The sequence below is a fragment of the Nocardioides caldifontis genome (assembly GCF_008087345.1).
GTDB classification, from domain to species: Bacteria; Actinomycetota; Actinomycetes; order Propionibacteriales; family Nocardioidaceae; genus Marmoricola_A; species Marmoricola_A caldifontis.
The window spans coordinates 223,435-683,413 of record NZ_VHIB01000001.1 but is presented as its reverse complement, the minus strand read 5'-3'; the positions used below and the strand labels follow the sequence as shown (position 1 = coordinate 683,413).

426 protein-coding genes, 6 tRNA genes and 6 riboswitches (2 of these 438 running past the window's edge) are annotated in these 459,979 nt (G+C 71.4%); of the genes, 194 read left to right on the top strand and 238 right to left on the bottom strand.

Annotated features, from left to right (window positions below; translation table 11 throughout):
• The 5 genes in view from FIP57_RS11365 to FIP57_RS11345 are tightly spaced (at most 20 nt apart) and all read right to left on the bottom strand, a layout consistent with a single transcriptional unit that may run on beyond the window.
• Positions 1-1,703: the 5' portion of a beta-glucosidase family protein gene (locus FIP57_RS11365; RefSeq protein ID WP_148573606.1), read on the bottom strand. The gene continues 586 nt to the left of window position 1, outside the view; 1,703 of the gene's 2,289 nt are visible here — the first part of the coding sequence; it begins with the start codon at positions 1,701-1,703; its stop codon lies off the left edge, out of view.
• Positions 1,700-2,746: a LacI family DNA-binding transcriptional regulator gene (locus FIP57_RS11360; RefSeq protein ID WP_238993407.1), complete on the bottom strand. Its 1,047-nt coding sequence runs from the start codon at positions 2,744-2,746 to the stop codon at positions 1,700-1,702. The genes FIP57_RS11365 and FIP57_RS11360 overlap by 4 nt, the downstream gene beginning before the upstream one ends.
• 20 nt (positions 2,747-2,766) lie before the next feature.
• The gene (locus tag FIP57_RS11355; protein WP_148573605.1) at positions 2,767-3,639 is read right to left on the bottom strand and encodes a carbohydrate ABC transporter permease; all 873 of its coding nucleotides are present in this window, start codon (positions 3,637-3,639) and stop codon (positions 2,767-2,769) included.
• An 8-nt stretch (positions 3,640-3,647) separates the two neighbouring features.
• Entirely contained in the window at positions 3,648-4,634 is a 987-nt protein-coding gene (locus tag FIP57_RS11350) for a carbohydrate ABC transporter permease (protein WP_238993406.1), read from the bottom strand.
• Positions 4,635-4,641: 7 nt separating this feature from the next.
• The gene (locus FIP57_RS11345; protein ID WP_148573604.1) at positions 4,642-5,934 is read right to left on the bottom strand and encodes an extracellular solute-binding protein; all 1,293 of its coding nucleotides are present in this window, start codon (positions 5,932-5,934) and stop codon (positions 4,642-4,644) included.
• Between the two features lie 260 nt (positions 5,935-6,194).
• On the opposite strand from FIP57_RS11345, the gene FIP57_RS11340 reads away from it, so the two are divergent.
• The gene (locus FIP57_RS11340; protein WP_148573603.1) at positions 6,195-6,605 is read left to right on the top strand and encodes a VOC family protein; all 411 of its coding nucleotides are present in this window, start codon (positions 6,195-6,197) and stop codon (positions 6,603-6,605) included.
• 21 nt (positions 6,606-6,626) lie between these two features.
• On the opposite strand, the gene FIP57_RS11335 is transcribed toward FIP57_RS11340, so the two are convergent.
• The 28 genes from FIP57_RS11335 to FIP57_RS11200 form a co-directional block, all read right to left on the bottom strand.
• A complete protein-coding gene (locus FIP57_RS11335) occupies positions 6,627-7,076 on the bottom strand; it encodes a VOC family protein (RefSeq protein WP_148573602.1) in 450 nt (149 codons plus the stop codon).
• Between the two features lie 52 nt (positions 7,077-7,128).
• Positions 7,129-8,004, bottom strand: a complete 876-nt coding sequence (locus FIP57_RS11330; protein WP_203231179.1) for an RNA polymerase sigma-70 factor — start codon at positions 8,002-8,004, stop codon at positions 7,129-7,131.
• Positions 8,001-8,588, bottom strand: coding sequence for a carboxymuconolactone decarboxylase family protein (locus FIP57_RS11325; protein ID WP_148573601.1), 588 nt, complete (start codon positions 8,586-8,588; stop codon positions 8,001-8,003). Before FIP57_RS11325 ends, FIP57_RS11330 begins: the two co-directional genes overlap by 4 nt.
• A 71-nt stretch (positions 8,589-8,659) precedes the next feature.
• Positions 8,660-9,820 carry an SGNH/GDSL hydrolase family protein gene (locus tag FIP57_RS11320; protein ID WP_148573600.1) on the bottom strand — a complete coding sequence of 387 codons (1,161 nt, stop codon included), beginning with the start codon at positions 9,818-9,820 and terminating at the stop codon, positions 8,660-8,662.
• Positions 9,817-10,425, bottom strand: a complete 609-nt coding sequence (locus FIP57_RS11315) for a TetR/AcrR family transcriptional regulator (protein ID WP_238993405.1) — start codon at positions 10,423-10,425, stop codon at positions 9,817-9,819. Before FIP57_RS11315 ends, FIP57_RS11320 begins: the two co-directional genes overlap by 4 nt.
• Before the next feature lie 498 nt (positions 10,426-10,923).
• Entirely contained in the window at positions 10,924-11,505 is a 582-nt protein-coding gene (locus FIP57_RS11310; protein ID WP_162529776.1) for a PepSY domain-containing protein, read from the bottom strand.
• 111 nt (positions 11,506-11,616) lie between these two features.
• Complete coding sequence (locus FIP57_RS11305) at positions 11,617-12,966, bottom strand: sensor histidine kinase (protein ID WP_148573598.1); 1,350 nt, start codon at positions 12,964-12,966, stop codon at positions 11,617-11,619.
• Positions 12,959-13,636: a response regulator transcription factor gene (locus FIP57_RS11300; protein WP_148573597.1), complete on the bottom strand. Its 678-nt coding sequence runs from the start codon at positions 13,634-13,636 to the stop codon at positions 12,959-12,961. Before FIP57_RS11300 ends, FIP57_RS11305 begins: the two co-directional genes overlap by 8 nt.
• A gap of 89 nt (positions 13,637-13,725) precedes the next feature.
• On the bottom strand, positions 13,726-14,013 hold the full coding sequence (locus FIP57_RS11295; protein WP_148573596.1) for a hypothetical protein: 288 nt from the start codon (positions 14,011-14,013) through the stop codon (positions 13,726-13,728).
• A 141-nt stretch (positions 14,014-14,154) separates the two neighbouring features.
• On the bottom strand, positions 14,155-14,631 hold the full coding sequence (locus FIP57_RS11290) for a cupin domain-containing protein (protein ID WP_148573595.1): 477 nt from the start codon (positions 14,629-14,631) through the stop codon (positions 14,155-14,157).
• A gap of 133 nt (positions 14,632-14,764) precedes the next feature.
• Positions 14,765-15,508, bottom strand: coding sequence for a hypothetical protein (locus FIP57_RS11285; protein WP_148573594.1), 744 nt, complete (start codon positions 15,506-15,508; stop codon positions 14,765-14,767).
• Positions 15,509-15,560: 52 nt separating this feature from the next.
• Positions 15,561-16,475 (bottom strand): 3-hydroxyacyl-CoA dehydrogenase NAD-binding domain-containing protein, encoded by a 915-nt coding sequence (locus FIP57_RS11280; protein ID WP_203231178.1) that lies wholly within the window; start codon positions 16,473-16,475, stop codon positions 15,561-15,563.
• Between the two features lie 52 nt (positions 16,476-16,527).
• Complete coding sequence (kce, locus tag FIP57_RS11275; RefSeq protein ID WP_148573592.1) at positions 16,528-17,457, bottom strand: 3,5-dioxohexanoate:acetyl-CoA acetone transferase; 930 nt, start codon at positions 17,455-17,457, stop codon at positions 16,528-16,530.
• 8 nt (positions 17,458-17,465) lie between these two features.
• Positions 17,466-18,665 (bottom strand): aromatic ring-hydroxylating oxygenase subunit alpha, encoded by a 1,200-nt coding sequence (locus FIP57_RS11270; protein WP_203231177.1) that lies wholly within the window; start codon positions 18,663-18,665, stop codon positions 17,466-17,468.
• A gap of 80 nt (positions 18,666-18,745) precedes the next feature.
• A complete protein-coding gene (locus tag FIP57_RS11265) occupies positions 18,746-19,324 on the bottom strand; it encodes a TetR/AcrR family transcriptional regulator (protein WP_148573591.1) in 579 nt (192 codons plus the stop codon).
• Between the two features lie 45 nt (positions 19,325-19,369).
• Positions 19,370-20,563: an acyl-CoA dehydrogenase family protein gene (locus FIP57_RS11260; protein ID WP_148573590.1), complete on the bottom strand. Its 1,194-nt coding sequence runs from the start codon at positions 20,561-20,563 to the stop codon at positions 19,370-19,372.
• Positions 20,560-21,729: a CaiB/BaiF CoA transferase family protein gene (locus FIP57_RS11255; RefSeq protein ID WP_148573589.1), complete on the bottom strand. Its 1,170-nt coding sequence runs from the start codon at positions 21,727-21,729 to the stop codon at positions 20,560-20,562. Before FIP57_RS11255 ends, FIP57_RS11260 begins: the two co-directional genes overlap by 4 nt.
• Positions 21,726-23,231: an aldehyde dehydrogenase family protein gene (locus FIP57_RS11250; RefSeq protein WP_148573588.1), complete on the bottom strand. Its 1,506-nt coding sequence runs from the start codon at positions 23,229-23,231 to the stop codon at positions 21,726-21,728. Before FIP57_RS11250 ends, FIP57_RS11255 begins: the two co-directional genes overlap by 4 nt.
• The gene (locus FIP57_RS11245) at positions 23,228-24,574 is read right to left on the bottom strand and encodes an NAD-dependent succinate-semialdehyde dehydrogenase (protein WP_148573587.1); all 1,347 of its coding nucleotides are present in this window, start codon (positions 24,572-24,574) and stop codon (positions 23,228-23,230) included. Before FIP57_RS11245 ends, FIP57_RS11250 begins: the two co-directional genes overlap by 4 nt.
• A 51-nt stretch (positions 24,575-24,625) precedes the next feature.
• Positions 24,626-25,417 carry a gamma-glutamyl-gamma-aminobutyrate hydrolase family protein gene (locus FIP57_RS11240; RefSeq protein WP_148573586.1) on the bottom strand — a complete coding sequence of 264 codons (792 nt, stop codon included), beginning with the start codon at positions 25,415-25,417 and terminating at the stop codon, positions 24,626-24,628.
• Entirely contained in the window at positions 25,414-26,139 is a 726-nt protein-coding gene (locus FIP57_RS11235) for a gamma-glutamyl-gamma-aminobutyrate hydrolase family protein (protein ID WP_148573585.1), read from the bottom strand. Before FIP57_RS11235 ends, FIP57_RS11240 begins: the two co-directional genes overlap by 4 nt.
• A gap of 46 nt (positions 26,140-26,185) precedes the next feature.
• Positions 26,186-26,884: an ABC transporter substrate-binding protein gene (locus tag FIP57_RS11230; protein ID WP_148573584.1), complete on the bottom strand. Its 699-nt coding sequence runs from the start codon at positions 26,882-26,884 to the stop codon at positions 26,186-26,188.
• Positions 26,885-26,913: 29 nt separating this feature from the next.
• Positions 26,914-28,296, bottom strand: coding sequence for a glutamine synthetase family protein (locus FIP57_RS11225; RefSeq protein WP_148573583.1), 1,383 nt, complete (start codon positions 28,294-28,296; stop codon positions 26,914-26,916).
• Positions 28,293-29,558, bottom strand: coding sequence for an NAD(P)/FAD-dependent oxidoreductase (locus FIP57_RS11220; RefSeq protein ID WP_148573582.1), 1,266 nt, complete (start codon positions 29,556-29,558; stop codon positions 28,293-28,295). The genes FIP57_RS11225 and FIP57_RS11220 overlap by 4 nt, the downstream gene beginning before the upstream one ends.
• 6 nt (positions 29,559-29,564) lie before the next feature.
• Complete coding sequence (locus FIP57_RS11215) at positions 29,565-29,756, bottom strand: ferredoxin (RefSeq protein WP_148573581.1); 192 nt, start codon at positions 29,754-29,756, stop codon at positions 29,565-29,567.
• 43 nt (positions 29,757-29,799) lie between these two features.
• Complete coding sequence (locus tag FIP57_RS11210; RefSeq protein WP_148573580.1) at positions 29,800-30,999, bottom strand: cytochrome P450; 1,200 nt, start codon at positions 30,997-30,999, stop codon at positions 29,800-29,802.
• Positions 31,000-31,099: 100 nt separating this feature from the next.
• On the bottom strand, positions 31,100-31,807 hold the full coding sequence (locus FIP57_RS11205; protein ID WP_148573579.1) for a cache domain-containing protein: 708 nt from the start codon (positions 31,805-31,807) through the stop codon (positions 31,100-31,102).
• The gene (locus FIP57_RS11200) at positions 31,804-32,547 is read right to left on the bottom strand and encodes a FadR/GntR family transcriptional regulator (RefSeq protein WP_238993404.1); all 744 of its coding nucleotides are present in this window, start codon (positions 32,545-32,547) and stop codon (positions 31,804-31,806) included. Before FIP57_RS11200 ends, FIP57_RS11205 begins: the two co-directional genes overlap by 4 nt.
• A 204-nt stretch (positions 32,548-32,751) precedes the next feature.
• Here FIP57_RS11200 and FIP57_RS11195 point away from each other — a divergent pair, with 204 nt between their 5' ends.
• On the top strand, positions 32,752-34,278 hold the full coding sequence (locus tag FIP57_RS11195) for an APC family permease (protein WP_148573578.1): 1,527 nt from the start codon (positions 32,752-32,754) through the stop codon (positions 34,276-34,278).
• 119 nt (positions 34,279-34,397) lie between these two features.
• Positions 34,398-35,546, top strand: a complete 1,149-nt coding sequence (locus tag FIP57_RS11190; RefSeq protein WP_148573577.1) for an endonuclease/exonuclease/phosphatase family protein — start codon at positions 34,398-34,400, stop codon at positions 35,544-35,546.
• A gap of 47 nt (positions 35,547-35,593) precedes the next feature.
• Here FIP57_RS11190 and FIP57_RS11185 read toward each other — a convergent pair whose 3' ends face one another.
• Together FIP57_RS11185 and FIP57_RS11180 are read right to left on the bottom strand one after the other, a co-directional pair.
• Positions 35,594-36,355, bottom strand: a complete 762-nt coding sequence (locus FIP57_RS11185) for a sulfite exporter TauE/SafE family protein (RefSeq protein ID WP_148573576.1) — start codon at positions 36,353-36,355, stop codon at positions 35,594-35,596.
• The gene (locus FIP57_RS11180) at positions 36,352-37,059 is read right to left on the bottom strand and encodes a FadR/GntR family transcriptional regulator (protein ID WP_238993403.1); all 708 of its coding nucleotides are present in this window, start codon (positions 37,057-37,059) and stop codon (positions 36,352-36,354) included. The genes FIP57_RS11185 and FIP57_RS11180 overlap by 4 nt, the downstream gene beginning before the upstream one ends.
• 98 nt (positions 37,060-37,157) lie before the next feature.
• Between FIP57_RS11180 and FIP57_RS11175 the strand changes: the two genes are divergently transcribed.
• Positions 37,158-38,483, top strand: a complete 1,326-nt coding sequence (locus FIP57_RS11175) for an SLC13 family permease (protein WP_148573575.1) — start codon at positions 37,158-37,160, stop codon at positions 38,481-38,483.
• Positions 38,480-39,652: a CaiB/BaiF CoA transferase family protein gene (locus FIP57_RS11170; protein ID WP_148573574.1), complete on the top strand. Its 1,173-nt coding sequence runs from the start codon at positions 38,480-38,482 to the stop codon at positions 39,650-39,652. Before FIP57_RS11175 ends, FIP57_RS11170 begins: the two co-directional genes overlap by 4 nt.
• Positions 39,653-39,659: 7 nt before the next feature.
• Here the strand turns inward: FIP57_RS11170 and FIP57_RS11165 are convergent, their stop codons facing one another.
• From FIP57_RS11165 to FIP57_RS11155, 3 genes are all read right to left on the bottom strand, one after another.
• Entirely contained in the window at positions 39,660-40,280 is a 621-nt protein-coding gene (locus FIP57_RS11165; protein ID WP_275266164.1) for a PP2C family protein-serine/threonine phosphatase, read from the bottom strand.
• 22 nt (positions 40,281-40,302) lie between these two features.
• Positions 40,303-40,497: a hypothetical protein gene (locus tag FIP57_RS11160; protein ID WP_148573572.1), complete on the bottom strand. Its 195-nt coding sequence runs from the start codon at positions 40,495-40,497 to the stop codon at positions 40,303-40,305.
• Positions 40,498-40,682: 185 nt separating this feature from the next.
• Positions 40,683-41,456: an SDR family NAD(P)-dependent oxidoreductase gene (locus FIP57_RS11155; protein ID WP_203231176.1), complete on the bottom strand. Its 774-nt coding sequence runs from the start codon at positions 41,454-41,456 to the stop codon at positions 40,683-40,685.
• A 115-nt stretch (positions 41,457-41,571) separates the two neighbouring features.
• Here FIP57_RS11155 and FIP57_RS11150 point away from each other — a divergent pair, with 115 nt between their 5' ends.
• Genes FIP57_RS11150 through FIP57_RS11135 form a run of 4 tightly spaced genes read left to right on the top strand, consistent with a single transcriptional unit; the run spans position 41,572 to position 46,223 of the window.
• Positions 41,572-42,573: a BMP family protein gene (locus tag FIP57_RS11150; protein WP_148573570.1), complete on the top strand. Its 1,002-nt coding sequence runs from the start codon at positions 41,572-41,574 to the stop codon at positions 42,571-42,573.
• 10 nt (positions 42,574-42,583) lie between these two features.
• Positions 42,584-44,155, top strand: a complete 1,572-nt coding sequence (locus tag FIP57_RS11145; RefSeq protein WP_148573569.1) for an ABC transporter ATP-binding protein — start codon at positions 42,584-42,586, stop codon at positions 44,153-44,155.
• Positions 44,152-45,297: an ABC transporter permease gene (locus FIP57_RS11140; protein WP_148573568.1), complete on the top strand. Its 1,146-nt coding sequence runs from the start codon at positions 44,152-44,154 to the stop codon at positions 45,295-45,297. The genes FIP57_RS11145 and FIP57_RS11140 overlap by 4 nt, the downstream gene beginning before the upstream one ends.
• Complete coding sequence (locus FIP57_RS11135; RefSeq protein WP_148573567.1) at positions 45,297-46,223, top strand: ABC transporter permease; 927 nt, start codon at positions 45,297-45,299, stop codon at positions 46,221-46,223. Before FIP57_RS11140 ends, FIP57_RS11135 begins: the two co-directional genes overlap by 1 nt.
• On the opposite strand, the gene FIP57_RS11130 is transcribed toward FIP57_RS11135, so the two are convergent.
• The 13 genes from FIP57_RS11130 to FIP57_RS11070 all read right to left on the bottom strand — a co-directional run bounded on the left by FIP57_RS11130 (position 46,220) and on the right by FIP57_RS11070 (position 58,308).
• On the bottom strand, positions 46,220-47,086 hold the full coding sequence (locus tag FIP57_RS11130; protein ID WP_148573566.1) for a sulfite exporter TauE/SafE family protein: 867 nt from the start codon (positions 47,084-47,086) through the stop codon (positions 46,220-46,222). The two genes, FIP57_RS11135 and FIP57_RS11130, sit on opposite strands and share 4 nt — an antisense overlap.
• A complete protein-coding gene (locus FIP57_RS11125; protein ID WP_148573565.1) occupies positions 47,083-48,486 on the bottom strand; it encodes an MBL fold metallo-hydrolase in 1,404 nt (467 codons plus the stop codon). Before FIP57_RS11125 ends, FIP57_RS11130 begins: the two co-directional genes overlap by 4 nt.
• Positions 48,483-50,786 (bottom strand): xanthine dehydrogenase family protein molybdopterin-binding subunit, encoded by a 2,304-nt coding sequence (locus FIP57_RS11120; protein ID WP_148573564.1) that lies wholly within the window; start codon positions 50,784-50,786, stop codon positions 48,483-48,485. The genes FIP57_RS11125 and FIP57_RS11120 overlap by 4 nt, the downstream gene beginning before the upstream one ends.
• Positions 50,783-51,259, bottom strand: a complete 477-nt coding sequence (locus tag FIP57_RS11115; protein WP_148573563.1) for a (2Fe-2S)-binding protein — start codon at positions 51,257-51,259, stop codon at positions 50,783-50,785. Before FIP57_RS11115 ends, FIP57_RS11120 begins: the two co-directional genes overlap by 4 nt.
• Positions 51,256-52,128, bottom strand: coding sequence for an FAD binding domain-containing protein (locus tag FIP57_RS11110; RefSeq protein ID WP_148573562.1), 873 nt, complete (start codon positions 52,126-52,128; stop codon positions 51,256-51,258). Before FIP57_RS11110 ends, FIP57_RS11115 begins: the two co-directional genes overlap by 4 nt.
• A complete protein-coding gene (locus tag FIP57_RS11105; protein WP_148573561.1) occupies positions 52,128-52,760 on the bottom strand; it encodes an SRPBCC family protein in 633 nt (210 codons plus the stop codon). The genes FIP57_RS11110 and FIP57_RS11105 overlap by 1 nt, the downstream gene beginning before the upstream one ends.
• A gap of 16 nt (positions 52,761-52,776) precedes the next feature.
• On the bottom strand, positions 52,777-53,160 hold the full coding sequence (locus FIP57_RS11100) for a RidA family protein (RefSeq protein ID WP_162529774.1): 384 nt from the start codon (positions 53,158-53,160) through the stop codon (positions 52,777-52,779).
• Positions 53,157-53,993 carry a sulfurtransferase gene (locus FIP57_RS11095; protein WP_148573559.1) on the bottom strand — a complete coding sequence of 279 codons (837 nt, stop codon included), beginning with the start codon at positions 53,991-53,993 and terminating at the stop codon, positions 53,157-53,159. Before FIP57_RS11095 ends, FIP57_RS11100 begins: the two co-directional genes overlap by 4 nt.
• Positions 53,990-54,781: an MBL fold metallo-hydrolase gene (locus tag FIP57_RS11090; RefSeq protein WP_148573558.1), complete on the bottom strand. Its 792-nt coding sequence runs from the start codon at positions 54,779-54,781 to the stop codon at positions 53,990-53,992. The genes FIP57_RS11095 and FIP57_RS11090 overlap by 4 nt, the downstream gene beginning before the upstream one ends.
• Before the next feature lie 61 nt (positions 54,782-54,842).
• Positions 54,843-55,697 (bottom strand): ABC transporter permease, encoded by an 855-nt coding sequence (locus tag FIP57_RS11085; RefSeq protein WP_148573557.1) that lies wholly within the window; start codon positions 55,695-55,697, stop codon positions 54,843-54,845.
• Positions 55,694-56,374, bottom strand: a complete 681-nt coding sequence (locus FIP57_RS11080; protein ID WP_148573556.1) for a TenA family protein — start codon at positions 56,372-56,374, stop codon at positions 55,694-55,696. Before FIP57_RS11080 ends, FIP57_RS11085 begins: the two co-directional genes overlap by 4 nt.
• Positions 56,375-56,420: 46 nt before the next feature.
• The gene (locus FIP57_RS11075; RefSeq protein ID WP_203231175.1) at positions 56,421-57,224 is read right to left on the bottom strand and encodes an ABC transporter ATP-binding protein; all 804 of its coding nucleotides are present in this window, start codon (positions 57,222-57,224) and stop codon (positions 56,421-56,423) included.
• Between the two features lie 7 nt (positions 57,225-57,231).
• On the bottom strand, positions 57,232-58,308 hold the full coding sequence (locus tag FIP57_RS11070; RefSeq protein ID WP_162529773.1) for an ABC transporter substrate-binding protein: 1,077 nt from the start codon (positions 58,306-58,308) through the stop codon (positions 57,232-57,234).
• A 266-nt stretch (positions 58,309-58,574) separates the two neighbouring features.
• Here FIP57_RS11070 and FIP57_RS11060 point away from each other — a divergent pair, with 266 nt between their 5' ends.
• Both FIP57_RS11060 and FIP57_RS11055 read left to right on the top strand, forming a co-directional pair.
• Positions 58,575-59,246 (top strand): TetR/AcrR family transcriptional regulator, encoded by a 672-nt coding sequence (locus FIP57_RS11060; RefSeq protein ID WP_148573553.1) that lies wholly within the window; start codon positions 58,575-58,577, stop codon positions 59,244-59,246.
• Between the two features lie 50 nt (positions 59,247-59,296).
• Positions 59,297-60,958, top strand: a complete 1,662-nt coding sequence (locus FIP57_RS11055; RefSeq protein WP_148573552.1) for a class I adenylate-forming enzyme family protein — start codon at positions 59,297-59,299, stop codon at positions 60,956-60,958.
• A 4-nt stretch (positions 60,959-60,962) separates the two neighbouring features.
• On the opposite strand, the gene FIP57_RS11050 is transcribed toward FIP57_RS11055, so the two are convergent.
• Genes FIP57_RS11050 through FIP57_RS11030 form a run of 5 tightly spaced genes read right to left on the bottom strand, consistent with a single transcriptional unit; the run spans position 60,963 to position 65,791 of the window.
• Positions 60,963-61,391: a VOC family protein gene (locus tag FIP57_RS11050; protein ID WP_148573551.1), complete on the bottom strand. Its 429-nt coding sequence runs from the start codon at positions 61,389-61,391 to the stop codon at positions 60,963-60,965.
• Positions 61,384-62,823 carry an aminobutyraldehyde dehydrogenase gene (locus FIP57_RS11045; RefSeq protein ID WP_148573550.1) on the bottom strand — a complete coding sequence of 480 codons (1,440 nt, stop codon included), beginning with the start codon at positions 62,821-62,823 and terminating at the stop codon, positions 61,384-61,386. The genes FIP57_RS11050 and FIP57_RS11045 overlap by 8 nt, the downstream gene beginning before the upstream one ends.
• Entirely contained in the window at positions 62,820-64,049 is a 1,230-nt protein-coding gene (locus FIP57_RS11040) for a D-arabinono-1,4-lactone oxidase (protein ID WP_238993474.1), read from the bottom strand. The genes FIP57_RS11045 and FIP57_RS11040 overlap by 4 nt, the downstream gene beginning before the upstream one ends.
• 5 nt (positions 64,050-64,054) lie before the next feature.
• Positions 64,055-64,777: a thiaminase II gene (tenA, locus tag FIP57_RS11035; protein WP_148573548.1), complete on the bottom strand. Its 723-nt coding sequence runs from the start codon at positions 64,775-64,777 to the stop codon at positions 64,055-64,057.
• Between the two features lie 6 nt (positions 64,778-64,783).
• The gene (locus tag FIP57_RS11030) at positions 64,784-65,791 is read right to left on the bottom strand and encodes an amidohydrolase family protein (RefSeq protein ID WP_162529771.1); all 1,008 of its coding nucleotides are present in this window, start codon (positions 65,789-65,791) and stop codon (positions 64,784-64,786) included.
• Positions 65,792-65,888: 97 nt separating this feature from the next.
• Here FIP57_RS11030 and FIP57_RS11025 point away from each other — a divergent pair, with 97 nt between their 5' ends.
• Complete coding sequence (locus FIP57_RS11025) at positions 65,889-67,364, top strand: aldehyde dehydrogenase family protein (RefSeq protein WP_148573546.1); 1,476 nt, start codon at positions 65,889-65,891, stop codon at positions 67,362-67,364.
• Between the two features lie 61 nt (positions 67,365-67,425).
• Entirely contained in the window at positions 67,426-68,445 is a 1,020-nt protein-coding gene (locus FIP57_RS11020) for an alcohol dehydrogenase catalytic domain-containing protein (RefSeq protein WP_162529770.1), read from the top strand.
• 92 nt (positions 68,446-68,537) lie between these two features.
• Here the strand turns inward: FIP57_RS11020 and FIP57_RS11015 are convergent, their stop codons facing one another.
• Positions 68,538-69,242, bottom strand: a complete 705-nt coding sequence (locus FIP57_RS11015; protein ID WP_148573544.1) for a GntR family transcriptional regulator — start codon at positions 69,240-69,242, stop codon at positions 68,538-68,540.
• A 120-nt stretch (positions 69,243-69,362) separates the two neighbouring features.
• Here FIP57_RS11015 and FIP57_RS11010 point away from each other — a divergent pair, with 120 nt between their 5' ends.
• On the top strand, positions 69,363-70,679 hold the full coding sequence (locus FIP57_RS11010) for an amidohydrolase family protein (protein WP_148573543.1): 1,317 nt from the start codon (positions 69,363-69,365) through the stop codon (positions 70,677-70,679).
• 45 nt (positions 70,680-70,724) lie between these two features.
• Here FIP57_RS11010 and FIP57_RS11005 read toward each other — a convergent pair whose 3' ends face one another.
• From FIP57_RS11005 to tenA (FIP57_RS10945), 13 genes are all read right to left on the bottom strand, one after another.
• Positions 70,725-71,396: a GntR family transcriptional regulator gene (locus FIP57_RS11005; protein ID WP_148573542.1), complete on the bottom strand. Its 672-nt coding sequence runs from the start codon at positions 71,394-71,396 to the stop codon at positions 70,725-70,727.
• 36 nt (positions 71,397-71,432) lie between these two features.
• A complete protein-coding gene (locus FIP57_RS11000) occupies positions 71,433-72,431 on the bottom strand; it encodes a 2,5-dihydroxypyridine 5,6-dioxygenase NicX family protein (RefSeq protein ID WP_148573541.1) in 999 nt (332 codons plus the stop codon).
• The gene (locus FIP57_RS10995; RefSeq protein ID WP_162529769.1) at positions 72,428-73,426 is read right to left on the bottom strand and encodes an LLM class flavin-dependent oxidoreductase; all 999 of its coding nucleotides are present in this window, start codon (positions 73,424-73,426) and stop codon (positions 72,428-72,430) included. Before FIP57_RS10995 ends, FIP57_RS11000 begins: the two co-directional genes overlap by 4 nt.
• On the bottom strand, positions 73,426-74,532 hold the full coding sequence (locus FIP57_RS10990) for a M20/M25/M40 family metallo-hydrolase (RefSeq protein WP_203231174.1): 1,107 nt from the start codon (positions 74,530-74,532) through the stop codon (positions 73,426-73,428). Before FIP57_RS10990 ends, FIP57_RS10995 begins: the two co-directional genes overlap by 1 nt.
• Positions 74,529-75,689, bottom strand: a complete 1,161-nt coding sequence (locus FIP57_RS10985) for a CaiB/BaiF CoA transferase family protein (protein WP_162529768.1) — start codon at positions 75,687-75,689, stop codon at positions 74,529-74,531. The genes FIP57_RS10990 and FIP57_RS10985 overlap by 4 nt, the downstream gene beginning before the upstream one ends.
• Before the next feature lie 32 nt (positions 75,690-75,721).
• On the bottom strand, positions 75,722-77,308 hold the full coding sequence (locus tag FIP57_RS10980) for an acyl-CoA mutase large subunit family protein (RefSeq protein ID WP_148573538.1): 1,587 nt from the start codon (positions 77,306-77,308) through the stop codon (positions 75,722-75,724).
• Positions 77,305-77,721 carry a cobalamin-dependent protein gene (locus FIP57_RS10975; RefSeq protein ID WP_238993402.1) on the bottom strand — a complete coding sequence of 139 codons (417 nt, stop codon included), beginning with the start codon at positions 77,719-77,721 and terminating at the stop codon, positions 77,305-77,307. The genes FIP57_RS10980 and FIP57_RS10975 overlap by 4 nt, the downstream gene beginning before the upstream one ends.
• Before the next feature lie 13 nt (positions 77,722-77,734).
• A complete protein-coding gene (locus FIP57_RS10970; RefSeq protein ID WP_162529767.1) occupies positions 77,735-78,940 on the bottom strand; it encodes a M20 family metallopeptidase in 1,206 nt (401 codons plus the stop codon).
• Positions 78,941-79,082: 142 nt separating this feature from the next.
• Positions 79,083-79,778 (bottom strand): thiaminase II, encoded by a 696-nt coding sequence (tenA, locus tag FIP57_RS10965; RefSeq protein WP_148573535.1) that lies wholly within the window; start codon positions 79,776-79,778, stop codon positions 79,083-79,085.
• Positions 79,775-80,824: an ABC transporter substrate-binding protein gene (locus FIP57_RS10960; protein ID WP_148573534.1), complete on the bottom strand. Its 1,050-nt coding sequence runs from the start codon at positions 80,822-80,824 to the stop codon at positions 79,775-79,777. Before FIP57_RS10960 ends, tenA (FIP57_RS10965) begins: the two co-directional genes overlap by 4 nt.
• Positions 80,821-81,651: an ABC transporter permease gene (locus tag FIP57_RS10955; RefSeq protein WP_203231173.1), complete on the bottom strand. Its 831-nt coding sequence runs from the start codon at positions 81,649-81,651 to the stop codon at positions 80,821-80,823. The genes FIP57_RS10960 and FIP57_RS10955 overlap by 4 nt, the downstream gene beginning before the upstream one ends.
• A gap of 23 nt (positions 81,652-81,674) precedes the next feature.
• Positions 81,675-82,472: an ABC transporter ATP-binding protein gene (locus tag FIP57_RS10950; protein WP_148573533.1), complete on the bottom strand. Its 798-nt coding sequence runs from the start codon at positions 82,470-82,472 to the stop codon at positions 81,675-81,677.
• Positions 82,473-82,567: 95 nt separating this feature from the next.
• Positions 82,568-83,230, bottom strand: a complete 663-nt coding sequence (gene tenA / locus FIP57_RS10945; RefSeq protein ID WP_162529766.1) for a thiaminase II — start codon at positions 83,228-83,230, stop codon at positions 82,568-82,570.
• Between the two features lie 139 nt (positions 83,231-83,369).
• On the opposite strand from tenA (FIP57_RS10945), the gene FIP57_RS10940 reads away from it, so the two are divergent.
• Together FIP57_RS10940 and FIP57_RS10935 are read left to right on the top strand one after the other, a co-directional pair.
• Positions 83,370-84,908, top strand: a complete 1,539-nt coding sequence (locus FIP57_RS10940) for an amidohydrolase family protein (protein ID WP_162529765.1) — start codon at positions 83,370-83,372, stop codon at positions 84,906-84,908.
• Between the two features lie 272 nt (positions 84,909-85,180).
• A complete protein-coding gene (locus FIP57_RS10935; protein ID WP_148573530.1) occupies positions 85,181-85,513 on the top strand; it encodes a hypothetical protein in 333 nt (110 codons plus the stop codon).
• 65 nt (positions 85,514-85,578) lie between these two features.
• On the opposite strand, the gene FIP57_RS10930 is transcribed toward FIP57_RS10935, so the two are convergent.
• From FIP57_RS10930 to FIP57_RS10910, 5 genes are all read right to left on the bottom strand, one after another.
• A complete protein-coding gene (locus FIP57_RS10930) occupies positions 85,579-87,021 on the bottom strand; it encodes an MFS transporter (RefSeq protein ID WP_148573529.1) in 1,443 nt (480 codons plus the stop codon).
• Positions 87,018-88,358: a M20 family peptidase gene (locus tag FIP57_RS10925; RefSeq protein ID WP_148573528.1), complete on the bottom strand. Its 1,341-nt coding sequence runs from the start codon at positions 88,356-88,358 to the stop codon at positions 87,018-87,020. The genes FIP57_RS10930 and FIP57_RS10925 overlap by 4 nt, the downstream gene beginning before the upstream one ends.
• A 9-nt stretch (positions 88,359-88,367) precedes the next feature.
• Complete coding sequence (locus tag FIP57_RS10920) at positions 88,368-89,891, bottom strand: fused MFS/spermidine synthase (protein ID WP_148573527.1); 1,524 nt, start codon at positions 89,889-89,891, stop codon at positions 88,368-88,370.
• A 36-nt stretch (positions 89,892-89,927) separates the two neighbouring features.
• On the bottom strand, positions 89,928-91,817 hold the full coding sequence (gene nhaA, locus FIP57_RS10915) for a Na+/H+ antiporter NhaA (RefSeq protein WP_148573526.1): 1,890 nt from the start codon (positions 91,815-91,817) through the stop codon (positions 89,928-89,930).
• A gap of 155 nt (positions 91,818-91,972) precedes the next feature.
• Positions 91,973-92,545 (bottom strand): histidine phosphatase family protein, encoded by a 573-nt coding sequence (locus FIP57_RS10910; protein WP_162529764.1) that lies wholly within the window; start codon positions 92,543-92,545, stop codon positions 91,973-91,975.
• A riboswitch (cobalamin riboswitch) is annotated at positions 92,545-92,686 on the top strand. It overlaps the preceding gene by 1 nt.
• A gap of 38 nt (positions 92,687-92,724) precedes the next feature.
• On the opposite strand from FIP57_RS10910, the gene cobN reads away from it, so the two are divergent.
• Genes cobN through FIP57_RS10890 form a run of 4 tightly spaced genes read left to right on the top strand, consistent with a single transcriptional unit; the run spans position 92,725 to position 99,260 of the window.
• Positions 92,725-96,336: a cobaltochelatase subunit CobN gene (gene cobN / locus FIP57_RS10905; RefSeq protein WP_148573524.1), complete on the top strand. Its 3,612-nt coding sequence runs from the start codon at positions 92,725-92,727 to the stop codon at positions 96,334-96,336.
• A 7-nt stretch (positions 96,337-96,343) separates the two neighbouring features.
• Positions 96,344-97,063, top strand: a complete 720-nt coding sequence (cobF, locus tag FIP57_RS10900; RefSeq protein WP_148573523.1) for a precorrin-6A synthase (deacetylating) — start codon at positions 96,344-96,346, stop codon at positions 97,061-97,063.
• On the top strand, positions 97,060-98,538 hold the full coding sequence (locus FIP57_RS10895; RefSeq protein WP_148573522.1) for a cobyric acid synthase: 1,479 nt from the start codon (positions 97,060-97,062) through the stop codon (positions 98,536-98,538). Before cobF ends, FIP57_RS10895 begins: the two co-directional genes overlap by 4 nt.
• Entirely contained in the window at positions 98,535-99,260 is a 726-nt protein-coding gene (locus tag FIP57_RS10890) for a cobalt-precorrin-6A reductase (RefSeq protein WP_148573521.1), read from the top strand. The genes FIP57_RS10895 and FIP57_RS10890 overlap by 4 nt, the downstream gene beginning before the upstream one ends.
• A 52-nt stretch (positions 99,261-99,312) precedes the next feature.
• On the opposite strand, the gene FIP57_RS10885 is transcribed toward FIP57_RS10890, so the two are convergent.
• The 8 genes from FIP57_RS10885 to FIP57_RS10850 all read right to left on the bottom strand — a co-directional run bounded on the left by FIP57_RS10885 (position 99,313) and on the right by FIP57_RS10850 (position 109,724).
• Positions 99,313-100,095, bottom strand: coding sequence for an ABC transporter ATP-binding protein (locus tag FIP57_RS10885; RefSeq protein ID WP_148573520.1), 783 nt, complete (start codon positions 100,093-100,095; stop codon positions 99,313-99,315).
• Positions 100,092-101,153 carry an iron chelate uptake ABC transporter family permease subunit gene (locus tag FIP57_RS10880; RefSeq protein WP_148573519.1) on the bottom strand — a complete coding sequence of 354 codons (1,062 nt, stop codon included), beginning with the start codon at positions 101,151-101,153 and terminating at the stop codon, positions 100,092-100,094. The genes FIP57_RS10885 and FIP57_RS10880 overlap by 4 nt, the downstream gene beginning before the upstream one ends.
• Entirely contained in the window at positions 101,153-102,145 is a 993-nt protein-coding gene (locus FIP57_RS10875; protein WP_203231172.1) for an ABC transporter substrate-binding protein, read from the bottom strand. Before FIP57_RS10875 ends, FIP57_RS10880 begins: the two co-directional genes overlap by 1 nt.
• 55 nt (positions 102,146-102,200) lie before the next feature.
• Positions 102,201-102,405, bottom strand: a riboswitch (cobalamin riboswitch).
• A gap of 44 nt (positions 102,406-102,449) precedes the next feature.
• Positions 102,450-103,379, bottom strand: a complete 930-nt coding sequence (locus FIP57_RS10870; protein WP_148573517.1) for a cobalamin biosynthesis protein — start codon at positions 103,377-103,379, stop codon at positions 102,450-102,452.
• A 97-nt stretch (positions 103,380-103,476) separates the two neighbouring features.
• Positions 103,477-104,511 (bottom strand): nicotinate-nucleotide--dimethylbenzimidazole phosphoribosyltransferase, encoded by a 1,035-nt coding sequence (cobT, locus tag FIP57_RS10865; protein ID WP_148573516.1) that lies wholly within the window; start codon positions 104,509-104,511, stop codon positions 103,477-103,479.
• 11 nt (positions 104,512-104,522) lie between these two features.
• Positions 104,523-106,964 (bottom strand): bifunctional hydrogenobyrinic acid a,c-diamide synthase/histidinol phosphate aminotransferase CobBC, encoded by a 2,442-nt coding sequence (locus FIP57_RS10860; protein WP_238993401.1) that lies wholly within the window; start codon positions 106,962-106,964, stop codon positions 104,523-104,525.
• 19 nt (positions 106,965-106,983) lie between these two features.
• Positions 106,984-107,598: a cob(I)yrinic acid a,c-diamide adenosyltransferase gene (gene cobO, locus FIP57_RS10855; RefSeq protein WP_148573514.1), complete on the bottom strand. Its 615-nt coding sequence runs from the start codon at positions 107,596-107,598 to the stop codon at positions 106,984-106,986.
• A complete protein-coding gene (locus FIP57_RS10850; protein WP_148573513.1) occupies positions 107,598-109,724 on the bottom strand; it encodes a VWA domain-containing protein in 2,127 nt (708 codons plus the stop codon). Before FIP57_RS10850 ends, cobO begins: the two co-directional genes overlap by 1 nt.
• Positions 109,725-109,749: 25 nt before the next feature.
• Positions 109,750-109,889: riboswitch (cobalamin riboswitch) on the bottom strand.
• A gap of 48 nt (positions 109,890-109,937) precedes the next feature.
• Here FIP57_RS10850 and cbiE point away from each other — a divergent pair.
• Complete coding sequence (gene cbiE / locus FIP57_RS10845) at positions 109,938-111,164, top strand: precorrin-6y C5,15-methyltransferase (decarboxylating) subunit CbiE (protein WP_148573512.1); 1,227 nt, start codon at positions 109,938-109,940, stop codon at positions 111,162-111,164.
• On the opposite strand, the gene FIP57_RS10840 is transcribed toward cbiE, so the two are convergent.
• The 8 genes from FIP57_RS10840 to FIP57_RS10805 all read right to left on the bottom strand — a co-directional run bounded on the left by FIP57_RS10840 (position 111,148) and on the right by FIP57_RS10805 (position 118,896).
• Positions 111,148-111,906 carry a cobalt-precorrin-4/precorrin-4 C(11)-methyltransferase gene (locus FIP57_RS10840; RefSeq protein WP_148573511.1) on the bottom strand — a complete coding sequence of 253 codons (759 nt, stop codon included), beginning with the start codon at positions 111,904-111,906 and terminating at the stop codon, positions 111,148-111,150. The two genes, cbiE and FIP57_RS10840, sit on opposite strands and share 17 nt — an antisense overlap.
• Positions 111,906-113,426 carry a precorrin-2 C(20)-methyltransferase gene (locus tag FIP57_RS10835; protein WP_148573510.1) on the bottom strand — a complete coding sequence of 507 codons (1,521 nt, stop codon included), beginning with the start codon at positions 113,424-113,426 and terminating at the stop codon, positions 111,906-111,908. Before FIP57_RS10835 ends, FIP57_RS10840 begins: the two co-directional genes overlap by 1 nt.
• Entirely contained in the window at positions 113,423-114,088 is a 666-nt protein-coding gene (locus tag FIP57_RS10830; RefSeq protein WP_148573509.1) for a precorrin-8X methylmutase, read from the bottom strand. Before FIP57_RS10830 ends, FIP57_RS10835 begins: the two co-directional genes overlap by 4 nt.
• Positions 114,081-114,857 (bottom strand): nitrite reductase, encoded by a 777-nt coding sequence (locus FIP57_RS10825; RefSeq protein ID WP_238993400.1) that lies wholly within the window; start codon positions 114,855-114,857, stop codon positions 114,081-114,083. Before FIP57_RS10825 ends, FIP57_RS10830 begins: the two co-directional genes overlap by 8 nt.
• A 129-nt stretch (positions 114,858-114,986) precedes the next feature.
• A riboswitch (cobalamin riboswitch) is annotated at positions 114,987-115,182 on the bottom strand.
• A 137-nt stretch (positions 115,183-115,319) separates the two neighbouring features.
• Positions 115,320-116,669, bottom strand: a complete 1,350-nt coding sequence (locus tag FIP57_RS10820; protein ID WP_148573507.1) for an ATP-binding protein — start codon at positions 116,667-116,669, stop codon at positions 115,320-115,322.
• 37 nt (positions 116,670-116,706) lie between these two features.
• Positions 116,707-117,417, bottom strand: coding sequence for a TIGR03943 family putative permease subunit (locus FIP57_RS10815; RefSeq protein ID WP_148573506.1), 711 nt, complete (start codon positions 117,415-117,417; stop codon positions 116,707-116,709).
• A complete protein-coding gene (locus FIP57_RS10810) occupies positions 117,414-118,310 on the bottom strand; it encodes a permease (RefSeq protein WP_148574151.1) in 897 nt (298 codons plus the stop codon). Before FIP57_RS10810 ends, FIP57_RS10815 begins: the two co-directional genes overlap by 4 nt.
• 178 nt (positions 118,311-118,488) lie before the next feature.
• The gene (locus FIP57_RS10805) at positions 118,489-118,896 is read right to left on the bottom strand and encodes a Fur family transcriptional regulator (protein ID WP_148573505.1); all 408 of its coding nucleotides are present in this window, start codon (positions 118,894-118,896) and stop codon (positions 118,489-118,491) included.
• Positions 118,897-119,006: 110 nt separating this feature from the next.
• Here FIP57_RS10805 and FIP57_RS10800 point away from each other — a divergent pair, with 110 nt between their 5' ends.
• Entirely contained in the window at positions 119,007-120,176 is a 1,170-nt protein-coding gene (locus FIP57_RS10800; protein ID WP_148573504.1) for a YibE/F family protein, read from the top strand.
• Between the two features lie 14 nt (positions 120,177-120,190).
• On the opposite strand, the gene FIP57_RS10795 is transcribed toward FIP57_RS10800, so the two are convergent.
• From FIP57_RS10795 to FIP57_RS10775, 5 genes are all read right to left on the bottom strand, one after another.
• Entirely contained in the window at positions 120,191-121,675 is a 1,485-nt protein-coding gene (locus FIP57_RS10795; protein ID WP_148573503.1) for an ABC transporter ATP-binding protein, read from the bottom strand.
• The gene (locus FIP57_RS10790) at positions 121,672-122,505 is read right to left on the bottom strand and encodes an ABC transporter permease (protein WP_148573502.1); all 834 of its coding nucleotides are present in this window, start codon (positions 122,503-122,505) and stop codon (positions 121,672-121,674) included. The genes FIP57_RS10795 and FIP57_RS10790 overlap by 4 nt, the downstream gene beginning before the upstream one ends.
• A complete protein-coding gene (locus FIP57_RS10785) occupies positions 122,502-123,440 on the bottom strand; it encodes an ABC transporter permease (protein ID WP_203231171.1) in 939 nt (312 codons plus the stop codon). Before FIP57_RS10785 ends, FIP57_RS10790 begins: the two co-directional genes overlap by 4 nt.
• A gap of 38 nt (positions 123,441-123,478) precedes the next feature.
• The gene (locus tag FIP57_RS10780) at positions 123,479-125,032 is read right to left on the bottom strand and encodes an ABC transporter substrate-binding protein (protein WP_148573500.1); all 1,554 of its coding nucleotides are present in this window, start codon (positions 125,030-125,032) and stop codon (positions 123,479-123,481) included.
• A gap of 77 nt (positions 125,033-125,109) precedes the next feature.
• Complete coding sequence (locus tag FIP57_RS10775) at positions 125,110-126,105, bottom strand: metal ABC transporter substrate-binding protein (protein WP_203231170.1); 996 nt, start codon at positions 126,103-126,105, stop codon at positions 125,110-125,112.
• 228 nt (positions 126,106-126,333) lie between these two features.
• Here FIP57_RS10775 and FIP57_RS10770 point away from each other — a divergent pair, with 228 nt between their 5' ends.
• The 10 genes from FIP57_RS10770 (at position 126,334) to FIP57_RS23640 (ending at position 135,577) form a co-directional block, all read left to right on the top strand.
• Positions 126,334-127,422, top strand: a complete 1,089-nt coding sequence (locus FIP57_RS10770; protein ID WP_148574150.1) for an iron ABC transporter permease — start codon at positions 126,334-126,336, stop codon at positions 127,420-127,422.
• A 32-nt stretch (positions 127,423-127,454) separates the two neighbouring features.
• Positions 127,455-128,441, top strand: a complete 987-nt coding sequence (locus FIP57_RS10765) for an ABC transporter substrate-binding protein (protein ID WP_148573498.1) — start codon at positions 127,455-127,457, stop codon at positions 128,439-128,441.
• Entirely contained in the window at positions 128,438-129,238 is an 801-nt protein-coding gene (locus FIP57_RS10760; protein ID WP_148573497.1) for an ABC transporter ATP-binding protein, read from the top strand. Before FIP57_RS10765 ends, FIP57_RS10760 begins: the two co-directional genes overlap by 4 nt.
• On the top strand, positions 129,235-129,912 hold the full coding sequence (locus FIP57_RS10755; protein ID WP_162529763.1) for a class I SAM-dependent methyltransferase: 678 nt from the start codon (positions 129,235-129,237) through the stop codon (positions 129,910-129,912). The genes FIP57_RS10760 and FIP57_RS10755 overlap by 4 nt, the downstream gene beginning before the upstream one ends.
• A gap of 29 nt (positions 129,913-129,941) precedes the next feature.
• Positions 129,942-130,691 carry a hypothetical protein gene (locus FIP57_RS10750; protein ID WP_148573495.1) on the top strand — a complete coding sequence of 250 codons (750 nt, stop codon included), beginning with the start codon at positions 129,942-129,944 and terminating at the stop codon, positions 130,689-130,691.
• 113 nt (positions 130,692-130,804) lie between these two features.
• Entirely contained in the window at positions 130,805-132,280 is a 1,476-nt protein-coding gene (locus tag FIP57_RS10745) for a PepSY-associated TM helix domain-containing protein (protein WP_148573494.1), read from the top strand.
• A 691-nt stretch (positions 132,281-132,971) separates the two neighbouring features.
• Positions 132,972-133,289, top strand: a complete 318-nt coding sequence (locus tag FIP57_RS10740; protein ID WP_275266163.1) for a WhiB family transcriptional regulator — start codon at positions 132,972-132,974, stop codon at positions 133,287-133,289.
• A gap of 787 nt (positions 133,290-134,076) precedes the next feature.
• A complete protein-coding gene (locus FIP57_RS10735; RefSeq protein ID WP_148573493.1) occupies positions 134,077-134,565 on the top strand; it encodes a hypothetical protein in 489 nt (162 codons plus the stop codon).
• Positions 134,562-134,900, top strand: a complete 339-nt coding sequence (locus FIP57_RS10730) for a hypothetical protein (protein WP_148573492.1) — start codon at positions 134,562-134,564, stop codon at positions 134,898-134,900. The genes FIP57_RS10735 and FIP57_RS10730 overlap by 4 nt, the downstream gene beginning before the upstream one ends.
• Before the next feature lie 92 nt (positions 134,901-134,992).
• On the top strand, positions 134,993-135,577 hold the full coding sequence (locus FIP57_RS23640) for a hypothetical protein (RefSeq protein ID WP_203231169.1): 585 nt from the start codon (positions 134,993-134,995) through the stop codon (positions 135,575-135,577).
• 422 nt (positions 135,578-135,999) lie between these two features.
• On the opposite strand, the gene FIP57_RS10720 is transcribed toward FIP57_RS23640, so the two are convergent.
• From FIP57_RS10720 to FIP57_RS10615, 22 genes are all read right to left on the bottom strand, one after another.
• Positions 136,000-137,496, bottom strand: coding sequence for a class I adenylate-forming enzyme family protein (locus FIP57_RS10720; protein ID WP_148573490.1), 1,497 nt, complete (start codon positions 137,494-137,496; stop codon positions 136,000-136,002).
• Between the two features lie 4 nt (positions 137,497-137,500).
• Positions 137,501-138,439: a lipoyl synthase gene (gene lipA, locus FIP57_RS10715; RefSeq protein ID WP_148573489.1), complete on the bottom strand. Its 939-nt coding sequence runs from the start codon at positions 138,437-138,439 to the stop codon at positions 137,501-137,503.
• Positions 138,436-139,995, bottom strand: a complete 1,560-nt coding sequence (locus FIP57_RS10710; protein ID WP_148573488.1) for an AMP-binding protein — start codon at positions 139,993-139,995, stop codon at positions 138,436-138,438. The genes lipA and FIP57_RS10710 overlap by 4 nt, the downstream gene beginning before the upstream one ends.
• 16 nt (positions 139,996-140,011) lie before the next feature.
• A complete protein-coding gene (locus FIP57_RS10705; protein WP_162529761.1) occupies positions 140,012-140,740 on the bottom strand; it encodes a 2-oxo acid dehydrogenase subunit E2 in 729 nt (242 codons plus the stop codon).
• A gap of 1 nt (position 140,741) precedes the next feature.
• Positions 140,742-140,978 carry a lipoyl domain-containing protein gene (locus tag FIP57_RS10700; RefSeq protein ID WP_148573486.1) on the bottom strand — a complete coding sequence of 79 codons (237 nt, stop codon included), beginning with the start codon at positions 140,976-140,978 and terminating at the stop codon, positions 140,742-140,744.
• Positions 140,975-141,961, bottom strand: a complete 987-nt coding sequence (locus FIP57_RS10695; RefSeq protein WP_148573485.1) for an alpha-ketoacid dehydrogenase subunit beta — start codon at positions 141,959-141,961, stop codon at positions 140,975-140,977. Before FIP57_RS10695 ends, FIP57_RS10700 begins: the two co-directional genes overlap by 4 nt.
• Entirely contained in the window at positions 141,958-142,884 is a 927-nt protein-coding gene (locus FIP57_RS10690) for a thiamine pyrophosphate-dependent dehydrogenase E1 component subunit alpha (protein WP_203231168.1), read from the bottom strand. The genes FIP57_RS10695 and FIP57_RS10690 overlap by 4 nt, the downstream gene beginning before the upstream one ends.
• 65 nt (positions 142,885-142,949) lie before the next feature.
• A complete protein-coding gene (locus FIP57_RS10685; RefSeq protein WP_148573483.1) occupies positions 142,950-143,360 on the bottom strand; it encodes a hotdog family protein in 411 nt (136 codons plus the stop codon).
• On the bottom strand, positions 143,357-143,839 hold the full coding sequence (locus FIP57_RS10680; protein ID WP_148573482.1) for an FAS1-like dehydratase domain-containing protein: 483 nt from the start codon (positions 143,837-143,839) through the stop codon (positions 143,357-143,359). The genes FIP57_RS10685 and FIP57_RS10680 overlap by 4 nt, the downstream gene beginning before the upstream one ends.
• Positions 143,836-144,930 carry a zinc-binding dehydrogenase gene (locus tag FIP57_RS10675; protein WP_203231167.1) on the bottom strand — a complete coding sequence of 365 codons (1,095 nt, stop codon included), beginning with the start codon at positions 144,928-144,930 and terminating at the stop codon, positions 143,836-143,838. The genes FIP57_RS10680 and FIP57_RS10675 overlap by 4 nt, the downstream gene beginning before the upstream one ends.
• The gene (locus FIP57_RS10670) at positions 144,930-145,796 is read right to left on the bottom strand and encodes an enoyl-CoA hydratase/isomerase family protein (RefSeq protein WP_162529760.1); all 867 of its coding nucleotides are present in this window, start codon (positions 145,794-145,796) and stop codon (positions 144,930-144,932) included. Before FIP57_RS10670 ends, FIP57_RS10675 begins: the two co-directional genes overlap by 1 nt.
• Positions 145,777-146,844, bottom strand: coding sequence for a zinc-binding dehydrogenase (locus FIP57_RS10665; RefSeq protein ID WP_148573480.1), 1,068 nt, complete (start codon positions 146,842-146,844; stop codon positions 145,777-145,779). Before FIP57_RS10665 ends, FIP57_RS10670 begins: the two co-directional genes overlap by 20 nt.
• 28 nt (positions 146,845-146,872) lie before the next feature.
• Complete coding sequence (locus FIP57_RS10660) at positions 146,873-148,033, bottom strand: acyl-CoA dehydrogenase family protein (protein ID WP_148573479.1); 1,161 nt, start codon at positions 148,031-148,033, stop codon at positions 146,873-146,875.
• 66 nt (positions 148,034-148,099) lie between these two features.
• Positions 148,100-149,440 carry an MmgE/PrpD family protein gene (locus FIP57_RS10655; RefSeq protein ID WP_148573478.1) on the bottom strand — a complete coding sequence of 447 codons (1,341 nt, stop codon included), beginning with the start codon at positions 149,438-149,440 and terminating at the stop codon, positions 148,100-148,102.
• Positions 149,440-150,306 (bottom strand): branched-chain amino acid ABC transporter permease, encoded by an 867-nt coding sequence (locus tag FIP57_RS10650; RefSeq protein ID WP_148573477.1) that lies wholly within the window; start codon positions 150,304-150,306, stop codon positions 149,440-149,442. The genes FIP57_RS10655 and FIP57_RS10650 overlap by 1 nt, the downstream gene beginning before the upstream one ends.
• A 1-nt stretch (position 150,307) precedes the next feature.
• Positions 150,308-151,024 carry an ABC transporter ATP-binding protein gene (locus tag FIP57_RS10645; RefSeq protein WP_148573476.1) on the bottom strand — a complete coding sequence of 239 codons (717 nt, stop codon included), beginning with the start codon at positions 151,022-151,024 and terminating at the stop codon, positions 150,308-150,310.
• Positions 151,017-151,787, bottom strand: a complete 771-nt coding sequence (locus tag FIP57_RS10640; protein ID WP_148573475.1) for an ABC transporter ATP-binding protein — start codon at positions 151,785-151,787, stop codon at positions 151,017-151,019. The genes FIP57_RS10645 and FIP57_RS10640 overlap by 8 nt, the downstream gene beginning before the upstream one ends.
• Positions 151,787-152,845: a branched-chain amino acid ABC transporter permease gene (locus FIP57_RS10635; RefSeq protein WP_162529759.1), complete on the bottom strand. Its 1,059-nt coding sequence runs from the start codon at positions 152,843-152,845 to the stop codon at positions 151,787-151,789. The genes FIP57_RS10640 and FIP57_RS10635 overlap by 1 nt, the downstream gene beginning before the upstream one ends.
• Position 152,846: 1 nt before the next feature.
• The gene (locus tag FIP57_RS10630; RefSeq protein ID WP_162529758.1) at positions 152,847-153,950 is read right to left on the bottom strand and encodes an ABC transporter substrate-binding protein; all 1,104 of its coding nucleotides are present in this window, start codon (positions 153,948-153,950) and stop codon (positions 152,847-152,849) included.
• Positions 153,951-154,251: 301 nt separating this feature from the next.
• Entirely contained in the window at positions 154,252-154,893 is a 642-nt protein-coding gene (locus tag FIP57_RS10625) for a TetR/AcrR family transcriptional regulator (RefSeq protein WP_203231166.1), read from the bottom strand.
• Positions 154,894-155,132: 239 nt separating this feature from the next.
• On the bottom strand, positions 155,133-156,746 hold the full coding sequence (locus FIP57_RS10620; protein WP_162529757.1) for an AMP-binding protein: 1,614 nt from the start codon (positions 156,744-156,746) through the stop codon (positions 155,133-155,135).
• Positions 156,739-157,494: an enoyl-CoA hydratase/isomerase family protein gene (locus tag FIP57_RS10615; protein ID WP_275266162.1), complete on the bottom strand. Its 756-nt coding sequence runs from the start codon at positions 157,492-157,494 to the stop codon at positions 156,739-156,741. The genes FIP57_RS10620 and FIP57_RS10615 overlap by 8 nt, the downstream gene beginning before the upstream one ends.
• A gap of 311 nt (positions 157,495-157,805) precedes the next feature.
• On the opposite strand from FIP57_RS10615, the gene FIP57_RS10610 reads away from it, so the two are divergent.
• Positions 157,806-158,504 (top strand): SDR family NAD(P)-dependent oxidoreductase, encoded by a 699-nt coding sequence (locus tag FIP57_RS10610; protein ID WP_148573470.1) that lies wholly within the window; start codon positions 157,806-157,808, stop codon positions 158,502-158,504.
• On the opposite strand, the gene FIP57_RS10605 is transcribed toward FIP57_RS10610, so the two are convergent.
• The 4 genes from FIP57_RS10605 to FIP57_RS10590 all read right to left on the bottom strand — a co-directional run bounded on the left by FIP57_RS10605 (position 158,497) and on the right by FIP57_RS10590 (position 164,805).
• On the bottom strand, positions 158,497-159,243 hold the full coding sequence (locus tag FIP57_RS10605; protein WP_148573469.1) for an alpha/beta fold hydrolase: 747 nt from the start codon (positions 159,241-159,243) through the stop codon (positions 158,497-158,499). The genes FIP57_RS10610 and FIP57_RS10605 overlap by 8 nt on opposite strands.
• Complete coding sequence (locus FIP57_RS10600) at positions 159,240-160,340, bottom strand: MBL fold metallo-hydrolase (protein WP_238993397.1); 1,101 nt, start codon at positions 160,338-160,340, stop codon at positions 159,240-159,242. Before FIP57_RS10600 ends, FIP57_RS10605 begins: the two co-directional genes overlap by 4 nt.
• A gap of 1,160 nt (positions 160,341-161,500) precedes the next feature.
• Entirely contained in the window at positions 161,501-162,352 is an 852-nt protein-coding gene (gene purU, locus FIP57_RS10595; RefSeq protein WP_148573467.1) for a formyltetrahydrofolate deformylase, read from the bottom strand.
• Entirely contained in the window at positions 162,352-164,805 is a 2,454-nt protein-coding gene (locus tag FIP57_RS10590; RefSeq protein WP_148573466.1) for a GcvT family protein, read from the bottom strand. The genes purU and FIP57_RS10590 overlap by 1 nt, the downstream gene beginning before the upstream one ends.
• 180 nt (positions 164,806-164,985) lie before the next feature.
• On the opposite strand from FIP57_RS10590, the gene FIP57_RS10585 reads away from it, so the two are divergent.
• The 4 genes from FIP57_RS10585 (at position 164,986) to FIP57_RS10570 (ending at position 169,747) form a co-directional block, all read left to right on the top strand.
• Positions 164,986-165,876 carry a bifunctional methylenetetrahydrofolate dehydrogenase/methenyltetrahydrofolate cyclohydrolase gene (locus FIP57_RS10585; RefSeq protein ID WP_148573465.1) on the top strand — a complete coding sequence of 297 codons (891 nt, stop codon included), beginning with the start codon at positions 164,986-164,988 and terminating at the stop codon, positions 165,874-165,876.
• A complete protein-coding gene (locus FIP57_RS10580; RefSeq protein ID WP_203231165.1) occupies positions 165,873-167,120 on the top strand; it encodes a Glu/Leu/Phe/Val family dehydrogenase in 1,248 nt (415 codons plus the stop codon). Before FIP57_RS10585 ends, FIP57_RS10580 begins: the two co-directional genes overlap by 4 nt.
• Before the next feature lie 91 nt (positions 167,121-167,211).
• The gene (locus tag FIP57_RS10575) at positions 167,212-168,726 is read left to right on the top strand and encodes a PucR family transcriptional regulator (RefSeq protein ID WP_148573464.1); all 1,515 of its coding nucleotides are present in this window, start codon (positions 167,212-167,214) and stop codon (positions 168,724-168,726) included.
• 181 nt (positions 168,727-168,907) lie between these two features.
• A complete protein-coding gene (locus FIP57_RS10570; protein ID WP_148573463.1) occupies positions 168,908-169,747 on the top strand; it encodes an MOSC domain-containing protein in 840 nt (279 codons plus the stop codon).
• Positions 169,748-169,796: 49 nt separating this feature from the next.
• Here FIP57_RS10570 and FIP57_RS10565 read toward each other — a convergent pair whose 3' ends face one another.
• The 11 genes from FIP57_RS10565 to FIP57_RS10515 all read right to left on the bottom strand — a co-directional run bounded on the left by FIP57_RS10565 (position 169,797) and on the right by FIP57_RS10515 (position 183,527).
• Positions 169,797-171,437 (bottom strand): FAD-dependent oxidoreductase, encoded by a 1,641-nt coding sequence (locus tag FIP57_RS10565; RefSeq protein WP_148573462.1) that lies wholly within the window; start codon positions 171,435-171,437, stop codon positions 169,797-169,799.
• A 29-nt stretch (positions 171,438-171,466) separates the two neighbouring features.
• Positions 171,467-172,987 (bottom strand): aldehyde dehydrogenase family protein, encoded by a 1,521-nt coding sequence (locus FIP57_RS10560; RefSeq protein ID WP_148573461.1) that lies wholly within the window; start codon positions 172,985-172,987, stop codon positions 171,467-171,469.
• A 63-nt stretch (positions 172,988-173,050) separates the two neighbouring features.
• Complete coding sequence (locus FIP57_RS10555; RefSeq protein ID WP_148573460.1) at positions 173,051-174,697, bottom strand: amidohydrolase; 1,647 nt, start codon at positions 174,695-174,697, stop codon at positions 173,051-173,053.
• A gap of 21 nt (positions 174,698-174,718) precedes the next feature.
• Positions 174,719-175,744 carry a PDR/VanB family oxidoreductase gene (locus FIP57_RS10550; protein ID WP_203231164.1) on the bottom strand — a complete coding sequence of 342 codons (1,026 nt, stop codon included), beginning with the start codon at positions 175,742-175,744 and terminating at the stop codon, positions 174,719-174,721.
• A gap of 12 nt (positions 175,745-175,756) precedes the next feature.
• Complete coding sequence (locus FIP57_RS10545) at positions 175,757-176,839, bottom strand: aromatic ring-hydroxylating oxygenase subunit alpha (RefSeq protein WP_162529756.1); 1,083 nt, start codon at positions 176,837-176,839, stop codon at positions 175,757-175,759.
• A gap of 19 nt (positions 176,840-176,858) precedes the next feature.
• On the bottom strand, positions 176,859-178,235 hold the full coding sequence (locus tag FIP57_RS10540; RefSeq protein ID WP_203231163.1) for an FAD-dependent oxidoreductase: 1,377 nt from the start codon (positions 178,233-178,235) through the stop codon (positions 176,859-176,861).
• 37 nt (positions 178,236-178,272) lie between these two features.
• Positions 178,273-179,238, bottom strand: a complete 966-nt coding sequence (locus tag FIP57_RS10535; RefSeq protein WP_162529755.1) for an Lrp/AsnC family transcriptional regulator — start codon at positions 179,236-179,238, stop codon at positions 178,273-178,275.
• Positions 179,239-179,348: 110 nt separating this feature from the next.
• Positions 179,349-180,461: an ABC transporter ATP-binding protein gene (locus FIP57_RS10530; RefSeq protein ID WP_162529754.1), complete on the bottom strand. Its 1,113-nt coding sequence runs from the start codon at positions 180,459-180,461 to the stop codon at positions 179,349-179,351.
• 11 nt (positions 180,462-180,472) lie between these two features.
• A complete protein-coding gene (locus FIP57_RS10525; RefSeq protein ID WP_148573457.1) occupies positions 180,473-181,357 on the bottom strand; it encodes an ABC transporter permease in 885 nt (294 codons plus the stop codon).
• On the bottom strand, positions 181,354-182,304 hold the full coding sequence (locus FIP57_RS10520) for an ABC transporter permease (RefSeq protein ID WP_148573456.1): 951 nt from the start codon (positions 182,302-182,304) through the stop codon (positions 181,354-181,356). The genes FIP57_RS10525 and FIP57_RS10520 overlap by 4 nt, the downstream gene beginning before the upstream one ends.
• The gene (locus FIP57_RS10515) at positions 182,265-183,527 is read right to left on the bottom strand and encodes an ABC transporter substrate-binding protein (RefSeq protein ID WP_162529753.1); all 1,263 of its coding nucleotides are present in this window, start codon (positions 183,525-183,527) and stop codon (positions 182,265-182,267) included. The genes FIP57_RS10520 and FIP57_RS10515 overlap by 40 nt, the downstream gene beginning before the upstream one ends.
• Before the next feature lie 1,376 nt (positions 183,528-184,903).
• Between FIP57_RS10515 and FIP57_RS10510 the strand changes: the two genes are divergently transcribed.
• Genes FIP57_RS10510 through FIP57_RS10485 form a run of 6 tightly spaced genes read left to right on the top strand, consistent with a single transcriptional unit; the run spans position 184,904 to position 192,086 of the window.
• Positions 184,904-185,167 (top strand): hypothetical protein, encoded by a 264-nt coding sequence (locus tag FIP57_RS10510; RefSeq protein WP_148573454.1) that lies wholly within the window; start codon positions 184,904-184,906, stop codon positions 185,165-185,167.
• Entirely contained in the window at positions 185,167-185,550 is a 384-nt protein-coding gene (locus FIP57_RS10505) for a hypothetical protein (protein ID WP_148573453.1), read from the top strand. Before FIP57_RS10510 ends, FIP57_RS10505 begins: the two co-directional genes overlap by 1 nt.
• A complete protein-coding gene (locus tag FIP57_RS10500) occupies positions 185,522-188,068 on the top strand; it encodes an ATP-binding protein (protein WP_148573452.1) in 2,547 nt (848 codons plus the stop codon). The genes FIP57_RS10505 and FIP57_RS10500 overlap by 29 nt, the downstream gene beginning before the upstream one ends.
• A gap of 35 nt (positions 188,069-188,103) precedes the next feature.
• Complete coding sequence (locus FIP57_RS10495; protein ID WP_148573451.1) at positions 188,104-189,927, top strand: 6TM ABC transporter family protein; 1,824 nt, start codon at positions 188,104-188,106, stop codon at positions 189,925-189,927.
• A gap of 5 nt (positions 189,928-189,932) precedes the next feature.
• Positions 189,933-191,786 (top strand): peptidoglycan DD-metalloendopeptidase family protein, encoded by a 1,854-nt coding sequence (locus tag FIP57_RS10490; RefSeq protein WP_148573450.1) that lies wholly within the window; start codon positions 189,933-189,935, stop codon positions 191,784-191,786.
• Positions 191,787-191,816: 30 nt separating this feature from the next.
• A complete protein-coding gene (locus tag FIP57_RS10485; RefSeq protein ID WP_148573449.1) occupies positions 191,817-192,086 on the top strand; it encodes a hypothetical protein in 270 nt (89 codons plus the stop codon).
• A gap of 400 nt (positions 192,087-192,486) precedes the next feature.
• Here the strand turns inward: FIP57_RS10485 and FIP57_RS10480 are convergent, their stop codons facing one another.
• Entirely contained in the window at positions 192,487-192,912 is a 426-nt protein-coding gene (locus FIP57_RS10480; RefSeq protein WP_148573448.1) for an NUDIX hydrolase, read from the bottom strand.
• A 55-nt stretch (positions 192,913-192,967) separates the two neighbouring features.
• On the opposite strand from FIP57_RS10480, the gene FIP57_RS10475 reads away from it, so the two are divergent.
• The 9 genes from FIP57_RS10475 to FIP57_RS10435 all read left to right on the top strand — a co-directional run bounded on the left by FIP57_RS10475 (position 192,968) and on the right by FIP57_RS10435 (position 200,184).
• A complete protein-coding gene (locus FIP57_RS10475; protein WP_148573447.1) occupies positions 192,968-193,741 on the top strand; it encodes a GntR family transcriptional regulator in 774 nt (257 codons plus the stop codon).
• A gap of 74 nt (positions 193,742-193,815) precedes the next feature.
• Positions 193,816-194,244 carry a plasmid replication, integration and excision activator gene (locus FIP57_RS10470; RefSeq protein ID WP_148573446.1) on the top strand — a complete coding sequence of 143 codons (429 nt, stop codon included), beginning with the start codon at positions 193,816-193,818 and terminating at the stop codon, positions 194,242-194,244.
• A complete protein-coding gene (locus tag FIP57_RS10465) occupies positions 194,244-194,564 on the top strand; it encodes a hypothetical protein (protein WP_148573445.1) in 321 nt (106 codons plus the stop codon). Before FIP57_RS10470 ends, FIP57_RS10465 begins: the two co-directional genes overlap by 1 nt.
• Entirely contained in the window at positions 194,558-194,827 is a 270-nt protein-coding gene (locus tag FIP57_RS10460) for a hypothetical protein (protein ID WP_148573444.1), read from the top strand. Before FIP57_RS10465 ends, FIP57_RS10460 begins: the two co-directional genes overlap by 7 nt.
• Positions 194,827-196,176: an FtsK/SpoIIIE domain-containing protein gene (locus FIP57_RS10455; protein ID WP_238993471.1), complete on the top strand. Its 1,350-nt coding sequence runs from the start codon at positions 194,827-194,829 to the stop codon at positions 196,174-196,176. Before FIP57_RS10460 ends, FIP57_RS10455 begins: the two co-directional genes overlap by 1 nt.
• Positions 196,173-197,651: a replication initiator gene (locus tag FIP57_RS10450; protein ID WP_148573442.1), complete on the top strand. Its 1,479-nt coding sequence runs from the start codon at positions 196,173-196,175 to the stop codon at positions 197,649-197,651. The genes FIP57_RS10455 and FIP57_RS10450 overlap by 4 nt, the downstream gene beginning before the upstream one ends.
• A 175-nt stretch (positions 197,652-197,826) precedes the next feature.
• Positions 197,827-198,102, top strand: coding sequence for a helix-turn-helix domain-containing protein (locus FIP57_RS10445; protein ID WP_203231162.1), 276 nt, complete (start codon positions 197,827-197,829; stop codon positions 198,100-198,102).
• Positions 198,099-199,250: a tyrosine-type recombinase/integrase gene (locus FIP57_RS10440; RefSeq protein ID WP_148573441.1), complete on the top strand. Its 1,152-nt coding sequence runs from the start codon at positions 198,099-198,101 to the stop codon at positions 199,248-199,250. Before FIP57_RS10445 ends, FIP57_RS10440 begins: the two co-directional genes overlap by 4 nt.
• 193 nt (positions 199,251-199,443) lie before the next feature.
• The gene (locus FIP57_RS10435) at positions 199,444-200,184 is read left to right on the top strand and encodes a DUF5131 family protein (RefSeq protein ID WP_338039919.1); all 741 of its coding nucleotides are present in this window, start codon (positions 199,444-199,446) and stop codon (positions 200,182-200,184) included.
• On the opposite strand, the gene FIP57_RS10430 is transcribed toward FIP57_RS10435, so the two are convergent.
• Both FIP57_RS10430 and FIP57_RS10425 read right to left on the bottom strand, forming a co-directional pair.
• A complete protein-coding gene (locus FIP57_RS10430) occupies positions 200,181-201,290 on the bottom strand; it encodes a three-Cys-motif partner protein TcmP (RefSeq protein WP_148573439.1) in 1,110 nt (369 codons plus the stop codon). The two genes, FIP57_RS10435 and FIP57_RS10430, sit on opposite strands and share 4 nt — an antisense overlap.
• Positions 201,291-201,688: 398 nt before the next feature.
• Positions 201,689-201,761: transfer RNA gene (locus tag FIP57_RS10425), tRNA-Arg, on the bottom strand.
• Positions 201,762-201,845: 84 nt separating this feature from the next.
• On the opposite strand from FIP57_RS10425, the gene FIP57_RS10420 reads away from it, so the two are divergent.
• From FIP57_RS10420 to FIP57_RS10410, 3 genes are all read left to right on the top strand, one after another.
• Positions 201,846-202,337, top strand: a complete 492-nt coding sequence (locus FIP57_RS10420; protein ID WP_162529752.1) for a PaaI family thioesterase — start codon at positions 201,846-201,848, stop codon at positions 202,335-202,337.
• A gap of 116 nt (positions 202,338-202,453) precedes the next feature.
• The gene (locus tag FIP57_RS10415) at positions 202,454-204,253 is read left to right on the top strand and encodes a phosphoenolpyruvate carboxykinase (GTP) (RefSeq protein ID WP_238993394.1); all 1,800 of its coding nucleotides are present in this window, start codon (positions 202,454-202,456) and stop codon (positions 204,251-204,253) included.
• A 58-nt stretch (positions 204,254-204,311) separates the two neighbouring features.
• Positions 204,312-205,370 carry a LuxR family transcriptional regulator gene (locus tag FIP57_RS10410; RefSeq protein ID WP_148573436.1) on the top strand — a complete coding sequence of 353 codons (1,059 nt, stop codon included), beginning with the start codon at positions 204,312-204,314 and terminating at the stop codon, positions 205,368-205,370.
• A 257-nt stretch (positions 205,371-205,627) separates the two neighbouring features.
• Here the strand turns inward: FIP57_RS10410 and FIP57_RS10405 are convergent, their stop codons facing one another.
• From FIP57_RS10405 to FIP57_RS10385, 5 genes are all read right to left on the bottom strand, one after another.
• Entirely contained in the window at positions 205,628-205,813 is a 186-nt protein-coding gene (locus FIP57_RS10405; protein ID WP_148573435.1) for a hypothetical protein, read from the bottom strand.
• Positions 205,814-205,972: 159 nt separating this feature from the next.
• A complete protein-coding gene (locus FIP57_RS10400; protein ID WP_148573434.1) occupies positions 205,973-208,573 on the bottom strand; it encodes a CHAT domain-containing protein in 2,601 nt (866 codons plus the stop codon).
• 10 nt (positions 208,574-208,583) lie between these two features.
• Positions 208,584-209,123 carry a carboxypeptidase regulatory-like domain-containing protein gene (locus FIP57_RS10395; RefSeq protein WP_148573433.1) on the bottom strand — a complete coding sequence of 180 codons (540 nt, stop codon included), beginning with the start codon at positions 209,121-209,123 and terminating at the stop codon, positions 208,584-208,586.
• Positions 209,120-209,743, bottom strand: a complete 624-nt coding sequence (locus FIP57_RS10390; protein ID WP_148573432.1) for an RNA polymerase sigma factor — start codon at positions 209,741-209,743, stop codon at positions 209,120-209,122. The genes FIP57_RS10395 and FIP57_RS10390 overlap by 4 nt, the downstream gene beginning before the upstream one ends.
• Positions 209,743-211,431 (bottom strand): S8/S53 family peptidase, encoded by a 1,689-nt coding sequence (locus tag FIP57_RS10385; protein ID WP_148573431.1) that lies wholly within the window; start codon positions 211,429-211,431, stop codon positions 209,743-209,745. The genes FIP57_RS10390 and FIP57_RS10385 overlap by 1 nt, the downstream gene beginning before the upstream one ends.
• Positions 211,432-211,834: 403 nt before the next feature.
• On the opposite strand from FIP57_RS10385, the gene FIP57_RS10380 reads away from it, so the two are divergent.
• From FIP57_RS10380 to FIP57_RS10370, 3 genes are all read left to right on the top strand, one after another.
• Positions 211,835-212,587, top strand: coding sequence for a T3SS effector HopA1 family protein (locus FIP57_RS10380; protein WP_148573430.1), 753 nt, complete (start codon positions 211,835-211,837; stop codon positions 212,585-212,587).
• Positions 212,588-212,614: 27 nt separating this feature from the next.
• A complete protein-coding gene (locus tag FIP57_RS10375) occupies positions 212,615-214,156 on the top strand; it encodes a metallophosphoesterase family protein (RefSeq protein ID WP_238993393.1) in 1,542 nt (513 codons plus the stop codon).
• Positions 214,157-214,401: 245 nt separating this feature from the next.
• A tRNA-Ser gene (locus FIP57_RS10370) sits at positions 214,402-214,491 on the top strand.
• Positions 214,492-214,682: 191 nt separating this feature from the next.
• Here FIP57_RS10370 and FIP57_RS10365 read toward each other — a convergent pair.
• On the bottom strand, positions 214,683-215,135 hold the full coding sequence (locus FIP57_RS10365; RefSeq protein WP_148573429.1) for a hypothetical protein: 453 nt from the start codon (positions 215,133-215,135) through the stop codon (positions 214,683-214,685).
• 112 nt (positions 215,136-215,247) lie between these two features.
• On the opposite strand from FIP57_RS10365, the gene FIP57_RS10360 reads away from it, so the two are divergent.
• Positions 215,248-215,619 carry a hypothetical protein gene (locus tag FIP57_RS10360; protein ID WP_148573428.1) on the top strand — a complete coding sequence of 124 codons (372 nt, stop codon included), beginning with the start codon at positions 215,248-215,250 and terminating at the stop codon, positions 215,617-215,619.
• A 10-nt stretch (positions 215,620-215,629) separates the two neighbouring features.
• On the opposite strand, the gene FIP57_RS10355 is transcribed toward FIP57_RS10360, so the two are convergent.
• From FIP57_RS10355 to FIP57_RS10335, 5 genes are all read right to left on the bottom strand, one after another.
• A complete protein-coding gene (locus FIP57_RS10355; protein WP_238993392.1) occupies positions 215,630-216,370 on the bottom strand; it encodes a response regulator in 741 nt (246 codons plus the stop codon).
• Between the two features lie 98 nt (positions 216,371-216,468).
• The gene (locus FIP57_RS10350; protein ID WP_148573426.1) at positions 216,469-218,802 is read right to left on the bottom strand and encodes a PAS domain S-box protein; all 2,334 of its coding nucleotides are present in this window, start codon (positions 218,800-218,802) and stop codon (positions 216,469-216,471) included.
• Positions 218,803-218,866: 64 nt separating this feature from the next.
• Positions 218,867-218,955, bottom strand: a tRNA-Ser gene (locus tag FIP57_RS10345).
• A 40-nt stretch (positions 218,956-218,995) separates the two neighbouring features.
• A complete protein-coding gene (locus tag FIP57_RS10340) occupies positions 218,996-219,232 on the bottom strand; it encodes a biotin/lipoyl-binding carrier protein (RefSeq protein WP_148573425.1) in 237 nt (78 codons plus the stop codon).
• Between the two features lie 57 nt (positions 219,233-219,289).
• Positions 219,290-220,096, bottom strand: a complete 807-nt coding sequence (locus FIP57_RS10335) for a carbon-nitrogen hydrolase family protein (protein WP_148573424.1) — start codon at positions 220,094-220,096, stop codon at positions 219,290-219,292.
• 44 nt (positions 220,097-220,140) lie between these two features.
• Here FIP57_RS10335 and mobA point away from each other — a divergent pair, with 44 nt between their 5' ends.
• From mobA to FIP57_RS10310, 5 genes are all read left to right on the top strand, one after another.
• Complete coding sequence (gene mobA / locus FIP57_RS10330) at positions 220,141-220,761, top strand: molybdenum cofactor guanylyltransferase (protein ID WP_148573423.1); 621 nt, start codon at positions 220,141-220,143, stop codon at positions 220,759-220,761.
• 55 nt (positions 220,762-220,816) lie between these two features.
• Complete coding sequence (locus tag FIP57_RS10325; RefSeq protein WP_148573422.1) at positions 220,817-221,122, top strand: DUF6457 domain-containing protein; 306 nt, start codon at positions 220,817-220,819, stop codon at positions 221,120-221,122.
• 85 nt (positions 221,123-221,207) lie between these two features.
• The gene (locus tag FIP57_RS10320; protein WP_148573421.1) at positions 221,208-222,188 is read left to right on the top strand and encodes an NAD(P)H-quinone oxidoreductase; all 981 of its coding nucleotides are present in this window, start codon (positions 221,208-221,210) and stop codon (positions 222,186-222,188) included.
• Between the two features lie 41 nt (positions 222,189-222,229).
• A complete protein-coding gene (locus FIP57_RS10315) occupies positions 222,230-222,814 on the top strand; it encodes a bacterial proteasome activator family protein (RefSeq protein WP_148573420.1) in 585 nt (194 codons plus the stop codon).
• Positions 222,815-222,894: 80 nt separating this feature from the next.
• Complete coding sequence (locus tag FIP57_RS10310) at positions 222,895-223,488, top strand: TetR/AcrR family transcriptional regulator (protein WP_148573419.1); 594 nt, start codon at positions 222,895-222,897, stop codon at positions 223,486-223,488.
• A 95-nt stretch (positions 223,489-223,583) separates the two neighbouring features.
• Here the strand turns inward: FIP57_RS10310 and FIP57_RS10305 are convergent, their stop codons facing one another.
• From FIP57_RS10305 to serS, 3 genes are read right to left on the bottom strand one after another with little or no spacing between them, the layout of a single operon-like run.
• On the bottom strand, positions 223,584-224,393 hold the full coding sequence (locus FIP57_RS10305; protein ID WP_148573418.1) for a Cof-type HAD-IIB family hydrolase: 810 nt from the start codon (positions 224,391-224,393) through the stop codon (positions 223,584-223,586).
• A gap of 31 nt (positions 224,394-224,424) precedes the next feature.
• Positions 224,425-225,264 carry an HAD family hydrolase gene (locus FIP57_RS10300; protein ID WP_148573417.1) on the bottom strand — a complete coding sequence of 280 codons (840 nt, stop codon included), beginning with the start codon at positions 225,262-225,264 and terminating at the stop codon, positions 224,425-224,427.
• Complete coding sequence (gene serS, locus FIP57_RS10295; RefSeq protein WP_148573416.1) at positions 225,261-226,529, bottom strand: serine--tRNA ligase; 1,269 nt, start codon at positions 226,527-226,529, stop codon at positions 225,261-225,263. The genes FIP57_RS10300 and serS overlap by 4 nt, the downstream gene beginning before the upstream one ends.
• An 86-nt stretch (positions 226,530-226,615) precedes the next feature.
• On the opposite strand from serS, the gene FIP57_RS10290 reads away from it, so the two are divergent.
• Positions 226,616-228,241, top strand: a complete 1,626-nt coding sequence (locus tag FIP57_RS10290; RefSeq protein WP_238993391.1) for a bifunctional phosphatase PAP2/diacylglycerol kinase family protein — start codon at positions 226,616-226,618, stop codon at positions 228,239-228,241.
• A 4-nt stretch (positions 228,242-228,245) separates the two neighbouring features.
• On the opposite strand, the gene FIP57_RS10285 is transcribed toward FIP57_RS10290, so the two are convergent.
• The 6 genes from FIP57_RS10285 to FIP57_RS10265 all read right to left on the bottom strand — a co-directional run bounded on the left by FIP57_RS10285 (position 228,246) and on the right by FIP57_RS10265 (position 231,752).
• Positions 228,246-228,713: a nitroreductase family deazaflavin-dependent oxidoreductase gene (locus FIP57_RS10285; protein WP_148573415.1), complete on the bottom strand. Its 468-nt coding sequence runs from the start codon at positions 228,711-228,713 to the stop codon at positions 228,246-228,248.
• 35 nt (positions 228,714-228,748) lie between these two features.
• Positions 228,749-229,168, bottom strand: coding sequence for a DUF4446 family protein (locus FIP57_RS10280; RefSeq protein ID WP_148573414.1), 420 nt, complete (start codon positions 229,166-229,168; stop codon positions 228,749-228,751).
• Positions 229,169-229,285: 117 nt separating this feature from the next.
• Positions 229,286-230,227, bottom strand: a complete 942-nt coding sequence (gene pheA / locus FIP57_RS10275; RefSeq protein ID WP_148573413.1) for a prephenate dehydratase — start codon at positions 230,225-230,227, stop codon at positions 229,286-229,288.
• Positions 230,228-230,308: 81 nt separating this feature from the next.
• Entirely contained in the window at positions 230,309-230,887 is a 579-nt protein-coding gene (locus FIP57_RS23635) for a TIGR03086 family metal-binding protein (RefSeq protein ID WP_238993390.1), read from the bottom strand.
• Positions 230,884-231,366, bottom strand: coding sequence for an SRPBCC family protein (locus tag FIP57_RS23630; protein WP_203231161.1), 483 nt, complete (start codon positions 231,364-231,366; stop codon positions 230,884-230,886). Before FIP57_RS23630 ends, FIP57_RS23635 begins: the two co-directional genes overlap by 4 nt.
• A complete protein-coding gene (locus FIP57_RS10265; RefSeq protein ID WP_148573412.1) occupies positions 231,363-231,752 on the bottom strand; it encodes an ArsR/SmtB family transcription factor in 390 nt (129 codons plus the stop codon). The genes FIP57_RS23630 and FIP57_RS10265 overlap by 4 nt, the downstream gene beginning before the upstream one ends.
• A 101-nt stretch (positions 231,753-231,853) precedes the next feature.
• On the opposite strand from FIP57_RS10265, the gene FIP57_RS10260 reads away from it, so the two are divergent.
• Together FIP57_RS10260 and FIP57_RS10255 are read left to right on the top strand one after the other, a co-directional pair.
• Complete coding sequence (locus FIP57_RS10260; RefSeq protein WP_148573411.1) at positions 231,854-232,258, top strand: YjbQ family protein; 405 nt, start codon at positions 231,854-231,856, stop codon at positions 232,256-232,258.
• 129 nt (positions 232,259-232,387) lie between these two features.
• Positions 232,388-232,981: a hypothetical protein gene (locus FIP57_RS10255; protein WP_148573410.1), complete on the top strand. Its 594-nt coding sequence runs from the start codon at positions 232,388-232,390 to the stop codon at positions 232,979-232,981.
• A 114-nt stretch (positions 232,982-233,095) separates the two neighbouring features.
• Here FIP57_RS10255 and FIP57_RS10250 read toward each other — a convergent pair whose 3' ends face one another.
• From FIP57_RS10250 to FIP57_RS10235, 4 genes are read right to left on the bottom strand one after another with little or no spacing between them, the layout of a single operon-like run.
• Positions 233,096-233,383 (bottom strand): hypothetical protein, encoded by a 288-nt coding sequence (locus tag FIP57_RS10250; RefSeq protein WP_203231160.1) that lies wholly within the window; start codon positions 233,381-233,383, stop codon positions 233,096-233,098.
• Between the two features lie 2 nt (positions 233,384-233,385).
• A complete protein-coding gene (locus FIP57_RS10245) occupies positions 233,386-234,519 on the bottom strand; it encodes a YihY/virulence factor BrkB family protein (RefSeq protein WP_203231159.1) in 1,134 nt (377 codons plus the stop codon).
• On the bottom strand, positions 234,516-234,770 hold the full coding sequence (locus tag FIP57_RS10240) for a DUF3618 domain-containing protein (RefSeq protein WP_148573409.1): 255 nt from the start codon (positions 234,768-234,770) through the stop codon (positions 234,516-234,518). Before FIP57_RS10240 ends, FIP57_RS10245 begins: the two co-directional genes overlap by 4 nt.
• On the bottom strand, positions 234,767-235,201 hold the full coding sequence (locus FIP57_RS10235) for a phage holin family protein (RefSeq protein WP_148573408.1): 435 nt from the start codon (positions 235,199-235,201) through the stop codon (positions 234,767-234,769). The genes FIP57_RS10240 and FIP57_RS10235 overlap by 4 nt, the downstream gene beginning before the upstream one ends.
• 130 nt (positions 235,202-235,331) lie before the next feature.
• On the opposite strand from FIP57_RS10235, the gene FIP57_RS10230 reads away from it, so the two are divergent.
• The gene (locus FIP57_RS10230) at positions 235,332-235,874 is read left to right on the top strand and encodes a type 1 glutamine amidotransferase domain-containing protein (protein WP_148573407.1); all 543 of its coding nucleotides are present in this window, start codon (positions 235,332-235,334) and stop codon (positions 235,872-235,874) included.
• Between the two features lie 90 nt (positions 235,875-235,964).
• Here FIP57_RS10230 and FIP57_RS10225 read toward each other — a convergent pair whose 3' ends face one another.
• From FIP57_RS10225 to FIP57_RS10205, 5 genes are all read right to left on the bottom strand, one after another.
• Positions 235,965-236,660 (bottom strand): DUF3618 domain-containing protein, encoded by a 696-nt coding sequence (locus FIP57_RS10225; RefSeq protein WP_148573406.1) that lies wholly within the window; start codon positions 236,658-236,660, stop codon positions 235,965-235,967.
• Positions 236,657-237,172 (bottom strand): phage holin family protein, encoded by a 516-nt coding sequence (locus tag FIP57_RS10220; protein WP_148573405.1) that lies wholly within the window; start codon positions 237,170-237,172, stop codon positions 236,657-236,659. Before FIP57_RS10220 ends, FIP57_RS10225 begins: the two co-directional genes overlap by 4 nt.
• Complete coding sequence (locus tag FIP57_RS10215; RefSeq protein ID WP_148573404.1) at positions 237,172-238,212, bottom strand: hypothetical protein; 1,041 nt, start codon at positions 238,210-238,212, stop codon at positions 237,172-237,174. The genes FIP57_RS10220 and FIP57_RS10215 overlap by 1 nt, the downstream gene beginning before the upstream one ends.
• A gap of 258 nt (positions 238,213-238,470) precedes the next feature.
• Positions 238,471-239,118 carry an SRPBCC family protein gene (locus FIP57_RS10210; protein ID WP_162529751.1) on the bottom strand — a complete coding sequence of 216 codons (648 nt, stop codon included), beginning with the start codon at positions 239,116-239,118 and terminating at the stop codon, positions 238,471-238,473.
• A 376-nt stretch (positions 239,119-239,494) separates the two neighbouring features.
• Positions 239,495-241,630, bottom strand: a complete 2,136-nt coding sequence (locus tag FIP57_RS10205) for an MMPL family transporter (RefSeq protein WP_148573402.1) — start codon at positions 241,628-241,630, stop codon at positions 239,495-239,497.
• 170 nt (positions 241,631-241,800) lie between these two features.
• Between FIP57_RS10205 and FIP57_RS10200 the strand changes: the two genes are divergently transcribed.
• From FIP57_RS10200 to FIP57_RS10160, 9 genes are all read left to right on the top strand, one after another.
• Entirely contained in the window at positions 241,801-243,087 is a 1,287-nt protein-coding gene (locus FIP57_RS10200) for an MFS transporter (protein ID WP_238993389.1), read from the top strand.
• Positions 243,088-243,165: 78 nt separating this feature from the next.
• Positions 243,166-243,639, top strand: coding sequence for an SRPBCC family protein (locus tag FIP57_RS10195; protein WP_238993388.1), 474 nt, complete (start codon positions 243,166-243,168; stop codon positions 243,637-243,639).
• A 17-nt stretch (positions 243,640-243,656) separates the two neighbouring features.
• Positions 243,657-244,136: a transporter substrate-binding domain-containing protein gene (locus tag FIP57_RS10190; protein WP_148573400.1), complete on the top strand. Its 480-nt coding sequence runs from the start codon at positions 243,657-243,659 to the stop codon at positions 244,134-244,136.
• On the top strand, positions 244,133-245,137 hold the full coding sequence (locus FIP57_RS10185) for a cation diffusion facilitator family transporter (RefSeq protein ID WP_238993387.1): 1,005 nt from the start codon (positions 244,133-244,135) through the stop codon (positions 245,135-245,137). The genes FIP57_RS10190 and FIP57_RS10185 overlap by 4 nt, the downstream gene beginning before the upstream one ends.
• A 52-nt stretch (positions 245,138-245,189) precedes the next feature.
• The gene (locus FIP57_RS10180; RefSeq protein ID WP_162529750.1) at positions 245,190-245,666 is read left to right on the top strand and encodes an RNA polymerase sigma factor; all 477 of its coding nucleotides are present in this window, start codon (positions 245,190-245,192) and stop codon (positions 245,664-245,666) included.
• Positions 245,663-246,292: a methylated-DNA--[protein]-cysteine S-methyltransferase gene (locus tag FIP57_RS10175; RefSeq protein ID WP_148573399.1), complete on the top strand. Its 630-nt coding sequence runs from the start codon at positions 245,663-245,665 to the stop codon at positions 246,290-246,292. The genes FIP57_RS10180 and FIP57_RS10175 overlap by 4 nt, the downstream gene beginning before the upstream one ends.
• Before the next feature lie 97 nt (positions 246,293-246,389).
• Positions 246,390-246,971: a DnaJ family domain-containing protein gene (locus FIP57_RS10170; protein ID WP_238993386.1), complete on the top strand. Its 582-nt coding sequence runs from the start codon at positions 246,390-246,392 to the stop codon at positions 246,969-246,971.
• A 71-nt stretch (positions 246,972-247,042) separates the two neighbouring features.
• A complete protein-coding gene (locus FIP57_RS10165; RefSeq protein WP_148573397.1) occupies positions 247,043-247,339 on the top strand; it encodes a metal-sensitive transcriptional regulator in 297 nt (98 codons plus the stop codon).
• A 75-nt stretch (positions 247,340-247,414) separates the two neighbouring features.
• Complete coding sequence (locus FIP57_RS10160) at positions 247,415-249,553, top strand: SpoIIE family protein phosphatase (protein WP_148573396.1); 2,139 nt, start codon at positions 247,415-247,417, stop codon at positions 249,551-249,553.
• Between the two features lie 3 nt (positions 249,554-249,556).
• On the opposite strand, the gene FIP57_RS10155 is transcribed toward FIP57_RS10160, so the two are convergent.
• The gene (locus tag FIP57_RS10155; RefSeq protein WP_148573395.1) at positions 249,557-249,922 is read right to left on the bottom strand and encodes a MerR family transcriptional regulator; all 366 of its coding nucleotides are present in this window, start codon (positions 249,920-249,922) and stop codon (positions 249,557-249,559) included.
• A 132-nt stretch (positions 249,923-250,054) separates the two neighbouring features.
• Between FIP57_RS10155 and FIP57_RS10150 the strand changes: the two genes are divergently transcribed.
• A complete protein-coding gene (locus FIP57_RS10150) occupies positions 250,055-250,480 on the top strand; it encodes an Hsp20/alpha crystallin family protein (RefSeq protein ID WP_148573394.1) in 426 nt (141 codons plus the stop codon).
• Positions 250,481-250,578: 98 nt separating this feature from the next.
• Here FIP57_RS10150 and FIP57_RS24315 read toward each other — a convergent pair whose 3' ends face one another.
• Positions 250,579-252,186, bottom strand: coding sequence for a trypsin-like peptidase domain-containing protein (locus tag FIP57_RS24315; RefSeq protein WP_148573393.1), 1,608 nt, complete (start codon positions 252,184-252,186; stop codon positions 250,579-250,581).
• Positions 252,187-252,408: 222 nt separating this feature from the next.
• Entirely contained in the window at positions 252,409-253,383 is a 975-nt protein-coding gene (locus FIP57_RS10140; RefSeq protein ID WP_148573392.1) for a glutathione S-transferase family protein, read from the bottom strand.
• Positions 253,384-253,521: 138 nt separating this feature from the next.
• Here FIP57_RS10140 and FIP57_RS10135 point away from each other — a divergent pair, with 138 nt between their 5' ends.
• The 4 genes from FIP57_RS10135 (at position 253,522) to FIP57_RS10120 (ending at position 260,544) form a co-directional block, all read left to right on the top strand.
• Positions 253,522-255,366, top strand: coding sequence for a penicillin-binding transpeptidase domain-containing protein (locus FIP57_RS10135; protein WP_203231158.1), 1,845 nt, complete (start codon positions 253,522-253,524; stop codon positions 255,364-255,366).
• 73 nt (positions 255,367-255,439) lie between these two features.
• Entirely contained in the window at positions 255,440-257,026 is a 1,587-nt protein-coding gene (locus tag FIP57_RS10130; protein WP_203231157.1) for a long-chain-fatty-acid--CoA ligase, read from the top strand.
• A 45-nt stretch (positions 257,027-257,071) separates the two neighbouring features.
• Positions 257,072-258,772: an ABC transporter transmembrane domain-containing protein gene (locus tag FIP57_RS10125; protein WP_203231156.1), complete on the top strand. Its 1,701-nt coding sequence runs from the start codon at positions 257,072-257,074 to the stop codon at positions 258,770-258,772.
• Positions 258,769-260,544 (top strand): ABC transporter ATP-binding protein, encoded by a 1,776-nt coding sequence (locus FIP57_RS10120; RefSeq protein ID WP_148573391.1) that lies wholly within the window; start codon positions 258,769-258,771, stop codon positions 260,542-260,544. The genes FIP57_RS10125 and FIP57_RS10120 overlap by 4 nt, the downstream gene beginning before the upstream one ends.
• A 16-nt stretch (positions 260,545-260,560) precedes the next feature.
• Here the strand turns inward: FIP57_RS10120 and FIP57_RS10115 are convergent, their stop codons facing one another.
• On the bottom strand, positions 260,561-261,637 hold the full coding sequence (locus tag FIP57_RS10115) for a LacI family DNA-binding transcriptional regulator (protein WP_238993385.1): 1,077 nt from the start codon (positions 261,635-261,637) through the stop codon (positions 260,561-260,563).
• Between the two features lie 16 nt (positions 261,638-261,653).
• Between FIP57_RS10115 and FIP57_RS10110 the strand changes: the two genes are divergently transcribed.
• On the top strand, positions 261,654-262,925 hold the full coding sequence (locus FIP57_RS10110) for an MFS transporter (RefSeq protein WP_162529749.1): 1,272 nt from the start codon (positions 261,654-261,656) through the stop codon (positions 262,923-262,925).
• 76 nt (positions 262,926-263,001) lie between these two features.
• Here the strand turns inward: FIP57_RS10110 and FIP57_RS24500 are convergent, their stop codons facing one another.
• The 4 genes from FIP57_RS24500 to FIP57_RS10090 all read right to left on the bottom strand — a co-directional run bounded on the left by FIP57_RS24500 (position 263,002) and on the right by FIP57_RS10090 (position 267,241).
• Complete coding sequence (locus FIP57_RS24500) at positions 263,002-263,229, bottom strand: HNH endonuclease (RefSeq protein ID WP_420846692.1); 228 nt, start codon at positions 263,227-263,229, stop codon at positions 263,002-263,004.
• Positions 263,230-263,544: 315 nt separating this feature from the next.
• Entirely contained in the window at positions 263,545-264,309 is a 765-nt protein-coding gene (locus FIP57_RS24425) for a DUF222 domain-containing protein (protein WP_148573387.1), read from the bottom strand.
• 200 nt (positions 264,310-264,509) lie between these two features.
• Positions 264,510-266,213 (bottom strand): AMP-binding protein, encoded by a 1,704-nt coding sequence (locus FIP57_RS10095; RefSeq protein ID WP_148573386.1) that lies wholly within the window; start codon positions 266,211-266,213, stop codon positions 264,510-264,512.
• A 38-nt stretch (positions 266,214-266,251) separates the two neighbouring features.
• Complete coding sequence (locus FIP57_RS10090) at positions 266,252-267,241, bottom strand: serine hydrolase domain-containing protein (RefSeq protein WP_238993384.1); 990 nt, start codon at positions 267,239-267,241, stop codon at positions 266,252-266,254.
• A gap of 116 nt (positions 267,242-267,357) precedes the next feature.
• On the opposite strand from FIP57_RS10090, the gene FIP57_RS10085 reads away from it, so the two are divergent.
• The 5 genes from FIP57_RS10085 to FIP57_RS10065 all read left to right on the top strand — a co-directional run bounded on the left by FIP57_RS10085 (position 267,358) and on the right by FIP57_RS10065 (position 271,356).
• Positions 267,358-267,786, top strand: coding sequence for a hypothetical protein (locus FIP57_RS10085; protein ID WP_148573385.1), 429 nt, complete (start codon positions 267,358-267,360; stop codon positions 267,784-267,786).
• Between the two features lie 91 nt (positions 267,787-267,877).
• Entirely contained in the window at positions 267,878-268,507 is a 630-nt protein-coding gene (locus tag FIP57_RS10080; protein ID WP_148573384.1) for a signal peptidase I, read from the top strand.
• On the top strand, positions 268,500-269,033 hold the full coding sequence (locus tag FIP57_RS10075; protein ID WP_148573383.1) for a hypothetical protein: 534 nt from the start codon (positions 268,500-268,502) through the stop codon (positions 269,031-269,033). The genes FIP57_RS10080 and FIP57_RS10075 overlap by 8 nt, the downstream gene beginning before the upstream one ends.
• A gap of 113 nt (positions 269,034-269,146) precedes the next feature.
• Positions 269,147-270,679 carry a sensor histidine kinase gene (locus FIP57_RS10070; RefSeq protein ID WP_148573382.1) on the top strand — a complete coding sequence of 511 codons (1,533 nt, stop codon included), beginning with the start codon at positions 269,147-269,149 and terminating at the stop codon, positions 270,677-270,679.
• Positions 270,676-271,356 carry a response regulator gene (locus FIP57_RS10065; RefSeq protein ID WP_162529748.1) on the top strand — a complete coding sequence of 227 codons (681 nt, stop codon included), beginning with the start codon at positions 270,676-270,678 and terminating at the stop codon, positions 271,354-271,356. The genes FIP57_RS10070 and FIP57_RS10065 overlap by 4 nt, the downstream gene beginning before the upstream one ends.
• 5 nt (positions 271,357-271,361) lie before the next feature.
• On the opposite strand, the gene FIP57_RS10060 is transcribed toward FIP57_RS10065, so the two are convergent.
• Complete coding sequence (locus tag FIP57_RS10060; protein WP_148573380.1) at positions 271,362-271,970, bottom strand: flavodoxin family protein; 609 nt, start codon at positions 271,968-271,970, stop codon at positions 271,362-271,364.
• A 65-nt stretch (positions 271,971-272,035) separates the two neighbouring features.
• Here FIP57_RS10060 and FIP57_RS10055 point away from each other — a divergent pair, with 65 nt between their 5' ends.
• Positions 272,036-272,779 carry a hypothetical protein gene (locus tag FIP57_RS10055; RefSeq protein ID WP_148573379.1) on the top strand — a complete coding sequence of 248 codons (744 nt, stop codon included), beginning with the start codon at positions 272,036-272,038 and terminating at the stop codon, positions 272,777-272,779.
• On the opposite strand, the gene FIP57_RS10050 is transcribed toward FIP57_RS10055, so the two are convergent.
• Genes FIP57_RS10050 through glgX form a run of 3 tightly spaced genes read right to left on the bottom strand, consistent with a single transcriptional unit; the run spans position 272,776 to position 280,962 of the window.
• Positions 272,776-274,473, bottom strand: a complete 1,698-nt coding sequence (locus FIP57_RS10050; protein ID WP_148573378.1) for an NAD(P)/FAD-dependent oxidoreductase — start codon at positions 274,471-274,473, stop codon at positions 272,776-272,778. The two genes, FIP57_RS10055 and FIP57_RS10050, sit on opposite strands and share 4 nt — an antisense overlap.
• A gap of 48 nt (positions 274,474-274,521) precedes the next feature.
• A complete protein-coding gene (treY, locus tag FIP57_RS23990; protein ID WP_238993383.1) occupies positions 274,522-278,721 on the bottom strand; it encodes a malto-oligosyltrehalose synthase in 4,200 nt (1,399 codons plus the stop codon).
• Between the two features lie 39 nt (positions 278,722-278,760).
• Positions 278,761-280,962: a glycogen debranching protein GlgX gene (gene glgX / locus FIP57_RS10040; RefSeq protein ID WP_148573377.1), complete on the bottom strand. Its 2,202-nt coding sequence runs from the start codon at positions 280,960-280,962 to the stop codon at positions 278,761-278,763.
• A 221-nt stretch (positions 280,963-281,183) separates the two neighbouring features.
• Here glgX and FIP57_RS10035 point away from each other — a divergent pair, with 221 nt between their 5' ends.
• Complete coding sequence (locus FIP57_RS10035; protein ID WP_148573376.1) at positions 281,184-281,951, top strand: PIG-L deacetylase family protein; 768 nt, start codon at positions 281,184-281,186, stop codon at positions 281,949-281,951.
• On the opposite strand, the gene FIP57_RS10030 is transcribed toward FIP57_RS10035, so the two are convergent.
• The 3 genes from FIP57_RS10030 to FIP57_RS10025 are packed head-to-tail and all read right to left on the bottom strand — an operon-like array spanning position 281,941 to position 282,644.
• On the bottom strand, positions 281,941-282,123 hold the full coding sequence (locus tag FIP57_RS10030) for a hypothetical protein (RefSeq protein ID WP_148573375.1): 183 nt from the start codon (positions 282,121-282,123) through the stop codon (positions 281,941-281,943). The genes FIP57_RS10035 and FIP57_RS10030 overlap by 11 nt on opposite strands.
• Positions 282,120-282,284, bottom strand: coding sequence for a hypothetical protein (locus FIP57_RS23205; RefSeq protein WP_162529747.1), 165 nt, complete (start codon positions 282,282-282,284; stop codon positions 282,120-282,122). The genes FIP57_RS10030 and FIP57_RS23205 overlap by 4 nt, the downstream gene beginning before the upstream one ends.
• Positions 282,285-282,332: 48 nt before the next feature.
• Positions 282,333-282,644: a hypothetical protein gene (locus tag FIP57_RS10025; protein WP_148573374.1), complete on the bottom strand. Its 312-nt coding sequence runs from the start codon at positions 282,642-282,644 to the stop codon at positions 282,333-282,335.
• Between the two features lie 128 nt (positions 282,645-282,772).
• Here FIP57_RS10025 and FIP57_RS10020 point away from each other — a divergent pair, with 128 nt between their 5' ends.
• The gene (locus FIP57_RS10020) at positions 282,773-283,765 is read left to right on the top strand and encodes an NAD-dependent epimerase/dehydratase family protein (RefSeq protein WP_148573373.1); all 993 of its coding nucleotides are present in this window, start codon (positions 282,773-282,775) and stop codon (positions 283,763-283,765) included.
• Positions 283,762-284,670, top strand: a complete 909-nt coding sequence (locus tag FIP57_RS10015; protein ID WP_148574133.1) for a Gfo/Idh/MocA family oxidoreductase — start codon at positions 283,762-283,764, stop codon at positions 284,668-284,670. Before FIP57_RS10020 ends, FIP57_RS10015 begins: the two co-directional genes overlap by 4 nt.
• A 62-nt stretch (positions 284,671-284,732) precedes the next feature.
• Here FIP57_RS10015 and FIP57_RS10010 read toward each other — a convergent pair whose 3' ends face one another.
• Both FIP57_RS10010 and dnaB read right to left on the bottom strand, forming a co-directional pair.
• Positions 284,733-285,599, bottom strand: a complete 867-nt coding sequence (locus FIP57_RS10010; RefSeq protein WP_148573372.1) for a DUF6299 family protein — start codon at positions 285,597-285,599, stop codon at positions 284,733-284,735.
• 246 nt (positions 285,600-285,845) lie between these two features.
• Positions 285,846-287,531 (bottom strand): replicative DNA helicase, encoded by a 1,686-nt coding sequence (gene dnaB / locus FIP57_RS10005; RefSeq protein WP_476739176.1) that lies wholly within the window; start codon positions 287,529-287,531, stop codon positions 285,846-285,848.
• Positions 287,532-288,243: 712 nt separating this feature from the next.
• Here dnaB and FIP57_RS10000 point away from each other — a divergent pair.
• A complete protein-coding gene (locus FIP57_RS10000) occupies positions 288,244-289,602 on the top strand; it encodes an MATE family efflux transporter (protein WP_238993382.1) in 1,359 nt (452 codons plus the stop codon).
• A gap of 11 nt (positions 289,603-289,613) precedes the next feature.
• The gene (locus tag FIP57_RS09995) at positions 289,614-290,156 is read left to right on the top strand and encodes a hypothetical protein (protein WP_148573370.1); all 543 of its coding nucleotides are present in this window, start codon (positions 289,614-289,616) and stop codon (positions 290,154-290,156) included.
• 385 nt (positions 290,157-290,541) lie between these two features.
• Here FIP57_RS09995 and rplI read toward each other — a convergent pair whose 3' ends face one another.
• The 4 genes from rplI to rpsF form a co-directional block, all read right to left on the bottom strand.
• On the bottom strand, positions 290,542-290,997 hold the full coding sequence (gene rplI / locus FIP57_RS09990) for a 50S ribosomal protein L9 (protein ID WP_148573369.1): 456 nt from the start codon (positions 290,995-290,997) through the stop codon (positions 290,542-290,544).
• Between the two features lie 14 nt (positions 290,998-291,011).
• Positions 291,012-291,248 (bottom strand): 30S ribosomal protein S18, encoded by a 237-nt coding sequence (gene rpsR / locus FIP57_RS09985; protein WP_148573368.1) that lies wholly within the window; start codon positions 291,246-291,248, stop codon positions 291,012-291,014.
• A 115-nt stretch (positions 291,249-291,363) separates the two neighbouring features.
• Positions 291,364-291,942, bottom strand: coding sequence for a single-stranded DNA-binding protein (locus FIP57_RS09980; protein ID WP_148573367.1), 579 nt, complete (start codon positions 291,940-291,942; stop codon positions 291,364-291,366).
• A gap of 78 nt (positions 291,943-292,020) precedes the next feature.
• Entirely contained in the window at positions 292,021-292,311 is a 291-nt protein-coding gene (rpsF, locus tag FIP57_RS09975; RefSeq protein ID WP_148574131.1) for a 30S ribosomal protein S6, read from the bottom strand.
• Between the two features lie 230 nt (positions 292,312-292,541).
• On the opposite strand from rpsF, the gene FIP57_RS09970 reads away from it, so the two are divergent.
• Entirely contained in the window at positions 292,542-293,351 is an 810-nt protein-coding gene (locus tag FIP57_RS09970) for a deoxyribonuclease IV (RefSeq protein ID WP_148573366.1), read from the top strand.
• 30 nt (positions 293,352-293,381) lie between these two features.
• Here the strand turns inward: FIP57_RS09970 and FIP57_RS09965 are convergent, their stop codons facing one another.
• The gene (locus tag FIP57_RS09965) at positions 293,382-294,080 is read right to left on the bottom strand and encodes a LolA-like protein (protein ID WP_148573365.1); all 699 of its coding nucleotides are present in this window, start codon (positions 294,078-294,080) and stop codon (positions 293,382-293,384) included.
• 98 nt (positions 294,081-294,178) lie between these two features.
• Here FIP57_RS09965 and FIP57_RS09960 point away from each other — a divergent pair, with 98 nt between their 5' ends.
• Positions 294,179-295,321, top strand: coding sequence for a lipid II:glycine glycyltransferase FemX (locus FIP57_RS09960; RefSeq protein ID WP_148573364.1), 1,143 nt, complete (start codon positions 294,179-294,181; stop codon positions 295,319-295,321).
• 4 nt (positions 295,322-295,325) lie between these two features.
• Positions 295,326-296,363, top strand: coding sequence for an alanine racemase (locus FIP57_RS09955; RefSeq protein WP_148573363.1), 1,038 nt, complete (start codon positions 295,326-295,328; stop codon positions 296,361-296,363).
• Between the two features lie 94 nt (positions 296,364-296,457).
• Here the strand turns inward: FIP57_RS09955 and FIP57_RS09950 are convergent, their stop codons facing one another.
• A complete protein-coding gene (locus FIP57_RS09950; RefSeq protein ID WP_148573362.1) occupies positions 296,458-297,861 on the bottom strand; it encodes a glycosyltransferase family 87 protein in 1,404 nt (467 codons plus the stop codon).
• A 92-nt stretch (positions 297,862-297,953) separates the two neighbouring features.
• Positions 297,954-300,470: a transglycosylase domain-containing protein gene (locus FIP57_RS09945; RefSeq protein WP_148573361.1), complete on the bottom strand. Its 2,517-nt coding sequence runs from the start codon at positions 300,468-300,470 to the stop codon at positions 297,954-297,956.
• Positions 300,471-300,734: 264 nt separating this feature from the next.
• On the opposite strand from FIP57_RS09945, the gene FIP57_RS09940 reads away from it, so the two are divergent.
• The 4 genes from FIP57_RS09940 to FIP57_RS09920 all read left to right on the top strand — a co-directional run bounded on the left by FIP57_RS09940 (position 300,735) and on the right by FIP57_RS09920 (position 305,008).
• Positions 300,735-301,403 carry a PadR family transcriptional regulator gene (locus FIP57_RS09940; RefSeq protein WP_148573360.1) on the top strand — a complete coding sequence of 223 codons (669 nt, stop codon included), beginning with the start codon at positions 300,735-300,737 and terminating at the stop codon, positions 301,401-301,403.
• 17 nt (positions 301,404-301,420) lie between these two features.
• Positions 301,421-302,512 (top strand): inositol-3-phosphate synthase, encoded by a 1,092-nt coding sequence (locus FIP57_RS09935; protein ID WP_148573359.1) that lies wholly within the window; start codon positions 301,421-301,423, stop codon positions 302,510-302,512.
• A gap of 377 nt (positions 302,513-302,889) precedes the next feature.
• Positions 302,890-303,564, top strand: a complete 675-nt coding sequence (locus tag FIP57_RS09925; protein ID WP_148573358.1) for a DUF2189 domain-containing protein — start codon at positions 302,890-302,892, stop codon at positions 303,562-303,564.
• Between the two features lie 136 nt (positions 303,565-303,700).
• The gene (locus FIP57_RS09920; RefSeq protein ID WP_148573357.1) at positions 303,701-305,008 is read left to right on the top strand and encodes an MFS transporter; all 1,308 of its coding nucleotides are present in this window, start codon (positions 303,701-303,703) and stop codon (positions 305,006-305,008) included.
• On the opposite strand, the gene FIP57_RS09915 is transcribed toward FIP57_RS09920, so the two are convergent.
• Positions 304,965-305,426: an SRPBCC family protein gene (locus tag FIP57_RS09915; RefSeq protein WP_148573356.1), complete on the bottom strand. Its 462-nt coding sequence runs from the start codon at positions 305,424-305,426 to the stop codon at positions 304,965-304,967. The genes FIP57_RS09920 and FIP57_RS09915 overlap by 44 nt on opposite strands.
• A 53-nt stretch (positions 305,427-305,479) precedes the next feature.
• On the bottom strand, positions 305,480-306,190 hold the full coding sequence (locus FIP57_RS09910) for a hemerythrin domain-containing protein (protein WP_148573355.1): 711 nt from the start codon (positions 306,188-306,190) through the stop codon (positions 305,480-305,482).
• 167 nt (positions 306,191-306,357) lie between these two features.
• On the opposite strand from FIP57_RS09910, the gene FIP57_RS09905 reads away from it, so the two are divergent.
• Positions 306,358-309,774, top strand: a complete 3,417-nt coding sequence (locus tag FIP57_RS09905; RefSeq protein WP_148573354.1) for an ATP-binding protein — start codon at positions 306,358-306,360, stop codon at positions 309,772-309,774.
• Here FIP57_RS09905 and FIP57_RS09900 read toward each other — a convergent pair.
• On the bottom strand, positions 309,757-311,187 hold the full coding sequence (locus tag FIP57_RS09900; protein WP_148574130.1) for a CCA tRNA nucleotidyltransferase: 1,431 nt from the start codon (positions 311,185-311,187) through the stop codon (positions 309,757-309,759). The two genes, FIP57_RS09905 and FIP57_RS09900, sit on opposite strands and share 18 nt — an antisense overlap.
• Positions 311,188-311,342: 155 nt before the next feature.
• On the opposite strand from FIP57_RS09900, the gene FIP57_RS09895 reads away from it, so the two are divergent.
• The 8 genes from FIP57_RS09895 to FIP57_RS09860 all read left to right on the top strand — a co-directional run bounded on the left by FIP57_RS09895 (position 311,343) and on the right by FIP57_RS09860 (position 321,626).
• Positions 311,343-313,841, top strand: coding sequence for a DUF6049 family protein (locus FIP57_RS09895; protein ID WP_148573353.1), 2,499 nt, complete (start codon positions 311,343-311,345; stop codon positions 313,839-313,841).
• A complete protein-coding gene (gene murJ / locus FIP57_RS09890) occupies positions 313,838-315,532 on the top strand; it encodes a murein biosynthesis integral membrane protein MurJ (RefSeq protein WP_238993381.1) in 1,695 nt (564 codons plus the stop codon). Before FIP57_RS09895 ends, murJ begins: the two co-directional genes overlap by 4 nt.
• Before the next feature lie 50 nt (positions 315,533-315,582).
• Positions 315,583-317,298, top strand: coding sequence for a protein kinase family protein (locus tag FIP57_RS09885; RefSeq protein ID WP_162529746.1), 1,716 nt, complete (start codon positions 315,583-315,585; stop codon positions 317,296-317,298).
• Positions 317,295-318,023 (top strand): RNA polymerase sigma factor SigM, encoded by a 729-nt coding sequence (gene sigM, locus FIP57_RS09880; protein ID WP_148573351.1) that lies wholly within the window; start codon positions 317,295-317,297, stop codon positions 318,021-318,023. Before FIP57_RS09885 ends, sigM begins: the two co-directional genes overlap by 4 nt.
• A complete protein-coding gene (locus FIP57_RS09875) occupies positions 318,020-318,772 on the top strand; it encodes a hypothetical protein (protein WP_148573350.1) in 753 nt (250 codons plus the stop codon). Before sigM ends, FIP57_RS09875 begins: the two co-directional genes overlap by 4 nt.
• A 142-nt stretch (positions 318,773-318,914) precedes the next feature.
• The gene (gene trxB, locus FIP57_RS09870; RefSeq protein WP_148573349.1) at positions 318,915-319,901 is read left to right on the top strand and encodes a thioredoxin-disulfide reductase; all 987 of its coding nucleotides are present in this window, start codon (positions 318,915-318,917) and stop codon (positions 319,899-319,901) included.
• Positions 319,902-319,990: 89 nt separating this feature from the next.
• Positions 319,991-320,308 (top strand): thioredoxin, encoded by a 318-nt coding sequence (gene trxA, locus FIP57_RS09865; protein ID WP_148573348.1) that lies wholly within the window; start codon positions 319,991-319,993, stop codon positions 320,306-320,308.
• A gap of 175 nt (positions 320,309-320,483) precedes the next feature.
• A complete protein-coding gene (locus FIP57_RS09860) occupies positions 320,484-321,626 on the top strand; it encodes an N-acetylmuramoyl-L-alanine amidase (protein ID WP_148573347.1) in 1,143 nt (380 codons plus the stop codon).
• On the opposite strand, the gene FIP57_RS09855 is transcribed toward FIP57_RS09860, so the two are convergent.
• Positions 321,598-322,278: a GNAT family N-acetyltransferase gene (locus FIP57_RS09855; RefSeq protein ID WP_148573346.1), complete on the bottom strand. Its 681-nt coding sequence runs from the start codon at positions 322,276-322,278 to the stop codon at positions 321,598-321,600. The two genes, FIP57_RS09860 and FIP57_RS09855, sit on opposite strands and share 29 nt — an antisense overlap.
• A 143-nt stretch (positions 322,279-322,421) precedes the next feature.
• Between FIP57_RS09855 and FIP57_RS09850 the strand changes: the two genes are divergently transcribed.
• From FIP57_RS09850 to FIP57_RS09840, 3 genes are all read left to right on the top strand, one after another.
• Positions 322,422-323,768, top strand: a complete 1,347-nt coding sequence (locus FIP57_RS09850) for an aminotransferase-like domain-containing protein (RefSeq protein ID WP_148573345.1) — start codon at positions 322,422-322,424, stop codon at positions 323,766-323,768.
• Between the two features lie 31 nt (positions 323,769-323,799).
• Positions 323,800-324,741 carry a D-alanine--D-alanine ligase family protein gene (locus FIP57_RS09845; protein ID WP_148573344.1) on the top strand — a complete coding sequence of 314 codons (942 nt, stop codon included), beginning with the start codon at positions 323,800-323,802 and terminating at the stop codon, positions 324,739-324,741.
• A 68-nt stretch (positions 324,742-324,809) separates the two neighbouring features.
• Positions 324,810-325,574 carry a lysophospholipid acyltransferase family protein gene (locus FIP57_RS09840; RefSeq protein WP_238993380.1) on the top strand — a complete coding sequence of 255 codons (765 nt, stop codon included), beginning with the start codon at positions 324,810-324,812 and terminating at the stop codon, positions 325,572-325,574.
• A 23-nt stretch (positions 325,575-325,597) separates the two neighbouring features.
• On the opposite strand, the gene FIP57_RS09835 is transcribed toward FIP57_RS09840, so the two are convergent.
• The 10 genes from FIP57_RS09835 to rpmH form a co-directional block, all read right to left on the bottom strand.
• A complete protein-coding gene (locus FIP57_RS09835; protein WP_148573343.1) occupies positions 325,598-326,530 on the bottom strand; it encodes an Abi-alpha family protein in 933 nt (310 codons plus the stop codon).
• A gap of 3 nt (positions 326,531-326,533) precedes the next feature.
• Entirely contained in the window at positions 326,534-327,913 is a 1,380-nt protein-coding gene (locus tag FIP57_RS09830) for a DUF445 domain-containing protein (protein WP_203231154.1), read from the bottom strand.
• Positions 327,914-328,371: 458 nt separating this feature from the next.
• Positions 328,372-329,478 carry a ParB/RepB/Spo0J family partition protein gene (locus FIP57_RS09825; RefSeq protein ID WP_148573342.1) on the bottom strand — a complete coding sequence of 369 codons (1,107 nt, stop codon included), beginning with the start codon at positions 329,476-329,478 and terminating at the stop codon, positions 328,372-328,374.
• Positions 329,475-330,362 (bottom strand): ParA family protein, encoded by an 888-nt coding sequence (locus tag FIP57_RS09820; protein WP_275266161.1) that lies wholly within the window; start codon positions 330,360-330,362, stop codon positions 329,475-329,477. Before FIP57_RS09820 ends, FIP57_RS09825 begins: the two co-directional genes overlap by 4 nt.
• Before the next feature lie 654 nt (positions 330,363-331,016).
• The gene (gene rsmG, locus FIP57_RS09815; protein WP_238993379.1) at positions 331,017-331,670 is read right to left on the bottom strand and encodes a 16S rRNA (guanine(527)-N(7))-methyltransferase RsmG; all 654 of its coding nucleotides are present in this window, start codon (positions 331,668-331,670) and stop codon (positions 331,017-331,019) included.
• 50 nt (positions 331,671-331,720) lie between these two features.
• Positions 331,721-332,281: a R3H domain-containing nucleic acid-binding protein gene (locus tag FIP57_RS09810; RefSeq protein ID WP_148573339.1), complete on the bottom strand. Its 561-nt coding sequence runs from the start codon at positions 332,279-332,281 to the stop codon at positions 331,721-331,723.
• Between the two features lie 43 nt (positions 332,282-332,324).
• A complete protein-coding gene (gene yidC, locus FIP57_RS09805) occupies positions 332,325-333,335 on the bottom strand; it encodes a membrane protein insertase YidC (protein WP_148573338.1) in 1,011 nt (336 codons plus the stop codon).
• Positions 333,336-333,626 carry a membrane protein insertion efficiency factor YidD gene (gene yidD / locus FIP57_RS09800; RefSeq protein ID WP_148573337.1) on the bottom strand — a complete coding sequence of 97 codons (291 nt, stop codon included), beginning with the start codon at positions 333,624-333,626 and terminating at the stop codon, positions 333,336-333,338. It abuts the gene before it with no gap.
• Positions 333,623-334,030: a ribonuclease P protein component gene (rnpA, locus tag FIP57_RS09795; RefSeq protein ID WP_148573336.1), complete on the bottom strand. Its 408-nt coding sequence runs from the start codon at positions 334,028-334,030 to the stop codon at positions 333,623-333,625. The genes yidD and rnpA overlap by 4 nt, the downstream gene beginning before the upstream one ends.
• Before the next feature lie 44 nt (positions 334,031-334,074).
• A complete protein-coding gene (gene rpmH / locus FIP57_RS09790; protein ID WP_148573335.1) occupies positions 334,075-334,212 on the bottom strand; it encodes a 50S ribosomal protein L34 in 138 nt (45 codons plus the stop codon).
• A 619-nt stretch (positions 334,213-334,831) separates the two neighbouring features.
• Between rpmH and dnaA the strand changes: the two genes are divergently transcribed.
• The 17 genes from dnaA (at position 334,832) to FIP57_RS09710 (ending at position 352,319) form a co-directional block, all read left to right on the top strand.
• Positions 334,832-336,343: a chromosomal replication initiator protein DnaA gene (dnaA, locus tag FIP57_RS09785; RefSeq protein ID WP_420846685.1), complete on the top strand. Its 1,512-nt coding sequence runs from the start codon at positions 334,832-334,834 to the stop codon at positions 336,341-336,343.
• 466 nt (positions 336,344-336,809) lie between these two features.
• Positions 336,810-337,961 carry a DNA polymerase III subunit beta gene (dnaN, locus tag FIP57_RS09780; protein ID WP_148573334.1) on the top strand — a complete coding sequence of 384 codons (1,152 nt, stop codon included), beginning with the start codon at positions 336,810-336,812 and terminating at the stop codon, positions 337,959-337,961.
• Between the two features lie 118 nt (positions 337,962-338,079).
• Positions 338,080-339,006 carry a phosphogluconate dehydrogenase (NAD(+)-dependent, decarboxylating) gene (gene gnd, locus FIP57_RS09775; RefSeq protein WP_148573333.1) on the top strand — a complete coding sequence of 309 codons (927 nt, stop codon included), beginning with the start codon at positions 338,080-338,082 and terminating at the stop codon, positions 339,004-339,006.
• Positions 339,007-339,030: 24 nt separating this feature from the next.
• Positions 339,031-340,173 carry a DNA replication/repair protein RecF gene (gene recF, locus FIP57_RS09770; protein ID WP_148573332.1) on the top strand — a complete coding sequence of 381 codons (1,143 nt, stop codon included), beginning with the start codon at positions 339,031-339,033 and terminating at the stop codon, positions 340,171-340,173.
• Positions 340,170-340,715 (top strand): DciA family protein, encoded by a 546-nt coding sequence (locus tag FIP57_RS09765; RefSeq protein WP_148573331.1) that lies wholly within the window; start codon positions 340,170-340,172, stop codon positions 340,713-340,715. The genes recF and FIP57_RS09765 overlap by 4 nt, the downstream gene beginning before the upstream one ends.
• Positions 340,716-341,054: 339 nt before the next feature.
• Complete coding sequence (gyrB, locus tag FIP57_RS09760; RefSeq protein WP_148573330.1) at positions 341,055-343,145, top strand: DNA topoisomerase (ATP-hydrolyzing) subunit B; 2,091 nt, start codon at positions 341,055-341,057, stop codon at positions 343,143-343,145.
• A gap of 361 nt (positions 343,146-343,506) precedes the next feature.
• Entirely contained in the window at positions 343,507-346,146 is a 2,640-nt protein-coding gene (gene gyrA, locus FIP57_RS09755) for a DNA gyrase subunit A (RefSeq protein WP_148574125.1), read from the top strand.
• Positions 346,146-347,087 carry a DUF3566 domain-containing protein gene (locus tag FIP57_RS23985; protein ID WP_148573329.1) on the top strand — a complete coding sequence of 314 codons (942 nt, stop codon included), beginning with the start codon at positions 346,146-346,148 and terminating at the stop codon, positions 347,085-347,087. The genes gyrA and FIP57_RS23985 overlap by 1 nt, the downstream gene beginning before the upstream one ends.
• Positions 347,088-347,172: 85 nt before the next feature.
• A tRNA-Ile gene (locus FIP57_RS09745) sits at positions 347,173-347,246 on the top strand.
• A gap of 29 nt (positions 347,247-347,275) precedes the next feature.
• Positions 347,276-347,413, top strand: a complete 138-nt coding sequence (locus FIP57_RS23615) for a DLW-39 family protein (protein WP_203231152.1) — start codon at positions 347,276-347,278, stop codon at positions 347,411-347,413.
• A 30-nt stretch (positions 347,414-347,443) separates the two neighbouring features.
• Positions 347,444-347,516, top strand: a tRNA-Ala gene (locus FIP57_RS09740).
• Positions 347,517-347,618: 102 nt separating this feature from the next.
• Positions 347,619-348,545, top strand: a complete 927-nt coding sequence (locus tag FIP57_RS09735) for a collagen-like domain-containing protein (protein ID WP_148573328.1) — start codon at positions 347,619-347,621, stop codon at positions 348,543-348,545.
• Between the two features lie 123 nt (positions 348,546-348,668).
• Positions 348,669-349,931 carry a hypothetical protein gene (locus FIP57_RS09730; RefSeq protein WP_148573327.1) on the top strand — a complete coding sequence of 421 codons (1,263 nt, stop codon included), beginning with the start codon at positions 348,669-348,671 and terminating at the stop codon, positions 349,929-349,931.
• A gap of 47 nt (positions 349,932-349,978) precedes the next feature.
• Complete coding sequence (locus FIP57_RS09725; protein ID WP_148573326.1) at positions 349,979-350,233, top strand: hypothetical protein; 255 nt, start codon at positions 349,979-349,981, stop codon at positions 350,231-350,233.
• A gap of 151 nt (positions 350,234-350,384) precedes the next feature.
• On the top strand, positions 350,385-350,999 hold the full coding sequence (locus tag FIP57_RS23200; RefSeq protein WP_162529745.1) for a TetR/AcrR family transcriptional regulator: 615 nt from the start codon (positions 350,385-350,387) through the stop codon (positions 350,997-350,999).
• Positions 351,000-351,057: 58 nt separating this feature from the next.
• Positions 351,058-351,879: an SURF1 family protein gene (locus FIP57_RS09715; protein ID WP_148573325.1), complete on the top strand. Its 822-nt coding sequence runs from the start codon at positions 351,058-351,060 to the stop codon at positions 351,877-351,879.
• Positions 351,876-352,319, top strand: coding sequence for a DUF3817 domain-containing protein (locus tag FIP57_RS09710; protein ID WP_238993378.1), 444 nt, complete (start codon positions 351,876-351,878; stop codon positions 352,317-352,319). The genes FIP57_RS09715 and FIP57_RS09710 overlap by 4 nt, the downstream gene beginning before the upstream one ends.
• 16 nt (positions 352,320-352,335) lie before the next feature.
• Here FIP57_RS09710 and FIP57_RS09705 read toward each other — a convergent pair whose 3' ends face one another.
• Positions 352,336-353,043: a hypothetical protein gene (locus FIP57_RS09705; RefSeq protein WP_148573324.1), complete on the bottom strand. Its 708-nt coding sequence runs from the start codon at positions 353,041-353,043 to the stop codon at positions 352,336-352,338.
• Between the two features lie 243 nt (positions 353,044-353,286).
• Between FIP57_RS09705 and FIP57_RS09700 the strand changes: the two genes are divergently transcribed.
• The gene (locus tag FIP57_RS09700; protein ID WP_148573323.1) at positions 353,287-353,808 is read left to right on the top strand and encodes a peptidylprolyl isomerase; all 522 of its coding nucleotides are present in this window, start codon (positions 353,287-353,289) and stop codon (positions 353,806-353,808) included.
• A 37-nt stretch (positions 353,809-353,845) separates the two neighbouring features.
• The gene (locus tag FIP57_RS09695; RefSeq protein ID WP_238993377.1) at positions 353,846-354,745 is read left to right on the top strand and encodes a rhomboid family intramembrane serine protease; all 900 of its coding nucleotides are present in this window, start codon (positions 353,846-353,848) and stop codon (positions 354,743-354,745) included.
• A gap of 548 nt (positions 354,746-355,293) precedes the next feature.
• Here the strand turns inward: FIP57_RS09695 and FIP57_RS09690 are convergent.
• Positions 355,294-355,728 carry a cell division protein CrgA gene (locus tag FIP57_RS09690; protein WP_238993376.1) on the bottom strand — a complete coding sequence of 145 codons (435 nt, stop codon included), beginning with the start codon at positions 355,726-355,728 and terminating at the stop codon, positions 355,294-355,296.
• Positions 355,729-355,859: 131 nt separating this feature from the next.
• On the opposite strand from FIP57_RS09690, the gene FIP57_RS09685 reads away from it, so the two are divergent.
• Positions 355,860-356,633, top strand: a complete 774-nt coding sequence (locus tag FIP57_RS09685) for a DUF881 domain-containing protein (RefSeq protein ID WP_162529744.1) — start codon at positions 355,860-355,862, stop codon at positions 356,631-356,633.
• 10 nt (positions 356,634-356,643) lie between these two features.
• On the opposite strand, the gene pknB is transcribed toward FIP57_RS09685, so the two are convergent.
• The 6 genes from pknB to FIP57_RS09655 are packed head-to-tail and all read right to left on the bottom strand — an operon-like array spanning position 356,644 to position 364,085.
• Positions 356,644-358,497: a Stk1 family PASTA domain-containing Ser/Thr kinase gene (gene pknB, locus FIP57_RS09680; RefSeq protein WP_148573320.1), complete on the bottom strand. Its 1,854-nt coding sequence runs from the start codon at positions 358,495-358,497 to the stop codon at positions 356,644-356,646.
• A 22-nt stretch (positions 358,498-358,519) separates the two neighbouring features.
• Entirely contained in the window at positions 358,520-359,986 is a 1,467-nt protein-coding gene (locus FIP57_RS09675; RefSeq protein WP_148573319.1) for a peptidoglycan D,D-transpeptidase FtsI family protein, read from the bottom strand.
• Complete coding sequence (locus FIP57_RS09670) at positions 359,983-361,359, bottom strand: FtsW/RodA/SpoVE family cell cycle protein (protein ID WP_148573318.1); 1,377 nt, start codon at positions 361,357-361,359, stop codon at positions 359,983-359,985. Before FIP57_RS09670 ends, FIP57_RS09675 begins: the two co-directional genes overlap by 4 nt.
• Entirely contained in the window at positions 361,356-362,882 is a 1,527-nt protein-coding gene (locus FIP57_RS09665; protein WP_203231151.1) for a PP2C family protein-serine/threonine phosphatase, read from the bottom strand. Before FIP57_RS09665 ends, FIP57_RS09670 begins: the two co-directional genes overlap by 4 nt.
• 2 nt (positions 362,883-362,884) lie before the next feature.
• Positions 362,885-363,364, bottom strand: coding sequence for an FHA domain-containing protein FhaB/FipA (locus FIP57_RS09660; RefSeq protein ID WP_148573317.1), 480 nt, complete (start codon positions 363,362-363,364; stop codon positions 362,885-362,887).
• Positions 363,365-363,371: 7 nt separating this feature from the next.
• A complete protein-coding gene (locus FIP57_RS09655) occupies positions 363,372-364,085 on the bottom strand; it encodes an FhaA domain-containing protein (protein ID WP_148573316.1) in 714 nt (237 codons plus the stop codon).
• Positions 364,086-364,296: 211 nt separating this feature from the next.
• Here FIP57_RS09655 and FIP57_RS09650 point away from each other — a divergent pair.
• A tRNA-Leu gene (locus FIP57_RS09650) sits at positions 364,297-364,380 on the top strand.
• Between the two features lie 562 nt (positions 364,381-364,942).
• Here the strand turns inward: FIP57_RS09650 and FIP57_RS24495 are convergent.
• Positions 364,943-365,419 (bottom strand): transposase, encoded by a 477-nt coding sequence (locus FIP57_RS24495; RefSeq protein ID WP_203231150.1) that lies wholly within the window; start codon positions 365,417-365,419, stop codon positions 364,943-364,945.
• 18 nt (positions 365,420-365,437) lie between these two features.
• Positions 365,438-365,533, top strand: a riboswitch (glycine riboswitch).
• 1 nt (position 365,534) lies between these two features.
• A riboswitch (glycine riboswitch) is annotated at positions 365,535-365,629 on the top strand.
• Between the two features lie 57 nt (positions 365,630-365,686).
• Here FIP57_RS24495 and gcvP point away from each other — a divergent pair.
• The 11 genes from gcvP to FIP57_RS09590 all read left to right on the top strand — a co-directional run bounded on the left by gcvP (position 365,687) and on the right by FIP57_RS09590 (position 379,792).
• Positions 365,687-368,527 carry an aminomethyl-transferring glycine dehydrogenase gene (gene gcvP / locus FIP57_RS09640; protein ID WP_148573315.1) on the top strand — a complete coding sequence of 947 codons (2,841 nt, stop codon included), beginning with the start codon at positions 365,687-365,689 and terminating at the stop codon, positions 368,525-368,527.
• Positions 368,528-368,636: 109 nt separating this feature from the next.
• Positions 368,637-369,737, top strand: a complete 1,101-nt coding sequence (gene gcvT, locus FIP57_RS09635) for a glycine cleavage system aminomethyltransferase GcvT (RefSeq protein WP_148573314.1) — start codon at positions 368,637-368,639, stop codon at positions 369,735-369,737.
• Between the two features lie 38 nt (positions 369,738-369,775).
• On the top strand, positions 369,776-370,150 hold the full coding sequence (gene gcvH / locus FIP57_RS09630; protein WP_148573313.1) for a glycine cleavage system protein GcvH: 375 nt from the start codon (positions 369,776-369,778) through the stop codon (positions 370,148-370,150).
• Between the two features lie 9 nt (positions 370,151-370,159).
• Positions 370,160-371,452, top strand: coding sequence for a serine hydroxymethyltransferase (gene glyA / locus FIP57_RS09625; protein ID WP_148573312.1), 1,293 nt, complete (start codon positions 370,160-370,162; stop codon positions 371,450-371,452).
• Positions 371,453-371,662: 210 nt separating this feature from the next.
• Positions 371,663-372,001, top strand: coding sequence for a lipoyl synthase (locus FIP57_RS24420; protein WP_338039904.1), 339 nt, complete (start codon positions 371,663-371,665; stop codon positions 371,999-372,001).
• A 340-nt stretch (positions 372,002-372,341) separates the two neighbouring features.
• Positions 372,342-373,715 carry an L-serine ammonia-lyase gene (locus tag FIP57_RS09615; RefSeq protein ID WP_148573311.1) on the top strand — a complete coding sequence of 458 codons (1,374 nt, stop codon included), beginning with the start codon at positions 372,342-372,344 and terminating at the stop codon, positions 373,713-373,715.
• Positions 373,716-374,083: 368 nt separating this feature from the next.
• Positions 374,084-375,205 (top strand): M24 family metallopeptidase, encoded by a 1,122-nt coding sequence (locus FIP57_RS09610; RefSeq protein ID WP_148573310.1) that lies wholly within the window; start codon positions 374,084-374,086, stop codon positions 375,203-375,205.
• Positions 375,206-375,260: 55 nt separating this feature from the next.
• Positions 375,261-375,908, top strand: a complete 648-nt coding sequence (locus tag FIP57_RS09605; RefSeq protein ID WP_162529743.1) for an SRPBCC family protein — start codon at positions 375,261-375,263, stop codon at positions 375,906-375,908.
• A 3-nt stretch (positions 375,909-375,911) separates the two neighbouring features.
• Positions 375,912-378,329: a xanthine dehydrogenase family protein molybdopterin-binding subunit gene (locus FIP57_RS09600; RefSeq protein WP_148573308.1), complete on the top strand. Its 2,418-nt coding sequence runs from the start codon at positions 375,912-375,914 to the stop codon at positions 378,327-378,329.
• On the top strand, positions 378,283-379,281 hold the full coding sequence (locus FIP57_RS09595) for an FAD binding domain-containing protein (RefSeq protein ID WP_338039903.1): 999 nt from the start codon (positions 378,283-378,285) through the stop codon (positions 379,279-379,281). The genes FIP57_RS09600 and FIP57_RS09595 overlap by 47 nt, the downstream gene beginning before the upstream one ends.
• Complete coding sequence (locus FIP57_RS09590; protein ID WP_238993374.1) at positions 379,274-379,792, top strand: (2Fe-2S)-binding protein; 519 nt, start codon at positions 379,274-379,276, stop codon at positions 379,790-379,792. Before FIP57_RS09595 ends, FIP57_RS09590 begins: the two co-directional genes overlap by 8 nt.
• A 30-nt stretch (positions 379,793-379,822) precedes the next feature.
• On the opposite strand, the gene FIP57_RS09585 is transcribed toward FIP57_RS09590, so the two are convergent.
• Entirely contained in the window at positions 379,823-380,572 is a 750-nt protein-coding gene (locus tag FIP57_RS09585) for a FadR/GntR family transcriptional regulator (protein WP_148573306.1), read from the bottom strand.
• Positions 380,573-380,732: 160 nt separating this feature from the next.
• Between FIP57_RS09585 and FIP57_RS09580 the strand changes: the two genes are divergently transcribed.
• The 10 genes from FIP57_RS09580 to FIP57_RS09535 all read left to right on the top strand — a co-directional run bounded on the left by FIP57_RS09580 (position 380,733) and on the right by FIP57_RS09535 (position 392,142).
• The gene (locus FIP57_RS09580) at positions 380,733-380,927 is read left to right on the top strand and encodes a tautomerase family protein (RefSeq protein WP_148573305.1); all 195 of its coding nucleotides are present in this window, start codon (positions 380,733-380,735) and stop codon (positions 380,925-380,927) included.
• The gene (locus FIP57_RS09575) at positions 380,924-381,331 is read left to right on the top strand and encodes a VOC family protein (protein ID WP_148573304.1); all 408 of its coding nucleotides are present in this window, start codon (positions 380,924-380,926) and stop codon (positions 381,329-381,331) included. Before FIP57_RS09580 ends, FIP57_RS09575 begins: the two co-directional genes overlap by 4 nt.
• Positions 381,328-382,482: a mandelate racemase/muconate lactonizing enzyme family protein gene (locus FIP57_RS09570; RefSeq protein WP_203231148.1), complete on the top strand. Its 1,155-nt coding sequence runs from the start codon at positions 381,328-381,330 to the stop codon at positions 382,480-382,482. The genes FIP57_RS09575 and FIP57_RS09570 overlap by 4 nt, the downstream gene beginning before the upstream one ends.
• On the top strand, positions 382,479-383,561 hold the full coding sequence (locus tag FIP57_RS09565) for an NAD/NADP-dependent octopine/nopaline dehydrogenase family protein (RefSeq protein WP_148573303.1): 1,083 nt from the start codon (positions 382,479-382,481) through the stop codon (positions 383,559-383,561). Before FIP57_RS09570 ends, FIP57_RS09565 begins: the two co-directional genes overlap by 4 nt.
• Before the next feature lie 21 nt (positions 383,562-383,582).
• The gene (locus FIP57_RS09560) at positions 383,583-384,476 is read left to right on the top strand and encodes a dipicolinate synthase subunit DpsA (protein ID WP_148573302.1); all 894 of its coding nucleotides are present in this window, start codon (positions 383,583-383,585) and stop codon (positions 384,474-384,476) included.
• Positions 384,477-384,635: 159 nt separating this feature from the next.
• Positions 384,636-386,174, top strand: coding sequence for a Re/Si-specific NAD(P)(+) transhydrogenase subunit alpha (locus tag FIP57_RS09555; RefSeq protein ID WP_148573301.1), 1,539 nt, complete (start codon positions 384,636-384,638; stop codon positions 386,172-386,174).
• Positions 386,175-386,189: 15 nt separating this feature from the next.
• Complete coding sequence (gene pntB, locus FIP57_RS09550; RefSeq protein ID WP_148573300.1) at positions 386,190-387,632, top strand: Re/Si-specific NAD(P)(+) transhydrogenase subunit beta; 1,443 nt, start codon at positions 386,190-386,192, stop codon at positions 387,630-387,632.
• Positions 387,633-388,045: 413 nt separating this feature from the next.
• Positions 388,046-389,290 carry an Nramp family divalent metal transporter gene (locus FIP57_RS09545; protein ID WP_162529742.1) on the top strand — a complete coding sequence of 415 codons (1,245 nt, stop codon included), beginning with the start codon at positions 388,046-388,048 and terminating at the stop codon, positions 389,288-389,290.
• A 249-nt stretch (positions 389,291-389,539) separates the two neighbouring features.
• Entirely contained in the window at positions 389,540-390,709 is a 1,170-nt protein-coding gene (locus tag FIP57_RS09540) for an MFS transporter (RefSeq protein WP_148573298.1), read from the top strand.
• Entirely contained in the window at positions 390,706-392,142 is a 1,437-nt protein-coding gene (locus tag FIP57_RS09535) for an amidohydrolase family protein (protein WP_148573297.1), read from the top strand. The genes FIP57_RS09540 and FIP57_RS09535 overlap by 4 nt, the downstream gene beginning before the upstream one ends.
• 277 nt (positions 392,143-392,419) lie before the next feature.
• On the opposite strand, the gene FIP57_RS09530 is transcribed toward FIP57_RS09535, so the two are convergent.
• Positions 392,420-392,908, bottom strand: a complete 489-nt coding sequence (locus FIP57_RS09530; protein WP_148573296.1) for a GbsR/MarR family transcriptional regulator — start codon at positions 392,906-392,908, stop codon at positions 392,420-392,422.
• Positions 392,909-392,967: 59 nt separating this feature from the next.
• Here FIP57_RS09530 and FIP57_RS09525 point away from each other — a divergent pair, with 59 nt between their 5' ends.
• Positions 392,968-393,861, top strand: coding sequence for an ABC transporter ATP-binding protein (locus FIP57_RS09525; RefSeq protein ID WP_148573295.1), 894 nt, complete (start codon positions 392,968-392,970; stop codon positions 393,859-393,861).
• Complete coding sequence (locus FIP57_RS09520; RefSeq protein WP_148573294.1) at positions 393,858-395,444, top strand: ABC transporter permease; 1,587 nt, start codon at positions 393,858-393,860, stop codon at positions 395,442-395,444. Before FIP57_RS09525 ends, FIP57_RS09520 begins: the two co-directional genes overlap by 4 nt.
• A 51-nt stretch (positions 395,445-395,495) precedes the next feature.
• Here the strand turns inward: FIP57_RS09520 and FIP57_RS09515 are convergent, their stop codons facing one another.
• On the bottom strand, positions 395,496-396,167 hold the full coding sequence (locus FIP57_RS09515) for a TetR/AcrR family transcriptional regulator (RefSeq protein WP_148573293.1): 672 nt from the start codon (positions 396,165-396,167) through the stop codon (positions 395,496-395,498).
• Positions 396,168-396,353: 186 nt separating this feature from the next.
• Between FIP57_RS09515 and FIP57_RS09510 the strand changes: the two genes are divergently transcribed.
• From FIP57_RS09510 to FIP57_RS09470, 9 genes are all read left to right on the top strand, one after another.
• Complete coding sequence (locus FIP57_RS09510) at positions 396,354-397,415, top strand: ABC transporter substrate-binding protein (RefSeq protein WP_148573292.1); 1,062 nt, start codon at positions 396,354-396,356, stop codon at positions 397,413-397,415.
• Positions 397,412-398,263, top strand: a complete 852-nt coding sequence (locus FIP57_RS09505; RefSeq protein ID WP_148573291.1) for an ABC transporter permease — start codon at positions 397,412-397,414, stop codon at positions 398,261-398,263. Before FIP57_RS09510 ends, FIP57_RS09505 begins: the two co-directional genes overlap by 4 nt.
• Positions 398,260-399,042, top strand: coding sequence for an ABC transporter permease (locus FIP57_RS09500; RefSeq protein ID WP_148573290.1), 783 nt, complete (start codon positions 398,260-398,262; stop codon positions 399,040-399,042). Before FIP57_RS09505 ends, FIP57_RS09500 begins: the two co-directional genes overlap by 4 nt.
• 5 nt (positions 399,043-399,047) lie before the next feature.
• A complete protein-coding gene (locus FIP57_RS09495) occupies positions 399,048-400,163 on the top strand; it encodes an ABC transporter ATP-binding protein (protein WP_203231147.1) in 1,116 nt (371 codons plus the stop codon).
• A 52-nt stretch (positions 400,164-400,215) separates the two neighbouring features.
• Positions 400,216-401,601 carry an NAD-dependent succinate-semialdehyde dehydrogenase gene (locus FIP57_RS09490; protein WP_148573289.1) on the top strand — a complete coding sequence of 462 codons (1,386 nt, stop codon included), beginning with the start codon at positions 400,216-400,218 and terminating at the stop codon, positions 401,599-401,601.
• A 64-nt stretch (positions 401,602-401,665) separates the two neighbouring features.
• Positions 401,666-402,016, top strand: a complete 351-nt coding sequence (locus FIP57_RS09485; protein ID WP_162529741.1) for a (2Fe-2S)-binding protein — start codon at positions 401,666-401,668, stop codon at positions 402,014-402,016.
• On the top strand, positions 402,013-403,203 hold the full coding sequence (locus tag FIP57_RS09480) for an NAD(P)/FAD-dependent oxidoreductase (protein ID WP_148573287.1): 1,191 nt from the start codon (positions 402,013-402,015) through the stop codon (positions 403,201-403,203). Before FIP57_RS09485 ends, FIP57_RS09480 begins: the two co-directional genes overlap by 4 nt.
• Entirely contained in the window at positions 403,200-404,546 is a 1,347-nt protein-coding gene (locus FIP57_RS09475) for an FAD-dependent oxidoreductase (RefSeq protein ID WP_148573286.1), read from the top strand. Before FIP57_RS09480 ends, FIP57_RS09475 begins: the two co-directional genes overlap by 4 nt.
• Positions 404,543-405,925 carry an NAD(P)/FAD-dependent oxidoreductase gene (locus FIP57_RS09470; RefSeq protein ID WP_148573285.1) on the top strand — a complete coding sequence of 461 codons (1,383 nt, stop codon included), beginning with the start codon at positions 404,543-404,545 and terminating at the stop codon, positions 405,923-405,925. Before FIP57_RS09475 ends, FIP57_RS09470 begins: the two co-directional genes overlap by 4 nt.
• Positions 405,926-406,281: 356 nt before the next feature.
• Here the strand turns inward: FIP57_RS09470 and FIP57_RS23195 are convergent, their stop codons facing one another.
• Positions 406,282-406,443, bottom strand: coding sequence for a hypothetical protein (locus FIP57_RS23195; protein ID WP_162529740.1), 162 nt, complete (start codon positions 406,441-406,443; stop codon positions 406,282-406,284).
• A gap of 87 nt (positions 406,444-406,530) precedes the next feature.
• The gene (locus FIP57_RS09460) at positions 406,531-407,469 is read right to left on the bottom strand and encodes a helix-turn-helix domain-containing protein (protein WP_148573284.1); all 939 of its coding nucleotides are present in this window, start codon (positions 407,467-407,469) and stop codon (positions 406,531-406,533) included.
• A 185-nt stretch (positions 407,470-407,654) separates the two neighbouring features.
• Between FIP57_RS09460 and FIP57_RS09455 the strand changes: the two genes are divergently transcribed.
• The gene (locus FIP57_RS09455; RefSeq protein ID WP_148573283.1) at positions 407,655-409,526 is read left to right on the top strand and encodes an amidohydrolase; all 1,872 of its coding nucleotides are present in this window, start codon (positions 407,655-407,657) and stop codon (positions 409,524-409,526) included.
• Entirely contained in the window at positions 409,523-411,406 is a 1,884-nt protein-coding gene (locus tag FIP57_RS09450) for an amidohydrolase (protein ID WP_148573282.1), read from the top strand. The genes FIP57_RS09455 and FIP57_RS09450 overlap by 4 nt, the downstream gene beginning before the upstream one ends.
• A 79-nt stretch (positions 411,407-411,485) precedes the next feature.
• On the opposite strand, the gene FIP57_RS09445 is transcribed toward FIP57_RS09450, so the two are convergent.
• The 5 genes from FIP57_RS09445 to xylA are packed head-to-tail and all read right to left on the bottom strand — an operon-like array spanning position 411,486 to position 415,888.
• Positions 411,486-411,962, bottom strand: a complete 477-nt coding sequence (locus FIP57_RS09445; RefSeq protein ID WP_148573281.1) for an SRPBCC family protein — start codon at positions 411,960-411,962, stop codon at positions 411,486-411,488.
• A complete protein-coding gene (locus FIP57_RS09440) occupies positions 411,959-412,309 on the bottom strand; it encodes an ArsR/SmtB family transcription factor (RefSeq protein ID WP_148573280.1) in 351 nt (116 codons plus the stop codon). The genes FIP57_RS09445 and FIP57_RS09440 overlap by 4 nt, the downstream gene beginning before the upstream one ends.
• Before the next feature lie 48 nt (positions 412,310-412,357).
• Positions 412,358-413,296 (bottom strand): aldose 1-epimerase family protein, encoded by a 939-nt coding sequence (locus FIP57_RS09435; protein ID WP_203231146.1) that lies wholly within the window; start codon positions 413,294-413,296, stop codon positions 412,358-412,360.
• Entirely contained in the window at positions 413,293-414,708 is a 1,416-nt protein-coding gene (gene xylB / locus FIP57_RS09430) for a xylulokinase (protein WP_148573279.1), read from the bottom strand. The genes FIP57_RS09435 and xylB overlap by 4 nt, the downstream gene beginning before the upstream one ends.
• Before the next feature lie 4 nt (positions 414,709-414,712).
• Positions 414,713-415,888 carry a xylose isomerase gene (xylA, locus tag FIP57_RS09425; protein WP_203231145.1) on the bottom strand — a complete coding sequence of 392 codons (1,176 nt, stop codon included), beginning with the start codon at positions 415,886-415,888 and terminating at the stop codon, positions 414,713-414,715.
• A 73-nt stretch (positions 415,889-415,961) separates the two neighbouring features.
• On the opposite strand from xylA, the gene FIP57_RS09420 reads away from it, so the two are divergent.
• The 4 genes from FIP57_RS09420 (at position 415,962) to FIP57_RS09405 (ending at position 419,754) form a co-directional block, all read left to right on the top strand.
• Positions 415,962-417,131, top strand: a complete 1,170-nt coding sequence (locus tag FIP57_RS09420) for an ROK family transcriptional regulator (protein WP_162529739.1) — start codon at positions 415,962-415,964, stop codon at positions 417,129-417,131.
• A 126-nt stretch (positions 417,132-417,257) separates the two neighbouring features.
• Complete coding sequence (locus tag FIP57_RS09415) at positions 417,258-418,244, top strand: aldo/keto reductase (protein WP_148573277.1); 987 nt, start codon at positions 417,258-417,260, stop codon at positions 418,242-418,244.
• Positions 418,245-418,321: 77 nt separating this feature from the next.
• Positions 418,322-419,218, top strand: coding sequence for a helix-turn-helix domain-containing protein (locus FIP57_RS09410; protein WP_148573276.1), 897 nt, complete (start codon positions 418,322-418,324; stop codon positions 419,216-419,218).
• Positions 419,215-419,754: a dihydrofolate reductase family protein gene (locus tag FIP57_RS09405; protein WP_148573275.1), complete on the top strand. Its 540-nt coding sequence runs from the start codon at positions 419,215-419,217 to the stop codon at positions 419,752-419,754. Before FIP57_RS09410 ends, FIP57_RS09405 begins: the two co-directional genes overlap by 4 nt.
• Before the next feature lies 1 nt (position 419,755).
• On the opposite strand, the gene FIP57_RS09400 is transcribed toward FIP57_RS09405, so the two are convergent.
• On the bottom strand, positions 419,756-420,280 hold the full coding sequence (locus FIP57_RS09400; RefSeq protein ID WP_148573274.1) for an SRPBCC family protein: 525 nt from the start codon (positions 420,278-420,280) through the stop codon (positions 419,756-419,758).
• Positions 420,280-420,591 carry an ArsR/SmtB family transcription factor gene (locus tag FIP57_RS09395; protein ID WP_148573273.1) on the bottom strand — a complete coding sequence of 104 codons (312 nt, stop codon included), beginning with the start codon at positions 420,589-420,591 and terminating at the stop codon, positions 420,280-420,282. The genes FIP57_RS09400 and FIP57_RS09395 overlap by 1 nt, the downstream gene beginning before the upstream one ends.
• A 116-nt stretch (positions 420,592-420,707) precedes the next feature.
• On the opposite strand from FIP57_RS09395, the gene FIP57_RS09390 reads away from it, so the two are divergent.
• A complete protein-coding gene (locus tag FIP57_RS09390; RefSeq protein WP_148573272.1) occupies positions 420,708-421,346 on the top strand; it encodes a hypothetical protein in 639 nt (212 codons plus the stop codon).
• 103 nt (positions 421,347-421,449) lie between these two features.
• Positions 421,450-425,202 (top strand): SpoIIE family protein phosphatase, encoded by a 3,753-nt coding sequence (locus tag FIP57_RS09385; protein WP_148573271.1) that lies wholly within the window; start codon positions 421,450-421,452, stop codon positions 425,200-425,202.
• Positions 425,203-425,321: 119 nt separating this feature from the next.
• On the opposite strand, the gene FIP57_RS09380 is transcribed toward FIP57_RS09385, so the two are convergent.
• Both FIP57_RS09380 and FIP57_RS09375 read right to left on the bottom strand, forming a co-directional pair.
• Positions 425,322-425,774 carry an MmcQ/YjbR family DNA-binding protein gene (locus FIP57_RS09380; protein WP_148573270.1) on the bottom strand — a complete coding sequence of 151 codons (453 nt, stop codon included), beginning with the start codon at positions 425,772-425,774 and terminating at the stop codon, positions 425,322-425,324.
• Positions 425,775-425,820: 46 nt separating this feature from the next.
• Complete coding sequence (locus FIP57_RS09375; RefSeq protein ID WP_148573269.1) at positions 425,821-426,633, bottom strand: AraC family transcriptional regulator; 813 nt, start codon at positions 426,631-426,633, stop codon at positions 425,821-425,823.
• 34 nt (positions 426,634-426,667) lie between these two features.
• Here FIP57_RS09375 and FIP57_RS09370 point away from each other — a divergent pair, with 34 nt between their 5' ends.
• The 3 genes from FIP57_RS09370 to FIP57_RS09360 are packed head-to-tail and all read left to right on the top strand — an operon-like array spanning position 426,668 to position 428,462.
• On the top strand, positions 426,668-427,216 hold the full coding sequence (locus FIP57_RS09370) for a VOC family protein (protein WP_148573268.1): 549 nt from the start codon (positions 426,668-426,670) through the stop codon (positions 427,214-427,216).
• A 47-nt stretch (positions 427,217-427,263) separates the two neighbouring features.
• The gene (locus tag FIP57_RS09365) at positions 427,264-427,992 is read left to right on the top strand and encodes a YwaF family protein (protein ID WP_148573267.1); all 729 of its coding nucleotides are present in this window, start codon (positions 427,264-427,266) and stop codon (positions 427,990-427,992) included.
• Positions 427,989-428,462 (top strand): class I SAM-dependent methyltransferase, encoded by a 474-nt coding sequence (locus tag FIP57_RS09360; RefSeq protein ID WP_162529738.1) that lies wholly within the window; start codon positions 427,989-427,991, stop codon positions 428,460-428,462. The genes FIP57_RS09365 and FIP57_RS09360 overlap by 4 nt, the downstream gene beginning before the upstream one ends.
• Here the strand turns inward: FIP57_RS09360 and FIP57_RS09355 are convergent.
• Complete coding sequence (locus tag FIP57_RS09355; protein WP_148573265.1) at positions 428,447-429,688, bottom strand: glycosyltransferase; 1,242 nt, start codon at positions 429,686-429,688, stop codon at positions 428,447-428,449. The genes FIP57_RS09360 and FIP57_RS09355 overlap by 16 nt on opposite strands.
• Before the next feature lie 79 nt (positions 429,689-429,767).
• Here FIP57_RS09355 and FIP57_RS09350 point away from each other — a divergent pair, with 79 nt between their 5' ends.
• A complete protein-coding gene (locus FIP57_RS09350; RefSeq protein WP_148573264.1) occupies positions 429,768-430,358 on the top strand; it encodes a TetR/AcrR family transcriptional regulator in 591 nt (196 codons plus the stop codon).
• A gap of 28 nt (positions 430,359-430,386) precedes the next feature.
• Positions 430,387-430,683, top strand: a complete 297-nt coding sequence (locus tag FIP57_RS09345) for a DUF4235 domain-containing protein (RefSeq protein ID WP_148573263.1) — start codon at positions 430,387-430,389, stop codon at positions 430,681-430,683.
• 75 nt (positions 430,684-430,758) lie between these two features.
• Here FIP57_RS09345 and FIP57_RS09340 read toward each other — a convergent pair whose 3' ends face one another.
• Positions 430,759-432,213: an NAD-dependent succinate-semialdehyde dehydrogenase gene (locus FIP57_RS09340; protein WP_148573262.1), complete on the bottom strand. Its 1,455-nt coding sequence runs from the start codon at positions 432,211-432,213 to the stop codon at positions 430,759-430,761.
• 85 nt (positions 432,214-432,298) lie between these two features.
• Positions 432,299-433,663 (bottom strand): 4-aminobutyrate--2-oxoglutarate transaminase, encoded by a 1,365-nt coding sequence (gene gabT, locus FIP57_RS09335; protein ID WP_148573261.1) that lies wholly within the window; start codon positions 433,661-433,663, stop codon positions 432,299-432,301.
• A 30-nt stretch (positions 433,664-433,693) separates the two neighbouring features.
• Here gabT and FIP57_RS09330 point away from each other — a divergent pair, with 30 nt between their 5' ends.
• Entirely contained in the window at positions 433,694-434,632 is a 939-nt protein-coding gene (locus FIP57_RS09330; RefSeq protein ID WP_203231144.1) for a LysR family transcriptional regulator, read from the top strand.
• Between the two features lie 7 nt (positions 434,633-434,639).
• On the opposite strand, the gene FIP57_RS09325 is transcribed toward FIP57_RS09330, so the two are convergent.
• From FIP57_RS09325 to lepB, 3 genes are all read right to left on the bottom strand, one after another.
• On the bottom strand, positions 434,640-435,272 hold the full coding sequence (locus FIP57_RS09325; protein WP_338039901.1) for a fasciclin domain-containing protein: 633 nt from the start codon (positions 435,270-435,272) through the stop codon (positions 434,640-434,642).
• Positions 435,273-435,411: 139 nt separating this feature from the next.
• On the bottom strand, positions 435,412-436,935 hold the full coding sequence (locus tag FIP57_RS09320) for a molybdopterin-dependent oxidoreductase (RefSeq protein ID WP_148574116.1): 1,524 nt from the start codon (positions 436,933-436,935) through the stop codon (positions 435,412-435,414).
• Positions 436,936-436,992: 57 nt separating this feature from the next.
• Positions 436,993-437,679 (bottom strand): signal peptidase I, encoded by a 687-nt coding sequence (gene lepB / locus FIP57_RS09315; protein ID WP_148573259.1) that lies wholly within the window; start codon positions 437,677-437,679, stop codon positions 436,993-436,995.
• 126 nt (positions 437,680-437,805) lie between these two features.
• Between lepB and FIP57_RS09310 the strand changes: the two genes are divergently transcribed.
• From FIP57_RS09310 to FIP57_RS09305, 3 genes are read left to right on the top strand one after another with little or no spacing between them, the layout of a single operon-like run.
• Positions 437,806-439,104, top strand: a complete 1,299-nt coding sequence (locus FIP57_RS09310) for a M15 family metallopeptidase (protein WP_148573258.1) — start codon at positions 437,806-437,808, stop codon at positions 439,102-439,104.
• A 31-nt stretch (positions 439,105-439,135) separates the two neighbouring features.
• The gene (locus tag FIP57_RS23190) at positions 439,136-439,297 is read left to right on the top strand and encodes a hypothetical protein (protein ID WP_162529737.1); all 162 of its coding nucleotides are present in this window, start codon (positions 439,136-439,138) and stop codon (positions 439,295-439,297) included.
• A 30-nt stretch (positions 439,298-439,327) separates the two neighbouring features.
• Positions 439,328-440,293 (top strand): NADPH:quinone oxidoreductase family protein, encoded by a 966-nt coding sequence (locus tag FIP57_RS09305; RefSeq protein ID WP_148573257.1) that lies wholly within the window; start codon positions 439,328-439,330, stop codon positions 440,291-440,293.
• Between the two features lie 319 nt (positions 440,294-440,612).
• Here the strand turns inward: FIP57_RS09305 and FIP57_RS09300 are convergent, their stop codons facing one another.
• From FIP57_RS09300 to FIP57_RS09290, 3 genes are all read right to left on the bottom strand, one after another.
• Positions 440,613-441,176, bottom strand: coding sequence for an orotate phosphoribosyltransferase (locus FIP57_RS09300; RefSeq protein ID WP_148573256.1), 564 nt, complete (start codon positions 441,174-441,176; stop codon positions 440,613-440,615).
• A 19-nt stretch (positions 441,177-441,195) separates the two neighbouring features.
• Entirely contained in the window at positions 441,196-442,932 is a 1,737-nt protein-coding gene (locus FIP57_RS09295) for an N-acyl-D-amino-acid deacylase family protein (protein ID WP_148573255.1), read from the bottom strand.
• A gap of 70 nt (positions 442,933-443,002) precedes the next feature.
• Positions 443,003-443,338 (bottom strand): GNAT family N-acetyltransferase, encoded by a 336-nt coding sequence (locus FIP57_RS09290; protein ID WP_148573254.1) that lies wholly within the window; start codon positions 443,336-443,338, stop codon positions 443,003-443,005.
• A gap of 74 nt (positions 443,339-443,412) precedes the next feature.
• Between FIP57_RS09290 and FIP57_RS09285 the strand changes: the two genes are divergently transcribed.
• The 7 genes from FIP57_RS09285 to FIP57_RS09255 all read left to right on the top strand — a co-directional run bounded on the left by FIP57_RS09285 (position 443,413) and on the right by FIP57_RS09255 (position 451,767).
• Complete coding sequence (locus FIP57_RS09285) at positions 443,413-444,366, top strand: GNAT family N-acetyltransferase (protein WP_148573253.1); 954 nt, start codon at positions 443,413-443,415, stop codon at positions 444,364-444,366.
• A gap of 129 nt (positions 444,367-444,495) precedes the next feature.
• Positions 444,496-446,508 carry a M13 family metallopeptidase gene (locus FIP57_RS09280; protein ID WP_148573252.1) on the top strand — a complete coding sequence of 671 codons (2,013 nt, stop codon included), beginning with the start codon at positions 444,496-444,498 and terminating at the stop codon, positions 446,506-446,508.
• Positions 446,509-446,631: 123 nt separating this feature from the next.
• Complete coding sequence (locus FIP57_RS09275) at positions 446,632-448,203, top strand: FMN-binding glutamate synthase family protein (protein WP_148573251.1); 1,572 nt, start codon at positions 446,632-446,634, stop codon at positions 448,201-448,203.
• Positions 448,204-448,293: 90 nt separating this feature from the next.
• Positions 448,294-449,199, top strand: a complete 906-nt coding sequence (locus FIP57_RS09270) for an ABC transporter ATP-binding protein (protein WP_238993373.1) — start codon at positions 448,294-448,296, stop codon at positions 449,197-449,199.
• The gene (locus tag FIP57_RS09265) at positions 449,196-450,089 is read left to right on the top strand and encodes an ABC transporter permease (RefSeq protein ID WP_148573249.1); all 894 of its coding nucleotides are present in this window, start codon (positions 449,196-449,198) and stop codon (positions 450,087-450,089) included. Before FIP57_RS09270 ends, FIP57_RS09265 begins: the two co-directional genes overlap by 4 nt.
• The gene (locus FIP57_RS09260) at positions 450,086-451,012 is read left to right on the top strand and encodes an ABC transporter ATP-binding protein (RefSeq protein ID WP_148573248.1); all 927 of its coding nucleotides are present in this window, start codon (positions 450,086-450,088) and stop codon (positions 451,010-451,012) included. Before FIP57_RS09265 ends, FIP57_RS09260 begins: the two co-directional genes overlap by 4 nt.
• Entirely contained in the window at positions 451,009-451,767 is a 759-nt protein-coding gene (locus tag FIP57_RS09255; protein ID WP_148573247.1) for an ABC transporter permease subunit, read from the top strand. The genes FIP57_RS09260 and FIP57_RS09255 overlap by 4 nt, the downstream gene beginning before the upstream one ends.
• 21 nt (positions 451,768-451,788) lie before the next feature.
• Here the strand turns inward: FIP57_RS09255 and egtC are convergent, their stop codons facing one another.
• From egtC to FIP57_RS09240, 3 genes are read right to left on the bottom strand one after another with little or no spacing between them, the layout of a single operon-like run.
• A complete protein-coding gene (gene egtC / locus FIP57_RS09250; RefSeq protein ID WP_148573246.1) occupies positions 451,789-452,526 on the bottom strand; it encodes an ergothioneine biosynthesis protein EgtC in 738 nt (245 codons plus the stop codon).
• Positions 452,527-452,532: 6 nt separating this feature from the next.
• On the bottom strand, positions 452,533-453,066 hold the full coding sequence (locus FIP57_RS09245) for a glutathione peroxidase (RefSeq protein ID WP_148573245.1): 534 nt from the start codon (positions 453,064-453,066) through the stop codon (positions 452,533-452,535).
• 37 nt (positions 453,067-453,103) lie between these two features.
• Entirely contained in the window at positions 453,104-453,373 is a 270-nt protein-coding gene (locus FIP57_RS09240) for a hypothetical protein (protein WP_148573244.1), read from the bottom strand.
• A gap of 76 nt (positions 453,374-453,449) precedes the next feature.
• Here FIP57_RS09240 and FIP57_RS09235 point away from each other — a divergent pair, with 76 nt between their 5' ends.
• From FIP57_RS09235 to FIP57_RS09220, 4 genes are all read left to right on the top strand, one after another.
• Positions 453,450-454,760 carry an outer membrane protein assembly factor BamB family protein gene (locus FIP57_RS09235; protein WP_148573243.1) on the top strand — a complete coding sequence of 437 codons (1,311 nt, stop codon included), beginning with the start codon at positions 453,450-453,452 and terminating at the stop codon, positions 454,758-454,760.
• 93 nt (positions 454,761-454,853) lie between these two features.
• Positions 454,854-455,531, top strand: coding sequence for a VOC family protein (locus FIP57_RS09230; protein WP_148573242.1), 678 nt, complete (start codon positions 454,854-454,856; stop codon positions 455,529-455,531).
• A 17-nt stretch (positions 455,532-455,548) separates the two neighbouring features.
• Positions 455,549-458,881 (top strand): exodeoxyribonuclease V subunit gamma, encoded by a 3,333-nt coding sequence (gene recC / locus FIP57_RS09225; protein WP_148573241.1) that lies wholly within the window; start codon positions 455,549-455,551, stop codon positions 458,879-458,881.
• Positions 458,878-459,979, top strand: partial view of a UvrD-helicase domain-containing protein gene (locus tag FIP57_RS09220; protein ID WP_148573240.1) — the 5' end (the start) only. Its footprint extends 2,294 nt past the window's final position; only the first 1,102 of its 3,396 coding nucleotides appear in the window; the start codon lies at positions 458,878-458,880; its stop codon lies off the right edge, out of view. The genes recC and FIP57_RS09220 overlap by 4 nt, the downstream gene beginning before the upstream one ends.

Genomic DNA, 459,979 nt, shown 5'->3' with positions numbered 1-459,979 from the left:
ACGTCCGCCAGGGCCTGGGCGCCCTCCTCGCCGGGGAAGAAGCCGCAGACGACCGCGGCCAGCCGGTCGACCTGTCGGCTGAGGTCGTAGGGGCGGCCGACGAGGAGCACCGCGACCACCGGGGTGCCGGTGGCGAGCAGCGCCTCGAGGAGCTCCTCCTGGCGACCGGGGAGCCGAAGGTCGGCGACGTCGCACCCCTCGCCGGAGGTGCCGCCGCCGAACAGGCCGGCCTGGTCGCCGAGCACCGCGACGCACACGTCGGCCTGCGCCGCGGCGGCCACCGCCTCGGCGATCTGCTCGTCGGTGCCGCCGAGGACCGGGCACCCCTGCGCGTAGGTGACGTCGAAGCCGTCGGCGAGCGCCTCGCGCACGGTGCGGATCTCGACGCCCCGGTCGACGTCGTCGTAGTGGACCAGGACGTGCATCGGGAACGAGTAGCAGCCGAGCATCGCCTCGTGGGTGTCCGCGCGCGGCCCGACGACGGCGAGGCGACGGTCGGCGGCGAGCGGCAGCGTCCCGTCGTTGGCGAGCAGCACCACCGAGCGGCGGGCCACCTCGAGGGCGAGCTGCCGCGCCTCGGCGGAGTCGAGGTCGACCTCGGCCGGCTCGGCGGGTGCCCAGCCGGGGTCGAGGAGCCCGAGCTCGCACTTCTGCTGCAGCACCCGGAACAGCGCCCGGTCGACCAGCTTCTCGTCGACGCGGCCGGCGGCGACCGCGGCGAGCAGCGGCCCGGCGTAGGCGTTCGGGGAGGGCAGCTCGACGTCGATCCCGGCCTCGAGGGCGAGCCGGGCGGCCTCCTCGGTGCTCTCCGCGACCTTGTGCAGCGTGCGGAGGAACGCGATCGAGAAGTAGTCGGCGACGACCGTGCCGGTGAAGCCGAACGTGTCCCGCAGCAGCGTGGTCAGCAGCGCCGGGTCGGCCGCCGCGGGCACGCCGTCGGTGTCGGTGTAGGAGTTCATCACCGAGCGGGCACCGGCCTGCAGCGCCATCTCGAACGGCGGCAGCACCACGTCGGCGAGCTCGCGCGGCCCGATGGCCACCGGGGCCATGTTGCGCGCCGCGCGCGAGGAGGCGTAGCCGGCGAAGTGCTTCAGCGTCGCCACGACGCCGGCGCCCTCGAGACCGCGGACGTAGGCGGCGCCGACCAGCCCGGCGAGGAACGGGTCCTCGCCCAGCGTCTCCTCGACGCGTCCCCAGCGGAGGTCCCGGGCGACGTCGAGGACGGGGGCGAGCCCCTGGTGGACGCCGAGGGAGCGCAGGTCGGCACCGATCCGCGCCGCCATCCGCTCCACGAGGCCGGGGTCGAAGGACGCCGCCCAGCAGAGCGGGGACGGGTAGATCGTCGCCTGCCAGGCGTTGAGCCCGGTCAGGCACTCCTCGTGCACCTGCGCCGGGATCCCGAACCGGTTGGCCGCGACCACCTGCCGCTGCCGCTCCGCGAGCGCCCGCGCCCCCGCGACCGGGTCGACGGGCTCGGTGCCGAACGGCCGGGTCAGCTGGCCCAGCCCGTCGGCGATCACCTCGGCCCAGGGAGCCATCTCCCCCATCCCGTCGCGGAGCATCGGCGCCATGTCGCCGACGTCGGGGTCGACGCCCCAGACGCCCGACAGCTGGGCGACCTTCTCCTCCAGGGTCATCCGCGCCACCAGGTCGGCCACGCGCGCGTCGGCGGGCGCGGCGGGGTCGCGCCACAAGTCGGTCATCTGGTTCCTCCGGGTGCGGTGTCCCGCGGGGTGCGGGGCGGTGCCGTCGAGCGGCGTACGACGAGGGTGGTGTCGAGGATCGGGTGGGTCTCCGCGAGCTCGTCGCCGGCGATCAGGGCGACGAGCATGGCGATCGCGTCGTGGCCCATCCGCCGGATCGGCTGCTGGACGGTGGTGATCGGCGGGTGCGCGAGGGCGGACTCCGGGATGTTGTCGAAGCCCACCACCGACAGGTCGCCGGGCACGTCGAGGCCGAGCTCGGCGGCCGCCTCGAGGGTGGCGAGCGCGGTGAGGTCGTTCGCCGCGAAGATCGCGGTCGGCGGCTCGGGCAGCATCAGCAGCGCACGGGCCGCGGCCTTGCCGAGGTCGGTCTCGTAGGCCCCGCGCTCCAGCAGCGCCTCGTCGACGGGGACGCCGGCCATGGCCAGCGCCTCGCGGTACCCCCGCTCGCGCAGCTGGGCGGAGATCAGGTCGGGCCGGCCGGTGACCATGCCGATCCGGGTGTGGCCCAGCTCCAGCAGGTGCTCCACGCCGAGCCGTGCGCCCTGGAGGTTGTCGGCGGCCACGGTGGGCAGCCGGGAGGGGCCGGTGTGCGGGTCGACCGCGACCACCGGACCGTCGTACTGCACGTCGGTGACGGTGGGGGTGACCAGCACCGCCCCGTCGACGAGGGTGCCCATCACCCGGGAGAGGTAGCGGCGCTCCCACCCCACGTGCTCGTCGACGCGACCGCCGGCGGAGTAGGCGACCAGCTCGTAGCCGGTCCCGCGGATGGCGTCGGCAGCGCCCTTGAGCACCTCGGTGCTGAACGGCTCGAAGTCGGCGACGAGCACGCCGATCACGTTGGTGCGGCTGTTGCGCAGGCTCCGCGCGACGAGGCTCGCCTCGTAGCCGAGCCGGTTGATCACCTCGGTGACGTGCTCGAACGTCTCGCTCGCGACGCCGTAGCGGCCGTTGATCACCTTCGAGACCGTGGAGACCGAGACGCCGGCCTCCGCGGCGACCTGCTGCATGGTCACCCGGTTGCCGGTCGTCCGTTGCACGCGTGGACCCACCTCCTGACTCATCCCTTCACCGCTCCCTGGAGCCCGCTCACGATCCGCTTCTGCAGTGCGAGGAACAGCACCAGTGCAGGGATCATCGCGATCGTCGTGAACGCGAGGACACCCGCGGTGTCCGCGGAGTGCTCGGTGGAGTAGTCGGCGACCCCGAGCGGCAGCGTGCGCATCTCGTCGCGGAGCAGGAGCAGCGGCAGCAGGTAGGCGTTCCACGACGCGACGAACGCGAGCACACCGACGGTGATCATCCCCGGCGCGGAGAGCGGCAGCGCGATCCGCCAGAAGACGCCGACACGGCTGGCGCCGTCGATGAGCGCCGCCTCCTCGAGCTCCCGGGGGATGGCCATGAGGAACGGACGCAGGATCACCACGGTCATCGGCAACGCGAAGGCCGCCTGCGGCAGGGCGACACCCCACCAGGTGTTGCCCAGCCCGAGGTCACGCGTGACGAGGATGAACAGCGGGATGATCGCGACCGCGGCCGGGAAGAGTAGCCCGAGGACGAAGACGAGGAACAGCGGCTCGCGGAGGCGGAACTGGTAGCGGGCCAGCGGGTAGGCCGCCATCACTCCGAACAGGACGGCCACCACGGTGGTGACGACCGCGACCACCGTCGAGTTGACCGCGTAGCGCCAGAAGGCGTCGTTGGTGAGGACGCCCTGGTAGTTCGAGAACACCCACGGGTCCGGGAGCCCGGCAGGGTCGCGGGCGAGCTGCTCGTTGGTGCGGAACCCGCCGAGCGCGCCGTACAGCACCGGGCCGAGGGTGAGCGCGACGACGACGGCCGCGAGGCCGTAGACCAGCGGGCCGCCGCCGCCGAAGGTGCGGCTGCGGCGGGGCGCGCGGGCCGGACCGGCTGAGGTCGTGACGGTGGCCATCTCGCTCCTCACCGGGCCTCGGTCGTGTCGCGACGGAGCACGAAGATCTGGTAGAGCACCGCCATCACGAACGCCACCACGAAGAGCACCACGGACGCGGCGCCGGCGATGCCGTAGTTGCTGCGGGCGGTGCCCTGGTTGACGAGGTACGTCGCCATGGTGGTCGTGGCGTTCGCGGGGCCGCCCCCGGTGAGCACCCAGACCAGGTCGAAGAGCTGGAGCGAGCCGATCATCGACAGGAACGCCCAGGTGCGCATGGTCGGGCCGAGCAGCGGGATCGCGATGCGGCGCTGGGCCTGCCACCACGAGGCGCCGTCGATCTGCGCCGCCTCGTAGAGCTCGTCGGGGACGCCCTGCAGCCCGGCGAGGAAGAGCAGGATCGCCATGCCGAGGTACTTCCAGGTGAGCACCACGAAGAGGGTCCACAGGGTGAGCGACGGGGTGCCGAGGAACCCCTGTTCGGGCGGGGTGAGCCCGACCGCGGAGACCAACCCGTCGACGACGCCGTAGCCGGGCTGGAGGAGCTGGAACCAGACCACGCCGGCGATGACCTCGGCCACGACGTAGGGCACGAAGACGATGGTGCGGAGCAGCCCCCGCATCCGGATCTTGCGGTTGAGCAGCAGCGCGATCGCGAGGCCCAGCGGGAGCTGCACGAGCAGCGAGAGCACGACGATGACGAAGTTGTGCATCACCGCGTCGGTGAAGACCTGGTCCTTGAGGACCAGTGCGTAGTTGTTCCAGCCGACGAAGTCGTCCATCGGGCCGAAGCCCTTCCAGCGGAAGAACGACATCCGCACGGCCGCCACCACCGGCCAGACGACGAAGACCGCCATGAGGGCCAGCGCCGGCGTCACGAACAGGAGGATCTCGAGCCGCTTCCGCCAGCCGCCCGAGCCCGCGGGGTGGCCGGTCGCCCGGCGCGACACCGCGCGTCGGGCGACCGGTTCAGCGGCGGCGGGTGCCGCGGGTGCGACGGCTCCCGTCTGCGCCACGGTCAGCTCACCCCTCCTGGTCGGCAGCCTGCTGCGTCGCGTCGACGACCTCCTGCGGGGACGCCTTGCCGGCGAACAGCAGCGCGATGGTGTCGTTCATGGCGCCGCCCACCGAGGTGCCGAACTCCGTGTCGAAGTACAGCTGGACGAACGGTGCCGCGTCACGCACCTCGATCAGCTCGGCGAGCGCCGGGTCGGAGACCGAGCCGGTCGCCGCCGGGTTCGTCGGCAGCCCCATGTCGTTCTCCGCGAACCCCTTCTGGACCTCGTCGGAGAGCAGGTACTTCACCAGGTCGACCGCCTCGTCGGGCGCGCTCTCGGCGACCGCCCAGGCGTCACCGCCACCGAGCTGGGCCTCCGGGTCTCCCGCACCGCCCTCGACGGCCGGGAACGGGAACCAGCCGGTCTTCGCGCCGAGCCCCTTGCCGTCGTCGGTCAGCCCCTGCATCACGCCGGGCTCCCAGTGGCCCTGGAGCTCCATCGCCACCTTGCCGGTCGCGAGCAGCCCGGACGCCGAGGTGGCGCCCTCCTGCGCGGGTGTGGTCAGGAAGCCGGGGTTGAACGGCTCCTGCGCGAGCAGCTCCTCGAGCACCTCGCCGGCCTTCACGAAGCACGGGTCGGAGAGGTCGCGGTCGGTGATCGCCTGGGAGAGGACGTCCTGCGAGCAGGAGCGGAGAGCGGTGTAGTACCAGTAGTGGGCGGCCGGCCACTTGTCACCGGCGCCGACCGAGATCGGGGTGATGTCGGCGGCCTTGAGCTGGTCGACGACGTCGTACAGCTCGCCCATGGTGGTCGGGGGTGCCTCGATGCCGGCCTTCTCGAAGAGCTCGGTGTTGTACCAGTAGCCCACGACGCCGACCGAGAACGGCAGCGCGTAGGTCTGGCCGTCCACCTGCCAGCCGTCGACCGAGCCACCGATCGCCTCGATCTCGTCCGCGGCGTCCTCGGAGAGGTCGCGGACCAGCCCGGCCTCGACGTGGTCGGCGAGCTCGCCGCCGCCGCGCTCCATGTAGACGTCCGGGACGTCACCGGACTGGAAGGCCGCCTCGAGCTTGTCGACCATGTCCTCGTGGGCCATGGCCGAGACCTGGACGTCGATCCCGGGGTGGTCGGCCTCGAAGTCCTTCGCGACCTGCTCGTAGTAGCCCTTGCCGGGCTCGTTGTTGCTGTTGTGCCACCAGGTGATGGTCGAACCGTCGCCACCCTCCGAGGAGTCATCCCCGCCGCCACAGGCCGCGGTGGTGACCAGGACCCCGGCGCAGAGGGCAGCGAGTGCTGCGGAGCGCGTCTTCCTAGGCATCGAGACAGTCCCTTCGTTGCGCCACGCCCGGTGTGACGTGGACCACGTTGGCCCGAACGTTTCCGCACCCGCTCCGCCGGTGTCAATCGTTGTCGATAACGATTTCCACAACGATGTCGTCTCCGCCGAGCCGCCACTCGTGGCGCCGTGATTCGTGTCGAGCCGCCCCTCGTGGCGGCGGGGGACCACGCGACCGTGGCGGACTGTCGGAGGGCGGGCCTACGGTGCCGGAAAGCCCACCAGCAGTGAAGGAGCCCGCGATGGCCTCGCGTCTCAACCCTTACCTGAGCTTCCACGACACCGCCCGGGAGGCGATGGAGTTCTACCAGTCGGTGTTCGGCGGCGAGCTGCAGATCAGCACCTTCGGGGAGTACGGCGGTGCGCCCGAGGGGCTCTCCGACAACGACGTCATGCACGCGATGCTCAAGACCGACTCCGGCTTCGTGCTGATGGCCAGCGACACCCCCGGTGACGCGCCGTCCCAGGGCACCGCGATCTCGGTCAGCCTCAGCGGCACCGACGAGGCCGAGCTGACCGGCTACTGGGAGAAGCTGTCCTCCGGCGGCACGGTGACGATGCCCTTCGAGAAGCAGATGTGGGGCGACACGTTCGGCATGTGCGTCGACAAGTTCGGCGTGCCGTGGATGGTCGACGTCGGCACCGGCGACTGACCGCCTCGGCCGGAGGGCCGATCAGCGGTCGGCGTCGGTGGCGAACCCCGGGCGCTGCCGACGGGTCGCCGCGTCCTCGAGCTCCTCGAACAAAGTGACCTCGAGACCGGCCGGCGCGGCGATGCGCGAGTTCAGCGACCGCCACGGGGTCTCTCGCGGGGAGGCCTGCAGCGCGGCACCGGCCGCCACGGCGGCGTCGGTGGTCGCGCGCGCGTCGTCGACCTCGAGGGCGACACGGATCGACGAGCCGGTCAGCCCGTCGGTCTCGATCTCGTCGATCGCCCGCTTGTGCGCCGGGCTGGCGATCTCGAGCGTGGCACGGCCGGCCTCGAGGATCACGACCCGGTCGTCGCCGCCCTCGGCGAAGGCCGCCTCCTCGGGCATCCCGAGCACTTCGCGGAAGAACCGGACCGCCTCGTCGTAGTCGTCCGCCTCGACGACCAGCCGGAGCTGGTGGACACGTGGAGCCATGCGAGGGATCGTGCCACGCCCCCGCCACGCCCCGGACGCGTTCCCGCCCTCGTCAGCGGGCCAGGGTGGCGACCTCGAGCACGCCGGACAGCTTCTCGGGGTTCCGGACGGTGTAGATCCCGGACACCAGGCCGTCCTCGACCCGCAGGGTGACCACCGCGTCGACCTCGTCGCCGACCCGCACCAGCACCGCCGGCCAGCCGTTGACCTCGACGAGCGAGCCGGTCATGCCGAGCTCCCGGACGCCGCGGACGCCGACGCGCATCAGCGCGGCCACCTTGTCCGCCCCGACCACCGGCCGCGGGAGCGCCTGCTTGACCCCGCCGCCGTCGCCGAGCGCCACGACGTCCGGGGCGAGCAGGTCGACGAGCGGCTGGAGGTCGCCGGTCTCCAACGCGTGCAGGAACGCCTCCAGCGCACGGGCGGTCTCGGCGCGGGTGGCCGCGGCCCGCGGTCGGCGGGCCGCGACGTGCGCCCGCGCCCGGCTGGCGATCTGGCGCACCGCGGGCTCGCTCTTCCCGACCGCCTCCGCGAGCTCGTCGTAGCCGAGCTCGAAGACCTCGCGGAGCAGGAAGACCGCCCGTTCGGTCGGCGTCAGCGTCTCGAGGACGAGGAGCATCGCCGTCGAGAGGCTGTCGGCGAGCTCGGCGTCCTCGGCGACGTCGGGAGCGGTCAGCAGCGGCTCGGGGAGCCAGGGGCCGACGTACTCCTCCCGGCGGCGCGCCACCGTCCGGAGCCGGTCGAGCGCGGTCCGCGTGACGATCCGGACAAGGTAGCTGCGCGGGTCGCGCACCGCGGACCGGTCGACCTGCGACCACTTCACCCAGGACTCCTGGAGGACGTCCTCGGCGTCGGCGGCGGAGCCGAGCATCTCGTAGGCCACCGTGAACAGCAGGTTCCGGTGGTCGAGGTAGGGGTCGCTGCTCACGACGCCGCGGCGGCCGGCCGCTCGGTGAGGGGCGGCAGGCCGCAGGAGTCGGCGAAGTGCTCGGAGCGGATCCCGAGCGCGACGTTGGTCCGCGCTGCCAGGTTCATGAACCCGATCCTCGCAGTCACCTCGATCAGCCCGTCGGGTCCGAGCTCCTCGAGCAGCGCCGCCGAGAGCTCGTCGGTGACGGCCGGGGGCGTGCCGCTGACCGCCTCGGCGTACTCCATCACGAGCCGTTCGAGCGGGGTGTAGAGCGACGACTCCCGCCAGCGCGGCACCTCCCGCGCCTTGTCGACGTCGAGCCCGCGGGTCCGGGCCAGGAAGTAGTTGAGGTCCAGGCACATGCTGCAGCCGATGTGTGCCGCGGCGGCCATCACCGCGAGCGCCCCCAACGAGGGGTCGACCCGGTCCCACTTCTCGCTGCGGGCACCGGCCCGGGCCATGTCCTTGAAGACCCTGGGGTGGTGCCACATCCGCGCGACGCTCTCCGGCACCCGGCCCAGCTTCTTGCGGACCGCCAGCGTCAGCAGCCGGCCCTGGACCCCGGACATGTCGGCCATGGGGACTCGCGCGTTCTCGGTCATCGTTCCTCCTGTGTCGACTCGGTCGACATGAAGACGCCGGCCGGCCGCGTCCTGTGACACCCAGGGGGATGTCAGCGGGCAAGCGGCCCTCCGTCGCCGAACGCGAGCCGCGCGAACCGCTCGCCCATGAGCCGGTGGGTCGCCCCGTCGGGGTGGAGCGCGTCGGGGAGGGGCAGCGCCTCGGCGTCGCCCTCGCCGTAGAGCTCACGCCCGTCGAGGTGGAAGAGCGCCGGGTCGTCGGCGGCACGCTGCTCGACGACCTCGCGGAGAACCTCCCTGACCACCCGGAGGGTCAGCTTCCCGGCGGCCACCTCGGCGGGGTCGCCGGTCGCGACGAAGGACAGCCGCCCCTCGGCCAGCGCGCTGGTGTCGAACCCGCTCGGGCCCGGCACCTCCTCGTGCATCGGGCAGAGGACCGGCGAGACGACGAGCAGCGGCGTGGTCGGGTGGCCGTCGCGGATCGTGTCGAGGTAGCCGTGCACGGCGGTCCGGAACGCCCGCGCCCGCATCAGGTCCTGGTTCACCACGTTGATGCCGAGCTTGAGGCTGATCCGGTCGGCCGGGGTGTCACGTACCACCCGCGCGACGAACGGGTCGAGCAGCGCGCTGCCGCCGAAGCCGAGGTTGAGCAGGTCGACGCCGGCGAGCCGGGCAGCGACGGCGGGCCAGGTGCCGGTGGGGTGGGTGGCGTTGGAGCCGTGGCTGATCGAGCTGCCGTGGTGGAGCCAGACCGGCGCGTCCGCGGGTACGGGGTCGACAGGAGCGTCGGCGCGCAGCGCGACCAGCACGGTGGTCTCGTCGTGCGGCAGCCAGAGCTCGACCCGCTTCTCACCCGCGGGCAGCCCGTCGAACCGGACCGTGGCCGGCGCGCCCGGCCGGTGCTCGAACCCTCCGGTCGCCATGTCGATCGCGACCACGTCACCGCCGTCCGCGGTCGACCGGCCGAACGGTTCCCCGTCGACGAGGAGCTCGTAGACGCCGTCGGGTCGCCGGGGCGCGCCGGCGTACTCCCGCTTGGTGGGGATCGTGTCGAGCTCGAGCGTGGTCGCGGCGGTGGCCATCACCAGTCGTACGCCGGAGGGCTGCGACTCGGCCATCGCGAGCTGGCCGTCCCCGGCCTGCGCCACCTCCCAGGCGGGGAGCCGGCGCGGCACGAGCCCTCGGGCGGTCGTCTGCAGGTCGAGCGCGCCGCGGAGCAGCGCACTGGTGAGCGGGACCGTCGTCATCGTCATCGGGTGGTCCTTCGGGCGTGGGAGTGGTCGGGGGCGTCGGCGGCCCAGCTGCGGAGGAGGACGTCGAGGCCGTCGAGGATCCGCGCCCAGCTCGTCGAGCTGGCCGGGCGGCTGTGGCTGAAGCCGCCGGCGGCCTCGAGGCTGGTGAACCCGTGGAAGACGCTGCCGAGCAGCCGCACGGCGTGGGTCTCGTCGGCACGGCCGAGGTGGTAGCCGCGGAGCACCGCGCGGGTGAGCTCCGCGAGCCGCGGGCCGGCGCTCGCCGCGGCGGTTGCGGGGTCGAGGGGGAAGCGGGCAGCGTCGTAGCGCCCGGGGTGCGCGGCGGCGTAGTCGCGGTACACGTCGCCGAGGACGACCAGCGCGTCCCGACCGGACCGGCCGGCCAGCGCGCCGCCCGCTGTGTCAGCGAGCTCCTCCAGGGCGAGGCACGCGACGCCGGCTCGCAGGTCGTCGGCGCCGTCGACGTGCGCGTAGAGGCTCGCGACCTGCACGCCGAACCTCCTCGCGACCGCCGACAGGGTCACCTGCGCGAAGCCGACCTCGTCCGCGAGCTCGGCGGCCGCCTCGACGATGCGGTCGCGGCTCAGCCCCGCGCGTGCCACCACTCTCCCTCGTTCCTAATGCCTTTAGGCAATAACCTAACAGACACAGGCAAGGCGGTCAGCCGACGCGGTCCCACCCCGTCGCGGGCGTGGCTGCCGAGCTGGGTGCCGGGTCGGTTGCTGGATCGCTCACCAAGGCTGTCCTTCCGGCCGTCCTTGAGCTGTCATTCCCGCGGTTCACCGGTCTTACCCGAAGCAGTTCCGTTCTACCAGACCTCGTCCTTTTCGTCCCCTGTGCGGCGTTGGGAAGCCCCAGCGTGGCGGGGCCGGATCACGGACACCGACTTGCAACTGGCCGCACCATCCGTCACATTCATCCCCAGGAGGCACTCACGTGCCGCGCCGGCGGTCCGGGACCACCCCATCACCCCACCCCACCCGGGACGTCGGCAACGTGGCTCCACGGGGGTCACGAGCAGTGCGCCGGCCGAGCCGGCACGAGCCCCGCCCGGACCTCACCCCGACCGGGCGGGGCTTCGCTGTTCCGGCGCAGGGACCGGGTCAGTCGTCCTTCTGCTTGCGGACGACCTCGTGGTCGGCGTCCAGGTCGACGTCCCACTCGGTGCCGTCGTCGGCACGGACCGAGACCTCGTAGGCCTCGCCCCGGTCGTCGCTGGCCTCGACCTCGAGGACGGTGCCGCCACCGACGGCGTCGAGCGCGGCCCTCTCGGCGGCGGCGCGCTCGGCGGTGGAGAGCGCACGGTCGTCCGCGTCGTCCGCGTCGTCCGCGTCGTCCGCGTCGTCCGCGTCGTCCGCGTCGTCGTCGCGGTCGCTGTCGTCATCGCTGTCGTCGGCGTGCTGGCTGACCACCTCCAGCTGGTCGTCGAGCGCCACGTCGTGCTCGGTGCCGTCGTCGGCGCGTACGTCGACCTCGTAGGCCTCGCCCGGGTCGTCGCTGGTCTCGACCTCGAGGACCGTGCCGCCACCGACCGCCTCGAGGGCGGCAGCACCGACCCGGTCCCGCTCGTCGCCGCGGACGTCGTCGGCGGTGGCGGTCCACACGGTGCCGCCGACGGCCAGGGCGGCGACCAGGGCGATGCCGGGGACGATGACGCGCTTGCTGCGGAGGTTCGGCTTCTTCACGGGGGTTCCTCTCGTCGGGTGCGGGGGCCCAGGCTCGAGCTCAGGCCCCAGGTACTCCCCTACGGTGCGCCCCGGTCGCTGAAGGCCACCTGAACGCCGCTGAAGCCGCGTTCAGCGTCCGCTTGCCGCCGGCAGCCGTACGACGAACCGCGCACCGCCCAGGGGAGCCGCCCCGACCTCCACCGATCCGCCGTGGGCAGTCACCACGTCCCGGACGATGGCCAGCCCGAGCCCGCTCCCCCCGGCGTCGCGCGCCCGCGCCTCGTCGAGCCGCACGAACCTCTCGAAGACCCGCTGCCGGTCGGCCTCGGGCACGCCGGCCCCGTCGTCGTCGACGAGCAGCTCGACGTGGTCGCCGACCTCGCGCACGGTGAGCGCGACCGCGCTCGCGGCGTGCCGGGCGGCGTTGTCGACGAGGTTGCGGACGACCTGCCCGAGCGCGCCGGCGTCGCCCCTCACCCGCCCCGCGGCGACGCCGGCCGTGTCGACGGCGGTCCCGGTCCGGCGTACCCGCTCGGCCTCGGCCAGCGCCAGGTCGTCGAGGTCGACGTCGTGCGGCGTGCGGGCGAGCGCGCCCTCGTCGGCCCGGGTGAGCAGCAGCAGCTGCTCGACGAGCCGCTGCATCCGGGCGGACTCCTCGAGCACCGCGTCGGCGAGCTCGCCCTCGGGGAGCGCACCGGGATGGGCCCGCGCCACCTCGGCGGTCTGCCGGATGCTCGAGAGCGGCGAGCGCAGCTCGTGGGACGCGTCGGCGACGAACTGTTGCTGGCGGTCCCGCGCGCGCTCGAGCCGATCGAGCATCCGGTTCATGGTGCGCGCCAGCCGCCGGACCTCGTCCTCCGCGGGCGGCTCGGGCACCCGGCGGTCGAGCCGGGAGCCGGTGATCCGGTCGACCTCGCCCCGGATCCGCTCGACCGGCGCGAGGGCGCGCGTCACCACCACCCAGGTGGTCGCACCGACGAGCAGGAGGAGCAGCGGCAACCCGACCGCGAGCGGTGCGAGGAGGGCGGCGGTGGAGTCCTCGACCTCTTCGCGGGAGGCGGCGACCACGACCGTGAACCGTTCGCCGACCCGCTCCGCCTCCTCGGCGACCACGAGGTAGGGGTGGTCCGCCCCGGGGATGTCCAGGTCGTCCCGCTCGCCGGTCGGAAGCACGAAGGGCAACGGCTGCGAGCCGGCGACCACGGCCCCGTCGGCGCCGACCACCTGCCAGACGAGCTCCTCGGGGTCGTCGTCCTCGTCGTCGGTGGGCGCCCCCTCGGGCATCCGTCCCGCCTCGACCTCCGCGGCCAGCGCGGACGCCCGCTGCTCGGCGCCCGTCTCGACGCCGTCGGCGAGGGAGCCGCGCACCAACAGGACCAGCGCGACCGCGCCGGCGAGCAGCCCGACCGCGACCACCAGCACGGCGGCAGCCGTCGTGCGCAGCCGGATCGAGGCGCGCGCCCAGCGCGGCTCAGCCACCGTCGCTCGCCAACCGGTAGCCGGCGCCTCGCAGCGTCTGGATCGCGGCGCGGCCGAACGGCCGGTCGACCTTGTTGCGCAGGTGGCGGACGTAGACCTCGACGATGTTCGGGTCGCCCTCGAAGTCGACGTCCCACACCGCCTCGAGGATCTGCCGCTTGGAGACGACGTCGCCCTTGTGCCGGGCCAGGAAGGCGAACAGCGAGAACTCCCGTGCGGTCAGCTCGATCTCCACGTCGCCGCGCCAGACGCGGCGTGCCGCGGGGTCGACCCGGATGTCGCCGAGCACCAGCTCGGTCGGCCGCTCGCGGGCTCCGCGGCGGATGATCGCGCGGAGCCGGGCGACCAGCACCGGGAACGAGAACGGCTTGGTGAGGTAGTCGTCGGCGCCGGTGTCGAGCCCCTCGACCTGGTCCCACTCGCCGTCCTTCGCGGTGAGCATGAGGATCGGCGTCCAGTCCTTCTCCGCGCGCAGCGTCTCGCACACCTTGTAGCCGCTGATGCCGGGCAGCATCAGGTCGAGCACGATCGCGTCGTAGTCGTGCTCGCGTGCCAGCCACAGCCCGTCGGTGCCGTCGTGGGCGAGGTCCACCGCGAACCCCTCGGCCTCGAGCCCGATGCGCAGCGACCGCGCGAGCCGCTGCTCGTCGTCGACGACAAGAACGCGCATCAGTCCTCCGGGTGCTCAGGGACCACCATTGCACCCGGCCGGTGCTGAAGCTGGGCTGAACTCGGGGCGGCGGGTCCCCCCAGCCGCGCTCAGCGCCGCTCGGGGTGGCGGCGGAGGAACGCCTCGATGCTGACCGCGGCGCCCTCGTCGTCCCCGGCCACCCGCAGCCCGCTGTCGTCGGCGAGCAGCGCGCAGTCGTGGCAGCCGAGGTCGAGGAAGGCGCCGGCCGCCTGCGGTCCGGCGGCCGGGAGCCCGCACAACGTGAACCGGTCGCGCACGCCGGTGCGTGCCCGCAGCGCGAGGTGGATCTCGCGGCCGACCTCGCTGGTGACGGTGAAGAGGTACGGCCGCAGCGGCCCGTCCGGTCGCGTGCTCACCGCCGTCTCACCTCCAGGACCCGAACCCTGCGTGACGACGTTAGGCGCGGCTCCGGCGGCGGGATACGGGCCGAACGGACGGGCGCGCACCGCTCACCTGACGGCCCCAGACCACCCGTACGGCGGGTGGGCGAGCAGCGGTCAGGCGTGCTCGTCCTCGGGCTGCTCCTCGGGCTGCACCGACCACTGCGGCGGCTCGTCCGCGCCGGACTCCTCGTCCCGCTCGGCGTCGTCGGCGGTCTTCTGCACGATCCCGGGAGCGTGGTGCACGGGCGCGTAGACGGCGTAGACCTGCATGGGCTCGTCACCGATGTTGGTGATGTTGTGCCAGGTGCCGGCCGGCACCATGACCGCCCAGCCGTCCTCGACCTCCTGCTCGAAGTCGAGCTGGTCCTCGGCGGGCCCCATCTGCACGCGACCGCGGCCGGCGTCGAGCCGGAGGAACTGGTCGGTCTCCGGGTGCGCCTCGAGGCCGATGTCCTCCCCGGGCGGGATCGACATGAGGGTCAGCTGGAGGTAGCGCCCCGTCCACGCCACCGTCCGGTAGTTGCGGTTGGTGACCGTGGCCTCCTCGAGCTGGAAGCTCTGCGGCGCTGGTCCGATGTCCTGGATGCTCATCGGTGCATCATGCCTGACCAAAGTCCCTTGTAGACGGCAAGCATTCTCCGGAGCATAGGTCTCGAGGCGCCCAGTTGTCTCCCCCGTCGGCTGGGCGCCTCTGCCATGCCCGGTGCAGTGCCGGGTGAGCCGCTCAGCGGGAGCGGGTGACGATCCTCCGCCAGGGACCACGCGGCACGTCCCGGAACTCGACGAACCGCCACGACACCTTGTCCCGGTCGCCGTTCAGCGAACGGAACCCCAGGCAGCCGTTGAGCGCCGGGGAGACGTCCATCCCGGCGTTGTTGTGGCGCTTCGACGCCGGGCGGGCGTCACGGCGGCCGAAGACGTAACGCGCGTCGTGGTACCTGCCGGGTCCGGCGTCCTGGATCTGGCCGTAGCAGGTGCGGCCGCGCGACCGGAGCTGCACCCACCGGTTCTTCATCAGGCTGACGTCGGGATTGTCGACCTGGCGGGCGTAGCGAGGTCGGCTCGCCCACGGGATGACGTCTCCCCGGCGGCGGAACCCGACCGGGTCGTTGAGGTCGTCGTACGGAAGGTCGAGGTAGAAGGGGTTCTGTTTTGGCGTCATGTGGCGCGGGAACCAGCCGTCCCTCTTGAACCGCCGCTCCGTGGTGCAGACGCCCTTCCTGATCCGTCCGTCGCAGCCGCCGTAGCTCTCGTACCAGTGGTCGTCGTAGGTCGAGATCATCTGGCTGCCGTCCTCGGCGTCCGCGTCGAAGATCTCCCCCACCCAGAAGGTCGTCGCGACGATCCGGGTGTGCCACGGGTAGCGCGGCCGCTGCTTGCCGGAGGCCGAGCCGGTCGGCGCCAGCCCGACGAGGGCCAGCGCGACCACGAGCACCAGCACCGACCTGACCCTTCGCGCGATCGTCACCCCGCGAGGGTAGGCCGGGGGTCGTCACCGCGCGGCGCATCGGAGGAACTGCTCAGCGGCTGCCGTCGTCGGAGCCGTGCGTCGCGGCGACGACGGCTGCCAGCCGCTCGTCCCGCCGGGCGACGAGCTCCGCGTGGTCGCCGGGCCGGGACGCGGCGAGACCGTCGACCAGCCGACGTGCGGTCTCGGCGTCGAGCCGCGGGGTGCCGAGGTCGTCCCACCACCGGTTGAAGCTGTCGGCGTACCTCTCGCAGAACGTCGCGAGACCGCCGTCGTCGCCGCCGAGGTGGAACAGCAGCGTCGGCCCCATCACCGCCCACCGGAGCCCGGGCCCCGAGGAGACCGCGGTGTCGACGTCCTCGACCGTCGCCACGCCCTCCTCGACCAGATGGATCGCCTCGCGCCACAGCGCGGCCTGGAGCCGGTTGGCGACGTGGCCGGGGACCTCGCGCCGGACCTCGATGGTGACCTTGCCGACCGACTCGTAGAAGGCGCGCCCCGCGGCCACCACGCCCGGGTCGGTGCGGTCGTTGCCCATCACCTCGACCAGCGGGATCAGGTGCGGAGGGTTGAACGGGTGGCCGAGAACCAGCCGGCCCGGGTCCGACCACCCCTGCTGGAGCTCGGAGAGGGTCAGCCCCGACGCCGACGAGGCGACGACCGTGCCCTCGGCGAGCGCGGGCTCGATCGCGGCGTACAGCTCGTGCTTCAGCGGCAGCCGCTCCGGGATGCTCTCCTGCACGAATCCGGCGCCGGCGACCGCCTCGCGTGGGTCGTCGCAGAACGACAACCGGCCCTCCGGGTCGTCGGTGGTGACCAGCCCGAGCTGCTGCAGGACCGGCCACGCTTCTCCGACGGCCCCGCGGACGCGCGGCTCGGCAGCCGGGTCGGGGTCGTAGACCCTGACCGACCTGCCGGCGGCGAGGAAGAGCGCCGTCCAGCTGCGGCCGATCAGCCCACCGCCCAAGGCGGCGACGTGCCCGGTCGCCTCAGAAGGGTTCGCCTCAGAAGCGGTCGCCTCAGAAGGTGACACGGTCGGCTCCCTTCAGCCCCAGCCGCTCGCGGGCCTCCGCCGGGGTGGCGACGGTGTGGCCGAGAGCCTCGACGATCCCGCGGATCTTGGTGACCTGCGCGGCGTTGGACGGGGTCAGCTCGCCGGGGCCGATGAAGAGGCTGTCCTCCATCCCGACCCGCAGGTTGCCGCCGAGCATCGCGGCCTGCGTGGCGAACGACATCTGGTGGCGGCCGGCGGCGAGCACCGACCACTCGTAGTCGTCGCCGAACAGCTTCTCGGCGATCGTGTGCATGTGCTGGAGGTTGTCGAGGTCCGCGCCGACGCCGCCGAGCACGCCGAAGACCATCTGGACGAAGAACGGCGGCTCGAGCCACCCCTGGTCGATCAGCCAGGCCAGGTTGTAGAGGTGGCCGAGGTCGTAGCACTCGAACTCGAACCGGGTGCCGTGGCCGTGGCGGAGCTCCTTCACGACGTGCTCGAGGTCGGCGAAGGTGTTCCGGAAGATGAAGTCCCGGGTCATCTCGAGGAACTCCGGCTCCCACTCGTGCTTCCACGAGGAGTACTTCTCCAGCATCGGGAAGATCCCGAAGTTCAGCGAGCCGACGTTGAGCGAGGCCATCTCCGGCGAGGTCGCGACCGCGGCCCGCAGCCGCTCCTCGCGGGTCATGCCGAGCCCGCCGCCCGTGGAGACGTTGAGCACCGCGTCGGTCGCCGCCCCGATCTGCCCCATGAAGTCGAGGAAGAGCTCGGGTCTCGGGTCCGGACGGCCGGTCTCGGGGTCGCGGGCGTGGAGGTGGATGATCGCCGCCCCCGCCTCGGCCGCCTCGATCGCCGCGGCCGCGATCTCGTCGGGCGTCACCGGCAGGTGCGGCGACATCGTCGGCGTGTGGATGCCCCCGGTGGGGGCGCAGGTGATGATGACCGGCTTCGCCACGACGGCTCCTAGGCGGTACGGACGGCGGTACGGACGGCGGGGCGGAGGGGCTGGTCGGCGGGGTCCTCGGACGGCTGGACCAGCGACCGGTAGGCGTCGAGGACGAGCCCGTGGAAGTGGTGGACGCCGTGCTCGGAGAGCCCCGAGCCGGCCGGGTCGTAGACGATCCGCCCCTGATCGTACGCCGGCGTCGCCATCCCCCGCTGGACGCTCTCCACGATCGCGATGTCCTGCTGCTGGAGGACGTCGTCGATGTAGCGGACCGACTCCTCCTCGGCGGGCTCCAGCTCGGTCGTCTCGAGGAAGAAGTCCCAGGTCTCCAGGGTCCGGTCGACGCCGGCGGGAAGCACCTGGAAGACCATGAAGTTGCCGCGCCCGGGGTAGCGGAGCAGGCAGGTGTTGGGCCACAGCCACCAGACCGCGTGCTCGGTGACCGAGGCCTCGGAGACGTCGTAGGCGGCGTTCTCGTGCTTGCCGGCCTCGGCGAAGTGGCTCGACCAGATGCCGTGCGTCCGTACTTCGTAGGTGTCCATGTCGACGAGGTCGACGAACTCCTTGTGGGCGACGTGGCAGTGGTAGCACTCGAGGAAGTTGTCGATGACGTTCTTCCAGTTGGACGCGACGTCGTAGGTCAGCCGCTTCGCGTGGGTGAGGTCGGCGACGTCAGGCGCCCAGCGTGCGATGTCCTCCGCGAGGTCCCCGGCCTGCTGCCGCAGCGGGGCCGCCGAGGGGTCGAGGTTCACGTAGACCATGCCGCCGAACTCCTCGACCTGCACCTGGTCGAGGCAGATCTCGCTCTTGTCGAAGGTCTCCATGCGGTCCGCACGGCGGGCGGCCTTGAGCGAGCCGTCGAGCCCGTAGGTCCACGCGTGGTAAGGGCAGACGATGTTGCGGGTCGTGCCCGAGCCGGAGAGCAGCTCGTGGGCCCGGTGCTTGCAGACGTTGTAGAAGGCACGCAGCCCGCCGTCACGGCCGCGCACGACGGCGACGGGCATCCCGGCCACGGTCGCCGACACGTAGCTGCCCGGTGCGCGCAGCTTCCCGACGTGGCAGAGCCACTGCCACGTGCGGGCGAAGATCCCCTGCACGTCGGCGTCCAGCCAGCGGGGGTCGGTGTAGGCCTCGGCCCGCAGCGACATGGACCTCGCCGGGTCCTCGTGGAACCCCTGCCCGATCCGGCGCACGTCCTCGGCGGTCACTGGTGTCATGACGGGAGAGTACGAGCGTCTGGACGATCGTTCAATCCCCCGCCGTACGTTCGTTCAGTCGCCCTTCGTGGCGCGAGGGCTCACTCGAGCGCGATGGAGACGCACCGCTCGACGCTGCGCGCGATCGACCTCCGGTCGAGGCCGAGCAGCGCGGTGAGCCAGAGGCCGTTCTGCACGACGTCGATGTCGGCCGCCCGCCGGGCGGCATCGGCCCGGCTGAGCTCGGGACGCGCGGCCCGGATCAGCCGGGCGAGCTCGGCGCGGTAGCGCTTCTGGGCGTCAGTGTTGATCTGCTCGAACTCCTCGTGGGCCTGGGCGAGCGCCCACAGCTGGAGCCGCAGCGAGAGGTACGCCGTGGTGAGGAACTCGGGGTCGGCCACCCGGGCCAGCGCCTTCCGGAGCCGCTCCTCCGGCGCGAGGTCCGCGTCCGGCTCGAGCAGGGCGATGTCCTGCGCCTCGATGCGCCGCAGGGCGGCCGCGATGAGCCGGGTCTTGTCGGCGTAGTGGTAGTTCACCAGCCCGAGCGAGACCCCTGCCTCACGCGCGACCGCCCGCATGCTGACCGCGGAGATGCCGCCCTCGGCGAGGAGGTGGAGGACGGCGTCGAGGATCCGCTCCTGGCGGTCCTTCTCCGGGAGCCCCTCCGACCGCTTCGCCACGTGGGCAGCCTAGAGGGCGGCCCCAGCGCGGGGCCGCCCCGCGGGTCAGCGGAAGGCGTTCTGCCCGGTCATCGCCTGGCCGAGCACGAGGGTGTGCATCTCGACGGTGCCCTCGTAGGTGAGCACCGACTCGAGGTTGTTGGCGTGCCGGATCACGGGGTACTCCAGCGAGATCCCGTTGGCGCCCAGGATCGTGCGCGCGGTGCGGCAGATCTCGATCGCCTCGCGCACGTTGTTGAGCTTGCCGAGGCTGACCTGCTCCGGGCGCAACGTGCCGGCGTCCTTGCGGCGGCCGAGGTGCAGCGCGAGGAGCACGCCCTTGGTGTACTCGAGGTTCATGTCGACCAGCTTCTGCTGGGTCATCTGGAACGCCGAGATCGGCTTGCCGAACTGGATCCGCTCGCCTGCGTAGGACAGCGCCGCGGCGAGCGAGGAGCGGGCAGCCCCCATCGCCCCCCACACGATGCCGTAGCGGGCCTCGTTGAGGCAGCTCAGCGGCCCCTTCAGCCCGCGCACCTCCGGGAACGCCGCGGACTCCGGCAGCCGCACCCCGTCGAGGACCAGCTCGCTCGTCACCGAGGCGCGCAGCGACTGCTTGTGCTTGATCTCCGGCGCGCTGAAGCCCGGGGTGTCGGTCGGGACCACGAACCCGCGCACGCCCTCGTCGGTCTGCGCCCAGACCACCGCGACGTCGGCGATCGTGCCGTTGGTGATCCACATCTTGCGGCCCTCGAGCACCCAGTCGGAGCCGTCCTTGCGGGCCCGGGTCCGCATGCTGCCCGGGTCGGAGCCGATGTCGGGCTCGGTCAGGCCGAAGCAGCCGATCGCCTCGCCGGCGGCCATCCGCGGCAGCCACTCCTGCTTCTGCTCCTCGCTGCCCCAACGCCAGATCGCGAACATCGCCAGCGACCCCTGCACCGAGACCAGCGACCGGATCCCCGAGTCGGAGGCCTCGAGCTCGAGGCAGGCGACGCCGTACTCGGTGGCCGACATCCCGGCGCAGCCGTAGCCCTCGAGGTGCATCCCGAGCAGCCCCAGCGAGCCGAGCTCCTTGGCGAGCCCGCGCGGGTCGTCGAGCTGACCGCGCTCGAACCAGTCCGCGACGTAGGGGTCGACCTTGTCGGCGCACAGCTGGCGCACCGAGGAGCGCACGGCCTTCTCGTCGGCGGTCAGCAGGTCGTCGATGCCGGCGGGGTCCAGCGGCTCGAACGGCGGCAGCTTCCGGGTGGTGGTGCTCATCGGGGCGTCTCCTCGGGTGTGGTGCGGGGTGTCCCGCCGGGTCGCGTCAGCCAGCGGCGTACGTCGTCGTTGTGCTCGCCCAGCGAAGGCGGGGCGGTGTAGCGGGTGATCGGGGTGTCCGAGAACCGCAGCGGGCTCCGGACCTGGGGCGGCCGTCGCTCGCCGACCTCGACGGTCGGGTCGAGGCCGAGCCGCTCGGCGAGGGCGAAGCCGTCGGCGACCGTGCCGACGGGACCGGCGGGCACGCCGACGTCGGTGAGCCGCTTCGTCCACCCGTCGACGGTGTCGGCGGCCAGCGCAGCCTCGAGCGCGGCGACCAGCTCGTCGCGGTGCGCGACCCGATCGGGGTTGGTGGCGAACCTCGGGTCGTCGGCCAGCGCCGGCACCTCGAGCGCCGCGGCGAACGCGCGGAACTGCCGGTCGTTGCCGCAGCACACCGCGAGGTGGCCGTCCTTGGCCTGCAAGGTCTCGTACGGCGCGATCGAGGGGTGCCGGTTGCCCATCCGCCCCGGCGACCGCCCGGTCGTGAGGTACGACGACGCCTGGTTGGCCAGCGAGCCCAGCAGGCTGGAGAGCAGGTTCACCTCGACGTGCTGGCCGCGGCCGGTCCGCTCCCGCGCCTGCAGCGCCGCCAGGATCCCGACGACGGCGTCCTTGGAGGTCAGCACGTCGACCAGCGCCACGCCGGCCTTCGTCGGCTCCGCGTCACCGGTGATGCTCATCAGCCCGCCGACCGCCTGGACCAGGAAGTCGTAGCCGGGCAGCTCCGCGCCCGCGCCGCTGCCGAAGCCGGTGATCGACGCGTAGACCACGCCCGGGTTCACCGCCGCGACGTCGTCGTAGCCGAGCCCCCGGCGCGCCAGGGTGCCGGCCTTGAAGTTCTCCACCAGCACGTCGCACCGGGAGGCCAGCTCACGCGCCAGCGCCAGGTCCTCCGGGGCGGCCAGGTCGAGCTCGACCGACCGCTTCGACCTGTTGGCGCACTCGAAGTAGGAGCTCGAGGACGCCGTCCACGGCGGCCCCCACGCCCGGGTGTCGTCACCGACGCCGGGGCGCTCGACCTTGACCACCTCGGCACCGAGGTCGGCGAGGGTCGCCGCCGCCAGCGGGCCCGCCAGCACCCGGCTGAAGTCGGCGACCAGGATCCCGCTCAGGGGAAGGATCACGAACCCGGCTCCCCGGCGGGGACGAGGCGCCCGTCGACGCGGCGCGGCAGCGCCCAGGGGTCGTCGGCGCGGGCCTCGGGCGGCAGCAGCCCGTCGTGCGCGGACTGGTAGGTCACCGGCCGCACGAACCGCTCGAGCCCGGCCGCCCCGACCGAGGTCGCCGACGGGACCGAGGTCGACGGCCACGGGCCGCCGTGCTGCTGCGCCCAGGTGAACGCCACACCGGTCGGCCACCCGTCGACGACGACCCGGCCGACCTTCTGGGACAGGCCGTCGACCAGCGCGGCGGCCTCCTGGTCGTCGGCGCCGCCGGTGATCACGCTCGCGGCCAGCGACGACTGCAGCGTCGACAGCGCCTCGCGGAGCTCCTCGTCGGAGGAGTACTCGCAGACCAGCGCCACCGCCCCGAAGCACTCCTCGAGCAGCCGGCTCCCCGGCTTGAGCGCGCTGGTCCCGGCGCGGAGCACCGCGGCCGGCGCCGACCACCCCTCGCCCGAAGGGTCGACGCGCGCGACGACCTCGGCGCCGGCGTCCTCGAGCTGACCGATCCCGGCAGTCACGGACTCGGCGATCCCCTGCGTCAGCATCACCGGCGAAGGCGCGGCCGCACGCAGGGCCTCGCCGACCGCCTCCGCCGCACCGGTCCCGGCGGGGGCCAGCATCAAGCCGGGCTTGGTGCAGAACTGACCGTTGCCCAACGTGAAGGAGCCGACGAACCCCTCGGCCACCGTGGCCATCTCGGCAGCCCCGGGACGGGTCACCACGACCGGGTTCACGGTGCCCATCTCGGCGTACACCGGGATCACGACCTCGCGCTCGTTGGCCAGCCGCCACAGCGCCATCCCGCCGCTCTGCGAACCGGTGAAGGCGACCGCGGTGATCTCCGGTGCCTGCACGAGCTCGACTCCGGTCCGGTGCCCGACGACGAGCTGGAACAGCCCCTCCGGCGCGCCGGCGGAGGCCAGCGCCGCCCGCGCCAGCTCCGCCTGCCGCAGGCTCAGCCCGAGGTGCGCCGGATGCGCCTTGGCGACCACCGGGCAGCCAGCCGCGATCGCCGCCCCGGTGTCGTTGCCCAGCACGCTGAACGCGAAGGGGAAGTTGCTCGCGCCGAAGACCGCGACCGGGCCGAGCGGGCGGTTGACCCGCACCAGCCGGGGCGTGGTCTCCGTCGCCTCGTCGACCGTGAGCCCGACGAAGGAGCCTTCCACGGCCACCTCGCCGTAGAACCGCAGCTGCGCGGCGGCTCGGGCGACCTCGCCCGACAACCGTGCGACTCCCAGCGCCGTCTCCTGGTCGGCCAGCCCGGTCAGCTCGTCGGCGTGCGCCTCGAGCGCCTCGGCGACCGCGGACAGCCAGGCGAGCCGAGTGCGGGGGCTGGCCGCAGCGGCCAGCGGCGCCGCAGCGGCGGCACGGCCGAGGACGGCCCGGAGCTCCTCCGGGTCCGTGTCCTCGGCCTGCGCGACGGGGGCGCCGGTGCGGGGGTCGTACGACGTGTCGGTCATGCGATCGTGCGGATCATCTTCTTGTTGACGAACTCCTCGATGCCGTAGCGGCCCAGCTCACGCCCGAAGCCGGAGCGCTTGACGCCACCGAAGGGCAGCTCGACACCGTCGGCGTCGACGCCGTTGATGAACACCATGCCGACGTCCAGCTGGTCGGCGACGCGCTGGGCCTGCTCCGGGTCGGGGGTGAAGACGTAGGAGCCGAGGCCGTAGGGGGTGTCGTTGGCGAGCTCGATCGCCTCCTCCTCGGAGCCGACCTTGAACACCATCGCCACCGGTCCGAACAGCTCCTGGTGGAAGACCGGGTTGTCCTTGGTCACGCCCTCGAGGACGCCGGACGGCACGAAGGCGTCGTGCGGGTCGCCGGCCGAGCGGAGCACCGCGCCGCCGCTGACCGCCTGCTCCACCTGCTCGGTGAGCCGCTTCGCGGCCGCCTCGGAGGACAGCGGAGTGCTCACCAGCTCCTCGCTGGTCATCTTCGCGTTGAACTTCTCGACGAACTCGTCGTACAGCGAGTCCAGCACGATGATCCGCTTGCCGGCGTTGCATGCCTGGCCGGTGTTGCCGCACCGCGCCGCGATCGCCGCCTCGACGGTGGCGTCCATGTCATTGCTGCCCAGGACGATGAACGGGTCGGAGCCGCCGAGCTCGAGCACGACCTTCTTGAGGTTGCGCCCCGCGATCTCGGCGACGGCCGCACCGGCGCGCTCGGACCCGGTCAGCGAGACGCCCTGGACCCGCGGGTCCGCGATCACGTCGGCGACCTGCTCGTTGGTGGCGTAGACGTTGACGTAGGCGCCCTCGGGGAACCCGGCGTCGAGGTAGAGCTGCTGGAGCGCGGCGGCGGTGGCCGGGCACTGCGGCGCGTGCTTGAGAAGGATCGTGTTGCCCACCGCGAGGTTCGGGCCGGCGAAGCGGGCGACCTGGTAGGTCGGGAAGTTCCACGGCATGATCCCGATGAGCACGCCGAGCGAGGCGCGGCGGATCATCGCCGAGCCGGTGCCGTCGAGCAGCTCGATCGGCTCGTCGGCCAGGAAGGTCGGGGCGTTGTCGGCGTAGTAGTGGTAGATCGCCGCGCTGAACTCGACCTCGCCCGTGGCCTCCTCCCACGGCTTGCCCATCTCGCGGACGGTGATCTCGGCCAGCTCGTCGCGACGCTCGAGGTGCAGGTCGCCGACGCGGCGCACCAGCGCGGCCCGCTCCTCGACGGTGGTCTTGCGCGACCACTCGCGGTGGGCCTTGTGGGCAGCGGCGATCGCGGCCTGGATCTCCTCGTCGGTGGCGGTCGGGTAGGGCTCGGGGTCGGCCCCGCCGCGCGGGTCGCGGACTGCGTAGGTGGTCATCGTGCCTCCGGTCGTGGAAGGAACTTCGCTGGACATGTCTATCGGGTGACGTCAGTCGGTGCGACCGGGGTCCCCCGAGAGGAACGCCTCGAAGAGGCGGAGCCGGTCCGCCTCCGGTCCGTCGTCGTCCTCAGGGTGCCACTGGACGCCGACGAGCCACTTCGAGGGATGCTCGATGGCCTCGACCACCCCGTCGTCGGCGACGGCGGCCACCCGGAACCCTTCGGCGACCCTGTCGACCGCCTGGTGGTGGCCCGAGCGGACGGTGAGCCGCGTCGTGCCGAAGAGGTCGTGCAGCCGGGTCCCCGGGGTCAGCGACACCTTCTCGTCGAGGAACATCGCCTCGCCCGGGCCGCCGCGGTGGAGCACGTAGTCGGTGATGTCGGGGACGATCGTGCCGCCGTAGGTGACGTTGAGGAGCTGGGCCCCCCGGCAGATCGCGAGCACCGGCACGCCCGCGTCGGCGGCGGCCCGGATCGCGGCGATGCTGTCGTCGTCGGCGCGCCGGTCGACGCCGTAGGAGTTCGGGACGTCGTCGTCGCTGCCGCCCCAGCAGGTCGCCGACACGTCGCCGCCGCCGAGGACCAGGAGCCGGTCGTGGGCGGTCACCGCGGTCGGGTCGGCGAGCGGGCTCGAGGTGTCGAACAGCTCGTACGACGCCCCCAGGTCGGCCAGCGTCTGCAGGGCGCAGCCGGTGAACCGGCGCACGAGGTCGGCGACGGGTGGGGTGAGGTCCGGGAAGTTGAGCGAGACCAGGACCGCCACGCTGGTGCCGCCGGGCGTGCCACCCGGCGGGGTGGCCTCCACCTCGTCGCGTCGTACGACGGGCGCGTCGGCGTTCATGCAGCGGCTCCTTCCCTGGTCATCCGGTGGTGGCGGGCCCGCTCCGCGAGGTCCACGAAGAGGGCGGCGTCGGTGGCGGAGGTGGTCGCCAGGTCCTCGGGGTGCCACTGCACACCGAGCACGTCGGCGGTGGCGTGCTGCACCGCCTCGACGACCCCGTCGTCCGCCCGGGCGACGACCTCGAGCCCGGGTGCGACGGCGTCGAGCGCCTGGTGGTGGTAGGACGACACCGGGATCCTTGTCGCTCCGACTACATCGTGGAGCCGGGAGCCGGGATCCACGACCACGTCGTGCACCGAGCATCGGTGGTCGACCTCGGAGGCGGGCAGGTCCACGACCAGCGTCCCGCCGAGGGCGACGTTGAGGACCTGCATCCCCCGGCACACGGCCAGCGTCGGCATCCCGGTGGCCACGACGACCTTCGCGACCGCGAGGTCGAGGGTGTCCTGGTGCTCCACCGGGGGCTGGTCGGTCGGCACCGGCGCGGCGCCGTACCTCCGCGGGTCGAGGTCGGCACCTCCCGGCAGCAGGATGCCGTCGAACCGCTGGAGCCGGCTGCCGAGCTCAGCCGTGGGGTCGCCGTCGGGGCCGTGGAGCACCAGCGGTTCACCTCCGCCGGCCCACACCGCCTCGCAGATCGCCTCCGCCGCGATCGTGCCGCTGAACCGCAGCACGTCGAGCCGTTGTGACCTGCGGCCGACCACGCCGATCAGGGGGCGCACTTGTCTCCTCGTCCTCTCCGTCTTCCCGTGGTTGCCGCTCGTCCCGTCAGAACGGGTAGTCGAGCGTCGGCAGCCACTCCTCCCACGCCTTGCGGAGCCGGCCGTCCTCGATGATCCGTGCGAGCGCACCGTCGAGCTCGGCCAGCGTCTCCGGCCGGTCCTTGGCGACGCCGATGCCCCAGCGGTTGCCGGTCTGCACGGTGAACGCCAGCTCGAAGGTCGGGTCGGCCTCGCCGAGCGGCACGAAGACGACGTCGTCGTCGACGACCGCGTCCACCTCGCCGGTCCGCAGCGCCTCGAGCATCTCGGCGTAGACGTCGTCGGACTCACCGCCGAAGGGCACCACCTCGGCGCCCTCGAAGGACTCCGCGAGCGTCATGTTCGCGGAAGCGGCGATCGCGGCGACGCGTTTGCCCACCAGGTCCTCCGGCCCGGAGACGCCCTCACCGCGACGGATCAGGACGCCCTCGTGGAAGACGCCGTAGGGGCGGGTGAAGTCGACCTGCTCCAGGCGCGACGGGATGATCCCCTGCCCGCAGAGGACACCGTCGACCTCGTGGCGCTGCGCCGACGGGAGCATGTCGTTCCACGGCACCACCACCCACTCCAGCGGGCGGCCGAGCTCCTCGGCGAGGAGCCGGGCGACCGCCGGCTCGTAACCCTCGCGGTTGCCGGCTTCGTCGATCGGCAGGAACAACGGCGGGGCGTCGGCGTCGATGCAGGCCAGCCGCAGGGGGTTGCTCATCTCGTCCTTCTCGCTCTCTCCGGCCACCGTCACGGCAGGTCGTCCCAGTAGGTGTCCCGCTCCCACTCGGTCACGGTCCCGCAGAACCGCGCCCACTCGTCGCGCTTGTACTCGAGGTACAGGTCCGAGAGCTCGCTGCCCAGCGACTCCTTGAGGTAGCTGTCGCGGTCGAACGCCGCGAGCGCCTCGCCGAGGGTCAGCGGCAGCGGGTCGAAAGCCGCCTGACCCTCGGTGCCGTAGCTCGAGCCGACCTGCGGGGCTCCCGGGTCGATGGCGTTCTTGAGCCCGTCGTCGATCGCGGCCAGGAGCACCGCGTGGGAGAGGTACGGGTTGACGCTCGCGTCCGGGAGCTTGTACTCGAGCCGGCCGTTGGCGGAGAGCCGCACGGTGCAGGTCTTGTTGTCCAGCCCCCAGTTGATCTGCGAGGGCGCGAACTGACCGGCGTCCCAGTAGCGCTTGTAGGAGTTCACCGTCGGGCCCATGACCGCCATCGCGCCGGCGGAGTGGCTCAGCAGCCCGCCGAGCGCGTGCTTGCCCTGCTCGCTGAGGTGCAGCTCGGTGACGCCCTCCTCGACGAGGATGTTCTGCCCGTCGCGCCACAGGCTCCAGTTGTGGTGGCAGCCGTTGCCCATCATCCCGGTCGCCGGCTTCGGCATGAAGCTCGCCGAGATGCCCAGCTCGCGGGCGACCTGCTTGCAGATCTGGCGGTAGGTGACGAGCCGGTCGGCGGTGATCTCCGCCCGGTCGAACATCCAGTTCAGCTCGATCTGCCCCGAGTCCTCGTAGTCGCCCTCGACCATCTCGAAGCCGAGCGCCTGGGCGTAGGTGATCACCCGGTCGTAGATGTCGCGGTTCTTCTCGAGGTGCTCGATGTGGTACGCCGGCGACGACTCGGGGCGGAAGACCGCCTCGCGTCCGGGGCCCTCCCACGTCATCTCCGGCTCGGTGCCGGTGCGCAGCTCGAGCCCGGTGCGGGCGCTGAACTGCTCGTGCATCCGGCGGAACACCCCGCGGCAGTCGACGGCGAGCGCCGCGCCCCCGATGCCGGGGACGTGGTCGGGCTCGTAGAGCCGGCAGAAGACCCGGGCGACGTTGCTGTCCCACGGGAGCACCGCGAACGTGTCGAGGTCGGGGACCGCGGTGTACTCCGCGGCCTCGACGCCACCACCCATCAGGTGGCCCTCACGGGTCGCCTGGAGGTTGGACACCGCGGTGCGGTGCTGCTGGACGCCGCGCACCGCGAGGCGCTCGAGCTGCTGCACGGGCACCACCTTGCCGACGACACGGCCGGTGACGGTGACCGCCTGGAAGTAGACGTACTTGACGCCGTGCTGAGCGATGGCGGCACGAGCGGCGTCGAGAGCGCCGGGAGCGGCGTTGAGCTCCCGGTGCTGGTCGAGGTCGGTGGTCATCGGGTCCCTTTCGAGAGGTCGGGCTGGAGGAAGGCGGCGCGGAGCTCGCGCTGCCGTTTCGGAGGCAGGTTGACCGCGACGGTGCCGACGTGGCGGCGCTCCCCGGCGACGGTGCGGTGGTAGAGCGCGAGCACGCCGTCGGCGAGCCGGTCGAGGTCGCCCTCGGCGAGCTCGACCTCGTCGGCGAGGCCGGGCGAGCCGAAGCTCTGGAAGCGCAGGTCGAGCTGGTCGCTCCAGAACGACGGCACCGGCACGAACGGCGTGGTGTCGGGCTCCTCGCCGCGCAGCAGGGCGACGAGGGTCGGCGCCGCCCGCTTCGCGGTGTCGGTGGGGATCGACCAGTGCTCGACGCGACGGGGTACGTCGTCGACGAGCACGTTGGGGAACCGGGCGATGTCGCCGACCGCTACCGTGCGGGAGGCGCCGACGACGCGGAGCCGGTCGTCGCAGAGGACCCCGTCGGTGAGGTCGAGGCCGGGGTTGCCCTCGAGCCACTCGGTGTTGCACACCGAGCCGACCGCCTCGACGACCAGGTCGGCCGGGAGCTCACGGCCGTCGGAGAGCGTCACGCCCGCGACGTGGGCCTCACCGGTGAAGCCGCTGACGCCCACCCCGGTGAGGAAGCGGACGCCCTGCGCGGTGAGGTGGCGCTGGACGGCGAGCGCGAGGTCAGCGCCGAGGACCCGCTCCATCGGAGCGCCGAACGGCTCGACCACGGTCACGTCGCAGCCGAGCTTCAACAGGGTGCAGGCGGTCTCGGTGCCGATGAAGCCGCCGCCCACGACGACGACGCGGGGGTCGGTGGCGCCGGCCAGTCGGAGCCGCAGCGTGATGACGTCGTCCAGCGTGCGGATCACGTAGCGACCCAGCGACGGGCCGGGCAGGTCGAGCCGCCGGGGCCGGAGCCCGGTGGCGACCACGAGGCCGTCGTAGCCGAGGTGGGTGCCGTCGGCCAGCCGCAGCTTGCGGGCCTCGAGGTCGGAGCCCTCGACGCGGGCGCCGAGGACGAAGTCGACGTCGGCGACCGACGCGCGGCGACGGAACGCCACGAGCCCGTGGAGCCGCTCGAGGTCGGAGTCGCCCGGGTCGCCGAGCACCTCCTTGGAGAGTGGCGGCCGGTTGTAGGGCAGGTGCGGCTCCTCGCCCACCACGCGGAGCGGCCCGTCGTGGCCGGCGGCCCGCAGCTGCTCGGCGGCGCGCAGCCCGGCGAGGGACCCGCCGACCACGACGACGCCGGCACCGTGCGCGCCCGGCTCACTCATCGGGGATCACCCGTCCAGCAGCGCGATGGCCTGGACGGGGCAGACGTCCGCCGCCTCCTCGACCTCGTCGCGCAGCGACTCGTCGGCGGTGGGCTCGTACTCGAGACGGCCCTCGTCGTTGATCCGGAAGACGTCGGGAGCGGCGATGGCGCACTGCCCGTGGTCCTGGCAGCGCTTCATGTCGACGGTGATCTGCATGGGTTCCTCGCTGTCGGTGAGGCGGTTCGTGGGTGGGTGCGGGTCAGTCGCGGTCGAAGGCGAGCGGCAGCGTGATCGGGCCCGTGTTGCCCGAGTCGGGGAGCCAGGTGCCCTCGCCGTCGAGCCGCAGCCCCGGCATCCGCTCCGCGAGCAGGGGCAGGGCCTCGCTCATGTCGCTGCGCGCGACGAAGTGGCCGAGGCAGTGGTGCGCGCCCCCGCCGAAGCCGAAGTGCGGCATCCGCTCGGCGGTGAGGTCGAACGACGGCTCGCCGAAGACCCGCGGGTCGGTGCCGGCGGACTCGCTGAACAGGTGGACGGTGGTGCCGCCCTCGATCGTCAGCCCCTGGTACTCGAAGGTCTCCAGGGCCTCTCGGGTCACCCAGCGCACGGTCGGGTTGACCCGCATGACCTCTTCGACGGCGGCGCCGCCGAGCTCGGGTCGCGCGGCGAGCAGCCGCCACTGGTCGGGGTGGTCGACGAAGGTGCGCATCGCGAGGCCGAGCTGGTTCCGCGTGGTGTCGAAGCCGCCGAAGATCAGCAGCACCAGGCCGTCACGGAGCTCCTGGAAGGAGAGCGAGTCCTTGTCGCGGTGGGCCGTGACCAGCGCGGTCACGAAGTCCTCGCGCGGGTTCTCGCGGCGGTCCTCGATGAGCCCGTCGGCGTAGTCGTAGAGCCGCTGGAGCGCCGCCTCGATCTTCGGCAGGTCCTGCTTGATGGTGACGCCGAGCGCGAGCCCGATGGTCGCCGACTCGCGGGCGATGATCGGCCACTCCTCCTCGGGGAGGCCGAGCATGATCGCGATGACCCGCGCGGCGTAGGGCTCGGCGAACTCGCTGACGAACTCGCAGCGGCCGCGGTCGGCGAAGCCGTCGATCAGCTCGGACGCGAGCGCCTGGAACCGCGGCACCAGGCCGCTGATCAGCTTCTTGGAGAACGCGGGGTTCATCAACCGGCGCAGCCGGTGGTGCTCCTCGCCCTCCTTGTTGAGGATCCAGCTCGCGAACCAGTCCGCGAAGGGCCCCTCGGTCACGCCGTTGTGCGCCGGCCAGGAGAGGCTCCCCTGCCGGAGCTTCGGGTGCTTGAGCAGCCGGCTCACCTCGTCGTACCGGAGGATCGCGAGTCCGTACGGCGTGCGGGCGTACCAGCTCTGCTCGCGGGCCTGCTTGACCACGTCGGAGGTGATGGAGAACGACGGGTCGGCCACGTCCAGGAAGGGCGCGGAGTCGATCGTGGCGGTGGACATAGAGGGCTCGGCTCTCTGTCGGGAACGTCGAGTGGGCGAAATCCTCTAACCCTGGCGGTTTGATGTCAACAGGTTGACCGGAACCGATCCACCCGGTCGATCAGGCCGAGGGGACCGCGAGCGCCCAGCCGCTGCCCTCGACGACCGGGGCGACGGTGCTGAAGACGTCGCTGTCCAGCGGGTGGGTGCGGAGCCGGTCGCCGGGGATCCAGCGCGGGGAGTTGGAGACCACGACCTGCCGGTTCGCGTTGACCAGCACGGCTTCGGCCGCCACCGACTTCAGCGTCGGGAGCAGCCGCCGCTCGAGCCTGCTGACGAGGAGGTCACCGCCGGCGATGCCGAGGAACTGATCGCCGTACGTGACGGGGACCGCCGCGGTCAGGACGTACTGGCCGGAGCCGGTGTAGTCCACCCAGGGACCGTGCACCACCTCGCCGCGCTTCTGCGCCGCGCCGGCGTACCAGTCCATGTGCAGGTAGTCGTAGACGTTGACGTCGTCGATGTCGAAGTTGAGCTGGAGCCGGCGGAACTCGCGGCCGGTCCGCTGGAACCAGAAGAGGTACCTCGGCTTGCCGTCGACCACCCCGGGCGCCGCGACGAATCCGTACCCCCAGGCGACCTCGTCCTCGTCGAGCCACCGGAGGAGCTCGTCACGGACCGGCTCGATGCGTCGCTCGGTGAGCGGACCGCGTCCGGCCGCCTCGGCGACGTGGGCGGCGAGCTGGCGGAGCCGGCCGAGGTGGCCGTCGAAGAGCCGCTCGATGCCTGCGAGGGCCGTGTCGAAGCCGGCAGGCTTCCCTGCGCTCATGCGGCACCGCCGGTGTCGACGAGCGCGAGGTGCGAGGCGATGATCCGGCGCAGGTTGCGCCGCACGTGGCGCTCGGCCATCAACCGCGCGCGCTCGCCGTTCTCCTCCGCGATCGCGGTGGCGATCTCGTGGTGCTCGCGCGCCATCGCGCCGACCTCCTCCTCCGGGAGCGAGCCGAGCCACAGCAGCCCGGCGATCTCACCCTGCAGCCGCACTTCGTGGCGCGTCAGCCGCTCGGACTGCGAGCTCATCGCCACCTCGATGTGGAACCGGCTGTCGGCCTTCATCCGGCTGCCACGGGTCGTCGCGCCGGCCATCTGCTCGACGAGCGAGTAGATCCTCCGCAGGTCGGAAGGGGTGCACCGGTCGGCGGCGAGCCGTGCGGCGGCACCCGAGACCGCCGCGAGCTCGTCGGCGAGGTCGCGTAGCGAGGAGACGGTCATCCCCTGCAGCCGACGCCGGTCCGGGGCGGTCGGCGGCTCGAGCGCGCGGCGCACGAAGGTGCCGCCGCTGCGTCCCCGCCTGGTCTCGACCAGTCCCTGGTCCCGGAGATTGGCGATCGCCTCGCGCAGGGTCATCGGAGAGACCCCCAGCTGCTGGGCGAACTCCGACTCGGCGGGCAGCTGCTGACCGTCACCGAGGATGCCGAGATGGATCGCCTCGGTGAGCCGGAGGGTCACCTCCTCCGCCCTGCCGGCCGACGCCAGCGGCGCGATCAACGAGGTCAGGTCGAAGGACACGACCCCCACCTCCACACGTCGACGGCACGTTCGGGAACCTCAGGGCTGAACAATGCCGCGCCCAGCGTCCCAGAGAAAACTGCCCGATCGACCCCTTGCCAGCAAATCCGCCACGCTTGTAGGTTTCCCGCTCAGCCGAGCACGCACGTCCGGAGTGCTCAGCCCTGCCGGCGGAGGCACCGCCTGGCACACCTGGGAGTCACGATGACAGACACCACACCAGCCGGCTCGCAGGCGGAGGACGACTACCTCCACCACCGCGACGCCGATGCCCACCACCTCGCCAACCTCGGCTACCAGTCGGAGTTCAAGCGGGAGATGAGCCCGTGGGCCAACTTCTCGCTGGGCTTCACCTACCTGTCGCCGGTGGTCGGCATCTACAGCCTCTTCGCCGTCTCGCTGATGGCCGGCGGCCCGCCGATGATCTGGAGCCTCGTGATCGTCGGGCTCGGCCAGCTGCTGGTCGCGCTCGTCTTCAGCGAGGTCGTCGCGCAGTTCCCCGTCGCCGGCGGCGTCTACCCGTGGGCGCGACGGCTGTGGGGCCGCAAGTACGCCTGGATGACCGGGTGGGTCTACTTCGTCGCGCTGCTGACGACGATCGCCTCGGTGACCTACGGCGCCGGTCCGTACCTGGCCACGATGCTCGAGTTCGAGTCGACGGTGAACACCACGATCCTCTGTGCGCTCGGTGTCCTCGCCGTCGCCACGATCGTCAACCTGCTCGGCACCAAGGTGCTCGCCACGGTGGCGATGTTCGGCTTCGCGGCCGAGCTCATCGGCGCCCTGGTCGTGGGCGTCTGGCTCCTGGTCTCCCACCGCGAGCAGTCGCTCGGCGTCCTGTTCGACACCTTCGGCACCGAGGGGGACGGCAGCTACCTGCCCGCGTTCGCGGCGGCCGCCCTGCTCGGTGTCTACCAGTACTACGGCTTCGAGGCCTGCGGCGACGTGGCCGAGGAGGTCCCGGACCCGGGCCGCATCATCCCGAAGGCGATGCGCCGCACCATCTACATCGGTGGTGCCGCCGCGACCTTCGTCTGCCTCTCGCTGATCCTGTCGATCTCCGACATCGGCGCGGTGATCTCGGGCGAGAACCCCGACCCGGTGGGCGCCGTGCTGACCGACGCGTTCGGCAGCTTCGGCTCGAAGATCGTCCTCGCCGTCGTGCTGATCTCGTTCCTCTCCTGCGCGATGAGCCTGCAGGCCGCGGCCTCCCGGCTCGCCTACTCCTACGGCCGCGACGACATGATCATCGGCTCGGCGCTGCTGAAGAAGTTCTCGGCCGCGCGCCACGTCCCGCCGTACGCCCTGCTGGTCGCGGCGATCGTGCCGGCCGTGATCGTCATCGGCTCCAAGGTGAGCGAGGACGCGCTGGTCAAGATCATCAGCTTCGCGGCCTTCGGCATCTACCTGGGCTTCCAGATGGTGGTGCTCGCCGCGCTGCGCGCCCGCCTGAAGGGCTGGGTGCCGTCGGGCAAGTACACCCTCGGCCAGTGGGGGCTTCCGGTGAACATCGCAGCGCTGGCCTACGGCGTCATCGCGATGATCAACATGGCGTGGCCGCGGACCCCCGACGTCCCGTGGTACGACAACTGGATCGTGTGGATCTCGGCCGCCATCGTGGTCGGGTTCGGCCTGGTCTACATGGCCGTCCACCCGACGTACGGGCGGAGCGAGGCGCCGTACTCCGACGCGATCCCGGGCGACCGCCCGACGGTGGGCGCCCGTCGCTGACGGACCGTCACCGCACCGCAGCACGACGCGGGGAGCCCTCGACCGAAGTGGTCGGGGGCTCCCCGCATTTTTTCTCGTCAACTGGACAAAGTTCCTTCGTGTCGGGAAGGTGGGGACCTGTGCTCCGACTTCGCCTTTCTGCCGGAACGTCCGCCCTCGTCCTGATCGGCCTCCTCGCGCCGGCCCACCAGCTGCCCGCGTCTGCCGACCCGGTGCCCGTGCCGGAGCCCACGGCAACGCCGTCCCAGCCACCGTCCGCGACGCCTGCTGACGAGCCCACGACCCAGCCGGAGCCGGACCCCGAGGGGGATGCGGAGTCCCGCACCGAACGGCGCCGGTCGGTGATCCGGGTGGGCAGCTTCAACATCAAGAACGTCATCTTCGACCGCAAGGCCCGCAAGACCTGGCCGAAGCGGCGTGCGGCGATCGTGCGCCAGGTGGTCCGCCACCGCATCGGCGTGCTCGGCATCCAGGAGGCCAACAACGGGCCCGGCGGGATCTGGAAGCACGGGTGGAACCAGTACCTCGACCTCAGGCGTGCGCTCGCCAAGGCCGGTGTCCCCTACCGGCTCACCTCCCGCGCCGCGCACAATTGCCGGAACGCCTTCAGCGGCAAGCGGTGCGTGCACCGTGACCGCGGGGCCTCGAAGGCGACGCGGATCCTCTACGACTCCGAGCGCTACCGCGTCGTGCGGAGCGGAGCGATCCGCTACCGCAAGACCGCCGGCAACCGTTCCCTCGTGTGGGCGGTGATGGAGGTCCGGCGCACCGGCAAGCGGTTCCTGTTCACCACCACGCACATCACCTCGTCCAACCAGAAGGCCAAGATCCGGCAGTGGAAGCAGATGATCCGCCACCTCCACGTGCTCAAGGGGAAGAACAACCTCCCGATCGTGGCGACCGGCGACATGAACGCCTCGAAGTACAACCCGATCACGAAGAAGCTCCTGCCGCGCATGCGGCGGAACGGCTTCGGCGACGTGCTCAACCAGCGCTACCGCGTCGCCCGGATCAAGGACCGGCGATCCCGGAAGACCGTCAACGCGTGGATCAGCTCCTACAACCGCGGCCGGCCGAAGGTCAGCATGTTCGGCCACGAGGACAACCGGAAGCTCGGCGCGGCGTACCTGGACTACATCTTCGCCTCGAACCGGCTGCCGGTGTACAAGTGGAAGACCGTGGTCGAGTTCCACCCGAGGACGCTGCGGATGAAGCGGCCGATCCCCTCGGACCACAACCTCGTCATGGCCGACATCGGGCTGCCCTGACGCGACCTGACGCGACCTGCCGCGACCTGACGCGACTGATCGACCGGTCAGCGCCAGAGCAGCACGGCGGCGCTGACCCCCGCGACGACGATCCCCGCGCGCAGCAAGGGCGCCGGCAGCCGTCGACCGATGCGGGCACCGACGTACCCGCCACAGATCGAGCCGGCCGCGAGCAGCGCCACCGCGCGCCACTCGAGGTCGGCGGCGACCAGGAAGATCACCGTGGCGACGAGGTTCGCCGCCAGCACGGCGAGCGTCTTGAGCGCGTTGGCGACGCGGAACGGCAGGTCGGTGCCGAGGCCGAGGACGGCCAGCATCATCACGCCGGAGCCGGCGCCGAAGTAGCCGCCGTAGACGCCGGTCAGGGTGGCGAACCCCAGCGTGGGCGAGGACATGTGCAGCCGCTCCGGCACCTCCTCGCCCCGCCGGGTCCGCAGCCACCCGGACAGCCGCGGCTGCGCGCCGACGAGCAGGCAGGTGCCGAGGATCAGCCAGGGCACGATGCCCTCGAACACCGCGGCCGGCAGGGCAAGCAGCAGCACCGCCCCGGCGACCGAGCCGACCGCGCAGGTGCCGAGCACGGCGGCGGTGACCCGCGGGTGCTCGCGGAGCTCGGTGCGGTAGCCCCACGAGCCGCTGAGCGCCCCGGGAGTGAGCCCGACGGTGTTGGACGCGTTGGCGACGACGGGCGGCAGGCCGACGGCGACGAGCACAGGGAAGCTGAGCAGGGACGCGACACCGACGGTCGAGGTGAGGATCCCCGACCCCAGCCCCGCGGCGAGCACCGCCAGCTGCTCGAGGGGCGTCACCGGGCCCGCAGGACGGCCACGTCGCTGACCATCTCGACGTGGGCGTGCATGGCGCGTGCGGCGGCCTCCGGGTCGCCGGCGCGGATCGCCTCGGCGATGGCACGGTGGCCGGCCAGCGACGAGCGCGGCCGGTCCGGCTGGGAGAGCGACTCGATGCGGGTCTCCCGGATCAGGTCGGCGATCTCGCCCATCAGCCGGGAGAGCAGCAGGCTGTGCGCCGCAGCGGTGACCGCGGCGTGGAACAGCTCGTCGCCCTCGACGCCCCGACCACCGGCGTCGACGTCGGCCTCCATCACGTGCAGCGCGTCGTCGATCCGGGCGAGGTCGGCCTCGGTGCGCCGCCGGGCAGCGAGCTCGGCGATCTTGGTCTCGAGGGCGTCCCTGGTCTCGATGATCTCGGGCAGCCGTCCGGCGTGCGCGCGCACCGCCTCGACGATGCGGGCGGCGGCGGGCGGTTCGGCGACGACCGTCCCGTCCCCGTGGCGGACGGCGACGGCGCCGATCACCTCGAGGGCGACGAGGGCCTGGCTCAGCGTCGCCCGGCTGACGCCGAGCCGGGCGGCGAGCTCACGCTCCGGCGGGAGCCGGTCACCGGGCCGCAGCCCGTGCTCCTGGATCCAGCGCGAGATCTGCTCCGCCACCTGCTCGTAGAGCCGCGTCCTGGCCAGCGGCGCCATCGACGCGGCGATCCCCTTGTCGCCCATGGCCACAGCCTATTGACAACAGGTCGAGAGGGCTAGAGGCTAGGCCACTGATCCAAGCGACGTGACCGCGGTCACTCGACCTACCGGAGGTGGTCCCCATGGGACCGGAGTGGGTGGCGATCCTCGCACTGGTCGCCCTGTTCGTGGTCGGCACGGTCCTGCCGATCAACATGGGAGCGCTGGCGTACGTCGCCGCGTGGCTCGTGGGCATGTACTCCCTGGACCTGGACGAGAAGGAGATCCTCGCCGGCGTCAGCGGGGACCTGATCCTGACGTTGATCGGGGTGACGTACCTCTTCGCGATCGCGAGGAACAACGGCACCGTCGACCTCATCGTCCGGACGGCCGTGCGGGCGGTCGGCGGCCGGGTGGCGCTGATCCCGTGGGTGATGTTCGGGGTGACCGCGGTGCTCACCGCGATCGGCGCCGTCAGCCCCGCGGCGTGCGCGATCATCGGCCCGATCGCCCTCGGGTTCGCCGGCCGCTACGCGATCAACCCGCTGATGATGGGCATGTTCGTCGTGCACGGCGCCCAGGCCGGCGGTTTCTCGCCGATCAGCATCTACGGCACCATCACCAACTCCGTGATGGCCGACGCGGGGCTTCCCTCGAGCGAGATCGCGGTCTTCCTCGCCAGCCTGTTCGTCAACACGGCGATGGCGGCGATCCTCTTCGTGCTCCTCGGCGGCCGCAAGCTGATGTCGATGCGCATCGACCCCGACGAGGACGACCACCTCGCCGAGGACCTGCACCGCGGCGGAAAGACCGTGCCGGCCCGCGGCATGGGCGCGACGGCGGTGAGCGGCACGCAGGCGCTCGGCGTACGACGCGACCAGCTGCTCACGCTCCTTGCCTTCGTGGGCGTCGCGGTCGTCGCCCTGGTGTTCGACAAGAACATCGGCTTCGTCTCGATCACCGCCGCGGTGCTGCTGGCGATGATGAGCGCCAACGAGCACAAGGACGCCGTGCGCCAGATCGCCTGGCCCACCGTGCTCCTGGTGGCCGGGGTGAGCACCTACGCCACGATCCTCACCACCGCCGGGTCCCCGGAGTTCGTCGGCAACTGGGCGGCCGGGCTGGGCGCGGTCGCGATCGGCGCCCTGGTGCTCTGCTACGTCGGCGGCGTGGTCTCGGCCTTCGCCTCGTCCACCGCACTGCTCCCGGTGATCATCCCGATCGCCGTGCCGTTGATCGAGGACGGCGGCATCAACGCCGCGATGTTCGTCGCTGCCCTCGCGGTCTCGTCGACGATCGTCGACGTCAGCCCGTTCTCCACCAACGGCGCGCTGATGCTGGCGAACAAGCCCGACACCATCGAGGAACCCGTGTACTACAAGCAGATCCTGACCTACTCGGTCATCGTCGTCCTGGTCGGACCGCTGCTCGTCTGGGCCGCGCTGGTGCTGCCGGGGTGGGGCTCGTGACCGGGCCGCTGGACGGCGTGCTGGTCGTCGACCTCTCCCGGGCGCTCGCCGGGCCGCACGCCACGATGATGCTCGGCGACCTCGGCGCGCGGGTCGTGAAGATCGAGGCACCGGGCCACGGCGACGACACCCGTGGCTGGGGACCGCCGTTCGTCGGCGACGAGACGGCGCGGCAGTCGACGTACTTCCTCTCGACGAACCGCAACAAGGAGTCCGTCGCGCTCGACCTCAAGGACGACGGCGACCGCGACGTGCTGCTGCGGCTCGTCGACCGGGCGGACGTCCTCGTCGAGAACTTCCGCACCGGCGTCCTCGAGAGGCTCGGGCTCGGCATCGAGGAGCTGCGGCAGCGCAACCCGCGGCTGGTGGTGCTGTCGATCACCGGCTTCGGCCACGACGGGCCCGAGGGCGGCCGCGCCGGCTACGACCAGATCGCGCAGGGCGAGGCCGGGCTGATGTCGCTGACCGGCTCCGGCCCCGACGACCCGCAGCGCGTCGGCGTCCCGATCGCCGACCTGCTGGCCGGGATGTACGGCGCGTACGGCGTGCTCGCGGCGCTCCACGAGCGGCAGTCGACGGGCACCGGGCAGGTCGTGCGGACCTCCCTGCTGGCCGCGGTCGTCGGGGTGCACGCCTTCCAGGGCACGCGGTGGACCGTCGCCGGCGAGGTCGGGCGGGCGCAAGGGAACCACCACCCGTCGATCGCGCCGTACGGACTCTTCCACTGCCGCGACGGCGCGGTGCAGATCGCGGTCGGCAGCGAGGGGCTGTGGAAGCGGCTCTGCGAGGGGTTCGGGATGGACCCGGCGACCGAGGGGCTCGCGACCAACGCCGAGCGGGTGGCCGACCGGCACCGCACGATCGCGGTGGTCGAGGAGCTCTTCGCCACCTGGGACGCCGAGCCGTTGCTGGCCCGGCTCGCCGAGATCGGCGTACCGGCGGGGAAGGTGCGGACGCTGGACGAGGTCTACGGCTGGGACCAGGCGCTGAGCCAGGGGCTGCTGGTCGACGTCGACCACGCGACCCTCGGGCGGATCCAGCTCCCCGGACCGCCGCTGCGGTTCTTCGGCGACGGCGGGGTCGAGACCACCCGGCGGGGCCACACCGCGCCGCCGCTCCTCGACGAGCACGGACGTGTGGTGCGGGGCTGGCTGGACGGCTCCGACTGAGGCCGGCTCAGCGCCGGACGTTCTCGGCGAGGAGCAGCGCCACGTCGTCGGAGACCTCCGCGCCGGAGAAGTCGCGGAGCCCGGCGAGGAGCTCCTGCAGCGCGCCGTCGAGCGACGGCTCCACCAGCACCGGAGCCCACTGGGTGAGCGGGAAGAAGCCGCCGCTCCGGTCACGCGCCTCGACGAGCCCGTCGGTGTAGAGCAGCATCCGCTGCTCCGGCGACCAGTGCAGCGACGTGCTGGTGCCCCTCACCCCCAGCCCCAGCGGCGGCTGCGGCTCGCCGGTGTCGACGAAGCGGGGCGGGACGCCGTGGGGCGAGAGCAGCAGCGGCGGGTGGTGGCCGCAGTTGACGAACCGGACCGTGCCGTCGGGGCGGAACTCCACCAGCAGCGCGGTCACGAAGTCCTCGTCGCCGGCGACCGCCCGGACCGGCCGGTCGAGCTCGGTCGCGACCCCGTCGAGCGCCGGCTGTTCGAACGCCGCCTTGCGGAAGGCCGCGAGCACCGTGCCCGCGAGCTGCACCGCCTCCAGCCCCTTGGCGCGCGTCGTTCGCGTTGAACCGCCCCTCGTGGCGCGAGCATCAGTGCAGGTGGGCTCTCCGAGACCCGTAGGAGCGCTCAACTGCACCGGATGACCCGCCGGAGTCAGCTCACCAGTTGGCGGGGGCGTCGCTGGCGGGGAACGAGTCCTGGCCCCAGACGTCGACGATGTCGGCCCGGGTCACACGCTCCGCGGCCTCGACGGTCCTCTCGACCTCCGGCAGCACGAGGCGCTCGGCGACGGCCGGTTCCACACGAGCCGCCGGGACCGGCTGGAGCTCCTTCACGAGGGTCATGGTCGACATGGCAGGCTCCTTCCGACGCGTTTGTTGATATTTCAACCATAGGTGAGGGCCTCGGGGACTCAACCCGACCGGGTCTGCGGCCCGTCATACCGTGCAGCTGCGTCGCTGGATCGCTCCCGGACAGCTCAACTGCACCGATGCTCGCGCCACCAACGGCGGTTCAACACTTACCGAGCCAGGAGATGTCAGAAGAGCGTGGGGCGCAGGGGCGAGCCGCTCGTCAGCCCGCCGTCGACGGTGAAGCACTGACCGGTCACGAACGCCGCCTCGTCCGAGGCCAGCCAGGCGACGACCGCGCTCACGTCCTCGGGGCGGCCGAGCCGGCCGGCCGGGTGCCGGGCGACCGCGTCGGCGCGAGCGGCGTCGACGTCGCTCGCCAGGGCGAAGGCGTCCCCGGCCATCTCGGTCCCGACCCAGCCGGGCGCGACGGTGTTGCAGCGGACGGCCGGGCCGTGGTCGACGGTGATGGAGCGCGTGAGCCCGTGGACGAACGCCTTCGACGCGTTGTAGAGGGCCATCGACGGGTCTGCGACCAAGGCAGAGATCGAGCCGATGTTGACGATCACGCCGCCACGCTCCGACATCTCGGGCAGGACCGCGCGGCAGAGGTTGAAGACGCCCCGGCAGTTGGTGCCGACCACGCGCTCCCAGTCGTCGTCGGTCGAGTCGGCGACGGTGCGCTCGACCTGGGCCCCGGCGTTGTTGACGAGCACCGCGACCGGCCCGAGCTCCGCCTCCACCTGCGCGAGGAGGCCGTCGACTGCCACGGGGTCGCCGACGTTGGCGCGCACCCACAGCACGTCGTCCGGGAGGTGGGGCCGCTCGCCACGACCGCACGTCGCGACCACCGCCCCCTCGGCGCGGAACCGCTCCACCACCGCGCGCCCGATCCCCCGGCCGCCGCCGGTCACGAGCACGACGCGCCCACCGTCCGAGATCGCGGGAAGAGCCGGTGGCACGGAACACATGATGCCGGCCCTGCGACTTCACTGCACACCATTGACCCGCACGAAGGCCCGTCTCTATGGTCGACATCTGGGATATCACATCTGAAATCTAAAGCGAGGTTGCCACATGAAGACGACGACAGCGGCTCTCGGACTGCTCCTGGCCACGGCCCTCGTCGGCTGCGGGGGAACGACTTCGGAGGACACTCGGGAGGCGGGCACCGGCTCGTCGTCCGGCGACGCCCCCAAGGTCGCCGCGCTGTTCACCCAGTTCGTCGACCAGGGCAACTGGGACGTCGCCGGCTACGACGCCTTCACCGCGATGTGCGAGAAGTACGACTTCGACTGCGACTACGTCGAGGAGGCCAGCTACGAGCGGGCGCCGGCCCTCCTCCGGCAGTACGCGCAGGATGGCTACGCGATGGTGATCACCCACTCGAGCGGGTACGCCGCTGCCATCGAGGAGATCGCACCGGAGTTCCCGGACACCGAGTTCGTGCTCTTCTCCTACGCCACGGACACCAAGGGGCTCGACAACTACAGCGCGTGGTCGGTCGACTGGGACCAGGCCGGCTACCTGCAGGGCGTGATCGGGGGGCTTGCCAGCCCGAAGGGCAACATCTCGATCCTCGGCGGCGAGCAGATCCCGTCGACGGAGCGCGCCATGGCGCTCGCGGAGAAGGGTGCACAGTCGGTGAACCCCGACGTCAAGGTCTCCACCGTCTGGACCGGCACCTTCGTCGACGTCGCGAAGGCCAAGCAGGTCGCGGCCCAGACGATCAACGACGGCGCGGACTTCGTCATCCCGATGGCCGATCTCGCCGGCCAGGGTGTGCACCAGGCGGCTGCGGACCAGGGCGCGCTGAGCCTGGGCGAGTACCTCGACGAGAACTCGAAGTACCCGTCGGCGATCGTCACCAGCGTCACCGTCGACATGGAAGGTGCCTTCGACCAGATCGGCGAGGCGTTCACCAACGACGAGTTGAACGGGCAGATCGAGCAGATGAACGCGCAGAGCGGCGCCTTCGACTTCGCACCGTTCCACAACGTCGACGCCGCGGTCGAGAAGAAGGCGCGCGAGGTGCTCGACGGGATCGCTGACGGCTCGACCGAGATCCCCGCGGTCTGAGGATCGCCGGGTGCAGCGCGACTCGGGCGAGGGGGCTGCCGTGCTCAGCCTTCGCGGGATCTCCCGGTCCTTCGGTACCACCCGTGCCGTGCAGGAGGTCGACCTCGACGTGGCAGCCGGCACGGTCCACGCCCTCCTGGGCGAGAACGGTGCCGGCAAGTCGACCCTGATGAACGTGGTGTACGGCGTGCACCCCGCCGACGCCGGCTGGATCAGCGTCGACGGTCGCGACGTGCGGATCACGTCGCCGCGGCAGGCCCTCGGCCTCGGGATCGCGATGGTCCACCAGCACCACCAGCTCATCCCGTCGTTGACCGTTGCCGAGTCCGTCACGCTCGCGGCCGCGCACACCGGGTGGCGCTACGACAAGCGTCACGCGGCTGGTCATGTGCAGCGGCTCGCCGACCGTCTCGGGATCACCATCGACGCCGAAGCCAGGGTGAGTGACCTGTCGCTCGGCGATCGCCAGCGACTGGAGATCCTTTCCGCGATCGACCGGGACTCCCGGGTCGTGATCCTCGACGAGCCGACCGCCGTGCTCGCGCCCACGGAGATCGAGCCGTTGTTCCGGCTGCTGCGCAAGCTAGCCGCCGACGGACGCGCGGTCGTCCTCATCACCCACCGCATGCGTGAGGTCTTCGCCGCCAGCGACGCGATCTCGGTGATGAGGAAGGGCCGGCTCGTGGACACCCTCGAGACCGCCCGCACGACCCCCGACGAGGTTCTCGGACTCGTCATCCCCGCGCGGCGCGAGGCGTCCGCTGGCGCCACCGTCTTGACGGGCGTGGTGCCGGGCGGCACGACGACGGGAGCGGTCCCCCTCCCGGAGCAGCCCACGTCCCGGTCCAGTGAGCCGGCGCTCGAGGTGGACGGGCTCGTCGTCCCGCCCGCGCCGGGGACGACGGGGCTCGACCGCCTCACCTTCGAGGCATTCCCGGGGGAGATCCTCGGCATCGTCGGCGTCGAGGGGAACGGCCAGCACGAGCTCGTCGAGGTCCTGGCCGGGATCCGGGTCCCGGCCGCCGGCTCGGTGCGAGCCTGCGGGCAGCCGCAGCGGCCCGGCACCCTTGCGCCGTGCACGGCGATCGTCCCCGAGGACCGGCACCGCGAGGCGCTCGTCCTCGACCTCTCCATCGAGGACAACCTCGTGCTGCCGGTGCTCGGCCGCTACACGCGCGGAGGGCTCCTGAAGAAGCGCGCCGTGCGGCAGCACGCACAACGGACGATCTCCGAGTTCGCCGTCGTGGCCGGGTCGTCCGCCGCGCCGACCCGGTCGCTGTCGGGCGGGAACCAGCAGAAGCTGGTGCTGGCCCGCGCCCTGGACCAGTCCCCGCGCGTCCTCGTGGCGAGCCAGGCCACGCGCGGCCTCGACCCCGGAGCCACGGCCGAGCTGCTGGACCGGTTGCGCCAGGTCGCCGCCCAGGGCACCTGCGTGGTCTACCTCGGCAGCGACCTCGACGAGGTCGTCGAGGTCTCGGACCGGGTGGCGGTCATGTATGGCGGCGCGGTGGTCGGGCAGTCCACGGACCCCGACGCCGAACGGGACACCCTGGCCGCCCTGATGGTGGGAGGTGGCGGATGACCGGATCGAACCCGCCGACGGTGACTGCAGTCCCGGAGACCCCGGAGACCCCGGAGACCCCGGAGGCCACGACCACGGATCCGCGTCGGCGCGCGGTCAGCCGGCTCGCCACCCTCTTCGACCGTCCCTGGCCCGCCATCACCGCAGCGTTCGTCGTCAGCCTCGGCATCGGTCTGCTGCTCGTGGTGCTGACCGGCGGCGGGGTCGCCGAGACGGTGGACGTGGCCGCACGCGCCACGGTCGGGTCGCAGCAGGGGTTGATCGACACCCTCGTCTACACGACGCCGCGGCTGCTCGTCGCGATCGGCGTGATCGTGGCGCTTCGCGCCGGCCAGTTCAACCTGGGCGCCGAGGGCCAGCTGCAGCTCGGGGCCATCGGTGCCGCACTGGGCGGCGCGTTCCTGGCTCCTTCCCTGCCGGGCCCGCTGGCGCTGCCGGTCGCCGTCGCGATGGCCATGGTGTGCGGCGCCCTGTGGGCCGGCATCGCGGCGCTCATGAAGGTGCTGCGCGGGTGCGACGAGCTGATCAGCACGCTGCTCCTCAACTTCGTCGCGGTGTACCTCGTCCAGCTCCTCGTGCAGGGCGCGATGAAGGACCCCGACAGCACGTTCAACCAGTCCCGGCGGGTCATCGCCGACGCCGAGCTGCCGCGCTTCGGCTTCACCCGGCTCCACTACGGCTTCACGATCGCCCTGGTCTGCGTGCTGCTCGTCTGGCTCCTCCTCGAGCGCACGTCGCTCGGGCTCAGGTTCCGCAGCATCGGCCACAACGCCGTCGCGAGCCGTTACCAGCAGCTGGACGTAGGGGTGCTGACGGTCCTGGCCATGCTGATCTCCGGCGCGATCTGCGCGGTGGCAGGAGCGGGCGAGACGCTCGGCGTGCAGTTCCGGCTCATCCAGGGGTTCTCCTCCGGATTCGGCTTCGAAGGGCTCGCGATCGCCTTCCTCGCGGCGCTGCGACCAGGACGAGCGCTGGTCATCGCCCTGGTGTTCGGGGGCATCTTCAGTGCCGCGACGCGGCTCCAGCAGGAGGTCGGTGTGACCGCGTCGCTCGCCTACGTCGTCGAGGGGCTACCGATCGTCCTGCTGGCCTGCGCCGCCGGGCTCCAGGCCCTGCGCGTGAAGAGACGAGGACTCGCCTGATGCACAGCCTCGTGGAGGCCTTCTTCTGGGCCAGTGCGGTCGGCCTGGCCGCACCCATCCTGCTCGCAGCTCTGGGCGAGACCTTCGCCCAGCGTGCCGGCGTCTTCACCATCGGGATCGAAGGGTTGATGCTGAGCGGTGCCTTCGCTGCCGCAGCCGTCTCGGTGTCCTCCGGGAGCCTGGTCGTGGGGTTCGTCGCGGCAGCGGCGATCACCGCCGCTCTTGGTGGGATGTACGGCGCTGCGGTGGTCCTCTGCCGCGCCGACCAGGTCGTCGTGGGCATCGGGTTCAACCTCGTCGTGCTCGGCGCCACCAGCCTCCTGCGTCGCCAGCTCTTCCCGACCGGGATGACGGTGCCGGACACCTCGCTCGTCGACAGGCGAGCGATCCCGCTGCTGTCCGACATCCCCTGGCTGGGCCGCGTCCTCTTCGACCAGAACCTTCTCGTCTACGCGCTGTACGTGCTGACCCCGATCGCCGTCTACGTGCTCTTCCGCACCCGGACCGGGCTGCTGGTACGGGCAGCCGGCGACGGCGCCGAAGCCGCGTCGGCGAAGGGGATCCGCGTGCTCCGGGTGCGGATGTGGGTGATGGTCCTCAACGGCACCCTGGCCGGAGCCGCCGGTGCAGCGCTGGTGCTCATCAACTCCGGCGGGGTGTTCGTCGACAACCTGGTCGACGGTCGGGGGTACCTCGTCCTCGCACTGACGATGTTCGCCCGGTGGCACCCGGCTTGGGTCGCAGTGGGTGCCGTGCTGTTCGGCGCGGCGGACGCGCTGCAGTTCGTCGCGCAGGCGAGCTTCGGCGGAGACGTGCCGACGGCGGTCTTCCTGATGGCGCCGTACCTGCTGGCCCTGACCGCCTGGGTCGTGATGGGCCGCCGGTCGAACGCGCCGACCGACCTCGGGAGACCGCTCCTGGCCTAACCCGGCTTGCGCGCCAGTCGTCGTGGGGCCCGGACGCCGCTGCGAGCGACTGACCAACGCCAGCCGCCGACCGCCACCACGCCCAGGGCGAGGACGACCGCTCCGGGCAGCAACCAGGACGACGGTGCCGCCTGCTCCAGAAGCATGAAGGTGCCGATGGTCAGCACGAACCAGCCGAACATGTTCCGGAGCCGGTCCTCGTCAACCGCACCGGTGATCCGACCCCCGACGACGCTGCCGAGGATCGCGGCCGCGAGCACTGCCGTGGCCAGGCCCCACGGGATCGAGACGCTCGTGAGGTAGCCCGCCAGCCCTGCGCCCGACTTCAACGCGATGACGACCAACGACGTACCGATGGCTGTCGGCATGGAGAGCCCACCCAGCAGCGCCAACGCCGGCACCACGAGGAACCCGCCTCCCGCGCCGACCAGACCGGTGATCAGGCCGACACCGATGCCGTCGACGACCGCGCGGACGACCTTGACGTCCTCGGCGGGCTGCAGCGCCGCACCACCGCGCAGCATGGCCGCGGACGTGGCGATCATCATCACGGCAAACCCCACCAGCAGGAGCCGGCCGGGGACGAGACCACCAAGGATGCCCCCGACGAGGGCGCCGGCCATGCCCCCGGTACCGAAGAGCGTCCCGGTGCGCCAACGGATCCTGCCTGCCCGGGCATGCGTGACCGCACCCACGCACGAGGTCACCCCGACCACGAGCAGCGACGTGGCGATCGCCTGCTTCGGCTCGAGGTCGGCGACGTAGACGAGGATCGGCACTGTCAGGATCGAGCCGCCACCCCCCAGGGCGCCGAGCGCGACGCCCACGAACAGCGCGAGGACCAGGACGACGGCGAGCGTCATGCCTCCGCGCTCGTCAGGCGGAGCCCGGCGACGGCTGCTGCCGTGAAGTGGTCGTCGACGGCGACCACGTCCCGACCTGCCGCGTGCAGCAGCGAGGCGGCCACCGAGGCGCGGTAGCCGCTCTGGCAGTGCAGCCACAGCTCGCCGTCCGGCAGCTCGTCCGCGCGTGCTCGGAGCTCGTGCAGCGGCACGTTCACGGCGCCGTCGACGTGCGAGATCGCGAACTCCTCGTGCCGTCGCACGTCCACGACGACCACAGGGCGCCGGCCGAGGACGTCGGCCAACGTGGCGAAGTCGACCAGCTCGAAGGACACCAGCCGATGTTCGCTCCACCGTCGGGGGTCACCCGATGCCGCGGCCACCGGCCGGTCGATCCCGATCCGCACGAGCTCGCGCTGCGCGGCAGCGACGTCCTCGGGCTGCGCCGCCAGCAACGTCAGGGGGACGCCCCAGTCGATCAACCAGCCCAGGTTGGTGGCGAAGGAACCGTCGAGCCCGAAGTTGAAGGTCCCCGGCACGTGACCGGCGGCGAACGCCGTGCGGTTGCGCAGGTCGACGACCCACTCCCCTGCATCGAGACGTCGACGGATCTCGTCCGCGGTGGCCGTCTCAGGGTAGGAGAGATCGGCGCGTCCGGGGCCGGCGCTGTTGAGCGGCGCGATGTGCGTGTAGTACGCCGGCCACGGACCCAGGCCGGCCAGCAGGTCGCGAACGTATGTTGCTTGGTCGTCGACGAGCACCGGGTTGGACCGGCGTTCGGCACCGATGGTCGAGCGGCTCGCGTCGGATTGGGTGGCCGAGCAGAACGACCCGAACCCGTGGGTCGGGTAGAGAACCGCGTCGTCGGGCACCAGGCCGCCCAGGCGATGGGCGGAGCTGTGCTGCAGCTGCGCCAGCCGCTCGGTGTGCTCCTCGCCCAGGAGGTCCGGCCGCCCGGTCGACCCGTAGAGCAGCGAGCCCCCGGAGAAGACCGCCTGACGTCGCTGCGTGACCGTGTCCTGCAGGACGTAGGAGAGGTGGTGAAAGGTGTGTCCCGGGGTGGCCACGACCTCGACCGCCATCCGGTCGCCGACGTCGAGCACCTGTCCGTCATGGAGCGGCTCACGGTCGAAGGAGACCTCCTCGCGACCGTTGAGGAGGTACGTCGCCCCGGTCTCCCTCGCCAGCGCCAGACCACCGGTGACGTAGTCGTTGTGCAGGTGGGTCTCGAAGACGTGGGTCAGAGACAGCTTCTCGCGGTCGAGCAACTCCAGCACCCGGTCGATGTCGCGCTGCGGGTCGACCACGAACGCGGCGCGACCGTCGTGCACGAGGTAGCTCCGGTCCCCCAGACTCGGGGTCTCGAGCACGACCACGGTGCCGAGCCCCGCCGACGAGGGCGCGAACTCCGCCGCGCTCATCGCGCCGCTCCCTCGTCGACACAGGCGAGCACCGTCTCGGCCAGCATCGGGAGCGTCGTGGGGCGTGCTCCCACGGCGTCCTCGACCGCGCTGGCGATGGTCGCGGCGCAGGGTCCGATCGGCGGCTCGCCGATGCCTCGGGCATGGAACGGCCCGACGCCCTCACCGGACTCGAGGATCTTGACCTCGATCTCGGGGCAGTCGGCAGCAGTCGGGATGGCGTACTGGTAGAACGCCCCGGTGAGGTTGACCCCCTCGTCGTACACGATGCGTTCGGACAGGGCGTAGCCGAGCCCCTGGACGACGGCGCCCTCGATCTGGCCCCGGACGCTCAGCGGGTTGATCGCCCGGCCCACGTCGTGCGCGGCCACGTAGCGCAGGGGGCGCACCTCGCCGGTCCTCGTGTCGACCTCTACGTAGGCGGCATGCGCGCCGAAGGTGAAGTCCGGGACGATCCGCTCGGAGTCCACCAGCTCGCGCACCGGTTCGCCGGTCGGCGCGAAGTAGGTCTTCATCGCGTTGATCGCCACGCCGTTCGCCATGCACATCGCCACCACCTCCGCCAGGGGGACGACACCGTCGGGGGTGAGCACCCCGCCTTCGGCGAGCGTGAGGTCGGCTGCGCCATGGCCGGTGCCCTTCACGACACCCTGGACCAGCTGCGCACGCAGCTCCTCGGCGGCGGAGAGCACGGCGTTGCCGGACATGTACAGCTGACGCGTCGCCGTGGTGCGTCCGGCCAGCGGCGTCCGCGCGCTGTCGCCGAAGTGCACGGTCACCTTCTCCAGCGGCACGTGCAGGACTTCGGCGGCGATCTGGGCGAGCGACGACACCTGCCCGCCGCCGACGTCGGGAACACCGCACCTGACGACCACGCCGCCGTCACGCTCGCAGCCCACCCAGGCCGAGGCGGAGTCGTTCATCCAGGCCACCCGCCCGTAGGGCTGCACGTTGCACGCCAGGCCGAGCCCCACCCGGTGCTCCGGAGAGGACGGCACAGGACGGGGACCAATCGCGTCCAGCACCGCGTCGATGCACTGCGGCAGCCACACGGCGGTGTCGATCCGTTGGCCGGCCGGGATCCGGTCACCGGCCTCGAAGGCGTTCGCCTTGCGGACCTCGACGCGGTCCAGGCCGGCTGCGTCGGCGACCTTGTCGATCTGCGCTTCGTAGGCGAGCACCGGCTGCATCCCACCGAAGCCGCGGAACGCAGACCCCGGCGTGTTGTTCGTGTACGCCGCTCGCGAGTGCACCCGGACGTTGTCGCAACGGTAGGGACCGGCCGCGTTCAGCGTGATGTAGAGCAGCACGAACCCGCTGAGCAGCGGGTAGGCGCCGGCGTCCGAGACGATCTGGATGTCGTGAGCCAGCAGCGTGCCGTCCGCGGCCGCAGCGGTGCGGTAGTGCATCCGCACCGGATGCCGTTTGGCCCGTGCCGTCAGGGACTCCTGCCGGCTCCACACCATCTTCACCGGGCGTCCGGTGCGCAGCACCGCCAGCGCGATGTAGGGCTCGACGGTCATGTCCTCCTTGCCGCCGAAGCCGCCGCCCAGGTACGGCGCCTGGACCCGCACCTTGGCGTCGGGCAACCCGACGACGCGCGCGATCCGTCGGTAGTGCTCGATCTCCTGGGTGGACACCCGGATGTTGATCACGCCCTCGTCGTCCAGCCAGCCGATCCCCGTCTCGGGCTCGAGGTAGGCGTGGTCGACCACCTGCGCCTCGTAGCGACCCTCGACGATGATCGGGGCGTCAGCGAAGGCCCCGTCGACGTCGCCGCGGTCGATGCGCCACTGGCTGAGCAGGTTCCCACCCTCGTGCACCTCGGACGAGTCGTGCTCCAACGCGGCCTCCGGGTCGGAGACGACGGGCAGCACGTCATACTCGACGTCCACCAACGCCTCGGCAGCCGCCAGCGCCCTGGTGTTCTCCGCGACGACCAGCGCGACCGGCTCGCCGTGGTACCTGACCCGGTCCACCGCCAGTACCCAGGACGGAGGTAGCGGCCGGCCCTTGATACCGGCGGTGTTCGTCGGGATGTCGTTGTTCGGTACGTCCTCGCCGAAGAGGACCGCGACCACACCAGGCACGTCCATCGCCGCCGTGGCGTCGCGCGAGACGATGCGGGCCGAGGGGACCGGCGACCGGACCAGCCGGGCGTGCAGCTGGCCGGCGACGTCGAAGTCACCTGCGTAACGGGTCTTGCCCAGCAGCTTCTCCAGGGAGTCCTGGCGTTTCACGCCGTGGTTCACGACCCGGGTCCCGCGAGCATCGGCGGTCGACGGCAGCGTCTCGGTCATCGGGTCGCCCCCTCTTCCGCGGCCCTGACGACGGCGTCGACGATGGCTTGGTAACCGGTGCACCGGCACAGGTTCCCGTGCAGGTGCTCGCGCACCGAGGCGGGTGTGACCTGCTCACCGGAGCGAAGCAGCTCCACGGCCGACATCAGCATCCCTTGGGTGCAGAAGCCGCACTGCGCGGCGCCGGTCTCCCAGAACTTCGCCTGCAGCGGGCTCGGCTCGTCGCCGTCGGCCAGCGAGGCGCTGGTCTCCACGGCAGCGCCGTCGACCTGCACCGCGAGCGTCGTGCAACCGGTCGCCGCGCGCCCGTCGACGAGGACCGTGCAGGTCCCGCAGGTGCCCTCGTTGCACCCTTCCTTCACCTCGTAGGCGTGAGCCTGTTCGCGCAGCCACCGCACGAGTGTCGTGTCGGCCGGCGCATCCCCGGTCACCACTCTCCCGTTGAGCGTCATCGTGGTCTCGACGCTGCTCATGCCTCGTTCCTCCTCGCGTCCGCGCAGGCGTCGCGGACCGCCCGCACCGCCATCGCCTCGATCAACCTGGCCCGGTCGGTGCCCCTGCAGTACGCGTCGTCGGCCACCTCGAGCTCACCGGCGAGGCCGCCGAGCGCCTGCTCGGCGTCCTCGACGTGGACCCCGCTGAGCCGTTGCTCGACCTCGAGCAGGCGCGTCGGCCGGTCGCCGGCACCTGTCACGGCGAGCGCGACTGTCGAGATCCGTTCGCCGTCGAGCAGGACGCCCGCGGCCGCCGAGGCCAAGGCGAAGTCGCCCGCGCGGCGGGAGTACTCCTGGAACCCCCACCCGTGTCGCGGCCGCAGCGCTACCCTCACCGCCGTGACGAGCTCGCCGGGCGCAAGATCGGTCTGGTAATAGCCGAGGGAGAACCGGCGTGCCGGCCGCCACTCTCCCCCGGAGACCTTCTCGACGCGGTAGTCCGCCTCGAGCACGTGGCAACCGAGGGGCAGCTCGGCCGCCGGGTCCCCGTGCGCCACCGAGCCTCCGATGGTCCCGCGGTTGCGGATCCTCACGCTCCCGACGTGCGCGGCCGCCTTCACCAGCAGCGGGGCGTGCTCGGCAACGAGTGGGTCGGTGAGCAGCTCGGCATGGGTGACCGCCGCACCGATGAGCAGGTGCTCCCCCTCCACTGCCACCGTGCGCAACGTCGGGATCCCGGAGACGTCCACGAGGAACGCGGGCGCCGACAGGCCCAGGTTCATCATCGGCACGAGACTCTGGCCACCGGAGATCGGCCGGGCGTCCTCGCCCCCCTCGCCCAGCAGCACGAGTGCTTCAGGGAGGGTGCGAGCCCGCTCGTAGGCCATGGTCGTGAGGACGTCGGACATCACGCGCTCCGCCCCTTGCGGCCGGTGAGGCCGCGTAGCAGCACGCCGAGCACGACGAGCACAACCGCTCCAGCCGCAGCGGTGAGCACCTTTGGGGACGGCATCGCGCCGTCGAGGAGGTCGATGGCCTCGACGGGTTCCCCGCCGCGCCGGGACGGAGCCGGCTGCTCGTCGTCGGCCTCGTGATCGGGATCGTCGATGCGGGCCGCGAGGCACTCGGCGAACTGCCCCATCAGCTTCGTGCTGAGCTCCTTGACCGGCCCTTGGCCCAGCTGGGCGACACGCCCGGTCATCCCGAGCTCGGTCGTCAGTAGCACGTCGGTGCCGTCGGCGGCCTCAGCCAGGCTGGCCTTGATCGTCGCCTTCACCGACCCCCCGCCGCGGCCGTCCCGGCCGCCGGCCTCGATCGTCGCGACCTTGTTCGCGTCGTCCTTGACGACGAACTTCGCCTCACCCGCGTAGGTCATGTTCATCGGCCCGATGCGCAGCGCCACCCTGCCGGTGAGCGCATCTCCTACCACCGACTCCACCGTGGCGCCGGGGAGGCATGGGGCCACTCGCCCCAGATCTGTGAGGAACTCCCAAGCCCGCTCGGGGGTTGCGGGGACGGTGAACTGGTTGTCGATGCGCACGCGCGTGCTCCTGTCCTTAGTGCTGCTGGGTTGACCGGTTCACCGCGACCGCTTGCACCTCCAGGCGCCACCGCGGGTCGAGGAGCTCCGAAACCCCAACGACGGTGCTCGTGGGGCGGTGGTCACCGAGGTGACGACCACGCACGGCCGCGACCGTCGGGGCGTCGAGGACGTCGCACAGGTATGTCGTGAGGGAGACGACGTCCACCATCGACAGCCCCTCGCTCGCAAGACATGCTGCGAGATTCGTGAAGACCTGCTCGGCCTGGGCGGTGACGTCCTCGGCGACGACGTCCCCGGCGGGGTCGACCGGCACCTGACCGGAGAAGAAGCAGAGCCCGGCAGCGCTGAGGGTCTGCGCGTACGCACCCAGGGGTGGTGGAGCCGCGGGTCGGTTCACCGGTGCCTCTCGACGGGATTGTCGGTGTGCCTGGACCACTCCGCCCACGAGCCGTCGTACAACGCGAGATCGTCGAAACCCGCTTCACGCAACGCGATCAGCACGGCGGCGGCCGAGACGCCGCCTCCGCAGTAGAGGACCGTGGGGCCGTTCTTCTTCACCCCGGCCGCCGCCGCGAGGGCGGCCACCTCGTCTCCCCGCCTGAAGCGGCCGTCCTCGCCCACCAGGGACGGCGACGGCAACCGGGTCGCCCCCGGGATCCGCCCTTCCGAGGCGTGGAACGTCTGGTCCATGCGGCAGTCGACCAGCGTCGCGGCGCCCCGCCCGAGGAGGGCGCGGACGTCCCGCATCTCCAGCCGGCCTCCGCCGGGAGCCCCGGCCTCGAAGCTCCTCGGCTCCGGGCAACCGTCGGCTTCGTCGGTCGACACGGGCAGCCCAGATTCCTGCCATGCCGGGAAACCGCCGTCCAGAACGGCGACCCGTTCGTGACCGAAGTGCAGGAGCGCCCACGCCAGCCGCGAGGCCGTGAAGAGCGTGTTGTCGTCGTAGGCGACCACGAGGGTGTCGTTGCCGATCCCCAGTCGACACATCGCCTCCGCGAAGCCTTCGGAGTCCGGGAGCATTCCCTCGACGCCGTCGATGGTGACGCCCCAGTCCTCGATCCAGTCGGCGTGGACGGCGCCAGGGACGTGCCCGGCTGCCCACATCTCCCTGCCGACCGGGCCGTCGGCGAGCGAAGCCCGGGTGTCGACCACGCGGACGTCGGGCCGGTCGAGCATCTCGGCCAGCGCCGAGGGCTCGAGGTAGAGCCCTGCCCTCGCCTGCGCTTTCACTCGGAGAGCGAGCCGATGGGGCCCATGTCGAACGCCTCGGTCATGTGAAGCGGCAGGACGTTGTCGCCGCCGAGCTCCTTCAACCGGACCATCTGCTCGTAGGCCTGGAAGAGATCCGTGTGACCTCCGGGCGGGATGACCTTGAAGTGCTCCGCTTCCTCCTCGGAGGGGTAGAAGTTCTCCTTGAGCACGCACATGCCGGCGATGACGTACGTACCCTCGGACGTCTTGACGACGGCCGACTGGCCGCCGTGGGTGTGGCCTGGCGTGAGCAGCAGGTCGAACCCGTCGGCGAGCTGGTGGTCACCGTCGAGCTTGGTCAGCCCCATCTCCTCGACACGCTTGTAGTGCTCGGCCGGGGCGTACGACGTCGCGAACATCTCGTGCGACGGAGTCAGGTCCCACTCCTGCCGCTGGACCAGGATCTCGCTGTCCGCGAACGGCTCGATCGTCATGCAGTGGTCCCAGTCGAGGTGGGTCAGGATCGTGACGTCGATGTCCGACGGCTTCATCCCTCGCTCGCGGAGGTGCGACTCGATAGGTTTCACGTCGACCACGTCGGCGAAAACCTGGCCCACGTGAACGAGCTCACGGTCCACCGGCCGGATGTGCTCCCCGTAGTCGGCCGCGCTGCATCCGACGTCGACCAGCGCCGCGAACCCCTGGCCGCGGACCAGCCATGAGACGTAGGGGATGTCGATGGCGACGCCGGCGTTGTGCATGTAGGTGAACCGGCTCTTCTCGCGGTGCGGGCCGTAAGCCACGACGAGGGGCTCGATGGTGAACAACTCATTGCCTCCGAAAGGACGATGTGGGCGACCGAACTGCCCGGACGCCGGGTGGTGCAGGTCAACGTCGGGCCGACCGCTGGGCGTAGTACCACGGCATTACCAGCCGGGCGACCAGCCCGACGAGCAGGAAGAGCAGCGTGCTCATGAGGGCGGTGATGAGGATCGCGGCGAAGACGAGGTCGGTCTGGAACGCCGACTTCGACATCATCATCCAGATTCCGAGCCCCTTCTCGGCCCCGACGTACTCCGCGACGATCGCCGCGGTCACGGCGTAGGTGATCGCGATCCGCACCCCGGTGAAGAAGTGCGGCAACGCCGTGGGCACCCGGACCATGAAGAAGATCTGCCGCGAGCTGGCTCCCATCGTGCGGAGCAGCCGCATCCCCTCCTGGTCGGTGCTGGCGAACCCGTCGAGCAGCGAGACGACGATGGGGAAGAACGTGACCAGGATGACGATCAAGACCTTCGGCATCAGGCCGAAGCCGAACCAGATGATCATGAGCGGCGCGATCGCGATGATCGGCACCGTCTGGGACGCGACGAGCAGCGGGTAGAGCCCGCGCCTGAGCCAGAGCAGCCGGTCCATCAACGCAGCGACAACTGCCGCGACCACGAGCGAGCAGCTGAAGCCGATCACGGTCTCGGCGGCGGTCTGTCGGGCGTGGTCCCATGCCAGGTCCCGGAACTCCCACAGCTGGGAGAGGACAAGGGACGGACGGGGCACGACCGTGGGGTCGACCTCGGCGACGGCCGGGTAGATCTCCCACACCGTCAGGAGCAGGACGGGGACGACGAGTGCCGCTGCCGTGGTGCTGGCCCTGCGGGCGAGGGGTCGCGGACGCGCACGCCCTGGCGCCGTGCCGCCCGTGTCCTGACGGGGAGCCGGCGCCGCGAGGGTGCCCGCCGCCTTCATACCGGCCACTGCTCGTCGCGGTAGGCCGAGTCCCAGAACATCCACTCGTAGCGAGCGGACATCCGCACGGTCTCGACCATCACCTCCAGCCCCGCCTCGCCCACGCGCCGGGCCATCCGGCCGCACGCGTCGACCGCCTGTTGCGTGGCGTCGATGAACGCGTCGCCGGCGTATTTGTCGATCCAGCGTTGGTAGAGCGGGTCACTCGAGCCACCGAGCCGCTTCAAGTGCTGCCCGACCTCGCAGTAGATCCAGAAGCACGGGAGCACGGAGGCGAGTGCCTCGTGGCTCTCACCCATCCCGCACGCCTGCTTGACCCAGCTGGTGTAGGCGACGAGCGTCGGCGAGCGGTCGACCTTGGCGGCGGCCTCGGTCGTGAGCCCGAGCTCGCCCAGGAACTCCGCGTGCATGGTCCGCTCGACGTGGATAACGCGGGAGGACGCCTCGCAGAACATGATGAGGTCGTCGTCGTTGCCGGCCCGTGCTCCGCACATGGCGAGGCAGCGGCCGTAGTCGCTGAGGTACTTGCCGTCCTGCACCACGAACCGGCTGAAGGTCTCCTTCGGCAGGGTCCCCTCCCGCGCCTCGCACAGGAACGGTTGCTCAACGATCCCCTGGTAGTAGGGCTCCATCGCGGCCCAGAGCCGGCTGGTCGTCGCGTCCGTCTTCACGATCATGGGGTGGCTCCTCTGTAGGCGGTGGGTGTGACAATCGGGTGGTCGCTCAGGCGGGTGCGGCCTGGTGGGCGAGCGCGCGCAGAAGCGTCGCCTCGTACTGCGCGAACTCCGGTGTAACCGTCACGTCGAGGGTCCTTGGTCGCGGCAGGTCGATCTCGACCTCCAACGCCACGCGCGCCGGGCGGGGGCTCAGCACGAAGACCCGGTCGGAGAGGTACACCGCTTCGCGGATGTCGTGGGTGATGAACAGGATCGTCCGGCGGAAACGGCTCCAGATCGACAGGAGGAACTCCTGCATCGCCGAGCGGGTCAGGGAGTCGAGCGCACCGAAGGGCTCGTCGAGCAGCAGGATCGACCGGTCCTGGATCACTGTCCGCAGCAGGGCGGCGCGCTGGCGCATGCCGCCGGAGAGGGTGAACGGGTACGCGTCGGCGAAGCTCTCCAGGCCGAACTGCGGCAGCAGTTCGGTGGCGCGGGCCCGGGCCGCCCGCTTGGCGACCCCCTGCAGCTCGAGCGGCATGGTGACGTTCTCCAAGACGGAGCGCCACGGGAAGAGCATGTCCTTCTGCGGCATGTAGGCGACAGGGTGGTCCTCCGCCCCCAGCGGCCGGCCCTCGACGGCGAGTGTGCCGCCGTCAGCCTTGTCGAGCCCCGCCACGATGTTCAGCAGCGTGCTCTTCCCCGAACCGCTGGGCCCCAGGATGCTGACCAGCTCGCCGTCGCGTGCGTCGAGCGTGAGCCCGTCGAGGACGGGGACCCATCCCCCGTCGCGGCCGCGGAACCCTTTACGAAGGTCGGTGATCGCGATGTGCGGGGTCGCGGACGCGACGCCGGAAGGACCGGTGGTCACCACGTCGTCACTCCTCGCAGCCCTCGGGGAGGTAGTCGGTGGTGGCGATGGCGGCCATGTCGGGCTTGGCCTGACCGGCTGCCTCGAAGTAGCCGACCTCGTCGTACCGGTCGGCCATCGCCTCGAGAGCGGAGACGGAGAGGCACCCCGGCGCGCTGCCCTCGCGGGCGATGTACCCCTCGGCAGCCATGAGCTCCAACCCCTTCGTCGGCACCGCCTTGGCCTCGTCGGTGGCGAACGAGTCAGGGTTGCTGTCGACGAGCACCTGGGCCGCGTCGGCCGGGTTGTCCTGGACGAACTGCCACCCCTCCGAGGCGGCGGCCACGAAGGACTTGGCGGTCTCCTCGTTCTCCGCGAGCCACTCGCCGTTGCAGGCGATGACCACGTTGGGGAACTCGGGTATCCCGGCATCGGTGTAGGGGAAGGCCCGCAGCTCGACGCCTCGCGCCTCCGCCACGAAGGGCTCGACGTTCAGGTAGGCGTTGACGAAGTCGACCTTCTCGGACAGCAGCGCCTCCAGGGTGCCGGTCTGCAGGTTGACGTACTTGAAGTTCCCGTCCGCGCCGTCGTGCTGCAGCAGGCTGGTGACGAGCTCCTTGTCTCCGGCGGCTCCGAAGCCCCCGTAGGTCTTCCCCTCGAGGTCACTCGGCCGCTCGTACTCCGAGTCGGCGAGGACGTAGAGCGCCCCGAGCGGCTTCTGGACCACACCCATCACGGCCTTGAGGTCCGCGCCCTTGCCCACGGCCAGTGCCAGGAACGACGGCGACGTCACCCCGCACTCGGCCTTGCCCGCGCTGACCACGGTGTCCGCAGGAGCCTGGGAGTACGGCATGACCTCAAGGTCGAGGCCGGCGTCCTCGAAGTAGCCCTTCTCGTCGGCGACGAAGAACCCCGTGTGGTTGGCGTTCGGCACCCAGTCGAGGGCGAGCCGCACCCGTTCCGGAGCCCCGGTGGCTCCGCCGCCGGCTTCCATCTCCGAGCCGGCCTCCGCGTCGTCGGAACCGCAGCCGGCCAGTGCTCCTGCACCTACGAGCACGAGCGCGCCGAGGGCGGTGCGGATACGGCTCTCTTGCACCAACGTCATCGTCCACCTCAATCGTCGTCGTCCCGAGCGCCGGGAGCTGTCGCGGCCGCGTCACCTGTTGCAGCGGCTCAACTGTTCGGTCATGTAGTTGCGAATCCCAAGGAGGTGGGCGCCGCCTACAGAACTGTCAAGAACCGCGAGAGTAGCGGAGGTGGCGGCGGTTCGGAATACTTACTGTGCAGCCAGATAGTTAGTCTCGACAAGACTGGGGCGGCCCCTTGTGCTGCCGTACGCTGCCACGTGACCACGACCTACGGGGGTGTCCCATGACGACCAGGAGCGACGCGATCGCCGCACCGCCGGGAGGCCGACGCACCGGCAAGTCGCGCGACGCCGAGCGGTCGCGCACCGCGATCCTCGACGCGGCCGAGCAGCTCTTCGCCGACCTGGGCTTCCAGGGCGCCTCGCTCGCGGCCATCGCCCAGCGGGCACACGTGTCGGTCGGGCTGCCGCGGTACTTCTTCGGTTCCAAGGAGGAGCTGCATCGGGCCGTCCTCCAGCGCGTCTTCGCCCGACGCAACGCGGCGCTCGACGCCGTCGCGAACGCGGCTGAGCAGCTCCTGGAGAACGCACCCGAGGACGGCGAGGGGGCGCTGCGGCTGCTCGTCCGCGGCTATCTCGACTTCCTCCTGGACAACCCCTCATTCGTGTGGCTCCTGACCCGCGACGCGCTCGAGCACGCCGGCAGGCGCGAGCAGCTGCCGCGCCACTCCGAGAAGTTCGCCGACCGGATGGTCGCCCTGATGACCCGGGCTGGTGTCGCCGAGGCCACCAAGGCGCCGGAGCAGCTGTTCCTGAGCCTCATCGGGCTGTGCTACTTCCCGCTCGAGCACGACGCCACGATTGTGGCCGGCATGGGGCAGCGGGCCTGGACCCCGGCCTTCCGGGACCGGCGTGTCGAGCACATCGTGCGGCTGCTACTGCACCGCGACCAGTAGGACAGGGGGGCGGTCCGGCTGCTCGGCCGCCCTGACGGAGGAGGTTGCCGATGGACCAGCCGCGATGGACGGCGCTCTACACCCAGGCGGTCGCCGCTGCCGAGCCGGTCCGCCACTCCTCGCTCGTCGAAGCCTGGCGGGCACGCGTCGCGCGTGAGCCGGATGCGACGGCCATCGCCTACTTCGACGCCACCATGACCGTGCGGGAGGTCGACGAGACCACCGACGCGCTGGCCGCGGCGTACGCCTCCTTGGGGACCGGCCGAGGTGACCGAGTGGGCATCTGCCTCCAGAACGTCCCGCAGTTCGCCCTCTCCATGCTGGCGTTGTGGAAGCTCGGGGCCACCGCCCTCGTCCTCAACCCGATGTACCGCGGTCAGGAGCTCCGGCGGCTGGTCGACGACGCCGAGGCGGTCGCGGTCGTCTGCACCGACGTCGACGCGGCAGCCACGGCCGAGACGCTCAGCGGCAGCTCCGCCCGGTGGCTGGTGAGCACGTCCCCGCGCGCGTTCCAGAGCCGCGACGACGCCCGGGTGTTCGGCGACGCTCCGGCACGAGAGGCGGCCGCGGAGCACGACCTCGAGGAACTGCTCGTCGCGTTCCGGGGGCAGCGGCCGGCGCCGCTCGAGGTCACCGGCGACGACGTCGCCCTGCTGACCTACACCTCCGGCACGACCGGGCCGCCGAAGGGCGCGATGAACACCCACGCCAACCTGCTGGCGGTCACCAGCACCTATGCAGCGTGGATCGAGCTCCGCCCCGGCGACGCGGTGTTCGCGACGGCGCCGCTGTTCCACATCACCGGCGCGGTCATCAACGCCACGATCGCGTTGCTCCACGACGCGGTGCTGGTGATGGCCGGCCGCTTTCACCCCGAGGTCGCGATCGAGGCCTTCGTCGAGCACCGCGTCACTTTCACGATCGGCTCGATCACGGCTTTCAATGCGATCTACCAGTTGCCGCACGCCTCGCGAGAGCACTTCGCCTCGCTGAAGTCGCTCTACAGCGGTGGCGCGCCGATCCCGCCCGCGACGATCGAGCGGTTCCGGGACCGCTTCGGCGTCTACATCCACAACATCTACGGCATGACGGAGACGTCGTCGGGGGTCATCGCCGTCCCCCTCGGCGCCGAGGCCCCTGTCCACGAGGCGAGCGGCACGTTGTCGGTCGGTGTCCCGCTGCCCGGCCTCGAAGCCGACGTCGTCGACACCGCGGGGGAGCCGGTGCGGCCGGGCAAGCAGGGCGAGCTCGTCCTCCGCGGCCCCCAGATCGTGCCCGGCTACTGGCGCAACCCCGAGGCGACCGCCGCCACGATCCCTGGCGGGTGGCTGCACACCGGGGACGGCGCGATCATGGACGAGGCGGGCTGGGTCTACCTGGTCGACCGGCTCAAGGACCAGATCAACACCTCCGGCTACAAGGTGTGGCCCCGCGAGGTCGAGGACGTCCTGTACACCCACCCGGCGGTGCACGAGGCGGCCGTCGTCGGTGTGCCCGACGACTACCGCGGGGAGGCCGTGACGGCGTTCGTGTCCTTCAAGGCCGGGGCGTCCGCCACCCCCGAGGAGCTGATCGCGCACACCCGCGACCGGCTCGCCGCCTACAAGGCACCCCGGACCGTGCACGTGCTCCCTGACCTGCCCAAGACGCAGACCGGGAAGATCCGGCGCAACGTGCTGCGGGACGGCACTCGGGCCAGCGGGCACCGCTGACCTGTCAGCGCTCGCCGTGTGCGCTGCTCTCGACGAGCTCGACCAGCACGCCGCCGAACGAACGCGGGTGGGCGAACGCGATGCGGTGGCCGCCTCCGCCCCGGCGGGGCTCCCGGTCGACCAGGTCGACACCGTGGGCCTGCAGGTGGTCGAGGACCGCCGCGAGATCGTCGACCTCGAAGGCGATGTGGTGCAGCCCCGGACCACGTCCGGCCAGTGACCGCCGTACCACCCCGTCACCCGTGGCCTCCAGCGCCTGCAGCCAGCACTCGCCCACCGGGAGCATGCGCTCGACGAACCCGGGCGCCTCCTCCTCGCTGCTCACCTCGAGCCCGAACAGCTCGACCAGGCGCCGCACCAGGTGGGCGCCCTCCTCCTCGGCGAACGCCACGTGGTGGAGGCGACGCAGCAGGGGTGCGGCCGGCTCAGCCATGGCTGACCATCACGTGCTTGAGGAGGGTGTACTCCTCGAGGGCGTAGGTCGAGAGGTCCTTCCCGTAGCCGGACTGCTTGAACCCACCGAAGGGCATCTCGGGGGTCACCGGGAAGTGGTCGTTGACCCACACGGTGCCGAACTGCAGCGCCTTCGACATGCGCATGGCACGGGCGACGTCACGCGTCCACACGGAGGCGACCAGCCCGTACGGCGTCGCGTTCGCCGCGCGCACCGCCTCCGACTCGTCGGCGACCCGCTGGACCGTGACCACCGGACCGAAGATCTCCTCCTGGACCAGCTCGTCACCCTGCTCGAGGCCGGTGACGACCGTCGGCTCGAAGTAGAACCCGGGGCGGTCGACGGGGTGGCCACCCGTCACCACCTCGGCCCGCGGCGCACGTCGGCCGATGAGCCCTGTCACGCGCTCCCGCTGCGCCGCGCTGATGAGCGGCCCCAGCGTCGTGCCTGGTGCCGACGGGTCCCCGACGACGAGCTCCTCGGCGCCGCGCACGACCGCCGCCACCAGCTCGTCGTGGAGGGCCGGTGTCACCAGCACCCGCGTCGCGGCTGTGCAGTCCTGCCCCGCGTTCCAGAAGCCACCACCCACGATCGCCGCCGCGGCGGCGGACACGTCGGCGTCGTCGAAGACGACCACCGGCGCCTTGCCTCCGAGCTCGAGGTGGACCCGCTTCAGCGTGTCGGCGGCGGTCCTGGCGATCGCCTTGCCCGTGGCCACCGAGCCCGTGAGCGACACCATGTCGACGTCCGGGTGCTCCACGAGCGCCGCGCCGACCTCGTCGCCGCCCGCGACGACGTTGAGCACTCCTGGGGGGAGCAGCTCCGCGGCGGCCGCCGCGAGCCGCAGGGTGGAGACCGGCGTGGCCGGGGCGGGTTTGAGCACCACCGTGTTGCCGCCCGCGAGCGCCGGCCCGATCTTCCAGAGCGCCATCATCACCGGGTAGTTCCACGGTGCGATCTGACCGACGACGCCGACCGGTTCCCGGCGGAGCATCGAGGTGTACCCCGGCAGGTACTCGCCGGCCGCCTTGCCCTCGAGCACACGCGCAGCGCCCGCGAAGTAGCGCAGGGAGTCGGCTCCCGCGTCGACCTCGTCGCCGACCGTGCCGATCGGCTTGCCGGCGTTGCGCGAGTCGTCGGCGACGAGCGGCTCCCGCAGGTCGGTCACCAGGTCGGCGAGCCGGAGCAGCACCTCCGCCCGCTGTGCCGGCGTGGTCTGCGACCAGCTCCCGGCGGCGAGCCGGGCGGCCGCAACCGCGCGTTCGACGTCCTCCCGCGTCGAGTCGGGGGCGTCGGTGAACGGCTCCCCCGTGCTGGGGTCCACGACCGCGCGCCTGGCTCCGGAGCGGGACTCGACCTGCTCGCCTCCGACGAGGTTCGCGAGGCCAGGAACAGTGGTGGTGCGGCTCATCGGGCGGCTCCTTCGCGGGCACGGTCCAGCAGCGCGCCGAGGTAGGGGTTCGTGAAGGTGCCGCCCGGGTCGAGCTCCTCGCGCACCTTGCGGAACCGGTCGAGATCCGGGTAGAGCCGTTCGAGCTCGGCGGCGTCGTACGGGTGCCACTTGCCCCAGTGCGGCCGGCCGTCGTACCGGGCGAAGACGCGCTCGCAGTCGGCGAAGACGGTGGCGTTGTCCTCGCCGAGCACCCCTGACACCGAGATCGAGCACGAGGCGCGGCCGGCGAACGGGCTGAGGAAGGCGTCGTCGGCCGCGACGAAGCGCACCTCGAGTGGCAACGCGTGCCCTGGATGGGCCGATAGCAGCATCTCGCGGAGCTCGCCGAGCGCTTCCTCCGCACGCTCGATCGGCACCATGAACTCCAGCTCGTGGAAATCGGGCTCGGAGGGATCGGCGAACACCTGGAAGGCCGGGCCTCGCCTGCGGTCACCGTCCTCGGATGGTGTTCCCGGGTGCGCGGGGTCCATCGTCCGGACCAGCACGGAGTCGGCCCGCAGCGGTGGGTCGTGGTGGAACCAGGCTCGCGCTGCGGCTTCCGACGGGAACCAGTAGAAGAGGAAGTGCCGGTGCTGCCGCAGCCGCTCCCGCCACCCGACCATGAGCTCGTCCCAGCTGCACGGTTCCAGCTGGGCAACCAGGGCGTAGGCCGCGGAAACCTGCAGCGTGAGCTCGGTGAGCACGCCGAGGGCACCCAGCGAGGTACGGGCGGCCCGCAGCTCGTCCGGCGTGGAAAGGTCGACGGTGGCGACGGTCCCGTCGGCCCGGACGATCCGCGCTCCCAGGAGGGCACTGGACAGGGACCCCAGGCCGATCCCGGTGCCGTGGGTCCCGGTGGCGATCGCCCCGGCGATCTGCTGCCCGTCGATGTCGCCCTGGTTGGTCAGGCTGAGTCCGTGCTCCCACAGCATGGGACCGAGATCCCGGATGCGCGTCCCTGCGCGGACCGTCACCTGACGGGTGGCCGCATCGACCGCGACCAGTCCGGTCAACCGCTGCAGGTCGAGGACCGTGCCGTCGGTCGGGACGAGCGGGACGTTGGAGTGCCCGGAACCGGCCGGGCGCACGGTCCGACCGCGTGCGCAGGCTGCGATGACCGCCTCGGCGACCTCCTCCTCCGAGCGGGGAGCCACGACGTGGTCGGGTGAGCAACGCTGGTTGCCGTACCAGTTCTCCCAGTGCATCCCGCTCACCCTCGCCCGACCTCGACCGCGAGGTCCGGCCATTGGCGGCAGTGGTAGGCCATGTCCCAGAACGCGACCTCGAGCCGGCTCGCCGTCGCGAAGACCTCGCGGAGCGCAGCCGTTCGACCCTCGCCCACGCGCGCCGCGAGCTCGTCGAGGTTGGCCTGCATCTGGCTCAACCGCCGGCCGTAGAAGTCGCCGACGAAGAACTCCATCCACGCCGTGTAGAGCGAGTCTGGGGCGATCTGGTCGACCAGGGTCAGCGCGATCTCGCGGTAGCTCACCGCGCAGGGCAGGATCGCGACCATCACGTCCAGCGCGTCGCCCCGGTAGGCCGTGGTGGTCAGGAACGAGGTGTAGGCCAGGGTGGTCGGCGCCATCGCCCGCGACCCACCGCGGTCCGCGGCACCCATCTCGACGATCCGAACCAGCAGCTCACGGTTCCGCGGCAGCTCGTTGTCGACGATGTTGTCCATCGAGTCGCGTAGCCAGGCGACCTCGTCGACGCGTGCGGCACGGGCGGCTCCGAGCGCCATCACCTTCGCGTACTCCTCGAGGTACATCGTGTCCTGCTCGAGGTAGAAGCGGAACCGGTCCAGGCTCAGCGTCCCCGTGGCCATCTCCCGGAGGAACGGGTGGGCGTGCAGCGACTCCCACACCGTGGGACACGAAGCGCGCAGCCCCTTTGCCGTGGCGCCCGTCACCGGGGCTGCCTGATGGGTGGTCACCGGCCCTCAGTCCAGGATCCGCATGATGCGGGCGAAGTTGTCGCCGAGGATCCCGTCCAGCTTGGCCTGCGGGATCTCCGGCATGTCGAGCTTCCGTGCGACGTCGTTGACGCCGAGGACCTTGTCGCGCAGGGCCACGGGGTCGTAGGTGAACCCCGGGTAGTCGGAGCCGAACACGACCTTCTCGAGGGGGACGAACATCTGCTCCAGGTGGACCAACCACCGGTACAGCTCCTCCTGGGTGACGGTCGAGATGTGGTAGCTCAGCTCGGCGAAGAAGTTCGGGTGCTTGGTGCACATGAACATCGCCTCCTCGACCCAGGGCGTGCCGCAGTGCGCGATGAGCAGCCGCACGGTCGGGAAGTGCCGGCCTACGTCGTCGAGGAGCGCGGGCCTCGCGTAGTCCATCCGGGCGTCGATCCGGGTCGACCCTGCCTGGTGCACCAGCACGGGGATGTCCAGCTCGGCCGCCTTCTCGAAGATCGGGAAGGAGAGCAGCGGGTCGGCCGGCGACCAGTGCTGGTACATCGGGTAGAGCTTCAGCCCTTGCAGTCCGAGCTCGGTGACCGCGCGCTCGAGCTCGGCGACCGCAGCCTTCACTCCCTTGTAATTGGGGTTGACGGAGGCGAAGCCGATGAAGGTGTCAGGGCGCTGCCGCTGCAGGTCCGCGATGTAGTCGTTGCACTTCTCCGGGGTAGGCGGACCAGCGACCGACGTGGCACCGATGTTGTCGACCGTGCCGATCAGCCGGCCGTCCAGGAACTGCGGTGACATCGCGAGCAGGACGATGCGGTCGAAGCCGGGATGGCCCGCGATCATCTCGTCGGGGCCGATCTCCAGGAACCCGTCGTGGGACAGGCCGCACGCGCCGTACTCCGCCTCGGTGGGCATCCGGTGGCTGGGCAGCTTGCCCTGCGCACGGTAGATGCACAGCGATCCTTCGCGGCCGTACTCCGCCGTGAAGGCGGGGTCCGCCGCCAATCCGAGGATGTGGGTGTGTGCATCGATGATCACTGCTGGCCGCCTCGCTCGCTCGGGTCCGCAACCCGTTGACGCTGTCGAAGCCGACAGCCTAGGGTGTGAGATCCAATATATGAAGTGTGAGGTGCACATGGTCAAGCTGCTCGACCCGGTCGCGTCCTTCGTCAACCGCGAGCACGGCGTCTTCATCGGCGGCGAGTTCGTCGACTCCCGCGGCGCCGACCGGATCCCGGTCACCGATCCGTACAGCGGGCAGGTGCTCACCACCGTCCCCTCAGGTGTCTCCGCCGACATCGACGCGGCCGTCGCGGCCGCGACCCAGGCCCTGCCGGCCTGGCGCAAGATGCCGACCGCGACGCGGGCGGAGCTCCTCTGGCGGCTCGGCGCCCGCATCGAGGAGCTCGCCGACGAGTTCGCCCAGCTGGACGCGCTCGACAACGGCAAGCCCGTCTCAGAGGCCCTCGCCGTCGACGTGCCGCTCTCGGCGGGGCTCTACAAGTACTACGCCGGCTGGGCGAGCAAGCTCGAGGGCCGCACGATCACGCCTCAGGGCGGCGCGAGCATGCACGTCTACACCCGCCGCGAGTCGGTCGGCGTCGTCGGGGCGATCATCCCGTGGAACTTCCCGTTGCTGATGTGCGGCTACAAGCTGGGCCCGGCGCTCGCGACCGGCAACACCGTGGTGCTCAAGCCTGCGGAGCAGACCCCGCTCTCGGCCCTTCGGCTCGCCGAGGTGATCAACGAGGTCGGGTTCCCGCCAGGCGTCGTCAACATCGTCACCGGCTACGGCCCGACCGCCGGCGCGCCGCTCGCCGCCCATCCCGGCGTCGACAAGATCACCTTCACCGGCGAGACCTCGACGGGCCAGAAGATCATGCAGGCGGCCCAGGGGAACATGAAGAAGGTGACCCTGGAGCTGGGCGGCAAGTCGCCCAGCGTCGTCTTCGCCGACGCCGACCTCGACGCGGCGCTGGAGGGGACCTTCGGGGCCGTCTTCTTCAACCAGGGGCAGTGCTGCATCGCCGGCGCCCGGGTGTACGTCGAGGACAGCATCGCCGACGAGTTCACCGCCCGGCTCGTCGACCGCGTGGGACAGGTGCGGCTCGGGTCGGGGCTGGACCCCGAGACCACCATGGGGCCGCTGGTCAGCGAGGAGCAGCAGGAGCGCGTCAACTCGATGATCCGGTCCGGCATCGACGAGGGCGCGACGATCGCGTCGGACCCGGACACCCCGTTGCCCGGCCAGGGCTCCTTCGTGCGTCCCACCGTCTTCACCGACGTGAAGCCCGACATGCGGATCATGCGCGAGGAGATCTTCGGCCCGGTCGCCATGGTGGCCCGGTTCAAGACCGAGGAGGAGGCGGTCATCCTCGCCAACGACACGTCGTACGGCCTCTGCTCCGGGGTGTGGACCAAGGACATCGCCCGCGCCCACCGGATGGCCGCCGGCATCCACGCCGGCACGGTCTACGTCAACACCTACGGGTACTTCGACCCGGCGGTCTCCTTCGGCGGCTTCAAGATGAGCGGCTTCGGCAAGGAGCTCGGCGAGGAGGCCCTCGACTCCTACCTCCAGACCAAGACGGTCTGGGTGAACCTGGACTGACCCGTCAGATGAAGAGAACGTCATGCGGCGCCTGCCGCGCACACGCCCGAGGAGGGGCTCGATGAAGGCTGTTGTCATGCGCGAGACCGGTTCGTACGAGGTCGCGGAGGTGCCCGAGCCGCCCCAGGGCGACCACGTGCTCGTCTCGACCAAGGCGGCCGGCATCTGCGGCACCGAGCTGCACATCCTCGACGGGATGCTCGAGCCGCCGTCCTACCCGTTCATCCTCGGCCACGAGGGCGCCGGCGTGGTGAGCTACGTGCCCGAGGGGGTCACCGAGGTCGCCGTCGGCGACCGCGTCGCGATCTACAACTTCGTGGGCTGCGGCCGGTGCGAGTCGTGCCGCAACGGGCGCGACAACTTGTGCACCGACCCGACAGGACAGCTCGGCTTCACCAGTGACGGCACCTTCCGCGACGAGGTCCCGGTGCCGGCCGCGAACTGCATCAAGCTGCCGGACAACGTGACCTTCGAGGACGCCGCCCTGCTCAGCTGCAGCGGGATGACCGCCGTGCACGCCCTCAGGCTCGCCGACGTGCGGTTCGGCCAGACCGTCGTGGTCGACGGGGTCGGCGGTGTCGGGCTCATGGTGATCCAGGCGGCGGTCGCCGCGGGGGCGACGGTCATCGCGGTCGCCGACTCCGACGCGCGCACGCCGCTCGCGAAGGAGGCCGGCGCGACCTCGGTCATCGTCCTCGACGAGCGGGGCTACGACCCGGTCGCCGACCGGATCCGCGAGGCGACCGGAGGCCGCGGCGCAGACCACTTCTTCGAGCTGGTCGGTACCACCGCGAGCATGCTCGCGGGGGTCCGGGGGCTGGCACGACGGGGCACGGCGGTGATCATCGGCTACACCGACGAGGAGCTGAAGATGCACCCCGTCGAGCTGATCCTCTCGGAGGTCCGCGTCGTGGGCTCGGTCGCCGCTGCCCGGCAGGACCTCGAGACCGCGGTCGCGATGTGCGCCCGTGGTGAGCTGAAGGCGCAGATCGATACCCGCTACCCGATCGACGAGGTCGGCATCGGGCTCGACCGGCTCCGGCGCCGCGAGGTGAACGGACGCAACGTCATCACGTGGTGACGATCTGCTCCACGCAGGAGGCCCGGACGCTCGGCGTCCGGGCCTCTTCCGTCTTCCGGGCGGACCGCTTCCGGCGCGCTTCCGCGAGGACGTCAGGAGCTCGGGTGGAGTGCTTCCCAGTGCGCGGCCATGACGCTCGCGACGTGCTCGCGCGTCAACAGCTCGGCGGCCTCCTGGTCCTGCTCCTCGATCGCTGCGACGATGCCACGGTGCTGGCGCGCCGACTCTGCCATCCGCCCCGGGATGCGGGCGGTGAGCCGCAGGATGCGGCGCTGGTGCGCGCCGAGCTTGGTGACGAGCTCTTGGACCCACTGGTTCGAGGAGAAGCCGTAGATGATGTCGTCAAGCTCCAGGAAGAGCGTGAGGACCTGCTCGGTCGCCCCGGCTTCGAGGGCCTCGTCCGTGGCCGCCAGGTTGTCCCGCATCGCCGCGAGCTGCGCCTCGGTGCGGTCGCGTGCGGCGAGGGCTGCACAAGCGCCCTCGACGAGCTGACGGATCCCCGAGATGTCCGCGAGGTCGTCGGGCTGGTAGTCGGTCACGACCGCGCCGCGGTAGGGCACGAGCCGGACGAGCCCGTCGTTGGCCAGCTTGGCGAACGCCTCGCGCACGGGGGTCTTGCTCACGCCGAACCCCTTGGCGATCTCCTGCTCGCGCAGGGTGGAGCCCACGTCGTGCGAGCCGTCGATGATCCCCTCGCGGAGCCGCTCGTAGACGATGTCGCGGAGCTGGGAGTGCTGCAGGAGCTCCGGGCCGCTCCGCGGAGGAGCAGCCCGCCGTCGTGCCGTTGCGTCGACCAAGGCGTATCCCCCTGCGGAACTCGTTGCTTGCAGACCCGGTATCCGAGATAGTTAGATCTCATATCTTAGACCTAAGATTACGAGCGTGTGAACGCGCGGGGAGACAAGGAGCCAGCACACATGGGCCGCATCATCATCACCGGCGGGACGATCCTGACGATGAACGACCAGGGCGACGTGCACTTCGGAGGCCACGTCGTCCTGTCCGGCGACCGCATCGAGAGCGTCGGCGCCGGCGCCTACCAGGGCCCCGCCTCGGACGACGACCGGGTGATCCGTGCCGAAGGCATGGTGGTCATGCCGGGGATCGTCGACCTCCACTACCACACCGCGATCGGCAAGGGGTTCAGCGATCACCTGCCGCTGTGGGAGTACCTCGACACCTGCTGGTACCCGTTGATCCGCAACCTCGACGCCGAGGCGGCCTACTGGGCGGCCGCCGGTTCGTACCTCGAGTCGATCAAGGCCGGCGTCACGACGGTCAACGACATGTACCGCCGCCTCCCGGACCTCGGCCGGGCCGCGGTCGACATCGGCATCCGGGCCGTGCTCTCCAACGATGTCGCGCTCGACGAGCACGACCTCGACACGCTCCAGGACAACAAGGACGCGTACGACGCCGTCCACGGCGCCGGCAACGGCCGGGTCGAGGTGTACGTCGGCATCGAGTGGCTCCCGCTGGCCTCCCCCGAGCTCCTGCGCGACGCGCGTCTGCTCGCCGACGAGCTCGACACCGGGATCCACATCCACCTCAACGAGTCCCTCACCGAGGTCGAGGACTCGATGAAGCGGTTCGGCATGCGCCCCACCGAGGTCGCGTACGACGCCGGGCTCCTGGGCCGCAACTGCATCGCCGCCCACTGCGTCTGGCTGTCGGACCGGGAGATCGCGCTCATGCGGGAGACCGGGACCCAGATCTCGCACAACCCCTCGTCGAACGCCAAGCTCGGCAACGGCATCGCGCGGCTCCCGGAGATGCTCAACGCCGGCATCAACGTCGGGCTGGGCCACGACGCGGCGGAGTGCAACAACAGCCGGGACCCCTTCGAGGTCATGAAGTTCGCCTCGCTGATGCACCGCGCCTCACGGGTCGACGCGAGCCTCCAGCAGGCTCCCGACGTCGTACGGATGGCGACCCGCAACGGCGCCGCGGCGCTCGGTCACGAGACCGGCGAGCTGACCACCGGCAAGAAGGCCGACGTCATCCTCGTGGACACCCACAACACGATGTTCCTCCCGCTGGCTCCGGAGGACCCGGCGCACCTCTACTCGCACCTGGTGTTCAGCGCGAACGGCAGCGCCGTCCACACCAGCATCATCGACGGCGAGGTCGTCATGGAGGACCGGCGGCTGCTCACGCTCGACGAGGACGAGATCCTCAAGAACGCCAACGAGGCGTTCCTCCGCACCCGCGCCCGGGTGGTCGGCCAGGGGTGACCCGAGCAAGGAGGGGCCGCGCCGGAACGCCGGCGCGGCCCCTTCTCAGACTCCTTGCTTGAACGACTTGAGCCGGTCCGCCATCACGCTCGCGACGTGCTTGCGCATCTGCTGCTCGGCGCGGCGCTGGTCGTGGTCGCGGATGGCGTCGAGGATCTTCTGGTGCTCCTCGATCGACCGCTCGAGCCGGCCCGGGATGGCCACGGTCATGCGGCCGATCCGGCGCTGGTGCCCCTCGAGGTTCTCCACCAGCTCGGTGAGCCACTTGTTCCGGGAGTGCTTGTAGATCAGCTGGTCGAAGCTGTCGAACAACGCGGCGACCTTGTCGATCTTCCCCTCCGCCAGCGCGGCACGGGACTTCTCGATGTTGCGCTCGATCGCCTCGATGTCGGCGTCGGTGGCGTGCGCCGCGGCCGAGCGGGCACAGGCGCCCTCCACCAGCTGGCGGATGTCGGAGATCTCCTCCAGGTCGGCGGCGGAGTATCCCGCGACCACCGCACCGCGGTAGGGGATGAGCTCGACGAGCCGGTCCTTCTCGAGCCGCACGAAGGCCTCGCGCACCGGCGTCTTGCTGACCCCGAGGCGGGAGGCGATCTCCACCTCGCGCAAGGCGGCACCGATGTCGTAGGTGCCGTCGATGATCCCGCGCCGCAGGTGGTCGTAGACCCGGTCCTTGAGCTGCAGGTGCTCGAGTGTGCCGTTGTTGACCCTCTCCATCAGCTCACCGTCCCGCCCCCCGAAAAATTGCCTGGATCAGGATAGGGCATCCGACGGCCCTGCACCGGCCACGAGCTGCCCGTCCACCAGCACCGGCTCGCCATCCAGCTCGAGCGTCGCGTGCTGCATCACGCAGTCCAGGTGCGCGACCGCATCGACCGTGCCACCGTACGCGATGGAGTTGCCGATCGCGATGTGCGCGCTGCCGAGCGTCGACTCGGTCTCCATGGCGACGCCGCAGACCCGGCCGTTCGGGTTCAGCCCCACGGAGACCTCGGCCAGGTTGCTCATCCTGGAATCGCGGCAGCACTCCACCATGTCGGTGAGCCGCGCGGCCTCGTCACCCTCGACGGCGCGCAGCAACCCGTCCTCGAAGTGCATCGCGACCTGGCCCTTCAATGGCCCCGGTCCCATGAAGAGGAAGTCGGCGTCGATCACCGCGACACCGTTCGAGGAGGCCTCGACGGGCGCCGTGCCGGCCTCGACGTCGGGAGGCGCCATGTAGTCGCCGGCGCCGCGCGCGACCCCGAAGAGCGCGCGGCCCGGCCGACGCTCGACCGAGCCGGAGAGGTCGGTGCCGGCCGGCGTCGTGAGCCGGTAGGTGGTCGCCCGTCCCCAAGCGGCCGCGACGGTCTGGGTGAGCTCGCGCAGCGCGTCGAAGTCGACGTCGAGCGGGCCGCCGAGCCGGAAGGTGTCGGCACGGACGCCGGGCATCGCCAGGTAGCGGGTCCCAGCTGCGGTGGCGTGCTGGCGCGCCTTGCTCGAGCCGATGAAGGTCGACGTCAGCTCGATGGCCGCCGCGGCCGAGTGCAGGAGCGCGGCTACGGCGGCCGGGGGCTCGCTGCCCGGCACCTGGTAGCGAGGGACCTCGGCGACGACCGGCACCGCACGGCGCTCCTCGAGCCCGCTCACCAGCGCCTCGACGACGCTGCGGTCGGTCTCGTGGTCGGTGAGCAGGACGACCTCCTCGCCCTGGCACGCGGCGAGGCACTGGTCGAGGACCCGGCCGACGGTGACCGCCGGGAGGAGGCTCATCCGCCGACCACCTCGTCGAAGGCCTTGCGAAAGTTCCGCACGGTCTTCATCCGGTCGTTGCCGAGCGGGAACACCGAGACGCAGTCGACGCCGAGCTCCCGCATGTTCCCGAGGTGCTCCCGTGCCCGGTCGAGGTCGCCGGCGAGCGCCATCCGGTGCACGAAGTCCTCCGGCAGCAGCTTCGCGGCCTCCGCCGCCTCCTGGAACTCGCCGCCCTGGTACATGGACCGCACCTTCTGGATCAGCTCGGAGGAGAGCCCGGCCATCTCGCAGTACACCGGCGCGGTCTGCGGGAACCACGCCGCGATCGTCCGTCCGGCATCGAGCGCGGCGTCGGTGTCCTCGTCGATCGCGCCGTAGGCGAAGACGGTGATCTTGGGGCGCGCCGAGCGACCGGCGATCTCCACCCCGCGGTCGATGTGGTCCAGCGCCCACTGCAACCCCTCGGGGTGCAGCCCGGCCAGCAGGATCACGCCGTCGGCGACCCGCCCGGCGAGCTCGAGGGTCTTGGGGCCGCTGGCCGACATGTAGATCGGCATGGTCGTGGGGCCTGGCTCGCGCATGTGCGCGTCCACCAGCGAGAACCCCTCGCCCTTGAAGTCGACGTGCTCGCCGGTCCACAGCGCGCGGATCGCCTCGATGGCGCCCTCGAGCCGTGCCAGCTTCGCGGGCTTCAGCCCAAGCGACAGCAGCGGCCGGTCGCCGGCACCGATCCCGCAGACCGCACGCCCCTGCGCCAGCTCGTTGACGGTCGCGAAGGCCGTCGCGGTGACGGCGGGGTGCCGGCTGACCGGGTTGGTGACCGCGGTGCCGAGCTGGATCCTGCTGGTACGGCGGGCAGCGAGCGTCAGGTGGACGTACACGTACCGCGCGTGCAGGGAGGAGTCGGTCAGCCAGAGCTCGTCGAAGCCGCTCCCCTCGATCTCGTCGACCATCCCCTCGAAGATCTCGGGGGGGTCGACCGGCTGAAGCGCGACACCGCTCTTGATGGACATCATTCCTCCGTGGTCGTGTAGGTGACGATGGTCTCCGCCAACGCGCGCAGGCCGCGCCCGATCGGGTCGACGTCGATCCACTCCTCTTCGGTGTGGGTGAGCTCTCCGGTGGTGATCCCGAGGGTGACCGCCGGGATGCCCAGTGCGTAGGCGGCGTTGGCATCCGTGCTGGCCGCCGTACGACGGGGGTGGACGCCGGCCGACTCCAGCGCCCGTTCGGCCGCAGTGACCAGCCGGTGCGCGGGGTCGATGCTGCCTGCCGGGCGCCGGCCGATGACCTCGACCTCGGCGGCCACCTCGTGCTTCGCGCAGAGCGAGCGGACCACGTGGTCAGCGGACGCCACCAGGGCGTCGAGGGCGTCCTGGGACTCCGCGCGCAGGTCGAGCTGGAGCCGCAGGTGGCGGGCCCGCGCGTTGATCGACTCGCCGCCGGTGACGGTGCCGACGTTGACCGTGGTGCGGCCCTCGGGACGGGGCATCGCGTCGAGGTCGGCGATGATCCGGCCGCCGACGTGGACCACGCTCGGATGGTCCGCGTCCTCCCAGGCGTGACCGCCGGGTCCGGTCAGCGACAGCGCGATGCGGTGCGAGCCCACGCCCACGTTGTTCACCCGCCCGAGGTAGTTGCCCTCGAGCGCGATGAGCGACGCGACCGAGCGGTCGGGGTCCCGCAGGGCGGCCGTCACGCCGCGCAGGTTGCCCAGCCCCTCCTCGCCCACGGTCGCGACGAGCCACACCGGTCCCGGCAACGTGGGGGGCAGCAGCCGGTCCAACGCGGAGAGCGCGGCGACCGCGACCGTGTCGTCGCCGACGCCCGGCCCGACTAGCCTGTCGCCGACACGACGCGCGCCGTGCTCGACCTCGCGGTCGAAGACCGTGTCCAGGTGCGCCGCGACGACCAGCCCCGGGCCGGTGCCCGGACGCAACGTGGCCCAGAGGTTGCCGACCTGGTCCTGCGAGACGTCGGCGAGGCCGTCCTCGTGCCACCAGCCGCGCACCACGTCGGCACGGTCCTGCTCGTCGAGGGGTGGCGCCGGCACGGCGCACAGCTCGACGGTTCGCTCGAGCACGTGGCGGGCGAGCACTTCCTCCGTCTCCGCGGTCACGCGCCACCGTCCCCGGTGACGCCCGACCCGGTGAGCCGCTCGCGCAGCGTGGTGCGGACCTCGTCGTCGTGCTCGCCGAGGGCGGGTGCCGGACGCGGGTAGCGGAGCGGTCCGTCGACCTGCAGCGGGGGCCCGATGTGCCGGTACCCGCGCTCTCCTCCTCCCTCGTCGCGCACCAGCCCCAGGTGCTCCACCTGGGGCGAGGTGAGGGCCTCGCGCAGGTTCCGCACCCGTGCTGCCGGGACGCCCGCCTCGGCGAACCACCCGAGCCACACCGCGACGTCCTCGGTCGAGAGGCGGCTCTCGATCTCGGTGATCAGCTCGTCGAGGTTCCGGACCCGCTCCGCGTTGGTGCGGAACCGCGCGTCAGAGGTGAGCTCCGTGGCACCGAGCACCTCGCAGAACCGGATCCACAGCGCCTCGCTCCCGGCGCCGGCGACCACCAGCGACCCGTCGCGGGCCCGGAACGCGCCGTACGGGGCGAACGTCGGTGAGTGGCTGCCCATCGGCTGCGGCAGCTCGTCGTCGACGAACAGCGCGGGCACCGCACTCGTGAAGCAGGCCAAGGCGAACTCGATGAGCGACGACGTCACGTGAGCACCCCTCCCGGTCCGGTCACGAGCGTAGAGCGCACTGACCACGCCGAGTGCGCAGGAGATGGCGCTGCCGATGTCGAGCACCGGAGCCCCGACCTTGACCGGGCCGGACTCGGCGGACCCGGTGACGCTCATCAAGCCGCTCTCGGCCTGGAGGATGAGGTCGAAGCCGCCCTTGGACGACTCGGGCCCGGTCTGGCCGTAGCCGGAGACCGACCCGTACACGAGGTGCGGGTGCCGCTCGCGCACCGACTCGGCGTCGAGCCCGAGCCTGGCAAGGGATCCGGGCCGTCCGTTCTCCATGAAGACGTCGGCGTCGGCGAGAAGCGCGTCGAGCTCCGCACGGCCGGCCTCCGACCTCAGGTCCACCACGATGCTCCGCTTGCCGGTGTTGAGCGCCTGGAACAGGCCACTCTCCCCGCCGACGAACGCCGTGCCCTGCGAACGGTAGGGGTCACCGTCCGGCGACGCCTCCACCTTCACCACGTCCGCGCCGAGCGCCGCCAGCAGCATCGTGGCGTACGAGCCGGAGACGAACCTCGTCAGGTCGACGACCTTCACCCCTTCCAGGGGCGCTCCTGCGGGGCGGGGGCTCACCACGACTGCGGCTCCCGGTGCTCGCCGAAGACGTCCCGCATCTCGTCGGCGATCTCGCCGAGGGTGCAACCCGAGCGCGCGCAGTGCATCAGGGCGGGCATCACGTTCCCGTCACCCTCCAGGACCGAGCGCAGGGCGGCGAGCGCGTCCTTGGCGAGCTGGTCATCACGGGCGGCCAGCCGTTCGCGGAGCGCGGCGCGCTGACGTTCCGCCGCCTCCTGGTCGACCTCGAACAGCGGCGGCGCCACCGCATCGTCCTCGACGTACTTGTTCACGCCGACTCGGACCCTCTCGAGGCTCGCGACCTCGCGCTCGTACTCGTACGCCGACTCGGCGATCCACCGCTGCGGGACGCCCTCGGCGAGCATCTCGACGTAGCCGCCGCCCTTGTCGATCTCCTCGATGAGCGCCCACGCCCGCTCCTCGATCTCGTCGGTCAGCGCCTCGACGAAGTAGGAGCCGGCCAGCGGGTCGACGACCTTCGCGACGCCCGACTCGTGCGCGATGATCTGCTGGGTCCGCAGCGCCAGCCGGACGGACTCCTCGGTCGGGATCTCGAGGGCCTCGTCGTAGCCCATCACGTGGATCGACTGGGCGCCGCCGAGCACCGCGGCGAGGCACTGCAGCGTGGAGCGGACGACGTTGTTCAGCGGCTGCTGCGCCGTCAGTGTCGCCCCGGAGCAGCCCGAGAAGAACCGCAGTCGACCCGAGGTCTCCTTCTTCGCGCCGAACCGCTCCGTCGCGATCCGGTGCCACATGCGGCGGGCCGCGCGTACCTTGCTGGCCTCCTCGAAGAAGTCCAGCTGGCTGGCGAAGTGGAAGGAGAGCCGGGGCGCGAAGAAGTCGAACTCGAGCCCCCGCTGGCGGAACGCCTCGGAGTAGGCGATCGCCGACGCCATCGTCAGGCCGATCTCCTGCACCGCGTTGCAGCCGGCCTCGCGCGCGTGGTAGCCGGTGATCGAGATGCCGTTGAATCGCGGCAGCTCCGCTGAGGCGAACTCGACCACGTCGGCGACGAGCCTCAGCGAGGGCGCCGGCGGGTAGATGAAGGTCTTCCGTGCCAGGAACTCCTTGAGGATGTCGTTCTGCAACGTCCCCGCCACGTCGGCGAGCGCGGCGCCCTGGCGCTCGGCGGCGACCAGGTAGAAGGCCAGGATGATCGGGGCGGTCGCGTTGATCGTGAAGTTCACCGACAGCTGGTCGATGGGCAGCCCGTCGAAGACGAGCTCCATGTCCTCGACGGTGTCGATGGCCACCCCGACGCGGCCCACCTCCGAGGTGACCCGCTCGTCGGTCGAGTCATAGCCGAGCTGCGTGGGCAGGTCGAAGGCGACGCTCAGGGCCGTCTGACCCTGCGACAGCAGGTAGCGGTAGCGGGCGTTGGTGTCGGCGGCCGAGCCGTAGCCGGCGTACTGGCGCATCGACCAGAGCTGGCCGCGGTACATCGACTCGTAGGCCCCGCGCGTGAACGGCGGGTGACCAGGCCGACCGAGCCGCTCGCCCAGCCCCGGGGTGACCGAGCCCTCGTCGTAGTACGGCTCGAGCTCGATGCCCGAGTCCGTCCTCACCGTGCTCCCGCTCATGCCACTCCCCGCCTCTCGTCGACCACCCCGCGCACGCCGTCCACGACGTCCTCGAGGGGAGTGCCCACGGGATAGACCGCGCGGGCACCGACCCCGAGGAGCCGGGGGACGTCCTGGGGCGGGATCGTGCCGCCCACCACCACCGCCACGTCGTCGAGCCCGGCACGCCGGCACTCGGCGACGTACTCCTCGGTGACGGCGAGGTGCACACCAGACAGGACGGAGAGCCCGATGACGTCGGCGTCCTCGGCCACGGCCGCCGCCACGGCCTCCTCGGCCCGCACGTGCAGCCCGAGGTAGATCACCTCGAACCCGGCGTCGCGCAATGCCATGCCGACCACCTTGATGCCGCGGTCGTGCCCGTCCAGCCCCGGCTTCGCCAGGACCACGCGGCCGCGGACAGCGGTGCTCACCGTCATCCCAGACCTACTTCGGCTGGAGCGCCAGCGCCCCGAACGTCGCGTAGACCTTCGTCGCTTCGACGAGGTCGTCGAGCGAGAGGTGCTCGTCCGGGCAGTACACCGGCTCGCCGCCCGGGCCGAAGATGATCGTCGGCACGGTGCTCCCGAAGCTGGCGGTGTCGCCCAGCCAGCCGGCGGCCTGGAGCGGCGGCTCGGCACCGCGCACGCTGCGCACCGACTCGCGCATCAGCTCCACCACCGGGTCGCCCGGCTTCGCCAGGTAGCCGGACTTCACGTCGACCAGCTCCACCTCGGCACGGAACCGCGGGTCGCGCTCCTTGGCCGCCTCGAGGCACCGGTCGATCTCGGCGCGCACCTCCTCGACGCCCACGCCCGGCTGCGGCCGGCAGTCGACCCGGATCACGCACTCGTCGGGGATCATCGACGGACCGCCCGGGGGCAAGCCGCCGTACACGCGTCCGGGAGCCATGTAGGTCTCGTCGCCGAAGAGGTCCCGCACCCAGGTCTCGAGCTGCGGCCGGAGGGCCGAGCGGTCGAGCTCGAGGATCGCCTGCGCCGCGAGCGCGTTGGCGTTGACGGCCAGCGGCTTGTGGCAGGTGTGCGCCGAGGTGCCGATCACCGTGATGTCGAAGTAGTAGCGACCGCGGTGGCCGAGGAAGATCTCGTTGTCCGAGAGCTCGCCGAGCACGCAGTAGTCGGCGGAGAACTCGTCGAAGTACCGGATCGACCCCAGCTGGTCACCCATGTGGTCCGAGACCGCGGCCATCGCCAGCGTGCCGGCCAGCGGGACACCCGAGTCCCGGAGCGCCTCGATGGCCACGATCTGGCAGACCAGTGCGGCCTTCATGTCCATGATCCCGTGGCCGTAGATCGCGCCGTCGATGAGCTCACCGGAGAACGGCGTGGTCTTCGTCCACCCGTGCGAGACGGGCTTGGTGTCCATGTGGCCGGTCATGACCACGCGGGGGCCGTCGCCGAACCTGACCTCGCCGATCGCGTTGGGGCGGTCCTCCAGGACCTCCTGCTTCCGTGCGTCCTCGAACCCCGAGGCCTTCATCAGGTCGACGAGGTACTCCGCGAGCGGTCCTTCCTCCCCGAGGACCGACGGGATTCGGCAGACCTCCTGGACCACCGAGTAGAGGCGGTCGTAGTCGATCGCGTCGAGGACCTTGTCGACTGGTGCGGCGTGCGGTGCGGCGTGGCTGGTCATGGCCATCTTCCTGTCATGTCGTGATTCCTACATTAGATATGATGTATGAGATTGCGAGGCCTGGCAAGGCCCTGGAGAGGACCCGGCGGCGGGGAAGGGTCCCCGCCGCCGGTCGTCAGCCCGACTCGCTCGACCAGGTCGCTCAGCCCAAGGCGGGCCAGGCCTCGGCGCGGTAGGCCGAGTCCCAGAACATCCACTCGTAGCGCGTCGCCGTGAGCGCCACCTCGACCGCACGGGCCTTCTCCACATCACTGACGTCCCGGGCCAGGACGTCGACGTCCGCGAGGACCCGCTCCACCTCGTCGAGGTAGTCAGTGCCCGCGTAGTTGTCGATCCACTTCTGGTACGCCGACCTCGGCGAGCCGTGCGCCTTCAGGTGCACGCCCACCTCGGCGTAGACCCACATGCACGGCAGGACGGCCGCCAACCCCTCGAAGAAGGAGGCCGAATGCACCCTCGCGGTCACGAAGTCCACGTAGGCCATCGCGGTCGGCGAGGGGTCCAGCCGGTCGTGCACGGGCGCCTCGCCACCGAGCATCGTCGCGAGCTCGGCGTGCAGCGCAGACTCCGCCGTGACCGCGCCCGCGGCGTGCTTGAGCAGCGACCGTGTCATGGGCATCGTCGGCGCCTTGGCACTGAGCGCCGCGAGGCACCGGGAGTACTCGTTGACGTAGTAGGTGTCCTGGTCAAGGAACCGGAGGAAGGCTGCCGGGTCCAGATCACCGGAGGTCAGCCCGGTGATGAACGGGTGGTCGAGGATCGCCCGGTGGATGGGCTCGATGGCCGACCACAGCTCGCCGGTCCAACCCGTCCGTCGGTTCGCGATCGTGGCGGTCATCCAGCGGCCTTGGGGAGGTAATCGGTGGTGACGACCTTCTCGGCGTCGACCTCCTTGGAGAGGAGGTCGTTGTCGTAGAGCCAGTCGGCCAGCTCCTGCCACTCCGCGACGTCCATCTGGCCGAAGCCGTCCGGGTTCTCGAGCAGCGGCGCGGTCTGGTCGATCATCTCCTTCATGCTCTCCGGGCTGTACCCCTTGGCAACCTTCTCGATCGCGTCGAAGGCCGCGTCGTGGTCTTCCTGCGCCTTTGCGTCGCCCTTCGCGAGCCCGGCGAGGAACTTGCGGACGGTCTCCTGGTACCCCTCGTCCGACTCCAGCTTGCTGCGCTGGGCGATCAACACGAGCTCGTCGTACTCGGGGACGCCCGCTTCGCCGACTGCATAGCCGACCGGGTCGACGCCGTGCTCGCGGAGCTCGACGCTTTCGATGTTCTGGTAAGCGCCGATGATCGCGTTGACCTTCCCCGAGATCATCGCCGGGGAGTAGCCCTGGTTGATCGAGACGAACTTGATGTCCTCGTCCTCGAACCCCTGCTGCTTCAACGCATAGGCCCACATGGCCTCCGACACCGGGTCGCCGGAGGAACCGATCGGCTTGCCCTTGAGGTCCGTGATGTCCTGGACCTCGTCGGTCCTGTGGAGGATCAGCGAGTTCAGCGTGGTCGGGATGAGCGCCGCGACGGCGACGACGTCGAGCCCTTCGGCCTCGGCGTTGATGATCGCGTTGGCGTAGGAGATGGCCAAAGGCATCTGCCCCAGGCTGACCATCTTGAGCGAGTCGGTGTTGTTGGAGGGCGGCTGGAACTTGACCTCGAGCCCCTCCTCCTCGAAGGCGCCCATCTCCTTCGCGGTGTAGAGGGAGATGTGGTCAGGGTTCGGGAACCACTCCAGGAGCACGCTGACCTCGCTGGCGGCCTTCGAGCCGCCACTACCACCGTCACCGCTCCCGTCGGCTTCGTCGTCACCGCACGCGGTCAGCGAGCCGAGGCTGAGGAGCAGCCCCGTGCCGAGAACGGCTGCCCTCCGCCCGATGTTGATCTTCCTCATCGGCGTTCTTCCTTTCTTGCCCACGGGCAGACGAACCGCTCGACGATCGAGACGGTCACGAAGAGGGAGATGGACATGAACGTGAGGATGAAGATCGCCACGAACACCATGTCCGTCTGCAGCTGCGAGGTGGCCTGGATCATCACGTAGCCCAGGCCGTCGAGCGATCCCGAGAACTCGCCGAAGACGGCACCCACCGAGGCGTACGTCGCCGAGATGCGGAGACCGGTGAAGAAGGAAGGCAGGGCCGCCGGGATCTCCACCCGGCGGAGGATCGCCCACCTGCTCGCGTCCAGCGTGCGCATCACCTTGATGAGCTCCGGATCCACGGACGACAGTCCGTGCATCGTGTTGACGACGATGGAGAAGAAGCAGATCAGCGCCACGACGATGACCTTCGGCATCAACGTGTAGCCGAATATGATCGCCAGCACCGGCGCGATGACGACGATGGGGACCGCCTGCGAGCCGATCAGCAGCGGCATGATCGCGGTGCGCAAGGCCTCCGAGAGGTGCAACGCCAGGGCGATGGTGACGCCGACGGCGATGGCCAGCCCGAAGCCGATCAGCACCTCTTGCAAGGTCACCCGCGTCGCGCTCGAGAAGGTGTCCGCCCACCGCTCGCTCGCCGACGTCCAGATGTCGGTGAGCGACGGCAGGATGTAGTCCGGGACGCCGAAGGAGGTGTTGGCGAGCTGCCACAGCACGCCCACCGCGATCAGGATCGTCGCCGGCGGCATCACGCGGCGGAGGCCGCCGCGCATCCTCATCTGGCCCCTGCCCGGGTCGGTCCCCGGGGGCGGAACACTCTCGGTGGTGGGGCTCATCGTCTCCCTCGTCTCCGCGACGGTCATTCGGTCACCTCGAGCAAGGACAGGAGCTCGTCACGGAGCTCGGCGAACGCTGGGTGCCGCAGGAGCTCGCGCCGGCTGTCGGTCTGCGGCAGCTCCACCTCGATGCGTTGCACGATCCGGCCCGGCCTGGCACTCATCACCACGACGGTGTCCCCGAGGAGCAGCGCCTCCTCGACGTCGTGGGTGACGAGTACGGTCGTGCGGGGCGCCTCGTCCAGGGTGAGCCGGAGCCACTGCTGAAGGTCGGCCCGCGTGATGGAGTCGAGCGCACCGAAGGGCTCGTCGAAGAGCAACACGTCCTTGCCTGCCGCCATCGTGCGGAGGAACGACACGCGCTGCCGCATGCCGCCCGACAGCTGGTGCGGGTACTTCTTCTCGAACCCGGAGAGCCCGAACCTCTCGATCAGGTCGAGCACCTGCTCGCGCGCCTCCTTCTTCGAGACGCCGTGGTTCTCCAAAGCCAGGGCCGCGTTGCCGGCGACGTCGCGCCACGGCAGGAGGAGGTCGCGCTGCGGCATCCAGGCGCAGCGGGCGAGCCGCTCCTTCATGGTGGTCGCTCCCTCGACCCGGACCACGCCCTCACTCGCGTCGGTGAGGCCGCAGATCATCGAGAGGATCGTCGACTTGCCGCACCCGCTGGGGCCGACGATCGACAACCGGCCATGGCGCGGGAGCGACAGGCTCGCGCCCGACACGGCCACCGTGCCACCGAACCGTTTGACGACGTCGACGAGCTCGACGCCCTCCCCCTGGACGGGGGGAGCGACCGTCTTGGCCTCTGCCGAAGGGTGCATGGGGATCTCCCGACTTCGAGATGCGAGATCTGACATATGATGTGCCGACCCTAGGGAAGCAACCGGCTGATGGCTACCCCCCGCACGGGTCAACGTCAGCTGGGCTTGCCGGCGATCGCCATGTCCCAGAAGTCGTGCTCGAGCCGGGTGGCGTCGACGAAGACCCGGGTGAGCCGCGCCCGGTCGACCTCGGCGAGCCCGGCGGCGTCGGCGTCGAGCCGGGTACGCATGGCAGCCACCAGGGCGGCGTACTCGTCGGTGGCGAAGAACTCGAACCAGGGCCGGTAGACGGGGTGCGCGACGACCTGGTCGACGTGGTGGCGCGCGATCTCGCCGTAGCTCCAGGCGCACGGCAGGATCACCGCGCCGATCGCCACGACGTCGTGCGTCGCCGCCGTGGACAGCAGGTAGGAGGTGTAGTTGCGCGTGGCCGGCGCCATCACCTCTTCCTGCGTCAGGTCGCCGCTCAGCTGTTGCACCCGCGTCAGCAGGCTCCGGTTCTGGGGGATCTCGACGTCGACGATGTTGGCGAGCGCCGCCGAGTAGCGACGCAGCTCCTCGTCGTCCCGGGACTTGGCGACGCCGAGCGCGATCGCCCGTGCGTACTGGGGCAGGTAGAGGAGGTTCTGTCCTACATAGAACTGGTACGTGCTGGGCGGCAGCGACCCGTCCGCCATGCCACGCACGAACGGGTGCTCCGGCAACCGGTCCCACACCTCCGCCGCCGCGCCCCTGGCCTGGTCACTGAACGACTGCACGCCCACTGGATCCTCCATTGAATATGAGATATTCCGTCGGAGCCTAGGCAGCCGGGCGCGAGGCGGTCAATGACCTGAACTGCTTGACCACCGAGACGATGAGATCTAATGTCTCGGCTCCATGACGCGAGGAGGGTCCGTGCGCACGCTCGTCCTGGGGAACCCCGTGGTCAGCCTCGACCGCGTCGACCTGATCGAGGACGGGGCGGTGGTCGTCGAGGACGACGCGATCTCCGCAGTCGGCCCGCGCGAGCTCCTGGAGCAGCGAGGTCCGTTCGACCGGGTCATCGGCGGCGACGACAGCATCGTCATGCCCGGGCTCGTCAACGGGCACTACCACTCGGAGCTCTCGGTCGGCCCCGGTCACTACCAGTACATCTTCGAGCAGGCCAACGTGCACGTGCACGGTGGCTACGGCCCAGCGCTCGAGCGGGACCTCTACCTCATCGCGCAGCACTCGATCGCCTCGATGATCCGCGGCGGCCAGACGGCGGCGGTCGACATGTACTACGGCCGCCCCTCGGTCCCCCACTTCGGCACCGAGCCGGTCCTGCAGGCGTACGCCGACAGCGGGTTCCGTGTCGCCTTCGGGCTGGTCTCCCGCGACCAGCACGTCTACGCGCACGAGGAGGACGACTGCTTCCTCAAGCGGCTGCCACCGGCCCTGGCCGCCGAGGTGAAGGCTTCGCCGATGGGTTACGCCTGGCCGCTCGACGAGGTCTTCGCGACGTACGAGCACCTGGTGCGCCGCTGGGACGGGTACGACGGGCGCATCCGCACGGTGCTCGCGCCGGACTGGACACCGGCCTGCTCCGACGACCTCTACAGGCGCTGCCGCCGGGTCGCGGACGAGCACGGCACCGGCATCACCTCCCACGTGCTCGAGACGCGCTCGGAGATGCACTTCAGCCGGGAGCGCTACGGCGTCCCGGCCGTGCAGCGGCTCCACCAGCTCGGCATCCTGGGCCCGGACATGGTCTGCGCGCACTTCGTGTGGGTCAGCGACGAGGAGGTGAGCATCTTCGCCGACAGCGGCGCAGTCGCCTCGAACAACCCCGGCTCCAACCTGCGCCTGTCCGCAGGGATCGCCCGCGTGCGGGACATCCGGGCAGCGGGCGGGCGCGTCGCGTTCGGCACCGACGGGATCTCGTTCAACGACGACGAGGACATGTTCACCGAGCTGCGGCTGGCGTCGTACCTCTACCGCGACCCGCGCGACTTCGAGCACGTCCGCGCCGACAGCGGCGAACTCCTGCGAGACGCCGGTGACAACGGAGCGCGGGCGATCCGCCAGGAGGGGAAGGTCGGGCGGCTCGCACCCGGGATGCTCGCCGACCTCCTCGTGCTGGACCGGCGGCGCATCACCTCGCCGGCCGGGCGATACGACACCACGCCGTTCCTCGACATCCTCGTGGACCGGGCCCAGCGTCACGACCTCCGCACCGTGATGATCAACGGCCGGGTCGTGATGGAGGACGGTGTACTGACAACCATCGACGAGGCGGCGATGGAAGCCGAGCTCGCCGAGGCGCTCGCGAAGCGGGTCTACGACCCCGACCCGGTCACCAAGCGTCACCAGGAGCTCGGCCACCTGGTGGGCCCGTACCTTCCCGAGATCTACCGGCCCGCCTACGAGCGGCCTGTCACGCCCGCCACCGGCTACAACTACCGCGGCTGAGCGCGCTGCGCGGCCCTGCGGACAGCGCGCAGCAACGCGATGCCACCACCAGGGCGCTGGGTGCCACGCCGCTCCCCCGGCATGAGCGAGATCACAAGGTCGGCATCCTCAACCACCGCGGTTCCCCCGCCGATGAGCGCTGTGAATCCCCTTCGCCCTGACCGGCCCCGCGGCCGGGCGGCGAAGCACTGCCTCTGTCGTCTCACTCGAAGAAAGCCACGCCCGTGTCGCCGCTCGTGCTCCTGGGGAGCCTCGGAACCGCCCTGTCCACCGTGACCATGCTGCCGCACCTGATGCACGCGGTCCGGACCCGGAAGCCGCACGGGTCGGCCTTCGCCTGGCTGGTGGGCGCGGTCGCGTCGACGACGTGGTTCGTCTACGGCCTCGGGATCGGCGACCTGCTCGTCGCGGCGCCCGGCTTCGTCACGGTGCCCATCGGCTTCTTCCTCGCGGCCTGGGCGGCGCGGGAGGAGCGGCGCCTCGAGGAGCTGCCGCTCGCCGTGGTCCCGGAGCAGGCGGCTTCCTCGGTCGTCTTCCTGCCCGACTGGGACCTGTCCCGTGCGTCCGCCGGCGACACGCTCGAGATGCCGCGGATCGTCGCCTGAGGGGAGCTGTCGGACCAGGCCGTGCGGACCGGGGCCAGCAGCCAGGCAGGAGCCGGCAGCGCCCTTCAGCTGCTGACGACCGGCCGCTCGGTCGCTCGCGGTGGCATCCGGAACAGCACCAGCGCGGCCACCAGGGCGGCCACGGCGCAGATCGTCCAGACCGTGAGGTAGCCGCTGAGCGGTGCCTGTCCCTCGTCCGGGCCCTCCAGCGACCCGGTCGAGGCGAGGGCGATCGCGAACACCGAGGAGGCGAGCGCACCACCGACCGTCTTCGTCGCATTGGTCATCCCGGTGGCGAAGCCGGTCCGCTCCGGTGGCGCTGCGGCCGCGGCCGTCGCGGGCAGTGCGGCGACGAGTGCTCCTGAGCCGAGTCCGGCGACCCCCATGTTGAACAGTGCCTGCCCGGTCGTCTCGTGGAAGGGCAACCACAGGGCGTAGCCCGCAGCGACGAGCAGCGCGGAGGCGACGAGAGCCCCGTGGGCGCCCAGCAGCCGGGAGGTCAGCGGCAACGTGAAGGCGCCGACGGCGAGGAAGACCACGTAGATTCCGATGAGGGTCGAGACGAAGCCGGCGCCGGCACCCAGGCCGTAGCCGGCGAGCGCCGGGTCGGTGCGTGCGAACGTGGACAAGGGGATCTGGGCGCCGAGCACCGACATCCCGAACAGGAAGGCGGTCAGCTGCACGGGCCACTGGCCGGGGGAACGGAGCAGCCGTACGTCGACGAGCGGGTCCGGCCGGGCGTCCTCGTGACGGGCGAAGGGGACCAGGGTGGCCAGCCCCGCGGCGATCAGCAGCCACGCCCAGACGCTGGTCGCCCCGTCGAGCCGTACGACGACGAGGCCGGCCATGACCAGGCCGAGCGCCGCGCTGACCAGGGCGAGCCCACCCCAGTCGAAGCCGCCCGTCGCCTCGCCCGGGGCGTCCTCCACGCCGAACCAGACGACCAGCAGGCACAGGGTCACGGCGACCGCGGGGAGGGCGAGGAGGACCGTCATGGAGGTGGCCTCGACGAGAGCGCCAGAGGTCAGCGCACCGACGATGACGGCGACCTCGAGCGCGCCGACGAGCACAGCCGCCGCCCGACGGGTCAGCAGCCCCTGACGGCCGGTGCCCGCCGTACGTCGGTGGATGATCGCGATCTCGAGGGGCAGCCACACGACGTACGCGCCCTGCAGCGCCCACCCGATCAGGAACGTGGTGAACCCCGGCGCGAACGCCAGCACCCACGAGCCCGCCGCGGTGACGGCGGTCGAGACGAGCAGGACCCTCTTGTGCCCGACCATGTCGCCGAGCCGGGCCAGGGGCGGCACGAGCAGTGCGGAGACGATGAGCTGCGCGGCCTCGAACCAGTTGACGTCGGCGTCGCTGATCGCGAGGTGGTCGGCGATGTCGGTGAAGATCGGCGTGTAGTAGCCCTGCAGGATGCCGCTGGCCAGCTCGACGCAGACCAGGAAGCCGACGACGGCGGCAAGACCGCGGGCCCTCGCGTCCTTCGTCAGGGTGCTCATGCGGGGAGCTTCTCGACCAGCCGGCGGTACCACCGGACACCGTCGAGGAAGGCGTCGACGCCGAGGTGCTCGTCGTAGGAGTGGATGGACTCGCGCTGCGCCTTCGTCATGCGGAAGGGAGCGAACCGGTAGACGCGGTCGCAGATACGGGTGAAGAAGCGCGAGTCGGTGGCGGCCATCATGACGTACGGCGCGGGCACGGCGTCCGGGAACAGCTCGGCGATCGTCGACTCCAGCAGCTCGAACGCGTCGTCGCGCGGAGAGACCGGGCTGGGCTCGTGCTGCTCGATGACGTCGATGTGCACCTGGTCGTCGTCGACGACCTTGCGGACGTGGTCGAGGACGCCGGCGACGGTGTCACCCACCATGATCCGGATGTTGACGCCGGCCTTCGCGGTGGCGGCGATGACGTTGAGGGCGGGGCTGCCCGACAAGGTCGTGACCGCGACCGTCGTACGGGTCATGGCGGCCGACTCCGGACCCGCGGCGACCAGCGCTCGGGCCAGCACCGGCCCCAGTCGACCCGCGTTTGCCAGCAGGACCCGGAGTGGCTGGGGCGCGTGGGGCGCCATCCGGCGGAGCAGCTCGACCGTCGGCTCCGGGGTCCTCGCAGGCATCGGCGAGCGGTCGAGCCTCGTGACGGCCCGGGCGATGCGGGCGGTCGGCCCCATCCGTGCCGGCGTGGAGGCGTGTCCGCCCCGTCCCTCGACGCGGAGCTCGAGCGAGGTGACGCCCTTCTCGGTCACGCCGACCACACCGATCGGCGCCGCGACGCCCGGGAACGCCTCGCCGGCCACCGCGCCACCCTCGTCGAGCACGAACCACGGGCGGACGCCGCGGCGTTCCAGCTCCTCGACCGCCAGGGGCGCCGCCCGGCCCATGACCTCCTCGTCGCAACCGAAGGAGAGCCAGACGTCCTGCGCGGGGACGAAGCCGTCCTCGAGCAAGGTCTCGACAGCCTCGCAGATCGCCGCGACGCAGCCCTTGTCGTCGAGGGTGCCGCGGCCCCAGATGGCGCCGTCGACGACGTCCCCGGAGAAGGGAGGGTGCTGCCAGGTGCCCTCCACCGGTACGACGTCGAGGTGCGCCATCAGGACGACGGGCCGCTCGCTGCTCGCGCCGGGCCAGCGGAACAGCAAGCCGTGGGTGTGCACCGGGGTCAGCTCGAGCCGCTCGTGCACCAGCGGGAACTGGGCCCTCAGCTCCTCCAGGAGGCGGTCGAAGGCCTCGGTGTCGACCAGGTCGGGATCCCGGTTGCTCACCGTGGGGATCCGGACCAGGGCTTGCAGCTTCCCCACCGCGCGCCGGGCATCGCGCGCACCCTCCCTCGACGTCACGGCGCGACGCTACCGGGCGGTCACGTGCGCTGCCGGGCGGTACGGCTCGAGCAGCTGGTCGACCGGCGCCCACTCGTCGGTGAGCACGTCGACGTCGCCCACCCATGCATCCAGCCGGTCGCCGGAGAGGGTGCGCCAGCCGGTGTCACGTCGGTCCAGCCCGCGCTGGACGGCCTCGAGGTCGAGGACCTCGTTGCTGCCGACGACGACCATGTTCCCGCCGTCGGCATCGGCCTGCTCCGGTCCGAGGTCCGCCGGCTCGCCGAGCACGGCGACGTGGTCGAAGACCCGTGCGACGGTCGCGACCTCGGACCGCGCGAAGCTCAGCTCGCCATGGTCGATGAGGTTGGCGGCGTACACCCCGCCGTCGCGCAGCGCTCGCTCGACCTCCCGGATCGCCTCGACGGTGGTCAGGTGCCACGGGACGGCGACGCCGCCGAAGGCGTCCCCGATGACGAGGTCCTGGCTGGCGGCGTCCAGGCGACCGAGCCCCAGCCGACCGTCCTCGACCCGGACGGCGACGCCGTCGAGCCCGCCGAGCTCTTCGCGGTCGATGCGGACGACTCCGGCATCGATCTCGGAGACCAGGCTGCGCGTCCCGGGTCGGGTGGCGGCGAGGTAGCGCGGGAAGGTCAGGCCGCCGCCGCCGAGGTGGTAGGCGTCCAGCGGCTCGTCGCCCGGGAAGACAGCGTCCACGACCGCGGCGACCGCACGCACGTAGACGAACTCCAGGTGGGTGGGGTCCTCGAGGTCGACGTAGGAGTGCCGGACTCCGTCGAGGACGAGGGTCCTCCCGCCCGGGCGGTCGGGGTCGACCACCACGCTGGCGCAGTGGTACTCCGTCTCGCTGTCACACCCCCCAGGCGCCAAGGTGGTCGCCACCCCCGCCGCGACGACGACCAGCAGTGCCACGGCGCCGCGCCGCGCGTGGACCCGTGTCCCGGCCACGACGAGCCCGCCCAGGACCAGCAGCCCGCCGAGGGCGAGGAGGATGGTGCTGACCGGGAGCCGCGAGAGCAGCACGAAGCCGGTCAGGACGGTCCCCGCGATGGCGCCGACGGTTCCCACGCCGGACAGACGGCCGACCACCGTCCCCGTCTCGTCGAGGCTCGTCAGCCTGAGCTTCGTGACCGCAGGGGTCACCGCCGAGAGCAGGGCGCCAGGGACGAGGACCGCCAGTGCGGCGACCGGCACGAGCAGTGCCGGCGCCGCCTCGGCGGTCGTCCGCAGCGTTGCCGGCGTCAGTGCCACCACGACGCCGGAGATCGCCAGCAGCGGAGCGAGCATGCGGTGGGGGTCGACTTGGTCGGCGAGCCATCCCCCGGCCCACGACCCGGCGGCGATCGCGGCCAGGGCGATCCCGATCACCATGGTGCTGGTCTCGAGCGTCAGCCCGAGGTACGGCGCCAGCAGCCGCAGCGCCACGATCTCGACCACCAGCACCGCCGCTGACGATCCTGCGACGAGGGTGACGGCCGCGCGGGGCCCGAGCGTCGCCGGCGAACGGTCAGGTGTGGCGTCGGATGCAGTCACCGCAGCATCTTCGCTGACCGAAGGATTCGGTCCGGCTCAGAGCAGCTCGGACCCGCGACGCGCCGCTCCGCTCGACGTCTCCTCGAGTGCACGGATGAGCGAACGGGCGTCGTACGCGCCCGCGAGACGCTCCCCGTTGATGAAGAACGTGGGAACGCCGGTGATGTTCATGGCCTCGGCGTCGAGCATGTCGTCCCGGACGCGGGCCGCTGCTTCCGGCGAACGAAGGTCGTCCTCGAACTGCTCCACGTCGAGACCGAGCCTCTCGCTCCGGCGGATGATGTCCGCCGGCAGGAGGTTGTCCTGGTCGGCGAACAGGCTTCGTGCGAACGGGAAGAACTGGCCCTGCATCGCGGCCGCTTCCGCCGCCTCCGCTGCGGCTACGGCGTTGGGGTGCTCACGCTCCAGAGGTGCGTGCCTCCAGACGTACCGGAGCTGGTCACCGAGCTCCTGCCTGACCTCTTCGATCGATCCTGAGGCCCGGAGGCAGAACCCGCACTGGAAGTCGCCGTACTCGACGATCGTGAGCGGAGCGTCGACCGGTCCGGAGATGTGGTCGCGACGTGGGTCGACAGGACGGGTGAGGGTTCGTCCCACCTCCTCTCGCGGCCTCACGGTGTCGGAGACCCGGAAGAAGACGGCTGCGATCAGGAAGGCGAGCAGCGACGCCGACAGCACCCCGGCCCGGGCCTCGTTCTGCGCGGCGGGGTCGTCGATCGCGAGGTCGACGATGAACAGCGAGATCGTGAACCCGATGCCGCACAGGACGCTTCCCCCGGCGATGCGGTCCAGGCTGAGGCCGGGGCCGAAGTCGCCGACGCGGAACAGCCGCATCAGCACGGCTGACCCGAGGATGCCGAGGGACTTGCCCGCCACGAGCGCGACCAGGACGCCCCAGGTGACGGGTGACCGTGCCGCCGCCGAGAGGATGTCGGGCGAGAGCTGGACTCCCGCGTTGGCGAGCGCGAACAGCGGCAGGATGACGTACGCCACGTACGGCGCGTACGCCGCTTGGAGTCGCTCGTTGATCGAGATGGAGGAGCGCAGGCTGTTGGCTGCCGCGCGGGCGTACTCCGTGTTCGGGGACTGCCGGAAGGTCCACGCGAGCTGGACGGCCTGCTCGACCACGCGCCGCTCCGGGCGGTACACGGGCACGAGAAGTGCGATCGCCACGCCGGCCAACGTCGGGTGGACGCCGGACGCGAAGAACGTGAGCCAGACGACGACGGCGAGGCCCACGTAGATGGGTCCCCGTCCACGCCTCAGGTAGCGGGTGACGTAGACGCCGACCAGCCCGACGGCGGCCAGGACCAGGGGGACCGGATCGAAGTCCTCCGTGTACACCAGTGCGATGATGCTGAGGGCTCCGATGTCGTCCACGACGGCGAGCGCCAGCAGGAAGACACGGAGACGTCCTGAGCCTCGTGGCCCGATCAGGGCCAGCGCTCCGACCAGGAACGCGGTGTCCGTCGAGATCACCACGCCCCATGCGTGTTCCTGTCCACTCCCTCGCGCTACCAGGACGTAGATGACGGCGGGTACGACGAGGCCGGCAACAGCGGCGATCGCCGGAACCATGGCCCGGGACCAGCTGGTCAGCTCTCCGATCGCGAACTCCCGGCGGACCTCCAACCCCACGATGAAGAAGAAGATCGCCATCAGTGCGTCATTGACGACGTGGTGAAGGCGCAGCTCTCGGACCGTGTCCCCGAGGCCGACGCTGACCTCTGTCTCCCAGAAGTCGTGGTACGACTCGAACGAGACGTTCGCCCAGATGATCGCGATCGCCGTCGCGAGCAGGAGCAACAGCGCGCCGAGGCGGCTCTCACCCAGGTCGCGGATCCGCGCGGCGACCGTGGACGCGGCACGCGTCTGTTGCCCGGAGCCCGGCTCGAGGGTCGGTTCGTCGACCGCCCTGTCGCTCATCGACCGCCTCCCGCAAGGGCGTCGTGAGCATCGGCGATCCGCACGGCAGCCTCCGCTCCGTCAAGCAACGCCCCGCCTTCCCTGGGGGCGCCTACGGAGAACTTCCCAGATCGACCCGGACCTGCCAACCCCACGACCCGAGGACCGGCGTGCCATCACAACCAGGTGAGACCTTCGGCGACCACGAGCACCGCACCGTTGGGAACCTCGACCCACGGCGCATCGTGCGGCTCTACTCCGCTCAGGTGGGCGGCTGCCACCCGGATCGCGTCACCGTGCGACACCAGCACCGTCACGGCGGCGGGATCGGTCTCGCGGAGCACGGCGGCCATCCGGTCGCGCACGTCCACGAGCGACTCGCCGCCGGCGACCGCTTGAGCTGGGTCGGACCAGTCGAGCTCCTCGGCCGCGGCCCACGTCTCCTCGTAGCCCCGCCCCTGGAGCCGTCCCAGGTGCTGCTCGCGCAACCGGACGTCGAGTCCGACGGCGCTGCCGAGCCGCGTTGCCAGGATGTTCGCGGTCTCGACGGCCCGGACCAGGTCGCTGGTGACGATGCGGTCGACCACGAGACCCCGACGCGAGACGTCGGAGGCGATGAGGGCTGCGGCCGACGCTGCCTGCGCGCGGCCCAGCTCCGTCAACGGCGGATGCGCTGTCTGACCTTGCGTGCGTCGCAGCAGGTTCCATTCCGACTGGCCGTGCCGCACGAGGTAGACCGGGTGAACCACGGGAGGGATTCTCTCGTAGGCTGCGGCGTACGCCCGTGGCGCAGGAACCCGGTGAGACTCCGGGGCGGTTCCGCCACTGTGACGTCCAGGTCGTGCTCGGCAGGGACGCAGCCAGATACTGGCCACGGGTGCGTCCGACCGTTGAACGGGGCGAGAACCCCGGAGGAGGAACCCGACCCATGGCCGCTGCCGTGTCGTCCCCACGCATTGCACTGCTGTCGACCTCCGACACCGATCTGCTGTCGGCGCGGGCCAGCGAGAAGCCCTACCTGTGGGCCAACCCGGCTCGTCCCGCACACCAGTCCATGGCGTCGGTGGTCGAGGGTTGTGACCTCGTCGTGGCGAGGGTCCTGGGAGGACCGCAGGACCTCTGCGAGGGCTTCCGTCGGATCGCCGCCACCGGGATGCCGGTGGTCGTCCTGGGTGGGGAGCAGGAGCCGAACGCCGAGCTGATGGAGCTCTCCTCGGTCCCGATCGGCGTGGCGGCCGAGGCTCACCGCTACCTGGCCGAGGGCGGACCCCGCAACCTCGCGGAGCTGCACGCCTTCCTGTCCGACACGGTGCTGCTGACCGGTGAAGGCTTCGACCCTCCGGTCTCGGTCTCCTCGTGGGGCTATGCCGAGCGGCCCGCTCCGCGGGACGGATCGCTCCCGCGGGTCGGTGTCCTCTACTACCGGGCGCACGAGGTCAGTGGCAACAGCGCATTCGTGCACGCCTTGGCCGACGCCATCGACGCGACGGGCCATGCCGTGGGACTACCGATCTTCGCAGGCTCCCTGCGTTCGGCCCCGGACGACCTCTACGAGGCACTCGGAACGCTCGACGCGCTGGTCGTCACGGTCCTCGCCGCCGGGGGCAGCACCCCCGCGACCGCCAGTGCGGGCGGCGACGACGAGGCGTGGGACGTGGAGCGGATGGCCGCGCTGGACATTCCGGTCCTCCAGGGGCTGTGCCTGACCTCGAGCCGAGCGCAGTGGGAGGCCTCGGACGATGGCGTCACACCGCTGGACTCCGCCACCCAGATCGCGATCCCCGAGTTCGACGGCCGCGTGATCACCGCGCCGTTCTCGTTCAAGGAGATCGACGACCAAGGACTGCCCCGGTACGTCGCCGACGCCGAGCGCACGGCGCGAGTGGCCCGGATCGCAGTCAACCACGCTCGCCTCCGGCGCCTCCCGAACGCCGTCAAGAAGCTGGCGCTGGTCCTGTCGGCCTACCCGACCAAGCACGCCCGCATCGGCAACGCCGTCGGTCTCGACACCCCGGTCTCGGCGATCCGTCTCCTGCGCCGGCTCAGGAGCGAGGGCTATGACCTGGGTAGCGACAACGCCGTCCTGCCCCTCCTCGACAGCGACGACGACACCGCTGCAGGCGACGCCCTGATCCATGCCCTCGTCGCGGCGGGAGGGCAGGACGAGGAGTGGCTCACCTCGGCGCAGCTGAGCGACGCGCACGTGCGCATCTCGAAGGCGGAGTACGACGAGTGGACCGCCGACCTCCCGTCCGAGCTGCGGGACTCGATGACCGAGGCGTGGGGCCCGGCGCCGGGTGGCCTGTTCGTCAACGACGACGGCGAGCTCGTGCTGGCGACCCTGCAGGCCGGCAACGTCGTCATCCTCATCCAGCCCCCGCGGGGGTTCGGCGAGAATCCGGTCGCGATCTACCACGACCCGGACCTCCCACCCAGCCACCACTACCTGGCGGCCTACCGCTGGATCGAGCACGGGTTCGCAGCCGATGCCGTGGTGCACCTGGGGAAGCACGGGTCGATGGAGTGGCTGCCCGGGAAGACCGCGGCGCTGTCCGCCGCGTGCGGACCCGATGCGGCGATCGGCAATCTGCCCCTCGTCTATCCCTTCCTCGTCAACGATCCCGGCGAGGGCGCGCAGGCGAAGCGCCGTGCGCACGCCACGATCGTCGACCACCTCGTGCCTCCCATGGCGCGTGCGGAGGCGTACGGCGACATCGCTCGCCTCGAGCAGCTCCTGGACGAGCACGCGAACATCGCGGCCATGGATCCCGCGAAGCTGCCCGCGATCCGTGGTGAGATCTGGCAGCTCATGCGCTCTGCCGAGATGCACCGTGACCTCGGGCTCGAGGAGCGTCCGGACGACGAGGAGTTCGACGACTTCCTGCTCCACGTCGACGGGTGGCTCTGCGAGATCAAGGACGCGCAGATCCGCGACGGCCTGCACGTGCTGGGTGCGGCCCCGACCGGCGAGGCACGGGTCAACCTGGTGCTGTCGGTCCTGCGCGCCGCTCAGGTCTGGGGCGGCGTCGGCAACGCGGTGCCCGGACTGCGGGCGGCCCTGGGGCTCAAGGAGGGCAGCGACCTCAAGGCGGTCGACGAGACCGAGGCCCGGGCACGGGAGCTGGTCGAACGGCTGGAGGCCACTGCTTGGGACGCCGCGGTGATCCCCGACCTCCACGACGACCCGGACGTCCGAAGGGTCCTGACCTTCGCCGCCGAGCAGGTCGTGCCCCGGCTGGCGAGGACGACCGACGAGCTCGACTCCGTGCTCCACGCGCTCGCCGGCGGCTTCGTCCCGGCCGGCCCCTCGGGCTCACCGTTGCGTGGTCTGGTCAACGTCCTCCCGACCGGCCGGAACTTCTACACCGTCGACCCGCGAGCGGTGCCGTCACGGTTGGCCTGGCAGACCGGTCAGGCGATGGCCGACTCGCTCGTCCGCAGGTTCGTCGACGAGACCGGTGGCTACCCGTCCTCCGTGGGGCTCTCGGTCTGGGGCACCAGCGCGATGCGCACCTCGGGTGACGACGTGGCGGAGGTGCTCGCCCTCCTCGGCGTGCGCCCCGAGTGGGACGCGGAGTCGCGCCGGGTGAGCAACCTGTCGGTCGTCCCGCTCGAGGAGCTCGGCCGGCCCCGGATCGACGTCACCGTCCGGATCTCCGGCTTCTTCCGTGACGCCTTCCCCCACGTGGTGGCGATGCTCGACGACGCGGTGCGGATGGTCGCCGAGCTGGAGGAGCCGGCTGAGCAGAACTACGTGCGCGCCCACTTCCGGTCCGACCTGGCAGAGCACGGCGACGCCCGCCGCGCGAGGACCCGGATCTTCGGCTCCAAGCCGGGCTCCTACGGCGCCGGCATCCTGCAGGTCGTCGAGTCCGGCTCCTGGCGCGACGACCACGACCTCGCCGAGGTCTACACGGCCTGGGGCGGGTTCGCCTACGGCCGGGACCTGGACGGCGCACCGGCTCCCGACGACATGCGCGCCAACTACCGGCGCATCAAGGTCGCCGCGAAGAACGTGGACTCCGCCGAGCACGACATCGCGGACTCCGACGACTACTTCCAGTACCACGGCGGCATGGTCGCGACGGTGCGTGCGCTGACGGGCCACGACCCGAAGGCGTACGTCGGTGACTCCACCTCTCCTGACGCCATCCGCACGCGCACGCTCGCGGAAGAGACAGCCCGCGTCTTCCGCGCCCGCGTCGTCAACCCGCGCTGGATCGCGGCGATGCAGCGACACGGATACAAGGGAGCCTTCGAGCTGGCCGCGACGGTCGACTACCTGTTCGGGTTCGACGCGACGGCCGGCGTGGTCCACGACTGGATGTACGAGAAGCTCGCGCAGGAGTACGTCCTCGACGAGACCAACCAGGAGTTCCTGCGCCGGTCCAACCCGTGGGCGCTGCGCGGGATGGTCGAACGGCTGCACGAGGCGGCTGAACGCGGCTTGTGGGCCGAGCCCGACGCGGACACGCTCGCCGCGATGCAGCAGGTCTACCTCGAGGTGGAGGGCGACCTCGAGGCCGGCGTCGAGGGGTGAGCCGCTCGTGAGGATCCGCATCCTGGGCGTCGGGATGGGGCCGCAGCACGTCACCCCGGAGGTCGCCGACGCCCTTCGGGGTTGCGACTACGTCCTGGCTGTCGAGAAGACGTCCGACGACCGGCTCCTCGCCGCGCGGCGGACGATCGCCGAGCGGTTCGGCGTCGAGGTCGTCGCCGTGCCCGACCCCGATCGCGACCGGGCCGACCCGGCCGACTACCCGCGAGCGGTCGCGGCGTGGCACGAGGCCCGGGTGGCGGCGTACGAGCAGGTGCTGCGCGCACGCGAGGGAACGGTCGCGTTCCTGGTGTGGGGCGACCCGTCGCTCTACGACTCCACGATCCGGCTGGTGGAGCAGCTCGCGCAGCGACTACCGATCGAGTACGACGTGCTGCCCGGCGTCAGCGCGCCACAGCTCCTGGCCGCCCGGCACCGCATCGTCCTCCACGCGGTCGGCGAACCCGTGCACGTCACCACGGCCCGGCGGCTCCGCGGTGCCATCGCGGCCGGACAGAAGAACGTGTGCGTGATGCTCACCGGAAGCCTTGACCTCGCGGGGCTCGAGGACTGGTCGATCTGGTGGGGCGCGAACCTGGGGACCGACTCCGAGCGACTCGTTGCCGGCCGGGTGGGTGACGTGCTGCCCGTCCTGCTCGCCGGACGCGACGAGGCGAAGGCTGCTGCCGGCTGGGTGATGGACGTCTACCTGCTGCGAGCCCCGTCGTGAGCGGGCTCCTGGTGGCGGGCACGACGTCGGACGCCGGGAAGAGCGTCGTCACGACCGGCCTCTGTCGAGCCTTCGCCCGTCGTGGCATCCGGGTCGCTCCGTACAAGGCCCAGAACATGTCGAACAACTCCATGGTGTGCGCGGGACCCGACGGGACCACCGCCGAGATCGGCCGCGCGCAATGGGTGCAGGCACTCGCAGCAGGAGTGACGCCCGAGCCTGCGATGAATCCGGTGCTGCTGAAGCCGGGCGGCGATCGGCGCAGCCACGTCGTCCTGATGGGCCGACCCGCGGGCGAGGTGTCGTCGGCCGACTGGGAGGCCGGTCGACGTCACCTGGCGACGGCGGCCCATGCGGCGTACGACGACCTCGCGTCCCGCTTCGACGTCGTCGTCGCCGAGGGTGCCGGGAGCCCTGCGGAGATCAACCTGCGCCCCGGTGACTACGTGAACATGGGGCTCGCCCGGCACGCCGGACTGCCCACCGTGGTCGTCGGCGACATCGACCGCGGTGGCGTCTTCGCCGCCATGTACGGCACCGTCGCGTTGCTCGAGCCCGACGACCAGCGGCTCGTCGCCGGCTTCGTCGTCAACAAGTTCCGCGGCGACCACGGGCTCCTCGCGCCCGGGCTTGCGTCGCTGGAGCGGCTCACCGGCCGACGCGTGTTCGGCACCCTGCCCTGGGACCCGACACTGTGGCTCGACTCGGAGGACGCGCTCGACCTCGACGGCAGGCGCGCCGTGCGGGCGGGCGCCCACAAGGTCGCCGTGATCCGGCTGCCGCGGATCAGCAATTTCACCGACGTCGACGCACTCGGTCTCGAGCCCGGGCTCGACGTCGTCTTCACCGCCGACCCCAGGGACGTGGCCGACGCGCAGCTCGTTGTCCTGCCCGGCACCCGGTCCACCCTCGGCGACCTGACGTGGCTGCGTGCTCGAGGGTTGGACCTGGCCCTCGTCGACCACGTCCGGCGAGGGAGACCGCTGCTGGGCATCTGTGGTGGCTTCCAGATGCTCGGTCGCACGATCGCCGACCCAGCGGGCGTCGAAGGCCCGGCAGGCGCCGTCGCCGAGGGATTGGGGCTCCTCGACGTGCGCACCGACTTCGTCGTGGACAAGACCCTCCGGCTGCCTTCCGGGCAGGCGCTCGGCGCACCCGCGAACGGTTACGAGATCCACCACGGACGGGTCACCGTGGGCTCGGGTCAGCCGTTCCTCGGAGGAGCCCGGGTCGGGTGTGTCTTCGGGACGATGTGGCACGGGACCCTGGAGGGCGACGAGCTCCGACGCGCCTTCCTCGCCGAGTCCCTCGACCTCGTGCCGTCGACGGTGTCCTTCCCGCGGGCGCGCCGACGACGGCTCGACCTCCTCGGTGACCTGGTGGAGCACCATCTCGACGTCGACGCCGTCCTCGGGCTGGCGTCGCACGGCGCACCGTCGACGTTGCCCGTCCTGGCGCCGGGCGGTCCGCGGTGAGGCTCCTGCTGCTCGGCGGCACCAGCGAGGCACGTGAGCTGGCTGCCCGGCTGGTCGACGCCGGGGTCGACGTGACGAGCTCGCTCGCGGGCCGCGTGGCACGGCCGCGGCTGCCGGTGGGCACGGTGCGGGTCGGTGGCTTCGGTGGCGTGGACGGGCTTCGGACGGCCCTCGACGACTTCGACGCGGTGGTCGACGCGACCCACCCGTTCGCCCTGGGGATGACCGCCAACGCCGCTGCGGCTTGCCGCCTCGACGGCGTCCCGCTGCTCCGGCTCGAGCGCCCGGGTTGGGACCCCGATCCGGCGTGGCGCTACGTCGACAGCCACGAGGAAGCGGCCGTGCTCGCCGGACGGCTGGGCGCGTACCCGCTCCTCACGGTCGGCCGCCAGGAGCTGGCGCGCTTCGTTCCGGCGCTCGCCGAGCGTCCGGTGCTCGCCCGGGTGGTCGACGTGCCCGACCTCGCGCTGCCCGAGGCGTGGGAGCTGGTGACCAGCCGGGGGCCCTACACGCTGGCCGGCGAGCGCGCGCTCATGAGGCGGCACCGGACCGACGTCCTCGTCACCAAGGACTCCGGCGGCTCCTACACGTGGCCGAAGATGCAGGCAGCCGCCGAGCTGGACGTGGCGGTGGTCGTCGTGCGCCGGCCCGCCGGGCCCGAGGGCGTGATGGCCGTGACCACGGTGCGTGAGGCCGTCTCCTGGGTGGAGGGGTTGCGATGAGCGCCTGGGACTCCGCCGGCCGGGAGGGTCGTGACGCCTGCCCGGGAGTGGGTCACCGCACCCTCCTGTCGTGCCACACGACGTGGAGCCGCCCCGAGTGCGCGTGCGGTCCGACGGTCGCCTCGACGCCGTAGACCTCGTCGACCAGGCGCGGCGTCAGGACGTCCGCCGGCGCCCCGTCCGCGACGACGTGGCCCTCGCGCAGCACGACGAGGTGGTCGCAGAACGCGGCGGCCAGGTCGAGATCGTGGAGCGCCGCGACGACGGTGAGGTCGAGGTCGCGGACGGCGGCCAGGAGATCGAGCTGGTGAGAGAGGTCGAGGTGGTTGGTGGGCTCGTCGAGCATCAGCACCTCCGGCCGCTGGGCGAGCGCGCGCGCCAGCTGCACCCGCTGCCGCTCACCACCGGAGAGCGTCTGCCAGGAGCGGTCGGCCAGGTGGCTCACCTCGCTGAGCCGCATGGCCCCGGCGATCTCTTTCGCACCCTCGTCGCGTCGGGCCGGCCAACGTCCCCGGTGCGGGATCCTCCCGAGCTCGACGACCTGACGGGCGGTGAGCGGCAGCCCGGTCGACGCGTGCTGCTCGAGGAGCGAGATCCGGCGGGCGCGAGAACGAGCCGGCATGCGGTGGACGTCCTGGCCGGCCACGTGCACCGTGCCGCCCGTGGGACGACGAAGCCCGGCCATGAGGTGCAGCAACGACGTCTTGCCGGACCCGTTGGGACCGAGCAGACCGGTGACCGTGCCGGTCGGGCAGTCGAAGGAGACACCGTCGAGGATCGTTCGTCCCCGCACGCCCCAGGTGACGTCGCGGACGGTGATGCTCGTCGTGGTCATCGTGACCTCGACTCGCGTCGCAGGAGATAGGCGAAGACCGGAGCCCCGAGCACCGCGGTGACCACGCCGATCGGGATCTCCTGCCCCTCGACGATCGACCGCGCCGCGGTGTCGGCCCAGATCATGAGGATCGCGCCGGTGAGCGCGGACAAGGGCAGCAGCCGCCGGTGGAGCGGACCGCACACGAGGCGGACGACGTGCGGCACGACGAGCCCCACGAACCCGATGGCGCCGGTGTAGGCGACCAGACAGGCGGTGAGCAGGGCCGTGCCGACCATGAGCAGCCAGCGCACCTTCCGGATGGACACCCCGAGCGAGGAGGCGGACGCGTCACCGAAGGCGAACGCGTCCAGGTCCGCGGCACAGGCGAGGATCGCGACGAGCGCGACCAGCGCGACGACCACCAGGACGGTGGCGCTGTGCCACCGCAGCCCCGCCAGCGAACCCATGGTCCATGCCAGGACCCGGCGGGCGGCGTCGTGGTCGCCGCTCATGATGACCACGAAGGAGGTGTACGCCGCGCAGATCTGGCCGATCGCCACGCCGGCCAGCACGGTGCGGGCCGGGGGCAGGTCGCCGGACCTTCCGGTCGCCAGCCCCAGCACCAGCACCAGGGCGGCGAGCGCACCTCCGAACGCGCCTGCCCCCAGCGCGGCGGTGCCGCCCAGCCCGGCCACCCCGACACCCAGCACGATCACGCTCACCGCGCCCACCGTGGCGCCGCCGGAGATCCCGAGCAGGTAGGGATCCGCGAGGTCGTTGCGAGTCAGCGACTGCAGCACGGCACCGGCCAGCGCCAACCCCGCACCGGTCGCCGCCGCCCCGACGACCCGCGGCATCCGCAGCTGCCAGACGATGCGGTCGTCGATGACCGTCACGTCGTCGACGTCCAGGCCGAAGCGGCGCAGGACCACATCGACGACGTCGGCGCCGGACACGTGCACCGATCCGATGCCCACCGCCAGGACGACGGTGAGCACGAGCACGATGCTCAGCCCCGCGCCTACCGCCAGCCCGCCCGCAGCGCGGCGCCGGGCGGGCTTCGCCGCGAGCAGCATCAGCCGAGGTCGGTCAGCTGCTCACCCACCGAGACCGCGCCGTCGGCGAGCCGGACTCCCGGTGTGGACTCCGAGAACGGCACGACGACGTAGGCCTCCGCCTGCACGGCGCGAAGCTCCTTGAGCACCGGGTCCTTCTCGAGCAGCGCGATCTTGTCGTCAGCGGTCGACCAGCTGGCGTCGGCGAGCACGATCACGTCCGGGTCCGCCTCGACCACCTTCTCCCAGCTGACGTCCGCCCAGCCTCCCGCGAGGCCGGCGAACACGTTCGTCGCACCGACGGCGTCGAGGATGAGCTGCGGACCACCCTCGCCGGCACCGGCGAACGCGGTCTTGTCGCCGGAGTCGAACCAGAAGACGTCCAGCCCGTCCCCGGGAGCGGTCTGCTCGAGCGCGTCCAGCTGTTCCTGTTGCTCGTCCTCCAGCTCGTCGCCCCGCTCCGGCACGCCGAAGACCTCGGCGACCGTGGAGATCTCGTCCCAGACGGACTCGAACGACACCTCGGCAGTCGGCTGGCCCTCACCGCACCCGAAGGGCGAGAGGTACGACGCGATGCCGAGCTCCTCGAGCTCGGGCTGCGGTCCCGCCGCCTCGTCGTCGAACGCGCTGGCGTAGGAGGCGTAGACGAAGTCGGGCTCGGCAGCGAGCAGGCTCTCGTTGTCCGGGTACTCGTCGGAGAGCACCTCGACCGACTCGTACGCCCCGACCCACTTCTCGGGCACGGCGTCGTCGAGGTAGGCGGTGCCCGCCATGCTGTCCTCCAGCCCGAGCGCAAGCATCACCTCGGTCGCTCCCTGGTTCATGGTCACCGCCTGCTCCGGAGCTGCGGTGACGGTGGCTGTGTAGCCGCAGCCGGAGGCCTCGACGGGGTAGGCGTCCCCCGCGTGCGCCTCGGGCTGCTCGGGCTCGGGAGCGCCGGCGCAGCCGGCGAGGACGAGCGGAAGGGAGGCGAGGGCAGGCAGGAAGCGTGTACGACGGGGCGTCACGGTCACTCTTTCGGTCCGAGGCTCTTGCGCGAAGCCTGTGGTGGGCGGTGTGACGCGGACCGGGAGGTCCACGGCCAGCAGGTCTTCGGACTCGGGATCGACCGGACGGAGCGCCTTCCCGGTCCGGTCAGCCGAGTGGCTGCTGACGTGGACCAGTGGCGTCGTGCCCCGCCCGTCACCCTCACCGCTGCGCGTCAGTCCCGGACTCTCACCGGGTTCCCTGACCCACGAAGCTCGTGAGTACGACTGGCGTTGCGGACGCTAGCACGCCAACCGCTTCCTCAGCAGTGCTCTACGTCTCGCCTGGTCCTCATCGTCGTCCGCGGCCGACGCTCGTCGCGATCGACGCGGCCACGACGACGCTCACGGTGCCGACGCGGCTCGCGAGGCGGACCGCTCGAGGGATGTCCCAATGACCTGGTGTCCTACCGGTGCCCATGACAGCCCGGTGCTCGACGCGGTCGCCGTACCGGTTGGTACCGCCGAGGCGGATGCCGAGCGCCCCCGCGAACGCTGCCTCGATCACCCCCGCGTTGGGGCTGGGATGGCCGGCGGCGTCGCGCCGCCACGCACCGGCACCCTCGCGGGCAGTGCGGGGCGAAGCGAGCAGCGTGGCGGCGCCTGCCAGCCTGGAGGCGGGCAGGTTGACCAGATCGTCGAGCCGCGCGGCTGCCCACCCGAACCTTCGGTAGCGGGGGCTGCGATGCCCGACCATCGCGTCGAGGGTGTTGACCGCGCGGTAGCCGAGCAACCCCGGCACGCCGGCGACAGCGCCCCAGAGCAGCGGCGCCACCACGGCGTCCGCGGTGTTCTCCGCGACGGACTCGACCACCGCGCGCGCGACCTCGGACTCGTCCAGTGCCGAGGGGTCCCGGCCGACCAGGTGGGTCAGGCGTTGCCGGGCGCCGAGCAGGTCCGCGGCTGCGAGGAAGGCATGCACCGCCTCGGCCTCGTGCGCCAGCGAACGACCGCCGAGGACCACCCAGGTCGCCGCCGCGGTGACGCCCGCTCGGGCCGCGGGCTGCCGGGCCGCCCGTTCCGCGCGCACGCCGAGTGCGACCGCTCCCCCCACCAGCAGGCTCGTGTGCAGGACGCCCCGCGCACGCGAGTCTCCGTAGAGCCGCCGCTCGAGTGCTGCGGCCGTCGCCCCGAAGCCGGCCACCGGATGGAAGCGGCGCGGGTCTCCCAGCACCCGGTCGGCTGCGAAGCCGAGCAGCAGGCCGGCAACACGTGCGTTCACGACGGGGCCACCAGCAAGGCGGCGAGAGACGGCCCGACGCAGCGGCCGGGCAGGGCGGTCCGCTGTCCGAGCGTCCGCCGCCGAGCGTCGAGCAGCATCAGAGATCGGCGATGAGGGCGACGTCGCGCAGCAGCGCCGCGGCGCCTCGCACGAGCGGCACGGCTGCCACGGCCCCGGAGCCCTCGCCGAGCCGCATACCGAGGTCGAGGAGCGGTTCGAGCCCCATCTTGGTCAGGGCGAGGGACTGGGCCGGTTCGGTGGACCGGTGGCCGGCGGCGTACCAGGCAGCCGCTCCCGCCTCCATGCGCTCGGCGGTGAGAGCGCAGGCGACGCTCATCAACCCGTCCAGCAGCACGGGCACCCCGTCCTGCGCGGCGGCGAGCAGGAAACCGGTGGCGGCGGCGAGGTCGGCGCTTCCCAGCGCCTGCAGCGTCTCGAACGGGTCGTCCGCCCGGGCGCCCGCCCGTTCGAGCGCCGCCGCGATGACGGCGACCTTGTGCCGGAGAGCCGCGTCGGCGATGCCGGTGCCCCGCCCTGCGACCTCGTCGGCCGGGAGGCCGAGCCCCGCGGCGACCATCGCGGCGGCCGGTGTCGTGTTGCCGATGCCCATGTCCCCGCTGATCAGCAGCTGAGCACCTGTGCGGATCTCCTCGCGGGCCACGGCTGCGCCCGCCTGCAGCGCAACCTGGGTCTCCTCCGACGTCAAGGCGTCCTGGAGGTGGATGGCGCCGCTGGACCTCCGCACCTTGTGAGCCGTCAGCGCGGCGCGGGTGTCGGCGTCCAGGTCGTCGAAGTCGTCGTCGACTCCGACGTCGAGGACCCGGACGGAGACGTCGTGGGCCTTCGCCAGAGCGCTCACGCCGGCTCTCCCGTCGAGGAACGTGCGCACCATCGCGCCGGTGATCGCACGCGGGAACGCGGAGACGCCGTGAGCGCTGACACCGTGGTCGCCCGCGAAGATGACGAGCCGTACGTCGTCCACCGGCTTGGGTGGCGCGTACCCCTGGCAGGAGGCGATCCAGACCCCGAGCTGGCCGAGGCGGCCCAGCGCCCCGGACGGTGTCGCCAGCGCAGCGAGCCGTCGGGCCGCGTGGTGACGTGCGATGTCGGAGGGGGCGGAGACGTAGGGCATCGCGGGTCCTGTCAGTGAACGCCGTGCCGGGCGTTCCCGGCGGCGTGGAGCTGGTCGAGCACACGGAGGAGCCGGTCCGTCAGGGCCGGTGGTCGGACGGCGATCCGGGCCCAGGAGGTGTCGAGGCCCGGGAAGGTGTCGGCGCGGCGCACGGCGATCCCGCGGTCCCTCAGGGCCGGACGAGCTCCCTCCCCCAGCCGGGCCAGCACGAAAGGTGCGGCTGAAGGAACGTGGTCGACGTCCCGTGCGCGCAAGCCCTGCTCGAGGTGTTCCCGCCACCGGACGATGCTGCTCGCCCGCCGCAGAGCCTCGTCCGCGGCGACGGGCGTGGAGCAGGCGACGATGGCCGCGACCGCCGGTCCCGAGACCGACCACGGGGACTGGAGCTCGCCCAGCTGCCGGACGAGTGACCCGTCACCCGCGACGAAGCCGGCCCGGACGCCGGGGATCGACCAGTGCTTGGTCAGGCTGCGGACGACGAGGAACCCGTCGAGCGGCTCGCGCAGGATCGACTCGGCTTCGCCGGGAACCGCGTCCATGAACGCCTCGTCGACGACGACCACGCGGCCCGTGCGGCGCAGCTTCTCGAGCAGTGACGCCGGGTGCACGACCCCCGTGGGGTTGGTCGGGTTGCCGACCACCACGAGGTCGGCGTCGTCCGGGACGGCGTCCGGGTCGATCGCGAAGCCGTCGTCGAGGCCGCAGAGCACCTCGGTGACCTTGTGCCCGGCGGCTTCGAGCGCGACCTGGGGCTCGGTGAACTGAGGGTGCACGACGACAGGCCTCTTCCAGGGCCGCAACCGGGCCACGAGGGCGAAGGCCTCGGCCGCGCCGGCGGTCGGAAGCACCTCGGCCACCGGACGGCCGTACCACTGCGCGAGGGCGTGCGTCGCCGGTGCGACGTCGGGGTACGCGGCTGCGTCGTCGACGGCGGCATGCAGGGCACGGTCGAGCCATGCGGGACGGGGGCCGTCGTACACGTTGACGGCGAAGTCCAGCAGGCCGGCGCCGAGCTCCCTGTCACCGTGGTGGCGCAGCGGCTCCTGCACCACCTCCTCGACGACCGGCTCGGGCACCGGCGGACGGCTTGATCCTCTGTGCGGTGCTGCGGCGTGCGCGGCGTCGGCGAAGCGCTGCGCGAGCCGGGGGTGGCCGGCCCAGTGAACGTGCAGGTACGACGCGTGCCAGGTGTCGGCGGCGAAGCCGGTCGGGGCGCCGTCGACCTCCCAGGCCGCGGTGTCCCCGGAAGCGGGAGCGGCGTGTGTCTTGTGGAACTCGTGGCCCGTGACCTGCTCGCCCACCCGCGTCAGGAGCGTGTCGGCGACCGCGGTGGCCACCGGGTAGCGGAGGGTGAGCCGGTCGCTCATCCCCGCGCGCGCGGGGACGATTCCTGCCATCGCGGCACCGTCCAGGGCCTCGGCGAGGTAGAGGAGCCCGGCGCACTCGGCGACGGTGGGCGTCCCGGCTCCGACGGCTGCGCGGAGGTCGTGGAGGAGGCTCCGGTTGGCGGCCAGCTCCGCGGCGTACACCTCCGGGAAGCCGCCGCCCAGGTAGATGGCTCGGGTCCCGTCCGGCAGTGCGCTGTCGCTGAGCGGGTCGAAGGTCACGACGTCGCAACCGGCCGCGCGCAACAGCTCGTCGGTCTCGGCGTAGCGGAAGGTGAAGGCTCGACCTCCGGCCACGGCCACGACCGGGCGCTCCGCGGATGCCGAGGTGACCTCGCGCGCGGGGTCCCAGGGCTCCGCCTCCAGGTCGTCCGCGCTCCGGGCGACGTCGAGGAGCGCGGAGAGATCGAGGTGGCGCGCGACCTGCTGGCCGAGGTGCTCGACCATGCGTGCCGACTCGCCGCGCTCGGCGGCGGGCACGAGCCCGAGGTGACGCGACGGCGCGACGAGGCGGCCGTCCTCGGGCAGGGCGCCGAGCACGGGGATCCCGGCCCTCTCCACCGACCGGACGATCTCGGTGAGGTTGCGCGGTGAGCCGGCCCTGTTGAGGACCACGCCGGCGATCCTGACGCGATCGTCGAATGCTGCCATCCCCGCGGCGACCGCGCCCGCCGTCCGTGACTGCCTGGCCACGTCGATCACGAGCACCACCGGGGAGGAGGTCAGGGTCGCGACGTGCGCCGTCGAGGAGAAACCTTCGGTGCCGAGCCGACCGTCGTACAACCCCATCACGCCTTCGACGACCGCGACGTCGGCCTCGCGGGCGCCGTGCAGCAGCAACGGGACGACCCGCTCCTCGCCGACCAGGTGGGGGTCGAGGTTGCGACCGGGACGGCCCGTGGCGAGGGCGTGGTAGCCCGGGTCGATGTAGTCGGGGCCGACCTTGTGGCCGCTGGCGACATGGCCGTCCGCGTGCAGCGCCGCCATGAGTCCGGTCGCCACGGTCGTCTTGCCCTGCCCGGTCGACGCAGCGGCGACGACCAGGCGCGGCAAGCTGGCCGGGGTCACCACCGGCCCCTCGTCCCGCTCACCACTCGATGCCCTTCTGGCCCTTCTGGCCGACGTCCATCGGGTGCTTCACCTTGGTCATCTCGGTGACGAGGTCGGCGACCGCCACGATCCGTGGGTCTGCGTCCCGTCCCGTGATGACGACGTGCTGCGCGCCCGGCCGGCCGGCCAGCGTCGCGACGACGTCGTCGACGTCGACCCACCCCCACTTCATCGGGTAGGTGAACTCGTCGAGGATGAGCAGGTCGTGGGTCTGCCGGGCGAGGCGGCGCTTGATCTCCTCCCACCCCTCGCGGGCGGCGGACTCGTGGTCCTCGGCGTCGCCCTGCTTGCGGCTCCACGACCAACCCGAGCCCATCTTGTGCCACTCGACCGGCCCACCCTCGCCGGTCTCGTGGTGGAGCCTCCCGAGGCGCTCCAGGACGGTCTGCTCGCCGATCCGCCACTTGGCGGACTTGACGAACTGGAACACCCCGATGCGCCAGCCCTGGTTCCACCCCCGCAGCCCGAGCCCGAACGCGGCGGTCGACTTCCCCTTGCCGTCACCGGTGTGCACCACCAGCAGGGGACGGTTCCGGCGCTGCCTCGTGGTCAGGCCGTCGTCGGGGACGGTGAGCGGTCGTCCCTTGGGCATCAGGCCACCCCCTTCGTGTGGGCCGGCTTCGTGTGGCCTGGCTTGGTATGGACCGGCTTCATGTGGGCTGCCCGCCCGCGGACGGTCGAGGTGAGCGTCTGCGCGCTGACCTCGCCGACCGGCAGGTGCTCGGCGAGCATCAGCCGCGCGAGCTCGTCGGCGAGGCCGAGTCGAAGAGGCCCGCTCTCCCCGTCGACCACCACGGTGGTCACGCCGAGGCTCGCGACGTAGGCAGCCGCGTGCCGGGAGCGCGCCACGGCATCCGCGCCAGCGGTGGCGCGGCCGTCCGTGACGACGACCAGGAGTGGCCGGAGGCGCGGGTCGCGGATCCCTTCCCGCAGCAGCACGCGCGCCGCCTCCAACAGCCCCTCCGCCAAGGGGGTGCGCCCGCCGGCGGGCAGCTCGTCGAGCCGCGCCGCGGCGATCTCGACCGAGTGCGTCGGCGGCAGGACGAGCTCCGCGCCCTGGCCCCGGAAGGTGACCAGACCGACCTTGTCGCGGCGCCGGTAGGCGTCGAGCAGGAGCGAGAGGACCGCCGTCTTGACCTGCGCCATCCGCTTGCGCGCAGCCATGGAGCCGGACGCGTCGACGCAGAACAGGACGAGGTTGGCCTCCGTGCCCTCCCGGACCGCAGTCCGGACGTCTTCGGGACGCAGCTCGACCGGACCTCCGGTTCGTCCGCGTGCGGGCTGCTTGCCGGCGGCCGCCAGCAGTGTCTCCACCAGGTGCAGCGAGCCCGTGGCGCCGTCCGGTCGCCGCGCACCCACCCGCCGGCCGCTGCTCGCGATCGCCCGGCTCCGGCGCCCGGCCGTGCCCTCGCCCAGCCCGTGGACGCTCAGCAGCTTCGGCCGGTACGGCGCCGCGGCGCTCACCTGTGAGCCGGGACCCGGGACGCCCTCGGGCGACGGCGACGGTTCGACCTCTTCCGACGCGGGCGGTTCGACCTCCGACCCGGGTGGTCGGGTGGCCGGGTCGGACGGCCCACGGGCGTCGTCGACGTCGGGGGCGCTCCCAGCTTCCGGCGACGCCGGCGGCTCGTCCGGTGCCGTCCCGTCCGGCGGGTCATCGGGAGCCTGCCCCTCCGGTGGGTCAGGCGGGAGCTCGTCGTCACCAAGGAGCTGGTCGAGGAGCTCCTCGTCGAGCCCGGGCGCGTCGAAGGGGTTGCGCCGCCGACGGTGCGGCAACGCGAGCAGGGCGGCCCGGCGGATGTCGGCCCGGGTGACCTCGTCGCGCCCCACCCACGCCGCGTGGGCAGCCGCGGTGCGCGCGGTGACGATGTCGGCCCGGAGGCCGTCGACCTCGAACGCCGCGCACACCTCGGCGATCTTGAGCATCGCCGCCTCGGTGAGCCTCACCTTTCCGACCCGATCGCGCGCCGCCTGGATGCGTGCCGTCAGGTGGGTGTCCGTGGCCCGGTAGCGCTCGGCGAACGCGGCCGGGTCGGCGTCGTACGCCATCCGGCGGCGCACGACCTCGACCCGGAGCAGGGGGTCGCGCGGGGCGGCGACCTCGACGGTCAACCCGAAGCGGTCGAGGAGCTGCGGGCGCAGCTCGCCCTCCTCCGGGTTCATCGTGCCGATCAGCACGAAGCGTGCGGCGTGCTCGACCGAGACACCGTCGCGCTCCACGCTGACCCGCCCCATCGCGGCGGCGTCGAGCAGGAGGTCCACCAGGTGGTCGTGGAGCAGGTTGACCTCGTCGACGTACAGCACCCCGCGGTGCGCCCGGGCCAGCAACCCCGGCTCGAACGTGACCTCGCCGCGCGACAGGGCCCGCTCGAGGTGGAGGGAGCCCAGGACGCGGTCCTCCGTCGCGCCGACGGGCAGCTCGACGAGGCGCACGGGCCGCGTGACCACCTCCGCGTCGTCGCCGAAGGGACCGTCCGGCGAGGGCGCCGCAGGATCCGCAGGGTCCACCGAGAAACGGTCACCGGCATGGACCTCGATCGGCGGGAGGACCGCGGCCAGCGCCCGGACGGTCGTCGACTTCGCGGTGCCCTTCTCGCCGCGCACCAGCACGCCGCCGATCTCGGGTGACACCGTGGTCAGCACGAGGGCGAGCCCCATGTCGTCCATCGCGTCGGCCTCGCAGCCGAGCACTGCGGAAAAGGGGTAAGGCACCGGCATGTGAGGCTCCCGCTCGCTTCGCCACTCGATGGACGGGCGCGAGGCCGGTCTTCGGACTTGTCGGGTCCCCTCGTCGGGGCCTGATTCACCGCAGCGGGCCTGTGCCGGAATCTCACCGGCTTCCCAGATTCTCCTCGTCGGCCAGCCCCACCGTCTCCGATGGCTCGACCTCAGAGGCACCTCGTGCCTGGGCTCACAGTAGCGTGACCTCCCGTGCCAGCCGCCGATCGCCCCAACAGCGCACCATCCGTCACGGTGGTCGGCATCGGTGCGGACGGGTGGACCGGCGTGCCCGACCACGTCCGGTCGGTCGTGCTCGACGCCGCCGTGCTGCTGGGCGGCACCCGCCACCTCGACCTGGTGCCCGACCGACCGGAGCAGCGACGTGTGTCGTGGCCGTCACCGCTGCGCGAGGGGCTTCCGGCGCTGTTGTCGTCGGTGAGCGGGGGGCCGGTGGTGGCGCTCGCCTCCGGCGACCCGCTGGTGTCCGGCATCGGCTCGACCTTGGTCGAGGTGCTCGGCGCCGAGCAGGTCCGGATCGTCCCTGCGGTGTCCTCCGTCGCGCTGGCACGCGCCGAGCTGGGCTGGTCGGCCGAGTCCTGCAGCGTCGTCAGCGTCGTGGGCCGCGACGCCGCGCTCGTCCTCCGGGAGCTGGCGCCGGGCCGCCGGGTGCTGGTGCTGTCGGCGGACGAGAGCACCCCCGCCTCCGTCGCGGAGCTGCTCACCCACGCGGGGTACGGCGCGAGCACGATGCACGTGCTGGGAGATCTGGGCACCGCTGACTTCTCGCGTGCCGACGGTACGGCGAGCACCTGGTCGGCACGGTCGTCCCGCCTCAACGTGATCGGCCTCGAGCTCGCGGGTCCGCCCCGCGGCGCCTGGGTCGCCGGGCTGCCGGACACCGCCTTCGAGCACGACGGGCAGCTCACCAAACGGGACCTGCGTGCCTCCGCGCTGGCCCGGCTGGCGCCCGTGCCGGGCGAGCACCTCTGGGACGTCGGAGCAGGGGCCGGGTCGGTCGGGATCGAGTGGATGCGTGCGCATCCGACCTGCTCGGCCACCGCGGTCGAGGCCGCCGCCCCACGTGCCGAACGGATCTCTCGCAACGCTGCCGCCCTGGGGGTTCCCGGCCTCCAGGTGGTCCACGGGACGGCACCGGCGGCACTGGAGGGGCTTCCCGTGCCGTCGGCGGTCTTCGTCGGCGGTGGCGCGACCACGCCGGGCGTCCTGGACCTGTGCCTGCAGGCGCTGGTGGTCGGTGGGCGGCTGGTCGTGCACGGCGTGACCCTGGAGACCGAGCGGCTGCTGGGCGAGCTGCACGCATCTCGGGGCGGTGAGCTCACCCGCCTGTCGGTCGAGACCGCGGCTCCGATCGGCTCCTACACCGGCTGGTCCCCCGCGCGCACCGTGACCCAGTGGGCGTTCACGCGCGACGCTTGAGAGTGCGGTCGCGGGCGGAGTCGTAGAGGTACGACTCCCCGCCGGGCCTCGGGTCGAGCGCACGGCCGACCAGGATGACCGCTGCCTGCCGGAGGGCCGCCTTCTCGACGAGGTCGGCGATGCTGGCGACGGTGCCCCGGAGGACCTGCTGGTCGGGCTGGCTGGCGCGGTGGACCACCACGACCGGGCAGTCCGCGCCGTACTCCGGCTCGAGCTCGGCCATCAGCTGTCGGGTGCGGGTGATCGCGAGATGCAGCACGAGGGTGGCCCTCGTCGCCGCGAACGCCGCCAGTGACTCGGTCCCGGGCATCGCCGTCGACCGGGCCTGCGTGCGGGTCAGGACCACCGACTGGGCGAGGAGCGGCACGGTGAGCTCCCTGCCCACGAGGGCGGCGGCCGCCGCGTACGCCGGGACGCCGGGCGTGACGTCCCACGGCACCCCGGCGGCATCGAGTCGACGGGTCTGCTCCGCAAGGGCGGAGAAGACGGACAGGTCTCCGGAGGCGAGGCGGACCACGTCCTTGCCCGCGTGGTGCGCGGTGGTCAGGTGCGTGGTGATCAGGTCGAGGTCGAGGTCCTGGGTGTCCACGAGCTCCGCGCCGGGACTGACGTGGCTCAGCACCTCCGGGTCCAGGTAGGTGCCCGGGTAGAGCACGACGTCGGCCCCGGCGAGCAGCCGGGTCGCCCGCACCGTCAGCAGGTCGGCGGCACCGGGTCCGGCCCCGACGAAGTGGATGACCATCAACCCTCCACGAAGCGGGGGGTCCACACGCCCGCCCGGCTGACGCGGGTGGAGGCGGCGCCGACGATCAGCAAGCACTTCATGTCGATGGCGGCCGGGTCGAGGTCGGCGAGCGTGGTGATCGTGAGCGACTCCTCCGCCCGACCGATGTCGCGGCCCACGACGACGACGGTGTCCGGCTTGCGGTGCTCGAGCAGGACCTGCTGCGCGGTCGCCATCTGCTCGGTGCGAGAGCGTGAGGCGGGGTTGTAGATGGCGAGCACGAGGTCCGCATCGGCGATGGCGCGCAGCCGCCGTTCGACGACCGGCCACGGCTTGAGCCGGTCGGAGAGCGAGACGACCGCGAAGTCCGCCCCGATCGGCGCCCCCGCGCGGGCGGCGACCGCCTGCACGGCGCTCACCCCGGGGAGCACGCGGATCCGCACCTCGGCGTACGACGGGTCCTCCGCCGCCTCGAAGACCGCGGCCGCCATGCCGAACACGCCCGCGTCACCGCCGGAGACCACGGCGACGCGCTCCCCCGCCTTCGCGAGCTCGAGGGCGTGGCGGGCCCGGTCCACCTCGACGGTGTTGCCCGACGCATGCCGGACCAGCCCGACGCGTTGAGGCACTCGGTCGACGTAGGGCCCGTAGCCCACGACGTGGTCGACCGCCTCGAGCGCGGCCGACGCCTCGGGGGTCAGCCACTCCTCGGGCCCCGGACCGAGGCCGACGACGAAGACCTCGGCCGACGAGCCGGTCACCGCCTCGGCAGCAACCTGCTGCTCCTGGCTCCGGGAGCGGCGACCGTTGAGCGAGTCGCCGGTGACGACGACGAGCGAGAAGTACGGCACGGAGTCAGCATCCACCTCGGCCACCGGGAGCCAGCGCTGCTCGGGCATCGAGGCGCGCTCGACGTAGAGCGCGTGGTCGAGACGGCCTGCCGCCTCCAGCGCCCGCCGGACGGCCGGGAAGGTGCGACCGAGCTTCATGATGATCGCGCCGTCGGTGCCCGCCAACCGGCGCGCCAGCTCGGGCTCGGGCATCGTTCCGGGCAGCACCGTGAGGACGTCGGTCTGCCGTACCAGCGGACAGGCCACGGTGGCGGTGGCCGCGAGGAAGGCGGGTACGCCCGGCACGATCTCGGTCGCGTAGCGCTCCGCCAGCCGATCGTGCATGTACATGTAGGAGCCGTAGAACAGCGGGTCGCCCTCGGCCAGCAGGACCACGTCCCGACCGGCGTCCAGGTGGGCGGCCAACCGGGCCGCGGACTCCTCGTAGAAGTCGGCCAGGGCTCCGGCGTACCCGCCCGGGTGGTCGGTGGTGCCTGTCGTGACGGGGTAGGTCAGCTGCTCCTCGATCACGCCGGCCGGCAGGAGCCCGGCGGCGATGCGTCGGGCGTTCGACCGCTTCCCCACACCGGCGTGGTAGGCGATGACGTCGGCCTGCTCGATGAGCCGCGCTGCCTTGAGGGTGATCAGCTCGGGGTCACCGGGGCCGACGCCGACGCCGTGGAAGCGGCCGGGCGGGGTGGGGGTCATTCCTCCTCCTGGGCGAGAGCGTTGAGGGCCGAGGACGTCATCGCAGAACCGCCGCGACGACCGCGCACGGTGACGTAGGGGATGTCGATGCCGTGGTGACCAGCCAGGTCGACGAGCGCCTGCTTCGACTCGGCGGCGCCGATGAACCCGACCGGGCAGCCGACGATGGCGGCCGGGCGGGGAGCGCCGTCGAGGACCATCTCGAGCAGGTGGAACAGTGCGGTGGGCGCGTTGCCGATCGCGACCACGGCGCCGTCGAGCCACGGCGCCCAGAGCGACACGGCGGCGGCGGTCCGCGTCGTGCCCCAGGTTCGCGCCAGCCGCGGGACCTCGCGGTCGTTGAGGAGGCACAGCACCTCGTTGTCGCGGGGCAGCCGGCTGCGGGTCACGCCGGTGGCGACCATGGTCGCGTCACACAGGATCGGCGCACCGGCCTCGAGTGCGTGGCGGGCACTGCGGACGAGGCGGGGGTGGACGACCAGGTCGCGAGCGAGGTCGACCTGGCCGCTGCCGTGGATCATCCGGACCGCCAGCTTCTCCGCGTCCTGAGGCACTGCCCTCAGGTCGGCCTCCCGGCGGATCGTCGCGAACGAGTCGACGTAGATCGACGGTCCGTCGGTCGCGTAGTCGTAGCGACGCCTGGGGCGGCGCGGATCAGCCATGCGGCACCTCCTGCGGCACGAGCACGCCACGCCACGGGGTGACGACCACCTCGGAGGAGTGGCAGATCAGGTCCTCGACGTCGCCCCTGTCGAGCCCCCCGCTCGCGACCGGGACGTGCTGCCCGCCGGCCACTGCCCCGTACGGCAGGGGGCCGGTCGCCCGCGGGAGCCGGGGGTCCTCCAGGCTCGGCTCGACCAGAGCGCGGTCCAGCTCGACCACGTGCCACCGAGCCGTCGGCCCCTCGCCCCTGACGCGCAGGAACTCGTGCGCGAGGTCGATGATCCGTCCCGGTGCTCCGGCCAGCTGGACCACGGGCCCCCACCCGTCTCCGACACGCAGCTGGGCAACCTCGTCATCGAGGACCACCAGACCGAGATCGCAGCTGCGGTCCCGGAGGTCACCCCGGCCGTCGTCGAGCACGAAGAGGAACCGCCCGGGCAGCTCGGCGAGACGCTGGTCGGCGCAGAGCAGGCGGTCGAGCTCGGCGGCGACGGCCCTCAGGTCAGCCCGTCCGCCCGAGAGCCCGGTCTGCGGCGAGACCATGATGTTGCGGACGAGCTCGTGGGTTCGCGCAGGGAGCAGCCCGGTGGACTCCAGAGCGGTCAACGCGTCGGGGTGGAGCCCGCCCCGCGAGCTGCGGAAGCCGCGGACCTGCAGGTTCGCGCGGGCAGTGACGTGGACGTGCCCGTCGGCGTGGGTCTCGGCGACGTCGATCAAGGCGCGCAGCTGCGTCGACGACACCCGCCCCCCGACGAGGCGCAAGCGCACCAGCAGGCCGTCGTCCGCCGGCCATGGTCGCACTGCGCCCGGGCAGCGGTCGCGGCGATCGCGGATGGTTGGCACTGCGCGTGGTCCCTCGGGTCAAGGACCCTGTCGCGGGGCCCGAACTGACCTGGCGACGATCGTCGCTAGGGCCAGCAGGTCTTCGGACTCGGGATCAACCGGTGCGGAGCGCCTTCCCGGAGCCGGGCTCCAGTGGCTGTCGTACGACGTGCTCCGACCGTCACCCACACCGCTGCGCGTCAGTCCCGGAATCTCACCGGGTTCCCTGACCCCATCAGGATGGAGTTCGGCTGGCAGCCGACACCCTAGCCGTTGCGCTACGTGAAGGACAGCAGTGGGGTGAGTCGATGCCGACGCAATGGCGCACATGCAGGCGTCGACTCGTGGGAGCACGCGTACCACCCGCAGCACACGAACCACTGGTCGTGATGCCGGCCACCGCAGGGCCTACCTCCGCTGTGAGGCCCCGCTCAGCGCAGCAACGAACAGCGGCTCCTCGGACTGCCGTCGTCTGAGGCTGATCGTGACGAGGACGGGGACCTCGGCGCCATCGCGGCAAAGTACTGGCACCTGCACGGGACGTCCGACCAGGGGAGCCCGGCCGGTGAGCTGGTGCAGGGTGAAACCGGCGAGGTGTGCCTGTCGGTAGCGGGGCGGGATGATCCCGATGAGGCGAGTGCCTTCAAGGTCGGCGGCGCTGGGGTATCCCAGCAAGGTTGCTGCCGCGAAGCTGGCGGCCACGATGGTGCCATGGTCGTCGGCGGCCAACATCGGGACGTCGGCGTCCCGGATCTCGCCGAGCTCGGGAAGGTCGAGGTGCTCGAGAGGGACCGTATCGGCTTGGTGTCCACGCTCGTGGGCGTCCCAGGGGGTGGGCCTGGCGCCGGCGAGCTGCTTGACGAACTCCTCGCACAGCCACATCCGCAGCGCGACGAGCTCGGGCTGGGTGGGCGGGTTGAGGAGCTCACGAGCCGCGGCCAGCGTCAGTGCCGCGTCAAGGGTCTTGTCAAGGGTGGCGAACTTGTCAGCCACTTTCGGATGGGCAGAAACCTGCACCCGCTCGGCGGTCACGTGTGGTTCGGTCGCCTGGAGTGCTTGATCGGGGTCGGCGCTGAGTTCCAGGACCGGGACATGCTCCTCGAGCACAGCAATCGCTTCGCTCGCGTCAGCATGGACCTGAATGGCGTCCTCGGCTGGTTCGGAGCCGAGGCAGACAAGCAGGTACTCGCGCAACAGCGTCTCGGCGTGCTGAACCCATGCGCGGTACAGCAGTAGCGGCATCCCGAGCAGGTGCACCGTTCCGGGCTCCTCGGGCTGGGACCGCGTCAGAGGCGGGCCTTCTGCCGCGCGACGAGCCCGACGCCCGGGTGTCGTGCCCGCCGAGGAGGCGCCGAGCTCGAACCACACCCTCTTCCCGGTCCGAGTCGCGTCGGCGCCCCAGGTGTCAGCAAGGTCCTGAAGCAGCCGCAGCCCGCGACCGGTGCCGGCACGACTGCCGTAGCTGCGTGCGCTAGGAAGATGTGAGCTGGCATCGTCCACCTCGACCCGCACTCCGCCGTCTTCCAGTACGGCGCAGGTGAGCTCGATGTCGGTGCCGGCATGCACGACCGCATTCGTGACCAGCTCGCTGACCAGCAGCGTCACGTCGTCTACCAGCTCCTCAGCGACCTCGGCGGGAACGGCCCCGACCAGCCACTCGCGCACGTCGCGGCGCGCGTGGGAGGCGGCAGTCGGCTGCGGCGGCCACCGACGCAGCAGCACTGAAACCGGTTCGCCCCGTCCCCTGTTGCTGTCCATCAGCGTCGAGTGTAGGACGAGGCCGCACCGAGACCGGTCACTCGTAGGGCCGCCTGGGCGGCTCGGTGCGTCGGACGAGTGTCGCCTTCAGAGTCGGTCGTGCCGGTCGGCCCTCGTCCCACCGGCCGATCACCTCGACCCACGCCTCGTCAGGCGGGGCAGCGACTCCCTCGACAGGGACGCGGTAGGCAGTTGCGTCAGCGGCACAGCAGCCCATCACGAATCGGGTGACGAACCAGGAGCCGTCGTCCTTGCTGGTGACGAACCCCACCAGCTCGATCTCTCTGCCGGCCAGAGATCTGCCCGGGTCGTGCTCGGAGCGGACCAGGAAGTCGACCAGTGTCACGCGCACCGGGTCACCGGGCGGCAATGGTCGCATCGCCACGTACTGTGCGGGCTCACGCACCTCGCTCAGCCGGCGTTCGGCTGCATAGGAGCCGAGCTCGGCCGGCGCCACGAGGAAGAAGACGAGAACCGGGGCGACGAGCAGCCAGGCGGCCCGGGGGACCTCATGTCCGCGCTCCGAATGGTCCTGCGCGCGTTCGTCGTCGGATGCGGCCTGGGACAACAGCGTCCGCCAGTCCGTTGCGGCGTGGAGGGCGGCGAGCGCGATGAGCAGACCGCCGCTGACCAGCAGCGGCGACCGCATCCACGGGTTGACGAAGTGGAGGTACTCGTCGGTGATGGCCTGGCGGACGACCAAGGCACCGACGAGGAGCAGGACGACCGCCTGGCTGCTGCGGTTCACAACAACCACCACCCGGTCAGGCCGGCGACCACGAGGGCCACCAGGAACGTGAGCGGGGCGAACCGGACCGCGAAGGCTGTGCCGAACTGACCCGCCTGCATGGCAGCCAGCTTCACGTCGACGGCGGGCCCTACGACCATGAATGCCAGCTTGGCGGTGTCGGAGAAGGAGGTGAGGCTGGCTGCGACGAAGGCGTCGGCTTCCGAGCACATGGCGACAGCGACAGCGAACAGGCCGAGGACAGCGATGGAGAGGACCGCCTGATCGGCCACGGAATCCATCCAGGTCGGGGGGACGAAGGTGCCGACGGCAGCGGCGATCGCGGCGCCGCCGACCAGGAAGCCGGCCGTGTGCAGGAAGTCGTGCTGCACCGTTGCCAGGAAGGCTCGTCCTCGGTGCGAGTGCTCACCGGCGGCGGGGGCGTGCACTGGCAGCTGGCCGCGCCGCAGCGCCCACCACCAGCCGATCGTCACCGCCGTGACGAGTGAGGCGAGGAACCTGGCGACCACGATCCGCGGCTGGCCCGGAAACGCCACCGCGGTGGAGACCAGGACGACCGGGTTGATGGCCGGAGCGGCGAGGAGGAAGGTGAGGGCAGCGGCAGGGGTCACCCCGCGTCGCACGAGGCTGCCCGCGATCGGCACCGAACCGCACTCGCAGCCGGGGAGCGCCACCCCCGCCAGGCCGGCGACCGGAACCGCGGCGAGGGGCGAACGTGGCACGACCCGTTCGAGCACGCGCTCGGAGAGCAGGACGGAGATGGTGGCCGCGAGGAGCACTCCGCCAACGAGGAACGGCAGCGCCTGGATGAAGATCGCGACGAACATCGTGCTCCACGACCGGAGCGCCTCGGAGTCGAGAAGGCGCCAGGCGAAGCGTTGCAGGAGCAGCATCGTGAAGACGGCGGCGAGCAGGATCGCGGTCTGGCCCGGAACCGGCAGTCGCCGAGGAGCTTCCTGCTGAGTGGTCACGGTGGCTCCGCCCGACAAACGGTGAGGATGATGCAGTCGGAACGATAACCGTTCTCACTCTCAGGACATCATCACGCGACCGGCGTGCCGCAGGATGGGATCAGCCGCGACAGCTGGGGCACAGCCCGAAGATCTCGACGGTGTGCGCCACATCGACGAAGCCGTGCTTCTCCGCGGCCTGGCTGGCCCAACGTTCCACCGCCGGCCCCTTCACCTCCACCACACGGCCGCAGCTACGACAGACGAGGTGGTGGTGGTGCTTGGGGCTGCACTTGCGGTAGAGAAGCTCGCCGTCTTCGTTGCGAAGCGTGTCGACCTCGTCGGCGTCCACCATGGCCTGCAGGTTGCGGTAGACGGTCGCCAGGCCCACGGCTTCGCCACGGCTGCGAAGGAGGTGGTGGATGTCCTGGGCGCTGCGGAAGGCGTCGCTGTCCTTCATCACCTCGTCGACCACGAGCCGCTTCGTCGACGGCTTGCGGCGACCACCAGTCGGCCGGTTCAGGGACATGCGCGGAGTCTACGGGCGGCCGACCGACGCGGTCGGTGTGGCTCAGCTGGGCGGGAGAGCAGGCGTGTTGAGACCGTTCGCCTGCCGGGTGGCTCTGCGACGCTGGGCGGGTGAGTCACTCACATGCCCACGACGGGGCGCCCCTGGGCCCCGCGTCCACCCGGGTGCGGCTGGTCGTCGCGACGGTGCTGACACCGTTCGTCGTCGCGACCATCGCGGGATTGGTCATCCTGTGGCCCCAGGATGGTCCGAATCCCGTGGGTGAGTTCGCCACCGAGCGGGCGCACGGGACGGTGGTGGACGTGCACTCGTGCGAGAACGACGTGCCCGAGTGCCTCGTCGCGACCGTGGACCTCACCCGTGGCGTGGGCGCCCCGGACCGAGTGGAGGCCCTCATCCCGTTCGGGGAACAGGCACCGGTGGTGAGCGAGGGCGACCGGATCCTGCTGACGTACATCGAGGAGGCGCCGGAAGACCAGCGCTACGGGTTCCAGGACTTCGACCGCGGCAGACCCTTGGCGTTGTTGCTCGCCCTGTTCGTCGTCGGCGTCCTTGTGCTGTCCCGGTGGAAGGGGCTCGGCTCCCTGCTCAGCCTGGCGTTGTCGCTGGGGTTGCTCGTGATCTTCACCCTGCCGGCGCTGGCCGAGGGTGACCCTCCGTTGCTCGTGGCGATCGTGACGGCCGGCGCCATCATGATCGGCACCCTCTGGCTCTCGCACGGCTTCACCGTCCGCACCGGCGTTGCGATCCTCGGAACGCTGCTCGCCTTGGTCTGCACCGGGCTGCTCGGGAGCCTGTTCACCAACCTCGGGCGATTCACCGGTCTCAGCGATGAGGGCAGCCAGTACATCGCGGCCATCAACGCCGAGGTAGACGTCGGGGGGCTGCTGCTGGCGGGGCTCGTGATCGGCGCTCTCGGCGTGCTCGACGACGTCACCGTCACCCAGGCGGCGGTCGTCTGGGAGCTCGCCGCCGCCGATCCGGACGCCCCACGGACCACGCTGTTCGCGCGCGGGATGCGCGTGGGCCGCGCTCACGTCGCCTCAACGGTGAACACTCTCGCCCTGGCCTACGTCGGCGCGACCCTGCCCCTGCTCCTGGTCTTCTCCGCGCTGGACCTGCCCTTCGCCACTGCGGTCAGCCAGGAGCTGGTCGCGCAAGAAGTCGTCCGTGGCCTGGTAGGCGGGCTCGGCATCATCGCCGCCGTGCCCCTGACCACCGCCTTGGCAGCGCTCGTCGCCGGAGGGCTGGCTGCTCGGCGACGATCCCTGCCGACGTGATCGACCGGGCTGGGTCACCTCGAGCTGCCTGGCATCGCGGGCTGCGCGGCCGTAGTCACGATCTCGGCCTCTCCCCCGCCGTTCAGCGACACCGCACGACTGGTCAAGGAGGCTGCGAGCCCGCGGTCGTGGGTCACCAGCAGCAGCGCGCATCCCGACGCCACGACCTCGCTCATGAGCGTGTCCACCGTCATCTGCTGCGTCACGAGGTCCAGCCGCGAGGTCGCTTCGTCGGCGAAGACCAGCGCCGGGCGGGGCAACATGGCGCGCACGATCGCGATCCTCTGCAGCTCGCCCCCTGAGACCTGGTCCGGTCGGCGGCGCAGCACGTCCCGAGGCAACCCGACGGTGGCGAGCAGCGATCCAAGGCGAGCCTCGTCGACGTCATGGCGACGCATGACGTCGCGCAGCCCCACCCCGAGGGGAACCCGTGCCGGGAACGACAGTGCGGGGTCCTGGTAGAGCTTCTGCAGCCTGCCCCCGTGCGCGGTCGGGCCGTGGGCCACGGTCCCTCGGTCCACGGACGTCAGGCGGAGCAGCGCGTTGCCCAGCGTGGTCTTGCCGGCGCCGCTGGGGCCGGTGATCGCCCATCGTTCGCCGGCGCGGATCTCCATCGACAGGTCGTCGAACAGCGGAGCGTCGCCGTACGCCTTGCTGATGCTGTGCGCGGCGACCAACGGCGCCTCCTCGCCGCTCGGCTCCGGAGTGGTCATCCAGGGGAACCGCCACCGCGATGGCTCGGCGGCGAGCAGGCGTGCGGTGTAGGGGTGGACTGGCGTGCTGAGCACCTGGTCCGCCGGACCCCGCTCCAGCACGACGGCGTCTCGCATCACCAGGACCTGCCCGCCCAGGCGGCGGGCCAGGCGGAGGTCGTGGGTGATGGTGAGCAGGAGGCCCCCGGCCTCCACATGGGCCGCGAGCAGCCCTGCCAGCCGGTCCACGGCGTCGCCGTCGAGCCCCTTCGACGGCTCGTCGACGATGAGGAGCTGCGCGCCGCCGATGGTCGCCGCCGCATACGCCACCCGCTGCGCCATGCCGCCGGACAGGGTGTGCGGGTACGCCGAGCGGGCACCGGCGAGACCGAGGTGGTCCAGCCGTTCGTCGGCCAGCCGGAGCGCGGAGGCCGCCCGTGGCTTCCATACCGCAGCGCCCTCCGCGACCTGATGACGTACCCGCATCGTGGGGTCGAGCGCGAGGGCTGGTTCCTGCGGTAGCAGCGCCATCCGGCGTCCCCACAGGTGCCGGCGTCCGCCGCGGTCGGCGAGGTCGAAGCGGAGCGAGCCGACCTCGAGGGTTCCTTCGGCGACCAGCTCCGGTGGCAGGGTCCCCATGAGGGCATGCGCCAGGACGGACTTCCCTGACCCGCTCTCGCCGACGATGGTCAGGGCGTGGCCGGCGTCGATGCGGAGGTCGGCGACGTCGACGAGGGTGGTCGTCCCGTGCCGGACGACCGCCCTGGGGACGACGAGGTCGTGCGCGGCCGCGAGGTGTCGGCTCATCGGGTCTCCTTGGTGCTGCGCAGTCCGAGGAAGCAGACCGTCAGCAGGAACAGCACGCCGACGGGAGCGAGCGACATCCAGGGAGCCACGTCGTAGTAGGGGAACGACTCGGTGATCATCAGGCCCAGCTCGGCACGTGGTGGCTGCAGGCCGACCTTGACGAACCCCAGGGTGGACATCGCCAGGATCGAGGTCACCATGCCGAGTGAGGCCAACGTCGTGAGCAGGGGCCGCAGGTCAGGCCACAGGTGGCGGCGTACGACGTGCGCACCACCCAGCCGCAGGAGCCCGGCCGCTTCCACGGCCGGCGAACCGAGGACCAGCGCGCTGCGGGCGCGCACCACGCGGAAGTACTCCACCCACTGCGCGAGTGCGAGGCCCAGGTAGAGCGCCCACAGCCCACCGGAGGCGAGGGCGGAGACGAGGAGGACGACCAGCAGCGCCGGGACGGCCACGAACGCCTCCGAGATGGCACGGAGGACCGCGTCGACCCAGCCGCCGGCCCACGCAGCCGCGATGCCGGCAGCAGTGCCGAGGACCAGCGCCGTGGCGACACAGGCCGCCGCGAGGAGCAGGGACAGCCGGGTCGCGTGCGCCAGCCGGGACAGGACGCTGCGACCGTAGTCGTCGCGACCGAGAGGTTCGGCCAGCGTCGGCGGTTCCAGGTAGCGGCTCAGGTCCTGAGCCGCCGGGTCGGGCAGCAGCAACGGACCGGTGATGGCGAAGATGGCAAGGGTCAGCAGACCCATGGCTGCGGCGATCCGGACGAGCGGCTTCCGAGTGGTGGCGACGGGGGCCAGGGCCTCGGTCTGGACGAGGGAGGTGCTCATGCGGCGGCCTCCAGGCGACGCGGCCGGGGGTCGAGCCAGAGCACGGCGAGGTCGACGACGGTGTTGATGGAGACGATGAGCAGGGCCAGGACGAGTGCCGTCGCCTGCAGCACCGGCACGTCCCGCCAGAACACGGCGTGCACCAAAGCGTGCCCGAGCCCCTGCCAGGAGAACAGGCTCTCCACGACGACCACCCCTTCGACGAGGACCACCGCCTGGACGCCCAGGTAGGGGACCAAGACGACGGCCGCGTTGCGGACCACGTGGCGGAGCACCACCCAGCGCTCCGCGAGGCCCTTGGTGTGCGCGAAGAGCACGTAGTCGGACTGCCGTACCTCGAGCACCGCGTCGCGCATCACTTGCGCGATCAAGCCGGACAACCCGGTGCCGAGCGTCAAGGCGGGCAGCACGATGCTGGCGGCGTTGCCGTGCCCGACCGCAGGGAGCAGCCCGAGCTCAGCCGAGAGCAGCAGCACCAGCAGCAACCCGAGCAGGAACGGCGGCACGGCCCGCACGCCGGCGACACCGATCGTGGTCAGCCGGTCGACGAGACCGCCGGGTCGGCGCGCGGCCAGAGTGCCCGCCGTGCCGCCCAGCACGATCGCGAGCACGAGCGCCGCGCCCGCCAGCTGCAGGGTGCCGACCAGGTAGTAGCCGACCTCCTCGAGAACCGGGTGGGAGGTGACCAGGGAGCGACCGAAGTCGAGCTGCACGAGGTCGAGCAACCAGCCCCCGAGCTGCTGCCAGGCCGGACGGTCGAGCCCCAGCTCGGCGCGCACGGCGTCCGCGGCTTCCTGGTCCACCAGGTCGTAGCCGTACCGGCCTGCAGCGATGCGGTAGGCGGCGTCGCCTGGCAGCCTCAGCACGACGAGGAAGCACAGCACCGAGACCAGCAACGCGACCCCGACCGCTTGGCCGGCACGACGCGCGAGCACGCCGCCGAGCCTCGAAGGCCGTCGGGACGACCGCGCGCTCACGAGGCCCACGTCAGGTCGCTGAGCCGCCAGGTGGTCTCGAGGGGGTCGATGACGAACCCGTCCACCCGGTCGCTGACGGCCGCGTTCATCCGGTACCACGCCACCGGGATCAGCGGAAGCTCGGACTGTGCGGTCGCGACGATCGTGTCGCGGTGCTGCTGGGCCTGTGCGCCGGAGGCACCGGCTCGCAACGCGTCCACCGCCCGGTCGACCTCGGGGCTGCGCCAGTTCATGACCCCCCAGTCCGACCCTTCGGGAGCGAAGACGTCGGCGATGTCGACCAACGGGTCGGACACGAGGGCGAAGTGCTTGGCGATGAGGGCCAGCTCTAGGCTGCCATCTGCCTGTCCGGCGGGTATCTCGCTGGAGTTCGTCACCTCGACTTCGACGTCCACCCCGACCTCGGCCAGAGCGGCCTGGATCGCGGCAGCCAGCGCAGGCAGCTCAGCGCGGTCAGGGTAGGTGAGCAGCGTCAGCCGCAGCTCTCGACCGTCCTTCTGCAGGAAACCGTCGGGCCCGGGTGCCCAACCCGCCTCTCGCAACAGCGCTCTCGCCGCGTCCTGGTCGTGAGTGAGCGGCTCGACGTGGGAGTGCCAGGCCGCCAGGGACGGCGGCAACAGCTGGGTGGCCGCCAGCTCACGTTCGCGCAGCACCGCGTCAGCCATCGCCTCGCGGTCCAGTGCGAAGCTGAGCGCACGGCGCACCCGCACGTCGGAGAGGAAAGGGTGCTCCGCGTTGACCTTCAGCAAGATGGTGCGCGGCTGGAGGGTCGACTCCATCGTGACCCCGTCCGCTGCATCGACTCGTTCGCGGCCGGCGGGCTCGAGACCGAAGACCACGTCCGCCTGGTCACTGACCGCCATCAGCGCGCGCGACTCGGCGCGACCGACGGCCTGGAACGACACCTCCTCGACCTCAGGGGTCTCGCCCCGCCAGTCGTCGAAGCGGCTGACCTGGATCGACGCCGGCAGCTCGACGTGGGTGACCCGATAGGGGCCGGTTCCCAACACCTCGGTGACCCGCCCCTCACCGTCGTAGGAGGCAGGGGCCAGGACGGCGGTGCTGTAGTGCGTCAGCACAGCCGGAAGGGTCAGGAAGGACTTGTCGAGCTCGAAGGTGACCGCGTGATCACCGGCGATGATGTCGTTGATGGGCACCTCGGCCAGGGGGCTGGCGCTCTCGGCGGCCACTCTCTCGAGCGCTTCGACGGCGGCCTCGGGGGTGAGCTCCGTGCCGTCGTGGAACGTCACGCCCGCGGCGAGGTCGAACTCCCACCGGGTGTGGTCCCTGGAGGCGGACCAGCTGCTGGCCAGCCCGGGGGCCAGCTCGCCCTCGAGGTCGCTGGTCACGAGGGTCTCGCTGACCTGGAGCCGGGTGAAGATCTCGCCGTCGGCGGTGGGGTCGAGGCTGTGCACCTCGAACGGGCCGGCGATGCGGAGCGTGTCGGTGTCGGCCTCGCCGCGTGCGTTCGCATCGCAGGCGGTGAGCGCGACGAGGCCGGCGAGCGTGGCGGCGAGCGTCGCCGCCTTCGGGCGCGTGGGAGTACGCATGACGGTCCTCAGGTAGACGTCGGGACGAGCCGCTCGAGCGACGGCTCGCAGGATGGGCTCAGAGGCGCTCGTCGAGGTCAGCTGCAGCTGTTGGCCCGTGTCAGAGCAGTGAGGTTGGCGCGCATCAGGCTGAGGTAGTCCTCGTCCGCCGTCTCGTCGGTGAGCCCCTCGATGGGGTCGAGGACGTCCGTGGAGATGCCGAGGTCGTCCGCCAACGTCTCGGTGACCTTCGGTGAGGCGAGCCTTTCGGTGAAGACGGTGGTGATGTCGTGCTCCTCGACGACGTCGTGGATCTCGGTGAGATGCTTCAACGACGGTTCGGAGTCAGGCGACAGGCCGGCGACCGGCTCGAAGTGCAGCCCGTAGCGCTCCAGGTAGCTGAACGCATCGTGACTGACGACGATCGTGTCGAGCCGACACGCTGCGAGTGCGGTGGTGTACTCGTCGTCTAGATCGGCGAGCTCCTGCTGCAGCTCGGCGAGGTTGGCGCCGTAGGTCTCGGCGCGGTCCGGGTCGGCCGAGCTCAGCTCCTCCTCGATGCCGACCGCGACGGCCGAGAGCAGGGTCGGGTCGAGCCAGAAGTGTGGGTCGGTCCCCCCGTGGTCGTGCTCGGCCTCCTCGCCGTGCTCCTCGTCCGCATGGTCCCCCTCAGCATGCTCGCCGTCAGGGTGATCGCCGTCGGTGTGCTCGCCGACATGCTCCTCCTCATGCGCGCCCTCGGCGTGGTGGTCGTGCTCGCCCTCCGCTGAGCGGAGACTGATGACATCGGCGGCGTCGACGACGGCCTCGGGCGGGTTCTGATCGAGTGCTTCGTCGACCGCCGGGGCGAAGTCGCGAAGGCTCACCACCAGGTCCGCTTCCGCGAGGCGCCCGGTCTGGTCGACGGTCAGTTCCACGTCGTGGGGCTCGACGCCCGGGCTGGTGAGGAGGTCGACGGTTCCCTCGTCGCCGAGCACGCGCTGGGCCGCGAACGCGAGCGGGTAGATGGATGCGACGACCTGAGGCGCGTCGTCGGAGGCTTCGCCACCACTGTCGTCGGCGCCGCAGCCGGCGACCGCTCCGCTGAGCAGCATGGTGGCCAGGGGAACCAGGGCGACGTTCCTGCGGTGGTGTCGGGATGGCATGAGGAAGGTGGGGCAAGCGTAGGTCACGAATGAGAATCATTCTCATTGTCAATCGATCTGTCAACTCGCCCCGGCGCGACCGGGGCAGACCTACTGCTATAACTTCGTTGTTGCAATAGGTTCGCAATAGCAGGAGGATCGGTGACGAGCGACGGAGCAGCTCCCCGCACGCGCAGCATGCTCCGTTGGACGGTCACCAACGCTGCCGTCGACGTGCTCGGGCTCCGCGCAGGACGCCGCCGGACGACGGCGTGGGTCGCAGGTCTGATGCTCGGCCTCCTGACGACCCTCGTTGCCGGCGTGGGCATCGGCGCATTCCCGGTGCCGGCGGGAACCGTCGCGCAGGTCGTCGCCCACCACCTCATGAGCTGGCCGGCGGAGCGAACCTGGACCGCACCGGTGGATGCCATCGTCTGGCAGGTCAGGCTGCCGCGGGTGCTGCTCGGTGCGCTGGTCGGCGCAGGGCTGGCGGTCTGTGGGGTAGCGCTCCAGGCGATGGTCCGCAACATGCTGGCCGACCCCTACCTGCTCGGGGTCAACTCCGGTGCCTCCAGCGGGGCGGCAGCGGCGATCCTGTTCGGGATGGGGGCCGGGTTCCTGGAGCACGCCTTGCAGGTGACCGCCTTCCTCGGCGCTCTGGCCGCCTCACTGCTCGTCTTTCTTGTCGCCCGGACAGCAGGTCGGGTGACCTCGGTTCGTCTGCTGCTGGCGGGCGTGGCCGTGGGCTACGCGCTCTACGCGCTCACCAGCTTCCTGATCTTCGCCTCCGGCTCGGCCGAGGGCGCCCGGTCGGTGATGTTCTGGCTGCTCGGGTCGCTCGGCCTGGCACAGTGGAACCTGCCGCTCGCGGTCGTCGCGGTGGTGGTCGTCGGCACCGTCGTGCTCCTGACCGTCTGGGCCCGTCGGCTGGACGCGCTGGCGATCGGCGACGAGACCGCACACACCCTCGGGGTCCGTCCGGAGCGGTTCCGGCTGGCACTCCTCGTCGCGGTGGCACTGTGCGTGGGGGTGGTCGTCTCGGCGTCCGGGAGCATCGGGTTCGTCGGGCTCGTGGTCCCCCACCTGGCGCGCCGCGCGGTCGGTGGACGGCACGTCCGAGTCGTGGTCGTGGCCGCGCTGATGGGGGCGATCCTCCTGGTCTGGGCCGACATCGTGGCCCGCACGCTCTTCGCGCCGCAGGAGATCCCCATCGGGATCATCACCTCGCTCGTCGGAGCCCCGTTCCTGCTCGTCCTCGTCCGCCGGCTGCACGCGACCAGCGCGTGACCGCCGTACCCCTCCACCCGCGAAGGAGCACCGTGCCCCGAGTCCGCCACGCCGCCGCCCTGCTGGTCGCCGGTGGTCTCACTGCCTGCGGCGCGGAGCAGGAGGCGCCCGCACCGAGCTCGGAGGCCACCGGCACCTACCCCGTGACGATCGAGAACTGCGGCGCCGAGATCACCTTCGAGTCCGCCCCCGAGCGGGTGGTGCTGCTGAAGAGCTCCCCCGTGCCCTTCCTCCACGAGCTCGGTGTGATGGACCGCGTCACCGCCCGCGCCGGGCAGTACCCCGCGGAGTACTACGACGGCGACACGCTCGCCGCGCTCGAGGACATCCCGCTGCTGACCGACGAGCTCGACAGCAGCGGCCACCTCCAGATCTCCAAGGAGGTGGTGATCAGCGAGGAGCCCGACCTGGTCCTCGGCGAGGTCGACAACCTGTCCCGGGAGACGTTGGCTGCGGTGGGCATCCCGCTGATCGAGGAGCCGGCCCTGTGCGAGGAGGGGGACGACGACCCCGGCTTCGACGACGTGGACGACCAGCTCGAGGTCTACGGGAAGGTCTTCGGGCGCGAAGCCGAGGCCGAGGAAGCCATCGCCGAGCTCGAAGCCGACCTCGCCGAGATCGAGGCCGAGGTCGGCGAGCCGACCGGCCGGACAGCCGCGGTGCTCTACCCGACGATCGGCGGCGGCACCACCTACGCCTACGGCACGACGAGCATGGCCCATCCCCAGCTGGAGGCGGCCGGCTTCGAGAACGTCTTCGCCGACGTCGACGAGCGCGTCTTCGAGGTCACCCTCGAGGAGCTGCTCGGTCGCGACCCCGACGTGTTGATCCTGCTGCACAGCGAGGGCGACCCAGCGGACGTCGAAGACGCGATCACCGGGCTGCCCGGCGCGGACGAGCTCACCGCCGTCCGGAACGGCGACCTGCTGGTGCAGCTGTTCAACTTCACCGAGCCCCCCACGCCGCTCTCGGTCGAAGGGCTCGAGCGCATCGTCGAACGCTTCGGGCCCGCGTCGTGATCACCGCCCAACAGCTCTCCTGGCGCTACGGCCGTACGCAGGTGCTGGAGGCGGTCTCGCTCGCGGCACCGCACGGACGCGTGCTCGGCCTCATCGGGCCGAACGGCAGCGGGAAGACCACGCTGCTGCGGCTGTTGTACGGCGCGCTCGCCAGCCCGACCGGCACGGTGACCGTCGACGGCGCACCTCTGCAGACGCTTCCGGCACAGGAGGCCGCCCGCCGTCTCGCCGTCGTCGTGCAGGAAGCCGGCGGCGAGAGCACGATGACCGTCGCGGAGACCGTGCTCCTCGGCCGGTCGCCGCACCTGTCGACGTTCCAGCGGACCGGTCCGCGCGACCACGCCGTCGCGGCCCGGGCACTCGCGCGCGTCGGCGCCACCCACCTGGCGTCACGGCCCTACGCCGGCCTGTCCGGTGGCGAGCGGCAGCGGGTGCTCATCGCCCGGGCGCTCACGCAGGAGTCCACCCACCTGCTGCTCGACGAGCCGACCAACCACCTCGACATCCGTTACCAGCACGAGGTCCTCGGCCTGGTCGCCGACCTCGCCCACAACCTCGCCACCACGACCGTCGTGGTGCTGCACGACCTCAACCTCGCCGCCCGCTACTGCGACGACCTCGTGCTCCTCGGTGACGGCGGCATCGCAGCGTCCGGCACGGTCGACCACGTCCTGGTGCCCGAGGTGCTCGAGCCGGTCTACGGCATCGGCATCGAGCGGCTCCAGACCGGTGGGCAGCTGCACCTGCTCTTCCACCCCTTCACCCGCCAGGAGGCCACCCCATGGATCACGGCATGAACCTGCAGGACGCCATCAACGACTACTGGACCGACCGGGCGCCGTCGTACGACGCCTACCAGCATCGGCCCGAGCGACGCGAGCTCGACCGCGAGGCGTGGAGCCAGGTGTGGAGCGCCGTGCTCCCGCCGCCCCCCGCGGTCGTCCTCGACGTCGGCACCGGCAACGGCCACGTCGCGTGCCTGCTCGCCGACCTCGGCCACCGCGTGACCGGCATCGACCTCGCCGGCGGCATGCTGGACCTCGCCCGGGAGCACGCCGCGGCGCTGGACAACCCGCCACGCATCCTGGTCGGCGACGCCGTGGACCCGGACTTCCCGCCTCGCTCGTTCGACGCGGTGGTGGGCCGCTACGTCATGTGGACGCTGCGTGACCCCGGCACCGCCGTCGCCAGCTGGGCGCGGTTGCTCCGGCCCGGCGGCGTGGTGGCGATGGCGGACAGCACCTGGTTCACCGACGGCCTCGGCGCGTTGTACGGCGACCGCCCCGACGCCGCCCTTCCGCTGGCCGACGCGTCGAGCATCGACGAGACCGCCGACGTGCTTCGTGGTGCGGGGCTGGTCGACGTCACCGTCACGCCGCTGGAGAAGATCCTCGAGCTGGACCGGGCGTACGGCGTCGCACCCGGTCACGACGTCCAGCTGCAGTACCTCGTCTCCGGTCGGAAGGGCTGACCCCTGCACGACCGGTCATGATGGTGTCCGTGCACACGCAGCGGGTAGGACCGGCGTTGCGCTGGGCGCGCGCCGCTCTGCTGGTGGTCGTCGCGATGATGTTCGGCGTCACCGCCCACGTGTCGGCGGACGGGCTGCTGCCAGGCCCGACCGCATTCGCGTGCCTGACCACCATGCTGCTGGTGCCTTCGGCGCGGTTGCTCGGCCGCCCGGCGTCCGCCGCGCGGATCGTGGTGCTGCTCGTTGCTCAGCAGGCCTTCGTGCACGTCTTCCTGAGCCTCACAGCTGGTCACAGCGGCGGTCACGGCGCTCCGCCGGAGCCGGCGGCGGTGCCGCCGATCCCGGCGGCACCGGCAAACCCCGCGGGCCGCGCGTCCCTCTACGACCAGCTCTACGCCGATCGTCCCGCGGCGCCGCCGGCGCGTATCACGCTCCCGGAACCGGTGCAGCACCTGGTTGCCGACCTGAGCGGTCACGCGCCGATGGCGGTCGCGCATCTCGTCGCTGCCGCGGCGGTCGGGTTGTGGCTGGCCTACGGCGAGCGGCTGCTCTGGACGGTGCTCACACTGTCCGCGCACGCGTGGCATCGGCTCGGCCGGACCCTGGTCGCTGCCCTTGCCGACCTCCGCGCCGCGCTGGTCGCCTCGCTGCTCTCCCACCACCTCCTCCGGCACTCGCGCTCGATCGCGGACGGGTGGCACGCCGTGCGGGTGCCCGTCGAGATCGCGGTCGCATCGAGCGTCGTACGCCGAGGCCCGCCGCGGCTCCTCCCCACCTGACCGACCGCCGTCGCGTCAGGACACGTCCTTCCCTCCTCCGGCCGCTGACCCGGACGCCGGCACGCCCTGCCCTGGGTTCCAGCGCCGTCCCTTCGTGCTCCTGGAGAACCCGCATGCCTGTCGAACCAGGCGGCCTGGACGCCGCCCCTACGCACACCACCGACCCCGCACCACAGCCGCCCCCGAGCCGGTCGACGCGACACCGACCCCGCCCTGGAAGCGCCGGGCTGTTCCGCGCCTTCTGGAGGTGGCACTTCTACGCCAGCCTCCTGGTCATCCCCGTCGTGCTCGTGCTTGCCGTCACCGGGCTGATCTACCTGTTCCGTTTCCAGCTGGAGCCGGTCCTGTACGGCGACCTCGTGAACGTGGAGCAGCCGGCCGGTGCGATCGCCCAGCCCTACGCGGCCCAGCTCGCCAAGGTGGAGGCGGCCTACCCGGACGCCGAGGTCGTGTCCGTCACCGAGCCGCGGGACAGCGACCGGTCCTCGGTCTTCTCGCTCTCGCTGCCCGACGGCTCCACCCGCGACGTCTACGTGGACCCCTACCACAACGAGGTGCTCGGTGATATGGACCCGGACACCACCGTCGCAGGAACCGCCGTACGGCTCCATGCCGACCTGATGAGCGGCCGGCTCGGTGACTACGTCATCGAGATCGCCGCCTGCTGGGCGATCGTGATGGCGCTGACCGGTTACTACCTGTTCGTCAAGGGACGGACCGCCCGCCGCCGCCGAGTCGAGGCCGGCGCAGACGGAGCGCGGTTGCGGTCACGCCACGGGGTCGTCGGCGCGTTCGTCGGCCTCGGCCTGCTGATGCTCCTGGTGTCCGGGCTCCCTTGGACCGGCTTCTGGGGCGCCAAGGCGCAGCAGCTCGCGACCAGCGCCGGTTCGTCGCTGTGGAGCATCGATCCAGGTGCGTTGTCCGACCCGATCTCACGGCTCGACGAGTCCCTTCCGCACAGCCACGCTCGCGACGTGCCCTGGGCGCTGGGGGGCACGGCTGTGCCCGACGGTTCGGGAGCGGGAGAGGAGGACGAGGAGCGTTCGGTCGCCAACGTCGACACCGCCGTGGTCCGCGCCGAGCAAGCCGGGCTCAGGCACCCGTTCACCGTGGCGCTCCCCGGTGAGGACCAGGGAGTCTTCTCGGTGATCGGGTACGCGTTCGACGACCCCACGGCCGAGCGGACCGTGCACGTCGACCGCTACGGCGGAGACGTGGTCTCGACCTACGGCTATGACGACTACCCGCTGCTCGCCAAGGTCGTCTCCCAGGGCATCGGGCTCCACGAGGGCCGTAGCTTCGGCGCGGTGAACTTCGTCGGTTCCGCGCTGCTGTGCCTGGGCGTGATCTTCATGTGCGTCACCGGCCCGTTGATGTGGTGGCGACGCAGGCCCGCCGGCAGTGGCACGACGATGGCCGCACCCCGCGGGCGGTTGCCGGTGCGGCACAACGTGGCGCTGCTGGTAGCGCTGCTGGCACTCGGCGTGCTCCTGCCGCTCTTCGGGATCACCCTGCTGCTCGTGCTCGTCCTGGACCAGCTCGTCGTCCGCAGGATCCCGGCGCTGAGGAGCTTCTTCTCCGCCACCTGAGCCGAGCGGGACGAGGCTCGAGCCCCCGGGATGGAGGACAGCCCGTTTCGCAGCCGCTCCGGGTAGGGCTCATCTCCGCCTGCCCGCGCGGTCCGGGGCTAACCTGAGCGGAACGGCCTCGTTGGATGCTCGGGGTGGGATCCGCCTCGCCCACGCGAGGGCGGCCGTTGGGGTGAGTCGTCTGAGCGTGTTCTCCCAGGCGAGGTGCGCGCGCTCCCCAGCACGACCCCGCCGCCCGGCGCGATTCCCAGGGTGGCGGGGTCGTCGCCTACCGCGCGACGGAGGCGGCTCCTGCGCCGGACCCGCTCGTGTGCTCAGCGAGTCGGGCGGATCACAGCGACGTGGAAGTTTGACGGTCCAAGTGGTGCGGGTACTCCGTACGCGGGTGGGGTTCACCGATGGATGGAGAACCTCATGAACGACCGAGCCAGACCCAACGGCTGCAGCACCGTCTCGTGTGGACCCTTGACCCCGGTCCACCTCGCGTCCACGACGCCGACGGCCGGTTCGCCGGCCTCCGCCCTCTGCGGGGCGACCTGCTCGAGGAGCGCGCCGGCACTGATGTTCCTCGACGTCGGCTGCGCCGCATGTGCTCGGCGCGCGCTGGCGAAAGGGATCACCGTCGCCGAGGACCGCAGTGGCGGAGTGAGCCTGCAGCGCTTCGCGCGGGCCAGCTGAACGGCGGTGGACCGTGATCGACAACCACCAGACAGTCAGTCCTTGGGACGAGAACTGGGCACTCCGGGCCCGGTGCCGTGCAGCACCGGACGAGATGTTCGTCAGGGGTGCGGAGCAACATCGCGCCCGGAGCGTCTGCGTCGGCTGCCCCGTCCGCACCGAGTGCCTCGCCGAGGCGCTCGACAACCGCCTCGAGTGGGGCGTCTGGGGCGGGCTCACCGAACGCGAACGCCGCGCCGTGCTGCGCCGACGGCCCAACGTGCGCTCCTGGCGCCGGGTGCTCCAGGCGGCCCGAGCGGCGGCCGACGAGCGTTGGGCCCCTGCTTCCTGACCTGCCGTCCCGCCACCGCCCAGGACGACCCCACCACCCCACCCACCCCACGTCCTGGGCGTCGCGGACCCGCGGATCACTCACGTCGTCCACGGGGGACGCACCGAGGCCCCGCTCCTGGACTCCCCAATCAGGAGCGGGGCTTCTCTGCTCTCACCAGGAGTGACGGTCCCGCTGCAGGCCGTGCCGGATCGGGAGCGACCCGCGCCGGCCGCAGGCGGTGTTGCACTCCCCAGACCAGGCCAAAAAGCAACGATGTCCCGTGACCCCTGTCAACGGTGTCTCGGGACATCGCATCGCAGAGCGCGGCGGGGAACTGGACCTAGCGCTCAGGCACCAACCGAGACCCGGCGTATTCCTGCCCAACGTGGTCTCTGACGGCACGTGGGTGCCCATCTGCCACCGATTACGGCGGTCATGAATGGCGAGGTCGACCGGGGAAGAACTCGACGCCTGGTGGGCAGCCTATGGACCATTCCCGCGACTCGAGGACGTGCAGTGGATCCGTGTCGAGGAGGAGCCGGGCGCCTGAGCGTCAACTTTGCCACGTCTATGCGGCTACAGCGGGGCGGCGGTGCGCTTGTAGGTCGTGGTGTAGGCGTCGCGCCCGTACTGGGCCCCTCCGGGACGCTGGGCGATCGTGGGGTCGTCAGCGGCGGCGAGGTTGAGGGCGAGCAGCTGGGCTAGTAAGTCCTCGTCCGGGTTGAAGCCGTAGGCCTCGATGACGGGGTAGCCCCGTACGGCGTACGGCCACGCGCTCTACCACCAGGGCCCTGCCGCCTTCGGGATGGTCAACGTCCGACCGTTCACCCCGTACCGCACGCTCTACGACGTGTCCCCCGAAGAGCTGATGGAGATCGCGTACTACTTCGAGTTCGACCACGCCGACGGGGGCCTGAGCTACGTCGCTCCCGCCCTGGACCGGGTGAAGGCCTGGTCTGCCGGTGGACCGCGAGGGACGACCATCCAACGCAACGACGACGGTTCTGGCCTCGTGCTCGACAGCAGAGGAGGCGCACTGCACGGCCATTCCCTCGAGCCCTGGCAGGCTGAGATGCTCGACCGGCTGGACGACGTCACCTCCGACGCGGCCGCCATCCGGCACGCCCGGGCGGATGGGGTGGACGAGGCGACGGCGCGAGAGTTCCTCGACGTCTGCCAGCGGCTGGGCATCGTCGGGCACGTCGCAGACCGCTGGCTGTGCCTGGCGGTCCACCAACCCCCTCGGTGGACGGACGCCGGCGCCTCTCGGCGTCAGCTCCAGGTGCTCGCATGACCGACGCTCCTCGATCCGCACTCGTCGTGATGCGGCCCGGCCGGGACACTCTTCCCACCTCGGCTCGCCCCAGCGAGACACCGACCCATGCCAGCGACGCCGCGCGGGTCGTCTCGTGGTTCCAGGACCACGGCTTCGACACCGGGCCGGTCCTGGGGATCTCCTTCGCGATCACCGGAGCAGCCGAGCTCTTCCGCGACGTCCTCGGGGCGCCGGCCTCCGGAGCGAGCGGCGACACGGCCTTCGCCACCGAGGCTCTGGACCCCGAGCTGTCGGACCTGGTCGAGGCTATCGTCGTCCAGGCACCGGCCGACTTCGGCCCGGGCAACCCATGACCGCTCTGCATTCACCCCACTCAGAGGCCCCGCCCGAGGCCCAGGCCCGGCGGCTGGGATCCGTCCGCGCCCGTCTCGCGGGGAGCCCGTTGGTGCGTCACGGCGGCATCCTCCGGACCCGACTGGTCCGCCCGGCCGACCTCGAGGCGCTGGTCCGGGACGCTGTGGAGAGCCACGCTCGCGCGACGGAGGCGAGAGTCGAGAGCTCGGCGGACCTCCGCGGCGACCCCGAACGCTGGCTCGAGTCCGCGCCCGGCGGCGATGCAATCAACCGGTTCGCGACCTCCGAGGCCGTCCTCGAACGACTCCGGTGCGCCACCGACGTGCCGTGGCAGCCGGCCGGACCCGGCAGCTGGTCCTACTATCGGCGCAGCGGGCACCATCTCGGGTTGCACCAAGACCTGGCCGTATGCGACCTCGCCGTCATCACCTGCGTGGTCGACGAAGGCGACAGCCGCGACAGCGGTGTCCTGAGGTTGTGGCCGTCGCGGGTCCGAGACGATCTCGACGCCATCCGCCGTGATCCGACGGGCGCCGTCGACATCCGGCTCCAGGCGGGAGAGACGCTCGTCCTCCTCGGCGGCATCGTCGCCCACCAGCTCATGCCCCTCGCCCCCGATCACGTGCGGATCGTGGCCCCGCTCTGTTACCAGGTAGATCCGACTCGCCCCGAGTAGGACCGGCGGGCCAGGGAGCAGGACGTGAGAAAGCCCGTGTCAGCGGAGTGCCGACCCGGGGTCACGCAGCGCGCCAGCAACTCCCTTGCCCCAGCCTTGACCACTCAAGGCGCGAGAGTTGGCTCAACTGCTGGCCGGCATGCGCCGCGAAGCAGATGGCGCAGGCCGCTCTGCCCCATGTATCGGTTGCCATTTCAGCCGCGTTCAGCCGCTGGGAATGACCTGTCAGGGTCTCGGCCGAAGAGGGCGCCGGCACTAGCCGCTGGCGCTGAGCACGATCAGTCATCCGTCAGCGTCCTCACGGCACGACCCTTGCGCTGCGAACGTGTGGTGCAGGGCCACGGGACGAGGACGGTCGCGTCGACGTGACGGTTCCGCTCAGGAGCGGGGCGCCCGGGGGCTGCACAGCCCTGCACGGCGGCTCATCGGTAGCGCTCGACGGCCAGTGCGCGGAGTCGAGCCCGGTCTATCTTGCCGGTGGCATTCTCGGGGAGGGCACTCACGACGAACGCCGCCTTGGGGGTCTTGAACCCCGCGAGCTGCTCCCTGCAGCGAGCAAGCACTGCCTGCACGTCCACCGAAGCGCCGTCCCCGACCAGGAACGCCACCACCGCCTCGCCCCAGTGGTCGTCGGGAACTCCGACGACCGCCGCGGCCGCCACGCCGCAGATGGCGCTCAGCGTGTTCTCGACCTCGGTGGGGTCGACGCTGAAACCGCCCGTCTTGATCATCTCCTTGCTGCGCCCTTGGTAGTGCAGCTCTCCGTCGGCTGAGAGGCGACCAAGGTCTCCGGTGAGCACCCACCCGTCCGCGAGAACCGCCGCCGTTTCCTCCGGGAGCCCGTGGTACCCGCTCATCACGGACGGCCCCGAGAACGCGATCTGGCCGACCTCATCCGCCCCCAGCCGCGTACCGTCGGGCCCGAGCACGGCGATGCGGGAGACCCCCATCGTGCGACCCACGTTCCCCTGCTCACGGACGAAGGTGTCAGGCGACGCGCACGTGAGCTGCGCCTCGGTCAGGCCATACATGTACTCGAACACGTCCCCGAAGCGCTCCACAGCGGCGAGCCGAGCCTCCGGGGTCATCGCGTACGCCGTTTGGATGGTGTGCAGACTCGAGCAGTCGAACTTCTCGTGCCCCTCCTGAGCCAGCATCCGGGCGATCATCGTGGGCGCCAGGAACGTCCGGGTCACCGCTCGGTCGTGGAGCAGCCTCCAGACCCGGTCCGCGGCGAAGGCACCGTCGAGCACCACTGCCGTGCCTCCGAGTAGGGCCGGCAGCAGGAAGTGGAGGAAGCCGATGCCGAACACCGGCAGGTTGAACAGCTCCTCCTCGCCTCGGCGCCGCGGAGAGCCGAGTGCGGAGTTGACCACGTTCCACACGTTGGCCCGATGGGACCGGATGACGCCCTTGGGTCGACCCGTCGTGCCAGAGGTGTACGTGATCGTCGCAGGCGCGTCGTCCCCGGCCGACGAGCTGTTGTCCACGCTCACGGGATCGGCGGTTCGCAGTGCTGCCATTGAGTGATCGGTTCCGGCGTCTGCACGCAGCGACACCACGGTCCGCACCCTGGCGAAGCCCTGTGCCACGTGCAGGTAGTCGTCGGCGGCGATGACTGCTTCGAGATCGCAGTCCTCAGCGATGTACTCGAGCTCGGCGCTCGTAAGCCGAGGATTGAGTGGTACGGCGACGCTGCCGGCGCGGGACAGCGCCATCAACGCCTCCACCGCCTCGGGTCGGTTGTCCATGAGGAGGCCCACGGTGCGGCCGGCGAGCCCGAGGGCCGCCAAGCCCCCGGCGACCCGGCTGATGCGCTGCTCGAGCTCGGCGTAGGTGACCACCTCGTCGCGGCCGATCAGGGCGATGTCATGGGGATAGCGCTCGCTGGCACACAGCAGGGGATAGGAATAGTCCATCGTTCTAGACCGCCATCGTCGCTCGCCGCTCGCGGGCGCTCTGGTACAGCCGGCCAGCCCGGTACGAGGAGCGGACCAGGGGACCGGAGAGGACGCCGGCGAAGCCCATCTCCTCCGCCTCGGCCGCCAGCTCGACGAACTCCCCCGGCTTGACCCACCGTTCGACGGGGTGATGGCGCAGGCTCGGGCGGAGGTACTGAGTGATGGTGACCAGCTCGCAGCCGGCGTCGTGCAAGTCGCGCAGCGCCTGACTGATCTCCTCCCGCGTCTCCCCCATGCCGAGGATGAGGTTCGACTTGGTGACCAGGCCGAAGGCGCGGGCCTCGGCCAGCACGCCGAGCGAGCGGTCGTACCGGAAGGCCGGACGGATCCGCTTGAAGATCCGCGGCACGGTCTCGAGGTTGTGGGCGAGTACCGCGGGACGACTGTCGAAAACCTCGTGCAAAAGGTCGGGCTCACCGTTGAAGTCGGGGATGAGGTTCTCCACGCCCGTGCCGGGATTGAGCTCGCGGATCGCACGCACCGTCTCGGCGTACAGCCACGCCCCACCGTCGGGAAGGTCGTCGCGTGCGACACCCGTGATGGTGGCGTACTTGAGCTGCATTCTCTGAACCGACTCCGCGACACGACGCGGCTCGTCGCGGTCGAGCGGCTGGGGCCTCCCCGTGTCGATCTGGCAGAAGTCGCAGCGGCGGGTGCACTGGTCGCCGCCGATGAGGAACGACGCCTCACGGTCCTCCCAACACTCGAAGATGTTGGGACAGCCCGCTTCCTGGCACACGGTGTGCAGCCCCTCTCCCTGCACGAGGCTCATCAGCCCGCTGAACTGCGGACCCGTGCGCACCCGGGTCTTGATCCACTCCGGCTTGCGCTCGATCGGCGTGCGGGCGTTGCGGGCCTCGAGGCGGAGGAGCTTGCGTCCCTCGGCTGCGACGCTCGTCATGACGAAGCCGCCGCTTCCTTGCGAAGCGCCCCCTTGGAGATCTTGCCGATCGACGTCCTCGGCAGCGAGTCGCGGATGTCGACGATCGTCGGGATCTTGAACTTCGCCAGTCGGCCTTCGCAGAACTCCTGCACCTGCTCGGTGGTCAGGGTCTCCCCCGGCTCCAGGACGATCACGGCCTTCACAGCCTCGTCGCGCAAGGGATCGGGCACCCCGATGACGGCAACCTCCGCGACCGCGGGGTGCTCGCTGAGGACGGACTCCACCTCCAGGGTGGAGATGTTCTCGCCGGCGCGCTTGATCATGTCGGTCCTGCGGTCGAACCAGAACAGGAAGCCGTCCGAGTCGGCGTAGGCGTTGTCGCCCGTCCACAGCCAGCCGTCGCGAAGCGCCCGTGCCGTCGCCTCCGCGTTCTTGTAGTAGCCCTTCATCAGGGTCCTGCCGGGCACCCCCTGAACGATGATCTCGCCGACCGAGCCCATCGGGACGTCGTTGCCTTCCGGGTCGACGAGACGCACGGTCCTCCCCAGTAGCGGCTTGCCGATCGATGGCCAGTGCTTCGGCCCGAAGACGGGAGCAAGGGTCACGAGGGTCATTGCCTCCGACAGGCCGTAAGCGTTGATGAGCTCGACGCCGTAGCGGTTCTGGAAGGCGTCCTTCTCCTCGTCGGAGATGTTCAGCGCATAGAACGTCCGCCGAAGTGCGTGGTCGCGGTCGGTCTCGCGCTCCGGCTGCGCAAGCAGGGTACGCACCTGCATCGCGACCAGGCTCGTCTGTGTTGCGCCGTGTCGCCGCAGCTGGTCCCAGTACTTCGTTGCCCGAAACTCCTCCAGCACGATGCATGTGCCACCGACGGTCAGGGCAGACAGGACGGTGATGCACTGAGCGTTGACGTGGAAGAGCGGAAGGGACGTCATGCAGCGGTCGTTCTCGTCAAGCAGGAGTCCGCGCGATTCCCTCTCGCCGCCATGCAGCGCGTTGGCGTGGGTGAGGAGGACCCCCTTCGGCCGTGCCGTCGTGCCCGAGGTGAAGAGCATCTGGACGACGTCCTCGCTGCCGACCTCCGGCCGTGGCGTCGGCGCGCTGGACGCGGCCAGGTCCTCCAGGAGGACGGTGCCGGGCGCAGCTTCCGTCGTCCGGGCGAGGATGCGGTGCTGGACCTCGGGAACGCCGTCCGCCGCGTCGGCGACCGTCTCCCAGAGGGAGGGTTGCGTCACGACGGCGATCGAACCCGAGTAGGACAGGAGGTACTCCAGCTCACTGGCGGTGTTGGCGACGTTCGAGGGCACCATGACCGCTCCGAGCGTGGCCAGGGCGAACCAGATGTCGAGGATCTCGCGCGAGTTCGTCAGATGGACAGCGACTCGGTCCCCTTGCGCGACACCCATCTCGCCCAGTCCGGCGGCCACACGATCGACGCGCGTCTGCATCTCGAGGTACGTCGTCTCGGTGACGAGCCCGTCCTTGTCCTCCACGATGATGAAGGTCTTGTCCGGGTGACGGTCGACCTGCTCGTCGAGCAGGTCACGCAGCGTGCGGTCCCCGACGATGTCCATGTGCGTCTGCCTCCTGTCAGGTGGTGGCTGCGACGTCGCGAGCGCGAGCGGGCGACGTCCCGGCGACCCGGTCGAGGGCGCCTGGCGACTCGATGCTCTCGCACACCCTGCCGAGGACGCGCGCTGCTTCAGCGCCGTCGGTCGCGGCGTGGTCGAACGTGAGGCTCAGGCCGAGGCGACGTACGGCGACGGGCTCACCGTCGACCAGGGTCAGCTCGTCGCGAACAGCGCCCAAACCGAGGATCGCGAGCTGCGGCGGATTGATGATGGGCGTGAACAGCTCGACGCCCAGGGGCCCGAGGCTGCTGACCGTGAACGTCGCACCCGCCACGTCGTCGGGGCGAAGCCCCGTCGTGCGCGCCTTGTGCGCAAGTCGCTTGAGCTCGGCCTCGAGCTGCGCGACCGAGATCTTGTTCGCATTGCGCAGGACAGGCACGAGCAGGGCGCCGTCCACGTCGACGGCGACGCCGAGGTGGACGTCGCGGTGCAGCGAGATCACCTGCTCGTCGACGGTGCCGTTGAGACGGCTGCCGGTCAGGCTGCGGGCGATCGATACCAGCAGTGCGGCCGTGAACCCGACTGGTACGTCCGGCTGAGCCGCCTTCGCCTGGCGCAGCGCTGCCTCGAGAGCCGTCAGTTCGGCGTGCCGGTGCAGCGTCAGCTGAGGCTTGGTGGTGATGGAGTGGGCCATCCGCTTGGCCGTGGTGCGCCGGAAGCGATCGTAGGGGATCTCCTGCACCTCCACTTCACTCATCGCTGAGCCTCGCCACGACCTGGCCAGGGACGACGTCTGCGCCTTCCTCGACGAGGAGCTCGGTGATGGTGCCCGCGAAGGGTGAGTCGAGGTCGGCGTTGGTCTTGTCGGTCTCGAGCTCGGCGATAGGCTCACCGATCTCGACGCGATCGCCCACGGCCTTCAGCCACGTGTTCAAGGTGGCTTCATCGGTGGTCAGGCCCCACTGTGGGACGACGATGTCGGTCATGATGCGTTCCTCACTGTCTGAACGGTGCGGGTGATCTCGCGGGTGATGGCCTCGGGATGCGGTAGGTAGGCCTCCTCGAGCTGGGGCGCGAACGGCGCGGGAGCGTACGGCGCCCCCAGACGCCGTACCGGCGCGCGGAGCTGGTCGAAGCACTCGGTGGCTACCGTGGCCGCGATCTCGGCGCCGACACCGAACTCGACGACGGCGTCGTGGACGACCAGCAGCCGTCCCGTCTTCCGGACGGACCCAAGGACCGTCTCGCGGTCCCAGGGCGAGATCGTCCTCAGGTCGATGACCTCCACGGAGACGTCGTGGACGAGGTCGACGGCCGTGGCCACACGCGGCGCGGCGCCTCCCCACGTGACCACGGTGAGGTCCTCGCCCTCGTGGCGTACGGCGGCGGAGCCGATCGGCACGATCTCTTCCCCCTCGGCCACCTCAGCACGTGTCGACCACTCGGCCAGGCTCTCGATGACGTAGACCGGCCCGTCGTCGCGGATGGCTGCCTTGAGCAGCGCCTTGGCGTCGGCTGGTGTGGAGCCCCACACCACCTTGAGCCCTGGAACATGGGCGAGCCACGCCTCGAGGTTCTGAGCGTGCTGGGGACCGGTCCGGCGGCCGCTCGCGCAGATCGAGCGGATCACCATGGGCGCGGAGAAGTTGCCGGCCGACATGTAGGAGACCTTGGCGGCCTGGTTGACGACCTGGTCCATGGCCACGGTCACGAAGTCCAGGAACATCACCTCGACCACGGGCCGGTAGCCGGCCATGGCCGCCCCCAGGGCGGCACCGACGATGGCGGCCTCGCTGATGGGTGTGTCCCGGACACGGTCGGGCCCGAAGGACTCCAGCAGCCCCTTGGTGGCCGCGAACGGGCCGCCGGGCGCGGCGACGTCCTCGCCGATGACGATGACGGAGTCGTCGCGTGCCATCTCCTCGTGCAGTGCCTGATTGATTGCCTGCCAGTACTTCGTCACCGTCATCGGGACGCCTCCGGGTACACGAATCGGGTCAGTCCTGCCGGGTCGCTTAACGGCATGGCTTCTGCCTTTTCGACAGCCGAGGTGAGCTCGGCGGTGATGCGGTCGTCCATGCTGTCGAGCTCGTCGTCGGAGACGCCGTGCTCGGCGCCCAGCACGGACCGCCACGCGGCGATCGGGTCGCGGTCGGTCATGGCTTGGACTTCCTCGCGGGGCCGGTAACGCTGAGGGTCGCCCTCGAAGTGGCCCCTCCAGCGGTCGGTCCGCGCTTGTACGAAGCTCGGTCCACCACCGTTCCGCGCCCGCGCCACTGCCTCTCGACTGACGGCCAGGACGGCGGCCACGTCGTTTCCGTCGACGGCAGTGGCGTTCATGCCGTAGGCCGCGGCCAGCTGGGTGACGTCCGGGTTGGCGAGGTGGGTGCTCACCGGCGTCATCTCCGCGTAGCCGTTGTGCTCGCAGACGAACACGATGGGCAGCTTCCAGAGCGTGGCGAGGTTGAGGCACTCGTGCGCGACTCCTTCCGCGACGGCGCCGTCACCGAAAAAGCTCACCGACACCTGGCGGTGCCCGGCGAGCTGTGCGGCCAGGGCGCCGCCGACTGCCATGGGGATGCCCCCGCCCACGATGGCGTTCGCCCCGAGGATGCCTACCGCGTTGTCGGCGATGTGCATGGACCCGGATCGGCCGAGCGCGTAGCCGCCCTCCCGGCCGTAAAGCTCTCCCATCATCTCGGTGACTCGGCCGCCTTTGGCGATGCAGTGGCCGTGGCCGCGGTGCGTGGTGGTGATGTAGTCGGTGTCCTCGAGTGCTGCGCACACCCCTGCGGCCACCGCTTCCTGGCCGATGGAGAGGTGGATGAAGCCCGGAAGCCGCCCTGCGGCGAACAGCTCGCCGGCGATCGTCTCGAACCGGCGGATCGTCATCATCGTCTGGTAGAGGTCCAGAGCGAGGTCCCGTCCGATCGAGGTCCGGGCGTCCCGGGTCGTGGTCATGCGCCCTCCTGGGGGAAGTTGAGTCGTACGACGGCCCGGCCGGGCGCGCACAGCCGGCCTTCGGCATTGGTCTCCGCGAGATCGACGACGACGAGGTCGTCATCGACGTCGACGACCTCACCGGTGATGGTCAGGAGGTCACCGGGAACGGCGTAGTGGCGGTTCTGCCACGAGAACTCCTCCACGCGTCCCAACCCAGAGGCCCAGCTCCTGACGCAGGCCAACAGCCATGCGCCGTGAAGGTGGCCGTGGACGAGCACCCCTGGATAACCCTCGGTGGCGGCGTAGGACTCGTCGTAGTGGATCCGGTGCGGGTTCCAGGTCACCGCGCTGAACCGCATCAGGGAGATGGAGGTCGGACGCACCTCCAACGGAGGAAGTGCGGTGCCGACTGTCACCGCCGTCATACCAGCGCCTCCCTTCCGAGGAAGGTCTCGCTGCACTCCAGGAGCAAACCGTCCGCGTCGGTGTAGCAGCGCTCGACCACCAGGACCAGCAGCTTGCCGGAGGCGACCTCCTTGAGGTCGACCGACGCCAACGTCACGTCGACCGTGATGGGCTTGCCGGGCACGAGATCGCGGTGGAAGGTGAGGCGTTGTCCGCCGCCCATGAGGCGCAGCCCCGCGACGTCGAACCCGGCGAACGGGTCCGCTGCGTTGCCGTCAGGCAGCAGGTCCTGCTCCTCAGGTCCGTCGCCCCACGCCAGGACTGAGGAGAGGAACAGAGGCTCGGCCAGGTCCCCCGCGTGTCCTGGCAGGCTGCCCGTCACCGCGACGCTGTAGCGTCCCAGCTCGCGCGGGTGGACTTCGCCCAGCGAGGTGCGAGTCGTGGTGCCCACAGCGGCACACGCAGCCGTGTGCACTTCCTCGATGCGGCTGCCCCTCATCGGGTCGCCTTCCGCGTCGGGTCGACCAAGAGCTTGCCGAACACGCGCCGCCTTTCCAGCAGCTGCTGTGCTTCGAGGATCTGCTCGAGGGCGAACACCTCCTGCACGATCGGCGCGATGATGCCGCGCCCAGCCAGGTCGAGCACCGTCAGGAAGTCGTCCCGCGTGCCCGCATAGGACCCGATGATCGTGTGTTCCTTGATGAACAGGTGCCACAGGTTGATGTCCACCTCGAAACCCGAGTGCCCACCGGAGGTGACCAAACGGCCGCCCCGGGCCATCGCGGCAAGGCTCTGTTTCCACGTGGCGGCGCCCACGTGCTCGAACACCAGGTCGGCACCCTTGCCATCGGTGAAGTCGCGGACCAGACGGGGCCAGTCAGGGTCGAAGTGGTCGATGACGAGGTCAGCCGGAACCAGCTCTCGTGCCTGGCGCACCTTCTCCGCACCGCCCACGGTCGCGATGACCCGTGCGCCGGCGTGGCGGGCCACCTGCACCGCCAACGACCCGATACCGGAGCCTGCGGCGATGACGAGCACGTCGTCCCCGACCTGGAGGCCGGCACGAGTACGAAGCATGTGCCAGGTGGTGGGGCCGGTCACCGCGATCGCGGCCGCGGCTTCGTAGGTCATGCCTTCGGGGATGTCGAGTAGTTGGCGGGTGGGCGCAAGCACGTACTCGGCGTACCCGCCGGGAGTCTGCACCCCGAAGATGCGGCTCTGACGGCACTGGTTCGTGCGACCCTGGAAGCAAGGGCGGCAGCGCCCGCACGCCAGGACCGGATCGACTACGACACGTCGGTCGAGCCACTGCTCGGAGTTGGCATCGCCCGCGGCCACGACGTCACCGGCGACCTCGGTCCCGGAGATGTGGGGCAGCGGGACAGCTTGAGGGGTCTGAGCGGTCCGAGTGAGCAGGTCGACCTGGTTGAGGCCACAGCTGCGGACCTTGAGCAGGACCTGCCCAGCCTGCGGACAAGCCACTGGCACGTCATCGTCGACCCGAAGCTCCAGCCCCTCGCTCGACTCGTGCAGACGGGCGGCGCGCATGACCTGGGGAGGGACGATCTCTGCTGCATCAACTGCCGCCATCACCGGGCACCGCCGAGCTTCTCGAGGTAGGCCCGCTTCTTCGCGGCGAACTCCTCCGACTGGAAGGCCAGACCGTTGGCGATGGCCTCCACCTGAAGCTGCTCACGCAGGCTGGACGAACCTCCGAGCCGAACGATGGTCTTCAGCATCTGCAAGGCGTCGGTCCCCTGCTCGGCGACACGCTCGACGAACCCGTCGACCGCCCGGCCCAGCGCCTCGGCGTCAGGATGCACCTCGTTGACCAGCCCCCAGGCCAGCGCCTCGGCACCCCCGACGCGATGACCGGTCATGGCCATGTGCAGCGCCCGAGAAGGCCCGACGAGTCGCTGGACCAGCCACGAGAGACCAAAGTCCTGGACCACGTCCAGCGCGCCAGGAACCATCCACAGCTGTGCGCTGTGCAGCGCGAACCGGAGGTCGCATGCCATGGCGAGCCCGAGCCCGCCTCCGCCGCACGCGTGGCCGTTCAGAACAGCCAGTGTCGGAACGGGTAGCTCGTAGATGCTCTCGATCACCCGGTGCTGGTCATCGAGGAGGCGCTTCCCGGAGTAGACGGAGGAATCCTCGACGTGCTCCATGAAGAACGGCGTGTCGAGATCGACTCCGGCCGAGAACAGCCGGCCGCTGCCGGTCAGCACCATCGCCTTCGCGTCCGAGGCTCGCAGCTTCCCGAGGACGTCCAGCAGCTCGGCCAGCATCTGGGGGTTCAAAGCGTTCAGCTTGTCCGGCCGTCTGAGGGTGATAATCCACGTCGAGTCCCGGTCCTCGACGGCGATCGTTCCGTAGTCCGACATCCCACTCCTCACTTGTGCCGACCGACTGGTCGGTCGGTACCCGAGATTAGCGTCACAGATAGGGCCGGTCAACAGCGGTTCCGCGTGGCAGGCCGAGCCGTTTCCTCTTCTCCTCCTCACCGTCGGACCGTGGTTCGCGGGACCGCACCTCGACGACCACGCGCCCGTGAGAACGCCCGCTCTCGACAGCCTCGAGCGCATCGGGCAGGCGCTCCATCGGCATCACGGAGGAGACCGCGGGGACGATGCCACGCCGAGCGACCTCCGTCCGCAGGAGGGCGTACTGCTCAGCGACGACGTCAGGGGCCTGGGTTCGGTAGAGCCCCCAGTGCAGCCCGACGACAGAGATGTTCTTCACCATGACCAGGTCGGCGCGGACACGGGGCACGACACCACTGGCGAACCCGAGCACCACGATGCGGCCGTCGAACCTGGTGACCCTCTCGGAGATGGTGTGGGAGCCACCGCCGACGGGGTCTATTACGACATGGGCACCCCCACGCGTAGCCCCCTTGATGCGATTCACTGCGTCCGCGTCCGCCCGGAGGACGACGTCCGAGCAGCCCGCGGCCATCGCCACCTCGACCTTCGCAGGACTCCCGACCACACCTACGACCCGAGCGCCGGCCGCCGCCGCCAGCTGGACCGCGGCCACGCCGACACCCCCGGCCGCCGCATGGACGACGACGGCCTCTCCTGGAGCCACGCGACCGCGGACGTGCACGGCGAACCACGCAGTCTGGTAGGCCGTCGCGAAGCCCGCGGCCTGCGCTGCCGTGTAGCCCTCGGGCGACACCCAGGCATCCCCCGCGTCGAGGACCGCGAGCTCGGCGAAGGCACCCGACTGCCGCGGCGTCATCCCGCACACGCGAACACCCGGCTCGAGCCCGACGCCGTCACCGACCGCCACGACCCTCCCCGTGACCTCCATGCCGGCGATCGCCGGCAGCGGCGGGCTGGACTGGTAGGTCCCGCGAACCACGAGTCCGTCGGCGAAATTGACCGCCGCAGCGTCGACCTCGACCAGCACCTGGCCAGGACCCGGCACCGGTGGTTCTACGTCGGCCAGCCGCAGCACCTTCGAGGGCGGTCCGTGCTCGACGTACTGCCAAGCCCTCACCGGCTGGCACCTCCCAGCCCCACCGGCATCAGAAGGACCGGCCCAGCCCTTGCGACTCGGCGATGAGGTTGCGCCCCATCTCGTTCGTGATCGGCCCGATTCGGTACAGCCGGACGTCACGCCAGTAGCGCTGCATGTCGGTCTCCTGGGCATAGCCCATTCCGCCCAAGATCTGGATGCCGAGGTCGGCCGCCTGGGTGGCGTACTCGGAGGCGACGACCTTGGCCATGGTGGCCGCGGTGCCCACTTCCTGGCCCGTCTGCTGCAACCAGGCGGCGTGGTAGATGACCAGCTCACTCTGTCGCTGCCACATCGTCATGTCGGCGACGTAGTGCTGCAGGGCCTGGAACCGGCCGATGGGACGCCCGAACGCGTGCCGCACCTTCATGTAGGCGACGGCATCCTCGAGCACACCGTCGAGCACGCCGAGGCACAGTGAGGCGACGATGATGCGCTCGTTGTTGAGGCTGGCCAGCAAGGACCGCCAGCCGCCGCCTACCTCACCGACGACCATGTCGTCGGAGACGACGACGTCGTCGAGGAAGACCTCGCACGAGCCGACGGCCCTCATGCCCATCTTCGGGATCTGGCGGATGTCGAGGCCGGCCGACGACGTCGGGACGAGGAACAAGGTGGTGCCGTGGCTGCTCTTCTCCACGTCCTGGTCGCTGCGGGCTAGGAGCAGGAGGTAGTCCGAGGCGTGCGCTGCGGTCGACCAGATCTTCTGGCCGCTGATCCGCCAGCCGCCGTCGGTGCGGGTCGCGGTCGTGCGCAGGGCGCCGAGCAGGTCGGTGCCACCGGACGGCTCCGTGACCGCGATGGCGATCTTGATGTCACCGGCGGCGAGCCGCGGGAGCAGGTCGGCTTTCAACGCCTCCGACCCTGACTCGGCGATCGAGCGGGCACAGAAGGAGGACAGGCCCCACGTCCACACCAGGCCACCGAGCGTCCGCGACAGCTCGCGGCCGATGACGACCTGGGACAGGACGTCGGACCCGGCGCCGCCGTACTCCTCGGGAAGTCCGACTGCGTGCAGCCCCTGCTCGGACATCAGGTCCCAGAGCTCGTGAGGGTACTGGTGCTCCTTCGCCTCCCAGGCATTCGCCTTGTCCTTGGGCAGCTTGCTGTTGACCCAGCTGCGCAGGTGGCGTTGGAAGTCAGCCAGTTCGGAAGTCAGTGCGAAATCCATCGTGATAAGTCCTTCGTCGTGTGAAGTCGTGGTGGTACAGGCAGCCGTCGGGGTCTCAGATGGCGCTCAACCGAGGACCATCGCGCTGACGAGATCTGCCGCCGGGGCCTCAAGATCCCCCCAGACGATGTCCGGGAGGACGGCTAGGTCGATGCCGGGAACCTCGGGCTGCAGCGCCGTGAGCTGAACCTCCAGCTCGCGACGGGACCAAGGACCGGGACGACGACCTCCCGGCTGTCTGGCCGAGCCACGGTGCCCGTTGGACCACTCAGCCTCGAGGACGAACTCGCGGGGCCCGAGATCGGCGTCTGCGACCAGGGTGACTCGGGACGCCAGGTCACGCCGGTGTGCCTCTGCGGACCGGTTGAGGTCATCGGCTGTCACCAGGCCATGTTCCAGAGCGACGCCGAGGCAGTACGACGCGCTCATCAGCGCCGACCCGGGGTCGGTGAACGGAGGCATCCCGTCGGTTCCGGGGTAGGCAGCCTCAGCAGGGTTGAGCCTGAGCGTCGCGGCCGTCAACTCGCTCCCGTCAGCCCCTGACCGCAGCTCGATGGCGGCGTCCACAGGAGACTGGAGGATCGCGCAGACCGGGTGTGCCTTGAACGTGACCTCGCGGGTGCGCCAAACCTCGCCGAGGTCGTGGCCGATGCCGTCGGCCACGGCGGCGTCACCGACGTACGCGGCGAAGAAGCCGTCCGCGCCCTCGAAGGCGTCGACGGAGCCCGTCGCACCGAACGAGGCGAGGGTCGCCGCCTCGAGGCCGGACCGCGATGCGTTACCTAGCTGCAGCTGCCACTCGGAGGAGCCGCCGACCCAGGTCTGGTTCGTCCCGGCGGAGAACGAGGAGGCGATCGACACGGCGTGCGTCGCCTTGGCCGCGTCGAGCCCGAGCATCTTGGCCGCACCCGCTGCCGCTCCGAAGGGGCCATAGATGCCGCTGGCGCGGAAGCCCCTGGCTGTGGAGACCTTGGCTGCGGCGACACCCACGGCTCCGGCGACCTCGTAGCCCGCCACGAGCGCGACGAGGACGTCGCCGAGGCTGGCACGGCGGCGCTCCGCGAGCGCGAGGACCGCCGGCGTCGTCGCGGCCCCGACGTGGGTGAGCCCCGGGAAGTAGGTGTCGTCCTGGGCGCGGGCGTGCAGCAGGCACCCGTTGTGGAAGGCAGCGTCGGCCGGGGCCAGCTCGATGCCCGACAGCAGTGCGCGCGCTCCGGTGCCCGGTCTCACTTCCCGGGGTCGGGCCCAGTCGTCGTGCACCGCGACGACGGGTCGGCCCGCGGCTGCGACCGACAGGTTGTGGACGATCGCGCAGCGCGCCACCTCGACGACGTCCTCAGGGAGCTCGCTGAGCCGGAGGCCGGCCGCGAACGTCCCGAGGCGGTCGGCCAGCAAAGGTGTCGTCATCAGACCTTCACCGCCGCGACGCGTCCCAGGACGCCTGCCGGCTTCAGGACCAAGATGACCACGAAGACGCCGAAGACGAGGGTGGCGCGCCAGTCCGGAGAGATGTAGCCGGCGAAGAACGCTTCGAGCATCCCCAGGATGATGGCGCCGACGATCGCGCTCCGGATGCTGCCGAGGCCGCCGAGGATGGCGCCCACGAACGCGATCAGCGCCAGTCGGGTTCCCATGTGCGGGCTCAGCGACAGGATGGGGGCGGTGAGGATGCCCGCGGCGCCGGCGAACACGCCCGACGCGGCGAACAGGACGATGGTCATCCGGTTGGTCGCGACTCCGAGGGTCTCGGCCATCTCTCGGTCCTGGAACATCGCCCGCACGGTCGCCCCGCCCCGGCTGGACATCACCGTCGCGAGCAGAGCGAACAGGAGCGCGCTCACCACCAGCACCAGGATGCTGTGGCTGGAGATCGACAGCGGCCCGAGCTCGTGCCGGCCGGACCCCACGGGGCTCCGCGCCGGAAGCGGTACGCCGCCTGCCACCAGCTGCACGACCTCGGCGAGCACGATCGAGAACCCGAACGACATGATGACCGCGGCAAGCATGTCCTGCTCGGACACCCGGCGGTAGAAGACGATCCACGACAGCACGGAGACGACCACCGAGGCGACGATCGCGACGACCGCACGGAAGAGGAAGGGAACGTCCTCGAAACCGGCGTAGGTGATGTAGCCGGCGAGCATGGCCTGTGCACCGAGCGCGAAGTTCACGAATCCCGTTGCCGTGTAGAGCACGGCGTAGCCAGCCGCGATGAGTGCGTAGATGCAGCCGGTCACGAGACCGCCGGCCACGAGCAGCACGAAGGTCTCCATGTCACACCGCCTTTTCGATGCCGCCGAGGTAGAGCTCGCGCATCTGGTTGTTCCGCTCGAGGTCGGCGACCATGCCTGCCAGCACCACTTCGCCGTGGGACATCAAGTAGCCGCGGGAGCAGATGCTCATGGCCAGCTGGGCGTTCTGCTCGACCAGCAGAACGGCGAGGCCGTCCCGGGCGAGGTCACGCACGACCGCTCCAACCTGCTCGTAGACCACCGGCGCCAGCCCCAGGGACAGCTCGTCGATGACCAGTAGCCTCGGACGCTGTGCCAGTGCGCGCCCGATGGCCAGCATCTGCTGCTCGCCGCCGGAGAGCAGCCCCGCGGTCTGCCCCTTCCTCTCGGCGAGGCGAGGGAAGACCGCGCACACTTCCTCCACGCGGGCCTCGACGTCCTTCGCGCCGACGGCGCGGGCCGCGACCTCGAGGTTCTCCACGACCGTGAGTTGAGGGAAGACGTGGCGCCCCTCGGGCACCAGCGCGATGCCCAGCGCGGCACGCTTGTTCGTCGGGAGCCGGGTGATGTCCCTCTCCCGCCACGACACCGTCCCGCGAGTCAGGCGGTTGAGCCCGAGCACCCCGCGCAAGGTTGTCGACTTCCCGGCTCCGTTGGGGCCGATCAGGAAGACGGCCTCACCTTCGCCGACCGAGATCGACAGGTCCTCGACCACAGTGACCGGGCCGTAGCCGATCTCAGCGTTCGTCACCTCAAGCATCCGGAGTCCTTCCGACGTAGGCCTCGATGACCTCCGGGGAGCGCCGCACGGTCTCGGGATCGCCGTCGGCGATGACGCGGCCCTCGCTGAGCACGGTCATCCGGTCGCACACGCTCACGAGGAGACCGATGTTGTGCTCGATCACCAGCACGGTGAAGCCCACCTCGCGCAGCCGCACGAGAACCTGGGCGAGCACGTCGACATCCGACCCCGGCAGCCCTGCGGCCGGCTCGTCCAGGACCAGGAGGGTGGGATCGCTCGCGATGGCCCGGGCCAGCTCGACGAGCCTGCGGCGACCGTAGGGTAGCTGGCTGACGCGACGGTTCGCGTCCTCGGCGAGTCCCACCAGCTCCAGGAGCCCGATGACGTGCAGCCGGTGCTCGCGCTCCACCCGTCGGGTCCGCGGCGTGGTGAGGAAGGTGTGGGGAAAGCGGTACTCGATGAGGCGGTGCCGCCCGGCCATCACGTTGTCGACGACGCTCTCGTCCTCGAAGAGCTGCGAGGTCTGGAAGGACCGCGCCACACCGCGGCCGGCGAGGCGGTGTGCGGGTACACCGGTGACGTCTTCCCCGGCGAATGTCACCGTGCCTCCGTCGAGGCGGTCGACCCCGGTGAGCATGTTGACCAACGTGGTCTTGCCGGCGCCGTTGGGACCGATGAGGCCGTGAAGGGTGCCCGTCTCCACCACCAGGTCGACCTCGTTGACCGCGACCAATCCGCCCCAGCGGCGAGTCACCCCACGAGCCTCGAGCAGCGCTGCCATCAGCTTTCCCTCCTGCCGCGCATCCGTGAGGTTCCGGCCGTGACCGTCGACGCGAGGAGACCGCCCAGCCCCTGCGGCAGGAACCGTAGGCTCAGGACGATGAGCGAGCCGTAGACCAGCAGCACGTAGTCCGCTGCCCCGAAGTCAGCGGCCGAGTTGCGGAAGTAGGTCAGCGCCGCGCCCACGATCAAGATGCCCGGCAGCGAGCGAAGACCTCCCACGATCGCGATGGCCAGCACCGACAGCGTGAGGTCGATGCCGAACACACTGGGGTCCACCACGAGAGACCAGGCGGCGTAGAGCGCGCCGGCGATGCCGGAGAAGGCGCCGGCCAGTGCGAAGCCGAGGAGCTTGTAGCGCCGCGTGTCGATGCCGATGCTGCGCGCGGCAATGGGACTCTCGCGAGTGGCCATGAAGGCGCGGCCCAGCTTGGAGCGCCGCATGCTCCAGATGATGACGATGAAGAGGTAGAGGGCGACAATGCCGACCCAGAAGAGGAGCCGCGGGTCGTCCAGGGACCTGCCGGCGACGGTGATGACGAAGCCGGTCCGCCCTTGTGGCCCTCCGAGCCAGTCGGTGTTCCGCACGACGTTCTCGAAGATGTAGCCGACGGCGAGGGTCGCCAGAGCCAGGTACAGGTCCGTCACCCGCAACGTCACGGCACCCATGACGAGGCCCAGCACCGCACCGACCAAGGCGACGAGGAGAAGGCCGAGGATGCCGTCGAGGGCCAGCTCGTCGCTCGCTACGACCGCGACGTAGGCGCCGGTGCCGAACATGGCTGCTTGTCCCAGCGAGAAGACCCCCATCAACCCCATCAGCAGGTGGAGCGAGGTGCCCAGCAGCGCGATGATGACGATGTAGGCCAGCAGGTACGTCGTCGAGTAGTCGGTGGCGAGCGGGAGCGCGGCCACGGCAGCCGCGGCCAGGAGGGCGGCCGCGCCGGTGGCGCGGCCGCCTCCAGGGTCCGCGACCTTGCGTCCACCGGAGGCGGTCACGAGGGCATCGCCCACGCCAGCAGCCCTGCGGTCGTCGGTCACGGTGATCTGGTCGGACATGTCAGTTCTCGGGCCAGACGATCTTGTACTCGGTGCCGGTCCACTCCGCGATCTGCGACGTAGTCTGTCCTCGCCGGTCATCGGCGGAGAAGGTCCAGCCCGTGCGGGCCAGTCCGTCGAAGTCGCTGAGGCTCTCCAGCCCCTTGGTGACCTCCTCCGGGGACGTGCCGGACGAGTCCACGGCCTCCGCGAGGCCGAGCGTTGCGTCGTAAGCCATCGCCGAGATCCAGCCGGGCGTCTTGATGCCCTCCGCGACGAGCTTGTCGGTCAGCTCCTGAGTGTCGGGTCCCGGGAACCAGGGCGAGACGGTCAGGTAGCCCTCGGCTGCGTCGCCGGCGAGCTGGATGGCACCCGAGGCGTCGGCACCGATCCACGTGGACTTGAGGCCGAGCTCCTTCGCTTGGCGCAGCAGCTTGGCGATGTCGGCGGGGTTGGAGTCGCTCAGCAGGACGTAGGTGGGATCCGCCTTCTTCAGCTCGGTGATGATCGGCGTGTAGTCGGCCTGGTCAGGGTCGTGGGGGATCGACGCGACAGGCTCGATACCGATGGCGGCCAGCTGCTCGGTCTGCTGGGCGGCCCCGCCCATGCCGAAGTCGGTCGTGGCGTTGACGATGGCGACCGTGTCGCCCGGCTTCATCTTCGCCTCCACGTAGTCGACCACGGTCTGGTTGCTTCGATCGCTCTGGACGCTCCAGCGGAAGGTGTTCGTGTAGTCGTCGGTGATCTGGTTGAGCACGGCCATGACCAGGTGGGGCACCTTCGCCCGCTCGGTCACTTCGGCCGCGGGGAGGATGTCGACGCTGACGATCGGGCCTATCACGGCCGACAGCCCCTCGGCAGTGACCGCCTCACGTGCGTGCTGCACGCAGATCGACTTGTCGCTCTGACAGTCGTAGATCACCGGCTCGAACTCAATGTCGTAATCGCCTGAGGCGTTGAGATCCTTCACCGCCGCCTGAACACCGGCTTCGAGCTGAAGGCCGTAGTCGGCGTAGGCGCCGGTCTTCTCGGTGACGACGGCGAACTTGAACACGCCGCTGTCGTCGCCGGCAGCGTCCCCGCTTCCGCAGGCAGCGAGGAGGAGGAGCGCCGACGCCGCCGTCACGCTCGCCAAGACTTTGGATCGCATCATCCTGTACCTTTCGACAGTCCCCGACCGACCGGGCGGTCGGTAGCGATACTCAACCGGATGATGTGACCCAGGTCAAGCGTTTCGGGAGACGCGCGTCACAGCTCGCGTGAGGGAGCGTGCCGGTACGGCGATCGAGACGGGTCCAGGGCGCAGGCCAGACGTGAAGGTGCTTGCGGCGGCAACCGAGGGAGCATCCTGTCGCGCGCCGCGGAACGCCGCCCCCGCCGGTCACCCGAGCGGGGCCAGCGGGGCGGTCAGTGAGGCTGCAGGTCGACTACGCGGACTGAACGGCAGCAGCCGTAGCGGCGCCGTCCAGGAGTCGGCTCGTTCCAGGGGCAAGCACTCCGGCGGTGTAGATCGACCACACGTACTCCCCGACCTCTGCGGCCGATTCGGGGCCGTCCGCCTGGTACCACTGGTAGCCCCAGTTGCACATGCCGAAGAACGCCATCGCGGCGAGGTTGGGATTCTCGACGACGAGTTCACCGGACTCGTTGCCGCGCTGGAGGGTGCGCCGAACGGCGTCGTAGTACTCGTCGCGCTTCTTGGTGATCCTCGTCTTGGAGCGCGCGTCGAGGTCGCGGTGGTTCTCAAAGTAGACCCGCAGGTACCCCGGGTGGGAGTCAAGGAGACCGAAGATGTCCATGGCAACGCGGCGCAGCACTTCCGACGCCGGGATGTCTTCCTCCAAGTAGCCCATCAGCGGCGGCAATACGGTCCGCACGCACTCGTCGTGGATCCACCCGACGATCTGAGCCTTGCTCTTGACATGGTGGTAGAGCGACGGCTTCTTGATGCCGACCGCCGCGGCGACGTCCTCCATGGACGTCTCATGGAAGCCACGATCGTTGAACAGCTGGGCAGCCGCGTGCATGATCTCTGCTTGCCGGCCCTGGACGCCCTTGCTTCCCGCCACCTCGACTCCTTTCACATGCCTCCGCGCAACGTACCCCAGGTCGCCGCCACGTCAGCGATCCGACCGGTCGGTCGGTCCGTGCTGTCGGCTACTCGATCCCATCACCGGAGTAGCGTCGCTAGAAGGTTGACCCGCTCGAGCTCCAGCTTCGCGGCCGGGATGACTGCGATCGCGGGGATGCGAGGTCCTCGTTCAGCTCACCGACGACGATACTCTCCAGAGTCCCTCCTGTCGACCGACTAGTCGGTCGGGTATGGCGGAGGGTAGTCGCCAGATTCGCCCTGCACCACCCGCGCAGGACGTCGGCGCGGGGGCCCGCCGTCCCAGTGCTCGTCGGTCAGTCCCTTCTCGACGAGGAGCGACTTGCGCACCTTGGAGGTCTCGGTCTTCGGAAGTGACTCGAGCAGCCAAAGGTAGCGAGGCACCGCGAAGTACGGCAGCTCCGCCTCGGCCAGCTCACGCAGCGCAACGAGGTCGACGTTCGCCCCAGCGGCGGGAACGACGGCTGCGACCACCACCTCTTCTCCCAGCTCGCTGGGCAGTCCGTAGACACAGACCTCTGCCACGTCGGGATGGCGAAGGAGAACGGTCTCGACCTGGATGGGTGCGACGTTCTCCCCCGAGACGCGCACCATCTCTTTGTCGCGGCCGCGATAGGTGTACCAGCCGTCATGGTCGCGGACCACGACGTCACCGGTGTGGATCCACTGGTTCCGCGTGACCTCGACCGTCGTCTCCGGTCTCCTCCAGTAGCCCTGGGGCCCGAGGTGTGCCCGGAGCGGCCGAACCACCAGCTCACCCTCGACACCGTCGGGAACAGGGTGGTCGTGCCGGTCGACCACCGCTGCCTGCCATCCCGGGGTCGGACGTCCGCACGAACCGGGGCGGTGCGTGCCGTGGGGGATGCCGAGGGGAATGCCGGCGTCGGTGGACCCATACACCTCCGTGGTCCGTACTCCGAACCGCTCTTCGAAGGCTTTCCGATCGGCAGGGAGCGGCAGGGCCATCGCAATGCGGAGTCGGTGGTTGCGCTCGAGCGGCGTGGGTTCCTGCCGCCACAGAAGGGCAGGAATCGATCCCATCATGTTGGTCGCCGTCGCACCGTAACCGGTCACGTCTTCCCAGAAGGAAGAAAGGCTGAACCGTCGTGCGATCACCACGTGGGCGCCTACGACGAGACCGGCGTACAGGGCGCAGAACAACCCGTTGATGTGGAACAGCGGCAGACACGTGTAGATCGTGTCCTGCTCGTCATAGCCCATGACCCACGTCGTGTGCTCGGCCACGCCGAGGGCCATGGCATGGGGCCACATGACGCCCTTGGGCAGTCCAGTCGTGCCTGAGGTCGACAGGATGACCGCGAGGTCACTTTCGTGCATCTCGCGCACGGTGCTGTCACGGTCGCGTCGGGGCGAGAAGGACGGCGTCGGCGTGCTGCCGACCGCCCAGACGGTGGCTCCGTCCGAACCAGCAAGAGCCGCCCGCGCGAGGTCGTGGTGGTCGGCGTCAGGTCGGACGACGCACGGGGCGAGCTCGCGGATCATCGCCGCCAGCGAGTCCCCGCGCAGGGCGGTGTTCAGGGGCGCGACGACTATGCCGAGGCGGAACGCTGCGAGCAGGTCGAGGACCAGGTCCGAGCTGTTGTCCTGAAGCAAGCAGAGGCGATCTCCTCGTTTCAGACCAGCGCTCACGAGCTCGCGGGCGCGGGCCTCGACGCCGTCCCACAGCTCGCCGGCAGTGAAGGTCCGGTCGCCGATGACCGTGAGGACGCAGCGTCCAGGATCGACCGAGCCCCGGCCCCACAGCCGGCCGTACCGCACCTCTGACGGTCGAGCGTCCCATCCGTCAGCCATGCCGGGCCTCGAAGCGTGCGGCCCGCTTCTCCGCGAAGGCATCGAGCCCTTCTTGTGCGTTGGCTCCGCGGCGCACCTCGAGCCATCGCGCAAGCTCCTCGCGCAGCCCTGCCTCGAGCTCGTCGGTGCTGGCGGAGAGCGCGAGTGCCTTGGTCGCCGCGACGGCTTCGGGAGAATACGCCGCCACCTTCTCCGCGAGGGCGAGTGCTTCGGCCACGGGATCGTCCGCAAGTCGGGTGACCAGCCCCCACGCATGGGCGTGCTCGCCGCCGACAGGTTCACCTGTCAAGAGAAGGTCACGCGCTGCTCCCTGCCCGAGTGCGCGCACGGCCCGGTGGATGGCCCCCCCTCCAGCGAGGATGCCGAGGGAGACCTCGGGCAGGCCGAGTCGACTGCTCGGGGACGCGATGCGAACGTCGGCGGCAAGCGCGAGCTCTAGTCCACCACCGAGGCAGGCCCCGTCGATGGCCACGACAGACAAGTGGTCCGGTCTCTCCAGCAGGCCGTAGATCTCTTGGCAGCGGCGGACGTAGCGCTCAGATGTGACCGCATCCGCCGCGGCCATGAACCGGATGTCACCTCCCGCGGCGAAGACTCCGTCGACGGCGCTGGTGACAACCACCGCTCCCGTATCCGGGCTCACCTCGAGCAGTGCGGCGTGCAACGAGTCGAAGAACGCGTCGCTGAAGGCGTTGACAGGCGGGGACGACATCCGCACGTGCAGGACCCGCCCGAGCTGCTCGGACACGACCAGGCTCACGATGCCACGCCCGCGGGCCGGCCCTGCGCGAGCAGGTAGGTGCCGCAGCCCGTCGATCCTCCCTCGGCGGACCGCATGGCGCCACATGCTCGCTTTCGGGGCCGCCCCGCTCCGTGTCGGTACATGTCCATCAATTGCACCCTCTCCCCGACCAAGCCAGTCACTGCTTTACTACGACCGACTGGTCGGTCGACAGCACGTTAACCAGCATTCGATTGCCAGCACAACCAGCCGACGTGATGTGGTTCTTAGCCGTCGGCAGGGGTCCGCGACGCGAGCAGTGAACTGCGAGGAGAGCCATGCACAGACCACAACGCGTCATCGTCACCGGAGCCGCGAGCGGCGTCGGGGCCGCGACGGTGTCGCTCCTGCTTGACCAAGGTGCCGAAGTCCTCGGCGTGGACGTTCAAGCCGAGCCGGCGCAGGCCCGAGCCGGCTACACGTACGCCCAGTGCGACGTCCGGGACCGCGAGCAGGTGCGAGAGGTGTTCGGGCGGTTCGCCGCCGACGGATTGACGGGCTTGGTGACGTCAGCCGGGGTCTATGGACGGGACGTCGCCCTCGACGACCTTCGGTCCGATGACGTGGAGCGGGTCCTGGCGGTCAACGTGGCCGGCACGCTTTGGTGCGTCCAGGCCGCCATGCCGCATCTGCGAGAGGCGCGTGGCAGCGTCGTGTGTGTCGCCTCAGTGGCGGGCCGTATCGGAGGTGTGCTGGCCGGCGCACACTACGCGGCAAGCAAGGGGGCGACCCTCGCCATGGTCCGATCGGTCGCCAAGACCGAGATCAAGAACGGCGTGCGCGTCAACGGCGTGGCGCCCGGACCGGTGGACACACCGATGATCGAGGGCCGCGGATACACGGTCGACATGTTTCCCATCGGTCGCTACGCGAGGCCCGAGGAAGTCGCCCGCCCCATCCTCTTCCTGCTCGGAAGCGGCGCGAGCTACGCCACGGGTGTGGTACTGGACGTCAACGGCGGCATCGCGTTCAGCTGATCGGTCCGAGCGTCGTGCGTCGGATCTTCCGGATCACCGCCGCGAGTTCCTCGGGTGCCTCGAAGGGTGGGGAGTGGCCACAGTCCAGAAGTGTCAGGGCACTGCCGGGCAGCAAGGATGCGAAGTGCTGGGCTTCCGTCACCGTCCTCACCGGGTCCGACGACCCGTGCACCACAGCCACGGGGCACCGGAGCTCGGCCAGCCGGTCGGTGAAGTCCAGGAGACGCTGGGACTCCAGGACCTCGAGCGCAGAACGGGGGTCCACCGAGCGCGCGTAGGAGAGCAGCGCGGCTGCGACATCCGCAGGTGGAGCCGAGGCGAACGACCGACGGAGCACTGCCTCGATGACCTCCTCAGCGCCGCCGTCGCGGATCTTCCGCACGATGGCTCGGACGTCGCCGTGCCCGTTCATGTGGGAGCCCGAGTCGACGAGGACCAGACCGTTGACCAGACCTGGATGCTCGAGGGCGAGCTGCAGGGCGATGGCACCTCCCGTGGAATGTCCGACGACAAGCCTCGGCGAGCCCCCGGCGTCGGCGATCCTCGAGGCGAGGGCACCGGCCACGCTCGGGATGTCCCACGGACCGCGCTCACTCATCCAGGAGACGACCTCGAGCTCGACCGGATCAGGGCCGGTTCCCAGCGCCGTCGCAAGCGGTTCGAAGATAAGCGGAGAGCAGAAGGTGCCGGGGATGCCCAGGACGGCGGACTTTCCGGCCCGCTGACCTGCCGGCTTCACCGGATGCACCCGAGTTCCCGGCCATCGTGCTCAACCCTGACGTCACTCCCATCGACTTCTGTCGCCAAACGGTAGACCTCGACCCCGTCGAGGGTCGACCGCTCAAGGTGACCACGTGCCTCGAGGAGGTACAGGTGCAAGGCGGTTTCCATCACCGCCAAGCCCGCGTTGAAGGGATCGAGGTCCTTCAGCCGGTGCTGGTGGCGCGTCCACCGGAGATCGGCCGCGACGTCCGCTGCCGTGGCCGGGCCGGCATCGAGCACCTGCAGGCAGAGCCCCAACCGTACGTCGTGGTGGGTCATGAGCTCGTCGACCCTCTCGTGCGAACGTTGCTCGGTACCACCGTGGGCCGGCAGCACCTTGAGGTCGGGCAGCTGACGGACCTTGGCCAGCGATCCGAGGAAGTCCGCCAAGGGACGGCGTTCAGCGGCAGCGGTCAAGCCGGCTGTGAAGCCCACCGAAGGGGTGATGGTCGGGAGCACGTGGTCGCCCGAGAACAGAAGGCCTGCCTCGAGATCCGCGAACACATAGTGGCCTTCGGTGTGGCCCGGCGTGTGCACGGCCCGGAGCGTGCGCCCACCCACCTCCATGGTGAAGTCGCCCGAGAACCATCGGTCCGGCCAATCCCACTTGCGCGGGTCGCGTCCGCCTTCCATCCGGATGCCGGCCCACTGCCGTGCCAGGGCCGGTGCGCCGCAACGGCGCAGCCGGTCGACGAACTCCGTGGAGCCGTCGGCGTCGAGGACTGACTGGAGCGCCGGCCGCTCTCTCTCGCCGAGGGCGACCACGGCACGACCGAACTCGTTCCTGAGCGAGATCGCCTGCGAATAGTGGTCCCTGTGCACGTGGGTGACCAGGAACGACGTGATGTCGCGTGGATGGTGGCCGACCGACCGCAGCGCCTGCTCGAAACGCTTGCGGGATTCCGGAATGGCCCAGCCCCCGTCGATGCAGGTGAGCCCGGCATCCGACTCGATGAGGTACACGTTCACCGCGCGCAGGCCGTCCGTTGGCAACGGCAGCGGGATGCGGTGGACCCCGGAGGCGACGCGGTAGGCGCCCGGCTCGGTCCACGACTGACCGGTCGGTAGGTTCACGCGCCACACACTAGCCAGTCGTACTCAGGCGATGCCGTCGCGAATCCTCAGCTGTGTTCCAGCGGTTGGTGAAACGAGGCCAGGGTCAGACCGGGGCTGCCGACGGTGCTGCGTTCGCGACCGTCCGGGAGGCCGCTGCCCACGAGAGCCGTGCCGCCGGGTAGCTGGCTGAGGCACCCGAAGTACGCCAGCTGGCAGCGGAAGCCCTCAGGGAGACCGAGGCGTTGCGTGAGGACGCCGCCATGTCGCGACTCGTGGAGCGCCAGCTCAAGGAGCTGGGCTACCCACAGGCTCGACCATTCGCGGACATTCACGCACATTCGCGGACCGTCGAGTCTGCGGATCCCTGTTTGGCGACCCCGGTGTGTCGTTGGGCCAAGCCGTGCTGACCGTTGAGCTCGTAACCGGCACCGCGTCAGGCTGAGTGCCGACCGCGGGCCCAGATCCTTGCGGCGGCGCATCTCGCCCTTGACAACCAGTGTCCCAAGTTCCAACGAAGCTCGCGCCCTGTGTGTCTTCGCAGTTCAGAACACATGTGGCTGGCGCGCCCGTAGGGATTCGAACCCCAAACCTTCTGATCCGTAGGCGCGGCAGAGTCGTTCAGCAGCGTCTGAATGGTTCAAGTTGCGCTCACCGCCAGGCGACCGTGCGCTCGCCGAGTCCGCCGCTCTCCTGGACCGTTGCAGTCAGCGTTGCCGTCAGCAGTCGTCTTACCGCGCCGAGGCTCGCCGGTTCAGTGGACCGACGTCTGCGGTTCTTACGGAACGGCCGGATTGCTATTCGCGTTGAGCCAATAAGACCAACCGGAGAAGATCCGGTGCGGCCGCGTCGGCATCCCCCGTTCGCAACTGGTACTGGTAGCGGGGACCGCCGTCCTCTTGCCCGCATGGAGCCGAGCCCCTCAGGGCGCGGCCGGGAGTCGGTTCACTGCGCATGGTAGCGAACGCGTCGGCACCGTTTCCAACTCGAACGAATTCGTCGCCCTTTTTGGGTCTAGCCACGGAAAATGTCCGTTGGAAACAGTCGCTTCGTACGCTAGCGAGCTGGCTAGCTCCGACACCTTACTCAGTCCGAGTCCCTTGGCAGAGGCGGGTCGTCATGCCTTTCGACTACCGCTCGGCCAGCAGGCTCGCCAGCAGACCAACTGGGTCCCACCGCCTTCACCGGAAAACCACCGTACGGGAGCCGTTCATAAGTACCCGATGCTCGGCGTGAGCGGTCACCGCCCGCGCGAGCGCAAGGGCTTCGAGATCACGGCCGATTGCGCTCAAGTCACTCGCTGAGTGCATGTGGTCGACCCGAGTGAAGTCCTGCTCAATGATGGGGCCCTCGTCGAGGTCGGCGGTGACGTAGTGCGCTGTCGCACCGATCACCTTCACGCCGCGCGCATGCGCCTGGGCGTACGGACGCGCGCCCTTGAAGCTCGGCAACAGACTGTGATGGATGTTGATCGCTCGTCCGGCCAGCTCCCGGCACAGCGAGTCGGACAGGATCTGCATGTAGCGAGCCAGGACGACCGAGTCCGCGTCGTAGGCGGAGATCAGCTTCCTCAGCTCGTCCTCGGCCGCTCCCTTGGTGGCCGCCGTCACGGGCACGTGGTGGAACGGGATGGCATGCCAGTCGACGAGCTCGCGGAAGTCCTCGTGGTTCGAGACGACGGCAACGATCTCCGCGGGCATGGACCCCGTTCGCACCCGATGGAGCAGGTCGTTGAGGCAGTGTCCCTGCCGGGACACCATCACGAGCATCCGGTGCCTGCGACCCGGATCGTGGACCGCCCACCTCGCCCCGAGCACGTCGCCGACGGCGGCGCCGAACTCGGTCCGGAGCTCGTCGATGTCGAAGCGCCGACCCATGGCGGCGTGCACCCGCATGAAGAACAGCCCCGTCTCGATGTCGCCGAACTGCTGGCTGTCGCGGATCGTGAATCCTCGATCTGCCAGGAACCCGGCGACCTTGGCGACGATGCCCTCACGGTCCCGGCAGGCAACGGTCAGGATCACATCGCTCATCAACTCTTTGGCCTCTCGGACTTCGGGTCGTACAGGGGACTGAGCGAGGCGCGGGCGGCCACGCGACGGCCAGCCACCTCGATCTCGTAGGGCTCCGCCTCGAACCAGCCGCGCGGCACCACCTCGGGGGCCTGGACCCAGCCCAATGCGACTGCGCCACCGAGCGTGTGGCCGAACTGCGCGGAGCCGACGCGGCCGACGAGGCGGCCGTCGCGGTAGATCGGCTCGTCGTGGAAGAGCAACGGAAGGGGATCGTCGAGCACGAACTGCACCAGGCGCCGCGTGACCCCCGCACCTTTGATCTTCTGCAGTGCCTCGCGTCCGACGAAGCCGCCAGGCTTGTCCCACTTCACCGTGAAGGACAGACCGGCGCCGATCGGGTCGTCACAGCTGGAGATGTCGTGCCCCCAGCTGCGGTAGCCCTTCTCGAGCCGCAACGAGTTCATCGCGTGGTAGCCGACAGGACGCAGTCCGTAGGGGTCGCCCGCGTCCTGGAGGGTGTTCCAGATGTGTCCTGCACTCTCGGCGGGGATGAGAAGCTCCCAGCCGAGCTCGCCCACGTAGGTGACCCGCGTGGCCCGGACGTAGGTCAGCCCGAGGTCGATCTCTCGTGAGGCACCGAAGGGGAACGCCTCGTTCGACAGGTCCGCGTCGGTGAGAGGCTGCAGGAAGCGGCGGGCGTCGGGCCCCATCACCGCGAGCATCGCCATGGTGCCACTGACGTCGGCGACGGTGCAGAACTCGTCGTGGTCGATGTTGCGGCGCAGGTGCGCCAGGTCGCGGTTGACGGTCGCAGGTCCCGACAGCACGAGGAACTCGTCCTCGGCGACCCGCGTGATCGTGACGTCGGCCTCGATGCCGCCGTGCTGGTTCAGCCACTGTGTGTAGGTGATCCTCCCGACGGCTGTGTCGATGTTGTTCACGGAGAGCCGGTTGAGCACGTGAACCGCGTCTCGACCCTGGACGAGGAGCTTGCCGAAGGAGGAGGTGTCGATCATGCCCACCTGCTCGCGTACGGCGAGGTGCTCGCGTGCCGAGTGCTCGAACCAGTTGGGCCGGCCGAATGAATACTCGTACTTCCGGGCGACCCCGTCCGGCGCGTACCAGTTGGCGCGTTCCCAGCCAGCCATCTCGCCGTAGACGGCACCGGCCGCTCGGGTCCGTGCGTGCAGCGGGCTCACGCGAAGCTCGCGTGCGGTGGTCCGTTGCTGGAAGGGCCAGTGGATCTCGTAGGAGACGTCCAACGACTCGACGACTCGGCTCTCCAGGAAGCGGCGGTTCGTCTCGTGCCGCTGCACCCGAGCCGGATCGGTCTCCGGCATGTCGAGGGGGCTGCGGCCGTCGACGATCCAGTCCGCCAGCACCGATCCAGCGCCGGGGCCGGACAGGAACCCGACGGAGTTGAACCCTGCAGCAACGAAGAAGTTGCGCAGGTTCGGCGCTTCGCCCAGGTGGTACTGACCATCGGGGGTAAAGCTCTCGGGGCCGCAGAAGTGCAACCGGATCCCAGCGTCGGCGAGGATGGGGACGCGGTTGATCATCGCCTCGTAAAACGGGCCCAGATGGTCCCAGTCCTCCGGCAGCTGAATGAACCCGTCCGAGCGCGGGATGTGGTCCGAGGCCCACGCGTAGCTGCCGGGCTCGAAGAACCCGATCATCAAGGCGCCGGCTTCGTCCTTCACGTAGGCGTACTCGTCGCCGGTCTTGACCGTCGGCAGGTTCCGCGGCAGCCCGTCGATGGCCTCAGTGACGATGTAGTAGTGCGCCAGTGCCTGGAGCGGCACGTCCACCCCCGCCAGCGCACCTAGTTCACGCCCCCACATGCCGGCGGCGTTGACGACGTACTCGGCCTCGATCTCACCGGCGCTGGTGCGCACGCCGGTCACGCGTCCGCCCTGCGTCAGGACGTCCGTCACGACCACGCCTTCGACGATCCGGACGCCGCGGCTCCGCGCTCCCCGGGCCAACGACATCGTCGTGTCGCTGGCGCTGCCGCGGCCGTCCTCGGGGAAGTGGAGGCCGCCGAGCAGCCCGTCGGGGTTCAGGAGCGGGTGGAGCTCGAGGGTGCGGTCGACGTCGAGCAGCTGCGCCTCGATGCCGTTGCCGCGCACGACGCTCGCGAGGTGCCTCAGCTCTTCGAGGCGGTCCGCCGAGGTAGCCAGGTTCATCGTGCCGGTCCTGACGAAGCCGGTCGAGAAGCCGGTGTCCTGCTCGAGGTTGTGGAACACGTCCAGGCTTCTCTGGACCACCTCGCGGGTTCCCCACGTCCCCCGCGCCTGCGTGACGAGGCCGGCCGCATGCCAGGTCGTGCCCGAGGTGAGGGTGTTGCGCTCGAGGAGGACCACGTCGGTCCAGCCGCGGCAAGCCAAGTGATAGGCGGTACTGGTCCCGATGATGCCGCCGCCCACGACCACGACCTGCGCTCGAGCGGGAAGCTGTTGCTGCACTCCCATTGAGCCACCTTCCTTCCGACAGCCACCGTGCATCCGGCGCGAGCCCTCCTGCCATGCGTCGCGAGAGGGAACGCGCGAGGGCGGGTTGTGCGATCGACTAGTGGCGTGCCCGCGGACACGTCGTGGACCTTTGGCTGACCGCCCATGCTGCCGGAACTGGGCGAATGAGAGAGGTCGGAATTGGATCGCACGGCCATCGTCATCGACGGCAGGCGCGCAGCCGCCCGAGTGAAGAAGTCACTGCGCGACCGGGTCGCCGCCCTGACTGCGGCGGGACGACGCCCCGGGCTGGGGACGATCCTGGTCGGGGACGACGCAGGATCCCGCTCTTACGTCGCCGGCAAGCACCGCGACTGCGCCGAGGTCGGGATCGAGTCGTTGCGGCTCGAACTTCCTGCTGATGCCTCCCAGAGCGACGTCCTAGGAGCCGTTCACCGCCTCAACGAGGATCGGCGGTGCACCGGCTTTATCGTCCAGCTCCCTCTCCCCGCTCACCTCGACATCCACACCATCCTGGCAGCCGTCGATCCCGACAAGGACGCCGACGGCCTCCACCCCGTGAACCTCGGAAGGCTCGTGCTGAACCAGCCCGGCACGCTGCCCTGCACTCCCCAGGGCATCCTTGAGCTGCTGAGGGGGAACGACGTCCCCATCACCGGTTCCCAATTCTGTGTCATCGGGTGCGGCACGACCGTGGGGCGCCCTCTCGGTCTCATGCTCACTCGGCCGAGCGAGCACGCGACGGTCACGTTGGTCAACGAGGCGACGGTCGACGTCGCAGCCCACACCCGGGTCGCGGACGTCGTGATCGCCGCGGCGGGCGTGGCCCATCTGGTGAAGCCCTACTGGGTCAAGCCGGGCGCAACGGTGCTCTCCGTCGGCATCACCCGCACCGTCGAGGGAATCCTGGGCGACGTGCACCCGGATGTCGAAGGTGTCGCAGGGAAGTGGACGAGGGCGACCGGCGGAGTCGGGCCGATGACCCGGGCGATGCTCCTGCGCAACGTCGTCGAGCTCGCCGAGCGAGCAACCTGCGCAGCCGGGCCCGCTGACCTGCGAGCCGCCCTGTGAGCACCGCGACGCCTCTCGACGACGCTCTGACACAGCTCGGCGAAGCGGTCGCCCTGCTCGGTCACGACGAGGGGCTCCACCATATGCTCGCCACGCCACGGCGTGAAGTGACCGTGAGCATCCCGCTGCGCCGCGACGACGGCCGCACCGAGCTGCTGATCGGGCACCGGGTGCAGCACAACTTCTCGCGCGGCCCCGCCAAGGGCGGGTTGCGCTACTCGCCCGACGTGACGCTCGACGAGGTGCGAGCACTCGCGATGTGGATGACCTGGAAATGCGCGCTCCTCGACGTGCCGTACGGCGGTGCCAAGGGAGGTGTGCGCATCGACCCCACCCTCTACAGCACCGCGGAGCTCGAACGAGTGACCCGTCGCTACACCAGCGAGATCAGTCCGCTGCTCGGACCGGAGCGCGACATCCCGGCGCCCGACGTCGGCACCGACGAGACGACGATGGCGTGGATGATGGACACCTTCTCCGTGCAGAAGGGCCACACCGTCCTGGGCGTGGCCACCGGCAAGCCGATCGAGCTCGGAGGCTCTCGAGGTCGTGCCACCGCGACCTCGCGCGGCGTCGTGCACGTGGCGTTGGCCGCCTTGCGCACACGTGGCCTGAAGCCGAGAACAGCAAACGCCGCGGTCCAGGGGTTCGGCAAGGTCGGTCGCCATGTCGCTCGGTTCCTGGCCGACGAGGCCGTCCGCGTGGTGGCCGTGTCCGACCAGCACGGCGCAGTGGCTGAGGAAGGCGGCCTCGACGTCGACGCGCTCGCGGCGCACGTGGGGGCGACCGGCTCGGTTTTGGGCTTCGCCGGTGGTTCCGCCGTCGACCACGACACCGTCCTCGAGGCAGACGTCGACCTGCTGGTGCCGGCGGCCGTTGAAGGCGTCCTGCACGGCGACAACGCTCACCGCATCCGGGCGCGCATCGTCGTGGAGGGGGCCAACGGACCGACGACGCCGGAAGCCGACGCGGTCCTCCGCGAGAACGACCAACTGGTCGTGCCGGACATCCTGGCCAACGCAGGAGGAGTGATCGTCTCCTACTTCGAGTGGGTGCAGGCCAACCAGGCCTACTGGTGGAGCGAGGCCGAGGTCGAAGCGAGACTGGCTGAGCGCATGCTCGCAGCCTGGGACGCGGTCGGCAGCCATGCCGTCCGGCTCGACGTGTCGCTGCGCACAGCAGCCACGTGCCTCGCGGTGGATCGAGTGGCGCGAGCGCACCAGATCCGCGGCCTCTACCCGTGACGCCGGGATGGGCGGCGTCATGAGCGTCGAGCGGCCGGGAACCGCTCCGCGTCCTGCCGACTCGGTGCGCACCCGTTCGTAGGATGACTCGATGGACCTGACCGTCGAGTCGTTAATCGGCGATCCGCTGCTCCGGACCAGGATCGTGGCTGGCAGCTCAGGGCTCGACCGCGCAGTTGCTTGGGCGCACACGTGTGAGGTCCCCGACCCGTGGAACTGGCTCGGGAGCGGCGACCTGCTCATGACGGACGGTTACGGGTTCCCGGCCGAACCCCAGGCTCAGGTGTCCTTCATCCGAGAGCTCGCCGCTGCCAACATCGCCGGACTGGCGCTCGGCGAAGGTTTCGCAGCACCACCCCTGACGCAGGAGGCGATCGACACCGCCGAGGAGCTCGGCTTCCCGGTCCTGATGACCGCGCGGAGCGTTCCGTTCGTCACGATCGCCCGCGTCGTCGCCGAAGCGACCAACGGACGAGGCAACGGGCGGGCCGCCCGCGTCCTGCGCTTGTACGATATCCTGCGGCGCTCACATCGCGCCCCGACGTCGGGCGGCCTGCTGGCGGAGCTGGGCGACGAGCTGGACGCAGACCTGCACGTCATCGATCTCACCTACGGCCGTGAGCTGATGCCGGTCCGACGTCCCCTGTCCGAGGCGGTGCGCAGCGCTGCACTTGAACGAGTCAGGGCCCAGGATGGTCGACTACCGGCGTTCAACCGGCTGACCGAGGGTGGGATGTCGGTCCTGCTCCTCCCCGTGGGGACCAGCGACTCGGCAGGGCTGGTCGTGCGCGAGAAACAGGGGCGAGACGCGCCCGACCTCATCGTCGCCCAGCATGCAGCGATGATCGTCGAGCTCGAGGTGGAGCGGCGCGCGGCCAAGGCCTCACGGGCTCGCGAGCGAGGAACGGTGCTCGCCAGGCGCATGCTCGACGGAAACATCGGCCCGGAGGCGGCCTCGGCGCAGCTACGAGCGCACCGGCTCGGCACCGGCCCGTGGCGTGTCACGGCGTGGTCCGGAGGCGCCTCCCAGTCGACTGCGAACGGGACCCTGACCAACCCGCTCACCGATGCGCTCGAGTTCGTGCCGTGGCCTCATCTCTACCTCTGCGCGGCTGAGACGCACCTGGTGATGCTCGAGGACTCCGTCTACCAGGAAGGCCTGAAGCTGGACCACCTCGAGATGAGCATGGGTGCCAGCCAGCCGCTCTCCTCGCCGACGCGCTTCTCCGACGCGGTCCGCGAGGCTCGATGGGCACTCGAGGGCGCTGTGGCGGCGGGAGAAGCGACCGCGGTCTACGGCGCACGAGGTTCGTACTTCATGCCTCGGACGGTCGCCGAGGGGGAGGTCGCTGTCCGGCAGCTGCTCGGGCCCATCCTGGACTACGACGAGGCGCACGATGCCCAGCTCCTGCGGTCGCTGCAGGTGTACTTCGAGGTCAACCGTTCGTGGCAGGAGGGCTCGCGGCGCCTCGACGTCCACAAGCAGACGCTCGTCTACCGCATCCGGAAGATCGAGGAGCTCACCGGAGTCGATCTGCGGGACTTCGGTGTCCAGGCCGAGCTCTACATGGCCCTGAAGACGTGGCGTCTGTTGCACGCGACGTGACCGGGGGCCGAGCAACCGCGCCCGCGCCATCCGTCGATCGGTCGAATCGCCCGACGACCCTGTCCGATGTGCCAACGGCCTGCTGACCCCGCGGGCCACGGATGGCGAGATACTGGGGGTGCACCATCCAGGCGTCTGCGCACCGGGCAGGCTCAGTGTCCGAGTGGCGAGGAGCTCATCCATGTCGCGGAGCACCCGACCGGGCGGCGCCCCGCCGGGGCCGGCCAACGGGACCGTCGGGTCCGTCGCGAGCCTGGATGTCTCGGCGACCAAGGGGTTCGCTCTCCGCAGTGTCCCTGCGGTCCAGGTGTCGCCGACCGGCATCGTGGGCAACCGTGAGTTCTTCCTGGTCGACGTCGACGAGCAGCTCTACTCGGTGCCGAAGGACGCGGTCTTCCTCGCGTACTGGACGGCGTACGACCCGGCCACCGGAGTCTTCTCCATGGGCCGGTCCGACATCGCAGAGTGCGCAGCGGTCGTTCGGGACGTCGGCCCCAAGCGTCGATTCCAGTTCGACGAACGCCTGGTCGACGGTTACTGGGCGCCGGGGCCGTGGGACGAGCTGGTGTCTGAGCTGGCCGGGAGGTCCCTGCGCCTTGCGCGGTGCGCGGAGCCGGGCGGAGGTTTCGACGTCCACCCGTTGACGCTCCAGTCCACGGCCTCCTTGCGCGCGCTCGGTGCTGAGCTGGACGGCCGCCCGGTCGACCCACGTCGGTTCAGGCTCAACGTCACGCTCGAGGTGGGCGACCGACCGTTCATCGAGGACGAGTGGGCTGACCGCGTGCTCGAGGTGGGCGGCTGCCGGCTGCGCCTGCGCGGCGGGATCCCGCGCTGCCTCGCGGTGGAGCACAGGCCGTACGACGCCGATCGCGGCCTCCAGGTGCAGCGCCGCATCCGCGAGCTCCGCGGTCCGACTGCGACCGAGTGGGGGCCGGCCGTGCTCTTCGGGATGTACGCCGACGTGGTGCAGCCCGGGACCGTTGCCGTGGACGATCCGGTGGTCCTCGCGCCGTTGCCGTAGCCGGTCCCGTCGGTCGTCGGCGCGACACATCCGAGCTTCCAGCCGGTCCCTACGTGCGCAGTGCCGTGGTCACCAGGCTCTCGTAGGTGAGGAGCTTCACCCGCGTGCGTCCGCTCGCTCGCCCGGCGCCGACCTCGGTCTCCTCGATCCGCTGCCACCCGACGAGGTCCACCATCTCCGGTTGACGCGTCCGGACGAGATCGACCAGGTCGGCCAGGTCACCGGTCGGGGAGCCGACGTGCCCTGCTGCCACGTCGTCGAGCAGCGAGGTCACCGTCTCGGCGGCGTCGGTCCGGTTGGTTCCGATCACCCCCGACGGGCCACGCTTGATCCAGCCGGTGCAGTACAAGCCGGGCGCGTGCTCTCCGGTCTCCGGATCCAACACCCGTCCGGAATCGTTGGGGATGACGCCGGCGGAGGGGTCAAAGGGAAACCCCGGCACGGTTCGACCTCGGAACCCGACCGCCCGGATCACGAGGGACGTCTCAAGCGTCTCCGACCGTCCGTCCGGGCGTGACAGGACGACAGCCGAGACCGTGCCATCGCCAGCCCCGGTCAGCTCGGTCGGGGCGAGGCGGAAGCGCATCACGATCCGGCGTGGCGCCGTCGGGGTGCGTTTCGCGGCGGCCTCGACGATCGCCCGTCGCCGCGCGAGAGCCGCCGACCTGCCCCCGACGCTCGCCGCCTCCAACTCGTCGTCGGTGACCGACACCTCCGCGGCGTCCGCGAGCAGGTCGACGCCCGGCAGCTTGGAGAGCGCGAGCAGCTCGGCAGTGCTGCAGGCGGCGAAGGCCTGGCCGCGTCGCGCGACGACCACGACCTCCTCGATGGCGCTCCGGCGAAGAGCCTCGAGCGCGACGTCGGAGACGGAAGTGCGCTCATAGGCCGACGCGGGCTGAGTCAGGACGCGCGCCAGGTCCAGTGCCACGTTGCCGTTGCCGATGATCACGGCTCGTTTGCCGGACAGGTCGAAGTGCCGCTCGGCGAAGTCCGGATGGCCGTTGTACCAGGAGACGAGCTCGCGCGCGGACACCGAGCCTTCCAAGTCCTCCCCCGGAATGCCCAGCTTGCGGTCGTCGGAGGCTCCTGCTGCACAGATGACAGCGTGGTGGTGCTCCAACAGCTCGGCGACCGACACATCACGCCCCACCTCGACGTTGAAGAGGCACGTGACGTTGGGACGCCGCAGCACGCGTGAGAAGCGGTCGCCGATACGCTTCGTCCGGTCGTGGTCGGGAGCGACTCCCGAGCGCACCAGTCCGAACGGTGTCGGTGTGCGCTCCACGAGCGTCACGGAGACTCCGACGATCTCGCTCAGCTGCTCGACGGCGTACATCGCAGACGGCCCGGCTCCGATCACCGCGACGCTGAGCTCAGGATGCTCGGAGGGAAGCCGATGACGCTCCACCGGAAGCGGTGCCACGTCCTGTAGCGGATCCGTCGCGAAGTACTCCGCGTTCATGCCGATGGCGTCCGCGAGCGGTGCCGGGACGGCCGCGTCGTGGTGGATCGCCTCCACCGGACAGACGAAGGCACACGCGCCGCACTCGATGCAGCTCGCCGGGTCGATGTAGAGCTGCTCGGTGGTGGTGAAGTCTGGATCCCCCGGGCGCGGGCGGATGCACTGCACGGGGCAGACCGGGACGCAGGAGGCGTCGTTGCAACACCCCTGCGTGATAACGAATGTCATCAGCGCTCAGGACCTCACCGTCGACCGCGTCAGGCTTGCTGCCATGCCTCGTCCGTGGAGTAGGGGAACCACCAGAAGTCGTGCTCGGACGCGAGCGGGTCGACCATCACCAGCTTCGTGTGTCGGAACGTGTCCAACCCTTCTGCGCCCAGCTGGCGGCCCAGGCCGGACATCTTGCGTCCACCGAACGGGCCGGCGTCGTTGTCGAGGATCGGCGCATTGATCCACACCATGCCGGACACGATCTCGTTCGTCGCCTTGTGGATCTCGGCCGCATCCGTCGTGTACACCGTTGCCCCCAGTCCGAAGGCCGACCTGTTCGTCAGCTCGATCGCCTCGTCCACGCTCGACACCTTCACGATCGGGGCGAGAGGGCCGAACACCTCGTTGTTCACCACGTCCATGTCGGGGGTCACCCCGGTGATGATGGTGGGTTCCACGAAGTAGCCGCCGGAGAGCTCCTCGGGGAGGTCAGCGGGACGTCCGCCACCCATCTCGACCTTCGCCCCCTGCTCGACGGCACGCGCGACGATCCCCTCGAAGCGGTCACGCTCGCCGGCGTGCTCCATCGGTCCGACGTCGACGTGGTCCAAGCCGTGGCCGATGCGGAGCTTGCGGGTCTCCTGCACGAACAGCTCGACGAACCGGTCGTGGACGTCCTCGTGCACATAGATCCGCTCCGCCGAGGTGCACACCTGCCCGCAGTTGAAAAAGGCCGCGAAGGTGGCGGCGCGCGCGGCCACCTCGATCGGGGCACTCGGAGTGACGATGAAGGCGTCGTTGCCGGAGGCCTCGATCAGGCAGGGCTTGAACTGCTCCGCGCACGCCTTCGCGATCCGCTGACCGGTCGGCACGCTCCCGGTGAAGCCGACCATATGGGTGTGGCGGTGCTCGACCAGCTGGGCACCGACGCTTCCGCCCCCGGTGACGCACTGGACCAGCCCCGCCGGGAGGTCGTCGAAGACCTCCATGAACTTGAGCGTCGTCAGCGAGGCCCACTCCGACGGCTTGACGATCACCGAGTTCCCGGCCGCCAGTGCCGCTGCTGCCTCCCAGATCAGCAGCAGCAGCGGGAAGTTGGCGGGAAGGATGACGACGACCGTGCCCATCGGTTCCTTGAGCGTGTAGTGCATCTGGCCGGCGATCGAGGGGCCCAGCACCGAACCGACCGAGTGCCTGCCGAGCTCGGCGTAGTAGTCGATCGCGCTGATCGACCAGTCGACCTCGTCAGCGCTCTCCTTGTACGGCTTGCCGGTCTCCCTCGTGAGCAGCTCCGCCACCACCGGCTTCAGCTCCCGAAGCCGACGAGCTGTGGCGTGCATTGCTTCGGCACGATGGAGCGCGCTGGCGCTCCACCACTCCTTCTGGGCCTGGTTCGCCGCCGTCACGACCGCGTCCACCTCGTCGGGGGTCACCGACGGGAAGGATCCGACCTGCTGCCCCGTGGCGGGGTCCAGCACCGGCTGATGCTGGGACGTCTCGCTGACGACGTACTTGCCCTCGCGGAAGTACGTCCCGGTGAGTCGCTCGAACTCGGCGGCGTGGTTCATCGTTCTCCTCTGTCAGGGCTTCGCTGTGTGATGTCGTCTCCCGGGTACGGCGGCGCCGTCCGGTCAGCTGATGTCGTGGATCAGGTCGCCGCCGAGGTAGACCCTCTCGACGGCGATGTCTGCGAGCTCGTCCGCCCCGACCGCCAGGGGATTGCGGTCGAGGACGATCATGTCGGCCAGCTTGCCGACCTCGAGGGTCCCCCGCGTCGTCTCCTGCTGCATCGCGTGGGCGCCGCCGAACGTGTGCATCCGGAGGGCCTCGCGCACGGTGACCACCTGATCGAGGTTGAGCGTCCCGCCGTGGAACGTCCTGCGACCCACGCAGCTGGCGATGGACCGGAAGGGATCGGTCTGTCCGATCTCCGAACCGACCCACACGTCGGAGCTCCCGGAGATCGGCCAGCCGTCATCGAGGAGCCGGCGGAGGGGGAACTGCCGGCTGCGGGAGTACTCACCCAGGTACTCAGGGAGGAACTCGGCGAAGTTGTGGATGAAGGTCGGTTGCGGCACCGGCACGATCCGGGCCCGTCGCCACGCGCTGCTCAGCTCGTCGTAGTCCGGCACGAAGTTTCCAGCATGCTCGAGTCGGATCCGCGGGCAGCCTCGGAGCGCCGCCTTCTCCAAGGCGTCGCACACGTGGAGCTGGGCGTGGTCGCCGTTCGCATGGATGGCCAGCTGCAGCCCCGCTGCATTCGTGCGCTGCGCGATCTCCACGATCTCTTCGGTCGAGAATGCGATCTCCCCGCAGTTGTGCCCGTCACCGGTCGCGTACGGCCGGGTGAGGGCGGCGCGAGCCGCCGAGTAGCCCCCGTCCGCGAACACCTTGACGCCCTGGATGGAGAGCATGTCGTCGGGAGATCGGAGCTGGGCCCATCGTCGGTGGTCACACGCCTCGTCGAGGGTGACCGACCCGGGCACCCACAGGTAAACGTGGATGCGCGCCTTGAGCCGACCGGCCGTGATGGCGTCGTCGTAGGCGCGGAGCCCTCCCTCCACCGTGTCCGAGATCTCACCCAGGGTGGTGACCCCGTGCGCGGTGAAGAGCTCCCGCACCCCGGCTTCGACGGCGTCGCGCTCCTCGTCCACGCGCAGCCCAGGCAGTGGCAACAGCTTGTCCATCTCGGAGACCACGCCGGTAGGGCGCCCGTGGGCGTCGCGCTGCACGGACGGCTTCCCGGTGACGCTGTAGTCGACGGACCTGAAGTCCTCGTCGATCCCGGCCAGCTCGAGTGCCTTGCTGTTCAGGATGCTCAGGTGGCCACCCGCCCTGATCACCACGGCGAGTCCGGGGCAGACGGTGTCGAGCTCCTCGCGCGTGGGGAACCGACGGTCGCGCAGCTTCTGGTCGAAGAACAGGTTGCCCTGGGCGACCAGCCAACCGTCCCGCGCCTGGTCCCGGTGCTCGCGCAGCGTCGCGAGCACCGAAGCGACGTCGGGGCACGCCGGGGCGCGGACATCGACCATCTGGCGACTGGCCTTGGAGGCCACCTCCACATGGGCGTGAGGGTCGACGAACCCGGGCATCAAGGTGCGCGACCCGAGGTCCACGACGTCATCCCAGCACCGTTCGGTCCTCGCCAGCTCGTCGACCGTGAGGACCGCGGACAGCCGGGAGTCGCGGACGACGACACCGCCCGGCCCGTCGATCTCGTTCTCACCCAGGGTGAGGACGTGATCGGACCGGAAGAGCGTGCTTCTCGGGGCACTCATGCGGGGCCCTCCCGTCGTTCCTCAGAGGTCGAGCACAAGACGTTCACCTCGGCATCTCGAGACGCAGATCATCATGTAGCGGTTGCTTGCGCGATCGGCTTCGCTGAGCACGACGTCCCGGTGCTCCGGCACGCCCGCAAGGACGCGGGTCTCGCAGGTCCCGCAGGTGCCTTCCTCGCAGGAGGACATGGCATCGACGCCTGACGCCCGCACAGCGTCGAGGATCGACTGCTCCGGGCCTACCTCGAGCTCCTTCTTGCTCTGCGCCAGCTCGACGACGAACGACCCGGCTTCCTCGCCTGCCTCAGGCGCCGTGAACCGTTCGACCCGCAGGGACCCGGCGGGCCAGTCGGAGGTCGCCTCCCGAAGGGCATCCAGCATCCCCTCCGGACCGCACGCGTAGATCAAAGTGTCGCTGCGCGGCTCTCCGAGGTAACCGACCAGATCCGGCCGTCCGCATTCGTCCTCGGCACGGATTTCGACCTCTGCACGTGCGGAGAAGTCATTGAGGAACGCCATGGACGTTCGGGACCGCCCGCCGTAGAGCATGCGCCAGGGCGCGCCGGCCGCGCGGGCTGCACGCACCATGGACACGAGAGGCGTGATGCCGATCCCCCCGGCGACGAAGATGTATTTCTGCGCGACCTCTAGCTCGAAGTTGTTGCGCACGTGCGTCACCTCGAGCTCAGCGCCCGGAGCCACATGGTCGTGGAGCCACACCGAACCCCCACGAGAGCTCTGATCGCGCTGGACGGCGATCGACCACGTCTCCGCATCGCTCGGTTCCCCGCAGAGCGAGTACTGACGCTGCACGTCGCTGGGCAGCTGCAGGCTGATGTGCGTGCCTGGCGACCACTCGGGCAGCCGCTCACCATCGGCGCGACCCAGGTGGAACCGGACGACTCCGTCGGCGATCTCCTCCCGCCGCCGCACGACCAGCAGCAGGGGTGCCTCGACCGTCAGGACGTCGAGGGGCGCAGTGCGCAGTCGTTGTAGGTCTTGCATGTCATCCGCTCTCCCGAGGGTGCCGACGCTGCTGGTCGGCACGAGCAACGACGCTCAGGCGCCCTCAAAGCCGCTGAGCATCAGCGACTGCATGTGCTGGAGCAGCTGCTCCCCACCCTTGACCAGGTTCCGGTTCGGGGGACCCGAGTAGGAGGGGTTGAGGCCGCGTTGCATGTTCTCCATGACGTCCTGGTCCTCAGCGGTGATGGTCGAGTAGCCCGCGTAGTAGGCCTCGATCTCGGCATCTGTGACCGACTCGTGGAAGTAGTGGGTGCCGACCGCCTGCGTCGTCGTCGCGCTCACCGGGGCGAAGGTCCAGACGTCGTAGACGAGTCCGCCTGCACGCACCGGAATGGTGCTGGGGAACATGTACCACTGCTGGTAGTTGCCCATCCGTTGTTCGACCTGGGCGGGGCCCCACTGGTACGAGTAGTTCTCGAACGCGTGGTACTGGTACACCGGCATCTTCACGTTGTACGTACGCGCGAAGCTGGGGTGGGTCAACGTGCAGTGCGTGCACTCGATCGAGTTATCGATGACCAGCTTCCAGTTCGCCTCGATGGTGTACGGCTCGCGGGGGACCCGGCGGAAGCCGTCTCCCATCTGCCACCCCTCCTTCGCGGCCTGCTCGGGCAGCTCGTGGAAGCGCTCCATGAACGCCGGCGCGTTGACATCGAGGTTGGCGAAGATGAGCGGGCCCCAGAAGTCCACCTTGATCGGGGTCAGGGAGAACGCGCACTTGTCGAAGCCGACCTCGTCCTGGGCATAAGGTGCGCTGCGCAGTGACCCGTCGAGCTCGTAGTTCCAGCCGTGGTACCGGCAGAGCAGGCTGCGAGCGTTCCCCGCGGGTTCGCTCTTGACCAGGTGCCCGCGATGCCGGCAGGTGTTGAAGTAGCCGCGGATCCCTTCCTTGGTGCGGGTCAGGAGGACGGAGGCCTCAGCGATCGTGGCGGTGAGGAAGTCACCGACGTTGGCGAGCTGGTCGACATGCCCCACGTGGTACCACGACTTCCGGAAGATCAGCTCCCGCTCGTGGTTCAGGACCGCATCGTCGTTGTACCAGTGCACCGGAAGCCCGCGGTCGTTCGCGATGGCGTCCTTGAGCTCCGCCGTGAGCTGGTCTCGAGTGAATGTCATGGGTTCTCTCCGGTCCTCGCTAGTTGGTGTTCCTGGGCGTGCCGGCACCGTCGGAGACGGCTCGCACGGCCTGGGCCCCTGCATGTGCGGCTTGGTTGACACGTTCCTGCCAACGGCGTGACCGCCCGGCTGTCTTGACGAGGGCGGACCTGAGGTCCGCGGCGGGACGGGGCCAACGCGTCCCGACCCGGCCGTAGAGACGCGAGTAGCGCTGCGTCGCGTTCGTGACCGGTCGCTGTCGCCGCTGCCACTCCAGCAGCCCGTCCGGGATCGACTCGATCTCGCGAAGCACCTGCGCGAGGAGGTAGCCGTTGGTGATCGCGAGGCAAGCGGCCTGGCCCAGGTTGGGCGACATCGCGTTCGAAGCATCGCCGACGATCGCGGCACGGCCCTTAACCCACGAGTGGCACCTGACGTCAGAGAAGGACGCCCAACGCGCGTCCTCGGGGATGCGGTCGATGATGCTGGCCAGCTGGGGGAACGACGCTTTCCAGCTCCCCCGGTCCAGGGGCGTCCTCCGACCGGCCAGGTCGCCCGAAGGACAGCAGAGGTAGACGTAGACCTGGTCGGGGGTCACCGGCACAACACCGACGCGTCGCGCACCGTTCCAGTACTCCAACGTGTTGTTGACCGGGTCGTGAGGGAGTCGGGGGATCAGGTGCCGGCTGCAACCGTCACGCAGGTCGCGCACCTCGAGGTCCAGGCCGAGGGCGCGGCGGACCGGTGAGAACACGCCATCGGCGCCGATGACCAGATCAGCGGAGACGGACTCGCCACCGTCGATGACCAGGCGACCGTCCTCATGGGCTCCCACGACGTTCGAGCGGGTGAGGATCTCCACGCCGGCATCGCGAGCGGCATTGGCCAACGCACCATGTAGGTCGGTCCTGAGAACGGTGTAGAGACGGGTGTCCTCGGACTTCATCCAGTCGTCCTGGATGCACCTGCCGCGCTCGTCGTACAGCTTCCAGGAGCGGATGGCTTCCCCGCGACGGGTTGCCTCGTCGAAGGCGCCGATCGACTCGATGGCTCGGAGGGCGTTTTCCCAGAGGAAGATACCGGCGCCGATCTCGCGGAGGGCACTCCCCCGCTCGTGCACCCGCACCTGCCACCCACGCTGAGCCAGCGCGGTGGCCACGGTGAGCCCAGCGAGCCCAGCACCTGCGACCTCTGCGGTTCTCTCAGTCACGCTCGCTTCCTCCCACATTTCGTCGATCGCGTTATCGTGACCATTAGAATCCGTCATACGTTGCGCTGTCAATACGCACTTTACGTCTTCGCATCGGCAGCAGTCGGTACTATTCGTCGTTGAGCAGGATTTTCCCGCCAGAGAGTGGCACGCAGCGTTCGACGCAGGGTCCGGGCCGTGAGCGCGCGCCGGGGCGTTGTGGCGCACCCTGGACGCGGCGGTGGCGCGAGACCGACCGGGCTCGCTACTCGGCAGCCGACGGGATGTTGTAGTACATGTTGCGCACGATCGCCGTCTCGAAGCTCGCGAGGGTCCCCATCGTCACGACCCGTTCCTCCAACATGCGGAGCACATCGGCTTCGTCGCGACAAACAGCCTCAACGAGGACGGTCCACCGTCCCGCCGCGGTCGCCACGTACGTCACCGAGGGGATCTGAGCGAAGGCGTCGGCCAGCTCCGTGAAGGTTGTGCCGGTGGCCGGAGTCGCGAAGATCCAGACGCTCGTGCGGAAGCCGAGCGTGATCGGGTCGATGACGCCCATGATCCGAAGGTGCCCGGCATTGACGAGCCTGGTGACCCGCTTGCGGACCTGCGACTCCGACATCTCGAGGTCGGCACCGATGGAGCCGAACGGCCGGCGGCCATCCCGGTTCAGGGCCGCGACGATACGGCTGTCCGTCCCGTCGAGTGGCTCCGCTCGCTCACCGACTGCAGGCACACCTTCGGCCGGCCGCGTGAAGTCCGGCTGCAGGTAGTGGAGCTGGAAGTACGGCGACACCTCGAGGGACTCGACCTCGTGGGCCATCTGGAGCCTCGTCTCGATGACGTCGGCCATCTCGCGCGGGTCGCGCGCCAGGATCTCGACGACGACCTGGAACCGGCCCAGGCAGGTCGCGACGTAGTCGATCTGCGGGACCTCCACCAGGGACGCCGCGAACTCGGACGCCGAGAAGCCAGGCTTCACGCGGAGGAGGACCAGGCACATCGACCGCAGCCCCAGGACACTCGGGTGGGTCACTGCTCGGATCTTCACGACTCCGCTCGAGATGAGCTCGCCGACCTTGCGCCTGATCGTCGCGACCGGCTCGTCCAGCGTGCGCGCGATGTCCATCGAGCTGGCCCGACCGTCGCTCTGCAGGATCCGGATGATCTCGGTGTCGAGGGAGTCGAAAGACGTCCGCGAGGGAGCCCATGCGGGTTCGTACGCCATCGCGAGGCGCGGTGGAAGTGCTGGGTTCACAGGTCGCTCCGTCACTCGCATCTCGAGGGGTCGTGTGGGCCCAAGACCGAGCGCAGGTGCCCACACTGTCGATCGCATTTCTAGCCCACGGAGACGACGTCCGTGTCGTTTGCAGGAGCCTCCGCGAGTTGCTGCTCACCGATCAGGCGGAAGTCCTCGGGCGAGAGGTCGACCGAGACCCTCTCACCGATGTTCCTCACACTGTGGACTCCGTCGTTCGGCACCGCCGCCTGGAGCGTCATGCCGGCCTCGAACGCAACTCTGTAGTGGGTGGCAGCGCCGACGTAGGACACATCGACGATGACACCGCTCAGAGCGCCGGCGCTGCCGGCTCCCCCCAGCCTCACACGCTCCGGGCGGATGGACAGCTGCACCGTCCCCGAGACCGGCGGCGACCCGGCCATCGCGAACTCCGCATCTCCGATGCGAGCGACCCATCCAGCGTTTGCCGGGAGGACGGTGGCGTGGAGCATGTTCGAGATGCCCATGAACTGGGTGACGAAGAGGGTCTGCGGCCGCTCGTACACCTCCGAGGGTGCGCCGACCTGCTCGAGCCGCCCGTTCTGGAGGACCGCGATCCGATCACTCATGGTCATGGCCTCCTCCTGGTCATGGGTGATGTAGACGAACGTCGTCCCGACCTCTCGATGGAGCTCCTTCAGCTCCACCTGCAGCTGACGCCTCATCTTGGCGTCCAGGGCGCTCAACGGCTCGTCGAGCAGGAGGACGTCGGGGCGCAGCACCAGCGCCCGGGCGAGGGCAACCCGCTGCTGCTGACCACCCGAGAGCTCCGAGGGGTTGCGGTGGCCGAACGTTGACAGCTGCACGAGCTCGAGCACCTCGTCGACGCGCCGGATGAGCTCTCGCTTGCCAACTCGAGCACGTCTGAGGCCGAAGGCGACGTTCTGCCGGACCGTGAGGAACGGGAACAGCGCGTAGTTCTGGAACACCGTGTTGACTGAACGCCGGTTCGGCGGGAGGCAGGTCACGTCGTTGCCGTCAATGAACACCCGGCCGGAGGTCGGGGACACGAAGCCACCCACGATCTTCAGCGTGGTGGACTTCCCGCAGCCGGATGGGCCGAGGATCGAGAAGAACTCACCCGCTTCCACGCGGAGATCGAGGCGGTCCACTGCAGCGTGATCGCCATACGTCTTGGTGAGCCCCTCGAGTACGAGTTCGCCGTTGACCATGAATCAATCTCCTAAGCGCTCAGCGCGACAGTGCCGGTGACATCAGATGCAACAGACTCGCGACGGGTGGCCCACCGGTACAGGAGCGATGCGAGGGCGACGGCTAGCAACGTGGTCACGACCAGGACTGTTGCGAGTGCATTGAGGGCAGGCGTGGTGTTCCCACCGCGCGCATTGGTGTACAGGTACATCGGGATCGACACCGTGCTGGAGTCAGAGGATAGGTACTGGGTGATGACGAAGTTGTCGATCGAGAAGGCGAAGCTGATCATCGCGCCGACCAGCACGGCCGGCATGAGCAACCGGAAGAGGACGAGGACTAGCGCGGCGATCGGTCCCGCCCCCAGATCGCGAGCGGCCGCTTCCAAGCCGTCGCCCAGCACAGCGATGCGCCCCCGGATGATTACGACGACGAAGCCGACCGTATAGGTCACCTGTCCTACGACCTGTGCCGGCGTCCCCAACTCGACCACGGAGAACGGCCACACCGTGATGAAGGTCAAGCTCAAGTAGAGCCCCACCGCGAGGATCAGCTCGGGGGTGACGATCGGGATCATCAGGATGAAGTTGACCGGGCGCTTCGCCACTCCCCGAATCCGGGTGACGACGAGAGCCAGCAGTGTCCCCAGCACCGTGGAGATCACCGTCGTCATCGCTGCCAGCTCGAGGCTGTGCTTGAGCGCCGCGGTGTACTCCTCGTTGTCGAACAGCGACAGAGGGGTCCCGCTCCACCACTGCGTCGAGAAGCCCTGCCACTGGCTCCTCGAGCGCGTCGCATTGAAGGAGAAGGCCATGGCGGCCACCACAGGGAGCAGGTTCCAGACCATGTAGGCCCACACGAAGATGGCTAGCGGCCTCGGGAGTCGGATCCCTTTGCGCTTCGAGTCCGTCGTCACGCCGGCACCGCCTTGTTCGACTTGGACGAGGCATAGAGGTAGAAGGACAGGAGCAGGATCAACGTGAGCTGGAGCAAGAGGGCCAAGCTGGCACCGACGTTCTGCTGAGGCCCGCCTTGTGCGAGGACCTGGATCTGGTTGCCGATCATCGCCGTTGCCGGCGAACCGGACATCAGGGTGGTGGTGTAGAAGTCCCCACACATCGGCAGCAGGATCACCGTGCACGCCGCGATCAGCGGCATCTTGCTCAGCGGGAGGATGACCTTGAAGAAGGCCCCCGCCTTCCCCAGCCCGAGGTCCTTTGCCGCATCGATCAGCCGATCGTCGATCCGATCGAGTGAGGCGAGCAGAGGAAGGATGAAGTAGGGCAGGTAACCGTATGCCAACGAGATCACCACCACGAACGACTGCCCTTCGAGCCAGCCGTACGGGCCGTCCAAGATTCCCACACCCATCAGGAGACGGTTCACGTAGCCGTCGGTGGCCAGCAGCCCGATCCACGCCAGCATCCGCATGAGGTAGCTCGTCCAGAAGGGGATGGTCAGCAGGACGATCAAGAGCACCTTCCACCTCCCGGCCTGCTTCGCGATGTAGTAAGCGACCGGATAGCCCACGAGCACGCACAGAACCATCGCGCCGGCTACGTAGGTGACGGTGTTCGTGACGACCTTGGCGAAGACGCCGCCAGGCGCCATCTCACCCAGCACCATCCTCAGTGTCTCGAGGTTCCAGTACCGCGGGTCCCACTCGGGCACCGGCAACATCGAGTCGCTGACGTAGCCCATGGAGACGGCCACGATCGTGTACGCCGGCACCAGGACCCAGAAGGCGAACCAGGCGAACCCGGGAGCGCCCAGCGCATGCCAGAACCCTCGGGGATAGGCCGAGTCCGGGTCGCGACGTGACCTCAAGCGTTTGACTTCACGGCCAGCCAGGCGTTCTGCCACGCGGTCTCGCCCTCCTTGCTGAGAGGCGCGTGGTAGACGCCGTTCTCGATCTGCTGCCGCGAGGGGAGCGCGGTGTTCAACCGCTCGCTCATCAGCCCCTCGGCGATCACGTTCTCCGTCTCCATGCCCTCGATCGGGGTGATAAGCCCGGAGTACTGCACCATGTTGACCGCGTGTTCGCGCTCGAGGAGATGGTTCATCCACAGGTGTGCGGCCACAGGGTTCTTGGCCTTGCGGCTGATTACCCAGGTGTCCGAGGTGACGATGGCGCCCTCATCGGGCGCCCAAAACTTCAGCACCTTGGGGTCGACTTCCTTCGGGATGTAGAACTCAGCAAAGTAGATATCGGCACCCCAGGCCTGCTCGATCCAGTTCGTGCCCTGGGCCAGTGTCTGGTAGGCGTCGGTGCCCAGCCGAACTCGTGTCCGGTCGATGAGCTCGCGGAACGCGTCGACAGCTGCATCGAGATCCGCTTGGTCCGTGGAGTTGATGTCCGACACGCCGTTGCGCATCATCATCATCCCGAGGCCGTCGCGGACGTAGTCGTACCACTGCACCTTCCCTGCGATGCCGTCGAGCTCCCAGAAGACGTCGTAGGGGTTGTCCATCGAAGCCGGATCCCAGTCAGGGAGCAGGTCCTCACGCCAGGCGATGCCGGTGTTCCAGTAGGAACCGGGAGTCGTGTAGGACGCGTCAGCGTCGTACCAAGGACTCTGCAAAGAGTCCCAGACGTTCGACTTGTAACTGGTCAGATAGGAGTGGTTGACCGGCTGGATGACCTTATTCGCGACGAAGATCGGGAGTTGTTCCATCGAGCACTCGTAGACGTCGAAATTGATGGAACCCGCAAGGATCTTGGGGAGGGCCTCATCAGGCGCGCCGTAGAAGGTAGGCCTCACCTCCACGCCGTACTTCTCCTCGAACGACGTGAAGGTCTTCTTTGGGATCGTTCCAGTCCAGCAGTAGACATTGAGCGGACCCGACTCGGGGTTCAGCCCCGACTTGATGGCCTGGTTGTCGTCGTACAGCGGTAGGCTGACCGGCGAGCCGGGGCGGGCCAATTCGATGCCCCCGGGACCCTGGGTGGCCGAGTTGCCGGCTGACGACCCCTCCGTCCGTGAGGCACACGCGGAGAGCGCCAGCGCGCCGGCGCCGAACCCGATGCCCTGCAGTAGAGCGCGCCGGCTGAGGCCTGCTGTAGTGCCTCTACGAGCGCGGTTCATCGTGCGCTCTCCGTCGTACGTGCGGTCAGAAAGGGTGTCGCAGTTGCCATCTCTACTCCAGGAAGATGAGGAGGACGTCGATGACCGGATGGCGACCTCGTCGCCGTACGCGGCTCGCATCATTACATTCAGTCACGTCGCGCTTGTCAATCACTATTTTTCGTCAGCAGGCAGCGACTCGGGGCGCATACATCGTCACCGCGATCCTAGCGAACGCTTCTCTATGCCTACAGTCCGAGTCACCAGGTCGGCATGACCGTGCCAGCGAATGTCCGATGAGAGCCGCATTCGAGTGAAGTGCACGCGGCGCTCGACCGCCTGCGGGTCGACCTTGCGTTTAACTGGGCTACGAGCGGGCGATACGAAGCGGTTCAACCGGGGCAGGCCGCGTCCTAGACAAGGGGTATCCCACTTGTCGCGTCCTCATGTGAACATGAAGCGGTAGTGGACTCGGTAAGCCGACCCCAGCTCGTTCTGCGACCCTCTGTCCAGGTGCGTACTGCGACTGTTGAAGTCCCAAATGTCCAGGTCGTGGGCGCCCCCGTCATACCGGTAGTAGCGGTTCACCCAACCTAGGATGTGGCGGCGAAGGTCGGCGGAGATAGGCAGCACGTTCTCTAGAGCCTCCAAGTCCTCGCGGCCGCCGTCGACTGGGAGGGTTGACCGGGGTCGCCCGACAGCGGGAAGTCGCAGCCGATCTCGGCCGTGAACCGGATGCGGTACGGCTTCACGACGGTCAGCCTCCGTCATCACCGATCGGTACGACCGCGCGCGGATCGCGGCGCGAGTCCGACGTACGAGGGAGACCCTCGTCTGCAGCACATTCTTTGGGATCGCCCTGCTTCGTGACCCCTTGTGTGAGCCGCGCCGCCCAGACGGCCGAGGTGCAGAGAAAGCGGCTTGCGGCGAACGATCGTGCTGGCGGGTGCACTTGCGCTCGGCATGCTTTCTGCCTGGCAACGAGGCAACCAAAGCGGCCAGCCAACGGCCTGACGCGCCGTCGAGCGAGGACTTCTGCGCAGCCTTCGAGCGCCTGGTCGACCTCAGTCACGACGCCACGTCGCACAGGTTCAGAACGCTTGGGTGGAGATCGAGGACGCTGAATCGGCCGAGTACCTGCCAGAGATGCAGATTCCACGCGTGTGGCATCGGTGGACGGCAGCCGTTGCGACACCCCATTGACACTCCGCCGTACCAGTGTTCTACTCATCTATAGGAGTAGCCACTAAGCGCAGTATGCGCCTTTCCGCCGGTTCTCGCATTGCAGCAAGCCGCAGTGGCGCGGACCGGCCCCGCGGGATCAAGGGTGGAGGCACGCAACCACCGAGGGGTGGCCAAGGTAGAGAGCCGCCCTCCACGCACCGGAGGAGTTCAGAGTGTTCATTCCCAGTCCAGCCGCAAGCGGAACCGGCCCCGACATCAACTCCGACGGCATCGTCGAGTGGGGCGTCCAGAACCTGGTCCCGATCATTCTTCTCGTGGTCGGCCTGGCGATCATCGCTGGTGCCAGAAAAGGGCAGATGAGCCAGAACGCGTTGACGTTGACCAACGTGCTTCTCGGCTGCGTGGTCATAGCCGGCGCCGCGATGTTCTATGGCTTCGGCGACGACATCGCCAGCTTCGTGTTCGCACAGGGCTGATGCGCGTTCGACCCGACGACGAGGTCTACCGGGTCGACGCGGTGTGGTTGGGACCGCAGGGCATGACGCTGCCCTGGACGGCCCGCTACTCGGCGTACGGCATCTGGCTCGTCCTCTTCGTGACCATCCTGCTTTTCGAGGCCGCACTGCCCATGAGTGTGAGCATCCCGCCGGTCTGGGAGGTCGTGATCAGCGTCCTCGCGACGTACGCCCTCACCGGCGTCATCGACCACGACCGACCCGTCCACACCGTCTGGCAGCTGGTACGCGCCGAGCTCAACGCACCAAGGGCCCCGCGCCGCCCCTCAGCAGCCAACCGCTTCACTCCGAGCCGCATCCGCATCAGGGAGAGCCATGCTGGGACGACACCGACCGCCGGTTGAGCCGGTCGACCGCGCACGGATGGCGCTGCGCGAGATCAATGGCAACCTGGCCTTCACCGACCACGAGGTCTGGGCGTGGTTCCAGCTCCCGACGCAGCCCTGGGCCTTCCGCTCCGACGCCCAGCGCGAGCAGCTCGTCCTCGGGTACGGCGAAGCACTGGCGTGGCTTGCCGGACACCGGGTTCACCTGCGCGTGACCACCCGGCCGTACCCCGCTGCGGATTGGGCCCGACGCCTCGACCGCCTCTCCCCCGCCGCGCTCAAGGCGACGGTCGGCACCGGCTGGTCCGATCACCTCGTCCGAGCACAACAGCACCTGCGCAATCAGACGATGGCCGAGAAGGAGGTTTTCCTCGGCGTCCGGATCGCAAGCCGACCACTCACCGGCCGCATCGCCTCAGCCGTCCTTCACCGCCCCGGCTCACGCGAGTACGCCCGCCTCAAGGCCACCCTCGATCGGGTCTCCGAGGCCATCGCCTTGCCTGGCATGGAGGGCCGGCCTGTAGCCGCCAAGGAGATGGAGTGGCTCCTCCGCCGCTCCGTCGGGCTGGGGCTCCCGTCGCCCCAGTTCCTCTCACCCGTGGGTACCGAGCGGTGGGACGGCGACGACCTTCACGCCTTCTCCGATGAGGTCGACTACGTCGCCGCTCCGCTCGGTCGTACGACGCGGGTGGTCGGTCACCGCTCCGCGGAAGCGATCGAGCGGCACGTGGCCGTGATGTCTGTCGGGCGGCTCGAGGAGATCGAGGTCGCTGACCCTGGGCACGAGCCTTGGATCTCGCATACCGACCGCCTCCCCTTCCCGGTCGAGTGGTCCGCGCAGTTCGACGTCCTGTCCGGGGTCGAGGCCCGCCAGTCGATCCAGCGCAAGCTCCTTGTCGTCCGTGACATGCAGCGCCACTACGCCGAGCACGACCTCGACGAGCCGCTAGCCCTCGACCGTCAAGCAACGCATGCACGCCAGGCCGAGGACCAGATGACCCGTGGAGCCGATGTCGCGGCTGCCCGGATCCACGGCTGGTTCAGGCTGGCCGTCTGGGCGCCCACGGAAAACGAGTGCCTCGAGCGCGTCCGCAAGGTCACCTCGTCGTACCGAGGCCGCCGGGTCACCATCGAGCATCCGCGCGGCCAGTACGGCCTCCTGCGCGAGTTCATCCCCGGCGAGCCGGTGTCGACCGCGGCGTACAAGCGGCGCCTCCCAGCCCTCTACGTCGCCGCCGGACTACCGACTGCCGCCAGCCAGGTGGGTGACCGACGTGGCCCCTACGTTGGCTACACCGCCGGCAGCTCACGCAGGGCCGTCATGTTCGACACCCACTACGCCACAGAGGTGCGAGAGACCTCAGGGCTCGTGCCGGTCGTCGGCGGCCTGGGCGCCGGCAAGTCGGTGCTCCTCGGCCAGGTCGTCTACGAAGCCGTGCGCCGTGGCATCCCGTCGGTCGTCATGGACCCGTCCGGTCCTCTGGCGCGGCTGACCGGACTACCGGAGCTCGCGCCGGTCTCACGGCACGTTGATCTCACCAACGCGACCCCGGGGACACTCAACCCGTTCGAGGTCGTGCCCCAGCCCTACCCGGCGATCTACGGCACGGCCGACGCGCTTGAGGAGGCGAAGATCCTCGCCGCTCAGGACCGCAAGCTGCTGGCGATGGACGTCATCAAGATGATGCTGCCGCCGTCGCTCGACGCGATGCCCCTCACGGCGTTGGTCATCTCCGACGCCGTTCGGCAGACGAGGGGCGTTCGCACGTCCTCGCTCTGGGACGTGGTCCGGCACCTGGAGGCGCTTGAAGAGCCGCACGGGAAGGTCGTGGCCAACTACCTCAAGGACATGGCGGAACTGCCTCTCGCGCGGCTCTTCTTCCCGCCATCGACGCACATCGGGGTCCAGCTCGATGCGCCGTTCACCGTGCTCACCATGTCGGGGTTGGTCCTGCCGCCCCGCAACGTGCCACGAGAACACTGGTCGACCAGCGAGCAGCTCGCCGTACCGCTGCTCCACCTGGCAGCCTGGTACGCAACCCGCGCGGTCTACGGCAGACCGATGCCGGACCGCAAGCTGGTGGCTCTCGACGAGACGCACTTCCTCGGTGAGTGGTCCGCCGGCCGCGCGCTCTTCACCCGCCTGGGCCGTGACTCACGGAAGTGGAACACCTGTGTGTTGGCAGCCTCGCAGAACCCCTCGGACGTGCTGGGCATGGACGTAGCCAACTTCATGTCCGCCGCCTTCGTGGGCCGCATCGAGGACGAGGAGGCTGCACACGATGCGCTCCGCATGCTCAGGGTCCCGACCGGGGTCGGGTACGAGCGGGCCTTGGCGACGCTGTCGTCACACCGAGGAGCCGTGAACGGCGGCTCCCGCGAGTTCGTCATGCGCGACGTCGACGGGCACGTCGACAAGATCCGGGTCGACCTCGCGGCGAACCAAGGACTCCTCGAGGCGCTCAACACCACGGCCGGCCCGGCTGACGCCGAGGAAGAGCTGCGCCAGCTGGCCGACGCCGGGGACGTCGCGTGACCGAGCGGGCTCGACGAGCAGCGATCCTCTTGGCCGTGGTGCTGGGGACTCTGCTGCTCTGCCCTCCGGCATCGGCGCAGGTTTCCACCCTCGACCTCGACTGCAAGGAGTCGCCGACGCCGGACATGCCGGGTCAGGGGCTCGCCGGCTTCTTCGGTCCTGCGCCTGACGAGCTCCCGCCGTTCGAGGATCCGTTCGAGGAGGGCGCCTCGACGTCCATCTACGAGCAGTACGGTTACGCCGGCCTCCGGTGGCACAACTACGACTTGGGTTGCGGGCCCGATGCGGCACGCAGCCCCGACGCGATCATCGGTACGTCGATCTCCAACTGGATCATGAACGCCCCCGTCGCGATGGCGTCGATGACCGCGTCGTTGACCGACGTCGCCTTCGCTCCGGACTTCCTCGACACTTTCGACCCACTCCTGACCGACGTCTCCTCCGCCCTCCACGAGTCGCTCTTCTCCCGATGGGCCCCAGCGATCGTCGCGTTGCTGGGCGTCGTACTCCTCATCAGGGCACGCGGGATGGCGCTCGCTACCGCGACCGCTGCTGTCGCGTGGGCGCTGTTCGTCGTCGTGGTGGCCACGGCACTGTTCCGGTGGCCGCTCGAAGCCGGCCACTTTGCCGACGACACCGTGACGAGCACCCTCGGCACCGTGGTCAACGGACTGAACGGCGACTCAGAGGCTGCGCCGTCCACCGCCGTCGCGTCGAACATTCAGGAGTCCGTGCTCTACACCGCCTGGCTCGCCGGCGAACTGGGCTCTGCCGACTCCGAGACTGCGCAGAAGTGGGGACCCGAGCTGTTCAAGGCTCAGACCCTGTCGTGGCGCGAGGCCGACATCGTGCGCTCCGATCCTGAGAAGGGGAAGGCGATCATCGAGGCCAAGCAGGAGCGGTTCGGTGAGGTCGCGGAGCAGATCCGTGAGGACGACCCCACTGCCTATGAGTACCTCACCGGCGCTCGCTCCGACACCCGCGTCGCCTACTCCGTCCTCGCGGCGCTGGCCACGCTGTTCGCCCTGCCGTTCCTGCTGGTGTCAGCGTTGCTGCTGCTCGGCTCGTTCTTCGTCGTGCGGCTCGCCGTCATGCTGTTCCCGGCCTTCGCTACTCTCGGTCTCTTTCCCTCGGCCCGAGGCATCGTCCTGGGCATCGGCCGAACTGTGGGTGCGGCATTGGTGAACGCGGTCATCTTCGGCACGGGCGCGGCCGTCACTGTGGTGGTCATCGGACTGATCCTTGATCCGGCGAGCGGGATCCCGGCCTGGCTGACCCTGGTGCTGCTGCCGCTCTACAGCCTGATCATGTGGATCGCGCTGAAGCCGTTCCGACGGCTGACCTCCATGGCCGGGTGGAACGACCGTGCATTCGGCAACGCGATGTCGTTCGGCAACGCAGGCCCGCGGGCGAAGCGGTTCGCCAGGAAGGCCGCGACGACCGTGGCTGCGGCGTACACGAGCGGGGCCGCAGCCGGCGTAGCAGCTGCGAAGGCCGTGTCGGACGACGATGAGCCGCCCGAGCGCGCCGAAGCGCGGCCGGATCCCATCGCGGTCATCCCTCCACCGACCCCTGCGAGCACCGTCACCGTGGTGCCTGCCCTCGAGATGGCGGCCGCCACGGCGAGGCCCACGGACGGCGATGCACCGTCAGCGCCGAGCGGATCCCCGACGGTGCCACGCCAGCGCGAGCCGTTCGCCGGCGACGAGCCGAGCTCCGCCGTACCGACGCCGAAGTCGGAGAGCGTGCCGCTGCCTCCTACTGAGCCCGAGTGGTTCGACGGCGAGGCCGTGTACCCGATCTACCGAGCCTCCGACGACGACGCCGACGAACCGGCGCAGGCACGACCCGAGAACTGATTGCCGTGAGACGCAGCGGCCTAGTTCTCGCCCTCGCGCTCGTGCTCGTGGGTGGGCTGCTGCTGGTCCCGGTGCTGATGTACTTCGTCGTGCTGGGCGTCGACCCGGATGCCACGGTCGACTGCGCGCCGACGAGCGGCGATGTGGAGATGGCCGCGGACACGACCTCGAGCGAGCTCGACGACGACCAGCTCGCCAATGCCGGGACCGTCATCGCCGTGGGCAACCGGATGGGCGTGCCGCGCCGGGGGATCGTCGTTGCGCTGGCGGTCGCCAGTCAGGAGTCCCGGTTCCGGAACTACGCGAACGACGGCGAAGGTGGCGACCTGCTAATTATCCAGCAGGGCATCGAAGCTTCGCTGGGCCTGCCCCACGAGGCGGTGGGGACCGACCATGGCTCACTCGGGATCTTCCAGCAGCAGTGGCCGTGGTGGGGCACGATGCGCGACCTCATGGAGCCGGCCGTCGCCGCGGAGAAGTTCTACACCGCCCTGCTCGGTGTCCCCGGGTGGGAGTCCATGCCGGTGACGGTTGCGGGTCAGACGGTGCAGCGCTCGGCCTTCCCGGATGCGTATGCCGATGACCAGGCACTCGCGGAACGGTTGCTCGGGGACCCGGCGATGGCTTCGGCCAGCGTCACCTCGGCGTCCCTCGGCGGCACCGCGGACTGTGTGCCTGGAGCGGTGTACCCAGGCACAGTCGTCTACCCGTTGCCGCGAGGCGCGTCGTACGTCGACCAGGGCAACTGGGGCGGCACCGGCTCGCACTGGGCAAGCACGCATACCGGGACCGATCTTTCAGCCTCGTGCGGCATGCCGGTCCTCGCAGCGACGAACGGTACGGTGGTGATCCGAGACGACCAGCCCTGGGCGGGACCGTGGTTGGTTCAAGTGACGACGGGCGTCGGCCAGCTGACGACGTGGTACGCGCACATGCAGTCGGTGAAGGTCGACGACGGCGACCAGGTCGAGGCCGGCCAGGTGCTCGGCGAGGTGGGAGCGCTGGGGAATGCCACCGGCTGCCACCTGCACTTCGAGGTGCATCCCCGCGGTGGGTCGATCTACGAGGACGACGTCGACCCGTCGGTCTGGCTCGAGCGAAACGTGGGCAAGGAGCTACCCGCCACCGGCGGCGTCGAGATCCTGCCCGCTGACGACTCCTCGGGAAGTGGTGACTCGATCACCGTCCTGACGGCCAACATCGCCTTCTCGATCGGCTCGGCGGCTGCGCAGCAGCAGTTCTCGCGCGTCGCCAGCGGGGGCGCCGACGTCCTGCTGTTCCAGGAGGTCCGGAGCCGGCCGCTCCGCCGGTGGTTGCCCGGGTACGTGGTGCACCAGCCGAAGCCGTACGCGATGGCGGTCGCCTGGAAACGAGGTGTCTTCGACGTGGTGGGCACGGGTGCCGCACCCGGCTTCCAGGGTCCGCGGTACGGGCGGGTGCTTCCGTGGGTGGTGCTCGAGAACAGTTCGGGACAGCGGTACGCCGTCGTCTCGGTGCACATGCCGACCGGGGCCCGCCGCCACGCGACGATGCGCCGGCTGTACGACGTGATGACGAGGAACCTGTCGTCTCTCATCGGTGACCTGCGCCAGAAGGGGTACTCCCCCATCGTCGGCGGCGACTGGAACAGCTCGCTGGACGCCGTCCGGGAGCCGTGGGGCGCGCTGGCGTCCATGGGCTCGATTTCCATGGCGACCAACTGGCAGTCCGGGCGGGCGTGCCCCGTAACCACGAAGCGCGGTGGTCGGATCGACGGGTTCGCGTACGACCCCGCTGGCCTCGAGATGGTCTCCCACGGGTGCATGCCGCGCGGGGCGTCGGACCACATGCCAGTCTGGATGCGCTTGCGGTCCCGGTGAGCGCGGCTCACAGTAGAGGAGGAGGTAACCATGGCCGAGGCGCAGACTTCGAAGTACCCGTACTTCGGGGTGCCCCCCGCGCGCCAGCCGCGGCCCGCGACGACGGAGCCAGCGCTCACGGGGAAGCGCGTGATTCTCTCAACGCCCGAGGGCTTCGTCTACGACATGCGAGCAGCAACCGAGGTCGCCGTCAACACCGACGGAAGCGCGACCATCGAGATCTGTTCAGAGGCCGCTTGGTACGTATCAGGCGGATCGCCGCACGCGACATGGCCTGCGCACCTCGTCTGGATTGAGTAGGGTTGGGAATCCAAGCCGTATCACCCAAGGTGCGAGCTGCTGCTCACCTCTTAACTTTGCGCCCGCGGACCTTTGCCCTCGACTTCAGCGCACTTTCTACGTTCCAGTTCGGCTACGCGCCGCCAAGAAAACTGTGCCCAAACGCTGGGTTCGTTGCCAGCTGTCTCGATCGTCACGACGGCCCTTCGAGCTGCCTACGGATGTTGCCAGTAGGACACTGACGCGGCCATCTCCGGCCCCCGAGCGGTGGGCACCATACCAGTCGAGATCTCGCTACCCCGTTTGTCGAGAAGGCGTCGACCGAGGACGGCGCGCCAGCGCCGCCCGCAGGCCGTGCGCCGGCGAAGCCGGCGCCTTGACTTGTTAGAGATCAATTCGGCAACGGGAGGACGCGAGCCGATCAGCGGACGACCTGAACGCCGTCATGTGCGCGCAGAGATGCGGCCGCCTGGCGAGAGTCGAGCAGGCGAACGGCGTACGCCTCGTCCATGAGCTCGTCGACGTCCGATGCGGGCAGCCAGGCGACTTGTGCCGACTCCTCGCTGAGCCGAGCGGTGCCTCCGACGACGCGACCCGCCACCAGGACGGCCACAATGTCGCGCTCGAGATTTTGGTACACACCAGTCACACGTCCGGGCGAGATCTTGTAGCCCGTCTCCTCTTGCACCTCGCGCACGAGGGCCTCGAGCAGGGTCTCCCCCGGCTCCACCAGCCCGCCGGGCGGCTCCCAATGGCCGTTGTCCCGCCGCTTGATGCAGAGGAACCGGCCCTGGTCATCCTCGATGGCGCCGGCGACGCTGACAGAGAAGCGATGGGTATCCACCATGCCGCCACTCCTCGCGCCGTAGTCTGAGTTCCTCTAGACGAGTGTAGGAGGCTGGGTGGCCCGCGGCGTCGATCCTGTCAGCGATCGGCCGGTCTACAAGCAGATCGCCGATGAGCTCCGCCGACGCATTGAGACGGGCCGTATTGCGCCCGGCGAGCGGTTGCCGAGCGAGTCCGCCCTCGTCGCCGAGTTCGGGGTTGCCCACGGCACCATCCGCCAGGCGATCCAGCTACTCCGCAGTGAGGGTCTCGCTGTCGCAGAGCACGGGCGCGGGGTCTTCGTACGGAACCGTCCCCCCATCCGCCGCCTCGCGCACGACCGCTTCTCCCGCAAGCATCGGGAAGCAGGCAAGGCGGCCTACCTAGCCGAAGCCGAGCGGGAGAACGCTCAGCCGCGGGTCGATGTCTACTTCGTGGGGCCAGAAACGGCAGACACAGACGTCGCCCAGCGACTCAAGATCCGCAAGGGCAGCAAGGTGCTCGCTCGGCGCCGCCGTTACCTGAGCGACGGCGAGCCAACCGAGCTCGCGACCTCGTTCATCCCCTGGGACCTCGCCAAGGGCACGCCGATGACGGAGATCAACCCCGGCCCGGGCGGCGTCTACGCACGGATCGAGGACGCCGGCCGACGCCTCGGCCGGTTCACCGAGGAAGTCTCCGCCCGCATGCCCACGCCCGACGAGGCACGGGCGTTGCGCCTCGCTGCCGGCACGCCGGTACTGACGCTCGTCCGAGTGGCGTACGACGTGGAGGACCAGCCCGTCGAGATGTGCGACACGGTCATGTCGGCCGAGCACTTCGTGCTCAACTACGAGCTTCCTGCCGACTGACGCTTGACAACTCCTCTGTAGGACTTCAGTCTGGACAGCATACGCAACTCCTATAGATGAGTAGAGGAGCAGTCATGGCTATGCCGCGTCGCCTTCCCGTCCCGTTCGAGGTCGCGTTCCCCTACGGCGCCTACGCCGTCGGTGAGGTGCAGCCCGTCAGGGACTACGACCGGTCGACCCGCGAGAACGTCGTCCAGGCGATCGACCCCGACACCGGTCTGCTGATCTGGTCCGTCGACATCGTCGACGCGGACCCGGACGCCAAGAAGGCCACCCGCACGATGTCCGTCAAGGTTGGCGCCAAGGTGCAGCCGGTTCTGCCCGAGTCCCTGCCGGGCTTGCCGTTCACCCCCGTGGAGTTCGTGAACCTGTCCGCCACGGCGTACATCGAGCAGAACGGCGACTTCTCGAAGATCAGCTGGTCGCTTCGCGCATCCGACGTACGCGCGCCCTCCCGGCCGGCCGCGAAGCCGGCGCCGGTGCCCGAGAAGGCAGCCTCGTGATGCGCTCCTCCGCCGAGTGGGATTGGGGCAGCTGGGTGCTGGGCGACATGGCGGACTGCCTTCGTCGGGCGTCCGAGCTCTTGGGCGGCCAGTTCGAGCTTGTGCGCGCCTGCGCGTCGCCGCCGCTCGAGGAGGGCGGGCTGCCGAGGGTCCTCGTCGTCGTCTCGGACGTCCACACGAGCTACCGACTCCGCAACGTCCTCAAGGACCGCGACCCCCACGCCCGGCCCCTCGGCCAAGCCACCGGCGGGCGCTGGAGCGCCCAGGTCGACGATCTGGAGATCACCGTCACTGCGGACGCGACGGAGGAGCCGTGGTAGTCAAGGTCGGAGCCCTCCACGAGTGGACGCGGTTCCTCGATGCTCACTCCGACGACGAGGCCGTCAGCGAGCTCTACCGGCACATCGCGCGCCTCAACGATGCCCACGAAGTCGTCGACCAGGTGTTCCGGCGCCTCGCCTTCTCGCCCGGCGGCGAGGTCGACGAGCTCGTCAGCATCGCTCGACTCTCGCTCAGTGAAGCAGCCGAGATGCTGCAGTGCGTCATCGAGCGCTACCGCGCCGGCGAACACCACATCGCGTGATGCTTGCGCTGGCGTCGTTCCTCGCGCGGGAGGTCAGGTGGTGGGTCCGCCACATCCTGTACTTCGTTCGCAGGGCTCTGGGCCTCGTCCTCATTGCAGCTGCACTGATCTGGTGGTTCGGTGACCGGGTTCCGTCCTACATCCTGGTCGCACTCGCCTTCACCGCGGCGACGATCCGGGGCTGGGCACTCCTGGCGTCGAGCAACTGGCGGGCACGGATTGAGTGGCCGGCGCGAGGAGTGCTGAGCCGCCTCGCCTTCCGGTGGCGGTGGCCGACGATGGCCGAGGCGTGTGGACTGACCCAGCGCGATGAGGTTGGCGACATCGTCGCACCCGCGCTCCGCACCGTTACCTGCCGCTGGCCATGGCTGCGGTGCGAGGTGAAGACACTGCCCGGACAGAAGATGGGCGACTTCGAGGCCGCCAGCGAAGCGCTTCGCCATGCGCTCGGTGCGCTTCACCTCAGGGTCGAGCAGGTGGCGGCCGCCGGAGTCCTCCTCACGTTCACCATGGACGACACTCTCGCTTCGCCCTTCGCGACCCCAGAGCCAGGCATCGAAGCCGCCGCACTGGAAGTGGTCGAGGTGGGACGCACCGAGGCCGGCAAGCCGTGGAACCTCCCGCTCGGCCCTCACACCCTAGTCGCCGGTTGCTCCGGCTCGGGCAAGGGCTCGGTGCTCTGGTCCTTCGTCCTCGGTCTGGCACCGGCCTCCCACACCGGCCTCGTCCGGCTGCACGGCATCGACCTCAAGGGCGGCATGGAGCTGCTGATGGGCGCTCGACTGTTCGCCACCACGGCGACGACGGCGGCCGAGGCGGTGGCGCTCCTCGAGGAGTTGGTGGAGCAGATGCGGAAGCGGACCCGCAGGTACGCCGGGCACGTGCGGTTCCACGAGCCCACTGTGGAGGACCCGTTTCACGTCGTCGTCATCGACGAGCTGGCCGCCCTCACCGCGTACTGCACCGAGCGCGACCTCCTGCGCCGCGCAGAGCTGGCGATCAACCTGCTGTGCTCGCAGGGTCGGGCGCCAGGCTTCATGGTCTTCGCCTGCCTGCAGGACCCGCGCAAGGAGGTCATCCCTTCACGTGGGCTCTTCACCCAAATGGTCGGGTTGAGGCTCAAGGACGTCAACGAGACCGCGATGGTGCTCGGGGAAACAGCCGTGACCGCCGGCGTGCACTGCCACCGGATCCGCCGTGACGCTCCCGGCACCGGCTACGTCGTCCCCGAGGACGGCGGACCGCCGCTCAGGGTGCGTGCCGGCTTCGCCAGTGACGAGGTCGTCCGCGCGGTCGCCGATCGCTTCCCAGCGCCGCCTCATGAGCAAGTCGTCGAGGAGCCGGCGTGAGCGCCGCGACGCTTCAGGTGCCGACCGAGGCGATCCGCGAGCTCGCCGAGGTCAACGGCGTGTGCATCCGCCCGGTCGTGCACCAGGTCACCGACACCGAGACGGGGAAGGTCCGCCTCGTGCCCACGCCGTGCGGCGCGACGCTGGCCTCCAAGTGCCCGCCATGCGCTCGCCGAAATCGAGCACTGCGGATGCAGCAGTGCCGAGAGGGTTGGCACCTCGACCAGGAGCCCGAGGACTCACCCATCGATGCCGGCCACGTCGACGAAGAGCCGCCACCACCGGTCGAGCGCCGGGTCCGCTCGACGCGTCGGCGCCAGGACGCACCCGACCTCCCGAGCCTGCCGGTCGAGAACCGCACGGTAGGTCGAGCGTTCACCTCAGCGTCGGGCCGCACGTACCGGCCCTCGATGTTCGCCACCTTCACCCTGCCGTCGTACGGCCCGGTCCTCGGCGACGGAACTCCTGTGGCCCCTGCGACGTACAACTACCGCCGCGCCGCCCTGGACGCGCTGCACTTCCCGAAGCTGATAGACCGGCTGTGGCAAAACCTGCGACGTGCGGTCGGCTGGAAGGTGCAGTACTTCTCCGCACTCGAGCCGCAGCGTCGGCTCGCCCCTCACCTGCACGCGGCGATCCGCGGCGCCATCCCGCGCGAGACGGTCCGCCAGGTCGTCACCGCCACCTACCACCAGCTCTGGTGGCCACCGCATCGCGAGCCGAAATACGTCGGCGACCGCCTACCGATCTGGCAGGACGCTAAGGGGTACGTCGACCCGAGCACCGGCATCCCGCTGCGCACCTGGGACCAGGCTCTCGACGAGCTAGACGCCGACCCGGCCGCCCGACCGGCGCACGTGCTGCGGTTCGGGAAACAGTTGGACCTCCAGGGCATTATCGCCGAGCAGGACGACGCCGACCACCGGGTGGCGTACCTGACGAAGTACCTCGCCAAGACCTTCGGTGACGCCTACGGCGACGACTCCACCGCGACGCCCCGGCAGCGCCGACACCTCGACCGGCTCCACCACGAGCTGCGGTACCTGCCCTGCTCACCGCGGTGCGCGAACTGGCTCCGGTTCGGCATCCAGCCCGCTGGCGCACACGACGGCATGAGCCCCGGTCAGTGCCCAGCCAAGGCCCACGACCGTCAGCACCTCGGCTGCGGCGGCCGCCGTGTCCTAGTCTCCCGACGCTGGAGCGGGAAGACACTCGCCGCGCATCGTGCCGACCGCGTCGACGTCGTGCGCCAAGTCCTCGCGACGGCCGGCATCGAGGTCGCCGACGCCGAGCGCCTTGCGGCCGACGTACGCCGCGCCGACGGCCAACCCCGGTACGAGTGGAAGGTCTGGAACCCCCTCGAGTCATCACTCCCGGTGTACCGGCGAATCCTGACCCGCACCATCGCCGAGCGGCTGCGGTGGAAGGCCGAGTACCAGGCAGCCAAGGAGATCCTCGCCGCCCAGCCACCGTAGGCGACCAGTCCTGCTCATCCTCCCGATCCGCGCACACCTCAGGTCGCCACGGTGCCGGTCAAGGGCGAGCGAAGCGAGTCGCGCAGCGACCCGAATGGGCCCTTGACGGGCACCGCGGCGACCTGACCATCACAGCGCCGGGAGGATGACCCCGGCCAGGACATCGGAGAAGGCTATGGAGCAGTACCTGTTCAGCCTCGATCAACCGGTCGAGGATCTCGGGGCGGCCAAGGTGCAGCCCAACCTGTGGCTCCTCACCAGCGAGGAAATGCCACCTCTACTGTTTACACCCGAGGAGATAGCACGGCTGCTCCATGTGGGGCGCAGCAAGGTCTATGACCTCCTCCGAACCGGCGAGCTGCGCTCGGTCAAGGTTGGTGGCCGGCGACGGGTTTCGGCGAAGGCGCTCGCCGACTTCGTCAACGGGCTCGACGTCGTGCCATCGTGGTGAGCCGAAAGAATGCCAACGGCGAAGGCAGCGTCTACAAGCGAGCCGACGGCCGTTGGGTCGCCCGATTCTTCGTCACCGAGGCAGATGGGCAACGAGTACGTCACAGCATCTACGCCAAGTCACGCGCGGAGGCGGAGGCAGCGCTGCGGGAAGTGCAGTCGCAGGTGCACCGCGGCGCGCCAGTGACTCCGGCGCGACTGACCCTGGCGGCGTATCTCGAGGAGTGGCTCGACCAGGTGGTCGTTCACCGCGTTCGGCCGAACACGCTCGCCGCCTACCGCTACAACGCAGAGCGGTACCTAATTCCCGATCTAGGCGGCGCGAAGCTCGCGAAGCTGACCGCTCGCGATGTGCGCCTGTACCTGGACCGGTTACGCGGCGGCGGGGTAGGTACGCGGACCATCCAGTACGTGCACCAGACGCTGCGGGCTGCGCTCGAGGACGGGGTGCGAGAGGAGTTGCTGGAGAAGAACGTCGCGAAGCTGGTCCGGGCTCCCCGAGTCCAACAGGCGGAGCGCGTTCCGTTAACCGTCGAGGACGTTCGGGCTCTCCTGAAGAGCACCCGGGAACACCGATTGCACGCCATGTTCGTGGTGTTGGCCGTTCTTGGGCTACGGAGGAGTGAACTGCTCGGATTGCACTGGGACGATGTCGACTTCACATCCGAGGTGTTGCAGATACGCCGAGGACTCCACCGCCTGAGCAGCGGCTTGGAGACTATGCCGACCAAGACTCTTCGGTCACGACGGACCGTGCCGCTACCGAGCCTGGTGACCGAGGCGCTGATCGACCATCGCGCGAGGCAAGACGCGGAGCGACGTGAACTGGGTGACACGTGGCCTGATCTCGGCTTCGTGTTCACCACCCCTGTGGGCACACCCATCGATCCTCGGAACTGCACCCGCATTGTGCAGGATGCCTGTACAGCCGCTGGGGTCCGGCGGGTCCGAATGCACGATTTCCGACATGGAGCGGTGTCCGTGCTCTTGCGGCTGGGCGTGCCCCCGAGAACCGTCATGGAGATCGCTGGCCACTCTGCCCTCGAGATGACAATGAACGTGTACGGCCATGTCACGCTCGATGACAAAAGGGAGGCTCTCGACCGGGTTCACGACCTCCTTGACGACGAGGGTGACCGGCCCAGGTAGAGCCACGCGCCGAGTGTCGGTTGACGACCATCGTTGAAGGCGGCGAAGTGACGCACGTCGACCTGACACCTGCCTGTGCAATGGGCCGCGGACCCGCCGGCGTCGCAGAAAGGCCGGTTAGCCTGCTGCTGAGTGCGCCATACTGGTGGCGGATCGAACGTGTGTTCGAATCGAAGGAGTGCGCGACGTGGCCATGAACAGCGCGATCGAATGGACCGAGGCCACCTGGAACCCAGTGACCGGGTGCGACCGGGTGGCTGCCGGCTGTGACAACTGCTACGCCCTGGCGCTATCCAAGAGGCTCAAAGCCATGGGTGCCGAGAAGTACCAGAACGACGGCGACCCCAGGACCTCAGGCCCGGGCTTCGGAGTCACCCTCCACCCGAGATCCCTAGAGCAGCCCTACAGGTGGAAGTCGCCGAAGGTCGTCTTCGTGAACTCGATGAGCGACCTGTTCCATGCCAAGGTGCCGATCGCTTTCGTTCGCGAAATCTTCGACGTCATCCAGGACACGCCTCAGCACACTTACCAAGTCCTGACCAAGCGAGCTCACAGGATGGCGCGCTTCGCCGACGAGCTGGACTGGCCCGACAACCTCTGGATGGGCGTCTCGGTGGAGTCGTTCGACGCCGTCGACCGAATCGACCACCTCCGAGCTACGCCCACCGCTGTTCGCTTCTTGTCTTGCGAGCCGCTCATAACCGCGCTACCTAACCTCGACCTCACCAATATCAACTGGGTCATCGCCGGCGGCGAATCCGGTCCAAATGCCCGGGCGATGGATCCCGCTTGGGTGACGAATCTCCGCGATCAGTGCGAGGACGCTGGCGTCGCCTTCTTCTTCAAGCAATGGGGTGGGCGTACGCCAAAGGCAAATGGCCGTGAGCTCGAGGGCCGCACTTGGGACGACATGCCGGCACTGGCGCCGGCCTAGGGGTCCGGGAAAACGATCGACACGACACCTTCTTTATAGGTGCCCTTTCGGGTCTGCCCGAATGCCTGGATCAGGCCGTCGTCCTGCATCGGCTTCAGCGTCGCTCGCCGAACTTGCGCGCTGTGGAACGGTGTCTCGGCGACGACGTGGTCAACGAGCTGCTTTATCGCGACCGTCTGCCCTGCGTAGTGCTGCAGCAGGTAGTCCCGCAACGGACCGGTCGCCTCCTCGTTATCGAAGAGCACGGGCTGGTCCGCCAGCCGGTCTTCGAAGCGGTAGTCGCCGCTCGGGGCGAGCTTCCACATCGCCTCCTTCATGCGGTCGAACGCCTGGAGGTTCCGGGTGCAAAAGAACATGTAGTTGCCAATGTGCCCGGTTTGATTGACCATAGCGAAACTTCGAACATGGGCGAAGTTGCAGACGCTCTTCAACTGCCGCTCGTACAGATCGTGGAGGAACTGCTGCCGCTCTGGCCCGGCGCTCGGCGCGTCCTTGAACTCGTCGGTCCCGAAGAGCCGCTCGAAGTGCGCGTCAACATTTCCGGCAGTGGCGAACCGGTTCACCGAGTTGAAGTCGAAGTAGATGAAGAGCTCACAGCGCTCGAAACTTAACATCTGGGCGATCAGGTCCAGGGGCAGCCCCATGTAGCCAAAGGGGTCGATGAACGCGAACGTCGGCGCCATGCTGGCGCCCTTGAGGCTCTGCAACATGTCGTTGCCGAGGTCTTCGAATGACTGGTTCCGCGGCTCGAGCAACTTCACCTTGGTCGGCCACGGCTGGTTGTCCTCGCGGATCTCGCGCAACACGCCGCGCAACGACTCAAACCGTTCCGGGTCGAGCTCATTGAAAACCAGGACGAACTCGCACTTCCAGTTGTCGAAATCGTTGTGGTCGAGGAGCGTCGCGAGCACGAGCACAGGGGACCCGTCCTCGCCGTGGTCGTAGCGGCCGGGGCCAGCGAAAGCGTCAAGAACAATTGCTCGGCCGGCAGTGCGTCCCATGATCGGGAACCACGCCCTAAGGTAGCGGACAAGGAGATCGTGCTTAGCCTTCGTGTGCGGCCACCGAGTCCACCTCGTGGGCAGCCTGTCTCCACGCTTCGGCATCAGCGAGTCCCTTCCGGTCGGGTAAGGCCCGATTCCGCATCTTGCCCCACGAGCAGCGCGGACGGGGGCGGAACACGGTTGTCCCAAGTAGCGGGGGACCGAAGCACCACATCGCGCGTTCGCGGCACGTTCGCGCACTACTGCCGTGAGGTCGCATCAGCGTGGGCAGGATGTGTTGGCCTGGCGCGCAGCGGCGGTCACGGATTTCGCGCCCCAAGGCGGCAGCCGGCCATCGGCGGCACGAGCTTGGTCGCGGACTCAGTCGACGGGCCGGGCGCGCCGGGTTGGCGTCAACGTTGGCGTCAGCAAGCGCCGAGATCAGCCTTGAGTTGTTACCGGTCGTGGTGACACGCAAGAAAAGCCCAGGTCAGCGGCGTGCTGACCCGGGCTTCGTCGAGCGCGCCCGTAGGGATTCGAACCCCAAACCTTCTGATCCGTAGTCAGATGCTCTATCCGTTGAGCTACGGGCGCCCACCCCGCACCGAGGCGCAGGGCACGGGGAAGTCTAGCGGTCCGTCCCGAACGTACGAAATCGGAGCCGCCTACGCTCCCTCCGTGACCGATCTCGAGCACATCCGCCCCGGCCCCTTCGCCGAGCTGCTCGGCTTCCGCACCGTGCAGGTCGAGGAGGGCGAGGTCGTGCTCGAGGGGCTGCCGGGCGACGAGCACCTCAACGCCGGCGGCTTCGTGCACGGCGGCTACCTCAGCGCGCTGCTCGACAACGCGACCGGGCTGGCCGCCCGGACGCGCGTGCCGGCGCAGCTCCTCACGCCCCACCTCGACATCCACGTGCAGTACGTCCGCGGCGCGAAGGCCGGCTTGCCGCTGACCTGCCGGGCCACGGTGCTCAGCGGCGGCCGCCGAGCGGTGTCGGTGGCGGCCGAGGTGACCCAGGAGGGCCGGCTGGTCGCCCGGGCCAGCAGCAGCCACGCGGTCGTCCAGAAGCCGACGGACGACCCTCGACGTGACGCAGACCACAATTGGAACGAAGGCCGGACAGCCTTGGAACGGTCAAATGGCCGATCCCCACCGCCCCAGGTAACTTGACTGCACTCCGTCACTGACCTGCGCTTTTGGCGCCGGCTAGGACACGGAGGCCGCAACGGTGCGGGTCTGGCGAGCGCACAACCACCGCGAAGGGGACGGCCGGAATGACTGCCGAGATGACCGACACACCCACCACCCATGAAGGCATCCTGTCCTGGGTCCGAGAGGTCGCCGAGCTGACGCAGCCGGACCGGATCCACTGGTGCACCGGCTCCGACGAGGAGTGGACCGAGCTCACCGACGCCCTCGTCGCGTCCGGCACCTTCGTGCGGCTCGACCCGGAGAAGAAGCCCAACTCCTTCTGGGCCGCCTCCGACCCGACCGACGTGGCCCGGGTCGAGGACCGCACCTTCATCTGCTCCGTCGACGAGCGCGACGCCGGCCCCACCAACAACTGGGTGGACCCGCGCGAGATGAAGGCGACGATGACCGACCTGTACCGCGGCTGCATGCGGGGTCGGACCATGTACGTCGTCCCCTTCGTCATGGGCCACCTCGACGCCCCCAAGCCGATGTTCGGCGTGGAGATCACCGACTCGGCGTACGTCGTCGTCAGCATGCGCGTCATGGCCCGCATGGGCACCGAGGTCCTCCGCAAGATGGAGGAGGTCAATGCGGACTACGTCCCCGCCCTCCACTCCGTCGGCGCACCGCTCGAGCCGGGCCAGAAGGACGTCCCCTGGCCCTGCAACGAGACCAAGTACATCGTCCAGTTCCCCGAGGAGCGGGCGATCTGGAGCTACGGCTCCGGCTACGGCGGCAACGCGCTGCTCGGCAAGAAGTGCTACGCGCTCCGCATCGCCTCGGTGATGGCCCGCGACGAGGGCTGGATGGCCGAGCACATGCTGATCCTCAAGCTCACCTCGCCACAGGGCGTCGTGAAGTACGTCGCCGCGGCCTTCCCGTCCGCCTGCGGCAAGACGAACCTCGCCATGCTCGCCCCGACCATCCCCGGCTGGAAGGTCGAGACCCTCGGCGACGACATCGCTTGGATGCGGATCGGCGAGGACGGCCGGCTGTGGGCGGTCAACCCCGAGTTCGGCCTCTTCGGCGTCGCGCCGGGCACCAACGAGCACACCAACCCCAACGCGATGCGCACCATCAACCTGGGCAACTCGGTGTTCACCAACGTCGCGCTGACCGAGGACGGCGACATCTGGTGGGAGGGGCTGGAGAACCCCCCGGCGAAGGCCACCAGCTGGAAGGGCCAGCCCTGGACTCCGGACTCCGACGAGCCGTCCAGCCACCCGAACAGCCGCTACTGCACGCCGATCAAGCAGTGCCCGATCCTCGCCCCGGAGTACGACGACCCGCGCGGCGTCCCGATCGACGCGATCCTCTTCGGCGGCCGGCGCAAGACGACGATCCCGCTGGTGACCGAGGCCCGCGACTGGACCCACGGCACCTTCATGGGAGCCACGCTCTCCAGCGAGACCACCGCCGCCGCGACCGGCGCGGTCGGTGTCGTCCGCCGCGACCCGATGGCGATGCTGCCGTTCATCGGCTACAACGCCGGTGACTACTTCAGCCACTGGATCGCGATGGGCAAGGACAACGACGCCTCGAAGATGCCGCGAATCTTCTACGTCAACTGGTTCCGCCGCGACGAGGACGGCGACTTCCTCTGGCCCGGGTTCGGCGAGAACAGCCGCGTCCTCAAGTGGGTCGTGGAGCGCATCGACGGCCAGGCGGCCGCCGTCGAGACGCCGATCGGCCACGTGCCGACCGTCGACGCCCTCGACACCGACGGGCTCGACATGACGCCGGAGCAGCTCGAGGAGGCCCTCAAGGTCGACGTCGAGGAGTGGAAGGCCGAGATCCCGCAGATCCAGGAGTGGTTCGAGAAGTTCGGCGACGACCTGCCGGCGATCCTCTGGACCGAGCTGGACGGGCTCAAGGCCCGCCTCGGCCTCTGACACCCACCTGCAGCACTTCGCCTCGCCCGGGTCCCACGGCTCGGGCATCATGGGGCACATGACGGAGCTCGTGCAGTCCGCCCTCTCCCGGGCCCTTGCGGGGACCCCGGGGAGGGCGGAGCACGAGGTCGTCGAGGAGATCGGCACCGACGTCTACGAGACGGCCGTCTCCCAAGGGTGGATCGACGAGAGCGACGCCGACTTCGCTCTCGGCACCCCCCGCCGCACCGCCCTCGAGCTCCTCACCGAGCTCGGGCTCTTCACCTTCGACGACCACGCCCGCCGCTGGCACCCCGTCGACCCGTCGGCCGCCTCCGACCAGCTGGTCGTCCCGATGGCGCAGCGCGGCAGCGAGCTGCTCGCCGAGTCGGCGCGCTGGAACGACACCTTCAGCCGGCTCGGCAAGGTCTACCGCGGCTCGTCGTTGAACCTCCAGCGCACCCTCACCGAGGTGCACGGCGTCGAGAACATCAACCGGTTCATCGACACCCAGCTCAACGACTGCCGCACCGAGCTGCTCACCGCGCAGCCCTACGGCAAGCGCCCCAAGAGCGACCTCGCCCAGGCCGAGCCGCGCGACCTCGCGGCCCTCCGCCGCGGCATCGCGATGCGCACGCTCTACCAGCACTCCGCACGGCAGAGCCCGGCCACCCGGGAGTACGTCTCCGACGTCGTCGCCCTCGGCGCCGAGGTGCGCACCTCCGACGAGTTCTTCAAGCGGTTGCTGGTCTTCGACCGGCACACCGCGATCATCCCGGCGACCGAGAACCACGCCGTCGCGATCGCGATCCACGACAAGTCGGTGGTCGCCTACCTCGTCGACATCTTCGAGCGCGCCTGGGAGCGGGCGCTGCCGTTCACCGTCGAGGGCGAGGCGGTGGCGCGGACCATCGCCGGCGAGGTCCGCGCGATGACGCTGCGGATGCTCGTCGAGGGGCACAGCGACGTGGTCAGCGCCAAGCGGCTCGGCGTCAGCGCCCGCACGTACGCCTCCTACATCGCCGCGCTCAAGGAGGAGTACGGCGTGCAGACCCGGTTCCAGCTCGGGTGGGCGATGAGCCAGTCCCACGACGGCCAGCTCCGACCGCCGTACGCCGGACGCGGGGCCGTCGGCTGACCGGAGCTCCGGTCACGGGGGCGGAGGAGAAGTCTTCCGGCGGGGGCTCCGCTCCCCGAGCAGAGCGGAGAGCCCCCGCCGAGCCACGAGACGGAACGAGGGGCAGCATCGGGGATGCTGCCCCTCGGCGACCGGGACGGGCCTGTGATTCGGGGTGCGGCGTCGAGGTGGGGTGGGAACGCCGGGCCGTCCCGGTCGCGCGGCTTCGGGGTCGGGGGTTGGTGGGGATCCCTCAGCCTGCTTCCGTGTTCAGTTGGTCAGAAGCTGCCCCAGCCCGTGTCCTTGCGCTGGACCTGGGCCGTGGAGCCGCTGGTGTCGCTCTTCAGGGTGGTCCCGTCGCCGATCGTCGTGGCGGCCGACGCGGGGGCTACGGAGGTGACCATGGTCAGCGTGACGGCTGCGAGCAGCGCGCCGAAGAGCTTCTTCGCCGTGTGGTTCTTCATCATGGTTTCCTCTTGATCCGGGGGGTTCGGCCTGAGCGGCCGCCACCATTGTGGGCATTTCGCCCACCCCCGAGCCACCTCACGGCGATGCGGCTCCTTGCATTGCAAGTTTCTGCAAAAAGGCAGGAGGGAGCGCGGCTCAGGCGGCGGATCGCCCTCTCACCACGTTGCACCGAAGCACACGAACGCCGCTGGGGCCCCTTCTTCAAGAGACTGGTGTTGTGCGTCGGCCACGGCCGCAGCGGCATCGGCCCCGAGAGTCATGGCGTGGTGCGCCCGCCTCATCAGCCGTGCGGAGACATCGTCGCGCACTCGGGCCACCCCCGCAACGACCGAACGCGTGCCGAGCTGGAGCAGCACGTGCGTCAGCCCCAACGACTCGTCCCCCGGACGGACCGTCGCCAGCCCCGCCTCGCACGCCGAGAGCACCACGCACCCCGCGGTCCGACCGCCCGCCGCGGTGGGGTCGACCTCGTAGGCGTAGAGGTCGCCGTCGGCCATCCGCACCGAGCTGAACAGCGGGTTGTCCGGGCGGTGCCGGCCGTGCGCGGCGACGTGCACCAGGTCGGCGCCGAGCAGCGCGGCGTGCGCCTCGGCGGTGGTCGCCTCGGCACCGGTCAGCGCGCGGCCGCCCTTCCAGGTGCCGGCGACCTCGACGGCCTCGTCGGCGGCGAGCCGTAGGTCCGGGCCGGCCACCGCCACCACCCGCGGATCCGCGGGCCGCCCGGGCGTGTCGAGCCCGGCGAGCCAGAAGGACGCGCTCGGCGTGACCACCGTCGAGGTGCCCACCCGGCTCGGCAGCAGCCCCCAGGGCAGCATCACCAGGTCGCCGCCGCAGGAGACGACCAGCGGCCGGCCCTGCGCGCGCAAGGGCGCGACCAGCAGCGTGTCGAGCCGGGCGAGCCCCGCGTCCAGGCTCCCCCGGACCGCCGCGAGCATCGGCGGCGGCAGGTGCGGCAGGGCGAGCGCGTCGAGGTCGGCACGGACCCGGGTCACCAGCCCGCTCACGTCGCCGACCGGCGCGAGGTCGTGGAGCTCGACCTTCGACCCGCGCACCGACACCGCGACCCACCGGCCGTCGTGCCGCGCGTACGTCGCGAAGGCGGAGCCCGAGGCGGCCGCCGCCTCCCGGACCCGGACGCACCGCGGCGCCTCGTCGACCGAGCCGTGCTCCGCCTCGAGCTCCCACGCCCGGGAGCGGATCTCCCCCTGCAGCCGCGAGGCCTCCGCGCGCAGCGCGGCCAGCCGGTCCTCGCCCTCGGCGTCGCCCTCGAGCCCGCGCGCCTCCTCCTCGGCCCGGCGCAGCTCGGTGAGCAGCCGGGCGGTCCGCTCGTCGCCGGGCGGCCCGACCGGAGGGAGCCGGGTGGAGACGGCGCGGTACTGCTCCACCAGGTGCAGCACGCGCGCGGGCGAGCCGCTGGCCAGCGCGACGTCGAGCCCGATCCGGGAGAGGCCGGCCCCGTGGACGGCGCTGGCGGTGCGCAGGTCGAGCGAGCCGAACGAGTGCTGGTAGCCGCCGAGCTCGGTCAGCCCCCGACGCACCTCCCGTGCCGCGGCCGGGAGGTCGCCGCGACACCGGGCCGCCAGCGCGCGGACCTCCCGGGTCTGCATCCGTGTCGTCAGCGGGTCGGTCGCGCGCACGGTCGGCAGCCGGTCGGCCGGCGGGTCCCCGGCCAGCATCCGGCACTCCTCGGCGAGCAGCCCCGCGTTGCGGGCCAGGTCGCGGCGCCCCTCGGCACGGCAGGCCTCGGCCAGCGCGGTGGCGCGCTCGGCGGTCGCCAGCAACGCCGTACGCCGGGCACGGGGGCTCCGGTCGTCGGCGGCGAGCCGCTCGCACCGGAGCTCGAGGAGCTGGGCCCGGCGCAGCCAGCGGACGTTGCCGCGGCGGCCGAACCGGCGCCGTGCCGAGGCGGCGAACCCGCGAGCGCGGGCTGCGTCGTTGCGGACCAGGGCGCACTCGGCCCGCACCAGCTCGATCTCGGCGAGGTCCTGCACCAGCCGGTGCTCGGCGGTGACCGCGGCGGCCTGCTCGAGCAGCTCGTCGGCCTCGGTGACCAGCCCGGCCTCCCGCAGCACCCGGGCCCGGTCGAGCAGCATCGTCGGGTGCGGACCGAGGGGGTAGGCGCCCGCGGCGACCTCGAGGTCGGCCAGCGCGCGCGGGAGGCGGCCGTCGAGGAAGGCGACGTAGCCGAGGTTGTGCGACGCCATCGCCTGCTGCATCCGGTCCTTCGCGGCGGCGGCGTGCTCCGCCGAGGCCTCGAGGTCGGCGCGCGCGGCGTCGATGTCGGCGAGCTCGAGGTGGAGCGCCCCGCGGTTGAGCAGGATGATCGCCCGGTCGACCAGCGGCGCCTGGTCGAGGGTGGCCACCGCCTCGTCGAACGCCGCCAACGCCTCGGCGGTCCGGCCCGCCCGGAGCAGCATCAGCGCCCGCTGGCCTCGGACCATCGGCACCAGGGCCGGCGGGTCGCCGGACGCCTCACGGGCGGCGACGGCGAGCGCGGTCTCCTCGGCCTGCGCCAGGAGTGCGAGGGCCTCGTCGAGGTCGCCGGCGATCTCGAAGGTCGGCGCCGACTCGCTCATCAGCGTCCGGGCCTGGATCGCCCGCGCGCGGGAGGGATCGAGGGCGACCCACCGCTCGGCGCGCCGGCGCACCGCACGCAGCCGTCGGACCGACTGGGCCGGGCGGCCGCTCCGGAACGCGAGGACCGCCTGCTCGATCTCCGCCTCCAGCGCCTCGAAGCTGACGGCGGGGCTGGCCACCCGCCTGAGGTTACAGCTCGAACACCGGTGTCACGACCGAACCGCGCTCCTCCCGCGACGAGCGGAACGTCATCTGCGCGAACCCCTCGGGGAGCCCCTCGAGGACGAACCGGCCGGACTCGTCGGTGACGAGCTCGCGGGTCTCGTCGCGGAGCCGCAGCTGCACCGTCGTCACCCCGGCCGGAGCGACCCACCCGTCGATGCGCAGCCCGGCCCGACCGCCCCGGGACACGCTCACCATCACGGTCAGCTCGTCGGTGGAGAAGGTGAGCGTCTCGGTGCGTACCTCTGCGGTCGGCTCGCTGCGCACCGCCATCGCGTCCACGGGGAGCCGGGTGATCCGGGCGACCTCGGAGAACATCTCGTCCAGGGCGAGCGAGAACTTCACGCGGTCCACGAGGTCCGGCGGCACGGGGTCGACCTGCTCGTAGAGCGCGGCCACCTCCTGCAGCACCGACACGTCGCTGTCGTCGAGCGGCTCGGCTGCCAGCCGGTCCTCGTTGCTACCACCGCTGCCGGTCCCGCCGCGCGTCATGTCGTCCCCGTTCATCCCGTGATTCCTTCCCAGAGGGGGTCGCGTGACAGCTCGTCACGCAGCTTCGCCAGGCACCTGCCCCGCGTCGGCCCGATGCTGCCCACCGGCATGCCCAGCGACTCGGCCAGCGACGAGTAGTCGGGCCGGTCCGCGAACGCGATGACGCCGATCAGCTGGCGGCACCGCGGCGACAGCGACTGCACGTGGCCCCACAGGGCCCGCTGCCGGTGGTCGGCGAAGACCATCTCGTCCGGCGCGCTCTCCGGCGGCACCGGCAGGTCGAGCATCTCCTCGTCGTCGACGCCGAAGAACCCGGCAGCGCGCTGGCGGTCCTGGCGCGCCCGCTGGGCGACCTTCCAGGACTCGCGCTTGGTCGCGGTGAGCAGCCACTTGACCACCGTCCGCGGGTCCCGCACCGACTCCGCCGTGCGCAGCAGGCTCATCCACACCGTCTGCACGACGTCCTCCGCGGTCGCCTGGTCGAGCCCCGCGCCGCGCGCGGTCCGCCACATCAGCGGCGTCGCCACCTCGACGAGGTCGTCGAACGCCGAGCGCTCGCCGCGCTGGTAGCGGTCGAACGCCTCGCTCGCCCGGTCGACCAGCGTGTCGCCCTGCTGCGGGCCGACCGCGCGCATCACGACGGCTCCTCGGCGCTGTCGCGGCCGGTCGGCATCGCGTCGACGAGCGCCTGCAAGGTCGCGACCGCCTCCGCGTTGTCGGCCGGGCGGTACCCCTCGGCGCACCGCTCGGCCAGCGCGGCGGCGAGCTCGCCGGCGAACACCGGCGCGGAGAACGAGGTGCCGCTCCACACCCCGAAGCCGGAGGAGAAGTCGTCCGGGTCGGGGGCCGCGCGGTACTCGCCGCGGTGGTTGCGGACCAGGTTGCGCGGCTGCAGCGACGCGTCGTAGTTCTTCGGGAAGGTGCTCACCAGCGAGGCGCCGGGGCGGAGGTACTTCACCCACGGCCCGTCGTTGCTGAACAGCGCGATCGTGCCCTCCGGGTTGAGCGCGCCGACGCAGCACAGCTCGACGCACGGCCGGCCGTCCCGCTCCTCCACCAGCCCGTCCTCGCAGGTGGCGAAGGCGGCGGGGTACATCGGCCGCGAGGTGGCGTCGTTGCCCGCCGAGACCACCACCGCGGCGCCGTACTGCCCGAGGAGCTTGAGCGGACCGCGCAGCAGCGCATCGGTCGCGGCGTCCTCCGGCTCCTCGTGGTAGTAGCCGAGCGAGAGGCAGACGACGTCGACCGGCAGGTGGTCGGGGTCGCCGTTGCGGCCGAGCACCTGGCGCAGCGCCAGCAGCTGGAGGCAGCGCAGCAGCTCGAACTCCGAGACCTGCCCGTCGTTGCCGTACGTCGGCACGTCGAGGAGCAGCGCCTCGGGGCACGCCTGCCGGACGAGCCCGGCGATGAACGTGCCGTGGCCGGCGTCCGGGTCGAGCTCGTCGAGGAGCGGGTCGCTGGTGCCGTGCAGCTCTGCGGCGACGGTGGCCGGGTCGATCCCGATGCGCATGCCCATCACCTGCACGTCGCGGCGGACGAACTCGTCGGTCAGCCAGTCGTGCTCGCCGATGCCGGTGTCGAGGACGGCGACGACCGGCCGCGCCAGCTTCGTCAGGTCGTACGACGGGACGGGCGGGCGGCCGAGCCAGGCGACGGGCTGGCGTCCGCCGTACCCGGCCTGGCCGTACATCAGCACGCCGGGGTTGGTGACGACCGGGTGGCCGGACGTGACCGGGTGACCGGACGTGACCGGGTGACCCGACGTGACGGGGTGGCCCGACGTCACGGGGTGGCCAGAGGTGACGGGGTGGCCAGAGGTGACGGGGTGACCCGACGTCACCGGGTGGCCGGACGTGACCGGGTGGCCGGACGTGACCGGGTGGCCGGACGTGACCGGGTGGCCGGAGGTGACCGGGTCGGCGATGGCGGGGTGGTCGAGGGCGACGTCGTAGTACCCCTCCGCGCCGGGGCCGCCGATCCGCGCGCGGTAGTCCTGCAGCAGCCGCCAGGTGTCGATCGGCTTGAAGGCGCCGCTGTGCTCGTCGGACGGCACCAGCCGGGCGCAGCGCACCCAGACCGCCGCGAGCTCCGCACGCTGCGCGTCGTCCAGGGGCGCCTCGTCGAGCAGCGCGCGCTCACGCTCGCCGCGCTCGTCCCACTGCAGCCGGAACCCCGCCGCGGCCGCGACCTCGTCGAGCGCGGTCGTGACCCGCCCCGACGAGCCCCGCACCAGCAAGGTGTCGGCGAGGTGTGCGGTCGGCCGGACGGCCCCCTGGCCGGTCAGCTGGTAGGCGGTGACCGGGTCGAGGACCCGGACGTTCAAGTACCGCGAGGAGTGGTCGCCGGGATACCTCCTCGCTCGCGCGCGACGCGCGGCTCCACCCCGTCGTCCGCCGTTGCCCTCCGCTGGTCCCACCATCAGCCCCTCTGCCCCGCTTCCTTCCGAGTCCTGGTCCGTCCTGGTCTCCGCGAGTGCCCGAGCACTACCGGCGTCCGCAAGGCTATTGCCGGCCCTGCCGTGCCGTCAGGGGCTCCCGGCACCCGTCCGGGGGCCCCTGGGGGCACCACCGGCGGCTCGACCTCACCCCCACGGAGGTCGAGCCGCCGGACGTACCCCTTGCCTGTCGGCACGTGGTGGAGGAGCCGCCGGGGCGAGCGGTGATACGTCCTTCGAAAAACTTCTTCGGTCCTGTATCAACCGGCACCCGGCCCGCTCCTGAGGAGGCATGAGCTACCACCAGGAGATCGACCGAGCCGTGCTGCTGGCCCGCCGCGCCGTCGCGGGGGCCCACCTCGAGGAGCCGGGCCCGCTGACCCGATTCCTCTACCAGCGGTGGTACCTCGGCCGGGGGCCCGAGACCACGGTCCCGGCCCAGGCCACCGCCTCCGACCGGTCGGCGCGCTCCCTGCCGGCCACCCCGCCCTGGCGCACCTGGGGCGAGCACTGGACCGACGACCGCGAGTGCCGCGGCAGCGACCTGGTCCGCCTCTTCCTCGCCTGCGCGCCGCACACCGCGCTGCACACCGTCGCCGCCGTGACCGCGCACGCCCAGCGGTGGGACCAGCCGTGGCTGCTCACCTCGCGGGCGCTCGGCCAGACGGTCCCGAGCCCGGACTCGACCGTGCTCTACCTGCCGGCGGACGCGCTCGACGCGCTGCACGACCCTGTCGAGGCGATGCTGAACGACATCCGCCCGTTCCTCGCGACCACCGTGCCGGCGCTCACCCTGCGGCTCGGTCGCGGTGCCGCACTCGCCCAGAACCCTGCCGACGGCCGCCCCTTCGGCCAGCACCGGTGCAGCCTGATCGCCGGGACCGTGCTGGCGAACCGGACGCTCCCGCACGGCAAGATCGTCGACCAGGTCCGCGACACCTTCCGCCGCGCCGGCGTCGACCCGCAGCGCCCCTACCGGGCGCTCGGCTCCGACTGGGCGTGGTCCCGGCAGTCGCGGGGCACCCGCACCCGCGTCGCCGCCTGACCGGGAGCGCCTCCCTACCCTGGGGGCGTGCCCGAGCCCGAGCCGTCCCCGCGCTGGTGGCCCCGGTGGCCGAACCCGCGGGTGCGGCGGCTGGCGGTCGCCGGCGTGCTGCTGCTCGGCTGGGTGGCCGTCGCCGTCCCCGTCGGCGCGCTGACCTTCGACCGCAGCAGCCGGACGACGGTGCTCGCCGGCCACGAGGCGCAGATCCGGCCCACCTTCGACGGGTGGGCCACGGTCGACCTGGGGCCGGTGCTGCCGAGCCTCCGCTACCCGAGCGGCAGCCGGATCGGGGCGGACATCGCGCTGGGGCGCACGTCGCTGGGTTCCTACGAGGAGCTCGTCGACCGCTACGCGTTCCTCGCCTCCCAACCCGAGAGCCAGATCGCCAAGGTCCGGGGGGCGCTGGTCGAGATGGCGCTTGCCGCCGCGCTCACCGGTGCGCTGGCCGGGCTCGCCGTACCGGCGACCTGGGTGCTGGTCGGCCCCCGTCGCCGGCGTGAGCTCGCCCGCTCCCGGCGCGCGCTGACCGCGATCGGCGTCACCGGCGCGCTGGCCGTCACCGGGCTGACCGCCGTGGCGACCCGCCCGTGGGACGACGAGGCCGACCGGCTCACCGACACCCGGTGGCGCCCGGTGGCCGAGGCGCTGCCCGACGTACCCATCCCCGCGCAGGCGCGCGACCTCCAGGTCGACGCCGGGCTGCTGACCCAGGGGACCGAGCGGCTGGTCGCGTCGGCGCTCGACAGCTACCGCAAGAGCTCCGCCTTCTACGCCGAGGCCGCGGCGGCCGCCGAGTCGCTCCCGCTGCGCGAGCCGTCCGAGGACGAGACGGTCGGGGTCCTGGTCTCCGACCGCCACGACAACATCGGGATGGATCCGGTCGCCCGGGCCGTCGCGGACGCCGCCGGCGCCACCTTCCTGATGTCCGCCGGCGACGACACCTCCACCGGCTCGTCGTGGGAGGCCTTCAGCCTGGAGTCGCTCGACGAGGCGTTCGCCGACTTCGAGCACCGCTACTTCGTGGCCGGCAACCACGACCACGGCGCGTACGTCCCCGAGCAGGCCGAGCGGCTCGGGTTCACCCGGCTCGACGGCGAGGTCGTCGAGGGGCCCGACGGGATCCGGCTGCTCGGCCTCGACGACCCGCGCAGCAGCGGGCTCGGCAACTGGCGCGACGAGACCGGGCTCTCGTTCGGCGACGTGGCCGAGCGGCTCGCGGACATCGCCTGCGAGTCGTCCGAGCGCGTCACGACGTTGCTGGTCCACGACCGGAACCTGGGCGGCCCGGCCCTCGAGCGCGGCTGCGTCGACCTCGTCGTGGCCGGGCACCTGCACGAGGTCCAGGGACCGCTCCGGGTCGAGGGCGAGGGCGGCGAGGTCGGCTGGACCTACACGACCGGGACCACCGGCGGGGCTGCGTACGCGGTCGCGCTCGGCAGCAAGCCGCGGCGGGAGGCGACCATCTCGCTGGTGACCTACCGCGACGGCCGACCGGTCGGGATCCAGTGGGTGCGGCTCACCCCGCTCGGCGAGCTCGAGGCCGGCCCGTGGACCGAGCTGAAGCGTTGAGCCGCCCCTCGTGGCGCGCGTGGTTGGTGTTGAGCCGCCCCTCGTGGCGCACCGAGCGGGTGGACGGATGGCCGCAGGGCCACTCGGACGTGCAGCTCCTCTCCGGACCGGCTCCCCGGAGCACTCGCGCGGCCGAGGTGCACGTCGGCCCGGACCGCGTGCGCCGTACGACGGGCTCGCCGGTGCCCAGCGGGGTGCGATTGGCCGCGGCTCCGCCCCGCCGGGTAGCCTGTCCTCGCTCGTCTGGAGGTGTCGCCTAGTCCGGTCTATGGCGCCCGCCTGCTAAGCGGGTTGAGGGCAAAACCCTCTCGCGGGTTCAAATCCCGCCACCTCCGCTCCGGACGCACGGCCCGTCGGTACTCCCGGCGGGCCGTTGTCATGTGCAGGCGGACACGCGGGGCGGCTCAACACCACCCACGCGCGCCACGAAGGGCGGCTCGACACCACCCACGCGCGCCACGAGGGGCGGCTCAACACCACCCACGCGCGCCACGAAGGGCGGCTCAACACCAACCACGGGAGACGGTCAGCGGAGGCGGCGGTAGCCGTGGCCCTTGTCGAGCCGCGCCCGGAGGTCGGCCACGAAGGTCGCGGGGTCGGTGTCGAGGACGGCGACGGGGATCGTGGTGGTCCGGCCGTCGCGCAGCCTCAGGACCACGCAGTCCTGGCCGCCGACCTTGGCGGTGACGGCGTCCTCCACCTCCCGCCAGCGCCCCTGCTTCACCCCGGCTCCCCGGAGGAACCGCACCCGGAACCCCTCGTCGTCGAACCGCACCAGCGGCACCACCCGCCGCAGCAGCACGGCCGCCGCCACCACCACCGACACCGCCAGCACGACCGTGACGCTGAGCAGCGCCCGGGGCAGGTCGGCGGCAGAGACGAGCAGCGCGACGACCACGACGACCAGCCCGAGCAGGACCAGCAGCGCCCCGAGGGAGCGGATCACCAGGGCGGGCGAGAAGCGGTATTGGGTGGGCACGGGACGAATTGAACCCCACGCCCGTGCGAAGACCGGACCAGCGGACGTGGCCCTTGCCTCTTGACGTGAGCGGCCTCACACTCGGGAGTCCAGGCGAGCGGAGGTACTGCCCATGCACCGTCTCGAAGAGGCCGTCGCCCGGTTGGACTCAGCAGTGTCACGCCCGGTCACCCCTGGTCGGCCACCCGACCTGTCGTGGCGCGAGCTGGTCCGCGCCAGGCTCGGGGAGGTCTACCAGGAGCTCTCCGAGGAGCGCGCCGACGCCCCCGACGGCTGGCTGGAGGCGCGGGCCGGCCACCTCCTCCGGGAGCGCAACCGGTTGCTCGCGAAGGTCTCGGTGATCCACCCGATGGTCGACTCCGCCGACGCGGAGTCGGTGCGGGCGACGGTGGGGCGGCTGGTCCAGGACCTCGAGCACCACCACCAGCGCGTCAGCGACCTGCTGTACGACGGGGTGGCGATGGAGGTCGGCGGCTCGGAGTAGGCAGGAGCCCTCAGGCCGGCCGGGCCAGCTCGGCCCACACGACCTTGCCGTCCCCCGGGATGTCGTCGAGCCCCCACGCGCTGGTGATCGCGTCGACGAGGTGCAGACCGCGCCCGTGCTCGGAGGTCGAGCTCGGCGGCTGGGGCTCCGGGGTGCCCGACCCTGCGTCGATGACGTCGATGCGCACGCTCGACGGGGTGCGGGAGATCCGGATCTTGCACGCCGACTCGGCGTGGGTGATCGCGTTGGCGGCGAGCTCGCTGGTGACCAGGAGCGCGTCGTCGAGGAGCTCCTCGATCCCCCACTCCTCGAGGTGCTCGGCGACGAAGCGGCGGGCGAGCCGGACGCTCGTCAGCTCGCGGGGCAGCTGGAGCTCCGCCTCGACCTTCTGGGGCTCGGACACGGACTGCAGGAGGTCGACGAGGAAGTCGATCGCCTCGTCCTTGCGGACGTAACCCGCGACCCCCTCGTCCTCGAACGACTCCGCGGCCGCCTCGGCGCCGGAGAAGATCACGACCTTGGTGCGCGGCGAGACCTGGCGGATCCGGGTGAGCACCTCGCGGCCCGCCAGGTCGGGGAGCCCGAGGTCGAGGACGACCACGTCGGGCTCGAGCTTCTCGGCCTGCGCCACCGCGCCGACCCCGTCGGCGGCTTCGGCGACGACCTCGAAACCGCCCCGCACACGGAGAGCCGTGCGGACCAGGAGACGCATGTGCGCGACGTCGTCGACGAGCAGGACCCGGGTGGTCACCGGCTCAGTGTAGTGATTCGTCGCCGATGCTGCCCGGACCTTCGTTTTCCGGGGTGCCGGGCCCTCCGGGAACCCTGATCCCGGGGGTCGCGCGCCGGTCATCCGGGGTGCGGCAGCCGGATCACGAACGCCCCCGCTCCACCGTCCTCGGCGTCGTAGAACGCGTCGCCGCCGTGCGCCCGCGCGAGCTCCCGGACGATGAACAGCCCGAGCCCGGTGCCGCCCTTCGACACCCCGGTGGCGAACCGCTCGAACAGCCGCGGTCGCACCTGCGGCGCGACCCCGGAACCGCTGTCGCGGATCCGGATGTCCACGTGGTCGTCGGCGTCCTGCACCACGACGTGGACCGGCGGCTCCCCGTGGCGTACGGCGTTGCCGAGCAGGTTGTCGAGCGCCTGCACCAGCCGGTCGTGGTCGCCCTGCACGACGAGGTCGGCACCGTCCTCGACGACCACCTCGGCGCCGGGCCACGACCGCCGGCAGGTCGCCGCGGCCTCCTCCACGACGTGGCGCAGCGGGACCGGACCGGTCTGCATCGACAGCGCCCGGGCCTGGAGCCGGGAGGCGGTGAGCAGGTCGTCGAGGAGCCGTCGCAGCCGCCCGGTGCTCGACGTCATCGCGCCGAACAGCTCCTGCCGCTCGGTCTCGTCGAGGGCGTCCCAGTGCTGGGAGAGCAGCTCGGCGGAGTTGCCCAGCACGCCGATCGGCGTCCGCAGCTCGTGGGCGGTCACGGCGAGGAACTGGGCCTGGTCCTCGGCCGAGCGACGGAGCCGCTCGTTCAGGGCCTCCAGCTCCGCGTTGGCCTCGCCGACCGCCTCGAGGGCACGCTCGCGCTCCTGCTCCAGCCGGCGCCGCTCGCTGGTGTCGCGGGTGATCTTGGCGTAGCCGACGTGGTCGCCGTCGGCGTTGTAGATCGTGGTGATCAGCACGCTGGCCCAGAACCGGCTGCCGTCCTTGCGGACCCGCCACCCCTCCTCCTCGTAGTGGCCGTCCTGCAGCGCCATCTCCAGCTCGTGCTCGGGGTGGCGGCGGGCGGCGACCTCGGGCGGGTAGAAGACCCGGAAGTGGCGGCCGAGGATCTCGTCGGCGGGGTACCCCTTGATCCGCTCCGCGCCGGCGTTCCAGCTCACGATCCGGCCGACCGGGTCGAGCATGTAGATCGCGTAGTCCTCGACCGCCTCGACCAGCAGCCGGAACCGCTGCTCGCTCTGGCGGAGCACCTCGTCGGCCTCGCGCCGGTCGGTGATGTCGCGGGTGACCTTGGCGAACCCGACGTGGCGGCCTCGGTCGTCGTACACCGCGGTGATCACGACCGAGGCGTAGTAGGAGGTGCCGTCCTTGCGGACCCGCCACCCCTCCTCGGCGTACGACCCCTCGCGCAGCGCCACCTCGAGCTCGTACTCCGGATGGCCGCGAGCGGCGACGTCGGGCGGGTAGAACGCCCGGAAGTGCTGGCCGATGATCTCGTCGGCGGTGTAGCCCTGGCTCCGCTGGGCACCGGCGTTCCACGACGCCACGCGGCCGTCGGGGTCGAGCATGAAGATCGCGTAGTCCTCGACCGCCTCGACGAGCAGCCGGAACCGCTCCTCGCTGCGGCGCAGCTCCTCGGCCGCCTGCCGCTCGGCGGTGATGTCCTGCACCTGGAGGAAGAGGTAGAGAGGCCGGCCCGAGCTGTCGCGGATGGCGGCCGCGGTGGCGACGACGGTCGCGGCAGCCTGGCCCTGCCCGGCGGCCACGTCGTGCTCGACGCGGGCGACGCCGACCTCGTCCTCGCGGGCGGTGGCGATCGCCGCGGCGACGTCGTCGTAGCCGCTCGCGGCGAGCTCGGGGTAGGGCTGACCGACCAGCGACGCGGCGGGGCGGCGCATGAGCGTCGCGAAGGCGTCGTTGACCCGCACCAGCGTGCCGGTCAGCGTCATCGTCGCCATCCCGATCGCGGCCTGGTCGAAGACCTCGCGGAACCGCTCGAGGTGCTCGTCGAGGACCTGCTGGTCGACCGACGAGGCAGGGGCCGGCACCTCCTCGCCCCACTGCGCCGCGGGGCGGGGGCTCCAGGTGTCGTCGGCGATCGCGACGAGCCGGTCGATCAGCGCCTCGATCGGCAGCGACTTCTCGACGAACGCCGCCGCGCCGAGCTCCTCGGCCCGGGCGGCGAGCCCCTGCTCCTCGAAGCCGCTGTAGAGCACGATCTTCGTCGCCGGGGAGGCCTCGCGGATCGCGGCGAGCGCCTCGAGCCCGTCGACGACCGGCATCGAGACGTCGAGGAGCAGCAGGTCGGGCCGGTGCTCACCGGCCAGCGTCACGGCGTCCTGGCCGTCCGCACCCTCGCCCACGACCTGCAGCCGACCCGAGATGCGCAGCCGGGTCTTGACCAGCAGACGGACCTCGGACGCGTCGTCGACGAGCACGATCGTCGGCGTCTCCCCGTCCATAGGGGCGAAGGTATCCCAGCCGCCCGCACGGCGGGTCGGACATCCCAGGCACGAGCCGGGTCGGCAGAGGGGGCGGGATTCGAACCCGCGGCTGACATCACTGCCAGCGACCGCTTTCAAGGCGGTTCCGATAGGCCACTCCGGCACCCCTCCTCGGCGGGCGCGCCGCCGCGAGGAGTGTACGGCGGTCCGCTCAGGCCAGGTCGAGCGTGACCAGGGCGTCGCCCTCCTGCACCACGTCGCCGGCGTCGGCGTTGACCGCGGTGACCGTGCCGTCGTGCTCGGAGAGGACCGGGATCTCCATCTTCATCGACTCCAGCAGCGCCACGGTGTCCCCCGGACGCACCCGGTCGCCGGGGCCGACGTACACCGTCATCACGTTCGCTACCATCTCGGCCTGGATCTGCACGGACTTCGGGGAGCGCGCCATGGCGCGGAACCTACTCCGTGACGGCGGTTACCCGCGCGTTCGACAGGGCGGAGCGGGTCAGTGCCAGGGCAGGTCGTCGCGCCGGTTGAGCAGTGACGGGTTCTCCTCGCGCGCCTCGGCGAGCAGCGCGGTCGAGACCTCGCCGACCACCACCTCGGCGTCCCCGTCGCCGGCCTCGACGACCACGTCGCCGCGGGGGTCGACGAGCATCGAGTGGCCGGTGTACCGCGGCGCGGGCTGGCCGACCGCGGCGACGTACGCGACGTTCTCGACCGCGCGCGCGACCGTCAGCGTCCGCCAATGCGCGACCTTGCGCGGCCCGGCGACCCAGGCGGCGGGCACGGCGAGGAGGTCGACGCCGACCCTCGACAGCTCCCGCGCGAGCTCGGGGAACCGCAGGTCGTAGCAGGTCATCAGCCCCACCCGCAGCCCCGCCGCGTCGACGACGGTCGGGGTCCGCGGCCCGGCCACGAGCCGGTCGGACTCCTTGAAGCCGAAGGAGTCGTACAGGTGGATCTTGCGGTACGACGCCCGCAGCCCGTCGGGGTCCACGACCACGAGCGTGTTGTACGGGCGGGTCGGGTCCTCGCTCCGCTCGACCATCCCGGCGATCCACGTGCCGCCGTGCGCGCGCGCCTTGGCGGTGAGCGCGTCGACGAACGGCCCGTCGAGCGGCTCGGCGTCGCCTGCCAGGTCGTCGCCGGGCTTCCCCAGGTCGCGCTGGAACACCTCGGGCAGGACCACGAGGCCGGCGTCGGGCACGTCGAGCGCGGCCAGCCGCTCCCGGTTCTCCCCGGGGTCGCGGGAAGCGGCGACCTGCACGAGCGCGACGGTGGTCCGGAGGCTGGTCGGGTCGCTGGCCATGTGCCCAGCCTGCCACTGCGCCCGGCGCGGGGCAGACTGGCGCCATGGACGACGGGGGGACGGACCGGCGCGAGGACCTCGGGCGCGTCGGCGCGGTCGTGCTCACCGGCGGCACCGCGGTCCGCATGGACGGCGCCGACAAGGCGTCGATCGAGCTCGACGGCCTGACCCTCCTCGAGCGGGCGCTGGCCGCGACGGTGACCGCGGTCGAGGTGGTGGTGGTCGGCGAGGCGGTCCCGACGACCCGGCCGGTCACGTTCACCCGGGAGGACCCGCGCGGAGGGGGACCGGCCGCCGGCCTCCTCGCCGGGGTCGACGCGTTCTACCGCCCCTGCGACCTGCTGCAGGTGCTGGCGGTCGACATGCCCCGGGTCACCCCCGGCACGTTCGCCCGGCTGGCGGGTGCCCTCACCCCGGCGTACGACGGGGCGGTGCTGGTCGACGGCGACGCCCGACGGCAGCCGTTGTGCGGGGTCTACCGCTGGAGCGCCCTGCAGCGGGTCCGCCCGGAGCGGCACGAGGACGAGCACGGGCTGTCGGTGCGTCGGCTCCTCGCCCCGCTCGCCCTGGCCGAGGTGGCCGCGGTCGGGGACGAGGCGCTCGACGTCGACACCTGGGGCGACCTGCTGGCGCTGCGGGAGCGCGGGACCGGCGGACCGTCCTGATCGGCGGCGCCGGGAGGGGTTGCACCTTCTCCGCCCCCGGGGTCACGCTGGCACGGTGAACCTCCACGACTGGATCGACGAGCTGATGGACGTCCTCGACATCGAGGGGGAGATCGACGAGGCCCTGATCCTCGACGTCGCCCGCGAGGCCGCGCACCGCGTCGTCCGTCCGGCGGCACCGATCAGCACCTACCTGCTCGGCTACGCCGCGGCGATGGCCGGCGGCGGCGTCGAGGAGACCGAGGCCCTCGCCGCCCGAGTGCTGGACCTCGCCGAGAAGTGGGAGGGCGGGGAGGACCTCGAGGCGGCGCTCCAGGTGGACGAGAGCGAGCTCGACCCGGAGCTGGTCGAGGCGGAATGACCCGGCGGGCTGACAGGCGGACTGGCCCGGCGGACTGGCAGGCGGACTGAGAGGGCGCTGAGCCCCGGGCCCTAGCCTGAGCCCCATGCGTGCCGTCACCGCACCCGAGCCGGGTGGACCCGAGGCCCTGATCCTGAGCGACCACCCGGACCCCGAGCCGGGTCCTGGCGAGGTCGTCGTCGACGTCGTCGCCTCCGCGGTGAACCGGGCCGACCTGCTGCAGCGGCAGGGGTTCTACCCGCCACCCAAGGGCGCCTCGGACGTCCTCGGGCTGGAGTGCAGCGGCCGGGTCAGCGCGGTCGGGCCGGACGTCGAGCGGTGGTCGGTCGGCGACGAGGTCTGCGCGCTGCTCGCCGGCGGCGGGTACGCCGAGAAGGTGCTCGTCCCCGCCGGGCAGCTGATGCCGGTGCCGGACGGGGTGGACCTGGTGACCGCGGCCGCGCTCCCCGAGGTGGCCTGCACCGTCTGGTCGAACGTCTTCATGGTCGCCGGCCTCCGCCCCGGCGAGACCTTCCTCGTGCACGGCGGCGCCGGCGGGATCGGCACGTTCGCGATCCAGCTGGCCAAGGCGAGCGGGGCACGGGTGGCTGCCACCGCGGGGTCGGCGGAGAAGCTCGAGGTCTGCCGCTCGCTCGGCGCCGACGTCGCGATCCACTACCGCGAGCAGGACTTCGTCGAGGAGCTCAAGGGCGCCACCGACGGCCACGGCGCCGACGTGGTGCTCGACAACATGGGCGCGAAGTACCTCGGCCGCAACCTCGACGTCCTCGCCACCGAGGGCCGGCTGGTGATCATCGGGATGCAGGGCGGCACCAAGGGCGAGCTCGACATCGCCAAGCTCCTCGGCAAGCGCGGGGCGGTCATCGCCACCACGCTCCGCTCCCGGCCGACCGAGGAGAAGGCGGCGATCTGCGCGGCGGTCGCCGAGCACGTGTGGCCGCTGGTCTCGTCCGGCGCCGTGGAACCGGTGGTGCACACGTCGTACCCCCTCGACCGGGCTGCGGACGCGCACTCCGTGGTCGAGAACGGCGAGAGCATCGGGAAGGTGCTGCTCACCTCCGGGTGACCCCGGGAGCGGGCGCCCACGGGCTGGCTACTCTGGTCGGCATGACCGAGCAGCCCAACCCCCAGTCCCCCGAGTCCGCCGGTGAGCAGGACGACCCGCGCGTCGTCGTGATCGGGCCGAACGGGATGGCGGTGTCGGGCGGCCAGCGGTCCGGCGACGAGTCCGACGGCGAGGAGCAGGAGTCCCACCCGACCGACCTGGTCGAGCAGCCCGCGAAGGTCATGCGTATCGGCGGGATGATCCGCCAGCTGCTCGAGGAGGTGAAGTCGGCTCCGCTCGACCCGGCCGCGCGCACCCGGCTCGCCGACGTCTTCGAGACCTCCATCGTCGAGCTCAAGTCCGGCCTGGCGCCGGAGCTCGTCGAGGAGCTCGAGCGGCTCACCCTGCCGTTCAGCTCCGAGACGCCGTCCGAGGCCGAGCTCCGGATCGCGCAGGCGCAGCTGGTCGGCTGGCTCGAGGGGCTCTTCCACGGGATCCAGACCGCGATCTACGCCCAGCAGATGGCGGCGCGCGCGCAGCTCGAGCAGATGCGCCGGGCCCTCCCGCAGGGGATCGGGCCCATGGTGCAGGGCCAGCAGGGCGGCGAGGGACAGGAGCACCCCCGCAGCGGCGGCATGTACCTGTAGTTGCAGATCCGACCGTTCTGATTCATGATCGATCGAAATGGTCCAGGGCCGCTGACGGCCCGTCGCTCCTGAGGGGTCACATGCGCCAGTCCGCGGCCGAGATCGACTACGCCATCATCGACGTGGCGGCCGGCATCTTCGCCACCCACGGGTTCGCCCACACCTCCGTGCAGCAGATCGCCGACGCGGTCGGCTACTCCAAGCCGGGGCTGCTGCACCGGTTCGGCAGCAAGGACGCGCTCCACAAGGCGGTGCTCGACGAGGTCGCCGAGACCGTGCAGGAGATCATCGGCCACGCCGTCGCGCACTCCGACCGGCCCGACCAGATGACCTCGCTCCTCGAGCTGATCGTCCGCAAGGCGCTCGACCGCCCCGGGATGATCCGGATGATGGTCGCCGCCTGGCAGCCCGGCAGCGAGGAGCCCGGCGTCGAGGCGATCCAGGCGGCCGGCTACCGGCTCGTCGACGCCCTCGACCACCCGCTCAGATCGCCCGCCGAGCGGCTCCGGGTCGTGCTCGCCCTGGAGATGGTCGTGACCGCGGCGGTCACCCAGCACTCCGCGCTCGACATGGACCTGCACGTCGACCGCGAGGAGCTCGTCCCGCTGCTCGTCTCGCTCGCCGGCCACGTGCTCGGCGTCCAGGGTGTCGAGCCGCCCGTCGTGGCGCGCTGACTCCTGCGCCCTGAGCTGCCGGCACGGTCCTCATGCCGTGCAGATGCGTCGAGGAACCGGCCACGCGGAGCCCAGCTGCACCGGATGAGGGTGGGTCAGGAGAGGAAGAGCTCCTCCAGCACCGTGGCCACGCCGTCCTCGTCGTGGCGGGGTGCGAGGTGCTGCGCGGCGGCCCGCGCGCTCGGGTGCCCGTTGGCCATGGCGTACGACGTGCCGGCCCACCGGAGCATCGCGACGTCGTTGGGCATGTCCCCGAAGGCGACGACGTCCTCGGCCGCGACCCCGAGCTCGGCGCAGATCAGCTCCAGCGTCGACGCCTTGGTGACCCCGGCGCCGCTCATCTCCACCAGCGCGCCGGTCGCCGACCAGGTGGTGGTGACGAACTCGCCGACGAGCTCCTCGACGGCTGCCCAGTACTCCTCCGGCGGCAGCTCCTCGTGGAACGCCAGCATCTTCACGACCGTGTCGTCGAAGACCTCCTCGAGCGGCCCGATCCGGAAGTCGTCGCGGTCGGCGTCCTCGGGGCGCGGGAGGAACACCGGCTCCTTGGAGAAGCCGCCGGTCTGCTCGAGCCCGAACAACGTCCCGGGGATCGCCTCGCGCACCACCGACGCCACCTTCAGCCCGACCTCGCGCGGGATCGTGCGGGCCTGGACGACCGAGCGGCCCGGCACGTCGTAGACGATGCCGCCGTTGCTGCAGATCGCGATCCCGTGGTCGCCGACGTGGTGCCAGAGCGGCTCCATCCATCGGATCGGCCGGCCGGTCACGAAGACCACCTGCACGCCCTGCTCGTCGATCGCGTCGAGCACCTCACGGGTGCGGTCGGTGACGGTGCCGTCGCTGTGCAGGAGGGTCCCGTCGAGGTCGGTGGCGACGAGCCTCGGGGTGCGACGACGGGACACGGTGCCAGGGTAGTTCGCGGCGCCCGGCGGCTCAGAACCAGCGGGCGAGCTCGACGGCGGCGCCGTCCTCCTGCACGCTCCGGGTGACGGCGTCGGCGGCCCGCTGCACCTCGGGCGGGGCCTGCCCCATCGCCACGCCGCGGCCGGCCCACTCGAGCATCTCGACGTCGTTGCGGCCGTCGCCGATCGCCAGCACGTCGGCGGCGTCGACACCGAGCTCCTTGCAGACCGACTGGAGCCCCGAGGCCTTGGAGACCCCCTGCGGGGCGAGGTCGAGCCAGGCCGTCCAGCCGATGTAGTAGTTGATCCCGTGCAGCCCGAGCCGCTCGGCGAGCTCGATGAACTCCTCCGCGGTCGAGTCCGGGTCACGGATGACGACGCGGGTGACCGGCTCGGAGACCAGCCGGTCCACGTCCTGCAGGGTCATCTCGCCGCCGATCTCGCCGGCCGGGAAGTGCCGGTTCACGCGGTAGCCGACACCGATCTCCTCCACGGCGACGAGCGCCTGGGGCACGTGCTCCAGCAGCTCGCGGACGACGTGGCTGGCGTCGAAGGTCACGGTCGAGAGCAGCTGGACCGGCGCGTAGGAGAAGGTCACCGACCCGTTGGAGGCCACCACCAGCGACGTGTCGCCGTCGCGCGGCAGCCCGAGCATGTCGAGCACCGGCGTGATGCCGAACGTCGACCGCCCCGTGGCGAGGACGATGTGCGCACCGGCCGCCACCGCCCGGTCGATCGCCTCCTGGACGGCCGGCGTAATTGTCTCCTCGACATCGCTGGACGCGACCCCGTGGCCCGTGGTGAACAGCGTCCCGTCGATGTCGAGGGCGACGACCTTGGGCTGCCAGCCGGGCGTCCCCGGTTCGCTCACTTCGCCACCGGCTCGAGGACCTCGCGGCCCTGGAGGTGGGGCCGGAGCGCCTCCGGGACGACGACGGAGCCGTCCGCCTGCTGGTGGGTCTCGAGGAGCGCCACGATGGTCCGCGTCATCGCGCAGAGCGTGCCGTTGAGGGTCGCCAGGTGGCGGGTGCCCTCGGGGAACCGGCCGCGGATGTCGAGCCGTCGGGCCTGGAAGTCGGTGCAGTTCGAGGTGGAGGTGAGCTCGCGGTACTTCCCCTGCGTCGGGATCCACGCCTCGCAGTCGAACTTCCGCTCCGCCGACAGCCCGAGGTCGCCGGCGGCCACGTCGATGACCCGGAACGCCAGCCCCAGCTTGGTGAGGAACTCCTTCTCCCACGCGAGCAGCCGCTGGTGCTCGGCGTAGGACTCCTCGACCGTCGTGTACGAGAACATCTCCACCTTGTCGAACCAGTGCACCCGGATGATCCCCGTGGTGTCCTTGCCGTAGGAGCCTGCCTCCTTGCGGTAGCAGGGGCTGAACGCCGCGTAGCGGCGCGGCAACGAGGAGCCGTCGAGGATCTCGTCGGAGTGGTACGCCGCCAGCGGCACCTCGGACGTGCCGACCAGGTAGAGCTCCTCGCCCTCGATCCGGTAGACGTCGTCGGCGGCCTGGCCGAGGAACCCGGTGCCGTCCATCGCCCGCGGCCGCACCAGTGCCGGCGGGATGACCGGCGTGAACCCGGCCGAGCGGGCCTGCTCCATCGCGAGGTTGACCAGCGCCAGCTCGAGGTCGGCGCCGACCCCGGTGAGGTAGTAGAACCGCGCGCCGGAGACCTTCGCACCGCGGTCGATGTCGATCGCGCCGAGCATCCGGCCGAGCTCCACGTGGTCGCGGGGCTCGAAGTCGAACTGCCGCGGCTCGCCGACGTGCTCGAGGACCACGAAGTCGTCCTCGCCGCCCGCCGGGGCGTCCTCGGAGGCGACGTTCGGGATCGACATCACGAGGTCGCGGTAGGCCGCCTCCGCCTCGGACTGGGCAGCCTCGGCGGCCTTCACCTCGCCGGAGAGCGTCTTGGTGCGGGCCAGGAGCTCCTGCTTCTCGTCGCCCTGCGCCTTGGGGATCTGCTTGCCGAGGCTCTTCTGCTCGGCGCGCAGCCGCTCGAACTCCGCGATCGTCGCGCGCCGCCGCTCGTCGGCCGCGACCGCCGCGTCGACGACGTCGGCCGAGAGTCCACGACGGGTCTGGGCGGCGCGGACACGGTCGGGGGCCTCACGGAGGATGCGCGGATCGATCACCACGCCAGCCTAGCGACGGGCTCGTGCGTCGCCCGCTCGCCGCCACGGCCCGCCACGCCGCGTGACCGACTTCCCGTCGGGGATACTTGGCGGGCGAGTCGGGCACCGGGCCCGTGCGCACCCGTTCGAGGAGGTCGGTCCTGGTCAGCGTCGAGACCCGCCGACGGTTGCTCCTCGCCGCGGTGCTGGCCCTGCTCTGGACCGTCGCGGCCTCGTTCCTCGTCGGGCTCGCACCCGACGCGGTGGACGACCTGGACCACGGGTTCGGCGAGCCGATCGCCGCGTTCACCGACCGGCACGGCTGGCTCGAGCAGACCGCCCGTGTCGTCGCCGAGCTGACACGGACCGTGCCGATGCTCCTCTACGCCCTCGCGGTCGCGCTGTGGCTGGTGTGGAAGGGGTTCCGCCGGCCGGCGCTGTGGATGCTGCTCACCGCGCTGGGGACCGTGCTGACGACCTGGGCGCTGAAGGCGCTGTTCTCCCGCGAGCGGCCCGACTACGCGCACATGGAGCTCAGCGACGGCGGCTTCCCGTCCGGCCACTCGAGCAACGCGGCCACCGCCGCGGGCATCGCGATCGTCCTCGCCTCCCTGTTCGTACGCCGCCGCAGCCACCGGCGGGCGGTGACGGTGGTGGCGGTGCTCTTCGCGCTGCTGATCGGGCTCGACCGGCTGCTGCTCGGGGTGCACGGGCTGGCCGACGTGCTGACCGGGTTCGCCGTCGGTGCGTTCTGGGTCTGCGCGTCGGCGTACGCCCTCGACCCGACCCCCCGGTCGGTGGTCCGCGGCCCGCTGCCCACCGCCGGGCCGCGGACCCGCCAGCTCGCGGTGATCCTCAACCCGATCAAGGTGGAGGACCCGGCCGGCTTCCGGGCGCTGGTGGACCGCCGCGCCGTCGAGCTCGGGTGGAGCCCCCCGGTGTGGTTCGAGACGACCGTCGAGGACCCGGGCCGCTCGATGGCCCACGACGCCGCCCTCGGCGGCGCCGAGCTGGTTGTCGTCTGTGGCGGCGACGGCACCGTGCGGACCGTGTGCGCCGAGCTCGCCGGCACCGGGATCCCCGTGGGCGTGGTCCCCGCCGGAACCGGCAACCTGCTGGCCCGCAACCTCGCGCTGCCGCTCTACCTCAACGCCGCCGTCGACGTGGCCCTCGCCGGCCAGGACCGCGCCATCGACCTGGTGCGGGTCGCCGGGGACGGGCTCGGCGAGGACGAGCACTTCCTGGTGATGGCCGGGATGGGGTTCGACGCGGCGATCATGGAAGGCGCCAACGACCAGATCAAGGCGAAGGTCGGCTGGCTGGCCTACGTGGTCTCAGGGATGCGCAACCTGATGTTCCCGGCCGTCCGGGTGGACATCTCGATCGACGACGAGCCGTTCACCCGCCACCGGGCGCGCACGATCGTCGTCGGCAACGTCGGGTTCCTCCAGGCCGGGCTGCCGCTCCTCCCCGACGCGACGATCGACGACGGTCGCATCGACGTGGTGCTGGTGAACCCGCGCCGCTTCCTGCACTGGCTGCTGGTCGTCGTCCGGGTCGTCAGCCGCGGCAAGAAGCTCGACGAGACCGTCAACCGGATGACCGGCCGCAAGGTGGTGATCCGGGCCGCGCACGACACCCCGCGGCAGATCGACGGCGACCCGGTCGGGGCCGGTCAGGAGCTCGTCTGCGAGTGCCTGCCGGGGAAGCTGCTGGTCCGCGTCCCCCGGTGAGCCGTCAGCGGGGCGTGAGCTCGAAGACCTTGATCTGCCGGTCGGTCCGCTCGGCGTAGAGGTCGTAGTTCGGCCACACCACGACCATCTCCTGCCACGCCCGCTCGCGCTCCTCGCCCTCGAGCCGCCGGCCGCGGACCGTGCGGGTCCGCCCCTTGACGGTGATCTCGGCGTCCGGGTTCGCCTCCAGGTTCACCACCCACACCGGCTGCTTCGGGCCACCGAAGTTGGAGCCGGCGACCAGCCAGTCCTGCCCGCGCGGCACGGCGAGCAGCGGGGTCGAGCGCGGCGCTCCGGACTTCCGCCCGACCACGGTCAGCGTGATGTTCGGCAGCCCGGCCACGTCGAGGATCGAGACCCGCCCGCGGGTCAGCCGCTGCAGCGCCCGGTCGGTCGCGGTGACCTGCGGCAGCAGCCGCGGCATCCACGACAGGTGGCCGATGCGGACGGCGAGCGGAGTGAGCAGCCCCATGCGGCCCCACCCTAGGGGCGCCCGGACCGGATCGGTCAGCCCGAGGCCTTCGCCTGGGTGACGGCCTCCTCCTCCTCGGGCGAGAGCGGCTGGTCGCACGCCCACCCCGCGACGTTCTTCGCGTAGGTCCGGGCGTCGCTCCGCCCGGAGATCGAGGTGATCACGACCCCGTCGCCCTCGTCGTCACAGAGGGCCAGCGACCACGAGAGCCGCCCGCCCATGTCGCCGAACGCGTCGTACCGCACCACGGCGAGGCGGCGCAGCGCCCCGGCGGCCTCCCCGCGGAGCCGCTCCACCTCCTCGCGGAGCCCGGCGAGGTCGGTCGGCAGCGGCGAGTCCCGGCTCCGCCGGCGGCGGGCCGCCTGGCCGCGGAGGGCCAGGATGCTGAGCAGCAGGGCGAGGACGCCGACCACGAGGGCCGCCACGGCGAGGGTGGTGAGCGCGGAGTCATTCATGGCGCGGTCAGCGTAAGTCGGAGGGCCGTACGACGGGCGCCCGGCACGCCACGAGGGGCGGCTCGACACGGTCAGGGTGGTTGAGCTCGTCGCAACCACGCTTCCGGAGGAGCAGCGTCAGGGGGTGCCGCGGCGGAGGGCGGCGAGCCACTCGTGGGCGGCTGCGAACTCCTCGTCGGAGGTCCCGGGGCGGATGCTCGGGGCCTTGCCGTCGTGCCGCTCGTACGACCCGAGGAACCGCACGTCCGCGCAGATCCGGTGCAGCCCCATCAGCGCCTCGCCGACCCGCCGGTCCGCGACGTGGCCCTCCGCGTCGATCGAGAAGCAGTAGTCGCCGAGGGCGTGGCCGGTCGGCCGGGACTCGATGCGGGTCATGTTGACCCCGCGCGTCGTGAGCTGCTCGAGGATCTCCAGCAGCGCACCGGGGTGGTCCTCGCGCATGAACGCGACCAGGCTCGTCTTGTCGCGCCCGGTGGGCGGGGGCGGCGGGCCGGGCCGGGTGACGAGGACGAACCGGGTGACCGCCTCGGCGTTGTCACCGATCCCCGAGGCCAGCACGTCGAGCCCGTAGTGCTCCGCGGCCAGCGGCGCCGAGACCGCGGCGTCCCAGGCCACCTCGCCGGAGCCGGCCAGGGCAGCGGCCGCGGCGGCCGTCGAGGAGGCGTGCACCACCTCGGCGCCGGGGAGGTTCCGCGCGATCCACTCGCGGGTCTGCGCCGCGGCGTGCGGGTGGGTGCCGACCCGCTTGACGGCCTCGGTGGTGGTGCCGGGGCGCACCAGCAACGAGAACGCGACCGGCACGGTGATCTCGCGGGTGATCATCAGCGGGTGGCCGGTGGCGAGCTCGTCGAGCGTCACCGGGACGGATCCCTCGACCGAGTTCTCGATCGGCACGACCGCGAAGTCGGCCTCGCCCTCCCGCACCTCGTCGAGGGCGACCGTCACGGTCGCGCAGGGGCGCAGCTCGGCCTCGTCGGTGCCCGGGAGCGAGCGGAGCGCCTGCTCGGTGAAGGTCCCGACGGGCCCGAGGTAGGCGTAGCGGGGCGGGGTGGTCGACACGGGGAGCCAGCGTAGTGCCGCGGACGAGGCGGACCGCCGATCGGTGTCACGGGGTGACACCGATCGGCGGTCTGCTTCGGTTCAGGGGTGCCGGCCGATGAAGCCGAGCAGCCGGGTCTGGACGGTCGCGTCCTCGGGCACGGCGACCCTCGGGCCGTACTGGCCGCTGGCCCGCATGACCTCCTCGATCGGCTCCATCCCCGCGAGGAGCTCCTCGCACAGCGCCGGGTCGAGCGTCTCGTCCTGGCCGGTGGCCCGGGCGAGGTCCCAGGTGTGCATGAAGACGTCCGCGGTGTAGAAGCGGTCGACCGCCTCGGGGAGCGGGAGCTCCCCGAGGTGCGGGTTGCTCAGCACCCGTTCGGCGGTCGCGGGGTCGTCGAGCAGCGCCTGGACCCCGTCGCTGTGCACCCGCCACGCCGCCACCGGGTCGTCGTCGACCGACGGACCGGACGGCAGGGCAACCCCGGCACCGGCCTGCAGGAACGCCGGGAACCACTCGACGAGGTGGCGGACGACGTCGCGCGCCGCCCACCCCTCGACCGGGGCCGGGGCGTCCCAGCCGCCGGCCGGGACCCCCTCGACCCGCGCGGTGAACCCGGCGGCGACCTCGCGGTGCCGTGCGACCGGGTCGAGCCCGGTCAGCGGCTGCGCCGCGGTCACTGCTGCTCCAGGAGCTCGTCGAGCCGCTCGTAGCTCTCGTTCATGCCGCCCTCCATGCCGCTGGACAGGAACGCGTCCCGCGCCGCCACGTCGTGGACGACGGAGACGACGCGGAGCCGGGTCCGCCCGTTGCCGAGGTCCTCGAAGGTTGCCTTGTCGAGGGAGGGGGTGTCGGGTGCGCCGTCGAAGCCGAAGGTCTGCGTGATCAGCTCGTTGGGCCGGGCGTCGTGGACCGCGCCCCAGAAGCCGTACTCCGTGCCGTCGGTGTCGACGTGGGTGTAGCGGTACGAGCCGCCGCGGCGGATGTCCCAGTGGTCCATCCGCATCGTCAGCCGGCGCGGCCCCAGCCACTGCTGGACGAGCTCCGGGTCGACGTGCGCCCGGTAGACCCGCTCCACGGGAGCGTCGAACTCCCGCACGATCTCGATGGTGGGCTGCCCCTCGGGAGCGTGCAGCGTCGCCTCTTGCTTGGTCCTCATGATGCTTCTCCTGTCCGTCGTCTTCCTTCGTCGTGGTCCTTGTCGTCCTCGTCCTCGGCCATCCGGTCGAGGAGCGCGTCGAGCCGCTGGTAGCGCGCCTCGTGCTCCCGCCGCCGCCTCTCGATCCACCCAGTCATCAGGTCGAGCACCTCCGCCTCGAGCCGCGCGGGGCGGCGCTGCGCGTCTCGGGTACGCCGGACCAGCCCGGCGTCCTCGAGCACCTTGAGGTGCTTGGCCACGGCCTGGATCGACATGTCGTGCGGGGCGGCGAGCTCGGTGAGGGTGGCGTCCTCGACCGCGAGCCGGGCCACGAGCTCCCGCCGGGTCGGGTCGGCGAGCGCAGAGAAGACCCGCGAAAGCTGGTCGTCGTCGGCTGCGTCCGTCATCGCAGCCCTCCCCTCGTGTTCAACCTCATGGTTGAACATCACCACGGCCGACCGTCTTTGTCAACCACCAGGTTCAACACGGGTCCGGCAGACTGCTCTTCATGGACTCGACCGTGCTGGACCTGACCACCGGCGACCGCGAGGTCGTGCTCGACCTGACCGCGCGGTGCACGGAGTTCGCCGAGGGCCGCGGCGACGGGCTGCTGCACGTCTTCGTCCCGCACGCCACCGCGGGCATCGCGATCCTCGAGACCGGCGCCGGCAGCGACGACGACCTGCTGGCGGCGCTCGGGGAGCTGCTCCCGGCCGACGACCGGTGGCGCCACCGGCACGGCAGCCGTGGCCACGGGCGGTCGCACGTGATGCCGGCGCTCGTCCCGCCGTACGCCACGGTCCCGGTGCTCGGCGGGCGGCTCGCGCTCGGCACCTGGCAGAGCATCTGCCTGGTCGACCTCAACGTCGACAACAGCGACCGCCAGGTCCGGCTCAGCTTCCTCGCCGGCTGACCCGCACCACCACGGCGCCCCGGTCTCGACCGCTCCGCCTTGCCCGTGGCCCCCTCGCCCCCGCAGGTCTAGCGTCCGAGGGAGAGGTCCGACCGCCCTCCGGCGGCCGACGAGGAGAGGAGGGGTTCTGTGTTCATCCAGATCATCGAGGGACGGTGCCGGGACCAGGAGCGCGCCCGCTCCCTCCTGGAGCGGTGGCAGGACGAGCAGGCGCCCGAGGCGGGCGGCTGGCTCGGAGGGACTTACGGGTTCACCGACGACGGGCGGCTCCTCGCGGTCGTCCGGTTCGACTCGCGCGAGTCGGCGGAGCGCAACTCGGGGCGGGCCGAGCAGGGCGCCTGGTGGTCGGAGATGGAGGAGTGCTTCGACGGCCCGGTCGAGTTCCACGACAGCGACGACGTGACGGTGCTGCTCGACGGCGGCTCCGACGGGGCGGGGTTCGTGCAGGTGGTCCGCGGCAGGGCGGACGACCCGGCGAAGCTCAAGGAGCTCGTCGCCGACGCCGAGCCGCTGCGCGAGGCCCGGCCGGAGATCATCGGGGCCACGCTGGCGCTCGAGCCCGACGGCACCTTCACCCAGACCGTCGCCTTCACCGACGAGCAGTCGGCCCGGGAGGGCGAGAAGGAGCGGATGCCGGAGGAGGTCCGGCAGGCGATGGAGACCCTGATCCACGACGTCCGGTTCGACGACCTGCACCGCCCGTGGTTCGCCTCGCGTCCGTGATCACCCGGCATTCCAGGTGTCGGTGGCGAGAAGCGGCCCCGCTCCGGTCTGCGGAGCGGGGCCGTGCCGACCGAGCAGGGGTCAGGCGTTCTCGGTGATGGCCGGGACGGCCGGTCAGCCCTTGGCGTCGGAGTCGCTGCGCGGGTAGGCGCTGCCCTCCATCGGCACGCCGTTGCTGCCGGTGTCGTCGGAGCCCGACGAGGCGACCGACGCGAGCTTCTCCTTGACGACCGGCGCCTTGTCCTTGGCGACGTCGGCGGCCTTGCTCGCGGTCTGCTGCACGGTCGGGTTGCCCTGGACCTTGTTGGCGAACCCCCTGATCTGCTCGTAGCGCTCGCGACCGGCGCGGGCGCCGAGGACGTACCCGATGCCGATCAGCAACAGGGCGGTGTACTTCTTCATCGTCAGTTCCTTCCTGAGGGGGTGTCCGTGGAGTCGGGGTACTGCGCGGCGACGTCGCCGTCGGGGTCGGCCTGCTCGCGGATCGCCCGCCCCATCTCGATGTCCTTCTGCTCCTTCTCCCGCGCCTTCTCGATGTTGCGGGTGTCGCGCGCGGGAAGCTGCAGCTCCTCCTCGGCCGGGATGCCGGCCTGGAGCTCCCGTCCCCGCTCGAGCTCGGAGTCGATCTCCGCGCCGAGCAGCAGGGCCAGGTTGGTGATCCAGAGCCACAGCAGCGCCACGATGACGCCGGCGAGGGAGCCGTAGGTCTTGTTGTAGTTGCCGAAGTTCGCGACGTAGAAGGCGAACGCGACAGACGCGATCACCCAGATGACGATCGCGCAAGCGGCGCCGACCGAGATCCACTTGAACTTCGGCTGCTTCACGTTGGGCGTCGCGTAGTAGAGCAGCGCCACCGCGAGCATCACCATCAGCAGCAGCACCGGCCACTTGGCCCACTGCCACGCGGTCACCGCCGCCTCGCCGAGCCCGACCTCGTTCCCGATCGCCTCGGCCAGCGGGCCCGAGACGACCAGCATCACCAGCACGAGCGCCGAGAGCGTCACGGCGACCAGCGTGATGAGGAGCATCAGCGGGCGGAGCTTCCAGAAGGGCCGCCCCTCCTCGATCTCGTAGACCCGGTTCATCGCCCGGCCGAACGCGCCGACGTAGCCCGAGGCCGACCACAGCGCACCGGCGAGACCGATGACGAAGGTAAGCCCGGCGCCCTGCGACGTGGCGAGGTCACGGATCACCGGCTCGATGGTCTCCAGGGTGGACGGGGCGACCAGCGGCTCGAGGACGGAGAGGACGGTGTCGACGGCCTTCCCGGCCTGACCGACCAGTCCGAGGATCGACATCAGCGCGAGGATCGCCGGGAACATCGCGAGCACGGCGTAGTAGGTCAGCGCCGCCGCCTGGTCGGTGCACTGGTCGTCGCTGAACTCGCGGAGTACCTTGCGGCCGACGTACTTCCACGACGGCTTCTCGAGGTCCGCGGGGCTCTCGGGCTTGCCGGGGGCGTCGGGGTCGGGCACGGCCTTGTCGCTCCGTCCGCTCTTCACCTTGTCCCCCTTGCCGCTCCGCCTGAAGAGGCTCATCGTCGCCTCCACCAGACGAGCGCGGCGACGACCACGACGAGCCCGGCCGCAGCCGCGACGAGCTCCGGTCGCGGCTTGCCCTCCGGCGTCGTGGTCCGGTCGCGAGCCGTCTCCTTGGCCTCGGTGACCTTCGCCTGCGCCTGCGCCTTGACGTCGAGCTTGGCGGCGAGCGCGTCGATGGTGCCGGCGAGCTGCTCGCGCTGCTCATCGATCTGCGACTCGAGCTCCTCGGGGCTCTGGTTCTGGCTCACCGCTCCCCCTTCACGGTCGCCACGTCCTGCTTGAGCCCCTCGATGGCCCGCTCGGGCTTGACCGGCGCCGCCTCGGCGACCTTGTTCTTGCCGACCAGCGCGGCGACGGCCGCGGCGGCGAGGAGCACCCCGGTCACGATCAGGGCGGCGGCCCAGGCGGGCAGCCAGAGGTCGAGGACGAGGACGAGGGTGGTGAGCAGCCCCGCGAGCCCGAAGAAGCCGAGCAGCCCGGCGGCGCTGAACATGCCGATGCCGATCCCGGCCCGCTTGCCCTTCTCGGCCACCTCGGCCTGGGCGAGCCTGAGCTCGGAGCGGATCAGCTCGGGCAGCTGGGCGGAGAGGTCCGAGACGAGGTTCCCCAGCGTGGGTTCCCTCGGCTCGGTCACCGCGTCGGCCCGGTAGGTGGGCCCCTGGTCGGCCGCATGACTCATGAACCAAGAATCTCCCTTACCCCGTTGTGCAAACACCTGCACGGACCGTGATTCCGCCGCTCTGCACCGGGTAGGGGCAGGGGCATCCAGACCCCGCACCCCCAACCCGGACACCCAGGGAGGAACCCCCATGTCTGATCAGCTCGCCGGCAAGAGGATCGCGTTCCTCGTCGCCCCCGAGGGCGTCGAGCAGGTCGAGCTCACCGACCCGTGGGAGGCCGTGGAGCAGGCCGGCGGCACGCCGGTGCTCGTCTCGCTCGAGGCCGGCCGCATCCAGGCCTTCAACCACCTCGACAAGGGCGACACCTTCGAGGTCGACACCACCGCGTCGGACGCCGACCCCGAGACCTTCGCCGCACTCGTGCTCCCCGGCGGCGTCGCGAACCCGGACAACCTGCGGATGGACGAGGACGCCGTCGCCCTGGTGCGGTCGTTCTTCGACGCCGGCAAGCCGGTGGCCGCGATCTGCCACGCGCCGTGGACGCTCATCGAGGCCGACGTCGTCAGGGGCCGTCGGCTCACGTCGTGGCCCAGCCTCCAGACCGACCTCCGCAACGCCGGCGCCGAGTGGGTCGACGAGGAGGTGGTCGTGGACGACAACCTGGTCACCAGCCGCAAGCCCGACGACCTGCCCGCGTTCACCTCCGAGATGGTGGAGCTGTTCGCCGACTGACCACGAATAACCGGCAGCACGACAAGAAAGGGCCCCCGCCGTTCGGCGGGGGCCCTTCTTCGTGGGTGCGGTACGACGACCAGCGTCAGGTCAGAGCGAGGTGCTCGGCGACTGCTGGTGCTGCTGGACGCTCTCCTTGGAGTCCTGGGCGCTGCCCTTGACGTCCTCGACCGCCGACTGGCCCTCGGCCCGGACGGTCTCGGCGGCCTCCTGGGCCGTGCCCTTGACCTGCTCGGCGGCCTGCTGCGCGGGCTCCTTGAGGTTCTGCGCGGCCTCCTGGGCGGCCTCCTTGGCCACCTCCTGCGCCTGGCTCGCCAGCGGAGCGGCCTGCTCCTGGAGCCGTACGGCGGCCTGCCGCTCCTTGGCGCTCGAGGGCAGCAGGGACCCGACGAGCCACCCCGCCCCGAGGGCGACCAGCCCGGCGGCCAGCGGTGAGCCCTGGGCCTGCGAGCGGGCCGTCCGACCGGCGCCCGAGACCGAGCTCGTGACCGATCCGGCGGCGCCGGAGACGCTGCCGGAGACCGAGCCCCCGGCACTCGACGCCTTGTCGCCGACCGTCGAGGCGGCACTCTCTGCGGTGCCCATGATCTTGTCCTTCACTCCCACGGCTGCTCCCTTCGCCTTGTCGGCCTGGCGGCGCGCGATGTTGCCCGGCGTCACCGCCTCACCGAGCGCGTTGACGTTCTGGCTGAGGTTGGCCCGGGTGCGCTCGATCTCGGCGCGCAGCGCCTCGGGGTCCTCGCTGGGGGTGATCTGTCCCGGCTGCCCGGGGTCGGTGCTGGTCATCGGTGGTCCTCGTTTCCCTTGAGTGCGTCGGGCACGCGCTTGGCGGTCTCGGTGGTGCGGGGAGCGCCCTCCACCTGCTTGAGCTGCTTGCGGCCGAGAACGGCCAGGACGGCGGCGACGACGCCCCAGAGGACGGCGACGATGAGCGCCGACCAGCCGAGGTCGTCGAGCAGGTAGCTGAGCATCATCCACAGCGCGATGGACAGGAAGAGCAGCGTCAGGTGCGCGGCGTAGCCTGCGCCGCCGAGCATCCCGGCGCCCTTGCCTGCCTTCGTCGCGGACTGCTTCAGCTCCACCTTCGCCAGCGCGACCTCCTGGCGCATCAGCGTCGAGAGGTCGTTGGAGATGTCGGAGACCAGCGCGCCGATCGAGCCGACTTCCCCCTTGGCGTAGGTCTCGTGCGCCCCGTGGAGCGGCTCCGGGTCGGGGATGGCGTCGCCGACCGACTCGTACCTCCCGCCCGCGGGCGCGCCGCCTGCGGCGGACGCACCGGTGTCGTACGGGCCGGTCATCAGCGGGTGCCTTCCTCGGGACGGTTGCCCTGGGCGCCGGTGCCGCGGGCACCGAACTCGCTGGGCATCTGGTCGCCGCCCACGCCCACGTTGGGGGCGAACTCGGCGGTGGCGTCGCCGCGGTCGCCCTCGGCGGTCGGCGGGATCGCGTAGCCGGGCGTGCCGGTGGGCTCGTCCGGAAGGTCGCCCCCTGCCCCGACGGGCGGCGGCGGGGACGCGGCGCCGGGACCGGTCTGCAGGTAGCCGGTGCCACCCACGGGACCCGACGCGGTGCCGCCCATGGTGCCGCCCATGGTGCCGCCCATGGTCCCGCCCAGCCCGGTGCCGCCGACGCCGGTGCCGGGGGTGCCCAGGCCGGTCGTGCCGGTCGTACCGGTGGTGCCGGTGGTGCCGGTGGTGCCGGTGGTGCCGGAGGAGCGCTCCTCGGCCTCGGCGTACTCCTTGACCTCGTCGGCGAAGCCGCGGGTGAGCCGGCCGCCGAGGAAGCCGACGGCAGCGGCGCCGAGGAGGAACGCGCCCGGGCGCTGCCGCGCGAAGCGGCGCACCTCCTGCAGCACGTCGCCCGCCTCGTGGTTCTCCAGCCAGTCCGCGGCGGTGCGGATCCGGTCGGACGCCTCCTGGGCGATCCCGGCGACCGGGCCGCCCGACTGCGAGCCGTTGCCCTCGAGCATCCCCGAGAGCTCGTCGGCCAGCGAGCGGAGCCCACCGGCCGCGCGCTCCTTCTGGGCCGAGCCCTGGTTGGTCAGCTCGCTGCGCGCCTGCTCGAGGAGCTGGCGGGCCTGGGTGCTCGCCTCGCCGGCGACCTGCCCGGCCTGCTCCTTCGCGGTCTGCGCGGTCGCCTTGCCCTTCTCGGCGGCGTCCTGCGCGACCCCGCGGGCCTCCTCCTTGGCGACGTCGCGGGTGCGGTCGTCCCCGGAGCCGGTCGACCCGGCCGAACCGGTCAGCCCGGTGGTGCCGCTCGTGCCAGTGGTGCCGGTGGTGCCGGTAGTGGTGCCGGTGGTGGGGCCGGTGGATCCGGACCCTACCGGCGGGGTCCCCATCGATTCGGTCATTCCTCTGCCCTTCGCTGTGGGTGCACGGGCAAGAGCGGAGCGGCCCGCCGGGGCTTGCGCCCGGGCTCGCCGCGTCCCTCTCAACCCTCCGTGGTGCCCACAGTGCCCAGCGCGGCCAGACGAAAACCCCCGGTGAGGATCGGGCTCCGCGTGGGTAGATGACCCCCGGAGCCCGGTCGCAGAGAGACCACGTGCGTGGTCAGATGAGCAGCCGGACGGGCCGTCCACGGCCCGTTCGGAGGACCGTCAGTCGGTGGCGCCGCGCTGCACGGGGAAGAGCCGGCGGTAGTGGTCGGCCTGGCCGAGGAAGTACTCGTCGTAGTCGTGGCCGCGCACCTCGCGGTCCTCGAGGAACGCCACCAGCCGGTCGAGGTAGAACTCGCACCCGGCGGCCACCCAGGGGGCGATCGCGGCGTTGACGATCGTCTGCTCGACGCGCAGCAACGTGGCCGTGCCGTCGGGGATCAGGTCGACCTCGAGCCGCCACGAGCGCTCGGCACCCGGGTCGCGGAGCGAGAGGCCGGCGCTCCGGCCGGGCTCCACGTGGTCGAGCCGGTAGGTCATCGGGAGCAGGTCATCACCCTCGAAGGTGAAGAGGAAGTCGCCGTTGCCGTCGTCGATGACCCGCGAGGTCCCGACCCACTGCGCCCGGGCGTCCGCGGACGCGAGGGCCTCCCAGACGGTGGCGGCGGAACGGTCGATCCGGCGGGTGTAGACCACCCAGTCCTGGTCGTCGTGGCGCGCCCGGTGCCCGGTCGGCACCGGCCGACGGGTCACGGTCCCGCCGCGGGACCCCGGCGCAGCTCCTGGCGCCTGGCGCTGGCGGAGGATGGAGCCGGTCCCGGCCCCCCGATCGGTGCGCAGCTGCGCCTGGCTCTCTGTCGTTCCCTGCACGTCCCACCCCTTCGCCGTACGGGCCACCCCGACCCTCGGCTGCTCACAGCAAACCACCCCTGGTCCGCCCCGCCAATGGTCCGTTCGTCCAGTTTCAGGACGTGAGACCCGCAGCAGCCGGACTAGGGCCAAGTCTGGCATCTGGGACCAACATCGCGAAACACCCCGGTCCCCGGCGATTTCCGTCGTGCGTTCGGAGCCCGCACTAGCCCCGGCGGGCCATGGCCGCGTAACCCGGCCGCGGTTGCGGAGTTGAGAGGTCGTCGGCGCGGCGCAGCCGTCACCGGTCGAGCCGTACCCACGAGCGCCGCGGCCCGTCCCGGAGGGCGGGCCGCGGCTCCGGTCGGCCGCTGGTCAGCCGAGGGTCAGCCGCGGGTCAGGAGGTCAGCGCCTCCTCCCGGCGCTCCTCGGAGGCAGCGGCGTGGCGCGGGAGCGTCCGCGGCCACCAGAACCGGTCCCCGAGCTTCACCGCGACCGCGGGCACCAGCACGGTGCGCACCAGCAGCGTGTCGAGCAGGACGCCGATGCAGATCACCACGCCGAGCTGGGCGAGGACGACGAGCGGGAGCACGCCGAGCACCGCGAACACCGCGGCGAGCAGGATGCCGGCGCTGGTGATCACGCCGCCGGTCGCGGTCAGCGCGCGGAGCATCCCCTCCTCGGTGCCGTGCTCGCGCGCCTCCTCGGCGGCCCGCGTGACCAGGAAGATGTTGTAGTCCACGCCGAGCGCGACCAGGAACAGGAAGGCCAGCAGCGGCACCCCGCTGTCCAGGTCCTCGAACCCCAGTGGCCCGGTGAAGACCCACCAGGAGGCGCCGAGCGCCGCGAAGTAGGTGCCGACCACCGTCGCCACCAGGATCAGCGGCGCCACCAGCGACCGGAGCAGCAGGACCAGCGCCACGACGACCAGCAGCAGGACGACCGGGATGATCAGCGTCCGGTCGCGGCCGGTGGCGTCGTTCTCGTCGATCGACTCCGCCTCGGTGCCGCCGACGTAGGTGCGCTCCAGCTCCGCGGTGGCGTCCCGCATCGCCTCGATCGTGGTCCGCACCGCCTCGCTGCCCGGGGTGCCGGCGACCACCACGTCGATGCGGGTGAGCCCGTCGGTGCTGTCGGTAGGGGTGACCCGCTCGACGCCGTCGACGCCCTCGAGCGCCGCGACGACCTCGCCCGGGTCGCTGCTGGTGATCACCGTCGTCGGGTCGGCGGTGCCGGCGGGGAACGACTCCGCGAGCCGTTCCGCGGCGCTGATCGCCTCCGGCTCGTCGAGGAACTGGTCGGCCTGCGACAGCCCGGTGCTGACCTGGGTCAGCCCGGCCGCGAGCAGGGCGACCAGGAGCACGGTCCCGGTCGCGAGCAGGCCGGGCCGGCGCCGGACCTGGTTGCCGACCCGGCGCCAGAGCGAGCCCGACTCGACGAGTGTCGGATCGCCGACCCGCGGCACCTTCGGCCAGAAGACCCAGCGACCGAAGAGCACCAGCACGAAGGGGAGCACGCAGAGGGCGGCGAAGGCGGCGACCAGGATCCCCACCGCGCACGCCAGTCCGAGCCCCCGCGTGGTCGGGATCAGGGAGAGCATCAGCGTCAGCAGCCCGACGAACACGGTCGTCGCGCTGGCCACCACCGACTCCGCCGTACGACGCAGAGCGTGGCGCATCGCGGCGTACCGGTCCTCCTCGACCTTCAGCTCGTCGCGGTAGCGGCTGATCAGCAGCAGGGCGTAGTCGGTGCCGGCACCGAACACCAGCACCGAGAGGATGCCGACCGTCGACTCGTCCCAGGCGACCTCGAACGCCTTGAGCACGTGGGTGGCCACCGACGCGGCGGCCCGGTCCGCGACGCCGACCACGAAGAGCGGGACCAGCCAGAGCACCGGGCTGCGGTAGGTCACGATCAGCAGCACCGCCACGACGCTCGCTGTCGCGGCGAGCAGCCGGAAGTTCGCTCCGTCGAAGACCGCCGCCAGGTCGGTCTGAACGGCGGCGGGTCCGGTCAGCTGCGCGGTGATCCCGTCCGGCACCGCCTCGTCGAGCCGGTCGCGGAGCTCCCCGACGCCGTCGGCGACCTCGGAGGCGCCGGTGCCGGGCACGGTGAGCACCCCGATCAGCGCGGTGCCGTCCTCGCTCGGGACCAGCTGCCCGGTGGGCCCCTGACCCTGACGCTGCTGGCCCTCCCGGCCCTGCTGCTGGCCCCGCTGCTGGCCCTGCTGCTGGTTCTGGCCCGGGGCGGCGACCTCCTGGAACAGCTGCTGCAGCTCGCCGAGCACGTCGCGCGGGATCTGCTCGTCGGAGGTGAACAGCGCGATCGCCGTCGAGGCGTCCTCGCTCGCGAACCGCTCCTGCAGCTCGACCACCTCGGTGCTGTCGAGCCCGCGGGGGAGCTGGTCGGTCGGCGAGGCGTCCCGCTCGGCCTCCCCGAGCACACCGATCGCGACGCCGCCGAGCAGCAGCCCGACCAGGGCGACGACCCAGGCCCTCCGGCGGCGGAGCAGGGCGTCGAGGACCGTGGACAAGGTTCCCTCCCGGGACGTCGTGCGCGGTGGGGGCGGGCGCGCGCAGGCAACCGGTTCCAGCCTGCCCAATCCCTGGTTCGCTGCACGCGGAGGGCCGGATGGTCGTGGTCACGTGTCCAGCGGAGCGAGCCGGGGCGAGGTCACCACGATGGGTCACGGATACTTCCGCGGTGAGCTGGCGGGACCGGGTGCGGGCACTGCGGATGGACGTCACCCCGTGGCGCAGCTCCCGCGACTTCCGGCTGCTGCTGGTCGCGGGCACGGTGTTCTACCTCGGCGGGATGATCAGCTACGTCGCCGTCCCGTTCCAGCTCTACGACCTGACCGGGTCGAACGTCGCGGTCGGCGCGGTCGGGCTGGTGCAGCTGGTCCCGCTCGTCGTCGGCGGGTTGTACGGCGGCGCGCTCGCCGACCACGTCGACCGCCGCCGGCTCCTCGTCCTCACCGGGGTCGCCCAGGTGGTGATCACCGCACTGCTGGCGGCCAACGCGTTCCGGAGCTCCCCGGACGTGTGGGCGATCTACGTGCTGGCGTTCCTGCACGCGGCGGCGTCGAGCCTCCAGCGCCCCTCCCGGGAAGCGCTGCTCCCTCGCACGGTGGCCCACGACGAGCTGGTGGCGGCGAACGCGCTCGGCGGCCTTGGGATGCAGATCGGGATCCTGCTCGGGCCGACGATCGGTGGGTTGCTGCTGGCGAGCGTCGGGGCCGGCTGGTGCTACGCCGTCGACGTGGTCGGGCTGGTCGTCGCCACCGGGCTCTACGCCGCGATGGCGTCGTACCCGCACCGCGAGGAGACCACCCCGCCGAGCCTCCGCGGCATCGTGGAGGGCGTCGGCTACGCCGTGCGGCGGCGCGACCTGCTCGGCACCTACCTCGTCGACATGGCCGCGATGCTGCTGGCGATCCCCGTCGTGCTCTTCCCCGCGCTCGCCGAGGAGGTGTTCAGCCGCCCCGAGCTGCTCGGCCTGCTCTACACCGCGGAGACCGTCGGCGCGATGGTCGCGACCGCCACGAGCGGCTGGGCGGGACGGGTGCACCACCACGGCCGGGCCATCGTGATCGGCGCCGCGACGTACGGCGGCTTCGTCGCGCTGGCCGGGCTGGCCCCCTCGTTCGGGCTCTGCCTGGCGATGCTGGCCTGCGCGGGCGCCGCCGACATGGTCTCCGGGATCTTCCGCGCGACGGTGTGGAACCAGACGATCCCCGAGTCGATGCGCGGCCGGCTCGCCGGGATCGAGATGCTGTCGTACTCCCTCGGGCCGCTCGGCGGCCAGGTCCGTGCCGGGTTCGCCGCGGACCTCTGGTCGGTCCGCGGCGCGATCACCAGCGGCGGCGTCGCCTGCGTGATGGGCGTGGCGGCGACCGCGGTCGCGCTGCGCACCTTCTGGTCGTACGACGCGCGCACCGACCCGCACGCCCGGGCGGAGCGGGCCCGACGGAGCTCGGCCGACCGGTGATGTCGCCGACGTCACGCTGACCCGGGCCGCTGGTCCGGGGAGGATCGGGGCACCCGTCCGCCGTACCAGGAGGAACCCGTGCCGCTGCTCGACGTCGCCCCTCTCGAAGCCACCCTCGAGATCGACGCGCCCCCGGCGCGGGTCTGGGAGCTGGTCTCCGACCTCCGCAACATGGCGCGGTGGAGCCCCCAGACCGCGAGGACGTTCGTCCGCGGCGGCGGTCCGGTCCGGGAGGGCACCCGCACCGTGAACATCAACCGGCGCGGGTTCCTCGTCTGGCCGACCCAGGCCAAGGTGGTGCGGTTCGTCCCCGAGCGGGAGATCGCCTGGCGGGTGAAGGAGAACACCGTCGTCTGGAGCTACACCCTCGAGCCCACGGCGACCGGCACCGGGACCCGGCTGACCGCCCGCCGGGAGGCGCCGCAGGGGATCTCGGACGTGTCGGTGCGGCTGACGAAGGCCGCGTTCGGCGGCGTCGAGTCGTTCTCCGCCGAGCTGGCCCGGGACATGCACCGCACGCTAGAGCGGATCAAGGCCGACGCCGAGGGGTGACGCGCCAGGATGGGACTGTGCGCCTCCTCGCCCGGCTGGCGGCCGTCCTGCTGATCCTGCTCGTCGGCGGCTGCGCGCTCTCCGTCCCGAGCGACCCCGACGGCACGCTGGACCGCGTGCGCGACGACGGGGTGCTGCGGGCCGGTGCCTCCGTGAGCCCGGGCTGGGTCGACGTCTCGGCCGACGGCCGGCGACCGGTCGGCCGGGAGCCCGACCTGGTCATGCGGTTCGCCGAGAGCCTCGGGGCGGAGGTCGAGTGGACCCTCGGCGGCGAGGAGCACCTCGTGGGGCTTCTCGAGAAGGGCGACCTCGACCTGGTGGTCGGCGGGCTGACCGACCAGAACGCGTGGGTCGACAAGGCGGCGCTCACCCGTCCGTTCGCCGAGGAACGCGTGGCCGGCACCACCGAGAAGCACGTGATGATGGTGCCGATGGGCGAGAACGCCTGGCAGTCGGAGCTCGAGCGGTGGCTCGACGAGAACGCCGGTGGCCGGTGAGCCGGCGCCCGGAGCCGCGGTTCGGCACCACCGGTCTGCCCCAGGAGCAGCAGCGCGCCCTGCGTCGGGCGACCCGGCTCGAGGTCGTCACGCTGCTCTACATGCTCACCTGCGTGGCCGCGGTCTTCGCGGTCATGGGCAGCTCACAGGCGATGAAGGCGGCCTGGATCGAGGACATGCTCGCGCTGATCCCGCCGCTCGCCTTCCTGGTCGCCGTCCGCCGTGCCCGCAAGGCGCCGACCGTGGACCACCCCTACGGCTACCACCGGACCGTCGCCATCGGTCACCTCACGGCCGCGGTGGCGCTGCTGGCGATGGGGCTGTTCCTCGTCGAGGACTCCGCCACCGGGCTGGTCCGGCAGGAGCACCCGCCGATCGGCACCGTGCAGCTGTTCGGCACCACGCTCTGGAGCGGCTGGCTGATGATCGCGGTGATGGTCTACACCGGCATCGGGCCGTTCATCCTGGGCCGGCTCAAGCTGCCGCTGTCGGAGACGCTCCACGACAAGGTGCTGTACGCCGACGCCGACATGCAGAAGGCCGACTGGCGCACCGCTCTCGGCACCATCGTCGGGGTGCTCGGGATCGGGATCGGGTGGTGGTGGGCCGACTCGGCGGCGGCCCTGTTCATCGCGGCCTCGATCCTGCGTGACGGGTGGAGCAACCTGCGCTACGCGTCGGGCGCGCTGATGGACCAGCGCGCCCGCACGTACGACGACGCCGCGCCGCACCCGCTCACCCACCGGGTCGACGAGGCGCTCACCGCGTTGCCCTGGGTGACCGCCTCCCGGTCCCGGGTGCGGGACCAGGGCCACGTGTTCCACGTGGAGGCGTTCGTGCAGGTCGACCCGGACGAGCCCGTCATCCTCGAGCGGCTGGAGGAGGCCGTCGCGCTGCTCGACGCGCTGGACTGGAAGCTCCACGACATCGTCGTGATGCCGGTCCGGGCGCTCCCCGACGCCGTACCGGCACCGACCGACCCGGAGGGCGAGAAGGCGTGAGAACGTCGGACCACCGACCTCACGGAACCCTCCCCGGGAGCGACTACTCCCCGTGCAGCCCTTCGAGAAGCTCGTCACCGACCACGGAGCCATGGTGCTCCGGGTCTGCCGCGCGACGGTGGGGCCTGTCGACGCCGAGGACGCCTGGTCGGAGACCTTCCTGGCCGCGCTCCAGGCGTACCCGTCCCTGCCCGCCGACGCCGACGTGGTCGCCTGGCTGGTGACGATCGCGCACCGGCGGTCGGTGGACCTGCTGCGCCGTCGGGGCCGGGCCCCGATCCCCGTCGACCCGCCCCCGTCCCCCGCCGGGACGGACCGGGACCGGGCGGCCGAGCTCGCGCTCTACGACGCGCTGCGCGGGCTGACCGAGCGGCAGCGACTCTGCGTCGCCTACCACCACCTCGCCGGGCTCCCCTACCGCGAGGTCGCCGCCCTGGTCGGCGGCACCGAGGCGGCTGCACGGCGGGCCGCGGCGGACGGGATCCGGGCGCTGCGGCGGGTGCTGGCCGAGGAAGGAGTCGGAGCATGAACGACCACGAGACGGTGACCGCTGACCTGCGGCTGCCCGACGGCGCCGCCGGGCTCCTCGACGGGGACCCCGCGCTGCTCGAGCGGCTCCACGCCGGGCTGGTGCGGGAGGCTGCCGGCCGCCACCTCCTCGACGTCGCGTACACCACCGTGAGCACCCCGGTCGGGAGGCTGCTGGTCGCCGGGACGGAGCTCGGGCTGGTCCGGGTCGCCTACGAGGCCGAGGGGCACGACCGGGTGCTGGAGCTCCTCGCCGACCGGGTCGGTCCCCGGGTGCTGCGGGGCTCGGAGCCGGTCGCGGACGCGGTCGCCCAGCTCGAGGCGTACTTCGACGGCGACCGGCGCGGCTTCGACCTCCGGCTGGACCTCCGGCTCGCCTCGGGGTTCCGGCGGGCCGTCGTCGAGCAGCTGCGCGCGATCGGGTTCGGGGAGACCCGCAGCTACGCCGAAGTCGCGCGGGCGACCGGCAGCCCCGGCGCGGTGCGGGCGGTCGGCACCGCGTGCGCCCGCAACCCGCTGCCGGTCGTGGTGCCCTGCCACCGGGTGGTGCGGTCGGACGGCACGCCCGGCGAGTACGTCGGGGGGCCGGCCGCCAAGGCGACCCTGCTCGCCCTCGAGCGGGGCTGATCGGGCGGTCCCCGGCCCATCCCTGGGCGACCCCGGTCGTCCGGTGACCGGGATCGCCCGGTGATCCCCTCAGTACGCTCGGGAGCGGGTGATCTGTGTGGACGACGAGACCGAGCGGGAGCAGCGGCCGGAGGAGCGCCGGGCGGCGGCTGCTGCCCGGATCGCGCAGCAGCAGACCTGGGTCGACCTCCAGCTGCGCAAGGCCCGCGAGCGCGGCGACTTCGACGACCTGCCCGGCTACGGGAAGCCGATCACCGGGCTCGGGGACGAGCACGACCCGGACTGGTGGGTGAAGCAGCTCCTCGAGCGGGAGCAGGTCACCGGAGTGGCTCCGCCGTCGGTGCAGCTGCGTCGGGAGGACGCCGATCTGGACGAGCGGCTGGACCGGCTCGGCTCCGAGGCCGACGTCCGCCGCGAGGTCACGGAGTTCAACGCCCGGGTGCGGTGGGCGTTGTACCGCCCGCCCGAGGGGCCGCCCGTCGTCACCCCGCAGCGCGACCCGGACACCGAGGTCGAGCGGTGGCGCGACCGGCGGGCCGCCCGGGTCGCCGCCCGCCGCGAGGCCGCTGCCGCGCGGGCCGCCGAGGAACGCCCACGCCGGGGACGAGACCGTGGACGAGAACGGGGGCGGGCGCGGTGGCGGGACCGGCTGGGTGGCCGGCGTACCGACCGGGGTTGAGGTGAGCGCTCCGCCGACGCGGCCGCCCGCAGAACCAGTGGCAGTACACCCCCTGGGGGTATCATCCCGGCATGACGGACACCGCGCCGCACGGCTACCTCGCCTCGAAGGACGACTACCTCAAGCGGCTGCGCCGGATCGAGGGGCAGGCGCGCGGGCTGCAGCGGATGGTCGAGGAGGAGGCGTACTGCATCGACATCCTCACCCAGGTCTCCGCGATGACGAAGGCGCTGCAGTCGGTCGCGCTCGGGCTCCTCGACGAGCACATCGAGCACTGCGTCGCCGACGCGGTGCGCACCGGCGGCCCCGACGCCGAGGCCAGGCTCAAGGAGGCGAGCGACGCGATCGCCCGCCTGGTCCGCTCCTGACGCCCGGCGCACCCGAGGCTGACGTGGACACCCCGCTTGGGGTTCGATGGGCCTCCTGACCCGGAAGGGGGCCACGTGAGCGGCGTGCCCGAACCACTGACCGGCCAGTCGCACGACCTGCTCAGGCCGTGGCTGTCCGCGTTGTCGCGCGCCGTGGTGCTCCTCGACGACGGGGGCTGCATCCTCGTCGCGAACGCCGCGGCCGACGAGCTCCTCGGGGTCCGGCTCTCGGAGCGCGCCGGTGAGCCGTTCACCGCGCTGGCGATGGACGAGCGCGACCGGGGCGGTTTCGAGGAGGTGCTCCGGCTCACCGCCGCCACCGGCAGCTGGTCCGGCGAGCTCCGGGTGACGGGCGCGGCCGGCCCCCGGCCGGTCCAGGCGCGCATCGCCAGGGCGCACGTGGGCGACCGCCCCGCCGGCGTGGTGGTGGACCTCGAACGGACCCAGCCGGGCGCGGAGCGCGCCGTGGTCGTCTCCGGGCGGCTCACCCGGCTCGTCGCCGTCGCCGCGGAGCTCCAGCGCGTCGGCGACATCGAGGGGCTCGCCAACGTCGTCGTCTCGCACATCGCCGACGCGGCCGGCGCCACCGCCGCCTCGCTGTCCACCCGGTCCGGCGACCACCTCGAGATGGTGGGGCTGCGCGGCGCCAGCCAGGCCGCCGCGACGCAGTACGCCCGGTTCCCGATCGACGGGGACACCCCCGCGGGCGTCGCGGCCCTGTCCCGCGAGCCGCTCCTCATCGCCGGCCGCGCGGAGCTCGACCGCCGCTTCCCCGCGCTGCCGTACTCCGCCCCGGGCGAGCGTTCCCTGCTCTGCCTGCCGCTCGTGGTGAACCAGGAGGTCGCGGGGGTCGCGACGCTCTCCTTCCCCAGCCGCGTCGAGATCGACGACGCCGAGCTCGCCGTCTACCGGGCGATGGCCGACACCTGCGCGCAGGCTCTCGAGCGGATCCGGGCGCGCGAGACCGTCGACGCCCAGACCGCGATGCTGCGATTCCTGGCCGAGGCGAGCAGCGAGCTCGCCAGCAGCCTCGACTACGAGTCGACGCTCCGCAACGTCGCCTGGCTCGCCGTGCCCGCCCTCGCCGACTGGTGCGCGATCCACCTCGAGCAGGACGGCTTCCTCCGCCCGATCGCCGTCGCCCACGTCGACCCGGAGAAGGTCGCGCTCGCGATGGAGTACGAGCGGCGCTACCCGACCGACCCGGACGCCCAGACCGGCGCCTACCAGGTGCTCCGCACCGGGGAGTCCCTGCTCCTCCCCGAGATCACCGACGAGATGATCGACGCGGGCGCGCGGTCGGCCGAGCACGCCGCGACGGTCCGGCGGCTCAACCTGCGCAGCGCGATGACCGTCGCCCTCCGGGCCCGCGGCCGCTCCTTCGGGACGATCACCTGGGTCAACGGCGACAGTGCGCGCCGGTTCAGCGAGGCCGACCTGATCTTCGGCGAGGACATCGCGCGGCGCGCCGCGATCGCGATCGACAACGCGCTGCTCCACAGCGAGCTGAAGGAGGTCGCCGACCGGCTCCAGGAGGCGGTGCTGCCGGCGGCGCTCCCGGAGGTCCCGGGGTGGGAGCTGGGGGCGGCGTACGCCGTGGCCGGGCGGGTGTCGGTCGGCGGCGACTTCTACGACGCGATCAAGCTCCAGGACGGCCGGTTCGCGCTGATCATCGGCGACGTGATGGGGCGCGGCGTCGAGGCGGCGTCGGCGATGGCCCAGGTCCGCTCGGCGGTGCGCGCGTTCGTGGCGGTCGACCCCGACCCGCAGGTCGTCCTCAACCGGCTCGACCTGCTCTACGAGCGGTTCCCGAGCGAGCAGCTGGTCACCCTGCTCTACGCCCTGGTGGACCCGCGGCTCGACCAGGTGGTGCTGACCTGCGCGGGCCACCCGCCGCCGCTGCTCCTCGACGAGGCGGGGAACGCCGAGTTCATCGACACCGTGCGCGGCACGATCCTCGGCGTGGGGCGGGTCGAGCGCCGGCGCACGGTCGTGCCGTTCCTCCCGGGGCAGACCCTGCTGATGTTCACCGACGGGCTGCTCGAGCGGCGCGGCGAGGACCTGCAGGACAGCAAGGACCGGCTGGCCGAGACCTGCCGCCGGCTGCGGCCGCGGCCGACCCACGACGAGCTCGAGCAGCTCGCCGCGGTGATGCGCGACCCGACCCGGGACGACGACGTCGCGGTGCTCGGCGCGCGGCGGCTGCCGCGCTGAGGCTCAGCGCTCGTCCCTGGAGCCGCCCCTCGCCGCCCCCCTCCCGAGGCGGGCGCGGAGCTCCTCGATCTCCTGGCGCAGCCGTTGTGTCTCGGCCTCCAGCTCGAGCACGTAGCCGATCCCGCGAAGGTTGAGCCCCTCGTCGAGCAGCCCGCTGATCCGCGCGATGCGGTGCAGGTCGTGCTCGCTGTAGCGCCGGGTCCCGCCCTCGGTGCGGGTCGGCTCGATCAGCCCTTTCGCCTCGTAGGCACGCAGGTTGGGCGGGGCCACCCCGGTCAGCTCCGCGGTCACCGAGATGCCGTAGAGGCCGCGCCGGTCGAGCCCGTGCGGAGCGGGACCGGGCGACGAACCGTCGAACGGACGTGGCACGCCACACCTCCTCAGCCGCAGATATGCAGGAGCCACTGTACTTGACGCGCGTCGAGCAGAGTATAAAATCTCTATTGACCGATAGAGATCGGACCTCCATCCGGGTCCGCAAGCCAACGAGGAGGCGAGACCATGCTGATGCGCACCGACCCCTTCCGCGACCTCGACCGGCTCACCGAGAGCGTCTTCGGCTCGATGGCGCGACCCACCACGCTGCCCATGGACGCGTTCCGTGACAACCAGGCGTTCGTGATCGAGATGGAGGTCCCGGGCGTCGACCCCGACTCCATCGACCTCACCGTCGAGAAGAACGTGCTCACGGTCCACGCCGAGCGCCGTCCGCGCTTCGACGACGACAAGGTCGAGCGGATCGTGGCCGAGCGGAGCTACGGCGCCTTCAGCCGCCAGCTGTTCCTGGGCGAGAGCCTGGACGTGGACGCGCTGACCGCCGACTACGACGCCGGCGTCCTGACGATCCGGATCCCGGTCGCGGAGCAGGCCAAGCCACGGAAGATCGCGATCGGGAGCTCCAGCGGTCGCCGCGAGATCAGCAGCTGACCCCGGGTCAGGGGCGGCGACCGACGACAGAACGGCACGTGGCCGGGACTCCAGGTCCCGGCCACGTGCCGTCTGCTTGGTGCTGTGGTGGTGCTGTGTCAGAGCGCGGTGCCGCAGTGCTTGCAGAACCGCTGGTTCGGCTCGCCCTTGGTGCCACAGTTGGAGCAGAACAGCGTCGTGTCCTGCACCACCGGCGAGGTGACCGTCTGCGTCGGCGCCTCGTCCTCGGGCCGCACGACCGCCTCGGGGGCGGCCGCCGCCTGCGGCGCCGGCGGCGGGGCGACGAACCCGGTCGGAGCGGCCGGGGTCGACGGCACCGGAGGCGCGACCGGTGCGGGCGGCACGTTGCCCGAGGGCAGCGGCGTGGGAGCCGGAGCCGGCGGGCCCTGGACGTACGGAGCAGTCGGCGCGGGGCCACCGGCCGGCGGGACCGGCGCGTACTGGCCGGCCGGGGCCGGGGAGCCGCCCTTCTTGCGACGGCTCATCGCGAGCAGCACGCCACCGAGGAGCAGCGCGAGGACCACGACACCGCCGACGATGCCGAGGATCAGCCCCATGTTGCCGCCCTCGTCGTCACCGCTGCCCTCGTCGACCGGGTCCGGGAGGTCCTTGGCCTTGGCGAGGTACTCGGAGGCGAGCTCGAAGGTCGGCTGGCTGTCGACGACCGCCTCGAGCTTCTCGACGGCCTCGGTCTTGTCGCCGTCGAAGAACGCGTCGAGCCCGTCGCGGTAGTTCTGCGTGTCCTCGCTGAGCGTGTTGTCCGCGCCGGTGTCGGCCATCAGCTCCCGCACGGTGTCGACCGGGCGGATGAAGTTGAACTGCTGGGTCTCGACCGCGCTGTTCACCTTGAAGCTGTTGAAGCCGACGACCTCACCCTCGAGGTTCACGGTGGGGCCACCGCTCATGCCGCCGGAGACCGCCGCGGAGACCTCGTAGACCTTGAGCAGCCCGTTGGAGACCGTCTTCTCCGAGGAGATCGCGCCCTCCTTGTAGGACGGGGAGAAGGTCTGGTCGGTCACCAGGTCGACGGACGCGGGGTAGCCCAGTGCGACGATCTCCGAGCCGACTCCCAGGTCCTCGTCGGACAGGGGCAGCGCGTTGAGGTTGTCGGCCTCGACCTTGAGGATCGCGCCGTCGCCCTGGCCGAAGGGCTGCATCTTCACGACCCGGGCAGGAAGCGCCTTGCCGGTCTGCACGCCGCCGGCGGAGACGCCCCAGGCAGCGGTGACCGTGCGGTCAGGGCCGTTGCGCTCCTGGGAGTTGCGTACCTGGTAGTTGTTCAGCTCCGGGAGCTCCTCGGCGGTCCAGAAGCCGTCGTAGAAGTTGTTCTCGATCGCCCACTCGGCAGCGGCCTGGAAGAAGGTCGCCTCGACCTCCTTCGGGTCCACGCAGTGGCCCGCGGTGGCGATGTAGCCGTCCGGGTTCACGACGTAGCCCGTGCACTGCATGCTGAACGTGAACGGGTTGCCGTTGTTGAGGTACTGCTTGTTGTAGCGGTCGAAGACGTAGCCGCTCCACTCGATGCCGATGTAGGCCACGCTCGGCTCGACGTAAGCGCTGACGCGCTGCAAGGGCTTGATCTCGTCCGGGTCGCTCGCGGTCGTGCCCGCGTCGGACGGGTTCGCCGTCTCCTCGGCAGAGGCGGCGACCGGAGCGAGCAGCATCGCTGCACTCGCGAGCGCGGCGACGGTCAGTCGCTTTCTCATGTTGACTCCTGGTGCGTGGTGCGCGGTCGGTCACGCCCCAGGACTTGGGGCGCCGTCGCACACTGTGGCGGACGCAGGGGTCACGTCGGCAGGGACTTTGGGCGGTCAGAACCGCTTTTCGCAGGCGTACCACCCGAAAGGGCTAATGACAGGCGCAACGGACTTCCCCCGCCAGCCGGGTCGTAGTGCCCGGAACGGGCGGGACTTCCCTGGCGGGACGGATCAGCCGCGGTCGTGCGGTGTCGCCCAGACCGTGGGGTCCGGCCCCTTCGGGACGATCCGGGACGGATTGATGTCCTGGTGGACGACGTAGTAGTGCGCCTTGATCTGGCCGAAGTCGACGGTCTCGCCGAACCCGGGAGTCTGGAAGAGGTCGCGAGCGTAGCCCCACAGCGCCGGCATCTCCGTCAACCGGTTGCGGTTGCACTTGAAGTGGCCGTGGTAGACGGCGTCGAAGCGGACGAGCGTGGTGAAGAGCCGGACGTCGGCCTCGGTGATCTCGTCACCCATGAGGTAACGCCGGCCGGCGAGCCGGTCCTCCAGCCAGTCCATGGTCGCCCAGAGCCGGTCGTAGGCGTCGTCGTACGCCTGCTGGGAGCCGGCGAAGCCGCAGCGGTAGACGCCGTTGTTGACCTCGGTGAAGATCCGCTGCATCACGTCCTCCATCTCCTCGCGGCGATCGGCCGGCCAGAGGTCGGGGGCGTCCGGGCGGTGGTGCTCGCGCCACTCGAAGAAGAGGTCGTGGGTGATCCACGGGAAGTCGTTGGTGACGACCTGCTTCGTCTCGACGTCGACGAGCGCCGGGACGGTGATCCCGCGCGGGTAGTCCGGGAAGCGGTTGAAGTAGGCCTCCTGGAGCCGGTGGATCCCGAGCACCGGGTCACGGCCGTCCTCGTCGAGGTCGAAGGTCCACGAGCGGGCGTCGTGCACCGGGGCGGCGAGCCCGAGCGAGATGACGTGCTCGAGGCCGAGGAGGTTGCGGACGATGATCGACCGGTTCGCCCACGGGCAGGCCTTGGCGGCCACCAGCCGGTAGCGGCCGGGCTCCACCGGCCAGGTCGGGACGTCGAGCTCCTCGCCGCCGAACGGGTCGCGCGACCGTCCGGGCTCGGCGGTCACCCGGTCGGGGATGTAGCTCATGTCGCGGTCGAAGGCCTCGCCCTCGGTGACGTAGCGGGCGCTCGTGTCCGTGGTCATGCGGAAGGTCTACCCGGTGAGGGCGGACGGTAGTCGCGCCGGGGGCGGCTGCGGAGGGCTGCCGGGTGCTGCGGAGGGCTGCCGGGTGCTGCGGAGGGCTGTCGGGGGGCTGTCGGCGGCCGGTGGCATGCTGCCAGCATGCGGATGCTCCTCCCGGCCCTCGTCACGCTCAGCCTCGCCCTGACTTCTTGTACGTCGGACGACAACGGCGCCGAAGACGCGGCGGACGAGCTGGCGCAGGCACTGACCGCCGGCGAGCTCCCCGCCGCACTGTTCGGCGGCGAGGCGCCGCAGGCGGCCTTCGACGGCGTCGTCGAGGGGCTGGGCGACCGGTCTCCCGAGGTCGCGGTCGCCGGCGTGACCGAGGAGGAGGGCTCCGGCGAGGCGGAGCTCGAGTGGAGCTGGGAGATCGACGGGACCACCTGGTCCTACACCTCCACCGCCCAGCTCACCGAGGGCGACGACCGGTGGGAGGTCGTCTGGGCGCCGTCGCTGGTGGAGCCGTCGCTGGAGGAGGGCGAGCGGCTGTCGCTCTCCACCGTCTCCGCCGCGCGTGGCGACATCCTGGGCGCGAAGGGGTTCCCGCTGGTGACCGAGCGGCCGGTGGTCCGCTACGGGATCGACAAGACGAAGGTCGCCCCGCGGCTGGCGGCGGACAGCGCCGCACGGGTCGCCCGCGTGCTGGGCGTCGAGGTGAAGCCCTACGTCGAGGCGGTGCGCGCGGCCGGCGACAAGGCGTTCGTCGAGGCGATCGTGCTGCGCCCCGACGACGCACGGGAGGTCGACGCGGCGTACTCCCGGATCCGCGGGGCGGTGGCGATCGAGGACGAGATGCCGCTCGGGCTGACCCGGGACTTCGCGGCGCCGATCCTCGGCCGGGTCGGACCGGTCACCGCCGAGCTCGTCGAGGAGTCCGAGGGGCGGCTCCAGGCCGGCGACGTGGCCGGGCTCTCCGGGCTCCAGCTCCGCTACGACGAGGAGCTCGCCGGCACCACCGGCATCGAGGTCGCCGCCGTGGACGAGGAGGGCGAGCGGCGCCCGCTCTTCAACGACGGCCCGGTCGACGGGACGCCGCTGCGGACCACGCTCGACCACCGGCTGCAGCTGAAGGCCGAGCGGGTGCTCGGCGGGGAGCGCGAGGTGGCGGCGCTCGTCGCCCTGCGCCCCTCCGACGGCGCGATCCTGGTGGCCGCCAACGGGCCGGCCAACGAGGGGCTCAACGCGGCCACCTACGGGCAGTACGCGCCCGGCTCGACGTTCAAGCTGGTCAGCTCCCTGGCCCTGCTGCGCAGCGGGCTGACGCCGCAGAGCCCCGTCGACTGCCCGGCCTCGACGGTGGTCGACGGCAAACGGTTCGAGAACTACGACGACTACCCGCCGTCGATGCTGGGACGGATCACGCTCCGGCAGGCCGTGGCGCACTCGTGCAACACCGCCTTCATCGAGGCCCGGGACCGGCTCGACGAAGGGACGCTCGCGGCCGCGGCGGAGGCCCTCGGGCTCGGCGAGGACTTCGACCTCGGGTTCCCGGCGTACTTCGGGCAGGTGCCGGCCCCCGAGAGCGAGACGGAGGCGGCCGCCGACCTCATCGGGCAGGGGCGGGTGCTCGCCTCGCCGCTGACGATGGCCGCCGTGGCCGGGTCGGTCGCGGCGGGACGCACCGTCGTCCCCCACCTGTTGGAGGAGACGGCCCCCGGGGCGGAGCCGGACGTGCCGCTCACCGGGGCTGAGGCGCGGGCGCTTCGCGGGCTGATGCGGGCCGTCGTGACCGAGGGCTCCGGCTCGTTCCTCGCGGGGCTGCCGGGCGAGATCGGCGCGAAGACCGGGACGGCCGAGCACGGCGAGGCCGGCCCCGGCGGCTCGCTGCCGACCCACGCCTGGATGGTCGCCACCCGCGGCGACCTCGCGGTCGCGGTCTTCGTGGAGAACGGCACGTCCGGGTCGAGCACGGCGGGTCCGTTGCTGGAGGCGTTCCTGCGCTGAGCCGCCGCGCCTGCGCCGGGCGCTCGGCCGGAACCGTTGCCGCCGGACGTGGCCTGTGTCACAGTCCGGACCCATGACCTTCCTGACGCGTCTCCCCTCCGAGCCCCGCACCCTCGACGAGCCCCTCGCCCACTGGGCCGCGGTGGACCCCGACGGGGAGGCCGTGCTGTACGGCCAGCGGCGGTGGACGTGGTCGGAGTGGAACGACCGGGTCCGGCGCGCGGCCGGCGGGCTCCGGGCGCTGGGCGTCGGTCGGGGCGACGTCGTCGCGTTCCTCGACAAGAACCACCCGGCCTGTGTGGAGATCACCCTGGCGGCGGGGTCGATCGGTGCCGCGCACGCGATCGTCAACTGGCGCTCGGCCGGTGACGAGGTCGACTACGCCGTCAACGACTGCGGCGCGAAGGTGCTCTTCGTCGGCGTCGAGCTGCTGCCGACGATCGACGCGATCCGCGACAAGCTGACGACCGTCGAGAAGATCATCACCGTCACCCCGGACGGCGCCGAGGTGGACGAGTACGAAGCCTGGCTGGCCGGCTCGACGGCGCTCGACCGGCCGGAGGAGACCTCGGCCGACGACGTCTGCCTGGTCATGTACTCCTCAGGGACGACGGGCCGCCCCAAGGGCGTCATGCTCACCCACCGGAGCATGATCCGGCACACCGACAACGCCCACGAGGGCTGGGGGTTCGACGAGGGCGACAAGTCGCTCGTCGCCATGCCGCTCTTCCACGTCGGCGGCTCGTCGTACATCCTCTTCTCGATCTTCGACGGCATCCCCAGCGTGATGACCCGCGACCCCGACGGCGCCTCGCTCGCGTGGGCGATCATGAACGGCGCCAACCGCACCTTCCTCGTCCCGGCGGTGCTCGCCCAGGTGCTGCAGAGCGGCCCGGACGCGATCAAGCTGTTCGGCGCGCTCAAGACCTACACCTACGGCGCCGCGCCGATGCCGACCCCGCTGCTCCGCGCGGCGATGGAGGCCTGGCCGAACACGCAGTTCATGCAGGTCTACGGGTTGACCGAGGTCTGCGGCGTCATCACCCACCTGCTGCCCGAGGCCCACACCGACGCCGAGCACCCCGAGCGGCTCCTGTCCGCCGGGACGGTGATCCCCGAGGCGGAGATGCGCGTCGTCGACGTCGCGACCGGCAAGGACGTCGAGCCCGGGCAGCCGGGCGAGCTGTGGTTCCGTACGCCGCAGCTGATGAAGGGGTACCTCGGCAAGCCCGAGGAGACCGCGAAGGTGATCACCGAGGACGGCTGGTTCCGCACCGGCGACATCGGTCGCGTCGACGAGGGCGGCTACGTCTACGTCGAGGACCGGCTGAAGGACATGATCATCTCGGGCGGCGAGAACATCTACTCGCCCGAGGTCGAGCGGGTCCTCGCCGAGCACCCGGCGGTCCTCGAGGTCGCCGTCATCGGGGTCCCGGACGACCGGTGGGGCGAGGTGGTCAAGGCGATCGTCGGGCTGAAGCCGGAGGCCACGGCGACCGGCGAGGAGCTCGTCGCGTTCTGCGAGGAGCGGCTCGCGAAGTTCAAGTGCCCGCGGTCGATCGAGATCGTCGACGCCCTTCCGCGCAACCCGACCGGCAAGATCCTGAAGAAGGACCTGCGGGCGAAGGAGTGGCAGGGCCGCGAACGCACGCTCGTCTGAGCCCGGCCTCCGGGGCGGCTGCCGCACCGCCGTACCCTGCTCCGGGTGCCTGCCAGCGTGACCCCGCCCCCACCGCGCACGCCGTGGGGGCTCCTGGTCCGCGGGCTGCGCCGGAACAGGGCGCCGATGGCCGGCTCCCTGCTGCTCCTCACCTGCTGGCAGCTCTGCGAGACGCTCGTGCCGGTCTTCATCGGGCTGGTCATCGACCGGGCGGTGGCCACCTCCGCGCTCGACCTCCTGCTGTGGTGGGGGCTCGGGCTGGCGGCGCTCTTCACGGTGCTCTCGTTCTCCTACCGGTTCGGCGCCCGGCTCGGCTACGGAGTCGTGCAACGGGAGATGCACCGGCTCCGGATGGAGATCGCCGCGCACTCGCTGCATCCCCGCGGCGCACGGTCGGGGCTGCTGCCCGGCGAGACGCTGTCGCTGGCGACCTCGGACACCACCAACGTCGGCTTCGCGCTGCGCTCCCTCGGCTACACCGCGTCCGCCGTCGGCTCGCTCGCGCTCAGTGCGTGGGTGCTGCTCCGGATCGACGTCGTGCTCGGGCTCGTGGTCCTGCTCGGCGCCCCGCTCGTCCTCGTGCTGATCCAGGTGCTCACCCCGGTCGTCGCGCTGCGGACCCGGCACCACCAGGCGAGCGCGGCGCTCGCCACCGGCATCGCCACCGACCTGGTCCGCGGGCTCCGCGTGCTCAAGGGGATCGGCGCCGAGGACGTCGCCGCGGAGCGGTACCGCGGCCACAGCCGGCACGCCCGGCTCGCCGGGATCCGGAGCGCGGAGTCGTTCGGCGGGATGCTCGGACTGACCTCGACGACCGGCGGGCTCTTTCTCGCCCTCGTCGCGCTGCTGGCCGGGCGGCTGGCCGTCGAGGGGGAGATCACGATCGGCGAGCTGGTGGTGGTCGTCGGGTTGACGCAGTACCTCGCCGAGCCGCTCGAGGTGCTCGGCTCGATCAGCGCCCAGGTGGCCCAGGCCCACGCCTCCGCCCGCCGGATCGTCGAGCACCTCGCGACCCCGCCGCTGGTCGCCGCCGGTCCCACCGACCCGGCCGGTCCCGCGACGGTCGAGCTCGACGGGCTCCGCGGCGAGCACCTGCCGCCGCTCACCCTCCGGTCGGCCCCAGGCGAGCTGCTCGGCCTCGCGGTCGAGGACCCGGCCGCGGCGGGCGAGCTGGTCCGGCTGCTCGCCGAGGGGTCGTCAGCGGTGCGGCTGGCGGGCTCGCCGCTCGACGACCTCTCGACGACCGCCCGCCACCGGCTGCTCGTCGTCGCCCCGCACCAGGTGGACCTCTTCGAGGGGACGCTCCGCAGCAACGTCGACCCCCTCGACGCGCTCGGACCCGACCGGCTCGTGGAGCTCCTCGACGCCTCCGCCGCCGCGGACGTGGTCGCCCTGGTGCCCGACGGGCTCGAGCAGCACGTGACCCCGGACGGCGCGGCGTACTCCGGCGGCCAGCGGCAGCGCATCGCCCTCGCCCGTGCGCTCGCCGCGGACGCACCGGTCCTGGTGCTCCACGACCCGACGACCGCCGTCGACTCGGTCACCGAGCAGCGGATCGCCTCCGGGATCCGCGCGGCGCGGCACGCGCCGGGCTCCGACCGTACGACGTGGGTGCTGACCTCCGCGCCGGCGCTGCTGGCACAGGCAGACCGGGTGGTGCTGGTCCGCGCCGACGGGACCGTCGTCGAGGGGAGCCACCACGAGCTGGCGGCCGACCCGGTCTACCGGGAGCTGGTGCTGCGATGAGCGCCGACCGGCTCGCCACCGCCGCCCCCGAGAGCGATCGCGACCTGCTGCCGATCGCGTCCCGGCGCGAGACCACCCTTGCGGCCTGGCGGCTCTCCCGGCGCCACGGCGGCCCCCTGCTCGGCGCCGTCGTGTCGTTCGTGGTCGTCGGGCTGTGCGCGTTGGTGCCGCCGTGGATGCTCGGCCGGATCGTCGACACGGTCGGTGCCGGCGGCACCTCGGTGACCAGGGAGGCGGTGGCGATCGCGGTCGCCGCCGTGCTCGGCGGGATCTTCACCGTGCTGTCGGTCGCGTTCGTCGCCCGCGCCGGCGAGCCGGCCCTCGCGGAGCTGCGCGAGGAGGTGCTCGACAAGGCTCTCCACCTCGACTCGGCGCGGCTGGAGGCAGCCGGCACCGGCGACGTGCTGTCCCGGGTCGGCGACGACGCACGGACGGTGGCCGAGGCGCTCGGCGAGATCGTGCCGATGCTCGTGAACTCGGTGGTCCTGGTGGTGTTCACCGCCGGCGGGCTGTTCGCCCTCGACTGGCGGCTCGGGCTGGCCGGGCTGGTCGCGGCGCCGTTCTACGTGCTCGGGCTCCGGTGGTACCTCCCGCGCTCCGGCCCCTACTACGCCCGCGAACGCGTCGCCCAGGGCGAGCGGGCCGAGGCGCTGGTCGGCGGGCTGCGCGGCGCGGCGACGCTGCGCGCGTTCGGCCACCAGGACCGGCAGCTGGCCGTCATCGAGCAGCGCTCGGCCCGGGCGCGGGACCTGACCGTCGACGTCTTCCACCTGCTCACCCGGTTCTTCGGCCGCTCCAACCGGGCGGAGCTGATCGGGCTGGCCTCCGTGCTCGGCACCGGTTTCTGGCTGGTCCGCTCGGACGCCGCGACCGTCGGCGCGGTGACCGCGGCGGCGCTCTACTTCCACCGGCTGTTCAACCCGATCAACGCGCTGCTCTTCATCTTCGACTCGTTGCAGTCGACGGGCGCCTCGCTGGCCAGGCTGGTCGGGGTGACGCTGCTGCCGGACCGGCCGGTCCCTGGTGCGCCGTCGGGGCTCGACCGCCCGGGGCCGCTCGGACTGTCGGGGGTGGGCCACGAGTACGTTCCGGGGCGGCCGGTCCTCGAGCCGACCACGCTGACCTTGCTCCCGGGCGAGCGGGTCGCGCTGGTCGGCGCCACCGGCGCCGGCAAGACCACCCTCGGCGCGATCGCCGCCGGCGTCCTCACTCCGACGAGGGGCTCCGTGACGCTCGCCGGCCACCCGTTCGCCTCGCTCGGGACCCGCGCCGTCCGGTCGCGCATCGTGCTGGTCAGCCAGGACTTCCACGTCTTCGCCGGCACCGTCCGCGACGCCGTCACGCTGGCGGCTCCGGACGCGACGGACGCCGAGGTGGAGGACGCCTTGCGCACCGTGCTCGCCTCCGGGTGGGTGCGCACGCTGCCGGACGGGCTCGACACGCGGATCGGCGACGGCGGCCACACCCTCACCCCGGCACAGGCCCAGCAGCTCGCCCTCGCCCGGGTGGTGCTGGCGGACCCGTGGTTCGTGGTGCTCGACGAGGCCACGGCCGAGGCCGGCTCGGCCGGCGCGCGGGACCTCGAGCGCGCCGCATCGGCGGTGACGGCCGGCCGCGGCGCTCTGGTGGTCGCCCACCGGCTCAGCCAGGCCGAGACCGCCGACCGGATCCTGGTGATGCGCGAGGGACGCGTCATCGAGGAGGGCAGCCACGACGAGCTGCTCGCCCTCGGCGGTCGCTACGCCGAGCTGTGGAGCGCATGGGCGGGCTGAGACCCGGGCGTCCGGCTCACGCGCCCGTGCCCCGGTTCTGGTCGGCGCGGGTGGTCGACCGTACGACGACCTCCCACCGCTCGACCCCCGCAACCTCGCCGCCGAGCGCGACCCGGGCGCAGTGCGCACCTTGCTCGCGCAACGACTGGGCGACGGTGGTGAGCCCGGCCGGGACAGCTGCGTCGCTGTCGTCCCAACCGGTGACCGCCACCGCGTCGGGGACGGTGAGCCCCGCTCGCGCGGCCGCCCGCAGCGCCCCGAGCGCCAGCTCGTCGCTCATCGCGGCGATCGCGTCGGGCGGGTCGTCACCTGTGAGCAGCGCGTAGGCGACCTCCTCCCCCTCGGCGGCGTCGTTGCCGGAGCACGTCGCGAGCCGCAGCTCCTCGGGGGCCCCGCCGCCCTCCGCCCAGGCGTCGAGCATCCCGGTCCACCGGTGTCGCGTGACCGGGAAGGCGATGGGCCCGACCTCTGGCGCCGGCACGAGCAGTCGCTGCCGGTCGCGGTCGACGGGGAAGCCGAGCACGAGCGGACGCTCTGCCCCGGCGAACGCCGCCCGACCGATCGCCGTGGCTGCCGCCGTGTCGTCGATGCCGACCACCGGCAGCCCCGCGCGGGCGGGGCCTGCGTGGACGACGGCCGGACGTCCGGTGCCGGCGACCGCGTCGAGCACCGGGTCGTCGTCGCTGGTCGTCCAGAGCACGAACCCGTCGACCACCGCCTGCGCGATCCGCTGCACGTCGGTCTCCGCGCCGGTGGTCGGCAGGAGGGTGAGCCCGACGCCCTCGGAGGCACAGACGTCGGCCACGCCGGAGAGGAACCGAGCCGCCTGCGGGTCGTCGAAGGCGTACGTCAGCCGCTCGCCCAGCACCACACCGAGGCTGCCGACTCGGCCGCGCCGCAGCGACCGGGCGGTCGGGTCCGGGCCGGGGTACCCCAGCTGCTCCGCAGCCGCGCGCACCTTCGCAGCCGCGTCGGCGGAGACCCGCCCGGGGCGCGAGTAGGCGTAGGAGACCGTCATCGGCGAGACGCCCGCCGCGCGCGCGACGTCCCGCATGGTGGGTCGCCTGCGGGGGTGGTCATCGGTGGACGGCACGGCCTACACTCTACTTGTGTATCGATACACGGATGACCGGCGCCCCTCCAGCGGCGCCGTTGCGCGCACCGACTCCGCCGGCTCGCGGCCGTCCGGGTCCGCAGCCTCGGTCGCGCCGGACGACGCTTTCGTACGCGACCGGGCGACGGCGCTCGGCTACGCGGCGCTCGGCTGCTTCACGTTCTGGCTGTACGCCTTCGGACCGTCCCTGGCGCTGCTCCGGCAGGAGCTCGGCTTCTCGTACACGCTCCTCGGCTTCTACTCCGCTCTCTGGGCGCTCGGCTCCTGCGTCGCCGGGTTCACGTTCGCACGGGCGGCCCGGCACCTCTCGCGGAGCGTGCTCCTGTGGGGGTCGGCAGCGGTCACCGCGCTCGGCGCCGCGCTGTTCACGATCGGCTCCGGCCTCCCCGCGACCCTGGTCGGCACCGCGGTCATGGGCATCGCAGGCACGACGCTGCTGATGGTCGTCCAGGCGGTGCTCTCCGACCGGCACCAGGAGCGGCGCGACAAGGCGCTCACCGAGGCCAACGTCGGTGCAGGTGCGTCCGCCGTCGTGGCGCCGCTGGTGCTCGGTGCGCTCGCCGCGTCCGCACTCGGCTGGCGGGTCGCGTTCGCGCTGCCGGCGGTCGTCCTGGCGGGGATGTGGGTCTTCCTGCGCCGCAGTCCGATGCCGGCATCACGGGGCCGACCGGCCGACGGAGGTCACGAACGGCTGCCGCTCGCCTGCTGGGTGTTCGCCGGCCTGACCGCGCTGGCGACGGCGATCGAGTTCTGCATCGTCTACTTCGGCGCCGAGGTGCTGATCGGCACCGGCCTCACGCCGGCGGTGGCGGCGACCACGCTGAGCAGCAACTACCTCGGCATCCTGGTCGGCCGGGTCGGCGGCGCGGCGGTGACGAGGCGGCCCGGCCGGACCGTTGTGCTGCTCCACGGCTCGCTGGCGCTCACCGCAGCAGGGTTCGGTCTCTTCTGGGTGAGCGACGAGCCGGTGCTGGCCGTCATCGGGCTGTTCGCTTGCGGCGTCGGGGTCGCGAACGTCTACCCGCTCGCGCTGGCCCTCACCTTGGGCGCCGCCCAGGGCCACGAGGACCAGGCTAACGCGCGGACGCAGCTCCTCGTCGGAGCACTGAGCGCCGGGTCGCCCTACCTCATCGGCACCCTGGCTGATCACCACGGGCTCGGCCCCGCGCTGGCTGTCGAGCCGGTGCTCATCATCGCGGCTTTCCTCCTCCTGCTGGCCGGCGTGCGGACGCAACGCACGACAGCTGACCCTGCTGCCGTCCGGTGACAGCCCGCGGTGCTGGTGTTCAGCCGCCCCTCGCGGCGCGCTCTCTCCGCTGAGACTCGGGATGCGACCTGGCCGATCACGTCCGCCGCCGACGAGTCCTTGTGATGCAGGTCTTTCCGTCGTCCCTGTAGTCGGTGGTGTAGCGGGGGTCGTGGACCATCCGGTGGTGCCTGGGGCAGAGCATCGTGCCGTCTCGGACGGTGGTTCGGCCGCCGCGGGACCAGGGTTGTTTGTGGTGGGCGTGGCAGAACGAGGCGGGGATCCGACAGCTGGTGGCGGTGCAGTGCTTGTCCCTCGATGCCATCGCGATGCGTTGGGGGTGGGTGTGCAGCCGGGTGCGGCGGCCCTGGTCGAGCACCACCGATCTGGAGTCGAGGACTTGGGGGATGATCCCGGCCCGGCAGGCCAACCTTCGGGCGGCACCCACGCTGATCGAGCCGCCGGTGGACAGGTTCGCGACGCCCCGCCCTCGTTCGAGGACGTGGAGCGGGATGGTGACCAGGACGGTGCAGAGGCCGCCGGACTCGGGGAGCTTCTTGGTCGGGATCCGTTCGAGCAGCTCGCACAGGGCTTCTCCGCGGAGCTCTTCGAGTGGCCGGGTGACGAGCCGCTCCGACGATTAGTCGCCGTCCACCGCGGGCGCGGGCACCTCGCGGGCGATGGGGTCGGGTCGCTTGGGTGACATCAGGGCGTCGAGGGTGACCTTGAGCATCGCCCCATGGACCGAGGGGATGGTGAACCGGCCGTGGGTGGAGCCGTGGCCGTCGTCGTACATCACCAGCACTGTCTTCGCCGCGGCCCGGGCTTCCTCCTTCTCGAGCTGTTTGGCCAGCGCGGCGTCGGCGCCGTCGGGGTCGATGACGTGGTGCAGGTGCCGGGCCAGCCGCTTGAGCGCCACGGCGTCGAACTCGCCGGCGAGCTCGATCAGGTGCTGCTCGGCGCGAGCCCGATCCGTCGACGAGACCTCAGCCGGTAGTCCGTCGACGGCGTCGATGATCACCTTCGCCTGCGCCCCGTCGACCCGGCCGGCGATCGCTGCGGTGGCGGTGGCCTCGAACGACGGGAGCCGCTGAGCGGTCTTGACGAGCTTCCGCGCTTCACCGCCGGGGAGCCGGGTGGTCTGGGTCAGCCAGGCGGCGGTGCTGGTGGCGGCGGTTTCCTGGGCGACGTCGACGGTCTCGGCGTGCGCGAGCAGGTGCAGCTTCAGCCCGTCGAGCCGGGCCTGCGCCGACGCGATCTCCTGCAACGCATCCGCGGTGTCGGTGGCGCCGAGCTCGAGGAGGTGGATCCCGCCGGCCAGTGCGGTGTCGAGGACCTCGTGGATCCGGCCGGTGGCCCAGTGCACCCGGTTCGGGCGTTGGTGGACCGGCAGCTTGTTCTCCATGCGAGCACGCTACGACCGGCCACCGACATTATTCGAACAGCATCGAACAGTTGTGGAGAAGATGCCGAGCCCGTCGGCAGGACGCGCCGACTCGCGCCCATTCCGGCGTGAAGATGCGACGGGTCGGCGCCGATGCCGGGTGAAGATGCGACGACTCGGCGGGAAAGCCCCGTGAAGATGCGACGGCTCGGCGAGGACCGTCAGAAGTCGAACTGGTCGTCGCGCCACTCGGCGTCGATGCGCTGGTCGGCGAGCTGCTCCTCACGGGTGCGGAGCTCCACGCGCCGGATCTTCCCGGAGATTGTCTTGGGCAGCTCGGCGAACTCGAGCCTGCGGACGCGGAGGTACGGCGGCAGCTGGGCTCGCGCGTGGGCGAGGATCGACCGGGCGGTCTCGGCGTTGGGCTCGTGGCCGGCGACGAGCACGACGTACGCCTTCGGCACCGCGAGCCGGACGGCGTCCGGCGCCGGTACGACGGCGGCCTCCGCGACGGCGGGATGCTCGATCAGCACGCTCTCGAGCTCGAACGGGCTGACCTTGTAGTCGGAGGCCTTGAAGACGTCGTCGGTGCGGCCGACGTAGGTGATGAACCCGTCCTCGTCACGGCTCGCGACGTCACCGGTGTGGTAGTAGCCGCCGGCCATCGCCTCGTCGTTGCGCGCCTCGTCGCCCTGGTATCCGGTCATCAACGTCAACGGCCGTCCGAGCGGACCGTTCAGCTCGAGGCAGATCTCGCCCTCGCCGGGTCCCTCGATCGGCTTGCCGGACACGGGGTCGACGAGCGCCACCGGCACGCCGGGAAGGGGTCGGCCCATCGAGCCGGCCTTGACCGGCTGCCCCGGGGTGTTCGCGATCGACGCGGTGGTCTCGGTCTGCCCGAACCCGTCGCGGATCGTCAGCCCCCAGTGCTGCTCGACCTGGCTGATCACCTCGGGGTTGAGCGGCTCGCCCGCCCCGATCGCCTCCCGCAGCGAGCCCGGCCCGCCGGAGAGGTCGGCGTTGATGAGCATCCGCCACACGGTCGGCGGTGCGCAGAAGGTGTTCACCTGCTCGCGTCGCAGCAGCGACAGGAGCGCGGCGGCGTCGAACCGTCGGTAGTTGTGGACGAACACGGTCGCCTGCGCGAGCCACGGCGCGAAGAAGTTCGACCAGGCGTGCTTCGCCCAACCGGGGCTCGAGATGTTGAGGTGCACGTCGCCGGGGCGGAGGCCGAGCCAGTACATCGTCGACAGGTGGCCGACGGGGTAGCTGCGGTGCGTGTGCTCGACGAGCTTCGGCCGGCTCGTCGTACCGCTGGTGAAGTACAGCAGCAGCCGGTCGTCGGTGCCGTTGCCCGGGTGCGGCACGGGCTCGGGTTCGAGGTCGTACGCCGCGGAGTGGGCCAGCCACCCCTCGGGCGCGTCGCCGACGGAGAACCGCAGGAAGTCGCCCTCGATCCCGTCGAACTTCACGGTGTCCTCGGCGTTGCAGACGACGGCGCGCGCCTGGCCGCGGGCGATCCGGTCGACGAGCTCGGCGGAACCCAGCGCCGTCGTCGTCGGCATGATCACCGCGCCGAGCTTGGTGATCGCGAGCATCGTCTCCCAGAGCTCGACCTGGTTGCCGAGCATGACGATCACGCTCATCCCTCGGCCGATCCCCTCGCCCGCCAACCGGGTGGCGAGCTGGTCGGATCGGCGTACGAGCTCGTCGAAGGAGTACTCCGCCCGCGCGCCGTCCTCCTCGACGATCACCAGCCCCGGCCGGTCGTCGCCGCGCGCCCAGGTGTCGAACCAGTCGTGGGCCCAGTTGAAGGTGGGGCCGACGTCGGGCCAGCGGAACCGCTCGAGCGCCTGCTCGCGGTCGTCTCGGAGCTCGAGGAGCAGGTCGCGGGCGGCCTTGAGGTTCTCGGTGGGCGTCGTCATGGCCCCATCCTGACCCCGGGAGCCGACAGGTTCGACCCTCACCCGGTCGTTCTCCCCAGGAGCTCCAGCCCCGCGCGGTCGACGGACCTGGTCCGGGCACTCAGCACCACCGCCCCGGTGCCGGCGGCGCGGTCGACGCCCACCCAGCTGCGGAACCCGCCGGTGCCGCCGTTGTGCCAGGCGATCTCGCGCCCGCGCTTCTCGAGCGTCACCCACCCGGCTCCGATGCGCACCGCCTTGCCCGCCAGCGGTGCCACGGGGTCGAGCGCGCGCGTCCCCGGCGCGGTCCCGTCGAGCACCGCTGCGAGAAGCCGCGCCACCGAGGTCACCGTCGCGCGGATGCCGCCGGCAGGGCCGAGCCCCTCCCCGACCCAGGGGTCGCGCGGCCGTCCCCGGCGGCTCCGGCCCTCCACGGCCTTGCCGCTCAGCTGCTCGACGCGTTCTGCGACGTAGAAGCCGTCGAGGTCGAGGGGCTCGGTGATGCGGGTGCGCACCAGGTCGCGGTACGTCGTGCCGGCGGCCGCCGCGACGGCGTGGCCGAGGAGCATGAACCCGAGGTTCGAGTACGCAGGCCGCGGCCGCCCCACCTTCGCCGTCCGCACCTGCTCCAGGAGCTCGGCCAGCGTGTCGCCGTACGGGTTCGTGCCGTCCCGCAGCATCACGAAGGTCCGGCGCCACGGGTGCATGGCGGCGGGGAGCCGGGGCAGCCCCGAGCGGTGGACCGCCAGGTCGGCGAGGCGAACCTCCGCGGCGGGTGCGCCGGCGAGCGGAAGAAGCTCGCCGAGCGTCGTGTCGGTCGCGACCTCACCACGGTCGAGCGCGTCGGCGTACAGCAGCCCGGTGACCGCCTTGCTCACCGACCCGACCTCGAAGTCCGCCGTCTCGTCGACACGGTCCGTCGCGACGACCACCCCGCCGTTGCGCACGACCGCGCCGGCACTGGGTGGGGCGACGTGGTCGCGGAGGTACGTCGTCAGCTGGTTGGCGTCGATGGGAGCTCCTCGGAGGACGGCCGGCGGTTTACCCAATTGTGACGATGAGGCGCCCACGCCCACGCCGCGATGGTTGACCCACGTCGCGATCCGCTCGAGGGGGGCGGATCGGAATACCTGGGGGGACGTGTCCCCACCAAGAAGGAGACACCATGAAGAAGCTCATCGCCGTGCCGGTCGTGGCGATTCTCGCCGCGGGTGCCGCTGCCTCGGCCGCCGGGTTCGCCGGTGGCGTCAGCGCCAGCCCGATCCAGTCGGGCGACGCGACCGACCTCACCTGCGCGAGCAGCGCCCGGGTCATCGAGTGGGGCAGCAACGACCACCTGAACCCGCCGAACGTCGTCAACGCCCGCGTCCAGCTGAACGGCTCGCACTGCGAGGGCAGCGCCCTCCACGTCGTCGCCCTCAACTCGAGCGGCGGCCAGATGGTGCGTGCGACGTCCGGCATCATCGCGGACTCCGGCAACACCGACTACGCCCGTGTGACCTTCGAGTCGCCCATCAACATCGCGGACCTGAACGCGGTCCGCATCACGGTGGACGGAGGCTACGCCGGGCTGTCGCAGCTGCCCAAGAACTGACCTCCGGGCCAGTCGAAGCGGGTGGTGGCGCTCACCGAACGCCACCACCCGCACCCAGCACCACGAGCAGTGACCGAAGGGAGGTACGACCATGAACCGCATCCGCGCCTACGTGCTGAGCCGCAAGACGCTCGGAAACGTCGTCGTGCTCGCGGTCCTCGGGCTGTGGTACCTCACCTTCGCCCCGACCACGATCGGTGGCCCCGCGGCGTTCATCAACGTCCAGGGCCACAGCATGGACGGCACCTACCTCACCGGTGACCTGGTGATCACCAAGGAGCAGGACAGCTACGCGAAGGGCGACATCGTCGCGTTCAAGGTCGACGGGGGCCAGGTGATCCACCGGATCATCGGCGGCGACGGTGAGAAGGGGTACACGCTCCAGGGCGACAACAACCCCCACCCGGACCCGTGGCACCCGACCGACGAGGACGTCGTCGGCAAGGCGTGGATCCACCTGCCGCAGAAGGCCCACCTGCTCGAGCTCCCTGCGGACCCGAAGTTCGCCGGCATCTCCGCCGGCTTCGTCACGCTCGTCGTGCTCCTGTGGGACGGCCGGCCGCGCCGCAAGCGCGCCGAGGCCGACGTCGCCGAGGCCGGTGTCGTCGTCCCGTCCGGCTCCGACGACGTGCACAACCTCGTCGGCCAGCTGCTCGGCGACGAGCCCCTGCCCCGTCAGCGCGAGGCCGAGCACGACACCCGGAGCGACACGCATGTCTGAGAACGCCACCGCCGGCTCGGCCTGGCGCACGCTCCGCACCACCGCGCTCTCCGCAGCCGCCGGCGCCGTGCTCTGCACCCTCGCGGCGGGCCAGGTCGGATCCGCCGCCCAGCTCCGCGTCACGGCCACGCCGATCCAGTTCTGGGACCTGAAGGTCCAGGTCGAGCTCCCGCACGAGGTCGTCGACGAGCTGACCCAGGACGGCGACACCGACTCGGCGCCCTTGCCCGAGGCGCCTTCTGTTGACGACCCGGGGGCGGGCGGCAGCACCGGAGGCGACACCGGCAACGGCGGTGGTGAGGACTCAGGCGACGGCGGTGGCAACGCCGGCGACGGCGACGCTGGTACCGACGGCGGTCCCGACGGCGAGGACACCCCGGTACCCCAGCCCGGCGGCGACACCGGTCACCCCGACGCTGACGAGGTCCCCCACCCGCCGGCCGCGCCCGAGCCGGCCCAGGACTCAGCCGTCGACGCAGCGGCGGACGGCCCCGGCCAGGTCTCGCAAGCCACCGGGGCCGAGTGAACCTTCAACTCGCGGGACCTTCGGACACCGAGTAGGGCCCACTGGCGGTTGGCGCACCAACCCCTCCCGATGAGGATCATCCGTACAACGGGGGACACATTCGGGGGAATCGTGTGAAGAAGTTCGTCACGCACGCGCGCCGCGCGCCGGTACAGCTCGGGATCGCTGCATTCGTCTACATCGCCGTCGGCCTGGTGCTCACCGGGGATCCGGTCGAGGGGTGGCTGCTGCTGCGGCTTCGCGAGCCGCTCCAGGTCCTCACCGGCGCCATCCTCTTCGGGGCCGGGCTCATGCAGCTCTCGGTCTGGCGCGTCGATCGCGCTGCCGCACACATCCAGAGCGCCGGGATGATGCTCGCCCTCGGCTTCCTCGCACCGTGGAACGTCAGCATGGGCCGGCTCCTCCACTCCGACGACCTCAACGTGGTGCTCAGCCCGCTGACCGCCGCGCTCGTCGCGCTGACCGCGATCGTGCTCGGCAAGGTGCTCGGGGCCTCGGTCTCGCGCACCGTCCGGCTGTGCGTGGGCGCCGTCTCCTCGGCGGCGCTGGTCCTCGGGCTGGTGCTCACCCCGCTGCTCGCACCGCGGCTGGCGACGGTGAACTTCGACCTCGCGCCGGACACGATCGTGCTGCTCGAGCTGGCCGTGGCGGCCTGCTGGTTCGCCGCAGCGTTCGCCTGGGTGCACAAGGTGCGGAACGAGGATCCCGCGTCGCTGTCCCTGATGCCGCCGCTCCTTGCCACCCTCGGCGTGGTGTGGGTGCTCCGGGCGCTCGCCGTCGTCGACGTCGTGGCGTGGCCGTTCGCCGCCACGCTGCTGCTCCTGACGAGCTCGGTCGTGGTGCTGTTCGCCGTCGCCGAGGAGTACGCCGACACCACCGACGCCGGTCGCGAGCGGCTCGACTCCACCGAGCAGGCGCTGACCGAGGTGGCGCAGGCGTTCGCGACGCTCGACCGCGAGCGGCGGAACTTCGCCCACGACGCGCGCAACGTGATCCTGGCGCTCCAGGCCGCCTCGACGACGCTGGCGGAGCACGGCGACCGGCTCGACGCCGAGGTGCGCCAGCAGCTCCGCCGCGCGATCGTCGACGAGCTCGGCCAGCTGCACCAGATGCTCACCAGCCCGACGAGCCACGCGAAGGAGGAGGTTGACGTCGCGGAGGCCATCCGCACCGTCGTCGCCACCGAGCGGATGAACGGCCTCGACGTCCAGCTCCACCTCGAGCCGTGCCGCGCCCGGGCGGGTGCCCAGGACCTCTCCCGGGTGCTCCGCAACCTGCTGGTGAACGCCCGCGAGCACGCGCCGCGCAGCCCGGTCGTGGTCCGTGCCGCAGAGCACGGCGGCACCGTCCGGATCACCGTCGAGGACCGCGGCCCCGGCGTGCCGGCCCAGCTGCGCCGCACGCTGTTCGAGCGCGGCGTCACCACGAAGCGCGACGACGGCACGGGCCTCGGGCTCAACGTCAGCAGGACGCTCGTCCGCGAGCAGGGCGGCGACCTCAGGTTCGTCGAGGGCGCCGAGGGCGGCGCATGCTTCGAGCTCACGCTCCCGTCGGCGCGGTCCGTCCCGCCCGGCAACGAGCCCCGCAGCGGCAGGGCGCTCACCCTCCTCAAGCCGCTGCCGGCGCAATCCCGGAGGAGCGCATGACGGCGCGGTTCGTCGTCGTCGACGACCACGTCCTCCTCGCCCAGAGCCTCTGCCTCGCACTGCAGGCGCAGGGGTTCGAGGCCCGGCAGCTCCCCCTGACCAGCACCGACGAGCTCGTCGAGCAGGTCGGCAGCATCGCGCCGGACGTGGTGCTGCTCGACCTCCAGCTCGGCACCCCGATCGGCGAGGGGCAGCAGCTCGTCGCACCGTTCGTGGCGACCGGCGCCCGGGTGCTGATCGTCTCGGGCGTCACCGAGCGGCCGGAGATCGCGCGGGCGATCGAGGCCGGCGCGGTCGGCCACGTCAGCAAGAGCGCGCCGTTCGACGTGCTGCTCGAGACGGCCGTGCGCGTCGCCCAGGGCGAGGAGGTGACGAGCGCCGCCGAGCGCCACGTCCTCCTCGACGAGCTGCGCCGCCACCGCGCCGAGCAGGAGGCCGCACTCGCGCCGTTCGCCCGGCTCACCCCGCGCGAGCGCCAGGTGCTCCGCGCGCTCTGCGACGGCCGGAGCGTCGGCCAGATCGCTGAGGAGTGGGTCGTCTCCGTCCCCACCGTCCGCACGCAGGTCCGTGCGATCCACCTCAAGCTCGGGGTCGGGTCACAGCTCGAGGCGGTGGCGCTGGCGACGCGCAGCGGTTGGTACGACGCCGAGCCGGCCGACGAGCGGCGTACCGCCTGAGGGGTTCAGTCCGCCGGGTACTGGTTCTCCCGCAGCAGCCTCGCCAGGTGTACGGCGGTCTGCGCGGCCGTCTTGTTCGTGGCCGCCGTCTTCTCCGGGGTCTCGTCGTGGTCCTTGTAGTCCACCGACTGCATCGCCTCGCCGACCCAGTAGGTCCCGGCGTTGGCGGCGAAGGAGAACCCGACGTCGTTGAGCCCCTGCAGGCACTCGGAGATGACGTGGTGGGCGCCGTCCTCGTTGCCGACGACGCCGACCATCCCGACCTTGCCGTAGGTCGTCATCCGCCCCTCGTCGTCGGTCTCGCTCAGCTCGGCGTCGAGCCGTTCGAGCACCATCTTGCAGACCGACGACGGCTGCCCCATCCAGATCGGGGTGCAGAGCGCGAGGATGTTCGACTCGAGCATCTTCGAACGGATCGCGGGCCACTCGTCGCCGTCGCCCTCGTCGGTGCTGACGCCGAACTTCACGTCGTGGTCGACGACCCGCACGACCTCGGTGACGACGCCGAGCTGCTGCAGCTCGCGCTCGAGGTCGCGCGCGAGCAGCTCGGAGGAGGACTCCGACGGCGAGGGCTTCAGGGTGCAGACGAGGAGCAAGGCGCGGAGGTCGGTCATGGCCCCACCCTGCCCGGGGCGCGCGAAGCCGAATCCCGCTCGTGTGAGGTGGGTAACGTCGGGCCATGCGGCTGCCAGCCATCCCGGGCCCGGGAGACGTCCTCACCCTGGTCTCCCGCTCGTCGGGCGCCGTCGAGCAGCTGCTCAGCCTCGTCCCGCGGATCACCCGGCTCGTCGGGGCCGTCGAGGTCCTGCTCGACGACGTCCGAACGCTGCTCGTCCGGATGGAGTCGACGCGCCAGGCCGCGGACGCCGCGATCGAGCGGATCGGCGCGACCCAGCAAGCCGCCGACAAGGCCATCGAACGGATCGGCGCCACCCAGGAGGCCGCCGACAAGGCGATCGAACGGATCGGCACCACCCAGGCCGAGGCCGACAAGGCCATCGGGCGCATCGGTCCCATCCAGGACAAGGCCGACGAGGCCGTCGAGCGGATCGGGAAGACCACCGGAGACGCCGACTCGCTGATCGCCCGGCTCGAGGGCCCCATGGACCGGGTGGTCCGGCTGCTCGACATGTTCGAGCCGTCGCTGGTCCGGCTGCAGCCGACCCTGGACACGCTCGCCGACACGACCAGCCCCGAGGAGGTGCAGGCGGCGTCCCGCCTGATCGACCACCTGCCCGGGCTCGTCGAGCAGTTCGAGCGCGACGTCCTGCCGGTGCTCTCCACGCTGCGCACCGTCGCCCCGGACGTGCACGACCTCCTCGACGTGATGCAGGAGCTCAACCAGCTGCTCGGCAAGGTCCCCGGCATGGGGCGGATCAAGAAGAAGGTCGACGAGCAGCAGGCCGCGGAGGACGACGGCTAGCTCGCGGGCACCGGGACCGGCGCCAGCCACCCGTGCACCAGCGGCACCACCGACGCGCCTTCCCCGCTCGCCGCGGCGACGCGCTTCATCGAGCCCGCGCGCACGTCGCCGGCTGCGAAGACGCCGGGGACCGTGGTGGCGAGGTTCGCCGGCGGGCGGCCGTCGACCCAGAGCTCCTTGGGCACGTCGCGTCCGGTGAGCACGAACCCGCGCTCGTCGATGGCCACCTCGGGCGGGAGCCACTCGCACCGCGGCTCGGCACCGAGGAGCAGGAACAGCCCCTGCACCTCCCGCCGGCGGACCGCCCCGGTGCGGGTGTCGCGCACGTCGATCCAGGTCAGCCGTCCCTCGGGCCCGGCGCCGCCGTCGACCACCTCCGAGCAGGTCTCGACGGTCACGACGGGGTGGTAGCGGATCTCGTCGACGAGGTACCGCGACATCGTCTCGGCGAGCTCCGGGCGGCGCACCAGCACCGTCACCGAGCGGGCGAACCGGGCCAGGTGGAGGGCGGCCTGACCGGCCGAGTTGCCCCCGCCGACCACCACCGCGTCGTACCCTTCCAGCTCGCGGGCCGCGGTCATCGCGCTGCCGTAGAAGACGCCGCTGCCGACGAGGTCGTCGATGCCCGGCACCCGGAGCCGGCGGTAGGAGACACCGCAGGAGACGACGACCGAACGCGCCCGCACGTCGCCCCCCTCGGTGCGTACCACGTGCGGGGCGCCGTCGACACCGGGGACGAGGGCGGTCGCCTCCCAGCCGGTGAAGAACCGGGTGCCGAACCGGACCGCCTGGTTGCGCGCCCGCTGCGCGAGCCGCATCCCGGAGATGCCGCGCGGGAAGCCGAGGTAGTTGCGGATCATCGAGCTCGTCCCGGCCTGCCCGCCGACGGCCTCGGCCTCCAGCACGACGGTGCTCAACCCCTCCGAGGCGCCGTAGACCGCGGCGGCGAGCCCCGCCGGCCCCGCCCCCACGACGAGCAGGTCGACCACGTCGTCGACGTCGACCTCCTCGGGGCGGCCGTACATCGCGACCGCGACGTCGCGCACGCTGGTGACCTCGATGACGTGGTCGCCGATGGTCTGGACGACGGGGTACGTCGGCTCCGTGCCGTCGGCGAGACCGAGCCGGGCGACGAGCTCGCGGCCGACGGGGCTGCCGGGCGCGTGGAGCCCGTGCGGCATCCCCATCCGGTCGCAGAAGTCCCGCACCGCCGAGGTGAGCGGGTCGACCGACGGGGCGACGATGCGGATGCTCTCCACCTCCGGCGCCGCCGCGGTCCACCCCCAGTCCGAGAGCAGCTCGGTGACCGCGTGGTGGAACTCCTCGTCGCGCGGGCCGCGGGGCATCAGCAGGTAGGCGTCGAACTTCCCCTTCGCCATCACCGGACGCAGCGCCGGGGCGTCCTCGAGGAACCGCGAGATGTGCGCGACCACCAGCCTCCGCGCCGTCGGCACGACCGCACGCCATCGCGCGAACGCCTCGACCACCCACATGTCCGGTAGCGCCGACTCGGCCACGAACATCGCGACGGGCACCCCCTGGTCGCGGAGCTGCTCGGCAAGCACCTCGGCGTCCCATGCGGTGCGCACCGCACGGACGTCGTAGTCGCGCTCGTAGCGGCCGAACTCCTCGAGCAGCACGCCGGCGTGCTCGTCGGAGACCAGGATCAACGCCGGTCGGTCACCCGCTGCCACGTCGCGATCCTAGGGGCGCGCGGCCCGCAGGTCACGGGCGAGGATCCGCTACGGCAGCGGCACCAGCACGGCCCCGGCGTGCGGAGGCAGCTCCACCCCGCGGCGTACGGCGGTCGCGCCGGCCGGCGTCGTCCACAGCACCTCGTGGTCGGCGCCCAGGTCGACCGTCACCGAGGAGGAACCGAAGTTCACCACGACGGCAACCCTGCCACGGCGCAGCACGAACCAGCGCGCATCCTCGTCGTACTCACAAGAAGTAGTGCGCAGGTCCGGGTCGGTCAGCTCGGGCAGCCGGCGCCGGAGGTCGGCGAGCGACCGGTAGACCGACAGCACCACCGCGTGACGCCCGCCCTCCGGCTCGGACCAGTCCAGCTTCGACATCGCGAAGGTCCGGGCATCCTGCGGGTCCGGGACCGAGGCGAGGTCCCACCCCATCTTCGCGAACTCCTTGGTCCGCCCCTCGGTGACCGCCGCGCCGAGCTCGGGCTCGGGGTGCGAGGTGAAGAACGCGAACGGGGTCGACGCGGCCCACTCCTCGCCCTGGAAGAGCATCGGGGTGAACGGGCCGGCCAGCGTGAGCAGCGCCGCGCACGCGAGCTGGTCGTCGTCGAGCTTCTCGGTGATCCGGTCGCCGCGGGCGCGGTTGCCGACCTGGTCGTGGTTCTGGCTGCAGACCACGAGCCGCCAGCCGGGCATCCGGTCGACGTCGACCGGACGGCCGTGCTCGCTCTCCCGGAACGACGACCAGGTGCCGTCGTGGAAGAACCCCTTCTCGCACACCTTCGCCAGCGCCGACAGCGGCTCGAAGTCGGCGTAGTAGCCGTCGGTCTCGCCGGTCAGCTGGACGTGCAGCGCGTGGTGGAAGTCGTCGCTCCACTGCGCGTCGACGCCGTAGCCGCCGCCCTCGCGGGGGGTGACGATGCGGGTGTCGTTCATGTCCGACTCGGCGATCAGCGTCAGCGGCCGGCCGAGGTGCGCCGAGAGCCGCTGGGTGAGGACGGCCATCTCCTCGAGGAGGTGCGTCGGTGAGGAGTCCTCCAGCGCGTGCACGGCGTCGAGCCGCAGCGCGTCGACGTGGTAGTCCTCGAACCACATGCGGACGTTCTCCAGGACGTACGCGCGGACCTCGTCGCTGCCCTCGCCGTCGAGGTTGACGTGGTCGCCCCACGGGTTGGCGCCCTCGGAGGAGAGGTAGGGCCCGAACATCGGCAGGTAGTTCCCCGACGGCCCGAAGTGGTTGTAGACGACGTCCTGGACGACTCCCAGTCCGGCGGCGTGGCAGGCGTCCACGAACCGCTGGTAGGCCGCCGGTCCGCCGTACTGCTCGTGGACGGCGTGCCACAGGACGCCGTCGTAGCCCCAGCCGTGCTCGCCGTTGAACGCGTTCACCGGCAGCACCTCCACGAGATCGACGCCGATCGACCGGAGGTGCTCCAGCCTCGTCGCCGCCGCGTCGAGCGTGCCCTCCGGGGTGAACGTCCCGACGTGCAGCTCGTAGACCACCGAGCCCGCGAGCTGCCGCCCGGCCCAGCCCTCGTCGGACCAGTGGTGGACGCCGGGGTCGAAGGTGCGCGACAGCCCGTGCACCCCCGCCGGCTGGCGGCGCGAGCGCGGATCCGGGACGGGGGTCTCGGCGCCGTCGACGCGGTAGCCGTAGTCGACCTCGCCGATCGGGTCCGGACCGACCGGCGACCACCAGTCGTCGTCGCCCTTCGCCATCGGGACCACGCGGTCGCCGACCTGCAGGGAGAGGCTCTTCGGCAGCGGTGCCCAGACGTCGAAGCGGCCGCGACCGCCGCGACGGTCGTCGCGGACCAGCAGCGCCGCGGGGTACGTCGTCAGCAGCTCGGCGAGCGCAAGGCGACCGTGCTCGTCGGCCCGGAAGCGGCGTCCGGTGAGCAGCTCGGTCCACAGCCCCGGAGGGAGCGGCACGGTGGTGTCGCCCCAGCCGCCCTTGCGGCGCAGCCCGACCGGGAGCCGGGTGGCGACCGTGATCGCGCCGCCGCGGTCGAACGCGACGACGTGGTCGGCCGCCGAGCCGTCGGCGGTGAGCGGGGCGTAGGAGGTGAAGAGGTCGGGGCGGTCACGGCGCGCGGTCAGCGCCACGTGGGTGAGCAGCAGCTTGAGCGACCCGCCGTCGGCGCCGGCCTCCGCGAGCGTGGGGCGCTCGCCCGCCCGCAGCTCCTTGAGCAGGGCGGCGCGGCGGTCGAAGTCGACGGGGCGCCGGTTGTCGGGGTCGACGAGGCTCTGCTCCCACAGCTCGCTGCCCTGGTAGACGTCGGGCACGCCGGGGATCGTCAACGACACCAGCTTGGAGCTGATCGCGTTGCTCCACCCGGCCTCGTCGGCCGCCTCGAGCAGCTCGTCGAAGACCGCCCGGACCTCGGGACGGTCGAGCACCGCGTCGACGACGGCCTGCATGGCGCGCTCGTACTCCTCGTCGGGCGCGGTCCACAGGGTGCGGTCGCCGGCCTCGCGCATCGCCTTCTCGGCGTACGCGTGGAGCCGGTCGCGGAAGGCCGGGTCGGTCTCGTGGCCGCCGGACGGCCACGCGCCGAGGACCGCCTGCCACAGCAGGCTCGCGAACCCGGGGTCGGGGACCGGGACGAGCTCGAGCAGCCGCTCGAGCGTCGACGCCCACAGCTCGGGGAGCTCGGCCAGCACGGTGATCCGTGCGCGGACGTCCTCGCCGCGCTTGGTGTCGTGGGTCGAGGTCGCGGTCATCGCGTGCGGCCAGTCGGACTGGCGCACCGCCATCGCCTGGTGGAACTCCTCGGGCGCCACGGAGAAGACGCTCGGGTCGCCACCGACCTCGTTGAGCGAGGTGAGCCGGGACCAGCGGTAGAAGGCGCAGTCCTCGACACCCTTGGCCATCACCATGCCGCTGGTCTGCTGGAACCGCTGCGTCGGCGCGGCGGCGCCGTCGGACAGCACGGGCGCCAGTACGTCGAGCACGCCGGCGAGGTCCGGCCGGTGCTCGCGGGCCGCGGCCAGGGCCTGCTCGAGGTGCTCGCGCCCCTCGGGGAGGTAGGAGCGGTAGACCGGGAAGCAGGCGAGGAGCTCGGCGACCGCGTCCTCGACCTGCTCGAAGGTGGGTGAGATCGCCTCGGTGGTCGAGCCTGTCGAGGCCACGTCCTCCGGTGAGGTGGTCCCGACAGGCTCGACCGCCTCGGGGGCCTCCTCCAGCACGGCGAGCAGCTCGCGGGTGATCCGCCGGACCTCGGAGTGCAGGATCCCGTCGGCGACCTCGCGCTTGGTGCCGTGGGTCATCGCGTGCCAGTCGACTGCGGCACCGCGGAGCCGGGCCTCCAGCGCGTCGAGGGGCTCTTCACCGGCGGGGTCGACGAAGAGCCGGTCGACGGTGGCCATCGCGTCGTAGCCGGTCGTGCCGGCGGTCGCCCAGGTGCGGGGCAGCACCTCTCCGGGCTCGAGGATCTTCTCGACCAGGACGTAGGAGCCCTTGGTGAGCTCGGCGAGGTCGTCGAGGTACTTCCCCGGGTCGCGCAGGCCGTCGGGGTGGTCGACGCGGAGCCCGTCGACGAGCCCCTCGTCGAACCAGCGGCGGATCTCGGCGTGCGACCGCTCGAACCACTCGTGGTCCTCGACGCGGATCGCGACGAGGGTGTTGACCGCGAAGAACCGGCGGTAGTTGAGGTCGTGGTCGGCGTCCCGCCAGCTGACCAGCTCGTAGTGCTGGCGGGCGTGCACGTGGTTGGCGTCCTCGCCGGGGTCGTGGACGGTGCCGGGAGCCAGCGGGAAGCGGTTGTCGTGGTAGTGCAGCTCGCCCGCGAGCACCCGCAGGTTGTCGATGCGGCCGTCGGGCAGCAGGTCGTCGTCGCCGATGACGGGGATGCGGAGCCGGCCCCCGCCGGCCTCCCAGTCGATGTCGAAGGCGCCGGCGTACTGCGACTCCTGGCCATGGGTCAGGACGTGCCACCACCACTCGTTCTCCCACGGCCTGGCGACCCCGACGTGGTTCGGCACGATGTCGACGAGCACCCCCATGCCGAACCGCTGCGCCTCGGTGGCCAGGGCCGACAGCCCAGAGGCCCGGCCCCTGGAGGGGTCGATCGCCCGGTGGTCCGCGACGTCGTAACCGTGCTCGCTGCCGGACTCCGAGGAGAGCAGCGGCGAGACGTACACCCAGTCGACCCCGAGCTCGTGGAGGTAACCGAGGGTGCGGGCGGCGTCGAGGAGGTCGAAGGACTCGGTGATCTGGAGCCGGTAGGTGCTCGTGGGGGTGCGCATGCGGGGCCTGTCAGGGGTCGGTGTGGGTGGGAGGCCGGGTCAGGGACGCCGGCTGCGCGACGGTGAGCCGCTGGCCGTCACCGGGTCGGCGAGGGCCACCAGCGAGGCCGCGACGGAGGTGTCCGGCTCGGCCTCGGGCTCGGAGTACTCCGCGAGCACGAGCACGCTGCCCCCCTCGAGGGTCATCCTCGAGCCCGCCTTCTGCGGGTCGGCGTCGAGCTGGGCGGCCGCGGTGTCGATGACGACCTCCCAGGCGGGGGCGTACTCCTCGGAGGGGAGCACCAGCTCGACCGGGTCCGCGCCGGCGTTGAAGTAGAGCAGGAAGTGGTCGTCGATGATCTGGTTGCCGGTGGCGTCGGGGCCGGCGATCCCGTTGCCGTTGAGGTACATCCCGATCGCCTTGGCGCCCTCCTCCGTCCACTGGTGGTCCTCCATCGGCTCGCCGTCGGGGTGCAGCCAGACGATGTCGTTGAGCCGCGTGCCGTCGCCGGTCCGCACGGTGTTGCCGGTGAAGAACCGCTTGCGGCGGAAGGTCGGGTGGGCCATCCGCAGCTTGGCGACCGCCGCGGTGAACTCGGCCAGCGGCCAGTCCGCCTTGTCCCAGTGCACCCAGGAGATCTCGGAGTCCTGGGCGTAGGTGTTGTTGTTGCCGCCCTGCGAGCGGCCGATCTCGTCGCCGTGCAGCAGCATCGGGACGCCCTGGCTCAGCAGCAGGGTCGCGAGGAAGTTGCGCTGGGCGCGGGCGCGGAGCGCGAGCACCTCGATGTCGTCGGTCGGGCCCTCGACACCGTGGTTCCAGGAACGGTTGTGGCTCTCGCCGTCGCGGTTGTCCTCACCGTTCGCGTCGTTGTGCTTCTCGTTGTAGGACACGAGGTCGCGCAGGGTGAAGCCGTCGTGGGCGGTGACGAAGTTGATGCTGGCGAAGGGGCGCCGGCCGGAGTGCTCGTAGAGGTCCGAGGAGCCCGCGAGCCGGCTGGCGAACTCGCCCAGGGTCGGCTCGCCGCGCCAGAAGTCGCGGACGGTGTCGCGGAACTTGCCGTTCCACTCCGTCCACTGCGGCGGGAAGTTCCCGACCTGGTAGCCGCCGGGGCCGACGTCCCACGGCTCCGCGATCAGCTTGACCTGGCTGACCACCGGGTCCTGCTGCACGAGCTCGAAGAACGCCGCGAGCCGGTCGACGTCGTAGAACTCGCGGGCCAGCGCCGAGGCGAGGTCGAACCGGAAGCCGTCGACGTGCATCTCGGTCACCCAGTAGCGCAGCGAGTCCATGATCAGCTGCAGCGAGTGCGGGTGGCCGACGTTCAAGGAGTTCCCGGTGCCGGTGTAGTCCATGTAGTACTGCGGCTGGTCGTCGACCAACCGGTAGTACGCCGGGTTGTCGATCCCCTTCATGCTCAACGTCGGGCCGAGGTGGTTGCCCTCCGCGGTGTGGTTGTAGACCACGTCGAGGATCACCTCGATGCCCGCGGCGTGCATCGCCTTGACCATCGCCTTGAACTCCTGCACCTGCTGGCCCGCGGTGCGGACCGAGGCGTAGTCGGCGTGCGGCGAGAAGAACCCGAGGGTGTTGTACCCCCAGTAGTTGCGCAGCCCCTTCTCCAGCAGCGTCGAGTCCTGCACGAACTGGTGGACCGGCATCAGCTCGATCGCGGTGACACCGAGCTTGGTGAGGTGGTCGGTGACGGCCGGGTGGCCGAGGCCGGCGTACGTGCCCCGCTGCTCCTCGGGGATCTCCGGGTGGAGCTTGGTGAGCCCCTTGACGTGCGCCTCGTAGATGAACGACTCGTTGTAGGGGACCGAGAGCTGCCGGTCACCCTCCCAGTCGAAGAAGGGGTTGATGACGACGCCGAGCATCATGTGCTGGGCGCTGTCGAGGTCGTTGCGGCTGTCCTCGTCGCCGAAGTGGTAGCCGAACAGCGACTCGTCCCAGTCGATCTCGCCGTCGGTGGCCTTGGCGTAGGGGTCCAGCAACAGCTTGTTCGGGTTGCACCGGACGCCGTTCGCCGGGTCGTAGGGGCCGTGCACCCGGTAGCCGTAGCGCTGCCCCGGCTGGACGAGCGGCAGGTAGCCGTGCCAGACGTGCGCGTCGACCTCGGTCAGCTCGACGCGGGTCTCGTTGCGCTCGTCGTCGAAGAGGCAGAGCTCGACGCGTTCGGCGACCTCGGAGAAGAGCGCGAAGTTGGTCCCGCTCCCGTCGTACGTCGCACCGAGCGGATAGGCGTTTCCGGGCCAGACGTGCACGGTTCTCCTCAGGTCATGCGGGTGCTGCTGTGAACGATCCAAGACGTACCCGCGCCTCGGCCCGCCAACCCTCGGCGGACCCCCGTCGCGGAGTGCTGCAGGACACGCAGCCGGCACCCAGCGACCTTGGTCCGTTACCGAGGGCCGTCCGCCCACGACACCATCGGCCGGGCGGCCACGGCAAGGGCGCCGGGCGGGGCGACCAGACGAGGAGATCGAGGATGACCGGGACGGTGACCGAGCAGCGGTTCGAGCGGCTGCTGCGACCAGGGGCGCGGCTGCAGGTCGTGGTCGCCCACCCCGACGACGAGACGTTCGGTTGCGGGTCGCTGCTCCTCCTCGCGGCTGCGGCCGGCGTGACGACCGCGGTCTGCTGCGCGACCCGCGGCGAGGCGGGTGAACCGGCCCCGGGCACCACGCTGCCCGAGGGCGGGCTGGGCGTCCTGCGCGAACGCGAGCTGCACGACGCGGCCGGGCTGCTCGGGGTCGGCGAGGTGACGCTGCTCGGGTTCCGGGACTCCGGGATGGACGGCCCGGCCGACGGCTCGACGCTCGTGGGTGCGGCGTACGACGAGGTGCGGGACGCCGTCGCCGCGGCGGTCGACGGCTTCGCGCCCGACGTGGTGGTCACCCTCGACGCCAGCGACGGGCACCGCGACCACGCCCGGATCCGCGACGCGGCGGTGGAGGTCGCGGCGGCGCGGGGCGTGCCGGCGTACCTGCACTGCCTCTCCCGCTCCACGATGGAGCGGTGGGCGGCGTTCATGGCGGCCGGCGACCCCACCTCGCCGTACCTCTCGCTGGGGCCGCTCGGCACCCCCGACGACCAGCTCACCGACCGGCTCGACACCACTGCCCACCGCGACGCGCGGTGGCGGGCGATCCGCGCGCACCGCTCGCAGACCTCGCCGTTCGAGGGGCTGCCCGACGGGCTCGCGGACGAGTTCCTCTGCACCGAGCACCTGATGAGGGTCCCGGTCAGGGGGTGATGTCCTCCGGCGGACCGTCGCCGCGCAGGTTCTCGTCGTCGAGCGCGAGTGGTTCCTCGGCGTGGAGCTCCTCGTCGCGCACCGCCGCGTCGTCGTCGGTGCCGGTCGAGAGCCCCTCGTCGTCGACGTCGTCGATCGCGACGAGCCGTTCGTCGTCAGGGCTGCTGGTCACGGGGCGGCTCCTTCCTCGGGGACGTCCGGAGCGTCCACCCGGTTCTCCTGCTCCTCGGGGCTGAGGTCGACGCGCTCGGACGCGTCGGCCGTCGAGACACCTTCCTCCGCGGGGGTGCCCCCGAGGTCCAGTGGGCGCTCCTCGTCAGGGTGGGTGCTCATGGCTCCGTCGTACCCGACCGGCCCGACGGCACACAAGGGCGGCCTCGCTCAGACGGACTCGCTGGGGTCCGCGAACGGCGCGTTGACCCCGTCCCGGTCGTCGTCCTCGAAGGTGCCGCTGATCGGGTCGAACGTCCGGCCGGTGTTGTCGACCTCGGTGAACTCGGGCCGGTTCTCCGGGTCGAGCCTCCGCTGCCGCTCGGCCTCGAGCTCCTCCTCCGAGAGCTCGGTCTGCTCGGGCGACTTCTCGCGGTCCGCGACGATCTCCTTCCCGCCGGGCTGCTGCTCCGGAGCCGGGCTCTCCTCGTCGATGACCGGGTTCTCGTGGTGGCGGATCTGGTCCCCCGACGTGTCGCTCACGTGTCCTCCTCGCCGCCCCCCGTCGGTCGTCGGGGGCTCGCGGAGCAGGCTTCCCACGTCGCGCGAGTTGCAACGCCGCCCGCGCGGTGGCCTTGTCCACCGGCACCGCGACCGGTGGGATGGGGCGCATGAGGCTGCTCGTCCTGGGGGGAACCCGCTGGCTCGGCCGCGAGGTGGTGTCCGCCGCGCTGACCGCAGGGGACGAGGTCGTCTGCCTCGCGCGCGGGACGGCGGCCACGGTGCCCGAGGGCGCCCGGCTCGTGGTCGCCGACCGGACGGCCGGCACGTCGGCGTACGACGGGCTCGACGGGCGGTTCGACGCCGTGATCGACCTGGCCACCCACCCCGGTCACGTCCGTGGCGCGGTCGCGGCGCTGGCCGACCGGTGCGAGCGGTACCTCTACGTCTCGTCCGGGAGCGTCTACGCCGACACCTCGCGGGCCGGTGCGACGGTCGACGCCGAGACGTTGCCACCCCTGGCGGCCGACACGATGGGGTCGCTGGAGGAGTACGGCTCGGCGAAGGTCGCCTGCGAGCAGGCCGTCCTGGCCACCTTCGGCGCGGGCCGGTCGCTGGTCGCGCGGGCCGGGCTGATCGGCGGGCCCGGGGACGCGTCCGGGCGCACGACGTACTGGCCCTGGCGGTTCGCCCACCCGGCCTCCGCCGACGGGACCGTGCTGGTGCCGGACGTGCCCGGGCTGATGACGCAGGTCGTCGACGCCCGCGACCTCGCCACCTGGCTCGTCGAGTCCGCCCGCCTCGGCCGCACGGGCACCGTGAACGCCACCGGCGACACCGTGCCCCTCGAGGAGCACCTGCGCACGGCGCGCGAGGTCGCCGGCCACGACGGGCCGCTCGCCGCCGTGCCGCCGGCCTGGCTGGAGGAGCGCGAGGTGCAGCCGTGGGCCGGGCCGCGCTCCCTGCCGCTGTGGCTGCCGCTGCCGGAGTACGCCGGCTTCGGCGACCGGGACGCGTCCGGCGCGCGTGGCCTCGGGCTGGTGCCCCGGCCGCTCGCCGAGACGCTGGCCGACGGGCTCGCCTGGCAGGAGTCGGTCGGGGCGCCGGCCGGCGCGGGGCTCACCGACGAGGAGGAGCGGTCCTTCCTCGCCGAGCTGCCATGACGACGCCCCACGCCCCCGTCGGCACCGTCGGCATCGTCGGGCTCGGCACCATCGCGCTCACCCACACGACCGTGCTCCGCGCGCTGCTGCCGGACGCCCGGCTCGTCGGCGTCGACCCTCGGGGCGCGTCCGCCTCGGCCGCCGGTGCCGTCGACGCCGTGGTCCCCGACCTCGACGCCGCCCCGGAGGTGGGGCTGTGGGTGGTCGCCACCCCGACCCACACCCACGGCCCGCTCGCGGCTCGGCTGCTGACCACGACCGCCGCGACGGTGCTGGTCGAGAAACCCCTCGTCGCCTCCGCGTCGGAGCTGGCTGCCCTCGACGGTGTCGACCCGGCGGCGGTCGAGGGGCGGCTCCGGGTGGCGCACCACTTCGCGTACTCCCCCGAGGTCCGGTGGGCTGCGACGGTGGCCCCGGGTCCGCTCCGGAGCGTGGTGTCGGTGTTCCACGACCCCTACGTCCGCAAGAGCCCGGAGGAGCTCGCGTCGTACGGCTCGTCCTGGACCGACTCCGGACCCAACCAGCTGAGCATGCTGCTCCGCTGGGTGGACGACGTCACCCTCGCCTCCGTCGACGACCAGGGCCACCGGGGCCACGCGGCCGGGACGCTGGGCGGCGGGGGCACGGTCACGCTGGTGACGAGCTGGTACGCCGCGGACAGCAGCAAGCGGACCGTGCTGCGCTACGACGACGACATCGAGGTGTGGCTCGACCACACCGCGGTGACGGCGACGAAGTTCCGCGGTGGTCGCCCCATGGCGTGGCTCGACGACGACGGCACGACGCCGCGGAAGGTGGCCCACTACCGGCCGCTCTACGAGGCGCTGCTCTCCGGCGATGACGACGAGCTGCTCCGGTTCGACGCCGCCCGGCGGGTGGTGGAGCAGCTCCGGCCGGGCGGCTGACGGGCGGCTGACGGGCGGCTGACGGGCGGCTGACGGGCGGCTGACGGGCGGCTGAGGGCGGCTCAGCGCGGCCAAGCGCGGGTGGTCGACAGCCGCGGCCGCTCGACGGGCGGAGGAGCCTGGGAGCGGACCGAGGACCCGCCGGCGCGGACCAGCCGGACGGTGCGGCGGGCCTTCTCGGTGGTGCAGGAGGCGAGCCCGCACCCCTGCGCCTCCACGACCACCCGCGCGCGGCCGGGGGCGTAGAGCCCGATCTCCGACACCGCCCGGACCGACCAGGTGTGGCGGCGGCCGTCGCAGCGGATCCGGGTGCCGAACGCCGACGGGATCTTCAGCCGGCCGGCCCGCTGCTCGAGCGAGCCGAAGAGGAACCCGGCGCCCTCGCCGCGGCACCGGTAGCTGCCACGGACCCGGGCATCGCCGTTGCGGTAGGCGAGCCCGCGGCGGGCGACCGAGAGCTCGATCCGCGGCTTCGGCGCGACCTTCAGCGTGGCGACGAGGCGGCCGCCCTGGTCCCGGGTGTCGTTGAAGATCATCACCGAGTACGTCGTGCCGGCGCGCGCCTGGAACGCGACCCGCTCCGGCCCGCAGTTCACCAGCGTCCGGGGCCGTGGCTCGCCCCGGAACACCATGGCGCCGACGCTGTAGTCGGAGCGGCGCAGGTCGACCACCAGGTCGCGGTCGCGGCGGGCGTGGACGGTGTACCAGACCGACGCCCCCGTGGCCGGGGCCCCGCAGAAGTTGTTGAGCCGCCCGTCCTGGTCGTCGGTGGTCGCCTCGCGGGTGTCCTGGACGACCCGCTCGTCGAGGCGGAGCCGGACGGCGCCGGCAGGTGAGTCGTTGTCCGGCGGGACGGCCGCAGCAGGCGGCGTGACCAGCGGGACGAGGAGAAATCCGGCCGCGAGGCCGGTGAGGAGCCGGTGCGTCATGGCGCTCACCTCGAGGTGTGGTTCCCCGCCCCGAGCGCGGGGACTCCCTTGCACCGTAAGCCTGCGAGCCTCCGGCGGACGGGGCCCTTCGTCCCGATCGTGCGCGGCTCGGGACGGATCGGCGGGACGGATCGGTGAGGACGGGTTGGTGGGGACCCGGGGAGAACGGGCCCCCACCACCTCCCACCCGGCCGTGGACCCGGGAGAGTGGTCCGCGACCGGGAGACCCGGGGCAGCTGGGAGGAGCTAGCCCTGGGCCATGTCCACGAACCGCGAGTAGTGGCCCTGGAACGCGACGACCACGTCGCGGGTCGGGCCGTTGCGGTGCTTGGCGACGATCAGGTCGGCCTCGCCGGGGCGGGTCGACTCCTTCTCGTAGACGTCCTCGCGGTGGAGCAGGATCACCATGTCCGCATCTTGCTCGATAGATCCGCTCTCGCGTAGATCGCTAAGCATGGGCCGTTTGTCCGATCTTTGCTCCGGGCCACGGTTGAGCTGGGAGAGCGCGATGACCGGGACCTCGAGCTCCTTGGCGAGCAGCTTGATCTGCCGGGAGAACTCCGAGACCTCGAGCTGGCGGGACTCGACCTTCTTGCCGGAGGTCATCAGCTGCAGGTAGTCGATGACGATCAGCCGCAGGTCATGGCGTTGCTTGAGCCGGCGGGCCTTCGCCCGGATCTCCATCATCGTCATGTTGGGCGAGTCGTCGATGAAGAGCGGGGCGGCCGAGACCTCGCCCATCTTGCGGGCGAGCTTCTGCCAGTCCTCGTCGGTCATGTGGCCGTTGCGCATGTGGTTGAGCGGGATCTTCGCCTCGGCGGAGAGCAACCGCATGGTGATCTCGTTGCGCGTCATCTCCAGGCTGAAGATCACCGCGGCCTGGTTGTGGTGGATGCTCGCGGCGCGGCAGAGGTCGAGCGCAAGCGTCGAGTTGTGGGTGGGGACGCCGGAGGGGCCGGCGAGGTAGAGGTGGTCGTCGTTCTCCACCTGGACGCAGCGCACCGGCACGGTGGGCACCGGCTCGACGCGCTCGACCTTCATCGCCGACCCGTCGGGCATCGTGATCGCGTGGGCACGGCCCGCGGCGAGCGAGCGGCGGATGTCGCCGGTGGTCACCGTCGCGGGCACCTCGTCGCCGGCCGCGGTGGTCCGCCACTGGTGCTGCCAGTCGGCCACCAGGCTCGAGCCGTCGGAGAAGGTCACCTCGTAGCAGGGGCGCCCGAGCATCTCCCCGGTCGCGGCGACCACCTCGGTCGGCGCGCCCGTCGCGTCGAGCAGCAGGTCGCCCACCCGGACCTCGCCCATCGTGGTCCACCCGGTCGGGGTCGGCAGCGGCGTGTCGAGGGCGAGCGCCTTCCCGACCGCGGGACGCGCGGCGATGATGATCATCTGGCCGCCGTGGAAGCCGTTGGTGAGCTCGTCGAGGTCGGCGAACCCGGTCGGCACGCCGGTCATCTCGCCGCCGCGGTTGGAGATCGCCTCGATCTCGTCGAGGGTCGCCTCCATGATCGCGCTCAGCGGGGCGTAGTCCTCGGTGCTCCGCTTGTCGGTGACCTGGTAGACCTCCTGCTGCGCGGCGTCGACCACGTCGTCGACCTCGCCCTCACCGGCGTACCCCATCTGGACGATGCGGGTGCCGGCGCTGACCAGCCGGCGCAGGATCGCCTTCTCGCGGACGATCTCGGCGTAGTAGGAGGCGTTCGCGGCGATCGGCACCGACGCCGACAGCGTGTGGAGGTACGGCGCGCCGCCGACCCGGACGAGCTCGCCGCGCCGGCTGAGCTCCGCAGCGGTGGTGACCGGGTCGACCGGCTCGCCCCGGCCGTAGAGGTCGATCATCGCCTCGAAGATCGTCTCGTGGGCGGGGCGGTAGAAGTCGGTCCCGCGGATCGTCTCGACGACGTCGGCGATGGCGTCCTTGGAGAGCAGCATCGAGCCGAGCACCGACTGCTCCGCGGAGTTGTCCGCCGGGGGCATCCGGTCGGAGTAGCCGCCCCCCGCGCTCGCGTAGGCCGCCTCGGGGTCCCACGGCTCGGCGTCCATCGCCGAGCCCGGTCCGGCCTGCCCCGTCACGCTCATCCGCTGCCTCCCACGGCTCGTGCTGCCGGCTTCACTGGTGGTGCTGTCAGTGGTGCTGCTGGTGCTGGTGTGCCTTGCCGGCGAACGTACGGAACACCACCGACAAATCGCGTCGAGCCCGGCCCTGGACGGCTCGGAGGAGCCGGCGACCGGTTGCGGAAAGGCGAACGTAGTGCGGATCGGGCGGGGCACCAACCCCGTTGTCCACAGGCCATGTGGATAACTGGGGGAACCGTGTGGAACACGCCGTGATCGGTGTGCACGGCCTGTTCACACACCTGTGGACAGAACCTGTGAATCTCCGCCGACACCCGTTCTGACCTGCGGGAACGTCTCTCCCCCGATGTGAGTCGAAGAAATTCCGAGACGGATTCCGCATCGCTGACCGGGACAGGACCTTCGGTCGTCCGGACCACCGCCCAGCCGTGCGCAGCCACACCCTCCACAGGTTCTACACAGGGCGGCCCACTACCGCGGACCGGCGGCGCTCCGCAAGGAGTCGGCCGGAAATAGTCCGGAGCCAGCGATGTCAATGACCCGCTCCGGGCGCAGGTACCGTGCCCAGGTGCCCCGTCGTCGCCATCCCGAGACCACCCCTCGGGCCGGCCGCGAGGTGGACCGGCAGATCATCGCCCTCGCGGTCCCGGCCTTCCTGTCGCTCGTCGCGGAGCCGCTCTTCCTCCTCGCGGACGCCGCGATCATCGGCCACCTCGGCACCACCGAGCTCGCCGGCCTCGGGATCGCGTCGGTCGTGCTGCGCCTGGTCGTCGGGCTCTGCGTCTTCCTGGCCTACGCCACGACGGCGGCGGTGGCCCGCCAGCTCGGGGCCGGCCGGCGGGCGGCGGCACTCCAGCAGGGGGTCGACGGGCTGTGGCTCGCGGTGGTCGTCGGTGCGGCCACCACCGTCGCCGGACTCCTGGTCACCCAGCAGGTGGTGGCCCTCTTCGGCTCGGGCAACGAGGTCGCCGACGCCGCGTCGACGTACCTCCGGGTGGCGTGGTTCGGCGTCACCCCGATGCTGCTGGTGCTCGCCGCCACCGGCGTGCTGCGCGGCCTCGCGGACACCCGCACCCCACTCGTGGTGGCGGTCGCGGCCAACGTCGTCAACGTCGTCCTCAACGTGGTCCTCGTCTACGGCCTCGACCTCGGGGTGGCCGGCTCCGCGCTCGGCACCGACCTGGCCCAGCTCGGTGCCGCGGTCGCGCTGGTCGCCGTGGTGGTCCGGCTGGCCCGGCGGGAGGGGGCCGCGCTCCGCCCCCACGCCGACGGGGTACGCCGCTCCGCGCGCGCCGGCGGTCCGCTGCTCGTGCGGACCCTCAGCCTCCAGGCGTGCCTGGTCGCGATGACCTGGTGCGCAGCCGGGATGGGGGCCACCGCCACGGCGACGCACCAGGTGGCGACGACGGTCTGGAGCTTCCTCGCCTACGCCCTCGACGCCGTGGCGATCGCCGCGCAGACCATCACCGGGACGGCGCTCGGGGCCGGCGACGCCGCGCTGACCCGCGAGGCGACCGACCGCATGGTGCGGATCGGGTTGGTGTCCGGGGTCGTCACCGGGGTGCTGCTCGCCCTCACCGCCCCGGTCCTCGGGCCGCTCTTCACCGACGACCCCGAGGTGGTGCGGCTGCTCGCGAAGGTGCTGCTGGTGGCCGCCGTGTTCCAGCCGGTCGCCGGCGTCGTGTTCGTCCTCGACGGCGTGCTGATCGGGGCGGGGGACGGTCGGTACCTCGCCGCCGTCGGCGCGCTGGTCACCGCCGGCTTCGTCCCCTGCGCGGTGCTCCTGGCCTCGCAGGTCTCCGGCTCGACCGGGCTGGTGTGGCTCTGGGTGGTCTTCGGGGTGGTGTTCATCGGCGGCCGCGCGGTCGTCCTGGTGCTCCGCGCGCGTACCGACCGCTGGATGGTCCTGGGCACCGAGCGCCACTAGGCTGCCCGGCGATGGCCGCGCTGCAGACGGTTGCGATGGGGCTGGTCCTCGTCTTCCTCGACGTCCAGCCGTCCGGATGGGACTGGGTCCCGGACCCCCTGGGCTGGGTGCTGGTGCTGCTCGGCCTCTCCGGGCTCAAGGAGCTGCTCCCCAACCACAGGGGCACCACGGTCACCGCGTGGCTGTGCCTCCTCGTCGACGTGCTGATCTGGCCGCCGGGGTCGGTGGCGGAGGTCGACGACAGCCTCGGGTGGCTCTTCAGCGTGCCGACCCTCGCCTTCTGCTTCCTGGTCTGCGACGCGCTCACCGACCTCTCCGACAGCGGTCGGCAGGCGCTCTTCCGGTGGCTGCGGAACCTGTACGTCGTCGTGGCCGTCCTCCCGCTGCTCGTGCACTGGGTCGGCTGGGAGTGGCTCGAGCTGCCGAGCGCCGCCCTCGCCGTGGGGTGCAACGTGGTGCTCGTCGTGGCGCTCTGGTCGGCCGGCGACGAGGACGAGGAGGACGACGACGACCCCCTGACGCGGATCCGCCGCCGCACCGCCCCCGACGACTGAACTTCTGTGTCGAGCCGCCCCTCGTGGCGCGCCCGGGCTGTGTCGAGCCGCCCTTCGTGGCGCGGGGGCGCCGCTGGTGGCGGCGGCCGGGAGGGGTGGCGGGGCGGGCGTGCATGGGACTGACCCCCCGGAGCGACGAAGGAGCGCAGGGGTGGTTCCCCGCCCCGCGACCCCGGACGGCCGAGGACCGCCGCCAGCGGCGGCTCCCCTCACCACAAGGGGCGGCTCAACACCGAATCCCGCGCCACGAGGGGCAGCTCAACACCGAACCCCCCGCCACGAGGGGCGGCTCGACGCGACCCGGAAAACGGCGACCGCCCCCGGGGGAACCCCAGGGGCGGTCGGAGGAGGTACGACGTCCGCGGACGCCGTCAGCCGTCCAGGGTCAGGCAGGGACGACGTTGAGGTTGACCTGCGCCTCGACCTCGTCGTGCACCTTGACGGTGACGCGGTGCTCGCCGAGCGACTTGATCGGGTTGCCGACGAGGATCTTCCGCTTGTCGACCACGTCGGACGAGCCGCCCGCTGCCTTGTTGATCGCGGCGGCGATGTCCGACACCGTGACGGCGCCGAAGAGACGGCCGCCCTGGCCGGCCCGCACGGGGACGGTCACGGCTGTGCCCTCGAGGGTCGCCTTGATCTCCTTGGCCTTGCCGAGGTCGGCGACCTGGCGCGCCTGACGGGCGCTCTTGATCGAGTCGATCTGCTTCTCGCCGCCGCGGGTCCAGCGGATCGCGAAGCCGCGCGGGATCAGGAAGTTGCGGCCGTAGCCGTCCTTCACCTCGACGATGTCACCGGGCGAACCGAGGCCGGTGACCTCCTGGGTCAGGATGAGCTTCATCTGGTGCTCCCCTCTCAGCGCGCGGTCGACGTGTAGGGCAGCAGCGCGACCTCGCGGGCGTTCTTGACCGCCGTGGCGACGTCACGCTGGTGCTGCACGCAGTTGCCGGTGACCCGACGCGCGCGGATCTTGCCGCGGTCGGAGATGAACTTCCTCAACAGCGTCGTGTCCTTGTAGTCCACGTACGCCGTCTTGTCCTTGCAGAACTGGCAGACCTTCTTCTTGGGCTTGCGCAGAACCGGCTTGGCCATTGTGGTGCTCCTTCGTGAGCCCGGCCCCTGCCGATGACGGGGCCGGAATGGTTGTCGTGTTGTCGTGGCGCACCGAGGACGGTGCGCCGGGTGGCCCGCCGAGGCGGGCCGGTCCTCAGAACGGAGGCTCGTCCTGGGCGGCCGGAGCGTTGGACGCCCACGGGTCGTTGGCCGGCTGGGCGGTCGGACCGCCCCAACCGCCGCCACCCTGGCCGCCACCCTGGCCGCCGCCCTGGTTGCCGCCCGAGACGCCGGGGGTCGCCCACGGGTCGTCCTGCTGCGCTGGGGCGCCGCCCCCGCCGCCGTACGACCCACCACCGCCGCCGGAGCGGCTGGTCTTCTGCACCTTGGCGGTGGCGTACTTCAGGCTGGGCCCGACCTCCTGGACGTCGATCTCGAACACCGTGCGCTTCTCGCCCTCGCGGGTCTCGTAGCTGCGGGCCTTGAGGTTGCCCTGGACGATCACGCGCATCCCCCGCACCAGCGACTCGGCGGCGTTCTCGGCCGCCTGCCGCCACACGGAGCAGTTGAGGAACAGCGCCTCGCCGTCCTTCCACTCGTTGGTCTGCCGGTCGAACGTCCGCGGCGTGGAGGCCACGGTGAAGTTCGCGACGGCAGCACCCGAGGGGGTGAAGCGCAGCTCGGGGTCAGCGGTGAGGTTGCCGACCACGGTGATCGGGGTTTCGCCTGCCATGGGTTGACTCCTGCGTCAGTGGAACTCGGATGCTCGGTTGCCTGCGAACCTAGTGGGGCGCGCCGACAACCGGGAGCCTCACTTGGCGTCGGGACGGATGACCTTGGTCCGCAGCACCGACTCGTTCAGCGTGAGCTGACGGTCGAGCTCCTTGACCGTCGCCGGCTCGGCCTTCAGGTCGATGACGGCGTAGATCCCCTCGGCGTTCTTCTGGATCTCGTAGGCGAGCCGTCGCTTGCCCCACACGTCGACGTTCTCCACCTCGCCGCCGTCCTGACGGACCACGTTGAGGTAAGTGTCGAGCGACGGGGCGACGGTGCGCTCGTCGAGGCTGGGGTCGAGGATGACCATCACTTCATAGCTACGCACAGCAGTCTCCACCTCCTTCGGACTCAGGCGGCCACGGTCGTTCCGTGGCAGGAGGGCTGGTGCGTCGGCCCACCAGAGCGGTGGGCCGTGTCCGTCGTCGTACGCCGTCGGTGGCGCCGGGGCGACCGGACCGCCCAAGGCTACCAGCGCGTGCTCCCCCGCCCGAAATCGTGATCCACAGCCTCACGGGCCCGGTGCGACCTGTCGGAGCCCCGTCATAGCCTGGCGGCATGCCCCTCACCGCGGACCAGCTGCGCATCGGCGCCCACGTCGACCAGACCGATCCCGTCGCGGAGGCCCAGGCCCGCGACAGCACGATGGTGCAGTTCTTCCTCGGGGACCCGCAGGGCTACAAGGGCCCCGAGATCCGGTACGCCGGGGGCGCCGCCGCGCTGAAGGAGGCCGCCGAGGCCGCGGGGGTCGACCTCTACGTGCACGCCCCCTACATCGTGAACGTCGCGACCACCAACAACCGGATCCGGATCCCGAGCCGCAAGCTGCTTCAGCAGCACATGGACGCCGCCGCGGAGATCGGCGCCAAGGGGCTGATCGTCCACGGCGGCCACGTCAACGCCAAGGACGACCCCGAGAAGGGGTTCGACAACTGGCGCAAGGCCGTCGACGCCACGGAGATCAAGGTCCCGCTGCTGATCGAGAACACCGCGGGCGGCGACAACGCGATGGCCCGCCAGGCCGAGCGCATCGGCCGGGTCTTCGAGGCGATCTCCGCCTGCAAGCAGGCCGACAAGGTCGGCTTCTGCCTCGACACCTGCCACGCGCACGCCGGCGGGATCGCGCTCCACACCGCGGTCGAGCGGCTGCTCGCGCTCACCGGCCGGATCGACCTGGTGCACGCCAACGACAGCCGCGACGCCTTCGACTCCGGCGCCGACCGGCACACCAACTTCGGCGAGGGCCAGCTCGACCACGAGGCGTTCGTCGAGCTGGTGCGGCAGGCCGGCGCCCCGGTGATCGTCGAGACGCCCGGACCGGCCGAGCGGCACAAGGCCGACTTCGAGTGGCTCCGCGGGCGGCTCTGATCCGACGGAGCCGCCCTGCGGCCCGGAGGGTCAGCCCGCCTGGCTGCCGAGCTGCTCGAGGTCGACGACCTCGTCGTCGGCCGGTGCCTCGACCTCGAGCTTCTCATCGAAGTCGGAGAAGGTGATCTCGCCGGGCTCGCCGCCCTCGGTGACCTGCATCTTCAGGATGTGGTGCGGCTCGTCGACCTTCACCCACACGGTGACCGGGTCGCCCTCGTCGGTCTCGCCGACGACCTTGACCGCCTCGGTGCCGTCGACGTCCTCGGTGCCGTCGGTCTCGGCCTTCGAGTCGTCGTCGTCGCCACCCATCTGGTCGAGCAGCTCGTCGAGGTCGCAGAGCTCGGCGAAGTCCTGGTCGTCGCCGAGGACGACCCACTTGTCGCCGACGACGCCCTGGATCAGCGCGGCCTGCTCGCCGGCCGAGGCCTCCCAGAACGCCGCGTCCGGCTTCATCCAGGTCTCGCCACCGAGGCTGCGGATCTCGGTCGAGCCGCCCTGGATCCCGAGCGTGCCCTGGCAGTCGCCGTCGGTGGTGAGCGCCATGTCGACGGAGATCTCCTCGCCGTCGCTGGTCAGCTCCCCCGCGATCCGCACCGACTCCAGCGCCTTCATGTCCTTCTCGGCGGCCTCGCCGATGGCCTCGGGCGACTCCTCGGCGAACCCCCCTCCGCACGCGGAGAGAAGGGCCGCTGCCGCGACCCCCGTCAGTGCTGCCTGCCAGGTCCTCATGTGGTGCCTTCCTCGGGTGCGTCGCGCTGCCTGCGCTTGCAGCATCCAACCATGTCGGCGCAAACCGGGCGGTGGTCGGGGAACTAGGCTCGGGCGACGTGACCCTCACCGTCCGCACCATCACCCCGGCCGAGCACCTCGCGTTCGTCGCGTCCCGGCGCAGCGCCAGCTTCCTGCAGGTGCCGGCTTGGGGCGAGGTGAAGAGCGAGTGGCGGCGTGAGTCGCTCGGCTGGTTCGACGGCGACGAGCTCCGCGGGGCCGGGCTGGTCCTCTACCGGCAGCTGCCGAAGGTGCGGCGTCACCTCGCCTACCTCCCCGAGGGACCGGTCATCGACTGGGCGGCGGACCCGCTCGCGGAATGGCTGGACCCGATGGTCCGCCACCTGAAGGTGCAGGGTGCCTTCGGCATCAGGATGGGCCCCCCCGTCGTCGTTCGCCGCTGGGACGCCGCCACCGTCAAGCAGGGCATCGCCGACGACGGAGTACGCCGGCTCGACGACCTCGCCCCGACCGCCCGCGAACCGGAGGGCGCCGCGGTCGTCTCCCAGCTGCGCGAGCTCGGGTGGCTGCCGCAGTCGGTGGCCGGCGGTTTCGCGGCCGGCCAGCCGCAGCACGTCTTCCAGGTCCCGCTCCGCCACCCCGACGGCACCGCCCGCACCGAGGACGAGGTGCTCAAGGGGATGAACCAGCTGTGGCGGCGCAACATCAAGAAGGCCACCAAGGAAGGAGTCGTCGCCGATCGGGTCCCCGCCGACCGGCTCGAGGCCGAGCTCGACCGGTTCCACGCGCTCTACGTCCACACCGCCGAGCGGGACGGGTTCACGCCGCGTCCACGGAGCTACTTCGCGACGATGTTCCGAGCGCTCGGCGCGGAGGACCCCGACCGGATCGCGCTGTTCCACGCCGAGCACGAGGGCGACCTGGTGGCCAGCACGATCCTGGTCCAGGTGGGCACTCACGTCTGGTACTCCTACGGCGCCTCCTCCACCGAGAAGCGCGAGGTCCGCGGCTCCAACGCCGTGCAGTGGGCGATGATCCGGCACGCGCTGAAGCAGGGAGCCGACGTCTACGACCTCCGCGGCATCACCGACACGCTCGACCCGGACGACAGCCACGTCGGGCTGATCACCTTCAAGGTCGGCACCGGCGGCGAGGCCGTCGAGCTCGCCGGCGAGTGGGACCGACCGGTGAACCGGGTGTTGTACAAGGCGTTCGCCCTCTACATGGCCCGGCGGGGGTGACCGCGTGCTGACGCTGACCATCGACGAGCAGCGGTGGCACCGCCACCTGCGCTCGGTCGTCGAGGCCCACCCCGGCATCGTCCCCGTCGCGAAGGGCAACGGCTACGGCTTCGGCATCCCGCGGCTCGCCGCCACGGCCGCGTCGCTCGGTGCGGACGTCCTCGCCGTCGGGACGTACGCCGAGGTGGCCGCCGCCCGCGAGGGGTTCGACGGCACCGTGCTCGTGCTCTCCCCGTGGCGTCCCTCGGAGACCCGGACCGTCTACGACCCGCGCGTGGTGCACACGGTCGGACGGCTCGAGGACCTCGACGAGCTCCGGGCCCGCGCCGGCGTCGACCGACCTCGGGTGGTGCTCGAGGTGCTGACCTCGATGCTGCGCCACGGGTTCCGCCGGCGCGAGCTCCGGGAGGCAGCGGCCCGGCTGGACGGGCTCGACGTCGAGGGGTTCGCGCTGCACCTGCCGATGGCGCACGGCTCCCACCTCGGCGAGGTCGGGAGGCTGATGACCGACGTGGTCGCCAGCGGGATCGACGTACGCCGGGTCTACGTCTCGCACCTCACCGACGCCGAGCTGGCCAGCCTGTCCTCGTCGTACGCCGACTTCGAGCTCCGCCCCCGGATCGGCACCCGGCTCTGGCTCGGCGACAGGGGGGCGCTCCGGGTCACGGCGACCGTCCTCGACGTGCACCCCGTCGAGCGCGGCGACGTCTTCGGCTACCGCGGCCGGACCGCTCCGCGGCAGGGCCACATCGTGGTCGTCTCGGGCGGGACGGCGCACGGGATCGGGCTCGAGGCGCCGACCGGAGGGGCGACGTTGCGCGACCGCGCCGCGCGGATCGCCAAGGGCGGGCTCGACGCGGCCGGTTTCGTCCGCTCGCCGTTCACGATCGACGGCAAGCAGCGGCTCTTCGCCGAGCCGCCGCACATGCAGGCGTCGATGCTCTTCGTCCCGCACGACACCCCGGTCCCGCGGGTGGGCGACCGGGTCGACGTGCGGGTGCGGTTCACCGTGAGCACGTTCGACGAGATCGCCCTGGGATGACGCGCCGGGCCGCGCCACGACGGGCGGCTCAACACCCCAACGCGCGCCACGAGGGGCGGCTCAACACACCCCCAGGCGCGCCACGAAGGGCGGCTCAACGTCGTCCGACGGGGGTCATCGGGTCGTGCGTCAGGTCGCCGGCGGAGAGACGGACGGGGTCCCGCCAGGGCCGGAGCACGTCGCGGACGACGACCGCGGCGAGGTACAGCTCCGCGGCCACCCGGACCACGATCGCCACCGAGTAGGCGAGGTCCTGGCCCCCGGTGGTGGCCGAGGCGGTGTACTGCCCGAGGTACATCCACACCATCGCGAAGTAGAAGAGCTCGCCCGCCTGCCAGATCAGCAGGTCGCGCCAGCGGGGGCGGGCGAGCACCGCGACCGGGAGCAGCCAGAGGACGTACTGCGGCGAGTACACCTTGTTCACCAGCAGGAACCCGACGAGCACGAGGAACGCCAGCTGGGCGACCCGCGGGACCTGCGGCGCGGTGAGCCCGAGCACCAGCACCGCTGCGCAGACGGCGAGGAACACCACCCACGACACCAGGTTCACGGTGTCGGCGGACGCGGCGTGACCGGCGTGCGCGGCGACCAGCCAGAGCGAGCCGAGGTCGGGGCCGCGGTCGGCGTTGAACGACCAGAAGACCCGCCACCCCTCCCAGCCGTAGAGCATCACCGGGAGGTTCACCGCCAGCCAGCTCGCCAGCGCGCCGCCGAAGGCGAGGGCCAGCGGCCGCCAGCTCCGGCGGCGCAGGCCGACGACCAGGAACGCGCCGAGGAGGAACAGCGGGTAGAGCTTGGCGGCGGTGCCGAGCCCCACCATCACGCCGGCCAGCAGCGGTGACCCGCGCGACCAGGCCCAGAACGCCCCGGCGACGCAGGCGACCGCGATCACGTCCCAGTTGACGAGCCCGGCGACGACGAGGGTCGGCGCGGCCGCGAACGGCAGCGCGTCCCACGGCCGGCCGCGGTGGGCGCCGGCGAGGAACCAGGCGGCGAGCAGCACGAACGGCGCGAGCAGGATCGCGGTGACGACGAACGACAGCCGCCGCTCCTCCTCGACCCCGGGGAAGCTGCTCAGCTCGTCGACAGGGGCGGCGCGCCGTCGCTCGAGGTCGGCCTCGCCGACGAGCTGCTGGGTGAGCCAGGAGGCGCCGTAGGCGAACCACCCGATGAGCACCGGGTACTCCAGCCCCTCGTAACGTCCGTCGGAGTCGGCGAAGGGCACCTGGAGCTCGGCGAACCCACGGCCGGTGTAGAGGTACGGCACGTCCGAGTAGCACATCTGCGCGTAGCGCGCGTTCTCGCCGTTCCAGCCGTCCGCGGCGCACGGCGCCTTCTGCACCATCGCCAGCAGCCAGGCCACGCAGGCGACCGCGAGGACGACGCGCACCGGCGTCCACCAGCGGTGGCCGCGCGAGTGCCGCCCGGACGGCCCGCCGATCCCCTCGCTCGCCGCGCGGGCGACCGGGTCCTCGACCGTCGGGTGCACGACCTCCACCGGGCGCACGCTACCGGGGTACGCCGGCCTCGCGGGCGTTCACCGGCGGGGACACGAGGGGGACACGAGGGGGACACGAGCCCCGACAGACGTCAGGCCGCTTCCTGCCCCTGGCCGGTTCCGGTGCCCGTGCCTCCGCCGGTGCCACCACCGGTCCCGGTGCCCGTGCCACCGCCCGTACCCCCACCGGTTCCGGTGCCGCCGCCGTCGGTCCCGGTGCCACCGTCACCACTCCCGCTGCCGTCGCCGGAGCCGCCCCCGGACCCACCGCCACCGCCGGAACCGCCACCGTTGCCGCCACCGTTGCCGCCACCGTTGCCGCCACCGGAACCGCCGCCGGTGCCGCCACCGTTGCCGCCGCCGTTGCCGCCGCCGTTGCCGCCGCCCGGGCTGGTCGCGGGCGGCGAGGGGTCGGGCTGCTCCTGCTCGTCGTCGTCGCCGCCGCGGTTGCCACGGTTGCGCCTGCCCTCGTCGCCCTCCGACTCCGACGGGGACGGGTCGGGGGTGAAGGTCGGCGTCGGCGCGTGGCCCTCGACGGAGTGGTCGAGGTAGGCCGGCTCGGGGAACTCGAGGTAGTCCGCACCCTCCAGGGCAGCGCCCATCACCGAGGCCCAGGTGCGGGCGGGGTACTCGCCGCCGTAGAAGGTCGGCAGGAAGCCGTCGAGCGGCTCGGCGCCGTTGCCGCGCACGTACATCACCGCGGTCGAGAGCTGCGGCGTGTAGCCGACGAACCACGACGACCGGACGTTGCCGTTGTCGTCGGTGGCGGTGCCGGTCTTGCCGGCGATGTCGCGGCCGAGCACGTTGGCGTTGGTGCCGCTGCCGTACTGCGTGACCCGTTGGAGGGCGTAGGTCGCGTCGGCGGCGACCTCCTCGCTGACCGCCTGCTCGGCCTTCACACGGTGCTGGTACTCCACCTGCCCGGAGGCCGAGCGGACCTCCTCGACCGTGTAGACCTTCTTCGCCTTGCCGCCGGCGGCCATCGTGCCGTAGCCGTTGGCCATGTCGATCGGGCTCACCGTCTGGGAGCCGAGCACCATGCTGAGGTTCTCGTCGAAGCCCGGGGCGTTCGCCGGGATGCCCATCTTGATCGCGAGGTCGCGGACCGCCCGGGGCCCGTTGGGCTCGATGCTGTCGACCATCTCGACGTAGGCGGTGTTGATCGACTTCTCGGTCGCGGTGAGCAGGCTGACCGGGCCGTAGCTCACGCCGGCGTTCTCGCCCTGGTTCTCGAACTCGGTGCCGGCGACCTCGAGCGGAGAGCTGCCGTCGAAGACAGACTGCAGCGAGTAGCCGTAGGTCAGCGCGGCGGCGAGGGCGAACGGCTTGAAGGCCGACCCCGGTGCACCGCCCGCGCGGGCCCAGTTGATCTGGCTCTCGAGGTAGTCCTGGCCGCCGTACATCCCGCGGAGCGCGCCGTTGCGCGGGTCCACGGAGGCGACGCCGACGTGCAGCCCCTTGAGGTCGGGGCGGTTCTCCTGCACGCCGGCCTGGGCCGCCCGCATCACCTTCTGGTTGAAGGTGGTGGTGATCCTCAAGCCCCCGCCGTCGATCTCGGCGTCGCTGAACCCGAGCCGCTGCAGCTCGTCGCGGACCATCTTGAGGACGTGGCCGCGCTGGCCGCCGTAGGTGCTCTCGCCCTTGATCTCGGGAAACTTCGGCAGCTTGGACACCTTGCGGGAGCCGACCAGCTCCGCGGGCAGCGTGCCCATGTCCTCCATGCCGCTGACCACGTACGAGTAGCGCGCCCGCAGCCCCTGGCGGGACTCACGGCCGCCGGCGGGGTCGTAGCCGTTGGGCGAGTTGATGATCGCCGCGAGCGCGGCGCCCTGGCGGACGTTCAGCTCCGCGGCCGTCGTGTCGAAGTACGCACGGGCCGCGGCCTCGATCCCGTAGGCGCCGCGACCGAAGTAGATCGTGTTGAGGTAGCCCTCGAGGATCTCCTCCTTGTCCATCTGGCGCTGGATCTTCAGCGAGAGGATGGCCTCCTTGAACTTCCGCGACCAGGTGCGCTCCTGGCTGAGGTAGAAGACCTTGACGTACTGCTGGGTGATCGTCGAGGCGCCCTGGGTGTTGCCGCCCTTGGCGTTGTTGAAGGCCGCGCGGAGGATCCCCTTGGGGTCGAGCCCCTTGTTGGTCCAGAAGGTGCGGTCCTCGGCGGCGATCACCGCGTCCTGCACGTGGGTCGGGACGTCCTCGAGCTCGACGTTGGTGCGGTCCTGCTCGGCGAACTTGCCGATCACCGTCTTGCCGTCGGCGTAGTAGACGTAGGAGGTCTGCGCCTCGAACCCCTCGTTGGGGTCGGGGATGTCGGTGCGGGCGTAGGCGATCGCGAAGAGCACGAGCCCGACGACGAAGACGACGCCGAAGCTGGCGGCGAGCCACTTCACGCCACGGCGCCACCCGCGCGACCACTTGCCGCGCTCCTTGGGCGGCACGGGCGGGCCGGGGGGCCTCGAGCCGCCGCCGGCGCCTGCCGGCCGGCGCTTGTGTGCGGCCTCGCGCTGGGCGGCGGCCCTGCGGGCCGCCGCCTTCTTCGCCTCGGCCTTCCTCGCCTCCTCCGCCTGGCGCTTCTGCCAGGGGTAGGGCTCCTTGCGCTGTCCGCTCACTCGACCTTCTCCACGAGGGGGCCCCACGGCCGGTGCCCCGATCCGACCCCGTGAGGGTGCCCCTCCCGTCCGGGGCGACACCTCAGCGTACGGGGGGCGTCGGTCCTCCGACCGGTCAACGAGGGCGCCCGGCGGCGGTGACGCGGTGACGTCAGCCACCCTCCGCACACGGGGGCGCGCCGCTTTGAGCAGCGCTTGATATATCGCTACGATACGTCAGTCCGATACGACGAGCGGTGAACGCCGCAGGAACCCGAGGTGACGGTGACCCGCAGGGGAGAGACCCTCGAGCTGGCGGTCCTCGGACTGCTGCACGAGAACCCCATGCACGGTTACGAGCTGCGCAAGCAGCTCAACCTGGTCCTCGGGCGCGGGCGGGTGCTCTCCTACGGCTCGCTCTACCCGGCGTTGAAGAAGATGCTCCGCGCGGGGTTCATCACCGAGCACGTCGCCGCGGCGCCCGTGCCGGCGAAGCGGGCCACCCGCGCCCGCAGCGGCGCTGCGAAGACCACCACCACCGGCGCGGTCAGCCGTCGTCAGCGCATCGTCTACGAGCTCACGCCCGCGGGCGACGAGCGGTTCGCGAAGCTGATGTCGGAGGCCGGCCCGGCGGCGTGGGAGGACGACGACTTCGGGGTCCGGTTCGCGTTCTTCGGGCGCACCGACCGGGAGATCCGGCTGCGGATCCTCGAAGGTCGACGGGCGCGGCTGGAGGAGCGGCTCGCACACGTGCGCCGCGACCTCCTGGCGTCCGAGGGAGCACCCACCACCAACAGCTACGCCGTGGAGCTGGCACGCCACGGCCTGGAGTCGGTCGAGCGGGAGGTCAGCTGGCTCTCCGACCTCATCGCCGCGGAACGCGGCGAGGGGCGTCACGAGGGGCAGGACGGACCGACCGTCACCGGACGGCTCGGCAAACCGGAAACAACCTGAGGAAGAAGGAGAGCCCGATGGGTTCCGTACGCGTCGCGATCGTGGGTGTGGGCAACTGCGCCACTTCGCTGATCCAAGGCGTCCACTACTACAAGGACGCCGATCCCGAGACCACCGTCCCCGGGCTCATGCACGTCAAGTTCGGCGACTACCACATCTCCGACGTGGAGTTCGTCGCGGCTTTCGACGTCGACGACAAGAAGGTTGGCAAGGACCTCTCCGAGGCGATCAACGCCTCCGAGAACAACACCATCAAGATCTGCGACGTCCCGACGCTCGGCGTCGAGGTGCAGCGCGGCCCCACGTACGACGGCCTCGGGAAGTACTACCGCCAGACCATCGAGGAGTCGGCCGCCGAGCCGGTCGACGTCGTGCAGGCGCTGAAGAACTCGAAGGCCGACGTGCTCGTGTCCTACCTTCCGGTGGGCTCCGAGGAGGCCGACAAGTTCTACGCCCAGTGCGCGATCGACGCCGGTGTCGGCTTCGTCAACGCGCTGCCGGTGTTCATCGCCTCCGACCCGGAGTGGGCGGCGAAGTTCGAGGCGGCCGGCGTCCCGATCGTCGGTGACGACATCAAGAGCCAGGTCGGCGCGACGATCACCCACCGCGTGATGGCGAAGCTGTTCGAGGACCGCGGCGTCGCCCTCGACCGCACCTACCAGCTCAACGTCGGCGGCAACATGGACTTCAAGAACATGTTGGAGCGCGAGCGGCTGGAGTCGAAGAAGGTCTCCAAGACCCAGGCGGTCACCTCGAACCTCCAGGGCGAGCTGGCCAACAAGGTCAGCGACCGCAACGTCCACATCGGCCCGTCGGACTACGTCGCGTGGCTCGACGACCGCAAGTGGGCCTACGTCCGGCTCGAGGGTCGTGCGTTCGGCGACGTCCCGCTGAACCTGGAGTACAAGCTCGAGGTCTGGGACTCCCCGAACAGCGCCGGCATCATCATCGACGCCCTGCGCGCCTGCAAGATCGCGAAGGACCGCGGCATCGGCGGCCCGATCCTGTCGGCGTCGACGTACCTCATGAAGTCCCCGCCGGTGCAGATGCCCGACGACCTCGGCCGTGCGCAGGTCGAGGCCTTCATCCGCGGCGAGGTCGAGCGCTGAACGCCTGACCGCACGTCGCGGGCGTGACCATGCCCGCATGACCCGGTTTGCCTACGTGGTGCCGCGGACCTCCGTCCCGTGAGGTCCGCGGCACCCGTGTGTCCGGCCGTTCTTCGCCCTGCGCGGGGTCTCGGATCACTACTCTGCGGCCCATGAGCGACTCGAACCCGCCTCCCCCGCCTCCTGGAGGAGGCACCCCGCCCCCGCCGCCCGGAGGGGGCGCACCGCCACCGCCGCCCGGTGGCGGGTACCCGCCCCAGGGCCCGCCCTCGGGGCCGCCGCCCGGTGGGGGCTACCCCCCGCAGGGGCCGCCGCCCGGCGGCTACGGACCGCCCCCCGGCTACGGACCTCCCTCGGGAGCGGGCGCCTACAGCCCGGTGAACGCGATCCAGTGGGCCTGGACGAAGTTCACCCAGAACGTCGGCACGATGCTGACCCTCGCGCTCGCCGCGATCCTGGTGTACGCCGTCGTCTACGGGCTCGGCTTCCTCGTCGCGCAGCCGTTCGCCCCCGAGGCCGACACGTTCAACTTCGAGACCGGCCAGATCGAGGAGGGCGGCGGGAACTTCTGGGTCTACACCGCGGTCCTCATGCTGGTGGCCGGCATCGCGATCGCGGCCGGCTTCGCGGTGATGACCGCGCTGACCCACGCCGCGCTGAAGATCGCCCGTGGTGAGCCGGTCAACCCCGGCGCCGCGTTCGCCGGCATCCCCTGGGGGAGCGTCGTCGTCGCCGCGATCCTCATCGGCATCGGGTCGTTCGTCGGCCTGCTGCTCTGCTACCTGCCGGGGCTGATCTGGCAGTTCGTCACGATGTACACGATGTACTTCGTCATCGACCGCCGCCTCGCGCCGGTCGACGCGATCAAGGCGAGCATCCAGCTGACCACCCAGAACCTGGGTCCGACGCTGCTGTTCTTCCTGCTCGCGATCGTCGTCGGGTTCGTCGGTGCGCTGCTCTGCGGCATCGGGCTCCTCGTGGCGGTCCCGGTGATCGTCCTGGGCCAGGCCTACACCTACCGCGCCCTGCAGAACGAGCCCGTCGCTCCCTGACGGGTCTCGACGAGCTCGACCACCCGGGACAGCTCGACCCACCCGCGCCCCGCGGCCGTCCGTCGGCCGCGGGGCGTGGTGCGTCCCGGGTCCTGTCGGTGCCGGGACCCGCAGGTGCGGCTGGGAGGATCGCCGCATGTCCGCGCCGGCCCACCTGATCCGCCTGCTCCGCGGGGTCTGGTTCCGCCGGCTGTTCGGGGTCCGGCTCGCCAGCCAGGGCAGCGACGGGGTGTTCCAGGTCGCGCTGGCGTCGTACGCCCTGTTCTCGAACGAGCAGCTCTCCGCGTCGGCGGTCGCCGCCGCGCTCGCGGTCGTGCTGCTCCCCTTCTCGCTGCTCGGCCCGTTCGCCGGGGTCTTCCTCGACCGGTGGTCGAGGCGCCAGGTGCTGGTCTGGGCGAACCTCAGCCGGGTCGCGGTCGCGGCCGTGGTGGCCGTGGAGGTGGCGGCGGAGGTGCCGGACCCGCTCTTCTACGCCACGGTCCTCCTCGGCCTTTCGATCAACCGGTTCCTGCTCGCCGGGCTCTCCGCCGCGCTCCCGCACACCGTCGCCGGCGACGACCTGGTCACCGCGAACGCGCTCACCCCCACCGCCGGCACTCTCGCCTACGTCCTCGGGCTGGGCGCCGGCGCCGGGCTGCGCTCGCTGGCCGGGGGCGTCGGGTGGGACGGGGACGTGACCGTGCTCCTCGGCGCGAGCCTCGCGTACGCCGGCGCCGGGCTGCTTGCGCTCCGCATCCCGCGGGACCGGCTGGGACCCGACCCCGACCCGCGGCGGCCACCGGTGCTCGCCTCGCTCGGCGCGGTCGTGCGCGGCCTCGTCGAGGGGCTGCGCCACCTGGGGTCGCGGCCGCTGCCGGCGAGCGGGCTGCTGGCGATCGGCGCGCACCGCTACTGGTTCGGGATCTCCTCGGTCGCGCTGGTGCTGCTGCACCGCAACGCCTTCCACCCCGGCGACCCCGACGCCGCCTTCTCGGGGCTCTCCCTCGCGGCGCTGGTCGGCGGCGCGGGGTTCCTCGCAGCGGCGCTGGTCACGCCACCGGTGACCGACCGGCTCCCGGCACGCACCTGGGTGCTGGTGCTGCTGGTGGTCGGCGCCGCGGTGCAGCTCTACCCGACGGCTGCCTACACCGAGACCGCGGTCCTGGTGTCGGTGTTCGTGCTCGGCCTGGTGTCGCAGGGGGTCAAGATCTGCGTCGACACCTTCGTGCAGGCCGGCATCGACGACGCCTTCCGGGGCCGCGTCTTCTCGCTCTACGACGTGCTGTTCAACGTGGTCTTCGTGGCGGCGGCGGCGACCGGGGCGCTCGTCCTGCCGGCCGACGGCCGCTCGTACGCCGTGCTGGGGGTGCTGGCGGCGGGGTACCTGCTCACCGCCGTGGCCTTCGCCCGCTGGGCACCGGTCAGCGACCGGCCTCCCGCGCGGCCAGCGCCTCGATGTTCCTGATCAGCGTCTCGGCGGAGTGGCCGACGGCCCGCTGGACCGCGGGACCGATGACCTTGCCCATCGCCTTGCCGGCGGGCCCGAACGGCAGCCCGTAGGTCACCTCCGCCCGGACCTTCGTGCGTCCGGGACCGTCCTCCTCGAAGTACCAGCGCGAGCGGACCTTGAACCCCTTGACGGAGTCCATCCCGATCACCCGGTTCTTCTCCCACTCGGTGCAGCGGATCCGGGTGTGGAGCTTGATCCCGAGGTTCAGCGTCGCCTCGAACTCCGAGCCCAGCCCGTGGTCCTGGTCGCCCACGACCCGGAAGTCCTCGACCCCGAACATCCAGCTCGGCACCTCGCGGTAGTCGTCGAGGTAGGCGAAGGCCACGCCGATCGGCGCCTCGGCCGTCTCGGTCCTGACGATGTCGGTCCCCATGAGGAGGGGATCCCCCGGCCCCGCGAGCCGGAAACCGTGACCTGCGCGACGCCTCAGCAGTCGGCGAACCGGAAGGCACCGCGCTCCCGGCGGGCGTGCCGGCCCTCGAGGAGCCGCAGCACCACGCCGTAGCCGGGGCCGGCCTGGCCGAGCACGTTGCGCCGCACCTCCTCGGGCATCCCCTCCATCGTCCAGCAGACGAGGAACGGGATCATCCGGAGCGGGTACCCCTTGCCCGCGGCCTTCTCCGACGCCTCCCACTCCGCCGCCGTCATCGTCCGCTGGACCAGGGGCAGCGCCTCGGTCTCCTCGTGGCGCAGGTGGTCGGCGAGACTGGCGCGGAGCGCGGTGACCCGCACGTCGAGCGCGTTGCGGTGGTCGGCGCACGGGTGCTCGACCATCGCGGCGAACCCCTCGCGGCAGCTCTCGAGGGCCGGGTCGATCGTGCCGTGCTCGGCCTCCATCGCCTCGAGGGTCTCCCGGTCGACGCCCTCCGCCCGGTCGAGGAGGATCGGCCAGATCTCGGCGTCCTCGATCTCGTGGTGGTGGTGGAGCGCCTCGTCGAAGAGGCCGAACCGCCGCTGCAGCGCCCGCCAGGTCGCCTCCTCGCAGACCGGCGTGCGCCGGACCGCGGAGACGAACCGGTCGAGGTCGCGACGGAAGGCGTGGTGCATGACGTACATCCCGCCCATGTCGTGGGGTCCCTCGGCGGTGTGCGCCTGGCCGGGCAGCGTGATCTGGGGGACCTGGGTGGTGGTGGTCATCGGTTCCTCCTGCTCGTGGTGTGGTCCCGACGGTGGCGGAGCGACCTTGGGTGCCGCTTGGGCCGCTCTTGGGCCCGAGGGCGGCTCGGCGCGCGCGGTGCAGGCGGGGCGACACCGCGGGCCGTACGTCCTGTGCCGGGACGCGGCGTGCGGGATAGCGTTCCGCCGTGCAGGTGCAGGTGCTGGGGCCGAGTGCGGCGGTCCTGGCCGGGGGGACCGCTGCGGACATCGGCGCGCGGAAGCCGCGGTCGGTGCTGGCCGGGCTGGCGTTGCGGGTGGGCGCGGACGTCGCTCCCGACGTGCTCGCCGACCTCGTCTGGGGTGGTGCGCCGCCTCCGGGCGCTCACGGGACGCTGCACTCCTACATCTCCGGGCTGCGCCGGACGCTGGAGCCGGGGCTCGGCCCGCGTGAGCGGCCCACGCTGCTGGTGACCACCGACCACGGCTACCGACTGGACCTCGGCCCCGAGGACGTCGACGCCCACCGGTTCTCCGCCGAGGTGCGCCGGCTCCACCGGGAGCTCGAGCCCCTCGCCGGCCAGCTCGGCATCCGCGGCCCGGACGGGTGGCCGGTCGAGGGGCTCGACCGGACCCGCGTCACCGCGGCGCTCGACCGGCTCGAGGCGGCGCTCGCCGGATGGACCGGGGAGCCGTACGCCGACCTGCCGGACCACCCCGAGGTCGCCCTCGCCCGCACCTCCCTCGAGGAGCTCCGGCTCACCGCCGAGGACGACCGGGTGCTGGCCCTCCTGGCGCTCGGCGAGCACGCGACGGTCGTGGCCAGCACCGAGGAGGCCACCCGCCGCAACCCGCTCCGGGAGCGGACCTGGGCGCTGCACGCGCTCGCCCTCACCCGCTCCGGGAGGCAGGCCGAGGCGCTCGCCGCGCTGCGCCGGGTGCGCGAGGTGCTCGCCGAGGAGCTCGGGCTCGACCCGGGCGAGGAGCTCCGCGAGCTCGAGCAGCTGGTGCTCCGCCAGGACCCGCTCCTCGGCCGGTGGCTCGCGGCCGAGCCGGTGGCCGCCGTACGGACGGTGCCGGAGGCTCCCGCCGAGCCGGCCGTCCGCAGGGCGTGGGACACGATCGGCCGGGAGGCCGAGGAGGCCGCGCTGGTCGGCGTCCTCGAGCGGGCCGCGGCCGGCACCCCGGCGCCTGCGCTGCTGGTCGGCGAGCCGGGGATCGGCAAGAGCCGGCTCGTCGAGCACCTGGCGAGCGAGGCGTCGCTCCGCGGGTTCGCGGTGGCCACCGGGCGGTGCTCGCAGGACGACGGTGCGCCGCCGCTGTGGCCGTGGGCCGCGGTGCTCCACGACCTCGACCGGCAGACCGACCGGCCGGTGGCCGAGGAGGTCCTCGCCCGGGTCGTCGGCTCCGGCGCTGCGGCCGCCGATCGGGCGCAGGAGTTCCTCGCCTGGGACGCGGTCGTCGCCGAGGTGACCTCGCGGGCCGCCGACCGCCCGGTGCTGGTGGTGCTCGAGGACCTGCACTGGGCCGACACCGCGAGCCTGCGGGTGCTCCGCCACCTGCTGACCGTCATGGCACCCGGCCACCGGCTCGCGGTGGTGGCGACCCGGCGCACCTGGCCGGAGCCGATGGGGGCGCTCTCGGAGGTCTCCGAGGCGTTCGCCCGCCGCCACGCGACGCGGCTGGAGCTCACGGGGCTCGACCGGGACGGCGCCCGGGAGCTGGTCGGCGCGGTCGCCGGCGGCGACGTCGACGCCGCGACGCTGGAGTCGTGGCACGGCCGGGCCGGCGGCAACCCGTTCTTCCTCATCGAGCTCGCCCGGCTGGGCAGCTCCGCGGACGCCGGTGGGACCGTGCCCGCCACCCTGCGCGAGGTGCTGCTGCGCCGGCTCGAGGAGCTCCCGGCGCCCACCCGCGACCTGCTGCTGGTCGCGGCGGTGCTCGGCCGGCGGTTCTCGCTCGACGTGCTGGCCGCCGTCGCGCTGGCCGACCCCGACGAGGTGGACGAGCGGCTGGCGCCCGCGCGGAAGGCCGGGCTGGTCGTCGACGTCGCCGCCGGGACGTCGGCCTTCGTGCACGCGCTGACCCGCGACGCGGTCGCCGAGTCGGTGACCCCGAGCCGTCGGGCCCGGTGGCACGCGCAGGTCGCGCACACCCTCGAGAACGACCCGCAGGTGCAGGCGCTGGTCCGTCCCGAGGAGCGGGTCACCGAGCTGGCCCACCACTGGCGGGCCGCCGGCCCCGCCCACGTCGGCCGGGCGTGGCGGGCCGCGGTGGCCGCCGCCGACCAGGCGCGGCACAGCTTCGCCCACGAGGAGGCGGTCGCGCTCCTCGGCACCGCCGTCGACGCCCACCGGCGCGACCCGCTCGGCACGCCGCAGGAGCGGTGCGAGCTGCTGCTGGCTCGCGCGGCCGACGCCCAGCTCGCCGCCGACGCCGACGTCCTCCAGGCCTCCTGCCACGAGGCGATCACGCTCGGCCGTACGGCGGACGACCCGCTGCGCCTCGCCCAGGCCGCCGCGACCCTCAACCGCAACAGCATGTGGCTCCCGATGGAGTGGCAGGTCGTGGAGGAGGACTCGATCGACGACCTCCGGTGGGCGCTGTCCCGGCTGCCGGAGCACGACTCCGTCGAGCGGTGCCACGTGATGCTGGGGCTCGCGGTGCAGCTCTACTACGTGCCCTCGGTCGACGCGGAGGTCGAGGCGCTCGTCGACGAGGGACTGGCGATGGCCCGCCGCGTCGGCGACCCCAGGCTGCTGATGTGGGCCTGCCGGAGCGCCGCGCTCGCGCTGTGGACACCGGCCCGGGCGCACCGGCGCGCGGAGCTCTCCCGGGAGGGGCTCGAGGCGGCCCGCGCCGCCGACGACCCCGAGGGGCTCGCGGTCGCGCTGATGACCGCTGCCGGCGACGCGGTGGAGCTGGCCGACCTCGACGGCTACCGCCGCTACGTCGGCGAGGCCGAGCGACTCGCCCGGCGGCGCCGGCTCAACTACGTGCTGACCGCGCTGGGGTTCGTGGAGCTCAGCCTGGCGTCGATGCGCGGCGACGAGCCGGAGATCGAGCGGCGGCGGGCCGAGCTGACCGAGATGCGACCACGGACGAGCCTCCCGCTGCAGCAGCTGCACATGGCGGGCGTCGAGCTGATCACCCGGATGTGGAGCGGCAGCGGCGGCCTCGAGCCGATCGTCGGGCCGCTGCGTGCCGGGGTCGAGGTGTCCGACGCCGACATCGGCCGCGACGTGCTGCTGGTGACCCTGGCGCGCACGGGCCGGCTCGACGAGCTCGGCGACCGCGCCCGGCGGCCGCTGCGCTACCCCGCGCCGAACTGGAGCTCGGCGACCGGCGCCGCCTGCCTCGCCGAGGCCGCCGCGGCACTGGGCGACGAGCAGCTCGCGGAGGACGCGCTGCGCCAGTGCGCGCCGCTCGCGGGCCGGATGGTGGTCTCCGGGATCTCGACGGTGATCGGGCCGCAGGACGGCTACCTCGCGCTGGCGGAGGCGACGCTCGGCCGGCGCGACGACGCGGCGCGCCACGCCGCGTCGGCCCTCCGGCTCGCCGAGGAGTGGGGGCTGGACCGCTACGTCGCGTGGTTCACCGAGCGGCGCTCAGCCCTGGGTTTCTGAGCGCGCGGCCCACCAGGCCCGGAGCTCCTCCTCGGCCCGGTCCTCGCCGAGCGGGCCGTGCTCCATCCGCAGCTCGAGCAGGTGCCGGTAGGCCTCCCCGACCTGACGGCCGGGACCGATCCCGAGCAGCGCCATGATCTGGTTGCCGTCGAGGTCCGGGCGGATCGCGTCGAGCTCCTCCTGCTCGGCCAGCCGCTCGATCCGCGCCTCGAGGTCGTCGTACGTGCGGCGGAGCCGGTCGGCCTTGCGCCGGTTGCGGGTCGTGCAGTCGGCCCGGGTGAGGACGTGCAGCCGGCTCAGCTCCTCGCCGGCGTCGCGGACGTAGCGGCGGACCGCGGAGTCGGTCCACTCCCCGGAGCCGTAGCCGTGGAACCGCAGGTGCAGCTCGACGAGCCGGCACACCGCCTCGATCGTGTCGTTGGAGAAGCGCAGCGCCTTCATCCGCTTGCGGGAGAGCTTGGCGCCGACCACGTCGTGGTGGTGGAAGGTCACGGTGCCGTCGGGGAGGAACCGCCGGGTGCGGGGCTTGCCGACGTCGTGCATCAACGCGGCGAACCGGGTGACGAAGTCCGGGGTGCCGCCGAGCCGGTCCTCCATCGCCATCGCCTGCTCGAGCACGGTCAGCGTGTGCTCGTAGACGTCCTTGTGGCGGTGGTGCTCGTCGCGCTCGAGCGCGAGCGCGGGGAGCTCGGGGAGGACCCGCTCGGCGATGCCGGTCTCGACGAGCAGCGTCAGCCCCCGGCGCGGGTGGGGCGCGCAGACCAGCTTCACCAGCTCGTCGCGGACCCGTTCGGCGGAGATGATCGAGATCCGGTCGGCCATCGCGGTCATCGCCTCGACGACCTCGGGGGCGACGGAGAAGCCGAGCTGGGCGGCGAACCGGGCGGCCCGCATCATCCGGAGCGGGTCGTCGGAGAACGAGTCCTCGGGGCGCCCGGGCGTGCGGAGCACCCGGTGGGCGAGGTCCACGATGCCGCCGTACGGATCGACGAAGCGGGTGCCGGGCACGGCGACCGCCATCGCGTTGACGGTGAAGTCGCGGCGGCCGAGGTCGCCCTCGAGCGAGGTGCCGTAGGCGACCTCGGGCTTGCGGGAGGTCGGCTCGTAGGTGTCGGAGCGGTACGTCGTGATCTCGATCGTCCAGCCGCCCTTCCGGCAGCCGATCGTGCCGAACTCCCGGCCCATGTCCCAGATCGCGTCGGCCCACCCGGCGAGCAGCCGCTCGGTCTTCTCCGGGTGCGCGGAGGTGGTCAGGTCGATGTCGTTGCCGAGCCGGCCGAGCATCGCGTCGCGGACCGGCCCCCCGACCAGCGCGAGCTCCTCGCCGGCCTCGGCGAACCGGGCCCCCAGCGGCTCGATGACCTCGCCGACCCGGGCCAGCTCACGGGTCGCCCGCTCCTGCACCTCCGCCATCGAGAGGGGCGCGTCGGCGCCCTGCGGAGGGGCGGGGTCGGTCGGCTGTTCGGGCACGAGGACCCACTCTAGAGTCCGGCCGTGCGCCGCTCCGGCCCCGCCCGGCCGCGCCGAGGGTGGCCGGACGGGCGACCGGCCACGGCTAGCCTGACCCCGTGAACGACCCGAGGAGCCGCCGCAGCCGTCGGCTCCCCGTGGCCCTCGCGGCGCTGCTGCTCGCGCTCCCGGCCCCCGCCGCCTGGGCCGGCGAGGAGGCCGGCCCGCAGCCCGAGCCGCCGGACGACCCCGGACCGACCCCCTCGGCCACCCCCACGCCCTCGCCGACCGGTTCGCCGACACCGACGCCTACCCCGACCCCGAGCCGGACCCCCGAGGACCGCACGCCCGACGGCGACGCGACGCCGGACGGCGGCACCGTCACCCCCGACACCGAGCCCAGCCCCACCGAGACCGCGGAGCCGGAGGAGGAGGAGGAGGAGGAGACGGTCGAGGTCCCGCCGGACCCGCTCGCGGTGACGATCGAGCGGCTCTCCCCCAGCACCGTCCCCCGGCGCGGGCCGGTCGTGGTCAGCGGCACCGTCCGCAACCGCTCCGACACCGAGTGGACCGACCTGTCCGTCTACCTGCTCACCTCGGCCGAGCCGCTGACCACCGCGGAGGAGCTCGGTGAGGCGGTCGTCAGCGACCCGCGGTCGGAGGTCGGCACGCGGGTCGTCGAGCCCGGGACGTACGTCGACCTGCCGGCGCTCGCCCCGGGCGAGAGCGCCGACTACCGGCTGTCGGTGCCACGCTCCCGGCTCGGGATCTCGGGGGCGCCGGGGGTGTACTGGCTCGGCGTCCACGTGCTCGGCACCAACGACGAGGGGCGGCTCGAGGGCGCCGACGGCCGGGCCCGGACGTTCCTGCCGCTCGTACCCGACCGCACCTCGCCCGTGGAGCTCGCGCTCGGCCTGCAGCTCCGGCAGCGGACCGCCCGCACGCAGGACGGCACTCTCGCCGCGGCCCGCGGCTGGGAGCGCACGCTCTCCGAGGGCCGGCTGCGCCGCCTCCTCGACCTCGGCGCCAGCGCCGGCACCGTCCCGCTCACCTGGGTGGTCGACCCGGCGGTGGCCGACGCCGCGCTCTCGACCGCGCGGGGCAACCCGCCGCTCGACCTCGACCCGCAGCCACCTCCGGACGTCGCCGCCGACGACGGCACCGCGGGCGGCACGGACGGCGAGGAGCCGGGCGGCGCGGACGGGGACACCGGCGAGGAGGGCAGTGACGAGGGCGACGACGGTAACGAGGGCGACGACGGCGACGGCGAGGTCCCGGAGCCGACCGAGGCCGAGCTCGCGGCGAGCGACTGGCTCGACGACCTGGTGGACGCCGTGACCGGCGGCGCGTCCACCGTCCTCGCCCTGCCGTACGGCGACGTCGACGTCTCGTCCGTCGTCCGGCACGGGGCGACCGACCTCGTGGAGTCGGCGTACTCCCAGGGCGACCTGCTCCTCGACGAGCTCGGGTTCGGCACCGTCCGGCGGGCGCTGGTCCCCCTCGACGGGCTGGTCAGCCCGGCCGCCGCCGACCAGGCGGACGCCGAGGTGCCCGTGGTGGTCGCCCCCGACGCCTTGTCCCGGGAAGCGGTGGGCAGCGTCGGGGACCCCGGCAGCCCCGACGACGCCGTCCTCGAGCGCGCCGACGGCGGCGAGATCCTCGTCGCGCCCCGGCCCGAGGAGGTCCTCGACGGGCCGGCCCCCGGTCGGCGGCGCACCGCGCTCGCGGTGCGCCAGCGGCTGCTCGCCGACGCCGCCCTCGAGGCGCTGGCCGGCGGGCGCGACCGGGAGCCCCTGGTCCGGCTCCTCCCGCCGGTCTGGGACCCGGGGGCCGACTGGCAGCGCGCGGAGTTCTTCACCGGGCTCGACGTCCCGTGGCTCCAGCCCGTCGGGATGGGCACGCTGCTCGGTGACGCGTCCGGCCCGGTGGTCGACCCGACCGAGGCGGTGGACTACCCCGCGGAGCAGCTCCGCCAGGAGGTGCCGTCAGCGACGGTCGACGCCGCCGAGGGGCTGCTCCGTGCCGGCGCCCTCCTCGACGAGCTGCTCACCGAGAACGACCAGCTGCTGACCGCGTCGACCCGCCAGGCGCTGCTCGCGCCGACGGTGTGGAGCCGCGAGCGGCCGGGGCTCGCCGTCCGTCGGACGCGCAACGCCGAGGAGCGCATCGACTCCTGGCTCGACCAGATCACCGTGCGCGGCCCCGACTTCGTGACGATGTCGAGCGAGTCGGGGACCTTCCAGGTCACGATCGTGAACGGGCTCGACCAGCCGGTGACCGTGGGGCTGCTGCCGTCGGTGGCCGGCGCGCAGCTCGAGCTCTCCACGCCGGAGCCCGTGCAGCTCGGGCCGCAGGGGCGGGCCGCGGTGCAGATCGACGCCCGGGCCACCGACATCGGTGTGCACCAGGTGGTGCTCCAGCCGGTCTCCGAGAGCGGGACCCGGGTCGGCTCGGTGACCACCATCGACGTCCGGAGCAGCAACGTCGGCTTCATCCTGTGGATCGTGATGGCGGTCGGCGGCGGGCTGCTCTTCGTCGCGATCGTGGTCCGCCTGGTGCGCCGGGTGGCGCGCCGCCGGCGCACCCACGGTCCGCTGCTCAAGCAGGGAGCCTCGTGACCGGACCCCGCAGGACCGGCCCGTCGGTGCTCGCCTCGAGCGCGGTGATGGCCGCCGGCACCGTCGTCTCGCGGCTGAGCGGCTTCGTGCGGTCGATGCTGCTCGCCGCGGCGCTCGGGACGCAGCTGCACGCCGACGTCTTCACGATCGCCAACACCGTCCCGAACATGCTCTACATCCTGCTGGCGGGCGGTGTCTTCAACGCGGTGCTCGTCCCTCAGCTGGTGCGGGCGATGGAGCAGGACCCCGACGGCGGCGAGGGGTACACCAACCGGATCATCACGGTCGCGGCACTGTTCCTGGCGGGCGTGACCGCGCTCCTGGTGGTCTTCGCGCCGCTGCTGATGCGGCTCTACCTCGACGGCGAGTTCTTCACCGACGCCCTGGCCGACCAACGCGAGTCGGTCATCGACTTCGCGCGGCTCTGCCTCCCGCAGGTCTTCTTCTACGGGATGTTCGTGCTGCTCGGCCAGGTGCTCAACGCGCGCGACCGGTTCGGGCCGATGATGTGGGCGCCGATCGCCAACAACGTCATCTCGATCGCGGTCCTGCTGCTCTACCTGGTCATCTACGGGGCAGCATCCGGGGACGAGCTGCGGGGCGGCTTCACCTCCGGCCAGGAGTGGCTGCTGGGGCTGGGGTCGACCATCGGCATCGCCGCCCAGCTGCTCGTGCTCCTCCCCTACCTGCGCGCAGCGGGCGTGCGGTTCCGCCCGCGGTTCGACCTGCGCGGCAGCGGGCTCGGCCACACGCTCCGGCTCGGGGCGTGGACGGTCGGCTTCGTCGTCGTCAACCAGATCGCCTACACGGTCGTGGTCCGCCTCGCCTCCAGCGGCACCGCGGACGCCGCGTCCGGGAGCGGCGGAACCGGCTACACGGTGTACTCCGGCGCGTTCCTGCTGGTGATGGTGCCGCACTCGATCGCGACCGTGTCGCTGGCCACCGCCACGCTGCCGCGGCTCTCCCGCGCCGCCGCCGAAGGGGACCTCCCCGCGGTGGCCCGGCAGGTCTCCTCCACGACCCGCACCGCGCTCGCTCTGATCGTGCCGTTCGCGCTCCTGCTGCCCTCGATCGCGCTGCCGCTGGCGAACCTGCTCTGGGGGTACGCCGCCGCGGCCGAGACCTACTCCGACTTCTCCACCTCGTTGGCCCTGTTCGCGCCCGGGCTGGTCTTCTTCACCGTCCACTACCTGGTGCTCCGCGGCTTCTACGCCCTCGAGCAGACCCGCACGGTCTTCTGGGTCCAGTGCGTCATCGCCGCCGTCAACATCGCGCTCGCCGTGACCGTGACCAGCCGGGTCGAGCCCGAGGACACCGCACCGGGGCTCGTGGCCGCCTACGGCGGGGCGTACGCCGTCGGCGCGGTGCTCTCCTTCCTGGTGCTGCGACGGGTGCTCGGCGGGCTCGACACCCCGGTCCTGGTCCGGTTCCTCGTGCGGCTCCTGCTCGCCGCCGGGATCGCCGGCGCGGTCGCCTGGGGGTGGCGCGCACTGCTCGACTCGGTGTGGACCACCGGCGACGGGAAGGTGCAGGCGGTCGTGCTCCTCGGCACCACCGGCGTGGTCGACCTCGCGGTCTTCCTGCTGCTGGCCCGGGCGATGCGGATCGAGGAGGTCCAGGAGGTCGTCGGGCTGCTCACCGCACGGCTGCGGAAGCGGAGCGGGACGGGCGCGGGACGCCCCACCGCTTAGCATGGAGCGGTCAGCAAGACCGTCGACATGTCGTCTGGTTGGGGAGTCGAGTGGGGCAGAGCGCCGTCGGACCCGGGAGCGTGGTGGCGTCCCGGTTCCGCCTCGAGGACCTCCTGGACGAGCACTCAGGTGCCCGGTTCTGGAGGGCCACCGACCTGACCCTCGCCCGCAACGTCGCGATCCACGTGATCTCGGCCGACGACCCGCGGGCCACCGCCGTGCTCACCGCCGCGCGCACCTCGGCGACGGTCAGCGACGGCCACCTCCTCCGGGTCCTCGACGCCGTCGAGGAGAACGGCGTCGTCCACGTCGTCCACGAGTGGGGCTCGGGGGTGTCGCTCGACCGGATGCTCGAGGAGGAGCCGCTCGAGCCGCGCCGCGCCGCCTGGCTGGTCCGCGAGGTCGCCGACGCGATCGGCGTCGCGCACGCCCACGGCGTCGCGCACGGCCGGCTGCTCCCCGAGAACGTCCTGCTCACCGACGCCGGCTCGGTGAAGCTGATCGGCTTCGTCGTCGACGCCGTCCTCCACGGCCGCCCGCGGCGGGAGGGCGACGTGGGCGACCCGCCGGAGGAGCACGAGGCCGACGTGCTGAACCTCGGCGGGCTGCTCTACGCCTGCCTCACCGGCAAGTGGCCCGGCTTCCCGGCCTCGGTGCTCCCTGACGCGCCCACCGACCACGGCCGCTACTGCCGCCCCCGGCAGGTCCGCAACGGCATCCCCAAGGCGCTCGACCAGCTCTGCGACCAGATCGTCAACGTCGACCCGCGCACCGGCCGGCGCCGGTTCGAGTCGGCGCTCGCGGTCCACCACGCGCTCGGCCAGTTCCTCGGCGACTCGCTGAGCCCCGCGGCGGTGCCGGTCACCGGGCCGACCGAGCCCACCGCCTTCCTCGACGCCTCCGCACTCGCACCGCCACCGGACTCCGCCACCCGCGGCAGCCTCGGGTCGTACGACGGGGAGGCCACCCAGGCCTCGCTCCCCCGGTGGGACGACGACGCGACGAGGGCCGCCCCGCGCCCGACCCCGCCGCCTCCCGAGCCGGACCCCGCCCGCCCGCACGGCGCGGGGATGGGCAACGGGAGCGTCCCGCCGGTGTGGGGCCCTGACGCGCGCACCGACAGCGGCACGATCCCGCAGGTCGACCCGCCGTCGCCGGGCTCCCGGTGGCTCCGGCTCGCCGCGGTCGTCGGCGTGGTGGTCCTGGTGATGCTGGCCACCGCGGTGGGGTTCTACCTCGGCCGCTCCGACGGCGAGGACCCCGCCACCCCCGAGGCCGAGGGTGGCGGCGGCGCCACCCCGAGCGCGACACCCGTCGAGCTCGCCGCGGTCTCCGCCTTCGACCCCGACGGCGACGGCCCGCTCACCGACGAGAACCCCGAGGACGTCGGGCTCGCCCACGACGGGGACGCGTCGACCTCGTGGTCGACCAGCACCTACTTCGACGGCCCCGCCCTGGCGCCGTTCAAGTCCGGGGTCGGGCTGCTGCTCGACCTCGGCAAGGAGACCGAGGTCACCGGGGCCGCGCTCACTCTCGTCGGCGGCCCCTACGACGTGGAGCTGCTGGCCGCCCCCGAGGGGAGCGGCGCCCCTGGCTCCGTCGACGGGCTGGAGACGGTCGCGAACGCCACCGGGGTGGCCGAGGAGACGGGGCTGACCGCCGAGCGCCCGCTGACCACCCGCTACCTGGTGGTCTGGTTGACCGCGCTGCCTGGCACGCAGGACGGGTTCAAGGGGTCGGTCGCCGAGGTGTCGGTCCTCTCGTGACGCCCGAGGAGGCGCGCGCCGGCGGGGCCGGTGCCGAGGACCACCGCGACGACCGCGCGCTCCTCGCAGCCCACGTGGCCGGCGACCCGGCCGCCTTCGGCACCCTCTTCGCCCGCCACCGCGACCGGCTGTGGGCCGTCGCGCTCCGCACGACCGGGAACCCCGAGGAGGCTGCCGACGCCCTCCAGGACGCGATGGTCTCGGCGTTCCGACGGGCCGGCTCCTACCGGGGCGACGCCGCGGTGACCACCTGGCTCCACCGGGTGGTCGTCAACGCCTGCCTCGACCGCGCGCGCCGCCGTGCCGCCCGCCCCGGGGAGCCGCTTCCCGACGACCTCGAGGAGCGCGGCACCGCGCCGGTTCCACGTGAAACGTCGTCCGGCAGTGACCCGACCGAGGCCGCCGAGCGTTCGGAGCGTCAGCGTGCCGTGCTGGCGGCGCTCCGGACGCTCCCCGAGGAGCAGCGGGCCGCGCTGGTGCTCGTCGACATGGAGGGGTACTCCGTCCAGGAGGCCGCCGACCTGCTCGGCGTCGCCGCGGGCACCGTGAAGAGCCGGTGCTCCCGCGGGCGGGCACGGCTCCTGCCGCTGCTCGCGCCGTTGCGCTCCACCGGCGAGCCCGGGGAACCACGTGACCCGGATCGCGGGAACCCGGACGCCCCCGGCCTCGTCCAACCCAGGAGCACCGACGGCCCCGTCCCGACCGGAGGAGGTGAACAGCCATGACCGACGACGAGCTCCCCGAGCTGACCCCCGAGGAGGAGACCGAGGTCTCGCGGCTGCTCGCCGAGGCCGGCGGTCCGCTTCCCATGCCTGACGAGGTGGCGGCGAGGCTCGAGGCGACGTTGGCCGGGCTGGTGGAGGAGCGCGCCGGTGAGCCGGAGGAGCCGGCGGCCGCGACCGTCGTAACCCTGGAGGAGCGGCGGGCCGCGCGGCGCTGGCCGCGGCTGGTCCTCGCCGCGGCGGCCGTGGTGGTGGCCGGCTACGCGGCCGGCACCGTCGTCACCGGCACCGGCTCCGGAAGCGACAGCGCCTCGGTCTCCGACGCAGCCGGCGCTGGCGAGGCGGAGGAGCCGATGGCGGGTGCCGACCCCGAAGCCGCCTCCGAGGCGGCCCCGGAGGAGTCGGGTCCCGGGACCGCGGCCGAGCGCGACGCGCAGGTGTTCCGCGCCCGGGACGTCGTGCGGCTCCGCTCGGAGACGCTCGAGGACGACCTCGGCCGCGCGCTCGGCGGTGACCCCACGGCACTCCACGACGCCGGACGCTCCGAGCTCCGCTCGCAAACGGTCCGCAAGCGCGCCACCTGCCATCCCCCCGCGCTCGAGCCGGGGCAGCAGTGGGCGCTCGCCCGGTACGACGGCCGGCGCGCCGTCCTCGTCGCGGGGCCCGACGACGGCGAGCTGCTCCCCGTCGAGGTCGTGGGGTGCGACGGCGTGGTGCTGGCGTCGGTCGAGGTGGACGCGGAGCTCGACTAGCTGGCCGCCGGTCGCCCAGCCGGCTGGACCGTCAGCCGGGCGGCCGCGACGCCCGGGAATGGGCGCCGCCTAGGATCGGTTGCACGCAGTGACGGCCACTCCCGGGCGACACCGCCCCGCCGCACCTCCTGGAAGGACGCACATGACCCACGATGTCCGGCAGGTCATCATCATCGGCTCCGGCCCGTCGGGCTACACCGCGGCGCTCTACGCGGCGCGGGCGAACCTGAAGCCGCTGGTCTTCGAGGGCGCGGTCACCGCCGGCGGTGCGCTGATGAACACCACCGAGGTGGAGAACTTCCCGGGCTTCCGTGACGGGATCATGGGTCCCCAGCTGATGGACGAGATGCGCGCCCAGGCCGAGCGGTTCGGCGCCGAGCTCGTCCCCGACGACGTGACCGCCGTCGACCTCACCGGCCACGTCAAGCGGGTGACCGACGGCGAGGGCAACGTGCACGAGGCGCGGACGGTGATCCTGGCGACGGGGTCGGGGTACCGCAAGCTCGGGCTCCCCGACGAGGAGCGGCTCTCCGGCCACGGCGTCTCGTGGTGCGCGACCTGCGACGGCTTCTTCTTCCGCGAGCAGGAGATCGCGGTCGTCGGCGGCGGTGACTCGGCGATCGAGGAGGCCACCTTCCTCACCCGCTTCGCCAAGAAGGTCTACCTGCTGCACCGCCGCGACGAGCTGCGCGCGTCGAAGATCATGCAGGAGCGGGCGTTCAAGGACCCGAAGCTCGAGATCGTCTGGAACACCAAGGTCACCGGCATCCACGGCGGCGACAAGCTCGAGAAGCTGACCCTCGAGGACACCGTCACCGGCGAGAGCCGCGAGCTGGCGGTCACCGGGCTCTTCATCGCGATCGGCCACGACCCGCGCTCCGAGCTGCTCCACGGCCAGGTGCACCTCGACGAGAACGGCTACGTGCTCGTCGACCACCCGTCGACCCGCACCAACCTCGAGGGCGTCTTCGCCTGCGGCGACCTGGTCGACCACGAGTACCGCCAGGCGGTCACCGCGGCCGGCACCGGCTGTGCGGCGGCGCTCGACGCGGAGCGGCACCTCGCGATGTTGGACCAGCTGGCCGGCGTCGAGGGGCACACCGCACCCGAGGGGATCACCGTCGGCTGACGCGTCGACCCCACCCAACCGGGAATCATCCCGGCAGCGAGCTTGTTCACCCCAGACCGACGATCGAACGGAGCACATTCGTGGCGGAGATGAAGGCAGTGACCGATGCGGACTTCGAGGCCGAGGTCCTCAAGTCCGACAAGCCCGTGCTGGTGGACTTCTGGGCGGAGTGGTGCGGTCCGTGCCGCCAGGTCAGCCCGATCCTCGCGGAGATCCAGGCGGAGCACGGCGACAAGATCGAGATCGTCAAGATGAACGTCGACGAGAACCCGACCGTCCCGGCTCAGTACCGGGTCACCGGCATCCCGACGATGAACGTCTACCAGAACGGCGAGGTCGTGAAGCAGATCGTCGGCGCGCGGCCGAAGTCCGCGATCCTCAAGGAGCTCGCCGACTTCATCGGCTGACGGACACGCAGGTCGTCACGGTCCCGGGACCGGTCCACCCTCCAGGGCAGGGCCGGCCCCCGGGACCGTGGTGCTTTTCCCGGACAATTCCGTCTCCGTGGCAACCGATGGGCGGCTTGAGCCGTCGGACGATCGGGTAGACCATGCGAGGTGCGACCGGGCGGCAGGAGGGCTGATGGCAGCGACCAGCTTCCGCGTCGGCGACGTCGGCGAGCCGGTGCTCGAGATCCGCGACCGGCTCTGCCAGGTCGGGCTGCTTCCCGAGGAGCGGGCCGGCGACCCGGCGTACGACGGCGAGGTGGAGCGCGCGGTGCGCGCCTTCCAGCAGCAGCGGGGGCTGACCGCCAACGGCGTCGTCGACCCCGCGACCTACCGCGCCCTCGACGAGGCGCGCTGGACGCTCGGCGACCGGGTGCTGGTGCACCGGCCGGGCGACCCGGTGGCCGGTGACGACGTCGTCGCGCTCCAGCGGCGGCTCCTCGACCTCGGGTTCACCGTCGGCCGGGTGGACGGCCTGTTCGGCCCGACCACCGAGGCCGCGGTCAAGGAGTTCCAGCGCAACGTCGGCATCCCGCCAGACGGCACCTGCGGCCCCGCGACGCTGAAGTCGCTCCGCCGCCTCGCCCCGATGGTGCGCGGCGGCAGCCCCAACGCGCTCCGCGCCGACGAGCGGATCCGCCGGGCCGGTCCGCTGCTGACCGGGAAGGTCGTGGTCGTCGACCCGGCGCCCGTCGCGAGCGCGGACCCCGAGCTGCGCCGCCGCGCCGAGGAGGTCACCACCGACCTCGCCCGCCGCGTCGAGGGGCGGCTGGTCGCCACCGGGGTGCAGGCGTACCTGACCACTCCTGACGCCGGCGCGGCCCTCGAGGAGGCCGAGCGGGCGGCGTTCGCCAACCGCACCGAGGCGCACCTCTGCGTCTCGCTCCAGGTCGACGTCTCGGAGAACCCCGGCGCCTCCGGCGTCGCGACGTACTTCTACGGGCTCGACTCCCACGGCGTCCGCTCCTCGGTGGGCGAGCGGTTCGCCGGGCTGGTGCGCCGGGAGATCGTGGCCCGCACCGACCTCGCCGACCTGCGCAGCCACGCCCGGTCGTGGGAGCTGCTCCGGCTCACCCGGATGCCCGCGGTGCGCGTCGACGTCGGCTACGTGACCAACCCGGGCGACGCCGCCCGCCTCTCCGACCCGGCGTTCCGCGACGTGGTCGCCGAAGCGGTGGTCGTCGCGGTGCAGCGGCTCTACCTCGCCCCCGACGCCGACTCCCCCACCGGGCTGCTGCGGATCGAGCAGATCAAGGCCCGGCAGCGGGGGGTGGGCTAGCCGTCCGGCCGGCCGCGCGCCGCCCGAGCCGCTGGGCCGCAGCCGCCCGGCGCGGCCGGACCACGCCGAGCAGCTTCGCGAGCGCGCTCTCCATCTCCTCGCGCCAGGTCAGCACCGACTTCATCTCCATCCGCATCCGCGGGTAGCGCAGGTGCGCGCGGTGGGTCTTGAACCCCACCCGCTGCAGGTACGGCGCGGGGAGCACGCAGTCGCTCCCGGGTCCTACCCGGTGCACGCCGATCGCCTCCACCGAGCGGAAGTCGCCCCGGGTGAGCAGGTCCTTGACCATCTCCTGCATGAGGACCCGTCCCAGCCCCGCCCCCCGGTGCTCCTCGAAGACCTGCGCGGTGGCGAGCTGGACGGCGTCCTCGCTCAGCGGCGCGGTCGGGAAGGAGGCGGTGCCGGGAAAGTACGCCGGCGGGGCGTAGAGCACGAAGCCGGCCGGCTCGTCGTCGACGTACAGCACCCGGCCGCAGGAGCCCCACTCCAGCAGGACCCGGGAGAGCCAGGCCTCCTTCTCCTCGACGGCCGCCCCGGCGCGCTCGACCTGGGCGCGGCGGACGGGGTCGAGCTCCCACGCCAGGCAGCTGCGCACGTTGTGCGGCAGCGTGGCGAGGGTGTCCAGGGTGAGCCTGGCGACGCGGCGGGCCATGGCTGACCTCCCGGGGTGAGCGGTCCGTGCACGCCTGCCGGGCACTCCCCGGTCCGGAAGCCGACAGGGGTCATACTGGACAGGCGGCTGCTCCCGATCGTACGACCGAGGCCGCGACCAGCCCAGCTCCGAGGAGTCCTCCGATGGCCGACGGCCCCGACCGCCCCGCCGGGGTGACGCGCTCCAGCACGCGGCTCGACAACTACGTCGACCGCTACGCCGCGCGGACCCGCGGGATGACCGCCTCGGAGATCCGGGCCCTCTTCGCGGTCGCGAGCCGCCCCGAGGTGGTGAGCCTCGCCGGCGGGATGCCGAACATCTCCGGTCTCCCGCTCGACGTCGTCGGCGGCGCGATCGACGAGCTGGTGCGGACCAACGGTCCGACCGCGATGCAGTACGGCTCCGGCCAGGGCGACCCGGTGCTGCGCGAGCAGATCTGCGAGGTGATGCGGCTCGAGGGGATCGAGGCGCACCCCGACGACGTGGTCGTCACCGTCGGCTCGCAGCAGGCCGTCGACCTGGTCACCCGGATCTTCTGCGACCCCGGCGACGTGGTGCTCTGCGAGGCCCCGTCGTACGTCGGTGCGCTCGGTGTCTTCCGCGCCTACGAGTGCGACGTGGTGCACGTCGAGATGGACGGCGACGGGCTCGTCCCCTCCGCGCTCGAGCAGGCGATCGCCTCGGTGCAGGCGTCGGGGCGGCGGATCAAGTTCCTCTACACGATCCCGAACTTCCACAACCCGGCCGGCGTGACCCTGGCGCCCGAGCGGCGCCAGGAGGTGCTGCGGATCTGCCGCGAGGCCGACGTGCTGATCATGGAGGACAACCCCTACGGGCTGCTCGGCTTCGACGGCGAGCCGCCGCGGGCGATGCGCGCCGACGAGGCCGAGCGGGTGATCTACCTGGGGTCGTTCTCGAAGACGTTCGCCCCCGGGTTCCGGGTCGGCTGGGTGCTCGCGCCGCACGCGGTCCGGGAGAAGCTCGTGCTGGCCCAGGAGTCCGCGACGCTCTGCCCGCCGTCGTTCAGCCAGATGGCGGTGTCGTCGTACCTGCGCTCCCACGACTGGCAGGGGCAGGTGAAGCAGTTCCGGGAGATGTACCGCGAGCGGCGCGACGCGATGGTCGAGGCGCTCGACGACATGATGCCGGCGACCGCGCGGTGGAACGTGCCGGACGGCGGTTTCTACGTCTGGCTCACCCTGCCGCCCGGGCTGGACGCCAAGGCGATGCTCCCCCGCGCGGTCACCGCGCGGGTGGCCTACGTGCCCGGCACCGCGTTCTTCTCCGACGGCTTCGGCTCCCAGTCGATGCGGCTCTCCTACTGCTACCCCTCGCCCGAGCGGATCCGCGAGGGAGTACGCCGCCTGGTCGGCGTGATCGAGGAGGAGATGGAGCTCCGCCAGACCTTCGGCGCCCTCCCGTCGGGGTCGACCCCGGCGCCGCCGTCGGCCGAGCGGGGCTACGAGTCCCCCAACTCCGACCTGTCGTGATCGCGCTCCCCGACCCCGTGGAGGTCTCACCGTGACCGGACCCGTCCTCGTGCTCGCCGGTGGGCTCTCCCACGAGCGAGACGTGTCGCTGCGCTCGGGGCGTCGGGTCGCCGAGGCGCTCCGCGACGCCGGGCTGGAGGTCGAGGTACGCGACGTCGACGCCACCCTCCTCGACCGGCTGGCGTCGGACCGCCCCGCCTGCGTCGTCCCGCTGCTCCACGGCGAGTCCGGCGAGGACGGCGCGATCCGGTCGGTGCTCGAGCTGGTCGGGGTCCCCTACGTGGGCGCCCGCCCCGACGCCTGCCGGGTCGCCTTCGACAAGCCGGTGGCGAAGACCGTGGTCGGCCGCGCAGGGATCCGCACCCCCGCCGGGTTCACGCTGCCCGCGGAGACGTTCCGCGAGCTCGGCGCCACCGCCGTGATGGAGCGGCTCGTCGACTCCCTCGGGCTGCCGCTCTTCGTGAAGCCGGCGCGCGGCGGGTCGGCGCTGGGCGCGGCGCTGGTGCGCACCGCCGCCGACCTGCCGAGCGCGATGGTGGGGGCGTTCGCGTACGGCGACACCGCGCTCGTCGAGCAGTTCGTGGCCGGCACCGAGGTGGCCGTCCCGGTCGTCGACGACGGCTCGGGGCCCCGGGCGCTGCCGGTCGTCTCGATCACCCCCGACGGCGGGGTCTACGACTACACCGCCCGCTACACCGCCGGCTCCACCGAGTTCCAGGTCCCGGCGAAGCTCGACGACGCGGTCGCCGAGGAGTGCGCGCGGGTGGCGGTGGCCGCCCACACCGCGCTGGGGCTGCGGGACCTCTCGCGGAGCGACTTGATCGTCGACGACGACGGCCAGGTGTGGTTCCTCGAGGTCAACGTGGCGCCGGGGCTGACCGAGACCTCGACGGTCCCGCTGTCGGTACAGGCCGCCGGGCTCGATCTCGGCGAGCTGGTGGCCGAGCTGGTCGGGGGTGCCACCGCACGGTGACGCTTGTGCTCCCCTGACTACCCTGGGCCCACCCGGTCGGAGCGGCCGGTGACCTCCGAGGAGCTCGTGTGCTGGACCTTCCCTACCGGGCGATCGTCGGCGTCGGCCATGCATGGTTCAAGGCGATGGACTTCCGGTTCCGGATCGAGGGCGCCCACCACGTGCCGCGCACCGGCGGCGCCGTCCTCTGCATCAACCACGTGTCGTACGTCGACTTCATCCTCGCCGGATACGGCGCCCGCGCCTCCAAGCGGTTCACGCGGTTCATGGCGAAGCGCGAGGTGTTCGACCACCCGGTCGCCGGGCCGCTGATGCGGAGCATGCACCACATCAGCGTCGACCGTGCCGAGGGCCAGCAGTCGTACGACGACGCCGTCCGGTACCTCCGCGACGGCGAGATCGTCGGGGTCTTCCCCGAGGCGACGATCTCCCGGAGCTTCCTGATCAAGGAGCTGAAGACCGGCGCGGTGCGGATGGCCGCCGAGGCCGACGTGCCGCTGATCCCGGTGATCCTCTGGGGCACCCAGCGGCTGATGACGAAGGACCACCCGCGGGACTTCGGCCGGCACAAGACGATCTCGATCACCATGGGCGAGCCGATGGACCCGCACGGCAAGGCGGTGCAGAAGACCGCCGAGCTGCGGGAGCGGATGAGCACGATGCTCGACGAGGCGATCCGGTCCTACCCCGAGCACGAGCAGCCACCGGGGTCCTGGTGGCTGCCGGCGTCGTACGGCGGGTCGGCCCCGACGCCCGAGGAGGCGAAGCAGCTCGACCAGGAGGAGCAGCGGCGGCGGGCGGAGAAGCGGCGGCAGCAGCGCGCCAAGCGCTGAGCCGGCTGAGGCGGCTGAGGGCGTCAGCCCTCCCCCGGCCGGCTGTGCGGCGGTAGCTCCTCGCGGTCGGCGTCGGTGAGGTGGAGCCCGAGCCCGTCGCGGCAGAAGTCCTCGCCGAACGGCGTGAGGTGGATGCTGCGCCGGACGACCTTCGAGCGGCGGACCGTCGCCCGCGCGGCGAGGACCTCGGGCTGCGCCTCGAGCACCTGGTACTCCTCCGGGTCGCGCAGCGTCTCCCGGGAGAACCAGATCAGCCCGAGCCGCTCGAGGTTGTGCAGGTAGGACGGCACCCGGTCGACGTGGCGGCACCCGGCGAGCGCACCGATCATCGTGAGGTTCGCCTTGACCAGGCTCGACGAGACGGTGCCGACGAGCCCGCCGGTGCGGACGTCGACCGCGGGCTGCGGACCGCGGCGGAGCAGCAGGAGCAGGATGCGCGCCTCGTCGGGGGCGAGCTCGTGGATGATCCGGGCGTATGCCGGGTGGCCGCGGTCGTCCGACCAGACGTCGCGGGACTTGCGCAGCAGCTCCTGGCCGGCCTGGTGGAGCGGGTCGACCGCGGGCTGCTCGTCCTCGACGGGGTGCGGGGTGACGGTCTCGACGGCGTCGGCGACGACCCGCACCACGGGGTTCGTGGCCGCGGCCGCGCGTACCTTGTGCTCGACCTCCTCCCCCACCAGCGCCCGGGTGACCGCCGCCGCGGCGACCCGGAGGTCCTCGGCGAGCTCGGCGGCGTGCTCGGGGTGGAGGACGGCGTCGACGGTGCGCCGACCGGCGTTGAGCCCGGTGACGGTGGCCCAGAGCCCGATCCGGACCGACGAGACGGCGGCGACCCTGGCCAGCCCGGGCAGGTCGGCCGACGTCAGCCCCGGGTCCTGGCCGTGTCGAGCCGCCCCTCGTGGCGTGTCGAACCGCCCCTCGTGGCGGTCACCCGGGGTGTGGCGCTCGACGGACATGGGTCAGCCTCCCGTCCCGAAGACCAGCACGTGGGCCACGCCGCCGGCGAACCCCATGACGGCACCGTGGGCGTACAACATCCACTCGTCCTCCTTGATCGCCGCGCGGAGCATCTCGACGAAGTCGCGCGGGGGCAGCTCCCGGGTCCGCTGCGCGAAGAGCCGACGGATCTTCTCGCTCTGGCGACGGGAGAACCCCGGGTCGCGGAACGGCGTGATCGTGTACGCCGCGGAGTCGTGGGCGACCTGCTCGCGGATCGCGTCGAACTCCCGACCGCCGACCGCCGCGCGGAGCGCCGCCCTCGCCGGACCCGCCGCCCGGTCGATCGCCGGCCCCATCGCCTGCTCGAGCAGCTGCTGGGTCCGGTCGCCGCGCGGCCCGTTGAGCAGGAAGTCGCCGATGTTCTCCAGCGTGATCACGTCGTCGGCGATGATCTGGGCGTAGACCTCGGCGACCTCGCGCTGCCGACGGAGGAAGAGCCCCTGGAGCTTGAACCCCAGGACACGCTTCTCCTCGACCGGGTCGAAGATCAGCGACATCCCCAGCAGGTTCGTCGTCCAACCGACGATCACGCCGAGGAAGGGCAGGAGCCACCACAGGTGGAAGGAGCGGTCCACCACGGCGACCGGGATGCCGAGCAGGAAGCCGAAGACGAAGCCGAAGTTGACCATCAGCTTCAGCTCGCGCCGTCCGACCTCGTAGAAGATCCGGTTCACCAGCGCCGGGTTCTTCCGGAAGTGCTCGATCACCATGATCTTCGGGTCGAGCAGCTGGTCGATGTGCTCGCCGATCTCCTCGGTGACGTCGCCGACGATCCGCGGGAGCTGGTGGGTCACCCGCTGGTACACCGCGTCCTTCAGCCGCGGCGGGAGGTTCGACCACAGCGCCGGCTGCTGCCGCTGCATCGCGCTGTCGACGATCTCCGGCACCTGCGGCGCCATGATCGCGACGATGTGCTCGGCGATCGCGGGCGGGTCGAGCTGCTCGTAGAACTCGCGCGGCGTGCCGATCTTCGCGATCGCCTTGTCCACGGCGATGCTGCCCATCTTCGCGGCGCGGGCCGGGACGATCCCCTGCCACCCGATCCGGCCGTGGAGCAGCCCGGGAACCTCCTGCAGCTTGTGCGGCAGCAACCGGGCGAGCTCGGCGAGCCCGGGCACCCGGACGCCGTGCAGCCGCACCGGGTTGAACAGCATGATCAGCCCGGTCCAGTTGATCAGCCAGCCGACGACCGCGGTGAAGACCGGGATCGCCCAGAACGCGACCCACTCGTCGTCCAGGAACGACGCCGTCGTGAGCGCGGGGCCGGCGGCGATGGCAGCGTCGGTGGTGATCGCAGCGTCGACGACGAAGGCAGCTGCCCAGGCGGCCAGGAGCGCCACTCGACCCCACCTCCTCACCAGCCGCACGCCCGGCACCGCCCGGCGGACGCGGTGCACGGCGCGGTCGCGAGCGGTTCATACCCAGCAGCGGACGAGTTGCTGCCGTCTCTGGATCAACGGCCGGCCGGCCGTCGCGTCACGGGTCGTGCCGGTCACGTCCGCGTCGGGCTCTTCGTCGATGAGGCGATGTGTGGGCTTGTCGGTGAGTCGTTTGCTCGGCTTGCCGCCAAAGCGGCTCGTCGACAAACCGCTCTAACGCTTCCAAGACAAAGCAATGAGTTAATGAGTCGCTAAGCCGTTTTGTCGACAAAACGTCAGGCAGGCAGTGTTGCGCCGCCTCTCGCGGGGTGACGGAGAGTGGCTGGCGCGTGCGTTGACCCTCGCGCTTCGTTCGGGGTGCCGGGCCGTACCGGCGTCCGCGCTCGGTCGGCTCGGTCGGGAGCCGGGTCTCGCGTGGCCTACTGCTCGTCGGTGTGGCGTCGCTCGTACGTCGGATCCATCTGGCCGACGATCCGCTCAAGGTCGGGCAGCGAGGCGAACTCGATGGTGATCCGGCCCTTGGAGCGGCCGAGGTCCACCTTGACGCGGGTCTCGTAGAGGTCGGACAACCGCGCTGCGAGGTCGTCGAGAGCGGGCGAGCTGGGCCGCATCCGCTTCACCTTCGGCTTCTCGTCGCTCCCGAGGTCCCCGACGGCGACGAGCTCCTCGAGCCCACGCACGGAGATCCCCTCCGCGATGACGCGCGAGGCGAGCCGGTCCTGGGCGGCCTCGTCATCGACGCCGAGGAGCGTCCGGGCGTGGCCCGCGGAGAGCACGCCGGCCGCGACGCGGCGCTGGACGGGTGGGGACAGGCGGAGGAGCCGCAGGGTGTTCGTGATCTGAGGACGGCTTCGCCCGATCCGGGCAGCGAGCTCCTCGTGGGTGCAGCCGAAGTCGTCCAGGAGCTGCTGGTAGGCAGCGGCCTCCTCGAGCGGGTTCAGCTGCGCGCGGTGCAGGTTCTCCAGCAACGCGTCGCGGAGCAGGGCGTCGTCGCCGGTGTCCCGCACGATCGCGGGGATGACGGTGAGCCCGGCCTCCTGGGTCGCTCGCCACCGACGCTCACCCATGACCAGCTCGTAGCGGTCCTCCCCGAGCCGCCGGACGACAACCGGCTGCAGGAGCCCGACCTCGCGGATCGAGTGCACCAGCTCGGCCATCGCCTCCTCGTCGAAGACCTGGCGAGGCTGGCGGGGGTTCGGCGTGATCGAGCCGACCGGGAGCTCGGCGAACCAGGCGCCGTCGACAGGCGCAAGGCGCTGACCTGCGGTTTCGCCCTCGCCGCTCGCGGCGCCACCGTCAGCCCCGGTCGCGTCGGAGCGGTGGTCGCCGCCGCCGACGGCTCCGACCCGTCCGATCCAGTCGGCGTCACGGGGAGCCGGGGAGCCCGACTCGCTGTCAGGCCGGCTCCCGGGGAGCACGGCCACGCCAGCGCGGTCGCTCGGCTCCTCGGTCGGAGCGGGGCTGGTGGGGATCAGCGATCCCAGGCCACGGCCGAGGCCACGGCGCGGAGGAACTCTGTCGTTCATACCCGGACTCCTCTGCTGGACAGCTCGCGTGCGGCTTCGAGATAGCTCAGGGCCCCGGGTGACGCCGGGTCGTAGGTCATCACCGACTGGCCATAGCTCGGCGCCTCCGAGACCCGGACCGAGCGAGGGATGGCCGTGCGGAGCACCCGGTCCCCGAAGTGCTGACGGACCTCCTCCGCGACCCCGGCGGAAAGACGAGTCCGGGCGTCATACATGGTGAGGAGGACGGTGGTGATCTCGAGACCGGGGTTCAGGTTGGCCTTGACCAGCTCGACGGTCTCCATCAGCTGGCCGACACCCTCCAGCGCGTAGTACTCGGCCTGGATCGGCAGGAGGAGCTCGTCCCCGGCAACCAGGGCGTTCAACGTGAGCAGCCCGAGAGACGGCGGGCAGTCGACGAACACGTAGTCAAGCCGGTCCTCGCCGTCGGCGAAGACCCGGTCGAAGCCGTGGATCGCCTTCCGCAGCCGGTTCTCGCGGGCCACCACGCTGACCAGCTCGATCTCGGCACCGGCCAGGTCGATGGTGGCGGGCGCGACCAGGAGGTTGGGTGACTCGGGGCTGGGCTGCACGATCTCTGCGAGGGGGACACCGTCGACGAGTGCGTCATAGGAGGAGGGCGTCCCTCGGCGGTGCTCGATCCCCAGGGCCGTCGACGCGTTGCCCTGCGGGTCGAGGTCGATCACGAGAACGCGTTGTCCGTGGTGAGCGAGCGTCGAGGCGAGGTTGACGGTGGTCGTCGTCTTCCCGACGCCGCCCTTCTGGTTCGCGACGACCATGACCCGCGTGCGCTCAGGACGGGGGAGCGGCTCGCGGCGAGCCATCTCCTGGCGCAACCGCAGCGAGTACTCGACCGCAGTGGCCAGGGGAGTCGCGTCTGACATCGGCGCACCTTCCTCCCTGGGCTCCACCTGCGAGGGCATGGTCACGTCACTTCTCCTCAATGCCTCGTTGCTGCCGTTACGGCGCGCGGCTGGCTCATCACTGCGTCGATTCGTCCCCCTAGTGTCCTCCGACACCGCCGGATCCCCCGGCACCGACGGGGGTGTTTCACGTGAAACGGCGGAGTGAGTCTCCTCGCGCTGACCGCTTGATGTTTCACGTGGAACCGGCGGGTGGTTCACATTGGCGGGTGGCGATGGGACCGCACCGGGTCCGCCCGCTTCACGGAAAGCTTCGGAGCCTTCGGTGGTTGCAATGCTCATGGCCTGCGGCGGCTCGGACGCTGTTTCACGTGAAACCTCGACGTCCTCTCCCGACGCCGACCCGGCCAGGGTGCCGCCCGCCGGAGCCTCGGTTTCACGTGAAACGGAAGAGCGCCGGTCGCTGCTCGACCTGTCCGGTTGCGTAATGGCGCCACCATGGCCGTCCGGACCGCTCGAGCCAGCAACAGCAGGCCCAACTCCCTGCCGCGCCCGCCGCCGTTCACGGAGTGCCGCCAACCATCCCCGTCGCGGCGCGGCCCGGCGACCACCTGCGCCCGAACGGCCGACCGGTGCCGACGGGGTTCCCGACATGACGGCTCCTCGAGATGGCGGTCAGGGCTTGCGCCGGCCTTTCCGGCGGGAGGGCGAGCGACGCGACGAATCTAGTGGGGCCCCGTCGCTCACTCGAACCCGGACCACCGTGGTGGGGAAAGGGAGCAGGGTTCCGCCGATGGTGATGATTTCTGGCTCGTCGGCGTGGAACGCGCGCAGCGTGGGCCGTGCCTCGGCGACCTCGTCGGGCGCCGATCCACCCTTCATCGCGACCATCGCGCCACCGGGAGCGACGAGCGGCAAGGACCAGTCAAGCAGCTTCGGGAGGCGGGCGACGGCGCGCGACGTGACGACGTCAAACCTCCGCTCGCCGTGCAGCTGCTCAGCGCGGCCGCGCACCACCTCGACGTTGGCGAGGCCGAGCTTCTCGACGACCTCGTCGAGGAACCGGGTCCGGCGAGCGAGCGGCTCCAGGAGCGTGACCTTGAGGTCGGGGCGCCGGATGGCGATCACCAGCCCCGGTAGCCCGGCCCCGCTGCCGACGTCGCACACGGTCGCGGCCTCGGGAATCACGTCGGTGACGACACCGCAATTGAGGAGGTGGCGTTCCCACAGCCGCGGGACTTCCCGCGGACCGATCAACCCGCGTTCGGTGCCGTCGTGCGCCAGGAGCTCCGCGTACGCCGCGACCGCATCCAGAGCAGAAGCGAACACCCCCGCTGCCTCAGGAGGTGGCGGGGGTGTTTCACGTGAAACAGCCTCACTCACGAGGCCGGCCGCACCACGACGTACCTCTTGGGCTCCGTCCCCTCGGAGTCGGAGACCAGCCCGGCGCCGGCCACGACGTCATGGACGACCTTCCGCTCGAACGGCGTCATCGGCTGGAGCGAGACGGGCTCCCCGGTCTTCTTGACCTTCTCGACCGCGTCCGTGGCCAGCCCCTCGAGCACTGTGCGGCGCCGAGCGCGGTGGCCGCCGATGTCGAGCATCAGCCGCGAGCGCTCGCCGGTCTCGCGGAGGACCGCGAGCCGGGTGAGCTCCTGCAGCGCGTCGAGCACCTCGCCGTGACGGCCGACCAGCTTGTCGAGGTCACCGCCGACGATGGAGACCGAGGCCCGGTCGCCCTCGACGTCCATGTCCAGGTCGCCGTCGAGGTCCGCGATGTCGAGGAGCTCCTCGAGGTAGTCCGCGGCGATGTCGCCCTCGTTCTCAAGCTGCTTGATCCGCTCGGCAGCGAGGTCGGACCCCGTGGCGCCGGAGGTGTCCTGCGTGGCGGCCGTGTCGACGGGCTGCTCGGCCGTCTGCTCGGTGGTCTGGTCGGTCACTGTTGCTCCTGGTACTCGGTGCGGGTGGTGCGGGGAGAAGGGGTCAGCGAGGCTTGCCGCCGGCGGGGCGGCCGGAGCCGCGGGGCGGGGCGCCCTTGCCCTTCTTGCGCTGCTCGCGCGACTGCTTCTTCGGCTGCTGCCGACGTCGCTCGGCTTCGGAGGGAGCCGCGACGGCGGTCGTCGTGGTGCCGGTCGACTCCGGCTCGGGGAGCCCCTTGCGGGCCCGCTTGTGCGCGTCCCGCTCCTCCTTCGCCTTCGCGGCCGGTGTGCCCGGGGCAGGGTTGCGGCGGATCACGTAGAACTGCTGACCCATCGTCCACAGGTTCGAGGTGGTCCAGTAGATGATCACGCCGATCGGGAACGCGATGCCGCCGATGGCGAAGACCAACGGGAGGATGTAGAGCAGCATCTTCTGCTGCTGGGCGTACTGCCCCTTGAGCGCGTCCGGCGGCATGTTCTTGGTCATCAGCTGCCGCTGGGTGAGGAACGTGGTCGCGGTCATCGCGATGACGAGGAGGCCGGCGAGCACCCGGACAGCCGTGGCCGACTCGCCCTCGGCACCGGTGAACGTGTCCGCGATCCGCGCCCCGAAGATCTTCGCCTGGGCCAGCGAGTCGACTTGGTCCTGGCTCAACACGCCCCGTGTCTCGCCGTGCGCCGCCCGGTCGATCAATCGGAAGAGCGACAGGAAGATCGGCATCTGCAGGATCAGCGGCAGGCAGGACGCCAGCGGGTTGGTGCCGGTGTCCTTGAACAGCTTCATCTGTTCCTGGGCGAACCGCTCGCGGTCGTGGCCGTACTTGTCGCGCAGCTCCTTCAGCTTCGGCTGGAGGAGCTGCATGTTGCGGCTCGACTTGATCTGCTTCACGAACAGCGGGATCAGCGCGGCCCGGATGACCAACGTCAGGCCGATGATCGACAACGCCCAGGCGGCGCCCGAGTCGTCCCCGAAGATGCCCCCGAAGAGATTGTGGAACCCCGAGAGGATGACGGAGGTGATGAAGTAGAGCGGCGCCATGATCGCGCCACCGACATCACCGAAGAACTCGAACACTCAGGCTCCTTGGATCCGCTGAGACATGGAATCGGGGTGCTTCGCCCGACGGTAGCCGCGGTGGCGGCGTGACACGCGGGCCGGCGGGACCGGGTCGACCCCACCGGCCGCCCAGGGGTGGCACCTGAGGAGGCGGCGGGCCCCCAGCCAGGAGCCACGAATGCTGCCGTGGACGGTCACCGCCTCCAGCGCGTAGGCCGAGCAGCTGGGGTAGTAGCGGCAGACCTCGCCGTACAGCGGGCTGATCGCGAAGCGGTATCCCCGCAGCAGCCAGATCAGGACCCACTTCACGAGCGCTGCTCCGACCCCGGGCCACGGGAACCACCGGAACCGCGTGAACCGTCCCGCGGCGTCCGGGCACGCGCCAACGCACGGTCGAGGTCGTCCCCGAGCTCGGCGTACGACGCGGTCGGCGCCGCCGGCAGGGCACGGACCACGACCAACGCAGAAAGCGGGAGCGAGGTCACTCGCTCCCGCATCAAGTGTCGGAGCCGGCGCTTCACCTGGTTGCGGACCACGGCATTCCCCACGGCCTTGCCGACCACGAGCCCGACCCGAGGGGGTCGCGGCTCGGCCTGATCGGCCTCCGGGGCCGCGAGGTGCACCACGAGGGTCCGGGTGCCGGCGCGACGGCCGGCACGCACCGCACGGCCGAAGGAGGGCCCGTCGGTCAGCCGGTGTTCGCGCTTCAGCACGTCACGTCACAGCCCGACCACGGGCAGGGGGAAACCCGTGACGGTCAGACGGCGAGCCGCTTGCGGCCCTTGCTGCGCCGGGCCGACAGGATGGCGCGGCCGGCGCGGGTACGCATGCGCAGGCGGAAACCGTGCGTCTTCGCGCGACGGCGGTTGTTCGGCTGGTACGTACGCTTGCTCACGTGGCTCTCCGATGTCGATGAGGCAAAGGCTTGGGGTCACCCGGGGCGCAAGGCAGTCCGTGGCGCGGGAACGGGTCCCGCCGCGCGCGCGGACATGCAGCACCAGTCGAACCGGTCGACATCCCACGGTACGTCGCGCCGCCTAGTCGGGTCAAACGGGACCGTTCCGGTCACCCGGAGCCGCTCCTCGGCGTGGCTTCCGGCGCGTCGCGGAACCCTGTGGAGAGGCGTCGATCACGCCGCCCGTGAGTGGTCTCGCACCCTGTGGAGAACTGCTTGCCCGCCGGTGGAGGACCTTGTTAGCGTCGCCTCCGTTCCCCGGCGTTCCGGGCTCTTCCCCACCTTCTCGACGATCCCCGCTCCGACCCTCGGAGTTGGGTTCGGTGGCGCATGCCCGGATCCGGGTCGGCAGCTGCCGACCGCCGAGCAGGCGCAGGCCGGTGGGCTCGGGGCCGGTGCTTTACCAGACCCGTTGGCGAGTGCACAACCTGTGGAAAAGGATGTGGACACGTGTTCGGAGCCGGCGCACCGGCGGGCCGGGCCGCGGGGGACGCAGGTTCGCAGAGGCGGAGAACCGGGTGTCCCCGGTCCTCCCGGAATTCACAGGGAGGGCGAGCGCGTGGAGCTCGACGGTTCGGGACAGCGGCCGAGGACGTCCGACGAGCTGCAGGCGGTCTGGTCCCAGCTTCTCGAGGACCTGCCTCCCAACCAGCGGGTCTGGCTCAGCGCGAGCCAACCCCTGACGCTCCACGAGAACACCGTGATCGTGGCGGTCGGCGACGAGTTCACCCGCAACCAGCTCGAGGGCCGGCTGCGCAGCCGGCTCGAGGACTCGCTCGCCTCGGCGTTCGGAGGCCCAATGCGGCTGGCGCTCACCGTCAACCCGGACCTGGTGCCGCCGGCAGAGCCGAGCGGCGGTCGTCCGTCGAGCGAGCAGGACGATCAATCGTCACGGCGATTCAACGACATGTCGACAAATCGCTCCAGCGACGAATCGTCGGATCGACTCGGGATGCGGGCCGACGGTCCGGGGGCAGGCCGGGGCCCCGCCCCGGCACCCTCGACCGGAGGGCACACCGGCGGGACGGCCCAAGAGGCGCGGCTCAACCCGAAGTACGTCTTCGAGAGCTTCGTCATCGGCTCGTCGAACCGGTTCGCCCACGCGGCAGCGGTCGCGGCGGCCGAGGCGCCCGGCAAGGCGTACAACCCGCTGCTGATCTACGGCGACTCCGGGCTGGGCAAGACCCACCTGCTGCACGCGATCGGTCACTACGTCCGGAGCCTCTTCAGCGGCGCACGGGTGCGCTACGTGTCCAGCGAGGAGTTCACCAACGAGTTCATCAACGCGATCCGCGACGACCGCACCTCGACCTTCCAGCGCCGCTACCGCGACGTCGACGTGCTGCTCATCGACGACATCCAGTTCCTCGAGGGCAAGATCCAGACTCAGGAAGAGTTCTTCCACACGTTCAACACGCTCCACAACGCGAGCAAGCAGATCGTCATCACCTCCGACCGGCCGCCCAAGCGGCTCGAGGCGCTCGAGGACCGGCTCCGCAACCGGTTCGAGTGGGGACTGATCACCGACGTCCAGCCGCCGGACCTGGAGACCCGCATCGCCATCCTCCGCAAGAAGGCGGCGATCGAGCGGCTCACGGCGCCGCCCGAGGTGCTCGAGTTCATCGCGTCGAAGATCCAGACCAACATCCGCGAGCTCGAGGGCGCGCTGATCCGGGTGACCGCGTTCGCCAGCCTGAACCAGCAGCCGGTCGACCTCACGCTGAGCGAGATCGTCCTCAAGGACCTGATCCCCGAGGGGACGGAGCCGGAGATCACCGCGAGCCTGATCATCGCCCAGACCGCGTCGTACTTCGGGCTCTCGATCGACGACCTCTGCGGTCCGAGCCGCTCGCGCAACCTCGTCACCGGGCGGCAGATCGCGATGTACCTCTGCCGCGAGCTGACCGACCTCTCGCTGCCGAAGATCGGCCAGCAGTTCGGCGGCCGCGACCACACGACGGTGATGTACGCCAACAACCGGATCCGGGGCGAGCTCGCCGAGCGCCGCAGCACGTTCAACACGGTCACCGAGCTGACGAACCGCATCAAGCAGCAGGCCCGTCAGGGATGACCGGCACGGCGTCGCGAACCACACGTTCCTGGGGATCGCCGTGTGCAGAGCCCGGCGCCCGTCGTGGAGCGGGTGTGGAGAACTCGGCAGCCGGCTCGGGAACGTGTCGTTCGCTGCACAGCACGGCGGTGTCGCGCACACCGTCCCCCACAGCCGCTGTGCATCCGAGAAGCGGCGCTGACCTGGGGGAACGCGAGTTCTCCACAATTTCCACGGCTCCTACTACGGTCACGAGCAATTCCATGGCTCCGACCTCGGTGAACTTCTGCTCGGCCCCCCACCTGGGGAAAACCCGCCAGGACGACACGACGGGACCGTCGAAGGGGGCCGACCGCCCTGCCGCCGGCGGAGGTCGCGTGGCAGGATGCTCAGCCCCACCGTTCTTGTCGTTCCACCCCGGACCGGTCCGCGGGCCGCGCCGGGGCTCGGTCCGGGTCCGGGCCGACCACACAGGAGGCTCACTCTCGTGAAGTTCACCGTCGAGCGCGACGTGCTGACCGAAGCGGTCGCCTGGGCAGCACGCAGCCTCCCCGTCCGCCCGAGCGTCCCGGTCCTCGCCGGGCTGCTGATCGAGACCACCGACGCCGGTGACGGGCTCGTGCTCTCGACGTTCGACTACGAGACCTCGGCGCGGGCGAGCATCCCGGCCTCGGTGCAGGACGAGGGGCGGGCCCTGGTCTCGGGGCGGCTGCTCGCCGACATCTGCCGCAGCCTGCCGAACAAGCCGGTGACGATGGCCGTGGACGGCGCGAAGGTCGTGCTCACCTGCGGCCAAGCGAAGTTCACCCTCCAGACGATGCCGGTCGACGAGTACCCCTCGCTCCCGGCGATGCCCGAGTCCACCGGCACCGTGAGCAGCGAGCTGTTCGCCCAGGCGGTCAGCCAGGCGGTCACCGCGGCCGGCCGCGACGACATGCTGCCGGTGCTCACCGGTGTGCGGATCGAGATCGTCGGCGACCAGATCTCACTGCTCGCCACCGACCGGTTCCGGCTGTCGCTGCGCGAGCTGGGGTGGAACCCGCTGGCCAGCACCGACGCCGAGGCGCACGCGTTGGTTCCGGCCCGGGTCCTCGCCGACACCGCCAAGTCGCTCACTGCGGGCTCGACCGTGACGATCGCGCTCTCCGGCAGCGGCTCGGGCGACGGGATCATCGGCTTCGAGGGCGAGGTCTCCGGCGGCTTCCGGCGCACCACCACCCGGCTGCTGGACGGGGAGTTCCCCCGGGTCCGCACCCTGTTCCCGACCGAGCACAAGACCGTCGCCCGGCTGGACCGCGCCTCGCTGATCGAGGCGGTCAAGCGCGTCTCGCTCGTCGCCGAGCGGAACACCGCCGTCCAGCTGATGTTCGACGACAACGGGCTGACGCTCGACGCCGGCCACGGTGACGAGGCGGTCGCGACCGAGCGGATCGACGCGCTCGTCAAGGGCGACCCGATCACCACCGGGTTCAACCCTCAGTTCCTGCTCGACGGGTTGACCGCGATCGAGCAGCCGGTGGTGGAGCTGGCGTTCACGCTGCCGGCGAAGCCTGCCGTGATCACCGGGGTGCCGGACCAGGACGGCGAGAAGGACACCGCCTTCCAGTACCTCCTGATGCCCCGCCGCCTGCTCAGCTGAGCCGACGGCACCGGCGTCCCCGGGCCGGCTCAGCGCCCCGGTCGTACCGTGGGCACCGACAGCCACCAGGGTGGGACCCGCCAGCAGCGGGGCCACGCGACCCCCGCGAGGAGAACGCATGGAGATCGGGCTCGTCGGACTCGGCAAGATGGGCGGCAACATGCGCGAGCGGATCCGCCGCGCCGGCCACACCGTCGTCGGCTTCGACCGCAACCCTGAGGTCAGTGACGTCGACTCGCTCGAGGCGATGGTCGAGGCGCTGCCCAGCCCCAAGGTCGTCTGGGTGATGGTCCCCGCCGGCGACGCGACGCACGCGACCGTGACCGCGCTCGGCGAGCTGCTCTCCGAGGGCGACCTGGTCATCGACGGCGGCAACTCCCGCTGGACCGACGACCAGGCGCACGCCGAGCAGCTGGGTGCCAAGGGGATCGGCTTCGTCGACTGCGGGGTCTCCGGCGGCGTCTGGGGGCTGGAGAACGGCTACGCCCTGATGGCCGGCGGCGACGAGAAGAACATCGGTCTCGCGCAGCCGATCTTCGACGCGCTCCGCCCCGAGGGCGAGTTCGGCTGGGTGCACGCGGGCAAGGTCGGCGCCGGCCACTTCTCCAAGATGGTGCACAACGGCATCGAGTACGCCGTCATGCAGTCGTACGCCGAGGGCTGGGAGCTGCTCAAGGCCGTCGACGTCGTGGACAACGTGACCGACGTCTTCCGCTCCTGGCGCCAGGGCACGGTGATCCGCTCCTGGCTGCTCGACCTCCTGGTCGCGGCGCTCGACGAGCGGGCCGAGCTCGAGGGGATCCGCGGCTACGCCGAGGACTCCGGGGAGGGCCGGTGGACCGTCGAGGCGGCGATCGAGCACGCCGTGCCGGTGCCGGCGATCGCGGGCGCGCTCTTCGCGCGGTTCGCCTCCCGGCAGGACGACAGCCCGGCGATGAAGGCGGTCGCGGCGATGCGCAACCAGTTCGGCGGCCACCAGATCAAGGCCGACGAGCGCCCCGCCGAGGCGCGCTCCGACGCCGAGCAGCCCCCGTCGAAGGAGTGACCACGCCACGATGAGGGTCCGTCGGTGCACGTCTCCCACCTGACGCTCCACGCGTTCCGCTCGTACGCCGAGCTGGAGGTCCCGTTGACCCCGGGGGTCACGGCGTTCGTCGGGCGCAACGGGCAGGGCAAGACCAACATCGTCGAGGCGATCGACTACCTCTCCCGGCTCTCGTCGCACCGGGTCGCGTCGGACGCGCCGCTGGTCAAGCAGGGCAGCGAGCAGGCGGTGGTCCGGGCCGCCGTGGTGAAGGACGGCCGGACGGCCCTCCTCGAGGTCGAGATCAACCCGGGACGCTCCAACCGGGCCCGGGTCAACCGCTCTCCGCTGCCGCGGGCGCGCGAGCTGGTCGGTCTGGTCCGGACCGTCCTGTTCTCGCCGGAGGACCTGGCCCTGGTCAAGGGCGATCCCGGTGAGCGCCGCCGGTTCCTCGACGACCTGCTCGTGCTCCGCGCGCCCCGGCTCGCCGGGGTCCGCGCCGACTACGACAAGGTGCTCAAGCAGCGCAACGCGTTGCTGAAGAACGCGCTCGGCCGCGGCGGGCGGGCGCGGGGCGGCGACGAGTACTTCGACAGCACGCTGGCGGTGTGGGACGAGCAGCTGGTCCGGCTCGGGGCGGAGCTGGTCGTCGAGCGGGCCCGGCTGGTCGAGGAGCTCGGGCCCCGGCTGGCGGAGGCGTACGCCGCCGTCGCGAAGGACGCCGGCCGCAACGACGCCGCGGTCCGCTACCAGCCGTCGGTGTCCCACGAGCCGGTCGAGGCCGACGGACCGCCGCGGCGCGACGGGGTCGCCCGGATGTTTCACGTGGAACTGGAGCGCCGGCGCCCCGAGGAGCGGCAGCGCGGGATCACCCTGGTCGGGCCGCACCGGGACGAGCTCGCGCTCTCCGTCGGCACGCTGCCGGTGAAGGGGTACGCCTCGCACGGCGAGTCCTGGTCCTTCGCCCTCGCGCTCCGGCTCGCGTCGTACGAGCTGCTCCGGGCCGACGGTGACGACCCGATCCTGATCCTCGACGACGTGTTCGCCGAGCTCGACGTGGACCGGCGCGACCGGCTGGCCGAGCTCGTCGCCCCCGCCGAGCAGGTGCTGGTGACCGCCGCGGTCGACGCCGACGTGCCCGAGGTGCTCAGCGGCGCCCGGATCGAGGTCCGGCGGGAGGAACCGTGAGCGACGAGGAGCCCCGCGCCGACGGGACGCCGGAGGAGCCGCGTCACGACGAGAGCGGCCTCGACCTCGCCCGCAGCATCGCCCGGTCGCTCGCCCGCAACCCGGTTCGACCGCGGAAGGGCGCCCAGCGACGGCGCCCGCCGGCGGACCCCCGGGTCTCGGGGGCGCACCCCGACGACCGCGACCCCCAGCTGCTCGACGCCACCCTCGGCCGGCTGGTCGCCGAACAGGGGTGGGGCGAGGAGGTCCGGGTCCACGGGGTCTTCTCCCGGTGGGACGCCATCGTGGGCCGCTCGGTCGCCGCGCACGTCACCCCGGTCTCCTTCGAGCGCGAGGACGACGGCGGCCGGCTCGTGGTGCAGACGGACTCGACCGCCTGGGCCACCCAGATGCGGCTCCTCGCCGCCACCGTGGTGCGGCGGCTCAACGAGGAGCTCGGCGACGGCACCGTGCGCGTGATCGACGTCCGCGGGCCGGCGCCGCCGCGACGGGCGCCGCGGTGGGTCCGGGACGGACGCGGGCCGCGCGACACCTACGGCTGAGACGGGGTGGCGACCCCTGGTCCCCCGGCGGGGGTCGGGCCGCACATCCCCTCCAGGGCCCGCTGACGGCCCCCGACCCCGTACGGGGACCCACGCCACCCCCTCCCAAGCGCTGTGACAGCCCCTGGCAGCCCTAGAAACGGCCTTCCTCGTCGAATCGTCGCCCACAGAGACGGTGGCGCCCTGCGTTTCCGGGCTCACGCGCGCTAGGATCGACGATGCGGTCGTTTCCTGTCAGACCCTGGGAGGAACGGCCTTCGTTGTGCGGTCGCCCCGCCCAGGAGCGGCCTCCGTGTCGAACGCGTCGACGTCAGTCGATCCCTGCAGCAAGGACGGTTCGTGTCCCAAGAGTCGGTACCTCCCACCCCCCCGACCGACGACCCCGGCACCACCCCCTCGACCCCCCTCCCCCCGTCGTACGACGCCTCCGCCATCCAGGTCCTCGAAGGGCTGGAGGCGGTCCGCAAGCGTCCCGGCATGTACATCGGCTCGACCGGTGAGCGAGGGCTCCACCACCTGGTCTGGGAGGTCGTCGACAACTCGGTCGACGAGGCGCTGGCCGGCTACTGCGACCGGATCGTCGTCTCGATCCTCGACGACGGCGGCATCGAGGTCATCGACAACGGGCGCGGCATCCCCGTCGACATCCACCCCGTCGAGGGGATCCCGGCGGTCACGGTCGTCCTGACCGTCCTGCACGCCGGCGGCAAGTTCGGCGGCGGCGGTTACAAGGTCTCCGGCGGCCTCCACGGCGTCGGCGTCTCGGTCGTCAACGCGCTGAGCAAGCGGCTCGAGGTCGAGATCAAGCGCGACGGCTACCGGTGGACCCAGTCCTTCACGTACGGCGTGCCCGACGGCGAGCTGGTCCGCCACGAGGCCACCGACGAGACCGGGACGACCACCCGGTTCTGGGCCAGCGAGGACATCTTCGAGACCACCGACTACAACTTCGAGACGATCACCAACCGCTTCCGCGAGATGGCGTTCCTCAACAAGGGGCTCGAGATCTGCGTGCGGGACCGCCGCCCGGCGGCCGAGGAGATCGCCGAGGCCGTCGAGGACGCCACGGTGACCGCCGACGAGGTCCCCGAGGGCGAGGAGCCGCGCGCGGGCGCCCAGGGCGGGCTGGAGCGCACCTTCAAGTTCGACCGCGGGCTCGTCGACTACGTCGAGCACCTCAACCGCCGGCGCGACCCCGCCCACCCCTCGATCATCAGCTTCGAGGCGGAGGCCAGCAACGGCTCCGGGATGAGCCTCGAGATCGCGATGCAGTGGAACACCGGCTACACCGAGTCGGTCCACACCTTCGCGAACACGATCAACACCCACGAGGGCGGCACCCACGAGGAGGGGTTCCGCGCCGCGCTCACCTCCCTGGTCAACAACTGGGGCGAGGAGTGGGGGCTGATCAAGAAGCGCGAGGACCGCGTCTCCGGTGACGACGTCCGCGAGGGGCTCACCGCGATCGTCTCGGTGAAGCTCGGCGAGCCGCAGTTCGAGGGCCAGACCAAGACCAAGCTCGGGAACACCGAGGCCAAGGGGTTCGTCCAGCGGGTGGTCAACGACCAGCTCGGCGACTGGCTGCAGAAGAACCCCGCCGAGGGCCGGGACATCGTCCGCAAGGCGATGTCGGCCGCCCAGGCCCGGATCGCGGCCCGCAAGGCCCGCGAGCTCGCCCGCAACCGCAAGGGGCTCCTCGGTGGCGGCGGCCTCCCCGGCAAGCTCGCCGACTGCCAGTCGACGAACCCCGAGGAGTGCGAGATCTTCATCGTCGAGGGTGACTCGGCGGGCGGCTCGGCGAAGGGCGGTCGGGACCCGCGGATCCAGGCGATCCTCCCGATCCGCGGCAAGATCCTCAACGTCGAGAAGGCCCGCATCGACCGGGTGCTCGCCAACAACGAGGTCCAGGCGATCATCTCGGCGCTCGGCACCGGCATCCACGAGGACTTCGACCTCGAGAAGCTCCGGTACCACAAGATCGTGATGATGGCCGACGCCGACGTCGACGGTCACCACATCCGCACGCTGCTGCTGACCCTGCTCTTCCGGTTCATGAAGCCGCTGATCGAGGCCGGCTACGTCTACCTCGCGCAGCCGCCGCTCTACCGGATCCGGTGGAACAAGCCGCACGAGCACGAGTTCGTCTACTCCGACGCCGAGCGTGACGCCCTGATCGCCGCGGGTCGCGAGGCCGGCAAGAAGCTCCCCAAGGAGAACCCGGTCCAGCGGTACAAGGGGCTCGGCGAGATGAACCCCGACGAGCTCTGGGACACCACGCTCGACCCGGACAACCGCCTCCTCCTCCAGGTCCAGCTCGAGGACGCCGCGCAGGCCGACGAGATGTTCTCGATCCTCATGGGTGAGGACGTGGAGCAGCGGAGGTCGTTCATCCAGCGGAACGCGAAGGACGTCCGGTTTCTTGATATCTGAGCTTGTGGCGGCGGGCTGGGGGCCGCCCGCCGGTCCGGCCCCGCGCCGTGCTGTCGGTGTCGTCCGGGGGTCGGCGCGCGACCGCGGGTCCGGCCCCGCGCCGTGCTGTCGCCGTGTCGTCCGGGGCTCTCCCTGTGGTCGCGTACGGCGACGGGACGCCGCGCCTCCCTTACGCACGGCACGGCACCTCCCCCGCACCCGCACACCGACCCCCGGCCCCCCGCTTTCCGGGCCGACCGGCTGGCGCGCTCCGCGCACCGGACGGCGCCGTCGCACCGAAGGGACATGACCTGTGACTGAGACGACTGACAACCCCGGCCCGCTCGGGGGGCGCATCGAGCCCGTCGAGCTGCAGGTCGAGATGCAGCGGTCGTACATCGACTACTCGATGGCGGTCATCGTCGGCCGGGCGCTGCCGGACGTGCGGGACGGGCTGAAGCCGGTGCACCGCCGGGTGCTCTACGCGATGTACGACGGGGGCTACCGTCCGGACCGCGGGTTCTCGAAGTGCGCCCGCGTGGTCGGCGAGGTCATGGGTCAGTACCACCCCCACGGCGACTCGGCGATCTACGACACCCTCGTCCGGCTCGCGCAGCCGTGGGTGATGCGGGCGCCGCTCGTCGACAGCCAGGGGAACTTCGGCTCGCCGGGCAACGACCCCGCCGCGGCGATGCGGTACACCGAGTGCAAGATGGCGCCGCTGGCCATGGAGATGGTCCGCGACATCGACCAGGAGACGGTCGACTTCACGCCGAACTACGACGGCCGCTCCGAGGAGCCGTCGATCCTGCCGGCACGGTTCCCGAACCTGCTGGTCAACGGCAGCGCCGGCATCGCCGTCGGGATGGCGACGAACATCCCGCCGCACAACCTCCGCGAGGTCGCCGACGGCGTCCAGTGGGCGCTGGCCAACCCGGATGCCTCCCGCGAGGAGCTGCTCGAGGCGCTGCTCGAGCGGATCAAGGCGCCGGACTTCCCGACGTACGGCCTGATCGTCGGGCGCCAGGGCATCGAGCAGGCCTACCGCACCGGCCGCGGCTCGATCACGATGCGGGCGGTCGTCGACGTGGCCGAGGACGCCAAGGGGCGCACCACGCTGGTGATCACCGAGCTGCCCTACCAGGTGAACCCCGACAACCTCGCACTGAAGATCGCCGAGCTCGCCGACTCCGGCAAGATCCAGGGGATCGCCGACGTCAAGGACAACAGCTCGGCCCGCACCGGCCAGCAGCTCGTCGTCGTGCTGAAGCGTGACGCGGTGGCGCGGGTGGTGCTCAACAACCTCTACAAGCACACCGAGCTGCAGACGAACTTCGCGGCGAACATGCTCGCGCTCGTCGACGGGGTCCCCCGCACGCTGACGCTGGACCAGTTCGTCTCCCACTGGGTGGCGCACCAGGTCGAGGTCATCCAGCGGCGGACCCGCTACCGGCTCCGCAAGGCGGAGGAAGAGGCGCACATCTTCCGCGGCCTGGTCAAGGCGCTCGACGCGCTCGACGAGGTCATCGCACTGATCCGGCGCAGCCCCACGGTCGAGGAGGCCCGCGAGGGGCTGATCGCGCTGCTGGAGATCGACGAGATCCAGGCGCGGGCGATCCTCGACATGCAGCTGCGCCGGCTCGCCGCCCTGGAGCGCCAGAAGATCATCGACGAGCTCGCCCGTCTCGAGGCGGTCATCGCCGACCTCAAGGACATCCTCGAGAGCCCCGAGCGGCAACGGCAGATCATCTCCGAGGAGCTCAGCGCGATCGTCGACAAGTACGGCGACGAGCGGCGCTCGCAGATCGTCCCCGCGGACGGCGACCTGTCGATGGAGGACCTGATCCCCGACGAGGACCTCGTCGTGACGATCACCCGCGGCGGCTACGCGAAACGGACCCGGGCCGACCTCTACCGCACCCAGAGGCGCGGCGGGAAGGGGGTCCGCGGCGCCACCCTCCGCGGTGACGACGTCGTCGAGCACTTCATGGCGACCAGCAACCACCACTGGCTGCTGTTCTTCACCAACGCGGGGCGGGTCTACCGCACCAAGGCCTACAACCTGCCCGAGGCGAACCGCGACGCGAAGGGCGGCCACGTCGCCGGGCTGCTCAGCTTCCAGCCCGACGAGAAGATCGCCCAGGTGCTCGCCATCCGCGACTACGAGCAGGCGCCGTACCTCGTCCTCGCCACCCGCAGCGGGCTGGTGAAGAAGACCAGGCTCGGTGACTACAACTCGCCGCGGCAGGCCGGCGTCATCGCGATCAACTTCCGCGAGGAGGACGACGAGCTGATCGGCGCCGAGCTCTGCGGGCCGGACGACGACATCCTGCTGATCTCCCGCAAGGGGCAGGCGATCCGGTTCCACGCCGACGACGCGCAGCTGCGGCCGATGGGGCGCGCGACCTCGGGCGTGAAGGGGATGGACTTCCGCCCCGGCGACAGCCTGCTGTCGATGTCGGTGATCCGGCCGCACGCGGAGGACGAGTCGACGCCGCAGCAGTACGTCTTCACGATCACCGACGGCGGGTTCGCCAAGCGGAGCGCCATCGAGGAGTACCGCGTCCAGTCGCGCGGCGGCTACGGCATCAAGACGATGAAGCAGGACGACGACCGGGGCAACCTGGTCGGCGGGTTCATCGTGGTCGAGGGCGACGAGGTGCTCGCGGTCAAGCAGTCCGGCCAGGTCACCCGCAGCGCGATCGACCACCACCTCCGGGCCACCAGCCGCGACACCAAGGGCGTGAAGTTCGTCGGGGTCTCCGGCGGCGACGCGGTGGTCCGGGTGGCCCGCAGCGTGGAGTCCGCGCTCGACAACGACGCCGAGATCGAGGCCACCGCCCCGGTGGCCGACGCGCCGGTGGAGGCGCCGCTGGACGAGGTGTCCTCGGGGTCGGGTGACACAATCGACGGCGACGCACCTCACGAGGGCGCTGCGGAGGCCGGTGACCCGGTCGACGCGGCGGAGGGTGCCGAAGCCAGCGACGCAGGAGACGGCCCAGAGGAGACGAGGGAGCCCTGATGGCGGACCGACGTTCCGAGGACTCGCCCGCGGCACCTCCCGTGACCGGCCCGGTGGGCGGTCCGGCGGCGGGGGCGCCCGGCGGGGCCGGCGGCGTCGACCCGGGTACGCCGGGGCGGGACCCTCGTGGGTCGGGGGCCCCGGACCCCCAGCAGGAGCTCAGCCAGCGGATCAACGCGGCGTACGCCTCGTCGGCCCCGATCATCCCCGACGAGCCGGACGACCGGGCCGACGAGACCGCGGAGCACCGGCCGGTCGAGGAGCAGCGGCCGACGAGCGCGGAGCGGTTCGCCGCCGTGCTGGCCGCGACCAACGCCGCCCAGGCCAGCGCCCAGGCGGCCGGTCGCGGCGAGGGCCAGGCGCATCCTGCCCCTCAGCCGGTGCAGGCCCAGCAGCCGCAGCCGGCGGAGCCCTACGACCCGCGGCCCGGCAAGGCTGCCCGACGGGGTGACCGCCACCCCGGCCCCGAGGCTCCTGCGGCCCCGCCCGGTGGTGCTCCCGCGCGCGCCGAGGGCGGCTCGCCGCTCCCCGGCGCCCCCAAGTCCGGCCGGCCGCCCGCCGCGCCGCGGCGGGTCCGTCGTGCTCGGCTCCGGCTGAGCCACATCGACCCGTGGTCGGTGATGAAGACGGCGTTCCTCCTCTCGGTCGCCCTCGGCGTCGTCACGGTCGTCGCCGTGGCGGTCGTGTGGTCCGTGCTCGGCGCCGCCGGCGTGTGGGAGTCGATCAACTCCACGGTGGCCGACGTGGTCGGCGACACCGGCGAGGACTTCGACATCGAGGAGTACCTCGGCATGAGCCGGGTCATGGGGTTCACGATGATCATCGCGGTGGTCGACGTGGTGCTGGTGACCGTCATCGCCACGCTCGGCGCGTTCCTCTACAACCTCGCGGCCGCCCTCCTCGGCGGGCTCGAGGTCGTGCTGGCCGAGGACGACCGCTGAGCACCCTCTCCCCCGGTTTGGGCGGCGCTCAGCCGGTGGGGTAACCTTCCCTGTCGGTCAGGCCGTCGCCTGGCCATCTCCTTGCGGGCCTATAGCTCAGACGGTTAGAGCGCTTCCCTGATAAGGAAGAGGTCACAGGTTCAAGTCCTGTTAGGCCCACCCCGCGACCGCGTCCGGAGGGATCCTGCATGAAGAAGCTCGTCCTGCTGGCCCTGGCCGCCGCGGGTGCGGTGGTCGCGGCGAAGAAGGCCCAGCAGTCGCAGCACGAGCAGGCGCTGTGGGCCGAGGCCGTCGACGACGTGAAGGCACGCGACACCCGCAGCTGAACCCGCCGTGCGGCGCCCGCCGTACGCCGAGGGGCCATGGCGCAATTGGTAGCGCACCTGCTTTGCAAGCAGGGGGTTAGGGGTTCGAGTCCCCTTGGCTCCACCCGCCGTTCCCGACCATATCGGTTGGTCACTCCAACTTTCTCACGTTCCTCTCCTGCGGGCCGATGACCTGGTGTCACCCCACCAGATCGGAGCACCGCACGTGAGCACCCGCAAGAAGACGGCTGCGGCCGTCGTCCTGGCCGCGACCCTGGCCGCCACCGTGAGCGGCACGGCCGTCGCCGCCGGCAGCCCTGGCACGGTCATCGAGCGCAGCAAGATCACCGTCTGCGTCACCCCCAAGTCGACGCATCTCCGGCTCGTCCCCAACAGCACGAAGGAGTGCCCCAACGGCGGGCGGCTGATGACCTGGCAGGCGAGCGGCAAGGCCGGCGCGGCAGGGCAGAAGGGCGCCGACGGCCGTGACGGTGTGGACGGCACCGACGGCGCGAGCGCCTACGACATCGCCGTGACCTACGGGTTCGAGGGCACCGAGGCCGAGTGGCTCGAGTCCCTGAAGGGCGCCGACGGGCTCGACGGTGCGAACGGCACGGATGGTCTCGACGGCACCGATGGTCTCGACGGTGTCGATGGTGTCGACGGTCGGGACGGTGTCGACGGCCAGGACGGAGCCGCAGGCATGGACGGAGCTCCGGGACTCGACGGTGCCGAGGGTCCCGCCGGCGCGAGCGCCTACGAGGTCGCCGTCGGGAACGGCTTCGTGGGGACTGAGGCGCAGTGGCTGTCCTCGCTGAAGGGTGCCGACGGTGCAACCGGCCCCGCCGGCCCGCAGGGACCCCAGGGCGAGCCCGGCCCCGCGGGCGCCGGGATCACCGCGGGCGCGATGTACGAGCGGACCGCGGCCATGCCGTCCAGGGCCGACGGCCGCAGCACCCACACCCTCACCTGCGACCCCGGCGATGTCGTGCTCTTCCCGTACCACTCCCTCGACGGCGGCACGGCGCTGGTCGAGCGCATGGTGCCGATCGGTACCGACGGCGTCGAGTTCCAGGTCGGCGGACCGACGGCCCCGACCGAGTTCGTCGGCATCCGCTGCCTCGACGTCGACGGTGGTGTCGTCGTCCCCTGACCGGGCGCCCCGATCACGCAGACGCCGCAGGCCGCGCACCGGGACACCCGCCCGGGGCGCGGCCTGCGGCTCCTCGCCCTTGTACCCTCCGGGGGTCACGCACAGGCACCAGGAGGGCACGGCATGGGACGACCGTTGATGACGGCGCGGCTCGACCGTGCCGACGACCGCCAGATCGTGGTCGCGGTGGAGGGGCCGGGCGAGAGTGGCGGGCTCCTCGACTACACCAGCCCGGACCCGGTCTGGGACGCGCCGCCGCCGAACCTCGACTTCGTCGCGATCGCGCTGGTGCAGTACGCCGCCTCCGAGGGGTGCGACCTGCACGTCGAGGGTCCGGTCTCCTCCGAGCTCCTCGACCGGCTCCACGAGTTCCAGCTGATCTGGGCCAAGTGGCGCCCCGACAAGTTCGGGAACACCACCGTGACCGCGGCCGAGGAGGTCGGGCCACCCGAGCTGCCGCAGCGGGCCGGCGCGGTGATGGGGTTCAGCGGCGGGGTCGACGCCGGCTTCGCTCTCGCCGCACACAAGACCGGCACGATGGGCCGGCTCAACCGCGACATCGACCTCGGCGTGCTCGTCGTCGGGTGGGACCTCGCCCACGACGACCACGAGGCGATCGCCCGGGCGCGTGCGAAGGCCGAGCGCGCCCTCGCGGCGTACGACGTGGAGCTGGCGGTCGTGTCGACCAACTGGCAGCAGGAGTTCTGCAACGCCTGGCTGATGGCCTTCAACAGCGGGCTGAGCGCGATCCTGCACACCTTCTCGGGGCAGTACTCCTCGATCGTGCATGCCAACGACCGCAGCTACGACCAGGAGCTGCTGGTGCCGCCGTTCGGCAGCCAGATGGCGATCAACCACCTCCTCGGCACGCCGTGGTTCCCGGTCGTCACGACCGGCGGGACCCATGCGCGCATCGAGCGGCTGGAGTTCCTCCGCGACCACCCGGCGCTCCTCGGCGAGCTGCGGGTCTGCTACCAGGCGGACGCCGGCGGCGGGAACTGCGGCCACTGCCAGAAGTGCGTCCTCACCCAACTGGAGTGGCGCGCGGTCGGGCTCCCGACCGCCGAGGCGTTCCCCGAGCCGATGCGGATGGAGGACCTGGTCGAGGTCGTGCTCCCCCGCCCGCACGTCGTCCCTCACTTCCAGGACGTCCTCGACCGGCTTCCTGACGACGACGAGTACAAGGAGCCGCTGCGCCGGCGGCTCGAGGCGCACCGGGTGTCGAAGTCACCGCGGCTGCGCCGGCTCGTCGACCGGGTCGCCGAGCTCGAGCAGGAGGTCGCCTCGAGCCGCGAGGAGGTACGCGCGATGGAGCAGTCCCGGTCCTGGCGGGTCACCCGGCCGCTGCGTGCCGCGAGCGACAAGGTGGCCCGGCGGCGCAGGTGACCGGCGCCACGTGAATGGCCCCCTGACTACGGGGGGAAGGTGCCCCCATGACCGACGAGACCGTTGACCAGAGCGCCGTCCAGTCCGCCGACGCCGATGACCCCCGCCTCGCCGTGCTCCAGGCCGTGGTGGACCGGGTGACCTCCTGGCAGGACGGCGCCGACGAGCCGACCGTCCGCAAGGAGCTCGACGACGCGATCGCGGAGTCCGACATCGAGGTCGACGAGGCGACCCGCGAGCGGATCGTGGCCCACGTGCTGGAGGACACCTCCCACGGCGACATCCGCCACCTGCTCGCCTGACCGATCCGGACCATCCATCGCCGCACCACGGATCCGTTCGTCCGGCAGCGGTGCGCCGCACGGATCCGTGCGCGTGATCCAGGTCACACACGGGTATTCTTCCGGTGGGTGCAATCGATAGCGAAAGCACACAAAGCGGGTGGGATCGAGGGTGGCGACCGAAACCGGAGCAGAGCGCACGTGGGGCGGGACGACGTTGTCGGACCGCCGGGCGGCGCGACGCGAGAAGCTGATGACGGCGGGGCTCGACCTGCTGGGCAGCGAGCGGCCGTCCGCGGTGGCGGTCCGCGCCGTGTGCCGCCACGCGCACCTCACCGAGCGGTACTTCTACGAGTCCTTCGCCGACCGTGACGCGCTCGTCGTCGCGGTCTTCGAGCGGGTCGCGGCCGAGGCGAAGGAGCGGCTCCAGGAGGCCACCCGCGCGTTCGAGCCCGGTGAGCCGCAGGCGCGGGCGGCCGTCGAGTCGACCGTCGGGCTGATGCTCGACGACCCGCGCAAGGGCCGGGTGCTGCTCCTCGCGCCGCTGACCGAACGGGTGCTGGCGAGCCGCGGGCTCGAGCTGGCGCGGATGCTCGCCCTGATGATCCGCGAGCAGCTCTCCGACGAGGTCTCCGACCAGGACCGCGAGCTGATCGCGGTGGGGCTCCTCGGGGCTCTGACCTCGCTGTTCTCCGCCTACCTGCAAGGCGCCCTCACCGCCGGGCGCGAGGAGTTCGTCGCCCACTGCGTGCGGCTGCTGCTCACCGTCGACCGGCTCCACGAGTGAGCCACCCAGCCCGCTGACCGGCGTCTCCACGCGTGGCACGACGCCGTACGCTCGAAGCATGCCTGCCCGCCCGCCGGGGACGCTGCGACTGCTGCTGCGTCCGTCGCTCCTGCTCCTGCAGGTGCTCGGGCTCACCGCGGTCGTCGCTGCGGTCCTGCTGGGCCGCTGGCAGCTCGACGCGTGGCAGACCCACCGCGAGGATGCCGCCGCCGACCTGGTCGACGAGCCGCCGGTGCCGCTGGCGGAGGTGCTCGGCCCGGACGACCCGTTCCCCGGCACGGCGGTGAGCCGGCCGGCCGAGGTCACCGGGCGGTGGCTGACCGACGAGACGTTCCGGGTCGTCGACCGCGGGCTGGACGGCGTCGACGGCACCTGGGTGGTGACGCCGGTCGACACCGGCAGCGGCGCGCTCCCGGTCGTGCTCGGGTGGAGCGCGGACCCCGATCCGGAGGTGCAGCTGCCGGAGGGGTCGGCCGAGCTGGTCGGCTGGCTCCAGCCCGGCGAGGCCGCGGGCGCCCCCGACGAGGACCCGGAGGACGACGTGCTGACGTCGTTGCGGATCGCGTCGGTCTCCCAGCGGCTCGAGCAGGACCTCTACAGCGGCTTCGCGATCCTCGACACCCCCGCCGCGCTCCGCGGTGACCTCACCGCGGTGACCCCGGGCTCGCTGCCGGCGGCACCAACCTCGACCGGGCTCCGCAACTTCCTGTACGGCGTGGAGTGGTTCCTGTTCGGCGGCTTCGCGGCCTTCCTGTGGTGGCGGTGGACGCGGGACGAGCTGCGGGTGCTCCGGGCGCGCGCCGCGGGTGTGAACCGTGTCTCCGGTCCCGCGGAGGACGCACCGGAGCCCTCCGAGGCTGGGTTACCGTCGAGGTCGTGAGCTTGCACGACGCCCCCACCGCACCCGACCTCACCGCCGACGAGGCGCCCTCGGTCGCCAAGGTCCTCACCGCCTACCGGGTGATGGCGACGGTGGTCGGGGTGCTGCTCGTCGTGCTCTGCCTGATCGGGGTGCCGCTCGCCAACTTCGACGGCAGCGAGATGTGGGGCGTCTTCCCGAGCACGCCCACGGTGTGGCTCGACGGCACCGGCCCGCACGAGCTCGGCGAGGCGATCACGACGTACCTCGGCGTCGCCCACGGCTGGCTCTACATGCTCTTCGTGCTCGTCGCGTTCACGCTCTCCCGCCGCGCGCGGTGGGAGCTGCCGTTCACGCTGGTCACGCTGGTCTGCGGCACCGTGCCGCTGCTGTCGTTCTGGGCCGAGCGGCGCGCGACCCGTCGGGTGCGCGCGCAGCTCGCCCGGGCGGCAGCCGCCTGAGTCGGGGCTTCCTGAGTCAGGGCTTCGGCAGCTGGACCGTCTCCGCGGGGTCGTCCGGCGTGGTCGCCACCCCGGTCGAGCCCTGCGCGTCGGCCGCGACCTCCTCGGGGGTCCCGCCGGCGGCGTCCTCCGCGTTCGGGTCCGGCTCGGCCGAGACCAGCCCGGCCACCGCAGCGGCCGGGGAGCCGGCCGCGCTGGCGGCCTGCTCGCTCGCCGTGGGCCCCGCCGGCGTGGGCCGCGCGGGAGCGGTCGAGTGCCACTGCGGCTCGGAGCTGCCACCGCGGAGCCGACGGGCGACGAAGAACGCCAGCCCGCCCAGGCAGGTCACCAGCAACAACTTCTTGAACCACCCGCCGCCCTTGCGGCTGGCGGACGCGTTCTTCACCACCGCCGGGGTGTGCTCGTCGGGCAGCGCCTCGTCCAGCCTCGTCGCGACGGTCTCCGCGAGGTCGGCCAGCCGCACCCGGGCGTCGTCCACCACGGGGGCCAGCCGCTCGCGGGCGTCCTCGACCGCGGGGGCGAGCCGCTCCCGCGCCTCGACGACCTTGGGGGCGAGCCGATCGCGAGCCTCCTCGACCTTCGGTGCGAGCCGCTCGCGGGCCTCCTCGACGGCGGGGCCGATCCGCTCCTGGAGCTCCTGCGCCCGGCCCTTGGCGACCTCGGCGGCTCCCTTGGCGGCGCCGGCGGAGACCGCCAGCTTCGTCGCGGCCTTCTTCTTGCCCATGACGTCCTCTCGATCGGTCGGCGTACGTGGGTGCTGTGTGGGTGCTCGGGTGGCCCGGTGTGCGTCCCGGAGGAGCGCTGCTTCAGGCGCAAGAACTTCGGGACGGCCGGCACGAGCGGCGTACGTCGTCTCACGGCCGTCCCAACCCGACCGTTCCCGTGCCGGTTGCAAGGAAACCTGGTTGCGGGCGGCGTGACAAGATCGACCGCGACCCACCCGAACGAACCGAAAGGCAGGCCCCGCGTGGCCGACACCACCGCCCTCCTGCGCACCAACCGCGGGGACATCCGCATCACCCTCTTCCCGAACCACGCACCGACCACCGTGCGCAACTTCGTGGAGCTCGCCACCGGCAAGAAGGAGTACGTCGACCCGACGACCGGCGAGAAGAAGACCGGCCGGTTCTACGACGGGCTGACCTTCCACCGCGTGATCGACGGCTTCATGATCCAGGGCGGCGACCCGCGGGGCGACGGCCGCGGCGGCCCGGGCTACCAGTTCAAGGACGAGTTCCACCCCGAGCTCCGCTTCGACCGCCCGTACCTCCTCGCGATGGCCAACGCCGGCCCCGGCACCAACGGCTCGCAGTTCTTCATCACCGTCACCCAGACGCCGCACCTCAACATGCGCCACACGATCTTCGGCGAGGTCGCCGACGAGGAGTCGCGTGCCGTCGTCGACGCGATCGCGACCACCAAGACCGGGCCGATGGACCGCCCGGTCGACCCGGTGGTCATGGAGTCGGTGGAGATCCAGGAGGGCTGACCGTCCTTCCATCGAGGCCAAGCGCGACAGGGTGCACATGACCGAGGGACCGACCGGGGCCGAGCAGACCGTCCCCACCTGCTACCGGCACGCCGGCCGCGAGGCCCACGTGCTCTGCCAGCGGTGCGGGCGGAACATCTGCGGCGACTGCATGCGCCAGGCCTCGGTCGGTTTCCAGTGCCCCGAGTGCGTCGCCGAGGGCACCCGGTCGGTCCGCCAGCCGCGCACGCCGTACGGCGGACGGCCGGCGGCCGGCAGCCCGGTGACCCTGACGCTCATCGGGCTCAACGTCCTGGTCTTCGTGCTGGTGCTCGTCTCGGGCGGGCGCACCGGCGAGCTGATCCGGCAGCTGTGGCTGGCCCCGCGGGACCTCTGCTGGGACACCAACGCCGAGCGGACCGTCTGCCTCGAGTGGGCGCCGGGGATCGCGGACGGCGCCTACTGGCAGCTGCTGACCTCGGCGTTCACCCACGTCGAGCTGTGGCACATCGGGTTCAACGTCCTCGCGATCTACATCCTCGGGCCGCAGCTCGAGCGGCTGCTCGGCGCTTGGCGCTACCTCACGCTGTACCTCATGTCGGCGCTCGCCGGCAGCGTCACCGTCTACTGGTTGGCGCCCCCGAACTCGCTCACCCTCGGGGCCTCCGGCGCGGTCTTCGGGCTGATGGCCGCGCTGCTGATCGTCGCCGTCCGGGTCCGGGGCGACGTGCAGGGGCTGCTGACCCTCGTCGCGATCAACGTCGCGATCACCGTCCTCGGCTCCGGGTTCATCTCCTGGCAGGGCCACCTCGGCGGCTTCGTCGGCGGGCTCCTGGTCTCGCTGGCGCTGGTCTACGCACCCCGGCGCGGGCGGACCTTGTGGCAGGTGGCCGGCGTGGCCCTGGTCGCCGTGGCCCTCGTGGTCGGCGTCCTCGTCCGGACCCCCATGCTCACCTGATCCGCTGTTGAGCCGCCCTTCGTGGCGCGCGTCAGGTGTGTTGAGCCGCCCTTCGTGGCGTGCGTCGACGTGGCGTGCGGTCGACCGGCCACTCGGACGTGCAACTCACTCCCGTCGGGCCGCCTCAAGGGCAATCTCGAGGAGAGCCGCCCGTCCGAGCGGCCCCTGCGCCGGCGTGCTCGTCATTCATGCCCAACGGCACCTCGATCGGCCCGTTCACGTGCGGTTGGAACTGAATGACGCCTGGCCCTCCATAAGGGGCGGTTCAACACGAACCAGGCGCGCCACAAGGGGCGGTTCAACACGAACCAGGCACGCCACGAAGGGCGGTTCAACACCGAGGTCGGGGACGGGGAGTTGTCCACACTGGGGATAACCGCTGTGGAGAACTACATCGGTGTCATTTGCCCACAGAGCAGCCCACAGCTGTGGACTGCGCACCACCGATATGCCCCGGAACTGCGCTCCTCCAAACCTCCGAGGAGCCACCTGGTCCGGACCAGTACGGTCGGCGCGCAACGCCACGACCTAAGGCCGAGGCGCGGGCCTCACTCCCACTTCGTGGCGAAGGCGAACCCGACGGCCATGAAGCCGACGCCGACGAGCAGGTTGTAGTTCCCGAGCTCGCGGATCAGCGGGATCGAGGCGTCCTGGCTGGTCACGTAGTAGAGGACGATCCAGAACAGCCCGATGAGGAAGCTGCCGAGCATCCCGACCACGACGCCGCGGCCACGGCCGAGCGGGGTGCGGGGGTGGGAGAAGAGCAGCAGCCCGACGAACATCACGCCGAAGCCGATGAGGAAGTTCCAGTCCTCGAGCTCGAAGACCGACGTCGGGGTGCCGTCGTCGTAGACGGAGAAGACGTACCAGAGCACGTAGCCGAGGCCGCCCGCGGTCAGCAGCGCGGCCAGTGCCGTCCGCACCACGGAGACCTTCGCCACCTCGGGCATCGGCCGGGAGGCGGTGCTGCGGGGCTTGGACACGGAAGGCTCCTCGGGTCGGTCGGTCCGCCGCGACCGGCGGGTCGACGGCGTTCGTTAGCGTAGTCGGCGTGTCCCACGCCTCGCCCCCGCCACCACGGCGACGGCCCCGTCTCCGCTGGCATCCCTCGGCCGTGCTCGGCTGGGGACGCCACCGCTCACCTGCCGCGCAGACGCGCGGCTGGGGGTGGCGGCTGGTCACCCCGGCCGCGTTCGTGGCCGCCGGCGTGCTGCTGGTCACCAGCGGGGTGAACTCGGGCGGCCAGGACATCCGCGCCGAGAGGTACGGCGACCTCGCCGACCTCGCCCGTCAGGAGACGGACCGGGTGCGGGAGCTCCGCGCCGAGGTCCGTTCGCTGCGGCAGGACGTCGAGGAGCTGAGCGAGGGGGTGGACAACGGGGAGCTCGCCGAGCTGCAGCGGCAGGTGGACGAGCTCGCGGTCCCGGCCGGGCTGACCGCGGTGCAGGGGCCGGGGCTGACCGTGACCCTCGAGGACGCCCCGAAGGAGATCCGGGAGTCGGCCGGCGAGCAGGTGAGCAACGCGCTGATCCACCAGCAGGACATCCAGGCGGTCGCGAACGCGCTCTGGGCTGGCGGCGCCGAGGCGATGACCCTCCAGGGCCAGCGGGTGATCTCGACGACCGGGATCAAGTGTGTGGGCAACACGGTGCTGCTCCACGGCGTGACCTACTCACCGCCGTACGTCGTCTCCGCGATCGGCGACCCGGACCGGCTGCGGGCGGCGATCGAGCAGGACGACTACATCTCCTCCTGGCTCGAGGTGCGCGCCGCGCAGTGGCAGCTCGGCTACGAGGTCGAGGAGGAGGAGCAGGTCGAGGCTCCGGCGTTCGCCGGGTCGACCGACCTCCAGCACGCCCGCGCGGCCCGCAGCGGCCAGGACGGCTGACCCGCCCGGCTCACCCGCCCTCGGGCGGCAGCTCCTCACCGTCCGGCCCGCCGTCCGGGTCCCCGCCCGGCCCCCCGTCCGGCTCCTCGTCCGAACCGTCGGTCGGGTCGTCCGTCGGGGTGTCGGTCGGGTCCTCGGTCGGGGTCTCCGACGGGGTCGGCTCCTCGTAGCGGGAGACCACGATCGTCACCGTCGAGCCTCGCGGCGCCTGGCCCGTCGGGTCCTGGCGGAGCACCAGCCCTGGCTCCGACGGCGTGCGGTCGTCCTCCTCGACGGAGACCTCGAACCCGGCGTCGCGGAGCTGCTGGGTGGCCCGCTGCTCGGTGAGGCCGACGACGTCGGGGACGTCGACCGGCCCGGTGGAGACGACGAGCACCACGGTCGAGCCGGCCTCGACCCGCGTGCTGGCGACCGGCTGGGTCTCCAGCACGGTGCCGCGCGGTTCGTCGGAGTCCTCCTCGCGGACCTCGCTGTCGAGCCCCAGCTGGGACAGCCGCGCCTCGGCGGCCTGCTGCGACTCCCCGAGGAGGTACGGCACGATCACCATCTCGGTCCCGGCGGAGACGGTCAGGTCGACCTCCGACCCGTCCTCGACCGCGGTGTCGGGTCCGGGGTCCTGGGAGATCACCCGGCCCTGGGGCACCTCGTCGGAGTTGACCCGGTCGACCGAGCCGAGCTTGAGCCCCTCGGACTCCAGGCGCCGCTCCGCCGCGCGGATCGTCATGTTCTCCACGTCGGGGACGGTGACCTGCTGGGGCTCGTCGTTGCCGCCGAAGAGCGCGATGCCGGCCGCGATCCCGCCGCCGAGCAGCGCGAGCACGAGGACGACGACGAGCACGATCGGCCACTTCTTGCGCTTCTCCTCCTCGAACCCGTCGTCGTCGGTCGCGGAGGGGAAGAGCGAGGTGGCGCCCTCGGAGGGCGCGGTGACGACGGGCGCCGCGACGAACGTGGTCGGGGCGTCGACGGGCTGGCCGTCGAGGTACCGCTGCAGGTCGGCCCGCATCTCGGCCGCGCTCTGGTAGCGGTCCTCGACCTTCTTGGCCAGCGACTTGAGCACGATCCAGTCGAGCTCGGGAGGTACGTCGGGGTTGTGCACCGACGGCGGCTCGGGCTGCTCCCGCACGTGCTGGTAGGCGACCGAGAACGGGCTGTCGCCCACGAACGGCGGCCGGCCGACGAGCAGCTCGTAGAGCAGGCAGCCGGTGGAGTACACGTCGCTGCGGGAGTCCACGGACTCGCCGCGGGCCTGCTCGGGGGAGAGGTACTGCGCCGTGCCGACGACCGCCTGGGTCTGGGTCATCGTCGAGGTGCCGTCGGCGATCGCCCGCGCGATCCCGAAGTCCATCACCTTCACGTCGCCGGTCGGGGTGAGCATGACGTTGGCCGGCTTGATGTCGCGGTGGATGATCCCGGCGCGATGGCTGTAGTCCAGCGCGGACAGCACGCCGACGGTGATCTCGAGGGCCCGCTCGGGGAGGATCTTGCGCCCGTCGTTGAGCACCTCGCGAAGGGTCCGCCCCTCGACGTACTCCATGACGATGTAGGGCTGGACGTGGCTGCCGTCCGGCGCCATCTCCTCGCCGGTGTCGTAGACCGAGACGATGTTGGGGTGGTTGAGCCCGGCCGCGGACTGCGCCTCGCGGCGGAACCGCGCCTGGAACGTCGGGTCGGTCGCCAGGTCCGTGCGCAGCCGCTTCACCGCGACCGTGCGGCCGAGCCGGGTGTCGCGCGCCATGCGCACGTCGGCCATCCCGCCGCGGCCGAGCAGCTCGCCGAGCTCGTAGCGGCCGCCCACGCGCTGGCCACGCGGCTGGCCACCGGGCTGGCCACCCGGCTGGCCGCCGTACGGTCCCTGACTCATCTCCTACCTCCCGCCGGACCGGTCACTGACCGATCACCGCCTCCATGACCGCCTTGGCGATGGGTGCCGCCAGCCCGCTGCCGGAGATCAGGTCCCGCTCGACGCCGGCGTCCTCCACCAGCACCGCGACCGCGACCTGGGGGTCGTCGGCCGGGGCGAAGGAGACGAACCAGGCGTACGGCGGCCGCTCCGGCGAGCTCTGGGCGGTCCCGGTCTTGCCGGCGACCTTGATGCCGGGGATCTGCGCCGTGGTCCCCGTCCCCTGGTCGACCACCTCGACCATCATCTGCGTCAGCGCGTTGGCCTCCGAGGCGCCGAGCGCCCGGTCGGGGAGCTCCTCGGGGCTGGTCTTCTCGAGCACCGACAGGTCGGGCGCCCGCACCTCGTCGACGAGGTAGGGGACCATCCCCTGCCCGCCGTTCGCGATCGTCGCGGTGACCAGCGCCATCTGCAGCGGCGAGGCCCGGACGTCGAACTGGCCGATCGCCGAGAGCGCCGTCTGCGGCTGGTCGATGTCCGAGGGGAACTGGCTGACCGCCTGGCCGCCGATCCCCTGGAGGTACCGGCTACCGAAGCCGAACTTCTCCGCGGTCTCGCGCAGCGCGTCGTCGCCGAGATCGAGCCCGATCGCGCCGAAGGCCACGTTGCAGGAGACCTCGAGCGCCCGCGTGAGCGTGACCTCCTCGCCCCCACAGGTGCCGCCGCCGCTGTTGGGCAGCGTCGCGGACGACTGGGGCAGGTCGAGCTCGGCGCCGCCGGGCACCATCGTGTCCGGGTCGTAGTCGCCGGACTCGAGCGCCGCGGCGGCGGTGACGAGCTTGAAGGTCGAGCCGGGCGGATAGGTCTCCTGGATCGCCCGGTTGAACAGCGGGTTGCCGGGGGCGTCGTTGAGCCGCCGCCAGCTGCGCTCCACCGCGGCGATGTCGTGGGAGGCGAGCAGGTTCGGGTCGTAGGTCGGGTTCGAGACCATCGCGAGGATCCGGCCGGTCGACGGCTCGAGGGCCACGACCGCCGCCTCGGTGCCGGAGCCGAGCGCCTGCACGCCGTCGAACGCCGCGGTCTGTGCGCGCGGGTCGAGGGTGAGCGAGACCTGGCCGCCGTCGGGCTGGCTGTTGCTCAGCATGTCGAGGAACCGGTCGACGAAGAGCCGCGGGTCGGAGCCGGAGAGGATCTGGTTCTGGCTCGACTCGACCGCGGAGAAGCCGTAGAGGTAGGAGTAGAAGCCGGTCGCGTGGGCGTACTTGAACGGTGTCGGGTAGCGCCGTTGGTACTCGAACTGGTCGTCGCTCTTCACGCTCTCGGCGACCTGCCGGCCGGCGACGAGGATCGGTCCGCGCTTGCGGGAAAACTCCGCGTCGAGGACGCGGCGGTTGCCGGAGCGGTCGTTGAGCTCGTCGGCCTGGAAGTACTGCACGTAGCTGGCGTTGAGCAGCAGCGCCAGGAACAGCACCATGCAGGCCACGGCGAGCCGGCGGATGGGGGTGTTCACCTGAGCTTCACCACCTGGGTGGCGTCGTCCATCTCGAGCGGTCGTACGTCGGGCAGCGGCCGGCGCACCTGGTCGCTGATCCGCAGCAGCAGCCCGATCACCACCCAGTTGGCGATCATCGACGAGCCGCCGTGGGACATGAACGGGGTGGTGAGCCCGGTGAGCGGGATCAGCTTGGTGACTCCGCCGACGACGACGAAGACCTGCAGCGCGAAGACGATGCCGAAGCCGGTGGCCATCAGCTTGCCGAATCCGTCCCGGCAGATCAGCGCGGTGCGCAGTGCGCGCTCTACGATCAGCCCGAACAGGATGATCAGCGCCATCAGCCCGGTGAGCCCGAGCTCCTCGCCGACCGCGGCGACGATGAAGTCGGAGTAGGCGAACGGGATGCGCCACGGATCGCCCTGGCCGAGCCCGCGCCCGACGAGGCCGCCCCAGGCCATGCCGTAGAGCCCCTCGACGATCTGGCCGTAGGTGTCGGTGTCGCTGAACGGGTCGAGCCACCCCTCGACCCGGGTCTGCACGTGGCTGTAGACCTGCGAGGCGAGCGCGGCACCGGAGACGAACATCAGCGAGCCGACGACGAGCCAGCCGGGCCGCTCGGTGGCGACGTACAGCATCACCAGGAAGAGCCCGAAGAACAGCAGGCTCGAGCCGAGGTCGCGCTGGAGCACCAGCACCCCGAGGCTGATCAGCCACATGAGGAGGATCGGGCCGAGGTCGCGCATCCGCGGCAGGTCGATGCCGATGAACCGGCGGCCGGCGAGCGCGAGGGCGTCGCGGTGCAGGACGAGGTAGCCGGCGAAGGCGATCACCAGCAGCACCTTGGCGACCTCGCCGGGCTGGAACGACCAGCCGGCGATGCCGATCCAGATCCGCGCGCCGTTGATCGTCTTGCCCAGCCCCGGCGCCAGCGGGAGGAGGAGCAGCACGATCGCGGCGAGCCCGGTCGTGTAGGTGTACGCCTGCAGGCGGCGGTGGTCGCGGAGCAGCAGGAGCACCATCGCGAAGAGCACCACGCCGAGGGTCGTCCAGGTCAGCTGCTTCGTGGAGTATCCGGTCTCCCGGGCCAGGTCCCAGCGGTAGATCATCGCCAGCCCCAGCCCGTTGAGCGCGGTCACGACAGGGAGCAGCACCGGGTCGGCGTACGGCGCGGTGAGGCGGACCACCACGTGGGCGCCGATCGCGAGCGCGGCGAGCCAGGCCGAGTAGCCGTACATGTCGCCGGGGAGCTCGCCCTCGACGCCGAGCCCGACCGCGGCGTAGGCGCCGATGCCGACAGCGAGCGCCAGCACGAGCAGGAACAGCTCGGCGCCGCGGCGCTTGCGGTGGACGATGTCGGAGACCCCGGTGGGGGTGGTCGGTGCACTCACGGCTGCTCGTTCTCCACACAGGCCGTGACGGTGGTGGTCTCGTCGGGATCGGGGGTGGCGGTCGGGCTGCCGGTCGGGCTGCCGGTCGGGCTTCTGGTCGGCTCGGGCGTGCGGGAGCCGTCCGGCCGGTTGGTGGCCTGCTGGTTGCGGCCCGCCTCGCGCGAGGGGGACGACCGGGGCTTGCGGGTGGGCGACGCGCTCGGGTCGGGTGCGGGCTCCTCGGACGGCCCCGTGGTGGAGCCGCCCTTCTGCGCCGCGGAGCAGGCCGCTTGTGCGAGCTCCTCGACGATCCGCTCGGCGTGGTCGAGGCTGCGCGCCTCGATCCCGTCGGCCAGCGAGTCCTGGTCGGCGGGGCGGAGGTCGTCGACTTGGAGCGACTTGGCCTCGTAGACGCTGGAGAGGTCGACCCAGGGGAGGTCGAGCTGGACGCCGCGGTAGATCGCGACCTGGGGGCCGTCGGCGGCGACGTAGTACTGGTCCTGCGACCACTGGTAGGCCCCGGCGAGCACCCCGGCGACGAGGAGCAGCGGGAGCACGACGTACAGCAGGCGGCGGAGGCCGCCGCGGCGGCGCGGGGCGCGGGGGGCGTAGCGCAGCGCCTCGGGGTCGACCGGCTCCTCCTCGGCGGGGACCGGGTCGAGCTCGCCGGTGTCGTGCTGGCGGCGGAACAGCCCGCCGACGCCGAACCCGCCGCCCAGCATCCCGCCGCGGCGCGGCTGCTCGACCGCCGCGCCGACGAGCATCGGCCCGGTGGTGGCTGCCGCGGTGGTGTCGGGGTCGTCGGTGGTCCCGGCGTCGACGACCTCGGCGACGATCACCGTGACGTTGTCGGTGGTGCCGTTGTCGAGAGCGCGCTGGACCAGGGAGTACGCCGCGGAGTCGACCGTGCTCCCGGTGAGCAGCTCGGTGAGCTCCGCGTCGGTGACCGCGCCCGAGCAGCCGTCGCTGCAGAGCACGAGCCGGTCACCCGGCTGCGCGTCGAGCTCGAAGAGGTCGGGATCGGTGTCGCTGCTGCCGTCGACGGCGCGCAGGATGATGTTGCGGTGCGGGTGGACCCGCGCCTCGTCCTCGCTGATCCGCCCCTCGTCGATGAGGGTCTGGACGAAGGTGTGGTCGGTGGTGAGCTGGGCGACCGCGCCGTCGCGGAAGAGGTACGCGCGGCTGTCGCCGACGTGCACGAAGCCGAGCCGCCGGCCGTCGAACAGGGCCGCGGTCACCGTGGTGCTGGTGCCGTCGAGCTCCTGGTCCTGCTCGACCATCTCGGCGAGCCGGTCGTGGACCCGGTGCACGGCGCCGGCGAGCGCCGGGAGCATCTCGGAGACGTCGGGGCGGTCGAGGCGGCGGAGCAGGTGCACCGCGGTGGAGCTCGCCACGTCGCCGTACGCCGCACCGCCGACGCCGTCGGCAACGACGAGCAGGTGCTCGCTGGCGTAGCCGGAGTCCTGGTTCTCCTTGCGGTGGCGCCCGACGTCGGAGACCGCGGCGTAGCGCAGCCGGAGCGGGCTGTCTGGGGTCTCGGCCACGGTTACTTCTTCAGCTCGATCGTGGTCTTGCCGACCCGGACCCGGGTCCCGAGCTGGAGCGCGGTGGCCTGGGTGAGCCGCTGGGAGCCGATGTAGGTGCCGTTGGTGGAGCCGAGGTCCTCGACGTAGAACGTCTCCCCGGACTGGCCGATGCGGGCGTGGCGGGTCGAGACGTAGTCGTCGTCGAGCCGGATCGCGGCGTCGGTGCCGCGGCCGATGAGGATCGGGACCTGGTCGAGCGGGACGGTGAGCCCGGCCGACGGGCCGTCGACGACGACCGCCTTGGTCGGGGCTCCGCGCGGCGGCTTGGCCGGCTTGGAGCCCTTGCGGGCCCGGCGCTGCTCGCGGCGGCTGCTGCCGGCGGTGGTCTCGACGCGGGCGCCGAACATGTCGGAGCGGATCACCGAGATCGCGCCGAGCACGAAGATCCACAGGATCGCCAGGTAGGCGAACCTGATGAGCATCAGCGTGAGCTCCTGCACCGGCTGCTCACCCGCCCTCGTGGGTGAAGACCACGGTGAGCTCGGTGTTGCCGACGCGGACCGTCGAGCCGTCCTCGAGCTCGGCCTCGGTGACTCGGCGCCCGTCGACGAGGGTGCCGTTGGTGGAGCCGAGGTCCGCGACGGAGACGGTCGGCGTGCCGCGACCGCCGGAGACGCGGAACTCCGCGTGCCGCCGGCTCACGCCGGGGTCGTTGATCCGCAGGTCGGCCTCGGAGCCACGGCCCACGACGACACCCGGCGGGCTCAGCGGGTGGCGGCTGCCGTTGATCTCGAGCGCCACGCTCGAGCGGCGCCCGGCCCGGCGGCTCGGCTCGGGCGCTCCCGACACCTGTGCGGTCGCGTGGCTGCGGACCCGGAACCGGCCGGTGACCAGGTCCTCCTCGCGCGCGAACTCGATGGAGACCGGACCGGCGAAGACGTAGTGCTGCTCCTCGGCGTGGTCGCGGAGCATGTCGACCAGCTCACCGGTGAGCGTGGTGCTGTAGGGCTGCAGCCGGTCGTGGTCGACCGGCGAGAGCTCGATCATGAACGTGTTCGGCACCAGCCGCCGGTTGCGCGACAGGATCTGCGCGGAGTTGTCGACCTCGCGCTGGAGGGCGGCCGCGAGCTCCACGGGCTGGACGGCGCTGCGGAAGGCTTTCGCGAAGACGCCGGACACGGCCTGCTCCAAGCGGTTCTCGAACCGCTGCAGGATGCCCATGCTGTCCCTTCCGCTCCTCGTGGCGTGGTCGCCGGTGGTCGCTGGTGGTGGCTGCTGTGCTCCGCGTACGTTCCCTGTCCCCGGACACGCGTAACGCCGCGGGGGTTGTGACCGGCCTCTCCGCGACCCCCGCGGAGCCGTGTCGTGATCGTAGCGTCCGGGGCTGTTTTGGCCGGTTCCCCGGCCGTGGGATAGCCTTGCCAGGCTTCACGCGCGAGTGGCGGAATAGGCAGACGCGCACGGTTCAGGTCCGTGTGCCCGAAAGGGCGTGGGGGTTCAACTCCCCCCTCGCGCACGCGTGGCAAGGCCCCGGATCCATGATCCGGGGTTTTGTCCATCTCTGGACTTGCCGTCTCTGCTCGGGTGGTCTGCTTCTTCCAATGGTCGGTTGTCCGCTCGGTTCAGTCGAGTGAGGTCCGCCAGAGTGGTGTACGGATCGCGGTGAGCGTGTCGCAGAAAATAGGCGACGGCCACCGGGTGCTCTTTTGAGTGATCCTCTAACAGCACCCACGAACGGGGCTCCGCGAGGACCGCCAGGTCCGGTATCGATCCTGCGCGAGGAGCAGCTCACGCCCAGGCCTCTCTTCATCTGTTGCGCACCCTTATCAGCACCCTCATCTCGGCCGAGCCCACGCCCTCTGCGGCGCCGAATACGGAGTCATCCAGTCCCGACCGGGTCAACCGCCGCAACGACTACCGGCATCGCGACAACCACTACCGCGCGCGGCGGCTTGGACAAGCTCGTGCAGGCCCTGGGCATCACCGGCTTGACCAAGTTCGAGGTCTCGGAGATCGCCAGGGAGCTCGACGCCCACGTCGGGCAGTTCCGCACCGATCGCTGGCCGGAGCCGGTCCATTCACTTCCTCGCCGCCGACGCACTGCTCAAGGTCCGCGAAGGCGGCCGGATGGCGCCGGTCCAAGCCCTGGTCGCCACCGGGGTCAACGCCGACGGACACCGAAATCCTCGCCCTGCACGTCCTAGCAGCGAGGACGGTGCCGCATGCTGACCCCGAGCAAGGTAGTAGGCCGCCACCATGCTGGTCAGCCCGAGCTCGGCCAATTTTACGCCGCGCCGACAGCTACTCCGGATGCAGCGATCCTTCACGGAGCCTGGAACCGCGACCCCGAGGGTTCCGACACCGGTGTCGAGATCGCGATCCCGGTAGCCGTTCCGGGAGTTGACCCGGTCACTGCTGCGCTCGCCCTGAACCGACTTCGTCGGAGCCGTGACGCGGGTTCGAAATAGAGCCTGGCAAAGTGGCCTCGGTGGTCGCGTCAGGACGTGCCCCAGGGGTTGACGACTTTGTTGATGGCCGCCTACCGTCGCCGGCACAACTGCAAACTCGCCACTCGAGCCGCAGCGGGAGAGTCCCCACCCAACAGGGCGGGGCGCCGAAGGAGCAAATCTCCCCGAGAATCTCTCAGGCCCAGTTACCGCTGCGGGAAGGCGAACTCTGAAAAGTCAGGCCCTTGGGCCTGCGCCCACGGTGCAAGCCGCCTCTGCCGGCGGTGAAGCTCTCAGGCCCATGACAGAGCGGGGAGGTCACCCGTCCAACGGTGCCCGTCACGTGCGGGCGCCCGACGCAGGGAGCCTCCCGCCATGTCCACTGACCCCGTCCACGGGGCCTTCGTCGCCCGCCACATCGGTTTCACCTCCGTCGACCAGGGCGCCATGCTGGCCGAACTTGGATACGACTCCTTGGACGCGCTCGTCGACGCCGCCGTGCCCCGGGGCCTGCGCAGCACCACGCTGCTCGGCCTGCCTCCGGCCGCTGACGAGGACAGGGTTCTCGCGGAGCTGCGGGAGTTGGCCGGCCAGAACGAACCCGGCGAGCCCATGATCGGGCTCGGCTACCACGGCACGATCCTGCCCGGCGTCGTGCGTCGCAACGTGCTCGAGAGCCCCGCCTGGTACACCGCCTACACGCCCTACCAGCCGGAGATCAGCCAGGGCCGGCTCGAGGCGCTGCTGAATTTCCAGACCATGATCGCCGACCTCGTCGGCCTGCCCACCGCGAACGCCTCGCTGCTGGACGAGGGCACCGCCGTCGCCGAGGCGGTGACTGTGATGCGCCGCGCCAACCGGGTCAAGGCCGAGCGGGTGATCGTCGACGCCGACCTGCTGCCTCAGAGCCTGGCGGTGCTCCAGACCCGCTGCCGTGCCGTCGGCGTCGAGGTCGTCGAGGCTGACCTGGCAGCCGGCGTGCCGGAAGGAGAGTTCTTCGGCGTCGTCGTGCAATACCCGGGGGCCTCGGGCGCGATCGCCGACCACCGGGAGATGGTCGAGCAAGCGCACGAGCGGGGCGCGCTCGTGACGGTCGCCGCCGACCTGCTCGCCCTGACCCTGCTCACCCCGCCGGGGGAGCTGGGGGCCGACATCGCCGTCGGTTCCTCCCAGCGTTTTGGCGTCCCGCTCGGCTACGGCGGCCCGCACGCGGGTTACATTGCGGTACGGACGGGCCTGGAGCGCAACCTTCCGGGACGGCTCGTCGGTGTGAGCGTCGACGCGGACGGTCACCCGGCCCACCGGCTCGCCCTGCAGACCCGCGAGCAGCACATCCGGCGTGACAAGGCCACCTCCAACATCTGCACCGCCCAGGTGCTGCTTGCGGTGGTGGCCTCGATGTACGCCGTCTACCACGGGCCCGAGGGCCTGCGGAGCATCGCCCGCCGCGTCCACCGCACCGCCACCGGTCTGGCCGCGCACCTCACCACCGCCGGTGCAGAGGTGGTGCACGACGCCTTCTTCGACACCCTGCTGGTTCGAGTGCCTCAGGGTGCGGACGAGGTGATCGCCAAGGCGGCGGCCGGCGGGGTCCACCTGCGCAGGGTCGACGAGAGCCATGTGGGGGTCGCCTGCTCGGAGACGACCACGGACGCCCACCTCGACGTAGTGCTCGAGGCGTTCGGCGCCGACGGTGGGGCGCCGGAACCCGGCGAGGACCGGCTGCCCGCTGCCCTGGTGCGCAGCTCCGCATTCCTGACCCATCCGGTGTTCAACAGTCACCACAGCGAGACTGCCATGCTGCGCTACCTGCGCTCGCTGTCGGACAAGGACTACGCGCTCGATCGCGGCATGATCCCGCTGGGCTCGTGCACGATGAAGCTCAATGCGACCACCGAGATGGAGCCGATCAGCTTCCCCGGCTTCGCGAACGTTCACCCGTTCGTCCCCGCGGACAGCGCCCGCGGCTATGCGACCCTCGTCGACCAGCTTGAGTCGTGGCTCGCGGCCGTGACCGGGTACGCCAAGGTCTCGATTCAGCCCAACGCCGGCAGCCAGGGCGAGCTCGCGGGGCTCCTCGCCATCCGCTCCTACCACCGGTCCCGCGGCGAGGAGCGGCGAGAGGTCTGTTTGATTCCCGCGTCGGCGCACGGGACCAATGCCGCCTCTGCCGTCATGGCTGGGATGCGGGTTGTGGTGGTCAGGAGCCTCGAGGATGGCACCGTCGACCTCGAGGACCTCCACGCCAAGTGCCAGCAACACTCGGCCGATCTGGCGGCCATCATGGTGACCTATCCCTCCACGCACGGCGTCTACGAGGAGGGCATCACCGAGCTCTCCGAGCTGGTGCACGAGCACGGCGGTCAGGTCTATGTCGACGGGGCGAACCTCAACGCCCTATTGGGGCTCGCGGCCCCGGGCTCCTTCGGCGGCGACGTCTCGCACCTCAACCTGCACAAGACCTTCTGCATCCCGCACGGCGGTGGCGGCCCGGGCGTCGGCCCGGTGGCGGTCGGGGCCCACCTGGCGCCGTTCCTGCCGTCACACCCCATGCATCCCGACCCCGAGCGTCGCGACGGAGTGGGCCCGGTCAGCGCCGCGCCCTACGGCTCGGCCGGCATCCTGCCGATCAGCTGGGCCTACGTACGGCTGATGGGCGCCGAGGGCCTGACCGAGGCGACGAAGGTGGCGGTGCTCGCCGCCAACTACGTCGCCAAGCGGCTCGCGCCCTATTACCCAACCCTCTACACCGGGGCCGGCGACCTCGTCGCACACGAGTGCATTCTGGACCTGAGGCCGCTGACCAAGGCGACGGGCGTCACGGTCGACGACGTAGCGAAGCGGCTCATCGACTACCGGTTCCACGCACCCACGATGTCGTTCCCCGTTGCCGGAACCTTGATGGTGGAGCCGACGGAGAGCGAGAACCTGGGCGAGGTTGAGCGGTTCATCGATGCGATGATCGCCATCCGCAAGGAGATCGACGAGGTCGCCCGGGGCAACTTCACCGCCGAGTCGAGCCCTCTGCGCGGGGCGCCGCACACGGCGGAGAGCCTCGTCGGCGACTGGGGCCGGCCCTATTCCCGTGCCCAGGCGGTCTACCCGGCAGGCACGGCGGCGAACAAGTACTGGCCGCCGGTCCGGCGGATCGACCAGAGCCACGGCGACCGCAACCTCGTCTGCTCATGCCCCCCGCCTGAGGCATTCGAAGCCTGAGCGCCCGGCTCCAACTACCGGTCCTCCCTGGGCCCGGCCCACTCAACCGAGCGCCCGCCCGCACGGGTGGCTGTTCGGGTCCACCCAGCCACCTCTCGAAAGGGACACCATGTCCAAGCTCACCGCTCTGCACTCGGTCCATGAGGCCGCCGGCGCGCACTTCACCGACTTCGCCGGCTGGCAGATGCCGCTCCGGTACGGCAGCGAGCTGGCGGAGCACCACGCGGTCCGCACGACCGCCGGCCTGTTCGACCTCTCCCACATGGGCGAGATCGAGGTCGTCGGGCAGGAGGCCGCCGCAGCGCTCGACCACGCGCTGGTCGGCGACATCAGCGCCATCGCCGTCGCGAACGCGAAGTACACCATGATCTGCAACGAGGACGGCGGCATCCTCGACGACCTCATCGTCTACCGCCTGGCCGACGAGCGATACATGGTGGTGGCCAATGCCTCGAACGCCGGCGTCGTGCTCGCCGCGCTCAAGCAGCGCGCGGCCCGGTTCGACGCCGAGGTCGAGGACCGGTGCGACGACTGGTCCCTCATCGCCGTGCAGGGCCCGGAGTCCCCGGCGATCCTGGGCGGGTTGACCGACGCCGACCTGGGTGCGCTGCGCTACTACGCCATCCAGGAGGCCACGGTCGCTGGCCGGCAGGTCCGGCTCGCCCGTACCGGCTACACCGGCGAGGACGGGTTCGAGATCTTCTGTGAACCTGCCGACGCGGTCGCAATCTGGAAGGGCCTTTCCGCCGCGGGCGCCGGGCACGGACTGGTTCCGGCCGGGCTGGCGTGCCGAGACTCACTGCGGCTCGAGGCTGCGATGCCGTTGTACGGCAACGAGCTGAGCGCGGAGCTCACGCCATACGAGGCGGGTCTCGGCCGGGTGGTGCGCCTCGACAAGGCGGCCGACTTCGTCGGCCGTGCCGCGCTGGAGAAGTGCTCACAGGAGGAGGTCTCGCGCGTCCGGGTTGGTCTGCGCCCGGAGGGCCGACGAGCCCCCCGATCCGGTTACGCGGTGCTGGACCCGAGCAGCGGCGCGCACGTCGGCGCCGTCACCAGCGGGGCGCCGTCCCCGACGCTCGGGCACCTGATCGCGATGGCTTACGTCGACACCGCGCTCTCGGCGACCGGCACGCGGCTCCTTGTGGACGTCCGGGGCACGCGGATCCATGCCGAGGTCGTCGCCCTCCCGTTCTACAGCCGGCCGCGCTGACCAGCGGCTCCTCGACCCTCGAAGCCAAGGAGAACCAGTTGAACCTGCCCGCCGACCTCCTGTACACCAAGGACCACGAGTGGCTGCGTGTCGAGGGCGACACCGCCACGGTGGGGATCACCAAGTACGCCGCCGAGGCGCTCGGCGACGTCGTCTACGTCGACCTGCCCGAGGCGGGGAGCGCTGTGACCGCAGGCGAGTCCTGTGGCGAGATCGAGTCGACCAAGTCGGTGAGCGACCTCTACGCGCCCACCGACGGAGAGGTCCTCGAGACGAACGACGCGGTGGTACAAAACCCGAGCCTGGTCAACAGCGACCCGTTCGGCACCGGATGGCTGCTGCGACTGCGGGTCACCTCGACCGACGAGCTGCTGGACGTCGACGAGTACGCCGAGCTCGTCGAGCAGGGCTGAGGCGCAGCTATGACCGTCCAGAACCTGATCAACCAACCTCTTGCGCAGGTGGACCCCGAGGTCGCCGCTGCTCTCGACGCCGAGTTGCGGCGACAAGAGTTCACCCTGGAGATGATTGCCTCGGAGAACTTCGCCCCTGTGGCCGTCATGCAGGCGCAGGGATCCGTGGCGACCAACAAGTACGCCGAGGGCTACCCGCGCCGCCGCTACTACGGCGGCTGCGAGTACGTCGACGTTGTCGAGCAGCTCGCCATCGACCGGATCAAGGCCCTGTACGGCGCCGCGCACGCCAACGTGCAGCCGCACTCGGGCGCGCAGGCGAACACCGCCGTGTTCTTCGCGCTGCTGCAGCACGGCGACACGATCCTCGGGCTCGACCTCGCCCACGGCGGTCACCTGACCCACGGCATGCGCCTGAACTACAGCGGCAAGACCTTCAACGTCGTGCCGTACCACGTCGGGGACGACGGCCGCGTCGACATGGAGGAGGTCGAGCGGCTCGCCCGCGAGCATCGGCCCCGCATGATCGTGGCCGGATGGTCTGCCTATCCCCGCACCCTTGACTTCGCCCGCTTCCGCGCCATCGCCGACGAGATCGACGCCTACCTGTTCGTCGACATGGCGCACTTCGCCGGCCTCGTGGCAGCGGGTCTGCACCCCAACCCGGTGCCGCGCGCCCACGTGACGACCTCGACCACGCACAAGACCCTCGGCGGCCCGCGTGGAGGGATCGTCCTCACCGACGACGACGCGATCGCCAAGAAGATCAACTCGGCGGTGTTCCCCGGACTCCAGGGCGGTCCGCTCGAGCACGTCATCGCGGCCAAGGCGGTCGCGTTCCTCATGGCCTCCGGCGAGGAGTTCAAGGACCGCCAGCGCCGTACCCTCGAGGGCGCGCAGATCCTAGCGGACCGGCTCATCCGCGAGGACGCGCAACGTGCGGGGATCAAGGTCCTCAGCGGCGGGACGGACGTGCACCTGGTCCTCGTCGACCTGGTCGCCTCCCCGCTCGACGGCAAGGGGGCCGAGGACCGGTTGCACCGCATCGGCATCACCGTCAACCGCAACGCGGTGCCGAACGACCCGCGGCCACCGATGGTGACCTCCGGGCTGCGGATCGGCACGCCGGCGTTGGCGACCCGGGGCTTCGGCGCGCACGACTTCGAGGAGGTGGCCGACGTCATCGCGACCGCGCTGCAGCCGGAGCTGTCCGACGACGTGGCTGGGAGGCTCCGGTCCCGCGTGAAGTCCCTTGCCGCCAAGCACCCGCTCTACCCCGCGGTCGCGGAGTTCTCGTCGTGACTGCGGTCGCCCCCGAGGGGGGCTCGCTGCTGCGGGTCGAGGCCAGCAATGCCGCGATTCCAGTCGGCCGGAAGCCCTCGTGGATGCCTCAACCGCTCGGCTACGCCGGAGTCGTCGACCGGGAGCGGCTGTACACCGTGTGCCAAAAGGCCCGCTGTCCGCACATCTTCGAGTGCCGGGAGGACCGCGAGGGCACCCTCCTGATTGGGGGTGACCGGTGCACGCGGCGTTGCGACCGTTGCCAGGTCGCCACCGGGGCGCCCGCAGCCGGTCGACCTCGACGACGAAGGGGCACGGCTCGCGGCCGAGACGGTGCGGCAGATGCGCCAGCGGGCGCCGGGCGTCGGCGTGGAGACCCTCGTGCCGCACTTCAGCGGCCGTTTCGACCTGGTCGTACAGGTACTCGGCGCGACCCCGGAGGTCTTCGCTCACAACATCGAGACGGTGCATCGGATCTTCCGGCGGGCCCGGCGCGGATTCCACTACGAGCGCAACCTCGAGGTGCTTCGGCACGCGGCGGCCCGGGGAGCGGTGACGAGTCGAAACTGATCCTTGGGATGGACGAACAGCGGGAGGAGGTCGTCAGCGCGCTGGCCGACCTCCGGTCCGCCGGCTGCCGCCTCGTCATGACCATCCAGTACCGGAGGCCCTCCGTGCGCCACCACCCCGTGCCGCGGTGGGTGGAGCCGGGGCAGTTCGACGAGCCGGCCGACGCGGCTCGCGAGCTCGGGTTCGCGGGCGTGATGAGCGGCCCCCTAGTGCGGTCCTCACACCGCGCGGGCCGGCTCCACGCCGGGGCCTTACGAGCAGGGAGCCCCGGGCGAGGCATGCCCGACGGTGGCCAAGGCAGCAGCGTCGCGCCCGGGCGCCACAGCACAGGGAGCCTGACATGGCACTGAGCGTCTTCGACCTGTTCTCGATCGGTATCGGTCCGTCGAGCTCGCACACGGTCGGGCCGATGAGAGCGGCGGTCCTGTTCGCCGAGGGGCTGCGCGATGCGGGACGGCTCGAGGAAACCGCGAAGGTCCGGGTCCAGCTCTTCGGCTCGCTGGGGGCCACGGGCCACGGCCACGGTTCCGACAAGGCAGTGGTGCTCGGACTCTCCGGCGAGCGACCGGAGGTGTGCAACCCGCACGCCGTCACCGGCTTGCTGGAGCAGGTCCGCGAGCGGGGCCGCCTGCAGCTCCTCGGCAAGCACGAGATCGACTTCGACCAGGGGATCGACCTCGTGTTGCACAGACGCAAAAGTCTCCCCCGGCACCCCAACGGCATGACGTTTGCCGCCTTCAACGCGGACCAGGCGGTGCTGTGCGAGCGGACGTTCTACTCCGTCGGCGGCGGCTTCATCGTGGGCGAGGACGCCGCCGGCAACACCAGCATCGTCGCGGACGCCACTCCGGTCGCGTACCCCTTCCGCACCGGCGAGGAGCTGCTCGACCTCTGTGAAGCGAGCGGCAAGTCGATCGCCCGGATCATGCTCGAGAACGAGCGGTCCTGGCGCAGCGAGGACGAGGTCCGAGCTGGACTGCTGCACATCTGGGAGGTCATGCAGGAGTGTGTCGCCAACGGCATGAGGACCGAGGGAACCCTTCCCGGCGGTCTGCGTGTGCGACGCCGCGCGCCGGAGCTGTTCCGCCAGCTCGCGATCGAGTCCACCAGCTCTGACCCTCTCCGGGGGATGGACTGGATCACGCTTTACGCGCTTGCCGTCAATGAGGAGAACGCTGCCGGTGGGCGCGTCGTCACCGCGCCCACCAACGGTGCCGCCGGGATCATCCCGGCCGTGCTGCACTACTACACCCGCTTCGTGCCGGGAGCGACCGAGGACGGGGTGTGCCGCTTCCTCCTCACCGCTGGAGCGATCGGGGTGATCTACAAGGAGACTGCCTCGATCTCCGGTGCGGAGGTGGGCTGCCAGGGTGAGGTGGGGTCCGCTTGCTCGATGGCCGCCGGCGCGTTCGCCGCAGTGCTGGGTGCCACGCCCCGGCAGGTGGAAAATGCCGCGGAGATCGCCATGGAACACAATCTCGGCCTCACCTGCGACCCGGTAGGCGGGCTCGTGCAGATCCCGTGCATCGAGCGCAACGCCGTCGCCGCGGTGAAGGCGATCACCGCGACTCGAACTGCGCTGCGCGGCGACGGCTCCCACATCGTCTCCCTCGACAAGGTGATCAAGACGATGCGAGAGACCGGGGCGGACATGAAGACCAAGTACAAGGAGACCGCCCGAGGTGGCCTAGCCGTCAACGTGATCGAGTGCTGAGCGGGCTGACCTCCTCGGGCTCCGGCCGATCTTCCCCGACGACTCGCGACGTCCGGGCGCTGGCTGGATGGGCGTTGCCCAACCAGCATCGGCGACTGTCACGACGATTTGCCCCGACCACCGCGGCGTCTCGGTCGACGACCGGTCCAAAGAACTCGTCGTTCGAGGATCCCACGCCCCAGCACTCCCCGATTGCGGAGCGACGAAGGCGCCCTGACATCTTGGTTGCTGAGCTGTTCGGACGAGCGGCACCCCCTCTCGCCGCCACCTCAGGGTTTCACCCCAGCCGCATTCCCCGAGGAATCGTGGCTGGTTCGTCGGCTGCCCGGTGTTACACTGACATCAGTCGTCATACCAGTGGAGGCCCGGTGCAAAACCCAATCGTCGCCGAGAAGTTGAAGGCTGTCATGTCGGAGCACGGTCTCGAGGCGATTGTTTGCCTGTCGCCCGAGAACATCGCCTACAGCGCCGGTTTCGTCGTGCCGTCTCAGGTCCTGATGCGATGGCGACACGCAGCCCTCATCATGACTGCTCGTGGAGACGTCTCGTTCTTCTGCGTCGACATGGAGGCCGAAACGGTGCGCGCGGCTCGGCCGGAGTGGGACGTCCGTACCTGGACCGAGTTCTCCGATAACGCAATGCACGTTCTGGGGAAGGTTCTTGCCAGCCTCGGGCTGAGTGGCGGCCGGGTCGGGATTGAACTGGACTACCTGGCGGCGCGTCACTATGAGGAACTTCAGAGCGTGTGTGGTGGAGTGGCGTTCGTGCCGGTCGACGCGGCGCTGGCGGTCGTGCGCCAGACCAAGACCGCTTCTGAGGTCGACCTCCTAGCCACACTGTCACGGATCTCGGAGACGGCGATCATCGATGCGCTCGGCGCGGTCCGTGCGGGCGACACGGAGATGGACATCGCTGCCACCCTCACTCGCCGGGTCTACGAGCAGGGTGCCCACAGTTTCAAACTGATGATCGTGGCGACCGGAGAGCGAAGCCAATTGCCCAACGTCGGACCGAGCACCCGGGTGCTCCAACCGGGTGACGTGTGCCGGGTGGAGATCTTCTCCGTAGCCGACGGCTACCAGGCGGGCGTCTGCCGAACCGCGGTCGTGGGCGAACCGAGCACCTTGGCTCAAGATGTCTACCGACGGCTCGCCGAGTGCAAGAGTCATGTCCTGGACGCCCTACGGCCGGGTGCCGTGGCTGGCGACGTCTACCGCAAGTACAGGAAGCACTTCGACGCCCTGAACATGCCAGCAATCGGTTTCGTCGGTCACAGCATCGGAGTGAACCTTCACGAACCTCCGTACCTGGGACCAGGAGTGACCGATCGCCTCCAGGACGGGATGGTCCTGGGTATCGAACCCCTCGTATACCGCAGTGGACATGGGTTCGGCATGCAGATCAAGGACATGGTCCACGTCACCGCCACCGGGTGCGAGCTTCTCTCGGACGTTTCCAGCACCGACGAGTTGATCCGCATCGAGGCTTAGGTTCACCCAACATGCTCCCGATCGCCAGTCCGGCGTGGAAGTGAAGGAGTCCAGTTTGAAGCTCGAGCACGAGTTCGTGGTTCCCCTCGATGTCGACGAGGCGTGGAACCTTCTCGTCGACATCGAGAGAGTGGCGGTCTGCTTCCCAGGTGCCGCGCTGAGCGACGTCGACGGCGACTCCTTCTCGGGAACGGTCCGCGTCCGTATCGGCCCCGTCGCAATGCAGTACCGGGGGGTCGCCCGGTTCATCCTCCAGGACCGGGGCTCTGGGGTCGCGCTGATCGAGGCACAGGGCCGGGAGACCGGCGGAGCCGGAGGGGCGAAGGCCGATGTGAGGCTCCATCTGACCGACGACGGGGTACATGCGACCAAGGTGACTGTCGAAACGGAACTGTCACTGACCGGCCGGCCTGCACAGTTCGGCCGCGGGGTCATCGCCGATGTCTCTGACGGCCTCCTCACGCAGTTCGTCAGGAACCTCGAGGCTCAAGTGACCGGGGGCGATACCGCCGATGGAGACGACGACCGCGTCGGCTCGTTCTCGCCGTCCCATTCTGCTGACGTGGGCGCGGTGCTGCTGCGGGCCTTGTACCGGCGGTTGGGGCCCTGGGCCGCCGGGGGCGCCTTCGTGGCCGTCGCTCTGCTCTTGAGCAGGCGATGTCGCCGCGCCGCACGGCACCGTCGCCAAGCGCGGAAGGGGTGAGGCATGACGCCGGACCAGCTCGCGACTAAGGTTCGGCCCGCGCGTCAGGGTCGACGACAGATCGACGACGACCGGCCTGAATGGGGACGCCGCGAGGATGTCCCGCTCGTCACCGGTCAAGGGGAGTACGTCGGCGATGTGAGCCGTGACGGCGAGCTGTTCCTGCGGGTGGTTCGCAGCCCCGTCGCACACGGCCGGATCGTCAGCGTCGGCCTCGAGGCTGCTCGCGCCGCTGATGGTGTCGAGTTGGCGCTGTGTGCGACCGATCTGGACGACGTGCCGGAGATACCGCTACGGGTCCACAATCGCCCAGAGCTGAGAAGCTACCTGCAACCGGTCCTCGCCGGCTCGGTCGTCCGCTATGTCGGGGAGCCTGTCGCTATCGTGGTCGGACGCTCGCAGCGCGAGGTCGAGGATGCGGCCGACCTCGTCGAGCTCGACATCCAGGAGCTCGTTCCCGTCGTCGACGTGGAAAGTGTGCAGAAGGATCCCGTCTGGGAATCGACGCCCGATGGGCGTCTGTGCTCCTTCGTTGCGCGCACGGCCGACTTCCAGGAGGCGGCACAGGAGGCCGACCTCGTCGTCACGCAGGTGTTCGACACCGCTCGAGACACCGGACTCCCGCTGGAGACGCGGGGGTTGGTCGCAGAGTGGAACGCTGCGGCCACCGAACTCCATCTCTGGGGACCGACCAAGTTCGTTCGTTTCACGCGCGCGTCGGTTGCCGAGTGGTTCCATCTGGAGCCAGCCCAGGTGGTCTGCCACCACGTCGACGTCGGCGGCATGTTCGGCCCGCGCGGTGAGCTCTATCCGGAGGACTTCCTGGTGCCGTTGGCAGCCCTGAAGCTGCGACGTCCGGTCAAATGGATCGAGGACCGCAATGAGCACTTCCTTGCGATCAACCACTCGCGGGGTCAGCGGCATCGGATCACGGTGGCAGTGGACGCGGATGGGCGACTGCGTGGGCTCAAGGACGAGATCCTTCAGGATTTCGGAGCCTACGCTCGTCCGATCGGCGGCCGACTGACCGAGATCCCTGTCGAGGCGATTCCCGGGCCTTACCGGTGGCCGGTCATCGACGTGACGTGTCACGCCGTCGCAACCAACAAGACCCCGATGGGAACGATGCGCGGGCCCGGTACCTTCGACGCCGGGTTCGTTCGGGAACGGATGATGGACATCGTGGCCGCCCGGCTGGAGATGGATCCGCTCGAGTTCCGGCGTCGGAACCTCATCACCGCAGAGGAGATGCCCTATCAGCAGGACTTCGGCGGTGAGATGCACCCCTCGGTGTATGACAGCGGTGACTTTCCCTTGGTGCTGGACGAGTTGTCCGAAGCTGTCGACGTCCAACTCGTCCGTGCCGAGATCCACAGGCGGCGTATGGAGGGCGAACTCGTGGGGTTCGGGGTCGGCCTCTTCCTCGCGCACGCAGGTCTGGGCGTCGAGGAGAGCATCAAGCTCGAAGTGACGGCTGAAGGGCGGCTTCGGCTGCTTACGGCCGGTTCCGAGATCGGCCAAGGACTTGCGACCATGCTCCGGATCGTCGTGGCTGAGGTACTCGGCGTTCCGCAGGCACGGATCGATGTAGTGACGAACAGCACCGAGCACTTCGACGGCGGAACCGGCACATTTTCTGCTCGTTCGACCATCTTCAGCGGAAGCGCCGCCCATGACGCCGCCCAGCAGCTTCTCGCCGACCTTCGCAGCACAGATCCTGCCGCCGATCCCTCGGATCCGGACACGTGGCGGATTCTTGGTCCACGGTCGGTCATCGGCACCCACCGCCAGTCGAGCCCCACGTTCGGCTTCGGGGTCCACGGCGCCGTGGTCCGCATCGATCCCGACACCCTTGCGGTCACGGTCGAGCGGCTCGTCGTGGCGTATGACTGTGGACGGGCCATCGACCGACCGTCACTCGTCGGCCAGATCGTGGGTGCCGCGATGCAGGGAGTGGGGGGAACGTTCCTCCAGCACCTTCCTTTCGATGAGCACGGCCAGCCCCAGAGCACCACGTTCATGGACTACCTCGTCCCTACCGTCTACGAGGCTCCCGATGTGGAGGTCGTGTTGCTGGAGCTCGCCGGCACCGACTCCAACCCGCTCGGGGTGAAGGGAGGGGGAGAAGCAGGGATCATGGGCGCGGGCGGCGCTCTTGCCAATGCGGTCGCCGATGCCCTCGGCGTACCTGACTCGATCACCCGGCTCCCGATCGGTCCGGATGCCCTGCTCCCGTTCGTTCCTCCCTTGGCCGGACAGGACGGAATCGGCCCCCGGTCGTGCGGTTGGGACTACGCCAAGCGAACCGAGGCCCGCGGAGGCACACTCTTGATCCGGCCGGAGCGCCACGTACCCGCGGCGCTCGTGGGAGCGAGTGCAGCGGTGGCTCTCGCCTGGTGGTGGATCAGGCGGCGACCGTGAGAGTTCGGACGGCGCCGTCGCGCTGCGGGGTCCCCAGGCATCTAGGCGGCGGAGGAACAAGGTGAAAGCGGCATCGTTTGCCTACCATCGAGCCGAGTCCAAGGAAGAGGCTGTGTCCCTCCTGTCGGAGCACGGTGACGACGCCAAGGTGCTCGCCGGTGGGCAGAGCCTCATTCCGATGATGAACCTGAGGTTGGCGCGTCCGAGCAGGCTCATCGACATCGGACACTGCCCGGAACTGGCACAGCTGGAGCGAGTCGGCGGGACACTTGCGTGCGGTGCCACGGTGCGTCATGTGCGCTTCGAACGAGCCGATGCGCCGGAGCTGGCGGCCTGTCGAGCGTTGTCGGACGCGGCACGCCTGATCGGCCATGCCCCGATCAGGTCTCGGGGCACCATCGGCGGGAGCCTTGCGCACGGTGACAGCAGTTCGGAATGGTGCCTGATGATGCTCGTGCTCGATGCCGTGATTCAGGCGGAGAGTGGTCGGGGGGTACGTCGGATCCCGGCGCACGACTTCTTCCAGGGCTTCTTCACGACCGCACTTGCCGAGGACGAACTGCTCTCAGCGATCGAACTGCCGCTCACCACAGTGGGCTCCGCGCTGGCAGAGCACTCGCGACGTCGTGGCGACTTCGCAATCGTCGCGGCGGCAACCCGTCTGGTCGCGGACCAACGACTGCGGGTCACCACGGCTCGCATCGCGATGGGGGGAGTCGCCAGCCAGCCCATCCGGATGCCGAGCGCCGAGGACGTCCTCCACGGCGTCGACCTGACTGACCGCCGCTCCACGATGGAGGCTGTCTCCGAGGCAGCCCACATGTGTGCGGCATCGATCCAGGTCAGTGACGACATCCACGCTTCGTCGCAGTACCGCAGACGGCTCGCGTCGACGTTGGTGCGCCAGGCGCTCTCGAGGTCGGCGCAGGATTGGAGGACAGCCGGTGACTGACGAGGAGCGCCACGACGGAGACGGGTCCACTCGCCTGACTGTGAGCTATGGGATCAACGGGAAGGTGAGTGCGCGTGAGATCGATCCATCGGAGAGCCTGCTGGACGACCTCCGCGCCCGTGGCTTCACGGGGGCGCACGCGGGTTGCGAACACGGTGTCTGCGGCGCATGCACCGTGCTGGTCGACGGAGAGCCGGTGCGCTCGTGCATCGTGTTGAGCGTTCAAGTCCAAGGCGCCGCGGTGGAGACCGTCGAAGGACTGGGCACGGTCGACCGGCCGAGCGATCTGCAACAGGCGTTCTCGCAGTGCCGTGGTTTGCAGTGCGGGTTCTGCACGCCTGGCTTCCTGATGTTGGCGACCGCCCTTCTTCGGCGGGACCCGACGCCGGACCACGAGGCGATCCGCGAAGCAGTGTCGTCGAACCTGTGCCGGTGCACCGGCTACCACAGCATCGTCGAGGCGATCGGCCGCGTGAGCGGAACTCCGCGTTCGTCGCATGACCGGGGCTGACCGTCGGGTCCCCAGTCCACGCCCTTGCGCTTAACCGTCTGTGGACCGCTCATCCTCGGCGGCGAGCCAGGCGACGATGTGCTCGATGTGGTTTCCGGCGGCAGATCGCGCGCCCTCCGCATCCCGGGAAACAATCGCGTCGACGATCATCCGATGCTCCTTGACCGACCTCGCGATCTGGCCATCCTGAGCGAGCGTGAGTTGCCGAGATTGCGTGAGGACGCCGTTCAACTCCTCGACGAGCCGAGGCAGCAGCTTGCCGCCGCCGGCGACCGCAACCTCGAGATGGAACTGTTCGTCCCGCTCGGCCACGTCGGACAGCACCGCGGAATCCTGCTCGGCCGCCGTGCTAAACGCCTTGGCTGCCTCGCGCAGTCGGCGGAGTGCCTTGGCGTCTGCGTTCTCGGCAGCCTCTGCGGCCGCGAGTTCGTCCAAGGCGCGTCGAACCTTCAGCAACTCGACGATGTCACTGCGATAGAGCCTCAGGTAGTCGGCGAAGGGGAGGGCGTAATCGCCGCCTGGCCGCTCCTGGACGATCGCCCCCTTGCCGTGTCGGATCTTGATGACTCCGAGGGCTTCGAGGCCGGCGAGAGCTTCCCGCACGCTGACTCGACTCACGCCGAACGACTCGCACAGCACGCGCTCGGACGGGAGCATGCTGCCGATCGGGTAGGCGCCATCGGCGATGGCCTGCATGATCTGTGTGCGTACCTGTTCCGGCGGGCTCACTCGGGCGATGGTCCTGAAGTCGTGCTTACCGCCACCCTTGCGTGGGGCCATGAGCGCCCGCCTCCGATCGGTCCGCTGGGTCGTGGGTGTCGTTCCGCCGACGACCGGGTCACTGTACCGACCCTGGTCCTACGACTGACATCAGCACCTGAGCCAACTGGCCTGATGTGTGATAACTTGGCGCCATCGCTGGTGACCGAAGGGGGCGCTCATGCCATTCGTAGTCGTACATCTCTGGGAAGGTCGGACCGTTGACCAGAAGCGGGCGCTGACTCGTGCCATCACGGACGCAATGGTCGAGCACGCCGACGCCAACCCCGATGCCTTGCATGTCGCGCTCCAGGAGTACCCGCGCGAGAACTGGGCGCGGAACGGCGTGCTGGGTGTCGACCGGACGGACGCATGAGCACCCCGTCGCGCGGCGCCCGGCCGAGCGCGGTCGTGCGGGTCCACCACCTGCTCCTCGAGGTCCGGGACCTCGATGCCTCCGAGGCTTTCTACACCCAGGTGCTCGGCTTTGCCGTCCGAAAGCGGGAGGAGTTCCGTGACGGGCGGCGCCTGATCGTCACTGAGCAAGGTCTCGGTCTCACCGAGGGCGGCTCCGGAAGCAAGGGTGTCCTGCAGCACCTGTGCTTCTCCGCTCGCGGTATCGACGGGATCGCCGCCCATGCCGCCGCAGCGGGTTGCGAGATCGTGCGTGGGCCCGGCCCGGGCCCCTACGGGCACACCGTCTATATCCGGGATCCAGACGGCTACGAGATCGAGCTGTTCGACGACCCTGCAGACACGGAAGAGGCCAGCCACCGATGAAGATCACCGACGTCAGTGTTCACCTCGTTCGCCTTCCCCCGCGACGGGAGCACCTCTGGGCGACCAAGATGGACACACCAATCGGGCACCATGCCATCATCGAGCTTCACACCGACGAGGGCGTCGTTGGATGGGGAGAGGCTCCCGCTGGGGGCACGTGGGGCGGCGCCTACGGCCGGAACTACGGAGAAACGCCCGAGACTGTCCAGCACATCGTGGTGGATCATCTGCTGCCGGCCATCCGGGGCTTGGACCCCCTTGACATCGGCCTGATCCACGCGCGCATGGATCGCGTCGTCAAGGGCCACCCCTACGCCAAGGCCGCGGTCGACATCGCGTGCTACGACGCCGCCGGCAAGGCTCTCGGTGTTCCCGTCTACCAGCTCCTCGGGGGCATGCACCGCGACGGCATCGAAGTCGCACACTCCCTCGGAATCATGGAGCTCGAGCGGTGCTTCGCCGAAGCGGAACAGGCGGTTTCGGAGGGTGCACTGACGATCAAGTGCAAGACGGGCCTGGAACCGGACCGGGACGTCGACCTGGTGCGGGGCTTGCGGGAACGGTTGGGAGACCAGATCAGGATCCGGGTCGACGGCAACGAGGGGTACAGCTCGGTCGCCCAGGCTGTCGACGTCACCCGCCGGCAAGAGGAGTACGACATCTTGCTCTGCGAGCAGCCGCTCATGGGCGCCAAGCAACTGGCGCGGGTCGCTGCCCGGATCTCCAGCCCGGTGATGGCCGACGAGTCCGCGTGGGACGTCCACGACATCTTGGAGCTCGACGCGCTCGACGCCGCACAGAGCTTCTCCTGCTACGTGACGAAGCCCGGTGGTCTGTACCGTGCCAAGCGCCAGGCCGATGTAGCCGACGACCTAGGAATGATCTGCGACATCGGCGGATCCATCGAGACCGGGATCGGCAACGCGGCCAACCTCCACCTCGGCGCAGCTCTACCCAACGCCGTGTTGCCCAGCGTCTGCCCGGTCTCACGGCCGGAGGGTTCGGACGGACCCCGGATCGCCGGCGTGTACTACCTCGATGACTTGGTGCAGGAGCCTTTCGCGTTCGTCCGGGGTCGGGTCATGGTCCCCGAGGGAGCGGGGCTGGGGATCGAGGTGGACCGCGCGAAGCTCGACAAGTACCGGGTATGACGACAGTCGCCGTCCTCGGCGGCGGGGCGGGTGGCCGTTCGGCGGCCGTGGAGCTCCTCGCCGCAGGCCACACCGTGCGCTTGTGGAACCGACGGGCCGAGACGATCGCCCCGCTGCTGGAGACCCGAGTCCTTCCCTACCGCGGGGTCCTCGGCGAGGGCGCAGTGGAACTGAATGCCGTCACCGTCGACCTCGGCGACGCGGTCCGTGGCGCTGACGCGCTCGTCGTGTGTCTGCCCAGCCTCACCCACGCGCAGCTCTTCGACGATCTGGCTGGTCTCGGCCCCCTGCCGCCGATCGTGCTGAACCCCGGCCACACGGGCGGAGCGCTCCAGGCCCGCGAAGTGTGGCGACGGGCCGGCTCACCGATGCCACCGCTGGTCGAGCTCTCGACCCTGACGTACGTAGCCCGGGTGGGGCAGGACGGCGTGGTCAACACGACCGGCCGGGCCGGGACTGTGAGGGCTGCTCCGCTGCCTGGGGGAGAGAGCGCACTCGAGATTGCGTGCGAATTGTTTCCGGGGATCGGCGCAGTCGACAATGTCCTCGCCTCCAGTTTTTCCAACGTCAACATGGTTCTGCATCCCCCGGGGGCCGTCCTCGGCCTAGCGTGGGCAGAGGCCACCGGAGGCGACTTCCGGTTCTACGTGGACGGCATGACCCCGGGCGTGGGACGGGTGCTCACCCGGCTCGACGACGAGCGGCTCAGTGTGGCCGCGGCGTATGACCTCGCTCTTCCCTCCCTGCTGGAGGAGATGTCGGCTATCGGCACCGTCGAAGGGGCGCAGGGCGCCAACAACGTCGTGGAGGCGATCAGCGGCGGTGAAGCGAACCGCACCATCCGAGGACCCGATTCGACGGAGCACCGCTATTACCGTGAGGACTTCCCCTTCGGGCTGCTGCCGTTCGTGGCTCTGGCCAGGGTCGCGGAGGTCGAAGTTCCGGTCGCCGAGGCGCTCCTCCGCATCGCGGCCGCGTCCATCGGTCCTGGTCTCCTCGAGCACGGCCGCGACGCCCGTGCCCTGGGTATCGAGCAGATGAACCTCAACCAGTTGTTGGCGTCGGTGCAGACGCGCTGACCAGTCGGACCGGAGCAGATAATGGATCTCAGCACACGGAAGATCGCCATCGTCGGCGGTGACGAGCGTGAGCAGGAAATCGCGCGTCTGGCGGCCTTGACCGGCGCGGTCGTGGAAGGATTCGGCTTCCCGTGGCCCGACGGCGGCATCGAAGGCGTCGACAGGGCCGACAGCGCGATGACGGCGCTTCGGGCTGCCGACTACGCCCTCTTCCCGATCCCCGGTATCACTGCGGAAGGTGCGCTTTTCGCGCCAGAGCATGACCAGCCGATCATCCCCGACCGAGAAGTGCTGTCGCAGATGAACCCCGGCGCACACATCATCCTGGGGTGGGCCGATTCCAAGCTCGAGGCGGCGGCAGCCGCTACGGGAATCCGACTCATCGGGTACGAAGACGACCGGGAACTGATGCTGTTGCGCGGGCCGTCGATCGTCGAAGGTGCGCTCGAGCTCGCGATTCACCATTCGGATGTCTCACTGCACGGTGCCGCCATCGGAGTGATCGGACACGGCAACATCGGGCGCCTGCTCGCCCGGACGCTGGTCCTTCTAGGAGCACGGGTCACGGTCTTCGCGAGGAATCCGGTACAGCGAGCCGACGCCATGAGCGCAGGCGCGGAGGCGGCGCCGTTGGATGAGCTGATCGACCGGGCACCACAACTCGCGATGGTCTTCTCGACCGTGCCGGCTCCGCTTGTGGCCGGCGAGGTGCTGAGAGCGCTCCCGTCCCCCTGCGTCCTCATCGATCTCGCGGCGCCCCCGGGCGGGATCGATGGCCGCGGTGCGACCGAGCACGGACACCGTTTCGTCTGGGCCAGGGGCATGGGTCGTCGCGCGCCGGTCACGGTCGGCCGCAGCCAGTGGGTTGGCATCAGCCGGAGGATCGCCGAAGTGGAGGCGGCCCGCGAGGCCTGAGTGGAGGTTGCTCTGCGGGCCAGGCCCCCGTGCCCGAAGCGCAGTGACGAACTCTGGACAGGAAGTCCCGCAGGGCCATCTTTGACGCCATCGTGCTCGAACCGCGCCAGGTTGCAGCGGAACTCGTCCAGAACTGGTCATCGGATAGGGAGGTCCCTCTTGCTCATCGGTGTTCCTCGTGAATCGAAACCGGGCGAGACGCTGGTTGCGGCGACTGCGAAGACTGCGACGCAACTGATCGATCTCGGCTACGACGTGATCGTGGAGTCGGGGGCGGGTGAGGCGGCTGATCAGCCGGATTCGGCGTTCGTTGACGCTGGTGTCCGGGTCGGCGCTGCGAGGGAGGTGTGGGCTGCTGACGTGGTGGTGAAGGTCAATGCCCCCACTGAGGAGGAGGTCGGGCGGTTGTGCCGAGGCGCGATCATCGTGTCGATGATGGCGCCGGCGCGTAGCCCGGAGTTGCTGAAGCGGTTGCAGGCCGCTGGTGTGACGGCGTTGGCGGTGGATGCGGTGCCGCGGATCTCGCGCGCGCAGTCGATGGATGTGTTGTCCTCGATGGCAAATGTGGCCGGCTACCGCGCGGTAGTCGAGGCGGCGCATGCGTTCGGGCGGATGTTCACCGGTCAGGTGACCGCTGCGGGGAAGGTCCCGCCGGCAAGAGTGTTCGTGGTCGGCGCGGGAGTTGCCGGCCTGGCCGCGATTGGTGCGGCGTCGGCGATGGGTGCGGTGGTGCGCGCCTTTGACGTGCGGCCGGAGGTGGCTGAGCAGGTGGAGTCGATGGGTGCGCAGTTCGTGCACCTCGACGAGTCGCTGTTCGCTGAGAAGTCCTCCGACGGCTACGCCAAGGAGATGACCACGGAGCAACGGGCCGCGACCGCCGCGATGTACGACGAGGAGGCGCGGGCGGCTGACATCGTCATCACCACCGCGCTGATTCCCGGGCGTCCGGCGCCGAAGCTGATCGGTGCCGAGACGATCGCCGGCATGCGCAACGGGTCGGTCATCGTAGACATGGCGGCCGCCAACGGCGGCAACGCGGCGCTGACCGAGACCGACCAGCGGGTCGTGACCGAGAACGGCGTGACCATCCTCGGGTATACCGATCTCGCGGGCCGGCTCGCGGCCCAGACGTCGCAGCTGTACGGCACCAACATCGTCAACCTGTTCAAGTTGCTCACCCCAGGCAAGGACGGGGTGGTAGTGCTGGACTTCGACGACGTGGTGCAGCGGGGGATCACAGTGGTGCATGAGGGTGAGTCGACGTGGCCGCCGCCGGCAGTGCAAGTCTCAGCGGCACCCCGGACCCCGATCCCGACTTCGGGCTCTGCCGCGAAAGAGGAGTCGAGGAGGTTGACCGAGCAGGGTCGGGTGCTGGCTGTGGCGGTCTCGGCGGCGGTGTTGTTCGGGTTGGTCGCGATCTCGCCGGCGGCGCTGCAGGGACACCTGGTTGTGCTCGCGTTGGCCGTGGTGGTCGGGTTCTATGTGATCGGGAACGTCCATCACGCGCTGCACACGCCGTTGATGTCGGTGACGAATGCGATCTCGAGCATCATCATCGTCGGCGCCCTGCTCCAGATCGGCAGTGACGACGCGGTGATCTCGACGATGTCGTTCATGGCTGTCCTGCTCGCCAGCATCAACATCTTCGGCGGCTTCGCAGTGACCCGCCGCATGCTGGCCATGTTCTCGCGGTCTTGAAGGAGGAGCTGGTCCATGTTGTCCATCCAGACCGCCGTGTCCGCTGCCTACGTCGTGGCAGCGCTGTTGTTCATCTTGGCCCTGGCCGGGCTGTCCAGGCACGATACCGCCAAGGCCGGCAACACCTTCGGCATCCTCGGCATGGGGGTGGCGCTGGCTGCCACGATCGCCGTGGTCGTCGACGACGGCGCCCAGGCCTCCGGACTGGTCCTGCTCGCCGCCGCCATCGCCGTCGGCGCCGCGATCGGGCTGTGGCGCGCCCGCGTGGTGGAGATGACCGGGATGCCTGAGCTGATTGCCCTGCTGCACAGCTTCATCGGCGCAGCCGCCGTCATGGTCGGCTGGAACCGCTACCTCCACGTCGAGGCACACCCCGACGGCCCCGCCGCCCGCGCTCTGGACGCGATCGGGCTGCTCGGCATCCACGCCGCGGAGGTCTCGATCAGCGTTTTCATCGGCGCGGTCACCTTGAGCGGGTCGATCGTGGCGTTCCTCAAGCTGTCCGCACGGATCAAGCCCTCACCGATGATGCTGCCGGGCAAGAACGTGCTCAACATCGGCGCGCTCCTCACCTTCGCCGCGCTCACTGCATGGTTCGTGCTCGCCCCGTCGCTGTGGATGCTGATCATCATCACCGCCCTCGCCCTCGTGCTGGGCTGGCACCTAGTCGCCTCCATCGGCGGCGGCGACATGCCCGTGGTGGTCTCCATGCTCAACAGCTACTCAGGCTGGGCCGCAGCCGCGCTGGGCTTTCTGCTCCGCAACGACCTGCTCATCATCGTCGGCGCACTGGTCGGCTCCTCCGGAGCGTTCCTGTCCTACATCATGTGCAAAGGCATGAACCGGTCCTTCATCTCCGTCATCGCCGGCGGCTTTGGCATGGAAGCTCCCACCACCACCAGCGGCGGCCAAGACGAAGGCGAGCACCGCCAGATACAAGCCGAGGAAGCAGCCCGGATCCTCGCAGGCGCCTCTACAGTCATCATCACCCCCGGCTACGGCATGGCCGTCGCCCAAGCCCAATACCCCGTCGCCGAGCTCACCGCGAGACTACGCGCCAAAGGCATCAATGTCCGGTTCGGCATCCACCCCGTCGCCGGCCGCCTCCCCGGCCACATGAACGTCCTCCTCGCCGAAGCCAAAGTCCCCTACGACATCGTCCTCGAAATGGACGAGATCAACCACGACTTCCCCACCACCGACGTGGTCCTCGTCATCGGCGCCAACGACACCGTCAATCCCGCCGCCGCCGAAGACCCCACTTCACCCATCGCCGGCATGCCTGTCCTCGAAGTCTGGAACGCACGCGACGTCATCGTCTTCAAACGCTCCATGGCAACCGGCTACGCCGGCGTCCAGAACCCCCTCTTCTACCGGGACAACACCCACATGCTCTTCGGCGACGCCAAGAACATGGTCGAGGAAATCGCCCAGGCCCTCGAGCCCGTGAGAAGCTGAACTCCGCTGCGCGGACGGTTTCCGCGCTCCTCGGTCCGCGCGGACACGCGCCGCGGGACGCTTTCAAGCGACGTCTCAACCTCGATACCGGACGCATGTTCAGCGTGCAGGACTGGCTCGCTTGGTGTCGTCGCGGTGATGACGCGGCAGGCGCAACGGTCAACCACAGCCTCGAGAGCCGCCGCTCGCCAGCCGCACCGAGCGCGCCCACGGATCCCAAATACGGACCACCACAACGGCTCGTCCCGCCTGCCGCTCGTGAGTCTCGCCGGCGCCGGCCTACGAGCGCGGCATTGACAGATGGAACCTGGATCACGACCATATCAGTCGTCAGACCAGTGCCGCCGGGCCTGCTCGGCGACGGGGTCCATTCCAGACGCCTACCGGCTCTGGACTCCCTTCGGAGGTCAGAAATGAGCGAAGCAACCGAAGCTGCCTCTCATGGCGCCAGTCGCGAACCGGCTCTCAAGGGCTGGAAGAAGCTGGTCGTTCTCGGGCCAGCGATCATCGTGGGAGCCCTGCAGTTCGGTCCGGGCAACACGGTGTCGGCCGCTACCGCGGGAGCCGAGCAGGGCTTCGGGGTCATCTGGCTCATCGCGGCGTCCTCCCTCTTGATGCTGGCCTACACGGACATGGGCGTGCGCATCGGGATGGCGTCGAGGAGTACGTCGGTCGCCACGATCAAGGAGATGTTCGGGCGAACGACGGGGCTTGCCTTGGGGGCCGCTGTCTTCGTGATCGCGTGTCTGTTCATGACCGGGAGCCTCGTCGGCGCGAGCCTGGGACTCGTGTCTCTCTTCGGCCTCAACATCAAGGTCTGGGCTGTGGTTTGCGCGGTGCTGATGATCGTGGTGATGCTCGCGCGGGACGCCTATGGTGCCGTCGAGAAGCTGATGATCGCGGCGATGGCGCTCATGGTGGCGGTGTTCGCCATCACAGCGGTCATGGTGAAGCCGGACTGGCTCGAGGTAGCCGGAGGCTTCGTCCCCGCGTCGATCCCGGGGGACAGTGTCGCCGTGTTCGCGCTGCTCGGAACGAACCTTTCCATCTACGCCGCCTTCTACGCCACCTACACCATCCGCGAGAAGGGCACGAAGGCGCGTGACTATCGGTCGTCGACCCTCGTTGACACGATCCCCGGTGTCATCCTGCCGGGCGTGATCACGATCTTGATCATCATTGCTGGTGCAGCCGTGCTGGACGGTCGAACGCTTGAGTCTGCCGACGACATCGCCGAGGCGTTGGCGCCGACGGTAGGGGGCGCGGCGCCCTACATCTTCGCCATCGGCATCTTCGCGGCCGGCTTCTCGTCGGTGGTGGGCAACTTCGCCGCGGGAGGGACCGTCTTCGCCGATGGACTCGGTCGCGCGAACTCGCTGAATGCCAACCTGGTGAAGATCCTCGGCCTCGCCGTCCTGGCGATCGGCGTTCTCGCGATCCTCATCTTCGGCGGCGCACCGGTCCAGCTGATCCTGGTCGCGAACGCCCTCACCTTGTTCGCATTTCCGCTGATCGGCATTTCCATGCTCTATCTGGCCAACGATCGTTCCCGGATGGGGGACCTGCGCAACAAGTGGTGGCAGAACCTGATCGGTGGGGTGGCGCTGCTGATGATTCTGTACAGCGCAATCCAGCTCGCGATCGAGCTGATCTCGTGATCCGGGCCTACTCGGTCGAGCGTCTCTCGCCCGGCCGCCTATCTGGCCGGAGGCGCGATCAAACCTCGGTCACCAAGCGTCCCAACGTCGAGCTTTGCGGACCCTGCGCCGTTCGGACCGCGTCAGACGTCGACAGGACATGAGTGCGGAGCATGCACCGGGGCTCCGCGGTGGTCTCCGCCGATACCAGGTGGCACCTTGACGGAATCGCAGAGGCCGGTCGCGCTTACTGCCACACTCGTCCTGGCGATGGCCTCCGGTCCCATCGTGGTCTTCATCTGCTCCGCCACCGGTCCACTGATCACGGACGAGTTCGACCTCAGCAAGACGGAGTTCGGTTGGCTTTCGAGCACCGCCTTCCTGACCGCGGCTCTTGCTTCCGCCGTCCTTGGGCGCGCGGTCGATAGGGTGTCACCCCTGACGGCGGTGCTTGTGCTGCACGCGCTCAGCTCGGCCGCGCTGCTGATCATCGGCATCATGCCGTCGCTCCTCGCACTGACGATCGGGCTGGCACTGTCCGGGCTGGTGCAAGCGATGGGGAACCCGGTGACGAACCGCATCGTTGCGATGCGTGTATCGCCAGGCGCGCGTGGCGCCGTCATGGGACTGAAGCAATCCGGCGTGCAGATGAGCCAGCTCGTTGCCGGCGTTGCTGCGCCGCCGTTGGCGCTTCTGGTGGGTTGGTCGTTCTCGTTCATCGCCGCGTTGCCGATCGTCGCCCTCGGTGCGGCTTTCGCCACTCTCAGCCTTTCGCGTCATGCGAGCTCGTCGCTCTCGACTGCAGGCGATCGCCGCTCCGGCGGCGTGCCTCCCACCGTGTGGCTACTTGCGGCGTACGCCGTCCTCACCGGGGCAGGGCTTCAGGCATCGGTCGCATACCTTCCGATTTTCGCGCACGACGCGCTGGGCTGGCGTGTGGGTATCGCCGGCCTGACGGTGTCCCTTGTCGGCGCCGCGGGGGTGTGTGCACGGATTCTGTGGGGGCACTGGACCCAATCGATCGCGCATATCCGCATTCCGCTGAGCACAGTGGCCGCCGGGGGTGCCGTGTCCATCTGTCTGGTCATGCTCACCGAATGGCTTGACCACACCTGGCTCCTATGGTGCGCCGTCGTACTCTTCGGCCTCACCGGTGTTGCTGCCAATGTGGTGGTGATGGTGGCGGTTGTGGGTTTCGCCCCCGTCCATGAGCTCGGTCGGGCGTCCGGCGTGCTCGCCACGGGACTCTTCGTCGGATTCGCCTGTGGGCCGGCCTCCTTCGGCGTCATCGCCGACGCAACCGACAGTTACTCGGTGGCCTGGGGAACGGTAGTCGTTCTCTACGTTCTCGCCACCAGTCTTGCGTTCTATGCCGGCCGCGACCCTCGCCCGGGTCGACGCGTCTCACCTTCGCCAGCACAGCGGGAGGACCTGCCATGAACACGCTCGTCACCTTGATCGAGAATCTCGACTTCGTTGCCACCGTTGATGCGCAGGACCGCGTTCTTCGGAACGCGTCGGTCCTCGTCGTCGGGGACCGCATCGAAGAGGTCGGCCGCCATGAGGAGGTGACCGCGCGTGTGGGCAAGCGGCCGATCGACCGCAGGATCGACGGTCGGCGGCTTGGAATGATCCCGGGGCTCATCGACGCTCACGTCCATCTTTCGGAGACCCTGTCCAAAGCCGTGTTCCCCGATGTCTTGTCTACCCGCGCCTGGGTCTTCCACTGGGCCAAGCCCTTCTACGCGCATGTGAACGAAGAGGACGAGAAGGTCGGAGTCGCACTCGGCATTGCGGAGATGTTGCGCTCCGGGACCACCTGCTTTCTCGACATGGGTGCACAGAACGACGCCGGACTGACCGCCCAGACAGCCGGAACTCTTGGAATCAGAGGAGTGGTCGCTCGCCACGCCGCGGATCAGATGCCGAGCGAGATCCCCCCGGGCTGGTCGCAGGAGATGCTCGAGCATCACTTCTTTCCGAATCACGAGGTCGCCCTCGAGGCGCTCGAGTACTCCGTGCGGCGCTGGGACGGATACGCCGAGGGCCGAATCCGATGCTGGGTGAACATCGAAGGCAAGGAGCCCTGTTCCCTGGAGCTGCATCTCGGTGCCCGCGAACTTGCCGCGGAACTCGGTGTGGGTACGACGTACCACATCGCATCGAGCATCGAGGAGAGCCATGTCAGTGAACGCAAGTACGGTCGGTGGCCGATCACCCGGATCGCAGAGGCCGGCGGGCTCGGGCCCAACTTGGTCCTTGCCCACGCGGTGGCCACGAAGGAGGAGGAAGTCGCTCTCCTTGCCGAACATGGCACCGCGGTCGCCTTCTGCCCCTCGACGTCGTTGAAGTTGGCCAAGGGCGCGACTGCGATCGGGCGGTACCCGGAGATGCTGGAGGCGGGCGTGACGGTCGCACTGGGCACCGACGGAGTCTCGGCGGCGGGCAACCTGAATCTCCACCGACAGATCCATCTTGCGGGCGGGATGTTCAAGGACGCGAGACTCGATCCCGATTTGGTCGGTGCCAAGAAGGCTCTACGAATGGCGACGATAGACGGTGCCACGGCGCTGGACATGAACCACCAGATCGGCTCACTCGAGGTGGGGAAGAGCGCGGACTTCGTCCTCTTCGACCTCGACCACCACGAGTGGGTGCCCTTCGCCGACCCGCTTCAAGCCCTCGTGTGGTCGGCCAGCCCGGCCAGCATCGCGCAGACCTGGGTTGCCGGTCGGCCGCTGTACGTCGACGGTCGTGTCAACACGATCGAGGAGACCGAGCTTCGCCGCGAGGCACGAGCCCGGGCAGCCGACATCGTCCGCCGAGCCGGCTTGGACTCCTCTGTCCCCGTCACGACGACGCTCTACGATTGATGAGATTCAGCAACTGAGTCGCTTCGCCGTCCGCGCGGCTACACCTGCGGGTACGACGTCTGCGGCAGCTGCCCGGTCACGGTCGACGGGCTGCCCGGGGGAGTGCATGCTCCACCCCTGTGCAGGGTGGCGAGTCGGTGGACCGGGACGAGGTGCTCATGGCGGTGCTGTTCGCCTGGGTGCTCCTCACCAGCTGCCGCTGGCCGTCCAGCCGGCGGCGGGGTGGTCGTCCTCGTCGGTGTCGTGGTGGTTAAGGCAGGGGAGCCCGGACCGCATGTCACGTCACCGGGCGACCGTCGCCCCGACGGTCCCGGTAGGCCTGCCAGCGGTCGACCATGGCGCCCATGTCCTGCTTGACGAAGGCGAAGAAGTCCCGGGTCTCCTGCAGCCGGCGGGCGCCGGGGCCGTCGTCGTCCAGGATCGCGATGGCCTCGTCCACCGCGGTGACGAAGTGCTCCATGATCGACACCTCCGCGTTGATGAACGTGGCCCAGATGTCGCCCTCGGGGGTTCGGAAGAGGTCACCGCGGCGTCCCACGGCGCGCTCCTTGACCAGCAGGCGGGTGTTGACCAGGTACCCCACCGCGCCGGAGATCGCCGCCGGGCTCACCTGGAGCCCCTCGGCGAGCTCGCGGGCGGTGTACGACTCCCGGTCCTCGGCCAGCACGTAGGCGAACACGCGGGACGCCATGCGGGGCATCCCGGCCCGCTCGAGCGACTGCCCGAACCGCTCGACCGCCCGCATGAGGTTCTCCGGCGTCGTCATGGGAGAACTGTAACTCCAGAGGATTCACAAACTACTGAATGTTCTGTATCGTCTGTCGTATGGCTGAGGCTCTGCTGCTCGACGGCGTGGTGAAGACGTTCGGCACGGTTCGCGCGCTGGACGGGTTCCGGATGCAGGTCGCCGAGGGCGAGGTGCACGGGTTCCTCGGCCCGAACGGCGCCGGCAAGTCGACGGCGATGCGGGTGCTGCTGGGGCTGCTGCGGGCCGACGCCGGGACGGTGCGGCTCCTCGACGGGGACCCGTGGAGCCAGGCCGCCGAGCTCCACCGCCGCCTCGCCTACGTCCCGGGCGACGTGAACCTGTGGCCAAACCTGACCGGCGGCGAGGTCATCGACCTGCTCGGTCGCATGCGCGGCGGGCTGGACGAGGGCCGCCGGGCGGAGCTGCTCGACCGCTTCGAGCTCGACCCTCGGAAGAAGGCCCGCACCTACTCCAAGGGCAACCGGCAGAAGGTCGCGCTCGTGGCGGCGTTCGCCTCCGAGGTCGAGCTCTACCTCCTCGACGAGCCGACGTCCGGGCTCGACCCGCTGATGGAGGCAGCCTTCCAGGAGTGCGTCCTCGAGGCGAAGGCCGAGGGCGCGACGGTGCTGCTCTCGAGCCACATCCTCGCCGAGGTCGAGGCGCTGTGCGACCGGGTGAGCATCATCCGCAACGGGCGGACCGCGCAGAGCGGCACGCTGTCAGAGCTGCGCCACCTGACCCGCACGACGGTCACCGCGGAGACGGCGCGCCCGGTGCCGGCGATCGCCGAGGTGCCCGGTGTCCACCAGCCCGAGTTCCAGGACGGCAAGGTGACGTTCGACGTCGACTCGACCCACCTCGACGACGCCGTACGCGTGCTGAGCGGCGCCGGCATCAAGGCGCTCACCGCGCACCCGCCGACGTTGGAGGAGCTCTTCCTGAGGCAGTACGGCGAGGAGATCACCTCGTGAGCGCAGTCACCGGCACCGTGCACCTCGTCCGGCTCGTCCTGCGCCGTGACCGCATCCGGTTGCCGGTGTGGATCCTCGGGATCACGGCGGTGACCGCCGCGTCGGCCAACGCGATCCGCAGCCTCTACGAGACGCCGGAAGAGATCGCCGGCTACGCCGCGACCGTGGAGGCGAGCGCAGCGACCCGGCTGATGAACGGGCGTCCGGCCGCGCTCGACTCTCTCGACGGGATCACCGTGTACGAGAGCAGCACGGTCGCCGTCCTCGCCGTCGCCCTGATGTCGGTCTTCCTGGTCGTCCGCCACACCCGTGCCGAGGAGGAGACGGGGCGGGCCGAGCTGCTCCGCTCGACCGTCCTCGGCCGCCACGCCGCGACCGCCGCGGCGTTCTCGGTCGCGGCCGTCGCCTCCGCCCTGGTGGGGCTCCTCGACGCGGCCGTCCTGGTGGCGAACGGCGCGGCAGCGGAGGGTTCGTTGCTGCACGGCGCGTCGCTGGCGTGCCTCGGGCTCCTGGGAGCCGCCGTGGCGGCCGTGGCGGCGCAGGTGACGCCGTCGGCGCGCGGGGCGCTCGGGATCGCCGGCGGACTCGTGGGTGCGGCGTACGTCGTCCGAGGGCTCGGCGACGTCTCGGACACGGCACTCACCTGGGTGTCGCCGTTCGGGTGGGCGCAGGGGACGCGGCCCTACGCCGACGACCGCTGGTGGTTGCTGGTCCCGCTCCTCGTCCTGGCTGCGCTCCTGGCGGGCGCGGCCGTGACGCTCGCCGCCCACCGCGACTTCGGCGCGGGGCTGCTCCAGGCCCGTGCGGGGCGACCCCGGGCGCGGCCGTCGCTCGCCACCGGGTGGGGGCTGGCGTTCCGCACCCAGCGCGGCCTCCTGCTGGGCTGGACCGCCGGGATCACGGCCACGGCTGCGCTGTTCGGGTCGACCGGTCGCGAGGTCGTCGACATGGTGGCGGACAACCCCGACCTCGCGGCCGTCTTCGAGGCCGGCGGGGCAGGCAGCGTCCTCGACGGCTACTTCGCGTTCGTGCTGTCGTTCCTCGCCGTCGTGTCCGCCGCCTTCGCCGTCTCGTCCGTCCTCCGGCTGAAGGGCGAGGAGGACGCCGGCCGGGCGGAGGCGGTGCTCGCGACCGGACTGTCGCGGACCCGGTGGGCGCTCGGTGGCCTGGCGGTCACGCTGGCCGGCTCCCTGCTGATCCTGCTGTGTGCCGGTCTCGGACTCGGCATCACGCACGCGTTGGTCGCTGACGACGGCAGCGCCGTCCGGGTCCTGCTCGGCGGCGCGTTGGCGCAGGCGCCCGGGATCCTCGCCCTCGCGGGCTGCACCGTCCTGGCCCTCGGTTGGCTCCCGCGCTGGAGCGGGGTCGTCGGCTGGGGCGTGTTCGCGTTCGCGCTCCTGCAGTCCTACCTCGGCGAGCTGCTGTCGCTCCCGGACGTGGTCGCCGGCCTGTCGCCGTTCTGGCACCTGCCGATGGTGCCGAGCGAGGCGTTCACTGCGGCACCGGCCGCGGTGGTCACGTCGGTGGCGGCGGTGCTCACCGTCGTTGGCTTCCTCGGGCTGCGCTCCCGCGACATCACCTGAACCGAGCCGGGCTGACGCCGGACACGCGCCCGCGGTTCCGTGCTGGTCCGCTCAGGCCCGGGCGGTTTGACCGTCCTCCGCCTGGTGGAGCGCGGCCTCGGTGACGCCGAGGAGAGCCCTGGCGGCTGCTTTCAGCTCCGTGGCGATGCCGCGGTCGCGGACCTCTTCCACCTGCAGCGCCACCGCGATCTCGCCGCCGTCGATGAGCGCGAGCAGCGTGGTGACGACCGAGTCGATGTCCACCACGGGCGCGAAGGACCCGTCCGCGATCCCTCGCTCGACCGTTGCCCGGATGGGCCCCCGCCAGGCCGCCCAGACCTGGGCGGCGAGCTCACGCATCTGCTCGTCGAGACGCGATGCGCCGACGAACTCGACCCAGAGGAGGCAACGGGCTCGCAGGTCGGGCGCCTCGAAGACGTTGTCGAACATCTCCTGGAGCGTCTGCCACGGTGAGCTGGAGGCGGACCGCGCCCGGAGCAGCCTCTCGACCACGCCGTACGCGTGCTGGGTGAACGCCTCGCGGATCAGCTGGTCGCGCGACTCGAAATAGTGCTGCAACGTCCCGACCGAGACGTCGGCCCGGGCGGCGACGTCGCGCAACCGCACATGGGCGGCACCGCGCTCGGCGACGAGCTCGAGCGTCTTGTCGAGGATCCGCTTCTTCCGGGACCGGAGGAGGGCGTCGTCGAGCGCGGGACGCCCCACACGTCTGGTCTCGCTCACGGCACCCCCGACTCGTTCTCGGCCGGCGTCACTCTACTGATCCTGAGCTGACCCGGAGCCGACCCGGATTCCGGGACGACCGTTGACAGCTTCTTCGGCCAGACATTAATAATACGGCACTATGAGGAAGGTCGCAGGTGTGACCGTCCGCCGAGCGCCGGCCGGTGGCCGGGGAAGGAGCCATTCATGACCAGCGCACGAGGTGGTCGTCCCCGTCGGTTGGCGTCCCTGGCGGTCGCCACCCTGGCAGTCACCGGCCTCGCCGCCTGCGGAGGCGACAGCGACGCGGACTCGGGCAGCGGTGACTCCGAGCTGACCGTCGTGAGCTACGGCGGCGGCTACCAGGAGGCCCAGGCCCAGGCGTTCATCGAGCCGTTCGACGAGGCGAACGACGACATCACGGTCGTCCAGGACAGCCCGACCGACGTCTCGAAGCTCCAGGCGATGGTGGAAGCCGGCAACCCGCAGTGGGACGTCGCGTTGGTGGCGAACGACTTCGGGAACGACAGCCAGAAGGAGTGGCTGACGCCGATCGACTACTCGGTCGTCGACAAGGACGCGATCGTCGAGGGGTACGCCGACACCTACCGCGTCGCGGCCGACATCGAGGGCACGGTCGTCGCCTACCGCGAGGACAAGCTGGACGCCGCACCCGAGACGTGGGCGGACTTCTTCGACACCGAGAAGTTCCCCGGCAAGCGCGCGGTGAACAAGTACGCCGCGGGAGGGATCCTGGAGGCCGCTCTCCTCGCCGACGGTGTCTCGCCGGAGGAGCTGTACCCGCTGGACGTCGACCGTGCGCTGGCCAAGCTGGACACGATCAAGGACGACATCATCTGGTGGGAGACGGCGGCCCAGTCCCAGCAGCTGCTCGAGTCCGGCGAGGCGGCTCTCGGGTTCGTGTGGATCGGCCGCGCGGTGGACGCCGCCAAGACCGCCCCCGTGAAGATCAACTGGAACACCTGGACGAGCCAGGACGCCTACTGGGTCGTGCCCAAGGGGAGCGACGCCGAGGAGGCCGCGATGGAGTTCATCGCGTTCGCGACCAGCAAGGAGCCCCAGGAGGAGCTCGCGACCCTGCTTCCGTACGGCGTGGTGAACGTGGAGGCCGCCGAGTCGGAGGCCGTCGCCGCCGACCCGAACCGGCCCAGCAACCACCTCGACACGCAGGTGCGCATGGACGACCAGTGGTGGGCCGACAACATCGACGACGTGTCCGACCAGTTCAACGAGTGGCTGCTGGGATGACGTCCCCGGCGTCGGCCGTCCGCCGGGCACCGCTTCGCGCGGTGTCCGGCGGGTGGCTCCTCGCGCTGCCGGCCCTGGTCTTCCTGGCGGTGCTCTTCCTCTGGCCGCTGCTGAAGATGGGGCAGGAGAGCCTGACCGACGGGTTCTCGACGTACTCCGACGTGCTGTCGTCGACCGTCTACCGCCGTGTCTTCTGGACCACCGCGGCCACCGCAGGGCTCGTCACGTCGATCTGCCTGCTCATCGGGTTCCCCTACGCCTACGTGATGTACCGGTCCTCGCGGACGACGCGGACGCTGCTCCTCGCGGTGGTGCTCCTGCCGTTCTGGAGCAGCCTCCTGGTGCGCAGCTTCGCCTGGATCGCGCTGCTCCAGGACTCGGGGCTGATCAACCAGACGCTGACGGGGGTGGGGATCCTCGACGAACCGCTGCCGCTCATCCGCACCCAGCTCGGCGTGCTCGTCGGCATGGTCCACATCATGTTGCCGTACATGGTGCTCCCGCTCTTCGCGACGATGCTCCGCATCGACGACCGGCTCCTCCTGGCCGCGACCAGCCTGGGCGCCTCGCCGTGGCGCCGTTTCGTGCGGGTCTTCGCGCCGCTCAGCGCTGCCGGGATCTTCGCCGGTGCGCTGCTGGTGTTCACGATCTCCCTCGGGTTCTACATCACCCCGGCCCTCCTCGGAGGTCCTCGGCAGACCATGATCGGAGAGGTCATCGCCGACGAGGTGCAGCAGTTCGCGCTGCCGACCGCCAGCGCCCTCGGCATGGTCCTGCTCGCCGGCACGATGATCCTGCTGGGCATCGTCGTCACGGCCCTGTCCCGGGCGAAGGAGCGGACCGCATGAGGACCGTTCCCGCGCGTTGGCTCGCGCTCCGTGCCGTCGCGGTCCTGGTGGGCCTCTTCCTCATCGTGCCGACGCTGATGGTCGTCCCGATGTCGTTCAACGGGTCGTCGACCCTCGGCGTCCTCAACGGGGACTGGACGACCCGCTGGTACTCCGACCTCTTCGGGGACCCGCGGTGGCGGGCAGCGGCGGCGAACAGCCTCAAGATCGCCCTGGGCACGACGGCCCTGTCCCTCCTCCTGGGCACGCTCGCGGCTTGGGGGTTGAGCAAGGGGACCCGCTTCGGTGAGCTGATCCGCGGCGCCTCGCTCGCACCCGTCGTGATCCCGCCCGTGATCCTCGGGGTCGGGATGTACACCGTCTTGCTGCGGTGGGAGCTGACCGGCTCCCTGACCGGGCTCGTCCTCGCGCACACCGTCCTGGCGCTGCCGTTCGTGATCGTCTCGGTGTCGGCCAGCTTCGCCCAGCTCGACCCGGTGTACGAGCGCGCGGCGATGTCCCTGGGCGCGAACGGCTTCCAGCGGTTCGTGCGGGTCGTCGTGCCGCTCGTGGCACCCGGCGTCGTGGCCGGCGGGCTCTTCGCCTTCGTGACGTCGTGGGACGAGATCGTCGTGGCGATCTTCCTGACCGACGCCAGCACGCGCACGTTGCCGGTCGAGATGTGGATCCAGATGCGCACCCAGGTCACCCCGACGCTGGCCGCGCTGGGCACGGCGCTCTTCGCGCTGTCCACGGTCGCGCTCCTGGCGATGCAGCTTCTTCGTAGAGATGAGAGTTGAGAACCTTGACGACCACCACGACGAACGCCGGCAACGGCACCACCTCGGGGCAGCTGCACGCCAAGGGCGCCGAGCTCCGGCTGCAAGGGGTCCGCAAGTCCTTCGGCGACAGCGTCGCCGTGCACGGGGTCGACCTCGACCTCCGGCCGGGTGAGTTCCTCACCATGCTCGGCCCCTCCGGGTCGGGGAAGACCACGACGCTCAACATGATCGCCGGCTTCCTCGAGCCGGACAGCGGCGTCGTCACCCTGTCGGGCAAGGACATCACCCACACCCCGCCGCACAAGCGCGACATCGGCATGGTCTTCCAGAACTACGCCCTGTTCCCGCACCTGTCGGCCCTGAAGAACGTCATGTTCCCGCTGCAGATGCGTGGCGTCGACAAGAAGTCAGCACGGCGTCGTGCCGAGCTGGCGCTGGAGATGGTCGAGCTGTCGCACCTGGCGAAGCGGCTGCCCAAGCAGCTCTCGGGCGGCCAGCAGCAGCGAGTCGCCCTCGCCCGTGCCTTCGTCTTCGAGCCGGGGCTGCTCCTGATGGACGAGCCTCTCGGCGCGCTCGACAAGCGGCTGCGCGAGACGATGCAGGTCGAGATCATGCGTGTCTGCCGCGAGGTCGGCAGCACCGTCGTCTACGTCACGCACGACCAGGACGAGGCGCTCACGATGAGCGACCGGATCGCCGTCTACAACCACGGCTACGTCGAGCAGCTCGACACCGCAGAGGGGCTGTACGAGCGCCCGACGACGACGTTCGTGGCCGGCTTCATCGGCGACTCGAGCATGCTCTCGTGCCAGGTGCGCCCGGGAGGCGACGTCGTCGGCTCGGGGTGGCACACCGCCGCATCGGCCCGTGACATGGAGCCCGGCAAGGCGACCCTCGTGCTGCGGCCTGAGTCGGTGACGGTGCGCGCCGACGGCACGGGCGTCGGCGGCTGCTCCGTGCAGGCCACCGTGAGCGACGTCTTCTACTTGGGGTCGCACGTGAAGTACCTGCTCCGGACCGAGGCCGGCGAGACCGTCCAGGCCCACGTGCCGCGCTCGGAGGCCCCGACGCCGTTCGCCCGCGGGGCGAGCGTCGTCGCCGCCTGGAAGCCGGAGGCCGGGATCGTGCTCGCCGAGTGACGCCCCACCTCACCCCTCCCATCCCCGACCCGACGAACGACAGGCCTTGCAGATGACCGGAACGACCGTGCCCTACCGAGTGACCAGCCCCGTGACGGGGGAGGTCCTCGAGGAGTTCCCGCACCTCACCGACGCGGAGGTGGACGCCCTCGTCGCAAGGGCGGCCTTGGCCCAGAAGGAGTGGGCCTCACGGCCGATCTCGGAGCGGGCCGCGATCGTCGCCGCGGTCGGCGAGCTGTTCGCCAAGCACGCCGAGCGGCTCGGCGCGATCGCCACGACCGAGATGGGGAAGCCGATCGACGATGCGGTCGGGGAGGTGCAGTTCTGCCACGACATCTTCGGCTACTACGCGAGCGAGGGGCCGGGCCTGCTGGCGGACCAGGAGCTGCCCGTGCAGGCGGCGACCGCCCGCATCCAACGGCTCCCGATCGGTCCGGTGCTCGGGATCATGCCGTGGAACTTCCCCTACTACCAGGTCGCCCGCTTCGCGGCGCCGAACCTGGTGGCCGGCAACACGGTCGTCCTCAAGCACGCGGAGAGCTGCCCCCGTTCGGCGCTCGCCATCGCGGAGCTGATGCTTGAGGCCGGAGTGCCGGACGGCGTGTACGTCAACGTCTTCGCCACCCACGACCAGGTGGCGCGCATCATCGCCGACCCCCGGGTGCAGGGCGTCTCGCTGACCGGCTCGGAGCGGGCCGGTGCCGCGGTGGCCGAGATCGCGGGCCGCCACCTCAAGAAGGTGGTCCTGGAGCTCGGTGGCTCCGACCCGTACGTCGTCCTGGACACCGACGACGTCCGCGCCTCGGCGTGGGCCGCCTGGCGGACCCGGCTCTACAACGCCGGCCAGGCCTGCAACTCCAACAAGCGGATGATCGTCATGGCGGACGTCTACGACGCGTTCGTCGAGGCGCTGGTCGAGGAGGCGCGCGGACTGGAGCCCGGTGACCCCGCAGCCCTCGCCGACGGCACCTTCGCGCCGATGAGCTCGCGCGCCGCCGCCGAGGCGTTGGCCGCACAGGTCCAGGACGCCGTGGAGCAGGGCGCGACGCTGCACGTCGGCGGGGTGCTCGTCGACGGACCCGGTGCCTACTTCCGACCGGCGGTGCTCACCGGGGTCACCCCGGCGATGCGCGCCTACCGCGAGGAACTGTTCGGACCCGTTGCCGTCGTCTACCGCGTGGAGTCGGACGACGACGCCGTACGGCTGGCGAACGACAGCCAGTACGGCCTGGGAGGCGCCGTGTTCAGCACCGACCCCGCGCGTGCGGCGAAGGTGGCCGACGCGCTCGAGGTCGGCATGACCAACGTCAACACCGCTGCGGGTGAGGGCGCCTCCATGCCGTTCGGCGGGGTGAAGCGCTCTGGCTTCGGTCGCGAGCTCGGACCGCTCGGCATCGACGAGTTCGTCAACAAGCGGCTCCACTACGTCCAGCGCTGACCACCAGACCAGCAGCTTCCCGCGGCCGTCGACGCCCGACGACCGCTCGACAATGGAGGACCAGATGATCCGGCAACCCTTCCGCAGGTGGAGGGAGCGCACCCCCGGCCGACGTCGCAGCGCAGCCCTGGACCGGCGCACGCTCGTGTGCCCGTGCCACGACGCGACCCTGTTCGACCTCAGGAACAGCTGGGACGAGGGGTACCAGCACCCCGAGACCCTGAAGCGGGCGACCGCGGTCTTCATGGGGCCATGCCAGGGCAAGATGTGCGCCAAACTCGTCGGGAACGTCGTCGCCGAGCTCCAGGGCGGTGGGGAGCCTGAGCAGCGGCGTCCCTCGGTGCGCCCGCCCCTTTTCCCCGTGCGGATGGGCGACCTCGTGCACGAGGACGAGGTCGGCGGGGGAGCGGCATGACGCTCCCTGGAGTGACCGCCGGGCCACCCGCCTCCTCCTACGACGTTGTCATCGTCGGTGCTGGGGTGCAGGGGCTCGCCACGGCGTACGAGCTGGCCCGGCGAGGCGTCACCAACGTGGCGGTCGTCGACCGCTCCTGGCCCGGGGGCGGCGCCAGCGGCCGCAACGGCGAGATGATCCGCTCCGCGTTCTCCAGCCGGGAGTGGACGCAGCTGTTCGAGCTGAGCCTCAAGCGGTTCGCCGAGCTCTCGGCGGAGCTGGACTTCAACATCCTCTTCAGCCCCTCCGGCTACCTCGTGCTCGCCTCGACCGAGGAGGAGGTGGCGGGGCAGGACGCGATCGCCGCCGCCCAGGCGGCGTACGGGGTCGAGACGGAGGTGCTGGGCGCGGCGCAGGTCCGCAAGCTGGTGCCGCACCTCAACCCCGATCTCGCGCTCGGCGGGATCCTTCAGCGCAAGGGCGGGTTCGCCCACCACGATGCCGTGGTCTGGGGCTACCTGCGCGCCGCTGCTCGCGCCGGTGTGTCGGTCTTCAGCGGGATCGACGTCCTGGGGGTGACCACGGCCGGCGGTCGCGTCACCGGCGTCCGTACCAGCGCAGGTGACATCGCCGCCGACGTGGTGGTCAACGCCGCCGGCACCACCTCCGACGACCTCAACCAGACGGTCGGCGTGGAGCTGCCGCTGATCAAGGCCCGGCTCGAGATGATCGTGACCGAGCCGGTGAAGCCGTTCCTCAGCTGTGCACTGGCCTCTCCCCACATGCTGGGCTACTGCCACCAGACCGCACGCGGCGAGTTCGTGGGCGGGACCGAGCGGCCGGGGGCGGACGAGACGGACAGCCTCAACACGACGTACCACATGCTGCGCGACACGGCGACGAAGTGGGTCAAGCTCTTCCCCTCGCTCGCCGGCGTGCGGATCCTGCGCAGCTGGGCGGGGACGGTCTCGCAGACCCCGGACTTCGCGCCGGTCCTCGGCGAGGCGCCCGGTGTCCCGGGCTACTGGCTCAGCGTCGGCTGGATCTACGGGTTCATGGGCGCCCCCGGAGCGGCGCAGCTCCTCGCCGAGGCGATCACGACGGGTCGGGTCCCCGACACGATGGCGCCGTTCGGGGCACAGCGGCTGCTCGACGGCCGCCTCATCGAGGAGAACACTCTCGTCGTCATCTCGGAGGAGGCCTCATGACGTCGGCCGGTGAGAAGGTCACGTTCACGTTCGAGGGCCGGACGCTGACCGCGCGGCGCGGCCAGTCGGTCGCGTCCGCGCTCATGCAGTCGGGGACGACGGTCCTCACGCGGAGCTTCAAGTACCGCCGTCCGCGCGGCTACACCTGCGGGTACGACGTCTGCGGCAGCTGTCCGGTCACGGTCGACGGGCTGCCTGGGGTGAGCGCATGCTCCACCCCTGTGCAGGGTGGCGAGTCGGTGGACCGGGAGCGCGGTTGGCCCAGCGCCGACCGGGACGTCATGCGGGTCTCGGACCTGATGGCGCCGCTGCTGCCTGCCGGGTTCCAGTTCCGGCTGTTCCGCTCCCACCCGAGGCTGGCGCATCTGGCGGAGAAGGTGATGGCGCGGGTCGCCGGCGCCGGCCGATTCCCCACCGCGGAGGCCGCCGCCGCCACCCGGACGCTCACCTCGACGGCCCGTCCGGACGTGCTCGTCGTGGGCGGTGGGCTGTCCGGCTGCGCCGCGGCCCTCGGCGCCGCTTCGACGGGGGCCTCCGTGGCGCTGGTCCACCGCGGGCCGCTCGGCGGCCGGGCGCTCGCCCGGTCCGGCTCGGCGGCGTGGGAGGGCACGACGACACCGGTCGCCGCGCTCGCCGCCCGGCTCGCGGACGAGGTCCGTGCACACGAGGCGATCGACGTCCTCGACGGCACCGCGCTCTCCTGGTTCGAGACCGGCGTGGTGCCCGTGGTCGGGGGCGACAGGGTGGTCGACATGTGGCCGACGCAGCTGGTGGTGGCGACCGGGTCGTACGACGTGCCCGGCCTCTTCCCGGGCAACGACAAGCCCGGCGTGGTGCTCGCCGACGGGGTGAGCAAGATGCTCCGGGTCGACGGGGTCGTGCCCTGGCGGCGCGCCGTCGTCCTGACCGACTGCGAGCGGGGCGACGTCCTCGCCGCGCAGCTGCGGGAGGCGGGCGTGGAGGTGGTGGCGGTCGTGCACCAGGACGGCGCCGACGGCACGTTGCCGGGCCCCCGCCACCTCACCGGCCGGATCGAGGCGGCCCGCGGGCTCAAGACCCTCCGTGCCGTCGACGTGCGCGTGGGCGGCCGGGTCGAGACCTTCGACACCGACCTGCTCTGCGTGGCGCTCCGCGAGCGGCCGGCCGACGACCTGGCGCTGCAGTGGCGCTACGTGTCCGCCGGCTCGCCGACGTCGGTGGCCGGCGGGTGGTCGGGTGCACCGGTGGACGAGGACGGGCTCGCCGTCGTCGGCTCGGCCGCCGGCTGGCTCGAGGACGACCCCGAGCAGGCCCGTGCCGTCGGCGAAGCCGTCGGTGCCCGCGCGGCAGGTGTCGCCCGATGACCGCCCAGACCCCCTCCCTCTGGGACACGGGGGTCGAGCAGTGGACCAAGGTGCGTCCCGCCCTCGGCTCCGACATCTCGTGCGACGTCCTGGTCGTGGGGGCGGGGTACACCGGGCTCTGGACGGCGTACTACCTCTCGGAGCTCGCTCCGCACCTCGACATCGTCGTGGCCGAGGCCGAGCGGGTCGGGTACGGCGCCTCGGGGCGCAACGGCGGCTGGCTCTCCTACCTGGTGCCCGGCAACCGGCAGGTCTACGAGAAGGGCCCGCGCGGGCACGAAGGGCTGGTCCGGCTGCAGCGGCAGATGGTGGACGCCGTGGACGAGGTCCTCGACGTCGCTGACCGCAGCGGCCTCGCCATCGACGCGCGCAAGGGCGGCAACCTCGTGGTGGCGCCGAACGAGGCGGGCATGGCGAGGTTGCGGCTCCGGTACGCCGCGGACCTGCGCGCCGGCATGGCGACCGACGAGGTGCGGATGCTGACGGCCGCCGAGGTGGCCGAGAGGGTGGACGTCGCCGGCGCCGTCGGTGGCCTCTACGCCGAGGCCTGCGCACGGATCCACCCGGGCAAGCTGGTGCGTCAGCTGGCGGACCTCGTCGAGAGCCGCGGCGTCCGCATCTTCGAGCGGACGCGGATCACGGACGTCGAGGAGGGGGTGGCCCGGAGCCACCACCTGCGGGTGCAGGCAGGTTCCACCTTGATCTGCACCGAAGGGTTCAGCGGCCCGCTGCTCGGCCGCCGCAACGTGATCCCGATCCGCAGCACGATGATCGCGACGCAGCAGCTCGGCGACGCCGACTGGGAGCGGATCGGCTGGCAGGAGGCCGAGTGCCTCTCGGACACCTCGCACACGTTCATCTACGCCCAGCGGACCGCGGACGGACGCATCGCCGTGGGGGGCCGCGGCAAGCCCTACGAGTTCGGCTCCCGGATCGACGAGCGCCAGGGGTGCCACCCGCAGGTCGAGCAGGCGCTCCTCGACCGGCTCACGCAGTACTTCCCCGGTGTGCGGTTCCGGGCCGACCACGCCTGGTCCGGGGTCCTCGGCGTCTCCCGTGACTGGTGCGCGAGCGTGCGCTACGACCGCGCGTCGTCCGTCGGGTCGTCCGTGGGGTACGCCGGCCACGGGGTCGCGGCGGCGAACCTCGCCGCCCGCACCCTTGTCGACCTGGTGCTCGGCCGTGACACCGAGCGGGTCGCACTACCCCTGGTGGACCACCGTCCTCCGCGGTGGGAGCCCGAGCCGATCAGGTGGGTCGGCGTCCAGACGATGTACCGCCTGTTCCGGACCGCCGACGCCCGGGAGGAGAAGCGGGGCGCGACCTCCACGTCGCTGATCGCCCGCGCGGCCGGCAAGCTGGCCGGGCTCTCTCCCTGAGGGATCGGACTGACGCGCTGGTTCCCGACGTACGGACGGATTCCTGCCCGCAGAACCGTCCGTACGTCGGGAACGAGGGTCAGGCCGGGGACCGGTCACCGCCTGGCCGGCTGCGGGGAGCGCCCGTGCTGCGCGCAGCGCCGCCGCATCGCGGAGCAGGGCCCTCGTCGGCATGCACGCCCAGGACGAGCACTCCCCGCCGACGAGCTCGCGCTCCACGACAGCCGTGCCCAGCCCACCTCGTAACGCTCGGTCGGCAACGTTCTCGCCGACCAGGCCCGCGCCGATGACGACGACGTCGAAGCTCTCGTGCGTCGCGTGCACCTCGGTGCCGGGGCTGGAGGTCGACGCGGTCATCACGCTGCCCTCGCCGCGAGGTGGAGCCGGATCGCCGAGACGAGGAAGAAGAGGCCGCCGAGCGTGACGTACCCACCGAGAGCCGTGGTCGACGGCTCCGGGCCCGAGGCCATCGCCAGGAAGCTGGCGCCGGCGAGGGTGGTGGCCGCCGGGTGCCTCACCGACCCCTCGGCCGTCTGCGAGACGTTCCTCCAGGCGGTTGAGGGCTGCTCATCTACCGCAGCCGGGAGGACCGCGCGGGGGAGGGGTCACGCCTCGGGATGACGGCCGCGGCGGAGCCGTTGCGGGCTGGTGCCGAACTCGCGGGCGAAGGCGCGGCTCAGCGCGCTGGGGTCGCGGAACCCCCAGCGCAGCCCGATGGCGGCGACCGTCTCCCCGTCGTGGGCCGGGTCGAGGAGCTCGCCACGGACCATCTCCAGCCGGCGTCGGCGCAGGTGGTCGCTGACCGTCGTGCCGTGGTCGGCGAAGATCCGCCGCACGTAGCGCGGGGACAGGAAGTGCGCCTCGGCCAACGCCTCCGTCGAGGCGTCCGGGTCGGCCAGGTGCTCGTCGAGCCAGGCGGTGAGCTGGGAGAAGAGCGCCGCGACGTGGCTGGTGGGGGCGTCGGTCGCGCCGGAGTCGGCCAGGACGGCGTGGACGCAGGAGGCGATGGCGTCGCCGAGGTACCCCGCCGACGCGGTGGAACAGTCCGCCGGCAGGTCGACCACCTGGCGGAGCAGCCCGGCGAGGAACGACGACGAGGGGTGGCGGGAGAGGTCCCGGGCGAGGACCGCGCCCTCGTCGACGGCGTGACCGCGCATCCGCCGGAAGGGGACCCGGACCACGAGGTAGCGGTGCGGACCGTCGGTGCGGATCCGGAACGGTGACCGGTTGTCGTAGAACGCCACGTCGCCTGGTCCGAGCCGCACGGTCTGCTCCCCGCGGGTGACCGTCACGCTCCCCTCGACGACCAGCCCGACGACCAGCCCGTCCGCCGGCTCGCGGTGGTGCGGCGCCACCTCGACCGCGTCGCCGGCGAAGAGGCAGGCGGAGACGGCGCCGAGCTCGAGGGCCCGCTCGATGCGGGGCAGCGTCCGCGCGCGTACGACGACCGCGTCCGGCGTCGCGGCCGGGTCGCCGTCGACCCGGTCGAGGTAGCCGGCCAACAGGTGGGCGCGCGGTTCCCGGGGCTCGGCTGTACCTGCCACAGGGCCTCGACCTCCGCCTCCCCCGTCCCGTCCCGAGCGACCCGGGTTGGTCGCCGCGGCACCGTTCTGTGCCGGACCGGCACAACCCCGGAGGCGGCTCTCCCCGAATCCTTTGGGCCCGAACAATATGCCGGGACCGGCTCCGGGGCCACCCGTCCCAGCCCTGGTCGATCGAGGAGACGTCGATGACGGAGACCACCAGCCAGACAGTCAGCCAGCAGCCGCTCACCCGGCGCCACGTGCTGGCCGGCGCCGCGGCTACGGGCGCCGTTACCGCCGCGGGGCTGGTCTCCGCGGGCCCGGTCGCGGCGAAGCCGAAGGTCGCCGACACCATCGTGGTCGGCGCGAAGGTGCTCCTCATGGACAAGCGGTTCCGCCAGGAGGAGGCGATCGCGATCCGCGACGGCCGGGTGATGGCCGTCGGCTCGCGGCGCGAGATCAAGCGGCTCGCGGGGCGGCGCACCGAGGTGATCCACGCCGGTGGCGGCACCGTCCTCCCCGGCATCAACGACTCGCACCTGCACCTCGGCTCGCTGGCGCTGACCGTGCCTCCGCTCTCCTACAACGTCGACACCGCGACCATCCCCGAGCTGGTCGAGGTGGTCCGCCAGGCCGTCGAGGCGAGCAGCTCCCCGACCGCCTGGATCCGCGGCCAGGGGTGGAACGACAACCGGCTCCCGAAGGCGCCCGACCGCCACGACCTCGACGCGGTCAGCGGTGATCACCCGGTGATCCTCACCGACTTCTCGTTCCACGCCATCGCGGTGAACACCAAGGCGCTCGAGCTCGCCGGGATCACCCGAGACACCGAGCCGCCGACGGGTGGCGTCATCGAGCGTGACGGCAACGGTGACCCGACGGGCGTCCTGCGGGAGACCGCGCAGGGGCTGGTGCAGTCGGTCGTCCCGCCGTTCACCGAGGCGCAGGTCTCGGAGGGGATCGACGCCAGCGTCGCCGCGCTGCACGCGCTCGGGATCACCAGCGTCACCGACCCGGGCATCGGGCTCGACGCGCTCGTCCGCTACGCCCGCAAGCACCGCCGAGGCGAGCTTCCGCTCCGGCTCAACCTGCTGCTCTCCGGCGGGAACAGCGTCCGGTCGATGCGGCAGGTCATCGACGGCTACGAGCCGCTGCGCCGGGTCGACCCGACGTTCCTGCGGGTCGCCGGGGTGAAGATCTTCGCCGACGGCATCCCGACCGCCGCGCAGACCGCGTGGCTGCGCCGCCCGTACCTCGACGGCACCAACGGCTCGCTCGTGACCGCCGGTGCCACCGTCGAGGAGCAGGTCGAGACGCTGCACCGGATGATCCGGATCGCCGTCCGCCACGGGTTCCAGGTCGGCACCCACGCCACCGGTGACGCGACGATCGACGCGGTGGTCGACGGCTACATCGAGGCCATGGGGCGCAACTGGCGGAAAGCTGACCTGCGCCACTACGTGATCCATGGCGACCTGACGCCGAAGAGGACGCTGCGCCGGATGGCCCGCCACGACATCGGCGTGAACATGAACGGCACGATCAAGTTCCTCCTCGGCCGCACCCTCGACCCGGTGCTCGGGCCGGAGCGCACCGACTACCAGTGGCCCTACCGCTCGGCGCTGCAGGCGGGGGTCCGGGTCTCCAGCTCCTCCGACGCCCCGGTGACCCAGCCGTCCTGGCTGCAGGGCGTGATGGCGATGCGGCTCCGCGAGGGGATGTTCGGCGGCGTCGCCGGCCGGGCCGAGCGGATCTCGGTCCGCCAGGCGCTCGCGACCTACACCCGCACCCCGGCCTGGCAGGACCACGCGGCCGGGTACAAGGGCACGCTGCGGCCCGGCCGGGTCGCCGACCTCTGCATCGTCGACGGCGATGTCCTCGGCGTCGACCCGCACGAGCTCGTCGACCTCCAGGTCGCGGCCACCCTCGTCGCTGGCAAGGTCGTCCACGACGGCACGTCGTCGTCCTCGCGCACCCGCGCGTCGAACGTCGCGGCCGGGATCAGCACCCATTCCGCGGGAGCCTGCCTCGAGCAGGGGCTGTGCTGCTGCGGGCTCTCGGAAAGGTTGCAGGCATGACGTCCCTCTCCCGACGCGGGCTCCTCGGAGCCGCAGCCGGCTCCGCCGCCGCGGTGGCCGCCGGCGCCACCTCCGCCCACGCGAAGCCCGGCCGTGGCCCTGGCCACGGGCACGGCCCTGGTCACCGGCGGGGCCAGGCCGACCTGGTGCTCCACGGCGGCTCAGTGCTGCTGCTCGACCGTCGCTTCACCGTCGCCGAGGCGGTCGCGATCCGCGGCGGCGTCGTCGTCGCCACCGGCGCCTCGCGGGAGCTGCGCCGCTGGATCGGCCGCCGCACCGAGGTGGTGAACCTGCACGGCCGGACGGCGCTCCCCGGTATCAACGACTCGCACGTGCACGGCATCCGGACCGGGCTCGCCCTCCCGCCGTACAACATCGACGTGGGGCTCTCCTCGATCGCCGACGTGGCGGCCGCGGTCGGCGAGGCCGCGGCGGCTGCCGAGCCGGGCGCCTGGATCCGCGGCAAGGGGTGGAACCAGGACGACTTCGCCGAGGGGCGCGCGCCGACGCGGCAGGACCTCGACGCGGTGTCGCCCGACAACCCCGTCGCGCTGCTCGACTGGTCGAACCACCAGCTCTGGGTGAACTCCCGGGCCCTCGAGGTCGCCGGGATCACCGCGTCCACCCAGCCGCCCGCGGGTGGCGTGATCGTCAAGGACGGCTCGGGCCAGCCGACCGGGCTGCTCTTCGAGACCGCGATGGGGCTGGTCAACCAGCACATCCCGCCGTTTACCGAGGAGGAGCAGACCGGCGCGCTGCAGAACAACATCTCGCTGCTGCTCAGCCAGGGGATCACCAGCTACACCGAGCCGGGGGTCGGCGCGGTGCAGCGGCAGATCTACGAGCGGCTCGCCGCGGCCGGGGAGCTGCGGATGCGGGTGACCGCGCTGCTCAGCCGGGACGACGACACCTACCCGGTCAACGCCGACCAGGTCCGGGAGATCCTCGCCGGTCGTGGCGGCCGCGGGTCGGGCCGGTTCCGGGTCAACGGTGTGAAGCTCCGCGCCGACGGGGTCCCGATCGCCAGCCGCACCGCGTGGATGCGGGAGCCGTACGTCGGCGGCGGCCGGGGGAGCCTCGTCACCGACGGGTCGACCGACACCGAGAAGGTCGCCGAGCTGCTCGAGATGATCGCGCTGGTCGAGGCCGCCGGGCTGCAGGTCGGCACCCACGCCACCGGGGACGCGGCGATCGACGTGGTCGCCGAGGGGTACGCGCGTGCGGCCCGCGGTCGCGGTCGGGGTCATGGCCGTGGTCGCAAGCACCGGCACTACGTGATCCACGGCGACTTCGCCTGGCCGGAGACGCTGCGGCTGCTGGCGCGGTCGGGTGCCGGGATCAACTTCAACCCGAACATCAAGCAGCTCATCGCCGACAGCCAGCCCGGCGTGGTCGGCCCCGAGCGGGCGGCCTACCAGTCGCCCTACGCCGCCGCCCTCCGCGCCGGGGTCCGGGTCGCCAGCTCCTCGGACTCGCCGAACGTCGTCCCCGACTGGCGGCAGGGGCTGGAGACGATCCTGCTGCGACAGGGACTCTCCGGCGAGGTGTCCGGGCCGGGGCAGCGGATCGGGCTCCGGCCGGCGCTGGAGAGCTACACCACCGTCGGGGCCTGGCAGGACCACGCCGAGGGGTGGAAGGGCAGCCTCGAGCGCGGCAAGGTCGGCGACGTCTGCGTGCTCGACGGGCGGCTCGTCGACCGCAAGGGGCGGCTCGCCCTCCCGGCCGGCGAGATCTCCGGCTTGGGGGTGGCGATGACGGTCGTGGGCGGCGAGGTCGCCTACACCGCCGAGGACGCCGCCCAGCGGAGGGAGGCCACCGCGGCCGCCGGCGTCAGCTGGGCCTCGAAGCCCGACCCCGGAGGCATGTGCCGCCACTGCTGACGGTCACCCGGACGGGCAGCTCGGGTCGGACGGGGGCCTGGGAGGCCGGTCCGGCGGAGAGCTGCCCGTCGGAGTGGCCCTACCGTGCGGTCGCCGTGGCGAACCGGTCGAGGTAGAGCGGCCAGCCGTCCTCGTCGGCCACGCCGCCGGCCAGCGACTCCCACCCGGGGCCGTGCCGGTCGAGGTGGCGGTGGACCAGCTCGACGCGGGTCCGACCCTCGTCCTCGGCGACGAACGAGACCTCGACCTCGCTGGTGTTCGCCAGGTCGGTCTCGAGCTGCCAGGTCGGGCTGATGTCCCAGCTGAACACCACGCGGTGCGGAGGGTCGAAGGCCAGCACGCGGGCCCACCGGCACTCCGAGCCGTCCTCGGCCCGGTCGTAGACGAACCCGCCGACCCGTGGCTCGAAGCGGGTCTCCGTGAGGGGTGCGCCGAGCAGGTTGTGCTCCTTCGGCTTGATCTCGTCGAACCGTTCGGTGAAGACGCGGAACGCCTGCTCCGGCGGGACGTCCACCACGACGTGGCGGCGGACCTCGGGGACGGTCTTCTCGGTCATGGGGTCTCCTCGTTGCTGTCGGTGCCGTTCTCGGTGTCGCTGTCCGTGCCGGTGGCCCGCTCGAGCCCGCCGAGGGCGCGCGACCAGAAGGTGTCGAGCTGGTCCCGGAGCGCGAGCACGCCGGCCTCGTCGAGCCGGTACACCCGCCGGGTGCCCTCCGCCCGCTCGACGACCAGCCCGGCGTCGCGGAGGACCTTCAGGTGCTGGGAGACGGCGGGACGGCTGATCGGGAGCCGGGACGCCAGCTCGCCGACCGCGAGGGGGCCGGCCGCCAGCTGCTCCACGATCGTGCGGCGCGTCCGGTCGCCGAGGACCGCCCACTCGTCGTCGGAACGGTAAGTCTCCACGAACCGTAAGTTGTCACTTACGGTCGACCGTCGTCAACAGTGGACCAGTCAGCCGGGGAGGGCGGCGATCCGCCAGCGGGCCCGGTGGTGACCGCCGGGCGGCAGCACGTCCGCCTGGCCGGTCGCGAACGCGTTCGGCGGGCAGGTCATCGGCTCGAGAGCGAGCCCGGTGCGGTGCAGCCGTGGCTCCGGCCGGTCGGCGGTGTGCAGCTGCACCCAGGGGCACCGGCTGTCCCAGCGCAGCTCCACGCCGGACCCGTCCGCGGCCCGGACGCAGGCGGCGGCCTCGGCGAGCCCCGTCGCCGGGTTCGGCGCCGACCAGCGGACGCCGGTGAACGCATGGTCGACCTCGACGCCGGCCAGGGACCGCACCCTCGTGAAGTCGTAGTCGAGCTCGGCGGCCGGCCGCAGCCCGGTCGGGAGGAGCCGGTCGTCGACGTCGAGGACCTCGGTGACCGGCAGCTCGAGGGTCCAGTCGTCGACGGTGCCGTCGCCGGCCACGAGGTAGGGGTGCAGGGAGCAGCCGTACGGCGCCGGGTCGACCCCGACGTTCACCGCGCCGAGCAGCACCGACAGCCCGGACTCGTCGAGGGAGTAGGTGATGACCAGGTCGAGCCGGAACGGGTAGCCGGGCCGCGGGAACACCCGCACCTCCAGCGTCACCGACGACGGCTCGTGCTCCAGCACCTCCCACGGCTCCCACAGCACCAGCCCGTGCAGCGCGGTCATCCGCTCGACCTCGTTGACCGGCAGCTGGTGCTCGCGGTCCCCGAACGTGTAGCGGCCGTCGGCGATCCGGTTGGGCCACGGCGCCAGGACCGCCCCGCTGTACGCCGGCGCGTGCTCGTCGACGTCGTACGGGCGGACCAGCGGGCGTCCGTCGCGCTCGAGCCGGCGCAGCGACGCCCCGACCTCGGTGACCGTCGCGGCGTAGCGGCCCGCGCGGATCTCGAGCTGCCGGCCGCTCGGCGTCATCGACGGGGTCATGCAGGGACCCGCTCGAGGATCCGCTCGCGCGCCTCGGCGTACCGCTCCCGGACGCCGGGCACCGGGTCGTCCTGGTAGGCGGTGGTGCCGGGGAGCTCCCAGGTGGGCGGGGCGTCCGCGCCGCTGAGCGCCCACGCGGCCTGACGGGCGGCGCCGTCGGCCACCGCCTCCACGTCCGGCGGGACCAGCACCTCGGTGCCCAGCACCTGCGGGGCGATCCGGCGGACCGCCTCCGACCGGGCGCCGCCGCCGACGAGCAGCACGCGTCGCACCTCGACTCCCTGGGCGCGGAGCGCGTCGAGCCCGTCGGCGAGGCCGCACAGGACCCCCTCGACGGCGGCGCGGGCGAGGTGGGCCGGGGTCGAGGTGGTGAGCGTGAGCCCGTGGACGGAGCCCGTCGCGAGCGGCAGGTCAGGGGTCCGCTCGCCCTCGAGGTAGGGGACGACGACGAGCCCGCCGGAGCCCGGCGGGACCTCCAGCGCGAGCTCGGAGAGGCGGGCGTGGTCGACCCCGAGGAGCCGTGCAGCGGCGTCGAGGACCCGGGCGGCGTTGAGCGTGGCCACGAGGGGGAGATAGCCGCCGGTCGCGTCGGCGAAACCCGCGACGGTGCCGGAGGCGTCCTTGGAGGGGGTGGTCGAGACCGCGCACGCGACGCCAGAGGTGCCGACGCTGAGGATGACGTCGCCGACCTGCGCGCCCAGCCCGAGCGCGGAGGCCGCGTTGTCGCCGGTGCCCGCGGAGAGCAGCGCCCCGCGGGGGGTCCGGCCGGCGGCCTCCGCCGGAGCGAGCACCCTCGGCAGGACCGCGTCGTGGCCGAGGCCATGGACCAGGAGGTCGCGGCGGTACTCGTTCACGACCGGGTCGAAGTACCCCGTCCCGCTGGCGTCCCCCCGGTCGGTCGTCAGCGTGGCGAGGTCCGTCGAGCCCGACAGCCTCCAGGTCAGCCAGTCGTGCGGCAGGCAGACCGCGGCCGTGCGGGCGGCGTTCTCCGGCTCGTGGTCCGCCATCCACCGCACCTTGGTGACGGTGAACGACGCGACGGGGACCGACCCGGTCGCCTCGGCCCAGGGCGCCGGGCCGCCGAGCTCCTCGATCAGTGCGGTGGCCTGCGGGGCGGAGCGGGTGTCGTTCCAGAGCAGGGAGGGGCGGACCACCTCGCCGTCCTCGTCGAGGGCGACCATGCCGTGCTGCTGGGCACCGACCCCGATCGCCTCGACGTCGTCGAGCCCACCCGCCTCGGCCACCGCGGCCCGCAGTGCCTCCTCCCAGGCGCGCGGCTCGACCTCGGTGCCGGGAGGGTGGGGTGCTCGACCCTGACGGACCGGGGCGCCGGTCTCGGCGTCCCGGACCACGACGGTGCACGACTGCGTCGAGGAGTCGACGCCGGCGACGAGGGGTCGCGAGCCGCCCATCGCGTCAGCGGGCGCCGAGCAGGTGCTCGACGGCGAGCTGCTCGAGCCGGATCGCCCCGACCGGGCGGGCCCCGGCGGCGTCGGCGTCGAACTCCTCGAACGCGCTGCGGTCCTCGCGGAGCTCCCGCCAGCTCTCGCCCTCGCCGAGGGTCGGGGTGGACAGCTCGGGGACGCCGGCGGCCTCGAGGGCCTCCTGCACCTCCGGGTCCGCGCGGAACGCTGCGGCGCGCTGCTTGAGGAGCAGGTAGGTCCGCATGTTGGCGGCCGCGCTCTCCCAGACCCCCTCGTAGCTCTCGGTCCGCAGCGGCTTGTAGTCGAAGTGGCGCGGGCCGTCGTAGCCGCCGGTCTCCAGAAGGTCCACGAGGAAGAACGCGTTGAGCACGTCGCCGTGGCCGAAGACGAGGTCCTGGTCGTACTTGATGCCGCGCTGGCCGTTGAGGTCGATGTGGAAGAGCTTGCCGTGCCAGAGCGCCTGGGCGATGCCGTGGACGAAGTTGAGCCCCGCCATCTGCTCGTGGCCGACCTCGGGGTTGAGCCCGACGCGGTCGCTGTGCTCGAGCGAGGAGATGAACGCCAGCGCGTGGCCGACGGTCGGGAGCAGGATGTCGCCGCGCGGCTCGTTGGGCTTCGGCTCGAGGGCGAAGCGGATGTCGTAGCCGTTGTCGATGCAGTACTCCGCCAGGGTGTCCAGCCCCTCGCGGAACCGGTCGAGCGCCGCGCGGACGTCCTTGCTCGCCTCGGTCTCGGAACCCTCGCGGCCGCCCCAGAAGACGTAGGTCTTCGCGCCGAGCTCGGCCGCCAGGTCGAGGTTCCGCATCACCTTGCGCATCGCGTAGCGGCGCACGGAGCGGTCGTTGGCGGTGAGACCGCCCTCCTTGAACACCGGGTGGGTGAAGAGGTTCGTCGTGGCCATCGGGACGACCATCCCGGTCTCGTCGAGCGCCTTCTTGAACGCCGCGATCCGCTTGTCGCGGTCGGCGTCGTCGGCACCGAACGGCACCAGGTCGTCGTCGTGGAAGGTGATCCCGTAGGCGCCCAGCCCGGCCAGCTTGTGGACCGCCTCGACGGCGTCGAGCGGGGCGCGGGTGGCCTCGCCGAACGGGTCGCGGGCGGTCCAGCCCACGGTCCAGAGCCCGAAGGTGAACTTGTCCTCGGGCGTGGGCGTCAGGGTGTCGGACACGGGTTCCTCCGGGGAAGTCCACGTTAGTCCAAGGGTTGGACTAACTAGCCCGGTCAACGTACGCTCGCGCCTCGTGGCCGGTCAAGGCTCGAGCTCCCTCCGGGAGGCGAACACGACGCTCGTCGTGCAGCAGCTGCGCGTCGCGGGGCCGACCTCGCGCGCCGAGCTCGCCCGCCGGACCGGGCTGTCGAAGCAGACGGTCTCGACGATCGTGGCGTCCCTGCTCGCCGACGGCGTCGTGCGCGAGCTCGGCCGGGGCGACCCCGAGCCCGGGGGAGGCCGACCGGCGACGCGGTTGGAGTACGCCGCGGACCGGGCCTTCGTGGCCGGTGTCGAGCTCGGTGTCGGGCGGACGAGGGTGGTGCTCGCCGACGCCCTGGGCAGCACGGTGGAGCCGGTCGACCTCGAGGTACGCCGCTCCGGGCGGACGCCCGAGGTGGTCGTCGACCGGGTGTGCACGGCGCTCCAGGAGCTCCTCCGGCGGCGCGGTGGGCTGCGCCGGCTCCGGGCGGTCGGGATCAGCGTGACCGGGCTGGTGCAGCCGGCGACCGGGACCTGCGTGCTCGCGCCGAACCTCGGCTGGCGCGACGTGCCGGTCGCCGAGCTCGTCGGGCGGCGGCTCCGCTCGGTGCCGGTGGTGGTGCGCGGCGCCGCCCAGTGCTCGATGGTCGCCGAGCACCGCGAGGGAGTGGCGGTCGGCGAGGACGACGTGGTGCTGCTCTTCGAGGACGAGGGGGTCGGCGCCGCGGTCGTGGAGCGCGGTCGGCTGCTCGACGGGGCGGACGGGACGGCCGGGGAGCTCGGCCACTGCGCCTGGCCCGGGGCGACCGAGCGGTGCGGCTGCGGTCGCCGGGGATGCGTGGAGACGCTCGCCTCCGGCCCCGCCGTACGACGGGCGGTGGAGCGGGCGACCGGCCACCGGGTGCGCCGCCGCACGGGGGAGCCGACCTTCGTGGCGCTCGCCGACGTGGACGACCCGGCGGTCGCGGCGGCGGCCGGCGAGGCGGGCCAGGTGCTCGGCACCGCCGCGTCCTGGCTGGTCGCGCTGACCTCGCCGCGGCTGCTCGTCCTGTCGGGCTCGCTGGTGCCGGGACCGGCTGCGCTCCGGACGTCGCTGGAGGAGGCGGTGCGGAGCCGCGAGATCGGCGGCCACCGGACCCGGATCGAGGCCGGCGCGCTCGGCGCCGACGCGGCGGTCCGGGGAGCGGTGCTGCTCGCGCTGGACGAGGCGCGGGCGGGATGAGGGTGGTCGAGCTCGCATGGGTGGTCGAGCTTGTCGGAACCACCCGGGCACCGAGGAGTGGTTCCGACAGGCTCAACCACCTTGGAAGGGATTCGGGTCGGTCGTGACGGAGAGGGTGAGGACGTGATGGAGACGAGGACGCTCGGCCGGACGGGCCGCGAGGTGTCGGTGATCGGGCTGGGCTGCTGGCAGCTGGGCGCGGACTGGGGCGAGGTGTCGGAGGACGACGCGCTCGCCGTGCTGCAGGCGGCGGTCGACAGCGGGGTGACCTTCCTCGACACCGCTGACGTGTACGGCGACGGGCGCAGCGAGCAGCTGATCAGCCGGTTCCTCCGGGAGCGCGGGACCGAGGGGCTCACCGTCGCCACGAAGATGGGGCGCCGGGCCGACCCGTTCGTGGCCGAGGGGTACACCCTCGACGCGTTCCGGGAGTGGACCGACCGGTCCCGACGCAACCTCGGCACCGACCGGCTCGACCTCGTCCAGCTCCACTGTCCGCCCGACGCGGTGTACGACGACGACCGGTTCTACGACGCCCTCGACACGCTCGTCGACGAGGGTGCGGTCGCGGCGTACGGCGTCTCCGTCGAGACCGCCGACCAGGCGCTCCGCGCGATCCGGCGCCCCGGCGTCGCCACCGTCCAGATCATCCTCAACGTCTTCCGCCGCAAGCCGCTCGAGCAGGTGCTCCCGGCCGCCCGGGAGGCCGGCGTCGGGATCATCGCGCGGGTGCCGCTCGCCAGCGGCCTGCTCTCCGGGAAGTACGACGAGAGCACGACGTTCGCCGCCGACGACCACCGCACCTTCAACCGGCGCGGGGAGGCGTTCGACGTCGGCGAGACGTTCGCCGGGGTGCCGTTCGAGGTCGGCGTCCGGGCGGCGCGACGGGTCGCCGGGCTGACCCCGGAGGGCGCGACCACCGCCCAGCTGGCCCTGCGGTGGGTCGTCGACCAGCCGGGCGTGAGCACCGTGATCCCGGGCGCCCGCAACCCCGAGCAGGCCCGGGGCAACGCCGGCGCCGCCTCGCTGCCGCCGTTGACGGGTGAGCAGCAGGAGGCGCTGCGGGCGGTCTACGACGAGGAGGTCCGGGAGCACGTGCACGGCAGGTGGTGAGCGGTCTCGACAGGCTCAACCATCGAACAGCAAGAACGGTCGGGCGCAGGGAGGCCGGGCGGGTCGAGACTGGCGTCATGACAGGACGCGACCGGCTCCGTGAGCTGCTCGACGCCGTGCTCGACGAGGAGCACGGCTCGCTGGCCGAGATGGCCGGGGGTGCCTACGCCTCGCCGTACCACTTCAGCCGCGAGCTGAGCCGCCACGCGGGCGAGCCGCCGGTGGCGATGCGCCGCCGTGTGATGCTCGAGCGGGCGGCGTGGCGGCTGCGCCGGGGCGCGTCGGTGACCGACGCGGCGTTCGAGGCGGGCTACGACTCGGTGGAGGGGTTCACCCGGGCGTTCGCGAAGGCGTTCGGGCAGCCGCCGAGCCAGCGCCCGGCCGGCCACTGGTTGCCGGCGCCCAACGGCATCCACTTCCACCCGCCGATGTCGCTGTGGGTGGAGAGCGGCTCCCGCCCGGCCGGCGGCGACGTCACCGCGTTGATGGTCCACCACGACCTCGACGACACCCGGGCGCTCCTCGAGGCGGCCAAGGGGGTGCCGGACGAGGAGCTCGAACGGGTCCGCCTCCCCGAGCACACGATCCTCACCTGGGACGGCCCGGACGAGACGCTCGGCCAGCTCCTCGAGCACCTCGTGTTCTCCAAGGAGGTCTGGCTCGCCTCGATCGAGGGCGAGGACGTCCCCCCGTCCCGGCCGCGCGACGTCGTCTCGCTGCTCGACCGCCACGACGCCGTCGCGCCGCGCTGGCTGGCGATGGTCCGCGACGTCGAGCGGCGCGGTGCCTGGCAGGACCGGCTCGTCGACGCGCTCTGCGACCCGCCCGAGAGCTTCGTGCTCGGCAGCGTCCTCGCCCACGTGATCACCTACTCCGCCCACCGCCGCGAGCTGGCCCGGCAGCTGCTCGGCCGCCCGCCCGGCGAGGGCGACCCGATCCTATGGCTGCGCCGACGACTCGAGGAGGAGTCATGACCCGGATGACCTTCAACACCGCCACCACGCTGGACGGCTTCCTCGCCGACGAGCACGACTCGCTCGAGTGGCTGTTCGTCCAGGAGCACGACGACTCCGGGCCGTTCGGCTTCGAGGAGTTCATGGCCGGCATCGGGGCGATCGCGATGGGCGCGACGACGTACGAGTGGATCGTCGACCACCTCACCCGCACCGGCGAGGCGTGGTCCTACACGCAGCCGGCCTGGGTCTTCACCCACCGCGAGCTCACGCCGATCGGCGACGGGATCCGGTTCACCTCCGCCCCCGTCAAGGAGGTGTACGACGAGATGGTCGCCGCGGCCGCGGGCAAGGACCTGTGGATGGTCGGCGGGGGCGGGCTCGCCGCGGACTTCGCCGCCGAGGGGCTGCTCGACGAGGTGGTCGTGTCGATCGCACCGGTGTTCCTCGGAGCGGGCCGCCCGCTGTTCACCGCGCCGTTCGACCTACGGCTGAAGGAGTTCGACCGGAACGGCGCCTTCCTCTGTGCGAGGTACGAGGTCGTCGGCCCTCGTTGACCTACGGCTCCTCGGGGAGCCACCCGTCGTCGGGCATCCCGGCCGCCTTGTACCTCTCCAGCATCGGTCGGAACTCCTCCATCGACCCGTGCTGGTCGCCGCCCGGCCGTCCCGCGAGCACCTCGCCGAGCGAGCGCAGGCAGACCTCCCAGCCGGCGGCGTTGCGGGCGGCCGACCCTTCGGTCGCCAGCACGTTGACGAAGGTGAGCCGGCAGCCGTCCTCGTGAGGGGCCAACGTCAGGTGCAGCTCGTCACCGTCCCACTCGAAGGAGAACCGCGACGGCGGGTCCCACACCAGGACGCGCGACGTGCTCGCCTCGGGTGCGTAGGGGTCGCCGGCCATCGTGATCGTCCCGCCCTCGCGCGGCTCGATCGTCACCTCCGGCGAGGGGAACCATCCGCGGAGCTCGTCGGGGTCGGTGACCGCGCGCCACACCCGCTCGACGGGGTGCGGGTAGATCCGCTCGAACCGCACGGCCGGCCGGCCGTCCACCTCGACGTACGTGCCCTCGTCGGTGACCTGCATCAGTCCTCCTCCTCACGGTCCAGCTGCTCGCCCAGCCGGTCGAGGCTGCGGTTCCACATCCGGCGGTACGGCGCCAGCCAGGCGTCGAGCTCGGCCATCGGTCTCGGCTCGACCCGGTAGAGCCGGCGCGGCCCCTGGGTCTGCACCCGCACCAGCCCCGCCTCGCGGAGCACCCGGAGGTGCTTCGACGTGCGCGGCTGGCTCATCCCCAGCCGCTCGACGAGCTCGCCCACCGAGAGCTCCCCCTCGGCGAGCGCGTCGAGGACCGCGCGCCGGTTGCGGTCGGCGAGGGCGTTCCAGAGCTGCTCCACCCCGCCAATATGTCGGTCACGACATATGCCTGTCAAGGCATGCGTGCCGCGTGGTCCGAAAGGCCCGGGTCAACCCGGGCCGGCGCTGCCAGGATGACGGCCGACAGGAGGCCGCCGTGGACGATCCGGGGGTGCGGGACCGCGAGGCCGGTCCGGTGGGCCGTCCGCTGCGAGGACCCTGGCAGTGGCTGGTGCTGCCCGCGGCGGTCGTGCTGGTCACCATCGGGTCGATCGTCGGCGGCGTGCTCGCCGGCCGCGACGGCGACGCCGACCGGCCCCGGGACCCGGGCGGGCTGGCCTTCGGCGGAGAGGAGCCCGTCGTACCTCCCGACGTCCAGTCCGCGCGCGGGCTGGCCGAGCTGGTCGAGGTGGTCGCCGAGGAGACGGGATCGACGGAGGCGCACCGCGTGGTGCTCTACCCGGAGTACGCCGTGCTCGACCTGCCCGTCCCCGGAGCACCCGACCGGTCGCGGTCGTACTACTGGAACGGCAGCCTCGGCGCCCAGGAGTACGAGCAGCTCGTGCAGGGCCCCGTGATCGACCTCGCCGCCCTCGACCCGGAGCTGGTGACGAGGGCGCTCGGCGAGGCGCTGGCCCTGGTCGAGGACCCCACGACGGCGTACGTCATCGTGCGCGCACCCGACGAGGAGGGCGCCTTCCTGTGGGGCTACGCGACCGCCGACGTCGGGCAGTCGGGATACGTGTCGTTCGCCGGGGACGGAACCGTCGTCCGCAGGGTGCCGCCCACCCCGTGAACACCCGCCGACTTGCGGGATCGTCGAGTGGTGAGCCCGGATATCCTCGCCCCGAGGCCGGTCACGAGGCGGCCCGTGGCACCGCGACGTGGACGGGACGGAGATGCGCAGATTCCTCGAGGGCCGTGGCCGCATCGGAGCTGACCACCTGGCCGTCGACTGGGACGCCACCCCCATGGGGCCTCCCGAGAAGTGGCCCCAGGCGCTGCAGAACTCGGTGCGGATCCTGCTCACGTCGAAGTTCTCGATGTGGATGGCGTGGGGCCCCGAGCTGACGTTCTTCTGCAACGACGCCTACCGCCGCGACACGCTCGGCTCGAAGTACCCGTGGGCGCTCGGCCGCCCCGCCTCCGAGGTCTGGTCGGAGATCTGGCCCGACATCGGCCCGCGCATCGACCGGGTGATGACCACCGGTGAGGCCACCTGGGACGAGAACCTCCAGCTGTTCCTGGAGCGCAGCGGCTACCTCGAGGAGACCTACCACACCTTCTCCTACAGCCCCCTGGCCGCGGACGACGGCTCGATCGCCGGGATGCTCTGCGTGGTCAAGGAGGACACCGAGCAGGTCATCTCCGCGCGCCGGATGACGACGCTCCGTGACCTCGGCACCCGCCGCAGCGGGCTCACCGAGGCCGAGACGATCGCCTCGGTCTGCGACACGTTGGCGCACAACCCTGAGTCGCTGCCGTTCACGCTGATCTACCGCTTCGAGCCCGACGGGCGGACCGCGGTGCGGGTCGGGACGACGGGCTTCACCGACAGCCACCACGAGGCGGCGCCGACGACGCTGAGCCTCGACTCCGACGGTGCCTGGCCGGTGACGCCGGCGGCCGGGTCGCAGAGCGTGGTGGTCGACGAGCTCCGCTCCCGGTTCGGGTCGTTGCCGACCGGCGCGTGGAGCGAACCGCCGACCCAGGCGATCGTCGTGCCGCTGGCCCAGGCCGCGCAGGCGTCGCCGTACGGCTTCCTGGTCGTGGGGCTCAACCCCTACCGCGCGCTCGACGACGGCTACGAGGGGTTCGTCGAGCTGATCGCCGGCCACCTCGCGGCCGCGCTGACCGACGCGCGGGCCTTCGAGTTCGAGCGGCAACGGGCGGAGACCCTCGCCCAGCTCGACCGGGCGAAGACCGACTTCTTCACCAACGTCAGCCACGAGTTCCGCACCCCGCTGACGCTGCTGCTCGGCCCCGCCGAGGACGCGCTCGCCGACGACGCCGAGCCGCTCCCGCCGCGGCAGCGCGAGCGGGTCGAGGTGATCCACCGCAACGGCCAGCGGCTGCTCCGCCTCGTCAACAGCCTGCTCGACTTCTCCCGGCTCGAGTCCGGGAAGGTCACCGGCCGCTTCGAGCAGCTCGACCTCGCGAAGTACACCACCGAGCTGGCCACGATGTTCGACTCCGCGGCGGCCCGGGCCGGGATCCGCCTGGAGATCGACTGCCCGCCGCTGCCGAGCCGGCCGTACGTCGACGCCGAGCACTGGGCCAAGATCGTGCTCAACCTCGTCTCGAACGCGCTGAAGTTCACCTTCGACGGCTCGATCACCGTCCGGCTCCGCGACGTCGACGGCGAGGCGGAGCTGACCGTCGCCGACACCGGCGTCGGGATCCCCGAGGCCGAGCTGCCGCACCTCTTCGAGCGGTTCCACCGGGTCCCGGGCGCGCGCTCGCGGACCCACGAGGGGTCCGGCATCGGGCTCGCGCTGGTCGCCGAGCTCGTCGCGCTGCACGGCGGCACGGTCGGCGCGGAGAGCACCCAGGGCGAGGGCACCACGTTCACGGTCCGGCTGCCGCTCGGCAGCACCCACCTGCCCGCGGAGCTGGTGGCCGAGGCGCCCGCACAGGCGGGCGTGGAGGGCACCGAAGCGGCCCAGCAGGCGCGGGGCTTCGTCTCCGAGGCGATGCGGTGGCTCGAGGAGAGCGACGACGCGGACGTCCTCGGCCCGGTCGAGCACGGCGACCGCCCGACGGTGCTGGTCGTCGACGACAACCCCGACATGCGGGAGTACGTCGCCTCGTTGCTCGCCGACGACTACGACGTGGCGACCGCCGAGGACGGGGTCGACGCTCTCGAGAAGGTCGCCGTCGTCCGCCCCGACCTGGTGCTGACCGACGTGATGATGCCGCGGCTCGACGGGTTCGGGCTGCTCGAGCGGCTGCACGCCGACCCGGCGACGACGGGGGTGCCGGTGATCATGCTGTCCGCCCGGGCCGGCGAGGAGGGCACGGTCGAGGGGCTCGAGGCCGGCGCCGACGACTACCTGGTCAAGCCGTTCTCGGCCCGCGAGCTGCTCGCCCGGGTGCGGGTCAACCTCGAGCTCGACAAGGTGCGCCGGGTGCGGTCGACGCTCGAGCGCAGCCAGGAGCTGCTGGACCAGGCCCAGCGGCTCGCCCGGGTCGGGAGCTGGGAGATCGACCTGCGCACCGGCGAGATGGTGGTCTCCGACGAGCTCGCGCGGCTGCTCGAGGTCGAGCAGGACGGGCCGCTGGACTGGGAGGCCGTCGTCGGCCGGCTGGTGCACGAGGAGGACCAGGAGCTGGTCCGCCACTCGCTCGTGGGCGCCGGCCCCGACACCCTGATCGAGTACGAGGCCCGCCTCGTCACGCCCTCCGGGTGGCAACGGTTGCTCACCGTCCGCGGCGAGGTGACCGAGGTGGTGGGCGGCCGGCCGGTGGTGCTCCGCGGGTCGGTCCAGGACATCACCGAGCAGCGGCGCACCGAGCAGGCGCTCGCCGAGGCGTCCGCCCGTCAGCAGGCGGCCGAGCGCGAGCACCTGATCGCCGACGCCCTCCAGCGCAGCCTGCTGCCGGAGCGGTCGTTCGACGTCGAGCACCTCGAGGTGGCGACGTACTACCGCGCCGGCGTCCAGGGCACCCAGGTCGGCGGCGACTGGTACGACATCATCGAGCTCGGCGCCGGCCGCACCGCGCTCGTCGTCGGCGACGTGATGGGGCGCGGGGTCAGCGCCGCCGCCGGGATGGGGCAGCTCCGGTCGGCGATCCGGGCCTTCTCCAAGCTCGACCTGCCGCCGGCCGAGATGCTCGAGTACCTCGACGGCATCGTCCAGGACATGGGCGGCGACCAGATCGTCACCTGCTTCTACGCGGTCTTCGACTCGACCGACCAGACGCTCCGCTACGCCAACGCCGGCCACCTTCCGGCGCTGCTGGTCAACCCCGACGAGCCGCCCGTCCGGCTCGCGGCCGCCGGACCGCCGCTGGGGGCGGGGTACTTCGGGATGCGCACCGAGAGCGTCCGGCTCCACCGCGGCTCGACGGTCGCGCTCTACACCGACGGGCTGGTCGAGCGCCGCACCCGCGACATCGACGTCGGCATCGACGCCCTCGCCACCCAGCTGCAGCGGCACTCGTCCTCGACGCTCGACGGGCTGCCCGAGCAGCTGGTCGCCTCGCTGCTCCCCGAGGGGCACGAGGACGACATCGCGATCCTCATCGCCCGGGTCGACGCGGAGCCGTTCGAGGCCGCGGTCAGCCACCGGCTGGCCGGCGGCGAGCGGGCGGTGGCCGAGGCGCGCCGGATGGTCCTCACCCACCTCCAGGCGTGGAGGGTGGCCGAGGAGATCTGTGACGAGGTGGTCCTGATGGCGAGCGAGCTGGTCACCAACGCCCTCATGCACGGCCGCGCCCCGATCGACCTGCGGCTGCGGCGGACCGGCAGCGAGATCGTCTTCGAGGTGCAGGACCGCGCCGTCTACCGGCCCCGCCGGCGCAGGGCCGCCGACGACGACGAGCACGGCCGCGGGCTGCACATCGTCTCCGTCCTCGCCGACCGGTGGGGCTCCCGGGCGACCGGGAGCGGCAAGTCGGTGTGGTTCTCGAAGTCCCTCGCCGACACCTGACGTCCCTGGTGGCGCGCGCTGGGGTGTGTTGAGCCGCCCTTCGTGGCGCGCGCTGGGGTGTGTTGAGCCGCCCTTCGTGGCGCGCGTCGGGACTGTTGAGCCGCCCCTCGTGGTGCGGCTCAGCGTCGTACGGGCGGCACGAACCGAGGGTCCTCCGGGTCGAGCGACTCCAGCCACTGGCGGGCGCGACGCGCGGAGGCGCGGGAGAGCCACGCGTCCTGGACGAGCTCGACGACCTCGTTGCGGGTGACCTCACCGATCCGGGACCCGCGCAGGAGCACGGAGGGGTGGCCGTCGAAGTGCGGGGTGGTGAAGAACGGCGTCGACGGGTCCTCGACCAGCGCCGCCTTCTCGCCCTCGTCGGCCACCCAGATCACGATCACGTCGTCGTACCGCTCGCCGGTCTCCGGGTCGAACGCGTCGGGACGGCGGGTCCGGAAGAACACGAACGACTTGCCGCCGACCTGGTACACCGGCCGCCCCGACGTACCGTCCACCGTCACGTGCGGCATCGCGAGCGCCGTCTCGTGGACGTCGTCGACCCTCGCCTTCCGGTTCCGGGGGCGCGCCATGGCCGCATCGTAGGTCGGGCACGCGCCACGACGGGCGGCTCGACCGTCAGCGGTGGCGGCGGAACTGGCTCGGTGGCTCCTCCAGAGCGGTCCGGAAGTCCCGGGTCATGTGTGCGTGGTCGGCGTACCCGACCTCCTGCGCCACCGTCGACAGGTCGTCCGACTCGCCGCGGCGGAGCCGGTCGGCCGCTTCCTGGAGCCTGCGTCGCCGGACCACCTCGGCCGGCGTGAACCCGGTGCACCGCCGCACCGCCCGCTGCAGCGTCCGGCCGGAGACGTGCAGCCGCTCGGTGAGCTCCGAGACCCGCGTCAAGGTCGGGTCGCCCTCGACCAGCTCGACGGCGCGGTTCGCGAGCAGCCCTTGGTCGGTGACCGGTCCGAGCCGGTCCCGCAACCACGCGGTCATCACCGCGACCGCTGCGGCGTGGCGTCCCTCGCGCTCGCCCGGCCGGTCCATCGCCGCGACGACGGAGCCCTGCAGCTCCGGCTCGTCCAGCGGCCGCCCGGAGTCGACGAGCTGCTCCGCGTCGTACCCCAGCGCCGGCGTCGCCGCCGGCTGGAGCAGCACGCCGACCGCCCACCCGCGTCCCGAGAGCACGCGCTGGCTCTCCCGTCGGGTCGGGCCGGTGACCAGGACGCCGGTGGGGTCGACGACGAGGTTGAGCGTCGGGTAGCCGAGCACGCGGGCGGTCACCGACGCACCCTCCGGCAGCTCCCACTCGGGGATCCAGAAGTGCCGGACGTATGACGCGAGGTCGGGCTCGACCGGGTAGCGGCTGATCGGCGCCGACTCCCCGGGGTTGAGGTGTCCCTTGGAGCGCGGCGTCGACGAGCCGCCGGAGCTGTCGCGTCCGTTCAAGCGCCCACCTGCCGACCACTCCTACCGTCGTGCCATGACCGAGACCACCACCGAGACCACGACCCAGCCCGCCACCGAGCTGCGCGCCCCGGCGAACGGCGAGCACACCGTCGACGGGACCCCGAGGTCCGCGACCTCGCTGACACCGTTCCTCGTCGTCGAGCCTGCCGAGGCCGCGATCACCTTCTACACCGAGGTGTTCGGCGCCCGGCTCGTCGATCGTACGGACATGCCCGGCCCCGACGGCCGCACGATCGTCGCGCACGCCGTCCTCGACCTCGGGCAGGGCCAGCTCCAGCTCGGCGACCCGAACCCGGCGTTCCACCTCGTCCCGAAGCCGGAGGGGGAGGACGACTGCTACTCGATGGGGCTGTACCGACCCGACGTCGACGCGGTCGTCGCGCGGGCCGTCGAGCACGGCGCCACGGTGCGCGAGCCGGTGACGAACTTCGTCTCCGGTGACCGCTACGCCAGCATCCGCGACCCCTTCGGCGTCCGCTGGTCGGTGATGACCCGGGTCGAGGACCTCTCCGACGAGGAATCGGCAGCGCGGGTCGCGGAGTGGGCGAAGTCGCTGGGTTGAGCAATCGTGCTCAGGCGCGCAGGTGAGGGGACGGGCACCATGGACGGGTGACCCCGCTCGCCGCCACCACCCGCTTCGAGGCCTTCTCGGGCGAGCACCTGGTGCTGCTGGGGATCTTCGTCGCCGGGCTGGTGGTCGCGGCTGCCTGGGGGCGGGCACACCGGGACACGCCCCTCGAGCTCCCCGCGCGCCGGACGGCGGCGGTGGTGCTCGCCGTCGTCGCGCTGGCGATGCAGGGCTACCAGCTGACTCCCGGGGACTTCGACGTCGACACGTCGCTCCCGCTCGCGCTCTGCGACCTCGCGACGCTGATGACCGTGGTCGCGCTCTGGACCAGGTCGCCGCGGGCGTCGGCGTTCACCTACTACGTCGGGCTGACGCTGACCTCGCAGGGCGTGCTGACGCCGTCGTTGGCCGAGGGGTTCCCGCACCCGAGGTACTTCGGCTTCTGGGCGCTGCACTTCCTGGTCGTCTGGTCCGCGGCATACCTGACCTGGGGGCTCGGCGTCCGTCCGACCTGGCGGCTCTACCGGTTCACCGTCGGCGCGACGCTGGCCTGGGCGGTCGTCGTCTTCCTCTTCAACGTCGTCGTCGACACCAACTACGGCTACCTCAACGCCAAGCCGCGGTCGGCCTCGCTGCTGGATCTCCTCGGGCCGTGGCCGTGGTACGTCGTCGCCGAGATCGCGATCATCACGGTGGCGTGGGCGCTCCTCCTCACGCTGCCGTGGACGGTGGCCGCCCGCCAGCGCGGCCGGGAGGTCGTGCGCACGTGAACCGGCACGCCTGGGCGGTCGGGTTGCTCGACGTCGAGCCGGGCTCGACGGTGCTCGAGGTCGGCTGCGGGGTCGGATTCGCCGCGGAGCTGCTCGGCGCGCGGCTGACGACCGGGCGGTATGTCGGCGTCGACCGCTCGGCCACCGCCGTACGGCGGGCCGCCGCACGGAACCCGGCCGCCACCTTCGTCCGGAGCACCCTCGCCACGCTCGAGCTCGAGGAGCGGTTCGACCGGGTGCTGGCGATCGACGTCAACGTCTTCTGGACCGGGCCGGCCACTGCGGAGCTCGCCGTGGTGCGACGGCTCCTCGCCCCGGGCGGCCGGTTCGTCGTCGGGTACGAGCTGATGACCCCGGGCGACCCGCGGGTGGACGGTCCGGTGGGGGAGCACCTCAGGGCGGCCGGTTTCACGTGGAACCGGGTCCAGGACGGAAGGCTCCTCGCGCTGGTCGCTCACCCCACCGGGTGACCGTTCGGGACCAGCTCCTCGACGGCGGTCGCCAGCGGCCCGGGGCCGCTGTGCTCGGCCATCACCCGCGCGGCACGGTCCGCCTCGGACGACAGCCCCCGCGCCCGCCGTACGGCGGTGCGGAGCCGGTCGGCGCGGAGCTGATTCTGCTTCACCACCACGCCGGCACCCGACTCCGCCACCCGCCGCGCGATCTCCGGTTGGTCGCGGCCGAACGGCACGCACACGAGGGGCACTCCGGCCGCCACCGACTTCGCGACGATCCCCATGCCTCCGTGGCAGACGACCGCCGCGGCGCGCGGCAGCACGTGGCCGTGGGAGACGAACTGCTCGACGCGGACGTTGCGCGCCGTTGGCAGCTCCGGGACGCCTTCGGCGTGGCCCAGCGTCACCAGCACGCGCACCGGCTCGTCGGCCAGCGCCTCGACCGCCACCCGGGCGAGCTCCTCGTCGCCCTGGTAGTCGCTGGAGCAGGTCACCAGCACCCAGGGGTCGCCCGGCTCGGCGAGGTACTCCGGCGCCGACCCCGGCGCGTCCCAGGGCTGGAACCCGACGAAGCAGACGTTCGCCGGCACCGCGTCCCGCGGGTACTCCAACGGCGGGCCGGTCATCACCAGCACCCGCGACGGTGCGCGGTACAGCTCCAGCGGCGAGGCGAGCGGGGCGAGCCCGGCCTCGGCCCGCAGGGCGTTGCACCCGGGCAGCATGGCCTTGCCGAAGTGCCGCTCGACCAGCGGCCACAGCACGGCGTCGCGCACCCGGCCGAGCGGCGTGCGCGCCGGCCGCATCCCCAGCCCGTACGGCGGGATCCCACGGCCGGGGAACGGCGCGAGCGACGGCATGCTCAGCGCCCACGGCAGCCCGGACGCCTCGGCGCGGGCCTGGGCACCGTAGGAGATCACGTCGACGACCAGCGCGTCCGGGCGGACCTCGGCGATCGCCCGCTCGAGGTCGGGACCGTCGTGGCGCCCCCGCTCCATCAGGTCGACGTACCCCTTGGCCAGCCGCTCCGCGTCGGTGGTCGCCTCGAAGTCGGTGACGGTCACCCCGAGGACGCCGGGCGACACCGGGGCCGCGTCGAGCCCCAGCTCCTGCAGGATCCCGACGAGCGAGGGGAGCGTGCGCACGTGCACGGCGTGGCCGCGGCGCTGCAGCTCGAGCATCCCGGGGACGAGCGGGAGCACGTGCCCGACCGCGGGAGCGGTGTAGACGAGAAAGCGCGACATGGCGGCCTCCGGTTCGCTGACGTTTCTGTTAGTGTGAGGCACAAATCATTTGTGTCAAGTCCCAACGAAATGAGGGACCATGGGCCGCCGCAGCTACGACATGTCGGCTCGCGCCGAGTCGGTACGCCGCACCCGCGAGTCGATCCTCGACGCGGCCGAGCGCTCCTTCGAGGGGCGGTGGTACGACGAGGTCACGCTCGCCGACGTCGCGAAGGCCGCCGGTGTCTCCCAGCAGACGGTGGTGAACCACTTCGGCAGCAAGCTGCAGCTCTACGTCACCGGGGTGGCCGAGCGAGTGGCGCCCCGGATCGAGGCGGTGCGATCCCGGGCCGTGGTCGGCGACGTCTCGTCGGTCGTCTCGGTGGTGGTCGCCGACTACGAGGAGCGTGGCGACGGGACCCTGCGGATGCAGGCGCTCGCGCTCCGCCACGAGGAGCTCGCCGAGCTGGTCTCCGGTGGTCGGGCCGCTCACCGGGAGTGGGTCACCTCCGTGCTCGCTCCGCAGCTCGCCCGTCGGCGCGGCGTACGACGGGAGCGGCTCGCGACCCTGCTGACCACCGCGCTCGAGGTGACCACCTGGGGGTCGCTCCGCCACGACCAGGGGCTCGGTCGCGAGCACGTGGAGGAGCACCTGCGGGCGCTGGTGTCCGCGCTGGTCGAAGCCGGTTGACCCCTGCACGTGGGGGAACGGTGGCCCCATGAAGCCGGAGAAGCAGACGAGCAAGTCCGCGATGGTCCTCTACCGGCCGGTGGGGCTCGTGAGCAGCCTCATCGCCGGGCTCATCGCCGGGAAGATCTTCGACCAGGTGTGGAAGCGCGCGACGCCCGGGCCGGCCTCCGACCCGCCGGGGCCGCTGGAGACCGAGTACCCGCTCAAGGAGATCCTGACGGCCGCCGCGATCCAGGGCGCGATCTTCGCCGTCGTCCGCACCATCGTGAACCGCGGCGGCGCCCGGGCGTTCGAGCGCTGGACCGGGGAGTGGCCGGGCGACTGAGCCACGAGGGGCGGCTCAACGCCCCCCGCGCGCCACGAGGGGCGGCTCGACGCCAGCCCCTCACGGCGCGTCAGGTCAGGGGGCGATCCCGACGTACTTGACGTCGAGGTACTCCTCGATCCCCTCGATGCCGCCCTCCCGGCCGAAGCCGGACTGCTTGACGCCACCGAACGGCGCGGCGGGGTTCGAGACGATCCCCTGGTTGACGCCGACCATCCCGAAGTGCAGCGACTCGCTGACCCGCACCGCACGACCGAGGTCGGTGGTGAAGGCGTAGGCGACGAGGCCGTACTCGGTGTCGTTGGCCATCTGGACCGCCTTGTCCTCCTCGGAGAACGTGGTGATCGGCGCGACCGGCCCGAAGATCTCCTCGCGGACCAGGTCGGCCTCGGCGGGGACGTCCTTGAGGACGGTCGGCTGGAAGAAGTACCCGGCGTCGCCGGTCTTCGAGCCGCCGGTCACCACGGAGGCGCCGCGGGAGGTGGCGTCGTCGACGAGCTCGGCGACCTTCCCGAGCTGCTTGTCGTCGATGAGCGGGCCGACCGTCACACCCTCCTCGGTGCCGCGGCCGAGGACCTGCTCGTCCATCTTCGCGGCGAACCGGCGGGCGAACTCGTCGGCGACCGACTCGTGCACGAGGAACCGGTTGGCCGCGGTGCACGCCTCGCCCATGTTGCGCATCTTCGCGAGCATCGCGCCCTCGACCGCCGCGTCGAGGTCGGCGTCCTCGAAGACCAGGAACGGCGCGTTGCCGCCGAGCTCCATCGACACCCGGAGCAGCTGGTCGGCGGACTGGCGGACCAGGTTCTTCCCGACCGGGGTGGAGCCGGTGAAGGTGAGCTTCCGGAGCCGCGGGTCGCCGATGATCGGCTCCATCACGTCACCGGTGCGGCTCGTGGTCACGACGTTGACGACGCCCTTCGGGACGCCGACCTCCTCGAGGAGCTGGGCGAGCGCCAGCATCGTCAGCGGGGTCTGGCCGGCGGGCTTGATCACCATCGTGCAGCCGGCGGCGATCGCCGGGCCGATCTTGCGGGTCCCCATCGCGAGCGGGAAGTTCCACGGGGTGATCATCAGCGTCGGGCCGACCGGCTGCTTCATCGTGACCAGCCGGGTCTTGCCGTCGGGCGCGGTCGACCAGCGGCCGGCGATGCGCACGGCCTCCTCGGAGAACCAGCGGAAGAACTCGCCGCCGTAGGCGACCTCGCCCTTCGACTGCGCGAGCGGCTTGCCCATCTCCAGCGTCATCAGCAGCGCGAACTCGTCGGCGCGCTCGTTGATCAGGTCGAACGCGGAACGCAGCAGCTCGCCGCGCTCGCGGGGCGGGGTCGCCGCCCACTCGGCCTGCGCGGCCACGGCGGCGTCGAGAGCCGCGGCGCCGTCCTCGACGGTCGCGTCGGCGACGCTGGTCAGCGTCTTCCCGGTCGCCGGGTCCTCCACGTCGAGGGTGCGCCCGTCCGAGGAGTCGCGCCACTCACCGCCGATGTAGAGGCCGGTGTTGATCTTGCCGAGGAGTTCCTGCTCGTTCATGCGCTCCAGCCTTGCTCGTGGGGAGGGGAGGTCGTGCCGACCGTGCCCACCGGGCCCGGTCGGCATGCCGACGTCGGGGAGTTGGTCAGCCGAGGACGGAGGCGAACGCCTCGTCGATGATGTCCAGCCCCTCGGTCAGCAGGTGGTCCGGCGAGGACAGCGGCGGGAGGAACCGGAAGACGTTGCCGAACGTGCCGGCGGTCAGCGTGACCAGCCCCTGGCTGTGGCAGTAGGCGTTGATCGCGGCGGTCGCCTTCGGGTTCGGCGTCAGGTCGCCGGCGCCGGCGGTGAGCTCGATCGCGAGCATCGCGCCGCGGCCGCGGACGTCGGCCACCACGTCGTACTTGCTGCGCAGCGCCTCGAGCCGGGGCACGAACAGCGCCTCGATCTGCTTGGCGCGGGCGCAGGCGTCGGTCTCCTTCATCGTCGCGATGGCGCCGAGGGCGGCGGCGCAGGCGACCGGGTTGCCGCCGTAGGTGCCGCCGAGCCCGCCGCTGTGGACGGAGTCCATGATCTCGGCGCGGCCGGTGACCGCGGCGAGCGGCAGCCCGCCGGCGATCCCCTTGGCGGTGGTGATCAGGTCGGGGACGACGCCCTCGTGGTCGCAGGCGAACCAGTCGCCGGTGCGGCAGAAGCCGGTCTGGATCTCGTCGGCGATGAGGACGATGCCGTGCTCGCGGCAGAAGTCGGCGATGCGGCTCAGCCACCCCTGCGGCGGCACGATGAACCCGCCCTCGCCCTGGATCGGCTCGATGATGACCGCGGCGCAGTTCGTCTCGCCGACCTGGGTGTGGACCATGTCGACGAACGCCTGGAACGCCTCGTCGCCGCAGCGGTCGGCGCCGGTCGGCCAGCGCAGCGGGTAGGCCATCGGCGCGCGGTAGACCTCGGGCGAGAACGGCCCGAAGCCGTGCTTGTACGGCATGCTCTTGGCGGTCAACGCCATCGTGAGGTTCGTCCGGCCGTGGTAGGCGTGGTCGAACGCGACGACCGCGTCCCGGCCGGTGTAGGTGCGGGCGATCTTGATCGCGTTCTCGACGGCCTCGGCGCCGGAGTTGAACAGCGCGCTGCGCTTCTCGTGGTCGCCGGGGGTGAGCTCGGCGAGCGCCTCGGCTACGGCGACGTACTCCTCGTAGGGCGTCACCATGAAGCAGGTGTGGGTGAGGTCGGCGACCTGCTCCTGCACGTTGGCGACGACCGCGGGGGCGGCGTTGCCGACGGTGGTCACGGCGATGCCGGAGCCGAAGTCGATGAGGTGGTTGCCGTCGACGTCGACGAGGATGCCGCCGCCGGCCTTCTCGATGTACGCCGGGAGCCCGACGCCGACCCCGGAGGAGACGGCGGCGTTCTTGCGCGCGTGGAGCTCCTGGGAACGGGGGCCCGGGAGCGAGGTGACGAGGCGGCGGTTCTGGTCGATGCTCACCCGCTCATCGAACGCCCGAGGAGCCATACTGTCCAATACCTGTTTGTTCCCCCTCCCATGCCTCGGAGGTATGTCATCGAGCTGCGGCTGCTCCGCTACTTCCTCGCCGTCGTCGACGCGGGGAGCGTGACCGCTGCCGCCCGCGTGGTGCACGTCGCGCAGCCGTCGCTCTCCCGCCAGCTGCGCGAGCTCGAGCGGCGGCTCGGGCTGACCCTCTTCACCCGTGGCGAGGGGCGGCTGGCGCTCACCTCGGCGGGGCGCCACTTCCTGCCGATCGCGCGAGAGCTGGTCGCCCGCGCCGACATCGCCGCCAGCGCGGCCGCGGCCCTGCGCACCGGCGCGTTGACCACGATGACGATCAGCTGTCCCGGTACGACGCTCACCGACGTGATCGCGCCGTTCCTGGCGACCTGGGGGCCGACCGACCCGATGCCGACGGTGGAGGAGCGGCTCCCGGCGCAGATCTACCCGTCGGTGGAGACCGGTGCGGACCTCGCGGTCGGCACGGTCCCGCCGCCCGACCACCTCGCGTCGCTCCCGCTGGCGTCGTTGCCCGTGTGGGCCTACGTCCGCCCCGGGCACCGGTGGGCCGACCGGACCTCGGTGAGGCTGGAGGAGCTCGCGGAGGAGCCGCTGCTGCTCCTCGGCCCCGAGCAGCACTCCCGGCAGGCTCTGGACACCGCGATCCAGGCGGCCGGGGTGCGGCTCGGCGCCACCACCGAGGTGGGCACCCCCGAGGTGGCGCAGGCGGTGGCGGCGGCCGGACGCGGGGTCGCGCTGGTCTCCGACGACCCCCGGTTCGGGCTCGTGCCGGTCGCGGTCGAGAGCGGCGACGGGCTCGTCGTGGTCCGGCTCTACGCGGCGTGGCGGGCCGACCACCACGCCGTCCGGGTGGTGGAGGACGTCGCTCGGAGGCTCAACTCGTTCTGCGAGGCGAGGTACCCGGACGCAGCCGTGGCCCCGGTCGACGACCGGGGCCACGGGGGTGCAGCGTGAGCACCCGTCACATGGGAGGCATCAGCACGCCGTCGACGAGGTAGACGGTCGCGTTGGCGGTCTGGACGCCGCCGCAGATGACGTTGGCGCCGTTGACCATGAGCTCGTCCCCGGAGCCGGTCACCTCGACCGGCTCGCCCTGGACGGTCTCCTGCATGCCGGCGAGGTCGCTCGGGGCGATCTGGCCGGGCACCACGTGGTAGGTCAGCACGGTGGTGAGCAGGTCGGCGTCCTTCGAGAGCTGGTTCACGGTCTTCTTCGGGACCGCCGCGAAGGCGTCGTCCACCGGCGCGAAGACGGTGAACTCGTCGCCGTTGAGGGTGTCGACGAGGTTCACGTCGGGGTTCAGCGCACCGGAGACCGCGGCGGTCAGGGTCTTGAGGAGCGGGTTGTTGGAGGCCGCCACGGCGACCGGGTCCTGCGCCATCCCCTCCACCGAGCCGGCACCCTCGGGGACCTGCTCGGCGTAGTCCGCGCAGCCGGGGCCCACCAGGTTCGCAGCCGGGTCCATGCCCGTCTCCATCTCCTCGCTGGGCGACTCGCTGGGTGCCTCGCTGGCCATGTCGGTCGACTCGGACGAGCTGCCGGCGCTGGGCTCGGAGTCGTCACCACAGGCGGCGAGCATGGCCACGGTGGACACCGCAGCCACACTGGCGGCGAATTTCTTGTAACGGCGCATGGAAATGCAGTCCCTTCGGGTGGGTGCGGGGGTTTTCCCTTGTCTGCCTTGGGATTCGCAGGGGGCCCGGCGTCGGATTGGTGGGATCACAGACTTCTTGTCAGCCCACCGTCAGGGTGACGCTGTGCCAGCCGGTGGCGCCGTCGGGCGCGATGGGCGCACGCCGGGACGTCTGGGTGGTGCCCGTGCGGTCGGTCGCACGCACCTCGAGGGTGTGGTTGCCCGGGGCCGCGTCCCACCACCAGACCCACTGCCGCCAGGTGTCCACACCGTCCTCGGCTGCGAGCTCCGCCGCCTCCCAGGGGCCCTCGTCGACCCGGACCTCGACGCGGTCGATGCCCCGCCCCTGCGACCACGCGACCCCCGCGACCGGCGTGCGCCCCGGCCGCAGGCCGGCGAAGGAGCCGGGCACGTCGATCCGGCTCGCGACCTTGATCGGCGCCTCCTCCGCGTAGCCACGGGTGGTCCAGTACGCGTCGAAGTCGGCGAACCTGCTCACCTCGAGCTCCACCAGCCACTTGGTCGCCGAGACGTAGCCGTAGAGCCCCGGCGTCACCATCCGGGCGGGGAAGCCGTGCTCCAGGGGCAGCGGCTCGCCGTTCATGCCGACGGCGACCAGCGCCCCTCGGTCCGGGTCGGCCAGAACGGAGAGCGGGGTGCCGGCGGTGAACCCGTCGGCGCTGAGGGAGCGCACGGCGTCGGCGCCCGGACGCACCCCGGCCTCCTCCAGGAGCACGTGCATGGGGACGCCGAGCCAGGTGGCGTTGCCGGCGAGCTCGCCGCCGACCGGGTTCGAGACACAGGTCAGGGTGATCCGTCGCTCCACCAGCCCGCGGTCGAGGAGGTCGGCGTAGGAGAGCTCCAGCTCCCGCTCGACCATGCCGCGGAGCCGCAGCCGCCACCCCTCGACGGGCACGTCCGGGACCCGCAGCGCGGTGTCGACGCGGTAGAAGTCGTCGTTCGGGGTGAGGTACGGCGAGATGCCCACGACGTCGAGCGCGGTTCCCGCGGGGACGGGTGGCGCGGGGGAGCCCGGACGGGGGAGCCGGACTCCCGCCCGGGAGGCCGCGGCGGCGAGCTCGCCGTACCGACGGGCGAGGAGGGTGCCGGCGGCGGCGACCCCGGCGACCGCGGCTGCGGCGAGCAGGAAGGTGCGCCGGTCGGACCGGGTCCGGGCGGCGGGGCGCAGCGACCGCAGCAGCACCAGCAGCGCCCCGACCGCGACGGCGGCGAGGGCCGCGACCGGGAGCAGCCGTGGCCCGACCCCTGCGTCCGCCGCCCGGTCCGTCACGGCGACCGACCCGGCGACGACGCTGAGGAGCAGGAACACCCCGGCGGCGAGCCGCGGCCGTCGTACCCCCACGGCGCCCGCGGCCGCCGCGACCAGCGCGACGACGACCGCGATCCCGGCCAGCAGCAGCGGCTTGTCCGCGGCACCGAAGGTGTCGACCGCCCACTCCTTCACCGGCCGCGGCGTCAGGTCGACCGCGCGGTTGCCGACCGCGACGACCGGGCTGCTCACGCCGGTCAGCAGCGCGGCGGTCGCCTCGCTCGCGGCCACTCCCGCCGCTGCCGAGAGGAGACCGGTGAGGGCGCCGAGGGCGCGGGACGGGGGAGCAGCCATGCCGGGGGTTCGCAGCACCGGATGTCCGCGCTTGGTCAGGAGCGCATGGTCAGCGGGTCAGCCGGGTGGGTCCAGCACCTGCTCGTAGGTCTCCGGCCGGTCGAGGACGTCGAGCCGGTCGAACGGCCACACCACCGCCCAGACCTTGCCGACGACGTTGTCCCGGGGGATCGACCCCTCGCCGGGGAGGTTCTGGTGGTAGCGGGAGTCCTCGCTGTTCGCGCGGTTGTCGCCCATCACCCAGAGTCGGCCCTCCGGCACGGTGACGTCGAAGGTGCGCTGCCGCTTCCCGTCCGCGAGGTAGTCCTCCTCCAGCGGCACGTCGTTCACCGTCACCCGCCCCTCGGCGTCGCAGCAGACGACGTGGTCGCCACCCACCCCGACGACCCGCTTCACCAGGTGGCCGCCGGTGGGGTAGAGACCGATCGTCGACAGCAGCTGCTGGACCCCGTTGAGCTCGGGCTGCGGCTCCAGCCAGCCGCCGGGATCCTCGAAGACCACGACGTCGCCGCGCTCCACGTCACCGGACCAGTAGCTCACCTTCTGCACCAGGATCCGGTCGTCGGTGACGAACAGCGGCTCCATGGACGCCGACGGCACGAAGAACATCTGCACGAAGAAGGTCTTCACGACGATCGAGACGACCAGCGCCACGGCGGCGAGGAGCAGGATCTCGAGCCAGCCGGGGATGCGGCGCTTCGTGCGGCCCGGTGGGGTGCGCCTGGCGCCGGACCATCGCGTCATGGCCGGAGCCTATCCACGGGGCGGGCGCGGTCGGGGCCGTTCGCGCCCGTGCATGAGGGTGGGGTCCCGGGGGACAATGCGGGTCGGACGGCTCACCCCGGAGCCGCACACCTGGGAGACCGACGGATGCCACGACGTCGGGGCCGCGTCCTGCGCCCCGCGACCGGAAGGGGGCGGCGCACGCGGGCCGCCGCCGGGCTCGGTGCTGCCCTCGTGGCCGCGGCGCTGGTCGCCGGCTGCTCGGACCAGCCGACGACGGAGGTGCAGGAGACCAACGGCAGCCCGGTGGAGACGCCCGCGCCGGACGACAGCGGGGAGGTGAGCCCGTCGTCGTCGGAGTACGCCGTCGAGCCGCCCGACCCGGAGGAGGGGTCGGCCCTCACCGCCGACGTGCTCATCGTCAGCCAGAAGGGGACGCTCCCCGACGAGGTCGTCGAGCGGGTGCGGTCGCTGGAGTCGCGCGGCAAGCGGATCGTCGAGGCGGCGCTCCCGATCTCGGTCGGGGTGGCTCCGGTCAACGGCAAGACGCTGACGGTGGCGGCCGTCGACCCCGGCGAGTTCCGCCGGTTCACCCCGAACGAGTCGCGCACCGCCGACTTCGTGTGGGAGCGGCTCGCCGGCGGCGAGGCGGCGCTCGACATCGACACCCCCAAGAAGGTGGTGTCGGAGGGCGACATGATCACCCTCGGCGTCACCGAGGACACCCCGGAGCTGCACGTCGGCGCCTACGCCCCGCTGGTCGACCGGCGGCTCACGATCGACAAGAGCGCCCCCGCCTTCCACGCGCTGGTGAACGACAAGCGTGGCGAGCAGCTCGGCATCCCGCACCACAACGCGCTGCTGGTGAGCACCGGCACCTACGTGCCGTCGAAGTTCGAGAAGCAGTTCAAGCGGGTCATCGGTGGCTCCGCGACCTTCCAGGCGCTCGCGCTCGAGCTCGACACCGGGCTGCAGAGCGCGGTGCTGATCGGCACCAACGTCTCCGACGCGGTCGGCACCTTCTCCTACACCAACGGCCCCGACGGGACGATCAACCCGGACCCGGCGTGGGTGGAGGAGTACATCCGCACCGAGGAGGTCCCGATCCTCGGCACCGTGACCTGCAACAAGGCGTACCTCCCGCAGCTCCGCGCCGCGCTCCAGGAGATCGTCGCGAGCGGGCTCGCCGACGAGATCAACCCCGACGAGTACGCCGGCTGCTACTACCCCCGCTACATCGGGCGCGACCCGTCGAACGGCCTCTCGCTGCACAGCTGGGGGATCGCCGTCGACATCAACGTCCCCGGCAACCTCCGCGGCACCGTCGGCGAGATCGACCGGGGCGTCGTCACCATCATGAAGAAGTGGGGGATGGACTGGGGTGGCGACTGGAACTACACCGACCCCATGCACTTCGAGATGAGCTCGGTGGTCCGGCCCGGGTGACGGCCGGCCCGTTCCGGCGTACCGTCCGAGCATGGGCCACCGGACGCCGCAACCGCTCGACCCCGACGCCTACCGCCGGCTCCCCGAGCCCGTCGACCTCGAGCGGACGATCAGCTCCGCCGACGCCGACCCGCCACCGGACGAGCCGCGCGACGGGATCGACGGCTGGCTGCTGAGGAACGCCGCCGGCTGACCTGTCGGACCCGGTCGGCATACTCCCCCCATGCGCTCGGTCCAGGTCACCGCCCTCGACGGCCCCGCCGCCGTCTCCGTCGCCGACGCCCCGGAGCCCACCCCCGGCCCCGAGGACGTGCTCGTCGAGGTCCGGGCCTTGGGCGTCAGCTGGCCGGACCTGCTGCAGACCAAGGGGGAGTACCAGCTCAAGCCCGCGCTCCCGTTCCAGCTCGGCGTCGACTTCGCCGGGACCGTCCGGTCCGCGCCGGAAGGCTCCGGCTTCTCCTCCGGCGACCACGTCGCGTGCGTCCTGCCGTACGGCGGGGGCGCGGAGCTCGTCGCCGTCCACCAGGACTCGGTCTTTCCGCTCCCGTCCTCGACGTCGTTCGAGCAGGGTGCGGCGCTGCCGATGAACTACCTGACCGCGGAGTTCGCCCTCGGCACCCGGGCCGGCGTGCAGCCCGGTGACACGGTGCTGGTCAACGGCGCCGCCGGCGGGGTCGGCACCGCCTCGATCCAGGTCGCGAAGGGGATGGGCGCCCGGGTCGTCGGCGTCGTCTCGACCGAGGAGAAGGCGGCCGTCGCGAAGGAGGCCGGCGCCGACGAGACGGTGCTCGTCGACGGGTTCCGCGACGCCGTCAAGGAGCTGACCGGCGGCAAGGGCGTCGACGTCGTCGTCGACGTGGTCGGTGGGGACGCGATGACCGACTACCTGCGGTGCCTGGGACCGCTGGGCCGACTGCTCGTCATCGGGTTCACCGGCGGGTCGATCCCGCAGGTCAAGGTCAACCGGCTGCTGCTCAACAACATCGACGTGCGGGGCGTGGGTTGGGGTGCGTACGCCATGGTCCGGCCCGGGTTCATGCGCGCCCAGTGGGACCGGCTCGTGCCGATGATCGAGTCCGGAGCGGTGAACCCGCCGCTGGGCTCCGTCCGGCCGGTCGACGAGATCACCGCGGTGCTCGCCGACATGGACGCCCGCAAGACCCTCGGCAAGTCGGTCGTCGTCTTCTGACCGGTCTGGTGTGTTGAGCCGCCCTTCGTGGTGAGGGGTCTGGTGTTGAGCCGTCCCTCGTGGCGCGGGTCGTGGGTGTTGAGCCGCCCTTCGTGGTGAGGGGAGCCGCCGCTGGCGGCGGTCGTCGGCCGTCCGGGGTCGCGGTGCGGGCAACCACCCCTGCGGTCCTTCGTCGCTCCGGGGGGCAGTCCCATCCACGCCTGCCGCCCACCCCTACCCGGCCGCCACCACGAAGGGCGGCTCAACGTGCTCGGGCGCCACGAAGGGCGGCTCGACACGCTCCCGACGCGCCACGAGGGGCGGCTCGACGGGATGAGCGTCAGGCGGGAGGGACGACGGGGTCGATGCCGAGGTCGCGGTAGGTCATGAGGGGGCGGTACGTCACGCCGAGCCCCTCGAACAGCTCCCGGCCGGTGTCGCCGCGGTCGACGAAGGGGGTCACGCAGACGACGGTGGCGCCGATGGCGACGACCCGGTCGTAGGCCTTCTTCGTCGAGCCGCCCGTGGTGATCACGTCGTCGACGAGGAGCACGGTGTCGTCGGCGGTGAGCCGCGCGCCCTCGACGCCCTGCTCGCGGCCGCGCTCCTTGGGCTCCTTGCGGACCGAGAACCACTTCGCCCCCGACTCGATCGCCACGCCGACGGCGAACGCGTCCGCGCCCATCGTCAACCCGCCGACCGCGGTGAAGGTGATCCCCTCCTCGCGGAGCATCTCGACGATCGCCCGGGACACGACGGCCAGGGACGGGCCGTCCTCGACGGCGTACTTCCCGTCGACGTAGTCATGGCTGAGCGCCCCGCTGGCGAGCTTGAACGGCTCCTCGCGCCGCTCGTACCCCTTCTCCCTGACGAGCCGGACGGCTTCCTCGCGCGCGTTGGTCACGGGGCGACCCTACAAATGCTCAGCCGGCGCGGAGGAACCGTCCCGTGCGCCGCTGCCCGACCGTCTCCCCGAGCTGCCCGTCGGCGAAGACCTGCTCCCCGCCGACGAGCACCGAGCGGACGGCGGCGTCGTTGCGGTTCACCATCCGGGGCAGCTGCTCGAACTGCGGCACCGGCGACTCGTGGTAGGAGTCCAGCGAGTCGTCCAGCCCCGCAGGGTCGATGACCACGAGGTCGGCGCGGTCGCCGAGGCGGAGGAAGCCGGCGTCGAGGCCGTACCACTCGCCGAGCTCGCCGGTCAGCCGGTGCACCGCGTGCTCGAGCGACATGAACGGCCGCCCCGCCTTCGCGGCGTCGTGCACGCGGCGGAGGAACCGCAACCCGAAGTTGTAGAACGACATGTTCCGCAGGTGCGCGCCGGCGTCGGAGAAGCCGATCTGCACGCCGGGGTTCCGGCCGAGCTTCTCGAGCACCTTCGGCCGGTGGTTCGAGATCGTCGTCCGCCAGCGGAGCTTCGTGCCGTGCTCGACGACGAGGTCGAGGAACGCGTCGACCGGGTGGATCCCGCCCCGGTCGACCCCGACCTGGCCGAACGTCTTCCCGATCACCGTCCCGTCGGGGCACTCCACGATGTCGGCGTCGAAGAAGTCCCGGTGCCAGACCCGCATCCCGAACCGGGAGTCGTAGTCCTTGCGGAACCAGCGGCGGTACTCCTCGTCCTGCAGCAGCGCGTTGCGTTCCACCTGGTCGGCGAGGTGCAGCGCGGCGGCCCCGGAGCCGAGCTCCTCGAAGATCACGAGGTCGATGCCGTCGGCGTACACCTCGAACGGCACCGGCAGGTGCTGCCACCGGAAGTCGCCGCCGAGCGCGTTCATCGTCCGCGCGATCGGACCCATGATGTTGACCAGCAGCGGGTTCGCCTTGATGTCGGCCGCCGAGAGCAGGCTGGTCTTCAGGGCGCCGCCACCACGCGGGAGCGTGCCGGTGCACATCCGCGCGATGCTGGCGACCGAGGTGATGTCCGGGCCGCCCTGGAGGACGCCGCCGCGCTCGCGGAGCATCCGGTTGAGCCGGCGCCGCTCGCGTCCGGTGGCGTACGTCGACGGCAGCGTGCGGGACCTGGCGATCTCGCCGTCGAGCTTGTCGAAGGTCAGCTCCTGCGCGGACATCCCGACGAACCCGGCGTCCAGCGCCTCGCCGAGCATCGCCTGCATCGCGACGATCTCGCGCTCGCTGGGTCGTACGTCGCGCCGGGTGGCCCGGTCGAGCCCCATCACCGCGGCGCGCATGTCGGAGTGGCCGACGAACGCCGAGATGTTCGGGCCGAGGGGCAGGGCCTCCAGTGCCTCGACGTACTCCGCGGCGCTGCTCCAGCTCTTCGCCCGCTCGAGGGCCTCGATGACCGGGCGCCGCGGCAGCGCCTCCACCCGGCCGAAGAGGTCACCCGCCGTGGTCGGGTCGACGTGGATCGTCGACAGCGAGCACGAGCCCATGAGGATGGTCGTCACCCCGTGGCGGAGCGACTCAGGGAGCGCCGGCCCCTCGAGCACCTCGATGTCGTAATGGGTGTGGATGTCGACCATCCCCGGCGTCACCCAGCAGCCGGCTGCGTCGACCACCCGGGCGCCCTCGGTCGGCAACGCCGTCGGCGAGATCGCGACGACGCGGCCGTCCTCGATCCCGAGGTCGCGTACGGCGGGCGCCGCACCCGTGCCGTCGAACCACAGCCCGCCCTGCACCACCACGTCGAAGGTCATGGACGTATCAAGGTGGCTCGTACCAGTGGTGTCAAGACGATCGCGGCCACGCCGGGGTCACGCGAAGGGGTCAGCCGGCGGGCTGTTCCGCGTCCGGCTCGAGCCGAGCGCCCGGCGCGAGGACGTCCTGGAGCTCCTCGTGGCCGCGCAGGTAGCCGCGGAGGAACGAGCACGACGGCAGGATCCGGAACCCCTCGTCCCGCGCGGTCTGGACGACGCCGCGGGCGAGCTGGCTGCCGATGCCCTGCCCCTCGAACTCGTCGCCGACCTCGGTGTGGGTGAAGGAGTGGACGGTCCCGGTGCGGGGGCGGTACTCCGCGAACCCGGCCACCCGGCCGTCCTCGAGGACCGCCTCGACGCGGTGCGCCTCGCGGTCGTGCCTGATCTCCACCGGTGTCTTCGCCATGACTCCACCCTGCCCGGTGGGTGGTGGAGGTAAAGCGCTGGCCGGCGGGGCTGGCCGCAGGGTTCACTTCGCGCATGACGGTGACCCCCGCCCTCCCGACCCTGCCCGCCGGCCTGACCGCCCGCCCGCTCACGCTCGCCGACACCGCCGAGGTGACCCGGGTGATGGCCGCGGAGCAGCTCCACGACCTCGGGTCGGTGGAGATCGAGGAGGCCGACATCATCGGCGACTGGCAGCGCCCCGGCTTCGACGTCGAGGCGAGCACGATGGGCGTGTTCCACGTGGAACATGGTGCGGAGAAGCTGGTCGCCTACGTCGAGCTCACCGACCCCTACCGCGGGGACGCGGCCGTCGATCCCGCCTACCACGGGCGGGGGATCGGCACCGCGCTCAACCAGTGGCTCGTCGAGCTGGCCCGGAGCCGCGGCTCGGAGGTGGTCGGGATGCCGGTGCCGGAGGGGTCGCCGGGCGACCGGCTGCTCGCCTCGCTCGGCTGGTTCGTCCGTTGGACCTCCTGGGTGCTCCAGCTCCCCGAGGGCAAGGAGATCCTGGCCCAGCCGCTGCCGGCCGGTTACGAGATCCGCACCGCCGAGTCCGAGGAGGACCGGCGCGCGGTGTTCTCGGTCATCGAGGACGCCTTCCTCGAGTGGTCGGAGCGCGAGCGGCGCTCGTTCGAGGAGTTCCTCGCGGTCAGCGTGCAGCGGCCGGGGTTCGAGCCGTGGAACCTGCGGGTGCTGGTCGACCCCGACGGCGCGGCCGTGGGCGGCTGCTACCTCCAGATGGCCGCCCCGGAGGACGCCGCGCTGACCGGCCCGGTCGGCTACGTGCACTCCCTCGCCGTACGACGGGACCAGAGGGGGCTCGGGCTCGCGCGCGCTCTCCTCGCCGACGCGTTCCGGGGAGCTCGCGAGCACGGCGCGATCCGCTCCGAGCTCGCCACCGACAGTCGCACCGGCGCGCTCGGGCTCTACGAGAAGGTCGGCATGGAGGTCACCTCGACCTGGGTGCACCGGGCGACCCGGCTCTGAAGGTCCGTGCCCGGACGCCGGCGCCGAGCTCCCCACGAGGAACTGGTGCTCCCCATCGACTGCAACCTGTGGGGAGGGCCGGTTTCCCAGGGCACCATGGGAAACCGCACCCGCGTTAGGCTCGCCGCCATGACGATCCTGGACGACGCACGAGCGGGGATGGACCACTCGGTCCGGCCCCAGGACGACCTCTTCGGCCACGTGAACGGCACCTGGCTGGCTGAGACGGAGATCCCGTCCGACCGCTCGACCTACGGGGCGTTCGCGCTGATCGCGGAGGAGGCGGAGAAGCAGGTCCGGGCGATCATCGAGGAGTGCGCGGCGGTCTCGACGGGCTCGACCGGCACCAAGGCCGAGAAGGGCACCCCGGTCCAGCAGATCGGTGACCTGTGGACCTCGTTCATGGACGAGGAGCGCATCGAGGCCCTCGGCGCGGAGCCGATCCAGGAGGACCTCGCGGCGCTGGCGGCGGTCACCGACCACGCCGGGCTCGCCTCGTTCATCGGCGCCTTCGAGCGGCGCGGTGGCGGCGGCTTCTTCCGCTCCTACGTCGACACCGACGACCGCAACTCCGACCGCTACCTGGTCAACCTGGTCCAGGGCGGCACCGGCCTCCCCGACGAGTCGTACTACCGCGAGGAGAAGTTCGCCGCGATCCGCGAGGCCTACGTCGGCTACCTCGAGCGGATGCTCGCCCTCGCCGGGTTCGATACGGCGAAGGAGATGGCCGAGCGCGTCATGGCGCTCGAGACCCGGCTCGCCGAGGGCCACTGGGAGCGCGCCGAGACCCGCGACGTCCTCAAGGGGTACAACCTCCGCACCTGGGCCGAGCTCCAGCAGATCGCGCCGGCCCTCGCCTGGCAGCAGTACGCCGACGCGCTCGGCGCCGACGAGCAGACCTTCGCCGAGGTCGTCGTCCGCCAGCCCTCGTTCTTCGAGCACCTCTCGACCGTGGTCGACGAGGTCGTCATCGACGACTGGAAGGCCTGGGCCGCGGTCAAGATCGTGCGCGCGGCCGCGCCGTACCTCTCGAGCCCGTTCGTCGAGACCAACTTCGACTTCTACGGCCGCACCCTCTCGGGGACCCCGGAGCTCCGCGCCCGCTGGAAGCGCGGCGTCGCGTTCGTCGAGGGGTGCGTCGGCGAGGCCGTCGGGCAGCTGTACGTCGAGCGCCACTTCCCGCCGACCAGCAAGGCCGCGATGGACGAGCTGGTGGCGAACCTGATCGAGGCGTACCGGCAGAGCATCACCGCGCTCGACTGGATGACCGACGAGACCAAGCAGCGGGCGTTCCGCAAGCTGGAGACGTTCCGCCCGAAGATCGGCTACCCGGAGAAGTTCCGCGACTACTCCTCGATCGACGTCCGACCCGACGACCTCTGGCACAACGCCAAGGCCGCCGCGGTCTACGAGCACGACCGGCAGCTGGCGAAGATCGGTTCCCCGGTCGACCGCGACGAGTGGTTCATGCTCCCGCAGACGGTGAACGCCTACTACAACCCCGGCACCAACGAGATCTGCTTCCCCGCGGGGATCCTGCAGCGGCCGTTCTTCGACGCCGAGGCCGACCCGGCCGAGAACTACGGCGGCATCGGCGCGGTCATCGGCCACGAGATCGGCCACGGCTTCGACGACCAGGGCTCGGAGTACGACGAGCTCGGCAACCTCAACGAGTGGTGGACCCCCGCGGACAAGGCGGCTTTCAAGGAGCGGGCCGACAAGCTCGTCCAGCAGTACGACGGGTTCAGCCCGCGTGAGCTCCCGGGCGAGAAGGTCAACGGCCAGCTGACGGTGGGCGAGAACATCGGCGACCTCGGCGGCCTGACGATCGGCCACAAGGCGTACCTCATCAGCCTCGGCATCACCACCGGGTCGACCGAGGAGCCGGGGGAGACGCCGGCCAAGACGCCGGAGCGCGACGGGCTCACCGGGTCGCAGCGGCTCTTCATGAACTGGGCGTACGTCTGGCGCACCAAGCAGCGCGACGAGCTCGCCCAGCAGCTGCTGACCGTCGACCCGCACAGCCCGCCGGAGTTCCGGGCGAACATCGTGCGCAACCTCGACGAGTTCCACGAGGCCTTCGGCACCCGCCCCGGCGACGGGCTCTGGCTCGACCCCGAGGACCGCGTCCGGATCTGGTGAGCCGGGATCGGGGAGCCCGTGACGCACCTGGTGCACCACGGGCTCCCCGTTCTGCATGGAGACGCGTGAACCCGCGTGAAGATGCGACGACTCGGTGGGGGCGGCGTTGGGTAGAAGCCCGGCATGAAGTGGTCCCGCGCCCTCAAGCTCGCCCCCGTCGCCGCGGTCGCCGGCGTCGCCGCCCGTGACCTGACGCAGAGGCAGCACGCGATCCTGCGGAACTTCCCGGTGGTCGGCCACTTCCGCTACTGGCTGGAGACGATCGGCCCGGAGCTGCGCCAGTACGTGGTGGCCGGCAACGACGACGAGCGGCCGTTCAGCCGGGACCAGCGCCGGTGGGTCTACGCCAGCTCCAAGCTCGAGAACAACTACTTCGGGTTCGGCACCGACAACGACGTCGAGCACACCGAGGGCCACACGATCATCAAGCACCGCACGTTCGCGGACTTCGGCCCCTCGACCCACCACTACTCCGACGTTGACAGCCCGATCCCGTCGGCGAAGGTGCTCGGCCGGGCGCGGGGGCGCGCGAAGGCGTTCCGGCCGCCGTCGATGGTGAACATCTCGGCGATGAGCTACGGCTCGCTCTCCGGGAACGCGGTCGAGGCGCTCAACAAGGGCGCGGCGCTGGCCGGGTGCATGCACAACACCGGCGAGGGCGGGCTGGCGTCGTACCACCGCAACGGCGGCGACCTGGTGCTGCAGATCGGCACCGGCTACTTCGGCTGCCGGGACGAGAAAGGCCGCTTCGACCTCGCCCGGCTCAAGGAGAAGTGCGAGTCCGCCCCGGTGCGGGCGATCGAGGTCAAGCTCTCCCAGGGTGCCAAGCCTGGGCTGGGCGGGCTGCTGCCCGGGGCGAAGGTGACCCCGGAGATCGCCGAGATCCGCGGCATCCCGGTCGGCGAGGACTGCGTGAGCCCGTCGCGCCACGCCGAGTTCAGCGACGTCGACAGCATGCTCGACTGGATCGAGCTCATCGCCAGCGAGACCGGGCTGCCGGTCGGGATCAAGTCGGCCGTCGGCGACATGGCCTTCTGGGAGACGCTCGTCGCGCACATGGAGCCGGGGGAGCGCGGGGTCGACTTCGTGACGATCGACGGCGGCGAGGGAGGTACGGGCGCCGCGCCGCTGATCTTCAGCGACTCCGTCGACCTGCCCTTCCGGATGGGGTTCCCGCGGGTGTACTCGCTCTTCGCCCGCGCCGGCATCGCCGACCGGGTCACGTTCATCGGCGCCGGCAAGCTCGGCCTCCCCGACAACGCGATCACCGCGATGGCGCTCGGCTGCGACATGCTCAACGTGGCCCGCGAGGCGATGCTCGCGATCGGCTGCATCCAGGCGCAGAAGTGCCACACCGACGAGTGCCCGACCGGCGTCGCGACCCAGAACCCCTGGCTGGCCCACGGGCTCGACCCGCAGCTGAAGTCCGTGCGGGCGGCCAACTACGTCCGCACGCTCCGCCGCGACCTGCTCAAGGTCTCCGAGGCCTGCGGGGTCCCGCACCCCGCGATGGTCGACGCCGACGACATCGAGATCCTCTTCGCGCAGCGCGAATCGGTGCCGCTGCGGAAGCTCGTCGGCTACGAACCCGGGTGGGGCGGGCTCGGCCCGCAGCTCACCGATGAGCTCCTCGCGCTGGTCGGCGACTCCGCGGAGCCCGAGACCGCGCCGCCGTCCACGCACGCCCAGGGCTGAGACGCCTCGCCGGCCTCCTCCACAGCACCTGCACGGAATCTCCCCGATCGGCACCCGGGAGCGCGGGGCCGGACGACCTAGGGTGACATCGTGCTGATCGAGACCCGCGGGCTGACCAAGCGCTTCGGCGCGGTCACCGCCGTCGAGGAGCTCGACGTCGAGGTCGGCGCCGGCATCACCGGGCTGGTAGGCGCGAACGGCGCCGGCAAGTCCACGGTCCTCAAGATCCTCCTCGGGCTCCTCGAGCCGACCGCCGGCGAGGCGCGCGTCCTGGGGCTCGACGTCACCACCGACGGCCCGGAGATCCGCGGCCGGGTCGGCTACATGCCCGAGCACGACTGCCTGCCGCCGGACATGTCGGCCACCGAGTTCGTCGTCCACATGGGGCGGATGTCGGGGCTCCCGGCCGCCGCCGCGCGTGAACGGACCGCGGACACGTTGCGCCACGTCGGGCTCTACGAGGAGCGGTACCGCCCCATGGGTGGCTACTCCACCGGCATGCGCCAGCGGGTCAAGCTCGCCCAGGCGATCGTCCACGACCCGCAGCTGGTGCTCCTCGACGAGCCGACCAACGGGCTCGACCCTGCCGGCCGCGACGACATGCTCGAGCTGGTCCGTCGCGCGAGCACGGAGTTCGGCATCTCGGTCCTCGTCACCTCCCACCTGCTCGGCGAGCTCGAGCGGGTCTGCGACGGGCTGGTGGTGATCGACGGCGGCCGGCTGCTGCGCCAGTCGACGCTGGCGGCGGTGACCCAGGAGACCCCGGTCGTCGCGGTCGAGGTCGACGGCGACGTCGGCGCGCTCCTGCCGGTGCTGGTCGAGGCGGGGCTCACGCTCCGGGCCGACGGCGCCACGCTGCTGGTCCGGGTCGAGGACGACGCTGCGCTCGACACCGTGCGCGACGCAGTCGCCCGGCTCGGGCTCGGGCTGGTCCGGCTGGAGCGGCAGCGCCACCGGATGACCGAGCTCTTCGAGGAGCCGGTGGGCGCGCCATGACCGAGCAGACCAGGGCCGGCACGGTCATCCACGACATCGGCTACCGCCACTACGACGGGCCGCGGCTCACCACGCGCCAGATCGAGCGGGCGCTGTTCACCGAGACGGTGCGGGCGGCGTTCGGGTGGGGCCGGTCGGCCCGCTCGAAGGTGATGCCGTTGCTCCTGCTCGCCTCGACGTGCCTCCCGGCGCTGATCATCTGCATCGTGATCTCGGTGGTCCCGCTGGTCGACGAGGTCCCGGGCGGCTACCCGTCGTACCCCTTCTCGGTGCAGGTGGCCCTCGCGGTCTTCGTCGGCTCGCAGGCGCCGGCGGTGATCTCGAAGGACCTGCGGTTCCGGGTGGCGCCGCTGTACTTCTCCCGCCCGCTCAGCCGGACCCAGTACGTCCGGGCCAGGTACGCCGGGATGGCCGTCGCGCTCTTCGTCCTCATCGCGCTCCCGCTGACGATCCTCGTGGTCGGTGCGCTCCTCGCCGAGCTCCCGTGGCGCGAGCAGGTGACGGCGTACCTCACGGCCATGGGCGGCGCCGCGCTCCACGCACTCGTGCTCGCCGGCATCGGGCTGCTCATCGCCGCGCTCACGCCCCGCCGCGGGCTCGGGGTCGCCGCGATCGTGACGGTGCTGCTCGTGCTCTCCGGGTTGCAGGCGACGGTGACCGCGCTCGCCGAGGAGTTCGGCGCCTCGACGCTGGCCGACCTCGGCGGGCTGCTCTCGCCCTTCGCCCTGGTCGACGGCACCCTCGGGGTGCTCGGCGCGGACGACGCCTCGATCCGGGCGCCCGGGCTCGACGAGGGGCTCGGCGTGCTCTACCCGCTGCTCGTCGTGCTGGTCGTCGCCGGCTGCTACGCGCTGCTGGTCCGCCGCTTCCGCAAGGTGGGGATCGGATGACGACCGTGCGGATCCACGAGACCTCCCGCTGGTTCGGCAACGTCGTCGCGGTCAACGACGTCACGATGGAGATCGGCCCCGGGGTCACCGGGCTGCTCGGCCCCAACGGGGCGGGGAAGTCCACGCTGATCAACCTGATGTCCGGGTTCCTCGCGCCGTCGTCGGGGACCGTCGAGCTCGACGGCCGGGCGGTGTGGGGCGACGAGCAGGTCTACCGCCGGCTCGGGCTGGTCCCCGAGCGGGAGGAGCTGTACGACGGGCTCACCGGCTGGACCTTCGTGCTCGCCAACGCCCGGCTCCACCGGTTGCCCGACCCGGCCGCGGCGGCACGCCGGTCGCTGGAGACCGTGGAGATGGTCGACGCGCAGGACCGGCCGATCCGCACGTACTCCAAGGGGATGCGGCAGCGCGTCAAGATGGCCAGCGCGCTCGTGCACGACCCCGAGGTCCTGCTCCTCGACGAGCCGTTCAACGGGATGGACCCGCGGCAGCGGCTGCACATGATGGAGCTGCTCACCACCCTCGGCGACCAGGGCCGGACGATCCTCTTCAGCTCGCACATCCTCGAGGAGGTCGAGCAGGTGGCGACCCGGATCGAGGTGATGGTGGCCGGCCGGCATGCCGCGTCGGGCGACTTCCGCGAGATCCGTCGGCTGATGACGCAGCGCCCGCACCAGTACCGGATCCGCTCCGCGGACGACCGCCGCCTCGCCGCCGCCGTGATGGCCGAGCCGTGCGTCTCCGCCGTCGAGCTGGTGACCGGCCGCGACGGCACCACCGCGGTCGTCGTGCAGGCCACCGACTTCTCGGCGTTCGTCCACGCTCTGCCCGTGCTCGCCTCCACCCAGGGGATCCGGCTGCACGAGGTGCTGCCGACCGACGAGTCCCTGGAGAGCGTCTTCGGCTACCTGGTGGCGCGATGAGCCCCTGGGACCCGACCGTCGCCCGGCTGACCTGGCACTCCGTCCTCGGCCGCCGCCGCGCCCTCGTCCTGCTCCTCCTCCCGGTCGCGCTGCTCGCGCTCTGCGCGCTGGCGCGGGCGCTCGCCGCGCTGGAGGGCGGCGACGCCGAGGTGTCCGACGCGCTGGCGGTCGACCTGCTCGCCGGCTTCGGCCTCGGGGTCCTGATGCCGCTGCTCGGGCTGATCGCGGGGACGGGCGTGATCGGCCCGGAGATCGACGAGGGGTCGATCGTCTACCTGCTCACGAAGCCGATCGACCGGTTCACGATCGTGCTCACCAAGCTCGGGGTCGCGGTCGCGGTGGTGCTGCTCCTGGGCGTGCTGCCCGTCGCGGCGTCCGGGCTGGTGCTCACCGGCGAGCTCGACCTGGTCACCGCGGGGTTCACCGTCGGGGCGCTGTCCGGCGGGCTCGCGTACTGCGCGCTGTTCCTGCTCCTCGCCGTAGTGACCCGGCACGCCGTCGTGGTGGGGCTGATCTACGCGCTGGTGTGGGAGTCGGTGGTCGGCCAGTTCGTGCCCGGCGTGCAGAACCTCAGCGCGCAGCAGTGGTCGCTGGCGACGGTCGTCGGGGTGTTCGGGGACGACGCCGAGCGGCTCGAGCTGTCCGCCGCGGTCGGCCCCGCGACCGGGTGGGTGCTGCTCGTCGTCGTCGCGGTCGGCTCGACGGTCTACGCCGGGCTGCGGCTCCGGCGGCTCCGGCTCGGCGCGGAGGTCTGACCGGGGTCGTCCGGCGGCCGCTCAGAGCTCGAGCGGGGTGAGCGTCAGCCCGTGCTCGTTGCCCTCGACCAGCACCCCCTCGGGGACCTCCTGCCAGTCCGGGTCGTCGTCGTACGGCTCCGAGGCCACGCTGATCCCGGTGTCCTTCTCCAGGACCCACAGCCGCTCGCCGTACGTCGTGCCCGCGATGCTCCGCCCGTCGACCGCCAGCATGTTGAGCCGCCCGCCGCCGACCACCTCGACCTCGCGGATCACCTCGACCAGCGCCTTCCCGAGCGGCGTGCCGGCCGTCCAGCGCGACGCCGCCAGCCCGAACATCAGCGCCGAGTCGGTCGGGGCCGCCGCCTCGGGGATGTCGAGCGTCCGGTCGTAGAGGGTGCGGCGCGCCCGGTGCCAGTCGGCGACGCCGCCGTTGTGGCTGAACAACCAGCGACCCTGCGTGTACGGCGCGACCACCGACTCGTCGTGCGCGAACGCGGTGGTGTCCGAGCGGACGGCGCCGAGGATGCAGCCGCTGGCGATCGTCGGGGCGAGCGACGCGAACGAGGCGTCGGTCCAGATCGGCTGCGCGCGGCGGTACCGGACCGGCTCGTCACGGCCGAGGGCGTACCACCCGGCGCCGAACCCGTCGGCGTTCACCACCCCGTGCAGCTGCGTGCGTGGCGACCACGACTGCGCCGCCAGCGAGTGCGGCGGGTCGAGCAGGAGCGACTGGAGCGTGCGGGGCTCACCGACGTACGCGAGGTGCCGGGAGCCCACGGGTGCTCAGCCCTCGGTGGGCCGGTGCTCGGTCGGCTGGCGGTCGCCGCGCTTGTCGAGGACGTACTCGATCGCCTCGATCACCTTCGGGTCGTCGGGCACCGTGCGCGGCCCGAACCGGGCGAACGGCTTGCCATCGGCGTCGAGGACGAACTTCTCGAAGTTCCAGGAGATGTCGCCGGGCTCGCCGCCGGTGACCGGGACGAGGCAGAGCTCGGCGTAGACCGGGTGCCGGTTCTCGCCGTTCACGTCGATCTTCTCGGTCATCGGGAAGGTCACGCCGTACGTCGAGGAGCAGAACTCGGCGATCTCGTCGGCGGACCCCGGCTCCTGGCCCATGAACTGGTTGCACGGGATCCCCACGACGGTGAACCCGCGGGGGGCGTACTTCTCGTGCACCGCCTCGAGCGCTTCGTACTGCGGGGTCAGCCCGCACTTCGAGGCGACGTTGACGAGGAGGGCGGGCCGGCCGCCGATGATCTCGCCGAGGGTGGACGGCGTGCCGTCGAGGCGGGCGATCGGGTGCGAGAGGAGGTCCATGGCCTCGAAGGCTATCCAGCCCCCGGGCGGATCCCGCTCAACCGTCCTTCAACAGGTCGGCGGAGACCCACTCCTCCACGCTCGACCACCGGCCGGCGCGGAGCTCGGCTGCGTACACGACCCGGCCCTCCCACTGGCCGTGCACGTCCTTGCGCCACTCCAGCAGCAGCCCTGGCCTCGGGTCACCGCCGTCCGCCGGCGCGGTCACCCAGCAGTGCCGGGCCGGGCACGCGAGCGCCGGGGTCGGCACCGCGCGGGCGATCCGGGCGTGCAGCGGTGCGCCGCGTCCGCCCATCCCGCCCGCCATCATTCGATGGTACGTTCGAAGCGGTGCAGCAACCAGGTCGGGGTCGTCGACCCGACCGCCCTCTAGGGTCTCCCGCATGCGCGTCGACCGGCGGTGGCTCCTGGTCGCCGGGCTCGTCGTCCTCGCCCTGGTGGGCGCCGGCGCGGTCGTCGTCGGCAGGGCGCTGGGCGGCCCTTCGTGCGGCGTCGAGGTCAGCGAGCCGACCGGCACGTCGACCGAGCTGGTGCCGGTCGCGGAGCTCGCTCCTTCCGGCTCCGTCGGCGACGAACGGCAGCCGGTGCTCGACGCGGTCGACGGGCTCGGCCTCGGCACCGTGGTCGCCGGCCGGTTCTTCGACTCCGGGGTGCCGTCGCTCGTGCCCGTCGGCGGCGACCTGGCGCTGGCCGCCTCGCGATCCGTGCGGCTGGTGGCCCTTCCCGACGGCGAGGTCCGGTGGGGGCGTTCGTTCGGTGGCGACGCCGCGGGCGGCGGGCTGGTGGGCGACCGGTTCGTGACGCTGGTCGGCGGGTCGTCGCCGACCCTGGTCTCCTTCGCGCCCGACTCGGGCGAGGTCTCGTCCTGCGTCGAGCTCCCCGTCGCCGGGGGCGAGGCCGCGACGCTGCTGACCGACCAGGCAGCCACCGACGTCGTCGTGGCCGTGGCTCCGCCGGCCTCGCCGGTCCGGCTGGCGCGGGTCGACCCGGCCGGCTCGGTGGAGTGGGAGCGGTCGCTGCCCGAGGTGACGGAGGCCGGATCGGTCGACGTCTTCGGCTCCTCGGTCGTCGTGGGGCGGCTCGGCCAGGACCCGGTCCGCCGCTCGGAGATGGCGGTGGCCGGTGGGATCGCCGGCCCCACGGTGACGACCTGGTCGCTGGCGGACGGCGAGCGCGGGTGGACGTTCCCCGAGGACCCGACGTCGACCGCGGCCGACGTCGTCGGGGTGGTGGACGACCAGCTGCTGGTGCTGGCCTCGACCGGGGCCGGACGTGCGTCGGAGGACCGGCTCGTCGCCCTGGACGCGGACGGCGAGCAACGGTGGTCGGTGGGGCTCGGCCGCGGTCTCTGGTCGGCCTCGCTCTCCGGCTCGCTGGTGCTGGTCCACGGCGCCGACCCCCGGGGCGGCCCGCAGCTCCGGGCGTTCGACGCCGCGACCGGTGACCCGGCGTGGACCGTGCGGTCGTCGGCCGCGCCCACGGTCGGGCAGCAGCCGCGGCGCTCCTTCGGTGGTGCGGTCGTGCTCGGCTCCTCCCTCGCGCTTCCCTCGCCCAACGGTGTGCTGCTCGTCGACCCGGTGTCGGGCGAGGTCGAACGGCGTGACAGCGACGTCGCCGTCGAGCAGCTGCTCCCGGTCGGGGACCACCTCGTCGTACGGACCGACGAGGCGCTGCTGGTGCTGCGCGGCAACTGAGGACGGGCGGACCGTTCCGGGCGGCATCCGGGGGCCTGTGGACGGGGGCGGTCGCTGCCACGTTCTGTCGGGAGCCCCGTGTAGGAATGGGCCATGGCGATCGCGACCTACAAGGACCTCTCCATCGACGCGGTGGACCCCGACCGGATGGGTCGGTTCTGGGGCGCCCTGCTCCGCCTCGAGCCGGAATCCCGCGGGGACGGCCTGGTCAGGCTCGTCGGCCCGACCGAGCAGCACACGGTGTGGCACGCGCGGGTCCCGGAGCCGGTGACGGTGAAGCAGCGGGCCCACGTCGACGTCCGCGCCGCGAGCGTGAAGGACGTCGAGGCGCTGGGGGCCACGGTCGTCGACGCGGAGAGCTTCTCCTGGACGGTCATGAAGGACCCCGAGGGCGGCGAGCTCTGCGTCTTCGAGACGCCCGGGTCGCCGGAGAAGCCGCACGGCATGTTCGAGCTGATCATCGCGACCGACCAGGACCCGAAGGCGCTCGCGCGGTGGTGGGCCGAGGTGCTCGGTGCGGAGCTGCACGAGGAGGAGGAGTTCGCCTACATCGAGGAGGTCCCGGGGCTCCCCTTCGAGACGATCGACTTCGTCCCGGTCCCGGAGCCCAAGACGGTGAAGAACCGGATCCACTTCGACGTCGACGGCGACGCCGCCGCTCTCACCGCCAAGGGTGCGACCGTCCTCCGCGAACCCGACGAGACGATCTCGTGGACGGTGATGGCCGATCCCCACGGCAACGAGTTCTGCGTCTTCGCGCCGGAAGCCTGAGGGACCGCCGGACCTCCATGACCCTGCACCTCCACCACGCGACCCGCACCGACGCGCTCGCGGACGCCCTGGCAGCCCTGCTCGCCGAGCCCCTGGACGACCCCTTCGCCGAGGAGGTCGTCGTCGTGCCGGCGAAGGGCGTCGAGCGGTGGCTCGCCCAGCGGCTGTCGCACCGGCTCGGGGCCGGACCGCGGGGTGAGGACGGCGTCTGCGCCGGGGTGCGGTTCCTCAACCCCCGCTCGCTGGTGGCGATGCTGACCGGCACCGAGCGGGACGACCCCTGGGACCCGGACCGCTACGTGTGGCCGCTCCTCGACGTCGTCGACGACGCGCTCGACGAGCCGTGGTGCCGCACGCTCGCCCGTCACCTGGGCCACGGCGTGGAGGGTGAGCAGGGCGAGCTGCGACGGGAGCGCCGCTACTCCGTCGTACGCCGGATCGCGGGGCTGTTCGCCGCCTACGCCGTGCAGCGTCCCGGCGTGCTCACCGACTGGCGGGAGGGCCGTGACACCGACGGCTGCGGGGTGGTGCTCCCCACCGACCTCGCCTGGCAGCCGGAGCTGTGGCGGCGGCTGGTCGCGCAGGTCGACGCCCCGCCGCCCGACGTCCGCCACGCCACCGTCCTGGAGGAGGTCCGCGGCGGGCGACCTCTCGCGCTGCCCGACCGGCTGTCGATGTTCGGCCACACCCGGATGCCGCGGACCGAGCTCGAGCTGCTGCGGGCGGTCGGCGAGGTCCGCGAGGTCCACCTCTGGCTCCCGCAGCCGTCGCCCGCGGCGTGGTCGCGGCTGGAGGGCGCCCTCGCCGACGGGCCGGTCCGGCGCGCTGCGGACGGCAGCGGCCGCCTCGTGCACCACCCGCTGCTCTCGTCGCTGGGCCGGGACGCCCGCGAGCTGCAACGGTCGCTGGCGGTGCTCGGGCCGGTGGAGAGCCACGTCGTGCCGGCGTCCGCGCCACCGCGGACCACGCTCCTCGGCCTCCTCCAGCAGGACCTCCGGGACGACACGGTCCCGACGGCTGCCAGCACCGCCTCCCGCACCCTCGACCCGGCCGACCGCAGCGTCCAGGTGCACGCCTGCCACGGGGCGATGCGCCAGGTGGAGGTGCTCCGCGAGTTGCTGGTCGGGCTGATGGAGGACGACCCGACCCTCGAGCCGCGCGACGTCCTCGTCATGTGCCCCGACGTGGAGGCCTACGCGCCGCTGTTCTCCGCCGCCTTCGGGCTCGGGGACGGTGCGACCGACGCCCACCCGGCTCACGGGCTCCGGGTCCGGCTCGCCGACCGCGGGCTGATGAGCACCAACCCGCTGCTCGCGATGGCGGCGACCCTGGTCACGATCGCCGGCGGCCGGGCCACGGCCAGCGAGGTGCTCGACCTGGCGGCCGCCGAGCCGGTGCGCCACCGGTTCGCCTGGGGCGACGACGACCTCGCGACGATCACCACGTGGGTGGAGTCCGCCGGGGTCCGGTGGGGGCTGACCAGCGAGCTGCGGGCGCCGTACAAGCTGCAGCGGCTCGGCCAGAACACCTGGCAGGCCGGGCTCGACCGGATCCTGCTCGGCGCGGCGATGGCCGAGGAGGAGGGGTGCACCCTTGGGCCGTGCCTGCCGCTCGACGACGTCGGCAGCTCGGCCGTCGACCTCGCCGGCCGGCTCGCCGAGATGGTGGACCGGCTCGAGCGGGTGGTCGTCGCGCTCCGCGGGGCACGCACCCTCGAGGAGTGGGTGACGCTGCTCCGCGAAGGGGTGCTCGACCTCGGCTCGACGGCGCCACGGGACGCCTGGCAGGTCACCCAGTTCGAGCGCGAGCTCGACGGGGTGCTGGAGGCGGGGCGGACCGCCGGCAGCGGGGGCACCGAGCTGCGGCTCCCCGACGTCCGCACCCTCCTCGAGCTGCGGCTGGAGCCCCGGCCCACCCGGGCGAACTTCCGCACCGGCAACCTCACCGTCTCCACGCTCGTCCCGATGCGCTCGGTGCCGCACCGCGTGGTCTGCCTCGTCGGGCTCGACGACGGACTCTTCCCGCGGAGCACCGTGACCGACGGCGACGACGTCCTCGCCCGCGACCCGATGACCGGCGAGCGCGACCCGAGGAGCGAGGACCGCCAGCTCCTCCTCGACGCGGTGCTGGCCACCGGCGAGACGCTCGTCGTCACCTACACCGGGGCCAACGAGCACTCCGGCCAGGAGCGGCCGCCGGCGGTCCCGCTCGGTGAGCTGCTCGACGCCCTCGAGCGGACCGTCCCCGGCGCCCGCGAGCAGGCGCTGGTCCGCCACCCGCTCCAGCCGTTCGACCCGCGCAACTTCACCGGCGACCGCCCGTTCAGCTTCGACCGCGCGGCGCTCGCCGGGGCCCGCGCGGCCGCCGGTCCACGGGCGGAGGCCGTGCCGATCGCGGGCGAGCCGCTGCCGGCCGCCACCGCTCCGGACGTGACCCTCGAGGCGCTCCAGGCGTTCCTCGCCCACCCGGTCCGCGGCTTCCTGCGGCAGCGGCTGGACGTGGCCGTCCCCGCCGAGCACGAGCAGGTCGACGACGCGCTGCCGGTCGAGCTCGACGCATTGACCAAGTGGCAGGTCGGCGACCGGGTCCTCCGCCAGGCGATCTCGGGGCTCGACCCGCAGCACGTCTTCCTCGCCGAGCAGTACCGCGGCGACCTGCCCCCGCTCCAGCTCGGCACCCGGCTGCTCGAGGAGATCGCCCAGCGGGTCAACGGGCTCTACCTCGCCAGCGCCCCCGACCGCTCGCTCGAGCCTCGGTCCGTCGACGTCACCGTCGACCTCGGCGGCGGCCGGCGGCTGACCGGGGTGGTGCCCGACGTGCGCGGCAACCGGATCGTGCGGGTCCACTACTCCTCGCTGTCGGCCAAGCACCGGCTCGCCAGCTGGGTGGACCTGCTCGCGCTCTCGGCGGGGCTCCCCGACCAGGTGTGGACCGCGGCGACCTACGGCTACCACAAGGCCCAGGGGTGGCGGCGCTCGCTGCTCGGCCCGGTCGACCACTCCGCCCTCGACCTCCTCCGCGCGCTGGTCGACGTCCACGACCGGGGGCTCCGCGAGCCGCTGCCGCTGCCGTTGAAGACCGGCCACGCTTGGGCCGACGCGGTCCGGGCGCACAAGAACCCGCTCTGGTCCGCGAAGCGGGAGTGGGAGCCCGGCGACAACAGTCCGGTGCCCGGCGAGCAGGAGGACGCCGCCCACGTGCGGGTGCACGGCCGGGCAGCCCCGTTCAGCCGGCTCCTCGAGGATGCGCGCCCCGACGAGCAGTGGGTCGCCGGGGAGCGGAACCGGCTGGGCCAGTACTCCCGCCGCATCTGGGACCCCGTCTTCGACCACGAGCAGGTGAGCTCGTGACCGCCCCCACCGCCCTCGAGCCCGAGGTCTTCGACATCTGCGGGCCGCTGCCTGCGCCCGGGACCACCACGCTCCTCGAGGCGAGCGCCGGCACCGGCAAGACCTGGACGATCGCCGCGCTCGTCACCCGGTTCGTCGCCGAGGGGCACGCCCCGCTCGAGAAGATGCTGGTGGTCACCTTCGGACGCGCTGCGAGCCAGGAGCTCCGCGAACGGGTCCGCACCCAGCTCGTCGCCGCCGAGCAGGCGCTCGATGCTGCGCTGGACGGTCGGCCGTCGTCGGAGCCGGACGCCCTGGTCGAGCAGCTCCTCGACGCCGACACCGCCGAGCTCGAGGAGCGGCGTGCCCGGCTCCGCGACGCGCTCACCGACTTCGACGGCGCGACGATCGCCACCACCCACCAGTTCTGCCAGCTGGTGCTCCGCAGCCTCGGCGTGGCCGGCGACACCGACGCGGGGGCCCGGCTCGTGGAGGACCTCGACGACCTGCTGGTCGAGGTGGTCGACGACCTGTACCTCCGGCGGTACGCCCACGTCGACGAGGTCCCGGCCTTCGACCGCCGTACGGCGCTGGAGGTGGCGCGGAAGGCCGTCGGCGACCCGCAGGCACGGCTCGAGCCGCAGGACGCCGAGGAGGGAACCCCGGCCGGGATGCGGTTCCGGTTCGCCCGCGCGGTCCGCGACGAGATGGAGCTCCGCAAGCGGCGGCTCGGCGTCCTCAGCTACGACGACCTGCTGAGCCGGCTCGCCGACGCGCTCGAGGACGACGACGCCCCGGCACGGCAGCGGATGCAGGAGCGGTGGCACGTCGTCCTCGTCGACGAGTTCCAGGACACCGACCCCGTGCAGTGGCAGGTGCTCGACCGGGCGTTCGGCGGCCAGGCGCGGATGGTGCTCATCGGTGACCCCAAGCAGGCGATCTACGCCTTCCGCGGCGGCGACGTGGTCACCTACCTGCAGGCCGAGGAGACCGCCCACGAGAAGCGGACGCTCGGCACCAGCTACCGCAGCGACCGGCCGCTCCTCGACTCCGTCCAGGCCGTCCTCCGGGGGGCCGCGCTCGGCGAGGAGAAGATCGTCGTCCGCGACGTGACCGCCG

Coding starts and splice junctions, on each gene's coding strand:
- xylB (WP_148573279.1), bottom strand. CDS start 414,708: ATGGGCGGCTCGCGACCCCTCGTCGCCGGCGTCGACTCCTCGACGCAG.
- FIP57_RS10610 (WP_148573470.1), top strand. CDS start 157,806: ATGCACAGACCACAACGCGTCATCGTCACCGGAGCCGCGAGCGGCGTC.
- FIP57_RS10820 (WP_148573507.1), bottom strand. CDS start 116,669: ATGGACAGCAACAGGGGACGGGGCGAACCGGTTTCAGTGCTGCTGCGT.
- FIP57_RS09450 (WP_148573282.1), top strand. CDS start 409,523: ATGACGTCCCTCTCCCGACGCGGGCTCCTCGGAGCCGCAGCCGGCTCC.
- FIP57_RS10120 (WP_148573391.1), top strand. CDS start 258,769: ATGAGCGCCGACCGGCTCGCCACCGCCGCCCCCGAGAGCGATCGCGAC.
- pntB (WP_148573300.1), top strand. CDS start 386,190: ATGTTGTCCATCCAGACCGCCGTGTCCGCTGCCTACGTCGTGGCAGCG.
- FIP57_RS11010 (WP_148573543.1), top strand. CDS start 69,363: ATGGGCCGCATCATCATCACCGGCGGGACGATCCTGACGATGAACGAC.
- FIP57_RS24425 (WP_148573387.1), bottom strand. CDS start 264,309: ATGGAGAACAAGCTGCCGGTCCACCAACGCCCGAACCGGGTGCACTGG.
- FIP57_RS10245 (WP_203231159.1), bottom strand. CDS start 234,519: ATGAGCCTCTTCAGGCGGAGCGGCAAGGGGGACAAGGTGAAGAGCGGA.
- FIP57_RS10755 (WP_162529763.1), top strand. CDS start 129,235: ATGAACCTGCAGGACGCCATCAACGACTACTGGACCGACCGGGCGCCG.
- FIP57_RS09820 (WP_275266161.1), bottom strand. CDS start 330,362: ATGTCAGACGCGACTCCCCTGGCCACTGCGGTCGAGTACTCGCTGCGG.
- FIP57_RS10250 (WP_203231160.1), bottom strand. CDS start 233,383: ATGAAGAAGTACACCGCCCTGTTGCTGATCGGCATCGGGTACGTCCTC.
- FIP57_RS10065 (WP_162529748.1), top strand. CDS start 270,676: ATGACGGCGCGGTTCGTCGTCGTCGACGACCACGTCCTCCTCGCCCAG.
- FIP57_RS09920 (WP_148573357.1), top strand. CDS start 303,701: ATGTCCGCGCCGGCCCACCTGATCCGCCTGCTCCGCGGGGTCTGGTTC.
- FIP57_RS10560 (WP_148573461.1), bottom strand. CDS start 172,987: ATGAACCACGCCGCCGAGTTCGAGCGACTCACCGGGACGTACTTCCGC.
- FIP57_RS10095 (WP_148573386.1), bottom strand. CDS start 266,213: ATGACGACGCCCACCGAGAACCTCAAGGCCGCCCGCGACCTGCTCCTC.
- FIP57_RS10555 (WP_148573460.1), bottom strand. CDS start 174,697: ATGAGTGCCCCGAGAAGCACGCTCTTCCGGTCCGATCACGTCCTCACC.
- FIP57_RS10315 (WP_148573420.1), top strand. CDS start 222,230: ATGACCGAGCAGCCCAACCCCCAGTCCCCCGAGTCCGCCGGTGAGCAG.
- FIP57_RS11355 (WP_148573605.1), bottom strand. CDS start 3,639: ATGGCCACCGTCACGACCTCAGCCGGTCCGGCCCGCGCGCCCCGCCGC.
- FIP57_RS10840 (WP_148573511.1), bottom strand. CDS start 111,906: ATGGTCATCCACTTCGTCGGGGCCGGACCCGGTGCCGCCGACCTGCTG.
- FIP57_RS09245 (WP_148573245.1), bottom strand. CDS start 453,066: ATGGACCTCCTCTCGCACCCGATCGCCCGCCTCGACGGCACGCCGTCC.
- FIP57_RS10690 (WP_203231168.1), bottom strand. CDS start 142,884: ATGACGATCCGCCGGTTCGAGACGATCGCCGGCGAGCTGTTCGCCGCA.
- FIP57_RS11260 (WP_148573590.1), bottom strand. CDS start 20,563: ATGAGCACCACCACCCGGAAGCTGCCGCCGTTCGAGCCGCTGGACCCC.
- FIP57_RS10225 (WP_148573406.1), bottom strand. CDS start 236,660: ATGACCAGCACCGACCCCGGGCAGCCGGGACAGATCACCCCCAGCGAG.
- FIP57_RS11080 (WP_148573556.1), bottom strand. CDS start 56,374: ATGATCGTGAAGACGGACGCGACGACCAGCCGGCTCTGGGCCGCGATG.
- FIP57_RS10035 (WP_148573376.1), top strand. CDS start 281,184: ATGACCGGGACGGTGACCGAGCAGCGGTTCGAGCGGCTGCTGCGACCA.
- FIP57_RS10930 (WP_148573529.1), bottom strand. CDS start 87,021: ATGAGCACCCTGACGAAGGACGCGAGGGCCCGCGGTCTTGCCGCCGTC.
- FIP57_RS10675 (WP_203231167.1), bottom strand. CDS start 144,930: ATGGCGGCAGTTGATGCAGCAGAGATCGTCCCTCCCCAGGTCATGCGC.
- FIP57_RS09290 (WP_148573254.1), bottom strand. CDS start 443,338: ATGGCGAAGACACCGGTGGAGATCAGGCACGACCGCGAGGCGCACCGC.
- FIP57_RS10235 (WP_148573408.1), bottom strand. CDS start 235,201: ATGAGTCATGCGGCCGACCAGGGGCCCACCTACCGGGCCGACGCGGTG.
- FIP57_RS10055 (WP_148573379.1), top strand. CDS start 272,036: ATGCGGCTGCCAGCCATCCCGGGCCCGGGAGACGTCCTCACCCTGGTC.
- FIP57_RS10485 (WP_148573449.1), top strand. CDS start 191,817: ATGGCCGAGGCGCAGACTTCGAAGTACCCGTACTTCGGGGTGCCCCCC.
- FIP57_RS10390 (WP_148573432.1), bottom strand. CDS start 209,743: ATGCGCGCGGTCGGCCCGCAGCAGGGCGACACGCTGGTCGACCGGGCG.
- FIP57_RS11205 (WP_148573579.1), bottom strand. CDS start 31,807: ATGAGCGCAGGGAAGCCTGCCGGCTTCGACACGGCCCTCGCAGGCATC.
- FIP57_RS10175 (WP_148573399.1), top strand. CDS start 245,663: ATGAACGACCACGAGACGGTGACCGCTGACCTGCGGCTGCCCGACGGC.
- FIP57_RS23615 (WP_203231152.1), top strand. CDS start 347,276: ATGAAGAAGCTCGTCCTGCTGGCCCTGGCCGCCGCGGGTGCGGTGGTC.
- mobA (WP_148573423.1), top strand. CDS start 220,141: ATGGACGACGGGGGGACGGACCGGCGCGAGGACCTCGGGCGCGTCGGC.
- purU (WP_148573467.1), bottom strand. CDS start 162,352: ATGAGCGATGTGATCCTGACCGTTGCCTGCCGGGACCGTGAGGGCATC.
- FIP57_RS11005 (WP_148573542.1), bottom strand. CDS start 71,396: ATGGAGAGGGTCAACAACGGCACACTCGAGCACCTGCAGCTCAAGGAC.
- FIP57_RS09415 (WP_148573277.1), top strand. CDS start 417,258: ATGGAGACGAGGACGCTCGGCCGGACGGGCCGCGAGGTGTCGGTGATC.
- FIP57_RS10640 (WP_148573475.1), bottom strand. CDS start 151,787: ATGGCAGCGCTGCTCGAGGCTCGTGGGGTGACTCGCCGCTGGGGCGGA.
- FIP57_RS09965 (WP_148573365.1), bottom strand. CDS start 294,080: ATGAGGACCTGGCAGGCAGCACTGACGGGGGTCGCGGCAGCGGCCCTT.
- rpsR (WP_148573368.1), bottom strand. CDS start 291,248: ATGGCCAAGCCGGTTCTGCGCAAGCCCAAGAAGAAGGTCTGCCAGTTC.
- FIP57_RS10660 (WP_148573479.1), bottom strand. CDS start 148,033: ATGGATTTCGCACTGACTTCCGAACTGGCTGACTTCCAACGCCACCTG.
- FIP57_RS10830 (WP_148573509.1), bottom strand. CDS start 114,088: ATGGCTGATCCGCGCCGCCCCAGGCGTCGCTACGACTACGCGACCGAC.
- FIP57_RS10700 (WP_148573486.1), bottom strand. CDS start 140,978: ATGACCGACATCGTCGTCCCACAGTGGGGCCTGACCACCGATGAAGCC.
- FIP57_RS10620 (WP_162529757.1), bottom strand. CDS start 156,746: ATGGCTGACGGATGGGACGCTCGACCGTCAGAGGTGCGGTACGGCCGG.
- FIP57_RS11225 (WP_148573583.1), bottom strand. CDS start 28,296: ATGACCACCGACCTCGACCAGCACCGGGAGCTCAACGCCGCTCCCGGC.
- FIP57_RS10430 (WP_148573439.1), bottom strand. CDS start 201,290: ATGCCGAAGCGTGGAGACAGGCTGCCCACGAGGTGGACTCGGTGGCCG.
- FIP57_RS09355 (WP_148573265.1), bottom strand. CDS start 429,688: ATGTCGCGCTTTCTCGTCTACACCGCTCCCGCGGTCGGGCACGTGCTC.
- FIP57_RS09980 (WP_148573367.1), bottom strand. CDS start 291,942: ATGGCAGGCGAAACCCCGATCACCGTGGTCGGCAACCTCACCGCTGAC.
- FIP57_RS09380 (WP_148573270.1), bottom strand. CDS start 425,774: ATGGCGCGCCCCCGGAACCGGAAGGCGAGGGTCGACGACGTCCACGAG.
- FIP57_RS10310 (WP_148573419.1), top strand. CDS start 222,895: ATGCGCCAGTCCGCGGCCGAGATCGACTACGCCATCATCGACGTGGCG.
- FIP57_RS09535 (WP_148573297.1), top strand. CDS start 390,706: ATGAACACGCTCGTCACCTTGATCGAGAATCTCGACTTCGTTGCCACC.
- FIP57_RS09915 (WP_148573356.1), bottom strand. CDS start 305,426: ATGGGGACCGACATCGTCAGGACCGAGACGGCCGAGGCGCCGATCGGC.
- FIP57_RS10655 (WP_148573478.1), bottom strand. CDS start 149,440: ATGACGACACCTTTGCTGGCCGACCGCCTCGGGACGTTCGCGGCCGGC.
- FIP57_RS10685 (WP_148573483.1), bottom strand. CDS start 143,360: ATGACGGCGGTGACAGTCGGCACCGCACTTCCTCCGTTGGAGGTGCGT.
- pknB (WP_148573320.1), bottom strand. CDS start 358,497: ATGAGTCAGGGACCGTACGGCGGCCAGCCGGGTGGCCAGCCCGGTGGC.
- FIP57_RS09825 (WP_148573342.1), bottom strand. CDS start 329,478: ATGAACGACAGAGTTCCTCCGCGCCGTGGCCTCGGCCGTGGCCTGGGA.
- FIP57_RS10480 (WP_148573448.1), bottom strand. CDS start 192,912: ATGGTGGATACCCATCGCTTCTCTGTCAGCGTCGCCGGCGCCATCGAG.
- cobO (WP_148573514.1), bottom strand. CDS start 107,598: ATGCCCAAGGGACGACCGCTCACCGTCCCCGACGACGGCCTGACCACG.
- FIP57_RS09475 (WP_148573286.1), top strand. CDS start 403,200: ATGACGTCGGCCGGTGAGAAGGTCACGTTCACGTTCGAGGGCCGGACG.
- trxA (WP_148573348.1), top strand. CDS start 319,991: ATGAAGGCAGTGACCGATGCGGACTTCGAGGCCGAGGTCCTCAAGTCC.
- FIP57_RS11110 (WP_148573562.1), bottom strand. CDS start 52,128: ATGTCCGACGTCCTCACGACCATGGCCTACGAGCGGGCTCGCACCCTC.
- FIP57_RS11150 (WP_148573570.1), top strand. CDS start 41,572: ATGAAGACGACGACAGCGGCTCTCGGACTGCTCCTGGCCACGGCCCTC.
- FIP57_RS09600 (WP_148573308.1), top strand. CDS start 375,912: ATGACGCCGGACCAGCTCGCGACTAAGGTTCGGCCCGCGCGTCAGGGT.
- FIP57_RS10340 (WP_148573425.1), bottom strand. CDS start 219,232: ATGGCGCGCTCCCCGAAGTCCGTGCAGATCCAGGCCGAGATGGTAGCG.
- FIP57_RS09235 (WP_148573243.1), top strand. CDS start 453,450: ATGCGCGTCGACCGGCGGTGGCTCCTGGTCGCCGGGCTCGTCGTCCTC.
- FIP57_RS10230 (WP_148573407.1), top strand. CDS start 235,332: ATGTCTGATCAGCTCGCCGGCAAGAGGATCGCGTTCCTCGTCGCCCCC.
- FIP57_RS09530 (WP_148573296.1), bottom strand. CDS start 392,908: ATGACGACGCCGGAGAACCTCATGCGGGCGGTCGAGCGGTTCGGGCAG.
- FIP57_RS10590 (WP_148573466.1), bottom strand. CDS start 164,805: ATGGGAGTGCAGCAACAGCTTCCCGCTCGAGCGCAGGTCGTGGTCGTG.
- lipA (WP_148573489.1), bottom strand. CDS start 138,439: ATGACGAGCGTCGCAGCCGAGGGACGCAAGCTCCTCCGCCTCGAGGCC.
- gcvT (WP_148573314.1), top strand. CDS start 368,637: ATGTCCAAGCTCACCGCTCTGCACTCGGTCCATGAGGCCGCCGGCGCG.
- FIP57_RS11175 (WP_148573575.1), top strand. CDS start 37,158: ATGGGACCGGAGTGGGTGGCGATCCTCGCACTGGTCGCCCTGTTCGTG.
- cobT (WP_148573516.1), bottom strand. CDS start 104,511: ATGCCCTACGTCTCCGCCCCCTCCGACATCGCACGTCACCACGCGGCC.
- FIP57_RS10455 (WP_238993471.1), top strand. CDS start 194,827: ATGCTTGCGCTGGCGTCGTTCCTCGCGCGGGAGGTCAGGTGGTGGGTC.
- FIP57_RS11115 (WP_148573563.1), bottom strand. CDS start 51,259: ATGAGCAGCGTCGAGACCACGATGACGCTCAACGGGAGAGTGGTGACC.
- FIP57_RS09260 (WP_148573248.1), top strand. CDS start 450,086: ATGACGACCGTGCGGATCCACGAGACCTCCCGCTGGTTCGGCAACGTC.
- FIP57_RS09470 (WP_148573285.1), top strand. CDS start 404,543: ATGACCGCCCAGACCCCCTCCCTCTGGGACACGGGGGTCGAGCAGTGG.
- FIP57_RS10280 (WP_148573414.1), bottom strand. CDS start 229,168: ATGAATGACTCCGCGCTCACCACCCTCGCCGTGGCGGCCCTCGTGGTC.
- FIP57_RS09485 (WP_162529741.1), top strand. CDS start 401,666: ATGATCCGGCAACCCTTCCGCAGGTGGAGGGAGCGCACCCCCGGCCGA.
- FIP57_RS11140 (WP_148573568.1), top strand. CDS start 44,152: ATGACCGGATCGAACCCGCCGACGGTGACTGCAGTCCCGGAGACCCCG.
- FIP57_RS10680 (WP_148573482.1), bottom strand. CDS start 143,839: ATGAGGGGCAGCCGCATCGAGGAAGTGCACACGGCTGCGTGTGCCGCT.
- FIP57_RS10720 (WP_148573490.1), bottom strand. CDS start 137,496: ATGGACTATTCCTATCCCCTGCTGTGTGCCAGCGAGCGCTATCCCCAT.
- gyrA (WP_148574125.1), top strand. CDS start 343,507: ATGCAGCGGTCGTACATCGACTACTCGATGGCGGTCATCGTCGGCCGG.
- FIP57_RS10260 (WP_148573411.1), top strand. CDS start 231,854: ATGGACTCGACCGTGCTGGACCTGACCACCGGCGACCGCGAGGTCGTG.
- FIP57_RS10535 (WP_162529755.1), bottom strand. CDS start 179,238: ATGGCGTACGAACCCGCATGGGCTCCCTCGCGGACGTCTTTCGACTCC.
- FIP57_RS10735 (WP_148573493.1), top strand. CDS start 134,077: ATGGTCAACGTCCGACCGTTCACCCCGTACCGCACGCTCTACGACGTG.
- FIP57_RS09350 (WP_148573264.1), top strand. CDS start 429,768: ATGGGCCGCCGCAGCTACGACATGTCGGCTCGCGCCGAGTCGGTACGC.
- recC (WP_148573241.1), top strand. CDS start 455,549: ATGACCCTGCACCTCCACCACGCGACCCGCACCGACGCGCTCGCGGAC.
- FIP57_RS11120 (WP_148573564.1), bottom strand. CDS start 50,786: ATGACCGAGACGCTGCCGTCGACCGCCGATGCTCGCGGGACCCGGGTC.
- tenA (WP_148573535.1), bottom strand. CDS start 79,778: ATGACCGCCACGATCGCGAACCGACGGACGGGTTGGACCGGCGAGCTG.
- FIP57_RS09435 (WP_203231146.1), bottom strand. CDS start 413,296: ATGACCCCGTCGATGACGCCGAGCGGCCGGCAGCTCGAGATCCGCGCG.
- FIP57_RS10335 (WP_148573424.1), bottom strand. CDS start 220,096: ATGGCCAGCGACCCGACCAGCCTCCGGACCACCGTCGCGCTCGTGCAG.
- FIP57_RS11070 (WP_162529773.1), bottom strand. CDS start 58,308: ATGACGTTGGTGCAAGAGAGCCGTATCCGCACCGCCCTCGGCGCGCTC.
- FIP57_RS09345 (WP_148573263.1), top strand. CDS start 430,387: ATGAAGCCGGAGAAGCAGACGAGCAAGTCCGCGATGGTCCTCTACCGG.
- FIP57_RS10745 (WP_148573494.1), top strand. CDS start 130,805: ATGCCTGTCGAACCAGGCGGCCTGGACGCCGCCCCTACGCACACCACC.
- FIP57_RS10445 (WP_203231162.1), top strand. CDS start 197,827: ATGGAGCAGTACCTGTTCAGCCTCGATCAACCGGTCGAGGATCTCGGG.
- FIP57_RS09305 (WP_148573257.1), top strand. CDS start 439,328: ATGCGCTCGGTCCAGGTCACCGCCCTCGACGGCCCCGCCGCCGTCTCC.
- FIP57_RS10885 (WP_148573520.1), bottom strand. CDS start 100,095: ATGACCACGACGAGCATCACCGTCCGCGACGTCACCTGGGGCGTGCGG.
- FIP57_RS11040 (WP_238993474.1), bottom strand. CDS start 64,049: ATGCACTGGGAGAACTGGTACGGCAACCAGCGTTGCTCACCCGACCAC.
- FIP57_RS10395 (WP_148573433.1), bottom strand. CDS start 209,123: ATGAACGGGGACGACATGACGCGCGGCGGGACCGGCAGCGGTGGTAGC.
- FIP57_RS09505 (WP_148573291.1), top strand. CDS start 397,412: ATGACGTCCCCGGCGTCGGCCGTCCGCCGGGCACCGCTTCGCGCGGTG.
- FIP57_RS09525 (WP_148573295.1), top strand. CDS start 392,968: ATGGCTGAGGCTCTGCTGCTCGACGGCGTGGTGAAGACGTTCGGCACG.
- rplI (WP_148573369.1), bottom strand. CDS start 290,997: ATGAAGCTCATCCTGACCCAGGAGGTCACCGGCCTCGGTTCGCCCGGT.
- FIP57_RS09655 (WP_148573316.1), bottom strand. CDS start 364,085: ATGGGCATCCTGCAGCGGTTCGAGAACCGCTTGGAGCAGGCCGTGTCC.
- FIP57_RS10955 (WP_203231173.1), bottom strand. CDS start 81,651: ATGAGCCCCACCACCGAGAGTGTTCCGCCCCCGGGGACCGACCCGGGC.
- FIP57_RS10650 (WP_148573477.1), bottom strand. CDS start 150,306: ATGGAGACCTTCGTGCTGCTCGTGGCCGGCGGTCTCGTGACCGGCTGC.
- FIP57_RS10215 (WP_148573404.1), bottom strand. CDS start 238,212: ATGGGGACCCCGCCGGTAGGGTCCGGATCCACCGGCCCCACCACCGGC.
- FIP57_RS11025 (WP_148573546.1), top strand. CDS start 65,889: ATGGTCAAGCTGCTCGACCCGGTCGCGTCCTTCGTCAACCGCGAGCAC.
- FIP57_RS09320 (WP_148574116.1), bottom strand. CDS start 436,935: ATGGCTGCTCCCCCGTCCCGCGCCCTCGGCGCCCTCACCGGTCTCCTC.
- FIP57_RS11195 (WP_148573578.1), top strand. CDS start 32,752: ATGACAGACACCACACCAGCCGGCTCGCAGGCGGAGGACGACTACCTC.
- FIP57_RS09575 (WP_148573304.1), top strand. CDS start 380,924: ATGAGCACCCCGTCGCGCGGCGCCCGGCCGAGCGCGGTCGTGCGGGTC.
- FIP57_RS09280 (WP_148573252.1), top strand. CDS start 444,496: ATGACGATCCTGGACGACGCACGAGCGGGGATGGACCACTCGGTCCGG.
- FIP57_RS11020 (WP_162529770.1), top strand. CDS start 67,426: ATGAAGGCTGTTGTCATGCGCGAGACCGGTTCGTACGAGGTCGCGGAG.
- FIP57_RS11230 (WP_148573584.1), bottom strand. CDS start 26,884: ATGAGCAACCCCCTGCGGCTGGCCTGCATCGACGCCGACGCCCCGCCG.
- FIP57_RS09615 (WP_148573311.1), top strand. CDS start 372,342: ATGGCACTGAGCGTCTTCGACCTGTTCTCGATCGGTATCGGTCCGTCG.
- FIP57_RS10360 (WP_148573428.1), top strand. CDS start 215,248: ATGCACCGTCTCGAAGAGGCCGTCGCCCGGTTGGACTCAGCAGTGTCA.
- FIP57_RS10770 (WP_148574150.1), top strand. CDS start 126,334: ATGCTCCGTTGGACGGTCACCAACGCTGCCGTCGACGTGCTCGGGCTC.
- FIP57_RS10970 (WP_162529767.1), bottom strand. CDS start 78,940: ATGACCAGCCACGCCGCACCGCACGCCGCACCAGTCGACAAGGTCCTC.
- FIP57_RS11050 (WP_148573551.1), bottom strand. CDS start 61,391: ATGGCTGAGCCGGCCGCACCCCTGCTGCGTCGCCTCCACCACGTGGCG.
- FIP57_RS09445 (WP_148573281.1), bottom strand. CDS start 411,962: ATGACCGAGAAGACCGTCCCCGAGGTCCGCCGCCACGTCGTGGTGGAC.
- FIP57_RS09540 (WP_148573298.1), top strand. CDS start 389,540: ATGGCCTCCGGTCCCATCGTGGTCTTCATCTGCTCCGCCACCGGTCCA.
- FIP57_RS09310 (WP_148573258.1), top strand. CDS start 437,806: ATGCCACGACGTCGGGGCCGCGTCCTGCGCCCCGCGACCGGAAGGGGG.
- FIP57_RS10320 (WP_148573421.1), top strand. CDS start 221,208: ATGCGTGCCGTCACCGCACCCGAGCCGGGTGGACCCGAGGCCCTGATC.
- FIP57_RS09265 (WP_148573249.1), top strand. CDS start 449,196: ATGACCGAGCAGACCAGGGCCGGCACGGTCATCCACGACATCGGCTAC.
- FIP57_RS10880 (WP_148573519.1), bottom strand. CDS start 101,153: ATGCTGCTCGCGGCGAAGCCCGCCCGGCGCCGCGCTGCGGGCGGGCTG.
- FIP57_RS10220 (WP_148573405.1), bottom strand. CDS start 237,172: ATGACCGGCCCGTACGACACCGGTGCGTCCGCCGCAGGCGGCGCGCCC.
- FIP57_RS09835 (WP_148573343.1), bottom strand. CDS start 326,530: ATGTCCGTCGAGCGCCACACCCCGGGTGACCGCCACGAGGGGCGGTTC.
- FIP57_RS10570 (WP_148573463.1), top strand. CDS start 168,908: ATGTCGCGGAGCACCCGACCGGGCGGCGCCCCGCCGGGGCCGGCCAAC.
- FIP57_RS11135 (WP_148573567.1), top strand. CDS start 45,297: ATGCACAGCCTCGTGGAGGCCTTCTTCTGGGCCAGTGCGGTCGGCCTG.
- FIP57_RS23205 (WP_162529747.1), bottom strand. CDS start 282,284: ATGAGCACCCACCCTGACGAGGAGCGCCCACTGGACCTCGGGGGCACC.
- FIP57_RS09585 (WP_148573306.1), bottom strand. CDS start 380,572: ATGGCCCCACGCAAGGGTGGCGGTAAGCACGACTTCAGGACCATCGCC.
- FIP57_RS09490 (WP_148573289.1), top strand. CDS start 400,216: ATGACCGGAACGACCGTGCCCTACCGAGTGACCAGCCCCGTGACGGGG.
- FIP57_RS11000 (WP_148573541.1), bottom strand. CDS start 72,431: ATGAGCCTCCTCCCGGCGGTCACCGTCGGCCGGGTCCTCGACCAGTGC.
- FIP57_RS09400 (WP_148573274.1), bottom strand. CDS start 420,280: ATGCAGGTCACCGACGAGGGCACGTACGTCGAGGTGGACGGCCGGCCG.
- trxB (WP_148573349.1), top strand. CDS start 318,915: ATGACCCACGATGTCCGGCAGGTCATCATCATCGGCTCCGGCCCGTCG.
- gabT (WP_148573261.1), bottom strand. CDS start 433,663: ATGGCTCCTCGGGCGTTCGATGAGCGGGTGAGCATCGACCAGAACCGC.
- FIP57_RS09240 (WP_148573244.1), bottom strand. CDS start 453,373: ATGGCGGGCGGGATGGGCGGACGCGGCGCACCGCTGCACGCCCGGATC.
- FIP57_RS09285 (WP_148573253.1), top strand. CDS start 443,413: ATGACGGTGACCCCCGCCCTCCCGACCCTGCCCGCCGGCCTGACCGCC.
- FIP57_RS10810 (WP_148574151.1), bottom strand. CDS start 118,310: ATGCTGCTCCTGCAACGCTTCGCCTGGCGCCTTCTCGACTCCGAGGCG.
- FIP57_RS11300 (WP_148573597.1), bottom strand. CDS start 13,636: ATGCGCGTTCTTGTCGTCGACGACGAGCAGCGGCTCGCGCGGTCGCTG.
- FIP57_RS09545 (WP_162529742.1), top strand. CDS start 388,046: ATGAGCGAAGCAACCGAAGCTGCCTCTCATGGCGCCAGTCGCGAACCG.
- FIP57_RS11125 (WP_148573565.1), bottom strand. CDS start 48,486: ATGAGCGCGGCGGAGTTCGCGCCCTCGTCGGCGGGGCTCGGCACCGTG.
- FIP57_RS10350 (WP_148573426.1), bottom strand. CDS start 218,802: ATGGACGGGGAGACGCCGACGATCGTGCTCGTCGACGACGCGTCCGAG.
- FIP57_RS11250 (WP_148573588.1), bottom strand. CDS start 23,231: ATGACCGACACGTCGTACGACCCCCGCACCGGCGCCCCCGTCGCGCAG.
- FIP57_RS10575 (WP_148573464.1), top strand. CDS start 167,212: ATGGACCTGACCGTCGAGTCGTTAATCGGCGATCCGCTGCTCCGGACC.
- FIP57_RS10805 (WP_148573505.1), bottom strand. CDS start 118,896: ATGTCCCTGAACCGGCCGACTGGTGGTCGCCGCAAGCCGTCGACGAAG.
- FIP57_RS10530 (WP_162529754.1), bottom strand. CDS start 180,461: ATGGTCAACGGCGAACTCGTACTCGAGGGGCTCACCAAGACGTATGGC.
- FIP57_RS09370 (WP_148573268.1), top strand. CDS start 426,668: ATGACCGAGACCACCACCGAGACCACGACCCAGCCCGCCACCGAGCTG.
- FIP57_RS11060 (WP_148573553.1), top strand. CDS start 58,575: ATGACGACCAGGAGCGACGCGATCGCCGCACCGCCGGGAGGCCGACGC.
- FIP57_RS09510 (WP_148573292.1), top strand. CDS start 396,354: ATGACCAGCGCACGAGGTGGTCGTCCCCGTCGGTTGGCGTCCCTGGCG.
- FIP57_RS11345 (WP_148573604.1), bottom strand. CDS start 5,934: ATGCCTAGGAAGACGCGCTCCGCAGCACTCGCTGCCCTCTGCGCCGGG.
- FIP57_RS09560 (WP_148573302.1), top strand. CDS start 383,583: ATGGATCTCAGCACACGGAAGATCGCCATCGTCGGCGGTGACGAGCGT.
- lepB (WP_148573259.1), bottom strand. CDS start 437,679: ATGACGCGATGGTCCGGCGCCAGGCGCACCCCACCGGGCCGCACGAAG.
- FIP57_RS09900 (WP_148574130.1), bottom strand. CDS start 311,187: ATGGCGGAGGTGCAGGAGCGGGCGACCCGTGAGCTGGCCCGGGTCGGC.
- FIP57_RS09995 (WP_148573370.1), top strand. CDS start 289,614: ATGGCCGCGCTGCAGACGGTTGCGATGGGGCTGGTCCTCGTCTTCCTC.
- FIP57_RS10795 (WP_148573503.1), bottom strand. CDS start 121,675: ATGAGCCGACACCTCGCGGCCGCGCACGACCTCGTCGTCCCCAGGGCG.
- FIP57_RS10835 (WP_148573510.1), bottom strand. CDS start 113,426: ATGACCCCCACCCCGCCCGGCCGCTTCCACGGCGTCGGCGTCGGCCCC.
- FIP57_RS10285 (WP_148573415.1), bottom strand. CDS start 228,713: ATGGGGCTGCTCACTCCGCTCGCCGTCCGCATCGGCCACCTGTCGTGG.
- FIP57_RS11215 (WP_148573581.1), bottom strand. CDS start 29,756: ATGCAGATCACCGTCGACATGAAGCGCTGCCAGGACCACGGGCAGTGC.
- FIP57_RS09480 (WP_148573287.1), top strand. CDS start 402,013: ATGACGCTCCCTGGAGTGACCGCCGGGCCACCCGCCTCCTCCTACGAC.
- FIP57_RS11240 (WP_148573586.1), bottom strand. CDS start 25,417: ATGAACGCCGACGCGCCCGTCGTACGACGCGACGAGGTGGAGGCCACC.
- FIP57_RS10980 (WP_148573538.1), bottom strand. CDS start 77,308: ATGAGCGGGAGCACGGTGAGGACGGACTCGGGCATCGAGCTCGAGCCG.
- FIP57_RS09570 (WP_203231148.1), top strand. CDS start 381,328: ATGAAGATCACCGACGTCAGTGTTCACCTCGTTCGCCTTCCCCCGCGA.
- FIP57_RS11045 (WP_148573550.1), bottom strand. CDS start 62,823: ATGAGCCGCACCACCACTGTTCCTGGCCTCGCGAACCTCGTCGGAGGC.
- treY (WP_238993383.1), bottom strand. CDS start 278,721: ATGCGCACCCCCACGAGCACCTACCGGCTCCAGATCACCGAGTCCTTC.
- FIP57_RS09580 (WP_148573305.1), top strand. CDS start 380,733: ATGCCATTCGTAGTCGTACATCTCTGGGAAGGTCGGACCGTTGACCAG.
- FIP57_RS09715 (WP_148573325.1), top strand. CDS start 351,058: ATGCCTGCCCGCCCGCCGGGGACGCTGCGACTGCTGCTGCGTCCGTCG.
- FIP57_RS10130 (WP_203231157.1), top strand. CDS start 255,440: ATGACCTTCCTGACGCGTCTCCCCTCCGAGCCCCGCACCCTCGACGAG.
- FIP57_RS09860 (WP_148573347.1), top strand. CDS start 320,484: ATGGCAGCGACCAGCTTCCGCGTCGGCGACGTCGGCGAGCCGGTGCTC.
- gnd (WP_148573333.1), top strand. CDS start 338,080: ATGGAGATCGGGCTCGTCGGACTCGGCAAGATGGGCGGCAACATGCGC.
- FIP57_RS10085 (WP_148573385.1), top strand. CDS start 267,358: ATGAAGAAGCTCATCGCCGTGCCGGTCGTGGCGATTCTCGCCGCGGGT.
- FIP57_RS09455 (WP_148573283.1), top strand. CDS start 407,655: ATGACGGAGACCACCAGCCAGACAGTCAGCCAGCAGCCGCTCACCCGG.
- FIP57_RS10075 (WP_148573383.1), top strand. CDS start 268,500: ATGTCTGAGAACGCCACCGCCGGCTCGGCCTGGCGCACGCTCCGCACC.
- FIP57_RS10165 (WP_148573397.1), top strand. CDS start 247,043: ATGACGGACACCGCGCCGCACGGCTACCTCGCCTCGAAGGACGACTAC.
- FIP57_RS09695 (WP_238993377.1), top strand. CDS start 353,846: ATGACCGAGGGACCGACCGGGGCCGAGCAGACCGTCCCCACCTGCTAC.
- FIP57_RS11220 (WP_148573582.1), bottom strand. CDS start 29,558: ATGAGTGAGCCGGGCGCGCACGGTGCCGGCGTCGTCGTGGTCGGCGGG.
- nhaA (WP_148573526.1), bottom strand. CDS start 91,817: ATGAGCGACAGGGCGGTCGACGAACCGACCCTCGAGCCGGGCTCCGGG.
- FIP57_RS10995 (WP_162529769.1), bottom strand. CDS start 73,426: ATGTCCATCAAGAGCGGTGTCGCGCTTCAGCCGGTCGACCCCCCCGAG.
- FIP57_RS10135 (WP_203231158.1), top strand. CDS start 253,522: ATGCGGATGCTCCTCCCGGCCCTCGTCACGCTCAGCCTCGCCCTGACT.
- FIP57_RS11340 (WP_148573603.1), top strand. CDS start 6,195: ATGGCCTCGCGTCTCAACCCTTACCTGAGCTTCCACGACACCGCCCGG.
- FIP57_RS10080 (WP_148573384.1), top strand. CDS start 267,878: ATGAACCGCATCCGCGCCTACGTGCTGAGCCGCAAGACGCTCGGAAAC.
- FIP57_RS10405 (WP_148573435.1), bottom strand. CDS start 205,813: ATGAAGAACCACACGGCGAAGAAGCTCTTCGGCGCGCTGCTCGCAGCC.
- FIP57_RS10775 (WP_203231170.1), bottom strand. CDS start 126,105: ATGCTGCTCAGCGGAGCGGTCGCCGGCTGCGGCGCCGACGACAGTGGT.
- FIP57_RS10710 (WP_148573488.1), bottom strand. CDS start 139,995: ATGGACATCGTCGGGGACCGCACGCTGCGTGACCTGCTCGACGAGCAG.
- FIP57_RS10150 (WP_148573394.1), top strand. CDS start 250,055: ATGCTGATGCGCACCGACCCCTTCCGCGACCTCGACCGGCTCACCGAG.
- FIP57_RS10515 (WP_162529753.1), bottom strand. CDS start 183,527: ATGAACCGCGCTCGTAGAGGCACTACAGCAGGCCTCAGCCGGCGCGCT.
- FIP57_RS11320 (WP_148573600.1), bottom strand. CDS start 9,820: ATGACGATGACGACGGTCCCGCTCACCAGTGCGCTGCTCCGCGGCGCG.
- FIP57_RS10960 (WP_148573534.1), bottom strand. CDS start 80,824: ATGAGGAAGATCAACATCGGGCGGAGGGCAGCCGTTCTCGGCACGGGG.
- FIP57_RS10415 (WP_238993394.1), top strand. CDS start 202,454: ATGACCGACACACCCACCACCCATGAAGGCATCCTGTCCTGGGTCCGA.
- FIP57_RS10465 (WP_148573445.1), top strand. CDS start 194,244: ATGCGCTCCTCCGCCGAGTGGGATTGGGGCAGCTGGGTGCTGGGCGAC.
- FIP57_RS09855 (WP_148573346.1), bottom strand. CDS start 322,278: ATGGCCCGCCGCGTCGCCAGGCTCACCCTGGACACCCTCGCCACGCTG.
- FIP57_RS09565 (WP_148573303.1), top strand. CDS start 382,479: ATGACGACAGTCGCCGTCCTCGGCGGCGGGGCGGGTGGCCGTTCGGCG.
- FIP57_RS09730 (WP_148573327.1), top strand. CDS start 348,669: ATGGGACGACCGTTGATGACGGCGCGGCTCGACCGTGCCGACGACCGC.
- FIP57_RS09275 (WP_148573251.1), top strand. CDS start 446,632: ATGAAGTGGTCCCGCGCCCTCAAGCTCGCCCCCGTCGCCGCGGTCGCC.
- FIP57_RS09330 (WP_203231144.1), top strand. CDS start 433,694: ATGCCTCGGAGGTATGTCATCGAGCTGCGGCTGCTCCGCTACTTCCTC.
- FIP57_RS10380 (WP_148573430.1), top strand. CDS start 211,835: ATGAGCTACCACCAGGAGATCGACCGAGCCGTGCTGCTGGCCCGCCGC.
- FIP57_RS10015 (WP_148574133.1), top strand. CDS start 283,762: ATGACGACGCCCCACGCCCCCGTCGGCACCGTCGGCATCGTCGGGCTC.
- FIP57_RS10060 (WP_148573380.1), bottom strand. CDS start 271,970: ATGACCGACCTCCGCGCCTTGCTCCTCGTCTGCACCCTGAAGCCCTCG.
- FIP57_RS24500 (WP_420846692.1), bottom strand. CDS start 263,229: ATGGCATCGAGGGACAAGCACTGCACCGCCACCAGCTGTCGGATCCCC.
- FIP57_RS10470 (WP_148573446.1), top strand. CDS start 193,816: ATGGCTATGCCGCGTCGCCTTCCCGTCCCGTTCGAGGTCGCGTTCCCC.
- FIP57_RS11130 (WP_148573566.1), bottom strand. CDS start 47,086: ATGACGCTCGCCGTCGTCCTGGTCCTCGCGCTGTTCGTGGGCGTCGCG.
- FIP57_RS24315 (WP_148573393.1), bottom strand. CDS start 252,186: ATGAGAAAGCGACTGACCGTCGCCGCGCTCGCGAGTGCAGCGATGCTG.
- FIP57_RS09935 (WP_148573359.1), top strand. CDS start 301,421: ATGGGTTCCGTACGCGTCGCGATCGTGGGTGTGGGCAACTGCGCCACT.
- FIP57_RS10265 (WP_148573412.1), bottom strand. CDS start 231,752: ATGACGGACGCAGCCGACGACGACCAGCTTTCGCGGGTCTTCTCTGCG.
- FIP57_RS10695 (WP_148573485.1), bottom strand. CDS start 141,961: ATGACGGTGACGAAGTACTGGCAGGCAATCAATCAGGCACTGCACGAG.
- FIP57_RS09410 (WP_148573276.1), top strand. CDS start 418,322: ATGACAGGACGCGACCGGCTCCGTGAGCTGCTCGACGCCGTGCTCGAC.
- FIP57_RS10645 (WP_148573476.1), bottom strand. CDS start 151,024: ATGCTTGAGGTGACGAACGCTGAGATCGGCTACGGCCCGGTCACTGTG.
- FIP57_RS10435 (WP_338039919.1), top strand. CDS start 199,444: ATGAACAGCGCGATCGAATGGACCGAGGCCACCTGGAACCCAGTGACC.
- FIP57_RS11085 (WP_148573557.1), bottom strand. CDS start 55,697: ATGAAGGCGGCGGGCACCCTCGCGGCGCCGGCTCCCCGTCAGGACACG.
- FIP57_RS10565 (WP_148573462.1), bottom strand. CDS start 171,437: ATGACATTCGTTATCACGCAGGGGTGTTGCAACGACGCCTCCTGCGTC.
- FIP57_RS09970 (WP_148573366.1), top strand. CDS start 292,542: ATGCCCCTCACCGCGGACCAGCTGCGCATCGGCGCCCACGTCGACCAG.
- FIP57_RS09725 (WP_148573326.1), top strand. CDS start 349,979: ATGACCGACGAGACCGTTGACCAGAGCGCCGTCCAGTCCGCCGACGCC.
- FIP57_RS10500 (WP_148573452.1), top strand. CDS start 185,522: ATGCTGGGACGACACCGACCGCCGGTTGAGCCGGTCGACCGCGCACGG.
- FIP57_RS09295 (WP_148573255.1), bottom strand. CDS start 442,932: ATGACCTTCGACGTGGTGGTGCAGGGCGGGCTGTGGTTCGACGGCACG.
- FIP57_RS10010 (WP_148573372.1), bottom strand. CDS start 285,599: ATGACGCACCGGCTCCTCACCGGCCTCGCGGCCGGATTTCTCCTCGTC.
- FIP57_RS10730 (WP_148573492.1), top strand. CDS start 134,562: ATGACCGACGCTCCTCGATCCGCACTCGTCGTGATGCGGCCCGGCCGG.
- FIP57_RS09385 (WP_148573271.1), top strand. CDS start 421,450: ATGCGCAGATTCCTCGAGGGCCGTGGCCGCATCGGAGCTGACCACCTG.
- FIP57_RS11335 (WP_148573602.1), bottom strand. CDS start 7,076: ATGGCTCCACGTGTCCACCAGCTCCGGCTGGTCGTCGAGGCGGACGAC.
- FIP57_RS10950 (WP_148573533.1), bottom strand. CDS start 82,472: ATGCACCCTTCGGCAGAGGCCAAGACGGTCGCTCCCCCCGTCCAGGGG.
- FIP57_RS10020 (WP_148573373.1), top strand. CDS start 282,773: ATGAGGCTGCTCGTCCTGGGGGGAACCCGCTGGCTCGGCCGCGAGGTG.
- FIP57_RS11055 (WP_148573552.1), top strand. CDS start 59,297: ATGGACCAGCCGCGATGGACGGCGCTCTACACCCAGGCGGTCGCCGCT.
- FIP57_RS11290 (WP_148573595.1), bottom strand. CDS start 14,631: ATGAGCATCCAGGACATCGGACCAGCGCCGCAGAGCTTCCAGCTCGAG.
- FIP57_RS10635 (WP_162529759.1), bottom strand. CDS start 152,845: ATGTCCGACCAGATCACCGTGACCGACGACCGCAGGGCTGCTGGCGTG.
- FIP57_RS09705 (WP_148573324.1), bottom strand. CDS start 353,043: ATGGGCAAGAAGAAGGCCGCGACGAAGCTGGCGGTCTCCGCCGGCGCC.
- FIP57_RS23985 (WP_148573329.1), top strand. CDS start 346,146: ATGGCGGACCGACGTTCCGAGGACTCGCCCGCGGCACCTCCCGTGACC.
- FIP57_RS23190 (WP_162529737.1), top strand. CDS start 439,136: ATGGGCCACCGGACGCCGCAACCGCTCGACCCCGACGCCTACCGCCGG.
- FIP57_RS09405 (WP_148573275.1), top strand. CDS start 419,215: ATGACCCGGATGACCTTCAACACCGCCACCACGCTGGACGGCTTCCTC.
- FIP57_RS10505 (WP_148573453.1), top strand. CDS start 185,167: ATGCGCGTTCGACCCGACGACGAGGTCTACCGGGTCGACGCGGTGTGG.
- FIP57_RS11325 (WP_148573601.1), bottom strand. CDS start 8,588: ATGACCGAGAACGCGCGAGTCCCCATGGCCGACATGTCCGGGGTCCAG.
- FIP57_RS09910 (WP_148573355.1), bottom strand. CDS start 306,190: ATGACCACCACCACCCAGGTCCCCCAGATCACGCTGCCCGGCCAGGCG.
- FIP57_RS09875 (WP_148573350.1), top strand. CDS start 318,020: ATGACCGACGACGAGCTCCCCGAGCTGACCCCCGAGGAGGAGACCGAG.
- FIP57_RS11245 (WP_148573587.1), bottom strand. CDS start 24,574: ATGACCACCTACGCAGTCCGCGACCCGCGCGGCGGGGCCGACCCCGAG.
- FIP57_RS11160 (WP_148573572.1), bottom strand. CDS start 40,497: ATGTCGACCATGACCCTCGTGAAGGAGCTCCAGCCGGTCCCGGCGGCT.
- FIP57_RS09230 (WP_148573242.1), top strand. CDS start 454,854: ATGGCGATCGCGACCTACAAGGACCTCTCCATCGACGCGGTGGACCCC.
- cobN (WP_148573524.1), top strand. CDS start 92,725: ATGGCCGCTGCCGTGTCGTCCCCACGCATTGCACTGCTGTCGACCTCC.
- FIP57_RS10140 (WP_148573392.1), bottom strand. CDS start 253,383: ATGACCACGGACACGAGCGCCCGCTACGTCACCGAGGGCGAGGCCTTC.
- FIP57_RS09340 (WP_148573262.1), bottom strand. CDS start 432,213: ATGAACGAGCAGGAACTCCTCGGCAAGATCAACACCGGCCTCTACATC.
- FIP57_RS09255 (WP_148573247.1), top strand. CDS start 451,009: ATGAGCCCCTGGGACCCGACCGTCGCCCGGCTGACCTGGCACTCCGTC.
- gcvP (WP_148573315.1), top strand. CDS start 365,687: ATGTCCACTGACCCCGTCCACGGGGCCTTCGTCGCCCGCCACATCGGT.
- FIP57_RS11270 (WP_203231177.1), bottom strand. CDS start 18,665: ATGACACCAGTGACCGCCGAGGACGTGCGCCGGATCGGGCAGGGGTTC.
- FIP57_RS10780 (WP_148573500.1), bottom strand. CDS start 125,032: ATGCGTACTCCCACGCGCCCGAAGGCGGCGACGCTCGCCGCCACGCTC.
- FIP57_RS10790 (WP_148573502.1), bottom strand. CDS start 122,505: ATGAGCACCTCCCTCGTCCAGACCGAGGCCCTGGCCCCCGTCGCCACC.
- FIP57_RS09500 (WP_148573290.1), top strand. CDS start 398,260: ATGAGGACCGTTCCCGCGCGTTGGCTCGCGCTCCGTGCCGTCGCGGTC.
- FIP57_RS09850 (WP_148573345.1), top strand. CDS start 322,422: ATGGCCGACGGCCCCGACCGCCCCGCCGGGGTGACGCGCTCCAGCACG.
- FIP57_RS10545 (WP_162529756.1), bottom strand. CDS start 176,839: ATGACATTCACTCGAGACCAGCTCACGGCGGAGCTCAAGGACGCCATC.
- glyA (WP_148573312.1), top strand. CDS start 370,160: ATGACCGTCCAGAACCTGATCAACCAACCTCTTGCGCAGGTGGACCCC.
- FIP57_RS10850 (WP_148573513.1), bottom strand. CDS start 109,724: ATGCCGGTGCCTTACCCCTTTTCCGCAGTGCTCGGCTGCGAGGCCGAC.
- dnaB (WP_476739176.1), bottom strand. CDS start 287,531: ATGCTGCTCTCCAAGGACGCCATCGCCGACGTCGTCGAGACGATCCGC.
- FIP57_RS10410 (WP_148573436.1), top strand. CDS start 204,312: ATGACGGAGCTCGTGCAGTCCGCCCTCTCCCGGGCCCTTGCGGGGACC.
- FIP57_RS11210 (WP_148573580.1), bottom strand. CDS start 30,999: ATGTCCACCGCCACGATCGACTCCGCGCCCTTCCTGGACGTGGCCGAC.
- FIP57_RS23630 (WP_203231161.1), bottom strand. CDS start 231,366: ATGAGGACCAAGCAAGAGGCGACGCTGCACGCTCCCGAGGGGCAGCCC.
- FIP57_RS11180 (WP_238993403.1), bottom strand. CDS start 37,059: ATGGGCGACAAGGGGATCGCCGCGTCGATGGCGCCGCTGGCCAGGACG.